The sequence below is a fragment of the Acidovorax sp. 1608163 genome (genome assembly GCF_003669015.1).
In the GTDB taxonomy this organism is placed as follows: domain Bacteria; phylum Pseudomonadota; class Gammaproteobacteria; order Burkholderiales; family Burkholderiaceae_C; genus Acidovorax.
Genome location: NZ_CP033069.1, coordinates 2793414 through 3251458, shown reverse-complemented (window position 1 = coordinate 3251458; position 458045 = coordinate 2793414). Strand labels below are relative to the sequence as shown.

Annotated in this window: 369 protein-coding genes, 1 tRNA gene, 19 pseudogenes and 1 riboswitch (1 of these 390 only partly in view); of the genes and pseudogenes, 182 read left to right on the top strand and 207 right to left on the bottom strand. The window is 64.6% G+C overall.

Features of this window, described 5'->3' with window-relative positions; translation table 11 throughout:
- Positions 1-144 precede the first annotated feature (144 nt).
- From EAG14_RS14390 to EAG14_RS14355, 8 genes are read left to right on the top strand one after another with little or no spacing between them, the layout of a single operon-like run.
- A complete protein-coding gene (locus EAG14_RS14390; protein WP_121729295.1) occupies positions 145-519 on the top strand; it encodes a hypothetical protein in 375 nt (124 codons plus the stop codon).
- A gap of 2 nt (positions 520-521) precedes the next feature.
- Entirely contained in the window at positions 522-2489 is a 1968-nt protein-coding gene (locus EAG14_RS14385) for a replication endonuclease (RefSeq protein ID WP_121729294.1), read from the top strand.
- On the top strand, positions 2489-2776 hold the full coding sequence (locus EAG14_RS14380; protein WP_121729293.1) for a hypothetical protein: 288 nt from the start codon (positions 2489-2491) through the stop codon (positions 2774-2776). Before EAG14_RS14385 ends, EAG14_RS14380 begins: the two co-directional genes overlap by 1 nt.
- A complete protein-coding gene (locus EAG14_RS14375) occupies positions 2773-2991 on the top strand; it encodes a hypothetical protein (RefSeq protein WP_121729292.1) in 219 nt (72 codons plus the stop codon). Before EAG14_RS14380 ends, EAG14_RS14375 begins: the two co-directional genes overlap by 4 nt.
- A gap of 28 nt (positions 2992-3019) precedes the next feature.
- Positions 3020-3295 carry a hypothetical protein gene (locus tag EAG14_RS14370; protein WP_371414357.1) on the top strand — a complete coding sequence of 92 codons (276 nt, stop codon included), beginning with the start codon at positions 3020-3022 and terminating at the stop codon, positions 3293-3295.
- Positions 3296-3298: 3 nt separating this feature from the next.
- The gene (locus EAG14_RS14365; protein WP_121729291.1) at positions 3299-3514 is read left to right on the top strand and encodes a hypothetical protein; all 216 of its coding nucleotides are present in this window, start codon (positions 3299-3301) and stop codon (positions 3512-3514) included.
- Positions 3515-3525: 11 nt separating this feature from the next.
- Positions 3526-3819, top strand: coding sequence for a DUF4406 domain-containing protein (locus tag EAG14_RS14360; protein ID WP_121729290.1), 294 nt, complete (start codon positions 3526-3528; stop codon positions 3817-3819).
- 3 nt (positions 3820-3822) lie between these two features.
- A complete protein-coding gene (locus EAG14_RS14355) occupies positions 3823-4029 on the top strand; it encodes an AlpA family transcriptional regulator (RefSeq protein ID WP_121729289.1) in 207 nt (68 codons plus the stop codon).
- A 421-nt stretch (positions 4030-4450) separates the two neighbouring features.
- Here the strand turns inward: EAG14_RS14355 and EAG14_RS14350 are convergent, their stop codons facing one another.
- Complete coding sequence (locus EAG14_RS14350) at positions 4451-5458, bottom strand: integron integrase (RefSeq protein ID WP_099658214.1); 1008 nt, start codon at positions 5456-5458, stop codon at positions 4451-4453.
- 167 nt (positions 5459-5625) lie between these two features.
- Between EAG14_RS14350 and EAG14_RS14345 the strand changes: the two genes are divergently transcribed.
- Complete coding sequence (locus tag EAG14_RS14345; RefSeq protein WP_121729288.1) at positions 5626-5958, top strand: hypothetical protein; 333 nt, start codon at positions 5626-5628, stop codon at positions 5956-5958.
- 113 nt (positions 5959-6071) lie between these two features.
- Here EAG14_RS14345 and EAG14_RS14340 read toward each other — a convergent pair whose 3' ends face one another.
- From EAG14_RS14340 to EAG14_RS14295, 10 genes and pseudogenes are all read right to left on the bottom strand, one after another.
- Positions 6072-7283, bottom strand: coding sequence for a site-specific integrase (locus EAG14_RS14340; RefSeq protein ID WP_121729287.1), 1212 nt, complete (start codon positions 7281-7283; stop codon positions 6072-6074).
- A gap of 186 nt (positions 7284-7469) precedes the next feature.
- Positions 7470-7557, bottom strand: a tRNA-Ser gene (locus EAG14_RS14335).
- A 20-nt stretch (positions 7558-7577) separates the two neighbouring features.
- Positions 7578-8254: pseudogene (ureG, locus tag EAG14_RS14330) on the bottom strand (urease accessory protein UreG).
- A gap of 62 nt (positions 8255-8316) precedes the next feature.
- A complete protein-coding gene (locus EAG14_RS14325; protein ID WP_121729286.1) occupies positions 8317-9027 on the bottom strand; it encodes an urease accessory protein UreF in 711 nt (236 codons plus the stop codon).
- Between the two features lie 166 nt (positions 9028-9193).
- Complete coding sequence (ureE, locus tag EAG14_RS14320; protein ID WP_121729285.1) at positions 9194-9880, bottom strand: urease accessory protein UreE; 687 nt, start codon at positions 9878-9880, stop codon at positions 9194-9196.
- Between the two features lie 56 nt (positions 9881-9936).
- A complete protein-coding gene (locus tag EAG14_RS14315) occupies positions 9937-10434 on the bottom strand; it encodes a GNAT family N-acetyltransferase (RefSeq protein ID WP_121729284.1) in 498 nt (165 codons plus the stop codon).
- Between the two features lie 9 nt (positions 10435-10443).
- Positions 10444-12189, bottom strand: coding sequence for an urease subunit alpha (gene ureC, locus EAG14_RS14310; RefSeq protein ID WP_121729283.1), 1746 nt, complete (start codon positions 12187-12189; stop codon positions 10444-10446).
- Between the two features lie 91 nt (positions 12190-12280).
- Entirely contained in the window at positions 12281-12586 is a 306-nt protein-coding gene (locus EAG14_RS14305) for an urease subunit beta (RefSeq protein ID WP_099654828.1), read from the bottom strand.
- Between the two features lie 24 nt (positions 12587-12610).
- Positions 12611-13216 (bottom strand): HupE/UreJ family protein, encoded by a 606-nt coding sequence (locus EAG14_RS14300; RefSeq protein WP_121729282.1) that lies wholly within the window; start codon positions 13214-13216, stop codon positions 12611-12613.
- A gap of 123 nt (positions 13217-13339) precedes the next feature.
- A complete protein-coding gene (locus EAG14_RS14295) occupies positions 13340-13642 on the bottom strand; it encodes an urease subunit gamma (protein WP_099654830.1) in 303 nt (100 codons plus the stop codon).
- A 291-nt stretch (positions 13643-13933) separates the two neighbouring features.
- Between EAG14_RS14295 and EAG14_RS14290 the strand changes: the two genes are divergently transcribed.
- Genes EAG14_RS14290 through EAG14_RS14285 form a run of 3 tightly spaced genes read left to right on the top strand, consistent with a single transcriptional unit; the run spans position 13934 to position 18683 of the window.
- A complete protein-coding gene (locus EAG14_RS14290) occupies positions 13934-17494 on the top strand; it encodes an ATP-binding protein (RefSeq protein ID WP_371414356.1) in 3561 nt (1186 codons plus the stop codon).
- Positions 17470-17619: a hypothetical protein gene (locus tag EAG14_RS23775; protein WP_371414355.1), complete on the top strand. Its 150-nt coding sequence runs from the start codon at positions 17470-17472 to the stop codon at positions 17617-17619. The genes EAG14_RS14290 and EAG14_RS23775 overlap by 25 nt, the downstream gene beginning before the upstream one ends.
- Positions 17616-18683, top strand: coding sequence for a response regulator (locus tag EAG14_RS14285; protein WP_099654832.1), 1068 nt, complete (start codon positions 17616-17618; stop codon positions 18681-18683). The genes EAG14_RS23775 and EAG14_RS14285 overlap by 4 nt, the downstream gene beginning before the upstream one ends.
- A gap of 55 nt (positions 18684-18738) precedes the next feature.
- On the opposite strand, the gene EAG14_RS14280 is transcribed toward EAG14_RS14285, so the two are convergent.
- Positions 18739-19695: a hypothetical protein gene (locus tag EAG14_RS14280; RefSeq protein ID WP_143226651.1), complete on the bottom strand. Its 957-nt coding sequence runs from the start codon at positions 19693-19695 to the stop codon at positions 18739-18741.
- Between the two features lie 312 nt (positions 19696-20007).
- On the opposite strand from EAG14_RS14280, the gene EAG14_RS14275 reads away from it, so the two are divergent.
- The 3 genes from EAG14_RS14275 to EAG14_RS14265 all read left to right on the top strand — a co-directional run bounded on the left by EAG14_RS14275 (position 20008) and on the right by EAG14_RS14265 (position 23519).
- Positions 20008-20800, top strand: a protein-coding gene (locus EAG14_RS14275; RefSeq protein ID WP_371414354.1) for an IS5 family transposase whose coding sequence is annotated in 2 segments (ribosomal slippage) — positions 20008-20265 and positions 20267-20800 — 792 coding nt in all. Because the reading frame shifts where the segments join, the coding sequence is not laid out codon by codon here.
- Positions 20801-21016: 216 nt separating this feature from the next.
- Complete coding sequence (locus EAG14_RS14270; protein WP_121729280.1) at positions 21017-22189, top strand: pyridoxal phosphate-dependent aminotransferase; 1173 nt, start codon at positions 21017-21019, stop codon at positions 22187-22189.
- A 163-nt stretch (positions 22190-22352) separates the two neighbouring features.
- Positions 22353-23519, top strand: a complete 1167-nt coding sequence (locus EAG14_RS14265) for a GGDEF domain-containing protein (protein WP_121729279.1) — start codon at positions 22353-22355, stop codon at positions 23517-23519.
- A 68-nt stretch (positions 23520-23587) separates the two neighbouring features.
- Here the strand turns inward: EAG14_RS14265 and EAG14_RS14260 are convergent, their stop codons facing one another.
- The 3 genes from EAG14_RS14260 to EAG14_RS14250 are packed head-to-tail and all read right to left on the bottom strand — an operon-like array spanning position 23588 to position 25555.
- Entirely contained in the window at positions 23588-24136 is a 549-nt protein-coding gene (locus EAG14_RS14260; RefSeq protein WP_121729278.1) for a DUF4184 family protein, read from the bottom strand.
- 26 nt (positions 24137-24162) lie between these two features.
- Positions 24163-24897, bottom strand: coding sequence for a phytanoyl-CoA dioxygenase family protein (locus tag EAG14_RS14255; protein WP_121729277.1), 735 nt, complete (start codon positions 24895-24897; stop codon positions 24163-24165).
- Positions 24878-25555 carry a GntR family transcriptional regulator gene (locus EAG14_RS14250; RefSeq protein ID WP_099654837.1) on the bottom strand — a complete coding sequence of 226 codons (678 nt, stop codon included), beginning with the start codon at positions 25553-25555 and terminating at the stop codon, positions 24878-24880. Before EAG14_RS14250 ends, EAG14_RS14255 begins: the two co-directional genes overlap by 20 nt.
- Positions 25556-26007: 452 nt before the next feature.
- Here EAG14_RS14250 and EAG14_RS14245 point away from each other — a divergent pair, with 452 nt between their 5' ends.
- From EAG14_RS14245 to EAG14_RS14215, 7 genes are all read left to right on the top strand, one after another.
- Positions 26008-26748, top strand: coding sequence for a DUF969 domain-containing protein (locus EAG14_RS14245; RefSeq protein WP_099654838.1), 741 nt, complete (start codon positions 26008-26010; stop codon positions 26746-26748).
- Positions 26749-26759: 11 nt separating this feature from the next.
- Entirely contained in the window at positions 26760-27716 is a 957-nt protein-coding gene (locus tag EAG14_RS14240) for a DUF979 domain-containing protein (protein WP_099740619.1), read from the top strand.
- Between the two features lie 35 nt (positions 27717-27751).
- Positions 27752-28423, top strand: coding sequence for a pyroglutamyl-peptidase I (gene pcp, locus EAG14_RS14235; RefSeq protein WP_121729276.1), 672 nt, complete (start codon positions 27752-27754; stop codon positions 28421-28423).
- 70 nt (positions 28424-28493) lie between these two features.
- Complete coding sequence (locus tag EAG14_RS14230) at positions 28494-29279, top strand: LamB/YcsF family protein (RefSeq protein WP_121729275.1); 786 nt, start codon at positions 28494-28496, stop codon at positions 29277-29279.
- Positions 29280-29285: 6 nt separating this feature from the next.
- Positions 29286-30899, top strand: coding sequence for a 5-oxoprolinase subunit PxpB (gene pxpB, locus EAG14_RS14225; protein WP_121729274.1), 1614 nt, complete (start codon positions 29286-29288; stop codon positions 30897-30899).
- Between the two features lie 47 nt (positions 30900-30946).
- Positions 30947-32677 carry a biotin carboxylase N-terminal domain-containing protein gene (locus EAG14_RS14220; protein WP_121729273.1) on the top strand — a complete coding sequence of 577 codons (1731 nt, stop codon included), beginning with the start codon at positions 30947-30949 and terminating at the stop codon, positions 32675-32677.
- Positions 32678-33212: 535 nt separating this feature from the next.
- A complete protein-coding gene (locus tag EAG14_RS14215) occupies positions 33213-34319 on the top strand; it encodes a sensor domain-containing diguanylate cyclase (protein WP_240456792.1) in 1107 nt (368 codons plus the stop codon).
- 93 nt (positions 34320-34412) lie between these two features.
- Here EAG14_RS14215 and EAG14_RS14210 read toward each other — a convergent pair whose 3' ends face one another.
- Positions 34413-36146: a hypothetical protein gene (locus EAG14_RS14210; protein WP_162996007.1), complete on the bottom strand. Its 1734-nt coding sequence runs from the start codon at positions 36144-36146 to the stop codon at positions 34413-34415.
- Positions 36147-36266: 120 nt separating this feature from the next.
- Here EAG14_RS14210 and urtA point away from each other — a divergent pair, with 120 nt between their 5' ends.
- From urtA to urtE, 5 genes are all read left to right on the top strand, one after another.
- Complete coding sequence (gene urtA / locus EAG14_RS14205) at positions 36267-37529, top strand: urea ABC transporter substrate-binding protein (RefSeq protein ID WP_121729271.1); 1263 nt, start codon at positions 36267-36269, stop codon at positions 37527-37529.
- A gap of 158 nt (positions 37530-37687) precedes the next feature.
- Entirely contained in the window at positions 37688-39268 is a 1581-nt protein-coding gene (gene urtB / locus EAG14_RS14195) for an urea ABC transporter permease subunit UrtB (protein ID WP_121729270.1), read from the top strand.
- Between the two features lie 20 nt (positions 39269-39288).
- Entirely contained in the window at positions 39289-40425 is a 1137-nt protein-coding gene (urtC, locus tag EAG14_RS14190) for an urea ABC transporter permease subunit UrtC (RefSeq protein ID WP_121729269.1), read from the top strand.
- Complete coding sequence (gene urtD / locus EAG14_RS14185) at positions 40422-41297, top strand: urea ABC transporter ATP-binding protein UrtD (RefSeq protein WP_121729268.1); 876 nt, start codon at positions 40422-40424, stop codon at positions 41295-41297. The genes urtC and urtD overlap by 4 nt, the downstream gene beginning before the upstream one ends.
- A 1028-nt stretch (positions 41298-42325) precedes the next feature.
- On the top strand, positions 42326-43018 hold the full coding sequence (gene urtE, locus EAG14_RS14175; protein WP_099654850.1) for an urea ABC transporter ATP-binding subunit UrtE: 693 nt from the start codon (positions 42326-42328) through the stop codon (positions 43016-43018).
- Between the two features lie 91 nt (positions 43019-43109).
- Here the strand turns inward: urtE and EAG14_RS14170 are convergent, their stop codons facing one another.
- Positions 43110-43940 (bottom strand): phosphatase PAP2 family protein, encoded by an 831-nt coding sequence (locus EAG14_RS14170; protein WP_121729266.1) that lies wholly within the window; start codon positions 43938-43940, stop codon positions 43110-43112.
- A gap of 541 nt (positions 43941-44481) precedes the next feature.
- Between EAG14_RS14170 and EAG14_RS14165 the strand changes: the two genes are divergently transcribed.
- From EAG14_RS14165 to EAG14_RS14155, 3 genes are all read left to right on the top strand, one after another.
- Positions 44482-45276 carry a diacylglycerol kinase family protein gene (locus EAG14_RS14165; RefSeq protein ID WP_371414353.1) on the top strand — a complete coding sequence of 265 codons (795 nt, stop codon included), beginning with the start codon at positions 44482-44484 and terminating at the stop codon, positions 45274-45276.
- A gap of 92 nt (positions 45277-45368) precedes the next feature.
- On the top strand, positions 45369-46199 hold the full coding sequence (locus EAG14_RS14160; RefSeq protein ID WP_240456791.1) for a metallophosphoesterase: 831 nt from the start codon (positions 45369-45371) through the stop codon (positions 46197-46199).
- A 159-nt stretch (positions 46200-46358) separates the two neighbouring features.
- Positions 46359-47474, top strand: a complete 1116-nt coding sequence (locus EAG14_RS14155) for an adenylate/guanylate cyclase domain-containing protein (protein ID WP_121729265.1) — start codon at positions 46359-46361, stop codon at positions 47472-47474.
- A gap of 63 nt (positions 47475-47537) precedes the next feature.
- Here EAG14_RS14155 and EAG14_RS14150 read toward each other — a convergent pair whose 3' ends face one another.
- A complete protein-coding gene (locus EAG14_RS14150; RefSeq protein ID WP_121729264.1) occupies positions 47538-48266 on the bottom strand; it encodes a haloacid dehalogenase type II in 729 nt (242 codons plus the stop codon).
- A gap of 260 nt (positions 48267-48526) precedes the next feature.
- Here EAG14_RS14150 and EAG14_RS14145 point away from each other — a divergent pair, with 260 nt between their 5' ends.
- From EAG14_RS14145 to EAG14_RS14135, 3 genes are all read left to right on the top strand, one after another.
- Positions 48527-49741: an MFS transporter gene (locus EAG14_RS14145; protein WP_121729263.1), complete on the top strand. Its 1215-nt coding sequence runs from the start codon at positions 48527-48529 to the stop codon at positions 49739-49741.
- A 144-nt stretch (positions 49742-49885) separates the two neighbouring features.
- Complete coding sequence (alaC, locus tag EAG14_RS14140; RefSeq protein ID WP_099740641.1) at positions 49886-51112, top strand: alanine transaminase; 1227 nt, start codon at positions 49886-49888, stop codon at positions 51110-51112.
- A gap of 126 nt (positions 51113-51238) precedes the next feature.
- Positions 51239-51757, top strand: a complete 519-nt coding sequence (locus EAG14_RS14135) for a GAF domain-containing protein (RefSeq protein ID WP_099740642.1) — start codon at positions 51239-51241, stop codon at positions 51755-51757.
- Positions 51758-51851: 94 nt separating this feature from the next.
- Here the strand turns inward: EAG14_RS14135 and EAG14_RS14130 are convergent, their stop codons facing one another.
- From EAG14_RS14130 to EAG14_RS14085, 11 genes are all read right to left on the bottom strand, one after another.
- On the bottom strand, positions 51852-53054 hold the full coding sequence (locus tag EAG14_RS14130; protein WP_240456790.1) for a porin: 1203 nt from the start codon (positions 53052-53054) through the stop codon (positions 51852-51854).
- 441 nt (positions 53055-53495) lie between these two features.
- A complete protein-coding gene (locus EAG14_RS14125) occupies positions 53496-54326 on the bottom strand; it encodes an urease accessory protein UreD (RefSeq protein WP_121729261.1) in 831 nt (276 codons plus the stop codon).
- A gap of 118 nt (positions 54327-54444) precedes the next feature.
- Complete coding sequence (gene otnI / locus EAG14_RS14120; RefSeq protein ID WP_121729260.1) at positions 54445-55242, bottom strand: 2-oxo-tetronate isomerase; 798 nt, start codon at positions 55240-55242, stop codon at positions 54445-54447.
- Between the two features lie 24 nt (positions 55243-55266).
- Positions 55267-56334, bottom strand: a complete 1068-nt coding sequence (locus EAG14_RS14115; RefSeq protein WP_205603400.1) for an alpha/beta fold hydrolase — start codon at positions 56332-56334, stop codon at positions 55267-55269.
- Between the two features lie 56 nt (positions 56335-56390).
- Positions 56391-57080 (bottom strand): aldolase, encoded by a 690-nt coding sequence (locus EAG14_RS14110; RefSeq protein ID WP_121730482.1) that lies wholly within the window; start codon positions 57078-57080, stop codon positions 56391-56393.
- Positions 57081-57097: 17 nt separating this feature from the next.
- Positions 57098-58375, bottom strand: coding sequence for a 3-oxo-tetronate kinase (otnK, locus tag EAG14_RS14105; RefSeq protein WP_121729258.1), 1278 nt, complete (start codon positions 58373-58375; stop codon positions 57098-57100).
- The gene (ltnD, locus tag EAG14_RS14100) at positions 58372-59295 is read right to left on the bottom strand and encodes an L-threonate dehydrogenase (RefSeq protein WP_121729257.1); all 924 of its coding nucleotides are present in this window, start codon (positions 59293-59295) and stop codon (positions 58372-58374) included. The genes otnK and ltnD overlap by 4 nt, the downstream gene beginning before the upstream one ends.
- A gap of 37 nt (positions 59296-59332) precedes the next feature.
- Positions 59333-60700 (bottom strand): GntP family transporter, encoded by a 1368-nt coding sequence (locus EAG14_RS14095; protein ID WP_121729256.1) that lies wholly within the window; start codon positions 60698-60700, stop codon positions 59333-59335.
- A 194-nt stretch (positions 60701-60894) separates the two neighbouring features.
- A complete protein-coding gene (locus EAG14_RS14090; protein ID WP_121729255.1) occupies positions 60895-61677 on the bottom strand; it encodes a FadR/GntR family transcriptional regulator in 783 nt (260 codons plus the stop codon).
- A 141-nt stretch (positions 61678-61818) separates the two neighbouring features.
- The gene (locus tag EAG14_RS23770) at positions 61819-62121 is read right to left on the bottom strand and encodes a FadR/GntR family transcriptional regulator (RefSeq protein WP_371414352.1); all 303 of its coding nucleotides are present in this window, start codon (positions 62119-62121) and stop codon (positions 61819-61821) included.
- A complete protein-coding gene (locus EAG14_RS14085) occupies positions 62046-62513 on the bottom strand; it encodes a FadR/GntR family transcriptional regulator (protein ID WP_371414351.1) in 468 nt (155 codons plus the stop codon). The genes EAG14_RS23770 and EAG14_RS14085 overlap by 76 nt, the downstream gene beginning before the upstream one ends.
- A gap of 253 nt (positions 62514-62766) precedes the next feature.
- Between EAG14_RS14085 and EAG14_RS14080 the strand changes: the two genes are divergently transcribed.
- From EAG14_RS14080 to EAG14_RS14045, 8 genes are all read left to right on the top strand, one after another.
- Positions 62767-63450: an amino acid ABC transporter permease gene (locus tag EAG14_RS14080; RefSeq protein WP_121729254.1), complete on the top strand. Its 684-nt coding sequence runs from the start codon at positions 62767-62769 to the stop codon at positions 63448-63450.
- 15 nt (positions 63451-63465) lie between these two features.
- Complete coding sequence (locus EAG14_RS14075; RefSeq protein ID WP_121729253.1) at positions 63466-64116, top strand: amino acid ABC transporter permease; 651 nt, start codon at positions 63466-63468, stop codon at positions 64114-64116.
- Complete coding sequence (locus EAG14_RS14070; RefSeq protein ID WP_121729252.1) at positions 64100-64828, top strand: amino acid ABC transporter ATP-binding protein; 729 nt, start codon at positions 64100-64102, stop codon at positions 64826-64828. The genes EAG14_RS14075 and EAG14_RS14070 overlap by 17 nt, the downstream gene beginning before the upstream one ends.
- A gap of 69 nt (positions 64829-64897) precedes the next feature.
- Positions 64898-65668: a transporter substrate-binding domain-containing protein gene (locus tag EAG14_RS14065; RefSeq protein WP_121729251.1), complete on the top strand. Its 771-nt coding sequence runs from the start codon at positions 64898-64900 to the stop codon at positions 65666-65668.
- A 54-nt stretch (positions 65669-65722) separates the two neighbouring features.
- Positions 65723-66733: a zinc-binding alcohol dehydrogenase family protein gene (locus EAG14_RS14060; protein WP_121729250.1), complete on the top strand. Its 1011-nt coding sequence runs from the start codon at positions 65723-65725 to the stop codon at positions 66731-66733.
- 17 nt (positions 66734-66750) lie between these two features.
- The gene (locus EAG14_RS14055; RefSeq protein ID WP_121729249.1) at positions 66751-67899 is read left to right on the top strand and encodes a mannitol dehydrogenase family protein; all 1149 of its coding nucleotides are present in this window, start codon (positions 66751-66753) and stop codon (positions 67897-67899) included.
- A 54-nt stretch (positions 67900-67953) separates the two neighbouring features.
- Positions 67954-69495, top strand: a complete 1542-nt coding sequence (locus EAG14_RS14050; RefSeq protein ID WP_121729248.1) for a UxaA family hydrolase — start codon at positions 67954-67956, stop codon at positions 69493-69495.
- A complete protein-coding gene (locus EAG14_RS14045) occupies positions 69495-70472 on the top strand; it encodes a sugar kinase (RefSeq protein ID WP_121729247.1) in 978 nt (325 codons plus the stop codon). Before EAG14_RS14050 ends, EAG14_RS14045 begins: the two co-directional genes overlap by 1 nt.
- A gap of 30 nt (positions 70473-70502) precedes the next feature.
- Here EAG14_RS14045 and EAG14_RS14040 read toward each other — a convergent pair whose 3' ends face one another.
- The gene (locus EAG14_RS14040) at positions 70503-71546 is read right to left on the bottom strand and encodes a patatin-like phospholipase family protein (protein ID WP_121729246.1); all 1044 of its coding nucleotides are present in this window, start codon (positions 71544-71546) and stop codon (positions 70503-70505) included.
- A gap of 290 nt (positions 71547-71836) precedes the next feature.
- Between EAG14_RS14040 and EAG14_RS14035 the strand changes: the two genes are divergently transcribed.
- Positions 71837-72472: a hypothetical protein gene (locus EAG14_RS14035; RefSeq protein ID WP_121729245.1), complete on the top strand. Its 636-nt coding sequence runs from the start codon at positions 71837-71839 to the stop codon at positions 72470-72472.
- Between the two features lie 49 nt (positions 72473-72521).
- Here EAG14_RS14035 and EAG14_RS14030 read toward each other — a convergent pair whose 3' ends face one another.
- The 3 genes from EAG14_RS14030 to EAG14_RS14020 all read right to left on the bottom strand — a co-directional run bounded on the left by EAG14_RS14030 (position 72522) and on the right by EAG14_RS14020 (position 75233).
- Positions 72522-73289, bottom strand: coding sequence for an ABC transporter permease (locus EAG14_RS14030; protein WP_099654872.1), 768 nt, complete (start codon positions 73287-73289; stop codon positions 72522-72524).
- 11 nt (positions 73290-73300) lie between these two features.
- Positions 73301-74125 carry an ABC transporter ATP-binding protein gene (locus EAG14_RS14025; protein ID WP_099740654.1) on the bottom strand — a complete coding sequence of 275 codons (825 nt, stop codon included), beginning with the start codon at positions 74123-74125 and terminating at the stop codon, positions 73301-73303.
- 79 nt (positions 74126-74204) lie between these two features.
- Positions 74205-75233 (bottom strand): ABC transporter substrate-binding protein, encoded by a 1029-nt coding sequence (locus EAG14_RS14020; protein ID WP_121729244.1) that lies wholly within the window; start codon positions 75231-75233, stop codon positions 74205-74207.
- Between the two features lie 395 nt (positions 75234-75628).
- On the opposite strand from EAG14_RS14020, the gene EAG14_RS14015 reads away from it, so the two are divergent.
- On the top strand, positions 75629-76447 hold the full coding sequence (locus EAG14_RS14015; protein ID WP_099654875.1) for an HDOD domain-containing protein: 819 nt from the start codon (positions 75629-75631) through the stop codon (positions 76445-76447).
- Positions 76448-76532: 85 nt separating this feature from the next.
- On the opposite strand, the gene EAG14_RS14010 is transcribed toward EAG14_RS14015, so the two are convergent.
- From EAG14_RS14010 to EAG14_RS13975, 8 genes and pseudogenes are all read right to left on the bottom strand, one after another.
- Positions 76533-78845 carry an NADP-dependent malic enzyme gene (locus EAG14_RS14010; RefSeq protein ID WP_121729243.1) on the bottom strand — a complete coding sequence of 771 codons (2313 nt, stop codon included), beginning with the start codon at positions 78843-78845 and terminating at the stop codon, positions 76533-76535.
- Between the two features lie 547 nt (positions 78846-79392).
- The gene (locus EAG14_RS14005; protein WP_121729242.1) at positions 79393-81243 is read right to left on the bottom strand and encodes a methyl-accepting chemotaxis protein; all 1851 of its coding nucleotides are present in this window, start codon (positions 81241-81243) and stop codon (positions 79393-79395) included.
- A gap of 102 nt (positions 81244-81345) precedes the next feature.
- Entirely contained in the window at positions 81346-82623 is a 1278-nt protein-coding gene (locus tag EAG14_RS14000) for a C4-dicarboxylate transporter DctA (protein ID WP_121729241.1), read from the bottom strand.
- Positions 82624-82798: 175 nt separating this feature from the next.
- Positions 82799-84042, bottom strand: a pseudogene (locus tag EAG14_RS13995) (ArgE/DapE family deacylase).
- On the bottom strand, positions 84039-85817 hold the full coding sequence (gene uraD, locus EAG14_RS13990) for a 2-oxo-4-hydroxy-4-carboxy-5-ureidoimidazoline decarboxylase (protein ID WP_121729240.1): 1779 nt from the start codon (positions 85815-85817) through the stop codon (positions 84039-84041). The pseudogene EAG14_RS13995 and the gene uraD overlap by 4 nt, the downstream one beginning before the upstream one ends.
- A 77-nt stretch (positions 85818-85894) precedes the next feature.
- Positions 85895-86845, bottom strand: a complete 951-nt coding sequence (puuE, locus tag EAG14_RS13985) for an allantoinase PuuE (RefSeq protein ID WP_121729239.1) — start codon at positions 86843-86845, stop codon at positions 85895-85897.
- A 50-nt stretch (positions 86846-86895) separates the two neighbouring features.
- Positions 86896-87560: pseudogene (locus EAG14_RS13980) on the bottom strand (GntR family transcriptional regulator).
- 68 nt (positions 87561-87628) lie between these two features.
- On the bottom strand, positions 87629-88552 hold the full coding sequence (locus tag EAG14_RS13975) for a LysR family transcriptional regulator (RefSeq protein ID WP_121729238.1): 924 nt from the start codon (positions 88550-88552) through the stop codon (positions 87629-87631).
- A 169-nt stretch (positions 88553-88721) separates the two neighbouring features.
- Between EAG14_RS13975 and EAG14_RS13970 the strand changes: the two genes are divergently transcribed.
- The 3 genes and pseudogenes from EAG14_RS13970 to EAG14_RS13960 all read left to right on the top strand — a co-directional run bounded on the left by EAG14_RS13970 (position 88722) and on the right by EAG14_RS13960 (position 92391).
- On the top strand, positions 88722-89804 hold the full coding sequence (locus EAG14_RS13970) for a tartrate dehydrogenase (protein WP_121729237.1): 1083 nt from the start codon (positions 88722-88724) through the stop codon (positions 89802-89804).
- A gap of 105 nt (positions 89805-89909) precedes the next feature.
- Entirely contained in the window at positions 89910-90905 is a 996-nt protein-coding gene (locus EAG14_RS13965; RefSeq protein WP_121729236.1) for a tripartite tricarboxylate transporter substrate binding protein, read from the top strand.
- A gap of 170 nt (positions 90906-91075) precedes the next feature.
- Positions 91076-92391: pseudogene (locus tag EAG14_RS13960) on the top strand (glycerate kinase).
- A 63-nt stretch (positions 92392-92454) separates the two neighbouring features.
- On the opposite strand, the gene EAG14_RS13955 reads toward EAG14_RS13960, so the two are convergent.
- Positions 92455-92688: a hypothetical protein gene (locus EAG14_RS13955; protein WP_099654884.1), complete on the bottom strand. Its 234-nt coding sequence runs from the start codon at positions 92686-92688 to the stop codon at positions 92455-92457.
- Between the two features lie 290 nt (positions 92689-92978).
- Between EAG14_RS13955 and EAG14_RS13950 the strand changes: the two genes are divergently transcribed.
- From EAG14_RS13950 to EAG14_RS13935, 4 genes are all read left to right on the top strand, one after another.
- The gene (locus EAG14_RS13950; protein ID WP_121729235.1) at positions 92979-94424 is read left to right on the top strand and encodes an IS1182 family transposase; all 1446 of its coding nucleotides are present in this window, start codon (positions 92979-92981) and stop codon (positions 94422-94424) included.
- A 432-nt stretch (positions 94425-94856) separates the two neighbouring features.
- Positions 94857-95933, top strand: coding sequence for an ABC-three component system protein (locus EAG14_RS13945; protein WP_121729234.1), 1077 nt, complete (start codon positions 94857-94859; stop codon positions 95931-95933).
- Entirely contained in the window at positions 95930-96418 is a 489-nt protein-coding gene (locus EAG14_RS13940; RefSeq protein ID WP_121729233.1) for an ABC-three component system middle component 2, read from the top strand. Before EAG14_RS13945 ends, EAG14_RS13940 begins: the two co-directional genes overlap by 4 nt.
- Positions 96415-98283 (top strand): hypothetical protein, encoded by a 1869-nt coding sequence (locus EAG14_RS13935; protein ID WP_121729232.1) that lies wholly within the window; start codon positions 96415-96417, stop codon positions 98281-98283. Before EAG14_RS13940 ends, EAG14_RS13935 begins: the two co-directional genes overlap by 4 nt.
- 362 nt (positions 98284-98645) lie before the next feature.
- Here the strand turns inward: EAG14_RS13935 and ggt are convergent, their stop codons facing one another.
- Together ggt and EAG14_RS13925 are read right to left on the bottom strand one after the other, a co-directional pair.
- Positions 98646-100439: a gamma-glutamyltransferase gene (ggt, locus tag EAG14_RS13930; RefSeq protein WP_121729231.1), complete on the bottom strand. Its 1794-nt coding sequence runs from the start codon at positions 100437-100439 to the stop codon at positions 98646-98648.
- 89 nt (positions 100440-100528) lie between these two features.
- Positions 100529-101248, bottom strand: a pseudogene (locus tag EAG14_RS13925) (GNAT family N-acetyltransferase); the annotation flags it as partial.
- A 167-nt stretch (positions 101249-101415) separates the two neighbouring features.
- Between EAG14_RS13925 and EAG14_RS13920 the strand changes: the two are divergent.
- Both EAG14_RS13920 and uraH read left to right on the top strand, forming a co-directional pair.
- On the top strand, positions 101416-102972 hold the full coding sequence (locus EAG14_RS13920; RefSeq protein WP_121729229.1) for a PLP-dependent aminotransferase family protein: 1557 nt from the start codon (positions 101416-101418) through the stop codon (positions 102970-102972).
- A 229-nt stretch (positions 102973-103201) separates the two neighbouring features.
- Positions 103202-103552 (top strand): hydroxyisourate hydrolase, encoded by a 351-nt coding sequence (gene uraH, locus EAG14_RS13915; protein ID WP_099740669.1) that lies wholly within the window; start codon positions 103202-103204, stop codon positions 103550-103552.
- A 150-nt stretch (positions 103553-103702) separates the two neighbouring features.
- On the opposite strand, the gene EAG14_RS13910 is transcribed toward uraH, so the two are convergent.
- Positions 103703-104254 carry a hypothetical protein gene (locus EAG14_RS13910; RefSeq protein WP_099658531.1) on the bottom strand — a complete coding sequence of 184 codons (552 nt, stop codon included), beginning with the start codon at positions 104252-104254 and terminating at the stop codon, positions 103703-103705.
- A gap of 85 nt (positions 104255-104339) precedes the next feature.
- Here EAG14_RS13910 and xdhC point away from each other — a divergent pair, with 85 nt between their 5' ends.
- Positions 104340-105146: a xanthine dehydrogenase accessory protein XdhC gene (xdhC, locus tag EAG14_RS13905; RefSeq protein ID WP_240457059.1), complete on the top strand. Its 807-nt coding sequence runs from the start codon at positions 104340-104342 to the stop codon at positions 105144-105146.
- Positions 105147-105367: 221 nt separating this feature from the next.
- The gene (locus EAG14_RS13900; RefSeq protein ID WP_121729228.1) at positions 105368-106633 is read left to right on the top strand and encodes a urate hydroxylase PuuD; all 1266 of its coding nucleotides are present in this window, start codon (positions 105368-105370) and stop codon (positions 106631-106633) included.
- Between the two features lie 20 nt (positions 106634-106653).
- Here the strand turns inward: EAG14_RS13900 and EAG14_RS13895 are convergent, their stop codons facing one another.
- Entirely contained in the window at positions 106654-108501 is a 1848-nt protein-coding gene (locus EAG14_RS13895) for a phosphodiesterase (protein ID WP_233205329.1), read from the bottom strand.
- A gap of 258 nt (positions 108502-108759) precedes the next feature.
- Here EAG14_RS13895 and EAG14_RS13890 point away from each other — a divergent pair, with 258 nt between their 5' ends.
- A complete protein-coding gene (locus EAG14_RS13890; protein WP_205603398.1) occupies positions 108760-109254 on the top strand; it encodes a hypothetical protein in 495 nt (164 codons plus the stop codon).
- A 198-nt stretch (positions 109255-109452) separates the two neighbouring features.
- Here the strand turns inward: EAG14_RS13890 and EAG14_RS13885 are convergent, their stop codons facing one another.
- On the bottom strand, positions 109453-110490 hold the full coding sequence (locus EAG14_RS13885) for a porin (protein WP_121729227.1): 1038 nt from the start codon (positions 110488-110490) through the stop codon (positions 109453-109455).
- A gap of 355 nt (positions 110491-110845) precedes the next feature.
- Between EAG14_RS13885 and EAG14_RS13880 the strand changes: the two genes are divergently transcribed.
- Together EAG14_RS13880 and EAG14_RS13875 are read left to right on the top strand one after the other, a co-directional pair.
- Positions 110846-111469, top strand: coding sequence for a Crp/Fnr family transcriptional regulator (locus EAG14_RS13880; RefSeq protein WP_099654896.1), 624 nt, complete (start codon positions 110846-110848; stop codon positions 111467-111469).
- Positions 111470-111788: 319 nt separating this feature from the next.
- A complete protein-coding gene (locus EAG14_RS13875) occupies positions 111789-113885 on the top strand; it encodes a diguanylate cyclase domain-containing protein (RefSeq protein WP_121729226.1) in 2097 nt (698 codons plus the stop codon).
- A 28-nt stretch (positions 113886-113913) separates the two neighbouring features.
- Here EAG14_RS13875 and xdhB read toward each other — a convergent pair whose 3' ends face one another.
- Complete coding sequence (xdhB, locus tag EAG14_RS13870) at positions 113914-116202, bottom strand: xanthine dehydrogenase molybdopterin binding subunit (protein WP_121730480.1); 2289 nt, start codon at positions 116200-116202, stop codon at positions 113914-113916.
- Positions 116203-116246: 44 nt separating this feature from the next.
- Positions 116247-117893 (bottom strand): xanthine dehydrogenase small subunit, encoded by a 1647-nt coding sequence (gene xdhA, locus EAG14_RS13865; RefSeq protein ID WP_121729225.1) that lies wholly within the window; start codon positions 117891-117893, stop codon positions 116247-116249.
- Between the two features lie 99 nt (positions 117894-117992).
- On the opposite strand from xdhA, the gene EAG14_RS13860 reads away from it, so the two are divergent.
- The 10 genes and pseudogenes from EAG14_RS13860 (at position 117993) to dcd (ending at position 130265) form a co-directional block, all read left to right on the top strand.
- Positions 117993-118925, top strand: coding sequence for a LysR family transcriptional regulator (locus EAG14_RS13860; RefSeq protein ID WP_099654899.1), 933 nt, complete (start codon positions 117993-117995; stop codon positions 118923-118925).
- A gap of 90 nt (positions 118926-119015) precedes the next feature.
- The gene (locus EAG14_RS13855; RefSeq protein WP_121729224.1) at positions 119016-120611 is read left to right on the top strand and encodes an ABC transporter ATP-binding protein; all 1596 of its coding nucleotides are present in this window, start codon (positions 119016-119018) and stop codon (positions 120609-120611) included.
- Positions 120604-121674 (top strand): ABC transporter permease, encoded by a 1071-nt coding sequence (locus tag EAG14_RS13850; protein ID WP_121729223.1) that lies wholly within the window; start codon positions 120604-120606, stop codon positions 121672-121674. Before EAG14_RS13855 ends, EAG14_RS13850 begins: the two co-directional genes overlap by 8 nt.
- Positions 121674-122594: an ABC transporter permease gene (locus EAG14_RS13845; RefSeq protein WP_121729222.1), complete on the top strand. Its 921-nt coding sequence runs from the start codon at positions 121674-121676 to the stop codon at positions 122592-122594. The genes EAG14_RS13850 and EAG14_RS13845 overlap by 1 nt, the downstream gene beginning before the upstream one ends.
- A gap of 55 nt (positions 122595-122649) precedes the next feature.
- Complete coding sequence (locus EAG14_RS13840) at positions 122650-123816, top strand: BMP family ABC transporter substrate-binding protein (protein ID WP_121729221.1); 1167 nt, start codon at positions 122650-122652, stop codon at positions 123814-123816.
- A gap of 126 nt (positions 123817-123942) precedes the next feature.
- Positions 123943-124993, top strand: a pseudogene (locus EAG14_RS13835) (adenosine deaminase).
- A 444-nt stretch (positions 124994-125437) separates the two neighbouring features.
- Positions 125438-127018, top strand: a complete 1581-nt coding sequence (locus EAG14_RS13830; RefSeq protein WP_121729220.1) for a methyl-accepting chemotaxis protein — start codon at positions 125438-125440, stop codon at positions 127016-127018.
- A gap of 84 nt (positions 127019-127102) precedes the next feature.
- On the top strand, positions 127103-128230 hold the full coding sequence (locus EAG14_RS13825; RefSeq protein ID WP_121729219.1) for a BMP family ABC transporter substrate-binding protein: 1128 nt from the start codon (positions 127103-127105) through the stop codon (positions 128228-128230).
- 69 nt (positions 128231-128299) lie between these two features.
- Complete coding sequence (gene guaD / locus EAG14_RS13820; protein WP_121729218.1) at positions 128300-129601, top strand: guanine deaminase; 1302 nt, start codon at positions 128300-128302, stop codon at positions 129599-129601.
- A gap of 91 nt (positions 129602-129692) precedes the next feature.
- Positions 129693-130265 (top strand): dCTP deaminase, encoded by a 573-nt coding sequence (dcd, locus tag EAG14_RS13815; protein WP_099654908.1) that lies wholly within the window; start codon positions 129693-129695, stop codon positions 130263-130265.
- A gap of 54 nt (positions 130266-130319) precedes the next feature.
- On the opposite strand, the gene EAG14_RS13810 is transcribed toward dcd, so the two are convergent.
- Entirely contained in the window at positions 130320-132020 is a 1701-nt protein-coding gene (locus EAG14_RS13810) for a diguanylate cyclase (protein ID WP_121729217.1), read from the bottom strand.
- A 378-nt stretch (positions 132021-132398) separates the two neighbouring features.
- Here EAG14_RS13810 and EAG14_RS13805 point away from each other — a divergent pair, with 378 nt between their 5' ends.
- Together EAG14_RS13805 and EAG14_RS13800 are read left to right on the top strand one after the other, a co-directional pair.
- A complete protein-coding gene (locus EAG14_RS13805; RefSeq protein ID WP_121729216.1) occupies positions 132399-133274 on the top strand; it encodes a neutral zinc metallopeptidase in 876 nt (291 codons plus the stop codon).
- A 218-nt stretch (positions 133275-133492) separates the two neighbouring features.
- Positions 133493-134989 (top strand): DEAD/DEAH box helicase, encoded by a 1497-nt coding sequence (locus tag EAG14_RS13800; protein WP_099654911.1) that lies wholly within the window; start codon positions 133493-133495, stop codon positions 134987-134989.
- Positions 134990-135118: 129 nt separating this feature from the next.
- Here EAG14_RS13800 and EAG14_RS13795 read toward each other — a convergent pair whose 3' ends face one another.
- From EAG14_RS13795 to EAG14_RS13760, 8 genes are all read right to left on the bottom strand, one after another.
- Complete coding sequence (locus tag EAG14_RS13795; RefSeq protein ID WP_121729215.1) at positions 135119-135805, bottom strand: nitrous oxide reductase accessory protein NosL; 687 nt, start codon at positions 135803-135805, stop codon at positions 135119-135121.
- Positions 135806-135812: 7 nt separating this feature from the next.
- Positions 135813-136394: a nitrous oxide reductase accessory protein NosL gene (locus tag EAG14_RS13790; RefSeq protein WP_121729214.1), complete on the bottom strand. Its 582-nt coding sequence runs from the start codon at positions 136392-136394 to the stop codon at positions 135813-135815.
- A complete protein-coding gene (locus EAG14_RS13785) occupies positions 136391-137206 on the bottom strand; it encodes an ABC transporter permease (protein WP_121729213.1) in 816 nt (271 codons plus the stop codon). Before EAG14_RS13785 ends, EAG14_RS13790 begins: the two co-directional genes overlap by 4 nt.
- A 184-nt stretch (positions 137207-137390) precedes the next feature.
- Positions 137391-138335 carry an ABC transporter ATP-binding protein gene (locus EAG14_RS13780; RefSeq protein WP_121729212.1) on the bottom strand — a complete coding sequence of 315 codons (945 nt, stop codon included), beginning with the start codon at positions 138333-138335 and terminating at the stop codon, positions 137391-137393.
- Entirely contained in the window at positions 138310-139596 is a 1287-nt protein-coding gene (locus EAG14_RS13775; RefSeq protein WP_205603396.1) for a nitrous oxide reductase family maturation protein NosD, read from the bottom strand. The genes EAG14_RS13780 and EAG14_RS13775 overlap by 26 nt, the downstream gene beginning before the upstream one ends.
- Positions 139596-142217, bottom strand: a complete 2622-nt coding sequence (locus EAG14_RS13770) for a NosR/NirI family protein (protein WP_121729211.1) — start codon at positions 142215-142217, stop codon at positions 139596-139598. Before EAG14_RS13770 ends, EAG14_RS13775 begins: the two co-directional genes overlap by 1 nt.
- A gap of 207 nt (positions 142218-142424) precedes the next feature.
- Positions 142425-144350 carry a TAT-dependent nitrous-oxide reductase gene (gene nosZ, locus EAG14_RS13765; protein WP_121729210.1) on the bottom strand — a complete coding sequence of 642 codons (1926 nt, stop codon included), beginning with the start codon at positions 144348-144350 and terminating at the stop codon, positions 142425-142427.
- Between the two features lie 21 nt (positions 144351-144371).
- Positions 144372-144728 carry a hypothetical protein gene (locus tag EAG14_RS13760; RefSeq protein ID WP_143225918.1) on the bottom strand — a complete coding sequence of 119 codons (357 nt, stop codon included), beginning with the start codon at positions 144726-144728 and terminating at the stop codon, positions 144372-144374.
- A gap of 206 nt (positions 144729-144934) precedes the next feature.
- Between EAG14_RS13760 and EAG14_RS13755 the strand changes: the two genes are divergently transcribed.
- Together EAG14_RS13755 and EAG14_RS13750 are read left to right on the top strand one after the other, a co-directional pair.
- Complete coding sequence (locus EAG14_RS13755) at positions 144935-145336, top strand: cytochrome c5 family protein (protein ID WP_099658535.1); 402 nt, start codon at positions 144935-144937, stop codon at positions 145334-145336.
- A 10-nt stretch (positions 145337-145346) separates the two neighbouring features.
- Positions 145347-146417 (top strand): FAD:protein FMN transferase, encoded by a 1071-nt coding sequence (locus EAG14_RS13750; RefSeq protein ID WP_121729209.1) that lies wholly within the window; start codon positions 145347-145349, stop codon positions 146415-146417.
- Between the two features lie 109 nt (positions 146418-146526).
- Here EAG14_RS13750 and EAG14_RS13745 read toward each other — a convergent pair whose 3' ends face one another.
- Positions 146527-147372 carry a symmetrical bis(5'-nucleosyl)-tetraphosphatase gene (locus EAG14_RS13745; RefSeq protein ID WP_121729208.1) on the bottom strand — a complete coding sequence of 282 codons (846 nt, stop codon included), beginning with the start codon at positions 147370-147372 and terminating at the stop codon, positions 146527-146529.
- Positions 147373-147769: 397 nt separating this feature from the next.
- Between EAG14_RS13745 and EAG14_RS13740 the strand changes: the two genes are divergently transcribed.
- From EAG14_RS13740 to EAG14_RS13720, 5 genes are all read left to right on the top strand, one after another.
- Complete coding sequence (locus EAG14_RS13740) at positions 147770-148057, top strand: H-NS family nucleoid-associated regulatory protein (RefSeq protein ID WP_099654920.1); 288 nt, start codon at positions 147770-147772, stop codon at positions 148055-148057.
- Positions 148058-148903: 846 nt separating this feature from the next.
- Complete coding sequence (locus tag EAG14_RS13735; protein ID WP_121729207.1) at positions 148904-151855, top strand: aconitate hydratase; 2952 nt, start codon at positions 148904-148906, stop codon at positions 151853-151855.
- Between the two features lie 327 nt (positions 151856-152182).
- Entirely contained in the window at positions 152183-155509 is a 3327-nt protein-coding gene (locus EAG14_RS13730) for an EAL domain-containing protein (RefSeq protein ID WP_121729206.1), read from the top strand.
- Positions 155506-158040: a bifunctional diguanylate cyclase/phosphodiesterase gene (locus EAG14_RS13725; protein ID WP_121729205.1), complete on the top strand. Its 2535-nt coding sequence runs from the start codon at positions 155506-155508 to the stop codon at positions 158038-158040. Before EAG14_RS13730 ends, EAG14_RS13725 begins: the two co-directional genes overlap by 4 nt.
- A 63-nt stretch (positions 158041-158103) precedes the next feature.
- On the top strand, positions 158104-159339 hold the full coding sequence (locus tag EAG14_RS13720) for an FAD-dependent monooxygenase (RefSeq protein ID WP_121729204.1): 1236 nt from the start codon (positions 158104-158106) through the stop codon (positions 159337-159339).
- A gap of 63 nt (positions 159340-159402) precedes the next feature.
- Here EAG14_RS13720 and EAG14_RS13715 read toward each other — a convergent pair whose 3' ends face one another.
- The 3 genes from EAG14_RS13715 to EAG14_RS13705 form a co-directional block, all read right to left on the bottom strand.
- On the bottom strand, positions 159403-160299 hold the full coding sequence (locus EAG14_RS13715; RefSeq protein WP_121729203.1) for an ornithine carbamoyltransferase: 897 nt from the start codon (positions 160297-160299) through the stop codon (positions 159403-159405).
- Between the two features lie 77 nt (positions 160300-160376).
- Positions 160377-162092 carry an AraC family transcriptional regulator ligand-binding domain-containing protein gene (locus EAG14_RS13710; protein WP_162996006.1) on the bottom strand — a complete coding sequence of 572 codons (1716 nt, stop codon included), beginning with the start codon at positions 162090-162092 and terminating at the stop codon, positions 160377-160379.
- A gap of 416 nt (positions 162093-162508) precedes the next feature.
- On the bottom strand, positions 162509-162721 hold the full coding sequence (locus tag EAG14_RS13705; RefSeq protein WP_121729201.1) for a membrane or secreted protein: 213 nt from the start codon (positions 162719-162721) through the stop codon (positions 162509-162511).
- 41 nt (positions 162722-162762) lie between these two features.
- On the opposite strand from EAG14_RS13705, the gene EAG14_RS13700 reads away from it, so the two are divergent.
- The 3 genes from EAG14_RS13700 to EAG14_RS13690 are packed head-to-tail and all read left to right on the top strand — an operon-like array spanning position 162763 to position 166172.
- Positions 162763-165045 carry an ImpA family metalloprotease gene (locus tag EAG14_RS13700; RefSeq protein ID WP_371414422.1) on the top strand — a complete coding sequence of 761 codons (2283 nt, stop codon included), beginning with the start codon at positions 162763-162765 and terminating at the stop codon, positions 165043-165045.
- Complete coding sequence (locus EAG14_RS13695) at positions 165012-165365, top strand: hypothetical protein (protein ID WP_121729199.1); 354 nt, start codon at positions 165012-165014, stop codon at positions 165363-165365. Before EAG14_RS13700 ends, EAG14_RS13695 begins: the two co-directional genes overlap by 34 nt.
- A gap of 18 nt (positions 165366-165383) precedes the next feature.
- Positions 165384-166172, top strand: coding sequence for a hypothetical protein (locus EAG14_RS13690; protein WP_162996005.1), 789 nt, complete (start codon positions 165384-165386; stop codon positions 166170-166172).
- 53 nt (positions 166173-166225) lie between these two features.
- On the opposite strand, the gene EAG14_RS13685 is transcribed toward EAG14_RS13690, so the two are convergent.
- Positions 166226-167449: an AraC family transcriptional regulator gene (locus tag EAG14_RS13685; RefSeq protein ID WP_121729197.1), complete on the bottom strand. Its 1224-nt coding sequence runs from the start codon at positions 167447-167449 to the stop codon at positions 166226-166228.
- Between the two features lie 200 nt (positions 167450-167649).
- Positions 167650-168879 carry an MFS transporter gene (locus tag EAG14_RS13680; RefSeq protein WP_121729196.1) on the bottom strand — a complete coding sequence of 410 codons (1230 nt, stop codon included), beginning with the start codon at positions 168877-168879 and terminating at the stop codon, positions 167650-167652.
- A 298-nt stretch (positions 168880-169177) separates the two neighbouring features.
- Between EAG14_RS13680 and EAG14_RS13675 the strand changes: the two genes are divergently transcribed.
- Positions 169178-170197 (top strand): hypothetical protein, encoded by a 1020-nt coding sequence (locus EAG14_RS13675; protein ID WP_099740695.1) that lies wholly within the window; start codon positions 169178-169180, stop codon positions 170195-170197.
- A gap of 193 nt (positions 170198-170390) precedes the next feature.
- Here the strand turns inward: EAG14_RS13675 and kynA are convergent, their stop codons facing one another.
- The 4 genes and pseudogenes from kynA to EAG14_RS13655 all read right to left on the bottom strand — a co-directional run.
- The gene (kynA, locus tag EAG14_RS13670; RefSeq protein WP_099654926.1) at positions 170391-171278 is read right to left on the bottom strand and encodes a tryptophan 2,3-dioxygenase; all 888 of its coding nucleotides are present in this window, start codon (positions 171276-171278) and stop codon (positions 170391-170393) included.
- A gap of 26 nt (positions 171279-171304) precedes the next feature.
- Positions 171305-172614, bottom strand: a pseudogene (gene kynU / locus EAG14_RS13665) (kynureninase).
- A gap of 176 nt (positions 172615-172790) precedes the next feature.
- Positions 172791-173428 (bottom strand): annotated as a pseudogene (gene kynB / locus EAG14_RS13660) (arylformamidase).
- Between the two features lie 65 nt (positions 173429-173493).
- Positions 173494-173727 (bottom strand): annotated as a pseudogene (locus EAG14_RS13655) (IS5/IS1182 family transposase); the annotation flags it as partial.
- Between the two features lie 929 nt (positions 173728-174656).
- On the opposite strand from EAG14_RS13655, the gene EAG14_RS13650 reads away from it, so the two are divergent.
- Both EAG14_RS13650 and EAG14_RS13645 read left to right on the top strand, forming a co-directional pair.
- Complete coding sequence (locus EAG14_RS13650) at positions 174657-176255, top strand: methyl-accepting chemotaxis protein (RefSeq protein ID WP_121729194.1); 1599 nt, start codon at positions 174657-174659, stop codon at positions 176253-176255.
- Positions 176256-176394: 139 nt separating this feature from the next.
- Positions 176395-176916, top strand: a complete 522-nt coding sequence (locus EAG14_RS13645) for a chemotaxis protein CheW (RefSeq protein WP_121729193.1) — start codon at positions 176395-176397, stop codon at positions 176914-176916.
- Between the two features lie 187 nt (positions 176917-177103).
- Here the strand turns inward: EAG14_RS13645 and EAG14_RS13640 are convergent, their stop codons facing one another.
- The 8 genes from EAG14_RS13640 to EAG14_RS13605 form a co-directional block, all read right to left on the bottom strand.
- Positions 177104-178549, bottom strand: a complete 1446-nt coding sequence (locus tag EAG14_RS13640; protein ID WP_121729192.1) for an ATP-binding protein — start codon at positions 178547-178549, stop codon at positions 177104-177106.
- Positions 178518-179204 carry a response regulator transcription factor gene (locus EAG14_RS13635; RefSeq protein WP_121730478.1) on the bottom strand — a complete coding sequence of 229 codons (687 nt, stop codon included), beginning with the start codon at positions 179202-179204 and terminating at the stop codon, positions 178518-178520. The genes EAG14_RS13640 and EAG14_RS13635 overlap by 32 nt, the downstream gene beginning before the upstream one ends.
- Positions 179182-179736, bottom strand: a complete 555-nt coding sequence (locus tag EAG14_RS13630) for a hypothetical protein (RefSeq protein WP_121729191.1) — start codon at positions 179734-179736, stop codon at positions 179182-179184. The genes EAG14_RS13635 and EAG14_RS13630 overlap by 23 nt, the downstream gene beginning before the upstream one ends.
- A gap of 1 nt (position 179737) precedes the next feature.
- On the bottom strand, positions 179738-180568 hold the full coding sequence (locus EAG14_RS13625) for a MipA/OmpV family protein (RefSeq protein ID WP_162996003.1): 831 nt from the start codon (positions 180566-180568) through the stop codon (positions 179738-179740).
- Between the two features lie 139 nt (positions 180569-180707).
- On the bottom strand, positions 180708-181166 hold the full coding sequence (locus tag EAG14_RS13620; protein WP_121729189.1) for a chromate resistance protein ChrB domain-containing protein: 459 nt from the start codon (positions 181164-181166) through the stop codon (positions 180708-180710).
- Complete coding sequence (locus tag EAG14_RS13615) at positions 181163-182083, bottom strand: Fe-Mn family superoxide dismutase (protein ID WP_121729188.1); 921 nt, start codon at positions 182081-182083, stop codon at positions 181163-181165. Before EAG14_RS13615 ends, EAG14_RS13620 begins: the two co-directional genes overlap by 4 nt.
- A 24-nt stretch (positions 182084-182107) precedes the next feature.
- The gene (locus EAG14_RS13610; RefSeq protein ID WP_121730477.1) at positions 182108-183310 is read right to left on the bottom strand and encodes a chromate transporter; all 1203 of its coding nucleotides are present in this window, start codon (positions 183308-183310) and stop codon (positions 182108-182110) included.
- A gap of 24 nt (positions 183311-183334) precedes the next feature.
- The gene (locus tag EAG14_RS13605; RefSeq protein ID WP_121729187.1) at positions 183335-184297 is read right to left on the bottom strand and encodes a chromate resistance protein ChrB domain-containing protein; all 963 of its coding nucleotides are present in this window, start codon (positions 184295-184297) and stop codon (positions 183335-183337) included.
- 173 nt (positions 184298-184470) lie between these two features.
- Between EAG14_RS13605 and EAG14_RS13600 the strand changes: the two genes are divergently transcribed.
- The 3 genes from EAG14_RS13600 to EAG14_RS13590 are packed head-to-tail and all read left to right on the top strand — an operon-like array spanning position 184471 to position 186976.
- Positions 184471-184809, top strand: coding sequence for a FeoA family protein (locus EAG14_RS13600; protein ID WP_121729186.1), 339 nt, complete (start codon positions 184471-184473; stop codon positions 184807-184809).
- Positions 184806-186743: a ferrous iron transporter B gene (locus EAG14_RS13595; RefSeq protein WP_371414350.1), complete on the top strand. Its 1938-nt coding sequence runs from the start codon at positions 184806-184808 to the stop codon at positions 186741-186743. The genes EAG14_RS13600 and EAG14_RS13595 overlap by 4 nt, the downstream gene beginning before the upstream one ends.
- On the top strand, positions 186743-186976 hold the full coding sequence (locus EAG14_RS13590; protein ID WP_099654940.1) for a hypothetical protein: 234 nt from the start codon (positions 186743-186745) through the stop codon (positions 186974-186976). The genes EAG14_RS13595 and EAG14_RS13590 overlap by 1 nt, the downstream gene beginning before the upstream one ends.
- A 96-nt stretch (positions 186977-187072) precedes the next feature.
- On the opposite strand, the gene EAG14_RS13585 is transcribed toward EAG14_RS13590, so the two are convergent.
- Genes EAG14_RS13585 through EAG14_RS13575 form a run of 4 tightly spaced genes read right to left on the bottom strand, consistent with a single transcriptional unit; the run spans position 187073 to position 190079 of the window.
- Positions 187073-187750 (bottom strand): hypothetical protein, encoded by a 678-nt coding sequence (locus tag EAG14_RS13585; RefSeq protein ID WP_121729185.1) that lies wholly within the window; start codon positions 187748-187750, stop codon positions 187073-187075.
- 12 nt (positions 187751-187762) lie between these two features.
- Positions 187763-187927: a hypothetical protein gene (locus EAG14_RS22865; protein WP_162996002.1), complete on the bottom strand. Its 165-nt coding sequence runs from the start codon at positions 187925-187927 to the stop codon at positions 187763-187765.
- The gene (gene argF / locus EAG14_RS13580; protein WP_121729184.1) at positions 187924-188844 is read right to left on the bottom strand and encodes an ornithine carbamoyltransferase; all 921 of its coding nucleotides are present in this window, start codon (positions 188842-188844) and stop codon (positions 187924-187926) included. The genes EAG14_RS22865 and argF overlap by 4 nt, the downstream gene beginning before the upstream one ends.
- 38 nt (positions 188845-188882) lie before the next feature.
- Positions 188883-190079, bottom strand: coding sequence for an aspartate aminotransferase family protein (locus EAG14_RS13575; RefSeq protein ID WP_099740710.1), 1197 nt, complete (start codon positions 190077-190079; stop codon positions 188883-188885).
- Positions 190080-190340: 261 nt separating this feature from the next.
- On the opposite strand from EAG14_RS13575, the gene EAG14_RS13570 reads away from it, so the two are divergent.
- Positions 190341-190664: a DUF3579 domain-containing protein gene (locus EAG14_RS13570; RefSeq protein WP_099654944.1), complete on the top strand. Its 324-nt coding sequence runs from the start codon at positions 190341-190343 to the stop codon at positions 190662-190664.
- Between the two features lie 263 nt (positions 190665-190927).
- Here EAG14_RS13570 and rpsT read toward each other — a convergent pair whose 3' ends face one another.
- Positions 190928-191227, bottom strand: coding sequence for a 30S ribosomal protein S20 (rpsT, locus tag EAG14_RS13565; RefSeq protein WP_044398144.1), 300 nt, complete (start codon positions 191225-191227; stop codon positions 190928-190930).
- A gap of 246 nt (positions 191228-191473) precedes the next feature.
- Between rpsT and murJ the strand changes: the two genes are divergently transcribed.
- Both murJ and EAG14_RS13555 read left to right on the top strand, forming a co-directional pair.
- Positions 191474-193039: a murein biosynthesis integral membrane protein MurJ gene (gene murJ / locus EAG14_RS13560; protein ID WP_121729183.1), complete on the top strand. Its 1566-nt coding sequence runs from the start codon at positions 191474-191476 to the stop codon at positions 193037-193039.
- A 118-nt stretch (positions 193040-193157) separates the two neighbouring features.
- On the top strand, positions 193158-194009 hold the full coding sequence (locus tag EAG14_RS13555) for a SirB1 family protein (RefSeq protein ID WP_121729182.1): 852 nt from the start codon (positions 193158-193160) through the stop codon (positions 194007-194009).
- Positions 194010-194046: 37 nt separating this feature from the next.
- On the opposite strand, the gene EAG14_RS13550 is transcribed toward EAG14_RS13555, so the two are convergent.
- Together EAG14_RS13550 and EAG14_RS13545 are read right to left on the bottom strand one after the other, a co-directional pair.
- Positions 194047-194925, bottom strand: coding sequence for a plasmid replication/partition related protein (locus EAG14_RS13550; RefSeq protein WP_121729181.1), 879 nt, complete (start codon positions 194923-194925; stop codon positions 194047-194049).
- Positions 194926-195003: 78 nt separating this feature from the next.
- Entirely contained in the window at positions 195004-196083 is a 1080-nt protein-coding gene (locus tag EAG14_RS13545; protein ID WP_240456787.1) for a transporter, read from the bottom strand.
- 159 nt (positions 196084-196242) lie between these two features.
- On the opposite strand from EAG14_RS13545, the gene ppk2 (EAG14_RS13540) reads away from it, so the two are divergent.
- On the top strand, positions 196243-197157 hold the full coding sequence (ppk2, locus tag EAG14_RS13540; protein WP_099658539.1) for a polyphosphate kinase 2: 915 nt from the start codon (positions 196243-196245) through the stop codon (positions 197155-197157).
- Between the two features lie 135 nt (positions 197158-197292).
- Here the strand turns inward: ppk2 (EAG14_RS13540) and EAG14_RS13535 are convergent, their stop codons facing one another.
- The 3 genes from EAG14_RS13535 to EAG14_RS13525 are packed head-to-tail and all read right to left on the bottom strand — an operon-like array spanning position 197293 to position 199539.
- Positions 197293-198288, bottom strand: coding sequence for a GlxA family transcriptional regulator (locus EAG14_RS13535; protein WP_121729180.1), 996 nt, complete (start codon positions 198286-198288; stop codon positions 197293-197295).
- A gap of 58 nt (positions 198289-198346) precedes the next feature.
- Complete coding sequence (locus EAG14_RS13530) at positions 198347-198958, bottom strand: DJ-1/PfpI family protein (RefSeq protein ID WP_121729179.1); 612 nt, start codon at positions 198956-198958, stop codon at positions 198347-198349.
- Positions 198955-199539 carry a cysteine hydrolase family protein gene (locus tag EAG14_RS13525; RefSeq protein WP_099740714.1) on the bottom strand — a complete coding sequence of 195 codons (585 nt, stop codon included), beginning with the start codon at positions 199537-199539 and terminating at the stop codon, positions 198955-198957. Before EAG14_RS13525 ends, EAG14_RS13530 begins: the two co-directional genes overlap by 4 nt.
- A gap of 272 nt (positions 199540-199811) precedes the next feature.
- Here EAG14_RS13525 and EAG14_RS13520 point away from each other — a divergent pair, with 272 nt between their 5' ends.
- On the top strand, positions 199812-200912 hold the full coding sequence (locus EAG14_RS13520; RefSeq protein WP_121729178.1) for a PHB depolymerase family esterase: 1101 nt from the start codon (positions 199812-199814) through the stop codon (positions 200910-200912).
- Between the two features lie 94 nt (positions 200913-201006).
- Here the strand turns inward: EAG14_RS13520 and EAG14_RS13515 are convergent, their stop codons facing one another.
- Positions 201007-202125, bottom strand: coding sequence for an AI-2E family transporter (locus EAG14_RS13515; RefSeq protein WP_121729177.1), 1119 nt, complete (start codon positions 202123-202125; stop codon positions 201007-201009).
- Between the two features lie 14 nt (positions 202126-202139).
- Positions 202140-203192 (bottom strand): phosphoribosylformylglycinamidine cyclo-ligase, encoded by a 1053-nt coding sequence (gene purM, locus EAG14_RS13510; protein WP_121729176.1) that lies wholly within the window; start codon positions 203190-203192, stop codon positions 202140-202142.
- Positions 203193-203376: 184 nt separating this feature from the next.
- Here purM and hda point away from each other — a divergent pair, with 184 nt between their 5' ends.
- From hda to folK, 4 genes are all read left to right on the top strand, one after another.
- The gene (hda, locus tag EAG14_RS13505) at positions 203377-204075 is read left to right on the top strand and encodes a DnaA regulatory inactivator Hda (protein ID WP_099740716.1); all 699 of its coding nucleotides are present in this window, start codon (positions 203377-203379) and stop codon (positions 204073-204075) included.
- A 147-nt stretch (positions 204076-204222) separates the two neighbouring features.
- The gene (locus EAG14_RS13500) at positions 204223-204945 is read left to right on the top strand and encodes an HAD family hydrolase (protein ID WP_371414349.1); all 723 of its coding nucleotides are present in this window, start codon (positions 204223-204225) and stop codon (positions 204943-204945) included.
- Positions 204946-204987: 42 nt separating this feature from the next.
- On the top strand, positions 204988-206571 hold the full coding sequence (pcnB, locus tag EAG14_RS13495; protein WP_099740718.1) for a polynucleotide adenylyltransferase PcnB: 1584 nt from the start codon (positions 204988-204990) through the stop codon (positions 206569-206571).
- Positions 206568-207074 carry a 2-amino-4-hydroxy-6-hydroxymethyldihydropteridine diphosphokinase gene (gene folK, locus EAG14_RS13490; protein ID WP_121729174.1) on the top strand — a complete coding sequence of 169 codons (507 nt, stop codon included), beginning with the start codon at positions 206568-206570 and terminating at the stop codon, positions 207072-207074. Before pcnB ends, folK begins: the two co-directional genes overlap by 4 nt.
- A gap of 42 nt (positions 207075-207116) precedes the next feature.
- Here folK and EAG14_RS13485 read toward each other — a convergent pair whose 3' ends face one another.
- Both EAG14_RS13485 and EAG14_RS13480 read right to left on the bottom strand, forming a co-directional pair.
- The gene (locus EAG14_RS13485; RefSeq protein WP_121729173.1) at positions 207117-208094 is read right to left on the bottom strand and encodes a tripartite tricarboxylate transporter substrate binding protein; all 978 of its coding nucleotides are present in this window, start codon (positions 208092-208094) and stop codon (positions 207117-207119) included.
- 107 nt (positions 208095-208201) lie between these two features.
- Positions 208202-209272, bottom strand: a complete 1071-nt coding sequence (locus EAG14_RS13480) for a CDP-6-deoxy-delta-3,4-glucoseen reductase (RefSeq protein WP_121729172.1) — start codon at positions 209270-209272, stop codon at positions 208202-208204.
- A 198-nt stretch (positions 209273-209470) separates the two neighbouring features.
- Here EAG14_RS13480 and EAG14_RS13475 point away from each other — a divergent pair, with 198 nt between their 5' ends.
- Positions 209471-210433, top strand: coding sequence for an SDR family oxidoreductase (locus EAG14_RS13475; protein ID WP_121729171.1), 963 nt, complete (start codon positions 209471-209473; stop codon positions 210431-210433).
- A 36-nt stretch (positions 210434-210469) separates the two neighbouring features.
- On the opposite strand, the gene EAG14_RS13470 is transcribed toward EAG14_RS13475, so the two are convergent.
- The 11 genes from EAG14_RS13470 to EAG14_RS13420 form a co-directional block, all read right to left on the bottom strand.
- A complete protein-coding gene (locus tag EAG14_RS13470; protein ID WP_121729170.1) occupies positions 210470-211195 on the bottom strand; it encodes a DUF4124 domain-containing protein in 726 nt (241 codons plus the stop codon).
- A gap of 36 nt (positions 211196-211231) precedes the next feature.
- Positions 211232-211753 (bottom strand): hypothetical protein, encoded by a 522-nt coding sequence (locus tag EAG14_RS22860; RefSeq protein ID WP_162996001.1) that lies wholly within the window; start codon positions 211751-211753, stop codon positions 211232-211234.
- Between the two features lie 431 nt (positions 211754-212184).
- A complete protein-coding gene (locus tag EAG14_RS13460) occupies positions 212185-213144 on the bottom strand; it encodes a chemotaxis protein (RefSeq protein WP_099654962.1) in 960 nt (319 codons plus the stop codon).
- A gap of 315 nt (positions 213145-213459) precedes the next feature.
- On the bottom strand, positions 213460-214323 hold the full coding sequence (locus EAG14_RS13455) for a fumarylacetoacetate hydrolase family protein (RefSeq protein ID WP_121729168.1): 864 nt from the start codon (positions 214321-214323) through the stop codon (positions 213460-213462).
- A gap of 29 nt (positions 214324-214352) precedes the next feature.
- Positions 214353-215111 (bottom strand): SDR family oxidoreductase, encoded by a 759-nt coding sequence (locus EAG14_RS13450; RefSeq protein ID WP_121729167.1) that lies wholly within the window; start codon positions 215109-215111, stop codon positions 214353-214355.
- A 29-nt stretch (positions 215112-215140) separates the two neighbouring features.
- A complete protein-coding gene (locus EAG14_RS13445) occupies positions 215141-216382 on the bottom strand; it encodes an FAD-binding oxidoreductase (protein WP_240456786.1) in 1242 nt (413 codons plus the stop codon).
- Positions 216383-216621: 239 nt separating this feature from the next.
- A complete protein-coding gene (locus tag EAG14_RS13440; protein WP_121729165.1) occupies positions 216622-217902 on the bottom strand; it encodes a TRAP transporter large permease subunit in 1281 nt (426 codons plus the stop codon).
- Positions 217903-217922: 20 nt separating this feature from the next.
- Complete coding sequence (locus tag EAG14_RS13435) at positions 217923-218483, bottom strand: TRAP transporter small permease (protein WP_121729164.1); 561 nt, start codon at positions 218481-218483, stop codon at positions 217923-217925.
- Between the two features lie 60 nt (positions 218484-218543).
- Positions 218544-219791 carry a fumarylacetoacetate hydrolase family protein gene (locus EAG14_RS13430; RefSeq protein ID WP_240456785.1) on the bottom strand — a complete coding sequence of 416 codons (1248 nt, stop codon included), beginning with the start codon at positions 219789-219791 and terminating at the stop codon, positions 218544-218546.
- A gap of 80 nt (positions 219792-219871) precedes the next feature.
- Positions 219872-221653, bottom strand: coding sequence for an IlvD/Edd family dehydratase (locus tag EAG14_RS13425; RefSeq protein WP_121729163.1), 1782 nt, complete (start codon positions 221651-221653; stop codon positions 219872-219874).
- 87 nt (positions 221654-221740) lie between these two features.
- Positions 221741-222754, bottom strand: coding sequence for a TRAP transporter substrate-binding protein (locus tag EAG14_RS13420; protein WP_121729162.1), 1014 nt, complete (start codon positions 222752-222754; stop codon positions 221741-221743).
- A gap of 152 nt (positions 222755-222906) precedes the next feature.
- On the opposite strand from EAG14_RS13420, the gene EAG14_RS13415 reads away from it, so the two are divergent.
- From EAG14_RS13415 to ppk2 (EAG14_RS13400), 4 genes are all read left to right on the top strand, one after another.
- Positions 222907-223875, top strand: a complete 969-nt coding sequence (locus EAG14_RS13415; RefSeq protein WP_099654970.1) for a LysR family transcriptional regulator — start codon at positions 222907-222909, stop codon at positions 223873-223875.
- 180 nt (positions 223876-224055) lie between these two features.
- On the top strand, positions 224056-224538 hold the full coding sequence (locus EAG14_RS13410) for a hypothetical protein (RefSeq protein ID WP_121730473.1): 483 nt from the start codon (positions 224056-224058) through the stop codon (positions 224536-224538).
- 144 nt (positions 224539-224682) lie between these two features.
- A riboswitch (FMN riboswitch) is annotated at positions 224683-224861 on the top strand.
- Positions 224862-225063: 202 nt separating this feature from the next.
- Positions 225064-225591 carry a 6,7-dimethyl-8-ribityllumazine synthase gene (locus tag EAG14_RS13405; RefSeq protein ID WP_121729161.1) on the top strand — a complete coding sequence of 176 codons (528 nt, stop codon included), beginning with the start codon at positions 225064-225066 and terminating at the stop codon, positions 225589-225591.
- A gap of 286 nt (positions 225592-225877) precedes the next feature.
- Entirely contained in the window at positions 225878-227140 is a 1263-nt protein-coding gene (gene ppk2 / locus EAG14_RS13400) for a polyphosphate kinase 2 (RefSeq protein ID WP_121729160.1), read from the top strand.
- Positions 227141-227191: 51 nt separating this feature from the next.
- Here ppk2 (EAG14_RS13400) and EAG14_RS13395 read toward each other — a convergent pair whose 3' ends face one another.
- The 4 genes and pseudogenes from EAG14_RS13395 to EAG14_RS13380 form a co-directional block, all read right to left on the bottom strand.
- Positions 227192-228781 (bottom strand): methyl-accepting chemotaxis protein, encoded by a 1590-nt coding sequence (locus EAG14_RS13395; RefSeq protein WP_121729159.1) that lies wholly within the window; start codon positions 228779-228781, stop codon positions 227192-227194.
- Between the two features lie 276 nt (positions 228782-229057).
- Positions 229058-230042, bottom strand: a pseudogene (locus tag EAG14_RS13390) (tripartite tricarboxylate transporter substrate binding protein BugE).
- Between the two features lie 196 nt (positions 230043-230238).
- Positions 230239-231515, bottom strand: a pseudogene (locus EAG14_RS13385) (CaiB/BaiF CoA transferase family protein).
- Between the two features lie 267 nt (positions 231516-231782).
- Positions 231783-232979, bottom strand: a complete 1197-nt coding sequence (locus EAG14_RS13380; protein ID WP_121729158.1) for an acyl-CoA dehydrogenase — start codon at positions 232977-232979, stop codon at positions 231783-231785.
- 177 nt (positions 232980-233156) lie between these two features.
- Between EAG14_RS13380 and EAG14_RS13375 the strand changes: the two genes are divergently transcribed.
- Positions 233157-234086: a LysR family transcriptional regulator gene (locus EAG14_RS13375; protein ID WP_121729157.1), complete on the top strand. Its 930-nt coding sequence runs from the start codon at positions 233157-233159 to the stop codon at positions 234084-234086.
- 218 nt (positions 234087-234304) lie between these two features.
- Here EAG14_RS13375 and EAG14_RS13370 read toward each other — a convergent pair whose 3' ends face one another.
- The 10 genes from EAG14_RS13370 to hemC form a co-directional block, all read right to left on the bottom strand.
- Complete coding sequence (locus EAG14_RS13370; protein ID WP_121729156.1) at positions 234305-235735, bottom strand: delta-60 repeat domain-containing protein; 1431 nt, start codon at positions 235733-235735, stop codon at positions 234305-234307.
- A 381-nt stretch (positions 235736-236116) separates the two neighbouring features.
- The gene (locus EAG14_RS22855; protein WP_162996000.1) at positions 236117-237490 is read right to left on the bottom strand and encodes a hypothetical protein; all 1374 of its coding nucleotides are present in this window, start codon (positions 237488-237490) and stop codon (positions 236117-236119) included.
- Positions 237491-237655: 165 nt separating this feature from the next.
- Positions 237656-238279, bottom strand: a complete 624-nt coding sequence (locus tag EAG14_RS13360; RefSeq protein WP_121729155.1) for a VOC family protein — start codon at positions 238277-238279, stop codon at positions 237656-237658.
- 139 nt (positions 238280-238418) lie between these two features.
- Positions 238419-238994 (bottom strand): YceI family protein, encoded by a 576-nt coding sequence (locus tag EAG14_RS13355; protein WP_099654981.1) that lies wholly within the window; start codon positions 238992-238994, stop codon positions 238419-238421.
- A 79-nt stretch (positions 238995-239073) separates the two neighbouring features.
- The gene (locus tag EAG14_RS13350) at positions 239074-239643 is read right to left on the bottom strand and encodes a YceI family protein (RefSeq protein WP_099654982.1); all 570 of its coding nucleotides are present in this window, start codon (positions 239641-239643) and stop codon (positions 239074-239076) included.
- Positions 239644-239702: 59 nt separating this feature from the next.
- Positions 239703-240278: a cytochrome b gene (locus EAG14_RS13345; protein WP_199175084.1), complete on the bottom strand. Its 576-nt coding sequence runs from the start codon at positions 240276-240278 to the stop codon at positions 239703-239705.
- A gap of 379 nt (positions 240279-240657) precedes the next feature.
- On the bottom strand, positions 240658-241935 hold the full coding sequence (locus EAG14_RS13340; protein ID WP_121729154.1) for a heme biosynthesis protein HemY: 1278 nt from the start codon (positions 241933-241935) through the stop codon (positions 240658-240660).
- A 62-nt stretch (positions 241936-241997) separates the two neighbouring features.
- Positions 241998-243122 (bottom strand): uroporphyrinogen-III C-methyltransferase, encoded by a 1125-nt coding sequence (locus tag EAG14_RS13335; RefSeq protein ID WP_121729153.1) that lies wholly within the window; start codon positions 243120-243122, stop codon positions 241998-242000.
- Entirely contained in the window at positions 243119-243934 is an 816-nt protein-coding gene (locus EAG14_RS13330) for a uroporphyrinogen-III synthase (RefSeq protein ID WP_121729152.1), read from the bottom strand. The genes EAG14_RS13335 and EAG14_RS13330 overlap by 4 nt, the downstream gene beginning before the upstream one ends.
- Before the next feature lie 18 nt (positions 243935-243952).
- A complete protein-coding gene (gene hemC / locus EAG14_RS13325; RefSeq protein ID WP_121729151.1) occupies positions 243953-244870 on the bottom strand; it encodes a hydroxymethylbilane synthase in 918 nt (305 codons plus the stop codon).
- 248 nt (positions 244871-245118) lie between these two features.
- Here hemC and ppc point away from each other — a divergent pair, with 248 nt between their 5' ends.
- Together ppc and EAG14_RS13315 are read left to right on the top strand one after the other, a co-directional pair.
- Positions 245119-247908, top strand: coding sequence for a phosphoenolpyruvate carboxylase (ppc, locus tag EAG14_RS13320; RefSeq protein ID WP_121729150.1), 2790 nt, complete (start codon positions 245119-245121; stop codon positions 247906-247908).
- Between the two features lie 506 nt (positions 247909-248414).
- Positions 248415-251789 (top strand): IPTL-CTERM sorting domain-containing protein, encoded by a 3375-nt coding sequence (locus EAG14_RS13315; protein ID WP_162995999.1) that lies wholly within the window; start codon positions 248415-248417, stop codon positions 251787-251789.
- 195 nt (positions 251790-251984) lie between these two features.
- Here EAG14_RS13315 and EAG14_RS13310 read toward each other — a convergent pair whose 3' ends face one another.
- Positions 251985-254339 carry a bifunctional diguanylate cyclase/phosphodiesterase gene (locus tag EAG14_RS13310; RefSeq protein ID WP_162995998.1) on the bottom strand — a complete coding sequence of 785 codons (2355 nt, stop codon included), beginning with the start codon at positions 254337-254339 and terminating at the stop codon, positions 251985-251987.
- Positions 254340-254508: 169 nt separating this feature from the next.
- Between EAG14_RS13310 and EAG14_RS13305 the strand changes: the two genes are divergently transcribed.
- Together EAG14_RS13305 and EAG14_RS13300 are read left to right on the top strand one after the other, a co-directional pair.
- Positions 254509-255270: a hypothetical protein gene (locus EAG14_RS13305; protein ID WP_121729147.1), complete on the top strand. Its 762-nt coding sequence runs from the start codon at positions 254509-254511 to the stop codon at positions 255268-255270.
- Between the two features lie 102 nt (positions 255271-255372).
- A complete protein-coding gene (locus tag EAG14_RS13300; protein WP_121729146.1) occupies positions 255373-255879 on the top strand; it encodes a FlgO family outer membrane protein in 507 nt (168 codons plus the stop codon).
- 152 nt (positions 255880-256031) lie between these two features.
- Here EAG14_RS13300 and flhC read toward each other — a convergent pair whose 3' ends face one another.
- The 5 genes from flhC to EAG14_RS13275 form a co-directional block, all read right to left on the bottom strand.
- The gene (flhC, locus tag EAG14_RS13295) at positions 256032-256580 is read right to left on the bottom strand and encodes a flagellar transcriptional regulator FlhC (RefSeq protein ID WP_099654990.1); all 549 of its coding nucleotides are present in this window, start codon (positions 256578-256580) and stop codon (positions 256032-256034) included.
- A gap of 48 nt (positions 256581-256628) precedes the next feature.
- Complete coding sequence (flhD, locus tag EAG14_RS13290) at positions 256629-256955, bottom strand: flagellar transcriptional regulator FlhD (RefSeq protein ID WP_099654991.1); 327 nt, start codon at positions 256953-256955, stop codon at positions 256629-256631.
- Positions 256956-257199: 244 nt separating this feature from the next.
- Positions 257200-258099: a sulfurtransferase gene (locus EAG14_RS13285; RefSeq protein ID WP_121729145.1), complete on the bottom strand. Its 900-nt coding sequence runs from the start codon at positions 258097-258099 to the stop codon at positions 257200-257202.
- A gap of 25 nt (positions 258100-258124) precedes the next feature.
- Positions 258125-259036: a DMT family transporter gene (locus tag EAG14_RS13280; RefSeq protein WP_121729144.1), complete on the bottom strand. Its 912-nt coding sequence runs from the start codon at positions 259034-259036 to the stop codon at positions 258125-258127.
- A gap of 263 nt (positions 259037-259299) precedes the next feature.
- Complete coding sequence (locus tag EAG14_RS13275) at positions 259300-260436, bottom strand: aromatic ring-hydroxylating dioxygenase subunit alpha (RefSeq protein WP_121729143.1); 1137 nt, start codon at positions 260434-260436, stop codon at positions 259300-259302.
- A gap of 303 nt (positions 260437-260739) precedes the next feature.
- On the opposite strand from EAG14_RS13275, the gene xseB reads away from it, so the two are divergent.
- From xseB to EAG14_RS13255, 4 genes are all read left to right on the top strand, one after another.
- Positions 260740-260982, top strand: coding sequence for an exodeoxyribonuclease VII small subunit (xseB, locus tag EAG14_RS13270; RefSeq protein ID WP_099740750.1), 243 nt, complete (start codon positions 260740-260742; stop codon positions 260980-260982).
- On the top strand, positions 260979-261911 hold the full coding sequence (locus EAG14_RS13265; protein ID WP_121729142.1) for a polyprenyl synthetase family protein: 933 nt from the start codon (positions 260979-260981) through the stop codon (positions 261909-261911). The genes xseB and EAG14_RS13265 overlap by 4 nt, the downstream gene beginning before the upstream one ends.
- Before the next feature lie 103 nt (positions 261912-262014).
- Positions 262015-263895 carry a 1-deoxy-D-xylulose-5-phosphate synthase gene (dxs, locus tag EAG14_RS13260; RefSeq protein ID WP_121729141.1) on the top strand — a complete coding sequence of 627 codons (1881 nt, stop codon included), beginning with the start codon at positions 262015-262017 and terminating at the stop codon, positions 263893-263895.
- A gap of 314 nt (positions 263896-264209) precedes the next feature.
- Positions 264210-265292, top strand: a complete 1083-nt coding sequence (locus EAG14_RS13255) for a TRAP transporter substrate-binding protein (protein ID WP_099740753.1) — start codon at positions 264210-264212, stop codon at positions 265290-265292.
- 463 nt (positions 265293-265755) lie between these two features.
- Here EAG14_RS13255 and EAG14_RS13250 read toward each other — a convergent pair whose 3' ends face one another.
- The 3 genes from EAG14_RS13250 to EAG14_RS13240 all read right to left on the bottom strand — a co-directional run bounded on the left by EAG14_RS13250 (position 265756) and on the right by EAG14_RS13240 (position 269492).
- Positions 265756-267534 (bottom strand): TRAP transporter large permease subunit, encoded by a 1779-nt coding sequence (locus EAG14_RS13250; protein ID WP_121455100.1) that lies wholly within the window; start codon positions 267532-267534, stop codon positions 265756-265758.
- A 27-nt stretch (positions 267535-267561) separates the two neighbouring features.
- Positions 267562-268182 carry a TRAP transporter small permease subunit gene (locus EAG14_RS13245; protein ID WP_121729140.1) on the bottom strand — a complete coding sequence of 207 codons (621 nt, stop codon included), beginning with the start codon at positions 268180-268182 and terminating at the stop codon, positions 267562-267564.
- A gap of 182 nt (positions 268183-268364) precedes the next feature.
- Entirely contained in the window at positions 268365-269492 is a 1128-nt protein-coding gene (locus tag EAG14_RS13240; protein ID WP_121729139.1) for a substrate-binding domain-containing protein, read from the bottom strand.
- A gap of 50 nt (positions 269493-269542) precedes the next feature.
- Here EAG14_RS13240 and EAG14_RS13235 point away from each other — a divergent pair, with 50 nt between their 5' ends.
- From EAG14_RS13235 to EAG14_RS13220, 4 genes are all read left to right on the top strand, one after another.
- Complete coding sequence (locus EAG14_RS13235; RefSeq protein WP_121729138.1) at positions 269543-270280, top strand: ABC transporter permease; 738 nt, start codon at positions 269543-269545, stop codon at positions 270278-270280.
- Positions 270277-271056, top strand: coding sequence for an ATP-binding cassette domain-containing protein (locus EAG14_RS13230; protein WP_162995997.1), 780 nt, complete (start codon positions 270277-270279; stop codon positions 271054-271056). The genes EAG14_RS13235 and EAG14_RS13230 overlap by 4 nt, the downstream gene beginning before the upstream one ends.
- Complete coding sequence (locus EAG14_RS13225; protein WP_121729137.1) at positions 271053-271880, top strand: extracellular solute-binding protein; 828 nt, start codon at positions 271053-271055, stop codon at positions 271878-271880. Before EAG14_RS13230 ends, EAG14_RS13225 begins: the two co-directional genes overlap by 4 nt.
- Before the next feature lie 126 nt (positions 271881-272006).
- Complete coding sequence (locus tag EAG14_RS13220; protein ID WP_240456784.1) at positions 272007-272747, top strand: molybdate ABC transporter substrate-binding protein; 741 nt, start codon at positions 272007-272009, stop codon at positions 272745-272747.
- Between the two features lie 179 nt (positions 272748-272926).
- Here the strand turns inward: EAG14_RS13220 and EAG14_RS13215 are convergent.
- The 10 genes and pseudogenes from EAG14_RS13215 to EAG14_RS13170 all read right to left on the bottom strand — a co-directional run bounded on the left by EAG14_RS13215 (position 272927) and on the right by EAG14_RS13170 (position 282709).
- A pseudogene (locus EAG14_RS13215) lies at positions 272927-274626 on the bottom strand (ABC1 kinase family protein).
- 104 nt (positions 274627-274730) lie between these two features.
- On the bottom strand, positions 274731-275261 hold the full coding sequence (locus tag EAG14_RS13210; RefSeq protein WP_121730470.1) for an SRPBCC family protein: 531 nt from the start codon (positions 275259-275261) through the stop codon (positions 274731-274733).
- Between the two features lie 7 nt (positions 275262-275268).
- Positions 275269-276384 carry a saccharopine dehydrogenase family protein gene (locus EAG14_RS13205; RefSeq protein ID WP_121729136.1) on the bottom strand — a complete coding sequence of 372 codons (1116 nt, stop codon included), beginning with the start codon at positions 276382-276384 and terminating at the stop codon, positions 275269-275271.
- 299 nt (positions 276385-276683) lie between these two features.
- Complete coding sequence (locus EAG14_RS13200) at positions 276684-278393, bottom strand: EAL domain-containing protein (RefSeq protein WP_240456783.1); 1710 nt, start codon at positions 278391-278393, stop codon at positions 276684-276686.
- Positions 278394-278634: 241 nt separating this feature from the next.
- Positions 278635-279762, bottom strand: coding sequence for a molybdenum ABC transporter ATP-binding protein (gene modC, locus EAG14_RS13195; protein ID WP_121729135.1), 1128 nt, complete (start codon positions 279760-279762; stop codon positions 278635-278637).
- 2 nt (positions 279763-279764) lie between these two features.
- A pseudogene (gene modB / locus EAG14_RS13190) lies at positions 279765-280444 on the bottom strand (molybdate ABC transporter permease subunit).
- 29 nt (positions 280445-280473) lie between these two features.
- A complete protein-coding gene (modA, locus tag EAG14_RS13185; protein WP_240456782.1) occupies positions 280474-281241 on the bottom strand; it encodes a molybdate ABC transporter substrate-binding protein in 768 nt (255 codons plus the stop codon).
- Between the two features lie 82 nt (positions 281242-281323).
- Complete coding sequence (locus EAG14_RS13180; protein WP_121729133.1) at positions 281324-281569, bottom strand: DUF2798 domain-containing protein; 246 nt, start codon at positions 281567-281569, stop codon at positions 281324-281326.
- A complete protein-coding gene (locus EAG14_RS13175) occupies positions 281566-282165 on the bottom strand; it encodes a flavodoxin family protein (protein WP_121729132.1) in 600 nt (199 codons plus the stop codon). Before EAG14_RS13175 ends, EAG14_RS13180 begins: the two co-directional genes overlap by 4 nt.
- A 46-nt stretch (positions 282166-282211) precedes the next feature.
- A complete protein-coding gene (locus tag EAG14_RS13170) occupies positions 282212-282709 on the bottom strand; it encodes a DUF2938 domain-containing protein (protein ID WP_121729131.1) in 498 nt (165 codons plus the stop codon).
- 93 nt (positions 282710-282802) lie between these two features.
- Here EAG14_RS13170 and EAG14_RS13165 point away from each other — a divergent pair, with 93 nt between their 5' ends.
- Positions 282803-283246, top strand: a complete 444-nt coding sequence (locus EAG14_RS13165; RefSeq protein WP_121729130.1) for a helix-turn-helix domain-containing protein — start codon at positions 282803-282805, stop codon at positions 283244-283246.
- 48 nt (positions 283247-283294) lie between these two features.
- Positions 283295-284140 carry a TOBE domain-containing protein gene (locus tag EAG14_RS13160; RefSeq protein ID WP_121729129.1) on the top strand — a complete coding sequence of 282 codons (846 nt, stop codon included), beginning with the start codon at positions 283295-283297 and terminating at the stop codon, positions 284138-284140.
- Positions 284141-284370: 230 nt separating this feature from the next.
- On the opposite strand, the gene EAG14_RS13155 is transcribed toward EAG14_RS13160, so the two are convergent.
- The 3 genes from EAG14_RS13155 to EAG14_RS13150 form a co-directional block, all read right to left on the bottom strand.
- The gene (locus EAG14_RS13155) at positions 284371-285237 is read right to left on the bottom strand and encodes an SPFH domain-containing protein (RefSeq protein ID WP_162995996.1); all 867 of its coding nucleotides are present in this window, start codon (positions 285235-285237) and stop codon (positions 284371-284373) included.
- Positions 285238-285245: 8 nt separating this feature from the next.
- Complete coding sequence (locus EAG14_RS22850) at positions 285246-285437, bottom strand: hypothetical protein (RefSeq protein WP_158236308.1); 192 nt, start codon at positions 285435-285437, stop codon at positions 285246-285248.
- A gap of 486 nt (positions 285438-285923) precedes the next feature.
- Positions 285924-286997, bottom strand: coding sequence for a sigma-54-dependent Fis family transcriptional regulator (locus tag EAG14_RS13150; protein WP_121729127.1), 1074 nt, complete (start codon positions 286995-286997; stop codon positions 285924-285926).
- A gap of 226 nt (positions 286998-287223) precedes the next feature.
- Between EAG14_RS13150 and EAG14_RS13145 the strand changes: the two genes are divergently transcribed.
- From EAG14_RS13145 to EAG14_RS13115, 7 genes are all read left to right on the top strand, one after another.
- Positions 287224-287694, top strand: a complete 471-nt coding sequence (locus EAG14_RS13145) for a (2Fe-2S)-binding protein (protein ID WP_121729126.1) — start codon at positions 287224-287226, stop codon at positions 287692-287694.
- Positions 287695-287712: 18 nt separating this feature from the next.
- Complete coding sequence (locus EAG14_RS13140) at positions 287713-290100, top strand: xanthine dehydrogenase family protein molybdopterin-binding subunit (protein ID WP_121729125.1); 2388 nt, start codon at positions 287713-287715, stop codon at positions 290098-290100.
- 11 nt (positions 290101-290111) lie between these two features.
- On the top strand, positions 290112-290903 hold the full coding sequence (locus EAG14_RS13135; protein ID WP_121729124.1) for a xanthine dehydrogenase family protein subunit M: 792 nt from the start codon (positions 290112-290114) through the stop codon (positions 290901-290903).
- Positions 290904-291121: 218 nt separating this feature from the next.
- The gene (locus EAG14_RS13130; protein ID WP_121729123.1) at positions 291122-292024 is read left to right on the top strand and encodes a MoxR family ATPase; all 903 of its coding nucleotides are present in this window, start codon (positions 291122-291124) and stop codon (positions 292022-292024) included.
- A 20-nt stretch (positions 292025-292044) separates the two neighbouring features.
- On the top strand, positions 292045-293259 hold the full coding sequence (locus EAG14_RS13125) for a VWA domain-containing protein (protein ID WP_121729122.1): 1215 nt from the start codon (positions 292045-292047) through the stop codon (positions 293257-293259).
- A gap of 53 nt (positions 293260-293312) precedes the next feature.
- Positions 293313-293972, top strand: coding sequence for a CoxG family protein (locus EAG14_RS13120; RefSeq protein ID WP_121729121.1), 660 nt, complete (start codon positions 293313-293315; stop codon positions 293970-293972).
- A gap of 39 nt (positions 293973-294011) precedes the next feature.
- A complete protein-coding gene (locus tag EAG14_RS13115; protein ID WP_121729120.1) occupies positions 294012-295085 on the top strand; it encodes an XdhC family protein in 1074 nt (357 codons plus the stop codon).
- Positions 295086-295104: 19 nt separating this feature from the next.
- Here EAG14_RS13115 and EAG14_RS13110 read toward each other — a convergent pair whose 3' ends face one another.
- The 3 genes from EAG14_RS13110 to EAG14_RS13100 all read right to left on the bottom strand — a co-directional run bounded on the left by EAG14_RS13110 (position 295105) and on the right by EAG14_RS13100 (position 297342).
- Positions 295105-295794: a glutathione S-transferase gene (locus EAG14_RS13110; RefSeq protein ID WP_121729119.1), complete on the bottom strand. Its 690-nt coding sequence runs from the start codon at positions 295792-295794 to the stop codon at positions 295105-295107.
- Between the two features lie 88 nt (positions 295795-295882).
- The gene (locus tag EAG14_RS13105) at positions 295883-296674 is read right to left on the bottom strand and encodes a two-component system response regulator (RefSeq protein WP_121729118.1); all 792 of its coding nucleotides are present in this window, start codon (positions 296672-296674) and stop codon (positions 295883-295885) included.
- Positions 296671-297342: a response regulator gene (locus tag EAG14_RS13100; protein WP_121729117.1), complete on the bottom strand. Its 672-nt coding sequence runs from the start codon at positions 297340-297342 to the stop codon at positions 296671-296673. Before EAG14_RS13100 ends, EAG14_RS13105 begins: the two co-directional genes overlap by 4 nt.
- 151 nt (positions 297343-297493) lie before the next feature.
- Here EAG14_RS13100 and EAG14_RS13095 point away from each other — a divergent pair, with 151 nt between their 5' ends.
- The 3 genes from EAG14_RS13095 (at position 297494) to EAG14_RS13085 (ending at position 301331) form a co-directional block, all read left to right on the top strand.
- Entirely contained in the window at positions 297494-297865 is a 372-nt protein-coding gene (locus EAG14_RS13095; RefSeq protein ID WP_121729116.1) for a response regulator transcription factor, read from the top strand.
- 134 nt (positions 297866-297999) lie between these two features.
- Complete coding sequence (locus tag EAG14_RS13090; RefSeq protein ID WP_121729115.1) at positions 298000-298794, top strand: ABC transporter substrate-binding protein; 795 nt, start codon at positions 298000-298002, stop codon at positions 298792-298794.
- Between the two features lie 2 nt (positions 298795-298796).
- Positions 298797-301331 carry an ATP-binding protein gene (locus tag EAG14_RS13085; RefSeq protein WP_121729114.1) on the top strand — a complete coding sequence of 845 codons (2535 nt, stop codon included), beginning with the start codon at positions 298797-298799 and terminating at the stop codon, positions 301329-301331.
- Positions 301332-301416: 85 nt separating this feature from the next.
- On the opposite strand, the gene EAG14_RS22845 is transcribed toward EAG14_RS13085, so the two are convergent.
- From EAG14_RS22845 to EAG14_RS13070, 4 genes are all read right to left on the bottom strand, one after another.
- Positions 301417-301587: a hypothetical protein gene (locus EAG14_RS22845; RefSeq protein WP_162995995.1), complete on the bottom strand. Its 171-nt coding sequence runs from the start codon at positions 301585-301587 to the stop codon at positions 301417-301419.
- A 148-nt stretch (positions 301588-301735) separates the two neighbouring features.
- Positions 301736-302326 carry a histidine phosphatase family protein gene (locus tag EAG14_RS13080; RefSeq protein ID WP_121729113.1) on the bottom strand — a complete coding sequence of 197 codons (591 nt, stop codon included), beginning with the start codon at positions 302324-302326 and terminating at the stop codon, positions 301736-301738.
- A complete protein-coding gene (locus EAG14_RS13075; RefSeq protein ID WP_099655030.1) occupies positions 302326-303294 on the bottom strand; it encodes an MBL fold metallo-hydrolase in 969 nt (322 codons plus the stop codon). Before EAG14_RS13075 ends, EAG14_RS13080 begins: the two co-directional genes overlap by 1 nt.
- A gap of 112 nt (positions 303295-303406) precedes the next feature.
- Complete coding sequence (locus EAG14_RS13070) at positions 303407-303775, bottom strand: hypothetical protein (RefSeq protein ID WP_121729112.1); 369 nt, start codon at positions 303773-303775, stop codon at positions 303407-303409.
- Between the two features lie 128 nt (positions 303776-303903).
- On the opposite strand from EAG14_RS13070, the gene EAG14_RS13065 reads away from it, so the two are divergent.
- The 6 genes from EAG14_RS13065 to EAG14_RS13035 all read left to right on the top strand — a co-directional run bounded on the left by EAG14_RS13065 (position 303904) and on the right by EAG14_RS13035 (position 315696).
- The gene (locus tag EAG14_RS13065; RefSeq protein WP_121729111.1) at positions 303904-304539 is read left to right on the top strand and encodes an ATP-binding cassette domain-containing protein; all 636 of its coding nucleotides are present in this window, start codon (positions 303904-303906) and stop codon (positions 304537-304539) included.
- A gap of 146 nt (positions 304540-304685) precedes the next feature.
- Positions 304686-305318 (top strand): LysE family translocator, encoded by a 633-nt coding sequence (locus EAG14_RS13060; protein ID WP_121730468.1) that lies wholly within the window; start codon positions 304686-304688, stop codon positions 305316-305318.
- A gap of 199 nt (positions 305319-305517) precedes the next feature.
- Entirely contained in the window at positions 305518-306924 is a 1407-nt protein-coding gene (locus EAG14_RS13055) for an MdtA/MuxA family multidrug efflux RND transporter periplasmic adaptor subunit (RefSeq protein ID WP_371414421.1), read from the top strand.
- Between the two features lie 72 nt (positions 306925-306996).
- Positions 306997-310104: an MdtB/MuxB family multidrug efflux RND transporter permease subunit gene (locus EAG14_RS13050; RefSeq protein ID WP_121729109.1), complete on the top strand. Its 3108-nt coding sequence runs from the start codon at positions 306997-306999 to the stop codon at positions 310102-310104.
- 892 nt (positions 310105-310996) lie between these two features.
- A complete protein-coding gene (locus EAG14_RS13040) occupies positions 310997-314170 on the top strand; it encodes an efflux RND transporter permease subunit (protein WP_240456780.1) in 3174 nt (1057 codons plus the stop codon).
- Positions 314171-314238: 68 nt separating this feature from the next.
- A complete protein-coding gene (locus EAG14_RS13035; protein WP_121729107.1) occupies positions 314239-315696 on the top strand; it encodes an efflux transporter outer membrane subunit in 1458 nt (485 codons plus the stop codon).
- A gap of 64 nt (positions 315697-315760) precedes the next feature.
- On the opposite strand, the gene EAG14_RS13030 is transcribed toward EAG14_RS13035, so the two are convergent.
- From EAG14_RS13030 to EAG14_RS13005, 6 genes are all read right to left on the bottom strand, one after another.
- Positions 315761-317767: a diguanylate cyclase domain-containing protein gene (locus tag EAG14_RS13030; RefSeq protein ID WP_121729106.1), complete on the bottom strand. Its 2007-nt coding sequence runs from the start codon at positions 317765-317767 to the stop codon at positions 315761-315763.
- 194 nt (positions 317768-317961) lie between these two features.
- Positions 317962-319230 carry a putative Na+/H+ antiporter gene (locus EAG14_RS13025; RefSeq protein ID WP_121729105.1) on the bottom strand — a complete coding sequence of 423 codons (1269 nt, stop codon included), beginning with the start codon at positions 319228-319230 and terminating at the stop codon, positions 317962-317964.
- A 156-nt stretch (positions 319231-319386) separates the two neighbouring features.
- Positions 319387-320325, bottom strand: coding sequence for a LytTR family DNA-binding domain-containing protein (locus tag EAG14_RS13020; RefSeq protein WP_121729104.1), 939 nt, complete (start codon positions 320323-320325; stop codon positions 319387-319389).
- A complete protein-coding gene (locus tag EAG14_RS13015) occupies positions 320322-321497 on the bottom strand; it encodes a sensor histidine kinase (protein ID WP_121730467.1) in 1176 nt (391 codons plus the stop codon). Before EAG14_RS13015 ends, EAG14_RS13020 begins: the two co-directional genes overlap by 4 nt.
- Before the next feature lie 76 nt (positions 321498-321573).
- The gene (locus tag EAG14_RS13010) at positions 321574-321900 is read right to left on the bottom strand and encodes a 2TM domain-containing protein (RefSeq protein ID WP_121729103.1); all 327 of its coding nucleotides are present in this window, start codon (positions 321898-321900) and stop codon (positions 321574-321576) included.
- A gap of 79 nt (positions 321901-321979) precedes the next feature.
- Positions 321980-322402: a DUF2306 domain-containing protein gene (locus EAG14_RS13005; protein WP_121729102.1), complete on the bottom strand. Its 423-nt coding sequence runs from the start codon at positions 322400-322402 to the stop codon at positions 321980-321982.
- Positions 322403-322661: 259 nt separating this feature from the next.
- On the opposite strand from EAG14_RS13005, the gene EAG14_RS13000 reads away from it, so the two are divergent.
- Complete coding sequence (locus tag EAG14_RS13000) at positions 322662-323486, top strand: undecaprenyl-diphosphate phosphatase (protein WP_121730466.1); 825 nt, start codon at positions 322662-322664, stop codon at positions 323484-323486.
- Positions 323474-324409 (top strand): MipA/OmpV family protein, encoded by a 936-nt coding sequence (locus tag EAG14_RS12995; RefSeq protein WP_121729101.1) that lies wholly within the window; start codon positions 323474-323476, stop codon positions 324407-324409. Before EAG14_RS13000 ends, EAG14_RS12995 begins: the two co-directional genes overlap by 13 nt.
- Before the next feature lie 118 nt (positions 324410-324527).
- Here EAG14_RS12995 and EAG14_RS12990 read toward each other — a convergent pair whose 3' ends face one another.
- The 7 genes from EAG14_RS12990 to mutS form a co-directional block, all read right to left on the bottom strand.
- Positions 324528-326294 carry a diguanylate cyclase gene (locus EAG14_RS12990; RefSeq protein ID WP_240456778.1) on the bottom strand — a complete coding sequence of 589 codons (1767 nt, stop codon included), beginning with the start codon at positions 326292-326294 and terminating at the stop codon, positions 324528-324530.
- Between the two features lie 92 nt (positions 326295-326386).
- On the bottom strand, positions 326387-326773 hold the full coding sequence (locus tag EAG14_RS23390; RefSeq protein WP_240456777.1) for a hypothetical protein: 387 nt from the start codon (positions 326771-326773) through the stop codon (positions 326387-326389).
- A complete protein-coding gene (locus tag EAG14_RS12985) occupies positions 326773-327822 on the bottom strand; it encodes an oxygenase MpaB family protein (RefSeq protein WP_240456776.1) in 1050 nt (349 codons plus the stop codon). Before EAG14_RS12985 ends, EAG14_RS23390 begins: the two co-directional genes overlap by 1 nt.
- Positions 327819-328634, bottom strand: coding sequence for a carotenoid biosynthesis protein (locus EAG14_RS12980; protein WP_121729099.1), 816 nt, complete (start codon positions 328632-328634; stop codon positions 327819-327821). Before EAG14_RS12980 ends, EAG14_RS12985 begins: the two co-directional genes overlap by 4 nt.
- A gap of 144 nt (positions 328635-328778) precedes the next feature.
- On the bottom strand, positions 328779-329633 hold the full coding sequence (locus EAG14_RS12975; RefSeq protein ID WP_121729098.1) for an alpha/beta fold hydrolase: 855 nt from the start codon (positions 329631-329633) through the stop codon (positions 328779-328781).
- Between the two features lie 27 nt (positions 329634-329660).
- On the bottom strand, positions 329661-330488 hold the full coding sequence (locus EAG14_RS12970) for a proteasome-type protease (protein WP_121729097.1): 828 nt from the start codon (positions 330486-330488) through the stop codon (positions 329661-329663).
- A 218-nt stretch (positions 330489-330706) separates the two neighbouring features.
- Positions 330707-333334 carry a DNA mismatch repair protein MutS gene (gene mutS, locus EAG14_RS12965; protein WP_121729096.1) on the bottom strand — a complete coding sequence of 876 codons (2628 nt, stop codon included), beginning with the start codon at positions 333332-333334 and terminating at the stop codon, positions 330707-330709.
- Positions 333335-333601: 267 nt separating this feature from the next.
- On the opposite strand from mutS, the gene EAG14_RS12960 reads away from it, so the two are divergent.
- From EAG14_RS12960 to EAG14_RS12950, 3 genes and pseudogenes are all read left to right on the top strand, one after another.
- The gene (locus EAG14_RS12960; RefSeq protein ID WP_121730465.1) at positions 333602-336097 is read left to right on the top strand and encodes a bifunctional diguanylate cyclase/phosphodiesterase; all 2496 of its coding nucleotides are present in this window, start codon (positions 333602-333604) and stop codon (positions 336095-336097) included.
- Between the two features lie 204 nt (positions 336098-336301).
- The gene (locus EAG14_RS12955; RefSeq protein WP_121729095.1) at positions 336302-341194 is read left to right on the top strand and encodes a PAS domain S-box protein; all 4893 of its coding nucleotides are present in this window, start codon (positions 336302-336304) and stop codon (positions 341192-341194) included.
- Between the two features lie 24 nt (positions 341195-341218).
- A pseudogene (locus tag EAG14_RS12950) lies at positions 341219-342348 on the top strand (two-component system response regulator).
- Positions 342349-342441: 93 nt separating this feature from the next.
- On the opposite strand, the gene EAG14_RS12945 reads toward EAG14_RS12950, so the two are convergent.
- Complete coding sequence (locus EAG14_RS12945) at positions 342442-343371, bottom strand: inositol monophosphatase family protein (RefSeq protein ID WP_121729094.1); 930 nt, start codon at positions 343369-343371, stop codon at positions 342442-342444.
- 151 nt (positions 343372-343522) lie between these two features.
- Between EAG14_RS12945 and EAG14_RS12940 the strand changes: the two genes are divergently transcribed.
- Together EAG14_RS12940 and cysE are read left to right on the top strand one after the other, a co-directional pair.
- A complete protein-coding gene (locus tag EAG14_RS12940) occupies positions 343523-344344 on the top strand; it encodes an RNA methyltransferase (protein ID WP_121729093.1) in 822 nt (273 codons plus the stop codon).
- 33 nt (positions 344345-344377) lie between these two features.
- Positions 344378-345157 carry a serine O-acetyltransferase gene (gene cysE, locus EAG14_RS12935; protein WP_099655055.1) on the top strand — a complete coding sequence of 260 codons (780 nt, stop codon included), beginning with the start codon at positions 344378-344380 and terminating at the stop codon, positions 345155-345157.
- A gap of 65 nt (positions 345158-345222) precedes the next feature.
- Here the strand turns inward: cysE and EAG14_RS12930 are convergent, their stop codons facing one another.
- The 3 genes from EAG14_RS12930 to yjgA are packed head-to-tail and all read right to left on the bottom strand — an operon-like array spanning position 345223 to position 346905.
- Positions 345223-345579, bottom strand: coding sequence for a PilZ domain-containing protein (locus EAG14_RS12930; protein ID WP_121729092.1), 357 nt, complete (start codon positions 345577-345579; stop codon positions 345223-345225).
- Between the two features lie 59 nt (positions 345580-345638).
- Positions 345639-346247, bottom strand: coding sequence for a molybdopterin adenylyltransferase (gene mog / locus EAG14_RS12925; protein ID WP_121729091.1), 609 nt, complete (start codon positions 346245-346247; stop codon positions 345639-345641).
- Positions 346240-346905, bottom strand: coding sequence for a ribosome biogenesis factor YjgA (yjgA, locus tag EAG14_RS12920; RefSeq protein ID WP_099655058.1), 666 nt, complete (start codon positions 346903-346905; stop codon positions 346240-346242). Before yjgA ends, mog begins: the two co-directional genes overlap by 8 nt.
- Before the next feature lie 64 nt (positions 346906-346969).
- Between yjgA and pmbA the strand changes: the two genes are divergently transcribed.
- Positions 346970-348403 carry a metalloprotease PmbA gene (gene pmbA / locus EAG14_RS12915; protein ID WP_121729090.1) on the top strand — a complete coding sequence of 478 codons (1434 nt, stop codon included), beginning with the start codon at positions 346970-346972 and terminating at the stop codon, positions 348401-348403.
- 192 nt (positions 348404-348595) lie between these two features.
- Here the strand turns inward: pmbA and EAG14_RS12910 are convergent, their stop codons facing one another.
- The 7 genes and pseudogenes from EAG14_RS12910 to EAG14_RS12880 form a co-directional block, all read right to left on the bottom strand.
- Positions 348596-349402 (bottom strand): aldolase/citrate lyase family protein, encoded by an 807-nt coding sequence (locus tag EAG14_RS12910; protein WP_121729089.1) that lies wholly within the window; start codon positions 349400-349402, stop codon positions 348596-348598.
- 83 nt (positions 349403-349485) lie between these two features.
- The gene (locus EAG14_RS12905; protein ID WP_121729088.1) at positions 349486-350445 is read right to left on the bottom strand and encodes a D-isomer specific 2-hydroxyacid dehydrogenase family protein; all 960 of its coding nucleotides are present in this window, start codon (positions 350443-350445) and stop codon (positions 349486-349488) included.
- 143 nt (positions 350446-350588) lie between these two features.
- Positions 350589-351755, bottom strand: coding sequence for an exo-alpha-sialidase (locus EAG14_RS12900; protein ID WP_121729087.1), 1167 nt, complete (start codon positions 351753-351755; stop codon positions 350589-350591).
- A gap of 92 nt (positions 351756-351847) precedes the next feature.
- Positions 351848-352852: a tripartite tricarboxylate transporter substrate binding protein gene (locus EAG14_RS12895; RefSeq protein ID WP_121729086.1), complete on the bottom strand. Its 1005-nt coding sequence runs from the start codon at positions 352850-352852 to the stop codon at positions 351848-351850.
- A gap of 94 nt (positions 352853-352946) precedes the next feature.
- Positions 352947-354433: pseudogene (locus EAG14_RS12890) on the bottom strand (NAD-dependent succinate-semialdehyde dehydrogenase).
- A gap of 79 nt (positions 354434-354512) precedes the next feature.
- Positions 354513-356042 carry a UxaA family hydrolase gene (locus tag EAG14_RS12885; RefSeq protein WP_121730464.1) on the bottom strand — a complete coding sequence of 510 codons (1530 nt, stop codon included), beginning with the start codon at positions 356040-356042 and terminating at the stop codon, positions 354513-354515.
- Between the two features lie 77 nt (positions 356043-356119).
- Entirely contained in the window at positions 356120-357109 is a 990-nt protein-coding gene (locus EAG14_RS12880; RefSeq protein ID WP_099655065.1) for a tripartite tricarboxylate transporter substrate binding protein, read from the bottom strand.
- Between the two features lie 142 nt (positions 357110-357251).
- Between EAG14_RS12880 and EAG14_RS12875 the strand changes: the two genes are divergently transcribed.
- Entirely contained in the window at positions 357252-358184 is a 933-nt protein-coding gene (locus EAG14_RS12875) for a LysR substrate-binding domain-containing protein (RefSeq protein WP_099655066.1), read from the top strand.
- Here EAG14_RS12875 and EAG14_RS12870 read toward each other — a convergent pair.
- From EAG14_RS12870 to EAG14_RS12860, 3 genes are all read right to left on the bottom strand, one after another.
- Entirely contained in the window at positions 358181-359062 is an 882-nt protein-coding gene (locus tag EAG14_RS12870; protein ID WP_099655067.1) for a LysR family transcriptional regulator, read from the bottom strand. The genes EAG14_RS12875 and EAG14_RS12870 overlap by 4 nt on opposite strands.
- A gap of 519 nt (positions 359063-359581) precedes the next feature.
- Entirely contained in the window at positions 359582-360370 is a 789-nt protein-coding gene (locus EAG14_RS12865) for a MetQ/NlpA family ABC transporter substrate-binding protein (RefSeq protein ID WP_121729085.1), read from the bottom strand.
- A gap of 248 nt (positions 360371-360618) precedes the next feature.
- Positions 360619-361122: an HPP family protein gene (locus tag EAG14_RS12860; RefSeq protein WP_121729084.1), complete on the bottom strand. Its 504-nt coding sequence runs from the start codon at positions 361120-361122 to the stop codon at positions 360619-360621.
- Between the two features lie 100 nt (positions 361123-361222).
- On the opposite strand from EAG14_RS12860, the gene EAG14_RS12855 reads away from it, so the two are divergent.
- On the top strand, positions 361223-361840 hold the full coding sequence (locus EAG14_RS12855; RefSeq protein WP_240456774.1) for a TetR/AcrR family transcriptional regulator: 618 nt from the start codon (positions 361223-361225) through the stop codon (positions 361838-361840).
- Positions 361841-361934: 94 nt separating this feature from the next.
- Here the strand turns inward: EAG14_RS12855 and EAG14_RS12850 are convergent.
- Positions 361935-363118 (bottom strand): annotated as a pseudogene (locus EAG14_RS12850) (tartrate dehydrogenase).
- A 1-nt stretch (position 363119) separates the two neighbouring features.
- Here EAG14_RS12850 and EAG14_RS12845 point away from each other — a divergent pair.
- Genes EAG14_RS12845 through EAG14_RS12840 form a run of 3 tightly spaced genes read left to right on the top strand, consistent with a single transcriptional unit; the run spans position 363120 to position 365022 of the window.
- Complete coding sequence (locus EAG14_RS12845) at positions 363120-364055, top strand: LysR substrate-binding domain-containing protein (protein ID WP_205603394.1); 936 nt, start codon at positions 363120-363122, stop codon at positions 364053-364055.
- Positions 364052-364348 (top strand): hypothetical protein, encoded by a 297-nt coding sequence (locus EAG14_RS23385; protein WP_240456773.1) that lies wholly within the window; start codon positions 364052-364054, stop codon positions 364346-364348. The genes EAG14_RS12845 and EAG14_RS23385 overlap by 4 nt, the downstream gene beginning before the upstream one ends.
- Complete coding sequence (locus EAG14_RS12840; RefSeq protein WP_240456772.1) at positions 364306-365022, top strand: DMT family transporter; 717 nt, start codon at positions 364306-364308, stop codon at positions 365020-365022. Before EAG14_RS23385 ends, EAG14_RS12840 begins: the two co-directional genes overlap by 43 nt.
- A 132-nt stretch (positions 365023-365154) precedes the next feature.
- On the opposite strand, the gene EAG14_RS12835 is transcribed toward EAG14_RS12840, so the two are convergent.
- Positions 365155-365601 carry a GatB/YqeY domain-containing protein gene (locus tag EAG14_RS12835; protein ID WP_121729083.1) on the bottom strand — a complete coding sequence of 149 codons (447 nt, stop codon included), beginning with the start codon at positions 365599-365601 and terminating at the stop codon, positions 365155-365157.
- Between the two features lie 192 nt (positions 365602-365793).
- Positions 365794-366006: a 30S ribosomal protein S21 gene (gene rpsU / locus EAG14_RS12830; protein WP_007833691.1), complete on the bottom strand. Its 213-nt coding sequence runs from the start codon at positions 366004-366006 to the stop codon at positions 365794-365796.
- 281 nt (positions 366007-366287) lie between these two features.
- Between rpsU and EAG14_RS12825 the strand changes: the two are divergent.
- A pseudogene (locus EAG14_RS12825) lies at positions 366288-369580 on the top strand (EAL domain-containing protein).
- 62 nt (positions 369581-369642) lie between these two features.
- Here the strand turns inward: EAG14_RS12825 and EAG14_RS12820 are convergent.
- From EAG14_RS12820 to EAG14_RS12810, 5 genes and pseudogenes are all read right to left on the bottom strand, one after another.
- Positions 369643-370904, bottom strand: a pseudogene (locus tag EAG14_RS12820) (NAD(P)/FAD-dependent oxidoreductase).
- Between the two features lie 41 nt (positions 370905-370945).
- A complete protein-coding gene (locus EAG14_RS22840) occupies positions 370946-372019 on the bottom strand; it encodes a hypothetical protein (protein ID WP_162995994.1) in 1074 nt (357 codons plus the stop codon).
- A gap of 159 nt (positions 372020-372178) precedes the next feature.
- Positions 372179-373231 (bottom strand): hypothetical protein, encoded by a 1053-nt coding sequence (locus tag EAG14_RS22835; RefSeq protein ID WP_162995993.1) that lies wholly within the window; start codon positions 373229-373231, stop codon positions 372179-372181.
- A gap of 407 nt (positions 373232-373638) precedes the next feature.
- Entirely contained in the window at positions 373639-375846 is a 2208-nt protein-coding gene (locus EAG14_RS12815; RefSeq protein ID WP_121729082.1) for a TonB-dependent siderophore receptor, read from the bottom strand.
- Positions 375847-376007: 161 nt separating this feature from the next.
- The gene (locus EAG14_RS12810; protein WP_121729081.1) at positions 376008-377141 is read right to left on the bottom strand and encodes a sterol desaturase family protein; all 1134 of its coding nucleotides are present in this window, start codon (positions 377139-377141) and stop codon (positions 376008-376010) included.
- 129 nt (positions 377142-377270) lie between these two features.
- On the opposite strand from EAG14_RS12810, the gene EAG14_RS12805 reads away from it, so the two are divergent.
- A complete protein-coding gene (locus tag EAG14_RS12805; protein WP_099655078.1) occupies positions 377271-377759 on the top strand; it encodes an acyl-CoA thioesterase in 489 nt (162 codons plus the stop codon).
- A 99-nt stretch (positions 377760-377858) separates the two neighbouring features.
- On the opposite strand, the gene EAG14_RS12800 is transcribed toward EAG14_RS12805, so the two are convergent.
- The 7 genes from EAG14_RS12800 to nirB form a co-directional block, all read right to left on the bottom strand.
- Positions 377859-379316, bottom strand: a complete 1458-nt coding sequence (locus EAG14_RS12800; protein ID WP_121729080.1) for a cellulase family glycosylhydrolase — start codon at positions 379314-379316, stop codon at positions 377859-377861.
- 265 nt (positions 379317-379581) lie between these two features.
- On the bottom strand, positions 379582-380418 hold the full coding sequence (gene cobA / locus EAG14_RS12795; protein WP_121729079.1) for a uroporphyrinogen-III C-methyltransferase: 837 nt from the start codon (positions 380416-380418) through the stop codon (positions 379582-379584).
- Positions 380415-381338, bottom strand: coding sequence for a DNA-binding protein YbiB (gene ybiB / locus EAG14_RS12790; RefSeq protein WP_099740819.1), 924 nt, complete (start codon positions 381336-381338; stop codon positions 380415-380417). The genes cobA and ybiB overlap by 4 nt, the downstream gene beginning before the upstream one ends.
- A 180-nt stretch (positions 381339-381518) precedes the next feature.
- Positions 381519-384356: a nitrate reductase gene (locus EAG14_RS12785; protein ID WP_121729078.1), complete on the bottom strand. Its 2838-nt coding sequence runs from the start codon at positions 384354-384356 to the stop codon at positions 381519-381521.
- Positions 384357-384512: 156 nt separating this feature from the next.
- Positions 384513-384896: a nitrite reductase small subunit NirD gene (nirD, locus tag EAG14_RS12780; protein ID WP_099655083.1), complete on the bottom strand. Its 384-nt coding sequence runs from the start codon at positions 384894-384896 to the stop codon at positions 384513-384515.
- Positions 384897-384939: 43 nt separating this feature from the next.
- The gene (locus EAG14_RS12775; protein WP_371414420.1) at positions 384940-385743 is read right to left on the bottom strand and encodes a type IV pili methyl-accepting chemotaxis transducer N-terminal domain-containing protein; all 804 of its coding nucleotides are present in this window, start codon (positions 385741-385743) and stop codon (positions 384940-384942) included.
- Between the two features lie 49 nt (positions 385744-385792).
- Positions 385793-388237, bottom strand: a complete 2445-nt coding sequence (gene nirB, locus EAG14_RS12770; protein ID WP_121729076.1) for a nitrite reductase large subunit NirB — start codon at positions 388235-388237, stop codon at positions 385793-385795.
- 360 nt (positions 388238-388597) lie between these two features.
- Between nirB and EAG14_RS12765 the strand changes: the two genes are divergently transcribed.
- Entirely contained in the window at positions 388598-390382 is a 1785-nt protein-coding gene (locus EAG14_RS12765) for a bifunctional protein-serine/threonine kinase/phosphatase (RefSeq protein WP_121729075.1), read from the top strand.
- 401 nt (positions 390383-390783) lie between these two features.
- Here EAG14_RS12765 and EAG14_RS12760 read toward each other — a convergent pair whose 3' ends face one another.
- The gene (locus EAG14_RS12760) at positions 390784-391998 is read right to left on the bottom strand and encodes a nitrate/nitrite transporter (RefSeq protein ID WP_121730462.1); all 1215 of its coding nucleotides are present in this window, start codon (positions 391996-391998) and stop codon (positions 390784-390786) included.
- A 514-nt stretch (positions 391999-392512) separates the two neighbouring features.
- On the opposite strand from EAG14_RS12760, the gene EAG14_RS12755 reads away from it, so the two are divergent.
- Positions 392513-394162 carry a PAS domain-containing methyl-accepting chemotaxis protein gene (locus EAG14_RS12755; protein ID WP_121729074.1) on the top strand — a complete coding sequence of 550 codons (1650 nt, stop codon included), beginning with the start codon at positions 392513-392515 and terminating at the stop codon, positions 394160-394162.
- Positions 394163-394235: 73 nt separating this feature from the next.
- On the top strand, positions 394236-394628 hold the full coding sequence (locus EAG14_RS12750; RefSeq protein WP_162995992.1) for a hypothetical protein: 393 nt from the start codon (positions 394236-394238) through the stop codon (positions 394626-394628).
- Between the two features lie 318 nt (positions 394629-394946).
- Here the strand turns inward: EAG14_RS12750 and EAG14_RS12745 are convergent, their stop codons facing one another.
- The 3 genes from EAG14_RS12745 to EAG14_RS12735 all read right to left on the bottom strand — a co-directional run bounded on the left by EAG14_RS12745 (position 394947) and on the right by EAG14_RS12735 (position 400245).
- Positions 394947-395294, bottom strand: a complete 348-nt coding sequence (locus EAG14_RS12745) for a choice-of-anchor U domain-containing protein (protein ID WP_162995991.1) — start codon at positions 395292-395294, stop codon at positions 394947-394949.
- A 107-nt stretch (positions 395295-395401) separates the two neighbouring features.
- Positions 395402-398473 carry an S-layer family protein gene (locus EAG14_RS12740; protein WP_205603388.1) on the bottom strand — a complete coding sequence of 1024 codons (3072 nt, stop codon included), beginning with the start codon at positions 398471-398473 and terminating at the stop codon, positions 395402-395404.
- Between the two features lie 746 nt (positions 398474-399219).
- Complete coding sequence (locus EAG14_RS12735; RefSeq protein WP_121729071.1) at positions 399220-400245, bottom strand: LacI family DNA-binding transcriptional regulator; 1026 nt, start codon at positions 400243-400245, stop codon at positions 399220-399222.
- 168 nt (positions 400246-400413) lie between these two features.
- Here EAG14_RS12735 and EAG14_RS12730 point away from each other — a divergent pair, with 168 nt between their 5' ends.
- The 5 genes from EAG14_RS12730 to EAG14_RS12710 all read left to right on the top strand — a co-directional run bounded on the left by EAG14_RS12730 (position 400414) and on the right by EAG14_RS12710 (position 404760).
- Positions 400414-400935, top strand: a complete 522-nt coding sequence (locus tag EAG14_RS12730) for a gluconokinase (protein WP_240456771.1) — start codon at positions 400414-400416, stop codon at positions 400933-400935.
- Between the two features lie 86 nt (positions 400936-401021).
- Complete coding sequence (locus EAG14_RS12725; protein ID WP_240457058.1) at positions 401022-401471, top strand: TRAP transporter small permease subunit; 450 nt, start codon at positions 401022-401024, stop codon at positions 401469-401471.
- A gap of 8 nt (positions 401472-401479) precedes the next feature.
- Entirely contained in the window at positions 401480-402772 is a 1293-nt protein-coding gene (locus tag EAG14_RS12720; RefSeq protein ID WP_099655093.1) for a TRAP transporter large permease, read from the top strand.
- 205 nt (positions 402773-402977) lie between these two features.
- On the top strand, positions 402978-403997 hold the full coding sequence (locus EAG14_RS12715) for a TRAP transporter substrate-binding protein (protein ID WP_121730459.1): 1020 nt from the start codon (positions 402978-402980) through the stop codon (positions 403995-403997).
- Between the two features lie 322 nt (positions 403998-404319).
- Positions 404320-404760, top strand: coding sequence for a CBS domain-containing protein (locus tag EAG14_RS12710; protein ID WP_099655094.1), 441 nt, complete (start codon positions 404320-404322; stop codon positions 404758-404760).
- 44 nt (positions 404761-404804) lie between these two features.
- On the opposite strand, the gene EAG14_RS12705 is transcribed toward EAG14_RS12710, so the two are convergent.
- From EAG14_RS12705 to EAG14_RS12685, 5 genes are all read right to left on the bottom strand, one after another.
- The gene (locus tag EAG14_RS12705; RefSeq protein ID WP_121729069.1) at positions 404805-406745 is read right to left on the bottom strand and encodes a methyl-accepting chemotaxis protein; all 1941 of its coding nucleotides are present in this window, start codon (positions 406743-406745) and stop codon (positions 404805-404807) included.
- A gap of 94 nt (positions 406746-406839) precedes the next feature.
- The gene (locus EAG14_RS12700) at positions 406840-407655 is read right to left on the bottom strand and encodes an ABC transporter ATP-binding protein (protein ID WP_121729068.1); all 816 of its coding nucleotides are present in this window, start codon (positions 407653-407655) and stop codon (positions 406840-406842) included.
- 94 nt (positions 407656-407749) lie between these two features.
- Positions 407750-408700 carry a nitrate ABC transporter permease gene (gene ntrB / locus EAG14_RS12695; protein WP_121729067.1) on the bottom strand — a complete coding sequence of 317 codons (951 nt, stop codon included), beginning with the start codon at positions 408698-408700 and terminating at the stop codon, positions 407750-407752.
- A gap of 65 nt (positions 408701-408765) precedes the next feature.
- Complete coding sequence (locus tag EAG14_RS12690; protein WP_099655098.1) at positions 408766-410010, bottom strand: CmpA/NrtA family ABC transporter substrate-binding protein; 1245 nt, start codon at positions 410008-410010, stop codon at positions 408766-408768.
- Between the two features lie 475 nt (positions 410011-410485).
- Positions 410486-411112 carry an ANTAR domain-containing response regulator gene (locus EAG14_RS12685; protein ID WP_099655099.1) on the bottom strand — a complete coding sequence of 209 codons (627 nt, stop codon included), beginning with the start codon at positions 411110-411112 and terminating at the stop codon, positions 410486-410488.
- Positions 411113-411317: 205 nt separating this feature from the next.
- On the opposite strand from EAG14_RS12685, the gene EAG14_RS12680 reads away from it, so the two are divergent.
- Positions 411318-412481 (top strand): branched-chain amino acid ABC transporter substrate-binding protein, encoded by a 1164-nt coding sequence (locus EAG14_RS12680; protein ID WP_099655100.1) that lies wholly within the window; start codon positions 411318-411320, stop codon positions 412479-412481.
- A gap of 68 nt (positions 412482-412549) precedes the next feature.
- Complete coding sequence (tsaD, locus tag EAG14_RS12675) at positions 412550-413599, top strand: tRNA (adenosine(37)-N6)-threonylcarbamoyltransferase complex transferase subunit TsaD (RefSeq protein WP_121729066.1); 1050 nt, start codon at positions 412550-412552, stop codon at positions 413597-413599.
- An 86-nt stretch (positions 413600-413685) separates the two neighbouring features.
- Here the strand turns inward: tsaD and EAG14_RS12670 are convergent, their stop codons facing one another.
- Complete coding sequence (locus EAG14_RS12670) at positions 413686-415137, bottom strand: aldehyde dehydrogenase (RefSeq protein WP_121729065.1); 1452 nt, start codon at positions 415135-415137, stop codon at positions 413686-413688.
- A 231-nt stretch (positions 415138-415368) separates the two neighbouring features.
- On the opposite strand from EAG14_RS12670, the gene EAG14_RS12665 reads away from it, so the two are divergent.
- The 5 genes from EAG14_RS12665 (at position 415369) to EAG14_RS12645 (ending at position 421457) form a co-directional block, all read left to right on the top strand.
- Complete coding sequence (locus tag EAG14_RS12665; protein WP_121729064.1) at positions 415369-416370, top strand: helix-turn-helix domain-containing protein; 1002 nt, start codon at positions 415369-415371, stop codon at positions 416368-416370.
- Positions 416371-416531: 161 nt separating this feature from the next.
- The gene (locus tag EAG14_RS12660; RefSeq protein ID WP_121729063.1) at positions 416532-417953 is read left to right on the top strand and encodes an efflux transporter outer membrane subunit; all 1422 of its coding nucleotides are present in this window, start codon (positions 416532-416534) and stop codon (positions 417951-417953) included.
- A 128-nt stretch (positions 417954-418081) separates the two neighbouring features.
- Positions 418082-419467 carry an efflux RND transporter periplasmic adaptor subunit gene (locus tag EAG14_RS12655; protein ID WP_121729062.1) on the top strand — a complete coding sequence of 462 codons (1386 nt, stop codon included), beginning with the start codon at positions 418082-418084 and terminating at the stop codon, positions 419465-419467.
- Positions 419464-420249, top strand: coding sequence for an ABC transporter ATP-binding protein (locus EAG14_RS12650; protein ID WP_121729061.1), 786 nt, complete (start codon positions 419464-419466; stop codon positions 420247-420249). The genes EAG14_RS12655 and EAG14_RS12650 overlap by 4 nt, the downstream gene beginning before the upstream one ends.
- On the top strand, positions 420249-421457 hold the full coding sequence (locus tag EAG14_RS12645; protein ID WP_121729060.1) for an ABC transporter permease: 1209 nt from the start codon (positions 420249-420251) through the stop codon (positions 421455-421457). Before EAG14_RS12650 ends, EAG14_RS12645 begins: the two co-directional genes overlap by 1 nt.
- Before the next feature lie 145 nt (positions 421458-421602).
- Here the strand turns inward: EAG14_RS12645 and EAG14_RS12640 are convergent, their stop codons facing one another.
- Positions 421603-421998: an Hsp20/alpha crystallin family protein gene (locus EAG14_RS12640; RefSeq protein ID WP_121729059.1), complete on the bottom strand. Its 396-nt coding sequence runs from the start codon at positions 421996-421998 to the stop codon at positions 421603-421605.
- A gap of 93 nt (positions 421999-422091) precedes the next feature.
- Between EAG14_RS12640 and EAG14_RS12635 the strand changes: the two genes are divergently transcribed.
- The 9 genes from EAG14_RS12635 (at position 422092) to EAG14_RS12595 (ending at position 432913) form a co-directional block, all read left to right on the top strand.
- Positions 422092-423438 (top strand): branched-chain amino acid ABC transporter substrate-binding protein, encoded by a 1347-nt coding sequence (locus EAG14_RS12635; protein WP_121730458.1) that lies wholly within the window; start codon positions 422092-422094, stop codon positions 423436-423438.
- 142 nt (positions 423439-423580) lie between these two features.
- Positions 423581-424582: an LLM class flavin-dependent oxidoreductase gene (locus tag EAG14_RS12630; protein WP_121729058.1), complete on the top strand. Its 1002-nt coding sequence runs from the start codon at positions 423581-423583 to the stop codon at positions 424580-424582.
- A gap of 48 nt (positions 424583-424630) precedes the next feature.
- Positions 424631-425980: an LLM class flavin-dependent oxidoreductase gene (locus EAG14_RS12625; RefSeq protein WP_121729057.1), complete on the top strand. Its 1350-nt coding sequence runs from the start codon at positions 424631-424633 to the stop codon at positions 425978-425980.
- A complete protein-coding gene (locus EAG14_RS12620; protein ID WP_121729056.1) occupies positions 425980-427215 on the top strand; it encodes a M20 aminoacylase family protein in 1236 nt (411 codons plus the stop codon). The genes EAG14_RS12625 and EAG14_RS12620 overlap by 1 nt, the downstream gene beginning before the upstream one ends.
- Positions 427212-427835, top strand: coding sequence for a GNAT family N-acetyltransferase (locus tag EAG14_RS12615; protein ID WP_121729055.1), 624 nt, complete (start codon positions 427212-427214; stop codon positions 427833-427835). The genes EAG14_RS12620 and EAG14_RS12615 overlap by 4 nt, the downstream gene beginning before the upstream one ends.
- A gap of 48 nt (positions 427836-427883) precedes the next feature.
- Positions 427884-429779: an amino acid ABC transporter permease/ATP-binding protein gene (locus EAG14_RS23645; RefSeq protein ID WP_162995990.1), complete on the top strand. Its 1896-nt coding sequence runs from the start codon at positions 427884-427886 to the stop codon at positions 429777-429779.
- Between the two features lie 107 nt (positions 429780-429886).
- Positions 429887-430822, top strand: a complete 936-nt coding sequence (locus EAG14_RS12605; protein ID WP_121729054.1) for an ABC transporter substrate-binding protein — start codon at positions 429887-429889, stop codon at positions 430820-430822.
- Between the two features lie 67 nt (positions 430823-430889).
- Positions 430890-431831, top strand: a complete 942-nt coding sequence (locus EAG14_RS12600; protein WP_121729053.1) for an ABC transporter substrate-binding protein — start codon at positions 430890-430892, stop codon at positions 431829-431831.
- A gap of 2 nt (positions 431832-431833) precedes the next feature.
- Positions 431834-432913: an LLM class flavin-dependent oxidoreductase gene (locus EAG14_RS12595; protein ID WP_121729052.1), complete on the top strand. Its 1080-nt coding sequence runs from the start codon at positions 431834-431836 to the stop codon at positions 432911-432913.
- Here the strand turns inward: EAG14_RS12595 and mltB are convergent.
- The 4 genes from mltB to EAG14_RS12575 all read right to left on the bottom strand — a co-directional run bounded on the left by mltB (position 432853) and on the right by EAG14_RS12575 (position 438261).
- The gene (gene mltB / locus EAG14_RS12590) at positions 432853-433932 is read right to left on the bottom strand and encodes a lytic murein transglycosylase B (RefSeq protein WP_121729051.1); all 1080 of its coding nucleotides are present in this window, start codon (positions 433930-433932) and stop codon (positions 432853-432855) included. The two genes, EAG14_RS12595 and mltB, sit on opposite strands and share 61 nt — an antisense overlap.
- Before the next feature lie 97 nt (positions 433933-434029).
- Positions 434030-436147, bottom strand: a complete 2118-nt coding sequence (locus tag EAG14_RS12585; RefSeq protein WP_121730456.1) for a DUF3488 and transglutaminase-like domain-containing protein — start codon at positions 436145-436147, stop codon at positions 434030-434032.
- Positions 436148-436297: 150 nt separating this feature from the next.
- Positions 436298-437341 carry a DUF58 domain-containing protein gene (locus tag EAG14_RS12580; protein ID WP_121729050.1) on the bottom strand — a complete coding sequence of 348 codons (1044 nt, stop codon included), beginning with the start codon at positions 437339-437341 and terminating at the stop codon, positions 436298-436300.
- Entirely contained in the window at positions 437341-438261 is a 921-nt protein-coding gene (locus tag EAG14_RS12575; protein ID WP_099655117.1) for a MoxR family ATPase, read from the bottom strand. The genes EAG14_RS12580 and EAG14_RS12575 overlap by 1 nt, the downstream gene beginning before the upstream one ends.
- Positions 438262-438362: 101 nt before the next feature.
- Between EAG14_RS12575 and EAG14_RS12570 the strand changes: the two genes are divergently transcribed.
- From EAG14_RS12570 to EAG14_RS12540, 7 genes and pseudogenes are all read left to right on the top strand, one after another.
- Complete coding sequence (locus EAG14_RS12570) at positions 438363-439268, top strand: histone deacetylase family protein (protein ID WP_099655118.1); 906 nt, start codon at positions 438363-438365, stop codon at positions 439266-439268.
- A gap of 38 nt (positions 439269-439306) precedes the next feature.
- Positions 439307-440122, top strand: coding sequence for an enoyl-CoA hydratase (locus tag EAG14_RS12565; RefSeq protein WP_240456769.1), 816 nt, complete (start codon positions 439307-439309; stop codon positions 440120-440122).
- Positions 440122-441479, top strand: a pseudogene (locus tag EAG14_RS12560) (mechanosensitive ion channel family protein). Before EAG14_RS12565 ends, EAG14_RS12560 begins: the two are co-directional and overlap by 1 nt.
- A gap of 198 nt (positions 441480-441677) precedes the next feature.
- Positions 441678-442427 (top strand): electron transfer flavoprotein subunit beta/FixA family protein, encoded by a 750-nt coding sequence (locus EAG14_RS12555; protein ID WP_121729049.1) that lies wholly within the window; start codon positions 441678-441680, stop codon positions 442425-442427.
- Positions 442428-443360 (top strand): electron transfer flavoprotein subunit alpha/FixB family protein, encoded by a 933-nt coding sequence (locus tag EAG14_RS12550; RefSeq protein WP_121729048.1) that lies wholly within the window; start codon positions 442428-442430, stop codon positions 443358-443360.
- Between the two features lie 75 nt (positions 443361-443435).
- Positions 443436-445226, top strand: coding sequence for an acyl-CoA dehydrogenase (locus EAG14_RS12545; RefSeq protein WP_121729047.1), 1791 nt, complete (start codon positions 443436-443438; stop codon positions 445224-445226).
- A 161-nt stretch (positions 445227-445387) separates the two neighbouring features.
- On the top strand, positions 445388-446341 hold the full coding sequence (locus EAG14_RS12540) for a nitronate monooxygenase family protein (RefSeq protein WP_121729046.1): 954 nt from the start codon (positions 445388-445390) through the stop codon (positions 446339-446341).
- Between the two features lie 149 nt (positions 446342-446490).
- Here EAG14_RS12540 and EAG14_RS12535 read toward each other — a convergent pair whose 3' ends face one another.
- From EAG14_RS12535 to EAG14_RS12525, 3 genes are read right to left on the bottom strand one after another with little or no spacing between them, the layout of a single operon-like run.
- The gene (locus EAG14_RS12535) at positions 446491-447501 is read right to left on the bottom strand and encodes a cytochrome d ubiquinol oxidase subunit II (RefSeq protein ID WP_121730454.1); all 1011 of its coding nucleotides are present in this window, start codon (positions 447499-447501) and stop codon (positions 446491-446493) included.
- A 19-nt stretch (positions 447502-447520) separates the two neighbouring features.
- Entirely contained in the window at positions 447521-448891 is a 1371-nt protein-coding gene (locus EAG14_RS12530; RefSeq protein WP_099740857.1) for a cytochrome ubiquinol oxidase subunit I, read from the bottom strand.
- Positions 448892-448895: 4 nt separating this feature from the next.
- Complete coding sequence (locus tag EAG14_RS12525; RefSeq protein WP_099658568.1) at positions 448896-449480, bottom strand: GbsR/MarR family transcriptional regulator; 585 nt, start codon at positions 449478-449480, stop codon at positions 448896-448898.
- Positions 449481-449733: 253 nt separating this feature from the next.
- Here EAG14_RS12525 and EAG14_RS12520 point away from each other — a divergent pair, with 253 nt between their 5' ends.
- Complete coding sequence (locus EAG14_RS12520) at positions 449734-450852, top strand: acyltransferase (protein ID WP_121729045.1); 1119 nt, start codon at positions 449734-449736, stop codon at positions 450850-450852.
- Between the two features lie 91 nt (positions 450853-450943).
- Here the strand turns inward: EAG14_RS12520 and rnk are convergent, their stop codons facing one another.
- The gene (gene rnk, locus EAG14_RS12515; protein ID WP_121729044.1) at positions 450944-451357 is read right to left on the bottom strand and encodes a nucleoside diphosphate kinase regulator; all 414 of its coding nucleotides are present in this window, start codon (positions 451355-451357) and stop codon (positions 450944-450946) included.
- 167 nt (positions 451358-451524) lie between these two features.
- Positions 451525-452508 carry an MBL fold metallo-hydrolase gene (locus tag EAG14_RS12510; protein WP_121730453.1) on the bottom strand — a complete coding sequence of 328 codons (984 nt, stop codon included), beginning with the start codon at positions 452506-452508 and terminating at the stop codon, positions 451525-451527.
- A 295-nt stretch (positions 452509-452803) separates the two neighbouring features.
- Here EAG14_RS12510 and EAG14_RS12505 point away from each other — a divergent pair, with 295 nt between their 5' ends.
- From EAG14_RS12505 to EAG14_RS12485, 5 genes are all read left to right on the top strand, one after another.
- Complete coding sequence (locus EAG14_RS12505) at positions 452804-453757, top strand: LysR family transcriptional regulator (RefSeq protein WP_121730452.1); 954 nt, start codon at positions 452804-452806, stop codon at positions 453755-453757.
- Positions 453758-453814: 57 nt separating this feature from the next.
- Positions 453815-455047: a PA0069 family radical SAM protein gene (locus EAG14_RS12500; protein WP_121729043.1), complete on the top strand. Its 1233-nt coding sequence runs from the start codon at positions 453815-453817 to the stop codon at positions 455045-455047.
- 256 nt (positions 455048-455303) lie between these two features.
- Positions 455304-456002, top strand: a complete 699-nt coding sequence (locus EAG14_RS12495; RefSeq protein WP_121729042.1) for an HAD-IA family hydrolase — start codon at positions 455304-455306, stop codon at positions 456000-456002.
- A gap of 8 nt (positions 456003-456010) precedes the next feature.
- Positions 456011-457231 carry an amidohydrolase gene (locus tag EAG14_RS12490; protein ID WP_240456767.1) on the top strand — a complete coding sequence of 407 codons (1221 nt, stop codon included), beginning with the start codon at positions 456011-456013 and terminating at the stop codon, positions 457229-457231.
- A gap of 68 nt (positions 457232-457299) precedes the next feature.
- Positions 457300-457653, top strand: a complete 354-nt coding sequence (locus EAG14_RS12485; RefSeq protein ID WP_121729040.1) for a cupin domain-containing protein — start codon at positions 457300-457302, stop codon at positions 457651-457653.
- Positions 457654-457886: 233 nt separating this feature from the next.
- On the opposite strand, the gene EAG14_RS23640 is transcribed toward EAG14_RS12485, so the two are convergent.
- A protein-coding gene (locus EAG14_RS23640; protein ID WP_305781926.1) for a methyl-accepting chemotaxis protein crosses the window boundary here: on the bottom strand, positions 457887-458045 show its final stretch. The gene runs 1446 nt beyond the window's last position; 159 of the gene's 1605 nt are visible here — the last part of the coding sequence; its start codon lies beyond the right edge, outside the window — the gene reads right to left on this strand; its stop codon occupies positions 457887-457889.

Below are 458045 nucleotides of genomic sequence, written 5' to 3'. Positions count from 1 at the left end.
TCCCGCGTGCAATGGCCAGCGCGTCACCCAGCACCTGCTGGCCGCTGACCGCGATGCAGCAACGCGCCAGGCGTTTGACCTGGCAGAGCGCCTGGCCGGTAGCTGCTGCGGCTTTGGTATTGCCCCCGTGCACAAGGGGAACCAATGCAGCTGAGCCTGGTTGCCCCTGATCTCGATTTGCTGCCGCCAGTGCAGACGCCAGCGGAGCCGCAAGAGCCAAAGCCAGCGGCTGGTGATGTGCTCGATCAGCTCATGAAGCTGCGGGACGAAGCGCTGCAAAGGGCTAGCAAGGGGCGTTACTACGATGCCGCTTCGCGGGAGTGGCAGAAGCTGCCGGTGATGTGGCGCGTTGCGCTGCTGATGCTTGCGGGCATCGGTGCGGATGTTGAGCACCTGTACACGCTGGCTGAGCGCAATTGGCAGGAACTGCCCCCGCCAGAGCGCGAGGAACTGCGCGCCGTGGTGCGCGATGCCAAAAGGCACCTAGGCGGCCTGACTGCCCTGGCTGCGCGGGTGTAAGCATGCCCACGATTCCACGCAAGCTGCCCAACTCCAGCCTGGAAGACTGGAACAAGAACAAGCCCACGCCGCACATGGCGCGGCAGCATCTTGAGCGGGTCATCCGGTGCGCCCCCGCAAGCTGGCAGGCTGCGGTGCGCGAGCGCCTTGCGCCTGTGGCGCCGCCCATGCTGGCAGTGAACAAGACGGATCGGGAATGGCTGCAAGAGCCGCCCGAGTGGGCGCAGGCGTGGGACATGCTGCAGGCCATTGCCCAGTACGAAGACCGCTTTGGCGCTGCTTCGCTGTGGAATCTGGATGACTTCGCCATCTGCGAGATGGCCAAGAAGCTGGCAGGCGAGGCCGACGAACTGGACGCGCTGGCCATTGGCCAGGGTGCCAGCCTGGCTGAGCGGGTGGACTCCATCCGGCTGCTTGTGCGTTGCGTGGGGCTTGTCGAGGACAAACCGATCAAGGGCGAGCCCGCCATAAAGCGGGCACAGGACGCCGCATGGTGGCGCAAGCGCCTGCGCGTGCACGTGGCGCGCGTGTCGGAGGGCGGCAATATTGGCATGTGCCGAGTGCACAAGGGGCTGGGCGGCTATGTCAGCCATGATGGGCTGGCCCGCCGCCAAGCGCAGGTGAAGCGCAACGCCGAGGCGCTGGGCCGCACGCTGTTTCGCAATGAGGCCGGCCAGGTCTACACGCTGCGCGAGCTGGCCGAACTGGGCACAGCTAACCCCATCGTGCGCGGTGGCGAGCTGATGACGCGGATCAGAGGCGCGGAGGAATACGCGGATGCCCGAGGGCATGTGGGCCTGTTCCTCACCTTGACGCTGCCAAGCAAGTTCCACCCGGTGAAGCTGGGAAGCGGTGGCCGCCCGGTGCCCAACAAGAAGTATTCAGGCGCAACGCCGCGCGATGGCCAGCTGTGGCTGCGCGAAATGTGGGCCAAGACGCGCGCAGCGCTGGCGCGCAAGGGCGTGAAGATGTACGGCCTGCGTGTGGCCGAGCCGCACCACGACGCCACACCGCACTGGCACGCGCTGATCTGGGCCGAGGACGAAGCCGGGGCGCTGGCCATTGAAGAAAAGGTGCGCCATTACTGGCTGAGCGAAGACGGCGACGAACGCGGCGCGCAGGAAAACCGCGTGAACATCAAACGCATGGTGAAGGGCGGCGCCGCTGGCTATGTGGCGAAGTACATCGCCAAGAGCGTGGGTCACCTCGCCCTGGCTGAGCACCAAGACGTGGTGGAAGGTCAGCAGATCGCTATGGACTTTGGCGCTACCGACGCACGCGACGTGAAGGAATCGGGCGCAGGCCACCGCCGCGTGGACGCCTGGGCCGCGCACTGGGGAATCCGCCAGTTTCAAACCATCGGCATGCCCAGCGTTACGGTGTGGCGAGAGCTGCGCCGTGTGTCTGGTGACCAGCTGGAGCTGTTCGCGCAGGAAGGTGACCGGGCAACCGTGCGCGCTTTTCATGCCTGCCACCGGAATGGCGAGATTCGTGCGGACTGGCGCATCTTTATGGAAGCCATGGGCGGCCACGCCCTGCCACGCAAGCAGTGGCATTTGCGCACAGCGCACCGCACGCCAGAGGCTGGCCAGGTCAACAAATACGGCGAGGACGTGACTGTGGGCCGCATCGTGGGCCTGCAGCCACAGCAGGGGCGCATGTGCGGGCGCTGGCTGGTGAGCCGCCGCATTGCCTGGGCGCCCGTGGTGGATGAGGTTGCCATTGCCGCACATGCGGCGGATTCCGAAGCTGCAGCAGGCCAAGGGCAGAGCGATGGCAAGGCCACGGCCCGCGCGGCTTTGCCGCGCCCTTGGACTGGTTTCAATAACTGTACGGCCCGCATCACGCGGGAGCTGATTCGGGAGCTTGTACCCCCAAGCCCCCACTTCAAAGAGGACTGGTGCAAGCCTGAAATGGTGGCCCAGTTCCGCGCATTGCGCGCCATGCAGTCCACGGAGGCGTGGCACTGATGAAAAAACAAGCACCCAAGCACACCACCGCCACCGAGGCGCGCAGCGGCATGGCCGAAACGGGCCACAAGCCCACCCCGCTGCAGGCCCAGGTGCTGCTGGCCGCGCGCCGCCGCTGCGACGACATGGGCGACAGCAAGGCCGCACGCGACCAGATGAAACGCGAAGTGCTGGAGACACCAGCCGAGCTGCTGCCCGACCTGCTGGCCGCGCTGGCCACTGTGCGCATCACGCGCGCCGATCTTTTCCAACTGACCACTACCAACCGAAAGGAGTGCAACCCATGAACGCCAAGCGAACCGAGCCGCGCGTGCATTGCTACCAGCGCCCGCTGCATGGCGGCTATGTGCCGCACGCGGCTACCACGCCAGAGCACCTGCGCGCCGTTTTTGAAGCCGAGCGCCAGCGCCTGGCCGATGCCGCCAAGCCCCGCCGCAAGCGCCGCCAGCCCGCCGCGCCGGCTGTCCACCCCGCCCAGGCCCAGCTGCAGCTGGTGGCCTGAAGTCGTCGCAACCCGAGAAAGCAAGAGCATGCAGAACCAACAAACCTACATCGAAAAGTATCTGGCCAAGGGCGCACAGCCTGGCGTGCCAGTCCACCACATCCAACGCTTGCACAGCTATCGCGCCACGCTGGTGCCGCATGGTGTTGATCTGTCGGACGTGGAAGACCTGGCAGACGCCAAGCTGCTGCCCACCATTCGCCTGAAGGCCGCGAACGCAGAGCAGGCAGAGGTCAGCGCGCACATCACCACCGGCAAAAACGTGTTGCGCGTGGAGCGCATCGAAGCACGGGCGGAGGCTTGAGCCATGACGAAGCCAAAGAACGCAGCCGGCCTGGCACATCCCGTGGCCCCATCCCGCTGGGCTCAGATCAGGCAAGCGGAGCGCGTGGACTACAGCACCGCGCAGCCCATCAGCATGAATTGGAAGACGGGCAACCCGTACACCTGCCCCGAGCTGCAGCACCGCAGCGCGGCCAATCAACCGCCCAGCCTGGTGATGGGCCAGCGCGTGGGCCGATAGGGAGGGGCGACATGCGGATTTACGTTGCAGGCCCGATGAGTGGCCACCCTGACCTGAACTTTCCGGCGTTCCACGCTGCAGCAGCAGAACTGCGCGCGCAAGGTCATCACGTAGAGAACCCGGCCGAAATCAACGCCGACCCCAAGACGCAGTGGCTGGACTGCATGCGCATGGACATTGCGCGGCTGGTGACCTGCGATGCCGTGTACCTGCTGCCGGGCTGGGAGAAGTCGCGCGGTGCGAAGGTGGAGCACGGCCTGGCGGTGGGCCTGGGATTTCAAGTCATACACGCACAGGAGGGCTGACCCATGGGCCAGATCATTTTGAACAAGGCCCAGCTGTTGGAGGAGCTGGACATTGTGGAAAACACGCTGCGGGCCCTAATCGAGTCGAAAGGGTTTCCACCGCCTCGGAAGATGGGCGCGAAGCTATTTTGGCTGGTGGCTGAGGTGGTGGCCTGGCTGCAGGGGTGCCCAAATGCATGGGTCGTGAATGTTGGACCGGAGCCAGATTAACATCGCAACACACTGGCCGCTGTCGGCCAGAAGCGGCCATCAGTAAATGGAGGTGGCAACAATGGCGAGCCAAGATCCAGGGCCTTCTTGGGCAATCACGTCTCGGCACCTGATTGCAAGTAAGGGTCACCTTCCGTCTTCACTCCCCAATGAGGCGTTAGACGCTCTTCAGCAGATGGATGAGTTCCTAAGTCACAACGAACTCGAGTTGGCGCTGGAAGAAGCTGAGTTCCTCGGCAACCTTTGCCATTCCCCTCCAGCCTTTTGGGCAGAACTCCAGCTGGCGGCAGAAAACATGGGATTGAGCGAAGCATCATCACGTTTCGCGGCTCGCCTGTAATCAGGCCTCGCATCCCCAAACTAGGCAAGGACTGCTCAGGGCCCTGAGCCGCCAACCAGCTAGAAGCTCCAAAGCCGTCACTCAGGCAGGCCGCAGCTGCAAGGCCAAGGAGTCCAACGGGCTGGCGGTTCCTGCGGCAGCGACTTTCAGGACATGGGTATAGATCATCGTCGTACTCACATCCGAGTGCCCCAGCAACTCCTGCACCGTGCGAATGTCGGTGCCCGACTGCAACAAGTGCGTGGCGAAGCTGTGGCGCAAGGTGTGCACAGAAACGGGTTTGCAAATGCCCGCCTGTGCCACAGCCTTCTTCAGTGCGCGCTGCAATCGCTCCTCATAGACGTGATGCCGCCGCCAAACACCCGTGCGAGGGTCCACCGACAGGGACGAAGCGGGGAACACCCAGAACCATCCCCAGCGCTGCCCCACGCCGGGGTATTTGGTCTCCAATGCATGCGGAACGTCCACGCCACCGCACTGCGCTTGCCGGTCTTGCTCCCACAGCGCGCGTGCAGCCAGCACCTGTTGGCGCAGCTCGGCTGCCAGGCTGCGCGGCAGCATCACAACCCGATCCTTGTCGCCCTTGGCTTGCCGTACCACGACCACCCCACGGTCAAAATCTACGTCCTTGACCCGCAAGCGCAGGCCTTCCATCAGCCGCATGCCGGTACCGTACAGCAGTCGGGCCAGCAAGGCTATATCGGTCGGCAGCGCCAATAGCAGAGCAGCCACCTCATCTACCGTCAAAACCGAAGGAATGCGCTTGGGCGTGCGCGGGCGCTGCACGCCATCGAGCCATGGCAGGTCCATGCCCAACACCTCGCGGTAGAGGAATAGCAGTGCACTCAACGCTTGGTTGTGTGTGGCAGCCGCCACCCGCCGCTCGTTAGCCAACATGGCTAGAAAACCTTCGATTTCTAGCTGCCCCATGTCTCGTGGATGCCGCAAGCCGTGCCATTTCACGAACATGCGCACCCACTGCACGTATGCCTGTTCGGTGCGCAGGCTATAGTGCTTGTAACGAATTCGCTCACGGACCTGGTCCAGCAACCGTGTGGCGCGCAACACAGGAGGGGAGGCGGGTTTCATGGCTGAATTTAGTACTGTTTTTTTGTACAGCATACGCGCCGTCAAGCTAGGCTACAAGCCCTTTTCCGCGTTTTTTTCGCGCCAATTTAGACCGCAAGCGCCAGATATGGTCTGCGGCTTGGTGCGGTCTACATTACGTTGGGCCTAAAGAGAAATGCAGCTCTGTCATGAATATGTCTATTCTTTTTGACCCTGAGCCAATTCAATGGGGCTTAAGGGGTGACCCTTATCTCTGGCGGGAAATGGCAGAGCAATTTCAAGGCATTCCCCTTCCTGAGTCATCCCACGAATTGTCGTCTTTGCTTGAGGAAACCTTTCTAAAGCTCACTGGCTACCCCGTGTCGCATCAGAAACACTTCAGAGTAGAACGGCACGCTCATGGCGGAATGTCCTCAGGCGGCATAGCAACAGAGTTCTGGCGTGAGCGTGGCATTCCGTTGCTACTATCTAGGTTCGCGGCCCAACAAGGCGTTCAACGCGACGGCTTCGCCGCGCGTTAACTTAGGCGTTGAGCGTCCGCTTCCATTCGCTTCCACCGGCTGCTCCTGGCCGGTTGCAGCCGGACGAAATAGCCGCTGCGTTCTTCACTTTGCTGGGTTGATTCGCAGCCCTACTAACTTTTGCAGCTCCGGATTGGGCATGCATAGTCAGCCCATTCTTGCATGATGGCAGCGCGTTTTTCAAGCATGTCACCACGCCGGTAAGCCGCCTCTGTCTTCGTGTCGATGGTATGGGCCAGGCATAGCTCCACGGCATCGCGCGGGTGATGCGTCATTTCGCCCGCCCAGTCTCTAAATGTGGATCGGAAACCGTGCGGGACCGCGCCGAGCTGGTGCCTGCGCATGAGCGCCAGCAGCGCCATATCTGAAAGCTGGCCTTTGCGGTTGCTGGGGAAAACATGCTCCACCAGTTCCTCCCGCGTGGCGTGCTGCGTGCGCAGAAGCGCTACCGCCTGGCGAGACAAGGGCACGCGATGTTCCTTGTTGGCTTTCATCCGTTCGGCGGGAATGACCCACAGTGCTGACTCCAAGTCGATTTCACTCCACACCATGCCGCGCACCTCACCCGAGCGGGCGGCGGTCAGAATCAGGAAACACAGAGCGCGGGCGCTCTGCCCATCAATTGAGGCAATCTTCTGATAAGCGGCGGGCAGTTCAGCCACTGGCACCGCTGCGCGGTGCTTCACCGGCGCCACCTTGTCGGGGTTGGCCAGGATGTGCTCAAGCTGGCCACGCCAGCGCGCAGGGTTGGGGCCGGTGCGGTGCCCGTGGGCGGTGGCCCAATCCAGAATCTGTTCAATGCGCCCACGCACTCGCGTTGCCGTTTCGGTTTTGGTCTTCCAGATGGGCGACAAGGCCCGCAGGACGTGGGATTGGTCAACATCCGACACGGCCACTTGGCCAAAGTGCGGGGAAACATAAGCGGCAAGGGTGTTGCGCCACTGCTGGGCGTGCTTGGCGTTGCGCCAGGTGCTTTCATGCTCTGTGATGAAGGCATCGGCGGCTTTGTCAAACTCCAGCCGCAGTGCGTTTGCCAGCCTCGCGGCTTCGCGTTCGTCTGCTCGCGCCTTCAATGGGTCAATGCCGGAATCACGCAGGGCGATGGCTTGGCGGGCTGCGTCCCGCGCAGCGGCCAGACTGACGGCTGGATAACTCCCAAGACCCATGCGGCGCCTCTGGTGCATGAATCGGTAGCGGAACACCCACACGCGGGAACCACCAATGATCTGCAGCTGAAGCCCAGGGGCACCGCCAACGGCGTACACGCCGTCTTCGCGCAACCGCGACACCTCAAGGGCCGTTTTCTCCAAAATTCGCTTGGGCATCAGAATCTATAGGCCCATCTATGGGCCATAAAAATTTGAATTGAGCATGAAAAACGATTGGGTGGCGTTTGCTTGAATACTGTATATAACACCATAATTTGCAGCGTAACACGTTGTTTTATATGGGTCAATTGCGTAGTGCAGGCGAAAAAAAAGCACCCTGTGTGGGGTGCTGTTTTTGCGTTCTGGCGGAGACTGTGAGATTCGAACTCACGGACGGTTGCCCGTCGGCAGTTTTCAAGACTGCTGGTTTAAACCACTCACCCAAGTCTCCGGGTTTGGAAGCTGCGTATTCTAGCTGCTGGCGCGGGCGGTTTTGGTGAGCATGCCGCGCGTCTCGATGAACTGGATGACTTCGGCCAGGCCGTCCTGGGTTTTGAGGTTGGTCATGGCGAAGGGTTTGAGGCCTTGGGCGTTGGTGCGCATGCGGGTGGTGTCGGCGCGCATCACATCCAGGTTGGCGCCCACGTGGGGGGCCAGGTCGGTCTTGTTGATGACGAACAGGTCGCTTTTGGTGATGCCGGGGCCGCCCTTGCGGGGGATTTTTTCGCCGGCGGCCACGTCGATGACGTAGATGGTGAGGTCGCTCAGTTCGGGGCTGAAGGTGGCGGCCAGGTTGTCGCCGCCGCTTTCGACGAACACGATGTCGGCGTTGGGGAACTCGCCCAGCATGCGGTCGATGGCTTCGAGGTTGATGGAGCAGTCTTCGCGGATGGCGGTGTGGGGGCAGCCGCCGGTTTCCACGCCCAGGATGCGCTCTGCGGGCAGGGCACCGCTCACCGTGAGCAGGCGCTGGTCTTCCTTGGTGTAGATGTCGTTGGTGATGGCGATGAGGTCGTAGTCATCGCGCATGGCCTTGCACAGCATTTCCAGCAGCGTGGTCTTGCCGGAGCCTACGGGGCCGCCGATGCCCACGCGAAGGGGGGCAGGTTTTTGGTACGGTTTGGGATGTGGTGCAGTGCGGTGGTCATGGTGTCGGTGATGACGTAATTTGCTATTAAATGGATAGCTGCTTGCGCTTGCATTGCTTGCGCTAGGAGCGAAAAAGTCTTGAATATTGCACTTCATGCTGGGCGCTCAGGATGGCCAGCATGGGCGAAAAAGCCTGGCGCTCGCTGTCCATCAGGTGCGCTGCGTGGTCTGCGGCGGGCGGAATGGCGTCTGCCAGCCGGGCCAGGATGCGCTGGCCTGCGCTTTGGCCCAACTGCATGGACTTGAGTGCGGCCTGCACCATGTTCTCTGCCCAGCCAAAGGCGTAGGCCAGCAGCACTTCGCGCACCGGGGCTTGGGTGACGGATGCGGCCAGCGCAAACGCCACGGGGTAGGTGGGGGGCAAGGCGGCCAAGTGGCGCACGGCGGGCATCAGGGCCTCATCGCCCTGGTGCTGGTTGCGCAGCCAGTCGGCCATGGAGCGGCCCATTTGCTCGGTTTGCAGGCGCAGCTCGCTGGTTTCGCGGGTGTGCAGCACCCAGTCGTTGAGTTCGCGCACATGCGCCCAGTCTGCGCGCCGCCAGGCGCCTACGGCCTTGGCGATGAGGGCCATGTCGCCGCGCGCCTGGGTGATGTAGAGCTGGTCGAGCAGCCAGTCGCCCACGGCGGCTTCGCTGGCCAGGCCCGCGTTTTCAATGGCGCTTTCCAGCCCTTCGGAATACGAGAACCCGCCCACAGGCAGCGCGGGGGAGGCGAGCCACATCAGCTGCAAAAAGCTGGCGGCGGGCAGGGGGGCGGGGCGGTCGATGCGCATGGTGGCGGTTGGTCAGCCCGGTTGCAGGGTGTGTGGGCGCAGGTGCGGCATGCAGCACGCCCGGGCTTCGACAGGCTCTGCCCGAGCGGATGGGGCGGGCGCCCGGGCTTCGACGGGCTCAGCCCGAGCGGTGAGGGATTTGCGTTGCAGGCGGCCCATCGCCATCTCAGTGGTCGTGGTTGCAGTGGGGGCCGTGCACATGCCCTTGGGCGACCACCGGGATGGACACGGTGCGCCCACGGGTGGGGGCTGCGGTGGTTGCAGCGGGAGGGCTTGCATGGCTGTGGTCGTGGCTATGCCCATGGTCGTGCGAATGGGCATCGGGGTGGTCGTGGTCATGACCGTGCTCATGTCCGTGCCCATGCCCATGCCCCCCATGGTGGTGCCCGCCGCCATGGCCTGCAGCGTAAGCACCGCCTTCGGGCTCAAACGGCAGGCTTTGCTCGGTCACGATGAGGTGCATGGCGCGCAGCATGTCGGCCAGCACATGGTCGGGCTCGATCTTGAGGTGGTCGGGCTGCAGCTCAATGGGCACATGGCGGTTGCCCAGGTGGTAGGCGGCGCGGGTCAGGTCAAACGGGGTGCCGTGGTGTTGGCAGTGGGTGATGACCAGCACCGGCTGCGGCGCTGCGATCACGCGGACCATGGAGCCGTCTTCGGCCACCAGCACATCGCCGCCGCGCACCAGGGTGCCACGGGGCAGGAAGATGCCCAGCTCGCGCCCGGCCGAGTCGGTGGCGGCGAAGCGGCTTTTTTGGCGCACGTCCCAGTCGAGCTCGACGGTGGAGGCGCGCTTGAGCAGCACGGGGGCCAGGCCGTGGCCTTGGGAGAGGATTTTGGAAACCTGGATCATGGTGACGAAGTAAGTAGAAGCCAGCCCGCACGGTGGGGCAAAGCTGCATTGTGGCGCTACAGCGCTCTTGTCATGAAGCGGCTGTGCGGGTCTGGGCGATAGCTGCCAAACGGTGCGCAGTCGGCAAAGCCATAGCGCAGGTACAGCTGCCAGGCCGGTTCAAAAAACGGCTGGCTGCCCGTCTCCAGGCTGATGCGCTGGTAGCCCAGGTCCACGGCCTGGCCCAGGATGTGTTCCAGCACGGCCCGGCCCACGCCCTGGCCGCGCACCGATGCCGCCGTGCGCATAGACTTCAACTCGGCATGTCCGTCTTCTAGGTGCTTGAGTGCCCCTGTGCCCACCAGCCGGCCCGGGGCGTCGGCAGCGTCGTCTGGCCGCCAGGCGGTCCAGAAGCGGATTTCGGGCTGGCGCAGCCGGGCCATGTCCAGTGCGTGCACGCTTTCGGGGGGCGAGGTGGCGCGCATGTCTTGCAGGTGCTCCTCCATGAATTGCTCGATGCGAGGGTCGCGCAGGTCGTCCAGGCGGATCTGTAGCGTGGGGGCGCTGGTCGTCATCCTGCGGCCTCAGAACAAAAAGTACCGCTGCGCCATGGGCAGCACGGTGGCAGGCTCGCAGGTGAGCAACTGGCCATCGGCGCGCACCGAATAAGTCTGCGCGTCCACTTCCATCTTGGGCGTGTAGCTGTTGTGCACCATGTCGCGCTTGCGGATGCCACGGATGTTGCGCACTGCGCTCAAGGTTTTGCGCAGGCCAAAGCGCTCGCCAATGCCAGCGTTCAAACCAGCCTGCGACACGAAGGTGAGCGAGGTCTTGGCAATGGCCCCGCCGAACGCGCCGAACATGGGGCGGTAGTGCACGGGCTGGGGCGTGGGGATGGAGGCGTTTGGGTCGCCCATGGCGGCCATGGCGATGAGCCCGCCTTTCAAGATGAGCGCAGGCTTCACGCCAAAGAACGCAGGCTTCCAGATCACGAGGTCGGCCCATTTGCCGACTTCGAGCGACCCCACCTCATGGGCAATGCCGTGCGCAATGGCGGGGTTGATCGTGTACTTGGCCACGTAGCGCTTGATGCGGAAGTTGTCGTTGCGCTGCAGGATTTCGGCCAGCTCATCGCGGCCCGCAGTGGGGGGCAGCCAGCCGCGCTGCACCTTCATCTTGTGCGCGGTCTGCCAGGTGCGCAGGATGACTTCGCCCACGCGGCCCATGGCCTGGCTGTCGCTGGACATCATGCTGATGGCGCCCAGGTCGTGCAGGATGTCTTCGGCAGCGATGGTCTCCTTGCGGATGCGGCTTTCGGCAAAGGCCAGGTCTTCGGCAATGCTCGCATCGAGGTGGTGGCACACCATGAGCATGTCCACATGCTCGTCCAGCGTGTTGTGCGTGTACGGCATGGTGGGGTTGGTGGACGATGGCAAGAAGTTGTCCTCGCCCACCACGCGCAGGATGTCGGGGGCGTGCCCGCCGCCCGCGCCTTCGGTGTGGAAGGCGCAGATGCCGCGCCCACCCACGGCGGCGATGGTGTTCTCCACAAAGCCCGATTCGTTGAGCGTGTCGCTGTGGATGGCGACCTGCGTGTCGGTGGCTTCGGCCACGTCCAGGCAGTTGCTGATGGCTGCCGGCGTGGTGCCCCAGTCTTCGTGGAGCTTGAGGCCAATGGCGCCCGCGTTGATCTGCTCGTGCAGCGCATCGGGCAGGCTGGCGTTGCCTTTGCCCAAAAAGCCCAGGTTCATGGGGAAGGCATCGGCCGCTTGCAGCATGCGCTCCAGATTGAAGGGGCCGGACGTGCAGGTGGTGGCCAGCGTGCCCGTGGCGGGGCCGGTGCCGCCGCCCAGCATGGTGGTCACGCCGCTGGCCAGGGCCTCTTCGATCTGCTGCGGGCAGATGAAGTGGATGTGGCTGTCGATGCCGCCTGCGGTGACGATGCTGCCCTCGCAGCTGATGACCTCGGTGCCAGGGCCGATGATGATGTCTACGCCGGGTTGTGTGTCGGGGTTGCCTGCCTTGCCGATGGCGGCGATGCGGCCTGCCTTGAGGCCAATGTCGGCCTTGAAGATGCCGGTGTGGTCAATGACGAGGGCGTTGGTCAGCACCGTATCCACCGCACCTTGTGCATTGGTGCGCTGGCTTTGCGCCATGCCGTCGCGGATGGTTTTGCCGCCGCCAAACTTCACTTCTTCGCCATAGCTGCCTGCGCGCAGGGTGTAGTCGGCCTCGACTTCGAGAAGGAGTTCGGTGTCGGCCAGGCGCACGCGGTCGCCCACGGTGGGGCCGAACATTTCGGCGTAGGCGCGTCGTCCAATGGTTGCCATGGGGGGTGCTCCGCAAGAACTGAGTACTATACTTTTGATAGCTTCTAGCGCTTATCTATCAAGCGCTAGAGGCTGTTTTTGCTTGAAATTTCTAGAGCGCGCCGTGTGTCAGGCCCTGAAAGCCAAACACCTTGCGCTCACCCGCGTAGTCCACCAGCTCCACGGTGCGCTCCTGGCCGGGCTCAAAGCGCACGGCGGTGCCGGACGCAATGTTCAGCCGCATGCCGCGCGCGGCGGCGCGGTCAAAGCCCAGGGCGTTGTTGGTTTCTGCAAAGTGGTAGTGCGAGCCGACCTGGATGGGGCGGTCGGCCATGTTGCGCACCACCAGAGTGAGGGTGCGGCGGCCGGTGTTGAGCAGGTGCTCGCCGGGTTCGGTGATGAGTTCGCCAGGGATCATGGGGGCTCCAGATCAAATGAAGGCTTAGGCCATTTGCGCCAGCAGCGCGCCACCCATCAGGGCCACGGCCACGCCAGCGGCGCGACTGATCCACACGGTGCGCTGGCGCAGTGCCCAGCCTGCCGCCAGCCCTGCGCCATGCAGCAGCACGGTGGCGGCCAGCATGCCTGCCAGGGTTTGCCAGGCGCTGCTGCTGCCTGCCAGCTCTACGCCATGGGCCACGCCATGGAACACAGCAAAAACGCCCGCGCCCAGCGCGGCCACGATGCCCGGCACGCGCAGGCGGGATACGACGAGCAGGCCCGTGGCCAGCAGCGACGCCGCAATCATCGGCTCTACCGCAGGCACGGCCACGCCTTGCAAGCCCAGCACCGCCCCCGCCAGCAGCATGGCCGCAAAGCCCACGGGGCCCCACAGCAGTTCGCGACCGGCGCCGCGTGCGGCCAGCGCGCTCCACAGGCCCACGGCCACCATGGCGGCCAAGTGGTCCAGGCCGAACAAGGGGTGCACAAAGCCGCTGATGAAACCGCTGTGGCTGTGGGCTTCTACCCCTGTATGGGCGCTAGCGCTTATGGATAAAGCGCTGGCAGCTATCAAAAAGAGAGCGGATTTGGTGCGGGAGAGGTTCATGTGAAAGGACTCCTGAAAGTGAAAACTGGCGTGGTCTAGGCCAGCGGCCGCCGCGCAAGGGCCGCCCCGCCGCGCTGGCGGCGTCCCCCTCGGGGAAGGCGCCGAAGGCGACACAGGGGGGCTTCATAAAATCGGCTGGTGCACGGTGACCAGCTTGGTGCCGTCGGGAAAGGTGGCTTCGACCTGGATGTCCGGGATCATCTCGGCGATGCCATCCATCACGTCGGCGCGGGTCAGCACGGTACGGCCCTCGCTCATGAGTTGCGCCACGGTCTTGCCGTCGCGCGCGCCCTCCATCACGGCGGCACTGATCAGGGCCATGGCCTCGGGGTAGTTGAGCTTCAGGCCCCGGGCTTTGCGGCGCTCGGCCAGCAGGGCGGCGGTGAAGATCAATAGCTTGTCTTTTTCGCGAGGTGTCAGTTCCATGTCGTTTCACTCAATACTGGGGTCAATGGCTCGCCCGACCGCTTGAGCGGTCGAACGCGAGGTGTCAGTTCCATTTCGTTCCGCGTAGCCTGTCTACAGTGGGTCTCATGCGAGTGGGCATGTCGCGCACGATGCAAGGCCATTTCATGGTGCACTAGCGCCGATGAATGTGGCAAGTATGTGGATAGTGGCCAGCAAGCCCCGTGCCCGCAATACGCCGTTTGGCCCACGCGGACGCGGTATGTCGCGGGGCGTGCTGCCGTGGCATGGAACCTGCACCCTGGCTCACCCATGTCCACGCCCCCCGCAACCCCTGCCGATCCTGGCCAGCCACCGCAGCAGGTCGTCAAAGTCCGGCGCGACTACAACAGCTGGGTGGCCACCGAGACCATGGAGGACTATGCGCTGCGCTACGCCCCGCAGCGCTTTCGCAAGTGGTCGGAATGGCGTGTGGCCAACACCGCGTTTGGGGCGGCTTCGTTCCTGATCCTGGAGGCTGTGGGCGCCACGCTGCTGGTGCAGTACGGTTTCATCAATGCCTTCTGGGCCATCGTGGCCACGGGGCTCATCATCTTTTTGGCGGGGTTGCCCATCAGCGTGTATGCGGCGCGCTATGGGGTGGACATGGACCTGCTCACGCGTGGGGCGGGCTTTGGCTACATCGGCTCCACACTCACCTCGCTCATCTACGCCAGCTTCACCTTCATCTTCTTTGCGCTTGAAGCCGCCGTGATGGCCTACGCGCTGGAGCTGGCGCTCGACATTCCGCCGCGCTGGGGCTACCTGATTTGTGCGTTGGTGGTGATCCCGCTGGTCACGCATGGCGTGTCGGCCATCAGCCGCCTGCAGGTATGGACGCAGCCACTGTGGCTGGTGATGCTGGTGGTGCCGTTTGGGGTGGTGTTGATGCGCGATCCTGGTGCGTTTTCCGGAGTGGTGCACTACGGTGGTGAATCTGCACTGGGAAATCGCTTCCAATTGCCCATGTTTGGTGCAGCCCTCACGGTCGGCATTGCGCTCATCACCCAGATGGGGGAGCAGGCCGACTACCTGCGCTTCATGCCTGCGCCCGTGCCGGGCCAGCGCGGGCGCTGGTGGCTGGGCGTGCTGGTGGGTGGGCCGGGCTGGGTGGTGCTGGGCGTGCTCAAGATGCTGGGCGGGGCGCTGCTGGCGTACTTGGCGCTCACCCATATGGTGCCGGTAGAGCGCGCGGTAGACCCGAACCAGATGTACCTGGCGGCGTACGAGTACGTCTTTCCGAACTACGGCTGGGCGGTGGCGGCCACGGCGCTGTTTGTGGTGGTGTCGCAGCTCAAGATCAATGTGACCAATGCCTACGCCGGGTCGCTCGCGTGGTCCAACTTCTTCTCGCGCCTCACGCACAGCCATCCGGGGCGGGTGGTGTGGGTGGTGTTCAACACGCTCATCGCCTTCATGCTGATGGAGATGAACGTGTTCCGAGCCATGGGCGAGGTGCTGGGGCTGTACTCCAACATCGCCATCGCCTGGATCATGTCGGTGGTGGCCGACCTCGTCATCAACAAGCCGCTGGGCCTGTCGCCCAAGGGCATCGAGTTCAAGCGTGCGCACCTGTACGACATCAACCCGGTGGGCGTGGGGGCGATGGCGCTGGCATCTGTCGTCTCCATCAGCGCGCACCTGGGGCTGTTTGGCCCGCTGCCGCAGGCGTTCTCAGCGGTGATTGCGATGGCCGTGGCTTTTGTCACCGCGCCGCTCATTGCCTGGGCCACGGGCGGCAAGTACTACATTGCCCGCCAAAGCGAGCCGGTGGCCGTGCCCATGCACGGCCCGGTGCCCGGGACAAGGGCCAGCGATACGGTGGCCGATCTGGGCAGCTACCAGCGCTTGGCGGTGCAGCGCTGCGTGGTGTGCGAGCGCGAATACGAAGCCCCCGACATGGCCCAGTGCCCCGCCTACCGGGGCGCGATCTGCTCGCTGTGCTGCACGCTGGATGCGCGCTGTGGCGACCTGTGCAAGCCCCACGCCAGCATGGCGGTGCAATGGTCTGCCGCGTTGCGCTGGGTGCTGCCGCGGGCGGTGTGGCGCTACCTGGACACGGGCCTGGGGCACTTTTTGCTGCTGATGCTGGTGATTGCCCCGCTGCTGGCCGCCGTGATGGGGCTGCTGTACCACCAGGAGCTCAACACCATTGCCCAGGCCATGACGGACACCGATGTGCTGGCCGCGCCCGAGGTGGCCTTGCGCTCAGGCTTGCTCAAGGCGTACCTCGCGCTGCTGGTCATCTCGGGCATCGTGGCCTGGTGGCTGGTGCTGGCGCACAAAAGCCGCCAGGTGGCGCAAGAGGAATCGAACCGCCAAACGGGTCTGCTGGTGCGCGAAATTGAACTGCACCGCCAGACCGACGAGGCCCTGCAAACCGCCCGCAGTGTGGCCGAGCAAGCGCGCCAGCAGGCCGAAGATGCACGCGCCCTGGCCGACCAGGCCAACCAGGCCAAGAGCCGCTACATCAGCGCCATCAGCCACGAGATCCGCACACCGCTCAACTCCATCCTGGGCTATGCGCAGCTCATGGGCGAGGACCCCGCCGTGCCCGCGCACCGCAAGCAGGCGGTGCACGTCATCCGGCGCGGCGGCGAGCATCTGCTCTCGCTCATCGAGGGCACGCTGGACATCGCCCGCATCGAGTCGGGCAAGCTCACGCTCGATGTCGCCCCCATGCGCTTTGCCGATGGCCTGCACGAAATGGCGGGCCTGTTCGAGCTGCAGGCCGCAGCCAAGGGGCTGGCGTTTCAGTTCGATGTGCAGGGCGTGATCCCCGAGGTGGTGCGGGCCGACGACAAGCGCCTGCGGCAAATCCTCATCAACCTGCTGGGCAACGCCATCAAGTTCACCGCGCGCGGCACCGTCACGCTGCGGGTGCGCTACGCCCGCGAGATGGCCCGCATCGACGTGCAAGACACCGGGCCGGGGCTGACGCCGCAAGAGATCGAGCGCATTTTTGAGCCCTTCACCCGAGGGGGCTCGGCGGCCGGGGCCAGCGCCACGGGGGCCCCCGGCGCCGGGCTGGGCCTGACCATTGCCAAGATGCTCACCGCGCTGATGGGCGGCGAGCTGACGGTGACCAGCCAGCCCGGCGTGGGCTCGGTCTTTCACGTCAAACTCTTTTTGCCCGAGGTGCATGCCGACGCCCTGGGCAAGGCCGGGGCGGCTGCCTTGCCGCGCCCCGCCAGGGCCCGCACCGGCTACGTGGGCGAGCGCCGCCGCATTCTGGTGGTAGACAACGAAGAGCCCGACCGCGAGCTGCTGCGCCAGTTGCTGGAGCCCTTGGGCTTTGAGCTGCGCCAGGCCGCCAGCGGCCACGATGCGCTGGACCTGCTGGCCACCGGCTACCGGCCCCACGCCATCTTCATGGACCTGGCCATGCCCGGCATTGACGGGTGGGAGACCATTCGCCGCATCCGCGCGCAGGGCTGGGCTGAAGGGGCTGCAGAGGCTGCGGTGGGTGGCGAGGGCGGCACGGACAGGGAAGGCGCCTGCATCGCCGTGGTGTCGGCCAACGCGTTTGACAAGACGCTGGAGAACGACGCAGGCATCCGCCCTGAAGACTTCATCGTCAAGCCCGTGCGCCACACAGAGCTGCTGGACTGGCTGGAGCGCCGGCTGGAGCTGGTGTGGCTGGAGGCGCCCGCGGCTGCACCACAGCCCGCAACGTTGCCTGCCCCTGTCTCCGCCACCGCCCCGCAGTCCGTTGACGCGGCCCCGGTGGTGGCGCCTGCTGCGGCCCCGGGGCGGCCATCGCCTGTCCCCCCGCAGCCTTGTTGGGCGACCTGGCCCAGTCGGTATCCTTGGGCTACTACCGGGGCATCTTGAATGCCCTGGCCGATATCGAGCGCCAGCACCCCGAGCACGCGCCCTTTGTGCTGCACATGCGGCAATTGGCGCAGCAATTCCAATTCGATGCCATGGGCCAGATCCTGGAGCACACCCCACCATGAATGCGCCTTCCCCCGCATCCACCGCCCCCGTGACCCCAACAGGCATGCTTGACCGCACCGACAGCGATGTCGTGCTCATCGTGGACGACGTGCCCGACAACCTGGCCGTTCTGCACGACGCACTCGACGAATCGGGCTACACCGTGCTGGTGGCCATGCATGGTGAAGCTGCGCTGCAGCGTGCCGCACAGGCCCTGCCCGACATCGTGCTGCTCGACGCCATGATGCCCGGCATGGACGGCTTTGAAGTCGCCCGGCGCCTCAAAGCATCGCCCGCCACAGCACACATCCCCATCATCTTCATGACCGGCCTGACCGAGACCGAGCACCTGGTGGCCGCGCTGGAGGCAGGGGGCATCGACTACGTCACCAAACCCATCAAGCCCCGCGAGGTGATGGCCCGCATGCAGGTGCACCTGGGCGCCGCCCGCAAGGCCCGGCAAGACGCCCGCCAGGCCCGCGAGGCCCGCAACGCGCTCGACGCCTTTGGCTATGCCAGCATCACCGTGCGCGCTGCCGATGGGCGCATCGTGTGGCAAACCCCGCTGGCGCGGGAGCTGCTGCAAAGCTACTTTGGAGAAGTGGGGCCCGATGGCGCACCGACCGCTTACGGTCAGTGGGCGCCCGAGCCCGTGCAGGCCTGGCTGCGCCGCCATGTGCTGGCCGACAACGCCGCCGAGCTGCTGGCCGCATCGCTGGCCGAGCCACCGCGCCTGGCGGTAGAGCAGGGCGCCCGCCGCCTCACCTTCCGCCTGCACCAGCAGGCGGGCGACAGCGCGGGCGGCGGCGACTGGCTGATCGTGATGCGCGAGGTGTCCGATGCAAAAATCATCGAATCCATGAGCCTGTCCTTCAAGCTCACCGCCCGCGAGGCTGAGGTGCTGTACTGGGTGGTCAAGGGCAAGATCAACCGCGACATTGGCGACATCCTGGGGGCCAGCCCCGCCACCGTCAAAAAGCACCTGGAGCGCGTGTTCGCCAAGCTGGGCGTGGAGACGCGCACGGCGGCAGCGGCGATGGCGATGAACCGCATCCGGCAGCTGCATCCGCAGTTTGAGGGGTGAGTGGGAACGAGGCGGCCGAGGCCGCCTTGTGTGCCATTGGGATACCCCCTGGGCGCTATGGCTTGGTGCAGCGAGAAGGGGTCACGAAGACAAAGGGTGCTTGGCACAGTCCGTAGTGGTATTCGGCCGAAGGATTGATGGAGCTCCCCTGAGTCTGTTTCCAGATCACGGCCTTGTACGAGAGCTGTTCATCCACCTCCATCTCTTCAGTCCAGAACGTGCCCGATGAAGACGAACTGGCCTGTTTGCAAGCAAAAGTGCCCTCGGCCTTGATGCCTCGGCCAGCGGGTTGATAGCGCCCTGAGTATTCACAGGTTTCCAGATCACCGTTGTACCGACTCATGTAGAAGTTGCCGTTCTCCAGTTTGAAGTTCACGGTGGCGGGCATCAGACTGCCGAAGGTGGCCAAGGCATAGGAGATGGCATAGCGCCCCTCGCGGTTGAAGCGGGCCGTGTGGTCTTCGTATTGAAACCGCGTCATTCTTGCCGGTGCTTCGCCGGGAAATGTCACGCTGGCCGTCGTGGCGCTGTCAAAGGCAATGGCGATATTGCCGACCACTTTGCGCACCTGGCCATCCCTGGCAGGGGCACCCAGCGCTTTTCCTCCCTGGAACTCGACCAGTTCAGCGGTGAATGTGCCGTCGTCCTGCCGGGGGCCGCTGGCCTGCAGGAACATGGACGAGCCATCTTCTCGATAGCCAAAGTACGTCACGATCAGATTGCGCCCGCCCTGAGCATCAATTTGCAGGCCACGCCCTGGCTTGCCGGTGACCTCTCCATTGACGGCCCACATGCCCGAATCTGGCTGGAGAGCCTGTGCCGTGATCGGTGCGAGCAAGGCGGCGCTTGCGGCAAGGAGAACTGCAATCGAGTGACGGGCTTTGAACATAAAGTTGTGGTGTTTGAACGCGCCAAAAAAGGGCTGTGAGGGTTGGGAAAGCGGCGCTGTGCCTGTGTCTCTCTGCCATATCAAGCTGAAGGCTGATGCGCATGAGGCGTCTTGCAAAGCCACGGTTGAATTGTCAAATGATTGTTTCACAAGGAGGCTTGATTGGCTACCTGGACCGTACTCGCTCCAGTTACGCATCGTTCATCTTCGATCGCCTTGCGGTGCCTTTTCACCTCGCGTCTTCATGCTGCGGTGTCTTAGCGCGACCTGGTGGCCCTTAGTGGGAGCGTTTGCTGCCGCGCACAGGGGCGGGAGTGTCTCGCCGCGAGAAGATTGTCTGTCTTTCCTATCTGTGTCTAAGAACCTGTTCAAAATCTTTTCCCGATGAGGTACTGATAGCAGGCTGACTGTGACTGAAGCTAAGCTGCGTGCTCCATGAGAGCCAAGTACCCCAGCGACATTAGCCCCGAGCAATTTGAACCCATCCGTGCCTTGCTGGAGAGTGCCCGCAAGAGTACGCGCCCACGCAGTGTTGATCTGTATGAGGTGTTCTGCGCAGTGCTCTATTTGCTGCGCACCGGTTGCCAGTGGCGGGCGTTGCCCAGTGACTTTCCCAAGTGGCGCACGGTGCATGCGTACTTTGCCATCTGGAGCGAGCCGCGTGAGGGAGGCAGCCTGCTGGAGCAGGCTTTAAAAAAATCAGGTTGGCGCGGCCCGAGAGAAACTGGGGCGCAACGCCTCAAGCACGTTCTTGATCGTGGACGCGCAGAGCGTGAAGAACACGGAAACGGCGGGCAGCAAGGGCTATGACGCGGGCAAGAAAGTCTCGGGAATCAAGCGCCATATTGCAGTGGACACGCTAGGGCTGCCGCACGCCGTTGCGGTGACGACGGCAGAGGTGACGGACCGCAAAGGGGCTTTGCAGGCACTGCAGCGCTGCAAACCTGCTTTGAGCCGGGTGCAAGCCCTGTTGTGTGACAGCGGCTATGTGGGCCGGCCGTTTGCCCAGGGCGTCCAAGACATTCTGGGCGGACACGTCGTGGCACAGATCGCCAAGCGCAGTGAACTGCATACGTTCAAGGTGATGCCCCAGCGTTGGGTGGTGGAGCGCAGCTTTGCCTGGTTGGAGAAGAACAGGCGGTTGTGGAAGAACTGCGAGAGGTTGCTGAACACCAGCTTGCAGTTCGTCCATCTGGCATTCTTGGCTCTGCTGCTCAAAAGATCTTGAACAGGTTCTAAGGCCCGTCTATGAAACGCAATCAGCTATCTTTTTTATAGTGAACGACGATATTTCGCAAGGACGGAACGCTCCCAGGGCATGTGCCTTTGCTCCGCACAGAAGGGAAAAGGAGGCAACATGGGTTTCTGCCTCCTCAGCCGAATTACATTGGGGCCCTTGCCTCGCTTGATCCACCCACCGCCGACCGCTGAAGGACCCCGCTGCATGCGCCAAGTCATTGCCAACCTGGAAGCTTCCAAAATCCGTGAAATCGCCAACGCTGGCATGGGGCGTAAAGACGTGCTGGCCTTCTGGTTTGGCGAGAGCGATGAAGTCACCCCCGGCGTGATCCGCCGCGCCGCCATCGAGTCGCTGGAAAGCGGCGAAACCTTCTATTCGCAGAACTGCGGCCTGCCCGAGCTGCGCGAATCGCTGGCGCAATACATGGGGGAGTCGCACCCCACCGCAGGCGTGGATGCAGGCCGCATCGTGGTCACCTCGGGCGGGGTCAGCGCGTTGATGCTGGCGGTGCAGGCGCTGGTGGATGCGGGCGATGAGGTCGTCATCGTCACGCCCGTGTGGCCCAACCTGGTGGCGCAGCCCACCATCATGGGCGCGCAGGTGCGCTGCGTGCCACTGCGGCCACAGGGCGGCGCGTGGGGGCTGGACCTGCCCACGCTGCTGGGCGCCATCACGGCGCGCACCAAGCTGCTCATCGTCAACGCACCCAACAACCCCACGGGCTGGACGCTGACGCGCGACGAGCAGCAGCAAATCCTGGCGCATTGCCGCAGCACCGGCACCTGGATCTTGGCCGATGAGGTCTACGAAAAGCTCTACTACGAGCCCACCGCCCACGGCTGCGCGCCCAGCTTCCTGGACGTGGCCGCGCCCGACGATCGCCTGCTGGTGGCGCACAGCTTTTCCAAAAGCTTTTTGATGACCGGCTGGCGCCTGGGCTGGCTGGTGCTGCCCGAGGCGCTGGTCGATGCCATGGGCAAGCTGATCGAATTCAACACCTCGTGCGCCAGTGTGTTCACCCAGCGCGCGGCGCTGGCCGCGCTGGCCTACCGCAAAGAGATCACGCCCCGCGTGGTGGAGCATTTCAAAACCTGCCGCGACACCCTGGTGCCCCTGCTGGCCGCCGTGCCCGGCGTGCAGGTGGCTGCGGCACATGGCGGCATGTACGCGTTTTTCCGACTCGAAGGGTTTGACGACTCCATGACCGTGGCCAAGCGCCTGGTGGCCGAGGCTGGCCTGGGCCTGGCTCCGGGCGATGCCTTTGCCCCTGAGGCCCAGGGCTGGTTGCGCTGGTGCTTTGCCTCCAAAGACCCCTCGCGCCTGGTCGAGGGTGTGCGCCGCTTGCGAGCGTGGCTGGAGCTGCAGCGGGCGCTTTGAAGTCGCTGCCGTCGGGCCGCCTTTCCTGTTTGCCACATAAGCGGTGCGCACGCACTTGAGCACCGCCACCTCCAAGTCCCCGCATGGGACCGCTCTGCCATGGGGTGTTGTCTGTAACAGAAAGTGAATAAACTCACAGCCTCTTCGTGCTCCGTGTGACTTGATGCCTTCCCTCGATCTGCGTTCGCTGGCTGCCATGTCCGGCATCATGGCTGTGGTGCTGGGCTTGGTGCTGCTCGGGGTGCGCGCGAATTTTCCTGCGTCCATCCGGGGCCTGCGCTATTGGGGGCTAGCGCCGCTGCTGTGTGCGTCGTCCACCGTGCTGTTCGTGCTCAGCGGCGTGCTGCCCAACTGGTTGTTGGTGCTGGCAGGCAATGGGCTGCTGATGGTGGGGTTTGCCTTCTTTTTGTTTGGCAGCCAGCGCTTTTTTGGCCAGCCCGTGGCGTGGCGGCGGTGGGGCATGGTGGCCGCAGGCGCGCTGTCCCTCATGGCGGTATTTTTGTGGGTGCAGCCCGACTACCGTTTGCGTGTGCTGGTGTTCACCAGCACCTTGGCGCTGGTGTGCGTGGTGCATGTGCGCCTGCTGTTGCGCCACGGCCAGGGGTTTTCCAGCCGTCTGGCGGCCGGGGTGCTGGCGGCCCAGGTGCTGGTGCTGGTGGGGCGCGGCGTGTCTTCGCTGTGGCTGGACAGCGCGGATTCAGACCGCTTTGCGCCCTCGTTGGCGCAGACGGCCTACCTGGGGGCTTTCAGCTTTTCGGTGTTGCTCGTCAGCGTGGGGGTGCTGCTGATGGCCAGCGAGCGGGTGCGCTCAGAGTTTGAGCACCTGGCCACGCACGACAGCCTGACCGGTGCGCTGGCGCGCCGTGCTTTGCTGGAGCTGGCCGCCATGGAGATGCAGCGCTGGCAGCGTTACCAGCAGCCGTTTGCGGTGTTCATGCTGGATGTGGACCACTTCAAGCAAATCAACGACACGCACGGCCACCTGGTGGGGGATGCTGTGCTGCGCGATTTGGTCACCCAGGTGCGTGCCGCTCTGCGCGGCGCAGACAGGCTGGGGCGCTATGGGGGCGAAGAGTTTCTGGTGCTGATGCCGGGCACCGATCTGGCCGCTGCCCAGGTGGTGGCCGAGCGGGTGGCCGCCACCGTGCGCAGCGCTGCGCCCCAGGCCCCAGCCCCCCACTGCACCGTCAGCATCGGGGTGGCTGCCGTGCAGGCGGGCGATGCCACGTTTGAGCTGCTGCTGGCCCGTGCCGATGCGGCCTTGTACCAGGCCAAATCCAGCGGGCGCGACCGGGTGGTGGTGGCCCCGGCAGATGTGGTGCTTTTTTAAGCCAAATGGGCCTGTAGCGCTTTGAAATAAAGCGCTGGCAGCTATAAAAAATATAGCTGCCAGTGTTTCTAGGGTGGTGTGTGCGATGCGCCGATGCCAGGGCGTTTGCGCCCCAGCCAGCGCCTTGCCACCCACGCTGCTGCGCCCGCCACCATGCCTGCCACGCACAGCCCGTGCAGGGTAGACAGCGACACCCAGGCGTACAGGCCATTGGCGTCAGACCATGGCGCCCAGGGCGTGATGTCGGCGTGCATCACGCTGTCCAGCACCACATGCGACCAGGTGCCTGCCAGGGCGCTGAGCAACACCGTACCTGGCCGCCACTGCTCGGCTTCGCTCAGCCATGCCACGCGGTGGTGCTGCACCTCCAGGTTCCAGCGCCGCAGCAAAGGGCGGCACAGCCAGGGCGCCAGCACGGCCGTAGCCATCGCGATGGGCACCGCGCCCAGGTAGGTGTGCGTGGGGCCATGCAGCACGGCCGCGCCGCGCAGCATGCCCACCAGCGGCTCAATGTCCATCGCCACCTGGGCAATGCCGAAGGTGAGCACGCTGAAGTGGCGCCCGGCCACGGCCTTGAGGGCCAGGCCTGCGCCCATGTGAAAAGGGGTGAAGGGCATGGGGTTGCAGGGGTGAAGGGATGCCGTCAGACGGCGGTGGGCCACTGCAGCCCATGGGGCAGGGCGGTGGGGCCAAACACAAAATGCAGCACGCGCCTGCGGTCTGTGCCCGTGGATTTGGACGATGCGTGCACCAGCAGCGGGCGCATCAGCAGCGCAGCCCCTGCGGGTGCGGTGCACACTGCCTCGGTGCCTTGCTGGCGCAAGGTGGCCATGGCGGCGGGCGAGAGGTGGCCGTGGGTGTGCGTGCCGGGCAGCACGCGCAGCGGCCCGTCGCTGGGCCCGCAGTCATCCAGGTGCAGCCGCACGGCCACCATGTGCGCCAGCCACGCGGCGGGTGGCTGCACAAACCAGTGCCCCTCTTTGGCCGACCAGCCCTGCCAGCCGGGTGCGGCCACCTGCTGGGCCACGGGCACGCTCAGGTCCTGGTGCGGGGCCACCAGCCAGTTGCGGTGGGCGGTCTTTTCAAAATAGGTGCACTGCACGGCCCGCGCATCGGCGGGCAGGCAGGCGGCAATGTTGGGGTGGGCGCGCAGCTGTTGGGCCAGGGCGGCGCACCAGGGCTGCGCCAGCATGTTGCGCGTGCCGCCCGAAAGGGTGCGGGCGGTTGCCTCGTCTCGGCTTGCCATCGCGGCCAGTGCCTGGCATTGCGGGGCTGGCACGGCGTCTTCCACCAAGGCATACCCGTGGGCTGCAAACGCCTGGGCGGCAGTGCCGCAGCCCGACGTGCCCAGGCCCCGCTTACTTGGGCTGCCCGCCATCCGAAATCCGCCGTGCATACACCGCCAGCACGATGCGCTCGGAATGCACCAGGTACTCGTTGAGTGCGGCAGAGGCCTCTTGCAGCTTGCCTGCCTCGAACAGCTCCAGGATGTTCACGTTCATCTCCACATACGGCATGTGCAGAAACTCCGGGTCGTTGAGCAGGCCAAAGGCCAGCCGCAGCTCGGCCAGCAGGTGCGAGAAGACCACGTTCAGGCGCTCGCTGTCGGCCAGCTCCACGATGGCCATGTGGAACTCCATGTTGGCCGTGCCCACGCCCTGCCAGTCGCCTGCATCGCGGCAGCGCAGGGCCATTTCCACAGCGTCGCGCAGGTGCTTTTTGGCGGGGTGGCGGGGGTAGGCCTGGGCCAGGGCCTGGCACTCAATGAGCCGGCGCACGCGGTAGATGTCGATGATGGACGCGATGCTGGGGATGGCCACAAACACGCCTCGGTTGGGCTCGTGCTTGAGCAGCCCTTCTTTGGTCAGCAGGCGGAACACTTCGCGCAGGGTGTTGCGCGATATCTCCAGGCTCTCGCTCAGGGCCGCTTCGGACAGGCGCTGGCCCGGCGTGAACTCCCCGTGCACGATCTTCTGGCGGATCAGTTCCGCCATGCGGTCATTCAGTGTTTGGGGGTTGCTCAGTTCTGACTTCATGCCCGGATGGTAAGGGGAAAGAAGCCCCGCCCCCGCGCAACTTTGGGGGCCCCTTTGGCGCATTTGCAGGGCCCCTGCGGCATCCGCCAGGCGGGCCCATCAGAGAGGCGCGCTGCGGTTGCTGGCGTCCCAAACCCCACAGTTTGTACGTAAACCGAGGGTTTTTACTGAGGGTGTGGGTGCTGCTTTGTTGGGCAGAATCGACAAATCGTAAAACAACTGAATATTTTTTGTTCAACAAAAATTATTCGATTGCCACTCAATGGTGCATGTTTTGTTCGTTGATATGGCATGCAAGTTGCATGGCGAGAGGCAGCTGGCTGCGTGCTGGGGACTTTGGGGTCTGTACGCAGCGGCAGAGGAAAAGCGCGCGCAGCGGTGCCTGTGCCCTGGTTCAGGGGGCAGGGCTGTGCGGGGTGTTTGTGTGTCTGTGTGCTCAATGAAGGATCAACATGCTTAGTGACGTCAATCTGTGGCCGCTCATCGGGGTGGCCATCATCATCGTGGGCTTTGTCCTGCGGTTTAACCCCATGCTGGTCGTGATCGTCACGGCCGTGGGCACCGCCCTGGCAGCCGGGTTTCCCATCGACAAAATCCTCGCCACCATCGGCACGGGCTTTATCAAGACGCGCAACCTGCCGCTCATCATCTTGCTGCCCCTGGCGGTGATTGGCCTGCTCGAGCGCCACGGCCTGCGCCAGCATGCGCAAAACTGGATCAGCTCCATCAAGTCGGCCACGGCAGGCCGCCTGCTCATCGTGTACCTGGCTGCGCGCCAGCTCACCGCTGCCATTGGCCTGACCAGCCTGGGCGGCCACCCGCAAATGGTGCGCCCGCTGCTGGCGCCCATGGCCGAAGGCGCCACCGAGGCGCGCTACGGCACGCTGCCTGAGCGCATTCGCCACAAGCTGCGCGCCTTCTCGGCTGCCACAGACAACGTGGGCCTGTTCTTTGGCGAAGACATCTTCGTCGCCTTCGGTGCCATCGTGCTGATGACCACCTTCCTGCACGAAGCGGGCATTGATGTAGAGCCGCTGCACGTCGCGTTCTGGGGCATCCCTACCGCCATCTGCGCGTTTGCCATCCACGCATGGCGCCTGTACCGCCTGGACGGCGTGCTGGCCCGTGAGCTGAAGGCCGAAGGCATCGAGCCGTTGTCCGCTGCTGCGGCTTCTTCCAACAAAGCCGCCTGAGGAGCGCCGCCATGATTCTCTCCATCCAATACCTGTACTACCTGGTGGGCGCCGTGCTGGCCCTCACGTCCATTGCCACCTTCACCGATGGCAGCAACCCCAAGCGCGTGAGCAGCGGCTTGTTCTGGGGCCTGTATGCCCTCGTCTTCTTGGTGGGCGACCAGTTGCCCCCGCTGTGGGTGGGCGTGGGCGCCGTGGCCATGGCGCTGATTGCGGGCTTTGGCGGCGTGGCCGGTGGCCAGCACAAAAGCCCCAGCGTGGCCGAATACGCGGCCAGCGCCAAGCGCCTGGGCAACAAGCTGTTTGCCCCAGCCCTGGCGATTCCGCTGGTCACCATGATCGGCACCTTGTCGGCCAAGCACCTGTCGGTGGGCGGCGTGCCGCTGCTGGACCCCAAGAACACCACGCTGGTGAGCCTGGGCGTGGGCTGCGTGCTGTCGCTGGCGCTGGTGTGCTGGCTGACGCGTGAAACCCCTGCACAAGGCATGCGCGAATCGCGCCGCCTGACCGACGCCCTGGGCTGGGCCCTGGTGCTGCCGCAAATGCTGGGCATGCTGGGCCTGGTGTTCTCGGACGCCGGTGTGGGCAAGGCCGTGGCCTACGTCACCACCACCTACATCAACATGGACCTGCGCTTTGTGGCCGTGGCCGTGTATGTGATTGGCATGGCGCTGTTCACCATCATCATGGGCAACGGCTTTGCCGCTTTCCCGGTGATGACGGGCGGCGTGGGCGTGCCTGTGCTGGTGGGCGTGTACCACGGTGACCCCGCCGTGATGGCGGCCATTGGCATGCTGTCGGGCTATTGCGGCACACTGCTGACGCCCATGGCGGCCAACTTCAACATCGTGCCTGCTGCGCTGCTGGAGTTGCCAGACAAGAACGCCGTCATCCGCGCCCAGGTGCCCACGGCCCTGGCACTGCTCACGGCCAACGTGTTTTTGCTGTACTTCCTGATGTTCCGCTAACCCTAGTTAATCCCCATTAACTCCAAGGAAACACCATGACGCAGAACGTGCTGCTCACCGGCTTTGAGCCGTTTGACAAAGACCCGCTCAACCCCTCGTGGGAAGTGGCCCGCGCGCTGGACGGCTGGCAACCAGCCACACCGGCATCCGCCGGTGGTGCCTGCACCGTGCGCGCTGTGCAGCTGCCCTGCGTCTTTGGCGATGCCATAGCCCGCCTGCAGCAGGCGGTTGCGCAGTGGCAGCCCACGCTGGTGATCTGCCTGGGCCTGGCCGGTGGGCGCACCGAGATCACGCCCGAGCGCGTGGCCATCAACGTGGACGACGCCCGCATCCCCGACAACGCCGGGCGCCAGCCGGTGGACACGGCGGTGCACACCGATGGCCCGACCGCGTACTTCGCCACCTTGCCCATCAAGGCCATGGTGCGCGACATGCGCGCCCAGGGCGTGCCCGCTGCGGTGTCCAACACCGCAGGCACCTTTGTGTGCAACCACATCTTCTATGCGCTGATGCACCACCTGGCCAGGGGGACAGGGGGCGTGCGCGGTGGCTTTATCCATGTGCCCACCTTGCCTGAGCTGGCGGCATTGCACCCCGGCATGCCCAGCATGGCCTTGGCCACGCAGGTACGCGGCTTGCAAGTGGCCATCGAAACCGCGCTGGCCGTGCAGGCCGACGTGCGCGAAGTGGGCGGCGCGCTGCACTGAGCCTGGCTCCCCCGCTGATTGACGACGCTGGCCGCGCGCACCTTGCACGCGGCAGCACCTGGAGAACACGATGACAACGATAGACCTCAACAGCGACCTGGGCGAAAGCCTGGGCGCCTGGACGATGGGCGATGACGCCGCCATGCTGGAGATTGTCAGCAGCGCCAATGTGGCCTGCGGCTTTCATGCGGGCGACCCTGTCGGCATATTGCAAACCCTGCGCGCCGCCGCAGCGCGCGGCGTGGTGGTGGGCGCCCACGTGGCCTACCCAGACCTCAAGGGCTTTGGCCGTCGCAGCATGGACATCTCCAGCGCCGAGCTGGTGGCCGATGTGATCTACCAGATTGGTGCCCTGCAAGGGCTGGCGGCGGCTGCGGGCACTGCCGTGCGCTACGTCAAGCCGCACGGCGCGCTCTACAACACCATTGCCCAAGATGCCCGCCAGGCCAAGGACGTGATCACCGCCCTTCGCGCCATCAACCCGCAGTTAACCCTGGTGGCCCTGGCCGGATCGCCCCTGGTGCAGTGGGCCCGCGATGCGGGCCTGCGCGTGGTGTCCGAAGCCTTTGCCGACCGTGCCTACACTTCGCAGGGCGCGCTGGTGTCGCGCCGCGAAAAAGGCGCCGTGCTGCACGACCCCGAAGTGATTGCCCAGCGCATGGTGCGCCTGGTGCGCGAGGGCGTGGTCGAAGCCATTGACGGCAGCACTGTGCGCATCGAGGCCGACTCGATCTGCGTGCACGGCGACAGCCCCGATGCCGTGGGCATTGCGCAAGAGCTGCGCAAGCGCTTTGAGGCCGATGGCATCAAGATCGCTTCGTTCATGGCCCCTTCCATGGCCGCGGCCCAGGGGTAAGGCGGCATGCGTTTCTTGCCCGTCACCCTCAATTCGCTGCTCGTCGAGCTGGCCGACCTGGACGAAACCCTGGCGCTGCTGGCCTCGCTGCAGCACACCCCGCTGGCCGGTGTGGAAGAACTGGTCCCCGCTGCGCGGACCATCCTGGTGCGCTACCGCCCCTCGGCCACCAGCGCCGCCGTGCTGGTGCAGCACATTGCGCAGCGCGACCTGTCGCAGCGCGCCGAGCGCAGCGATACCTTGGTCGAAATCCCGGTGCACTACCACGGCGAAGACCTGGCCGAGGTGGCGCAGATCCTGGGCATCACTGCGGATGAAGTGGTGCAGCGCCACACGGGCAGCGAGTACACCGTGGCTTTCACCGGCTTTGCGCCCGGCTTTGCGTACCTGAGCGGCGGCCACCCCAGCCTGAACGTACCCCGCCGCAGCACGCCGCGCACCCGCCTGCCTGCGGGCTCTGTGGGACTGGCAGGCACCTTCAGCGGCGTGTACCCGCAGGCCAGCCCGGGTGGGTGGCAAATCATTGGCACCACCCCCGTGGCCATGTGGGACATTGCCCGCGCACAGCCCGCCTTGCTGCAGCCTGGCTATCGCGTGCGGTTTGTCGATGTTGCTACTAAATCAATAGCTGCTAGCGCTTATTCAGAGGGCGCTACAGGCCAAAAAGACCTTAAACCCTCTGGCCGCACGCAGCCCAGCCTTGCCGCAGGGCAGGCCGCGTTGCAGGTGCGTGCCACCGGGTTGCTCACCGTCTTCCAGGACCTGGGCCGCCACGGCCAGGCTGGGCAGGGCGTGTCGGCATCGGGTGCGATGGACCAGGCCGCCCTCAAGGCTGCCAACCGCCTGGTGGGCAACCCCAGCCACCTGGCTGCGCTGGAGACCGTGGGCGGTGGCCTGCAGCTGCGCAGTGTGGGCGAGAACGTGGTGGCCGTCACCGGTGCCGATGCCGTGCTGACGCTGATCACCGCCTCTGGGCAGCGCTGGCCCATGTCGCGCTACGCGCCCGTGGCCCTGGCCGATGGCGACACCCTGGCCGTGGGCCAACCCACCGCAGGCGCGCGCAGCTATGTGGCCGTGCGCGGCGGCTTTGCCGAAGCGCCCGTGATGGGCAGCTGCGCCACCGACACCCTGGCCCATGTGGGCCCCGCCCCCGTGGCCGTGGGCGACTGGCTGGCCGTGCTGCCCGCCCCGGCTACCTGCGTGGTGGCCGCGCCCGAGCTGCCGCCCGCCGACCTGCCCACGCTGGAGCGTGACGTGGTGCTGGACGTGGTGATGGGCCCGCGCACCGACTGGTTCACGCCCGAGGCCATCGCCCGCTTTGCAGCCCAGCGCTGGCAGGTCACGCCCCAATCCAACCGCGTGGGCCTGCGCCTGGCGGGCGAGGTGCCTCTGGACCGCGCCATCACCGGCGAGCTGCCCAGCGAAGGCACGGCATTGGGGGCCCTGCAGGTACCGCCCAGCGGCCAGCCCGTGCTGTTTTTGGCCGACCACCCGCTCACCGGCGGCTACCCGGTCATCGGCTGCGTGGCGCCGTACCACCTCGACCGCGCAGGGCAGATCCCTGTGGGCGCGTGGCTGCGGTTCAACCCGATCCAGCCGTTTGCAGAGCTTGCGCCTTGATTGTTCGTGCCGTTGGTTGCACTTTCAAAGAACACCGGAACATTGATATGAAAAAAGTTTTGATCGCCAACCGAGGCGAGATCGCCGTCCGCATCGCCCGCGCCTGTGCCGACTACGGCGTGCAGTCCGTCGCCGTGTACGCCAATGCCGACATCGATGCCCTGCACACCCGCATGGCCGATGAGGCCTATGGTCTGGGCGGTGACCGCCCCGCAGACACCTACCTGAACGTCGAAAAGCTGTTGGCCATTGCCAAAAAGAGCGGCGCCGACGCCGTGCACCCCGGCTACGGATTCCTCTCGGAAAACGCCGCCTTTGCCCAGGCCGTGATCGATGCAGGCCTGGCCTGGATTGGCCCTCGCCCTGCCACCATTGCCCAACTGGGCGACAAGGTGTCTGCACGCAAGATTGCACTGCAAGTGGGCGCGCCGCTGGTGGTGGGCACGCCCGACCCAGTGAAGGACGCGAGCGAAGTGCTCGCCTTTGCCGAGCAAAACGGCCTGCCCATCATCATCAAGGCCGCCTTTGGTGGCGGCGGGCGCGGCATGAAGATCGCCTGGCGCATGGACGAAGTGGCCGAGCTGTTCGAATCCGCCGTGCGCGAAGCCGTCACCGCCTTTGGCCGGGGCGAATGCTTTGTGGAGCAGTTCCTCGACAAGCCCCGCCACATCGAGGCCCAGGTGCTGGCCGACACCCACGGCAATGTGGTGGTGCTGGGCACGCGCGACTGCTCGCTGCAGCGGCGCAACCAGAAGCTGGTGGAAGAGGCTCCTGCGCCATTTTTGAGCGACGCGCAGCGTGAACGCATCCACACCGCCGCACGTGACATCTGCGCCGCTGCAGGCTATGTGAGCGCGGGCACGGTGGAATTTTTGCTGAGCCAGAGCGGCGCCATCTCGTTCCTGGAGGTCAACACCCGCCTGCAGGTGGAGCACCCCGTGACCGAGCAAACCACGGGCGTGGACCTGGTGGTGGAGCAACTGCGCGTGGCCGACGGCCTGCCGCTGTCCCTCACACAAACGCCTGTGCCGCTGGGCCACTCCATCGAGTTCCGCATCAATGCCGAAGACGTGGGCCGAGGCTTCTTGCCCACCCCCGGCCCGGTGCAGCGTTTTGACGCTCCCTCCGGCCCCGGCGTGCGGCTGGACACAGGTGTGCAGACGGGCTCCGTGGTGCCCGGCACGTTCGACTCGCTCATGGCCAAGCTCATCGTCACCGGCGCCACGCGCGAGCAGGCCCTGGCCCGCGCCCGCCGTGCGCTGCGCGAGTTCCAGATCGAAGGCGTGGCTTCGGTGCTGCCCTTTCACCGTGCCGTCATCGACCACCCCGACTTTGTGGGCGCAGACGGCTTCAAGGTGCACACCCGCTGGATCGAGTCCGACTTTGCCACCCCACTGGCCGCGGCGGTGCGGGCCGTGCCTGCGGCAGACACCAGCTTGCTGCGCACCGCCATCGAGATCGACGGCCGCCGCGTGCAACTGGGCCTGCCAGCGGTGCTGCTGCAAGGCTTGGCGGCAGCAGGCGGGCAGGGCGCTGGTGCCGCCGCACCGGCAGAGGCTGCGGTGGATGCCGCCGCCGTCACCTCGCCCATCGCCGGCAACCTGCACGCCTGGAAGGTGGTCGATGGCGACACGGTGCAAGAGGGCGACGTGATCGCTGTGATGGAAGCCATGAAGATGGAGATGCAGGTGACAGCGCACCGCGCAGGGCGCGTGACCTTGGCTGCAGCGGCAGGCACCGCACAGGCGCTGGGCGCGGTGATTGCGCGCATCGCCTGACAGGGTGCCCGTGAGGGATGCCGTGATCGCAGCCCGGGCGAAGCTTCTGTTTCGATGGGCCTGTTGGGGTGGGCTTTTTGAACTTGAAAGATCCGCTCGGGTGGAGCTGGTCGAAACCTTGCACGGTGCATCGACTCGGCTTGGTGAACGGTTCAAGTCGATTCGTTTCGGATCCATCACACCCATCAAAGCAGGTTCAGAGGGGGCCTTCACACGCTATCGGGCCTTGATAGCCCATAAAGAATAAGCATCACCCCGCAACTTTCGGTTTAACTTTACCTGGCTGTCGCGTATCGTCACCTGTTTCTAAAAGTATCAGGAGCGCATGATGCGGGCTGGGACCTCCGGGCTAACGGATTGGAGAGACATTGCCAGTGGCGATCTGGCGCTTTGCCGCGGCGTGTCCAAAGGCCGTGGCGTGGGTGCGCCTGCCAGCGCTGGGCCGCAGCCAGGTGCCCGTGCCCGCATGTGGGCTGGGTTTGTGGCGCTGCAGCGCGGTCTGCCGTGTGCCGGGGCCATGCCCCAGGCCTGACGCATGGAGCAAGCAAAACCGCCCGGCGGCACCTCCCATCGGAACACCCGCCCCGCTGCGGGTGACGACGCCAGTGCTGCGCCACTGGCATGGCCCCTGCACGATGAGTCGGAGCTGAATAAAGACCGGCTGGAGCTGGCCCTGGAGGCCGCAGGGCTGGACCTGTGGGAGAACGACCTCGTCACCGGGGCCGTCACCCGCCAGGCCACCAAGACGTTCACCGAGCTGGGCTACACCCCAGAAGAGATGGCATCCCGGATGCCTGATCTGTTTGATCTCTTCCATCCCGACGATGTAGAGGTAGTTCGCCAGGCGGTGCACGAGCACCTCAGCGGCGTCACGCCGCAGTACCGCTGCGAGTTTCGGTTGCGTTCCAAGCAGGGGGCGTGGGTGTGGTTTGCGAATTACGGCCGCATCATGGATGCCCACGCCGCCACACCGGGGCGCCGCTTGATTGGTGTCACGTTCAACATCGACGATCGCAAGCGCCGCGAGCAAGAGATTGCAGATATCAACCAGCAGCTGCGCGAGCAAAACGCCCTGCTTCAGCAGCTCAATGAAACGCTGGAGGGCCTTGCTTCCAAGGACCCTCTTACCGGCCTTTGCAATCGGCGCACGCTCATGCAACTGGGGGACGCCGAGTGCCGGCGCGCCGAGCGCTTTGGCCACCCCTTGTCTGTGCTGGTGGTCGATATCGACTTCTTCAAATCGGTCAACGACGCCTGGGGGCACTTGGTCGGTGACCGCATGCTCTGCGCCGTGGCCCAGGTCTTTCAGGCGCGCCAGCGTGCCGGGGGAGACATCGTTGCCAGGTTTGGGGGCGAGGAGTTCGTGATCGTGCTGCCCGAGACGGACGGGCCGAGCGCCTTGAAGGCTGCTGAGTCCTTTCGCAGTGAAGTGGCTGCCATGGGCATGCCCGTCAACGATCAGGGCCCGCGCCTGTCTGTCACGGTGAGCATAGGGGTGGTCACCGGCTTGCCGGGTGAACCCCTGAATTTCGAGGCATTGGTCAACCGGGCGGACCATGCGCTCTACCAAGCCAAGGGCACTGGGCGCAATGCTGTGTACAGCGCCGATGGCAACAACTTGTCCTTGTTTGCTTCGGAGTAAATCGCTGTAAATGGGCGGGGACCGTCTTTGTCCAGCCCTGCCGCGGCACTGCCGACCACCCGTGTCATAGGGGGCCGCCGCTTTTGCCTCGTCCTAGTTCGCGGCTTCTGTGGCCACCAATTCGGCCAGGCGGGCTTGCACGGTGGAGTGGTAGTGCGGCTGGATGGCGCCCGGCTTCAGCAGCTCTCGCAGCAGGGCCGCGCTGTTGCATCGCTGGATGGGCTCAAACCCGCCGAACCCCAGGTCAACGATGATTTGTCTGCTGACGGTCTCGCCCAGATGCCTGTTGGCAGCTGCGCATGCGAGCAGTTCCCAGCGTGCCGTGTGCGTCTCGGGGATGGCTTGCAGGTCTTTGACCAGCATCCGCTGGATCATGGGGTTGTTGGAGTACTCGGCCACCAGCATGGCCCGCGCAAAATTCTGCTTTTCTTGTGGGCTGCATTTTTCATCGCCATAAGGCGTGTGGTTGTTTTGCGCGACATGCCGAGCGATCTCCCGGTGCGCCGCATCCACCGCCTCGGCGCTTAACAAGTCTTCCGCAATGGCATTTGGGGTGTTCTTGAAAATCACCCTCAGCGCGTTGTTTGACGTCTCGGTGTCCGGGTCTTGTGCCAGCACTTGGAGCACCTCCAGATCGCACCATCCCCTTTTTGCCACGGCCCTGCGCACGGCTTTGCTGCTGTCAGTGGCCAACAGGCGCAGCAACGCTGCATCGGTGGTGGCGTCGGCCACCCGTTTGCGCTGGCCACCGTCCATTGCCAGAATCTTGTCGTGACTGGCCTGGGCGGCCTTCCAGGGGTTGAATTCAGGCTTGGGGTTGGCTGGTTTTACGTAAGGTTTGGCGATGTGGGTGGCGATGGCCGCATCAATCGCAGCGTCGGTGGTCTGTAGCCCTGCAAAGCGCTGGGTCAGGTTCTTCTTCGCTGCGCGGCTGACCTCGTCATGCTTGTCGCGCAGCAGGCTCAACAACACGTCGCTGCTGGCATGGCTCGACATGGCGAGGTTCAGGCGTTCGGGCTTGCGCGGGCTGTTGAGAAAGAAACGCGTGAGTTCCGCCGATGTGTTGGGGTGCATGGCAATGATCTTGCGCAGCCTTGCGTCGTCCATGGGCAAAACGGCTTCAAGTACGTCCGGCGGGCACCTGGGGTGTTTGGCCAGCAGGCGCACAGAGTCGGGAACCAGTTCCTTGGCGTAATGCGCCTTCCTGTTCAGCCAGACAAAGCGCAGCTGATCAGCGCTCAGTTGCTTGTTCAGCACCAGCGCCTTTTCCCAGGGAAAGAACCACGCACGGTTCAGGCCTGTGACCACTTTTTTCGATTGCAGCAGCGTAAAGATGAAGTCCAGCAGCACCAGGTCCTTGCTTTTTCGGACCGTGGTCTCCAGCTCCAGCAACGCGTTGGCAATGCGCAGCGGGCTGTGCGCCTGGGCTGCTCCCTCTCGGGCCGCTTCGCGGGTGAGCTTGCCTGCCAGCACGGCCTGCAAGAGTTGCAGGTCGCTGTCGATCAGCGCGTTGGCCGTGTGCATGAAGCGGCGGCGTTCACCGCTTTCACTGAAGTAACTGTCCATTCCTTGGAAAAGTGTCTCCAGGGCTGCAAGTTCTTCCAGGGTGGGCAGGGCATCGTTGGTTGGCACAAAAGATTCCTTTGAACGAGAACTGGGGCCACCCTTGCGACGGGCCGATGGCGGTGTGCAGGATCGCGGCCCTGCGCGGTGGCGCATGGAATATACGTCCCGGCCACGGGAGCTGTGGTGGACAAGTTGTCCGGTTGTCGGTTTGTGCGGTTGGGCCCGCATGCAGCCGCCGCCCGCCAGCCCGGTGTACGCCACCCGGCGTATTTCCCGAAAGCCAGGGGCTCTCCAGAATCCACTCCATCGCACCACACGGCCCACCGGCAACCCCGGCGGGCAGGGCGAAGCGGTTTGACCCCCTTACCTACCGGAGATCACATGCAACGTCGTTATTCCCTCAAAGCCCTCGCGGCCGTCGCTACGCTCGCTGGCCTGTCTGCACTCCCAGTCCATGCGGCAGATACCATCAAGGTGGGTGTGCTGCACAGCCTGTCGGGCACCATGGCTATTTCTGAAACGGTGTTGAAAGACACGGTGCTGATGGCCATTGACGAGATCAACGCCAAGGGCGGTGTGCTGGGCAAGAAGCTCGAGCCCGTGATCGTGGACCCGGCCTCCAACTGGCCGCTGTTCGCTGAAAAGACCAAGCAGCTGCTGGGCCAGGACAAGGTGTCGGTCATCTTCGGCTGCTGGACTTCGGTGAGCCGCAAGTCGGTGCTGCCCGTGGTCGAAGAAATGAACGGCCTGCTGTTCTACCCCGTGCAGTACGAGGGTGAAGAACTGTCCAAGAACGTGTTCTACACCGGCGCTGCGCCCAACCAGCAAGCCATCCCTGCGGTGGACTACCTGATGAGCAAGGACGGCGGTAGCGCCAAGCGTTGGGTGCTGCTGGGTACCGACTATGTGTACCCCCGCACCACCAACAAGATCCTGCGCGCCTACCTCAAGTCCAAGGGCGTGAAGGACAGTGACATCGACGAGAAGTACACCCCGTTTGGCCACTCTGACTACCAGACCATCGTGGCCGACATCAAGAAGTTCAGCCAGGGCGGCAAGACGGCGGTGGTGTCCACCATCAACGGCGACTCCAACGTGCCGTTCTACAAAGAGCTGGGCAATGCAGGCCTGAAAGCCAAGGACGTTCCTGTCGTCGCCTTCAGCGTGGGCGAGGAAGAGCTGCGCGGCGTGGACACCAAGCCACTCGTGGGCCACCTGGCGGCCTGGAACTACTTCCAGTCCATCAAGAACCCTGAGAACACCGCCTTCATCAAGAAGTGGAGCGACTACGCCAAGGCCAAGGGCATTGCTGGCCACAAGGACAAGCCGCTCACCAACGACCCGATGGAAGCCACCTACATCGGCGTGAACATGTGGGCCCAGGCCGTGACCAAGGCCAAGAGCACGGACACCGACAAGGTGATCGCAGCGATGGCCGGCCAGACCTTCAAGGCGCCCAGCGGCATCGTCAGCAAGATGGACGAGAAGAACCACCACCTGCACAAGAGCGTGTTCATCGGCGAGATCAAGGCCGACGGCCAGTTCAACGTGGTGTGGAAGACCCCTGGCCCTGTGAAGGCCAAGCCATGGAGCCCGTACATCGAAGGCAATGACAAGAAGGCTGACGAGCCTGAGAAGAAGTAACACCCCCCTGAGGCGCTAGAGCGCCTTCACCCCCTCTCTCACGCTGGCGCGTGGGAGGGGGGACGCCGCCAGCGCGGCGGGGCGGCCCTTGCGCGGCGGCTCTCGCCTTCGCATCGCGCCTGCGCGGCGGCCCACTGCGACTTCAAAGAGCCTCCGTCATGCATTCCTCCATTTTTTCTCGTCTGATCGCCTGCGTTCTGCTGTGTGCAACTGCGCAGGCGTACGCACTTACCGCCGAGCAGGCCCTGGCGATGGCTGCTGGTGAGACTGATGACCGCGTGGCTGCCGTGCAGCAAGCCGTCGTGGAGCCTAGCGAACGCACCGCCGTCTTTTTGCAGGCGCTGGCCGATGACGCGGTGAAGGTCGCCGCAGGCAAGGCCCTGATCGTGCGTGACGACAAAGGCATTGACCCGGTGAGCGGCGCTGAGGTGCCTGTGCCCGCCGATGCCGAAGACATCATCAACAACAACCGCATGCGTGGTGAGATCGACACGGCCCTGGCGGGCCTGGCGCTGTTTGGCAAGGATGAGGCCAAGCGCATGGCCGCTGCCAAGGCGCTGGCCAAGGAGCCGGATGCAGGTCGCCTGCCATTGCTCGACAAGGCGCTGGCGCAGGAAACCAACGACAAGATCAAGACCCAGCTGGAGCTGGCGCGCGCCGCCACGCTGCTGGGCAGCGACGACGCTGCGCAGCGCATCGCTGCAGCCCAGGCACTGTCGCTCAGCGCCACGCCCGATACGCGGCTGCTGCTCAACGAGCGCGTCACGGTCGAAGAAGACGCCAAGGTCAAGGCCGCACTGCAGGCCGCACTGCGCGCCATGGAAGGCCAGCTCGCGTGGGGCGAACGCCTGGGCGCTGCGTTCTCGGGCATCAGCCTGGGCTCCATCCTGCTGCTCGTCGCCTTGGGCCTGGCCATCACCTACGGCCTGATGGGCGTGATCAACATGGCCCACGGCGAGCTGATGATGATCGGCGCCTACGCCACCTATGTGGTGCAGGGCATCTTCCAAAAGTATTTTCCGGGCGCGTTCGACTGGTACCTGGTCGCTGCGCTGCCGCTGGCGTTTGGCGCCTCGGCTGCCGTGGGCGCGGTGCTGGAGCGCGGCGTGCTGCGCTTTCTGTACGGCCGCCCCCTGGAGACGCTGCTGGCCACCTGGGGCATCAGCCTGGTGCTGATGCAACTGGTGCGCACGATTTTTGGCGCGCAGAACGTGGGCGTGGAAAACCCCGCGTGGATGAGCGGCGGCGTGCAGGTGCTCTCCAACCTCACGCTGCCCTACAACCGCCTCGTCATCATCGGCTTTGCGATTGCCGTGCTGCTGGGCATGGGCTACCTGATCGGGCGCACGCGCCTGGGCTTGTTCGTGCGTGGTGTCACGCAAAACCGCCCCATTGCCTCGTGCATGGGTGTGAACACGGCGCGCATCGACACCATGGCCTTTGCACTGGGCTCGGGCATTGCGGGCTTGGCGGGCTGCGCGCTGAGCCAGGTGGGCAATGTGGGGCCGGATCTGGGCCAGAGCTACATCGTCGATGCCTTCATGGTCGTGGTGCTGGGCGGCGTGGGCCAGCTGGCGGGCACCGTGTATGCCGCGCTGGGTCTGGGCATCCTGAACAAGTTCCTCGAAGGCTGGGCGGGCGCGGTGCTGGCCAAGATTGCGGTGCTGGTGTTCATCATCATCTTCATCCAGAAGCGGCCCCAGGGCATCTTCGCGGTCAAAGGGCGTACGGCCGACTGAAGCACCAGAGACGACTGATCATGACTACGCCAACCTCTCCCAACATCCAACTGCCCGCACCGGCGCCGCTGCTCACGCGCGGTGGCTGGTCGGCCTTTATCGTGGCGCTCATCGTGGTGTGCGCCGTGGCACCCGTGCTCAACCTCTGGGTGCCCGCAGGCAGCATGTTCCACCTGTCGGACTACGCCGTGGCGCTGCTCGGCAAGATCATGTGCTACGCCATCTGTGCACTGGCCATGGACCTGATCTGGGGCTACACCGGCATCCTGAGCCTGGGCCACGGCCTGTTCTTTGCGCTGGGCGGTTACGTGATGGGCATGTACCTCATGCGCCAGATCGGCCGCGACGGCAACTACAAGAGCGACCTGCCGGACTTCATGGTGTTCCTCGACTGGAAGGAGCTGCCCTGGCACTGGGCGCTGTCCGACAGCTTCATCGCCACGCTGATCCTCATCGTGGCCGTGCCGGGCGTGATCGCGTTTGTGTTCGGCTACTTCGCCTTCCGCTCGCGCATCAAGGGTGTGTACTTCTCCATCATCACGCAGGCCATGACGTATGCGGCCATGCTGCTGTTCTTCCGCAACGAAACCGGCTTTGGCGGCAACAACGGCTTTACCGACTTCAAGCGCATCCTGGGCACGCCCATTGCCACGCAGAACATGCGCATGACGCTGTTCGTGCTGACGGGGTTGTCGCTGCTGGGCTTCTTCCTGCTGGCGCGCTGGCTGGTACGCAGCAAGTTTGGCCGCGTGCTGCAGGCTGTGCGCGATGCCGAGAGCCGTGTCATGTTCTCGGGCTATTCGCCGCTGCCCTACAAGCTCACCATCTGGACCATCAGCGCCATGATGTGCGGCGTGGCGGGCGCCCTGTATGTGCCCCAGGTCGGCATCATCAACCCCGGCGAAATGAGCGCCGCCAACTCCATCGAGATCGCCGTGTGGGCCGCCGTGGGTGGCCGCGCCACGCTGATCGGTCCCATCGTGGGGGCGTTCATTGTCAACGGGGCCAAGAGCTGGCTCACCGTGACGGCGCCAGAGTTCTGGCTGTATTTTCTGGGCGCGCTGTTCATTGCCGTCACGCTGTTTCTGCCCAATGGCGTGGTCGGTCTGGTCAAGAAAATCAAAGACAAGACAAGCAAGAAAGGAGCTGCGCAATGACGCCCGATTTGATGGAAGAGGGCGCACGGCGCATCGAGGCCAGGCTTGCGCCTGCGCCCGTGGGCCAAACCGAGTCCGGAGGCCGTGCGGCAGGCTTCTCGCGCATCGCCGTGCCCGGCGAGGTCGATGTGACCCACGGCCGCATCTTGTACCTCGAAGACGTGCATGTGAGCTTTGACGGCTTCAAGGCCATCAACGGCCTGAGCCTGGACATCGCCCCCGGTGAGCTGCGCTGCATCATCGGCCCCAACGGTGCGGGCAAGACCACGATGATGGACATCATCACCGGCAAGACGCAGCCACAAAAGGGCACGGTGTTCTTCGGCTCCACCATCGACCTGTTGCGCCACAACGAGCCCGAGATTGCCAGCTTGGGGATCGGCCGCAAGTTTCAAAAACCCACGGTGTTCGAGCAGCTCACGGTGTTTGAAAACCTGGAGCTGGCTTTGAAGACCCACAAGGGCGTGAAGTCGAGCATGTTCTTCAAGCTCGACTCCGCGCAGTCGGACCGGCTGGCCGACGTGCTGCACACGATTCACCTGGCCGACAGCGTGACGCGGCAGTCGGGCAATCTGAGCCACGGGCAAAAGCAGTGGCTGGAGATTGGCATGCTGCTGATGCAGGACCCGAAGCTGTTGCTGCTGGACGAGCCGGTGGCGGGGATGACGGATGAGGAGACGGCGCGGACTGCGGAGTTGTTCCTCACGCTCAAGGGCAAGCATTCGCTGATGGTGGTGGAGCATGACATGGGGTTCATCCGCACCATCTCTGAGAAGGTGACGGTGCTGTGTGATGGCGCTGTGCTGGCCGAAGGTACGTTGGACCAGGTGCAGGCGGATGAGCGGGTGATTGAGGTTTATTTGGGGCGGTGATGGTGTCGTTTTGCCCTGGTTCATTGGAATACGAGAGCGTCCGCTATCCGTTCGGGCTGAGTTTGCCTGCCCTGAGCTTGGTCGAAGGGGCGAAGCCTGAGCGCTTTTCCCCAACCGTTCGGGCTGTGCCTGTCGAAGCCGGGGCTTGTGGGTTGATCAGGCGGTGTGCCTGGGTTGAGGGCGGGAGCCGGGTTGTCGCCCCGGCAGGCGACTCACTTTTCTTTGCTTCGCAACCGGGTGGCCGGCCCAAAAAAAGTAAGCAAAAGAAAGGCGACCCCAAGTCTGCGACCCCTGCGCTGCGCTTCGGGGCAAACCTGCGCCGGAGCGGTTGCGGGGTGCGCTGCAGAACTCATTGCGCGCCTGCGGCGCACCGTTCAAACAGCTGCGGCAAGTCAGTTCACGAAGCACGCGCGCTTCGACGCGCGTGCCACCCCGCAACCGCTCCGGCACCGGCGCAGCCACAGGGGGTGGACAGCCGAACGCCAAAACAGCCACACGGGTCGTTGCTGCGCTCGACCCCACCTCTCGGGCGCAAGCGCCACGCGCTGCGCATGCAGGGCCGAGCGAAGCAATGGCCCGAATGGATGTTGGCTGTCCCCCCCTCTGTATGCGCCGAGGAGCGCAGCGGCCAGCGGATCAGGGCTCGCGACTGTTTGAGCGCAGCGAGTTTGAGCGAGACCCCGCTGGACGCGAGCACCGCAGGTTGCCCCAGCGCGCAGCGCTGGGGACGCAGACAGTGGGGTCGCCTTCTTTTGCCTTCTTTTCTTGGCGACGCAAGAAAAGAAGGTGCGCCGCCGGGCGCACATCCCGGCACCCGCCCTCACATCAGGCACTCCGCAAAGACCAGCGAGCAAGCCCCGGCTTCGACCCTTCGACCAAGCTCAGGACAGGCAAGCTCAGCCCGAACGGTTGGTTTGTGCTCAACACATCCGGACTGCCTCTGAGCAAGCACACGAAGCGCTTCAAAAACAATAGCGGCCAGCGCTTGATATACATGCGCTAGAGCCCAAAACACCCATAAAACCACCATGCTCACCGTCCAAAACATCAACCAGTACTACGGCGGCTCCCACATCCTGCGCGACGTGAGCCTCACCGCCACCCCCGGCAAAGTCACCGTCCTGCTCGGCCGCAACGGCGTGGGTAAAACCACGCTGCTCAAAAGCCTCATGGGCCTGGTGCCCATCAAAAGCGGCTCCATTGCCTTCGACGGCCAACCCATCGACAAGGCCACCCCCTACGACCGTGCCCGCGCAGGCATCGGTTTCGTCCCCCAGGGTCGCGAAATTTTCGGGCGTCTGACGGTGGAAGAAAACCTGCGCATGGGCTTGGCGTACAAAAGTGGCTCCACCCCCGTGCCCCCGCACCTGTATGAACTCTTCCCCGTGCTCAAGCAGATGCTCAAGCGCCGGGGCGGCGACCTGTCGGGTGGCCAACAACAGCAACTGGCCATCGCCCGCGCGCTGGCGCCCGGCCCGCGTTTGCTCATCTTGGATGAGCCCACCGAAGGCATCCAGCCCAGCATCATCAAAGACATCGGCCGGGTGATTCGCATGCTGGCGGACCAGGGGGAGATGGCGATCTTGCTGTGCGAGCAGTACTACGACTTTGCGCAGGAGCTGGCCGACGACTACCTGGTGATGGAGCGCGGCGAAGTCATTGCACGCGGTCCTGGCAGCGAGATGGAGGCCAAGGGCATCCGCAACCTCGTGGCCATTTGAAGCCGGCCTTCGCTTTTACAGTGGCCAACAAAACTTCCCTGGCGACGCAGCGCCTGGCCAGAACCGCTTCGCTGAGTGTTGTTGGCCGCTCTTATTGGTGGGCCAGCGTGGGCGGTGCGCCGCGCCAGCGGGCCATGCTGTCCATGATGAGCACGGTGCATACCATCCAGGTGCCGCCCAGCAGCCAGCCGGCCAGCACATCGCTGGCGTAGTGCACGTGCAGCACCACGCGGCTGAAACCGGTGGTGAAGACCAGCGCGCCTGCTGTACAGGCCGCAGGCAGGTGCCAGCGCCGGGGCAGCAGCCGCACTGCCAGATACGCCAGCATGGCGTAGGCCACGATGGATGCGCTGCTGTGCCCACTCGGAAAGCTGAAGCCATCGGCCTGGGCTGCGCCGTGCACATGCTCGGGCCGCACGCGGGCAAACACGTCTTTGAGGATCTTGGTCAACAGCCCGTTGCCGGCCATGGCCACGAACCAGCCCACGGCCAGCAGGCGGTGCTTGCGCCACCACAGCGCTGCTGTCACCGCCACGGTCAATGCCGCCAGCACCCAGCTGTCGCCCAGATGGGTAACGGTGGCGAACCACCGCAGGTCCCCCATGCTGGCCTGGGTGCGCAGTTGGTGGGCAATGGCCTCGTCCACCCGCCCCCAGGTGCCTGTGGCCTGCCCGCTCTCGGCCAGGGCGGCCAGCACCGCACCGCCTGCCAGCAGCGCGCAGGCGGTGGCAGCCATGGCCATCACCAGCAACGCGGTGGCGCTGGCGGGGTGCAGCCAGCGGCGCAGGGGCGATTGCTGGTGGCGCAGTGCCCGCAGGCCTTGCAGTGCCAGGCCGCCCAGCAGTGCGCACAGGGCCATGCCGCACAGCCACAGCGGTAGGGGGTGTTGGGCGATCCAGGGGGCCAGGGTGTCCAGGGTCATCAGGGGCTTCTTCTTTGGGTTGCGGCAAAGGTGGGTGGGGGCAGCGCCGCAGCGCTGGCAAGGGCCGTGTTTTTACACGAAGTGCCCGGCTGCGGCAGGCTATTCCCCGCCGCTGGCACGGTATCGGCGGGTGGGCGGTGCGCCTTTGTAGGTGCCTGCTGACATGCAGCAGCGCAGCGCGCTGGCTGCCAAGGGGCGAGGGGCTGGGCACCATCCATGGGTATGCGCCCGGCGGCGCTTGTCTCTCTCCGAACCCTCCGCAGGCCCTACGCCTGCCCGCTGCCATGACCGATTTTCAAAGCCCCTTGCTGCTCCATGCCCAAAGCCCCGTTCACCTGGTGGTGCCCCTGCGCCCGGGGGCGGATCTGGACCTGGCGCGCTCGCAACTGAGCGGGGCCTTTGCCCAGTGCGACCACCCCGTGGTGTGGCATGTGCCGCGCGAGCGGGGCGATATCGTGCAACTGGCCGACCATGCCGCAGCCGCTGCGCGCGACAGCGCGGGGCTGCTGGTGGCCGCCGGGGGGATGGCACCATCAACGCTGTGGCCGCTGCGGCCCTGCGCGCCGGGGTGCCCATGGGGGTGGTGCCGATGGGCACCTTCAATTACTTCAGCCGCGAGCAGGGCCTTGCGATGGATGCCGAGGCGGCCGTGCTGCAGCTGCTGCAGGCCCTGCGTGCAGGCGAGCTGCGGCCGGTGCAGGTGGGCTTTGTGAACGACCGCGTGTTTCTGGTGAACGCCAGTGTGGGCTTGTACCCGCGCCTGCTGGCCGAGCGTGAGCAGGCCACGCGCCGGTTTGGCCGCTCGCGCTGGGTGGCCATGGGCGCGGCGGTGTGGAGCATGCTGCGGCCATCGTCAGGGCGGCGCTGGCGGGTGCTGGTGCGCACCCACCAGGGCGCGCAGGTGTACGAACAAGAGCACCAGGTAACCACTTTGTTTGTGGGCAACAACCCGCTGCAGCTGGAGCAGGTGGGGCTGCCCCAGGCGCAGTCGGTGGCGCAGGGGGGGCAGCTGGCGGTGGTGCTGCTCAAGCCCCAGGGCCGCTGGGCCATGGCGCGCACTGTGTGGCGGGCGGCACTGGGGCAGTTGGAGCAAGACCCCGCCGTGCTGAGCCTGGCCTGCGCTGAGCTGACCGTGAGCCCCAGCGGCTGGCGCAAGGGCCGGGTCAAAGTGGCGTTTGATGGCGAGCGTGAGCGCATGGATGCACCGCTGTGCTTCAAATTGCACCCACGGCCTTTGTGGCTGGTGGCGCCCACCAGGCTGGAGCGCACGCCCGCATCGCCGGTGGAGCCTTTGCCTGCCGCCACGGGCGTTGCGCCATCGCTGGTCACCGCTTAATGTGAAGCAACCTTCATGGTCCAGGGTGGCTCTGCCGCCGAAGCCATGAAGCTCGGTGCACGCAATCGCTTTTGTCAGAGGAATCTTTGGCGATGGATTTACCCGCTATGCAGCCGCAGCGGCTGATGCATTTGTCCGACCTGCACTTTGGTGCGCACGACCCGCAGGTGTGCGCTGCCGTGCAGCGCCTGGCCCATGCGTTGCAGATCCGTGTGGTGGTGGTGTCGGGCGACCTGACCCAACGCGCCACCCGCACGCAATTTGCGCAGGCGCATGATTTCATCCAGGGGCTGGGCGTGCCCGAGCGTGTGGTGCTGGCAGGCAACCACGACTTGCCTCTGTTTGCCTGGTGGCTGCGCTGGGGACGTGCCTACGACCGCTTTGCCGCACAGTTTGGTGCGCAGTTGGAGCCGCAGCGCCAGGTCGGTCCGTTTTGTGTGGTGGGGGTGAACACCACCCGGCCTTGGCGGCATGAGCGGGGCAGCCTGTCGGCGCGCCAGGTCGACCGGGTGGCTGCAGATTTGCTGGCTGCGCCCAATGACGCCTGGTGCATTGTGGCCAGCCACCACCCTCTGGTGGGCCGCTGCGCGCAGGACCGATCTCACCGCCCCCTGGGGGCCGATGCCGCGGTGGCGCGCTGGCGCGAGGCGGGGGCGGACATGCTGCTCTCGGGCCACGTGCACCAGCCAGGCCTGTCACAGCCCTTGCCCGGGCTGTGGTCCATGCAGGCGGGCACGGCGGTGTCGCACCGTTTGCGCTGGGGGCAGCCGAATAGTTTGGTGGTGCTGCAGGTGCAGTCCGTCGTGCCCGCCGTGGGCCTGGAGCACGTTGGGCCAGCACCGCTTCAGCGCCATGCCCAGCGCTGGGACTTTGATGCGAAAACAGGCGACTTTGTCTGCGTGGAGGCGAGACCGCTGGGGTGAGGGACCTGTTGCCAGGAGCGAACAGGCACGTAGAAACACGATATTGACCATCCTGCAAGGCGGGCCTATTCTGCGGCGGTGGGCTGCGCCACCGTTTTGTGGCCGGCCATCGCTTGATTGCAAGTTTGCAGTGCCAACAGATGGGCTTTCAGTACAACCATGGACAAAGACACCACAGCCTCGACCACCGGTCCATCTGCCTTTGACCCCGATGAGGTTCTCCAGCACCTCGATGGCCTGGTCTCCCGGGACAAGGGGAGCCCGCTCAGCGCTACGGCCCGGGCGGAGATGTCGGCCACGCTGCGCTTGGCTGCGCAGACCAGCATGGCACCCTATGCGTTTTCATTGGTCTCGCGCGACGTCACCGTCCTTTGGGCCAAGTTGCGTGGTGGGCCTGTGACGGACAGCCAAAACCCTGATGCAGCCGATCTGGAGCCTTTGAACCGCTGCCTGGCCAAGCTCATTGAAGTCATCACCCGGTACCAAGGCACCATCGACCAGCTCTCGGGCGATGCGATCAAGGTGTTTTTTGGCGCAGAAAACCCCCGAAGCGACGATGTGCAGCGGGCCGTGATGTGCGCGGTAGAGATGCAAATGGCCATGCGTGACCTGAACATGGAGCATATGCGCGACCGGGTGCCGCAGGTGTTCATGGGCATTGGCTTGAGCACGGGCAAGGCGCTGGCCGGGCGCATCGGGTCGGATGCGTTCTCGCATTTCACCGTGATGGGAGATTTGGTCAATCTGGCTTTCAGGTTGCAGGCCTTCAGTTTGCGCGGGCAGGTGCTGATCAGCGAAGAAACCTATGAGCGCTGCTGGGGACTGGTGTCTGCCACGGCGCCCATGCAGGTGTTCGTCAAGGGCTATAGCCAGCCCATCAGCATGCGTGAGCTGGTGGCCATTCCCACCCGCAGGCTCAAGGTGCCTCGCCAGGAGTTCCGACGCAGCCACCGGGTGGAGGTACGGATTCCCTGCACTTACCAGATCGTGCAGGACGGCGTTGTCCTGCCCCATGTGGCCCAAGCCGTGATCCGCGACATGGGCTACCACGGGGCCATGCTGGAGTTGGTCGAGCCGCTGGATTTGCAAGGCGAGGTGCGCCTGTCTTTCGACCTGACCTTGGTGCAATACCAGGCCCGAGACCTCTATGCCCGTGTCGTAACCCTCAAAACCGACACTCCCCATCCTATGGCGGGTGTGGAGTTCACCTCGACCAGCGCGGAGTTTGAGGCCCGTGCGCAGATGTTTGTGCAGATGATGGTGGCTGCCGGGTAAGCCCGGGGCTGCAGTGCCTGAGGTCGCAGATGCACGCGGCGCCGTGATGCGAGCAGAGGGGCCCTAGCAGCCCAGCGCCTGTGCCAAGGCAACCAGATTGGCGCAATGCAGGTCGTTGCCGGGCTGCGGTGTCACGTCTTTGATGTGCTGGGCACCAAACTCCAGGGGCCGCTCGATGTAGACCGTACGCAAGCCGCAAGCACGCGCTGCGGCCAAATCGTCATGGTGGGCCGCCACCAGCGCCACCTGTTGCGGGGCAAGGTCAAACACCTTGGCCACCCCCAGGTAGGTGGCAGGCGCGGGCTTGTAGGCTTTGAAGACCTCCGCACTCAACACGCAATCCCACGGCAGGCCTGCGCGTTTGGCCATGTTGGTCAGCAGGCCGATATTGCCGTTGGAGAGTGTGGTGATGGTGAACCGGGTCTTGAGCCGCTGCAGGCCTTCCACACTGTCGGCCCAGGCATCCAGGCGGTGCCACACCCGGTTGAGGTGGTGCCGCTCGGCTTCGGACAGGTGCGCCAGACCAAAGCGCGGAAGAATCTCTTCCAGGATGCCCCGGTGCAGGTCGTCGATCAGCGTCCAGCCTTGCTCACCCGCCATCACCCGGGCCATGGCCGGCTGGTAGCCAGCGCGCAAGGCCCGAGCAAAGGCATCGCCGTCCACGCTTGGGTGCTGTGTCTGCATCTCGCGCACGATGCTGCCGTGCCAATCCACCACCGTGCCAAAGATGTCGAAAGCCAGCACCTGTACGGTGTCGGCAAGGGTGTCGGCTGTGCTGGGGGCTTTCGTCATTCGCAGTCCTTCCAAAAGGGGCTGGGCTTTGGGGCTGCCATGGTGACATGGACGGACCGTGTTGCCCGGCCTGCCCGTCACCCATGCGACGCATTCCCCTGTCCCAGCAAGTCTGTGGATGGCGTGCTATGGTTACAAAAAACGGGTTTACCCCCGTAACTCTGTTTCTTTTTCGCGCTCTTTCCCGCTCCCAACCCCGTCTGTTGCCCGTGTTGCCCCGCTGTCTTTCGGGGCCACCTTCCTTTGCTGTTGCCCTTGCCATGACCGCGCCTTTGCCCTCAACGTCTCTCGCATCCACCCCGACCGATGACCGCACCCTGGTGCGTGCCGTGCTGGCCCTGGGGGTAGGGGGCTTCTCCATTGGCACGGGTGAGTTCGTCATCATGGGTCTGCTGCCTGAGGTGGCGCGCGACATCGGTGTCAGCATCCCGCAGGCGGGCCACGTGATCAGCGCTTACGCGCTGGGTGTGGTGGTGGGTGCACCAGTGCTGGCGGTGCTGTGTGCCCACTGGGGGCGGCGGGCGTTGCTGATGGCATTGATGGCGGTGTACGCCTTGGGCAACTTCGCATCGGCCCTGGCGCCCGGTTACGCATCGCTCAGCGCCATGCGCTTGTTCACCGGCCTGCCCCATGGCACCTACTTTGGCGTGGCCGCGTTGGTGGCCGCGGCCCTGGCGCCCCCAGGGCGCCGTGCGCGGGCCGTGGGCTGGGTCATGCTAGGGCTCACCACCGCAACGCTGGTGGGCGTGCCCATCGCTGCGGCGCTGGGTGAGGTGTTTGGTTGGCGCGCCGCGTTTGTCTTCGTTGGTTTGATTGCGTTGGCCGCCGTCGCCATGGTGCGCCTGTGGGTGCCCAACATGCCCGCATCGCACGGCGCCAGCCCGCTGCGCGAGTTGGGCGCGCTGGCGCGCAAGCAGGTGTGGTTCACGCTGGGCATTGGCGCCATTGGCTTTGGTGGCATGTTTGCGGTGTTCAGCTACATCAAGCCCACGCTGCTGGAGGTGGCGGGCATGCCACCGGCGTTGATGCCCTTCGTGCTCTCGCTGTTCGGCCTGGGCATGGTGGCGGGCAACATTGTCGGCTCGCGCATGGCCGACAAGGCGTTGATGCCCGCCATCGGCAAGGTGCTGCTGTGGTCCATCGTGGTCATGGCGCTCTTCGTGCCTGCCGCGCACCACCCCATCAGCGCGGCGCTGGCCACCTTCTTCTTGGGCACGGTGGTCGCTATTGGCCCTGCATTGCAGATCCGCCTGATGGATGTGGCTGGCGACGCGCAGACCTTGGCCGCTGCACTCAACCACTCGGCCTTCAATGCAGCCAATGCGCTGGGTGCCTGGCTTGGCGGCGTGTCCATCGCGGCAGACATGGGCTGGACGTCCACCGGCTGGGTGGGCGTGGTGCTGGGCCTGGGCGGCGTTGGGATCTTTGCGTGGGCTATGGCGAGTGAGCGGCGTGCCCCACGCGCCATAGCCTGAGGGCATTGGGCGTAGCAGCGTTGCGACATCCCTGCGGTGGACGAGCGCGACCACCAGGTTGCGCGTTACAGTGAACACGGGCCAACCCCATTGTTGGCCACGTCGCTCGGACGGTTCCGGGCGCTTACGTGAAAGTTCACCAGCATGTCTGCTTCTCAAGGCAAGCGCCGCTTTGCGCGCATTGATCGCCTCCCTCCTTACGTCTTCAACATCACGGCCGAGCTCAAACTCGCCGCCCGCCGCCGGGGCGAAGACATCATCGACATGAGCATGGGCAACCCCGATGGGGCCACGCCACCGCACATCGTCGCCAAGCTCACCGAAGTGGCCCAGCGGCCCGACACCCACGGCTACAGCGCCAGCAAGGGCATCCCGCGCCTGCGCCGCGCCATCAGCCACTGGTACAAAGACCGCTACGCGGTGGACATCAACCCCGACACCGAGGCCATCGTCACCATCGGCTCCAAGGAGGGCCTGGCCCACCTCATGCTGGCGACGCTGGACCGGGGCGACACCGTGCTGGTGCCCGACCCGAGCTATCCCATCCACATCTACGGCGCGGTGATTGCCGGGGCCGACATCCGCAGCGTGCCCGTGGCACCGGATGTGGACTTTTTTGCCGAGCTGGAAAAGGCCATTCGCGGCAGCTACCCCAAGCCCAAGATGATGATCTTTGGCTTTCCCAGCAACCCCACCGCGCAGTGCGTGGAGCTAAGTTTCTTCGAGCGCGTGATCGCCCTGGCCAAGAAGCACGACATCCTGGTGGTGCACGACCTGGCGTACGCCGACATCGTCTACGACGGCTACCGCGCCCCCAGCATCATGGAAGTGCCCGGAGCCAAGGACGTGGCGGTGGAGTTCTTCACCCTCTCCAAAAGCTACAACATGGCCGGCTGGCGCGTGGGTTTCATGGTCGGCAATCCTGATCTGGTGGCCGCGCTCGCGCGCATCAAGAGCTACCACGACTACGGCACCTTCACGCCTTTGCAGGTGGCAGCCATCGCCGCGCTGGAGGGAGACCAGCAGTGCGTGAAAGAGATTGCCGCCCAGTACCAGCGCCGCCGTGACGTGCTCTACAAGGGGCTCACCGAATCCGGCTGGGCTGTGGATTGCCCCAAGGCCAGTATGTACATCTGGGCCCGCATCCCTGAGCCTTACCGTGCGCTGGGCTCGCTGGAGTTTGCGCGGCAACTGCTGGACAAGGCCAAGGTGTGCGTGTCGCCGGGCATCGGGTTCGGCGACCAGGGTGACGAGTACGTGCGCTTCGCCCTCATCGAGAACGAGGCCCGCATCCGCCAGGCGGTGCGTGGCATACGGGCCATGTTCAAAGCCGATGGGCTGTTGAAGGTTCCCGCAGCGACTGCAGCCTGAAGCTGCCCTGTTCGGTGGGGGGATGGTCCGGGCTATGCACTTGGTGTCCGCCTTCTCCCCCGCCCGTGTACGGTTTCGACGATGGCTTACGGCCCTCAGCCGGGGCCCTCGCTTAGACTGTTTTGCATGTTTCTGGACTACAACCCCGACGATCTTGACGTCACTATTTCTGAACTGCTGGTGGCCACTAGCGACTCTGCGGATCCGGACCTCCCGGCCGCAGTGCCGCAGGTGTTGCAGTTGCTGCGCACCCGCTTGGGCATGGATGTGGCGTTCGTCTCGCAGATCACCGATGGCCGCCGCATCATTAAGGCCGTGGACAGCGCCCCCGACTGCTCACTGCTGGAGCCGGGCATGTCTGACCCTGTAGAGGAAAGCTGGTGCCAGCGGGTGGTGGAAGGGCGATTGCCGGAGGTGATGCAGGATGCGAAGCCCTATGTGGCATCTGGCAAAGCCCCGGATCCCGGATTTCCCATCGGCACCCACTTGAGCACGCCAGTGCGCCTTGCCGGTGGCGCGGTGTATGGCACGTTGTGCTGCTTCAGCCGGGGTGTGCACGCCGGGGCAGACATTGACCGGCTGCGCTACACGGCCAGCTTGCTGGCCACCAAGTTGGCGCCTGCCTCGGCTGTGGCCAACCGTTGACGGCCGCAGGATAAAAAAGGGGCGCCCGCAGACGCCCCAACCTTGGATCACTTACAAGTCAGGCAGGCACCGCCCACCAGCGGTGCCGCCGCACTCAGAACGCGTGCCGCATGCCTACCGCAAAGCTGGTGCCACTGGCGTTGAGCAAGCCGCTGCCCACGGTGTTGGTGCGGGTGCTGTCGCGCATGACCATGGCGTACAGGTCAGTGCGCTTGGACAACCAGTAGTCATAGCCCACGGTAAACACCTTGCGCTGCACATTGCCGCCAGCTGCAGTAGCGGGCACGGGGCCCACGGCGTCGCTGGTGCGGCGTGATGCGTAGCCAGCCAGGATGTTGCCTGCGCCCACAGGCACCGTGGCGCTCAGGTCCCACACTTTGTAGGACACATCCAGAGGGGTGGCTTCGGTGCCCTTGTTTTCAATGCGGCCCAGGTGCGCCCACAGCTTGACGGCCTTGAAGTCGTAGGAGCCCGCCCATTGCCACGAGCGGGTGTTGTTGGGCGACGTGCCGTCGGCAAACGTCAGCGGGTTTTTCTTCACGCTTTGCCAGGCTAGCGAGGTGGCCAGGGGGCCGTTGGCATAGGCCATCCGCAGGGCCCGGTTGCCGCCGCCCTGGGCTTCTGATGCAGCGTAGGCCGCAGCGCCGGTGAAGCCTGCGATGTTGGGGCTGTCGTACACCACCGAGTTGGTCCAGGCCGTGCCGCCGGTGAGGGGGCTGCCCACAAAAGTCACCAGGTTCAGCGGGCCGAAGATGGTGCCGTCGCCAAAGGCGTTCGAGCCGATGCTGTTGGCGAACATCAGCGTGGTGACGTTGCCCAGGCGCAGGCGCCCCAGGTCCTTGTGGGCCAACGCCACCCAGGCCATGCGCGAGAAGAAGGGGTCTGCCGCCACATTGACGGGGGCGCCAATGGCATCGTTGCGGCCCACGGCGCCAGTGTCGTTGCGCACAAAAGACGACATCTCGAAGCTCGCTGACAAGCCGCCACCCAGGTCCTCATTGCCCCGCAGGCCCCAGCGGCTGGTGGACATGCTGCCGCTCTCCACTTTGCTTACGGCAGTGTTTTGCGCATTGATGCCAGCCGCTGAGCCGTTGAATCGACCCACCGAGGCGTCCACGATCCCGTAGAGGGTGACGCTGGAGGTGCCGGTGCTTTGGGCTTGCGCGGCCAACGAAGCCGTGGCCAAAGTGGCCATGCCAACAGCACGCGCCCACGATGCGCGGGAGCGCAGCGCCTGGCGTCGGGCTTGACGGGCGTCGGTGGTGTGACGGGGAAGGAATGAGGTTTGTCTCTGCATGGTGATGTTCTTTCTGAATGGACGCTGGGGATGGAGCCCATGCTGCGCGCCGTCTTGTGGGCGTTGCGCTGCAGGGGCGTGCGCACCAGCCGCCGCAGGGGGCGGGCAGTGGCGTGGGTGGGGCATATCGCCCTGATGGTGGTGCTTGTTGCGCATCAAGAAATAGTTATATTTACTAACTAAATTCTTGAATACACGTAGAAACCCGAGTCACCCAGTGAGAGGAGGGGGCAGGCGTTGTCGATCGCGGGCAGGGTTGCCGTCGGGCGAGGCAGGGTGCGGTGCGCTCATGGCGCGTTGCCTTGGCCCCTTGTTGGTGCCCCATCTGGGGTCATCCAGGGGCTGCATTCGGTGCGCGTTTTGCTATTTATTTGATAGCTGATTGCGCTTTGTATGAAAGCGCTAGAGGCCTATTTTTGGCTGATGAATGTAGCCAATCGGCTACATCGCCCAGATGCGGGGTGGCACGGCATCGAGCTGCCACAGGGCTTTGCGCCAGGCGCTGCGCACTTGCTTGAGCAACTGCATGGCAGGCTCCACCTGGGGCGCCAGCACGCGCAACACCACCACCTGCGGGTTGGGGCTGGTGGCGCCCGCCGTGGCCTTGAGCGAGTGCGCATCCACCACAGCCCGGGCGGCATCCAGCGCGGTATCGCGCCGGGCTCTGTCCAGGGGCGTGCCTGTGACAAAGAACAAACTGCCCAGACAGCGCTGCCCGGCCAGGCCCAGGGGGCTGTACAGCAGCTGGTGGTCTGCTGCGTTGATGGTGCCGCGCTCCAGCCACACGCCGGGCACTTCGATGTGCTGTTCGAAATCGCCCATTTCAAAGGGCTGGTTGGCGTGGGGCAGGCCCAGTGCGGTGACGTCCCAGCCCATGCATTCGGCGCCTGCCGCCAGAGACAGTGTCAGGTGGTTGCGGGCGTGGCAGGCGTTGTAGCAAAGCGCCTCCAGCGGCAGCCATTCCAGGCGCGCGTTCTCAGCCAGGGTGAGGTGGGTGCGCTGCAGCGCCAGCTCGCCAGCCGATCGGTAAAACCGCGTGGCCCCCGGTGTGGTGACCAGCCCGTGCGCCCCCGTGCCCACGGTGGCGGCAATCTCCAGCGTGTCGCCGCCCACCAAACCGCCCGGCGGGTGCACCAGCACGTTGTGGCAAACGCTGTCGCCTTCGGGGTACAGGCTTTGCAGAATGCGCAGCGGCCCGTGGTGCTCAAACCGCGCCACGGTCCGGGCGTTTTCGAGGGTGTAGTTCAGTTGCAGGCGCGCGTGCCAGGGCATGTTGGATGTCTGTTTACTATCAAAAATATAGCTGCTTGCGCTTGATTGACAAGCGCAGCAGCCCGTTTTATCTAGTAAGCATATTCCATACCCTGCAAGCCAACGGGTATCTCAGGCCTTACAGCCAGGGCTTGAGCCAGCCCAGCCCGTCGCTGGTGGCGTGGGCTGCTGCGCCGCGCGCGGGGCGGTATTCGCAGCCAATCCAGCCGTCGTAGCCCAGGCTGTCCAGCAGCTTGAACAGGTAGGTGTAATTGATCTCGCCCACATCGGGTTCGTGGCGCTCGGGCACACCGGCAATCTGGAAGTGGCCGACGTTGCCGGTGGGCAGGTACTGGCGCACCTTCATGGCCAGGTCGCCTTCCACGATCTGGCAGTGGTACAGGTCCATCTGCACCTTCACGTTGGCGGCGCCGATCTCGGCGATCAGCGTGTGGGCCTGGTCCTGGCGGCTCAGGAAGAAGCCGGGCATGTCGCGGCCATTGATGGGCTCCAGCAGGATCTGGATGCCGTGGGGCGCAGCCTGCGCGGCGGCGTAGCGCACGTTGGCGATGTAGGTGGCGCGCACGGTGGCTGCGTCTGCACCCTGGGGCACCAGCCCGGCCATCACGTGGATGCGGGGGCACTGCAGCGCCTGGGCGTATTCAACCGCCTTGGCAATGCCTTCGCGGAACTCGGCCTCGCGCCCCGGCAGGCAGGCCAGCCCACGCTCGCCCGCGTCCCAGTTGCCGGGCGGGGCGTTGAACAGCACTTGCTGCAGGCCGTTGGCTTGCAGGCGCGCGGCCAGTTCTTGCGCAGAGTAGGCGTAGGGAAACAGGTACTCCACCGCCTGGAAGCCATCGCGGGCAGCGGCGGCAAAACGGTCGAGAAAGTCCACGTCGTTGTAGAGCATGGACAGATTGGCAGCGAAGCGGGGCATGAAAGATTCCTGAGAAAAAAGCGGTCAGCGGCGCGGTGCACTGGTGAGCACCTGCGCCAGCCGGTCTTGGTAAAAGCGCGCCAGGCCCACCGTGCTGTGGCCGAGGGTGTCGGCGCTGGCAGGGATCACGTAGGCCTGGGCGTGCGGGATGCGGGCGATGGCTTTGTCCAGCACACCCAGCTCGGGTGGGTTGCGCTCATCGTCTGCCGAGTTGATGGCCAGCACGCGCGCGGTGATGCGTTCCAGCCCGGGCTCGGGGCCGTAGTCGCGCGAGGCTTCCCACTGGTAGATGTGGTCGTTGGCATCGCCACGGAAAGGGGCCTTGAGGCGTTGCTCCACCAGCGCATCGGCCGCAGCGCGGTTGGGGGCCAGCTTTTGCAAGCCTTGATTGCCCCCGTTCGTGCCCGTGCCAAAAAACACCGACGCAAACTGCAGGCTGCGGGGCTGGCGGGTGTAGTTGCCGCCCTGCCATTCGGGGTCGTTGCGGATGGCATCGACCAGCAGGCGGCGCATCATCCAGTTGCGGCCCGACATGGCGGCGGGCAGCGAGGCCATGGGCACGGCAACGTCCATGAAATCGGGGTGGCGCTGGGCCCACACCCAGGTGTGCATGCCGCCCATGGAGTTGCCGATGATGGCTCGCACATGGCGCACGCCCAGGTGCTCTGTCAGCAGGCGGTACTGAGCCTGCACCATGTCGTCGTAGTTGTAGGCTGGAAAGGCGGCGCGCAGGCCGTCCGATGGCTTGCTGGAGCGGCCGGTGCCGATGGCGTCCGGCAGGATGATGAAGTACTTGCGCGCATCCAGCGGCTGGCCGGGGCCAAACAGCGTGCCTGCAAAGCCGGACGTGAGCATGCTCTCTGCCGAGCCATTGGTGCCATGCAGCACCAGCACCGGCTCGCCTGTGGGCTCGCCCACGGTGGAGTAGGCCAGCTTGAGTTCGGGCAAGGTCTGGCCGGTGTGGAAGCGGAAATCCTTGACGACCCACTCGCCGTGCTTGGGGTCGGGGTAGTCCGCAGCCGATGCACCGCCTGTGGCCAGCACACCCAGCAGCATGGGGGCGAAGGCTTTGCGCCAGAAAGAAAGGGTCATGGTTTGTCTCCTTGTGTGTGTTCTTTCATCACCGCGCCATGGGCACAGCCCGCCCGTTACCAGTGGGCGCCAAAGCTCTGGCGTAGCTCCTCGATCTGGGGCTCGGTCAGCGGCGTGGGGCGGGGCTGGCACAGCATCCACAGGCGTGCGGTTTCCTCTAGCTCTTCCAGCACGGCCATGGCGGCGGCGGGCGTGTCGTGCCACACGTTGGGCCCCAGGCGCGCCAGCATCACGGCGCGCACAGGGCTGCCCTGGGCTGCATAGCGGGTGATGGTCTGCTCCACCAGCGCTGCTGCGGCGGCATCACCAGGGCGGTGGTAAGGGATGTGCGGCACGCGGCCCACCTTCATGACAAAGTAGGGCGTGATGGGGGGCAGCAATTGCGCATCGGGCGCCAGTTGCCCACCTGCAGCGGTGTCGGCTTGCAGCGAGCAGCCCACCAGGTGCGTGCTGTGCGTGTGGATCACGCAGCGCGCGGGGGCTGCTGTCGATGCCGACGCCTCGTAAATCTGCCGGTGCAGCGCAATGGTCTTGCTGGCCCGGTCGCCCGCCACCTGCTGGCCCTGTGCGTCCAGGCGCGCCAGCCGCTCGGGCTGCAGCGTGCCCAGGCAGGCATCGGTGGGGGTGATGAGGTAGCCGTCGGCCAGGCGCACGCTGATGTTGCCGGCGGTGGCGTGCACATAGCCCCGCTCAAACAGGCTGCGGCCCACGCGGCATATTTCGTCGCGGGCTTGGGGCTCATCCATGAAGGCGGGGGTAGCGGTCATGCCAGCAATTGTGCAAAAGCCTTGGTGAAGAAGTCGGTGCTACCGAAATTGCCCGACTTCAGCGTGATGTGCAGCCCGTCCTTGGCGTCGGGCGCCACGGCATGGCACCACGGCACGCCGGGGTCAATCTGCGCGCCAATGCGCATTTGCGTGATGCCCAGGGCCTGCACGCAGGCACCGGAGGTTTCGCCGCCCGCCACGATGAGCTGGCGCACACCGCGCTGCACCAGGCCGCGTGCAATGGCAGCAATGGTTTCTTCCACCATGGCTCCGGCCTTTTCAGAACCCAGCTTGCCCTGAATGGCACGCACGGCCGAGGGCTCGGCGGTGGAATACACCAGCACCGGGCCTTGGCCGATGTGGCCTTCGGCCCAGGCCAGAGCTTCGGCGGCCACGTCCACCCCTGCAGCAATGCGCAGCGGGTCGATGGCGAGGGCGGGTTGGCCTGCCTTGATGAAATCCATCACCTGCTGGTTGGTCGCCACCGAGCAGCTGCCCGAAACGATGGCCTGAAGCCCTTGTGCAGCGGGCAGGCGGGCGGCCTCGTTGCTGGGGGCCACGCCAAAGTTGCCCGGCAGGCCAATGGCCACGCCAGAGCCGGCTGTCACCAGCGGCATGCCCTTGAGCGCAGGGCCCAGGCGCAGCAGGTCGGCGTTCGACACCGCATCGACCACGGCCATGCGCACGCCCTCGGCCTTCAGTTGATCGATGCGTGCGCGGATAGCTGCCTCGCCCTGTGCGACCACGCTGTGGTCGATCAGGCCCACGCGGCTGGGTGTTTGCGCCTGCAGCACGCGCACCAGGTTGGGGTCGGTCATGGGCGTGAGCGGGTGGTTCTGCATGCCGCTCTCGTTCAGCAACACGTCGCCCACAAACAGGTAGCCCTTGAACACGGTGCGCTTGTTGTCGGGGAAGGCGGCCGTGGCGATGGTGAAGTCGGTGCCCAGGGCCTGCATCAGTGCATCGGTCACGGGTCCGATGTTGCCTTCGGCCGTGCTGTCAAAGGTGGAGCAGTATTTGAAGTAGATCTGCTCGGCACCTTGCGCTTTCAGCCATTGCAGCGCAGCCAGTGACTGGGCGATGGCATCGCCCTTGGGAATGGTGCGCGACTTGAGCGCAACCACGATGGCATCGGCCTCGGTATCCAAAGGTGCCGTGGGCACGCCCATGGCCTGCACCACGCGCATGCCGGCGCGCACCAAGTTGTTGGCCAGGTCGGTCGCGCCGGTGAAGTCGTCGGCAATGCAGCCCAGCAGTGCACGTGCGTGTGTCATGCCTTGTCCTTCCCTGGACCTTCGCTATTTGGCAACGTGATGCCAGGGAAGATCTTGATCACGGCACTGTCATCTTCCTTGGCAAAGCCTGCGGTCGATGCCTGCATGAACATCTGGTGCGCGGTGGCGGCCAGTGGCAGGGGAAATTTGCTGGCGCGTGCGGTGTCCAGCACCAGGCCGAGGTCCTTCACGAAAATATCGACGGCCGACAGCGGCGTGTAGTCGCCCGCCAGCACATGGGCCATGCGGTTTTCAAACATCCAGCTGTTGCCTGCGCTGTTCGTGATCACTTCATACAAGGCGCTGGCTTCCACGCCTTCGCGCAGGCCCAGGGCCATGGCTTCGGCGGCCACGGCAATGTGCACACCAGCCAGCAGTTGGTTGATGATCTTGACCTTGCTGCCCGCGCCCGCCTTGTCCCCCAGGCGGTACACCTTGCCGGCCATGCCATCGAGCACGGCGTTGGCTGCGGCATAGGCCTCGGGCTTGGCCGAGGTCATCATGGTCATCTGGCCCGATGCGGCCTTGGCTGCGCCGCCGGAGATGGGGGCGTCCACATAGTGCAGGCCCAGGGCGTTGAGACGGGCTTCCAGTGCCACAGACCAGTTGGGGTCCACGGTGGAGCACATCACAAAGGTGCTGCCGGGGCGCATGGCCGCTGCTGCGCCGCCTTGGCCCTCGTCGCCGAACAGCACGCTCTCGGTCTGCGCCGCGTTGACCACCACCGACACCACCACATCACTCGCCGCTGCCAGCGACGCGGTGGTGGCGTGGGCTGTGCCACCGTCTGCCACAAAGGCATCGGCTACGCCGGGGCGCACGTCGCACACGTGGATGGTGAAACCGTTGTTGCGCAGGGTCTTGGCAATGCCAGCGCCCATGGCGCCCAGGCCGATGATGCCGACGGTGGGTTTTGTCATGTTGTCAGTCCTTCAAAGAAATTCAAAAAGGGGGCGTTCAGGCCACCAGCACCCAAAGCAAAGCCGTGAGCGCAAAACCCGCCAAGCCCAGCACGGTGGTCAGCACGGTCCAGGTGCGCAGGCCATCGCCCACGCTCAGGCCCAGGTATCGGGTCACGATCCAGAAGCCCGAATCGTTGACGTGCGACAGCCCGAGGCTGCCAAAGCCGATGGCAACCGTGAGCAGCGCCACTTGCAAGGGGGAATACCCGCCACCTGCCATCGCATCGGCCAGCAGGCCGCAGGTGGTGATGATGGCCACGGTGGCAGAACCCTGGGCGGCACGCAGCGCCAGCGAGATGATGAACGCCAGCAGGATGAGCGGCAGGTGGGTGGCCGTGAGGCTTTGCGACAGCGCCGTGCCAATGCCGCTGGCGGTGAGCACCTTGGCAAACACGCCGCCTGCGCCCGTCACCAGGATCACCGTGGCAGCAGGGGGCAGGGCGGATTCCATGATGGCGTTGGTGCGCTCGCGGTTCCAGCCCTGGTTGCGGCCCAGCAGGAACATGGCCAGGCCCACGGCCACCATCAGTGCAAAGATGGGCGAGCCGATGAAGCCCAGCACGTTGCGCAGGTTGTCGCCCTTGGGCAGCAGCGTGGCGCCGGTGGTGCCCGCCATGATGAGTGCCAGGGGGATCACGATCAGCGCCATGATGGTGCCCACGCCAGGGGCTTTGCCCGCCTGGGTGGTTTGGCTGTCTTCGCTGTTGCCAAAGGCTGCAAACTGCTCGGCCGTGGTGGGCAACAAGGGGTAGCCCTTGCGATTGAGCCAGCCCGACACATACTGCGACAGCGCCGCCAGCGGGATGCAGATGGCCAGGCCAATGATGGTGATCCAGCCAATGTCGCCCTTGACGATGGCCGCGCCGCCCACGATGCCAGGGTGCGGTGGCACCACCACATGTGCGGCCAGCATGATGCCCGCTACGGGCAGGCCGAACTTGATGGGGTTGACGCCCGCTGCCTTGCAAAAGCCGTAGACGATGGGCACCAGGATGATGAAGCCCACGTCAAAAAACACCGGGATGGCCAGGACCAGCGCTGCGGCCGTGAGGGCCATGGGCACCCGTGTGGGGCCCAGAAGCTGCGTGAAGCGGTTGGCCAGGCTGGCCGCACCGCCAGAGACCTCGATCATGCGCCCCAGCATGGAGCCCAGCGCCACCAGGATGGCGACCGAACCCAGCGTGCCGCCCATGCCCGCAATCAGCGTGCTGATGATGTCGCCAATGGGCATCTGCGTGGCAAACGCCACCAGAAAGCTCACAAGCATCATCGCCACGAAGGCGTGGACTTGCCAGCGGATGATGAGCAACAGGAGCAGTGCAATGCTGCCGGCGCCGATGCCGAGAAGTGCGAGGGTGGACATGAACGAGATATCTCCGGGATGGCTGAGCGAGCACACGCGGCGCTGCTCAAGTTGGTGTGTTTATATGGTCATCATACAAATTTAACGTGGCAGTTTGTTACGGGTTAACCCTGAAGGTGCTCTGATTTCGGTGGGTGTGGTGCGCCTACGTTGACGCAACGGCTTGTGGTTGCACGCGCTCGGCGTGGGGCCCTTCAGTCGCGCTGCGAGGGGGCTGTGTCCACCACCAGGGGTTGTGCCAGGCGTGCACCGTCCTGCGCCCAGAAGGCGGGGTCGGCTTGCTCAATGCGGCGCAGCGCGTTGCGCATGTGGTCGGTGGCGGCATGCCGGGCTGCGGCGGCGTCACCAGCTTCAATCGCGCGCACGATCTGCTCGTGCTCCTGCGTCACGGCCTGGGCAAAGTCGCTGCGCCGGGCCTCATTGGCGCGGGTGACGCGTGTGGCGCCTTGAAGAAAGCGGGCCAGGTAGTCCAGCGTGCTGATGAGAAACGGGTTGCCCGCCGCCCGCGCAATCGCCCGGTGAAACTCCACATCCTCCTCGGCCCCGTCACGCCCGGCCTGCACGGCATCGCTGATGCGTTGCATGGCGGTGCGAATGGCCTGCACATCGGCATCGCTGCGGCGCTGGGCGGCCAGCTCGGCCACCTCGGATTCCAGGGCGCGGCGTACCTCCACGATTTGCATGACCGCCTCGCGCGATGCGGCATGGGGCAACTCAAAGTGCAGGGGCTCAATGCCCGGGGCCTGCACATACACGCCACTGCCCTGGCGTGAGTCCACCAGCCCCAGCGATTTGAGCCGAGAGATGGCCTCGCGCACCACGGTGCGGCTGACCTGGAACTGCTGCGCTAGCGCTGCCTCGGTGGGCAGCTTCTCAGACGCCTGGATGCGGCCCGCGCGGATTTCGGTCTCCAGCGTGCTGGCGACTTGGTCGGCCAGTTTGAGGCTGGGTTTGACGGCGGAGAAGGGGGACGACATGGGGGTGGACACAGGGGACGGTGACGGTCTGGAGCGACGGCTGACTGTACTCCAAGCATGTGCTTCAGACGCCGGCTCGGGGTGCCTCTTGTATGCCCCCTTCGATTATTGAGAAGACCGTGAGCCGCCTCCGGCCGGTGGCTACGGCGTCACCCAGCGGTCGGCGGCTGCGCGGATATGGGAGCGGATGGCCGATTCGGCGGCCAGTGGGTCGCGTGACTGTAGGCAGCGCAGGATGAGTTCGTGTTCGGCCAGCGCGGCGTGCCAGGTGGGCTGGCCCTCGAGCCGGTTGCGCATGTGGCTCGCCAAGGGGCCCCGGCGTTCGTCAAAAAGCGTACCCACCAGGCTCAAAAGCACCGAGTTGCCACTCATCTCGGCAATGCGCACATGGAATTCACGGTCGTGTTCCAGCACGTCGCGCCCGGCGGCGATGTCTGCGCGCATGGCCTCGACGCTCTCTGCGATCCGCGCCAGTCCTTGGGGGTGGCATTGACGCAGGCCAGCACGATCACGGCACCCTCCAGTGCCCCCCGCGCCTGCATCAGTTCTGCCGGGCTCTCTCCCATTGAGGGGGGCATGGGGTTGCGGCGCAGCGCGCGGCTGCACACATACACGCCCGAGCCCATGCGGATCTCCACGCTGCCCTCAATCTCCAGTGCAATCAGCGCCTCGCGCAGCGAGGGGCGTGATACCCCCAATTGCTGCGCCAGGTCGCGTTCAGGCGGCAGGCGGCTGCCCTCCTTGTAGTCGCCTTGCTGGATGAGGGCGCGCACCTTGTCGGCGATCAGCTGGTACAGGCGCCGCGTGGGGTCTGTGGCTTTGGAGAGGTCGGTCATGCAAACGTGCGATGGAAAGTCAATGGGGTAATTGGTCAGATATCTTGGTCAGGCCAAAATAAGGTGGTGGAAAGTATTGTGGAGTGTGAATCGCTTTAAAAAAGGAGTTTCTCCCTGTAAGTTGCATTGTCTTTTGCGAGCTTTTGTCGTGGATTGGGGTTAACCCGGTAAGGCCAATTTGAGTGTTGAGTTTAAATTGGCCTTACCAAAATGCGCAACAACAACAGGTGCCCCGCCTGGCGCAGTTACCACCTTGAAATACTCCTTCGACTTTTCCGGTCCGCTGGCTTATTGGCCAGACCTGCTGGCAGGCGCATGGACCACGTTGTCGCTATCGCTGGCAGCGACCTTCTTTGGCTTCCTCGTCGGGGTGTTTTGCGCTCTGGCCACCACGGGTCGTGTCAAATGGCTGGCCCGCATCGCGGGTGTCTACATCGAGGTCATCCGCAACACCCCGCTGCTGGTGCAGATTTTTATCGTCTATTTCGGGCTCTCGTCCATGGGCTTTGCGGTGGGGGCCTTCACGGCGGCCACGGTGGCGCTGGTGGTCAATGTGGGGGCCTACACCAGCGAGATCGTGCGGGCGGGTATCGAGTCCATTCCCAAAAGCCAGTTGGAGGCTGCCGAATGCCTGGGGCTGACCCGCTGGCAGATGCTGCGCAATGTGGTGCTGCCCCCTGCGGTGGAGCGTGTGTACCCCGCACTGACAAGTCAGTACGTGCTGCTGATGCTGGCCTCTTCGATCAGCTCGCAGATCTCGGCTGAAGAGTTGACCGCCGTGGCCAACCGCATCCAGTCAGACACGTTCCGTTCGGTCGAGACGTACCTCATCGTGGCGGTGGCTTACCTGGCGATGTCGCTGGTCATGCGGGGCATCTTCTGGCTGCTGGCCCGGTGGGCCTTTCCCCGCCGTCGCCGCCTTGGCACGCCTTTGTAACCCGGAGGCCATGCCATGGGATTTCTCACACTTGCGCACCTGCAATTTCTCTTTGATGGCCTGTTGTGGACCATCGGTTTGTCTCTGCTGGCCTTTGTGGGCGGCGGTTTGCTCGGCTTTGCCGTGGCGCTGGGCACGTCTTACGGGCCGCGCTGGTCGCGCCTGGGCGTGTCGCTTTACGTCAAGCTGATTCAGGGTACACCGCTGCTGGTGCTGCTGCCTCTGGCTTACTTTGGGTTGCCTGTGCTGGGCCTCAATGTTCCGCCGCTGGGCGCTGCGGCGCTGGGGCTGTCGATTTATGTCTCGGCCTACCTGGGCGAAATCTGGCGCGGGTGTATCGAGTCTGTGCCCCGCACCCAGGCCGAGGCGGCTGAGTGCTTGGCGCTGCGCTGGCACCAGCGGGTCATCCATGTCATCTTGCCCCAGGCCGTGAAGATCGCCACGCCCCCCACCGTGGGTTTCATGGTGCAGATCGTCAAGAACACCTCGCTGGCATCGGCCATCGGGTTTGTCGAATTGGCCCGGGCCGGGCAAATCATCAACAACTCGACCTTCGAGCCGTTTGTCATTTTCGTGATCGTGGCGATGCTGTATTTCGCCCTGTGTTACCCGCTGTCGGTGCTGAGCCGTCGCCTTGAGAGGAGCTTCCATGTCGCCCATCGTTGAGATCGAGAACATCTCCAAGTGCTTCGGCAGCACCCGCGTGCTGGAGGGGGTGTCCTTCACCGTCAACAAAGGCGCGGTGGTGGCCATCATCGGCCAGAGCGGTTCGGGAAAAAGCACGGCACTGCGCTGCATCGACCGCCTGGAAACCGTGGACCAGGGCCGCATCCGCGTGTGTGGCCATGAGGTTACGTCGCCCGGGCTGGACCTGCACCAGCTGCGCCGCGACGTGGGCATTGTGTTCCAGAGCTACAACCTTTTTCCCCATCTCACGGTGCTGCAGAACATCATGCTGGCGCCCCGCCTGGTGCAAAAAGCAGCCAAGTCCGAAGCCAAGGAGCGCGCCCTGGCTGTGCTCGCCCAGGTCGGTCTGGCTGAAAAGGCCGAGTGCTACCCCTCACAACTGTCCGGCGGGCAGCAGCAGCGCGTGGCCATAGCGCGCTCGCTGGCCATGCAGCCCCAGCTCATGCTGTTTGACGAAGTGACCTCGGCGCTGGACCCCCAACTGACCGGCGAAGTGCTGCGCGTGATGGAGAAACTCGCGGAAGGCGGCATGACCATGATCCTCGTTACGCACGAAATGGCCTTTGCCCGCAAGGTGGCCGATGAGGTCATCTTCATGCACAAGGGCCGCGTATGGGAGCACGGTCCGGCCTCCATCCTAGACGCCCCTGCCACCACCGAGCTGCGTGACTTTGTGGGCAACGGCCTGTGAGGCGGCTTGTTCACCGCATCACCTGACGTTCCTTTTTTGAATTCCCCATAACCACAACGGAGACACACCATGACACAGCGTTCCACTCTCGTTCGCGGCCTGATTGCCGCTGCTGCCTTGTTGGCCTTTGGCGCGGGCGCGGCCCATGCCGACCTGCTCAAGGACATCCGCGATGCCAAGAAGATCCGCATCGCACTCGATACCGGATCGCCGCCCTACGGCTTTGTGGACAGCGCCATGAAGCCCGTGGGCTCCGATGTGGAAACCGCGCACCTGCTGGCACAGGACCTGGGTGTGGCCATCGAGATCGTGCAGACCACCAGCCCCAACCGTATCCCTTTCCTGCAGACCGGCAAGGCCGACATCGTGGTGGCCTCGTTGTCGGTGACACCCGAGCGCGAGAAGGTCATCGACTTCTCGGTGCCCTATGCACAGATCCTGGCCGTGGTGGCGGGCCCCAAAGGCGTGCAGATCAACGGGTTTGACGACCTCAAGGGCAAACGCGTGGCCACCACACGTGGCTCCAACAACGACAAGGTCGTGACCACCGGAGCCAAGGATGCCCAGGTGGTGCGGTATGACGACGACGCCACGCTGGTCACTGCGGCCGTGAGCGGCCAGGCCGACATCATCGCCACCTCGCCCGCCATCGTCAGCACCGTGCTGGCCAAGTCGCCACAAAAAGACCTGGTGACCAAGTTCACGATGTCCACCGTGCCCCTGGGCATCGGCATGCGCAAGGACGAGCCTGCACTCAAGGCCTGGGTCAACGACTGGATCACCAAGAACCTGGCCAACGGCAAGCTGCAAGCCATCTACAAGAAGTACCACGGCGGCTGAAGCCCCGTTGATTTCACCCCCCCCCCCTCTCCTTCACCAACTCCTGGACCCACCATGCTGACCGTCATCTGTGAAACCCCCGGCACCCTCAAGGCCGAGCAACGCGAGCGCCCCGTGCGGGCGGAGGGCCAGGTGCTGGTCCGTGTCAAGCGTGTGGGTGTGTGTGGCACCGACCTGCACATCTTCACGGGCAACCAGCCGTTTCTGGACTACCCCCGGGTGATGGGCCACGAGCTCTCGGGTGTGGTCGAAGAAGCTGCGCCCGGCGGGCGACTGGCGGTAGGAGATGTGGTGTACGTCATGCCCTACCTGTCCTGCGGCCAGTGCGTGGCGTGCAGGCAGGGAAAGACCAACTGCTGCGTCAACATCCAGGTGCTGGGCGTGCACCGCGACGGCGCTTTCACCGAATACCTGGCGCTGCCTGAAGCCTTCGTGCACAAGGCCGAGGGCGTGACGCTGGACCAGGCCGCCATGGTGGAGTTTCTGGCCATCGGCGCGCACGCGGTGCGCAGGGGCAACGTCCAGCCTGGCCAGCGTGTGCTGGTGGTGGGAGCGGGGCCCATCGGCATGGCCGCGATGATTTTTGCGCGGCTGCGCGGGGCCACTGTCACGGCGCTGGATGGCCGCCAGGACCGCCTGGATTTTTGCCAGCGCGAGCTGGGCGTGGCGGGCACCGTGGCGCTGGGCGAAGGCGATGTGGACCAGCTGTCTGCCGCCACCCAGGGCGAGTTTTTTGACATGGTGTTCGACGCCACGGGCAACGGCAAGGCCATTGAGCGGGGCTTTGGCTTTGTGGCCCATGGCGGCACCTACGTGCTGATCTCGGTCGTGCGCGACACCATCACCTTCTCCGACCCCGAGTTCCACAAGCGCGAGACCACGCTGCTGGGCAGCCGAAACGCAACCACCGAAGACTTCGAGACCGTGATTGCTGCTATGCGCGAAGGCAAGGTGCCCACCGCCGCGCTCAACACGCACCGCATGCCCCTGGCCCAGGTGCCTGCCGACTTTGCGCAGTTGCTCGACCCGGCGCAACGCGTGGTCAAAGCCATCGTGGAAGTCTGAACCCGGGGCGCACAGACATGGCTCTTCCGATTCTTCAGTTTGGCACCAGCCGTTTTCTGCTGGCGCATGTGGACCTGTTCGTGTCGCAGGCGCTGGCGCACAGCCACGGTGCCAGCGATGCGCTGGGAGGCATCACCGTGGTTCAGACCACGGACCGGCCCGACGGTGCCGCACGCATTGCCGCCCTGGCCCAGGGCCGTGGCTACCCGGTGCGCATCCAGGGGCTGTCGGGCGGCCAACGCATTGATGACACCGTGCAGTGCACGGCAGTGCGCGAGGCCTGGCAGGCATCCCGCCACTGGCCCGCGCTGCGCGCCGCCATGGCGACCGAGGTGCGCGTGGTGGTATCCAACACCGCCGACAAAGGCTATCTGCTGGACGAGCGCGACACGGCTGGGGCGCTGGCCGAGGGCCGGCCTGCGCCCCACAGCTTTCCGGCCAAGCTGCTGGTGCTGCTGCAGGGGCGCTGGCGTGCCGCGCCGCAGTTGCCCCTGACGCTGCTGCCCTGTGAGCTGATTGAACGCAATGGCGAGGTGCTGCGCGACGTGGTCGTGGACCTGGCGCGGCAATGGGGGCAACCTGAGGCCTTCCTTGCCTGGCTGGGCGCGCACTGCGTGTGGGCCAACTCGCTGGTGGACCGCATCGTCTCGGAGGCCATCGAGCCCGTGGGCGCTGTGGCCGAGCCCTATGCCGTGTGGGTGGTTGAGCGCCAGGACCGGCTGCAGCTGCCGTGCAAGCACCCCTGCATCGTGTTGACCGACGACCTGGCGTTCTACGAGCGCCTCAAGCTCTTTTTGCTCAATGCGGGCCACACGTTTCTGGCTGAGCGCTGGTTGCAAGAGGGCCGCCGTGCCGACGAAACCGTGCGAGAGGCTATGGCCGATGCACCGCTGCGCGCTGCCCTGGAAGCGCTGTGGACGCAGGAGATCCTGCCCGTGTTCAGCGCCCTGGGCTTGGCCGCACGGGCGCAGGCCGATGCCTATCTGGTGGACGTGCGCGAGCGGTTTGAGAACCCCTTCCTGAACCACCGCATTGCCGACATTGCGCAAAACCATGCGCAAAAGAAGCAGCGCCGCTTTGGCCCCATCCTGGCGCTGGCGGCAGAGCATGCGCCCGATCTGGCCCAGCCGCGCCTGCAGGCGGCCATGGCCTCCACCCTCCCTTGAGCTGGCGATGCCACCGCTGTGCGGTGCATTGCCACCCAACCCGTCCTTCTCACCATGAACACCCCCACGCAGTCTCTTCCCCCAGCGGCCCTCCAGTTGAGTGCGGCCGACAACGTGGCCGTTGCACGCCAGGCCCTGGAGGCCGGCGCCACCCTGCAGGTGGGCGTGCACACCCTGGTGCTGCGCGATGCCATTGCCTCAGGCCATAAGGTGGCGTTGCGGCCCATCGCGCAAGGCGCGCCTGTGCTCAAGTACGGGCAGAACATCGGTGTGGCCACGGTGGACATTCCGATGGGTGCCCATGTGCACGTGCACAACGTGGGCATGGCCGAATCCCAGCACGCCCACACCGCCGGGGCTGGTTACCAGCCCACGGCCGTGGCGCCGCAGCCGCTCACGTTTGATGGCTATGTGCGCCCCGATGGCCGCGTGGCCACGCGCAACTACCTGGGCGTGATCGCCAGCGTGAACTGCTCGGCCACCGTGTGCCGCCATATCGCTGATGCGTTCAAGGATGAAGCACTGGCCGCCTTCCCCAACGTGGACGGCGTGGTTGCCATCACCCACGGCAGCGGCTGCGGCATGGGCGGCAACGGCGAAGGGCTGGCGCTGCTGCAGCGCACGCTGCGCGGCTATGCCAACCACCCCAACTTTGCGGGCGTGCTGGTCATTGGCCTGGGTTGCGAGGTCAACCAGATCGCCCCGCTGGTGGAAACACTCAGCGCCCGCACACCGGGCATGTTTGCTACGCTGACCATCCAGGACGAAGGCGGTACGCGCGAGACCATTGCCCAGGGCAAGGCCGTGCTGCAGGGCATGCTGGCACAGGCCAACCAGGCGCGGCGCGAGCCGGTGCCACTGAAGCACCTCACCGTGGGGCTGCAGTGTGGTGGCTCGGATGGCTACTCCGGCATCAGCGCCAACCCGGTGCTGGGTGCGGCGGTGGACCTGCTGGTGCAGCAGGGCGGCACAGCCATCCTGTCGGAGACTCCCGAAATCTATGGCGCCGAGCACCTGCTCACGCACCGCGCCGCGTCGCCGGCCGTGGCCGACAAGTTGCTCCAGCGCCTGGCCTGGTGGGAGGGTTATGCCGCCCTGCATGGTGGCGACCTCAACAACAACCCTTCGCCCGGCAACAAGGCCGGGGGCATCACCACCATCCTCGAAAAATCGCTGGGTGCCGTGGCCAAGGCGGGCAGCACGGGGCTGATGGACGTGGTGGAGTACGCCGAGCCCGTGCGTGCCCACGGCCTGGTGTTTATGGACACGCCGGGCTACGACCCGGTCTCGGCCACCGGCCAGGTGGCTGGCGGCGCCAACCTGATCTGCTTTACCACCGGGCGCGGCTCCACCTACGGCTGCAAGCCCACGCCCTCGCTCAAGCTGGCCTCCAACACGCCCATGTTCACGCGCATGTCGCTGGACATGGACTTTGACTGCGGTGGCATTGTGGATGGCCGCCAGACCATCCAGGAGGCCGGCGCCGCGCTGCTGCAGCTCATGGTGGCCACGGCCTCGGGCCAGCGCAGCAAGAGCGAAGACAATGGCCTGGGTGACAACGAATTCCTGCCCTGGCAACTGGGCGCGGTGATGTGATGAACACGGCACAGACCTCTACCTCCACCGTCCAGGCCCTGGACGTGCTCACCGTCGGCGAGCCCATGGCTTTGTTCATGGCCTTGCAGCCGGGCGAGCTGCATGTGGTGCCTGACTTTCGCCGCGTGCCTGCGGGGGCCGAGCTGAATGTGGCCACTGGCCTCGCCCGCCTGGGCCTTGCTACCGGTTACATCACGCGCCTGGGGCAGGACTCGTTCGGCAACTTTCTGCGCGGCGTGCTCGCCCATGAAGGCATTGACACGCGCTACGTGGTGGCCGACGCCTCCCACCCCACGGGCTTCATGCTCAAGACCCGCAGCGACGATGGCAGCGACCCGCAGATCGAATACTTCCGCAAGGGCTCGGCCGCCAGCCACCTGAGTGTGGCCGATGCGCCCGTGGATGAGGGCAACACCTTTCCCGCGCGCCACCTGCACCTTACCGGCATTACCCCCGCACTGTCGCCCACCACGCGCGAACTGGCCTTTTACCTCGCCAGACAGGCCCGTGCGGCCGGTGCGTCCATCTCGTTTGACCCCAACCTGCGCCCGCGCCTGTGGCCCTCAACCGAGGCCATGGCCGAATGCATCAACGCTCTGGCCGCGCTCAGCGACACCGTGCTGCCTGGCCTGGCCGAAGGCCGCCAGCTCACTGGTCGACACACGGCTGAAGACATCGCTGTCTTCTATCTGGAGCGTGGCGCAAGGCAAGTGGTCGTCAAACTCGGCCCCGAGGGGGCGTACTACGCGCAGCAAGGCGGCGCATGTGGCATGGCCCCCGGCCTGCGCGTGGAACGCGTGGTGGACACCGTGGGCGCGGGCGACGGCTTTGCCGTGGGCGTGGTCAGTGGCCTGCTGGAAGGCCTGGCGCTGGCGCAAGCCGCTGCGCGTGGCAATGCCATTGGCGCCCGCGTGGTGCAGTTCCCTGGCGATGCCGATGGCTTGCCCACGCGGCAGGAGCTGGACGAAGGCCGATAGCCATCGGCGGCCTGCGTCTCGCTGACGGATTTACTTCGGCGCCGAGCAGGAGTCGTCCAGCCGGGCCATGCCTGCCAGCTTTTGCAGGCTGCTGCGTTTTTCAAGGCAGGCTTGGTACTGGGCTTCGGCTGCTTTTTGCTGGGCGGTGCGCGCAGCGTTGGCACGGTCGGTTTGCAGTTGGGCGATGCGTTCGCGGATTTGGGGCATCACGGCCAGGGCGGCCTTTTCACCTTCCAGGATGGCATTGGCGCGTTGGCTGAAATCGGCTGAGCCAATGTCCAGCACCTGGGGGCGGATGATGACGTCGGCGCGGGCCAGTTCGGCCTGGCCGAGCTTTTGGCCCATGATGGCGATGGACTGGCCCAGCGTGCCCAGCATGTCGCCGGGCGATTGGCCTCGGGCCTTGTTGGAGATGTCCACGGCGATCACGATATCGGCTCCCAACTGGCGCGCAGCATCCACCGGCACGGGGCTTACGATGCCGCCGTCCACAAAGTGGTACTTGCCGATGGTGACGGGCTGGAACACGCCCGGCACGCTGCTCGATGCGCGCACGGCCTGGCCCGTGTTGCCGCGTGCAAACACGGTACGTTCGCCGTCTTCGAGCCGCGTGGCCACGGCCACGAAGGGCTTGGTCATTTGCTCCAGAGGTTTGCGGCGCACTTGTTCGTTCACATAGTCTTCCAGCTTCTGGCCTTGCAGCAGGCCGCCGGACGACCACTGCAGGTCGCGGATTTTGGCCTCGTCCAGTGCCACGGCTTTTTCCTGCATCTCAAAAGCGTTCATGCCGCTGGCATACAGCGCACCGACCACGCTGCCTGCGCTGGTGCCAGAGACCACAGCGGGCGCGAAGCCGTTGGCCTCCAGCATCTTGATCACGCCGATGTGTGCAAAGCCTTTGGCTGCGCCGCCACCCAAAGCGATGCCGACCTTGATGGGGGGCACTGTGGGCGCTGCCGTGGTGGCTGTGGCCGGTGCGGCCGCCACAGGCTGGGTGGGCTGTGTGCCGCCGCATGCAGCAAGGCCCGCGCAAATCAGCAGCGCCAGTGGGCGCAAGAAAACGTCCAACCGCATGTGCAGGATCCTGTTGTCATTCGAGGCGGGGAGTGTAGCGGCTGGGGTTTGGCCCAGGTGTTGGCTATGTCAAGCGCATGGGGGAGTGTGGCGGGCCATGGCGTGCGCGATGGGTGGGTTCGCGTTCGCGGGCAGACGCCAAAGTCTTTCTTGTTTGGCAGCCCTGGCGCCTGTGTCCCAGCTTCTGGTGCGGTGCGGCTGCCTACAATGCCGCTTCATTTTGATTTGCACCTGCCTGCGTTCGCGGCCATCCAGGGTGTTGTTTCTTCCGGTATCGAGGTGCCCTGATCATGACGTTGAAGTCCCCTTGGCTGGCGCTTGTGCTGGTCGCCGCCCATTCTTTGGCGTCTGCCGGGGATCGGCTGGCTGTGGGCTGCCAGACGGTGGCGCTGATGCTTGATGACAGGCTGACACCCTATGCGCTGGACCGCCTGTGGGCCAGTGGCGACCCAGCCCCTGGCGCCCCCGCCGTTTTGCAGCTTCGGGGTTGCGACGGAGCCTTGGTGGACAGCGTCACGCTGGAGGCCCCTCTGGCCCGGCTAGACCACGCTTTGCTGCGCGGTGCACATGTCCCCACGGTGCTGGTCACTGTGGACTTGACGGCGCCTGCAGGCAGCTATAGCGGCTTGCTGACCCGGCCAATCCAGGTCATGGGCAACCGACTGGCGCCTGCACAGGCCCGCGCTGCAAGGGGGCAGTGGCAGCCCATCGTGCTGGCCCACACCGGCAAGGCCGCATGGAAGAGGGTGCGGGTGGGCGCTGCGGAGCAATTGCTGTCGGTCCGCAGCGAGCCGCAGGAGGGGCACTTCACGACCCGCTACCGCCGCTACATGCAAACAAAGCAGGGCTGGGCCGTGCGTGCGCGCACGCAGCCTGGGCTGTGGGAGTCGGACGGAGACTTTCCTTCGCGCCGGTCTTTTCCCTGAGCGGGGGCATGCGGGGAAGTGCCGACCGGACGGCCCCCCCGCGCCTGGCTCATTCGCCCTGGGAACCTCGGTGCGCCCACCCTGTGGTGCGCTTCTCGACCCAGCTGAACAGCTCGTACATGGCCATCGCCATCGCGCCCACCACCATCAGCCCGGCAAAGGCCAGGCCCATTTGCATGGACGAGCCCGCGCTGATGAGCAGGTAGCCGATGCCTTCGTTGGCGGCCGTCATCTCGCTCACCGTGGTGCCCACAAAGGCCAGGGTGATGGCGACCTTGAGTGAGCCATAGAAGTAAGGCAGTGAGCGGGGCAGGCCCACCTTGGTCAGTACATCCCAGCGCTTGGCGCCCAGCACGCGCAGCACGTCTTCGAGCTCGGGCTCCAGCGTGGCCAGGCCCGTGGCGATGTTGACCATGATGGGGAAGAAGCTGATGAGAAAGGCCGTGAGGATGGCGGGACCCACCCCAATGCCGAACCACACCACGAGGATGGGAACGAAGGCCGCTTTGGGCAGGGCGTTGAAGGCCGTCATCAGCGGGTACACGGCGGCATAGGCCAGGCGCGAGCTGCCAATCACAAAGCCCAGCAGCACCCCCACGACGATGGCGATACCAAACCCCGCCATGGTGACCCAAAAGGTGCGCCAGGCATGGCCTGCGATGACGCCACCAAACTCCACCAGCTGCGTGCCAATGGCCCAGGGGCTGGGGAAGATGAACTCGGACACATTGAAGGCCGAGCAGATGATTTGCCACAGCAAGATGGTGGCCGCGAGCAGCAGCCAGGGGGACCAGCGTTCTACGGTTTTTTTGTGCATGGGGTCTGGCCTTATTGCTGGATGGGCGCGCCAGCTTTTCGCATGGCGCCAATGTGGCCGCGCAGCTCGTGCACGATGTCGGTGAACTCTTTGGTGTAGGTCACTTCCAGGTCCCGGGGGCGGGGCAGGTCAATCTCACGCTTGACCACAAAGCGGCCGGGGCTCTTGCTCATCACGTACACCGTGTCGGCCAGAAAGGCACTTTCGCGCAGGTCGTGCGTGACCAGGATGACGTTGAACTTCTGCTCGGCCTGCAGGTCGCGCAGGATGCACCACAGCTCCTCGCGCGTGAAGGCGTCCAGCGCGCCGAAGGGCTCGTCCAGCAGCAGCATCTTGGGCTCGTGGATGAGGGCGCGGCAGATGCTGGCGCGCTGCTGCATGCCACCCGACAGCTGCCAGGGGAACTTGTCCTCGTACCCCGCCAGCCCCACCTTTTGCAGCAGCTTGCGGGCACGCTCTTCGTATTCCTTGCGCTTTTGCTTGAAGTGGCTGCGGTAGGGCTCCACGATTTCCAGTGGTAGCAGCACGTTGTTGACTGTGGTGCGCCAGGGCAGCAGCGAGGGCGCCTGGAACGCCATGCCCGAAACTTTGAGTGGCCCGGTTACGGGCTGGCCGTCGATGAGGATTTTGCCCATCGATGGCATCTTCAGCCCCGTGGCCAGCTTCATGAAGGTGGACTTGCCACAGCCCGACGGACCGACGATGGCAATGAACTCGCCCTGGCGGATTTGCAGGTCGATGGCTTCGACCGCAAAGTGGTTCTGCGCGCGCAGCTCGTCGTTGTAGGCGAGCCAGACATCGCGAAAATCCACGAAATAGGATTCGGCAGCCTGCATGGTTTTAAGTAAAAAATGCCTCTAGCGCTTATTGGATAAGCGCTAGCAGCTATTGAATTGATAGTGGCGCAGGCGGGGCTTATTTCTTCGGCAGGATGTTCAGCTCGGTGGCGCTGGGCAAGAAGCTGCCGTTCCACACATCGTCTGCGTTCACGCGGGTCTTGGTGTTGAAAGCGTCGGACACCTGCGACGCCATCAGCGACAGGCGGCCCGGTTTGGCTTGGCCGAAGCCTTCGGCGCGTGCATCGGCGCTGTTGACCACGGTGTCGATGGCCAGTTGCAGGCGGCGCGTCTCCAGTGCCACGTTCACGATGCCATCGCGTGCGCGCACATGCTCGATGGCGGCAGCGGGGTTGGCGATGACTTCCTTGGCCCCTTTGGTGAAGGCCGACAGGAAGGCCTTGACGGCGGCCGGGTTCTCCTTGATGAGCTTGGGCGACGCAATGATCACGTTGCCGTACAGCTTCACGCCAAAGTCGGCATAAGGCAGCACGACAACGTCGGCAGTCTTCACGCCCCGGGCTTCCAGGTTCAGCAGCGAGGTGAAGGTGAAGCCAGTGATGGCATCCACGTCGCCGCGCACCAGCATGGTCTCGCGCAGTGGGGGGTCCATGGCCGTCCATTGCACGTTGCCGACCTTGTTGGCTTTTTGGAAGATGGGGAAGGCGCGGCGGCCTGCATCGAACACCGGGGCGCCCAGCTTTTTGCCAGCCAGGTCGGCGGGCGTGGCGATGCCGCTTTTCTTGAGCGCCATCACCGATGCGGGCGTGTTGTTGTAGACCATCATCACCGCCACCGGTTTGTTCTGCGCGTCGGGGTTGTTGGCGTGGAACTCCATCACGGCGGCCAGGTCAGCAAAGCCCATGTCGTAGGTGCCCGAGGCCACGCGCTGCACTGCGCCGCCCGATCCGTTGCCAGCGTCCACCGTCACGTCCAGCCCTGCGGCCTTGAAGTAGCCCTTGGCGGCAGGCTGCAAAAACAGCGCAGCCGGGCCTTCAAAGCGCCAGTCCAGCTGGAACTTGATGGGCGTGCTTTGCGCATGCGCCACAGGCAATGCGCTGGCCAGCGCCAGTGCTGCTGCAGTGTGCATGAACGTTCTTTTTTTCATGGGATAGCTCCTGGCGGTTGCCAAATAAGAAGAGAAGGAAGAGGGTGCCTGTACAGGCTAGTCAGCAAAAACGATGCCCGCTTTCAAACACATTACCGGGTTTTGACAGGGGTGGCTCAGCGCGTCAAACCATTCTTCACCGAAGTGGTGCGGCTGGGCATGGAGGGTTTCCCGAAATGGTGCGTGCGCCGTTGCAACGGATTGGGACAAACACGCAGACGGGGGCGCGGCCGCGGTGGTACAACGAAGTCGCAGCATCCAAAAATCAGGGCATTGCCTCGCAGACCACAGGCGCTGCTGGACAGGGTTCCTGGGGATGGGTGCGCAGCCCGTTGCACTGCAGCGCGAAGGCTTGCGTCTTCGGGTTCTTTAAAGACCCACGAGAGGGCTCACCCATGCCACATCTGACCGAGTTTTTTGACAACGTGCAGTTGCCCACCATGCCCGACGTGGCGCGGGACCTGGTGGCGACGATGCAGGACGACGACATCCCGTTTGAGAAGGTGCGCAATGCCATCGCGCGTGACCCGGCCCTGACGGCCAAGCTCATCCGCCTGGCCAACAGCGCCCGCTTTGGGCTGGCGCGACAGGTGGCCACGCTGGATGATGCGCTGACCCTGGTGGGGCTGAACCAGGTGCGCACCCTGGCATTGGCGGCTTGCATGAGTGGCATGTTCAAAGACACGCCGGGTGTGGAGGCCGATGCCTTCTGGAAGGAGAGCATGGCCACTGCAGGGTATGCGCAGTGGCTGGCGCGCACGCTGGGCTCGGATGTGCAGCAGTCCTGGCTGGCCGGGTTCTTGGTGCGCATTGGCGAGTTGATCATTGCGCAAAAGGCGCCAGAGCAAATGGCTGCCATTGAGCAACTGCCCCACCAGGCGGGCGGCCGCTGGGAGCGTGAAAAGCGCCTGCTGGGCTTTACCGAGGCGCAGGTGACGGCCGAGCTGGCCAAACGCTGGCGCTTCCCCGATTCGATCGTGCGGGCCCTGGAAACCGCCGAAGACCCCGTGGCCGCGACCCCGTTCTGCCGTCTGGGCGGCATCGTGCATGTGGCCATGCTGCTGGCAGAGATCGGGCTGGAAGAGCCCAAGTCCCCCGCCGACACGATTGCCAGCCTGCCTGAGGAGATCAAGCAGGCGCTGCAGCTGGACTCGGAATGGCTGGCGGAGCACCTGCCGCCGGTGGCGGACTTTGTGGATGTGGCCGTGCACTGACGCGACCGTGTTCAAGTCTGCGGTTCAATCCCTCCCCAAAAAGAAAGGCCCCGAAGGGCCTTTCTTTTTGGGGAGGGCGAATCGATCAGGCCACGCGCGCTGCAGCGCTGGCCACGGCCAGGGCTGTCATATTGAACACGCGGCGCACGGTGGCCGCAGGCGTCAGGATGTAGGCCGTGGCGGCCGAGCCCATCAGGATCGGGCCCACCGTCACGCCACCGCTGGTGGTGGTCTTGAGCACGTTGTAGAGGATGTTGGCAGCGTCGATGTTCGGGCAGACCAGCAGGTTGGCCGAGCCGCTCAGGGTCGAATCGCCTTCGGCCATGTAGCTCTTGCGGATGCCGGGTTCCAGCGCGGCATCGCCGTGCAGTTCGCCATCGCACTCGATCTCGGGGTGGCGCGCCACGAAGATGTCGCGTGCTTCGCGCATCTTGCGGGCCGAGGGGCGCTTGGACGAGCCGTAGCTCGAGTGCGACAAAAACGCCACCTTGGCCGGAATGCCAAAGCGCTGCACTTCCTGCACCGACATCCAGGCGATGTCGGCCAGTTGCTCGGCCGTGGGGTTCTCGTTCACATAGGTGTCGGCGATGAACAGTGAGCCCTGGTTGGTCATCAGCGCATTCAGTGCGGCGTAGTCGTTGGCGCCCGCCTGGCGGCCGATGATGCTGTGGATGCGCTCCAGGTGCGTTTCGTACAGGCCCACCAGGCCGCAGATCATGGCGTCGGCGTCGCCGAGCTTGACCATCAGCGAAGCGATGATGGTGTTGGAGCGGCGCACGGCGGCCTTGGCCACTTCGGGGGTGGCACCGTTGCGCTTCATCAGCGCGTGGTAGTGCTCCCAGTATTGGCGGAAACGTGGGTCGTCTTCAGGGTTGCACACCTCCACGTCCTTGCCAATCTGCATGCGCAGGCCGGCCTTTTCAATGCGGGCGGCAATCACGGCGGGGCGGCCGATCAGGATGGGGTGGGCAATCTTGTCGTCGATGGCCATCTGCGCGGCACGCAGGGCGCGCTCGTCTTCGCCATCGGCGTAGGCCACGCGCTTTTGGGCGTCAGGCAGGGCCTTGGCGGCTGTGACCACGGGGCGCATGAGCATGCCGGTTTGGTAGACAAAGCGCGACAGGCTCTCCTTGTAAGCCTCCATGTCTTCGATGGGGCGCGTGGCCACACCGGATTCGGCGGCGGCCTTGGCCACGGCGGGCGCGATCTTGAGGATCAGGCGCGAGTCGAACGGCGTGGGGATCAGGTAGTCGGGGCCAAAGGTCAGCTCTTTGCCTGCGTAGGCGTTGGCCACTTCCTCGCTGATGTCGGCCTTGGCCAGGTCGGCAATCTGGCGCACGCAGGCCAGCTTCATGGCCTCGGTGATCTTGGTGGCACCGCAGTCCAGCGCGCCCCGGAAGATGTACGGGAAGCACAGGACGTTGTTGACCTGGTTGGGGTAGTCCGAGCGGCCGGTGGCAATGATGCAATCGGGGCGCACGGCTTTGGCCAGCTCGGGGCGGATTTCGGGCTCGGGGTTGGCCAGCGCCAGGATGATGGGCTTGGCCGCCATCGTCTTGACCATTTCGGCTGTGAGCACGCCGGGGGCCGAACAGCCCAGGAACACGTCAGCGCCGTTCACGGCATCGGCCAGGGTGCGGGCGTCGGTCTTTTGCGCGTACTGCGCTTTGGATTCATCGTAGCCACCAGGGCGGCCTTCGTAGATCACGCCCTTGGAGTCGCACACGAAGATGTTCTCCCGCTTGACGCCCAGGCCCACCATCACGTTCAGGCAGGCAATGGCAGCGGCACCGGCGCCCGACACAGCCAGCTTCACGCTGCCAATGTCTTTGCCCACCAGCTCCAGCCCGTTGAGCAGGGCGGCGCTGCTGATGATGGCAGTGCCGTGCTGGTCGTCATGGAACACCGGGATGTTCATGCGCTTGGACAGCTCTTGCTCGATGTAGAAGCACTCGGGGGCCTTGATGTCTTCGAGGTTGATACCGCCCAGCGTGGGCTCCAGGCTGGCGATGATCTCGATGAGCTTGTCTGGGTCGCGCTCGGCCAGTTCGATGTCGAACACATCGACGCCCGCAAACTTCTTGAACAGGCAACCCTTGCCTTCCATCACCGGTTTGCTGGCCAGTGGGCCAATGTCGCCCAGGCCCAGCACGGCCGTGCCGTTGGTGATGACGGCCACCAGGTTGCCGCGGGAGGTGTAGTCAAACGCCTTCGATGGGTCCGCCGCAATGTCGAGGCACGGATAGGCCACGCCGGGCGAGTAGGCCAACGACAGATCGCGCTGGTTGGACAAAGGCTTGGTGGGGGTGACCGCAATCTTGCCCCGGCTGGGGTTGCGGTGGTATTCGCGCGCTGCGTCGCGCAAGGCCTGTTCGGCGGCAGACAGGGACTGGGTCATAAAAAACAATGATGGTGCGAAACGGTGAAATGAGCTTACTGCATGCCCAGCTCCAATGCGCCATAGACCTCATGCCTTGTGTGCATGAGTTAAGCCATTGGGCCATCATGGGGCCCGGTCTTTGGTCTTTGCGCTGGAACCACTGGCTGCGAGGTGGGCGATAAAGTCTTCAGTGGTCAGGTGTTAGAGATTCTCTGCGTAAGCCAGGGGGCCCATGCGCCTTGCTGATCGAAGCAGGCCGCCGGGCGCAAAGTCTGGCAATAGCTGGTGTAGCTACTGCGAGATTTTGCTACGAAGTAGACCGCTCTGGAACGCAGATGCGCACGACGGGGGGGTTGGGTGGGCCTCAAAGCGGCTCACCAAACTCTCTGGTGTCGGCCCCGTCTTGTCGCGTTGCTTGCAATGTCTGCGGCCAAATGCCTGGGCAGGGCCGCTGTACTGGGTTGTGTGAATCGCTCCAAGCATCAATGCACAGCGCTGGGCCGTTGGCGGCGAAGACTAACGGATTTCGCCACCGCCCCTAAGGGGGATGGTGGTCAGATGCCTTTCAACGTGGCGATGGCAATCGCTGGGTGCTCTGGTGAAAAGTCGCGGAGGAGCCCGAGGCCTCCAGCGTGAAACCTGCCACGGTGCGCGAGAGGTTGTGGGCCTGTTCATTGAGCACTGCCGATGCGGCGGTGGATTCCTCGACCAAGGCCGCGTTTTGCTGGGTGGCGCGGTCCATTTCTGTGATGGCCTGGTTGATCTGGCTGATGCCTGTGCTTTGCTCGGCCATGGAGCCGTTGATTTCACCAATGGTGAGCGTGACGCGCTGGATGCTCTGGACAATGGCAGACATGGTTTCTCCCGCCGCCCGCACGCGCTCTGAGCCCGTCATCACACTGGCACTGGATGCGTCAATGAGGGTCTTGATTTCTCGGGCGGCTTCGGCGCTGCGCTGTGCCAGGCTACGCACCTCGCTGGCCACCACCGCAAAGCCCCGGCCCTGCTCACCTGCCCGTGCAGCTTCCACGGCTGCATTGAGCGCCAGAATGTTCGTCTGAAAGGCAATGGAGTCGATCACCCCGATGATCTCGCCGATCTTGGTGGACGCTTTGGAGATGTCGTCCATCGTAGCAACGGCACTGGCGACGACTTCGCCCCCCTTGAGTGCCGAGGCACTGGCATCGCCTGCCAGCTTGGTCGCCAAGCCCGCAGAGTCTGCGGATTGCTTCACCGCCACAGTCAGCTGCGAGAGCGACGCCGAGGTCTCTTGCAGGCTGCTGGCAGACCCTTCTGTGCGGTTGGACAAATCCTGGTTGCCTGCACGGATTTCATCGGTCGCCGTTTTCATGGATTCGACACCGTTGCGCACGTCCTTGAGCACGGTACTGATCTGCTCCACAAAGGTGTTGAACGCTGATGCGATCTGAGCGACTTCATCCTGCCCCGAAACGGGCAGCCGCTGTGTGAGATCTCCGCCTCCTGAGCCGATCTTGTGCATGGCGTCACGCACTTGGGACAGGCGGCGAAACGATGTGGCGGTGAGCAGTCCGGCAATGCCTGCGGCGAGCAAAGCCAGCAGCACGATGGCAATGGCCAGTGTCTGCAGCACGCTGCGCAGGCCCGCAGTGGCCTCGGCCTTGTCCAGTGCCACCACCAGGGTCCAGTCGGTGCCTTGCACCGCGCGGCCCTTGAGCAGCTTGGCAACGCCAGCCAGTTCCACTTCCAGGGGCTGGCTGGATTTCGTCAGGTTGGCCAGCGCAGCAGGTGCCAGCAAAGGGGAGACCTCGGTAGCGGGTTTGAGTGCCAGCTTGGAGTCTGCGTGTGCCAGGATCAGCCCGTCGCTGTTGACCACGAAAGCCATGCTGTTGGGGGTGGGGCGGATGGTCGATACCACCTCTCGAACCCCATCCAGGGGCACGGCACCGCTGACCACGCCTTCGAGCTTGCCGCTGCGCAGCATGGGGGCAACAAATGCCACGTAGGGCACACCGGTGGTGGAGTCTCCATACGGCTTGGTCACCGCAAGCTTGCCTGCCTGTGCAGCGGTTTTGTACCAAGGGCGTGCCGTGGGGTCGTACCCCGGTGCCGTCGATGTGGTGGAGAAAAAGGTTTTGTCCTCCCAGCCCACCGTCGTGATGGGAAAACCACTGGCTTTGCTGAGCTGGCGCACAAATCCCTGCGGGTCTCCATGTTCGACCACCGCCGCCGTGGCTTGTACGGCCATGGCCTTGGCGGCAACCCACTGGTCAATCGCTGTGGTGTTGCCTGCCGTGATGGCGTCCAGATCCTGCTCGATGGTGGCGAAGGTGTTGGAGCGCGTGATCGAGTAGGTGGCTGCCCCCGTGACTGCCAAGGCGCCTATGACTGTGGCTGTGCTGATGGTGAGTATCTTGGCGCGCAGGGTTTGAATCATGGGTTGCTTTCAAAAAGAGGTCTCTGAGAAATTACACCCTGGATTCGCCGCAGTTTTGCACTTTTTTACAAAGTTGTGTTGTGAGGGCACACCAATGCTTGTTCACTCTCTATCTGGCAGTTTTTCGCCGTTGAGCACCGCTTGGGCTCTCTGCCGGTCAATGTCACCTTCCCAGGCCGCAATGGCCACGGTGGCCACGCAGTTGCCGATCAGGTTGCCCAGCGCCCGCGCAATGCCCATGAACCAGTCCACCGAAAGCACCATCACCAGACCAATGGCCGGGATGGCGGGAATGGCCTGCAGCGTGGCAGCCAGCACCACAATGGCTGAGCCCGGCACGCCGTGTGCGCCCTTGGATGTGACCAGCGAAATGGTCAGAATGGTCAGCAAATCGGTCATGCCGATGGGCGTGTTGGTGGCTTGGGCGATGAACACAGCCGCCAGCGTGATGTAAATCGAGAACGCATCGAGGTTGAACGAATAGCCGGTGGGAATCACCAAACCGACGGTCGAGTCCCGCACGCCCAGATGCTTGAGCTTGGCCATCACCTGGGGCAACACACTGTCGGAGGAGGTCGTTGCGAAAACGACCGCCAGCTCCTCGCGCAGGTAGCGCAGCAGTTTGAAAAGGCTCAGGCCCGACAGGCGCATGACCGTGCCCAGCACCACCACGACAAACAACGCGACGGCGAAGTAAAAAAGACCGACCAGCATGCCCAGCTGCTTGAGCGAGCCGATGCCGTACTTGCCCACCGTGAACGCCACAGCACCCAGCACCCCCAGAGGCGCAAGCTGGATGATCAAGCCCATGGCGCGAAACAGTACTGCCGAGAAATCGTCGATCAGCGCCACCACGTTTTTGCCGCGCTCGCCGACCAGTGCCAGTGCACAGCCAAACACCATGGAGAACAGCAGGACCTGCAGCACGTCTCCCGTGGCAAACGCGCTGACTGCCGTGGTGGGGATGAGCTTGAGCAAGAAGTCACTGAAGCCTCCGCCAGAGAGCTTGTGCGCGTTGTCTGCGTAGCTGCTCATGGCGGCGGCGTCCAGCGCCTTGGGGTCAACGTTCATGCCCACCCCTGGCTCAAAGACAAAGGCCAGCAACAGCCCAAGCACCAAGGCGATGCTGGTGATCACCTCAAAGTAAATCAACGATTTCACACCCAGCCGGCCGACGCGGCGCAAGTCGCCTGTGCCTGCGATGCCGTGCACGACCACGCAGAACACGATCAGCGGGACCAGCATCTTGATCAGTTTGATGAAACCATCGCCCAGCGGCTTGAGCTGCACCGCCCAGTCAGGCCAGAGCAGTCCCACCACGACCCCGGCGATCAGTGCCAGCACGACGCGGCCAAACAGTGAGCGAAAAAAGCGTTGCATGAAGAGTTCCCGTTGATTGGCGATTTATGTACGCGAAAATTGCATACAAAAAGTGTAGACATGAATGTCTGCCGGGAACTGCGGGTTATCCCTGCTGAACGTCCGCTGCGGGCATAAAAAAGCCGGGCGCGCAGGCCCGGCATGGTGTGAGGTGCCAACGAAGTGGCCAGGTCGGTTACCCCAGCAGATCGCTCAGCGCCCGTGCGATCACCTTGGTGGCACGGCGCAGGTCTTCGAGTTGAAGGCGCTCGTCAGCGCGTTTGGCGTGCGATTCGAGCACAGTGCGCGGCCCCGCGCCATAGATCACGCCGGGAATGCCGCGCTCTACATACAGGCGCACGTCGGTGTACAGCGGGGTGCCCACGGCGGGCACGGGCTCGCCCAGCACCGCCTGTGCGTGTTTCTGGATCGCATCAACCAGCGGCTGGTTGCCCGCCAGTGGCGTCATGGCGTTGGCCAGCAGCAGGCGTTTGATCTCGACGCTGAGCCCGGCGCGCTCGGCCGTGGCCTGTGTGATGGTGTGGCGGATGGCGGCCTCCACTTCCACCGGGTTTTCCTCGGGATCATGCGGCGGTCGAGTTTGAAGGTGACCTTGCCCGGTACCACGTTGGTGTTGGTGCCGCCTTCGATGCGGCCCACGTTCAGGTAGGGGTGCTTGATGCCCGCGACGTTGGACGTGACCTTCTTGTACTCGTCGTTTTGCGCGTACAGCGCGTTCAGGATGTGCACCGCGCCCTGCAGCGCATCCACGCCGGTGTGGGGCACGGCGGCGTGGGCCATCTTGCCGTGCACGGTCACTTCCATTTGCAGGCAGCCGTTGTGGGCGGTCACCACCTCGTAGCTGAAGCCGGCGGCAATCATCAGGTCGGGCTTTGTGAGGCCGTTCTTCAGCAACCAGCCAGGGCCCAGTTCACCGCCAAATTCTTCGTCGTAGGTGAAGTGCAACTCCACCGCGCCCTTCGTGGGCTTGGCGACGGCTTCCAGCGCCCGCACGGCAAAGGTGAAGCTGGCAAAGTCGCTCTTGCTCACGGCGGTGGCGCGGCCGTACATGGCGCCATCCACGATCTCGGCGCCATAGGGGTCGTGCGTCCAGCCTTCGCCGGGGGGCACCACGTCTCCGTGGGCGTTCAGGGCAATGGTCTTGCCGCCGTCACCCTGCGCACCGTACTTGCGGCGCACGATCAGGTTGGTGATGGACTCCATGCCGTAGGCCTTCACGTCGGCAGCGGGCACAGCGTGCTTCTCGGCCTCGTAGCCAAAGTCTTTGAGCAGCTCTGCCGTGCGTTCGGCATGGGGCGCGTTGTTGCCGGGCGGCGTGTCGGTGGGCACGCGCACCAGGGCCTGCAAAAAGTGCACTTCCTCATCAAAGTTCTGGTCGATCCAGGCGTCCAGGGCGGCGTAGTTGTTGTTCGTAGTCATGGTTGTGGTTCCTCGGCAAGCTGGTGCAGCACCTGGGTGAAGGCGTCCACGGCCAGCTGCATGTCGTTGTTGGTGGTGGATTCGAGCGGGTTGTGGCTGATGCCCGAGTTTTGGCCGCGCACGAACAGCATCGCCTGCGGCATGATTTCGTGCAGTTTCATGGCGTCGTGCCCCGCGCCGCTGGGCATGCGGAACACCGGCACACCCAGTGCATCCACAGCACGCTCCCAGTGGTGCTGCAGCGCGGGCGCGCTGGGTGCCGCGGCGGCGCGCATGGATTCTTCCAGGGTGTAGCGCAGGCCGCGCCCCTGGGCAATGCGGGCGAGTTCGTCCAGCACATCGCGCACCAGGGCGTCTCGCTGCGCGTCGGTGGGGGCGCGCAGGTCCAGGCTGAATTGGCAGCGCCCCGGCACCACATTGATGGAGCCGCCGGGCACGTTGAGCAGACCGATGGTACCCACCGAGTCTCCGTCCTGCGCAGCGCGTTGTTCGATGAAAAGCGCCAGCTCGGCCACGGCGACGGCGGCATCGCGGCGGCGGTCCATGGGGGTGGTGCCCGCGTGGCTGGCGGTGCCAATCATCTCGGCCACAAAACGCACGCCGCCGTTGATGGAGGTAACCACGCCCAGGGGCAGGTCCAGTTCGTTGAGCACCGGGCCCTGTTCAATATGCACCTCGACAAAGCCCAGGTACTGCGCCGGGTCGCGCTGCAGCTTGGCAATGTCGTCAATGCACAGGCCCGCGTGCTGCATGGCTTCGCGCATGGTCACGCCGTCGGCGTCCTTCTGGTCCAGCCAGGCGGGGTTGAAGTGTCCGATGAGCGCGCCCGAGCCCAGGAAGGTGGCCTTGTAGCGCTGGCCTTCTTCTTCGGCAAACCCGATGACCTCAATGCCGAAGGGCAGGCGTTTGCCCGCGCGGTGCAACTCGCGCACACAGGCCATGGGCACGAAGATACCCAGGCGCCCGTCGTACTTGCCGCCGTTGCGCACGGTGTCGTAGTGGCTGCCGGTCATGAGGTAGCGTGCGCCTTCTGTGGCCGGGTGGTAGCGGCCCACCACGTTGCCCACGGCGTCGATCTCCACCTCGTCAAAGCCGCAGTCGCGCATCCAGTGGCTGATGCGCTGCGCGCAGGCGCGGTGCGCGTCGGTGAGGTATGTGACGGTGAGCTGGCCCTTTTTGGCAAAGCCGGGGTCGGAGTGTTCGGCCAGTTTTTCCTGCCAGTCCCACACGTCGTTGCCCAGAACGGGCTCGGCGGCGAACTTGTCGGCCAGCCGAATCTCGGCAATGCGGTGGATGTTGCGCAGCGCCTCGGCCACTTCAAACTCGGGGTGGTTATCGAGCCGCCGGGCAAAGGTATCGATGATTTCGCGCTTGGAAAGGCCCATGCCGCGTGGCCCGCGCACCGCCAGGATGAACGGAAAGCCAAAGCGCTCGTTGTACGCCACGTTGAGCTGCTGGATGCGCTCAAACTCCTCGGGCGTGCATTGTGTGAGGCCTGCTTTGCTTTGCTCGTGGGTGGATTCGGCGGTGAGGCTCTTGGCCACCATGGCTTTGCCCGCCAGCTCGGGGTGGGCGCGGATCAGGCCGAGTTGCGCCTCGGTGTCCGCTGTGCGCACCACCTGCGCCATGGCGTGCTGCAGGTGCGCCATGCTGCGAAAGGGCCGCTGCGCCAGGGCCTGCTCGGCAATCCAGGGCGAGTGTTCGTACAGCCCGTCCAGCAGCGCCAGCGCTTCGGTGGGGCTGGCGGCGTTGAGTTGTTCCAGGGTCAGTGGCATGGTGGGTGCTTCAAAAAAGTGAGCTGCTCGCGCTTGATTGATAAGCGCTGGAGGCCAATTTGATTCATCAATGGGGCTCACACGGCGGGTGCCGGGTGGTGCTGCGCCCAGTGGCGGGCAATGTCGATGCGCCTTGCCACCCATACCTTGTCGTGCTGCGCAATGTGGTCCAGAAAGCGCTGCAGCGCCGTGATGCGGCCGGGGCGGCCCAGCAAGCGGCAGTGCATGCCGATGCTCATCATCTTGGGGGCGTTGTCACCGGCGGGGTCCCCCTCGGCGTACAGCGCATCGAACGTGTCCTTCAGGTACTGAAAGAACGGGTCGGCGTGCGAGTAACCCTGGGGCAGGGCAAAGCGCATGTCGTTGCAGTCCAGCGTGTAGGGCACGATGAGCTGGTGCACCGCCGTGCCGTCGGTGCGCTGCACCTTCATCCAAAAGGGCAGGTCGTCGCCGTAGTAGTCGCTGTCGTAGGCAAAGCCGCCGTGGTCGGCCACCAGGCGGTGGGTGTTGGGGCTGTCGCGGCCGGTGTACCAGCCCAGTGCCCGTTCACCCGTCATGCGCTCAATGATGTCCATCGCCTCCTGCATGTGGGCGCGCTCCACCGCTTCGGGGATGTGCTGGTAATGGATCCACTTGAGGCCGTGGCAGGCGATCTCGTGGCCCAGTTCCACAAAGGCAGCCGTCAGCTCGGGGTGGCGCTGCAGCGCGGTGGACACGCCAAACACCGTGAGCGGCAGGCCGCGCTTTTCAAACTCGCGCAGGATGCGCCACACACCCGCCCGGGAGCCGTATTCGTAGATGCCTTCCATGCTCATGTGCCGCTCGGGGTAGCTGGCGGGGTTGAACATTTCCGACAGGAACTGCTCGCTGCCCGCATCGCCATGCAGCGTGGCGTTCTCGCCGCCTTCTTCGTAGTTCAGCACAAACTGCACCGCAATGCGGGCGCCGCCGGGCCACTGGGCGTGGGGCGGGTTTTTGCCGTAGCCGATCAGGTCACGGGGGTAGGGGGCGGTGGCGTCGTAGATCATTGTGGGTGGGCTTGAAAGGGGCGGGTCAGGCTGCACGGCCAAGACAGGGCTCAAGACAGCGCCAGAGACAGGTCGTTGATGGGCGCTGGGCGGTCAAAGATCAGGCTTTCTTCCACATGCAGCAAATGTGCCTGCATGAGCTGCACGGCGTGCTCTTCGTCCTTGGCCCCCAGGGCCTTGACGATGTCGGCGTGCTCTTCGTGCGAGTGTTCGGCAGCGCTGGCGCTTTGGTACATCAGCGTGATGAGCGAGCAGCGCGAGATCAAATCGCCCAGCATCTGCGCCAGCACCTGGTTGCCCATCAGCTCGGCCATGCGCACATGGAAGTCGCCCAGCAGCTCGGTGCGCTCGGGCGCATCGCCTTGGGCCACGGCCTGCTTCTCGCGGGCCACATGCTCGCGCAGGGCGCGCAGCTTGGTGGGGGTGACCTGGCGCATGAAGGCGCGCACCATCTCGGCTTCGAGCATGCGGCGCACGGCAAACACCTGGCGCGCCTCGTCGGCGGAGGGGCGGCCACAAAGGCGCCCCGCGCGGGCTCCAGCCGCACCAGGCGGTTTTGCGCCAGCTGAAACAGCGCCTGGCGCACCAGCGTGCGCGACACGCCAAAGTGGTCGGCCAGCTTTTGTTCGGCCAGCTTGGTGCCCGGCTGCAGGCGGTGCTCGACGATGGCGCGGGTTAGGCGCGTCACGATGAGGCTGGTGGTCGAGTTGTCCATGCGCTGCATGATAGCCGCAAGCGGTGTTTTGTATACACTTTTGGTGGACTGTTTAAGGTGAAAAGGGCTCAATCCCCCGGCGTGCTGCTGGCAAACCGCCCCACCAAAAAGTCCACAAACGCCCGCACCCGCGCCGCTGCCTGGTGGCGCTGGGGGTAGATGGCGTAGATATCGGCTGGGGGCGTGTGGTGGTCTGCCAGCACCTGCACCAGGCGGCCGCTGCGCAGGTAGCGGGCCACGTCCCACTCGGCGCGCATCACGATGCCGTGGCCCTCCAGCGCCCAGTTCACGGCGATTTCACCGTCGTTGGTGCTCAGGCCTCCACGCACCTTCACCACCTCCACCGCGCCGCTCTTGCGGGCGGGGCTCAGCCGCCACTGGCCGTAGGCGTCGTCGCCCTGGCGTATGCCTATGCAGTCGTGGCGGGCCAGGTCGCTCGGTATTTTGGGGGTGCCGCGCTGCGCCAGGTAGGTGGGCGACGCGCACAGCAGGCGCCGGTTGGGGGCAATGCGCCGTGCAATCACGCGCGCGTCGGGCGGCTCGCCAAAGCGGATGCACACGTCAAACGCGTCCGACGCCAGCGGCGGTGGGTCTACCGACAACTGCAGTTGCACCTGCACTTGCGGGTGGCTGCGCACAAAGTCCGAGATCAGCGGCGCAATGTGGCTGCGCCCAAAGCCCAGCGTGGCATTCACCCGCAGCAGCCCCTGCGGGGTGGATTGCGTGCGCGAGACCAGCTGCTCCATGTCGGCAATGTCGGCCAGGATGCGCCGCGCGTGCGCCAGATAGGTCTCGCCCTCGGGCGTGAGGCTGACGCGCCGCGTGGTGCGGTTGAGCAGCTGCACGCCCAGCCGCGCCTCCATCTGCGCCAGGCGCTTGCTGACGGCGGGCGTGCTTACGTTCAACTCGCGCGCCGTGGCCGAAAAACTGCCGCAGCGCGCCAGCAGGCTGAAGAACGCCATCTCGGAAGGGGCAGAAAGCGGTGTGCTCATTGTTTCTTTCAAGTTAACAACAGGATAACTTGAAGGGTGTCTTTTTGAATCCGATGCTCGTTAGATTTGGCCCATGGCGGCTTTGTGAACCGGTTCTCAGGCCAAGACCCCATGGATGCCGAGAACACCCCGCCACCGCAGACCCCCCTTCAGATCAGGAGACCATGACATGACCCAAGCCACCCCCAAAACCCACCGCATCGCCTGCATCCCTGGCGACGGCATTGGCAAGGAAGTGATTCCCGCCGGGCAAGAAGTGCTGCAGGCCCTGGCCGCATCCCAGCCCGGCCTGGCGTTTGAGTTCACCAGCTATGGCTGGGGCGGCGACTGGTACCGCGCCCACGGCGAGATGATGCCCACCGATGGCCTGGCGCAACTGCGCGGCCAGGACGCCATCCTGTTCGGCTCGGCGGGCGACCCACACATCCCCGACCACATCACGCTGTGGGGCCTGCGGCTGAAGATTTGCCAGGGGTTCGATCAGTACGCCAACGTGCGGCCCACGCGCATCCTGCCGGGCATTGATGCCCCCCTCAAGCGCTGCGCGCCGCAAGACCTGGACTGGGTCATCGTGCGCGAAAACTCCGAGGGCGAATATGCCGGTGTGGGCGGTCGCGCCCACCAGGGCCACCCCATCGAGGTGGCTACCGACCTGAGCGTGATGACCCGCGCCGGGGTGGAACGCATCATGCGCTACGCCTTCCGCCTGGCCCAGTCGCGCCCCCGCAAGCTGCTCACCGTCATCACCAAGAGCAACGCCCAGCGCCACGCCATGGTGATGTGGGACGAGATTGCACAGCAGATCAGCCAGGAGTTTCCAGATGTGAAGTGGGACAAGGAGTTGGTGGACGCCGCCACCGCCCGCATGGTCAACCGCCCGGCCACGCTCGACACCATCGTCGCCACCAACCTGCACGCCGACATCCTCTCGGACCTGGCCGCCGCGCTGGCAGGCAGCCTGGGCATTGCGCCCACCGGCAACATCGACCCCGAGCGCCGCTACCCCAGCATGTTCGAGCCCATCCACGGCTCGGCCTTCGACATCATGGGCAAAGGCCTGGCCAACCCCGTGGGCACGTTCTGGAGCTGCGTGATGCTGCTCGAACACCTGGGCGAGCACGCCGCCGCCCAGCGCCTGATGGCCGCTATCGAGCAAGTGACTGCCGATACCACCCTGCACACCGGTGACCTGGGTGGCAAAGCCACCACCGCGCAGGTCACCCGCGCTGTGTGCGAGCGGCTGGCCGCCTGAGTCCGCAAAGCGCAAGCCCCGCGCAATTCCCCAGGCCACGCACGCAGCCCAGCAAGAGGCGCGGCGGCCGGGGCTCAACCCACCGAACGACATTGGAGACAAGCCATGACGACGTTTCACTTCACCAAGCGCCATACCTTGCGCCACCTGGCCGGTACGGCCCTGCTGTGTGCCCTGGCCAGCACGGCAGCCGCCCAGGCTTGGCCCGCCAAAACCATCAGCCTGATCGTGCCCTTTCCTGCAGGGGGCACCACCGACGTGCTGGCCCGCGCGCTGGGGCAAGAGCTGTCCAAAAGCCTGGGCCAGCCCGTCATCGTGGAGAACAAGCCCGGCGCTGGCTCCACGCTGGGCGCTGACTTTGTGGCCAAGGCCAAGCCCGATGGCTACACCCTGCTGATGGGCGCTGTGCACCACACCATTGCCACCAGCGTGTACCGCAAGCTGGCTTATGACTTTCAAAAAGACCTCGCCCCCATCACCACCGTGGCCATGGTGCCCAACGTGCTGGTGGTACAGGCCGATGCGGCCACACCCATCCGCACCGTGCCCGAGCTGATCGCCCAGGCCAAGCGCGCCCCGGGCAAGCTCACCTTTGGCTCCAACGGCAACGGCACGGGCCAGCACCTGATTGGCGCGCAGTTTGAATCCATGGCCGGGGTGCAACTGCTGCATGTGCCCTACAAGGGCAGCGGCCCCATGACGACCGACCTGCTGGGCGGGCAGATCACCATGTCGTTCGACACCATCACGCCCGTGCTGCAACACATCAAGGGGGGCAAACTGCGTGCGTTGGCGGTGACCACGGCCAAGCGCTCTGCTGCGCTGCCCGATGTGCCCACGCTGGACGAAGCCGGGCTCAAAGGCTTTGACCTGGGCACCTGGTTTGGCGTGCTGGCCCCCGCAGGCACCCCCAAAGACGTGGTCACGCGGCTGAACACCGAGATGGTCAAGATCATCCAGTCGGCCGACTTCCGCAAGAAGATGGACGACATCGGCGCCGACCCCATCGGCAACACGCCCGAGCAAATGGCCCGCCAGATCAAGGACGACACCGAGCGCTTTGCGCGCCTGGTGAAAGAGGCGAAGGTGGTGCTGGAGTAGGGCGGGGAATCGGTCTGTGGACGGCTTTCGATGGGGCATCCTGATGCTTCCAACACCCGATCGGGCTGCGCTGGTCGAAGCCTCACACGCCGATTCGATAAGCTCCGCGTGAACGGCTCAAGCAGGTTCGTGCCGGATCAATCACCCAGCCTGCACCACAATCCCAAGCCATGACCTTGCCTGACCCCCACCAGCACCCCACCGCCTTCTTGCGCCACCTGTACGACGTGGCCGTGCAGCGCGCCCAGCCTCTGCAGGGCCTTAAAGAACATCTGCCCGCCCCGCCCAAAGGCCGCACCCTGGTGCTGGGCGCAGGCAAGGCCGGGGGCTCCATGGCGCAGGCGCTGGAGGCGCTGTGGCCCGCCGACGCACCGCTCAGCGGCTTGGTCGTCACCCGCTACGACCACATCCCGCCCCGGCCGACCGGGTTGGCGCAGCGCATTGAAGTGGTGGAAGCCGCGCACCCCGTGCCCGACGCCGCAGGCCTGCAGGCGGCCGAGCGCATGCTGGCGCTGACCCAGGGCCTCACGGCCGATGACCTCGTCATCTGCCTTATCTCTGGCGGCGGCTCGGCCCTGCTCACACTGCCTGCCGACGGCCTCACGCTGGCTGAAAAGCAGCGCATCAACAAAGAACTGCTGGCCAGCGGTGCCGCCATTGGCGAGATGAACTGCGTGCGCAAGCACCTCTCGCGCATCAAAGGCGGGCGGCTCGCCGCGGCCTGCGCCCCGGCATGTGTGGTCACCCTCACCATCAGCGATGTGCCGGGCGACGACCCCTCCATCATCGCCAGCGGCCCCACGGTGCCTGACGCCAGCACCTGCGCCGATGCGCTGGCCATCCTTGCCCGCTACCGCATCACCGTGCCCCCCGCCGTGCGCGCAGCGCTGGAGGCGGGCCTGTTCGAAACCCCCAAGCCCGGCGACGCCGTGTTTGCAGGCCACGCGGTGCACCTCATCGCCACCCCCAGCAGTCGCTCGAAGCGGCAGCCCAAGCCGCCCGTGCCGCAGGCTGGGCCGCGCACATCCTGTCGGATGAAATCGAAGGCGAATCGCGCGAAGTGGGCAAGGTGCACGCCGCCCTGGCCCGCGCCGTGGCCCAGCGCGGCGCCCCCTTTGCGCGCCCCTGCGTGCTGCTGTCGGGTGGCGAAACCACCGTCACGGTGCGCCCCCGCCCCGAAGGCGCCCCCAAAGGCAGGGGCGGCCGTGCGGGTGAGTTCTGCATGGGCCTGGCCCAGGCCCTACAGGGCCAAAGCGGCGTGTGGGCCCTGGCGGCCGACACCGACGGCATCGACGGCGTGGAAGACAACGCAGGCGCCATCGTCACCCCCGACACCCTGGCCCGTGGCCGCGCCCAAGGCCTGCGCCTGGACGACCACCTGGACCGCAACGATGCCTATGGCTACTTCAGCGCACTGGGCGATTTGGTGGTGACCGGCCCCACGCACACCAATGTGAATGACTTCAGGGTGCTATTGGTTTTGTAGCTGCTCGCGCTTATCCATCAAACGCTAGAGGCCTGAAAGGCTTGGGGTTTGAAGGAGGAGGCCTCACACGGAAAGCGCCTGCTCCACGGCCGCCTTGGCTTCGTCCAGGCTGCCGAAAAACCGCATGGGCTGCGGCGTGGCCTTGGGTAAATGCGCTGGTGGCGGCCACAGCCGCTCTCCGGCCCAGGTGGCATTCCAGCCGCCAATGTCTTTGCCTTTGAGGGTACAGATGGCTTGCCCATCGACCATTGCGACCCAGCTGGTGGGTGGCTGTTGAGTCCAGCTGACGTGTGCCATAGCGCCTTTGCGTGGTGGATTGGGCTCAGTGTAGGGACGGTGGCGGGATGGCGGGCACTCTGGACAACCCTGAGGGGTGGGGTGCGTGCAACAGGTGAGGGACCGCGTGTTGCTGCGTTTGGAGCCGGCCAGGCTTTTTCTTTCTGGAGTAAGCGCTGCATTTGGTCAGGTGCAATCGGTCGCAACACGCGCTTGGCCGACTGCTCCAGGCCGAGGCTGTGTGAAAACCCCACCCACGATTGCAGCTCAAAACTAAAATTATGGGCACCCGATTCAAGCGAGGTGCCCCCATGAAGCGATTCATCGAAGGCGAAGACCGACAGCAGGTCACCCTGCTGCCTGAGTGCCTGGACGACTACATCGGCGAGGACAACCCAGTGCGGGTTGTCGATGTCTTTGTCGAAGAGTTGAATCTTCGGGCACTCGGCTTTGAAGGCGTTGATCCTGCGCTCACGGGTCGGCCCGCATATCACCCTGGCGTACTGCTCAAACTGTACATCTACGGGTACTTGAACCGCATCCAGTCGAGCCGCCGGCTGGAGCGCGAAGCCCAGCGCAATGTCGAGCTGATGTGGCTGACCGGGCGCCTTGCGCCAGACTTCAAGACCATCGCCGACTTCCGTCGAAGCAACGGCGCTGGCATCCGCAACGTCTGCAAGCGCTTCATCGCCATGTGCCGGCAGCTGAACCTCTTCTCGCAGGCCGTCGTGGCGATTGACGGCAGCAAGTTCAAGGCCGTCAACAGCCGCGACCGCAACTTCACACCCGGCAAGATCGAAGCCCGCCAGCAGCAGATCGAGCAGAGCATCCAGCGTTATCTGGACGCGCTGGAGACGGCCGACCGCACGCAGCCTACAGAGGTTGAAGCCAAGGCAGAACGACTGCAGGAGAAGCTAAAAAAGTTGCGTGAGCAGATGCGGCAACTCGATGGGCTCAAGGAGCAATTGAAGAACCTGCCCGATAGCCAGATATCACTCACCGACCCCGATGCACGTTCGATGGCCACCCAGGCCAAGGGATCGGGCCTGGTGGGCTACAACGTGCAGACCGCTGTCGATGCCAGGCACCATCTGATCGTCGCGCACGAGGTCACTCACGTCGGCAATGACCGCGCGCAGTTGCACAACATGGCCTGCGCTGCAGAACAGGCCATGGGAGGCGAGAACCTGCAAGCCTTTGCCGACCGAGGCTACTTCAGTGGTCCGCAGCTCAAGGCCTGCGAAGACGCTGGTATCACGACCTTCGTGCCCAAACCGATGACGTCCAACGCAAAGGCCGAAGGGCGCTTCGACAAAGCCGACTTCATCTACATCGCCAAGGATGACGAGTACCAATGCCCTGCAGGCGAGCGTGCGATCCATCGGTTCAAAACAATCGAGAAAGGCCTGAATCTGAGCGTCTATTGGTCAAGTGCCTGCCTAAAGTGTCCGCTCAAATCCAAGTGCACGACCAGTAGCAACCGGCGCATTCGCCGATGGGAGCACGAAGAGGTTCTGGAGCGCGTTCAGCAACGATTGGACAGTAACCCCGATGCCATGACGTTGCGAAGGTCAACCGTGGAGCACGTCTTCGGCACGCTCAAGCACTGGATGGGCGCAACGCACTTCCTGATGAAGACCCTCAAGCACGTGGGCACAGAGATGAGCCTTCATGTGCTGGCCTACAACCTCAAGCGGGTGATGGGCGTGATGGGCATCACGCAGATGATACAGGCGATGCGGGTGGTCAAGGCGTGATGCCTTTGTTGGCATTTAGCAGCTGACAAAGGCTTCGGAAGGGCGTCAAAAGGCTTCAGGTGCGCCAGAAACGGCACTACAGCCATGCTGGTGAAGAATGCGGTGCAAGGCTGCGGTACAGGGCTGGCCCACATGCTCGTTAAGCGTTTCCACACAGCCTCGGCTGATTGCGGACGTTCGCCTGCGTCTGCTTTGCTGCACCTAGGTGCTGGATAACTAGTCCACGCCTGCACGCCACCGCCCATCCGTAACACGTGACTGTTGATGATGGTTGTCGCGACCTCGGCATGGGCCCGTAGTTCCTGCGCGATGCGACTATCTCTGTACCCCTTCAACTAGTGCCGGCGGATGGTGCCCACACTACCGCCACCCTGGCAAAATCCGAGCTTGCGTGATCGCTAAAAATATCGCACCAGGGACAAGTCCAAATCTATGCCACCAAAACCAGGCACGACTCGCAAGTCGCGGAAGACCCAGCATGTAACCGCAGGCGGTGTCATCCAGCCATCCTCGCAAGTTCTTCTGCTGAACCCTGATCAGTGGGAGGAGTTCATTTTGGCAGCCGCGCGCCAGCGAGTGCATTCAGGCGGCGCCCAATATGCGGCGATCAAGCGGCTAGGTGGGGCGGGCGACGGCGGCCGCGACATCGAGGCGCGGTATGGTCCGGCGTTGGTGCGTGATGGGTGGGACTTGTACCAGGCCAAGCACTACAAGCAGGGGCTGACGCAGAGCGACGCATTTCCGGAGATGGCGAAGTTCTTCAAGCAGTTGGCCTTGAAGACCTACCCGCGTCCAAATTTCTACTACTTCTGCTGCCCGCATGCGGTGGGCAACGAGCTCCACAACACGATGGCCTCTGGGGCCGCTGCCTTCAAGGCAAAGTTCATCGATGCATGGAAGAACGAGAACACAGGCATGAAGGGCAGAGCCGCCGAGTTGACCAAGGAAGTCCAGGCGGCAATCGACGATTTCGACTTTGACCGCTTCATCGAGTGCCCGGTGCATGACCTGTTGGCCTGGCACGCGCTCGACAAGGCCGCCCACTATCAACAGTTCGGAATCGTGCCGGAACGCGGCGACGATGATCCGATGCCAGCCCAGCCCGCTGGGCACGAGAGCGTATACGTCGACGAACTCTTGCGCGTCTACAGCGAGCACAAAGCATCGCCCGTCGCCCTTGCTGACCTCCAGGGCAGCGAGTACGAAGACCACTTCGATTCGCATCGACAAGTCTTCTATTGCGCTGAGGGACTGCAACGATTCAGTCGCGACATATACCCCAACGAGCCCGAGTTCGAGCGGTTGTTAGACATGGTCCATGCGGGCGTCCGCCCCACGGTCGCCCAACTCCGCCTAAAGACGGGTATGGAACGGGTCGACGCTGCCGTAGAAAAGGCGTCGACGCTGCAGGTCCAGGAGAGCCGTCTGTCTCTCCAGCTTCGTGGGGGGGACCTGCCCGGCACCTGCCATCACCTCGCCAACGCCGGTAGGCTGAAGTGGGTCAAGTGAAAAAGTCCAAGCCTCTCGCCGCTTTCAACTCGCCGTTCGAACTGGGTGTTCGGATGGTGTATCTGCTCAATTCCTTGCAGCCGGCCGGCGCCGACCTCCAAAAACTGGTCCTGCTCGACTACGCCATCGTGTATTCAGACGATCTCGGTGGGCCACCTAGCCTTCACACGCCTGTGCCCTACCGTGGCAGCGAATACATGAGTCGCCGTGACCTCATTGCACAAGGCCTATACCTGATGAGCACCCGCGGTCTCGTCGCCGTGGTCATGGATGAGGCCGGCATCACCTACTTCGCCGGTGACACCGCTAGAAGCATGGTCGGCGCGTTGACGTCACCCTACCTGCGTGAGTTGGAAGGCCGGTGCCGCTGGGCGGCCACCACCTTCGCCACCCTAAGCTCGAGAGACATGACCGAGAGATTCGCCCAACAAGGCTATCTGTGGGGGGCCGAATTTGAAGGTGCCGCCGCGAGGGAGCACCAATGACAATAACGCTGAAGCACCTGTCGGTTCATGGTCCGGGCCTCTTGCCCGCCGTTGTCGTCTTTGATGGTCGACGCACCCTCATCCGCGGCCCGAGTGATACAGGTAAGTCGCACATCTGGAAATGCATTTGGTTCCTACTGGGCGGCACCGCGACACTCGAACAGTTTCCGGAGTCGCAGGGATACGACTCGCTGGAGCTCGCCTTCCTGCATGGTGAGCATGAATACCTTGTTCGCAAGGCGATGTCTGGCGGTGCCGCGCGCGTTCTGGTGCGATTGGACGATCTTTGGGTTCCGGACGGTACCCCGAACCCGCTCGAAGACGTCAATCAGGATCTTGGCGAGCTGCTCGTCCAGCTGTCTGGCGCTGCAGGCAAACAGGTGCTTCGCAAGCGAAGTGAAAAAGGTCCCATTACTGGTGACGACCTGCGGCATTGGGCGCTCCTCTCCCAGCCCGGAATGATTTCCGAGGACGCGACGAAGGGTAAGGGTCATGGCAAGGACAAGCACGTCTCGTCCTTCTCGCTGTTCCTGAGCGGCCTTGATGACTCCGCGGTCGAGCTCTATAAGACCGCTTCCGAAAAAGACCAGGCCAAGGGAAGATTGGCGGCGGCCGAGGCGGAACTGGCGCGCCTTCAGGGAGTGATTCCAGCGGACACAGATCGAGCATCCGCCGTTGCAGCCTTGGCGCAAGTCGATGAGCGGCTGGACATGTTTGCCACGCAACTCCAGGCGCGTTCTTCTGTTCTGAAGGAGCTGCGGCAGCAGATATTTGCGGAGGGAGAAGCCCTGAGTACCGCGATGACACAACAGGCCAGTGCAACGTCGATGCGCGAACGCTTCACGCTGCTGGACCTGAAGTATTCGAGCGACCTTGCCCGGCTCGGAGCCACGGACGAAGGCATCCAGTTCTTCGAGGCCTTGACGGAGACTCCCTGTCCACTCTGCGGCACGTCGGTAGAACAGCACGTCGATCCCGGAAACCTGAAGCCTCGGGCGCCAATAAAGTACCGCGACGCGATCGCGGCCGAGGCGGAAAAGATCCGCGCACTCCGTCGCGGACTGCAGCCATCCCTGGCCCAAGAACAGACGCGTCTCGCCGCCGCAACTGCTGATGTGCAACGGCTTACGACATCGCTGAAGGCATTGGAGGAACAGGAGAAGGCCGTGCTTCGTAGTGCATCGCTGGAGTTCGACTCAGACCCACGCGAACTCGCCGAGTCCCATACGCGGTTGTCATCACTCATCGACGCATTTGATGAGACCGTTCGGCTGACGGCGGCAATCGACCACCTCAAGGAAGCCACGAAACAGAAGCAGACGGCCCTCGTTCGAAACATTGGACAGCACGGCGACGACGTCGGGGCGATCGCACGCCAGATGCTCAACGACTGGGGGTTCACGTCCATCCAGTCTGTATACGTCGACCCGAAGGCCTGCGACCTGGTCATCGATGGCCGCAGACGCCTCAGCTATGGCGCGGGCAAGCGTGGCCTGTTCCTGTCCGCTATGACGATAGCCTTGATGCAGCATGCTCTAAGAAGTGGGCACCCTCACCTCGGCGTCGTCGTGCTGGATTCGCCGCTGAAAGCCTACGCCCAGAAAGAGTCGCCGGACAAGGACCGGGAGATCCCCACAGCCACGGTGAACACGAGCTTTTACGCTTGGCTTTCCCGCTTCCAAGGCCCCGGCCAAATCGTCGTTCTGGAAAACGAACCGGTGGATCCGGTCACGGCCCGCGCTTTGGACGCTATCGAGTTCACCGACGACTACGCCCGCGGACGGCAAGGGTTCTATCCGCCCAGACCGATGATTGCTCCGCCGCCAGGGCCGAGCGACGGGGCCGAGTTCGACGAACTTGCGTAAGTCGCCACTCGTGCTCCCGATCCACGACGCCAGCTGACCAGCGCGCGCCACCATTAGACGTAGGCCTGCCGAGGTCGGTGGAGTCTCAGTCGGTGAAGTCGCTGCGCTTCTGCCCCCGAGAGAGTTCGATACGGGGGACTGAACGGCTGCTTCTGGGGGCTCAGTTCGACGAAGCGACAGACCGCAACCTCTGCAATGCGGTCATTCACGGTAACTGACGCAAGGCCAGCTTTGGGCTCAGATCTGCCCCCCGCGTGTGGACGGAAACGCGAGTGTCCATCACGAAAAAGGGCCGCACATCGTGCGGCCCTTTTGCTTATCCCAGCGCACCCACCTCCCAGCAGGCGCGCAGTCATCAGCCCTCAATACCCCAACGTCTGCCCATCCGGGTTGCGCGGATCAGAGTACCCATACAGCAGCCCGTTGCGGATCTGGATGGTTTGCGTGCGGCCCATTGATGCCTTCACGGCGATGTTGTGGCCGCGTTGCTTGAGCAGGGCCAGGGTGTCGGGCGAGAGGCCCTTTTCCACGCGCAGTTCGTCGGGCGTCCACTGGTGGTGGATGCGCGGCGCGGCGGCGGCTTCAGCGGGGTTGTTGGCAAAGTCGATGGTGTTCACCACGGTTTGCAGCACGGTGGTGATGATGCGGGCGCCGCCAGGGCTGCCGGTGACCAGCGTGGGTTTGCCGTCTTTCAGCACCAGGGTGGGCGTCATGGAGGACAAGGGGCGCTTCTTGGCGGCCACGGCGTTGGCGTCGCCGCCGACCAGGCCGTAGGCGTTGGCCACGCCGGGCTTGGCCGAGAAGTCGTCCATCTCGTTGTTCAGCAAGATGCCGGTGCCCTTGGCGACGATGCCGCTGCCAAAGTTGGTGTTCAGCGTATAGGTCACGGCCACGGCGTTGCCCGCCTTGTCCACCACCGAGTAGTGGGTGGTCTGGTCGCTTTCATACGGCTGGGGCTGGCCGGGCTTGATTTCCTTGGCGGGGCGGGCGCGGTTGCCGTCGATGGTCTTGGCCAGCGATTCGGCGTAGCGCTTGGAGGTCAGGCCCTTCAGGGGAATCTTCACAAAGTCGGGGTCGCCCAGGTACTCGGAGCGGTCGGCATAGGCCAGCTTGCTGCTCTCGGCCATGTAGTGCAGCGTCTGGGCGCTGTTCTGGCCCCACTGGGCCAGGGGCCACTGCTCCAGCATGTTCAAAATTTGCACCAGGTGCGTGCCGCCGGAGGAGGGTGGAGGCATGGTCACCACTTCATAGCCACGGTAGGTGCCGCGCACGGGTTCGCGCTCGGCCACCTTGTATTCGCGCAGGTCTTGCAGCGTCACAGCGCCAGCGTGCGGCGCGGTTTCTGCGGCAATCTTCTGGGCGATGGCGCCTTCGTAGAAGGCTTTGGCGCCTTGCTGCGCGATCAGGCGCATGGATTGGCCCAGGTCTTTTTGCACCAGCAGGTCGCCGCGCTTGAGGGGCTCACCGTTCTTCCAGAAGATCTCGGTGGTGGCGGGCCACTGGCCCATGTTCTTCTTTTCTTGCTGCAGGATCTTGGCCAGCGTTTCGCTGACGGGGAAGCCCTTTTCTGCCAGTGCAATCGATGGCGCAATCACCTTGTCGAGCGGCAGGGTGCCCCATTTTTTCAGCGCATGCTCCATGCCGGCCACCGTGCCGGGCACGCCCACGGCGTAGTGGGTGTAGAGCGACTTGCCGTTGATGACGTTGCCCTTGTCGTCCAGGTACATGTTGCGGCTGGCCTTGAGGGGGGCCACTTCGCGGAAGTCCAGCGCCACGGATCTGCCCGTCTTGGCGTCGTGCACCATCATGAAGCCGCCACCGCCGATGTTGCCCGCGTTGGGCAGCGCCACGGCCAGCGCAAAGCCAATGCCCACGGCAGCATCGACGGCGTTGCCACCGGCTTTCAGAATGTCCAGCCCGATGCGCGAGGCCAGCTCTTGCTCGGTGGCCACCATGCCGTTGTTGGCCACCACGGGGTGGAACACGTCCATGTCGAAGTCATAAGCGGCGCTGGCGGCTGCAGCGGCGGCCGTTTGCTGCACGGCGGGCGCAGCAGCAGGGGTTGCAGTGGCTTGCGGTGGGGTCGAGCCGCAGGCTGCAAGGCTGGCCAAGGCCAGCGCAAGGCTGGCGGACAGCAGGGTTTGCCGGATGTTCATTCAGTCATCTCCTGGTTGCTGAGGGTTGGGTGTGCCAGTGTAGGGCGGTTGGGGCCCTGTGCAATGTTGCTGGTGTACCCGCCTCAATCAGCCCCCGGCAGCGCCGCGCGGATGGCCGCAAGCGACTGGTGCTGCTGGCCTTGCGCGCCCAGGTTGCTCTCGCTCAGCCAGGTCTGCAGCGCTGCGCGCACGGCAGGCCATTCGGCATCGGTGATGGAAAACCAGGCCGTGTCGCGGGTGCGGCCTTTGTAGACCAGGGCTTGGCGAAAGATGCCTTCAAACTGAAAACCCAGCCGCAGCGCGGCGCGGCGCGAGGGCTCGTTCAGGCTGTCGCACTTCCACTCGTAGCGGCGGTAGCCCAAGGTGTCGAAGGCGTAGGCCATGAGCAAGAACTGCGCTTCGGTGGAGGCGGGGGTTTGCTGCAGCAGCGGCGAGAAAGTGACATGGCCCACCTCAATGCAGCCATGGGTGGGGTCGATGCGCATCAGCGACAGGGTGCCCACGGGCTTGCCGGTGGCGGTGTCGATCACTGCAAAGTGGCGCGGGTCGGTGCTTTGCGCGGCCGCTTCGGCATGGCGGCGGTACTCGTCTTCGCTGGCGAAGGGGCCGATGAACAGGTAGGTCCAGTTGCGGCCGTCGGGTGCGGTTTGGTAGGCGGCAAACAGGTCTGCGGCGTGGCGGGCCGCGTTCAGTGGCTCCAGATGGCAAAACCGGCCCTTCAGCGTGACGCCGGTGGGCGCAGGCCGAGGGCTCCAGTGGGGCATGGGCTCGCCGATGGGTTGGCCGTATTCGTTGGTGCGTTGGGTCATGGTGGCTGATGGCAAGTGATGTGAGGGAGATGGCCAAAGGATGCACGCAAGGTGGTGCACCGGAGTGCCACTTTAGAATGCCAGTGGCTCTGCAAAAAGAGCCATATAGGATTCATTTGATGGTGCCACGATGGCGTCATCGTTCGCTCCATCCGGGCCCCACATCCATGTCAGAACTTCATGTGTCACCTGTGGCCGATGTGCTGCTGCAAACCCCCCTGCTGCGCGGGCCGGGCGCCGAGCCCTTGCAGCGCCAGTTGCTGCAGCGGCTGCGCTCAGCGATATGGGCGGGACGCCTGCCTGCGGGGTGCCGTCTGCCGGGCTCGCGTGCGCTGGCGGTGGATTTGGCGGTGTCGCGCAACAGCGTGACGGCCGTGTACGAGCAATTGGGGGCTGAGGGCTACATCGAGCCGAGCCGCCAGGGCACGCGGGTGGCGGCGCTGGGGCGGGGCAACGCAACGGCCCAGGCTGGGCAGGCGGTGGGGGCTGGCCCTGCGGTGCCGTCACCGAGCGTGGCCGGGCAGGCCGTGGGGCAGATGGCCGAACGGGTGGCCCGCGTGCGCCCTGGCCCTGCGGCCACTGCGACCACGGTGGGTGTGGGCGTGGGGGCTGCCCCGGGCGGTGCGCAGGCGTTTCGCCCTGGCGTGCCAGCGCTGGCACGCTTCCCGATGAGCGCCTGGAAGCGATCGGTAGACCGGGCCTACCAGCGCGGCGGGGTCAGCGCCCTGGGCTATGGCGACCCGGCGGGTGAGCCCGCTTTGCGCCAGGCTTTGTCGCACCACCTGGCGGTGGCGCGGGGTGTGCTGTGCACGCCCGAGCAAGTCGTCATCACCGAAGGTGCGCAAGAGGCCCTGGCCCTGTGCGTGCGGCTGGTGGCCAACCCTGGCGACACCGCCTGGCTGGAAGACCCCGGCTACCGGGGCGCGCAAACCGCCTTTGCCTGCGGCGACATGAACCTGGTGCCCATGCCCGTGGATGGCGCCGGGCTGGCGGTGCCCGAGGGCGCCTGGGCCGCGCAGCCGCCCCGGCTGGTGTACACATCGCCTTCGCACCAATACCCCACCGGGGCCGTGCTGTCGGCGGCGCGGCGCCTGGCGCTGATCCAGCAGGCGCAGCGCCATGGCGCGTGGTTGATTGAGGACGACTACGACAGCGAGTTTCGCCACGCGGGCGAGCTGATTGGGGCCATGCAGGGCTTGCAGCCCGGTGCGCCCGTGCTGTATGTGGGCACGTTCAGCAAGACGCTGTTCCCAGCACTGCGGCTGGGGTTTGTGGTGCTGCCCGCTGCGCTGGCGGCACAGGCCCACACGCTGCTGCACGAGACGCTGCGCGGCGGCCACCGTTTTGAGCAACTGGCACTGGCCGACTTCATCGACACGGGCCAGTTCACCCGCCACCTGGGGCGCATGCGACGCCTGTACCGCCGCCGCCAACAAGCCCTGCGCGAGGCCCTGGCCCAGCACATGGCCGTGCCACACCAGGTGCTGGGGGGCGACAGTGGCATGCACCTGACGGTGCAACTGCCACCCGATTGCCCCGACACGGCCCTGGCCGAAGCCGCCCGCGCCTACGACATGGCGCCCGCGCCGCTGTCACGCTTTGCGCTGGTGCCACGGCCGGGCTGCAATGGGCTGGTGCTGGGCTATGGCAACACGTCTGAATCGCAGTACCCGGCGCTGGTGCAGCGCCTGTCGGCCCTGGCATTGCAGGCGCTGCAGGGTTGACCGCAGCCCGTTGGGGCGGGCATGAAACCTGCTGAACGTTGAGCGCAGCGGGCGGGGCGATTTCGTGCGGGCGCGTGTTTTGATGAACACAAACTGCATACACTTTGGGAATCCATCACTGCACGCACAGGGGGGCGGCGCGGACCCCGTGGTCCGCCGTCTGCCTGGGGCATTGCTGCCCAGAGCCGCTTTTGCTTTCTTTGTTTGACCCACTTGCCGGAGACACACCATGGGCCTCAGCACCCACGTTTTAGACACCATGCACGGCTGCCCCGCTGCGGGTATGGGGGTGCGCCTATATGCCACCCAGGGCGAGCAGGCCACGCTGATCAAGGCACTGGTGCTCAACCACGATGGGCGCACCGACGCGCCTTTGTTTGACAACGCCAGCCTGCGCACGGGCACTTACCGGCTGACGTTTGATGTGGCGGGGTACTTCAAGGCCCGGGGCGTTGCGTTGCCCGAGCCGAATTTTCTGAACCAGGTGAGCCTGGACTTTGGCATTGCCCATGCCGACCAGCACTACCACGTGCCCCTGCTGGTAAGCCCCTGGAGCTATTCGACCTACCGGGGGTCTTGAGTCTTGGGGTGCTACCAGGTCTTTGTGCTACTTAATTGATAGCTGCTTGCGCTTATTGAATGCGCCTTAGAGGGGTTTTTGCCATCAATCAACCCATGAAGGCGGCCGCAGCGCCCGCCTCCATGGCCACCCACACGTTCAGCCAGACGCTCAGTGCTGGCCTTCGGTGAGGGTGTCGAGCTGGAAATTGCCGCTCTTGTCCCACAGCCAGGTGTCGATGTAGGTCACTTTGCCCATGCGGCTGGGCGTGGGGTAGGGGGCGGCGGCGCGCACGGTGCGCTCAATCTCTGCCACCACCTCGGGCGCGTGGCGGGGGGCGCGGGCCCAGTGCAGGCGGGCCACGCGGCCCTGGCGGTCAATGTCTACCTCCAGCACGCCAATGGCGTACAGCATGGCGGGCAGTTTGCCTTGGTAGATGCGCTGCTGGTTTTGGCTGTAGAGGTGGGCCGCGGCATCCTTGCGGTAGTCGCGTGCGGAGATGGCGGCAGACGCTTTGGGCGCCACCACCGTGGCAGTCAGGGGCGCCGCCGCAGAGTCGCGGGCGGGCATCTTGCTGTCTTGCACCGCGGGCGCCTCAGGCGGGGGTGACTTGCAGGCGGCCAGTGCGGCCATGGCGCTGGCCAGCAGCCAACGCAGCCAGCTGGGGCGGGCGCCCTGGGCACGTTGCGCACGCTGGGCGCTTGAGGGTGGGGTGGATGGCATGCTGGGCGTGGAGTTTGAAAACTCGAAACACAGGGGTTGCATGCGGTACTGCCGCGTGCAACCTTTGAAAGGTGAAAGGGCCGATGTGACGGATGTACGTTTGCTGGCGGAGGCGCTACAGGGTGGCGCAAGCGCTTGGCTGGTGAGGGTGGAGTCTACCGAAGGCTCGGCCCCAAGGGAACCCGGGGCCTGGATGGCGGTGCTGGCCGACCGCGTGATCGGCACCATTGGCGGTGGCCACCTGGAGCACCAGGCCATGGCCGATGCGCGCCGCCGCCTGGCGGGAGAGCCCGGCGAGCCGCAGATGCGCTACGCCCTGGGCCCGGCCCTGGGCCAGTGCTGCGGCGGGGTGGTGCACCTGCAGTTTGAGGCGCTGGGCCCGGCGGACGCCGCCGGCCTGCCTGAGCGGCTGCAATGCCCGCGCACGCCCGTGGCCCTGTTTGGCGGTGGCCATGTGGGCCACGCCCTGGCGCGGGTGCTAGCGCCGCTGCCCTTTGCACTGACGTGGATCGACAGCCGCGACGGCATCTTCCCGCCCGCACCGCCCGAGGGCGTGGTCTGCGAGCATTCCGAGCCCGTGCACATGGCCGTGCCCACGCTGCCAGCGGGCTCGCGGGTGCTCATCATGAGCTTCAGCCACGCCGAAGACCTGGACGTGGTGGCCGCTTGCCTGCGCCGCCAGCGGCAGCAGCAGGATCTGCCCTTCATCGGCCTGATTGGCAGCAAGACCAAGTGGGCCACCTTCTCGCACCGGCTGGCCGAGCGTGGCTTCAGCGCCGCCGAGCTCGCGCAGGTGACCAGCCCGATAGGCGTGCCCGGCATCTACGGCAAGCAGCCTGAAGTGATTGCCGTGGCGGTGGCCGCGCAATTGCTGCAGACCCTGACGCCGTAGCGGGCCACGCGGCTTACTTGACGGGGCCGAATCTGGAACAATTCGTGCATACACTTTTGGGTGTTATCGGTCGGTGATTTTCGGTCGCAGCGGTGCCCCGGCCCGCCGGTCTTTCTTTTGTGGAAAGGCCAGCCAGCCAAGGTGCGCGACCTTCGTTTTCTGCTCAGAGCGCCCGCAGTGGTGAGCAGGTTTGCGGCGCCCTGCGCTGCCAAGGTTGAGATATGGAAAGCTACGTTCTCGACTGGGCCAACCTGCTGTTGCGCTGGGTCCATGTCATTACCGCCATCGCCTGGATTGGCTCGTCGTTCTACTTCGTCTTTTTGGACAGCAGCCTCACGCCGCCCGAAGACGAAGACCTCAAAAAGCAGGGCGTGAGCGGCGAGCTGTGGGCCGTGCATGGCGGCGGGTTCTACCACCCGGTCAAGTTCGCCGTGTCGCCGCCCAAGCTGCCGGGCCACCTGCACTGGTTCTTTTGGGAGAGCTACAGCACCTGGCTCAGCGGCTTTGCGCTGTTCACGGTGTCGTACCTCTACAGCGCCAGCACCTACCTCATCGACAAGTCGCGCATGGACTGGGCGCCCGCCACGGCGATTGCGGTGGCTCTCGGGTTCTTCGTGGTGTTCTGGCTGCTGTACGACGCGATTTGCCGCATCTTTGGCCAACGCAAGAACGGCGACGCCATCGTGGGCGCGCTGGTGTTTGGGCTGGTATGCATTGCCGCCTGGCTGGCCTGCCACTGGTTTGCAGGCCGCGCGGCCTTTTTGCTGGTGGGCGCGATGATCGCCACAGCCATGAGCGCTAACGTGTTCTTCTGGATCATCCCCGGCCAGCGCACGGTGGTGGCGCAGATCAAGGCCGGGCAGCCGGTCGACCCGATCCACGGCAAGCGCGGCAAGCAGCGCAGCGTGCACAACACCTATTTCACGCTGCCGGTGCTGTTTGCCATGCTCAGCAACCACTACAGCTTCACCTGGAACCACCCGCAAAACTGGCTGGTGCTCATCTTGATGATGTTTGCGGGCGCGGCCATTCGCCAGTTCTTCGTGATGCGCCATGGCTACAAGCTGGGCCGCAATGGCAACCCGCTGCCCTACGCGCTGGTGGGCGTGGCCGTCATTCTGGGCGCCATTGTGTGGATGCGCCCGGTGCCTGTGGCGCTGGTGCCCGTATCTGCACCTATGTCTGCTCCTGTTTCAGGAGCTGCTAGCGCAGGTGCAGCAAGCGCTACAGGCCAAAATGATGCCAAGGCTGACTTTGCAGCGGTGCAAGCGGTGCTGGAGCAGCGCTGCTACCTGTGCCATGGCGCGCAGGTGCAGATGAAGAACCTGCGGCTGGACTCGCCCGCTTTGGTCAAGCAAAACGCCCAGGCGGTGTACCAGCAGGCGGTGGTGCAAAAGCTCATGCCCATGAACAACGCCACGCAGATCACCGACGCCGAGCGCGCGCTGATTGGGCGTTGGTTTGAGGCGGGCGCGCAGGTGCCCTGAAGGGGGCGCTGACGCAGACCTCAGGCCGCCAGCGCGCTCAGGTCTGAGGGCGCCAGCCCGCTGTGCAGCACCACCCCGGCAGAGGTTTGCTTGGCTTCGTGCTTGGCCACGGCGGCCAGGTTGGCCACCTCTTCGGCATGCCGAAAGCGCCCCGGTGTGATGTGCACCGCACCCATGGCCAGCGTGGTGCACGGAAAGAACCGGGGCACGCCGTGCCGGTCTTCGGCCTGGATGCCGCCCGCCCGCTGCGCTGCCTCGTCAAACAGGGCCAGGGCTTCGCGGGCAAAGTCCTGCACGATGTTCTTGCAGCGCTGGCGCCAGTTGCTGCTCTGAAAGATCAGCATGAAATCGTCTCCACCCACATGGCCCACAAAGTCGCGCCGCGCATCGCAGTGCGTGGTGGCCAGGCGCGCCACCAGCCGGATCATCTGGTCGCCGCGCCAGTAGCCGTAGTGGTCGTTGAAGGGCTTGAAGTGGTTCAGGTCGGCGTAGCAGGCGACGAACTCGGTGCCGTTGTCCAGCAGCCGCTGCATGTGCAGGCTGATGGGGATGTTGCCCGGCAAGAACGTGAGCGGGTTGGCGTGGCGGGCGGCCTCGATGCGCGTTTCGGTCACCGCGCGCACCAGCTGGTCGCCCGTGCCCAGGCCCAGGTAGCGGCCGTTGTCGGTGACGATGTAGCCGTCGCTCAGGTAGCGCTGGTCTTGCGATGTGAGGATGCCCACCAGCTGCTCCACATCGCAGTCCAGCTCCACCACGCGGGGGGCGGTGTTGGCAAACGCCAGGCAGGGCTTGCGGCCATGCACCTCGCGAAAGTACAGCGTGGCGTAGTGGTTCATGAACTGCTGGCGGTTGATGAGGGCCACGGGCCGCGTGCCGTCCACCACCGCCAGCGCGTGCAGCTCGGTGCGCTCATGGAACATGGCGGCCACCGCATCGTTGCTGGTGGTGGGGGCCACGGGCGGGGCCTGCACCACCAGCAGGCTGCGCAAAATGCTGGGCCGCGCCATCTGCCCCAGGTGCGGCAGCACGGCCACGCGGCGGTCGTGCAGCACTTCCAGCGCCGGGCCGTCCACGGCATCGCGCGGGGCCAGCGCGGGGCGGCCCAGCAGCCAGCCTTGGCCAAAAGGAATGTCCAGGTCGCGCAGCGCCCGCAGGTCGTCGCGGGTTTCAATGCCTTCGGCAATCAGCGTGGTGCCAAACACATCGGCAATGCCTTTGATGGCCTGCAGCATTTGCAGGTTGTCGGGCCGATCGCTGATCTCGCGGATGAAGTATTTGTCGATCTTCACGAAGTCGGGCTTGACCTCGGACCACAGCCGCAGGCTGGAGCGGCCATCGCCAAAGTCGTCGAGCGCCATGCGTGCGCCGCAGGCGTGCACCGCGTCAATCGCCTGGCGCAGCAAGGGCATGTCGGTCACGCGCTCGTGCTCGGTGATTTCCAGCACCAGCATGCGGGCGCTCAGGCCCAAGCTGCGCACGGCCTCGCCCAGCCGCTGGGCCCCGATCAGGCCCACGCCGTGCACCAGGGCGTCGGCGCTGATGTTCACAAACAGCCGCCCGGGCGCGGCCTGCTCGCTCCACTGCGCCAGGGCCGTGAAGGCGCAAAACAGCTCAAAGTCTTGGAGAATGCCCTCGCTGCTGGCCTGGGCCAGCAGGGCATCGGGTGTATGCAGGGGCGTGCCCTGCGGGCCACGGATCAGCGCTTCGTGTGCGTAGATGCTGCCCTCGCGCAGGTCTGCCAGGGGCTGATAGACGCAGTGCAGCCCGCCCTCGCGCATCAACCGGGCCAGCGCGCCCGTGCCATGGCGTGCAGCGGGCGACAGCTGCGCCACCATCGCCTCTCGTCGGCTGCACTGAATGTTTTGCATCGCGTGTGTTGGATCCCTGAGCAGGGGCTGACGATAGCGGCGACTTGTGACAATGTGGTTACAAATGGAGAAAAGAAGGGGAGATGGCCGCAGCCCCTCTGCCCTCATATGCCCGCTGCTGCAGCGGATACTTCCAGTCCGTCCCCAGGGGCGGTGTCTTCTGACAAACCCCACCAGACCTCACACCACCACGCTGCCATGCGCCTTTCAAAACACCGACCCCTCCCCGCCGCACAGAGGCCAGGCACTGCAGCCCGCTTGCGCGGCCAGCTTCTGGCGCTGGTGGCCCCGCTGGTTTTGGCAGGCTGTGCCTCGGTGGCGGCCCCCACCTCGATTGCGCCCTTCAGCACCGATGGGTGCAGCCTGTTTCCAAACCGATCACCCGCCATGCCGGCGGATTGGTGCGACTGCTGCCTGGCCCATGACCTGGCCTATTGGCGCGGCGGGCCTGAGGAGGCGCGCCTGCAGGCAGACCTGGCCTTGAAGACCTGTGTGGAGCAAAGGACCGGCAACCCGGGCCTGGCCCAGACCATGTTTCTGGGCGTGCGGGCGGGCGGCGGGCCGCAGGTGCGCACCCCGTTCCGCTGGGGCTATGGCTGGCCGTATGGGCGGGGCTACCGGGGCTTGACGCAGGCCGAGGCTGCCGATGTGAGCGCCCAGGAGGAGGCATACCGCGCCACCAACCCCAGCTTGCAGTGCCAGGGTGGCGGGCAGGGCGCTGGGGGCGTTGCACCGGTGCGCTGCAGTCCCTGATTTGCTATTTATTTTATAGCTGCTAGCGCTTATGGATTGAGCGCTGGGTGCCAATTTGCCTTGTATTGTGCAGATTTGCCCCAGCGCAAAGCCGCCCAAGAAAAAGGGGCCTGAAACAGGCCCCTTGGCAAACCGTGATGTGCCGGGCAAACACCCGCCGCGTGGCGCTGCGGGCCTGCCCATCCACCTCATGCCGCGTTAGAAGCGGTGGCGAATGCCCACGCCAAAGCTGGTGCCAGAGGTTTGGTTGGTGATCTTGTCGCCCATGAACATGGCGTAAACGTCGGTGCGCTTGGACAGGAAGTGGTCGTAGCCCACGGTGTAGGTCTTGCGGTCCACCTTGGTTTGCGACAGGTCGGTCTTCACCCATTCGACCAGCACCTTGCCCGAGGGACCCACGGGCACCGAGGCGCCCAGTTGCACGGTCTTGGCCTTGTTCAGGCTGTTGTCGGCCTTGGCCTGGCCATAGCTCACAAAGGGCTTCACCACGCCGAAGTCGTAGGCGCCCAGCAGCATCCAGTCCTTCTTGGTGGTGCCCAGGTAGGTGCCTGCGCCGGGGTTGCTGATCTGGTCGCGCTCATAGAAGCCGGTCAGCGTCAGCGGGCCGCCAAAGTAGAAGAAATTGGCGCCCACGTTCTTCTTGCCGTTGTTGCCAGCCTGCTCGCCAAACTGGTACTGCAAGTTGGCCTTGAAGCCGCCGATGTCGGGCGTGCTGTACACCAGCTGGTTGCTCCAGCCCGTGTCAGACGGGGTGGTGGAACCCCAGCCTGTGCCGTTGAACAGAGGCACGTTCATGTGCAGGATCAGGGGCGAGAAGGTGAACGAGTCGCCCAGCGGGTTGCCCACCACGGAGGGCAGGAAGTTGGGGGCCATCCAGCGGCCCAGCATCACCGAGCCAAAGCCGCCCGACAGGCTGACGTTGGCATCGCGCGAGAAGAAGGTGTCGTTGGTGAAGCGGCCTTGGCTGCCTGCGTCCACCTTGATGAACGAGGTCAGCTGGAAGTTGGCCTTGAGCCCGCCGCCCAGGTCTTCTGTGCCCTTGAAACCAAACCACGAGGTGGTCAGGCCACCGCTATCGACCACCGACTTGCGGCCCGCGTCGCCTGAGTTTTTGATGGAGCCGGCAAACGCATCGGCCAGACCGGACACTTCGACCGAGCTTTGCGCATGGGCGCCGCCAGCGCACAGCAGCACGCCGCCCACCGAAAGGGACAGTGCCAACAGGTTTTTTTTCATGGGTTCTCCTGGGGTTGGAAGGGTTGTAAACAAGGCAAAAACAAAGAATGCCGCGGCAGTGGCACCGCTGCGCATTCGGCTGCGGTGGCGCTGCCGATTGCCGCCAAGTGGTGCACTTCGCTTGCATGCCAGAAGGCTGAGCAAGTTCTGTGCCCCGGCGGTTGCATGTTGTCACTTTTGGCCCCAAGTGCCTGTGATGCACGCGGATGCAGGGCGCTGAATGCGCCGGATTGGCAACAGGCCGACGGCTGCCAAAGGGGCATGGCTGCGGGCTTTGAGCTAATCGGGGTAGGTTCAGCGCGGCTTTTGATCTTGCTCAAAGCCTGAAGCGCGTGGGGGCGGCACATTCAATCGCATGCTGCCATCCAACTTATTTTCCTTGCCCGTCCAGACGGAAGTATTTGCCGCCGGCGAAGTGCTGCGCAGGCGCCACGAGGTGTTGACCTCGGTGTTGCACCTGGAGAGCGGCAGGGTGCTGCGGGGCTTTTATGAAGAAGGCTATCTGCGGCACCAGTTGGGTGCGGTAGAAGGCCCCTTCTGGCTGGACGCCGCCTCGGCCCTGCTGGGCCTGCCGCTGCCGGTGGACATGGTGGCCGAGACCCGCGTGCAGGTGCGCCGCGTCCCGATTGCCGACTTTCGCAGCAGCCTGGCCGCCATGCCCGAGGGCGCGCGCGGCCTGCTGCTGGACATGGCCATGGGCTACCGCCAGCAGTCTGAGCTGGCCGTGAGCCGCCTGGCGCACGATGCTGAAACACGCTGCGCACAGTGGCTGCTCAACCACGCGCAGCAAGACCCCTCGGGCACCATGCGCGTCACGCTGCACCAGCGCAAGCGCCTGATTGCGGCGCAATTGGGCATCGCCCCCGAAACCTTCTCGCGCGTGCTGCGCCACCTGCGTGAGATGGGGCTCATCCACGGCACCGGCAATGTGCTGAACCTGCCGCAGCCACTGGCCTTGCAGACCATGGCGGGCAGCTGATCTTCAGCGGTTAGCCGTCCGTTCATTCGACGAATCGCCCGCAGGGGCTGAGCGCCGTTCGTGCAGTGGGTTGCACGGGCGGCGTTTTTGTTGGGGGCTACGTGTGAAGGCGATCTGGCGAGATCGTCGACGGGGCTTTGAACAGGTTCTTAGGGTTTCTCCGTGTGATTTGATGAGGGTTCCACCCAACCCGGGGGCAGGGGGGCTGCGTATATTTGCTGGAACCCACCACGGTTCATCCAGCCCCCATGCCTGCAATCTCCACTGCCCACGCCGCTGTAGCCCCCGGGGCGGGGTTGCGCCACTGCTTGGGTGCGCCATGACCGCGCCGCCGTCTGCCGTGCAGCCGCCCGAAGCGCCCAGCTGGCATCTGCCGGGGCCGCTGGTGCTGCGGATGATGGCGGTGGCGGTGTGTGCCGTGCTGTTGGCCGGTGTGGGCGCGGCATGGCATGTGTCGCAGGTGTCCAGCCAAGAGGCCGTGCGCCGGGTGGTGGCGCAGCAGACCGACGAGGTGGAGGTGATTGCCCGCCTGCTGGCCAGCAAGATCGAGCAAAGCCAGAAGGTGCTGCGCACCGTGGCGGCAGGCATTGCCCCGCGCATGCTGGAGCCCGCCAATGCCCCTGAAGCCCTGCCGTACCAGAGCCTGCCTGCGCTGGGTTTTTTTGACGCCGTGCAGATTGCAGGCAGCGATGGCGAGCTGCGGCTGAACCTGCGCGGTGGGCACGCAGTGCCACCGGCCTCGCTGGAGCCTGCCGAGCGCGATGTGCTGCGCCGCACGCTGGCGGATGGCAAACCCCAGGTGTCGGAGCTGATTGCCGGGGGCACGGGCGATGCGCGCATTGCCTTCACCATGCCGCTGCACCGTGAGGATGGCGCGGTGCTGGGGGCTTTGGCCGGGGCGCTCAAGCTGCAGTCACAAGGCTTGCTGCCCCCGTCGATGGCGCTGCCCGAGCGCGATGAATCGCGCCTGGTGGTCTTCTCGCGCGACGGCACCATCCTTGCGCATTCAGACCCCACCCGGGTGCTGGGCAATGTGCGCGATGAAGCGGGCCTGTCGGATGTCTATGCCCGGTGGCTGCAACAGGCGCAGCCGCTGGTGGGCCGTGGTGCGACACAGGTGTTGCCTGAGCACATTGTGAGCATGGCGGGCATGCCGCTGCCGCAGTGGATGGTGGCGCGGGTGAGCCACTCACGGGCGCTGCTGGCGCCCCTGGCCGGTGCCCAGCGCGATGCGTGGTGGGTGCTGGCGGGCGCCATTGGTGCAGGCGTGTTGGCCCTGCTGGGCTTGCTGGGCTGGATGGCCCAGCCACTGGCCCACCTGCGGCTGGCTGCCCAGCAGCTGCTGCGCCACGACACCAAGGCGCCCAGGCTGTGGCCCCAGGCGGGTGGCGAGGTGGGCGATGTGGTGCAGGTGCTGGAGCGCCTGGCCCGCCAGGGCAGCCACCATGCAGCGTTGCAAACCACGCTGGGTGGGCAGTTTCAGGCGATTCTGGACCACGCCTCGGTGGGCATTGTCATCACCCGCCACGGCATGCTGGAGGTGGTGGGGCGCCAGACCTGCCTGATGCTGGGCTACACCCCCAAAGAGCTGCAGGGCAAGCCCGCGCGCACCATTTACGCATCGGCCGAAGACTACGCGCGCACCGGCGCCCGTGTGCAGGCCGAGTTTGCGGTGCACGGCGCGTTTGATGGCGACGTGTGTTTCATGCGCAAGGACGGCAGCCCGGTGTGGGCGCGTGTGCAGGGCCGTGGCGTGCGGGCCGATGCGATGGATGGCGGCACGGTGTGGATTCTGGAAGACATCACCGCCGTCCGCCAGGCGCAGCAGCAGCAGACCTGGGAGGCATCGCACGACGCACTGACCCAGCTCTACAACCGCGCCGCCTTTGACCAGCGCCTGGGCGCCTTGCTGGCCGAGCGCAGCACCCGCGTGCGCGATGACGGTGCACCCGCCCAGGCTGGTGCACTGGCTGAGGGCGTGGTGCTGTTCATGGACCTGGACCATTTCACCGTGGTGAACGACCTGGCGGGGCACGATGCAGGCGACGATGCGCTGCGCCATGTGGCGCGGCTGCTGGAGTCGCAAGTGCGCCAGATGGGCTGGGCCGCACGCGTGGGGGGCGACCAGTTTGCCGTGGTGCTGCCGGGCTGTGCGCTGGCACGGGGCCAGGCTGTGGCCGAGCAATTGCGCCAGGCGGTGCAGGCCTGGGCGCCGTCCTACCAGGGCAGCAGTTTTACCTTGAGCATGAGCATTGGGTTGGTGGCGCTGGACGCTTCCATGCCCGATGTGGCCGCCGTGCTGTACGCCGCCGACATGGCCTGCTATGACGCCAAGCGCGCAGGCCGCAACCGGGTGGAAACCGGCCGCGCGCGCGAGATGCCCGCGTCTGGGCGCATGGCGCTGGGCTCTGCTTGAGGGTTGCTCGGACTTTCTAAACCGGGCTTCAGTCCAGCCGCCCCAAGGCTCGGAGCACGTTCTCTGCCGTGGCTGGCGCAGTCAGCACCACGGGTGTGCTGGCTGCTTTCTCGCCACGCCCCGCAGCCACCGCGTTGCGCAGCGCCTCGTACACGCTGATGGCCAGCATGAAGGGCGGCTCGCCCACGGCCTTGCTGCCGCCCACGTTGTCTTCGCGGTTCGCCTCGGGCCACAAATCCACTTTGAAGTGGGCCGGGATGTCGCCCGTGGCCGGAATTTTGTAGGTGCTGGGCGCGTGGGTGGTGAGCAGGCCCTTGTCGTTCCACACCAGTTGCTCGGTGGTGAGCCAGCCCATGCCTTGCACAAAGCCGCCCTCGATTTGCCCCACGTCGATGGCCGGGTTGATGCTGTGGCCCACGTCGTGCAGGATGTCCACCTTCAGCACGCGGCTCTCGCCCGTCAGGGTGTCAATCACCACCTCAGAGCAGGCCGCGCCGTAGCTGAAGTAGTAGAACGGCCGGCCGGTGAGGGTGGCCTTGTCGTAGTGGATTTTGGGCGTGCGATAGAAGCCGTCGCTCCACAGCTGGATGCGGTTGGCGTAGGCTTCTTTGACCACGGCTTCAAAGCTGCGCGTGGCCTGGGGCGAGATGACCAGCCCCCCCGCAAAGCGGATGGCCCCGGCGCCACAGCCGTCGAGCCCGCACACGAACGATGCCAGGTTGTCGCGCACATGGCGCGCGGCGTATTGGGCGGCGCGGCCGTTCAGGTCGGTGCCGCTGCTGGCCGCCGTGGCGCTGGCGTTGGGCACCTTGCTGGTGTCGCTGGCCGTGACCAGCACGCGGTGCATCGGCACACCCAACTCATCGGCCACGATCTGCGCCACTTTGGTGTGCAGGCCTTGGCCCATTTCGGTGCCGCCGTGGTTCACCTGCACACTGCCATCGGTGTACACATGCACCAGCGCCCCCGCCTGGTTGAACAGCGTGGCCGTGAAGCTGATGCCGAACTTGACCGGCGTGATGGCGATGCCGCGCTTGAGCACCGGGCTTTGCGTGTTCCATGCGGCAATCTCGGCCTGGCGCTGGCGGTAGCTGGCGGTCTGCTCCAGCTGCGGCAGCAGCGCATGCAGGATGTTGTCTTCCACCGCCATTTGGTAGTGGGTGACGTTGCGGCCCTCGCTGGCATCGCGCCCATACAGGTTGGCCAGGCGCACGTCTTGTGCGTCGCGCCCCAGGGCCCGGGCAATGTCGCCCAGGATGGCTTCGATGACGATGACGCCCTGCGGGCCGCCAAAGCCTCGAAACGCCGTGTGGCTCTGGGTGTTTGTCTTGCAACGGTAGGAAGCAATCTCCACATCGCTCAGGTAATACGCGTTGTCGGCGTGGAACACGGCGCGGTCGGCCACGGGGCCGGACAGGTCGGCGCTGAAGCCGCAGTTGGCCGCCATCTGCAGCTTGAGGCCTGTGATGCGGCCGGTGTCGTCAAACCCCACGTCGTACTCGTAGGCAAACGGATGGCGCTTGCCCGTCACCATGAAGTCTTCGTCCCGGTCCAGTCGCAGCTTGACGGGGCGGCCCAGCTTGTTGGCGGCCACGGCGGCCCACACGGCCAGGTGGCCGGCTTGCGTCTCCTTGCCGCCAAAGCCACCGCCCATGCGGCGGCACTCCACGCGCACGGCGTGGTTGTCAATGCCCAAGGCGTGTGACACCCAGTGCTGCACTTCGCCAGGGTGTTGGGTGCTGGAGTAGATCCACCATTGTTTTTGCTCCAGCGGCAGGGCGTAGGCAATCTGGCCTTCCAGATAGAAGTGCTCTTGCCCGCCCACTTCAAAAGCCCCGCTCAACCGGTGTGCGGCTTGTGCCAAGCCTGCGGTGGCATCGCCCCGGCGCACAAACACCGGCGGCAGCACATAGCTTTCGGCCTGCAGCGCGTCCTGCACCGTCAGCACGGCAGGCAGGGGCGTGATGTCCAGCTGCACGGCGCGCACGGCGCGGCGCGCCTGCATCACCGAGTCCGCCACCACCAGCCCAATGACCTGGCCCATGTGCTGCACGGTGGTGTGGGCAAACACGGGCTCGTCGTGGGCAAAGGCGGCCAGCAGCTTGTCGCCGGGCACGTCCTGCGCCAGCACCACGCCACGCACACCGGGCAGGGCCAGGGCGGCGCTTGCATCCACGCCATTGAGCGTGCCGTGCGCCACGGTGGAGAGGATGGGCGCTGCATACAGCGTGCCCTTCACCTCGGGCAGGTCGTCGATGTAATGGGCGGCGCCAGCGACCTGGGCGCGTGCGCTTTCGTGGAAGTGCGATTGCCCCATGGCGGTGCGTGCGGTGTCGGGCACGGCGTGGTCGATGGAAGGTTTCACAGCACGCCCTCCAGGTGGGTCGCGTGCAGTTGCGCGATGCTGGCCGGGGCGCCGCCCTGGCTTTCCAGCCAAAAGCGCTGCAGCAGGTTGCCCAGCACCGTGCGGCGGTAGTCGCCACTGGCGCGCATGTCGGAGATGGGGCTGAACTCGGCCTGCAGCACGCGCATGGCTTGCTGCACAGTGGCTTCGGTCCAGGGCTGGCCTTGCAGTGCGGCCTCGGTTTGCTGTGCGCGCACCGGGGTGGCGGCCACGCCGCCGGCGCCGATGCTGGCGCGCTGCACCGTGCCGCCTGCAATGTCGAGGTTCAACACCAGGCAGACGGCGGAGATGTCGTCGTCAAAGCGCTTGGAAATCTTGTAGGCCTTGAGCTGCTCTGTGGCCGATGGCTTCGGCACCACGATGCGCACCAGCAGCTCGTCGGGCGCCATCACGTTCTGGCGGTAGCCGGTGTACAGCGATTCCAGCAGCAGCGCGCGCTTGCCCCGCGCCTGGCTGGCCAGCACCACCTGGGCACGCAGTGCGATCAGCAGGGGCATGGAGTCGCCAATGGGCGAGCCGTTGGCCACATTGCCGCCCAGCGTGCCCGAGTTGCGCACGGGCAGGCCCGCAAAGCGGTGGGCAAACTCGGCCAGGCTGGGCCACTGGGCGGTGAGCCGGGCAAACGCTTCGGTCAACGTCACGGCGGCGCCGATGGCGATGTGCTCTGGCGTCTCGTCGATGCGGCGCAGCTCGGCGGCGCGCGTCACATCCAGCACTTGGGGAAACTGGCGGTGTTGCTTGGTCACCCACAGGCCCACGTCGGTGGCGCCTGCCACCACCTGCGCCTGGGGGTGGGCAGCGCGGGCGGCCAGCAGTTCGGCTTGGGTGGTGGGGGTGATGTAAGCCAAATTGGCCTCTGGCGCTTGTGGGGTAAGCGCAAGCAGCTCTAATTTTTGTAGCAAATCGGCTTCGTTCACGGCCATGGGGGGCAGCTTGGCCATCTGCTGCGCGGCGTCCAGAATGGGGCGGTAGCCCGTGCAGCGGCACAGGTTGCCCGACAAATCCTGCGCGGCCTGGGCGCGCGAGATGCTGCGGCCCTGGGACACCTGGTTTTGGTACATGCCGAACAGGCTCATCACAAAGCCGGGGGTGCAGAAGCCGCACTGAGAGCCGTGGCACTGCACCATGGCCTCTTGCACTGGATGCAAACCTACTGCGCGAACGGGGTGCGTCTTTGCGCCGGAAGGGGATGCGGGCCCCTTTCCTTCCCGCTCGTCGGAATCCTCATGGACCTGCATGTCCATTCCGGTTCCTGCGCTCCGTGCGCCTAGCCCGCCGTCCGCTCGCGGCGGTTTGTGAAGCGTGGCCACCGGCTGGATCAGCGGGTCTTCGGCCAGGTCCTCCGCCGTCCACAGCGCCATGCCGTCAATCGAATGGGCCAGGCGGATGCAGCTGTTGACGGCGCTGTAGCGCACCTTGCCGTGGCCATCGGCCTCGCCCAGCACCACGGTGCAGGCGCCGCAGTCGCCTTCGCCACAGCCTTCCTTGGTGCCGGTGCAGCCCAGGTCCTCGCGCAGCACCTCCAGCAAGGTGCGGTCGGGTGGTACATTGCCCAGCGCCACGGGCTGGCCTCGGCGCAAGAATTGCAAGGGTCGGGTCGTCATGAAAGATACCGCTTCAATTTCTATTTGTTCATCAGAGGGTAGGGCGCCGCGCCGCTGCCAGCATAAGCACAAGCTTATGACACCCATGCAAGCCCCGCTATGAGAGACCAAGCCCTTTTCGACAAGATAGACCTCCATCTCATAAGGGTCTTGCACACCGTGCTCACTGAACGCAGCGTATCGAGGGCCGCCGTCCGCCTGGGCATGCACCAGCCAGCGGTATCGGCCGCGCTCAAGCGCCTGCGTGACCTGGCGGGCGATCCGCTGCTGGTGCGGTCCGGCGCCAGCATGATGCCCACCGATGCTGCGCTGCGCATGGTGGAGCCCGCCGCGCTGATCCTGCGCTCGGCCGAGGCGCTTTTCTCCGACGCACGGGGGTTTGACCCCCGCACGGCCACCCGCACCTTTCGCGTGGCGGCCAGCGACTACCTGGACCCGCTTTTTTTGCCCCAGCTGGTGGCCCGCATCAAGGCACAGGCGCCGCTGTGCCCCATTGAAATTTTGCCCCTGTCGGCCGACGCGCACTACCACGCCCACCTGGCCCAGGGCGATGTGGACGTGGTGATCGGCAACTGGCCCCAGCCCCCTGAAGACCTGCACATGGGTCGCCTGTTTGGCGACGAGGTGGTGTGCTTGGTGAGCCAAGACCACCCGGCCGTGCGCCGGGGCTGGACCGAGGCCGACTGGCTGGCGGCCGAGCACATTGCCCCCACGCCCACCCACCCCGGTGCCCGCGGCGTGATCGATGCGCATCTGGACAGCCTGGGCCTTTCGCGCAACATCACCGCGCGGTGTGCGCATTTCAGCGCCATTCCGCACATCGTGGCCTCCAGCCTGCTGGTGTTGACCACGGGGCGCCAGTTTTGCGAGCGGTTCACGGCGCAGCTGCCGGTGGCCATTCTGCCCAGCCCGGTATCGTTTCCGCGCCTGTTGTACTACCAGCTGTGGCATGCGCGCACCCACCATTCGGCAGCGGCCATGTGGCTGCGCGACAGCGTCAAGTCCGTCGCTGCATCGCTACGAAAAGAATAGCTGCTTGCGCATGCTGAATAAGCCGCAAGGCATGATTTGCCCCTATACGACCAAAGATAACAAGTTGTAATTCTGAGAGACAATCCCCGCATGAGTTCTCCCCCCATTCCTTCAGCGCCTGGTGCGGCGCCGCCACGGCTGCAGCTGGCGGGCATCACCAAGCGCTACCCGGCCGTGGTGGCCAACAGCGGCGTGTCGCTGACGGTGCAGCCCGGCGAGATCCACGCTGTGCTGGGTGAAAACGGCGCAGGCAAGTCCACGCTGATGAAAATCATCTACGGCTCGGTCAAGCCCGACGAAGGCAGCGTGCACTTCAACGGCCAGGCCGTGCAGGTGCGCAACCCGCAAGAGGCACGGGCCTTGGGCATTGCCATGGTGTTCCAGCACTTCAGCCTGTTTGACACCCTTACAGTGGCCGAAAACGTGTGGCTGGGCCTGGACAAGAGCCTGACGCTGGCCGAGGTCACCAGCCGCATCACGGCCAAGGCCGCTGAATACGGCCTCGATATTGACCCCCTGCGCCCCGTGCACACGCTGAGCGTGGGCGAGATGCAGCGCGTAGAAATCATCCGCGCACTGCTCACCAACCCCAAGGTGCTGATCCTGGACGAGCCCACCTCGGTGCTCACGCCCCAGGCGGTCGAAAAGCTCTTTGTGGTGCTGCGCAAGCTGGCCAGCGAGGGCTGCAGCATCCTCTACATCAGCCACAAGCTGCACGAAATTCGCGCGCTGTGCACCGCCTGCACCGTGCTGCGCGGCGGTAAGGTCACCGGGGTGTGCAACCCGGCCGAAGAGACCAACGCCTCCCTGTCGCGTCTGATGATTGGCGCCGAGCCGCCTGCGCTGGAGCACCGCGCAGTGCAGACCGGCGCCACGGTGCTGCGCGTGCAGGGCCTGTCGCTGCCGCGTGCCGACCAGTTTGGCGTGGATTTGATCGACCTGCAGTTCGAGGTGAAGGCGGGCGAGGTGGTGGGTATTGCCGGTGTCTCGGGCAATGGCCAAAAGGAATTGCTCTATGCCTTGTCGGGCGAAGACCAGCGCGCCGAGCCCGCCAGCATCCAGGTGGCAGGCCAGAACGCAGGCCGCATGGCGCCCAACCAACGCCGGGCGCTGGGCTTGCATTTTGTGCCCGAAGAGCGCCTGGGGCGCGGTGCCGTGCCCACCATGGGCCTGGCGCACAACCTGCTGCTCACGCGCACCAACTCGGTTGGCGGCAGCGGCTGGATCAAGGTGGGGGCGCTGCAAAAGCATGCCGAAGACATCATCCGGCGCTTCAATGTGAAAGCGGGCGGCCCCCACGCGGCGGCCAAGTCGCTGTCGGGCGGCAATCTGCAAAAGTTCATCGTGGGGCGTGAGATCGATGCCGCGCCGAAGCTGCTCATCGTCTCGCAACCCACCTGGGGCGTGGACGTGGGCGCGGCCGCGCAGATTCGCGGCTCGATTCTGGCGCTGCGTGACGCGGGCTGCGCAGTGCTGGTGGTGAGTGAGGAGCTGGACGAATTGTTTGAAATTTGCGATCGGCTGCATGTAGTGGCCAAGGGGCATTTGTCGCCCTCTGTGCCGCGTGCCGAAGCCACGGTGGAGCGCATTGGCGAGTGGATGAGCGGCCTGTGGCACGCCGATGTGCAGGCCCATCTGGCCCATGCTGCGCAGCAGGCCACCGCCGGGGAGGCTCAGCATGTTTAAGCTGGAACCGCGCCCCCAGGCTTCGCGCCTGTGGACCTACGGCTCGCCGCTGCTGGCGCTGGCCGTGACGGTGCTCATTGGTGTGGCCCTGTTCATGGCGCTGGGCAAAGACCCGGTGCGGGGCTTGCAAGTGTTCTTCTGGGAACCGATCAAGTCGCAGTACGCCCTGGGCGAACTCATGGTCAAGGCCACGCCGCTGCTGCTCATTGCGCTGGGGCTGGCGGTGTGCTTTCGCTCCAACGTCTGGAACATTGGCGCCGAAGGGCAGTTTGTGATCGGTGCCGTGGTGGCGGGGGGCGTGGCGCTGCTGTCCGACAAGACCACCGGGCCGTGGATCGTGCCCGCCATCTTGCTGGCCGGGGTGCTGGGCGGCATGGCGTGGGCGGGGCTCACGGCGCTGCTGCGCGACAAGTTCAACGCGAACGAAATCCTGGTGAGCCTGATGCTCGTGTATGTGGCCACGCTGGTGCTGGGTTACCTGGTCTATGGCCCGTGGAAGGACCCCATGGGCTACAACTTTCCGCAGACGAAGACGTTTGAGAAGGTCACGCAGATCCCGCGACTGATGCAGGGCTCGCGCGTGTCCATTGGCCTGCTACTGGCGCTGGCCGGGGCGGGGGCACTGTGGGTGTTTCTGTTCCGCACCCGGGCGGGCTTTGCCCAGCAGGTGGGTGGGCTGGCGCCTGCGGCAGCGCGCTACGCGGGCTTTTCATCGCGCCGCGCGCTGTGGACGGCACTGCTAATTTCGGGCGGCGCAGCGGGCCTGGCGGGCGCGTTGGAAGTGGCCGGGCCGATTGGTCAGCTCACACCTTATGTGCCCGCAGGCTACGGTTTTGCCGCCATCATCGTGGCCTTTGTGGGGCGCTTGCACCCTGTGGGCATGATCCTCTCGGCCATTTTGATGAGCATGTTCTACATCGGCGGCGAGCTGGCGCAATCGCGCATGGGCCTGCCCAAATCGCTCACGGGCGTGTTCCAGGGGCTGCTGCTGTTCACGCTGCTGGCCTGTGACACCTTGATTGCCTACCGCATCCGCTGGGTGGCCTCGAAGGGAGGCAAGTGATGGAATCGTACGCACTGCTTATCGGCGCCACGCTCAGCGCGGGCACCGTGCTGGCCATTGCGGCCCTGGGCCTGCTCATCAACGAAAAGGCAGGCATCGTCAACCTGGGGGCCGAGGGCATGATGCTCTGCGCCGCCATTGCGGGCTTTGCCACCGTGGTGCACACCGGCAACACCTGGCTGGGCTTTGCCGCAGGCATGGCCGCAGGCGCGTTGCTGGCGGCCATTTTTGGTGTGCTGGTGATCTGGCTCAACACCAACCAATACGCCACGGGGTTGGCGCTGAGCCTGTTTGGCGTGGGTTTTTCGGCATTTGCGGGCATCAGCTACGTACAGGCCAAGCTGCCTGAGTCGCCCAAGTACGCTGTTCCCGTGCTCGGCGATATTCCGCTGGTGGGGCCTGCGCTGTTCCAGCAGCATCCACTGGTGTACATCACCATGGCGCTGGTGGTGGCGCTGGTGTGGTTCCTGTATCGGTCGCGCGCCGGTTTGGTGCTGCGCTCGGTGGGCGAGTCGCCCGAATCTGCCCATGCCCTGGGCTACCCCGTGCGCCGCATCCGGTTGCTGGCCGTGGTGGCGGGCGGGGCGCTGTGCGGGTTGGCGGGGGCTTACATCTCCACCGTCTACACCCCGCTGTGGGTGGAGGGCATGGTGGCCGGGCGCGGCTGGATTGCGCTGGCGCTCACCACCTTTGCCACCTGGCGCCCGGCACGGGTGTTGCTTGGTGCTTACCTGTTTGGCGGGGTGACGATGCTGCAGTTTCATTTGCAGGCCACGGGCGTGCAGGTGGCCAGCCAGTTGCTGAGCATGTTGCCCTACCTCGCCACCATCGTGGTGCTGGCCCTGATCTCGCGCAACCCCGCCTGGATTCGCGTCAACATGCCTGCGTCCCTCGGCAAGCCGTTTTACCCCGGCTCATAATGGTTGTTTTCCGTTTTCCCCCTCCGTTTTCACTGTTTTCTCTCAAGGAATCGACATGACCGATTTGCAAAAGCGTTCGTTGTTCAAAGTGGCGGCGCTGTCTGCCCTGGCTGCCGCTGCCGTCGTGGGCTGCGGCAAGACCGAGGCCCCAGCGCCCGCACCGGCCCCAGCACCTGCGTCGGCTGCCTCTGCTCCAGCCCCCAAGCCTGAGCCACTGAAGATCGCTTTTGCCTACGTCGGCCCTGTGGGTGACGGCGGCTGGTCTTTTGCGCACGACAACGGCCGCAAAGCCATCGAAAAAGAGTTTGGCGACAAGGTTGTGACCAGCTTTGTTGAAAGCGTTCCTGAATCTGCGGACGCCGAGCGCGTGCTGCGTGATCTGGCTGGCCAAGGCAACAAGCTGATCTTTGGCACCACCTTCGGCTACATGGAGTCCATCCAGAAAATCGCTGGCGACCTCAAGGACGTGAAGTTTGAGCACGCCACCGGCTACAAGACGGCCGAGAACGTGCGCACCTACGACAGCCGCACTTACGAAGGTGCCTACATGGCTGGCGTGATCGCTGGCGCCATGACCAAGTCCAACACGCTGGGTGTGGTGGGCTCGGTGCCAATCCCTGAGGTGATCCGCAACATCAACAGCTTCACGCTGGGTGCGCAATCGGTCAACCCCAAAGTCAAGACCAAGGTGGTGTGGGTAAACGAATGGTTCAGCCCGCCCAAGGAAACCGAAGCCGCCACCAGCCTGATCAACGGCGGCGCTGACGTGCTGTTCCAGAACACCGACTCCCCCGCCGTGCTCAAGACCGCACAAGAAAAGGGCAAGCGCGCCTTTGGCTGGGACAGCGACATGACCGCCTACGGCCCCAAGGCTCACTTGGCATCGGCCGTCATCAACTGGGGCCCTTACTACGTGAAGGCCACGCGTGATGCGCTGGAAGGCAAGTGGAGCACCGGCCAAAGCTGGTGGGGTGTGAAGGAAGGCGCGATTGACATCGTCTCCATCGCTGAAGACGTGCCTGCCGAAACCAAGGCCAAGGTCGAAGAAGTGAAGAAGGGCCTGGCCGACGGCAGCTTCGTTATCTGGAAGGGCCCCATCGCTGGCCAGGACGGCAAGCCCGTGCTGGAAAAAGACGCCGTGGCCGACGACAAGTTCCTGGGCGGCATCAACTTCTACGTCAAGGGCGTGGAAGGCAAGATCCCAGGTGCTGACAAGAAATAAGCCACCGCTTTTTACTTCACCGGGCCGCCTTCGGGCGGCCTTTTTCATTCTGTCCTTGGTTTGAACGGTTTGCATCCGGGCACCAAAAGGGCATGATGTTTTCAACCCTACCCACGGAGCTTGCCGATGTTCAAAGTCCCTCCCATTTCCGCCGAGCGCTTGCCCGATCTGCTGCGCCAGATGCCCAAGGCCGAGCTGCACATTCACATCGAAGGCTCGCTGGAGCCTGAATTGATCTTTGCACTGGCCCAGCGCAATGGCGTCACGCTGCCGTATGCCGATGTGGAAAGCCTGCGCAAGGCCTACGCCTTTACCAACCTGCAAAGCTTTCTCGATATCTACTACGCAGGTGCCAGCGTGCTGCTGCACGAGCAGGACTTTTACGACATGGCCTGGGCCTACTTTGAGCGGGCTGCGGCCGACAACGTGGTGCACGCCGAGTTGTTCTTTGACCCGCAAACGCACACCGAGCGCGGCGTGCCGATGGCCACGGTGGTGCAGGGCCTGCACCGGGCTTGCGTGGACGCAGGCCAGAAGTTGGGCGTGAACGCCTCGCTGATCCTGTGCTTCTTGCGCCACCTGAGCGAAGAGTCTGCCCTTGAAACGCTGGAGCTAGCCCTGCCGTTTCGCGACCAATTCATCGGCGTGGGGCTGGACAGCAGCGAAGTGGGCCACCCCCCGAGAAGTTTGCGCGGGTGTTTGCCCGCTGCAAGGAGTTGGGCCTGCACCTGGTGGCCCATGCGGGCGAAGAGGGGCCGCCTGCCTACATCTGGAGCGCGCTCGATGTGCTCAAGGTCGAGCGCATTGACCATGGCGTGCAGGCGGTGCACGACGCCGCGCTGATGCAGCGCCTGGCGCAAGACCGCATCCCGCTCACGGTGTGCCCGTTGTCGAACCAGAAGCTGTGCGTCTTCCCCAACCTGGCCGACCACAACCTGGGCAAGCTGCTGGATGCGGGCCTGGCTGCGACGGTCAACTCCGACGACCCGGCGTACTTTGGCGGCTACATCAACGAGAACTTCACCCAGCTCTTCGCGGCCACGGGCCTCACGGCCAAGCATGCTTACCAGTTGGCTTTCAACAGCTTCGAGGCCAGCTTTGTGTCCAACCCCAAAAGCGGGCCTGGGAGCACAAGCTCAAAGAGACCTTTGAGACGTTTGTCGAGCACGACTATTGAGGTGCTGGGGTCTGGTGCCCCGGGTTGGCGATGCGTTGCATGAAGACGCCAAGGGTCGCCGCCACGCTGCGTTGCAAGTCCTCGCGATAGCTACGGATCTGCGGCTGTCGCTGCGGTTGGCGCCTTGCCTGGCGGCGATTTCGACCTCTTTGTCATCAACGAACTTCCAACGCGGGACACCAGGGCCGTAACCCGCGGCCCTGGCTGCGCCCCTTTGGTTGGGGTGTGGCGGATGGGTTTGACAATCCGTTCACTATTTGTGTTTTGTCAGGTGTGCGGGGTATCATGTTGCACTTTGTTGCGTTTGGCCCTGTGCGCCCGACGCTCGGACTGTGGCGCGACGACTCCCATGAGCGGTTTCGGACGGAGGTCGCGCTGCTTGCTGCCAGGCCCCCACACGCGGGTGCTGTTCGGCCAGTTCCGTAACCCACACCCTCATCACCTATGTTTCTCAATCAGCTATCCATTGCCAAGCGCCTGGCCTGCGTGCTCGGCCTCATTCTTTCGCTGTCGCTGCTGACCAGCCTGTTTGCCGTGTTCAAGCTGCGGCAAATGGGCGAGGTCACCGATGCCATGCTGGCGGTGAACCTGAAGACCGAGCGCGCTGCTGCAGACTGGCTGCGCAACACCACCGCAGGCGTGCAACGCGCAGCCGCCATTGCCAAGAGCAGCGACGCCAGCCTGATCGAATACTTTGCCCCCGCTACGGCGGCGGCCATTTCTGAGACCAACGAGCTGCAGAAGTACGTCGAATCGCAGATGGTGACGCCCGAACAAAAGGCGCTGAACGACAAAATCTCGGACATGCGCAAGGCGTACCTGGCGGCGCGTGAAGAGGTTAGCAAACTGAAAAAAGCAGGTGACACCGAGGGCGCTGCCAAGGCCTTTGCCGAGCGCTTTGAGCCCATGGCCCGTACCTATGTGGCTGGCGTGCAGGAAGTGGCCACAGGCCAGCGCGCCCAGCTGGATGCCGCCGCCAAGCGCAACGACGAGCTGCGTTCGCAAACCAGCGTGCTGCTGGTGGTGTGCGGCCTGGTTTCGTTGCTGCTGGGGCTGGTGCTGTCGTGGTACTTGTCGCTGAGCATCACGCGCCCGCTCAAGCGGGCCGAGGCCAGCGCCCAGGACATTGCCAACCTGGACCTGACCGGACAACCCCAGGCGTCGTACTCCAACGATGAAACCGGGCACTTGCTGCGCGCCATTGACCAGATGCGCACGGTGTTGCAAACATCGTTGCAACAAGTGCGGGGTGTGGTGGACAACATCTCCACCGCCAGCCACCAGATCGCCTCGGGCAACCAGGACTTGAGCGCCCGCACCGAAAACGCCGCCAGCAGCCTGCAAGAAACGGCCAGCTCCATGGAAGAGCTGACCAGCACCGTGCAGCACAGCGCCGATGCGGCCACCCAGGCTAGCGTGCTGGCCAACTCGGCCGCGCAAGTGGCGCAGCGTGGGGGCGATGTGGTGGCCCAGGTGGTCAGCACCATGGACCAGATCAACAACAGCTCCAAGAAGATCTCCGACATCATCGGCGTGATCGACAGCATTGCCTTCCAGACCAACATCCTGGCGCTGAATGCCGCTGTGGAAGCGGCCCGCGCAGGCGAGCAAGGCCGTGGCTTTGCCGTGGTGGCCAGCGAAGTGCGCAGCCTGGCCCAGCGCTCTGCCAATGCCGCGCGCGAGATCAAGGGCCTGATTGGCGCCAGCGTGGAGAGCGTGGATGCCGGTGCCCGCCTGGTGAGCGATGCGGGCTCGACCATGGACGAGATCGTGGCCAGCGTCAAACGCGTGACCGACATGATGGGCGAGATCAGCGCCGCCACCAAAGAGCAAAGCCATGGCATCGGCCAGGTCAACATTGCAGTGACGCAGCTGGACCAGATGACGCAGCAAAACGCGGCGCTGGTGGAAGAATCCACCGCCGCGGCGCAGAGCCTGAACGACCAGGCTTTGCGCCTGAGCGAAGTGGTTGGGCAGTTCCGCCTGGGCTACCAGGGGGATTCCACACTCAAGCGCCTGGCCTGAGCAAGCGGTAGAATCCGCACCTCTTGAAAACCGCTGCCCGGCGGTTTTCTTGTTTCTGAACTTCGGGCCATGTAGAGGAACACCATGTACAAAAACCTCGCCACCGCACTGCGTGCGGCTTGCGTGAGTGCGCTTTTCGGCGCCGCAACCCTTTCCCCCACTTTTGCACAGACGGCCACGGCGGCAGCGCCCGCCAAGTCCGAGCCCATCAAGGCTGGATTTGTCTACGTCTCGCCCATCACCGAAGCCGGCTGGACGCGCCAGCACGAAGAGGGGCGCAAGGCCGTCGAGACGGCTCTGGGCAGCCAGGTCAAAACCACGTTTGTCGAGAACGTGGCCGAGGGGGCCGATGCCGAGCGCGTGATTCGCGACCTGGCCGCCACAGGGCACCAGATCATCTTCACCCCCAGCTTTGGCTACATGGAGCCCACGCTCAAGGTGGCGCAGGACTTTCCCCATGTGAAGTTCGAGTCCATCACCGGCTACAAGCAGGCACCGAATGTGGCCACGGCCAATGCGCGCTACTACGAAGGCCGCTACCTGGCCGGCATGGCGGCGGGCCGCATGAGCAAGACCGGTGTGGCGGGCTATGTGGCGGGCTTCCCCATCCCCGAAGTGCTGCAGGGCATCAACGCCTTCACGCTGGGCATGCGTTCGGTCAACCCCCAGGCCAGCGTGAAGGTGGTGTGGCTCAACGTGTGGTTTGACCCGCCCAAGGAGCGCGATGCCGCCATGGCGCTGTTCAACCAGGACGTGGACGTGATCGCCTTCCACACGGGCTCTACCGCCGTGATGGCAGCCGCGCAGGAGCGCGGCAAGATGGCCGTGGCCTACCACTCCGACATGCGCAAGACCGGGCCCGATGCACAGATCATTGCCGTGACGCACCAGTGGGGCGCGTACTACACCGAGCGGGTGCGCGCCTTGCAAAACGGCCAGTGGAAGCCGGGCAACCTGTGGGGTGGCGTGCGTGAGGGCATGATCCGCGTGGGCGACTTTGGCTCCAAGGTGCCGCAGGCCGTGCAGCAAGAAGTGCTGGCCGCGCAGAAGGCCGTGGGCGCTGGCAAGCTGCACCCCTTCCGCGCAGGCAAGGTGGCGGTGCGCGACACCGAAGGCCGTGAGGTGATTGCGCCCGGGCAGACGTTGAGCGATGTCCAGATTCTGCAAATGAACTTTCTGGTCGAGGGCGTCAAAGGCTCGCTGCCGCGCTGACCCATCTGCTTCTATTGACTATCCGCGCACGGGTATAGGCCCAGTGCGCAGGCCCATTAAGCTCCAGCCATGCAAGTATTTCGATCTGCCCTGTTGCGCTTTGCCGAAGATGGCCAGGCCCTGTACGACGAAGACGGCCTGCTGGCCGTGGCACCCGATGCCCAGGGCCGCCAGCGTGTGGTGGCCGCAGGCCCCTGGCAGGCGCTGGCCGCGCAGTGGGCGGGGCAGGGCGCCGTCACGCACTGGCCGGGCCGCATTTTGGCGCCGGGTTTTGTGGATTTGCATGTGCACTTTCCGCAGACCGACGTGATTGGCTCGCCTGCCGATGGCCTGCTGCCCTGGCTGGAAAACTACACCTTTCCCCACGAATCGCGTTTTTGCGCGCCTGAGTATGCCGACGATGTGGCGGCGTTCTTTGTCGACGAGCTGCTGCGCAACGGCGTGACCACGGCCCTGGCGTTTGCCACATCGCACCCAGCCTCGGTTAACGCCCTGTTTGGTGAGGCCCAGCGCCGCTGCCTGCGGCTCGTCACGGGCAAGGTGCTGCAAGACCGCCATTCGCCCGACGGCGTGCGTGACCAGACTGAGCAAAGCCTGCTCGACACCGAAGCCCTGATCCAGCACTGGCATGGCGTGGACCGGCTGGGCTATGCCATTACCCCGCGCTTTGCCCCCACCAGCACGCCCGAGCAATTGCGTGGCGCGGGCGAGCTGGCGGCACGCTACGGTGACGTGTGGATCCAGTCGCATGTGGCCGAGAACCTGGATGAAATCCGCTGGGCGCGTGAGCTGTTCCCGCGTTCGCGCAGCTACCTAGCGGTGTACGACGACTTTGGCCTGATGCGCGAACGGGCCGTGTACGCCCACTGCATCCACTTCGACGATGCCGACCGCGCCCTGATGCGCGAGCGCAAGACGGCCGCAGCCGTCAGCCCCACCAGCAATCTGTTTCTGGGCAGCGGTTTCTTTGACTACGCGGGCGCTGACCGCGCCGGGTTTCGCTACGGGCTGGCCAGCGATGTGGGCGGGGGCACCAGCTTCAGCCCGTTTCACACCATGCTGGCGGCCTATTACGTGGCGCGCGAAGGGCAGACCAAAACCGGCTTGAGCCTGAGCCCAGCGCAGCTGTGGTGGCAGCACACCGCTGGCGCGGCGCAGGCCATGGGGCTGGCCGGGGTGGTGGGCAACCTGCAGCCTGGCTGCGAGGCAGACTTTGTGGTGCTCAACCCCCAGGCCACGCCCCTGTTGGCCCGCAAGACGCAGCAGGCACAGAGCCTGGATGAGCTATTGTTTGCGCTGATCGTACTGGGCGACGACCGGGTCATCGAGCAAACCGTGATTTCTCAAGCAAAATACGCCCCTAGCGCTTGATGTAAAAGCGCTACCAGCTACATATTTAATAGCATTTCGCCCGTTGCGCCGATCCGCAGCCGGGCGGGTGCTGCAGCGCAGGAGTCAACCGATGAGTATCAAGAGCGACAAGTGGATCCGCCGCATGGCCGAACAGCACGGCATGATCGAGCCCTTCGAGCCCGGCCAGATCCGTGAACGCGACGGCAACAAGATCATCAGCTACGGCACCAGCAGCTATGGGTACGACATCCGCTGCGCGCCAGAATTCAAGGTCTTCACCAACATCCACAGCACGGTGGTGGACCCCAAGAACTTCGACGAAAAGAGCTTTGTCGACTTCCACGGCGACAGCTGCATCATTCCGCCCAACAGCTTCGCGCTGGCCCGCACGGTCGAGTACTTCCGCATTCCGCGCAACGTGCTCACCATCTGCCTGGGCAAGAGCACCTATGCGCGCTGCGGCATCATCGTCAACGTCACACCGTTTGAGCCCGAGTGGGAAGGCTACGTGACGCTGGAGTTCTCCAATACCACACCCCTGCCAGCGCGCATTTATGCGGGCGAGGGGTGCGCCCAGGTGCTGTTCTTTGAAAGCGACAAGGACGACGTCTGCGAGGTCAGCTACAAGGACCGTGGCGGCAAGTACCAAGGCCAGGTGGGCGTGACACTGCCCAAGGCCTGAGGCCGGTTCTGAGTCCCTGCCAAGCCCGGCCTCCAGCGGGGAAGGCGGCTCGGGCTACCCCTGCACCACCACGCGGTTGCGGCCCTGGCCTTTGGCTTCGTACAGGGCTTCGTCGCCCCGGCGCAGCAGGCGCTGCGCCGTGTCATCGGCCCCGCGCAGGGTCGATACGCCTGCACTCACGGTGATGCGGCCTACCACCGGGTCGGTGAGGGCTGCCTGCGCATCCACCAGCGTCTGGGCAATGGCCCGGGCGCCGTCCAGATCGGTGTCGGGCAGCAGCGCTGCAAATTCCTCCCCTCCCAGCCGTGCGACCACGTCCGAATCCCGCAGGCGCTGGGCCAGCGTGTGGGCCAGGCGCTGCAGTACCTCATCGCCCACGTCGTGGCCGTGCGTGTCGTTGATGCGCTTGAAATGGTCCACATCCACCGTGATGAGCGACAAGGGGCGGCCACTGCGGCGCGCCAGCGCCAAGGCGTAGTTCATCTGCGCATCAAAGCCCCGGCGGTTGAGCAGGCCGGTCAGTGGGTCGCTGCGGGCTTGCAGGCCCAGCTCGCGGTTGGCGTCTTCCAGTTGCTGGGTGCGCAGTTGCACCTGGGCTTCCATGGCCTCGTTGGCGGCCAGCAGCCGGTGGGTCATGCGGCGCAGGGCCCACGACAGGCGCCGCACCTCGCGGCTGCTTTGTGTGGCCGGGATTTCTGCCCCCGGCTTGCCTGCTTCCAGGTCCCGCGCGGCGCGGGCCAGTGCGTCCAGGTCTTCGCTCAGGCGGCGTGCGGCCAGCCAGGCTAAAAAGGCGGCAATCAGGGCGGCCACCAAGCCCCCCAGCAGCGCGCGCTGCACCGCTTGCTCGGCTTCGGCAAAAGCGATGTCGACCGGCATGCGCGCCACGATGTGCCAGCCCAGGTCGCTTTCGGCGTTGCGGGCATGCATGCGGGTGTGGGCGGTGAGGTATTTTTTGTCGTCCACCCACCGCAGCACCGGGGGCGTGCCGGGGTTCTGGGCATCTGCAGGCACTCTGGCAAAGGAGGGGTCGGGCAAGGTCTGGCCCAGCTTTTGCAGCAAGGCTTGCTGCTCTGCCGGGGCGTGAATGAGCTGGCCAGCTTTGTCAAAAATGAACACCTCCAGCTGCTGGGCATGGGCGGCCGCAGGCATCAGCGTCTGGATCATTTCGTTGATCCACTCCCAATACCCGTGCACGCCCAGCACACCCACCGTAGTGGGGCCGATGCGGATGGGGGCCGAGAAGTCCACGAAGCGGTAGGGATCGCCATTGCGGCTGGGGGGCAGCAGGCTTTCCAGCAGCTTGGCGGGGTGCACATCGCCCACATGGGCGTTTTGAATGCCCGCCTGGAACCAGGGCCGCTCACTCACGTTCTGGCCCACCAGCATGTTGCCCGATGCGGCCCGCACAATGCCCTGGGCGTCTGCCACGCCCAGCCACAGGCTTTGGGGGTGGATGGCCTGCTGGCGTGCCAGCATGTGGATGACCTCGGGGGCCTCCAGCCCGTTGCGCCAGAGCACTTCAGACGACGCAAGCACCTGCACCTCGCGCACACGGTCAAACAACCCATTGGCCAGCAATGCGGCAGTGTTGTCGGCCACGCCTTGCAGCGATGCTCCCGCATCGCGCTGGATGCGTTGTTTCAGCACTTCGCCAAACCCCACCGACAGCAGCACCGACAAGGCCACGACCAGGGTGCCAAACACCAAAGCGATCTGGGTGCGCAGGCTGTGCCCTGGGGTGGAAGACTCGGTCATGGTCGGTTGGTGGATTCGTAGAGGGTGGGTGCGCCTGCAAAAGCGGCGCAGTGCTCAAATCAGAACCCGGCTTCAGGGCCGGGTCGGCTGCATGGTGGCACTTTACACAGGGTTGGGGTCTGGGCCCAAAATAGACCCATCCCTTCGCAGGCCGAAGTGCATGCTTTGGCCCGCTTGATGCATCGCGCTGAGGCGGTGCCCCGCAAACAGGTGCTGAGAGCGGCTAACACAACCCCCCTGGCGCCGTTATTCCGTCTTGTCGTACCTCTCGTACTGCCTGCGACGGAACGCCTGGCCAGGGCCGCTTCGCTGGGTTGTGTTAACCGTTCTAAGATAGGCCACAAACCCCGCTGTGTGGCGGGATGCAGGAGCGATATCGTGAAATGGGAAGGCAACCGGGAATCCGACAATGTGGAAGACCGCCGGGAGGATGGCGGGGGCGGTAACAGCCCGATCTTTGGGGGGCGCAGCATTGGCATTGGCACCATCGTGATCGCGCTGCTGGGCGGCTGGATTCTGGGCGTCAATCCTCTCACCATCCTGGGACTGCTCAGCGGCGGTGCGCCCCCGGCCCATGTGCAGCAGGCCCCTGCCCACCGGCCTCCGGCCGACGACAAGATGGCGCGGTTTGTATCCACCGTGCTGGCCGATACCGAGGACGTGTGGAAGACGGTTTTCAGCCAGGGCGGGGGGCGCTACCAAGAGCCGCGCCTGGTCTTGTTCCGTGGGAGCACGCCCACGGCCTGCGGCACCGGTCAGGCGGCCATGGGTCCGTTTTACTGCCCCGCCGACCGCAAGGTCTACATCGACCTGGGCTTTTACGAAACCCTGAAGAACCGCCTGGGTGCGCCGGGCGATTTTGCGCAGGCCTATGTGGTGGCCCACGAGGTGGGCCACCATGTCCAGAACTTGCTGGGCATCAGTGCCAAGGTCGATCAGATGCGCGGCCGTGTGAGCCAGAAGGAATACAACGCCCTGTCGGTGCGGCTGGAGCTGCAGGCCGATTGCTTTGCCGGGGTGTGGGCGCACCATGCGCAGAATGCGCGGCAGATTCTGGAGCAGGGCGATGTCGAAGAGGCCATGAACGCAGCCGCCCGCATTGGCGACGACGCCCTGCAGCGTGCCAATGGCGGCACCGTGGTGCCTGACAGCTTCACTCACGGCACCAGCGCCCAGCGTCAGCGCTGGTTTCATATGGGGCTCAAGCAAGGCAGTGTGCAGTCGTGCGACACCTTTTCTGCCCGCAGCCTGTGAGCAAGCCCACGGGCAGGGTGGGGTTGGGGCTGCGGCGTGTGGAAAGCAGTGGTTTCGTGTTTTTGATGAAAATGCTGGGCAGGCCCATTGAAATAAGCGCTGAAAGCTATTGATTTGATAGCGAATTCGGGTTTTCTCGGGGGGCAGGGGGTGGCGTGGCGGTTCGAATTGCGAAAAAAATGCCTTTGTCAGCCCACGGTGCGACAATAGCGGGCTAAATGACAAGTTCTTTTTCCAATTTATCGCTGGCCGAGCCGCTGGCGCGCGCCGTGGCCGAAATGGGCTACGAGTCCATGACGCCCATCCAGGCGCAGGCCATTCCGGTCGTGCTGACCGGGCAAGATGTGATGGGGGCCGCCCAGACTGGCACTGGCAAGACCGCAGCCTTCTCGCTGCCGTTGCTGCAGCGCCTGCTCCAGCACGAAAACAGCTCTACATCGCCTGCCCGCCACCCCGTGCGTGCCCTGGTGCTGTTGCCCACGCGTGAGCTGGCCGACCAGGTGGCCCAGCAGATTGCGCTGTACGCCAAGCACACCAAGCTGCGCAGCACGGTGGTGTTTGGCGGCATGGACATGAAGCCCCAGACCATCGAGCTGAAAAAAGGCGTGGAAGTGCTGGTGGCCACGCCGGGCCGTCTGCTGGACCACATCGAAGCCAAAAACGCGGTGCTCAACCAAGTCGAGTACGTGGTGCTCGACGAGGCGGACCGCATGCTGGACATCGGCTTTCTGCCCGACCTGCAGCGCATCCTGTCGTACCTGCCCAAGCAGCGCACCACGCTCTTGTTCAGCGCTACGTTCTCGCCCGAGATCAAGCGCCTGGCCAGCAGCTACCTGCAAAACCCCATCACCATCGAGGTGGCCCGCCCGAACGAAACGGCCTCCACCGTAGAGCAGCGCTTTTACAGTGCGGGCGACGATGACAAGCGCCGTGCCATCCACCAGGTGCTCAAGACCCGGGGCATCAAGCAGGCCTTCATTTTTGTGAACAGCAAGCTCGGTTGCGGCCGCTTGGCCCGCAGCCTGGAGCGCGAAGGCTTGAAGACCGCTGCACTGCACGGTGACAAGAGCCAGGACGAGCGCCTGAAGGCGCTGGAGGCCTTCAAGAAGGGCGAAGTGGATTTGTTGGTGTGTACCGACGTGGCCGCACGCGGGCTGGACATCAAGGATGTGCCCGCCGTGTTCAACTTTGACGTGCCCTTCAATGCAGAAGACTACGTGCACCGCATTGGCCGCACGGGCCGTGCGGGGGCCTCGGGTCTGGCGGTCACGCTGGTGTCAGGCAGCGATGCGCGCCTGGTGGGTGACATCGAGAAACTGATCAAGAAGAAGATCGACCTGGAAGCGCTGGAGTACGACGAAGACCGGCCCAAGGAACGCATCAATGATGGCCGCCGTGCCTGGCGCGATGGTGCTGACTCCAGCGATCCGCGCGATGCCGGTGCCGCCCACCGCCGCGAACCCCGAGAATCTCGCGAGCCCCGCGAAGGGCGTGAACACCGCGAACACCGTGGCTTTCGCCCAGCGGCTGTGTCGCGCGATCCGTTCTTTGCCAAGCCGTACGAGCCCAGCACCACCGATGCCGCCCCCGCCTGGGAGGCTGCAGCCAAGGCGCCCGTGCGCAGCGGCGTCTCTGCCAACATCAAGCCCAAGCGCAAGGTGGCGGCATTGTTCAAGGCTTCGGCCCCTGTCCCTGAGCCTTCCAGCCAATCCTGAGTGGACAGGATCTACCCAGGTCTGTAGGTTTTTAGATCTTTTTGGCTTCTAGCGCTTGATTGATAAGCGCTGATAGCTATAAAAATGATAGCTTTTTCAGCTGCCATCTCTAAGGCGCCATAGGCCGTTTCAGTGCGCGTGGGTTTCGGCACTGCCGCGCTGGGGTGCCAGCGACTGGAGCAGTGCAGCGTCCACCGCCGCAAAGCCGAGCACCCGTCCCCCGCGCTGCTGCGCAAACCGCTGTGCCGCCACAGTATCGGCAAATGCTGGCAGGTTGCCCGCCCGCATGGGCCCCAGGGCCGACGAGCCCGCCACATACACCGCCTGTGGTGCGTCCACCCAGGCCCCTGTGCCCGTATCGGTCACGTAGCGGGCCACGATGGCCTCAAGGGTGCGGCCCCGCGTGTAGTGCGCCACATTGCCCAGGTACAGCATCAGGCTCAGCGGCGAGTCGAAAAAGTAGGCATCCCCGTCCGCAAAAATGACCTGCGCCGCCCAGGCGCGCGCGCGTGCCGGGTACATACCGCACACGGGGCAACGGGCTTCGGCGGGCACCTCGCGTGCAGCGGCCAGAGCCTGGCCAGATGCCGGGTTGTACGGCGTGGGAGGGGCCACGATGCACACGTCGTCCCCCACACCGGGCAGGTTGGCTGAAGGGATGGCGCCCTGCGCTGCCCGCGCCTGCCATTGCCATACCGCCACACCGGCCGTGCCCAGCAGCAAGGCGGCCAGCGCGGCGCGCCGGGTGGGCTTGCGTGCGCCGCCATGGACGGGGTGGGCGGGGTGGGCAAGCGGAGGATGGGGCAGCAGGCGCATGGCGGCCTCACATCCGGGTGTCTTGTTGCGCCCCGCCGCTCAGGTCCACCATGGCGGGCTTGATCTCGGCAAAACGCAGCACCTTGCCACCGTATTCGGCGGCGAATTTCTGCGCGTCGGCCTCTTGCGCAAAGCTGCCGATGGTGGGGCCCATGGAGCCGTGGCGCTTGCCGCCCACCACGTAGAGGGCCGTCTTGCCATCGATCCAGTGGCCCTGTGGTGCGTTCCAGTCGGCTTTGCCCATGTCCTGCACGTACACGGCCTGCACGGCGCGGACCTGTTCGCCGGCCAGCAGGGTGCTGAACAGCTCCACCGTGTCGCAAAAGAACGAGGGCTTGTCCTGCCCCGCAAAGCGCACCTGCGCCTTGGGGCCGGGGTAGTCGGCCAGCAGCATGCCGTCGAGTTCACAACTGGTGGTGCGGTCGATCTCCACGGGTTTCAGGGACTGGGCGCTGTTGTCTGCCTGGCTGCAGCCGGTCAGGCCCGTGAGGCCGGTGAGCGTGCCCAGCGATGTGAGGGCCGCCCAGCCCAGCAGTTGGCGCCGTGTGGCGCAGGCGCATTGGTAGTGATGATCGGATGGGTTCGTCATGGTTTGAATCTCCAGCCCGCCAGGCCCAGGGGCACCACAATCCAGCCCGCCATCACCGCGCCCATCAGCCATGGCTTGGCCAAGGCAGGGGGCACGATGCTGGTCAGGCCGTACAGGGTGCGCACGTCGTCGAGCGAGAACACGTTGAGGATGCGGAAAACGTCGGCCGGGTTGAGCAGCAGCAGGTAGGCCATGGCCTCGCCGCCCACGCTGCCGCCCGTGGCCACCAGGGCGCCCAGCAGCAGCAGGTCAAACACCAGCACAAAAAAGAACCAGGCGGCAATCGCCAGGCCCGAGGCGCGTGTGCGCTCGTGCGTGAGCACCGACAGCAGCACGGCCAGGCTCAAAAAGGCCAGCCCCAGCAGCACCGAGCTGGCCATGAAGCCGCCATAGTGGAATAGCCCCGCCCAGCTGAACTGCCGATACAACAGCACCGCGACCAGGCCAAATCCTGCGAGGGTCGAAAGCGTGAGTGCTGCCGCCAGCCCCAGGTACTTGCCCAGCAGCAGCTCCAGCCGCGTGATGGGCAGCGACAGCAGCAGGTCGAGCGAGCCGCGCTCGCGCTCGCCCACGATGGCGTCAAAGCCCAGCAGCAGCGCGATCAGCGGGATCAGGTAGATGACGAGGCTGACCAGGCTGGCGATGGTGAACTCGATGGAGCGAAAGCCCACCGTGCCCTGCTGCGCGCCGCCAAAGTAGGCGATGGCCAGCGAGAACACGGTGAACACCAGCGCCACGGCCAACACCCAGCGGTTGCGCATGCGGTCGCGGAACTCCTTGCCCGCGATGGTGAAGATTTGGGTCAGTTCCATATCAATGATCCGTTGAGTTGCAAGCCGCCAGCGGCTGTTGAAACTGGCGCATGCTGGGCCAGGGGCGCCGTGCAAGGGCCGCCCCGCCGCACGGGCGGCGTCCCTCTTGTCCCTCTCCCCACGCGCAGCGTGAGAGAAGGGGAGAAGAAGAGGATGAGGCGAAGCCGCTCAGGGGGTTGTCGCTTCATGATCCGCGCAGCCCGAAGTACACGTCTTCGAGCGAAGGTTCGTGGATGTTCACATCCAGCAGCCGTGCGCCCAGCGGCGCCACTGCGGCGAGCACGGCCATCTTGGCGCTGCGGGGGCATTCCACGTGCAGTCCGTCGGGGGTGGCCGTGGTCGTGATGCCGGGCAGCGAGGCCAGTGCCAGCACACCCGCCGCTTGGTCCGTGGCGGCCAGCGTGAGGGCGATGGCCAGCGGCATGTGTGTCTGCTCGCGCAGCGCTTGCACGCTGCCCAGGGCCTGCAGCTTGCCAGCGGCCAGGATGGCCAGGCGGTCCACACGCTCTTGCAGCTCGGCCAGGATGTGGGAGGTGATGACGATGGTCACGCCCCGGGCCTGCAGCCCGCGCAGCGTGGCGTAGAAGTCGCGGATGGCCTGGGGGTCCAGGCCGTTGGTGGGCTCGTCGAGCAGCAGAACCTGGGGCTCGCCCAGCAGGGCCTGTGCAAACCCTAGGCGCTGGCGCATGCCCTTGGAGTATTCGCGCACGGCGCGGTTGCCCGCGTGGGCCAGGCCCACGCGTTCCAGCAGCGCGGGGCATTGCGTGAGGGGCGCACCCTTGAGGCGGGCGAAGAAACGCAGTGTCTCCAGCCCGTTCAGGTTGTCGTAGAGCACCACGTTCTCGGGCAGGTAGCCCAGGTGGCGGCGGGCGGCACGAAAGTCGCGGCCCTGCACAGTGGCGCCGCCCACCCGGATCTCGCCCGAGGTGGCGGGTGTGAGGCCCAGGATCATCTTGAACAGCGTGCTCTTGCCCGCGCCGTTGTGGCCGATGAGGCCAAAGATCTCGCCGCGCGCGATGCGCAGGTCGATGCCGTCCACGGCGTGCAGTGCGCCGTAGTGCTTGTGCGCGCCCCGCACCTCGATGGCGGGGGGCTCGCTCAGGTCAATGGGGGGAGGGTTGCGTGTCACGCTGAAAATTCCGTTGAGGTTGGTTCGGTTGCATGCGGGGCTTGGGGTCCACCACCGTGGGCACGCGCAGCACCGGAAATTGCTGGCCCACCAGGCGCAGTGCCTGTACGGCGGGGCTGGCCAGCAGCAGCTTGATGGTGGGGTGGCGCCAGGTCAGGCGGTCCACCATGTCGTTGGCTTCGTAAGGCACATCGCCCACGCCGTTGCCGTCGCGGTCCCAGCCCAGGTAGTTGCTCCAGTGGTTGCCGCCGCCGGTGCCCCAGCGCTCGTCGCGGGCGCCCACGTAACGCACCTGTTCGCGGTTGCCGACGAAGTCGTTGTTGTCCACCTTGTTGCGGGTGGAGCCGGCCGACAGGTGCACGCCCACCGTGTTGCGCGCCACCAGGTTGCCGCGCAAGGTGACGTACTCCACGTCGTAGATGAAAAAGCCCCGGTTGTTCTCGGCCACCACGTTGTTCTCGATCACCGAGTCCTGCATGGTGCGCAGCATGATGCCGTGGTCGGTGTTGCCCCAGGCGCGGTTGTTGCGCACCACCTGGTCGCGCACTTCCATCAGCGCCAGGCCGCCCCGGTTGTAGTAGGTGTCGTTGTCCTCCCACAGGTTGTAGTAGGAGTTCATGTAGTGCGTGCCGTAGCGGCTGTGGTGCAGCTTGTTGCCGCGAAAGACGGCGTGGTGCGATACGTCCACATACAGCGCGTCGCGCACAAAGCTGATCTGGTTGCCCTCGATGCGTGCGCCCGTGGTGTTGTACAGCTGCACCCCGTTGCCACGCTGGGACGAGCCCACATCGCGCAGGCCGGTGATGGTGTTGTGCAGCACCTGCACGTCGTTGGCTTTCTCGATCCACAGGCCGAACAGGTTGTAGGTGAGGTCGTTGTGGCGCACCACGGCACGGTGGGCACCGGGGTAGATGTAGATGCCCGCGTTCTGGTCCTTGAGGCTGGTGCCCGAGTCGCGCACGATCAGGCCCTCGATCACCACGTCGGGCGCGGTGACGCGGATGGTGTCGCCCTGCTGGCCGCCGCTGAGCGTGGGGCGGTCGATGCCGCGCAGCGTCAGGGCTTTGTCGATGCGCAGGTTCACACGGTAGGCGCCGCGCAGCACCTCCACCGTGTCACCCGGTTTGGCGGCCTGGATGGCAGCTTGCAGGTCTTGCCCGGGGCGCACCTGCACGGTGGCAGCGTGGGCGGGCAGGGCCAGCAGGCACGCAGCCAGCGCCACGAGTGCGGTGAATGCGGTGGCAGCAAGGGGGGGCTTCATCACGCCAATCCCACCACGGCCTTGATGGCCAGGAACAGCGCCGCGCCGATCAGCAGGTTCTTGAAGCCCACGTAGCTCAGCATGTCCATCACGCCCGCCCGGCGGTACTGGCCCTGCCACCAGGGGCCGTCCTTCACATAGCGCTTGCCCGACAGTCGGATCAGTACCTCGTACACGCTCCAGCCAAACCACCAGCCGATGATGGCGCCCGACGACAACGTGCCCATGGCGGTCATCACCCAGGCCACGCTGGCGGCGATGGCCAGCGAGAAGCCCGCGATTTGCAGGCCACGGCCTGAGGCCCAGCCTTCGCGGCTCCAGGGCCACAGGTGGTCCACCAGCTCCAGCCCGATCCAGCGCAGGCCTTGGCTTCCAGCCTTGTGGGCGGGGTGTGCAGGCGTTGTGGGCATGCGTGGGTCGGGCCCCTGGGCGGCCTTGGCCGAGATCTGGTCCTGCACCGTGGCAGGGTGGATCGGGATGAAGTAGCCGTTGGCGCCGATGGGCGTGATCTCCAGGCCATCCTTTTCGCGGCGCTTGCGTTCCTTGGCCAGGGGTGGGCAGCCCTTGGTGTCGGTGTAGAGCACCATGCAGTCGAGGCAGTGCAGGCACTCGCGGTGGTCGATGCGGCCATCGGCGTCAATCGCCTGGGCGCCGCAGCCCACGGCGCAGGCCTTGCAGCTGTTGCAGTCCTGCTTGCGCTTGAGGCCAAACCAGCGGAACGTGCTGGGCATGCCCAGCGAGGCGCCCAGCGGGCAGATGTATTTGCAATAGGGCCGCTCGATGAAGATCGAAACGCCCAGGATGGCCGCCACAAACAGGCTGTAGGGCCAGGCGCGGTTCAGCACACCGACGAGGAAGGTGGTCTTGAACGGCTCCACCTCGGCCAGCTTCTCAGCCAGTCCCATCGAGAACATCGAAACCACCAGCAACCCGAAGAACACCGCGTACTTGATCCACTTGAGCCGGTCGTGCCACTTTTGCGGCAGCTGGGTCTGAAAACGCTTCAGGCCCACCGCGCGCGCGATCTTGTAGATGCCCTCCTGCAGTGAGCCAAACGGGCACATCCAGCCGCAGAACAACCCGCGCCCGAACAGGAACACCGTGACGATGATGAAGATCCAGAACAGGAAGATGAACGGGTCGGACAGGAACAGCGACCAGGTCCACTGGAACAGCAGCGAATGGAACCAGGTCAGCACCTGCGTGATGGAGGGCTGCGCCATGGCGCCAAAGCCGATCCAGCCAATGCTGAGGGCCCAGAAGCTGTACTTGAAGGCGTTGACGGGCCACTTGTTCTTGTGGGTGGACAGGCGGGTGAGCTTTTCGCGCAGGGCGTAGACCACGCTCACGGCGACCAGCAGCACGGCAAACAGCGCAATCTCCAGCGCACGCGACTTCCACACGCGCACCCAGGGGGCATCGGGCTCCTCAATGGTGGGGCGCCCGCCTTGCAGCGTGGCGGCGGGCAGCCAGTAGGGCGTGTCGAAGCTGGTGAAGCTGCGCGTGCCGGTGGCCCGGTCCACGCGGTTGCCCAGAAAGCTCAGCTTCCACGGATAAGCCGCCGAGAACGCACTCGAGCGGATGATGAAGATGACCGACTCGTTGTAGCTGGGTGCGCCTGCGGCCTCGATGCCGTACAGGTTGAGCGCGTCCAGGTCGCGGAAGGTGAATGAATCTGCGCCCTGGCGCACCTGCACGCGGTCGTAGATGCCGCCGCGCACGAAGCCCGAGCCCTTGAACGATTCCTTGCCACCGGTGCGGACGATGAAGAAGGCGTGTTCGCCCTCCTTGAGCTGCAGGCGCAGGCTGTTCCAGCCGTTGTCGCCCAGCAGGCTCTTGCCAATGTCGGGGTGGTTCAGGTCGCCAAACCACAGCTCGATGAACGGGTCGGGGCCTTTGTCCAGGCCCACCTGTTCGGGCAGCACCCGCAGGCGCTGCACGGTGCCTTGTTGCACCAGTTCGGCCCAGCTCAGGCGCTTGCCGGTCTCGGCATAGCGAGCGGGCTCGCGCACCGTGGGCGCAAGGATGCCCACCTGTCGCGCCACAGCCGAGCCCGAGGCCATCATGACCTGGTTCTGCGCGATGACGGTGACCGTGGCACCCGAGATGGCGTCCAGGCCCAGCACGTTCTCATCGGGGCGCGACTGGCCCACCTCGATCTTGTCGGCCACCGACTTGCCCAGGTACTGGGCGTTGAATTTCAGCAGCGCGGATTCGGGAATGCCCAGCAGCAGGATGGGCTCGGAATGCTTGAGCACCTTCACGCCCACAAAGCGGCCCTGTGTGTCCATGCCGATCAGCGTGACCACGGGTTTGCCGGAGTAGGCGGGGGTGTCTGTGATGTCGGTGGAGAGCATCACGTAGCCCAGCAGCTTCTTTTGCGCGCTGTCGTTGTCGTAAGCCTCTACGTAGGGAGGCTGACCCTTGCGTTCAGAGAAATGGCTGGCGCCTGGAAACACGTCCTTGCACGGCACCAGCGCGCACATGTCGCGCGCGGTAGAGAGTTCCGCAGGCAGCTCGGCCTCGTAGGCGCCTGCCGCAGCATGCGCGCGCGGCGCCAGCCAAAGGGCTGCCAGCAAGACCAGAAGAAGCGTGGCGAACTGCCGACGGAGGGAAATCATGGGACTATCTTTTTGATAGCTGCTAGCGCTTATTCATCAAGCGCTAGCGGCCAATATGATGCGAAGTGGAGCGCAGTCGTCGCAACTGGCGCGCCCCAGGCCAGGGATGCAGAGCAAGGGCCGCCCCGCAGCGAGTGCATCGTCCCCCTTCCCGGCGAAGCCGAGAGAAGGGGGAAGGCGCGCAGCGCCTCAGGGGGATCGCCCTGGTTAACCCTCCACAATCATCCGAGTGCGCATTTCCAAATGCAGCGCATGGCAGAAGTGCGTGCAATAGCACCAGAACACACCGGGCTTGTCGGCCACGAAGCTCACCGACTTGGTCTCCAGCGGGTTCACGATGAAGTTCACGTTGTAGTTCGGGATCGCAAAGCCGTGGGTCAAGTCTTCGATCTTGTCCAGGTTGGTCAGGATCAGCGTGACCTCGTCACCCTTCTTGAGCTTGAACTCGCGCAGGCTGAACGCCGGGGCTTGCGAGGTCATCTTCACGGTGACCTTCTTGCCATTGCGGAACACGCCGGACTCCTTGGGGTCCTTGACGGCCAGCGGGAACTCGTCGAGCGTGTAGACCTGCTTGGGACGCACCAGGTCGCGCTTGAAGATGATGAAGTCATGGGGCTCGCCGCGCACCGGGTGGTCGGCCAGCAGCACCATCTTTTCGCCAGAGATGTCGATGAGCTGTTCGTTCTCGGGGTGCAGCGGGCCCACGGGCAGGAAGCGGTCCTTGGAGAACTTGCAACCCACGGCCAGGATCTTGCCGTCGGCGGCCTTGGTTTCGGACTGCGAGGCGTTCAAGTGGCCGGGCTGGTATTGCACATCGAGGCGGTCCACCACGTACTTGGCGGTCTTGTCGCCTGCGTGGAACTTGATGGCAGCCTCCACGTTCCACTTCACGACCTGGCTGTCCAGGAACAAGGTGGTGTAGGCATTGCCACGGCCGTCGAACGCGGTGTGCAGCGGGCCCAGGCCCAGTTCCACTTCGGCCACGATGGCGGAGTCCAGCTTTTCAAGCTTGCCGTCAAAGTAGTCCAGCACCTTAGCCAGCTCGATCACGGTGCCGGTGGGCGAGAGCTTGCCGGCGCAGATGAAGTACTTGCCATCGGGGCTGGCGTTCACGCCGTGCGGGTTCTTGGGCACCGACACATAGGCCGTGAGGGCGGTCTTGGGGTCCTTGTTGGCTTCGTGCGTGCCGTCCACCACAGGCACCTTGCTGGTGCCGATGGTCTTGAACTTGCCGGCCTTCACGGCGGCTTCGATGCGGCCCACGTTGAAGAACAGGCAGGCGTCGCGCTCGGCGGACATCATGTCCTCGTACTTCGCGCCCATCTCGGTGTTGTACTGGTTGGTGGCGGCCAGCTTGCCGTCGTACGACGTGGCCACCAGGTCGCAGTTGCCGTCGATCAGCACTTGCCAGCGCACTTCCATCGTTTCTGCATCCACGCAGCTGAACATGGAGCGGTATTTACTGGAGTCTTCGGTGCCCGTGTTGGGCATGGGAATCGCGAACTCACCGCCGCAGAACACGCGCGTGGTGTAGTTGATGGCCGGGTCCACCGGGTCGGCCTTGTCCGGGAAGATGCCGTGAAAGCCCTGCACGTTGGGCAGCTTGGTGATCTTGTCGCACACGAAGTAATCGAGGCGGATGCGCGCGATGCGGCTGTTGATCTTGTCGTTGATCCAGGCGTAGCGGCCGTCGTAGTTGCCGTCCTTGTACGAGGCATGGGTGTGGTGGGTGTCGGCCACCGTGTATTCGAGGTGACCATCGGCCTTGGTGCCCATCACCGCCTTGGACTCGTTGGTGATGCCCCAGCCCACCAGGGCGTCAGGCACGAAGCAGGGGATGCGTGTGATTTCGCGGCCCGAGGGCAGACCCAGTACGCGCATGTCGCCCGTGTGGCCGCCGCTCCACAGACCGTAGTAGGTGTCCAGTTCGCCGGGCTTGAGGTGGGGGTTGGCTCCGCCGGCCGCGTGGCTGGCGGCGGGGGCTGCCGATGCCGGTGCTGCAGGGGTGGCAGCACTGGGCTTTTCGGTGCAGGCGGCCACACCTGCGGTCAGGCCCACGAGGGCGGCGGTGTTGATGAAGCTGCGTCGGCCCAGGCCGGCGTTGGCGGGTTGCAGGTCTTTTTTATCGCTCATGGTTTACCTCTTTAGGATGGCTCAGGAAAAAACAGGGGGAGCCCGCGCTGGCGGGCGATGGTGCGAAAGGGGAGGCTCCAGCGGCTGGCGGTGCCAGGTGGCATAGATCAGCGGTGCGGGCGGTGGCGGCACTGTTGCGGCCACCTGGGGCGGCGGTGCATCGGCAGGCAGGCACAGGGGGCAGTCCAGGCTGGCGGCGTCTGCCGGGGCCATGCCGTCGGGGGTCTGCACCACCCACTTGGCTGCGCCGGTGCCAGAGCACACCAGCTCCATCGCCCGGGGGTGCAGGGCCGGGGATGCAGCCGCCACCAGCAGTGCGAAGACGAAACAGGCCAATACCCACAGTCGCAGTGATCGGTGTTGGCAGGTGAGTAACATGGCGGTGATAATAGATTCACCTAATATGAATCATATTGATCTGGGTCATCCTTTGGCGGGGCGCCCCCCTGTCCATCAGGGCCCTGCCAAATTACATTGCTTTCACTGTTGGAGCCGATGGCTGGCAAGGCGCTGTGTATGGCCTGTGTTGCCTTTGGCCTTGAATGTTTGACGGTTTGGACTTAACGAAAGACAGGATGTTTGAGATGAAAAAAATTTCCATGGTGTGTGCGGCGGCGGCTTTGGCGTTGACCCTGGTCGGATGTGGTGACAAGAAGCCTGCGGAAGCCCCAGCGGCAGCGGCACCGGCCCCTGCGGTGGCAGCTGCGCCTGCAGCCCCCGCTGCGCCAGAAAACACAGTAGGCAAATCGGTGTACGGCAAAACCTGCGCGATGTGCCACGCCGCCGGTGTGGCCGGCGCCCCCAAGCCCGGGGACAAGGCCGACTGGGGCCCCCGCATTGCGCAGGGCAAAGACGTGTTGTACAAGCACGCCCGCGAAGGCTTTACCGGTGCCAAGGGCATGATGCCGGCCCGTGGCGGCGGCGCCAGCCTGACGGACGATGAAGTCAAGGCCGCTGTGGACTTCATGGCCGATCAATCCATCTGACGGAGGCGGCATGCGGCACAAAGCCTTCTCCTCTGCGGTGCCTGCCCTAGGGCGTCGGCGCTTGGTCATGGCGGTGCCGCTGCTGGGCGGCTTGGCCTGGGCTTGGTCAGGCCGTGCCGCTGCGCTGGAGGCCGCGCCAGGTGCCGTGCAAGGCGTTGTCCTGCGCGACCGCCAGACACTGCTGGGCACGGCGGTGGATATCGTGGTGCAAGGCACGGATACGGCTGAGCTGCGGCAAGCGGTGGACCAGGCCTTTGCCCGCATGCAGACGCTGCAGGCCTTGTTCAGCCGCTTTGAACCCCACAGTGCAGTGCGCCGCATCGGCGATGCTGCGGGCGTGCGCGCAGTGCCGGTGCCGCCGGTGGTGATGGGCGTGCTGCAAGAGGCCCAGCGCGTGTCTGCCGCGACCGGAGGCGCTTTTGATGCCACCGTGGGTGGTCTCAAGGCCTGGCATTTTGGGGCGGGTGAGCAGCGCATGCCCGATGCCCGCGAAGTGGCTCGCCAGTTGCAGTACGTCAATGCCGGGGCGCTGGTGCTGGATGCGCGTGCTGGCACAGCGTTTTTGCAGCGGCCCGGCATGGCGCTGGACTTGGGGGGCATTGCCAAGCTGCCGATTCTGGAAGCGGGCATGCAGGTTTTGCAGGCGCATGGCATAGCCAACGCCATGGTCAACGGTGGTGGTGATGTGCTGGTGCAAGGCCAGTTGCAGGGCCGACCGTGGCGCGTGGGGCTGCGCGACCCGCGTGCACCGTCGCAGTTGCTAGGGGCTGTGGCGTTGCAAGGCCCCGCCGTGGTGGCGTCGTCAGGCGACTACGAGCGCTGCTTCATGCATGCGGGGCAGCGCCAACACCATGTGCTGGACCCCCACACGGGCTGGCCTACGCAAGGCGTGCACGGCGTGAGCCTGGTGGCCCGCTCGGTGGCCGAAGTCAACGGCCTGGGCACTGCCATGATGGTGCGGGGCCCCGAGGCCGGCCGGGCTCTGGCTGAGCAAACCCCGGGCCTGGCAGTGCTGATGGCGCGAAGCGATGGCAGCATTTGGCAGTCTGCGGCAATGCAGCGCAGGCTGGTGTCGGTGTAGTCACGGCCACTTTGCGCGGTTCAGCCATTCGCAGCGGACATGCGACAGGTCGTGGGCAGCGTTTCAGCGCTGTGGTCTGAGTGATCTGGCTACAGCGCTGGCGGTTTGCTCAATTGCCCGGTGCCTGGGCTTGTTCGCAATGCACCTGGATCAACTCGCGCTGTGCCAGCGTGCTGCCGAACCGCACAGCGCTGAGGCAGCCGCCCCAGACGCAGCCTGTGTCCAGCCCCAGCAGGTGAGGGCGGTTCAACCAGCCCAGCGTGGACCAATGGCCAAAGGCCATCACCGTGTTTGCTGTGCGGCGGCCTGGTGCTTCGAACCATGGCACCAAGCCTGCCGGGGCGCTGGCTGCGCTTTCGGTACTTTCAAAATCCATCACCCCCTCTGGCGAGCAAAAGCGCAGGCGCGTGAAGGCGTTGACGATCACCCGCAGCCGATCGGTGCCTTGCAGGGCGCTGCTCCAGCGGTCAGGCAGGTTGCCGTACATCTGGTGCAAAAAATCAGGCAGGTCGGGGCCCTTCAATACAGCATGCACTTCATCGGCCAAAGCCAGTGCGTCTTGCGCCGTCCACTGCGGCAATACGCCTGCGTGCACCATCAGCAGCGTTTCGCCCGCATGTTCGTGCTGGCGTGTCAGGGGTTGGTGGCGCAGCCACTGCAGTAGTACATCCCGGTCTGGGGCGTCCAGCACGTGGTGGAGCGTGTCGCGCTTGGAGGGCTTGCGCGCGCCATGGGCGGCCGCCAGCAGGTGCAGGTCGTGGTTTCCGAGCAGCGCGCGCAGCGCGTCGCCATGGGCGGCGCAGCGGCGCAGCACGGCCGCCGATTCGGGGCCGCGGTTGACCAGGTCGCCCAACAGGTAAACGGTGTCGCGGCTGGGTGAAAAACCAATGCTATCCAAAAGCCTGCCCAATGCGCTGTCGCAGCCTTGAATGTCGCCGATGCAGTAAATAGCCATGTCGTTCCAAAAAGGGGTATCGCGCTGATTTTCCGCCAAGTCAGCTTCGTAGGGCGCTCTCCTGCCAATACCGCGCAGCCTGCACCGCAATGGTCAAATGGCGGTGTGGTGAGATACACAGATTTTCTGATGTGGGTGATGTCGGTATTGGCAGACCAGACCGTGGCCAGATTCTGAATGGGCCCATTCCATGCAAGAGGTGGCGTGGCTATGCCCCGGGAGGGTTGGACGGGGCTGCGGGCGCTGGGGGCTGAATCGCTGACCCTAAATACAGTCTTTTTGAAGGCGTTATTTGAATTCCTTGCGGAACTCCATCAATTTTCCGGACTCAAGGGCACTGGGCGCTATTTTTTTCTTATAATCGCGAAACTGCCCTACTTACTTTTGATTACGCACCATGACCACTTACAAAGAACTGCTGAAGCAACGTGAAGCCCTGGAGCAACAAATCAGCGAAGCCCGCCGACGCGAACTGAGCGACGCTGTGAACCAGGTCCGTGCTTTGGTGGCTGAATTTGGTTTGACTTCGCAAGACGTATTCCCCACGGGCCGCGCACGCAGCGCCAGCGCAGGTACCAAGGTCGCTCCCAAGTACCGCAATCCCGCCACCGGTGAAACCTGGACAGGCCGTGGCAAGGCGCCCAAGTGGATTCAAAACGAAAACCGTGAGCAATTCATCATTTAATGACCGGCATTCACGGTCAATATAAAAAAAGCCCGCGTTAGCGGGCTTTTTTTATGGCTGCTCCATTGGCATGCAGGTTTCCAGGATTTTGTCACCAGCCATTGCAGCAGGGTTTTGGGCCCATCGGTGGAAAAAGTGGACTGCGTTTTACACCCGCATCGTTCCCAGCGGTTTTCCACGCAAACACTTCGGTGTCATTTTGACGTTTTGGAAACAATGTGACTCCTGCGGTGTGCTTCATCACTACCACCCCCTTTCCTAATCAAAGTTAAAGATGCGGTTGGGGCTTTGGGTGGCATTGCGATGGGCCAGTTTGGGGCGTTGGCATATTGCTGCCTGAGAACTGCGCAATACAGGTGCGGCGCGCTTTTCCTGTCGGGCGATGGGCGTTCAGCGTAAGAAGGGTTGGTGCTTTGCGGGCTTCTCTTGTGCCGCAAGGTGGTGCGTGCGCGGTTTAAGTCGTTAACCCGCTTGGGGTTATCCGTAGACGTGTCTTGGTTATGCCCGCCAATGGAGTTTCCGTTTCACGCACGATGGCTCCTGCGTTCTGTGTGTGAATCATCGTGCCCTGGGCCTTGTGGCCTTGGCCTTTTCCCTCGTGGTGCCCCCTCGCCATAGCGGCTGCAGCCGGATGTCCCCACGATTGCATCCTGGCCCGAGGGTGCCAGAATGGAAGCAACGCCCCCAGAACCTGTGGATGACCTTTCGTGCCCTCGAAAAGACCGTTAACGGGTTCTGACGCCCGGTCGTGCCACAGTGCTCTGGTGCTTGTGGCAAATGACCGGGCGGGAGGGGCCCACGCTCTTTGAACCGGTTTCTCCCCCGTTGTCTTCACAGGAGTTCGCCATGGCCTCATCGCCCAAGCCAGCCACAGCCTTGCCGTCTGCCCCCGCGCACCACGCGTTTTCCTACACCCTCCAGCGCTTTCAGACAGCGTCTGGCAAAGAGGGGCAGTTCTATTCCCTGCCCGCGCTGGCCAAGCAGTTCCCCCAGATCCGCCGCTTGCCCGTATCGATCCGCATCGTGCTCGAATCGGTGCTGCGCAACTGCGATGGCCGCAAGGTGACGGCCGAGCATGTCAAGGAGTTGGCCCACTGGGCGCCCAATGCAGACCGCAAGGACGAGATCCCGTTCGTGGTCTCGCGCGTGGTGCTGCAAGACTTTACCGGCGTGCCGCTGCTGGCCGACCTGGCTGCCATGCGCAGCGTGGCCGCGCGCCTGGGCAAGAACCCCAAGAAGATCGAGCCGCTGGTGCCCGTGGACCTGGTGGTGGACCACTCGATCATGGTCGACCACTACGGCAAGAAGAATTCGCTCGACCTGAACATGAAGCTCGAATTCCAGCGCAACCGCGAGCGCTACGAGTTCATGAAGTGGGGCATGCAGGCCTTTGACACCTTTGGCGTGGTGCCCCCGGGCTTTGGCATCGTGCACCAGGTGAACCTCGAATACCTGGCGCGCGGTGTGCACAAGCGCAAAGATGGCGTCTACTACCCCGACACCCTGGTGGGCACCGACAGCCACACCACCATGATCAACGGCATTGGCGTGGTGGGCTGGGGCGTGGGCGGCATTGAGGCCGAGGCCGCCATGCTGGGCCAGCCGGTGTACTTCCTCACGCCCGATGTGGTGGGCTTTGAGATGACCGGCCAGCTGCGCGAAGGCGTGACGGCCACCGACCTGGTGCTCACCGTGACCGAGCTGCTGCGCCAGCACAAGGTGGTGGGCAAGTTCGTGGAGTTCTTTGGCGAAGGCACGCGCACCCTGGCGCTGCCCGACCGCGCCACCATCGGCAACATGGCGCCCGAATACGGCGCCACCATGGGCTTCTTCCCGGTCGATGAAAAAACGATTGACTACTTCCAGGGCACGGGCCGCACCAAGGGCGAGATCGAAGCGTTTGAGGCCTACTTCAAGGCCCAAGGCCTGTTCGGTGTGCCGCTGGCGGGCGAGGTGGACTATTCGCAGGTTGTCAAACTCGACCTCGGCAGCGTCACCCCCAGTCTGGCGGGCCCCAAGCGCCCGCAGGACCGCATCGAACTGGGCCAGGTCAGCAGCCAGTTTGCCGACTTGTTCAGCAAGCCCAATGCACAAAACGGCTTTAACCGCCCGGCCGAACTGCTGCACACCCGCCACCAGATCCACCGGGGCCAGGACGTGGTGCAGGAGGCCGCTCCCAAAGAGCAACCCGCGCCCGCAGGCGCACCGCGCTCCCTGGCCGAGATGGAGAGCAACAAGCCCGCTTTGGCCACAGCCCACGCCGACGCCACGGCCGTCATGCCAACCAAAGGTGCCGACCCCACGGTGGGCAATGGTGACGTGCTGATTGCCGCCATCACCAGCTGCACCAACACCAGCAACCCCAGCGTGCTGCTGGCTGCCGGTCTGCTGGCCAAGAAGGCCGTGGAAGCAGGGCTCAAGGTGCAGCCGCACATCAAGACTTCACTGGCCCCTGGCTCACGCATCGTGACGGAATACCTCACGCAGACCGGGCTGCTGCCGTACCTGGAAAAGCTGGGCTTTGCGCTGGCGGGCTACGGCTGCACCACCTGCATCGGCAATGCGGGTGACCTCACGCCCGAGCTGAACGAGGCCATCACCAGTAACGACCTGGTCTGCGCGGCGGTGCTCTCGGGCAACCGCAATTTCGAGGCGCGCATCCACCCCAACCTCAAGGCCAATTTTTTGGCCAGCCCGCCGCTGGTGGTGGCCTATGCCATCGCGGGCACAGTGCTCAAGGACCTGATGACCGAGCCGGTGGGCCAGGGCAAGGGAGGCAAAGACATTTACCTGGGCGACATTTGGCCGACCAGCGATGAAATCCACGCCCTGCTGAAGTTTGCGATGAACGGCAAGGCCTTCCGCGAGAACTACGCCAAGGTGGCGTCCGACCCCGGCAAGCTGTGGGAAAAGATCAAGGGCGTGGGTGGCAACGCCTACACCTGGCCCGCCAGCACCTACATTGCCGAGCCACCGTTCTTTGCTCAATTTGCTATTGAAAAAGGAGCTGCTAGCGCTTATGAATCAAGCGCTGGAGGCAAAAATGATGCCAAGCTTCCCTCGGTGCTGGGTGCCCGCGTCATGGCGCTGTTTGGCGACTCCATCACCACCGACCACATCTCGCCCGCAGGCTCCATCAAGGAAAGCTCGCCCGCAGGCCAGTGGCTGCTGCAGCACGGTGTGCAAAAGGCGGACTTCAACAGCTATGGCGCGCGCCGGGGCAACCACGATGTGATGGTGCGTGGCACCTTTGCCAACGTGCGCATCAAGAACCTGATGATTCCGCCCACGGCCGATGGCTCGCGCGAAGAGGGCGGCGTGACCGTGTTCCAGAACGAGGGCCCGCTGCAAGGCGAGAAGATGTTCATCTTCGACGCCGCCATGCAGTACATGGCGCAAAAGACCCCCACCGTGATCTTTGCGGGTGAGGAATATGGCACCGGCTCCAGCCGCGACTGGGCGGCCAAGGGCACGCAGCTGCTGGGCATCAAGGCCGTGGTGGCACGCAGCTTTGAGCGCATCCATCGCTCCAACCTGGTGGGCATGGGCGTGCTGCCGCTGCAGTTCAAGGCCGGGCAGTCGTGGGAGACGCTGGGCCTCCTGGGCAGCGAAGTCATCGATGTGGTGCCAGACCCCGCGCTCACGCCGCAAAGCGATGCCAAGCTGGTGATCCACCGTGGCGATGGCACCCACCAGGAGGTGATGGTGACCTTGCGCATCGACACCCCTATTGAGGTGGATTACTACCAGGCGGGAGGCATCCTGCCTTTTGTGTTGCGGCAACTGCTGCAGCCTTGAGGTGGGCCCGCCGGGGGGCAGGGGGTGTGCCAACGGTTTGGCGTTGGCGGCGTACCCGCGCCGCAACGGCGGGGAAGAGTGGATGGACAGGCGTTAACGCCTAGATACACTCAAAGCTGTGCAGAGCCTCTTTTGCGCAGGCTGCTGCGGTAGCGCCCCGACCCGTGTGGTGGAGGAGGTTCACCGATGGGGTCGGGAATGTGCGCAGCTGCTGCGTGTGCGGTTGGGGCTTTCAAGGTGGTGTGGTGTGCGGGCCTGCACGGGCGCCTTGCGGTGCGGGCTCCAAATGCTTGTTGTGGCTCACGTTTTCGAATCGGCCCCTGCCCTATGCGTTCTCTTTCTCGCCGCTCTCTTGCAGGCGCCTTTGCCTCAGATTCACCCGCTGTAACGGTGGTGCTGGTGGTGGCCGCCCTGGTGCTGTTGCTGCCGCCCCTGTCCGTGTTGCTGGGGGGCGAGGGGCATGCCCTGCACGGGGTTGAGCCTTTGATGGAACTGGCCTCGGTGCTGCTGGGGCTGCTGGTGGTTTCGGTCTCCTTGAACGTGCTGGATCCGCGCGAACAGGGCCGCTCCAACGTGCTGGTGGTGGGGTTTGGTCTGGCCGCGGTGTGCAATTTTCTGCACGGTGCCGTGGCCCACTCGCCCGAAGGGCATCTGGCAGCGGGCTCGGCCGATGTGTCGCTGTGGATGAGCACCTGGGCGCGCCTGGCAGAGTGGGTCGCGCTCACCTTGGTGGCGGCACGTTACTCCTTGCCGGGGCAGCCCCGTGCCTGGGCGGCGGCCGCGGGCCTGTGGGCGTTTGGCATGCTGTGGCTGGCTTCGGTGGGCGTGCCCACCTGGTTTGCGCACACGGGGCTGCGCAAGCCCCTGGGGCTGGTCCTGGTGATTGCGCTGGGGGCCACGGCCGTGTGGCTATACCGGGGCACTGCGGTGCAGGGACGCGAGCGATTCATGGCCTGGGCTGCGGGCGCTTTCATGTGCGGTGAGCTGGTGGTGGGCTTGGGGGGCGGCATGCAGGGCCAGCACTCCACTTGGGGCAACCCGCTGGCCCACGGCTTTCGGGTGCTGGCCTATGCGCTGCTGTTCCAGGGCGTTTTCATTGCAGGCATCCGTCGCCCTTATGTGCAGGTGCGTGAGGCGCAAGAGCGGCTGCGCGACAGTGAGTTAAGGCTGCAGCTGCTAGGGCGCAACCTGCCCCACAGCGTGCTCTACCAGATCGTGCGCGAGGCGGATGGCACCACCCGTTTTGTGCACATGGGGGATGCGATTGAGCGGCTCAATGGCGTGACGGCGGCGCAGGTGCTCAGCGACATGGAGGTGCTGCACCAACAGATCGTGCCCGAAGACCTGCAGGCGCTGGTGGCCGCGCGCCGCGAATCGTTTCACGCCATGGCATCGATGGAAGTGGTGGTGCGCATGCGCCGCCCGGACGGTGAGTTGCGCTGGATGCGGCTGAGCGCCTCGCCGCGTGCGCTGGAGGGTGGCCGGGTGATCTGGGACGGGGTGCAAAGCGACATCACCGCCGAACGCCAGGCCGAGGTGGCTGCCCATGCGCACGAGGCGCAGATGGCCGACGTGCTGCGGCGCGTGCCCGGCGGCGTGGCGCGCATCGACCGCGATCTGCGTGTGCTCTACATGAACGCGCAGCAGGCCGACTGGCTGCAGCAGCCGGTGCAGGCCCTGGAGGGGCAGCGCCTGCCCGAGGTGATTTCGCCCTGGCTCATGGCGCGATTGCGTGGGCCGATTGAGCAGGCGTTCACCGGGCAGACCGTGGTGTTTGAGCACCGGTCGGACTCCGAGAGGGGCACCCAATACTGGCGCACCACCATCGTGGCCGAATCGGCCGAGGGTCAGTCGCCCCCTGCGGTGGTGCTGTTTGCCTATGAATTGACGGATGTCAAGCGCATCGAGCTGGAGTTGGCTGAGCAAAAGACCCACCTGGCCAGCGTGGTCAACGCCATGCCCGACATGGTGTTCCTGAAAGACGTGGAGGGTGTGTACCTGGCCTGCAACCCCGTGTTTGAGCGGTTTGCGGGCCGCCCGGAGCGGGACCTCCTGGGCCTGACCGACCTGGATTTTGTGCCCGAGGCTGACGCCCAGAGGTTCCGGGCCATGGACCGCCGGGCCATTGCGGCCTGGCAGCCAGTGGTGTACGAGGAGACTTTGACCTTTGCCGAAGACGGCTACCAGGGCCAGTTTGAAACCATCAAAACCCCCATCCGCGATTCGCAAGGCCGCGTGACCGGTGTGCTGGGGGTGTGCCGAGACATCACAGACCGCAAGCGAGCAGAGCAAGAGATAGAGCGCCTGGCGTTCTACGACGCCCTGACAGGCCTGCCCAACCGGCGCCTGCTGCTGGACCGGCTGCAACGCTCCATCGCCGCAGGCCAGCGCACCAAAGCCCAAGGCGCGCTGCTGTTCATCGACCTGGATAACTTCAAAGACTTGAACGACACCCTGGGCCACGACATGGGCGACCAGCTTTTGTCGCAAGTGGCCGCGCGATTGGTGGGCAGCGTGCGCGAAGCCGACACCGTCTCACGCTTTGGGGGCGACGAATTCGTGGTCATGCTGGAAAACCTCAGCGCCGACCTGCACGAAGCCGCCACCCAGGCAGAAATCGTGGCTGACAAACTCCTGGCCAGCCTGAACGAACCCTTTGCGCTGGACGGAGGCCAACACTACAGCACCCCCAGCATCGGCATCACCCTGTACGGAGAACAACGCCTGACGGTCGACGAACTGCTCAAACGCGCAGACCTGGCCATGTACCAGGCCAAAGCCGCAGGACGCAACACCCAACGCTTCTTTGACCCCGACATGCAAGCGGCGGTGAACGCCCGCTCCAACCTGGAAGCCGACCTGCGCCAAGGCCTGGCACGGGGCGAACTCATGGTGCACTACCAACCCGTGGTGGACCACGACGGCAAACTCGTGGGAGCAGAAGCCCTGGCACGCTGGCGCCACCCCCAGCGCGGCATGATCAGCCCGGCAGACTTCATCCCCCTGGCAGAACAAACCGGCCTCATCCTGCCGCTGGGGCAAACCGTACTGCACACCGCCTGCAGCCAACTGGCCACCTGGGCGCAAAACCCGGCCACAGCGCACCTGACCCTGTCCGTGAACGTCAGCGCCCGGCAATTCAGACAAGCAGGCTTCGTGGCCCAAGTGCTGGGCACCTTGAAAGACTGCCAGGCCGACCCGCACCGACTCAAACTCGAACTCACGGAAAGCCTGCTGCTGGGAGACATAGAAGACACGATAGAGCGCATGGAGCAACTCAAGAAAGAAGGAGTGGGCTTTGCGCTGGACGACTTTGGCACGGGGTACTCGAGCTTGAGCTACCTCAAGCGGCTGCCGCTGGACCAGGTGAAGATAGACCAGAGCTTTGTGAGGGACGTGCTGAGCGACCCGAACGACGCGGCGATTGTGAGGACGATCCTGGCGCTGGCCAAGAGCCTGGACCTGGAGGTGGTGGCCGAGGGGGTGGAGACGGCGGGGCAGCTGGGGTTTTTGAGGCTGCACGGGTGCGAGGGGTTCCAGGGGTATCTGTTTGGCAGGCCTGTGCCTGTGGACGTGTTCGAGCGCGACCATGACCTGAGCCACCCTGAGGGCGCACAGCCCACGCAATCCCCACCACCCGGGGCGCGTGCATGACCGCAGCGGTGCTCTGGATTGACGAGGATGTGGCACACGCGCAGGCAGCCCAGGCGCTGCTGGCCACCACGCTGCCCGATTGCCGGGTCGTGCACGGCACTTGCGCGGCTGATGCGGCGGGGGCGTTGGCCTCGCAGGCGTGGCGTGCTGTGGTGCTGTGCCTGCCACCCACGGCCACCGATGTGGCCGGGCCGCTGGCGCTGTGCGCCGGGCACCCCGTGCTGCTGTGTGTGGCCCCGGCGCAAGAGGCGCTGGCCGCGCGGGGCTTTCGCTGTGGGCTGGGTGATTACGTGCTGCGCGCGCAGGTGCCTCTGGACGCGGATGGCGCGGCGGCCCATGCGCACCTGCCCGAGTTGCTGCAGCGGCTGGCCGCGCTGTTGCAGCAGCCCGCCTTGCCCCTGGGGCCAGAGCAGCCCCAGGCGCTGGGGCAATTGCAGCGGCAGCGTCTGGCGCTGCAGGCCACGCTGGGGCGCATGAGCCAAGGCATCTTCAAGACCGGGCCCGACGGCCGTGTGCACATCTACAACCAGCGCGTGCTGGAGTTGCTGGACCTGCCCGAATCGCTCATGACCACCCAGCCCACGCTGGCGCAGGTGACGCAGGTGCAGGCGCAGCGCGGTGATTTTGGCGATGGCTATTCGCTGGTGGATGCGCGCGGGCAGGCGTACGTGGCCCAGGGGGCTGTCGCGGCATCGCCCGCCCTGTACTGGCGCGCCACCCGCGATGGCCGCACGCTGGAAGTGCGCACCACGGCGGTGGACGATGGCGGCCTGGTCCGCACCTTTGCCGATGTGAGCGACTATGTGCGCGTGGAGGCCGAGCTGCGCGAGAGCGAGGCGCGCTTTCGCTCGCTCAGCGATCTGTCGTCAGACTGGTATTGGGAGACCGATGCCCGAGGGTGCTTTGTGCAACTGGCGGGCGACTTGAGCATCAACGGCATCACCCAGGCAGACGTGCTGGGCCGCACCCGCTGGGAGCTGGGCGCGCTGAACATGAACGAGGCCGACTGGGCTACCCACCGTGCCGTGCTGGTATCCAAACAGCCCTTTCGCGACCTGGAACTGCAGCGCAGGCGGCCTGACGGCACCTTGCACTGGATCAGCGTGAGCGGCGTGCCCTTGCTGGACGGGCAGGGCGCTCTGCGGGGCTATCGCGGCGTGGGCCGCGACATCACCGAGCGCAAGGGCGTGGAAAGCCAGATTGAGCGCCTGGCGTTTTACGACGCCCTGACCGGCCTGCCCAACCGCAGGTTGCTGGTAGACCGGATGCAGCGTGCGCTCAAGACCGTGGCGCGGCGGCCTGTGCACGGTGCCTTGCTGTTCATTGACCTGGACAACTTCAAGGACCTGAACGACACCCAGGGCCATGACCAGGGCGACGAGCTGCTGGTGCAGGTGGCGCAGCGCCTGCAAGGCTGCGTGCGCGCCACCGACACCGTGGCGCGTTTTGGGGGCGACGAGTTTGTGGTGCTGGTGGAAGACTTGAACACGGAGGCCGCTCAGGCCAGTGCCGAAGCCGCCCTGGTGGCCAGCTACATCATCACCACGCTGGGCAAGCCCTATGCCATGGGGCCTTTGGGCGACACCAGCTACCACAGCACGCCCAGCATTGGCATTGCGCTGTTTGGTCCGCACCAGCCCTGCTCGGTGGACGAGTTGCTCAAACATGCCGACCTGGCCATGTACCAGGCCAAGGCCGCTGGCCGCAACACCCAGCGCTTTTTCGACCCCGAGATGCAGGCCGCCGCCCGCGCCCGCTCGGCGCTAGAGGCCGATCTGCGCCGGGGCCTGCAGCAGCAGGAGATGCGGCTGTACTTTCAGCCCGTGGTGGACTGCAGCGGCCAACTGCAGGGAGCCGAGGCTCTGGTGCGCTGGTACCACCCACAGCGCGGCGTGGTGGCCCCGGCCGAGTTCATCGGCATGGCCGAGCAGACCGGGCTGATCCTGCCGCTGGGCCAGTGGGTGCTGGAGGCCGCCTGCCAGCAACTGGTGGCCTGGTCGCGCACACGGCTCACGCGGGCGCTGTTCCTGTCGGTCAACGTGAGCGTGCGGCAGTTTCGGCAGGCCGATTTTGTGGAGCAACTGCTGCAGGTGCTGGAGCAGACCGGCGCCAACCCCGAGCGCTTGAAGCTGGAGCTGACCGAGAGCCTGCTGCTGGCCGATGTGGAGGACGTGATCGCCCGCATGCAGCAGCTGCGCGAGCGGGGCGTGGGCTTCTCGCTGGACGACTTTGGCACGGGCTACTCGTCGCTGAGCTACCTCAAGCGCCTTCCGCTCGATCAGCTCAAGATCGACCAGGGCTTTGTGCGCGACGTGCTCACCGACCCCAACGACGCGGCCATCGTGCGCACGATTTTGGCGCTGGCCAACAGCCTGGATTTGGGCGTGGTGGCCGAAGGGGTGGAGACGCAGGGCCAGCTTGAATTCCTCAAACAGCACGGCTGCCCGGCGTTTCAAGGCTATTTGTTTGGCCGCCCCATGCCTGTTGCGGTGTTGGAGGCCGCGCTGGTGCCCGCGGGCGTTGAAGCGTAAAACTTGATCTGGGGCAGGGCCTGTGCAGGCCCTGGGCGCCCCCGCAGGCCCGACAATGCGCGGATGAAAAAGCAGGTATTGATTGCAGGAGGCGGCATTGGCGGCATGGCTGCGGCACTGGCCGCGTCGCGCGCAGGGTGGGACGTGCGCATGTACGAGCGCGTGGCGGCGTTCTCTGAGGTGGGCGCAGGCGTGCAACTGGGGCCCAACGTGGTGCGCTGCCTGCAGGCCTGGGGCCTGCAAAAGGCCTTGCAGCAAGTCGCGGCCTTCCCCGACAAACTGCAGGTGCGCAGCGCCCTCAGCGGGCAAGAGCTGGGCACGCTGGCGCTGGGCCGCACGGCGGTGCAGCGCTACGGAGCAGCCTACGCCACCATCCACCGCGCCGACCTGCATGCCCTGCTGCACGAGGGCGTGCAGCGCTACACCGACGCCCAACTGCACCAGGGCCTGGCCATCGAATCCTTTGTGGATGCCAGCACCACCGCCCAAAGCGTGCCAGGGGCCGAGACCGTGGTGACGGTGCGCACCAGCCAGGGCAAAGAGATCGAGGGTGACGCCCTGATTGGCGCCGACGGCCTGTGGAGCCGCACCCGCACCCAGCTGCTGGGCTACCAAACCCCCCGGGTGACGGGGCACTTGGCCTACCGCGCCCTGGTGCCTCAAAGCGCGCTGCCACCCTCTTTGCGCACGCGCCAGGTCACCGCCTGGCTGGGCCCGCGCCTGCACATGGTGCAGTACCCCGTGCGCCGGGGCGAGCTGCAAAACCTGGTGGTCATCGTGCAAGGCCCCGCCCCCGCCAACCTGGAAACCTGGGACCACGACGCCAACGCCCGCGACCTGGAAGATGCCCTGCTCGGTACCAGCACCGCACTGCAGCACGCCGTGCACAGCGTAGAGGCCGCAGGCAGCGGCTGGCGCCTGTGGCCCCTGTGTGACCGGCCCCCCGTGCGCAACCCCGACGAGATGGCCCAGGGCCTGGTGGCACTGCTGGGCGACGCAGCCCACCCCATGCGCCCCTACTTGGCGCAGGGTGCAGGCATGGCGATTGAAGACGCCGCCCAGCTCGAAAGCGCCTTGTCCATGCACGACCTGGACGTGCCGCTGCGCCTGCGCCGCTACGCCGTCAACCGCTGGCAGCGCAATGCAAGGGTGCAAGCCCGCTCCACGCGCAACGGACGCATCTTTCACGCCACCGGCCCGGTGCGCTGGGGGCGCGACTGGTCGCTCAAGCTGCTGGGCGAACGGGTGCTGGATGTGCCCTGGCTGTACCGGGGCGATGTGGGTGATGCCAGTCGTTAAGAAGATTTTTGCTATTAAATATATAGCTGCTAACGCTTTTCAGTAGAGCGCTAGGGCTGCTTTTTATGAAATTTTTGGGCCCATGGAACACCTCGTGTCGCCAGCCGGCCGCTTTGGGGCGTTGACAGTCTCCCGTGCGCAGGCATTGTCCAATGCCCATCGGAGGATGGCGATGTGCACTGGCAGCAGCAGTTCCTTTTGGCGGTAGCCCACAAAGCCGGGGTAGTCCAACGGGTCCACTGTCAGCTCCCGGCCCAGGGTGAAAGGCGGCGTTGGCAGCAATGCTGGATGGCCCAGCGTGGCCAGATGTTCTGCGGTCAGTGGCGCAAGGTCGATCGGGGCTTCGTGGCCGGTTCCAGCGCCTGCGGGCCAGCTGTCCGTGATCACCACGTCCACCGGCCCCTGCACTGCGAAAGGCTCAGCGAAAGACACGTGAGGCAGCGCCTCGTGAAAGCTCCGGTGGCAGATCTGCACCAGCTCTAATCCCAGCACTCGGGCCAGTTCGTGCCAAGAGCGGAACACATTGGTGCTGGGCCCCCACAGGCATACGCGCGCCTGCGACAGGGGCTTGATGTGCGTATCGACAAAGTACGCATCTGTCAGCACCTCGCAGGGGTGCCCCTGGGCAGACATGGCATTGATCACAGGCCGTTTTGATGCCGCAGCGAATTCGGCCAGCCTGGCATGGTTGGCTTCGCGCACCACATACATGCGGAAAAACGGGTCCAGGTAGCCTGCCAGATCACAGGTGCGCTCGCTGGTCTTGAGCAAATTGGGAAGCTCTGTGAACGCCAACCCGAGTCTTCGAAAGGCCTCGATGAACGTCGTTCGGGTGCGGATACCGTTGCCTTCGAATGACCAGGCTACCGTGCCGTCCAATGCAGGTGCGGGCGAGGTCACGAGGGACCAGATATGCCGGATGTCCTCGCTTCTGAGGTCATTCAGTTGAATGAGGTTCACAGGGCCGTCTTTCCATCAAAGGTGCGTGGCCGGTGATTGTGCCCGCCCTGTTGTTGCCGCATTGGCCGATGGGCAAGCTATTGGCCGTGCGTGCCAAGGGCCTCTGCGCGTTGAGGGGCGAACAAAGCGCACACCCTCAGCGCCTCGGGCGTGGTTGGCTGGCCGGCTGCGCGTTGCGCGCGGATGGCGTCGCTCGGCAGACCCCAGGCAGCGAGTAACAGTGCGCCTGCAGTGTGGCGGTCCAACCCAAAGCGCTGGCGCTCTTGCTCCAATACCAGCGCTCGGGGCAGAAAAGGTGCTTCGCGCAGCAGGCGGCCATAGGGTTTGCCCAGCATCCTGTACATCAACAGAGCGCCCACCTCGTACCATGCGACAACTTGCATGGTCCGTTGTTGTGCTTCGGCCCTCAGTTCCATAAACCAATGCAGCGATGGCAAGCGAGCCAACGCCTCGGTGCTGGCTTGCCAGATGGGCTCCAGATCGGCCACAGGGCGCCCCGGCCCGGTCTGCAACAACAGTCCTTTGATCAACTGATTGACATGCTCTACCCCGAGCTGCCGTTTCAGATCCTGCCAGTGCTTCAGTGGCTTGCCCCCGTAATTGGCACGGCTCGCAAAACCCAGCAGGTAGGCTTGCAGCAGCGATGCCAGGGGTTGTTGAAGATCCTCCAGGCCATGGGCGTCCAGTGCATTGTGTGCGGCTGGGGGGAGCATGCGCATCAGGGCTGCTGGATCACTCCAGTCTTCTGCGATGACGGCAGGCCCCAGTTGCAAGCGATCTTTGCGCGCCAAGGTGGGCGTGGTGTCAAACCACTTTGCAAAGGCCCGCTCGAACGCGAAGCGGCTGGCATAGCCCAGGCTGCGCACCACGGACTCTACCGGCGCACCCTCCAGAACCAACAGTTGGAAGGCCAGGCGGCGGCGGTGTGCGTTGTGGATGTCTGAGAAGCGCATGCCCTGCGCACTCAACTGGCTGCGCAATTGGCTGCGGCCCAAACCCAGACGTGACGCCATGCTTTCGAGGCTGACATCGCGGGTGCCATCGGGCGACAAAAAACAGCCGAGCAGCTGCACGCTCAGGGGGGTTGGTGCGTCACTGTTGCACACCAAGGCCGAATAGCATCCGCGTATCGCATGCTTGATTCGGGGATTGCCGCCGGGAAGCATCTGGTCCAGAAGGTGGGCTGGATAGCGCATGGCGCTATAGGGCGCATCAAACTGCACTGGTGCGCCCAGCAGTGCGTGCAGCGGCTCTTTGCCGGTGGATGGCGATGCGACGGAGCACACCGCCAGTGGCGCGTGGCGCTGCGTCAGGCTGAGATCGAATATGCGCTGGATCCAGGCCAGTGCACCTTCCTCCAGCAACCGAGATGCCAGGCGCGTGGGGGCTTGGTAGGGCTTAAGGTGCACCTCGAAACTGTCCTCATCCCAATCGACAAAAAAGCGAAAGCATCCAAACGGAAAGATGACGGGCGGGTAGATCATGAGCTCAGCCAGCATCTCGCGCAGCTTGGAGTAGCTACGCAAGTAATACAACTGCCCAAAGCCCACGCCGGGATCAAACTGCAGCGCCAGCCAAGCGCAGATATGAGGCTCTCCTTGTGCGTGCAGCCGCTCGATCAGGTCGCAAAACGATGCGTGCTCCATCACGCGGTGGTCGCTGAGATCGGTGCGCCTCAGGCCCGTATCGCGTTCCAACGCGCGCAGCAGATCCGGCCGATCGGACAGACGGCGATACAGCGGCTGCAGCCAGCGCATTTCCAGCGCTACCCCTGCGATGTGCGTTGAAGTCAAACCAAACCCATGGTGGTAATCAGGGGCGCAAATATATCTGGCGGGTGCGTGCGGGGTGGCGCGGGGCGAAGCAGCGCACAGCGGATGTGGATAGCTTGAGCGCTATTGCCATGTGTACTGAGCTTGTGCGACGGTAACCTCCGCCTCCTTTGGCCAGGGGGCTGTGCAAGACGGCTTCACGGGCTGGCATGGGCGCAACCCCTACCAGACCAAAGCGGCTGCAACGACGTCGTGCACGCCCATATTTCACCCAACAGGATTTGAAAACATGCAGGCATCCAAGCTTGTCCCCCTGCTATTTGTCGTGGCGCTGACCGCCTGTGGCGGCGGGAAAAACGACGACGTTCAAGGCACCCCCCCGGTGGCTCCACCGTCACCCGGCCCTGTGGTGGATGTAGAGCCAGAGCATCCTCCGGTCACGGCACCCAATCCTGCACCTGGCCCCGCCCCCTTACCTGACCCCGCGCCGACACCGACACCGACACCGACACCGACACCGACACCGACTCCCGCTCCAGCACCAGCACCAGCACCAGCACCAGCACCAGCACCAGCACCAGCACCAGCACCAGCACCAGCACCAGCACCAGCTCCCGCTCCAGCACCAGCACCAGCACCAGCACCAGCACCAGCTCCCGCTCCAGCTCCAGCTCCAGCTCCCACTGACAGAATTGCCCAAGCGCTGAAAACTGGCGATCCGCGTCCCTTGCAGCCTGGCGATGCGCTCACGCTGCTGGAGCGGGCTACCCGCTTATCAGTGCAGCTGCAAAGCCGTCAGATCGGTGTCATGGACAACATCTATCGCGGTGGCGAGACACTGAACCTGTCTTTGAACCACACCACAGCCAGCCACAGCGTGGCACCCATTGGCAAGGTGCCATCGGCGTCGCTGATGGTGGCGCCGTTCATCGTCAGCGACAGTGGTCGCGGGATGGCAGCCCTGGCAGAGGTGGGCCCTGGCCGTGCACTGGCCTACGGCGCCAATGTGCTCGACTGGATGGCCACGGGCACCAGAGAAGCCCAGCACGCCCCGCTGTTCAAGCGCGCCTTCACCTGGCTCATGAAGGGCGATGCCAACGCGGCCTTGCCTGCCAGCTTGTCCTTCAGCACGTCGGGCTATGAGTCCGCATCGGTTGCCAAGTACTTCACCACCCTGGGCAGGCAAGGCGTGGAAAACGCGTGCGATATTGCCAATGCCGCCAACACCTGCTGGCAAAAGGCTGACCTCCTGGTCTTCGGCCCCAGCGTGAAGGCCGACGCCAACCTGACCGCGCTGGTGGGCACCTATCTTGCCGCAGGCAAGTCGGTGATCTACATGCACAAGAACTGGACAGACTCTGACGGAGGCCGCCAGGTGTTGCGTGCGATGGGCATGGACTTGGGCGGCTATCCAGGCAACTACTTCGCGGCCACGGCGGACATCACCGTCAGCGGTGCCCGCACGGCAGAGCAAAGCCTGGCCAAGAGCGACCAGATCGGCAACCTGCCGAACACCTTGCGCATGCTGGCCAAAGACAGTCTGGTGCACGACTTTGCCAACGACCAGACGCCCACTGTGCCGATCAACAACATCCACAACGACTTGTCGGGGTTTGATGGGCGCGGTGCGCCGGTGTTCGGCAACGCGGACACCGAGTTGTACCGCTTGCTGGTGCTGTGGGCTGATGTGTGGCGCCCCAATATCGAGTACGGCAAGACCCTGAGCAAGACGGGCGACGCTGCCGCGTTCTTGCGAGCGTACGCTTCAGACTCCTGGACCACCTATGCCCGCAGCGCCACGACGGTGTCGCCCAAGGGGCAGGGCGATTACATGCCCGCAGCGGCGCAAAGCCTGCCGGTGATTGCCGACGAGGTGGTCACCGTCACCATTGCGCAGGCCAGCGGCAAGACCGCCATTGGTCGTGCTGCCGTGCCTGGCAAGCCCCTCTCGGTCGACATCGTGGAGGCCCCTGCGGGCAGCAGCTATGGTGTGCAAACCAGCCACGTGCGCACCGCAGGCAGTCCGTTTGACGCCACCTATGCCCGCCCGCGTCGGCCGCAGTCTTTTGCCGTGCCTCTGGTGCGCGGCAAGGCCACGGAATTTGTGACACCGTTTGGTGGCCCGCTGTTCTTGAATTACAGCGGAGCTGCAGCAGGCGCTACCGTCAAGCTGCGCATCAAAGGCGGGGCCAAATACGGGCACTACGATTTCAGCGGTGCACCACCGAGCGAGACCGAGCTGGCCGAGGCCTCGGCAGCCCTGCTGCGCCAGGACTTTGGCTGGATGACGGCCAAGTTCGTTGGCGGCGAGTTTCAGCAACTCGTCAAATACGCGCAGGGCATTGGCGACCCGCGTGCTTATGTGGTGGATGGGGTCAAACGCGTCATTTTTGACACCAACCACATGGCTAACGGGTACAGCAACATCCCGCTGACCCCTAATGTGAAGCGGGTCTGCGACGGCTTGGGCTGGACCTGCGACGGACCTTTGCACCGTGCGCCGGGCGTGCAGCATTTTGTGGGCTGGATCGCTACCTGCGGCTTTCTGTGCTCAGGCAACCCATCTGATGGCTCCACCGGTATCGGAACCGGCTGGGGCTGGGCCCATGAGCTGGGGCATAACACCGTGCAGCGTGTGATGCACATGGACTTTGGCAATGGCCGTGGCTGTGTGGTGGAGTGCGACAACAACAACCTGGCCGTGGCGCAGATGTTCCGCAAGTACGCGCTGACGGGGGAGGACAGCAATGGGGACCGCACCAACCACCCACTGCTGTACCGGTACATCGTGGCCAATCGCGCCACCAACCTCAGTGGCGATGCGCTGCGCAGCGACATGGAGGCGCGCCTGTGGGGGGCGAGGCATCTGCCAAGATGGCGTTCTGGATGCAGTTGGCCTTTCTATACACCAAAGAGCGCCAGGGCCTGGTCCAGCCAGATATGGCTACGACGCTGGAGTATCACAACCTGCTGACCAAGGGCGATCGCCTGGTGGCCAACGCGTGGGACGCAGCCAACCCCGGTAAATACGGCATGAGCCGCTTCACCGATAACAAGATCAGCAACCAGGACCTGCTGTTTGTTCTGAGCTCGCAAATCATCGGCAAAGACTTGCGCAAGATCTTTGCGATGTACGGTATGCCGGTTAGCCAGAAGGCGCTTGATTCGGTCGCCGACCTGAAGCTGCCAGTGGCCAACCGCAGCTTCTACGCCATGGCAGCGGGCAGGAGCAACCAAGTGGTGACCGGGCGTTGGGTTGACGTGGAAAACGCTGTACCTGTCTACCCGTTCTGATGGGGTTTGAAATGGCGCATGCCGATCTCTACGGCAGCGCCATTCTTTGAGAATTGCATGATTCGGAATTTTGTGGGGCTCGAGACAGCTCTGATGGCGCTGTTGGCGGCGTTGACTGGCGCGCTCATTTGCCGCGGATGGATGGGGTGGATGGCTGCACGCAGCCTGCGCCCGCCAAGGCGCTGGCCCCTTCAGGCGCGCGCCGTGGTTTCTGCAGAAGAACTCAAGGTCTGGCTTTGGCTGCAGCATGTGTTTGGTGGCTACCAGATCTTGGTGAAAACACCGGTGACCTGCTTTACCCGCTCGCCCTCGCGAGAGGGCGGCTTGCGCTGGCACCCTTTGCTGCGCGGCATGTACTGCACGTTTGCTGTGTGTACCCCACAAGGGCATGTGCTCGGCTGTATCGACGTGCTCAAGGAGGGGGAGCATTTACCCCGCAGCCACCGCCAGTTCCGGCGGGCGCTGTTGTCACGCTGCTCTATTGCCTATAGCGTGGTACAGGCGGATCGCTTGCCGTCGATGGAAGAGATTCGTCTGGAGCTGTTGGGGGATGCTGAACTCTCCCGCAGTCGTTCCTATAGCGGTGAGAGTGAATTCATCGCAGCTCGTTGGGAGCTGCACGCCGCCATTGAAAACAGGCGCCAGGTTTTGCGCGGTGACGCTGGCTCTGCGGCTGTCGAGCGCGAGAGCGTGGTGCTTTCCAGTGCCGAAGAGGGGCCGCAGGAGAGTGCTTTTTATTCGGGCTCCTGGCAACAGTACGACTCGTTCATTGCCCCATTGGACGGGCCGCGTTCCTCGCCGGATTGAGCATCAGACTTGCGCTGGCGCCTATCGCCTGCGGGCGCACTTTGAACAAGTCCTCAGTGTCTGCCTTGGTCCCGCATGCGCTGTATCGCGGCTGGGGGCATACCAGTCGCACACATCAGCAGAGCGGCCAGGCGGTGGCCGTGCACTTCGGCCTGGGGCCTGGGGTGTATGGCCGCAGCGGCGGCAAGCCACGCCTGCGGGTCGTCGCCGCACAGGGTAGTGTCCACCGCACGCAGTGCCGCGTGGCGGTCTTTCAGGGCAGGCCATGCGGCCGCAAGTTCACTGCGCAGTTGGGCCGGGCGGTAGCCAAACCAGCCGCCAAAAGCCCGCTCCAAGCTGGTGCGGTCTGCATAGCCCAGGTGCGTGGCAATGGCCTCTATGCAGCTCTCGCCAAACACCAGCTCCTGCAGTGCTCGCGCACGGCGGTCCATTTGCACCAGCGCCGAAAAACTGGTGCCCTCGCTGGCCAGGCGCCTGCGCAATGAACTGGTGCCGCAGTTGAAGGCGCGGGCAGCGTTGGTTTGGGTTGCCAGCCCGTGGTAAGGCAGGGCTGCCAGCCACTCACGCAATTGTTCCGTGGTGCTGACGGTGTGTTGGATGGGAGGCAGCATGTAGTCCAGCGAGGGCCGCAGGGCCGCAAGCAGTGCGGGGTTGCTTCCGGGCAATGGCTGCGCCAGCAGCGCTGTGGGGTAGCTGACTGCGAATTCACTGCGATCAAAGCGGGGCATGACGCCCAACATGGCGGCCAGTTGCTCTGCCTGGTCACTCTGGGGTGTCATCAGGTCGATTGCCAGCGGGTGCAGTGGCCCAGCGGCGCAATGCGCAAGCAAACGCATCAGCCAACCCAAAATGCCTTCATAACGCAACAGCCTGCCCAGGCGCCGTGTTTGGTAGCTGGGCTGCAACACCACACGCACTTGTGGCCCCGTGGTCTGAACACTGAGTTCTCCGTCCGGCAGGATACGGCTGCGCAAGCGCAGAATTTCGTTCAGCGCTGCTTCCAGCGTGGCGCAACTGCGCAGGTAGTAGGCAATGCCGCCACCAATGCTCAGGTCGGTTTGCATGGCCAGCCAGGCGCCGATGTGGGGTTCGCCCTCAGCGTGCAGCAGCTCCAGCAAGTTCAGCAGCCCCGAGGTGGCCATCAGGTCCTGGCCCTGGCCGTTCACCGGGCGCAAGCCGAGTTGGGCTTGCAGGGTGGTCAGTAATGCAGGGCGGTCAGAAAGCCGGGCGTACAGCGGTTGAAGCAGGGCCATTTCCAGCCCGTTGGGGGTTTGCATCGTAGGGTGGGAACGGGGGCGGTGCGCTTGGCGCAGGGCCAAAGCATTGGGTGGTGTTTGCTACCTTTTTTGTAGCTGCTTGCGCTTGAATCAAAAGCGTTGCGGGGCTATTTTATGTGTAATCCCCGGGCTTGGTTCTGTCTCTCCGAACTGTGGAGGCACGGCTGCTGCGTCGGTCAGTGGGCCCGGCGCACCCGGTTTTAGCCGCCGCTGGCGCGCGCCGCGGTGGGGCCTGGCAGGCACGCAAACGCGGTCACCCCCAACGCCAGCATGGCTGCAATAGTCAGCATCACCGCCACATAAGGGTCAGCGCCCTGCATGGCAGCAACGGATGCGGCTGCGCCAGTCACCCATTGCATCAGTGCGACCCCCAGAAACAGTGCCATGGTGAACACCGCCATGGCGCGGCCGGTCACGTCGGGGGCATAGGACGAGCGCACGTCCGAATACTGCAGCACCATATAGCCCGACAGCAGGCCCACAGCGATGGCCCCGCCCACGTCCAGCCACTCCTGGCGCAGAAAACCGATGGCCGCAAACAGCACGACCATCATGGTGGTGAAGCCCTTGATCCATTGGCGGCGGCGCCCAGGCCCCGGGTCAAGTCGCCCAAACATCGCAGGGCTGAGCAACGACACCAGCGATACGGCCACCGCCACATTGCCACTGGCCACCAGAGAGTAGCCATGCCGCTCAATCAGCAATGGCCCCAGCCACAGCCCGCGCAGCGACAGCATGGCGGCATACGTCACCAGCGCCAGCAGCATGATGCCCGCCGTGTGGGGCAGCAAAAACAGTGCGCCAAAGCCGCGCACTGCCTGGGGCAATGATTCGCGGGTCTGGCTCTCGTGCGTTGGCGTTGCGGGCTCGCGCACCCTCCAGTAAATCAAGCCCCAGGCCAGTGCCGCCAACGCGGCCAGCACGCCAAACCCCATGCGCCATGACGATTGCTGCACCAGCCAGGCCAGCGGTGTGCCGGTGAACAGCATGCCCAGCCCGCCCACCCCCATGGCTACGCCAGACACGGCTGCAAACTGTGACGGTGCAAAGTGGCGGGCGATGAACACCGTGCACACCAAAAACGCCGGTGCGCAGCCCACCCCAATCAACGCCTGCCCCACCAGCACGGCGCCGTAGCTGGGTGCCAGTGCGGACAGGGCTGCCCCCAAGACGGCCAGCGGAAACACCACCAGCAGCGTGCGCCGCACTCCATACACGTCAATGCCTATGCCCATGAACAGCTGCATCACCCCGAACGCAAAGGCAAACGTACCTGCAAACACCCCCAGTGCCTGGGCCGATAGCGAAAATTCGGCACGCAAGCCCGTGGCCATGATGGACGTGATGGTGCGAAACGCCTGGCTCAACGCAAAGCCGCTGACCAGCGCCAGCAGCATGGCCCAAGCCTGCCGGGGCGCCAACGTGAGCATGCTGTGTTTGGGGAGCGCGCTGGGATCATGGGGTGAACGGTGGGGTGAATGGGCCATGGCAACAAGCGTAACGCTTGGTGTGGCCAATGCCTGTCTCGCGGGTGCCGCCGCGCTGCGTGCACCAAAAAGCGTTGGAGCGGCATTTTTCCGCACCGATAATCGCCCCCGGGTTTGCGCGGTCAACGGGCAGCCCCGGCGCCCGTTAGAGGGAGGCGCCCTGGAGCTGTTTGCTTTGGCTCCCCATCCTCACAAAATCAATATCGCTGCCGCGATGATTCCAACACCTCAGGAGGTTTTCATGTTGCTTCGCAACCCCTTGTACGGCTTTTGGGCCGCTTTATTGTTGTTCTTTGGGTTGCTGGCCCCTGCGGCTGCCCAGCGTGGGGGCGACAGTGGCGCCTATCAGGTGCTGAGCGCCCGCTACGGCACGGCCGAGCGCAACGTGGACGTGACCGAGCGGCTGCGGCAGCTGGCTGGGATGGACCAGCCCATTCGCGTCCACAACGACACGTTTGGTACCGACCCGGACCGGGGCCGCGTCAAGGTGCTGCGCATTTACGCCCGTGGCCCCAACGGCGCCACCCGCACCTTTGAATACCGCGAAGACAGCATTGTGGACGGCACCCAGTTCACGGGCTGGACGGGTGGCAACTGGGGCCAGGGCGGGCACAACGGCGGCTGGCATGGCAACCAGGGCGGTGGCCAGGGCAACGATGGCCGCGATGACGGGGAGTTCCGCATCCTGCAGGCTCTGTATGGCACCTCAGAGCACCACGTGGACGTGACCCGCCGCCTGCGCGACCTGGCACGCGACGACCGCGCCATTGCGCTGACCAACGACACCTTTGGCGTGGACCCCCACCGGGGCCGCAGCAAGACCCTGCGCATTTATGTGCGCACCCGTGGTGGCCAAGAGCGCATGTTCGAATACCCCGAAGGCAGCACCATCGATGGCGCCCGCTTTACGGGCTGGGGCGGTGGCAACTGGGGCAATGAAGGCTGGAACGGCGGCTGGCAGGGCGGTGGCAACCAGGGCGGGTACCAGGGGGGCAACCAAGGCGGATATGGCAACAACCAGCCGCGCAACCAACTGGTCATCCTCAATGCCGTGTATGGCGCTGGCGGCCAGATGGTGAACCTGACCGAGCGCCTGCGCTCCATGGCCCAGGGCGACCGCCTGAGCACCCGTGTCGGCAACGAACTGGCGGGCTATGACCCGGCCCCCAATGTGCCCAAGGTGCTGTGGGTGACCTACACCATGGGCGGCCGCGAGCAGCGCGTGAGCGTGCGCGAGGGCGAGTACCTGAGCCTGCCCTGACAGGCCCGCCCCTGCGGGAGGGTATGACCGCAGGGGCATTGCGATGCTATGAAAAAAAGAGCTGCCAGCGCTTGATTCACAAGCGCTGGCAGCTCTTTTTGCTTGAATCGGTATCTGTCTCGAATGTCTCTCACTCTCTCCGCCCTTGCGGGAGAGGGCGGGGCAGAGGTGGGCCAATCCTGAGAGCTGCCGCTTACAGGTTGGTGCGCAGGTGCCAGATCTCAGGGAACAGCACCACGTCCAGCATCTTGCGCAGGTAGCTCACGCCACCCGTGCCGCCGGTGCCGCGCTTGAAGCCGATCACCCGCTCCACCGTCGTCACATGGCGAAAGCGCCACAGGCGGAAGGCGTCTTCAAGATCGGTCAGTTCCTCGCCCAACTGGTACAAGTCCCAGTGCTGCTCGGGGTTGCGGTATACGGTCAGCCAGGCTTGCTCCACCGCATCGCTTTCGGCGTAGGGCTGTGTCCAGTCGCGCTCGGTGTGGCTGGTGGGCACGGCAATGCCGCGCCGCGCCATCAACCGCAGGGCCTCGTCGTACAGCGAGGGCGCTTCGTAGGCGGCCTGCACCTGGGCCAGCAGGTCAGCGCGGTGCTCGTGGGGCTTGAGCATGGCGCGGTTCTTGTTGCCCATCGAAAATTCAATGCTGCGGTACTGGTAGCTCTGGAACCCGCTGGACTGGCCCAGGTACGGGCGCATGGCGCTGTACTCGGGCGGCGTCATCGTGGCCAGCACGTCCCAGGCGTGCACCAGCTGCTCCATGATCTTGCTTACGCGCGCCAGCATCTTGAAGGCGGGCGGCAACTCATCGCGTGCAATGTGGCCGATGGCCGCACGCAGCTCGTGCAGCATGAGCTTCATCCACAGCTCGCTGGTCTGGTGCTGCACGATGAACAGCATCTCGTCGTGCGCGGGCGACAGCGGCTTTTGCGCGGTGAGGATCGCGTCCAGCTGCAGGTAGTCGCCATAGCTCATGCTTTGGCTGAAGTCGAGCTGGGCGCGCTCTTCGTGCACGATGGATTCGGGCAGGGCAGCGCCCGGTGCTTCGCTGGCGGGTGCAGGGGTTTGAGAGAAAGGGCACATGGTGTGGTCTCCTGGTTCGCGCTGGCTCAGGTCACCGCGTGGGTCTGGTTGAACTCGGGCTTTTGCCACTCGCCGCTTTCCAGCGTCAGGCGCAGGTGCTCCACCGCGTTCCATACGTCTTCAAAGCCGATGTACAGCGGCGTCAAACCAAAGCGCAAGATGTCTTTGTGCGGGCCTTTACCGCCGTCGCCTTTGCGGAAGTCGCCAATCACGCCGCGTGCAATCAGTGCCTGCACGATGGCGTAGGCACCGCTGCCCTGGCCGTTCACGCCCGCACCTTCGTCACGCGTCAGGCACACCTGCGAGCCGCGCTGGGCATGCTCGCGTGGGGTGGCCAGGCCCAGGCCGTGGCCTGCGCAGCGCTCTTCCACCAGTTGGATGAACAGGTCTGTCAGCGCCAGCGACTTGGTGCGCAGCGCGGCCATGCCGCCCAGGCTTTGCGCGGCGGTGAACACATCCAGCCCGCACTGCAGGGCCGACAGGCTGATCATGGGCTGCGTACCGCACAGGTAGCGGGTGATGCCGGGGGCGGGCTGGTAGTCGGGCGTGAACTGGAAGGGCGATGCATGGCCCCACCAGCCCGACAAGGGTTGCCAGAACCGGTTGGCATGGCGCGGGTGCACCCACACAAAGGCGGGCGCGCCGGGGCCGCCGTTCAAATATTTGTAGCCACAGCCAATCGAGAAATCAGCGCCCGCACCGTTCAAATCGACCGGCACGGCGCCCGCGCTGTGCGCCAGATCCCACACGCACAAGATGCCCTGGGCGTGCGCGGCGGCAGTGATGGCGGCCATGTCGTGCATGGCGCCGGTGCGGTAGTTCACGTGCGTCAGCATCAGCACGGCCACGTCGGCAGTGAGCGAGGTGGCAATCTCTTCAGGCTCCACCAGCACCAGCTCCAGCCCGCGCTCCTTGCACAGGCCTTCGGCAATGTAGAGGTCGGTCGGGAAGTTGCTGCGCTCGCTCACGATGCGCTTGCGCGCAGGGCTGTCTTCGCGGGCGATGTTCAGCGCCGCGCTCAGCACCTTGAACAGGTTGATCGAGGTGCTGTCGGTGCACACCACTTCATCTTTGCCTGCGCCAATCAGCGGGGCCAGCTGGTTGCCCAGGCGCTGGGGCAGGTCAAACCAGCTGGCGGTGTTCCAGGATTTGATGAGGTCGGTGCCCCATTCGCGCTGCACCACATCGGCAATGCGGGCGGGCGCGGCCTTGGGCAGCACGCCCAGCGAATTACCGTCCAGGTAGATCACGCCCGGGGCAGGGCAAAGTGGTCGTGCAAAGAGCGCAGGGGGTCTTGGGCGTCGCGGGTGCGGCAGTCTTGCAGGGTGAGGGTCATGGTTGTTAACTCGGGGTTTGCTTCTTTTTTTATAGCTGCTTGCGCTTGATTGATGAGCGCTAGAGGCCAAAATCGTTTGAAATCTCTATAGGGTGAAAGGCGATGCCTTCCCATACAGCGCGTGGCCTAGGCCAGGGGGGCGTCCCCTGGAGGGATGACGCGACGCGGCAGGGGGGTCATGGCAATGACCGAAGCACAGCCCGCACGGGCGAGGCATCGGCGGTGGTCAGCTTGAGCGGCAGGGCGATCAGCTCGTAGTCGCCCTCGGGCACGTCGTCCAGCACCAGGTTCTCCAGCACGCGCAAGCCGCGTCGGCGGATGACCTGGTGGCTGTCGAGCGTCTTGCTGTCGGCGGGGTCGATGCTGGCGGTGTCGATGCCCACCAACTGCACACCCAGGTCGGCCAGCCGCTCGATGGTGGCGGGCGCATAGGCGGTTAGCTCGCCGTCCCACTGCGCAGGGGCCTGGGCATAGGTGCGCACCAGCACGCGGGCGGGCAGCGCGGGGAGGGCTGGATTGATGGCGTGGGCAATGTGCGCCCACTCAATCAGCGGACCGCAGCCCATGGCATGGATCACACGGCACGGGCCCAGAAACGCATCCAGCGCCACGGTCCCGATGCTGGCGCCGCCCTCGTCGTAGTGCAGCGGCGCATCGGCATGCGCGCCCACATGGGGCGACAGTGTGATGGCGCTGACATTGACCGGGCAGCCCGGGCCCATGGTGGCGCACCACTGCTGGCTGAAAGGCGTATCGCCCGGAAACACCGGGCTGCCTGTGTGAACGGGGGGGAAATGTCCCAAAGCTTTTGCATGGGACGTGACGGTAATGGCCTGGATTTTTTGTGGTGTCGGTTATTTCCAACAACTACTGATTTTTGGCGAGGGGTTTGCCCGCCTCGGTTGACCGGGGGCGGTGGGCGTGGTTGTCCGTGCTCTTCACGCTCTGTGCGTCCACGATCAAGAACCTGCTTGAGGTGTTGCTTCCGTAGTTTCTTGCGGGCCGCGCCAACCTGATTTTTTTAGCCTGCTCCCGCAGGCTGCCCCCTTCACGCGGCGCGCTCCAGATCGCAAAGTACGCATGCACCGTGCGCCACTTTGGAAACTCCTCGGGCGTGGTGCTGCCGGTTTTGTCTACCAGCAGGGTGCCTTGCTCTACCCGCTCTACGCTGGCCATGATCAGGCTCTTGATTTCTTTGGCCGCTTCTGCGCTACGTTCAGCGCCAGCATGTGAGTCTGAAATTCTGCAAGTTGCCTGTCATGCGCTTTTGTCGTTACAGAGGCCCACATGTTGAGGCGAGGGGCTGAAGATCACAGATCAAAGTGTGCGGAAAGCATATGGACACACAAATCATGTTTTGCAATTTGTTAACATTAGTAACTAATTGCATCGCAATGTATTCGGCCATCTACATGTTCAGAAGTAGTAGGGAGTGTTCTTTTATGAGGTTTGATGATCTTCGTGTCCCCCAAAAGTTGGGGGACGCTTTTGGGTAGTTGCGATTTCTGCATTGATCATTGCCGGAGCGCATAGTGCCCGGGTGACACAAGTGGCGGCTTTGTATAAGGCGGCCTCGGCTGACCGTGCCAGCGTGTCGCTCAAAGTACCAATTTGGGCATCAATCGATGCTGTTTCACCACGCTTTGCTGACCCGAGTAAGGCGCAAATGCCGGTGAGGTGTCTGCATTGCATAAAGGCCTCACCGCATGCTGCAAAAGCTCAAAAAGAGCAGGCTAATTTCTAGCTCAAGGTTGCCTTTTCGTCGCTTACAGCGGCCACAAGCAATGACCACACCCGGCAGAGCACTTGGAACACCCAACACGGCTTACGCATCGGGGACCTTTTCCCGATCCCTATAAGGCCTGGCTCATGGCGGGTTCCTGTTCAAACTCAATCTACCCGAGATAGATGGGGCAGTTTGAGGCCAAAGATCAATAAGAGATGGCCGGTATCGATGCGACTTGTTTGCTCAAGTTTGCTGGAGTGTCGGCGCGATTTGCTGTCGGGTAAGCCACAGCGGGTAATCAAAACAAACGAGATTTATGAAAAATTTGAAGATATCGACACGCCTTACAGGTGCCTTTGCAGCCATCGTGCTGCTGATGCTAGTTCTGGGAGGCATTAGCCTCGTGCGTTCTGGTCACCAGCGGGCAGCCTTGAATGACGTGGTCAATGTGCAGATCCCCATGAACAGAGCACTGGCGATGCTGGACAACGGTGTGAATGAGCAGGCAATTCAGTTTCGGAATCTGGCTATTCGGGATGCAGAAGAGGCTCGACAACGCGCATGGGATCGAATTGCGTCGGCACGCGAATCTGTTGATGCGCAATACAAGCAGCTGGAAAGTTTGATGGCTTTTTCAGAGGGCAAAGACCGATTGGCCAAGATGCGGGAGGGGCGGGCCAATTTTCGGAAAACGGGTGATCAATATCTCGCCCTGATCAAAGAGGGGCGAAAAGACGAAGCATTGAAGTGGCTGGATACCGAGCTACGCTCAGTCCAGAGGGCTTATCAGGCACTGATTGAGAGCCAATTCAGTTACCAGGACAAGACCACTCAGGCCGCCAGTGCGAAGGCTGAGAGCGAGGCCTCGGCCCTGCAGCGGGATGTTCTGATCGCTTGCGCCGTGATTTTTGGGCTGGCCATCTTCCTGGCGATTGCCATCATCCGCTCCATCACCGCCCCCCTGTCCCGCGCCGTAGAAGTGGCCGACCAAGTGGCCGCAGGCGACCTCAGCGCCCACATCGAAGTCACCTCCACCGACGAAACCGGCCAGTTGCTCGGAGCCCTGCAACGCATGCAGCAAAGCCTGGTGCGCACCGTCTCCGTCGTACGCCAGAACTCAGAAAGCGTGGCCTCTGCCAGCGCCGAGATTGCCTCCGGCAACAACGACCTGAGCGCCCGCACCGAACAGCAAGCCAGCGCCCTGGAAGAAACCGCAGCCTCCATGGAAGAACTCGGCTCCACCGTGCGCCAAAACGCAGACAACGCCCGCACCGCCAACCAACTGGCCATGAGCGCATCGACCGTCGCCACCCAAGGCGGAGAAGTGGTTGCCGAAGTGGTGGAGACCATGAAAGGCATCAACGCCAGCAGCAACAAGATTGCAGACATCATCAGCGTGATCGACGGCATCGCCTTCCAGACCAACATCCTGGCGCTGAACGCCGCCGTGGAAGCCGCCCGGGCAGGCGAGCAAGGCCGAGGCTTTGCCGTGGTGGCCACCGAAGTACGCAACCTGGCAGGACGCAGCGCAGAAGCGGCCAAAGAAATCAAGAGCCTGATCATGGCCAGCGTAGAGCGGGTAGAGCAAGGCACCCTGCTGGTAGACAAAGCAGGCAGCACCATGACCGAAGTCGTCACGGCCATCCGGCGCGTGACCGACATCATGGGAGAGATCAGCGCAGCCAGCAGCGAACAAAGCGCAGGGGTAGGCCAAGTGGGCGAAGCGGTGACGCAAATGGACCAGGCGACCCAGCAAAACGCGGCCTTGGTGGAAGAAATGGCGGCAGCGGCCAGCAGCCTCAACAGCCAGGCGGGCGAGCTGGTCAACGCCGTGGCGGTGTTCAAACTGGCGCAGGATGTTTCCCATGGGACAACCCCCATGACTGGACATACGCGCCGACTCATGGCCCATTGAGGTGGGCGCGCTCAAGACGGTGCTGCGGGTTGGAAAGCCGCATCCGCAGGCATCTTTCCGATGCAATCAAGTTTGTCGCTTCAATCCGTTTTTGGAAAAAAGTTGAAGCAAGCTTTTATTAAATTTCTTTAAAAATACGATGATCAACGCAGCCATATCTACCCCGTCCTCCTTGACTCCATCCTCTGCCAGCACAGGCGCACTGACCGAAATTCGAGAGTTTCTGGCGTTCAAGATTGCCAACGAGGAATACGGCGTGGACATCCTGCGGGTGCAGGAAATCCGCTCGTACGAAAAACCCACCACCATTGCCAACGCCCCCGAGCATCTCAAGGGCGTGGTGAACCTGCGCGGCGTGATCGTTCCGATCATCGACCTGCGCATCAAGCTGGGTGTGGCCGAGGTTCAGTACAACCACCTGACCGTGGTGATCGTGCTGAGCATCGGCCTGCGCGTGGTCGGCGCCGTGGTGGACAGCGTGTCGGACGTGCTGACACTGGAGCCATCGCAACTGCGCCCCGTGCCGTCACTCGACTCGAACTTTGACCGCGAGCACCTGCTGGCGATTGGGTCGGTGGACGAGCGCATGCTCATCTTGCTGGACATCGAGAAGTTCCTGGCCGATACCGTGTTCGGCGAGATGGATGTTGCAGCCCATTGATTCACCAACGGTTCTTTCAGCCGCCTGTGCCGGGGGCGGCAGACCAGGGGGCATCCCTCTGGGGGGCGTGAAGCGGCGCGGGGGCTTATCAACGCCCGCAGCACAGCCCGCACCATCGCCGGCATGGGCGACGCATCGGCGCTGATCCGCTTGAGCGGCAACCCATGTGCCCACCGCACGAGGCAAATCAAGCGTCGTTGCGGATTTCCTGGGGCGGGTCACTGGGCTGGAATTGAACGTGCACCTCCAGGCCCGGCTGGGAGGGGCGCGCCATGATCTGCCACTGGTGGGCACGGGCTATTTCCTGGCAGATGGACAGGCCCAGGCCCGCGCCTTCGTCGCGCCGCGTGGGACCACGCCAGAAGCGCTCAAACAGTTTGCCCAAGTCTGCGGGGGCCGCCCCTGGGCCTTGGTCCGTGACGCGAAAGCCCGCAGGGTCCGCCAGTACCGTGACGGTGCCCCCTGGTGGGCTGTGTTGGATGGCGTTTTCTAGCAGGTTCTTGAGCAAGGTGAACAGTGCTCCGCGGTCTGCCTGCCAGCACAGTGGGGCTTGGTGCCCGTGCGTGCCGGTGTTCGTGCCTGTGCTCGTTCCGGTGTCTGCGCTGTGGGTGATGTGCACCCCACTGCGTTCGGCAACGCGGGCCATGTAGTCGCAGACCTCGGCGAGGGCGGCTTGGGCCGACACCTCTTCCATGCGGTAGTTGCGGGGCTCACTGGCCTCGGCCAGCAGCAGCAGTTGCTGCACCTGGCGGGCCATCCGGTCCACGTCCTGCAGCAAGAAAGGGTTGCGCTGGGTGGGGGGCACCATTTCGATCTGCGCGCGGATGAGGGCCAGTGGGGTCTTCAGTTCATGGGCCGCATTGGCCAGGAATTCCTGCTGCGTGCGAAAGCCCGCTTGCAATCGGTCCAGTGCGCGGTTGAAGGCTTCGACCAGTGGCGTCAGTTCGTCTGGCAGGTCGCGTGCTTGCAGGCGTGCGTCCAGCGTTTGAGGTGAGATGTTCTGGGCTTCGATGGACGCAGCGCGCAGCGGGTGCAGCATGCGTTGCAGTGTCAGGTGCGTGGCGACCAGAAAGACCGCCAGGAAGGTCAGGCAGGTGGCCAGAATGCCCTGCTGCAATGCCGGGGTGCCAAACGAGTGGCGCATTTTGAGAACCAATCGGTCGCTGGCGGCAAACTGGACATACCAGGTGGCGCCGCGATGTTCGATGGGTGTGGTGGCCGCATGCATTGGCACGCCCTCCCGCTGCAACTCAAACCGCTTGAGCTGGGGGTCAAACGCTGCGCCGGCCGGGGCCAGGGCCGTGGCTTCTTCGCTGGTGGGCGAGAAGACCACCCGGCCATCGGCGGTGGTGATGCGAACGAACACATCCTCTTTGAAGCTGGTGAATAGCCACTTGTCGATTTTTTCCTCATCGAACCCCATGGGGGTGCCGTCGGCGGCAAACTGGGTCCGTTTGGCCAAGCCTTGTGCAAAGTGCTCCGCGCCATATTGCAGCATGTAGCGGTTAAAGGGCTCTGCCAGGAAAAAGACCATCAACCCGACCAGCAGGGCGCTGGTCAGCATGCCAATGCTGTAGACCGCCAGCAGGCGGGTGCGCAGGCTACGAGGCCACTGAAGCTTCACGCAGGGCATAGCCTTGGGTGCGGAGGTTGACGATCTGCATGCACGAGCCCGCTGTGGCCAGTTTGCGGCGCAGCCTGTGCAGCGCCACGTCCAGCGCGTTGGGCGTGACGGCCTCTGTCAGGCCCCAGGCGGCTGCCTCCAGTGTGGACCGTTTGACGGTTTGCCCCGCTTTGCGGGCCAGGCACAGCATGATTTGCAGCTCGGTGGCGGGCAGAGGCACGGCGGTGCCCGCGCAAACCATGTGGCCGTGCTCTGGGCTGATCTGGACGTCGCCGTGGGCGGGCGCAAACTCTTGCACCTGGGCTGGGCGTCGCAGCAGTGCACGCACCCGGGCCACCAGCTCCTCCATTGGAAAGGGCTTGGTGAGGTAGTCGTCTGCGCCCGAGTCCAGGCCTTCGATGCGGTCATGCAGTGCGTCTCGGGCTGTCAGCATCAAGCAGGGAGTGGGGCGACCGGCGGCGCGCAGGCGCTTGACCAGGTGCAGGCCATCGCCGTCTGGCAAGCCTCTGTCGATGACCACCACGCCGTAGGTAATGTCTCGCAAAGCCAGCCAGGCTGGCTCCATGGCATGAAACACGTCGGTTTCAATGCCAGCATTGCCCAAGGCTTGGCGTACCAAATCGGCCAGCCTGCTGTGGTCTTCAATGAGTGCAATGCGGTTCATGGGGCCAATGTGCAAGCGAATGCTGGGGACGCTCGGTCAGCGCCAGCAGGTGGTCTTTCATCTGGGCAATGCGTTGGGGGTTGGCGTGGCGCTGCAGGGCCTGCTGCATCCACAGGGTTTGTGCCGCCGCTCTGCAATGGAGCGAAAGCAGCGCATCGCAAGCATCATAGGCGCAGGCCTCGCCGATAAAATCGGCCCAGATGGCCTGGTAGCGCCCATGTGCCATCAATGCTGCGGCCGCAAGCTGCCCCTTCGGTCGGTGCAGTGCGTTGTCGCAGAGGCAGCGCAGGTAGGCCCTCAGGTGCCGAGCGGCGCCCGGTGGCTCGGTGTCCAGCGCCACCACCATGGCTTGGCGAAAGGCCAGCACGGTGCGCTCGAAGAGCGCGTCCAGCCGCGCACGGTGATGGGCCTGGGGGCTGTGCAGCCGCCTTGCTATGCCCGGATGGCTTTGCAGGGCATGCGCATGCACTCTTTGGAGAGCCTGGGGCGCGGGCGCTTCCAGCGTGCACACAAACGGGCCCAGGTGCCGCATCTCAGAAACGGTACAGGTAGCCGATGGTGGCCCGCGACAGGCTCGATCGGCCCACGATGGGGCTGCGTTTGATTTCGTCAGGCAACTGGGTGCTGCTGATGTCCAGGAAGATGGTTTGCTTGGGCTGCAGTGGGTAGTCCAGCCGCAAACCCAGCTCCAGCGCCGTGGCGGCCTTGCCGGTGTATTGGGGGCGGTTGGGCTGGGCTTCGCTCGCCTTCACGCCAAAGTAGTAGTCCACGTATTTTTTGTCCAGCCACTGGGCTTGCACCCGTGGGGTGATGCCCAGTGGGCCGACGCTGAAGCGCCTGTCCAGTTGCAGCATCGCCTTTTGCCCCTTGCTGTGGCCCGATGCGTCTGCCGTCCATTCTGCGGTGGCGCGCACGAGGGGGTGCGTCCAGGTGGCTGTTCCCCCAGCCCAGAAACCACCTTTGCGTTCGTCCATGCCCGCCAGGATGGGCGCGTCGTCCGCCTTGTAGCCGATGCCCTCGTATTTGAGGCGGCCAGTCAGTGCGATGGAACTGCTGGCGCCCAAGGGCCATTGACCCAGCTTGAGATCGGCACCGGTGCCCGCCACGCGCAGCCAGGTGTTTTCGTAGTTCAGCAAAGGCAGCGCCCGCGTTTTGTTGTCGTCACCCAGGTAGGGGCTTTGAAACACCCCGACGCCAATGCCCAGACCCCATTGCGGCGCCATTGATGTGGATTGCGTGGACGGTGCGACGTCGGATTGCGCAGCGGCATTGCCCGAAAGCGCAAGAGCGGCGAGGGCCGCCATGGCGAGATGGGAGCGCGCGGCGGCAGGGGATGTGGATGCGATGGGCTGGGGTTTGTGCACGGAGGGCGTCCTGGTTACGAAAGCATCCATCGTCCGCTGCCTGGACTTACTGGCGACTTACCGTGTGGCCCCTTCCTTGGCGGCTGGCTTGGTGGCAGAGTTTGGCCCTCTCTGCCGTGTCAGGGCGGGCCACAGCGGGTCATGTCGCCATGCTTGGGGGCCAGTGGTGGGTCTCGGCCTGGCACGACTGGCACCACGCATACAGCGCGTCGTACATCACCATGCCGTGCCCCAGCATTTCGTGGTCATCGCGGAAGGTCTGGGACAGACCGAGCGACAGCGCGTACAGGCCCGCAGACTGTGGCGCCAAGTCCAGTCGGGAGGTGTCCGCCCCCCGCACGATCACGGCCAGTTGCTGCAGTGCGGGCTCGGTGAGGCCGTATTTTTTGAGAAAGGCGTCGAAGCTGCAAAGGTCACCGTCGTGGGTCATTTCCACGCCGGGCACGTCGTAGGGGATCGCACCTGTGTCTTGGGCCACCCGAAGCACGGAGGCCGCAGGCACGTAGAGAAACTCAGGTGCCTTGTCGATGAACCGGGCGATCAGCCAGGGGCAGGCGATGCGGTCGATCTTCGGGCGTTCGCGGGTGACCCATTTCATGTGGCACTTCCTGGTGTTTCCAGAGGCAGGCCAGCGGCTTGCCAGGCCTCGATGCCACCCACGAGGTAGCGTGCATCCAGGCCGCGTGCACGCAAAGTAAGGACCGTTGAGCGCCCGATGTCCTTGCCGCGTAGGCAGTACAGCAGAACCGGCTTCGATGCATCGAGTTCCTGGCTCCACTCGTGCACGCGCGACGGGTCGCGCCACGATGCCCCGGCAATGACCTGCGGGCTCTGTACATAGTCCTCCTCGCGCCTCACATCGAGCTTGCCCTGCACACCATCCAATGCACCGCCCGTGTCGATGCCAAACGCCAACGCATCCGCCTCGACAGCAGCGCCGTAGCGCTTGTAGACCTTGTCCCACTGAATGTTGGCCATGAACGCATCCACATAGGCGCCTGCCTTGGCGCCAAAGTCCAGGTGGTAGGCGTGCTCGTACATGTCCAGTGCCAGCACCGGCGTGGCGCCCGCCAGAAGGTGCGTGTGGTCTGCCGCCCAGTGGTTGATGAGGCGGCTTTCGCGGGAAGACCAGGACAGCAAGGCCCATCCCGATCCACCGCCCATGGCCTTGGCCAGCCCCGTGAACTGGCTGCGCCACGCCTCCACGGAGCCAAAGTCACGCGTGAGCGCAATGGAGAGGCCGCAAGATGGCAGCACACCATTGCCCCCCAGGTTGTCGAAGTACAGCTCGTGCAGGAACGCCGAGTTGGCCGCGATCAATTCCTCGCGCTTGAGGCCGTTGACGGTGAAGGTGGCAGCTGTGCTCCAGTCCAGCACTGCGAGTTCGCTGCGGATGGCGTTCAGGCGCTTGACGGCGCCAGCGTAGTTGTTCTCGTAGTGGCTGGTGATCAGTCGATTCGACAGCCCGGTGAGTTGGTCGGGGTCCAGTGTGAGTGGACGAGTGGTGTAGTTCACGGGGCGCTCCTTCAGGGGGCAGGGTCAGACTCGGGAAATCAGTGGGTAGACGATCAGGCCCACCAGCGCGGCGGCCAGCACCACGACAGGCTCGGGCAGCTTCTTGAACCGCCACAGCACCGCCGTGGTGGCAAGAAACAGCGCAGCGGTGGGCAGGTCCACGATGGACCGCTGGCCCAGTACCACCACCGCCCCCGCAATAGCACCCACGGCAGCGGCAGTCACGCCATCCACAAACGCCACCACACCAGGGTGCTTGCCATGCTTTTTGAAGTACGGCGCCGGGATCACTGTGAGCAGATAACAGGGCAGAAAAGTCGCTGCTGCCGCGACGACGGCGCCCCCAAAGCCGCTGGTCAAAAAGCCAATGAACCCCGTGGTGATGACGACCGGGCCTGGGGTGATCATGGCCACGGCCACGGCGTCCACGAACTGGCGATCGGTCAGCCATGCGTACTCTTTGACCACCCCGCCGTAGAGGAACGGCACGATGGCCAAACCGCTGCCAAAGACGAATGCCCCCGCGTAGGTGAAGTACGCGGCAATCTGCCCGAGCTTTTGCCAGTCGAGGTGGTCCAGGCTGAGTGCCCCGGCCATGGGGGCTGCCCATGCCATGCTGTGCAGCCGCCCGCCAGCTCGCTTCAATGGGCCGCGCACGGCCCACACCAACAGCCCCGCGCCGAGAAAGACCCAGATCACTTCGGATTGGGTGGCAATGGTTACGCCCGCGCTGACCAGGTAGATGGCCCCGAGCAGCCTGTCCTTGCCCACGCTCTTGGTCGTGAGCTTGTAGGCACTCAAGGCAATGATGCCGATGACGGAGGCGCCCACGCCATAGAAAACTGCCTGCATCCAGGAGATGCCGCCGTAGGCTTTGTAGGCAGCCCCCAGTGCCAACACCATCGCAAAAGACGGCAGCACAAACGCCACGCCGACCAGCGTGGCGCCCCACAGGCGGAAATGCACGTAGCCGAGGTAGATGGCCAGCTGCGCAGCCAAAGGGCCTGGCATGAGCTGGGCCAGGGCCATGCCCTCCTTGTAGTCGGCATCCGAAATCCAGCCGCGTTGCTCCACCAGATCGCGGTACATGTAGCCGACCAGTGCCACGGGGCCACCAAAGCCCAGCGTGCCCAGGCGCAGCATGTACAGCACCAGTTGCCACAGCGTGTAGACAGGAGCACTTGCAGCGCTGGCGTCCGGCGCTGCCGTTACCTTGAGATCGTTCATGTTCATTCCTGAGGTGGTGAGGTGCTACGGTTTGCGGTGAGTAGAGAAATGCGCATGGAGCGAGTCCAGCACCCCGCCCACATCGGCCAACAGGGCGTCGTCGTCCGGCCAGCGCTTGCGTGCACCGGCCAGCACGGCTTCGAAGCCACCCGCTTCGGGCGTGGTTGCGCCCCCCACATCCAGGGCATGCACCATGGCCCCCAGGCGCAGCAGGCCGCGATCACCGTCCAGGCCAAAGCTCGCCAGCAGCACCTCAAACGTCACCCGCTCACCCACATGCGAAAACGTAGCACCGTCGAAGTCAAAGCCCAGTGCATCCGCAGGGCAGTCTGTGATGGCGTTCAGCCACACAAAGCGCGCGCTGGGGTCGATGAAGCGCTGAATGAGCCAGGCGCTGGCCACGCGATCGACCCAGAGATGGCGGCGCGTCGCCCAGAGCCGCCCTTGGTATTGCATGCGGTCACGCCGTGCAATACGGCCCGCTGTGGTCTGAGGCTCGCCGGGGGACTGCAAGGCCTCCACGGCGTTGGCGAAGTCGCGCCACTGGGCTTCGGCCCGGATGGAGGCTTCGCCCGGAAAGAAGTCGATCTTGCGGATCGCCTCGTAGGTGCGCGCATATCGGCGCTGCAAGCGCTGAAGCTCGGCACCCACCAGCGTGGGCAAAAGCTGGCGGGCTTGCGCCAACTCGTCCAGCCAGGGGGTGTAGTCGGCCGTCCGATCAAACAACGTTTGGTAGGCGGCTTGCTCGGCCATGTGGGTTGCTTGCACCTGCAGCAGCCAGGCCTGTCCCCCTTCTTGCAAAGCCTCGTCGGCCAGCGGTTGAAGCTGTGCAGCTTGCTCTGCTTGTGCGGGCAGCAAGTAGGCGCCGTCGCGCAATGCGGCGCAGCCCAGTGCCTTGACGGCACGCCAAATCCGCATGCGCACCGTAGCGCTTGCCGAGGGGAGGCTGACGACCAAGGCCAACCATGAGTGAGAAGGGCGATGCATGGCGCAAGCTTAAATTGGTGTCACAAGCCTTGCAATGAAGTAGCGATATCTACATTTTTGAGAGCCTTGTCCGGGTGCTCAGGCCAGCGAGGCCGCTCTGATTTGAATCAAGTGCCAGCGGAACTCATTTTGTAAAATGAGAACCAAACTCATTTGCGTAAAGATTGACCCCCATGAAAACAATGCACGAGGGTGCCGCCGCCGCCCTGCACCCCAGCACGCAGGCCGCCACACCGACGGCGGCTTCGGCGTTCCCCTCTGCTGCTTTGGGCCTGGACGGGCTCAAAGTCCGCACCCCTGCGTTGGTGACCGGGCTGGTGCCTGCGCGCGATGGGCGTGAGCACAGCACCTTGCTGCGCTTGCTGGAGATCGGCTTTGTGCCCGGTGAGGCCGTGCAAGTGCTGGCCCGGGGGGCGTGGGGGGGCAATCCCCTTGCCGTGCGGGTGGGGCAGGCCACGTTTGCCCTGCGCCAGCAAGAGGCGGCCATGGTGCAAGTGCAGGTGTTGGCATGAGCGCGGCGGTGAACATGGGCGCAGGCGCAGCCACCCCGGCGGGTGAGTTGATGCGCGTGGCCCTGCTGGGCAACCCCAATTGCGGCAAGACGGCGCTGTTCAACCTGCTGACCGGTGCCCGCCAAAAGGTGGCCAACTACGCGGGCGTGACGGTGGAGCGCAAAGAAGGCGTGCTGCACACGACCAGTGGCCGCAAGGTGCGGGTGCTGGATTTGCCCGGTGCCTACAGCCTGCACGCGCACAGCCTGGACGAAGCCATCACCCGCGACATCGTGCGGGGCCGCCGCCCTGGCGAGGCCTTGCCCGACCTGCTGGTGTGCGTGACCGATGCCACCCATCTGCGGCTGAACCTGCGCCTGGTGCTGGAGGCGCGGGCCCTGGGCCTGCCCATGGTGCTGGTGCTGAACATGAGCGACATGGCCGAGCGCCAGGGCATTCAGATCGACCGCGAGGTGCTGTCGCGCGAGCTGGGCATGCCGGTTCTGGCCACTGTGGGCGTGCGCGGCGATGGTGCCAGCGAGCTGCTGAGCTGGCTCGATTCGCCCGCTGCACAGGCGCTGAAGGCGCCGCAGGTACCCGCCCAGGAGGCGGTGGCGCTGGATGCTTCTGCGCTGGATGCGCAGACCCAGGTCATCCGCACCCACCAGCAGGTGCACCGACTGATGGAGCTGGCGGTGCGCTCCCCGGCCACCAGCCTGCGGGCGGATGACCGGATTGATGCTGTGGTGCTGCATCCCGTGTGGGGCATGCTGCTGCTGCTGACCACGCTGTTCTTGATGTTCCAGGCCGTGTTCACCTGGGCCACGGTGCCTACCGATTGGATCAAGGCGGGGGTCGAGTGGACTTCGGCTCTCATCCAGGAGCACATGGCCGATGGGCCGCTGCGCAGCCTGTTGGTGGACGGCGTGGTGGCCGGGGCCGGGGGCGTGCTGGTGTTCTTGCCGCAAATCCTGACGCTGTTTCTGTTCATCCTGGCGCTCGAAGACTCGGGCTACCTGCCGCGTGCCGCCTTCTTGCTGGACCGTGTAATGGGCACCGTGGGGCTGTCGGGCCGTTCGTTCATCCCGCTGTTGTCGAGCTTTGCCTGCGCTGTGCCGGGCGTGATGGCCACGCGCTCCATCACCCACTGGCGCGATCGGCTGGTCACCATCATGATTGCGCCGCTCATGACCTGCTCGGCCCGGTTGCCGGTGTATGCACTGCTGATCGGCGCCTTCATCCCTGAGCGCACGGTGGCTGGCCTGTTCAACCTGCAGGGCGTGGTGTTGTTTGCGCTCTACGTGGGCGGTATCGCCAGCGCGATGGCTGTGGCCGGTGTGGCCAAGTTGGCACGCTCTGACCAGCGGCCCCCTCAGCTGCTGATGGAGCTGCCCGCCTACCGCTGGCCCAGCGTGCGCAGCCTGCTGCATGGGTTGTACGAGCGGGCGATGATTTTCATCAAGCGCGTGGGCGGCATCATCCTGGCCGTCACGGTATTGCTGTGGTTCCTGTCCACTTACCCGGCGCCACCCGAAGGCGCTACCGAAGCGGCCATCACCTACAGCTTTGCAGGCCAGCTGGGGCGCTTGCTGGAGGTGCTGGTGGCTCCCATCGGTTTCAACTGGCAGATCGCCATCGCCCTGGTGCCCGGCATGGCCGCACGCGAGGTGGCGGTAGGCGCCCTGGGCACGGTGTATGCGTTGTCGGTCACCGGTGAAGAGGTGGCCAGCCAGCTGGGCCCACTGATCGCGCAGAGCTGGTCTTTGGCTACGGCGCTGTCGTTGCTGGTGTGGTTTGTGTTTGCGCCGCAGTGCATCTCCACCATCGCCGCAGTGCGGCGCGAGACCAACAGCTGGCGCTACCCGCTGCTGATGGTGGTGTACCTCTTCAGCCTGGCCTATGCGGCCAGTTTCGTGACCTACCGAATCGCTTTGGCCCTGGGAGGTGGCGCGTGATGTGGCAACAATGGATCACCGGCTTGATCGTGGCGCTGGCCGCCGCCTACATGGTGTGGCGCTGGCTGCCCGCCGGGCTGCGCAAAAAGCTGGGCCGAGTGCACCCGGCCATGGCGCAAAGCGCTGGGTGTGGCAGTGGCGGCGGAGGCGGCTGCAGCAGCTGCGGAGGATGTTCGTCGTCTGCGGCACCCAGTGTGACGGTACACCCTGCCGAGGGCCGCGAGCGGTTTTGACGGGCGCTGTGTATGGGGCGCAGCCATCTGCAGCCCTTGTGGCGGTGGTTTGGAGTCCGCGTTAAAGCGTGGCCTTTCCCAGCGTCAGCGTTGCAGCTACGCGTAAATTTGCCCTGCTTTCAGCGCATCCAAAGCATTGCGCATGTTGGCGCGTGCCTGTGCTTCGTGGCGGTAGAAAAACCACTCGTTGTGGTAAATGCGCGGCCGGTCCAGAAAGCCCTGTAGCACCGCACTGCGTCCGGCCACGTAGCGTGGCCAGCGCACAAAGAAATATTCCTTGCGCACGTTGCGCTCAAACTGGCGGTACACCGCATCGCTTTGGCCCAGCACGGCCAGGTCAATGTCCACCACCCAAGTGGCGTCGCCCTGCAGCACGCCCGGGTTGTGGCATGTGGCCATGATGTGTTCGTGCACGGTGCGCACCAAGCTGGGCGGCAAGGGCTGGCCGCTGAGGAAGCGCGAGGCCCACTGTGCGCTGCGTGCCTCGTTGTGGGCGCTCCAGGGCCAATACACCGCGTCGTGAAACCACAGGGCCAGCGCCACGGCGTGGGGTTGTTCCAGCGCGCCGGGCAGTTCGTTTTGCACCGTCTGCCAGTGGTCCAGGCAGGCCTGCAGGTGCGATGCGTTGTGGTACGCCCGGGGCCAGCGCTGCCAGCTGCGCAGCAGGTGCTGGCCTTCTTTCATCCACGCGTTGGCAGGGCAGCCCAGAGCAGTGCCCAGGGCCTCCCATTGCGCCAGCAGCGCGTCGGTATCAGTGGTGCTGCGGTGGAACATCCCGCTTTGGCGTTACGCCATGCGGCCGAGCAAAAGGTACTCCATGAGTGCTTTTTGCACGTGCATCCTGTTTTGGCTTCGGCCCGCAGCCTGCGGCGGCTTCACGTCCGCGTTGCGGAAATGAGCCTGCACCGAAACAGTCTGCTGGCGCTGTCGCGCCACCGCGTTGCATTTCATGCCACGCGGCCGAGCAAAAGGTACTCCATGAGTGCCTTTTGCACGTGCATCCTGTTTTCTGCCTCATCCCACACCACCGATTGCGGGCCGTCGATCACATCGGCTTCCACTTCTTCGCCCCGGTGCGCGGGCAGGCAGTGCATGAACAGGGCGTCGGGCTGGGCGGCGGCCATCATTTCGGCGTCCACGCACCAGTCGGCAAAGGCCTTTTTGCGGGCCTCGTTTTCAGCCTCGTAGCCCATGCTGGTCCACACATCGGTGGTGACCAGGTCAGCGCCTTTGCAGGCTTCGAGTGGGTTGCTATAGAACTGATAGCTGCTAGCGCTTACTCCGTGTGCGCCAGAGGCCAATTTTTCATCAATCTCGTAGCCGCGAGGGGTGCTCACGTTGACCTTGAAGCCCAGCAGCGCAGCGGCCTGCAGCCAGGTGTTGGCCATGTTGTTGCCGTCGCCCACCCAGGCCACCGTCTTGCCTGCGATGGAGCCACGGTGTTCGATGTAGGTGAAGATGTCGGCAAGGATCTGGCAAGGGTGGTATTCGTTGGTCAGCCCATTGATGACCGGCACGCGCGAGTGCGCGGCAAAGCGCTCTAGTTTGGTCTGCTCGTAGGTGCGGATCATCACCAGGTCGGTCATGCGACTGATGACCTTGGCGCTGTCTTCAATCGGCTCGGCGCGGCCCAGTTGGCTGTCGCCGGTGGTCAGGTGCACCACGCTGCCGCCCAGCTGGTACATGCCCGCCTCAAAGCTCACGCGGGTGCGGGTGCTGGCCTTTTCAAAAATCATGGCCAGCGTGCGGTCAACCAGCGGGTGATGCTTCTCGTACGACTTGAACTTTTTCTTGATGATCGCTGCGCGCTCGAACAGGTAAGCGTATTCGTCAGCGGTGAGGTCGGTGAACTGCAGATAGTGTTTCATGGGCAAAAAAGGGCACGCCGTGGCGTGCCCTGCAAGGTTTATTCGGCCAGGATGGCTTTGACCAGAGGGGTGAGCTTGGCCACGATTTCGTCGGCCTCGGCCACGGTGAGGATCAGCGAGGGCACCAGGCGGATGACGCTGTCGGCCGTCACGCTGATCAGCAGGCCCGCTTCGGCTGCGCGGCCGGTGAGGGCGCCGCAGGGCTTGTTCAGCTCAATGCCCAGCATCAGGCCCTGGCCGCGGATTTCCTTCACGCCGCTCAGGCTGCCCAGTTCGCGCTCCAGCGCTGCCTTCAGGTGGGCACCCACGGTCGCTGCGTTTTGCAGCAGGCCGTCTTCTTCCATGATGCGGATGGTTTCGTTGCCCGCACGCATGGCCAGCTGGTTGCCGCCAAAGGTGGTGCCATGGTTGCCGGGCTGCAGCACGTTGGCGGCCTTGGGGCCCGCCACCACGGCGCCAATCGGCACGCCCGAGCCCAGGCCCTTGGCCAGGGGCATCACGTCAGGCACGATGCCCGCCCACTGGTGGGCAAACCACTTGCCGGTGCGGCCCATGCCGCACTGCACTTCGTCAATCATCATGAGCCAGCCGCGCTCGTCGCACAGGGCGCGCAGCTGCTGCAGGTATTCCACGCGGGTGGGGTTCACGCCGCCTTCGCCCTGAATGGTTTCAAAGAACACCGCGACCACATTGGGGTTGCCTTCGGTGGCCTTCTTGATGGCTTCGATGTCGTTGAGCGGTACGCGCACAAAACCTTCGACCAGCGGGCCAAAGCCGCTGTAGATCTTGGGGTTGCCCGTGGCCGACATAGTGGCGATCGAGCGGCCATGGAAGGCCTTTTCGTAGACCACGATCTCGGGCTTGGCAATGCCCTTGTCCACGCCGTACTTGCGCGCGATCTTGATGGCGGCCTCGTTGGCCTCCAGGCCCGAGTTGCAGAAGAACACGTTGGTCATGCCCGAGCGCTCCACCAGCTTGGCTGCCAGCGCCTCTTGTAGGGGCGAGTGGTAGTAGTTGGAGGTGTGGATGAGCTTGGTGATCTGGTCTTGCAGCGCGGGCACCAGCTTGGGGTGGTTGTGGCCCAGCGTGTTCACGGCAATGCCGCCCAGCGCGTCCAAGTACTCCTTGCCGTTCACGTCCCAGACTCGGCTGCCCTGACCGCGAGCCAGCGCAATCGGTACGCGGCCATAGGTGTTCATTACGTGGGGCGAGGCTGCCTCAATGAAAGCGGTCATGCAGAGATCTCCAGACGGTGCAAAAAAGGGTTGGGCTTGTGGCCCGCGATAGGTCGGTAAGAGACCAGATACAGGGTCTTCAACCCGAAAAACGAAGCACGATTCTAGGGGGAGAGCCATGGCTGGCTGTTGACAATTGCGCATCACTGCAATGCGTTACCCGACGACCCACTGGGAATACCGGGTTAGCTCTTATATAAGAGTTAGAATGCGGGGCCGTAGCAACACTGCGGTGAGCTGCCACTTACCCAAGCGACCCCGATGGTTTCCCCCTCCACAAAAGAAGTCTTCATCCAGGGCATTACCCATGACGGGAAAACCTTCAGGCCCAGCGACTGGGCCGAGCGGTTGGCTGGCGTCATGAGCCAGTTTCGCCCCGGAGGCTCGCGGCCGGGCAGCCACCTGAGCTATTCGCCCTGGTGCATCCCCACCACGCTCAACGGCGTCAAGTGCGTGGTGGTGCACCGCGACCTGCGCGACCATGAGCCCATGGCCTGGGACTTTGTGCTCAACTTTGCCAGGGACAACAACCTGCAGGTGGCTGAAGCGTGCTTGCTTCCCGATGCCCCCACCCCGAAGGCCTGACAGGCCTTTTTTTACGCCCCCGTTTTCTTGTGCCTTGGCTTGAATTGCTTTGCCCGTTGCTTGGGTGCGGCGGGTTTGCGCCCAGGCCGGTCGCGCTGCGCAAGCCGGGCGCTGTGAGGTCGTGCGCTTGCGGCGTGCTGGCTGGGGGGCATACATTGCGGGCACAAAAAAACCGCCCGAAGGCGGTTTTGATGTTTGCTGACAGCGCACCCGTTACAAACGGCGGGCAGCGGAGGCTACCCGTGCTGTTTGCCTGAAGTGGGTCAGGCGGCCAGTGCCAGGGCTTTCACCTTGGCTGCCAGGCGGCTCTTATCGCGAGCTGCCTTGTTCTTGTGGAAGATGCCCTTGTCGGCAACGGTATCGACCACGCTTTGTGCCTTGGCGAAAGCTTCAGCAGCCTTCACCTTGTCGCCAGCCAGAACAGCCTTTTCGACGTTCTTGACAGCGGTGCGGTATTTGGAACGCAGCGATGTGTTGGCTGCGTTGATCTTGACGTCCTGACGGACGCGCTTGCGGCCCGACGCCAGGCGTGGGTTCTTTTTCTTTGGTTTAGCGGATGCCATGATTTAAGTTCCTTGAGTCTGAGGATGATGCCAGCAAAGCCGACGATTATAGCCCACCCGAGCCACAGTGGGTCAGCCCCGGTTGTGCCGCTTGGCTGTAGGGGTGGCACAGACCCCGCCTTGGGCTTTCACCATTGCCCCATCCGGTAGGGCGCCAGATAGGCGTTGGCCTGGTGGACGTAAGCGAGCGCAACAAGGGCGCCAGCTGCGTGGCCAGGGCTGCGCGCAGCGAATACACTCCCGGCGGTGTCACTGTTCAAAGCCGCCTCCACCGTATCCCTGCTGACCCTGGCCTCCCGCGTGACGGGCCTGGCGCGCGACCTGCTCATGGCGTCCCTGTTTGGTGCCAGCGCCCTCACGGACGCCTTCAACGTCGCCTTCCGCATTCCCAACCTGTTTCGCCGCTTGTTTGCCGAGGGTGCGTTTGCGCAGGCCTTTGTGCCCGTGCTGGCCACCACCAAGGCCAAAGAGGGCGAAGAAGCCACCCGCCGGCTGATGGCCGCCGTGGCCACCGTGCTAGCCTGGGTGCTGCTGCTGACCTGTGTGGTGGGCGTGCTGGGCGCGCCGCTGCTGGTGTGGGCGCTGGCCAGTGGCATGCGCCAAAGCCCCGAGGCCTTTGACGCCGCCGTGTTGATGACGCGCTGGATGTTCCCCTACATCGGCTTCATGTCCATGGTGGCGCTGGCTGCCGGCATCCTCAATACCTGGAAGCACTTTGCGGTGCCCGCCGCTTCGCCGGTGCTGCTCAACGTTTGCATGATTGCCGCCGCCTGGTTGGGGGCGCCGCAGTTGGAGGCGCGTGGCATCGAGCCCATCTTTGCCATGGCCGGTGGGGTGATGCTGGGTGGCATTCTGCAACTGGGGGTGCAGATCCCGGTGCTGCTGCGCATGGGGCTCATGCCGCGCATTGGCGTGACGTGGGGCGCCATTCGGGCGGCCTGGGCCGAGCCGGGCGTGCGTCGCGTGCTGGCGCTGATGGCGCCCATCTTGCTGGGCGTGGGCGTGGCGCAGGTGTCATTGATGATCAACACCCAAATCGCCTCGTACCTGGCTCCGGGCAGCGTCACCTGGCTTTTTTATGCCGACCGGTTGATGGAGTTCCCGACGGCGCTGTTGGGCGTGGCGCTGGGGGTGGTGCTGACACCGCAGCTCACGGCGGCCAAAGCAGCGGGCGATGCAGCCAAATACTCGGCCATGATGGACTGGGGGCTACGCATTGTGGTGCTGCTGGCTGTGCCCTGCGCGGTGGCGTTGCTCACATTCTCCAAGCCGCTGGTGGCCACCTTGTTCCATTACGGCAAGTTGGCCGATGGCGATGTGGGGCAGATTGCCGTGGCACTGGCGGGGTATGGCGCGGGCCTGTTGGGGCTGGTGGCCATCAAGGTGCTGGCGCCGGGCTACTACGCCAGCCAGGATGTGCGCACGCCGGTCAAGATCGCCATCGCGGTGCTGGTCATTACCCAAATCCTGAATGCCGTGCTGGTGCCGCTCATCGACCATGCCGGGCTGGCGCTGTCCATTGGCCTGGGCGCCTTGGTCAACGCCTTGTGGCTGTTGATCGGCTTGATCCGCAAGGGCAGCTACCAGCCGCAACCGGGCTGGGCACGCTTTGCCTTGCAGGTGGTGGCCGCCAGCGCCTTGCTGGCCATTTTGCTGGCCTGGGGCTCGCACTATTTCGACTGGGTGGCCTTGCGTGCCCACAGTGCCCAGCGGGTGCTGTTGCTGGCGGGGTTGATGGCGGCCGCGGCGGCTTTGTACTTTGGCGCGCTGTGGGCTGCAGGCCTCAAGCTGCGGCAAATGCTGCGGCGCTGATGGCTCCTGGCCCCTGGCCGGTGGTGCTGCCAGGGCCAGGCCAGGACCGCCGAAATGCCGGGTGAATCCATGGGTTTTGCGCCTTGACGCTGCGGCCCGCTCGTTCTCAAAATCTGCCATGTCCCTGAGCTACACCGTCCCCTCGTCATTGGAATATTTCGCGTGCCTGGTGCAAAGCGATGAGCACTTCCCCCTGCTCGAAGCAGCCGCCAGCATTGCCCAGGATGAATACCCCGAGCTGGACGTGCAGCAACTGCTGGGCGATGTGGACCAGATGCAGGCCCGCATCGGCAGGCGACTGGCGGTCGATGCACCCGCGCTGCAGCGGCTGCACATGCTCAACCAGTTCTTTTTTTCGGACCTGGGCTTTGCGGGCAACGTCAACAACTACTACGACCCCGAAAACAGCTACCTGAATGCGGTGCTGCGCACGCGCCGGGGCATCCCGATCAGCCTGGCGGTGCTGTGGATGGAGCTGGCCCAGGGGCTGGGCCTGCATGTGCGTGGGGTGGGGTTTCCGGGGCACTTCATGGTGAAGGTGCTGCTGCCCAAGGGGCAGGTGGTGATGGACCCCACCAACGGCCAATCGCTCAGCCGCGAAGACCTGTCAGAGCGGCTGGAGCCCTACAAGCGCCAAAGTGGGCTGGTGGACGACTACGACGTGCCGCTGGGCCTGTATTTGCAGGCCGCCACACCGCGCGACATCATTGCCCGCATGCTGCGCAACCTCAAGGAAGGGCACCGGGCCCAGCAAGACTGGCAGCGCCTGACGGCAGTGCTGGACCGCTTGATCGTGCTGTCCCCCCAGACCTGGGGTGAGCGGCGCGACCGGGGCTTGGCCCACGCCGAGCTGGGCCACGCCAAAGAAGCCGTGGTGGACCTGGAGGCCTACCTCGCCCATGCTGAAGACGGGCTGGATGTGGACATGGTGGCAGACCGGCTCAGCGCGCTGCGGCGCTCGCTGAGCTAAGCCCTCTGACCCCGGCGTCAAAAAACCGGGTGCTGCCTTAAAACGGTTGCCCGTCGTCCCCTGTGGATGGCGCATCAGACCCGCGCAGTTGGGCCAGCTGCTGGCGCAGTGCTTCGTTCTCTGCGGTCAGCTCGGCCACGCGGGCCCGCAGGGTTTGCAGTTCATCTGCGGCGGGGGTGTCACTGGGGGCTGCGGCCTCATCGGCGGCCTTCACAGGCGTCTCTTCGCGGGTCTTGCGCTTGGCTTCGCGCACGCGTTTGGCGGCTTGCTTCAGTTCGTCCTTGCCTGCCACGGCGGCGGCCACTTGTTCTTCGGCGGGCAGCGTGGCCACAGCGGCAGCGGCATTGAGCGAGATGGTGCCGGACTTGACGGCGGCCACCAGCTCGGGCGCTGCCTGCTTCTGGATTTTCTCGATCATCACCACCTGGCTGCTGCTCAGGCGTGCAGCACGGGCGATGGCTTCGCGGCTGCTCAGGTCTTCGGCAGGGGCTACGCTGGTGGCGGCGGTGGCCGCATCGGTAGACGGATCCGCCTCGGCTTGGGATTCTTCAGCCGGGGCGCTGGCCACAAAGGCGGCCGCAGCGCGCGCACGGCGGTCGGCCACAATTTCGCGCTTGCGCAGTGCCAGCACGCCGCGCTGAAAGTCCGACACGCTGCGGCGGCCCAGGTGCTGGTCAATCATCCACAGGTGCACGTCTTCCATCGACTGGAAGTGGGTGTTTTGCACCGTCTGAAAAGGCAGGCTGTGTTTTTGGCAAATGCCGTAGCGGTTGTGTCCGTCCACCAGCACATCGCCCCACAGCACCAGGGCGTCCCGGCAGCCCTCGGCCAAGATGCTGCGCTCCAGCGCATCGTGCTCGTCAGGGGTCAGGGGGTCGATATAGGCTTTGAGTTCTTCGTTGACAACGATGTTCATGGTGTGCGGGCGCGGGGCCGGGTCTACAGGGCAGGGGCGGCATTGTAGTTGCACGCTGCTGCAGCGCTTGGCAGCGTCTCAGTTGTCCCGCGTGCCCCTGAGTGCCAGCCAGCCCGCCACGGCGGTAAAGACCACCAGAATGCACACGATCACCCAAAAACCGTGCTCGCTGCCCGCCAGGGGAATGCCCCCCACGTTCATGCCCAGCAGCCCGGTGAGGATGTTGATGGGCAGCGCCAGCACCGTGACCACCGTCAGCACAAACAGGCTGCGGCTGTTGGCCTCTTGCACGCTGGCGGCCAGCTCTTCCTGCAGCAGCTTGATGCGCTCTTGCAGCCCCTGCATGTCGCGCAGCACGACCGAGAACTCTTCGGTCGAATCGCGCAGCTCTTGCACGTCTTCGGCGCCCATCCAGTGCGGCGGGTGTGCCAGCAGCCGGAACAGGGCGGCGGGCTCGGGCGCCAGCAGGCGCTGCAGCCGCACCAGCAGTCTGCGCAGCACGCCCAGGCGGGCGCGTTTGTGGTTGAGCCGGCCTGCCAGCAACTCGTCTTCAATGCCGTCGATGCGCTGCGTCACGCCGCGCACGATGTCCACCAGCCCTGCCGCCTGGGTGCGCATCAGCTGCTCCAGCAGCGCCACGCTCGAGCGCGGTGTGTGCCCCTGGCGCACCGCCGTGCGCAGGGCATCCACCGATCGCAGCGGGTGCGCCCGCGCGGTGATGACCAGGTGGGGCAGCACGCAGATCCACAGCGTGGCAATGTCGGACGGCTCGAATGCAAAGTCAAAGTGCGCATCGTTGAGCACGCCCATCAAGGCATCGTCATCGCGCTCGATGCGGGTGGAGTACGAGCCGTCTTTGAGGGCTTCAAAAAAAGCGTAAGGCAGGTCGGCGTGGCGCTGCATCCAGCGCACGGCTTGCGCGTGGGCCAGGTTGAAATGCAGCCACACAAAGGCGGCAGGCTGGGCGGGGTCCTGCGGCGCCGCTGTGTCTGGTGCTGCGCCTTGCAGCCGATGGGCGTCCAGCCACTGCACGGCCTCGGTGCTGTCCAGGGGGCGGGCGTGGTGGCCGCCGTCTTGCATCAGATAGCCACAGATCAGGCCTGCGGTATCGCCTCCGTAGCCGCCATGGGGTGCCGTGCTGGCAAGGGGTGCAGTCATGAAGAGGGGGGAGGGCGAAAACGAAGAACGGAGGTGCTGAGGCCAGCCTGCGATGTTGCTGCGGTCGTGTGACTTTTTCATGACTTTTCCGTGGCTGTCATCACTTTGTCACCGGGGCTGGGCAGCATCGGCGCCATCTTTTTTGCACTTCTGACCACCATGCTCCAGAACGCCCCGTTCGACGCCCAGGACCTGATGCAGCGCATCGCCAATGATCTGATCGACAGCTACGACGAAGAGTTGGAGCTGGAGATCGAGGACCGCAACGTGGACGAAGAGGGCGACCTGGTGGCCACGGACAAGCTGGAGCGCCAGCGCTACTTCAAAGAGCTGTTTCGCCTGCAGGGTGAGCTGGTCAAGCTGCAAGACTGGGTGCAGCACAGCCGCCAGAAGGTGGTGATCTTGTTTGAAGGCCGCGACGCGGCGGGCAAGGGCGGCGTCATCAAGCGCATCACCCAGCGGCTGAACCCGCGCGTGGCCCGCGTGGCCGCACTGCCTGCGCCCAATGACCGTGAGCGCACGCAGTGGTACTTTCAGCGCTATGTGGCGCACCTGCCTGCGGCCGGTGAGATGGTGCTGTTCGACCGCAGCTGGTACAACCGCGCGGGCGTTGAGCGGGTGATGGGCTTTTGCTCTGACGACGAGTACGAAGAGTTTTTCCGCACCGTGCCTGACTTTGAAAGAATGCTCGTGCGCTCGGGCATCACGCTGGTCAAATACTGGTTCTCCATCACCGATGAGGAGCAGCACCTGCGCTTTCTGGGGCGCATCCATGACCCGCTCAAGCAGTGGAAGCTCAGCCCCATGGACCTGGAAAGCCGTGTGCGCTGGGAGGCCTACACCAAGGCCAAAGAAACGATGCTGGAGCGCACCCACATCCCCGAAGCGCCCTGGTGGGTGGTGCAGGCGGTCGACAAGAAAAAGGCCCGCCTCAACTGCATTGCCCACCTGCTGGGCCAGTTGCCTTACCAGGAGGTGCCCCACGCCCCCGTGGTGCTGCCAGACCGGGTGCGCAACCCCGAATACCTGCGCCAGCCGGTGCCTGCCTCCATGTACGTGCCCGAGGCGTACTGACGAGAGGGTGTGGGCGAAGGTGTGAGCCAGTCTGTAGGGTGTTTTTGCTCCTGTTTTGGTAGCTGCTAGCGCTTATTTATCGGGCGCTAGGGGCTGAAATGGCACCTATCCCACCTGGCTGGGCAAAGGTTCGCATCAGTGCCCGTGCATATTGCCGCCGGACTGCGATGGCGTGCCGCTGCGGCCAAACTGGTGCCACGCCCGCCGCAATTGCGTGTCTGAGCTGAACCCTGCCAACTCTGCGGCCTGGGTGACGTTGCGACCCGACTGCAGGGCAGCCTCGGCGGTGGCCAGGCGGATGCGGCGCAGGTACTGCAGCGGCGCAATGCCTGCGTGCTCCAGAAACAACCGGGTCAGGTGCCTGGGCGAGGTGTGGGCCACCTCGGCCATGGCGGGCACATTCCACGGCGACTGGGGCTGCTGGCCGATGGCGTCCTGCACGCGGTGCAGGGCGGGGTGCAAGTGGTTGCGGTGGTGCAGAAAGGGCGAGAACTCCGGGTCGTTGGGCCCACGGCGCAGGGCCACCACCATGGCCTGTGCCACCTGGGCGGCCAGCGCAGGGCTGCAGGTTTCGCTGATGCGGTGCAGCAGCAGGTCGATGCCTGTGGTCACCCCGGCGCTGCTGTGCACCGGGCCATCGGCCACAAACACGCGGTTGGCGGCCACGTCGCAGCGCGGGTCCACTTGCGCCAGCTCGCCCAGGTGCAGGTGGTGTGTGGTGGCACGGCGGCCGCTGAGCAAGCCCGCGTGCGCCGCCAGCACGGCACCAGCGCACACGGTCACCAGCTCCAGCTGCCCCGCCGCCAGCCGCAGGCCGCGCAGCCAGTGCAGCAAGGCGCGTGCCTCGGGGTTGTCCACGTCAATGCGCTGCCCCGCCAAGCCCACCAGCACCACCCAGGCGGGTTGCGCCAGGGTGGCGGGTAGCGGCGCCAAGCCGGTCAGCATGGCCCCCACCGAGGTCACAGACTGCGGCGTGGGGCTGACGAAGTGCTGCACAAACCGCGCAGGCTGCCCTTGTGCCACCAGCGCCTGGTTGGCAATGCGCAGTGCCTCGGCAGGGCCCGCCCAGTCGAGCACCAGGCTGCCTGGCAACAGGGCAAAGTAGACGTGGATGGGGTGTGTTTCTGGCATCGCTTATTTTGGCCCACCCGCCATGCAGCTGGCGCCGCCTGGCGGTGGGCGGCATGGTTTAAGGCGTAGGGTTCCAGGGCGTGTCCATTTGGCGGGCTGTGCGCTCGGCCAGGGCGGGGCTCAGCAAGCGGCTGACCAGGTGCAGGCTCATGTCGATGCCTGCGCTGATGCCCGCCGACGTGACCAGCCGCCCCTGATCGACCCAGCGCACCTGCTCTTGAACGGCGAGTTGTGGAAACTGCGCGCGCAGATCGCCAATGTCTTCCCAGTGGGTGGTGACGGGCCCCTCACGCAGCACACCGGCTGCCGCCAGAATGAACGCCCCGGTGCACACCGACGCGGTGATGCTGGCGCTCTGGGCGGCCTGTGCCACCCACTGGCGCGTGGCGGGGCATGCGGCGGCGGTGTCGACCACGCCGCCGGGCACGACCAGCACATCGGGCGCTGCCGCGCTGACAAAGTCGGCATCTGGCAACACCCGCAGCCCGGCGCGGGCGCGTACGGCATCCAGGGTGCGGGCCACGCATTGCACGCTGAAGGCCGGGGCTGCACCGGGCTGCGCGCGTTGGTGCATGCGGGTGGCAGTGGTGAAGACTTCATACGGGCCGCCCAGGTCCAGGGCTTCCACATCGTCAAACACCAAGATGGAGATGTTCAGGGTGCGGCTCATGCGTGCACCCCGGTCAAGGCGGCAGACTGGGCCCGTGCAAGTGCTTCATCCACCGTGCACAGCGTGGCAAAGCGGCCTTGCAGCACGGTCGCGGTGCGAGTTTTGATGTCGGCGGCCGCCAGCGTCTGGCCGTCGGGCTGCACCATGTCCCAGGTGTGGGTGGCGTCCAGCACATAGTCCACGTTCCAGCCCAGGTCAGAGGCGTGGCGGGTGGTGGTTTCGCAGCATTGCTCGGTGCGGATGCCGCTGATGATGAGGTTCTGGACACCATGGCGTGTCAGCCATACATCCAGGCCCGTACCCACCAGCGCGCTGTGGCGCGACTTGGTGAAGGTGGCTGCAGCATCAAAGTCCGCAAGGCCCTTCAGGGGGCTCACGTGGCCGGAAGTCTGCGAGAAGGGATTGGCGGCCGTCTCTGGCCCTTCGGAGTGAAACACCCGCACCACGGGAATGCCCTGGGCGATGCAGCCCTCGATCAAGGCATTTTGTGCAGCCAGGTAGGCGGGCAGGCCTGTTTCTGTGAAAAACGGGCGGTGCCGAAACGATTCCTGGACATCAATCACTATCAGACAAGTTTTCATGAAGCAGCCTTTTGCAAGTGGGTGGATATGCGCTTATTTTGAAGGCGCTACAGCCTGCCGTCAGTTCAGGGTTGGACGAGTTTCGATCAAATCAGGACATGCATGGAAAAATCTGTGTGTAGTCTTTTTGGGGCTTTTGTGGGCCATGCAGGGGCCGCGCACCGGGCCCGTGCCTTGCTGGCGAGGTTTGCAACCTGCCGTAAATCAAGGCTTGGGCCAATACCTGCTATGGTGATCAGGGTTTTCCCTTATTTTCTGGAGCCATTGCCCCCATGCCTCACAAAAGCAGTCTGTTTTCGTTGGCGGCGCTCACCCGCGCTTACCGACGCAACCTGGCGGCGTTGGTGCGCGTGGCCAAGCCTGTGAAGGGCAAGAAACGCGCGCCTGTGCAGGGTGGCGCTGTGCCCCGCAAAGCGGCGCGGGCGGCGCCCAGGCGCAGCACTCCACTGGCAGGTGCGTCTTCCGAGTGGTTGGCGGGGATTGCCCCCGGCCCGGCAGGGGCGCGGCGCTTCCATTTTTTTGTGCCTGCGGGGTTGGCGCCAGCCCCGGGGGAGTCGTTTCCGTTGCTGGTCATGTTGCATGGCTGCGGGCAAACGGGGCGCGACCTGGCTGCCAGCTCGCGCATGAACCGCCTGGCGGCGCGCAAGCGTTTTTTGGTGCTGTACCCCGAGCAAGAGCGTGTGGCCAATGCCCATGGTTGCTGGAACTGGTACGACCGCCGCAGTGGCAAGGCCGATGCCGAGGCCGCCACCTTGCTGGCCGCTGTGGACCAGGTTGCGCGTCGCCATCCGGTGGATCTGGAGCGTGTGGCTGTGGCGGGCTTGTCTGCTGGCGGCAGCATGGCTGCGCTGCTGGGGGCGCGCTACCCATCGCGCTTTTGCGCGGTGGTCATGCACTCCGGGGTGGCCCCGGGCACGGCTGAATCCGCCGCCACCGCCGTGGCCGCCATGCGTGGCAGCCGCGATGCGCATTTGCCGATCGCACAGGCTCCGTTGCCTGCGGGCGGCTTGGGGGGCGTTGGCGATGGGGTTGCGGCAGATCGCCAGTCCCTGCCGCCGCTGCTCATCCTGCATGGCGATGCCGATGGCGTTGTCTCGGTGCGCAATGCCGCCGCCACGGCGGTGCTGTGGGCCAGTGCGGCGGGCGCACGGGCGACGGCATCGCGCACCCTGCGCCGAGGCCAGCGCTACCCCATGCAGGCCATGGAGTTCAAGGCCCACGGTCAGGTGGTGGTGTCGGTGCGGGAGATCACCGGGCTGGGCCACGCCTGGAGCGGCGGGGCCCCAGGCTTGCCCCACAGCGACCCGGCGGGGCCTGATGCTTCGGCACTGGCCTGGGCTTTTGTCGCAAGGCAGTTTGGCCGCCTGGCTTAGAACAGGGTCTTGGGGATTTGGAGCTAAATATGCCTCTGGCGCCCGTTGAATAAGCGCAAGGCGCTATCAATTTTGAATGGAATCGGCGGGCGAATCAAACCAGCCGTGCAGCGACCAGTTCTTTCTTGAGGTAGGCGTAAAACAAGGGCGCCGCCACCAGCCCGGCCGGGCCAAAAATGGCCTCGGCCACAAACATCACACTCAGCAACTCCCACACGCCCATCTGGGTGCGCTGGCCCACCACCTTGGCGTTGATGACGTATTCGGCCTTGTGGATCAGGATCAGAAAGCCCAGGCAGGCGGCGGCGGCCATGGGGGACACCGACAGGCCTACGATGGTCATCACCACGTTGCACAGCAAATTGCCCACGATGGGCACCAGCCCCGCGATAAAAGTGAGGGTGATGAGCACCGGGGTGTAGGGCAGGTCCATGCCCCAGAACGGCAGCACAAACAGCAGGAAGAGCGCGGTCAGCAGCGTGTTGAACGCCGCAATCCAGAATTGGGCGGCCACGATTTGCCGGAATGCCTCGCCAAACAGCGTGATGCGCTGGGCGAGCTGCTGGGCGAGGGGCCCCAGGGAGGCTTTGGAGGTGCGCACCGCCGCCAGGGAGCCGATGAGCAGGCCCACATAGGCAAACAGCACGCTGCCCAGCCACGCACGCCCGGCCATGGCCAGTGCGCCCGCCTTGGCGCCCAGGTAGCTGGCGATGATGCGCTGGATTTCTGCCGCGCCCTCGGGCAGGTGGGCGGCCATGTCGGCCGGCAGCTTCAGGCGCAGTTCCAGCACCGTGCGGGCCATGTAGGTGAGCAGCTCGCGGTATTGCTGCGGTGCATCGACCAGGTACCCGCGCGAGTGGGTGAGCCCGGCCGCCAGCAATGCCAGGGGCATGAGCATGACCACGGCGGCGGCCACCACCTGGGCGGCGCGGGGCGTGCCGCGCTGCGCCGCATTAGCGCCTTGCAGTCGGTGCAACCCGGCCGTGAGCCAGCCCGTGAGGGCGCGGGTGAGCAAGAAGCCCAGGCACACGCACAGCAGCCCGGGCAGCAGCCCGCGCCACATCACCAGCAGCAAGGCAGAGGCCATCAGCAGGTAGCTGGCCAACACAATGCCCGAGCGCGCAGCCCACAGGGGCTGCGACGGTGCGGTGTAGCTGGTGAGCGCTGCCGAGGGCGACTCAGGCGGGAGGGCTGGGGGCTGGTGCTGCGCCATGCGCGTGCTGCAGATCAGCCAACGACCACGGCGGCATCTTCGCCGCGCGGCGCAATGGCGCCGATGGTGTAGACCTGCTCGCCTGCAGCGCGCAGCGTGGCGGCTGTGGCCTCAGCGTTGGCGGCATCAACCACCACCACCATGCCAATGCCGTTGTTGAAGGTGCGGTTCATCTCGATGTCATCGATGCCTGCGGTCTTTTGCAGCCAGGCAAACAGCTCGGTCTGGGGCCAGCTGCCCTTGGTCAGGTGGGCTGCAGTGCCTTCGGGCAGCACGCGGGGAATGTTCTCCAGCAGGCCGCCGCCGGTGATGTGAGCCAGGGCCTTGATGGGGTGCTGGGCCAGCGCGGCCAGCACGTTCTTCACGTACAGGCGGGTGGGCTCCATGATGGCTTGCTTGAAGGGCTTGCCGTCCAGCGTGGCGGGCACGGTGCCAGCGGCTTCGGCGCGGTCAATGCACTTGCGCACCAGGCTGAAGCCGTTGGAATGCACGCCGTGGCTGGCCAGCCCCAGCACCACGTCGCCGGGCTGCACGGTTTGGCCGGTCAGGATTTTGGATTTTTCGACCGCGCCCACGGCAAAACCGGCCAGGTCGTATTCGCCAGCGGGGTACATGCCAGGCATTTCGGCGGTTTCGCCGCCAATCAGCGCGCAGCCAGACAGCTCGCAGCCCTTGGCAATGCCGCCCACCACGGCAGCGGCCGTGTCCACATCGAGCTTGCCGCAGGCAAAGTAGTCGAGGAAGAACAGGGGCTCGGCGCCCTGCACCAGCACGTCGTTCACGCTCATTGCCACCAGGTCGATGCCCACGGTGTCGTGCATGTTCCATTCAAACGCCAGCTTGAGCTTGGTGCCCACGCCGTCGGTGCCGCTGACCAGCACGGGTTCCTTGTAGCGCTTGGGCACTTCAAACAGGGCGCCAAAGCCGCCAATGCCTGCCAGCACGCCTTCGCGCATGGTTTTTTTGGCCAGGGGCTTGATGCGCTCGACAAGGGCGTCACCGGCGTCGATGTCAACGCCAGCGTCTTTGTAGGACAGGGGGGTAGGGGTAGCGGCAGAGTTGCTCATGGCAGGGTAAGCACGGACCAGCGTGCGCAGCAGACTAAAATTTGCCCAGATTTTACGGGCTGCGCGCTGACCACCCCGCCGCAACCCTTCCATACTGTCCTGTTTTCTCTCTGTTCTCTCTGGAGCCCATGCAGTTCTACGCTTTTTCTTCTCGCTCCAGCATGTCGCCCAGCAGGCTGCTGCCATGAAGCAGCTGGCGCTGGATATCGGCCTGGTCACCGGGCCGACGCTTTCGAGCTTCTATGCAGGCCCCAATGATGCTGCTTTGCAACACCTGCGCCTGTGGGCGGGTGAGGGCAGCAGCCAGAGCACGCGCTCACCGGTGCCCACCTATTTGTGGGGCGAGGCGGGCAGCGGCAAAACCCATTTGCTCAAGGCCGTGTGCGAAGCCTTGCACGAGCAGGGCGCCAGCGTGGGCTGGATGGACGCCACCGTGGCCAATCCTCCAGACTTTGACGAGCGCTGGGCGGCCGTGGTGATGGACGAAGTGCATCTTTACAACACTGCGCAGCAGGCCAGTGCCTTCAACTGGTTTGTGAATGCCATCAACCCGGCCACGGGCGGCCAGCGTTGGGTGCTTGCGGCTGGCGATTTGCCCCCGGCTGACCTGCCACTGCGCGACGATCTGCGCAGCCGCATGGGCTGGGGCCATGTGTTTCAGCTGCAGTTGCTCGACGAAACCGCCCGCCGCGCGGTGCTGCGCCAGGAGGCCGACGCACGGGGCGTATTCCTGGGCGACGAGGTCATGGACTTCATGCTCAAGCGTTTCTCGCGGGATCTGGGCAGCCTGATGCAATTGCTGGACCAACTGGATGCCTTTGCGCTGCGCACCCAGCGTGCCATCACCATTCCGCTGCTCAAGGCCATGCTCGAGTCGGAATGAACAATGAGGGACAACCCCCTGAGCGGCCAGCGCACGCCAGCAAAGCGCCGCCTCTGCGGCGGGGCGGCCCTTGCGCGGCGACCGCTGGGTTTGGGCAGCGACAGTTTTTGCAATCGCTCACGCAGCGCAACTTATTGAATGATTGAAATGCAAAGAAGCCGCCTTCGCTTGGCACTTTTTGACCTGGACCACACGTTGCTGCCGCTCGACTCGGACTACGAGTGGGGCGAGTTCACTATCCGCATCGGCTGGAACGACCCGGTGGAGTTTGCGCGTCGCAACGATGAGTTTTACGCCCACTACCAGGCTGGAACGCTCAACGTGCACGACTACGTGCGCTTTGCCACCGAAGCCGTGCGCCTTCGGGGTGCCGATGCAGCGGCCACGGCGCACCAGCAATTCATGCGCGAGGTGATTGGCCCGGCCATTCGCCCCCAGGCGCTCGATTTGATCCGCCAGCACGAGGCCGCAGGCGACCAAGTGGTCATCGTCACGGCCACCAACGAGTTCGTGACCCGCCCCATCGCCCAGGCGCTGGGCGTGCAGGAGTTGCTGGCCGTGCAACTGGCCCGCGACACCAACGGCTGGTACACGGGCGAAATTGACGGCATACCGACCATGCGCGAGGGCAAGGTGCTGCGCATGGAACAATGGTTGGCTGCGCGCCAGCTCACTTGGGCTGATGTGGACAGCACCTTCTACAGCGATTCTATGAACGACGTGCCGCTGCTGGAAAAAGTCAACCACCCCGTGGCTACCAACCCCGACCCGCGCCTGCGCGCTCTGGCGCAAGAGCGCGGCTGGCGCATACTGGACCTGTTTTCGGCAGACGCATCCGCTGCCGCTACAGGCGCCCCTGCTGCTGCCTAAAGGCTGCCCCACAGCGCCCATTCACCTGTTTACTGCATACCCATGATCAAGAAGTTCATCGACAAACTACTGGGCAAATCGACGCCCGGCACCTCTGGCGGCAAGCCCCATTTTGGCAAGCGCGAAGAGGTGCCCGCGTCCGTGCACGGCATCAACCCCGAGCTGGTGGACCGGCGGGCGGCCGATGTGGTGCACACCCTCAAGGACGCGGGCTTTGAGGCCTACATCGTGGGCGGCGCGGTGCGGGACTTGTTGCTGGGCCTGCGCCCCAAGGACTTTGACGTGGCCACCAATGCCACGCCTGAGCAGGTCAAGGCGCTGTTTCGCCGCGCCTTCATCATTGGCAAGCGCTTTCGCATCGTGCACGTGGTGCATGGCCGGGGGCGTGAGCATGAGGTGATCGAGGTTTCTACCTTCCGCGCCTACCTCGATAACTCGGCTGCAGGCCAGGTCAGTGGCAATGAAAAGACCAGCAAGGCCCAGCTGTCGGGCATGCAGCATGCGGTGGACGCCAGCGGCCGTGTGCTGCGCGACAACGTGTGGGGCCCGCAAGACGAAGACGCCACCCGCCGCGACTTCACCGTCAACGCCATGTACTACGACCCGGAAACCCAGGTGGTGGTGGACTACCACAAGGGCATTCAGGACGCCAAGAAGAAGACCCTGCGCATGATTGGCGACCCCGCCACGCGCTACCGCGAAGACCCGGTGCGCATCATCCGCGCGGTGCGCTTTGCCGCCAAGCTCAGCCAGTTGGGCTTCTCTATCGAAGCTAAGACTGCCGCGCCCCTGGTGCAGTCGCAAACCTTGCTGGCCGATGTGCCCCAAAGCCGCATGTTTGACGAAATGCTCAAGCTGCTGCAAACCGGCCACGCCATTGCCACCATCGAGCAGTTGCGCAAGCTGGGCATGGCCAAGGGCATCTACCCGCTGCTGGACGTGGCGGTGGAGCGTGCCGACAGCCCGTTTGTCAAAGCCGCGCTGGTGGACACCGACCGCCGCGTGAACGAAGGCAAGCCCGTGGCCCCCAGCTTTTTGCTGGCCTGTGTGCTGTGGGAAGATGTGCGCAAGGGCTGGGAAGACCGCATGGGGCGGCGTGAACATGCTTTGCCTGCGCTGCAAGACTCCATTGACGAGGTGTTTGAGCGGCGCATTGGCGACGTGTCTGGCCGTGGCAAGCTGGCCGCCGACATGCGCGAAATCTGGGTCATGCAACCCCGCTTTGAAAAGCGCGTGGGTAACACGCCGTTTGGCATGGTGATGCAGCCCCGCTTCCGCGCAGGCTTTGACTTCATGCGTTTGCGCGCCGACATTGGCGAGGTGGAAGAGGCCCTGGCCGAGTGGTGGCAAGACTTCCAGACGGCAGACGATGAGCGCCGTGAAGACCTGCTGGACCAGGCCCGCGAAGAGCAAAAGGCCCGCCTCAAAGCCCAGCAGCAAGCACAACAACCCGTGGTGCGCCGCGTGCCCAAAAAGCCCGCTGCTGGAGCCGCCGCCACGGCCGATGCCGCAGCAGCCGATCTGCCGGAGCCTGCTGAAGACGGGTCAGCCCCCAAAAAACGCCGCCGCCGTCGCCGCAAGCCGGGCGGTGCTGGCGGGGATGCCGCCCCAGCCACCAGCGAATGAGCGCGGCGGTGCCTGTGGATGTCTGGGTGGGCCTGGGCGCCAACCTGGGCGAGCGCGAGCAGGCGCTGCACGAGGCCTTGCAGGCCATGGCCCGTTGGCCAGACACGCGGCTGGTCAATGTTTCGGCCTTGTACGCCAGTGCACCGATCGATGCGGGCGGCCCAGACTACTTGAACGCTGTGGCCTTGCTGCGCACCATGCTGCCTGCGCTGGAGGTGCTGCAGCGCCTGCAATCGATAGAGCAGGGCGCTGGCCGCGAGCGGCCCTACCGCAACGCTCCGCGCACGCTGGACTTGGACATCCTGCGCTATGGCAACGCCGAGCTGGACACCCCCACCCTCACCGTGCCTCACCCCCGCATGGCCGAGCGCGCCTTCGTGCTGCGGCCGCTGGCCGAAGTGTCGCCCACGCTGGTGAGCGAGGCTGCCTTGCAGGCCGTGGCAGACCAGCGCATTGAGCGACTGCCAAAAGCCTGGACGGCTGACTTGCTATCAAAAAAGTAGCTGCTAGCGCTTGATGGGCAAGCGCTACAGCCTATTTTCATCTTAATCGACCTTGGCGCCCGAGAGCTTGACTACTTCCTGGTACCTGGCGCGCTCGCTGGCCATGAAGCTCTCAAACTGTTGCGGTGTGGTGGCCACAGGCTCAGCCAGCAGGGCGCCAAAACGAGTTTTGGTCTCAGGGGCCTGCAGCGCGGCCACGAAGGCCTTGTTGAGCTTGTCGATCACGGGCTTGGGTGTGCCCTTGGGGGCCACCAGGCCCCACCAGGTGTCGATGGAGAACCCCTTGAAGGTGTTGGCCATGGGGGGCACGCCGGGCAGTGCCGAAGAGGCCTCCAGGGACGTTACGGCCAGCGCCTTGAGCTTGCCTGAGCGGATGTTGGGTGCCGCGGCAGCCAGGTTGTCGATGTTGAAGTCCACCTCGCCTGCCAAAAGCGCCAGCTGTGCGGGGTTGGCCCCGCGGTAGGGAATATGCAGCGCAAAGATGTTGGCGCGCTGCTTGAACATTTCTCCGGCCAGATGGCCCGCGCTGCCGTTGCCGCCGCTGCCGTAGTTGAGCTTGGCGGGATTGGCCTTGGCGTAGGCGATGAGGTCTGCCAGGGTGTGGATCTTGAGTTGTTCCGCTTTGGCGGCGTTCATCACCAGCACATTGGGCACGCGCACCATCTGCGTGATGGCCGTGAAGTCTTTGCCCGCGTCAAAGGGCATCCGGGTGTAGAGCCAGGGGTTGACGGCGTGGGTGGCCGTGGCGGCAATGCCGATGGTCAGCCCGTCGGGTGACGCTTTGGCAATGGCGTCTGCGCCGATGTTGCCGCCTGCACCCCCCTTGTTATCAATGATCACGGTGCCCAGCGAGTCGCGCACACGCTCTGCCAGTGCCCGTGCGGTCACGTCGATCGGGCCACCCGGTGCATAAGGCACGATCAGCCGAATGGGTTGCCCGGCGTCTTGCGACAAGGCCAGCGGGGTGGAAAAGGCGGCGGTGACTGCCGCACTGGCAATGAGGAGGTTTCTGCGGTTCATGGCGTGATTGTTGCAAAAAAGAAAACTGCCTGGGTGCCGAGAACCTTTTCATCGAGGGCCAAAGGCAGCCCTTCGGGTTGCGTGGGGCTGCCAGCGCAGTGCCGTCGTCACGCAGAAGGGCCGTGCTTGTCCGCTTCAGAGGTGAAAGAGTCTGCGTAAAACTCGTCAGCAGGCAGCCCCCGCTGGGCGCTGTACGCTGTGCGCGCCGATTCGACCACGATGGGCGCGCCGCAGGCATACACCTGGTGGCCCGAGAGGTCGGCAAAATCATCCAGCACGGCCTGGTGCACAAAGCCTGTGCGGCCGGTCCATCCGTCTTGCGGCTGGGCGTCGGACACCACGGGCACATAGCGCAGGTGTGGCATGTGCGCGGCTTGTTCCAACACCCACTGGTGCATGTACAGGTCTTCGGGGCGGCGGCCGCCCCAGTACAGCGTGGTGGGGCGGGTGATGGCCTTGGCTTGCATGTGCTCGATCAAGGCTTTGATGGGGGCAAAGCCTGTTCCAGAAGCCAGCAGCACGATGGGTTTGTCAGAGTCTTCGCGCAGGAAGAAGCTGCCAAAGGGGCCCTCGATCCGCAGGATTTCTTTCTCTTTCATCGCGCCGAACACATGGTCGGTGAACTTGCCGCCCGGCAGGTGGCGGATGTGCAGCTCAATGCCTGCGGCAGCCTCTTGCGTGTGCGGTGCATTGGCCATGGAATAGGCCCGGCGGGCCCCGTCGCGCAGGATGAACTCCACGTATTGCCCTGCGTGGTAGCGGAAAGTGTCTGCCGCAGGCAGTTGCAGTCGAATCCGCATCACATCGTGGGACTGCTTTTCCAGCGAGGAGACACGCACCGGCATTTTCTTGATGGGGTAGGCACTTTCATCGGTCACCTGGCGTGACTCCAGCACCACATCGGACAGCGGCCGCGCACAGCAGGTCAGCACAAAACCGGCAGCCTCTTCTTCCGCGCTCAGCGCCTTGGCCTGGTGATCGGTGTGGGTGACGGAGCCGCTGGTCTTTTTGCACTTGCAGGAGCCACAGGCGCCGTCTTTGCAGCCGTAGGGCAGGCCTACGCCGCTGCGGATGGCTGCGGCCAGGATGGTTTCATCGCCTTGGCTTTGGAAGGTGCGCCCGCTGGGCGTTACAGAGATCTGGAATGCGGCGCCAGCAGCGTCGTCGGGTCGCGTCATGTTGTGGGTATCCTCGGGGGCTTATGCGAATGGCGCCAATTTTGCCCGCAGAAACTGAAGGTGTGCTGAGCTGCACGGCTTTGCATTGCGTTTGCTCAGTGCGCCGCAAGGGTTTGGCCCTGGCGCTGTGGGCTTCAGAGCCTGTGGGTCGTCTGTTTGACCATTGAACTTTTTCTGCTTGTTCACCCGAAAGAAATCATGAGTACCGTGGCTTTGTCCAGTGCCCTGGGCGCCTTGCCTGCCCGTTTTCGCCGTGAGCGATTGTTGATCGTGGGCTGTGGCGATGTTGGCAGCCGTGTGGCCCGCAACTTGGCACAGGGGGCAGGGGCCGGGCGCATGCGGGTTATGGCCCTGACCTCCAGCCCAGACCGCCGCGCCGCACTGCGCCAGTTGGGGGCAACCCCGGTGCTGGGCAATCTGGACGATGCAGCGAGCTTGCGGCGCTTGGCGGGCGTTGCCACGCGGGTGTTGCATCTGGCACCACCGCCTACAGAAGGCGGAGGGCGCGATGCTTGGTGGCGCGACCCCCGCACCCAGGCCCTGGGCCGCGTGCTGCGAATGCGCCGCTTGCCCGCATCGCTGGTGTACGCATCGACCAGCGGCGTGTACGGCGACTGCGCCGGAGCGCTGGTGCGCGAGGAGCGTTTGCTGGCGCCCGCCACACCCCGTGCCCAGCGGCGGGTGGATGCCGAGGCGGCTGTGCGCCACCTGGGGCGTGCGGGCGTGCGTGCCAGCATTTTGCGCATTCCCGGCATTTATGCGCCAGACCGTGAGGGGGGCACGCCCCGGGCCCGGTTGCTCAAAGGCACACCCGTGCTGGAGGCCGCTGATGATGTCTTCACCAACCACATCCATGCCGATGACTTGGCCCGGGCCTGCATGGCGGCGCTGTGGCGAGGGCGTGCCCAGCGGGTGTACAACGTGAGCGACGGGCACCACCTGCGAATGGGTGACTATTTTGATTTGGCTGCGGACCTGTGCGGGCTACCCCGCCCACCCCGCATTGCGCGCAGCGCGGCCAAGGAGCAACTGCCGCTGGTGCTGCTGAGCTTTATGAGCGAATCGCGCCGCCTGGACAACCAGCGCATGGTGCAGGAGCTGGGCTTGCGGCTGCAGTTTCCGGATGTTGCAACGGGGTTGTCAGCACGCCCCGCCGCGTGAGGTCACATATCGAGGGGCCTGGATGCTATGGGGCTGTCAGCAGGGGGCCTGCCCGCCTTTGGATTTGCACACGCCACCGTTGCCGGGGAACTGACCTGGGCCTGACCGTGGGTAACGCGCCCCGGTGCTGTCGATGCAGTAGAAGTTGCTGCAGGTCGTCAGGTAAGGCTGCTGGGGTGCCGGAGCCGGCGTGGGGTAGGCCGGGCGTCGCTGCGGAGTGACCACGACGCGGGGTTGGGCGGCCCTGGCGCGCTCTAGCTCTGCATAGCCTTGCGGCCCCAGGCAGTCCAGGTCCATTTGCCGTTGTGCCGCTTCAATGCGCATCTCCTGGTCGTAGTTGGAGCGAGACAGGCCGGTCGACACCAGCTCCAGGTTCCTGCGCGATTTGGCGCATTCGGGTGAGCTGGCGTAGTCTTTGGGCAAGGGGGCTGCTGCGGCGGCCCGTGCGGCGCGCAGGCGCTCTTGTTCCACCTCGCGCTGGCTTTGCGCACTGGCTGCTGCGCTTTCGGCTTGCTGCCGCTGTTGTTTGAGCTCTAACGCCCGTTCGGCAGAGCGTCGCTCCTGCTCAATTTCCTCCGCTGTGCGTTTGGCTTCCACCTCGTGGGCAGCGGCACCCGTCGCGCACTTTCCGTCGGTGTAGGTGACTTGTCCGGTCTTGGCGTCGGTGCAGCGAATGACTTGGCTGAACGCGGGCAGGGCACTGCAGGCACAAAGTACCACTGCGGCGGGCCATTTCCACAGGGGCTTCAGGCGGTAAGGCATGGCATTGTTCCGGGTTGGAGTGGGCGGCGCAGGCGGTCAGCGGTTTGTCGGGTCTGAAGGCCTGGAGCCTCGGCCGCGATTGTCGTCGGCAGACTGGCCTTGGCTTGGTGGCCGGGCATCGCGCCAGACCCTGTCCGGGCTTTGTGCTGGCGGTGGGGGTGGCGGCTGAACGCGTTCAGGGGGGCGTCCCCGCTGGGCTTCTCTGTCGTGGCGCTCTCTGTCTTCCCGGTCTCTGCGGTCGCGATCGGCTCGGTCTCTGTCGCGGGCGTTGTCTCGATCACGGCCATTGTCTCTGTCGCGCCAACGGTCATTGGCCGCAGGCGGGTGGTTCCAGCCCCGGCGGTCATCGTCGTAGGGGCGTCCATAGTAAACGGGAGGGGGTGGTGCCACCGGGTAGGGACGAATCAGCGGGGGCTGGTTGTAGATGTACACCGGTTGGGGTTGGTACACCGGGTAGTAGGGGGCCTCGTAATAGGGGTCTCCCGGCACGGTGGTGCAGGCGGCCAGCCCTGCACACAGCGCAAAAGCACCTGCGAATCGGCTGATGGATGGTTTCATGGGTGGATCCCTTTGGGGCAGGCTGCGTGCCCCGTGTGCCTGAGTCTAGGCCGCGACTGGTGCGATGGCTTGCAGTGGCGGTGTATCACACCATGACGCCTGGGGCCCCGTTTTGGTTGACGGGGCTGCGGTTTTGAGCGCACCGAGCCTTCCAGCTGTGCGGTAGAGGCAGTCAGCGCCATGCCGTAGGGACGCTGTCGTGAGCGACAGCCCTGTCCGTGTCGGGGGGGAAAGCACGCACCCAAGCGGGTTTGATGCGGCTCACCGAACTTCCCTGGCGTTGTCGTCCCGTCTTGTCGTACTGCTTGTACTACCTTCGACGGGGCACCTGACCAGGGCCCACTCTTCACCCGGGTCCACAAGCTGCGAATGCTTGTGGTTGGACGGCAGTGTCGATCCGTCCCCAGCATTGCCGGGGACGGGAAACGTCATCAGCGGGGGAGAACGCGCCGAATGGTTTCGGCCAAGTCTTCGGCCACAAACTTGGCGACGTAGCCGTCCGCGCCCACGCTGCGGACGTGGTCTTCGTTGGCTGATCCAGACAGCGAGGAGTGAATCACCACGGGCAGGCCGCTAAAGCGAGCGTCTTGCTTGATGTTGCGGGTGAGGGTGAACCCGTCCATCTCGGGCATTTCCAGGTCGGTTAGCACCATGGCCACACGGTCTGTAACAGACTTGCCCTCGGCTTCTGCGGCCTTGGCAATGGCATTGAGCCGGTCCCAGGCTTCTTTGCCGGACTTGACCATCTCGTACGGTGCTTGGAGGACCTTCAGTTCCTGCTCGATGAGTGAGCGGGCCACGAAGGAGTCATCTGCTGCGAGGATGATGGTGCCAGGCTTGAGTTTGAGCTTGGCGCCCACTTTCTCTTCCGTGACTTCGTGGCCGTCGGAGGGCGAGACCATTTGCAAAATGGCTTCCACATCCAGCACCTGGGCCAGGCGGGACTCATCGGTGTTGCCATCCAGGCGTGCAATGCTGGTGACCAGCTTGCCTGCGGCGCCACTGGTCTCGGCCGACAGCACTTGCTTCCAGTCGAGGCGAACGATGTCCTCCACCGATTCGACCGCAAAGGCTTGCGTGGTGCGCGCGTATTCAGTCACCAACATGATGTTGAGCCCCGTTTGGGGCTTGCAGCCCACGATGGAGGGCAAGTCCAGCACCGGGATCACTTGGCCGCGCAGGTTGACCACTCCCAACGAATGGGCGGTGGTTCCGGCGATGGGCGTGATGCTGGGCATGGCCACGATCTCGCGGATCTTGAACACATTGATCCCGAACAGCTCTGATTTGCCCAGCGCACTGTCAATACCCAGTCGGAACAACAGCAGCTCGAACTTGTTCGTGCTGGTGAGGTTGGTCCGTTCGTCGATTTCTTGCTGAACTGCTTTCATGGTCGGTGTCCTTCGCGCTGATACGCACGTTTACAAATTCTAGAAGCAGTTCGGGGTGCGTTGGGGGGGAAATTTTCAGGCTTAACCCCAATAACCTGCGTTTGGCTGGTGCCGCCCCTGTATCTCGGGGGCTGCAAGGCCGTGGCAGCAGTCCTGAAAATGCTCGTCAATGCGTAAGGGCGTAGCGTTTACGCATCATTTTGCGCAGTTTCCGCTCTCGACCCCCTGCGCGGCAGGGGCAAAAGCCCTTGCGCGCAGACCGGTTCGATGCGCCCAACGCCGGTATCAGCGCTGGGCTATCACGCGGCGGGGGGCTCAGCCATCAATGAGCTGAGGGTCCCAGGCGAAAACCGTCTGGCGTTGGTCGCCCAGCTTTTCGATGCCGAGGGTCATGACATCGCCAGGCTTCAAAAACTGGGGTGCGGGCTTTTTGCCCATGCCCACACCCGGCGGGGTGCCTGTGGTGATGAGGTCTCCGGGCTCCAGGGTCATGAAGCGGCTGAGGTAGCTGACGAGCTGAGCCACCGTAAAAATCATGGTGCGGGTGCTGCCGGTTTGCTGGCGCTCGCCATTCACGTCCAGCCACATCGCCAGGTTTTGCGGATCGCCAACTTCCTCTGCGCTGACCAACCAAGGGCCAATGGGGCCAAAGGTGTCGCAGCCCTTGCCCTTGTCCCAGGTGCCACCGCGTTCGAGCTGGTACTCGCGCTCGGAAATATCGTTGATGGTGCAGTAGCCCGCCACATGCTTCAACGCATCGGCTTCGCTCACGTAGCGCGCACGGGTGCCGATGACGACGCCCAGCTCCACTTCCCAGTCGGTCTTGACGGAGCCCTGCGGCAGTACCACCGCGTGGTTGCAGCCCACGGCGCAATCCACGGTTTTGGTGAAAACGATGGGTTCTTGCGGGATGGGCATGTTGGCCTCGGCGGCGTGGTCTGCATAGTTCAGGCCAATGGCAATGAATTTGCGCATGCCTGTCCAGGGCACGGCCAGGCGACCGGGCTCCACCACCGGCAGGGTGGATGCGTCCAGACTGGCCAGCGCCGCCATGCCGGTGGGTGACAAATTACTGGGGCCGATGTCCGGCAGTACGGCGCTAAGGTCGCGCACCGTGCCATCGGTGTGCAGCAGGGCGGGCTTCTCTTGCCCCTTGGGGCCGTGGCGCAATAGTTTCATTCCATGTCTCCTTGTTAATTCAATTCCATTTAATTGGACCAACCGCCGTCGATGATTTGGGTGGTGCCTGTGGTGAAGGACGATTCATCGCTGGCGAGGTACACGGCCAGCGCGGCAATTTCTTCGGCGCGCCCCAGGCGGCCCATGGGCTGGCGTTCGACAAATCCGGACTCTACCTGCGCCAAGCTTTGGCCTGTGGCGAGGGCCTGGGCATTGATGCGCTCTTGCAGCGAGGGTGACAGCACGGTGCCTGGGCAAATGGCGTTGCAGCGAATGCCTTGGGCCACAAAGTCGGCGGCCACGGACTTGGTCAGGCCGACGATGGCCGCCTTGGTGGTGCCGTAGACAAACCGGTTGGGTGCCCCTTTGATGCTGCCTGCGACCGACGCCACGTTGATGATGGAGCCGCCACCTTGGGCCAGCATCCCGGGCAAAAAGGCCTTGATGGTGCGAAATTGCGAGCGCACGTTCAGCTCGAACGCAAAAGCCCATTCGTCTTCGGTGCAGTCCAGCACGCTGCCTGCGTGCACAAACCCGGCGCCGTTGAACAGCACCTGGATGGGACCCGCAGACTGCGCCACCGCTGCGATGGCCAGTGGGTCGGTGACATCCAAGGTGTGCACTGTGCAGCCAATGCCGTCCTGGAGCGTGGCGAGCGCCTGGGCATTGATATCGGTGGCGATCACGCGTGCGCCCTGGGCTGCAAAAGCGACGGCGGTGGCGCGGCCTATGCCTTGGCCTGCAGCGGTGACAAAAGCGGTTTTGTTGGCAAGTCGAAGTGTGGTCATGGCGTGGTGGTGCGAGCGGTGGATAAGAGTCAAAGAACCTTGCCGGGGTTGAGCAGCGCCTTGGGGTCGATGGCGTTCTTGATGAGCCGCATCAGCGCGATCTCTTCGGGGGCTCGTGCGTGCCCCAGCCACTCGCGTTTGAGGGTGCCGATGCCATGCTCTGCAGAGACCGTGCCGCCGTACTCTCGCACCAGGCCATACACCAGGGCATTGACCTGGTCTTTGGGCTGTGGGTCGGCTGCGGGCTGGTACACGATGATGTGCAGGTTGCCGTCACCAATGTGGCCATAGAACAGCGATTGCACCCCCGGGAACTGCGCTTGCAGGGCTTGCCTGCAGCGGCTGGCGTATTCGTCCATGCGTGCCACGGGCAGCCCCACATCAAAGGCCAGGTGGTGAGGCCACACAGGGTGCAGTTCGCCACTGGCGTCGCGGATGCGCCAGAACGCCTTGCCATCGGCCAGCGACTGTGCCAACGCAGCATTGGGCACGGCGCCTGTCTCCATCAGTCCCTCCAGCCAGCGCTCAAAGCGTGGCGCGTCTTGCACCGGGTCGGTGCCCAGGGCTTCCACCAGCACATAGGCCCCGTAGTTGGTCTCGTCTCCTGGGAACGGGTTGCGCACCCCAGGCGCGTGGCGCATGGCAAATTGCCAGTAGTCAGGCCACATGACCTCAAAGGCCGATAGCAGTGGCCCCAGGTTCTGGCGGGCGGAGTTCAGCAGCGCCAGCACATCGGCATAGCTGCGCAGCGCGCAGACGGCCACCATGGTCGAGGCAGGCTGTGGAAACAGCTTGAGCACCACGCGGGTAATGATGCCCAGCGTGCCCTCGCTGCCGATGAACAGGTGTTTGAGGTCAAACCCCGCATTGTTCTTGATCATCTTGTTGAGGCAGGTCACCACGGTGCCGTCGGGCAGCACCACTTCAATGCCCAGCACCATCTCGCGGGCCATGCCGTAGCGGATCACCCGGTTGCCCCCCGCATTGGTGGCCAGGTTGCCGCCAATGGCACACGAGCCGCGTGCCCCCAGGTCCAGCGGGCAGAAAAATCCGGCAGCGGTGGCGGCCTGCTGAATGGCTTCCAGCGGCGTCCCTGCCAGCACCGTCATGGTGGCTGCAGCGGCATCCAGCTCCTCTATGCCGACGAGGCGCTCCAAGGACAAAGCCACCTGGCCAGGCGCTGCACGGGCACCACCGCACAGCCCGGTCATTCCGCCCTGGGGCACCACAGGCACGCCGTGGGCGTGGCAGATGCGCAAAGCGGTTGCCACGCCCGCCGTGTCGGCAGGGCGCACCACCGCCAGCGGCGGGCTGGCCTGCAGGCCGCTGTAATCGTTGTGGTTGCGCTCGGGGATGTCTGCCCCCAGAGCACGGCGGATGGACCCAAGGCCGTCAGCAATGTCTCTAGCGGCAGACGGGTCTCGGTCGCGTGGTGCAAGGTGTTCGATTCCATGTGGGGCTCCGAAGAGAGGCCGTGTGAGGTAGACGGTAGGTCGTGGTGTGCAAACGCCTAGCCCGTGAACCAGCGCATAGGCACCAGCACGATGGCGGGGAACAGCACCATCAGAAACATCACTGCGAACTGGGCCGCCATGAAGGGGATGACGCCCCGGGTGACCTCGTCCATCCGCATCTTTCCCACCCCAGCCACCACGTTCAGCACGGTGCCCACGGGGGGGGTGATCAGCCCGATGGCGTTGTTGATGATGAACAGCACACCGAAATACACGGGGTCGATGCCTGCGGCCTTCACCACCGGCATCAGCACTGGCGTCATGATCAGGATCGTGGGCGTCATGTCCATGGCGGTGCCCACGGCCATCACCAGCAGCATGATGGCGATCATGAGCAGGGTGGGGCTGTCCATGAAAGGGCGCAGCAGGTCAATCAGCTGCCGGGGGATGTCGGCCACGGTGATGAGCCAGGCGCTCACCATGGCTGCAGCCACCAGGAACATGATCACCGCCGTAGTCTTGGCAGCGCTCACAAAAACGGCCGTGAGCTCGCGCCAGTGCAGTTCTCGGTAGACCAGGGTGGCCACCAGCAGGGCGTACACCGCCGCCACGGCCGCTGCCTCGGTAGGGGTGAACACGCCCATCTTCAGGCCCACGATCACGATCACGGGCAGAAATAGCGCCCAGGTGGATTCCTTGAGCGCTTGGAGTTTCTCTGCGGTGGATGCTTTGGGCGGCGGCGTAATGTTCTCGCGCTGCGATACCCAATACCAGGCCACGGCAATGGCCAGCCCCATCATCAAGCCGGGCACGATGCCCGCCAGAAACAGCTTGCTGATCGACACGTTGGCGGCCACGCCAAACACCACGAACCCGATGGACGGTGGAATGACGGGCGCAATGATGCCCGCCGAGGCAATCAGCCCCCCGGCGCGCGCCTTGTCGTGTCCGGCCTTTACCATCATGGGCAGCAGCAGGGCCGCCAGCGCTGCCGTGTCGGCCACGGCAGAGCCCGACAGTGCGGCCAGCATGCAGGCCGCCAAAATGGCCACAAACCCCAGCCCGCCACGCTTGTGCCCCACCAGCGTCAGCGCAAGCTTGACGATGCGCTGGGACAAGCCGCCCACGTTCATGATCTCGCCCGCCAGCATGAAGAACGGCACCGCCAGCAGCGGAAACGAGTCTGCGCCGTTGATGACGTTCTGCGCCAGGATCTGCGCGTCAAACAGGTCCAGGTGCCACATCAGTGCCGCACCAGACACCAGCAGAGCGTAGGCGATGGGCACGCCAATGGCCATGGCCGCCAGCAGGGAGCCAAGGAAGATGAAAACAGTCATGGGTAGGTCTCCTGGGCGGATTACTTGTGGGGTGCGCCGGTGCGATCAAGGTGCAGGTCTTCGACCGAGGCCAGGTCTTCCGATTCGGTGACTTGCACCAGCTCGTCGTCTCTGATCTGGCCCGACAGAAGGCGCCAGAGGTCCATCAGCAGCAAGAGGCCGGACGCCACGGCAAACACCACGCCTGACGCGTAGAAGATGGCCATGGAGGCACCCGTCACCGGCGCTTCCACATCCAGGTTGATGCGCGCCTGGGCCAGGGCCCCACTGAACAGCAGCCAGGTGCAAAACAGCATCAGTCCGTAGCTGGCCACCAGGCAGATGCGCTGGCCAATGGGCGGTAGCTTGGTGAGCAGCATGTCGGTGCCCAGGTGGCCATGCTCGCGCACCGCCACGATGGCCCCGAGGAACGTGATCCAAACAAACAGCCAGCGCGACAGCTCCTCGCTGACCGAAATGCCGGAGTTGAAGGCGTAGCGCAATACCACGTTGCCAAACACCAGCAGCACCATCACCGCAAGGGCCAGGGCGATCAGCAGGTTGATGCAGCGGCAGCACCGGTCAATGAAAGAGGTCAGCATGGGGATGTCTCCGTGATGGCGGGGCCATTCATTTTTAGGAAGTCGGTACTTTGGGCCGTGTCACAAATCGGCGTTGCGTAGCAGGCCGCGCTGTGCCAGGTTGTTGATAAAGGCGCGCAGACCGAACTGCCAGGGCGCAGCCGTCTCGCTGTGCGTCACGCGGTTGTGCAGGCCGCCCAGCCATGCACTCTGGATGGTGACCACATCGCCCAGCTTGTGCGTGAAGCCGCTGCCGGGTTGGTCGCGGTCTTCAATGGGCGCAAACAGCGTGCCGAGGAACAGCATGAAACCGTCGGGGTACTGGTGTGCCGCCAGCGTCTGCGCCACCAGATCGGCCGGGTCGCGGCTGATGCTGGCCATGGTGTTGATGCCACGCAGCTCAAAGCCGTCCGCCCCGGCCACGCGCAAGTGCACGGTTTCGTTGCGCACTTGGTCCAGGCCAAAGCCCTCATCGAACAGGCGGATGAATGGCCCCAATGCGCACGATGCGTTGTTGTCCTTGGCCTTGCCCAGCAGCAGTGCGCTGCGGCCTTCGATGTCGCGCAGGTTCACATCGTTGCCCAGCGTGGCGCCAACGATGTCGCCGCGTCCATTCACCGCCAGCACCACCTCGGGCTCGGGGTTGTTCCAGGCCGAATCGGCGCGGATGCCGATGTCCTGGCCGCAGCCCACCGAGGCCAGCACGGGCGCCTTGGTGAACACCTCGGCATCGGGGCCAATGCCCACCTCCAGGTACTGTGACCACAGGCCTTTTTCCTGCAGCAGCGCTTTCAGCGCCATGGCTTGGGGCGAGCCGGGGCAGATGTCGGCCAGGCTTTCGCCAATCAGTCCGATCACCTGGCTTCTGAGCCCTTGTGCGCGGTTGGCGTCGCCCCGGGCCTGTTCCTCAATCACCCGCTCAATCAGGCTCGCGGCAAAGGTGACGCCAGCGGCTTTGACCACCTGCAGATCGCAGGGGGCCAGCAGCCAGGGCGCGCTAGCGTTGCGCTGGCCAGGCAGGCTGTTCTGAATGAGGTCCTCCACACTGCACAGCCACTGGCCCGGCGTGTCTTGCACCGCCTGTGCGGGCTGGGCTTGGTCCAGCAGGGTGCTCATGGTGGGGAAGTGTTCGGTCAGGTCGAACACACCTTCGGGCCGCAGGGCGACCACGGCGGGCCCGGGGATGGCTCCGGGGGCCCACACACGGCCCACCAAGGTGCCTTGCAGGCCGTCTGTGGGCAGCACTTGCGCAATGGAGGGACTCGGGTGGGCTGGTGTAGGGGCGTGTTTGTCCGCACCGGCCGTTGTGGCCGCTGTTGTGGTGGTCATGGAATGTCCTTTACGGTGTCAAGTTGCAGCTTGTGCAGTGCACGCCATGGTTGGCGTGGTTGCGCTGTGCAGTGCCGGGCTCAGTGGTTATGGCGTGGGGTGTTTTCAGAGATGCGCTGGAACTGCAGCGCGAAGTCCAGCGTCGCGCCGTCCACCAGTTGGCCCGTCTTTTCGCGGTAGAGCGCCTCCCACGGAGACTGGCTCTTGGGGATAGGGGGCGCGGGCAGCTCGCGGCGGCGGCGTGCGATCTCTTCGGGCGCCACCAGCGCATCGCAGCGGCCCGTGTTCAGGTCGATGCGGATGGTGTCGCCGCTTTGCAGCCAGCTCAGGCCTCCGCCCACAGCACTCTCTGGCGACACGTTCAGGATGGATGGGCTGTCTGCCGTGCCCGATTGCCTACCATCGCCCAGGGTGGGCAGGGTGTTGATGCCGCGCTGGATCAGTGCATCGGGCGGTTGCATGTTGACCACCTCGGCCGATCCTGGCCAGCCAATGGGCCCCGCGCCGCGCATCACCAGGATGCAGCCTTCGTCGATGTTCAGTGCCGGGTCGTTGATGCGGGCGTGGTAGTCGTCTGCGCCCTCAAACACCACGGCGCGTGCTTCAAAAGTGCCCTCCTGCCCTGGGCGGCTCAGGTAGCGGGCGCGGAAGGCCTCGGAGATCACCGAGGTCTTCAAAATGCCAAAGTCAAACAGGTTGCCGCTGAGCACCAGGAAGCCGGCCTTTTGCAGCAACGGCCGATCAAATGGGCGAATCACCTCGCGGTCGCGGGTTTCGCGGCCTTGCAGGTTGTCGCCCACTGTGCGGCCCGTCACGCTGGCGCAGTCGTTGTGCAGGCGCCCGGCTTGCTGCAACTCCCACATCAGCGCGGGCACCCCACCAGCGCGGAAAAAGCGCTCGCCCAGAAACTGGCCTGCGGGCTGCATGTTCAGCAGCAAGGGCAGGTCGTAGGCATGCTCGGTCCAGTCCTTGGCCTCCAGCACCACGCCCGCGTGGCGCGCCATGGCCATGATGTGTACCTGCGCGTTGCTCGAACCCCCGGCCACGCTCACCACCGACAGCGCATTGAGAAAGCTCTCGCGCGTCAGGATGCGCGAAGGGCGCAGGTCTTCATAGGCCATCTCGACAATGCGGCGCCCGGTCTCATAGGCCATCTGGCCCCGCTCTCGGTAAGGCGCCGGAATGGCCGCGCAGCCGGGCAGCGACAGGCCCAGGGCTTCGGCCACGGCGTTCATGGTCGATGCCGTGCCCATGGTGTTGCAGTGCCCGGCAGAGGGGGCGCTGCTGCAGGCGCGCTGCAAAAATTCCTCTTCGTCAATCTCCCCAGCGGCCAACTGACGGCGGCTGCGCCAGATGACGGTGCCTGAGCCCACCAACTCGCCGTTGTGCCAGCCGTCCAGCATGGGGCCGCCGGAGAGCACGATGGCCGGAATGTCCACCGTGCTGGCCGCCATCACGCCCGCAGGGGTGGTCTTGTCGCAGCCTGTGGTCAGTACCACGGCATCAATGGGGTAGCCGTACAGCGTCTCCACCAGGCCCAGGTAGGCCAGGTTGCGGTCCAGCGCCGCCGTGGGGCGACGGCAGTTCTCAAAGATGGGATGCACAGGGAATTCCATGGGAATGCCCCCTGCGTCGCGGATGCCCTCGCGCACGCGGCGCGCCAGGTCGACGTGGATGCGGTTGCAAGGCGACAGGTCACTGCCCGTTTGTGCAATGCCAATGATGGGCCGGCCTGAGCGCAGTTCTTCGGGCGTGAGCCCGTAGTTCATGAACCGCTCCAGGTACAGCGCGGTCATGTCCGAGCGCTCGGGGTCGGCAAACCAGTCGCGAGAGCGAAAGGGGCGGCGAGGTGTTTTTTGCATGGGGCTACCAGTGGCGCAGGTATGAGGAGTTGGTGGCGTTGGCCCACGCGCGGTATCACGCCGCGCGGTGCCAGTGGTGATACTGGTTTACTTGGTGGGAGTGGCGCGTGCTTTGGCCAGTTCGCCCATCAGTTCGCTGGTCGTTGCCTCTCCAAACTCACGCCCGTATTTGGTCAACACTGGCTGCAGTTTGGTGCGCAGCTTGGCCTGCTCGGCGGTGGGCAGCTCGGTGATCTGCATGCCTGCCTTCTTCAGTTCGCCCAGCGCAGTTTCGCTGAAGGCGCGGATGGTCTTGCGCTCAAACAACGTGGCTTCGCGTGCCGCTTCCTGCACGATCTTCTGTTCTTCGGCTGATAAACCGTCCCAGGTCTTTTTGGACATCAATAGCACCCAGGCGCTGTACATGTGGCGCGAGAGCACCAAGTGCTTTTGCACTTCGTAGAACTTGCTGGCCAAGATGGTGGCAGGTGGGTTTTCCTGTCCGTCCACAGCAGACTGCTCCATGGCGGTGTACAGCTCGGTGAACGGCATGGGCGTGGCATTGGTGCCCAGGGCGTTGAAGGTGTCCAGAAACAAGGGGCTCTGGATTACGCGCAGTTTTAGGCCTGCCAGATCATCCGCTTTGTTGATAGGGCGGCGAGAGTTGGTCACGTGGCGAAAGCCGTTCTCCCAGTAGCCCAGGCCGACCAGGCCCTTTTCGTGCAGCATGGCCAGCAGCTTCTGGCCAAAGGGGCCGTCCAGCACGGCGTCTGCTTCTTGCTCGTTGTTGAAGGTCAGGGGCAGGTTCAGCACGCCAAAGGGCTTGATCAGCGACATCAGCGTGGAGGAGTCCGGCACCGTCATCTCCAGCGTGCCGCCGCGCAAGGCCGATGTCATGCTCACGTCGTTGCCCAGCGAGCCGCTGGCAAACAGTTTGGCGTTCATCTTGCCGCCGCTCTTGGCGGCCAGTTTTTCGGCAAAGTGCTTGACGGCCAGTGCCTGGGGGTGGTCTTCGCTCAGGCCGATGCCCACCTTGAACACATGCTCTTTGATTTGCGCGGACACCGGGGCGGCCAAAGCGGCCAGCACGGTGGCGGCCAGGGCGAGGGATTTGAACTTCATGTTTGTCTCCGTTGGTATGGCTGTGTCGCGGCAGGTGTGCCGCCCACGCCCTGCGGTTCCTTTGTAGGCCCGTCAGTGACGCAGGCCGAAGGGTAGGTCTGGCCCCAGCGTGGGTCTACTGAATTTTTTGCTACGATCCATTCCAAATGGTTATGGGTACAGACGTTTTTCCGGGTAAACCCTTGTCTTTGGCGCAGGCCTGTGCGCGGCTGCGGTTTCGGCATTTGCAGTTTCTGGACATCCTCGGGCGTACCCGCAACCTGCGTTTGACGGCCGAGCAGATGCACGTCACCCAGCCTGCGGCCACCAAGATCCTGATGGACATCGAGGAGATCCTGGAGGCGCGTTTGTTTGACCGCTTGTCGCGCGGCATGCGGCCTAACGAGCTGGGGCTTTTTACCCTGCGCTATGCCAGCGCTGTGCTCGACGGCCAGCGCCAGTTTGTGGACGAATTCAATGCCCTCAAGCAAGGCGGGCATGGCCACTTGTCGATTGGCGCCATCACCGGCTCCGCAGCCCATTTGCTGGTGGCGTCGGTGGCTGAAATCCAGCGCCTGCGGCCTTTGCTGGTGCTCAAAATTCTGGAGCAGAGCAGCGACCAGCTGGTGGTGTGGCTGGCCGAACGAAAGATCGACCTGATGATCGGCCGCTTCACGGACGAGGCGCAGCGCAGCCAGTTCCATTACGAGCGCCTGTCTGCCGAGCCACTGCAGGTGGTGGCCGGGCTGCACCACCCTTTGCGCGGCACGGTGGACCTGGCCTTGACCGAGCTGGCCCACTGGCCCTGGATTCTGTACCCCGCCTCTACCGCCGTGCGCAAGGTGTCGGACGATATCTTTGGCAGCGCTGGCCTGGCACCCACCTCGGGTGTGGTCGAGACGCCTTCTTTTTTGTTTGCGCTAGAGCTGATGCACACCACCGACATGCTGTCGTTGCAGCCCGCCGCGCTGGTCGAAAAATACGTGAACAAAGGCCTGTTGGCCCGCATCCCGGTAGAGCTGCCAGACCGCATGCCCGACTATGGCCTGATCACCCGGCTGGGCGAGCCGCCGACACCGGCCGCGCAGGCCTTCATGGACGTTCTGCGCGAGGCGGCCAGCCGTCCAATGGACGGTTTTTGATCGCCCCGATCAATAACGAACAGTTATTGAAAAACAGGTCGATGGCTGCAGGCAAGGGCTGTGCTTCACGGTGCAATGGCCCTGTTCGGTGGCTCTGAATCGCAGCTTTCAGTGCAAGGTGCCCTGAGCCGTTATGCTCTGCGCCCCTCCTTCGCCTCCTTGGCCTTTTTCGCCCCGCCCATGCAAGACACCCACGACACGACCGACGCTGTTCAGGAACCACGCCTTTGGAGCGACGGCCGCTGGACGGCGCGTGTCATCAAAAACGAAGACGACGACGGCTGGGCCGTGGCGATGACGCTGCGAGGCGAGGCCGAGCCCGCCCTGGTGGGGCCCTGGACCATGGGGCGCGACAAGAAGAACCCCAAGCCCCTGGATGTGTCGGCCTTCAACACCCTGGTTAAAACCGCCAGCGAGGTGATTCGCCGCCACGAGCAGCAGTTGCATGCCCAGCTCAACAAGAGCGTGCACGTCACCGTGCAAGGCCAGCGCCTGCGCGTGGCCCTGGCCATCGTGCCGGACGAAGAGGGCGCCACGGCCACTCTGAGCGCGCAGGACGAACTGGGCGAAGAACTGGGGCGCGTGCGTGTGCCGCCCACCTTCAAGCTCACGGTTGCCAGTGCCGCCGCTTGGGCCGAGGGCGGCTTTGAGCGGCCCCGGTGAGTCATGTGCAGCAGCGCTTGACCACGCAGCCCTGAAAAATCGCACTGCCAGAGTGGGCAACGTGGGCAAAGCGATCGATGGCAACGGCATGGCTGGGTGGGCCTAGAATCGCCTGCGCCGGGCTTGGAGCCTTTTCACGCCCGGTAGCGTTCTCAGGGCGGGGTGAAATTCCCCACCGGCGGTATCTGTGGCCTGACAAGGTTGCAGGAGCCCGCGAGCGCCTGCAGGGCCGTTCCTCCTTCTGGAAGAACCACCCCGCAGGGTCAGCAGATCTGGTGCGATGCCAGAGCCGACGGTCACAGTCCGGATGAAAGAGATCGCGAAGCCATGGGCCTCCCGTTCAGTGGGGTGCCCGTGTGTGGCGCTGCGCGTGTGGCTGCGGTTGGCTTGCTGTGCTTGTTGGGGCAGGGCGGGTGGGCCGCGCAATGCGCGTGGGGTTGCACGCGGGTGCCTTGTGTTGCACGGGTGCCCCTGTTCGCGCGCGCCCTGATTCTGGTAGCCCTTTCTTCGCAACGAGATAAGTCCATGAATCAGTCCTTCCATTCCCATGCCGCAGCCGCCAACGCCGAGTTGGGCCGCACCAGCGCAGTGCCCCGCAACGAGCGCGTGGCCATTCTCTGCGCCAACTGGCATCGGGACATCGTTCACCAGGCCCGCGATGCTGCGGTGGCCGAGTTCGCTCGCAGTGGCTTGTCGCCCAGCCAGGTGGTGCACTACGAGGTGCCTGGAGCCTTCGAGATACCGCTGCTGGCCAAAAAGCTGGCGCGCAGCGGGCGCTACGACGCCATCGTGGCTTGCGCGCTGGTGGTGAACGGTGGCATCTACCGCCACGAGTTTGTGACCTCTGCCGTGATCGACGGGATGATGCGTGTGCAACTGGACACCGACGTGCCCGTGCTGTCTGCCGTACTCACCCCCCGCGACTTTCACGAGCACGAGGACCACCTGCGCTTTTACCGCGAGCACTTCGTGAAGAAGGGCGTTGAAGTGGCCCAGGCCTGCCTGGCCACGCTGGACAACCTGGGCGCCGTGGTGGAGCCAGGCCGCGAGTAATTGGTTTGCTATTAAAAATATAGCTGTTAGCGCTTGTATATAAAGCGCTAGGCTGTGTTTTTATATAGATAGGGCGGGCCCCGCCTCAAGCTCGCGACAGGGCATGGCTGGCTATTGCAAACCGCCTTGATGTCTGTCAAATCGCTGCGAGCCCTGCGCGCAAGAATGGGGTTTTTGACGATTTTGTGACGTGCACCCAGGTGCGCTGCGACGCTTGCTGTGTGGCCCTTGAAGTTCATGCAGTCTGCAGCGTAGCCCCCTGGGGCACCCAACCGGAGACCTTGCCATGACCCCACGCCGTGCTCCCACCACCCCATCCGCTTCGGCCAGTCCTTCGATCTCTTCCAGCCCTTTGGGCAATGTGGAGGCCGCAGCGCCCGCCACACGCCGGCGCGCAAGCGCTGCGGCGGGGGCTGTGGTGAAGGCCTCACCCCGCGCCGTGCGCACGGTGGCCCGGGGCGACGTGCCACCCAGCCTGCAGCCCGCCACGCTGGCCCGGCATGTGGCGCAGCAAGCGGTGCAGGCTGCGCAGGGGCAGCAGACGGCCGCGGTGTTGTCCTTGCTCAGCAGCGATGACGCCACCCAATCCACCCAGCAGCGCATTGCCAGCCTGCGGGCGCTGCTGGAGGGCGCATCGCAAGACGACCTGGAGGCGTTGCACGAAGCCCTGCGCCAGCATGTGGGCCGTGAGGCCAGTGGCGACGGAGATGCCGATGGCGTCAACCCCGACGAGGAGCTTGCCCGCGACTGGCGCCGGGGGGCTTACCCTTACCGCAACCTGTTGCGCCGCTCGACCTACGAGCGCGAGAAGTTTCGGCTGCAGGTGGAGCTGCTCAAGCTGCAGGCCTGGGTGAAGGAGACCGGCCAGCGCGTGGTGATCTTGTTTGAGGGGCGCGATGCGGCAGGCAAGGGCGGCACCATCAAGCGCTTCATGGAGCACCTCAATCCCCGTGGTGCGCGCGTTGTGGCGCTGCAAAAGCCCACCGAGACCGAGCGCGGCCAGTGGTACTTTCAGCGCTATGTGCAGCACCTGCCGACGCAGGGCGAGATCGTGATGTTTGACCGCAGCTGGTACAACCGCGCCGGGGTGGAGCGTGTGATGGGCTTTTGCTCGGATGCCGAGTACAGCGAGTTCATGCGCCAGGCGCCTGAGTTTGAGCGCCACCTGGTGCGCAGCGGCGTGCATGTGATCAAATTCTGGTTCTCCGTCAGCCAAAAGGAGCAACGCCGCCGCTTCAAGGAGCGCGAGGCGCACCCGCTCAAGCAGTGGAAGCTCAGCCCCATCGACACCGCATCGCTGGACAAATGGGACGACTACACCCGCGCCAAAGAGGCCATGTTTTGCGACACCGACACGGCCGATGCGCCTTGGACGGTGATCAAGAGCGACTGCAAGAAGCGTGCACGCCTGAACGCGATGCGCTACGTGCTGCACAAGCTGCCCTATGCCGCCAAAGACCTGGCACGCCTGGGCACGCTCGACCCCCTGATCGTGGGCCGCGCCCATGTGGTGTACGAGCGGGGAGAGCAGCCGGGTGCGATTTTGTGAGTGGTCTCTGGGGCCTTCGGGGCCTCTGTGACCTGTGCTAGCAGCGCGTGGTCAGCCTGCCGCCAATTGCAGGCTGCCTGCGGGGTCTGCCAGAGCGCGCGTGTCGGCATCGTGCGCTGACAGGCGGAACACCGCCACGGCCTCCACCAGTTGCTGCGCTTGCACCCTGAGGCTGTCGGCTGCGGCAGCGCTTTCCTCGACCAAGGCGGCGTTCTGCTGGGTGACCTGGTCCATCTGGGTGATGGCCTCGCCCACCTGGCTCACACCCTGGCTTTGCTCGCTGCTGGCGGCGCTGATCTCGGCCACGATGTCCGTCACGCGGCGGATGGAGGCCACCACCTCGGTCATGGTGGTGCCCGCCTGATCGACCAGTGCCGATCCTTGCTCTACCCGCTCCACGCTGGTGTGGATCAACCCCTTGATCTCTTTGGCGGCCTGGGCGCTGCGCTGGGCCAGGCTGCGCACCTCGCTGGCCACCACGGCAAAGCCCCGGCCTTGCTCCCCGGCACGGGCCGCTTCCACCGCCGCATTCAGCGCCAGGATGTTGGTCTGGAAGGCGATGCCATCGATCACGCCAATGATGTCGGCGATTCTTTTGCTACTGTCGTTGATGCCGCGCATGGTGGTTACCACTTCGGCCACCACGTTGCCGCCTTGCACCGCTACCGACGATGCATTCACCGCCAGTTGGCTGGCCTGGCGCGCGCTGTCGGCGTTGGCCTGTACGGTGGAGTTCAGTTCCTCCATCGAGGCCGAGGTTTGCTCCAGCGCGCTGGCTTGTTGCTCTGTGCGCATGGACAGGTCGTTGTTGCCCGTGGCGATCTCGGCGCTGGCCCCGGCGACGCTCTGGGCGTTGGCGCGCACGCGCTGCACCACCTGGGCCAGGCTGCCTTGCATGTCGTGCAACGCGTTGAGCAGTTGCGCGATCTCATCCTTGCCACGCGATGGGTTGGCTGCCGTCAGGTCACCCTTGGCCACGGCCTGTGACACCTGCACCGCCTGCCCAATGGGCCGCACCACCGAGCGGCTGAACGCCAGCGCCCCCACTACGCTGGCAGCGCACACCACCAGCATCACCAGCAGGCTGACGGTGTTGGCCTGGCTGGCCCGCTGACCGGCCGCTTTGGCCACCTCGGTGCTGGCCTGGGCAATCAGGTCGCCCGCCTGGTCCAGCAGTTGCGATGGCTCCCGGTCCATGCCCTGCACGGCTTTATCCCCTGCCTGGGCATCGTTGTCTGCGGCCTGAAAGGCCTCGTAGCCCTTGCGGTAGACCGCGCCCATGCGTTCATGCGCCTGGCTGAAGGCGCGCACTTTGTCCAGTGCCGGGCCGCTGGGCAGGTCGCTTTGCAATTGGCTGACGGCCTGGGCCACGGCTTTTTCCTGCTTTTGAAAGGCCGCCCAGTAACGGTCGCGTTGGGCGGCGTCCTTGCCGCGCAGCAGCACGTTCTTCCACTCTTGCACCTGCACCTTGAAGTCTTGCAGCATGGTAGCGGCCCGTCGCTCGTGCTCGTAGTTGTGGGCCACCGTGGTTTCGTACACGTTCAGCGCCTGATTGAGCTGCTGGATGCCGAACAGCGCTGCCATCATGAGCAGCAGCAGCGCGGCCATGAATGCGAGTGGGAGCTTGACACTGAGCTTCATGGGGAACCTCCTGCAGTGGACTCGGGGTCCGTTGGGGCAAAGGGAAGGCCGCAGCACGCCACAGCGCCACGCGCAAACAGGGGCGACATGGGCTGGGGCTGCTCCATTATCAGAATGCGCAGGCTTTTGTGAAGCGCTAAATGGGTCGCAGGGGCTGTGGCTTGCGGGCAGGGAGGTCTGAAAGTGGCCGCACCCAAGAAAAAAGCCCCGCACAGGGCGGGGCTCAGAGGGGTGGATGCCCAGGGCCTGAATGTGCCCAGGTGGGCACACAGGCGCTCAGTCCATGGTCAGCTTTTGCTTGGCCACCACGTCTTTGTACACGGCCAGTTCTTCGCGCATCTGCTTGGCAAAGGCTTCCGGGGTGTCGGCCATGATGATCGAGCCCGTCTCCTCAATGCGTTTGCGGATGGCGGGGTCTTGCACCACCTTGCGCACGGCCGCGTTCACCTTGTCCACGATGTCCTTGGGCAGGCCTTTGGGGCCCACGATGCCGTAATAGGCCATGCGGTTGACCTGCTCCAAGCCCACCTCTTTGAAGGTGGGCACATCGGGCAAGGCTGCCACGCGCTGCGGCGCCGCCACCACCAGGGCGACCAGGCGCTTTTCCTTGATGAAGGGCAGGGCGGAGGGCAGGTTGTCAAAAATCAGTGGCACCTGGCCGGCCACCGCGTCGGTCAGCGCAGGGCCGGACCCTCGGTAGGGCACGTGCACCATGAAAGTCTGGGTGTCCAGCTTGAACATCTCCATCATCAGGTGGGTGATGCTGCCGTTGCCAGGCGAGGCATAGGCGTATCTACCAGGCTCTTTCTTGATGGTGGCCAGCATGCCCTTGTAGTCGTGAAACGGCAGCTTGGGGTTGGCGGCAATCACATTGGGAGTGGCCGCAATGTTCACGATGGGCGTGAAGTCGGTGGCCACGTTGTACGGGATCTTGGGGTTGATGGCCGGGTTGGTGGCGGTGGTGGACACCGTGGCCACGCCCAGGTTGTAGCCGTCGGGGTGGCGCGGGCTGTTTCTGCTGCGCCGATGCTGCCGCCACCGCCGCCCTTGTTTTCCACCACCACAGGCTGGCCCAGTTCGCGGCCCAGGGGCTCGGCAATGGTGCGGGCCACCAGGTCGGTCGTACCCCGGCGGCAAAGGGCACCAGCAGGCGAATTGGCTTGGTGGGCCAAGCGGTTTGGGCGTGTGCGGCTGTGCTGATAACAGCGGCGGTGCTGGCGAGTGCGAGGACGCCCAGGGACAGGGCGGTGCGACGGATCATGGTGTTGTCTCCTTGTTATATGTGGCGGGCAGCACAGGCTGGCGCAGGGAATCGCAGCAAAGGGCGCCTGTGCGCCCTGGGGGTTGTCAGAGTGGCCACACCACTTGGCGGGTGCTGTGGCAGCGCCGCTGGGTGGCGCAAGCCGCCCTGAGCGTTTGGCGTTGCTTCAAGCCATCAAGTGGTGAAGCGGAACCGGTCAAATGGCTTTGGCGACCCGCAACGCTGCAATGCGTGCGTCATCCAACCCCAGTTCACGCAGCACTTCGTCGGTGTGCTGGCCCAGGGCCGGAGGCGCGTTGCGCAACACCGGCGGTGTGGCCGACAGGCGCAGCGGGCTGGCCACGCCGGTGATCTGTTGCACGCCATCGCCTGCCTCGCCGTCCTTCCACCGTGGCAACGATAGGGCCAGGCCGCGCGCCTGCACTTGCGCGTCGTCAAACGCTTGGGCAATGGTGTTGATGGGGCCGCAGGGCACGGCCTTGTCTTCCAGCAGGGCGATCCAGTCGGCGGTGGTACGGGTGCGCGTCACGGCCTCCATGGCGGGGATCAGCGCGGTGCGGTTTTGCACGCGCAGCGTGTTGGTGGCATAGCGCGGGTCGCTGGCCCACTGGGGCTGGCCTGCGGCGGCGCAAAAGCGCTGGAACTGGCCGTCGTTGCCAATGGCCAGCAGCATGTTGCCGTCGGCGGTCGCAAAGTCCTGGTAGGGCGCGAGGCTGGGGTGGCTGTTGCCCATGCGCCCAGGCGCCTTGCCCGTAGCCAGGAAGCCCGAGGCTTGGTTGGCCAGCACGGCCATGCCCACGTCGAGCAGGGCCATGTCGATGTGCTGGCCCTGGCCCGTGCCGTTCACCGCGTTGTCGCGCACGTGCAGCGCGGCCAGGATGGCGTTGCTGGCGTACAGGCCGGTGAACAGGTCGATCACGGCCACGCCCACGCGCATCGGGCCGCCGCCGGGCTCGGTGTCGGCCTGGCCTGTGATGCTCATCAGGCCCGTCATGGCCTGCACCATCAGGTCGTAGCCTGCGCGCTCGGCGTAGGGGCCGTCTTGGCCGAAGCCGGTGACGGAGCAGTAGATGAGGCGCGGGTTGAGTGCGCGCAGGCTCGCGTGGTCCAGTCCGTATTGCTTCAGGCCGCCGACCTTGAAGTTCTCCACCACGATGTCCGCCTCCAGTGCCATCTGTTTGATGAGCGCCTGGCCTTCGGGCGAGGCCATGTCGATGGTGACCGAGCGCTTGTTGCGGTTGCAGGCGGTGTAGTAGCTGGCCTGGTGGGTGTCGTTGCCGTCCGCGTCTTTCAAAAAGGGGGGCCCCACTGGCGCGTGTCGTCGCCCACGCCGGGGCGCTCTACCTTGACCACGTCCGCACCCAGGTCGGCCAGGATCTGCGTGCACCATGGCCCGGCCAGCACGCGGGAGAGGTCGAGCACCTTGATGCCTGCGAGGGCGCCTGCGTTGGGGGGGGTGTGGTCATGGGGGATGGTTTACTATTAAATTGATAGCTTCTAGCGCTTGTCTATAAAGCGCTAGGGGCCTAAAACACTTCAAATGCGCGTGTGCGTACCCCGCATTCACTCCCTCTCCCCTCGCGGGAGAGGGTGGGGGAGAGGGGGGTGATCAGGCACGCCGGTTGCGCCGCAACCCCCTCTCCCCCGGCCCCTCTCCCGCGAGGGGAGAGGGGAGTTCTCACCGCCGCAGCGTGTAGCGTGTCGCGTCTAGCGTGCAGCGGCCAGGAGGTCTTCTTTGCTTCAGTTCGCGAACGCGGCAATTCCCGTCTGCGCCCGGCCCAGAATCAGTGCGTGCACATCGTGCGTGCCTTCGTAGGTGTTCACCACTTCCAGGTTCACCAGGTGGCGGGCCACGCCGAATTCGTCGCTGATGCCGTTGCCACCCATCATGTCGCGCGCCAGGCGGGCAATGTCCAGCGCCTTGCCGCAGCTGTTGCGCTTGATGATGGAGGTGCCTTCCACGCTGGCCGTACCCGCGTCCTTCATGCGGCCGAACTGCAGGCAGGCCTGCAGGCCGATGGCGATTTCGGTCTGCATGTCGGCCAGCTTCTTCTGGATGAGCTGGTTGGCGGCCAGGGGGCGGCCAAACTGCTTGCGGTCCAGCGTGTACTGGCGGGCGGTGTGCCAGCAGAACTCGGCCGCACCCAGGGCGCCCCAGGCGATGCCGTAGCGCGCGCTGTTCAGGCAGGTAAAGGGGCCTTTCAGGCCCTGCACTTCAGGGAAGGCGTTTTCTTCGGGCACGAACACGTCGTCCATCACGATCTCGCCGGTGATGGAGGCGCGCAGGCCCACCTTGCCGTGGATGGCGGGGGCCGTCAGGCCCTTCCAGCCCTTTTCCAGCACAAAGCCGCGGATGGGGCCCACGGCGCCGCCTTCAGAGACTTCCTTGGCCCAGACCACGAACACATCGGCCACGGGGCTGTTGGTGATCCACATCTTGCTGCCCTTGAGCTTGTAGCCGCCATCGACCTTGTAGGCGCGTGTGGCCATGCTGCCGGGGTCGGAGCCGTGGTCGGGCTCGGTCAGGCCGAAGCAGCCGATCCACTCGCCGGTGGCGAGCTTGGGCAGGTACTTCTGCTTTTGTGCTTCGGTGCCGAACTCATGGATGGGCACCATCACCAGCGAGCTTTGCACGCTGGCCATGGAGCGGTAGCCCGAATCCACGCGTTCCACCTCGCGGGCGATCAGGCCGTAGGCCACGTAAGACAGGCCGGGGCCGCCGTACTGCTCGGGGATGGTGGGCCCCAAGAGGCCCACTTCGCCCATCTCGCGGAAGATGCTCACGTCCATCTTTTCGTGGCGGAAGGCGTCGAGCACGCGGGGCGCCAGCTTGTCCTGGCAGTAGGCGGCGGCAGCGGCCTGGATGGCGCGCTCGTCGTCGGTCAGTTGCTGGCTCAGGAGGAAAGGGTCATCCCATTGAAAAGCGGCGTGGGCCATGTGTGTCTCCAAGTCGAAAGAAGCGTGAAAAGAAACGGGTCTGGGGTGCATCGTAGGTTGTGGCGTGGCGCCCCGCAAGCGAGTTCTTTTCATCCAGACATGCGTTTATGGAATGTATGGAATACTTGCCGGCCACCGCTCCATGGTGGAAAGGTCAACTACAAGTTCCTATTCATCATGCGCCGCAACATTCCATCGACCCAGGCACTGGCCTGTTTTGAAGTCGCCGCTCGCCACGAGAGCTACACCCGCGCCGCGCAGGAGCTGTCGCTGACCCAGAGCGCCGTGTCCCGCCAGATCCAGGCGTTGGAGGAGTTTTTGGGCGTGCAGCTCTTTCGCCGCACACGCCACGGCGTGGTGCTCACGCCTGCCGGTGCGCACTATGGCCGCCAGGTGGCGCGCTCGCTGCAGGGGCTGGAGCGCGACACGCTTGACGTGATGGCCCACCAGGGCGAGGGCGGCACGCTGTCGCTGGCGGCCGTGCCCACGTTCGCCACCCGCTGGCTGATACCGCGCCTGCCGCAGTTGGCGCAGGTGCACCCCGACATCGTGGTGCACATCGATACGCAGACGCGGCCTTTTCTGTTTGCCGACACTACCTTCGATGCCGCCTTGTATGCAGGAACGCCCGAGCAGGTTGCCAATTGGCCCGGCGTGCAGGCCCAGTTGCTGATGCACGAAGAGGTCGTGCCCGTGTGCAGCCCGCGCCTGCTGGAGTCCACAGCGCCCCGAGGCCGGGGCAGAGCCCACCAGCCCGTAGCCGCCGAAGCCCTCGCTGACTTGCCCTTGCTGCAGCAAAGCACACGCCCATACGCCTGGCGGCAGTGGTTTGATGCGATGGGAGTGGACGCCCCCCGCGCATTGGACGGCCCGCGCTACGAATTGTTCTCCATGCTGGCGGTGGCCGCCACCCATGGCATGGGCGTGGCGCTCATGCCGCCCATGTTGATCGAGGCCGAATTGGCCAGTGGCGATCTGGTGGTGGCTTGCCAAAAACCGTTGCGCGGCGAGCGCGGCTATTACCTGGTCAGTCCGAATGCGCCGGAGCAGTCGCCGGTGCTTCAGGCGTTTTCGCGGTGGCTATTCCATGTGGCGAAAGCCGCGTAGAGCGACGTTCGTATTCCGTAGATTCGCAGCTGGTTATGTGTTTCAGCTGACCGCCAGGTGGCTTGAGAGCAAGGAATGAATCAGAGCACCACGCAGGCAGCATCAGCAGCCGTGCGACGCCCTTTTCAACTCTGCAATGGAGATGTTTGCAAGTGCTGCCCGTGACGGCGTAGCAGGGTCGATGAACTGATTGCAGTCTCCATTGCGCCACGGGTGACTTATGGCTGACTCCATCCGCTCAAACGCTGTATTTGGAAACTGGTCGGTCCGGCAGTCAGGGCGTCATAACTGATCATTAACCAACGCCCTTGCGCGTCGGGAAGTAAGCGAATGGGTGATTGGTTGGAGAGGGGGCCTGTAAAGACCCCTCCAGTACCGAAATCAGTATCAGCAGACCCATTGGCTTTCATGCGCACCCACACGGCACCTGCCTGGGGGTTGCTGAAATTTTCCCCATACACGACGCGACTGCCTAAGACCATCAGACTGTCGTCCGGCAGCGGTACAGCAGACTGGAGGTTTGTTCTCGCCGGCAGCCCGATTTTGCCAACGCCGTTATTCCCAAAGGACAATTGCAATGTGCCTGCAGTGCCGTAACGGGCGACACCCAGTTGGCAATTGTCATTGTTGGCATCGCAAACGGTACCAATGGACATGAAGCCGCCTTCAGATGTCGGGTGGAGCGACCGAAACCCCAAGTTGCCACCCAATTTAGTCCAAGTGTTTGAAGTCTGCTCACCGGTGTCTTGGGAATGCGTCGCAATGCAGACCCCTGGGTGTTCTGCAGGATTCGTGTAAGTGGTCCCGCCTCTCGTTCCCGCCGACACAATCCTGCCTGAGTTTTGAATGAGCAACGAAGTGCCGGAGGCCGAACATTCAGACGCTAAATTGGCTGTGGTAGTTTTTTGAGCTAACACGCCGTCTGCAGAGAACATATCTAAAACGCGGCCATACTCACTCAGTCCTGTCAGTTCATACCCGGTTGAACGCAGTAGCAAAATGCGTTGATCACTATGGACGGCAAGTGAAAGGGACTCGGGGTTGCGGCTTGCAGCAGTGGATGCCACGCCGCTCTCGCCAAACGTTTTATCGATCGCACCCTCCTGCGTAAGTGCTATCAATTGGCTGGAATACTTGGCGTTCGAACCAGCAGATGTGAGGCAGGGTGCGGTGAGTGAATGCTCTTGAACGGAACACGGCTGGGCCGCATTGACTGCGACTAGGATGCGCCCGTTTTTTTGCAATTTAATATCGCTTGGCGTATCGCTGCCAAGTACGGAAATCTTTACTTCCCCGTTGGTCCCGAACGTGGTGTCTAGTGCACCGTTCGCAGTCAACCGGATGGCGAATACTTCACGGGCGGTGCGCCCTGTCCAGCTACCGGCTGGTAGCGGTGCTGTTTGTCGCGATCCCGCCAAAATTAACTTGCCATCGGATTGCAGTACCAAAGCGGACGGAACTGGCCAATTGACTTGAGCAGTCCCTCCAGCGCCGTAAGTTGTATCCAATTTGAGCGGGTTACTTGTCGGCACCGTTGGTGTCGAGTTACCTGATCCACTGCCTCCGCATGCGGTCAGAAAAACGAGCAGGCCAGCGGTGGAAAAAATGGTTCGTATGGCTATAGACGGCAGGGTGTACGCAATACGCATGGGAGGTTTTCAATGCTGTTAGAAACGAAAACATTGTGAACTAATATTGAACTTTCGTTCTGTTTCGAACAGTTATCGCTGCTGCCCGCACCGTTTGTTAATCGCGCACAAACTCCCGCCGGTCATTCTGCTGCGGCTTCAACGGCGCAGCCACCTTGCCTTCAGAACCCTTCTTGCGCCATTGCCCCTTTCGGGTGTTCCACTCATTGAGCGGAGTTGACGCGAAATGCGAAGTGGCTCACCAATAAAGGGGTGTTAGGTGGGCTTGGTAACGTCGCACAAGTCTTATTGGACCGCGGCAATCTGGGGGTGGACTGCCCCCTGTGAGGTGTGTAGGGGGCTCACTGGCCAGAGAATTTTTGATAGCTAGGAGCCATGCCTTCAAGGCTTGCTGTGTCCTGCCACCCGTTGGACGAAAACGGTGGCATTGTTGTCATCGGCTTGCCCTGCTACGCTGACGACCAGCCACCGACCTTGTGAATCTGGCACAAGGTGCGTAGGTCGTATGGTGGAAAACGGTGTAGTGAGCAGCCCCTGCGTGCCAAAGTCTTTCACAGGTTCGCCCTGCGGACTCATGCGTGCCCATACGGCGCCAAACTTTGGATTGGAGCCATTGGCGTCGTATTCAGCTCTGTTTGCAAGAACTATCACGCTGTCATCTGATAAAACCAGCGTGGATGCAATGGTCGAGTATTGCGGGACCGCCAAGTATGCGAAACCTTCTTTTCCATACGAAGTCTGTCGTTCGGCATTGGCTTGATAGCGAGCCATGCCAAGTTGGCAGCTCCCATTACCGCAATTGGTGCCCACGGCAACAAATCCGTCATCTGAAGTGGATGCCAATGAAGAGAGTGCGTAATTGCCGTTGAACTTGGTCCAGGTTCCTTTGGTCTGCAAGCCTGACTTCGGGTCGTGTGTGGCAATACACAGACCAGGGTGAACGCTGGGATCTGCATACGTCGAGCTTTGTCCACCCCCTGAAATGATGCTCCCACTACTTTGAATCAGCAGCGAAACTCCGTCTGCTTCACATGGCGGTTGTGGGGTGGGCTGTGTGGCCGAGTTGTCTACTATACCGTTGGCTGAGATTCGGTCCAGACTGCGGCCATAGAACCTGGCGAGTACTCCGTACTGCCAAGATTCCAGAAGACGCATGCTGTCATCGTCGCTCACCGCCAGCGAGAGTTGACGGGTGTTTTGGCTAGACGCTGTCTCCGCTACCCCATCCTTGCCAAACGTACGGTCTAACTGGCCTGCCGCTGTCAGTGCCACAAGGTTGCTGCTCCGCAATGCACTGTTCCCAGCTGCGGTTATGCACGGTGCATAGGAACTGAGAAAATTAATGGCACATGGCTCTCCTGCAAGTACGGCAATGACGATGCGGCCGTTTTTCTGCAATTTGATATCAGTAGGAGCGTCGCTGCCTTTGACCGTAAAGCTAACTTCGCCATTGTTGCCAAAACTTGTGTCGGGTGCTCCATTGGCTGCCAGTCTGCGCACGATGACCTCGCGCGCGGGCGCACCACCGTAGTTGACCGCTGGGAGTGAGCCTGTTCGCCGTGAACCTGCCAGCAGGAGTTTCCCATCAGGCTGCAGCACCACCGCGGAGGGTGCGAGCCCACTGAGTTTTGCAGAGCCTTCTGTCCCGTAGCTCGCGTCGACCTTCAGCGGATCTACGGGTATCAAAGACGGAGCGGACTCGCCTTCGCCAGACCCTCCTCCGCAGCCGACCAGCGCTGCGAGCAACATGGCCATACCCGCAATGGTCGAAAGTTTTTGGGTAGCAAGACTAAGGCGTGTCGGTGGGTTTCGCATGGGAGATTTATGCAATGGTCTAGATTTCTTGATTGTGAACCACTGTTAAATTTTCTTGTAGCCACATGAGAAATCTGTGGCTGTAGCCTAACCAAAGCAGCGATGTCAGCTGCGCACAAACTCCGGCCGATCATTCTGCTGCGGCTTCAACGGCGCAGCCGCATTGCCTTCCGCCCGTTCCTTGCGCCACTGCTTCTTGCGCTCCGTCCACTCATTCAATCGGGCATGAGCCACGGTGCTGTCTTTGGCCATCTGTTCTTCGTTGGCTACCTGCGCCGCCAGTTCCAGGCGGATGCCGTTGGGGTCGAAGAAGTAAATGCTTTTGAAGATGTGGTGGTCGGTCACGCCCAGCACTTCCACGCCGTGGGCTTGCAGGCGGGCCTTTGTGTTCTCCAGCTCTTGCACGGTGTTGACGCGAAAGGCGATGTGGTTCACCCACAGCGGCGTGTTCGGCGAGGGCTCGGGTTTCACATCGTCACCCAGGTCAAAAAACGCGATGAACGAGCCGTCCTGCAGGCGAAAAAAGAAGTGCGTGTAGGGGCAGTACTCGCCCGTGCTGGGCACATAGTCGCTTTGGATGATGTGGTACAGCGGCAGGCCCAGGATGTCTTCGTAGAAGTGGCGGGTTTCCTCGGCATCACGGGCCTTGTAGGCGTAGTGGTGCAGCTGCTGGACGGCGGCCGGTGGGGGCAAGGCGGTGGTTGGCGCTGGGGTGCTGGGGGCGGTCATCTGGCGTCTCCTGAATGTGGATTAAATTCTACTATTCATAATTGATTTACTTAAAAATAATTTTAGAGAGGTGTAGGCGTAAAAAAGCCACCGCTGCGGCATGCGCTGCGGTGGCTTCGGATGAATGCCGGGGCGTGAATTACTGCTTCACGGCTTCCACTTGCACGACCAGGCGCACGTTCTTGGCAAAGCCCCAATCCACGCCGTAGTTCATGCCCCACTGGGTGCGGTCGATGGTGGCCTCAAAGTCGCCGCCGCACACTTCGCGCTTGAGCATGGGGCTTTGGTAGCAGGCGAACTGGTTGGCCTTCAGCGTGATGGGAGCTGTCTTGCCCAGCAGGGTCAGCTGGCCAGTCACTTCGCTCACGTTGTCGCCTTTGAAGCTGAACTTGTCAGAGACGAACTTGATGGTGGGGTGGGCCGCGGCGTTGAACAGGTCAGCGCTTTGCAGGTGCTTGTCAAATGCGGGGGTGCCGGAGTTGACCGAGGTAGCGTCGAAGCTGATCTCGACCTTGCCGCTCTTGCCGGCGCGGTCAAATTGCACGGAGCCTTCCTTCTTGTCGAAGCGGGCACGGTTCACAGCAGCACCAAAGTGGCTGATTTCAAACGTCACAAAGGTGTGGGTGGGATCGATCGCGTAGTTGGCGGATTCGGCCTGTGCAGCACCGGCAAACAAAGCGGCGACGGCGGCCAAGGCGAAGAGGGATTTGCGCATGAAAGGCTCCTGAAAAACCAGAGGTTGAAAGAAAAGATCGCGGGGAGAGAAAACGGAAGGGTCTGAAGGCGATTGCGCCTCAGAGCTTGGCTACGCCGGTCAGCGCCAGCTTGAACTTGACTTGAACGTCGTCGGCCACCATGGAGGTGTCTGCCCACTCGTTTTCGCCAATCTTGAATGCCAGGCGTTTGATGGGCAGGGTGCCGGTGGCCGTGGTCACTGCACCGCTTTGGGTGAGCGTGACGGGGGCCACGACGTTGACCGCATTGCCCTTGATGGTGAGCTTGCCGGCCACTTCAAACTTGCCGCCGCCCAGGGCCTTGATGCTGCTCGATTCAAAGGTGGCTTGTGGGAACTTGGGTACGTTGAACCACACGGCCTTGGGCAGTTCAGCGTCTGTCTCTTTCGAGCCCAGGGTGGCGCTGCCGGTGTCCACGCTGAAGGTGATCTTGCTGGCAGCCAGCTTGGCGGGGTCGAAGGCGACCTGGGCGTCAAATTTCTTGAACTGGCCGTCCAGGGGCACACCCATTTGGCGGGCGGTGAATTGGACTTCGCTGTGGGCGGTGTCCAGTTTTTGCTGGGCCCAGGCGGCGGGTGTCAACAAGGCGGTGCCCAGGGTGATGGCGGACACGATGCTTGCAATCTTCATGAAAACTCCTTGGTGCGGAAAAGGTGCGCAGCGCAGTGGGGCTGCAGGGGTGTGGGGGCTCAGCGTGGGCCGGGCAGCATGCGCTGCAGCAGGCCGTCGCGGTCAATGATCTGGTGCTTGAGGGCGGCTGCGACATGCAGCAGGACGAGGCCCGCCATGGCAAACGCTGAGATCTCGTGCCAGGGCTTGATGGCCTCGGCCAGTTCCTTGCTCACGGGCACAAAGTCAGGCAGTTGCCAAAGGCCCAGAAACACGATGGGAAACCCTGCGGCCGAGCTGTAGGCCCAGCCGATCAGCGGCACGGCAAAGAACAGCACATACAGCAGATGGTGGGTGGCATGGTGGGCCACTTTTTGCCAACCGGGCATGGCCTGCTCCATGGCGCGGGGCAGTGCGGGGGGGCGATGGGTGGCGCGCCACACGAGGCGCAGCAGCGACAGGGCCAGAATGGCCACCCCGGCCCATTTGTGCCAGTTGTAGAGCTTCAGGCGCTGGGGCGAGAAGGGCAAGCCGGTCATGTACAGGCCCAGGCCGAAGATGGCAATCAGAGCAATGCCAAGCACCCAGTGCAGCAGGATGGCGACGCCGGAATACCGGGCGGGGCGAGGGCTCACAGGGTGAGGGGTGGAAGACATGGGCAGTTGGGTCGAAGGGGTTGTTGAACGGGGCCGCCCGTTGGGTGCTGCGGCCGGTGCACTGGGTGCAATGCCTGCAGTTTAGGAAGAGCGCCCCTGTGGCAGTTTCAGGTGGATTGATGCCTTGATTCAAAAAAACTGAATTGATAAGGCTTTTGCGCTCAAAGTTCCCCAATGTTTGAGGGGCACATGCGACTTGCTGTCGCCGTCTCGTCTTGACGCGGGTCACGGCGCCATGGGGGCAGAGACGTGCACAAAGAGCGGTTCCTGCTCTAGTGCTTTGCGTGTTGAGCATCACCGCTGCGCGTGCGGTGGGCTCTGGATGGGTTGGCTGGGAGGCCTGCGGTGGCTGCTGTTAGCCTCCAGCGCAGGGCTGTGCTCAGTGCTGCAGCGCAGCTGCTTTCCAGGCTTGGGCGGCGGCGTCTGCATCGCCACGCTGCTCTGCCAACTCGGCCAAGTGTCGCCATGCGCTGGCGCGCAGGGGGGCGTCATGCAGGTGGGAGCTGGCCTGGGTCAGCAATTGTTGGGCTTTGCCCCACAGCTGCCGCTTCAGGCAGGCCATGCCTGCAAGGTATTGCAGGCGGGCATCGCGCGGGTTGGATTGCTGGGCGGATTCGATGCGGGCCAGCCAGCCTGCATCGATGGTGTCCAGCCCGTCTTCCAGCGATCGGATCAGCTTGAGTGCCAACCCCTCGGGCAAGCCCTCTGGCAGGTCCACCATCCGCTCCCACACGGGCAGCAGCCAGGCGCGCACCTGGTTGGCATCGCCACCCAGATGTGCCAGGCGCTGGGCGGCTTGCACGGCCAGCTCGGGCATGTTGCGCTCGGTGTTTTCCAGCGAGGCCCAGATTTGCACCAGTTGCACCGGGTCGTGCGCCGACTGGATCAGCTCTGTGGCCAGGCCGCGCACAATGCTTTGCGCCGCTCCTGCCGAGAAGGCGCGGTGCTTGCCTAGCAAGCGGGCTGTGTCGAGGGCCTCGCGGGTTTGGCGGGCCTGGCGCGTGGCCTTGAGCTTGATACGCAGGGCCAGCGTGCGGCGGGCGGCGCCTTGGGGCAGGGCGGCCAGGCGCTCCAGGGTGACCTGGGGGTCGCGGTCATCCAGGCTCCAGCGCGCCGCGCGGATCTGGGCGCCTTCACGCAGTTCTTGCTCTTGACCGTTGCCGCGCACGGGGGCTTCTTCCAGCGCGTTTTGCAGATGGCTTTCGCGGGTAGCGCGGTCTTGCAGTGCGTGGGACGATTCGGCGGCAATCAGGTGTGCCAAGGCACGCAGCTGCTTGCCGTGTGGGACGGGCTCACCCGCCGCCTGCAACGCGCTTTCTTGGGAGAGGGATGCCAGCGCCGATTTGCGAGAGCGCAGAAAACGCCCCGCCAGCATGTGCGTGAGGGCATCGAGCAACGCGTGGTGCATGGCGCGCTCTTTTTGCTGTACGCGCCAGCGGCGTGCCTGGTGCGGCAGCTCCAGCAACGCGGCCAGCGCACGCAACGCTGCATACACGGTGGTGAACCCGCCCACCAGCAGCAACACGACCAAGTTGAGCGACAGGTCGACGCGGTGAGGGGGCCAATACAGGGTGATGGTGCCCTGGTTGTTTCCTGCAAACAGCGCGGCCGCTACGGCAACGCCAAACAGAGCCAAAAGCCAAAGAGCTGCACGCATATCAGTTTTCCAATGCTCCGCGAGCGTCCTGGACCTTCAAAAGCGACTCAGGGTGCGTCATCTCATCGCCCCGCTGCGGCCGTGGCCAGTGCAGAGAGGGTTTCGTCCAGCCGGGGCAGCTCGGCGGCCTTCATGTGCTGCTGGGCTTGCTGCAGCATGGTGGCTGCGTTTTGGGTGCGGCGCGATGCGGGGTCGAAGTATTTGTTCAGTGCGGCCGTGGCGGCCGTCAGGTCTGCGCGGGCAGAGTCAAACTGCCGTGCCAGCACGCCCAGCCGGGCGTTAAGCAGCTTGAGTTTGAGGTTTTCGCGCAGGAAAAAAGTTTGCTCGGGTGCCAGCAAAATGGCCTCGGGCTGGTCGATGCGGCTGACGCGCACCAGCCCACGGGCTTCGTCGCGCACTACTTCCCAGCTGCGCTGCAGTGCGGCTTGCCACCACGGCATGGCAGGGTCTTCGGCGGTGCCTGTGCTGCTGGCTGGGGTGGCTGCTTTGCGGGTGGCGGGCGCCTGTGCCACGGCGTTGAGCACGGGCAGTTCATCCACCTGGCGCACCAAGTCGTCCAGGCGGCCCAGCAGGCCTGCGGTGTCGGTCACGGTGGCGCGGGTCAGCCGGTCCAGGTCGCGCGCAATGGCCCTTTGCAGGGGGGCCAGTCGGGGCTGGGCTGCGCGGTCAATGCGTTGGTTGGCGGTTTTCAGTGTGGCGACCAGGGGCTCCAGGCCGCCGGTGAGCTGGGCCTGTTGCTGAGCCAGCCGAATGGCCGATTCAATGTCCACCACCAGGTTTTCGTCGCGTGAGCGCGACAGGCTTTGCATCAACTCTTCCAGTTGGCTGCGTTGCAGGGCGACTTCGCTCACCCGGGCTTCGGCCACCGAGAGTCGGGCAGCGGTCTCGCGCACCTGGTCTTCTGCCTGGCGGGCGATGGTGCGGGCCTCGATGGCCAACGTGCCCGAGTCGGCCGATTGCCGGGCCAGTTGCTCTTGAATGCTGCTGAGCTTTTGCCACAGCAGGACGCTGCTGGTCAGTGCCGCAGCGGCCACGGCCCCCAGCAGCAGGTTGGCCAAGCCGATGCCCGCCGTGCCGCTGGGGCGTGTGGGGGCGGCAACAGGGGGCGCTGCCGGGCCTGGATGGGATGCGGCTGGAGCTGCGGGCGCAGGGGGCTGCGGCAGATCAGTGGGGGGCACAGAACTCATGCGCCCGATTCTATCGAGGCCACCACGTCCGCCAAGGCAGGGCGGCATTCCCGCACCTCGCCAAACCCGGCGTCGCGCGCAGCCTGGGCGATGCGCGGGTGCGTGGCCAGTGCGCGCGCTGTGCGCCAGTTTTGCTGGGGCAGGGCGGCCGTGAGATGGGCCACCGCCTCAGAGCTGCTGAGCAGCCAGAGGGATCCGTTGTGGGCGGCTTGCCGGGCCAGGTCCAGGTCTTGGGCTGACAGGTGGGGGGCTCCGCGCTCGTACGCCACCACGAAGTCCACCTGGGCGCCTGCGGCTTCGATCTGGCGGGCCAGCCAGTCGCGGCCCGAGCCCTGGTTTTCATGCACCCCGGCAGAGCGCCCGCGCACGATCAGGATGCGGTCGCCTGGCTGCACCTGGGGGTGGACTTGTTGCCACAGGGCTTCGGAGTCAAATTGCGGAGCATCGGGCGCAGGGCCGTCGACGCGCTCGGTGGGGAATCCTGCTTCCAGCAGCACCCTTGCAGTTCCCGGGCCGGGTGACCATGCTCTTGTTTTGATAGCTGCTAGCGCTTGATTGGAAAGCGCTAGAGCCATATTCTGTTCAAAAAAATACAGCGCCGCGTTGCCGCTGACGAACATGGCGGCGCGGTAGTCGCCCAAGCGCGCACGGGCCTGATGCAGCGCTTGCACAAGGACCGGATCTGCGGCTGGGCCGACATGGATCAGGGGCAGGGCTGCAGCGGCAATGCCCCGTTGGGTGAACTGCTGTACCCAGTGCGCAGCCTCGCGCGCGGGGCGGGTGACGATGACCTGGGGGGCCGCGGCGGTCAAGGCTGTGGCCTGCGGGTTTCAGGCCGTTGCATGGGGCGTGGCGCCTTGGGCTCCACCGTCGCGCAGTCGCTGGGCAATGGCCAGGCCCAGAGCATCGGCTTCGGCCAGCGTGGTTACCCGGGCGGTGGCGCTGGCGCGCACCAGTGGGGCTTGGCCTTCGGTGTCGCCCCAGGCGGCATCCAGTTGCAGGGTGTCGCCTGTCAGGGTGCCATGTGCTGCCAGGGGCATGGAGCAACTGCCGCCCATGGCGCGGCTCACTGCGCGCTCGGCGGTCACGGTCAGCCAGGTGGGCTGGTGGGCCAGGGGGGCCAGGGCGTCGATCAGGTCTTGCCGGTCACTGCGCACTTCAATGCCCAGTGCGCCCTGGCCGGCTGCGGGCAGCATGGCTTTGGGTTCGAACGTGGCGCGGATGCGTGCACCCAGCTCCAGCCGTTTGAGGCCTGCTGCTGCCAGCACAATGGCGTCGTACTGACCTTCGTCCAGCTTGCGCAGGCGGGTGTCCAGGTTGCCACGCAGCGGTTCAATCTTCAGGTCGGGCCGCAGGGCCTGCAGCAGCACCTGGCGGCGCAGGCTGGAGGTGCCCACCACAGCGCCCTGGGGCAATTCGTCCAAGCTGGCGTAGCGGGGGGAGACAAAGGCATCGCGGGGGTCTTCGCGCTCCATCACGCAGGCCAGGGCAAAGCCTTCGGGCAGCTCCATGGGCACGTCCTTGAGCGAGTGCACGGCAATGTGCGCGCGGCCTTCTTCCAGCGCCACTTCCAGTTCTTTCACAAACAGGCCCTTGCCGCCCACCTTGCTGAGCGAGCGGTCGAGGATCTGGTCGCCCTTGGTGGTCATGCCCAGCAGTTCCACCGAGTGGCCCTTTGCGCGCAAAAGCGCTTGCACATGCTCTGCCTGCCACAGCGCCAGGCGGCTTTCGCGGGTTGCGATGACGATGGTGGAGGGGGCTTTCGCCGCCGGGCCGCCCCAAGGCGAAAGGCTCCCCCCTTGGGGGGCAGCGACCCGCGAAGCGGCGGAGCGTGGGGGGCGTCTTTTTGGGGGCTCAAGTTCGTAACCTGTTTGTAATCATTCAGCGGCGGGCGATGCTAGCATGCGCCCGCATCGGTGACCTTGATCTGGCGCGTGTCCCTTGTGGGGGTGGCGCGGGCGAGGCGCCTCTTTTCAATCTCCGGAGACCCTCGCGCATGAAACGATCCGACAAGGACCAGCCCCTGATTGACGATATTCGCCTGCTGGGGCGTATTTTGGGCGACGTGATCCGCGAGCAAGAGGGGGTCGATGCCTATGAGTTGGTCGAGCAGGTGCGCAAGCTCTCGGTGGCCTTTCGCCGCGATGCCGACCAGGAGGCCGACCGCGCGCTCAAGAAGCTGCTCAAGTCTTTGTCGGGCGACCAGACGGTGAGCGTGATCCGCGCCTTCACCTACTTCAGCCACCTGGCCAACCTGGCCGAAGACCGCCACCACATCCGCCGCCGTGCCGTGCACGAGCGCGCGGGCGACACGCAAGAGGGCAGCATCGAAGTGGCCCTGTCGCGCCTGCGCTGGGCGGGCATTGCCCCCAAGGCGATTGCGCAGACCCTGGCCAGCAGCTACGTGGCGCCGGTGCTCACCGCCCACCCCACCGAGGTGCAGCGCAAGAGCATCCTCGACGCCGAGCGCGACATTGCGCAATTGCTCGCGACGCGGGACGACATCCAGGTGCGCGCCCAGCTCTACAACAGTGCCAAGGACGCGCTCACGCCGCGCGAACTGGCCGCCAACGAGGCCCTGCTGCGCGCCCGCGTGGCCCAGCTGTGGCAAACCCGCCTGCTGCGTTACAGCAAGTTGACCGTGGCCGACGAGATCGAGAACGCGCTCTCTTATTACGAAGCCACCTTCTTGCGCGAGATCCCCAAGATCTACGCCGACCTGGAGGCTGAACTGGGCCAGTACCCCGTGCACAGCTTCTTGCGCATGGGCCAGTGGATTGGGGGCGACCGCGACGGCAATCCCAATGTCACCGCGCAGACCCTGCAATACGCCTTGGGCCGCCAGGCCGAAGTGGCCCTGCGCCACTACCTGACCGAAGTGCACTACCTGGGGGGCGAGTTGTCGCTGTCGGCCCGCCTGGTGCAGGTGTCTGCCGAGATGGAGGCCCTGGCACTGCGCTCGCCCGATACCAACGAGCACCGTGTGGACGAGCCTTACCGCCGGGCGCTCACGGGCATCTATGCGCGGCTGGCGGCGTCGCTCAAGGACCTGACAGGTGGCGAGGCCGCACGCCATGCCGTGGTGCCGCAAAACGCCTACGCCAGCGCGGAGGAGTTTCTGGCCGACCTGCGGGTGATTGAAGCGTCATTGAAGGCACACCATGGCGAAGCCCTGGCGCAAGAACGCCTGCACCCGCTGATCCGCGCCGTGCAGGTGTTTGGCTTCCACCTGGCCACGGTGGACCTGCGCCAAAGCTCTGACAAACACGAAGAAGTGGTGGCCGAGCTGCTGGCCAAGGCGCGCATCGAACCGAACTATGCGGGCCTGCAGGAAGCCGCCAAGCGCGCCCTGCTGATCAAGCTGCTGAACGACGCCCGCCCGCTGCGCGTAGTGGGTGCCGAATATTCGGCCCACGCCCAGGGCGAGCTGGCCATCTTTGAAACCGCCCGCGTGATGCGCGAGCGCTTCGGCCACGAGGCCATCCGCCACTACATCATCAGCCACACCGAAACGGTGAGCGACCTGCTCGAAGTGCTGCTGCTGCAAAAGGAAGTGGGCCTGATGAATGGAACTTTGGACGCTGAGTCGAAGAACCACCTCATCGTGGTGCCCCTGTTCGAGACCATCGAAGACCTGCGCAATGCTGCGCCCATCATGCGCGAGTTCTATGCGCTGCCCGGCGTGGCAGCGCTGGTACAGCGCAGCGGCGGCGAGCAGGACATCATGCTCGGCTACAGCGACAGCAACAAGGACGGCGGCATCTTCACCAGCAACTGGGAGCTGTACCGCGCTGAGATTGCCCTCGTCGAACTCTTCGACGAGCTCGCCACCAGCCATGGCATCCAGCTGCGCATGTTCCATGGCCGGGGCGGCACCGTGGGCCGGGGCGGTGGCCCCAGCTACCAGGCCATCCTGGCTCAGCCCCCCGGCACCGTGCGCGGGCAGATCCGTCTGACGGAGCAGGGCGAGGTCATTGCCTCCAAATACGCCAACCCGGAGATCGGTCGGCGCAATCTGGAAACCCTGGTCGCCGCCACGCTCGAAGCCACGTTGCTGCAGCCCACCAAGCCTGCGACCAAGGCCTTTCTGGACGCCGCCGCGCAGCTCTCGCTGGCCAGCATGGGTAGCTACCGTGCGTTGGTGTACGAGACGCCTGGCTTTACCGATTACTTCTTCAACTCCACGCCCATCCGCGAGATTGCCGAACTCAACATCGGCTCGCGCCCCGCATCGCGCAAGGCCAGCCAGAAGATCGAGGACCTGCGCGCCATCCCCTGGGGCTTCAGCTGGGGGCAGTGCCGCCTCACGCTACCGGGCTGGTTTGGTTTTGGCTCGGCGGTCGAAGCCTTCATCAACACCGAAGGCAAGGACCCCAAGGCCCAGTTGGCGCTGCTGCAGAAGATGTACCGCCAGTGGCCGTTTTTCCGCACCCTGTTGTCCAACATGGACATGGTGCTGGCCAAAAGCGACCTGGCCCTGGCTTCGCGCTACAGCGAGCTGGTGACGGATGCGCGCCTGCGCAAGAAGGTGTTCACCGCCATCGAGGCCGAATGGCAGCGCACGGCCGAGGCGCTGACCCGCATCACGGGCGACAAGCAGCGCCTGACGCACAACACGGCGCTGGCGCGCTCCATCAAGCACCGCTTCCCGTACATCGATCCGCTGCACCATCTGCAGGTCGAGCTGGTACGCCGCTGGCGTGCCGGGCAGGGCGATGAGCGGGTGCAGACCGGTATTCACATCTCCATCAACGGCATTGCCGCAGGGTTGCGGAATACGGGCTGAAGCTGTGTGCTCAGTTGCTGTGTGCAAGGCACAGCTTGCAGAACTAAGCGGGCTCTGGGCCCGCTTTTTTTTTGGCCAATGGACGCTGTGGTCCTTCACACGATGCGGTGGCACCTTCTGCCTTCATTCATGCGAATTCAGCAAGAGTAAGCGTGCATTCGCTGACTTTGGCTGGCATGTATCTGGAGTGTTGCAATTCCTCCACCCTTTGAGAAAAATTGTGTCTGACCGTACAGCATTGTTTGCAATTGTTGACTGCTATTGCTTCGAAAAAGATAGCGACCTTTTATTGATTTAAAGGGTTGTGATGCATATTATTTTGTTTTATTGAATTGTAATTATTTGTACTTTGTTTCAGTTGACAGTAGGTTGACTTTTGCGTTTTCCCTGTTGACTTTAGTTTGCAATTGATATTTTTGAGGCTCCCTAGAATCCGCGGCTCACAAGAGAGTTGTTTGGACTTCAGAGGGGAACTCATGACATATTTGCAAGGGAGATGGGCGCGAATGCGCTCCGGGGCCAAGGCCTTGGCGCTGTGCGCGGTGTGGATGCCAGCGCTGGCGTTGGCGCAATCTGCGGACATTGTTGTCAACCATTCGGATTCGCCGGACCCGGGCCCAGCGGGTGGTTTTTTCACTTACACATTGCGTCTGGACAACAACGGCCCCAACCTTGCGCAGGGTGTGACGCTGGCCGACACACTTCCTTCGGGCTCCACCTTTGTAGACGTGAACACCACGAAGGGCAGCTGTGCCGCTCCTGCCGGTGGGGTTGTCAACTGCTCGATTGGTGACATCGCTTTTACAAGCTCTGAAACCGTCACGGTTCGGGTGCGCTTGCCGGTGGCTGGCGTGTACACCAACCGGGTAACGTCAGGTGCCACGACGGCGGATTCGAACAGCAGCAACAACACCAACAGCGTCCAGAATACGACGGCGCTGGCGGCTTCCAACCTTGCCGTGACTGCCGCTTCCTCCTCCGCCAATGTGGCCGCAGGTCAGGGTTACAGCTACACCGTCGGGGTGGCCAACCAAGGGCCGGACGACGTGCCTGCGGGTGGTGCTGTCACGGTGACGTTTGCAGTGCCCACGGGCTCTTCCATTACCAGCACGCCAACCGGCTCCGGCTGGGGCTGTACGCCCTCTGGCGGCTATCCGCTCAGCTCGGGCTCTATCACTTGCACGCGCTCTGGCAGCCTGGCCAACGGCGCAGCGTCGGGCAACCTGACCGTCTCTGCCGTGGCCAACGTGGCGGGCGCGGTGACCGCATCGTTCAGTGCGGCAGCCTCCAAGGCGGATGCGTCTGCGATGCCCGACAGCGACATGGCAAACAACACTGCGACCGTCACTGTGACCTCTGCGTCGGGATCGGACGTGTCGGTCGCTATCAGTGCATCGCCCACCAATGTGGCGCAGGGCAGCGACGTGACGTACACCATCACACCCCGCCATGAAGGGGGCGAGGCTCCTGGGGCATCGGGCTCCGGCGTCATTACGGTGACAGACACCCTGCCTGCTAGCTTGACCTTTGTCTCTGCCACGGGCAGTGGCTGGACTTGCGGCGCAGCAGGTCAGGTCGTGACTTGCACGCGCCCAGGTCCATACACCGGCGGCAATTTCACCAATATGCCGGTGATTACCCTGGTGGCCACGGCAACCGCAGCGGGTGCGATCAACAACACCGCAACCATTTCCATTCCTGAGACCGACAGCAACACGACCAACAATTCCGACAGCGCCAGCGTCACATCGACCAACGATGCCGACCTGCGCTTGGTCAAAACAGCCAGCCTGAACCCGGTGGTGCCGAATCAGGCATATACCTACTCTTTGGCTGTCAGCAATTTGGGGCCATTGGCTATTTCCGCAGGGCGGACCATTACCGTGACGGACGCCTTGCCCTCGGGTGTGTCATTGACAGCGGCCCCGTCGGGTTCCGGTTGGACTTGCTCGCCCAGCGCAGGTTTTCCAATGGACGCCGCATCGGTTTCTTGTACGCGCCCAGGGCCGCTGCTTGCAAACAGGGACGCGCCGGTCATTACCCTGGCTGTTTTGCAGCCCACGGCAGGAGCCCGCTCCAACACGGCTTGCGTTGCACTGAGCGGTACGAGCCCCGTGGACAACAACGCCGCGAATGACTGCAGCAGCGTTGCAGTCTCCGCCACGGCAACCCAGGCCGATCTTCAAGTCGTGTCTAAAACCGCCAGCCCCGCTACGGTGGCTGCGGGCGAAAACCTCACTTATGTGATCACTGCCATTAACAACGGCCCGGCCGTTTCAAACGATGTGCGTTTGACCGATACGCTGAGCAGTCTGGTGAGTGCTGGCGGCGTGCAGTCGATGACCCCGTCGCAAGGCACTTGCACGGTAACGCCTATCGGTGGCACCTCGCAAAATATGGTGTGCGACCTGGGAACCATGGTCGCTGGAGCGACCGCTACGGTGACTGTGGTGGTTCGCCCCAGTATTGCCACCACGGGCAGTCGCAGCAACACGGCATCCATCACGTCGCTGAGCGTGGGTGACCCGGATCGCACCAACAACAGCGCCTCGGTGACCAGCACCGTCACTGCCAAGGTAGACATTCGGGTGGCCAAGTCTGCCAGCCCGACAACTATCCCGGCCGGCGCGCCGCTGACTTATGTGGCCACCGTGACAAACGACGGTCCCTCTACTGCCCAAACGGTCAACCTTGAGGACACCCTGCCTACCAACGCGACCTTCATCAGTGCAGTGGCTTCTGGCTCTGGGGTTTGCACGACACCGGCCGTTGGGGCGGTGGGTGGAACGCTCAGTTGCACCTGGGGCAGCGTTAACACGGGTTCTCAGCAAACTGTCACCTACAAAGTGCGTCCGCTGCTGTCTGCCGTCGGGGGCAATTTGGTGAACGCGGTTGCGGTAACCACCACAACCGCTGAAGACAACACCGCCAACAACTCGGCCACCACCACCACCCCGGTGACTCCAGCACAGTTGGACGTGTTGATCAACAAGACCGACAGTTCAGACCCGGTGAACCTGGGTGACGAAACGACCTACACGGTCACTATCACCAACAGTGGCCCGTCCTATGCGACGAATCCCGTCGTGGTGGATACCTTCCCAGCACCTGGCTCCACGCCCACGGCCACCTTCAGCTACGAAGGCGCGCTCACGGTGAGCAACGGGGGCTCCTGCACCCAGCCCACAGTTGGTGTGACCAGTGGAGTGCTGCGCTGCACGTTTGCGGGGCTGGATGCCGGGCAATCGGCAACGGTGACCTACAAGATGCGGGCCCAGACCTTGACCCAGCTGGGTGCCACCAGCGGCACGGCCTTCAATCGCGCCACGGTGTCTGTGGACGAAACCGAAACCCAGATGCTCAACAATTCGGTGGATGAGTCGACCACGGCACGGCGCAATGCGGCGGCCCTGCCCACAGACCTTGGCATCACCAAGACAGGGCCGACCAGCCCCGTGAAGGCGGGTGATCTGGTGAACTACATCATCACCGTGCGCAACAACGGCCCCCAGGTCAGCACCAGTGCCCAGATGCAGGACGTGCTGCCCGCAGGCTTGTCCTTTGTCTCGGCGCCAGGTTGCCTGGAGGCTTCGGGCACGGTCACCTGTCCTGTCGGTACGCTGGCCGTGGGTGCTTCGGTGGTGTTCAACATCAACGCGCGTTTGAACACGCCCTACACGGGGGCCAGTCCGTTGGTCAACACGGCGTTGGTCGATGCCGTGGGTGACACCGACCCCACCAACAACTCGGCCTCTGCCAGCACACCCATTGCGGTGCTCACACCAGCGAGCATTCCAACCTTGTCTGAGTGGGCGCTGATCTTGATGGCCGCCTTGTTGGGGTTGCTGGCCATGCGCCAGATGCCGCAGCGACGCCAGTGAGTGAGTGGGGCGGTGCCGGTTGAGCCGGTGCCCCGCCCACCTGATTCCATGCGTTAGCACCTTGCAGCCCACGTAGGTCTTTGGCCCACGTGGGCTGATTGTTTTGTGCTCGGCCTGGCCTGCGGCACTTGGCGGAGTTTGAGTGGCGCGTGAAGCCTTGGATTCAATGAGCATTGAATGGGGGCTATGCGGGCTTCAAGTGGGGGCTGATGGTGCCGCTTGGTGTTCGTTCGCTCGCCATTGACCTCTGAACTGCTGCAACCCTTGCAGCGTGCAGGGCCGTGAGAGCAGGTAGCCCTGGGCCTGTGTCGCGCCCATGCTGCTGAGCATGGTCCACTGGGCCTGTGTCTCCACGCCCTCGGCCACTGTGCGCATGCCCAGTGCCGATGCCATTTGCACGATGCTCCTCACAATGGTCTGGCCGCTGGTTTGGTCAACGGCTTTTTGGACAAAGCTGCGATCGATCTTGAGGGTGTGAAAAGGGAACTGGCTCAGATAGCTCAGGGACGAGTAGCCCGTGCCAAAGTCGTCCAGTGCAATGCGCACACCCAGCGCTTGCAGTGCGTGCAACTGCTGCAGTGCCCGGGGCGCATCCTCGATAAAGATGGATTCTGTGATTTCCAGCGCCAATCGCTGTGGGGGAAGGCCCGAGTGTTCAAGGGCGGCCTGCACCTGGGAAACGAAGTCGGCCTCGCGCAGTTGCAGGGTGGACACATTGATGGAAATGTCCAGCCCCGCCAGGGCAGGCTCTCTTATGGCAGCCTCGCAGGCGTTGCGCAGCACCCAGTCGCCCAGTGCGTCAATGGCGCCTGACTGCTCTGCGATCGCGATGAATTCTGCAGGGCTGATGGGCCCCAGCGTGGGGTGTTGCCAGCGCAGCAAAGCCTCTACGCCAGCGATCTGGCCTGACTTGATCTCGATCAGCGGCTGCCAATGCAGGCTCAGCTCCTGCCGTTGAATGGCCTCGCGCAGGTCGTTTTCCAGCCGGGCTTTGCGTTGGGTTCTCTCGCCCATCTGCAGTGTGTAGACCGTATACCTGCCGCGCCCCTGGTCTTTGGCTTCGTACAACGCCGTGTCGGCTTGCACCAGCAGTGCATCGACATCGGTAGAGCCTGGCTCAAAAAGTGCGACGCCCATGCTGGCGCCAATGCGCAGGCGCCTTCCCTCCACAGACAATGGCTGGTTCAGTGCAGTCACCAAAGCGTCCGCTTGTTCCTGGACATAGGGTAGAAAGCCCGCAGCCATCGGGGTTTGCCGCAGCAGCACGGCGAATTCATCACCCCCGAGCCGAGCGACCAGATGCTCGTCCCCGGTGATGGATTGCAGGCGCTGGGCCACCTTCTGCAGCACCGCGTCGCCTACGGAATGTCCCAGGCTGTCATTGATGGATTTGAAGTAGTCCAGATCAATCAGCAACAAGGCCCCATGCCGGTGGGCGCGCATCTCCTGGGCGATGGCGTGGTGCATGAAGAAGCGATTGGCCAACTGGGTCAGCGAGTCGCTGTGGGCCAAGCGTTCCAGTTGCTCTTGCGCGTGCACGATGGATGTTTTGTCTGCCGCCACACCCCGCCAGCCGCAGATATGGCCCCATTCGTCCTTGATGGGTTTACCGGTGAAGGCCAGGTGAAATGGCTCTCCGTTCACGCTCAGGGCGATGGGCAAGCTGTGGAAGGGGGCTTGCTTGTGCAAGGCCTGGGCAAATGCCGTTGGGTCCGAGGTGCAGTGCTGCGCAATCCACTGGGGCAAGGCGATGTTTGCCGCATGCGCGTTTGGCAGTTGCAGCAAGCTGCTCAGCCGTGCCGATGCCTGGGTCAGCCTGCCATCGGCGCCGATTTCCCACAGCGCCTCATTGGCGCTTTGCTCAAAGTCTTGGAACACCACGGCCAGCAATTGTTCTTGCCGAATGGCCTCACTGCGCGAAATGAGCAAGGCTGTGGCTTTGCGCCAGGTAGAGAGCGCACCCACCACGTTCATGGGCGCGTAAAACCCGAGCAGCACAGCGACACCCGCCATCATGGGGTCTGCAGAGCTCCACAAGGCCCACCACGCTGCCGTCGAAAAGATGCACGCGTAGGCCACGCTGGCCTTGGGCAAGGGGTTCAGAACAAAGGTGCCAGCGCTCAGCATGCCCGTGAACAGTGTGGCAATGACCAGCTGTTGTCCTGGGGATGCAGTAGAGAACCAGCAAATGGGCAGCAAAGACCACAGGCAGGCCAGCGCACTGGCCTGCAGCGTTGCACGCCTGACGGCGCGCAGTGAAGCCGTGTGCAAAGGCTTGCCACGGCGCTGCGCCCAGCGGTGGACTGCGGCCACAGCGACGGCCACCAGGGCCAGGAACCACAGGTACAAGCCGGGCCCATGTTGGCGGTGCAGTGCCCACAACACCAGCGACGCACTGCCCACATTGGCGGCCATGGCATAGGGGGTGAGCCGCATCACGGCGCTGAGGTGCTCGGCCCGGATTTTCCCGGCTTGCGCATCCTCGTCCTGGTACATGCTGCTGATGCCCGCCCAAAGCTGTTTGTAATCTGCGAGCAATTTGGAAAGCATTGCCATTTGTATCATATTTGCCGAAATTTGTCTTCAGTCCGGCTGTGCGGTCGCCGTATCGGTGGGGATGTCATGCCCGGCTGTCGGTTTTCCCCGTCTTATTCGGCCAATGGCCCGCAGTGCCCGGCGCTACGATTTGCCCAAGCCGATTTCAACCACCCGCTGACCTATGACATTCCTGCAAACCCACCTTTGGAGCTGGCGCCCGGTGCTGGCGCTGGCCACCACCTTGGCACTGGTGGGTTGCACTTCGCTGGACGTGCCGCGGGCTGACAACTACCCCGCCAGCGACCAGAAAAAAGCGCGGGCTGTGCACCATTGGGATGTGTTGGCCGACGATGTGGCAAACCGCATTGCCGACAAAATTCGCCAGTGGCCGCCGGGGGAGTACCCCATCCATGTCTCTACCGTGAGCGATGCCTCCTTTAACCAGGGCTTTCGCAAGCTGCTGAGCACCCGCTTGCTGGACCGTGGCGTGGCGCTGTCGACCCAGCCTTCTGGGGTGCAGCTGGTGGTGGAGACGCAGGTGGTGCAGCACCCTGCACCCACCATGAACCTGAACCGTGCCCCGATGCCGGTGACCCGGCTGGCCCTGGGCATTGCCGTGGCGCGTGACCTGGTGCATGCGCCGCCCGCCGCGGCCTCGGTGGCGGGCAGTCTGGGCGCGATGGCGCTGCTGGCCGATGCCACCAGTTACCTCACGGAAGGTGGCGCCAGCGGAGGCCCGACACGCACCGAGGTGTTGATCACCACGTCGCTGGAGAATGCTGACCGCTACCTGGCCCGCACCGCCGATGTGTACTACATCGAAGACGCCGATGCTGTGCTGTACCAAGCCAAAGAGCCGACGCCGCCTGCGCAGCCCGTGCCCCTCAAGAGCTGGCGCGTGGTGGCGCCTACCAATACAGTTGTGCCTTTGACTCCGTATTGATCCCCCCGCAACCTTCCGAGCAAACCTTGAGCGCCTAGCCATGAACCGCCGACATTTCCTCAGCACGGCCCGGTTGGCCGCCACCGCACTCACCGTGGGGGCTTGTCTGCATGCAGCAGCTTTTACTACGGCGACAGGCCTGGGGCAGCGTGGTTTCCCACCAACCTGATCGAGGCCAATCATCGGGCGGTGGATGCCTTGCTGGCGCAGGCACCGCTGGACGCGCAGCACCCCATCATGGTGGGTACCTTGGTCAATGTGGACCGGGTCACAGAGTCGTCGCGCCTGGGGCGCATTTTTTCAGAACAGATCGCGGGGCGCATGGTGCAGCGGGGACTGCGCGTGGTGGAGCTGAAGCTGCGCGACAGCGTGGCGCTGCAGCGTGAGCAGGGTGAGTTGCTGCTGTCGCGCGAGGTGCGAGAGGTCAGCCAAAGCCACGATGCGCAGGCCGTGGTGGTGGGCACCTATGCTGCGTCCGCCTCCGCGCTGTACATCAGCCTGAAGCTGGTCACCCCGGCGGGCAATGCCGTGGTGGCGGCGCACGATTATTCGCTGCCGATGGAAGACAACGTGCGCGTGCTGCTGGCCAACGGAGCGTTGCGCTACTGAAGCGGTGGATGGGTGGCCCGGTGCTGCTGGCGCTGATGCCATGCGAGCACCTGGAGCATCTCTTTGTGCAATGAGTGCTATAAAAATAATAGCTGCTAGCGTTTGTAAATCAAGCGCTAGCAGCTATTTTTATTGGAAAAAATGCGAGCGTTTCAGTGTAGCATCAAGGCGCCAGCCGTCTTGCTCTTGCCTGCACGGGCAGGGGGGTTGCACAGGCCGCAGGTGAAATGGCGGTTTTCATACAACTCGGTCACAAACTGGCCGCTGCACTGGCTGCACTTGGTGCGCGTGAGCATGCCTGCGTCCACAAACTTCACCAGGCGCCAGGCGCGGGTGAAAGACAGCAGGGGCTCGATCTCGGCGGTGGCCACTTGCTCGTTGTACAGGCGATAGGCCTTGGTCAGCAGTTCCACAGCGTCGAGATCCACGCCCTTGGACAGGTATTCGTAGATGTTCAGGAACAGCGAGCTGTGGATGTTTTCTTGCCAGGTCAGAAACCAGTCGGTGGAGAAGGGCAACTGGCCCTTGGATGGCGACTTGCCAGCGATTTCTTTGTACAGGCGAATCAGGCGCTCGTAAGACAGCGTGGTTTCCGACTCCAGCACCTGCATGCGGGCACCCATCTGGATGAGCATGGCAGCGCGTTCGATCTGCTTGGATTCATTCAGTACGCTTTTGACGGTGGCGGCGGGTGCGGACATGGCGGGCTTTCGTGAGGGGCTGGGGGCAGAAGCGGCGGTGGTCAGTGCTCAGAGCACTTCCGACACGCGGCTGGCCATGAGGATGTTGGCGTGCAAGGTGTTGGTGGCTTCGTTGCCCACCTTCTTGGCGGTGTGGTTGGTCAGCAAGCTCCACACCAGGTTGTCGTCCACACGGAAGCTGCACAGCAGCGTGTTGCGTGAAGCCAGCTTGAGCACCTGGGCGGCAGACAGCGAGGCCAGAATGTCAGCGGCTTCTTCGTTCATGCCCAAGCGGAACACGGCTTCGGCCTTGTCCTGGCGAATCAGGTTCTGGGCCAGCATCAGGTAAGTGAGGTTGGCTTCGCGGATTTCGGCGAGGATTTGTTCGTTGGTCATGGCGGCTTCCTTTTTTCCAGTCCCGGGTCTTGCGTTGCATGCGGCTTGCATGTTTTGCGTGATCCGTTGAAATGGATTGTGAAACCGCCCCAATCAAAAATTAAGTCCGTTTTTGACTGTGCCGCGTGTCTGGTTTAAGGGTGGGCTTTGTAGGAATTTGCCTTACACGAACCTAAGGCCAGAAGGCCTTCTCCCCAGGTAAATGCATGCTGCTAACAACTTGTTGCAACCATGTCCGGCGTGTTTATCCGCGTTCAACAGGGCGGGTGGAATCACTGCACCACTCGCTCCAACTGCCCGCAAAAAGTGATGTTTTTCCGAGTCCGGCGACTTCCATGGCCAGCACATTGGGCACCGCGCTCACGCCGCTGCCGCACTGGTGCACCACAGAGCCTGGCGCGCGGCCTGCCAGCAGCGTTTCAAACTCCGCACGCAGCATAGCGGCAGGCTTGAAGCGGCCGTCAGGCCCCAGGTTGTCGCCAAAGGGCCGGTTCAGCGCACCCGGAATGTGGCCCGCCACCGGGTCCAGCGGTTCCACCTCGCCCCGGTAGCGCGGCGCACCCCGTGCGTCCACCACGGTTTGCCCTGGTTGCTGCAGGTTTTGCAGCACCTCTGTGGCTGTGACCAAGCGGCGCAGAGGCTCCTTTAATACAAAGTGGCTTTGAAAATGGCTGGGCTCGTCGCCGCTGGCCACTGTGCCGCCTTCGGCTTGCCAGGCTTGCAGGCCGCCGTCGAGCACGGCCACGGCATCGTGGCCCGCCCACTTGAGCATCCACCACAGGCGTCCGCAGTAGTTGGCGCCGTTGCGGTCGTACACCACGGCCTGCATGCCATTGGCGAAGCCCACGCTCGACAGCCACGTCGCAAAGCGTTCGCGGCTGGGCAGGGGGTGGCGCCCGCCAGAGGCGGGCTGGTCTGCCTCTTGGGCCACCATGGTGCCGTGGGCGCCCGGGGTGCCGTGCTTGGCGCTCAGGTGCTTGTCCAGGTCGGCGTACACCGCACCGGGGATGTGCGCCTGCGCAAACGCCTGCGCCCCGGCCGATGGCTGCATCAGCTCAAAGCTGCAGTCAAACACCATCAACGGCTGGCCGCTGGCCTGCAGGGCTTGCAATTCGGTGGGGGTGATGAGGGTGGTGTAGGTCATTGGCAAAGGCTCCTTGAATGGCACTTCAATGTTCTTCCGCTGGGCTGTCGGGGGCGGCACGCGCACGCAGCACGGTCGCCACGATACCGCTGCCCACAATCAACACCATTCCCACCCATCCAATGGTTGGGATCTGGTCATTGAACAGCACCACGCTGTAGATGGCAGCAAACACAATGCCGGAATACTGTAGATTGGCCACTACCAGCGTGCCGCGTGGGGTTTTGGCGGTGGCGTAGGCGCGCGTCATGCACAGCTGGCCACCTGCAGCCAGCACGCCAATGGGCAGCAGCCACAGGGCGGGCCAACCCGGCCAGGCGGAGGTGCCGGTGAACAGCAAAGCCAGCCCTCCGGCTGTGGCAGACCCTACGGCAAAGTAAAAGACCGTGCGCGACTCAGGTTCGCCCAAGCGCGACAATGCCATCACCTGCATGTAGGCGAAGGCGGCCGTCATGCCTGAGATGAGGCCAATGAGCCCTGCAAAAGCCTGGTTTTGGTCGAGGCTAGGGCGCAGCATGAGCACCACGCCGACAAACCCCGTGAGCACCGTGACCACCAGTGAGCCTTGAAAAGCGGGCCGTGGGGAGGTGGCCGAGGGGCGCCATGCGATCAATGCGCCGCCCACCAAAAATGCGGCAATCCACACGCTGCTCATGTAGTTGAGCGTCATGGCTGTGGCCAGCGGCAATTGGCCAATGGAATAGAACCATGCCCCCAAAGACACCACGCCCACCAGGCTGCGCCAGGCGTGCATGCCGGGGAATTGGGTGGCCAGGGACACCCGTTGCGAGCGGGCCAGCAGCCACAGGATGGCGATGCCGATGAAGCCCCGATAGCACACCAGCTCTGCCGCGTTGAAGTGGGCCGATGCCATCTTCACGCACACCCCCATGCTGGCAAAAAGGAAAGCGGCCAACACCATCCAGAGGGCTTGCATCGAGGGTGAACCTGTTCAGAGGGTTGAAGTAAAAATAGCCGCCAAGGCTGGTTGATCCAGCGCTGGCAGCTATTCTAATGAGAGCAGGCGCAACAGGTACGGTGATTCGGCAGGCATTCGCAGGGCAGTTTGTCGCTTCGACGGCCAAGGGGTGTGCGAGATGGCTATAGCCTCAACACAGGCGCGAACCAACCCAGTGCCCCCGCGCAAGGGCCGCCCCGCCGCGCCGGGGGCGTCCCCCTTGGGGGAAGGCGCGAAGCGGCTCAGGGGGGTGTCAAGCTTCCCATGGTCTGGCGGTACCACTCGTGAAAGTGCTGCATGCCGTCTTCCATGGGGCTCTGGTAGGGGCCGACCTCGTTGTCGCCGCGCTCCAGCAAGGCCTTGCGGCCCGCATCCATGCGCTCGCCGATCTCGTCGTCCTCGATGCAAGTCTCCATGTAGGCGGCCTTCTGCGCCTCGACGAATTCGCGCTCGAACGCTGCGATTTCTTCGGGGTAATAGAACTCCACCATGTTCAGTGTCTTGGTCGGGCTGATGGGGTGCAGCGTGGACACGGTGAGCACATGCGGGTACCACTCCACCATGATGTGCGGGTACAGCGTGAGCCAGATGGCGCCGTGCTTGGGCGGCTCGCCATTGCGGTAGGCCAGCAGGGCTTCGTGCCAGCGCTCGTACACGGGGCTGCCGGCCTTGCCCAGGCGGTTGGCCACGCCCACGGTCTGCACCGAGTAGTTCTTGCCAAACTCCCAGCGCAGGTCGTCGCAAGTGACGAAGCTGCCCAGGCCGGGGTGGAAGGGGCCGACGTGGTAGTCCTCCAGATAGACCTCGATGAAGGTCTTCCAGTTGTAGTTGCACTCGTGCAGCTCCACATGGTCCAGCACATAGCCCTCAAAGCTCAAATCGGCCTGCGGGCCCATTTGTGCCAGGTCTGCGGCCACGTCGTAGCCGTTGTCTTCAAACAGAAGACCGTTCCATTCGCGCAGCTTGTAGTTGTTGAGGTTCAGGCAGGGGTCGTGCGCAAAATGCGGCGCGCCCAGCAGCTCGCCCTTGGGGCTGTAGGTCCAGCGGTGCAGCGGGCACACGATGTTGCCGCCCGCGCTGCCTTTTTGCTGGGTGTGCAAGGAGCCCTTGCCCTTGAGCATGACCGCCTGCCGGTGGCGGCACACGTTGGAGATGAGTTCAATCCCGCCCTGCGCGTTGCGCACCAGCGCGCGGCCCTCGCCCTCCTGGGGCAGTGCGTAATAGTCGCCCGCATTGGGCACAGACAATTGGTGCCCCAGATAACGGGGCCCGCGCTGGAAGATGGTGTCCAGCTCGCGCTGGAGCAGCGCATCGTCAAAGTAGCTTGAAACTGGTAGTTGGCTCGCGGCCTGCTGCAGTTGAAGACTTAAATCAGACATGGGTGACCTGACCTAAAGACTCCCCACAGGGAGAAAGTGCGGGAGGTGCGCAGAATGCGCATCTGGGAAAAAAGAAGCCGGCTAGGGTGGGTAGCCGGCTTGACGGGAATGGGATTATAGGCGGTGGGGTTATTCCCGCAGCCCCCTTACGTGTATTGAGAATTGATCGAGGACAGAGTCTTGGCAGTTTTTGCGATGGCGTGGCGGGCTGTGATTTGCAATAAACGGCCCTGTAGTCTGTCTCGGTGTAGAGGCTGCGCCTAAAATCGCCCGTTTTCATCTGCGCGCACTGCCCACAAGCCCATGCCCAAGGCCACCCCCAAGACCGAACTGCCCCAAGAGCCCGCCAGCTACGAAGCTGCGCTGGAAGAGCTGGAGCAATTGGTCACCCGCATCGAATCGGGCCAGATGCCCCTGGACCAGATGCTGGCGGGCTACCAGCGCGGCGCCGTGTTGCTGGCGTTTTGCCGCAAGCGGCTTGATGCGGTGCAAGACCAGATCAAGGTGCTGGACGAAGGCAGCCTGCAGGCTTGGGGGCAAGAATGAGCGCCGCGTGGGACCTGGGAAGCTGGAGCCGCGAACACCTGGAGTGCGTGGAGCAAGCCCTGTCGCGCTGGGTGGGGCAGGGTGCCCCGGCCGGACTGGGCGATGCCATGCGCTACGCTGTGCTGGACGGCGGCAAACGCCTGCGTCCGCTGCTGGTGATGGCTGCGTACGAGGCCGCACTCAGTACGCGCCAGAGCACTTGGGGTGCTGCCGATCGCAGCGGTGCCGACGAAGCCGCCTTGCGCGCAGCCTGCGCGGTGGAACTGATTCACGCTTACTCGCTGGTGCACGACGACATGCCCTGCATGGACAACGACGTGCTGCGCCGTGGCAAGCCCACGGTGCATGTGCAGTTTGGCGAGGCCCAGGCCCTGCTCGCAGGCGATGCGCTGCAGGCTTTTGCCTTTGAGCTGCTCACCCCTGACGATGAGCGCATTCCGAGTGCTGTGCAGGCCAGCCTGTGCCGCCAACTGGCGCATGCGGCTGGCTCTGCCGGCATGGCCGGTGGGCAGGCGATTGACCTGGCCAGCGTGGGGCTTGCGTTGACCGAAGACCAACTGCGCGAGATGCACCGCCTCAAGACAGGGGCTTTGCTGGAGGGCAGCGTCATGATGGGCGCCGCCTGCGCCTGCGTGCCGCCCCAGGCCAAAGCGGCCTTGCAAGCCTACGGTGCAGCCGTGGGGCTGGCGTTTCAGGTGGTCGACGATATCCTGGACGTGATTGCCGACTCGGCCACACTGGGCAAAACGGCAGGCAAGGACGCTGCCAGCGACAAGCCCACCTATGTGTCGCTGCTGGGGCTGGCTGCAGCGCAGGCCTACGCCAGCGAGTTGCTGGCCGCCGCCCATGCAGCGCTGGCAGACAGTGGTTTGCCCGACGTGCGTGCCCTGGCGGCCCTGGCCGACATGGTGGTGCGCCGATCGCACTGACCGGGCGACGCTGCGGCCCACCCTGCATGTCGCCTGGAATATGTATTCAATCAGCCCCTGGCGCTTATAGATAAAGCGCTGGCAGCTATCAAAATAATAGTAAATGGCCACGACCTCCTTCCCCCTGCTGCAAACCATCAACGACCCGGCGGATGTGCGCAAGCTGTCACGGGCAGACCTCAAGGTGCTGGCCACGGAACTGCGCGGTTTTGTGCTGGAGAGCGTGTCGCAAACCGGCGGGCACCTCAGCTCCAACCTGGGCACCGTAGAGCTCACCGTGGCCCTGCACCACGTCTTCAACACCCCCGAAGACCGGCTGGTGTGGGATGTGGGCCACCAGACCTACCCCCACAAAATCCTGACCGGGCGGCGCGACCGCATGGCCACCTTGCGCCAACTGGGGGGCATCTCGGGCTTTCCGCAGCGGGCCGAAAGCCCCTACGACACCTTTGGCACTGCGCACTCCAGCACCAGCATTTCTGCCGCACTGGGCATGGCCATGGCGGCCAAGCGCAAGGGCGAAAACCGCCGTGCGGTGGCCATCATTGGCGACGGTGCCATGACGGCGGGCATGGCCTTTGAAGCACTGAACAACGGCGGCGTGACCGATGCCAACCTGCTTGTCATCCTCAACGACAACGACATGAGCATCAGCCCCCCCGTGGGCGCACTCAACCGGTACCTGGCGCAGCTGATGAGCGGCCAGTTCTATGCCGCCGCCAAGAACGTGGGCAAGACCGTGCTGCGCCCCGTGCCGCCGCTGCTGGAGCTGGCCAAGCGCTTTGAGCAGCAGGCCAAGGGCATGGTGGTGCCCGCCACACTGTTCGAGAAGTTCGGCTTCAACTACATCGGCCCCATCGACGGGCACGATCTTGACTCGCTCATCCCCACGCTCGAGAACATCAAGGGCCTCAAAGGCCCGCAGTTCCTGCACGTGGTCACCAAAAAGGGCCAGGGCTACAAGCTGGCCGAGGCCGACCCTGTGGCCTACCACGGCCCTGGCAAGTTCGACCCCGCCGTGGGCTTGGTCAAAAGCACGTCCGCACCCAAGCAGACCTTCACCCAGGTGTTTGGCCAGTGGCTGTGCGACATGGCCGCGCAAGATGAGCGCCTGGTAGGCATCACCCCCGCCATGCGCGAAGGCTCGGGCATGGTCGAGTTTGAAAAGCGCTTTCCCGATCGCTACTACGACGTGGGCATTGCCGAGCAGCACGCGGTGACCTTTGCTGCAGGCATGGCCTGCGAAGGCGTCAAGCCCGTGGTGGCCATCTACTCCACCTTCTTGCAGCGCGGCTACGACCAGCTCATCCACGACGTGGCCTTGCAAAACCTGCCCGTGGTGTTTGCGCTGGACCGCGCTGGGCTGGTGGGCGCCGACGGCGCGACGCATGCGGGCGCCTACGACATTCCGTTTGTGCGCTGCATTCCCAACATGAGCATGGCCTGCCCGGCCGACGAGCGCGAATGCCGCCAGCTGCTCAGCAGCGCTTTTGAGCAAGACCACCCGGTGGCCGTGCGCTACCCCCGTGGCAGCGGCGCGGGCGTCGTCCCCTTGGCCACGCTGGAGGGGCTGCCCTTTGGCAAGGGCGAGGTGCGCCGCGAGCGCTCGGGTCTGGCTGCAGGCAACCCACCGCGCATTGCCATTCTGGCGTTTGGTACCCTGCTGTACCCCGCTCTGGAAGCCGCCGAAGTGCTGGACGCCACCGTGGTCAACATGCGCTGGGCCAAGCCGGTGGATGTGGACTTGCTGCTGGACGTGGCCTCGCGCCACGATGCGCTCGTCACCCTGGAAGAGGGCTCCATCATGGGCGGTGCCGGCAGCGCCGTGACCGAGGCGCTCAACGCCGCAGGCATCACGTTGCCCGTGCTGCAACTGGGCCTGCCCGATGTGTTCATCGAACACGGCGACCCGGTCAAGCTGTTGTCGTTGCAAGGGCTGGATGCCGCCGGGATTCGCGCTGCGATCGAAAAGCGGTTCCTCTGATGGGGGTCTTGCGACCCTGGGGCTGAGCGCCTTGCTTTGCACCCTTGGGCATGGACAGGGGCCATTCATCAAGCCCCTTTTTCTTGCTTGAAATGCGCATGCTGCACCCCCTTCTCATGGTGCCCTGACAGCGCGGCGCCAGCTTGCTTGCAGAACCCTGAAAGCCCCTCGCAGCAGGGGCTTTTTCGCGGGAAAACCCCCAAAGCCCGGGGTGGCCATATTCCTACAATGAATGTGGCTGAAACAAGTCCTCGGCACGGCTGCGTACCGCGCGTGCATGCTGGGTTTTGCAATCAAATATCGGAGAGAACCTCATGGATCGTCGTTCCATCATCAAGCGCGCAGGCATTGCCGGCGTGCTGGCCGCAGGTGCTGCGCCCGCTGTCCACGCGCAAGCGGCCGTTCGCTGGCGCCTGGCTTCCAGCTTCCCTAAGTCGCTGGACACCATCTTCGGTGGCGCTGACGTGTTTGCCAAGGCCGTCAAGGCCATGTCTGGCGGCAAGTTTGAAATCTCCGTGCACGCCGGTGGCGAGCTGATGCCTCCCTTTGGCGTGGTGGACGGTGTGCAGCAAGGCACGGTGGAAATGTGCCACTCGGTGCCTTACTACTTCTACGGCAAGAACCCCGCCTTCGCGCTGGGCTCGGCGATTCCCTTTGGCTTCAATGCACGCCAGATGGATGCGTGGATGTTGCACGGTGGTGGCCGCAAGCTCATGAACGAGTTCTATGGCGGCTACAACATGGTCAGCTTTGCGGGCGGTAACACCGGCACGCAGATGGGTGGCTGGTTCCGTAAGGAAATCAAGACCCCTGCCGACTTCAAGGGCCTGAAGATGCGCCTGGGTGGCGGCTTGGTGGGCGAAGTAATGCAGAAGCTGGGTGCTGTGCCCCAGAGCATTCCTGGCGGCGAAATTTACCAATCGCTCGAAAAGGGCACGATCGATGCCGCCGAGTGGATCGGCCCCTACGATGACCAGAAGCTGGGCTTCAACAAGGTGGCCCCCTTCTACTACTACCCTGGCTGGTGGGAAGGTGGCCCTGAGGTGGACTTCTTCATCAACAAGAAGGCCTTTGAAGGCGTGTCGTCTGAGTTCCAGGCCATCATCGAAGCCGCATCGGCTGTGGCCCACAACGACATGCTGGCCAAGTACGACGCCTTGAACCCCACCGCGCTCAAGCAACTGGTGGCTGCCAAGACCAAGGTGCTGCCTTTCTCGCAAGCCGTGATGGACGCTTCGTTCAAGGCTTCGATGGAAGTGTTCGCCGAGAACGACGCCAAGAGCCCAGAGTGGAAGAAAATCTACGCTGCCATGCGCTCGTTCCAGCGTGACCAGATCCTTTGGTTCCGCTTCGCCGAAGCCCGTTACGACACCTTCATGTCGTCGCAAAAGATCTGACGGTTGCTGGCGCTGCAGGGCTTTGTGCCCTGCATGCCGAGGCCCCCGAACCCACTGGCACTCCGTGCCAGTGGGTTTTTTTATGTGCTGTTGTCCTGATCCAGGTGGGCGCAATGGCCTCAATGGCCTGTCAGTGCGCTGACTTGGGAAGGCCGTGAGCGGCGCTTGAGGAGTCGTCGGTGGATGGGGCAATGCAACAGTGCCGCCAGTGGGGTCAGTAGGGTGGCTCCTGCCCTGGCGTGGAGAGCATGGGCTGGTGGTATTGAGCACTTTTTGTCTGCAGGTGGTGCCCCACAGGATGGCGGTGTTGCTGCCTGTGGGCTCTGTTGGGGCTGAGTAGCTCACCGTTGGGAGCCATACACAAAAAAGCCCCGGCAGACGCAGCGTCTGCCGGGGCTCGGGGCTCGGGGCTCGGGGCTTGAATAGGCGCTGGTGTTTTGGCAGCGCCCCCTTTCGTTGTGCCTTACTTCTTCTCTTGTTCCAGAGAGTCTTGCAGGGCCTTCAGCGGGTCATCTGCCGCTGCGGGTGCTGCGGGTTCAGTGCTGGTCGAGCCTTCCATACCCGCAGTGGGGTCTGCGGCTTCGGGCATGGCGTCAGGCATGGTGGCTTCCATTTCCATGCGCACCTTGTCCAGGTCATAGACCTCTTCTTTGTCCAAACCGCTGGAGACGATGCCTGGGAAGGCGATGACCAATCCCACCATGGTCAGCTGAATGATCAGGAAGGGGATGGCACCCCAGTAGATCTGCGGCGTGGTCACCGGGGCGATCATCTTCTTGGTGACCTTGTCCATGTACTCTTTGGCAGGGGCCACGCTGCGCAGGTAGAACAGCGCAAACCCGAACGGTGGGTGCATGAACGAGGTTTGCATGTTGATGGCCAGCAGCACGCCAAACCAGATCAGGTCAATCCCCAGCTTGTGGGCCACGGGGGCCAGCAAGGGCACCACGATGAAGGACAACTCAAAGAAGTCCAGGAAGAACGCCAGGAAGAACACCATGATGTTCACGACGATCAGGAAGCCCAATTGGCCACCTGGCAGGCCTGACAGCAAATGCTCCACCCACAGCGGGCCGTCCACACCCTGGAAGGTCAGACCAAAGATGGTGGCGCCCACCAGAATGAACACCACAAAGCACGACAGCTTGGTCGTGGTGTGCACTGCCTGGGTCAGCAGGCTCATGCTCAAGCGGCCCCGCAGGATGGCCATGATGGTGGCGCCCAGTGCGCCCATGGCGCCGCCTTCGGTCGGCGTGGCTACGCCCAGGAAGATGGTGCCCAGTACCAGGAAGATCAGCAGCAGCGGTGGAATCAGGACAAAGGTCACACGTTCTGCAACGCGCGACAGCAGGCCCAGTCGGGTGATCTTGTTGATGCTGGCGGCCACGAAGGCCAAAGCCACGCCAAAGCACATGGACACCACGATGGTCTCATCCAGCGCAACCTTTTCCACCACTTCGCCAGACCACCATGTGTGCAGGGCTGGCATGTTTTTGGCCACGTAGACAGAGGCTGCCGTGCAGACCACGGTCAGAGCCAGCAACGAGGGCAGGCCGTTCTTTCCATTGTCTTCACGCAGGGTGCGCGCTTCGGGGGGAAGGGCAGGCACCCACTGTGGCTTGAATACCGCCAGCAAGATCACATAGAGGGCGTAAAAACCCGTGAGCATCAGGCCGGGCACAAACGCGCCCTTGTACATGTCGCCCACGCTGCGGCCCAGTTGGTCGGCAATGATGATGAGCACCAACGATGGTGGAATGATCTGAGCCAGCGTACCGGAGGCGGCAATCACCCCCGCTGCCAGGCGGCGGTCGTAGCCGTATCTGAGCATGATGGGCAAAGAGATCAGGCCCATCGAGATCACCGACGCCGCCACCACCCCGGTTGTGGCGGCCAGCAGTGCGCCCACAAAGATCACGGCCAGCGCCAGACCACCGCGGATGGGGCCAAACAGTTGGCCGATGGTGTCCAGCAAGTCTTCGGCCATGCCGCTTCGCTCTAGGATCAATCCCATGAGCGTGAAGAACGGAATGGCCAGCAGCGTGTCGTTTTGCATGATGCCGAAGATGCGCAGCGGCACCGCTTGTAGCAGGGCTTCGGGCAAGACATTCAGCTCAATGCCGATGAAGGCGAAGAACAAGCCGCAGGCGCCCAGGCTGAAAGCCACAGGAAAGCCCACCAGCAAGAAACAGATGAGCCCCGCAAACATGATGGGGGCAAGGTTGTGTGCAATGAATTCCATGGTGTGTGTCTCCGCTTATGGGGCCGCTCAGTGGGCCTCGGCCTTGTTCTTGCCGTTGCCCTTGGCAGCTTCGGCCAGGTTGCGGATGGATTCGGCCAGCTCTTCTTCGGCTGTCTTTTCTGCCTTCTTGAAGGTGGGGTCTTCGATCAGGCCCTTGAGGAACGCTAGGCGCTTGATCAACTCAGACATGCCCTGCAGCCACAGCAAGCTGAAGCCCATGGGGATCATCAGGTACACGGGCCAGCGGATCAGTCCGCCTGCGTTGCTGGACATCTCGCCCGAGGCCAGCGCGCGTGTAAAGAAGGGAATGCCATACCAGAGCACGGCAAAACACATGGGCGTGAGGAAGGCGATGTAGCCAAACACATCAATCCAGATCTGGGTGCGCTTGGAGAAGCGGCTCGAGACCACGTCCACCTTGACGTGCTCGCCCTGCAATAGGGTGTAGCCCGCAGCGAGCAGGAACGAGGCAGCAAATAAATACCACTGCACTTCCAGGAACGCGTTGGAGCTGATGTTGAACGCCTTGCGCACCACGGCGTTCACACCGCTGATGACCGTGGAGGCCAAGATCAGCCAGACCACGTATTTACCGACCTGGGTGTTAAGCCAGTCGATCCCCCTGGATAACTTCAATAGAGCCTGCATGGTGTCTCCAATAAAAATGCTTTGCCGACATCGCGCTGGCCTTTCGTCCCGGTAGGGCGAAAGGGGGCACGAACTTTTACAACGGCGCGATTCTACGGAGCACTGTAAGCCGAGTCTGACAGCTGCGTGACGGTGTTATCCCTATGGCTGTATTGGTTCTTTAGCTACTAAAAGTGTAGCAATTAGGGTTTCTTCCTAGGCGTTGAAGTGCGTTTGGGACCCGCAAATTGCCACCACGGCAGCACGCTGCTCATGGCCAGCACCTCGCCACTGCGCATGGGCGTGTAGCCGGGCAGCTGGGCCATGTGCAGTTGCCAGGCGGGCGACAGCAGCAATGCCCGCAGCGCCCGTGTCGCAGGTTGCTCCAGGCTCGATTTGAGGCAGGCCAGGTTGTAGCGCTCGTCCACCAGCGGCACAAAATCCAGCCCGCGTGCGCGGGCCGCCATCTCGATGCCCAGGCCTGCGTCCGCAGCCCCGGCCACCACCGCCTGTGCCACGGCGGTGTGCGAGGGCTCATCGTGGTCAAAGCCCGTGATGTGCTGCCCGGTCAGGCCCGCCAGGGCCAGTTGGTCTTCCAGCAGCACGCGGGTGCCACTGCCCAGGGGCCGATTCACAAAGCGCGCGCCGGTGCGGGCCACATCGGCCAGCGACTGCAGGCCCAGCGGATTGCCCTTGGCAACGATCAGCCCCTGCGTGCGCTTGGCAAAGCCAATGATCTTGTGCAGGCCAGGCTGCAGCAGCGGCTTGTAGGTGCGGGCGGCCAGTGAGCTGGCTGCGGGTTGCTCCAATGTATGAAAACCCGCCAGCGTGCAGCGGCCCTCGTTCAGCGCCCGTATGGCGTCCACGCTGCCAGTGAAGCGGATGTCCAGATGCAGCGCCCCTGACTCGCCGGGCGTGGCCGCGTGGGCACGCAGGGTGGCCAGTGCGTCGTCGTGGCTGGCGTACATGGTCAGCACATGGGCGCTGTCGTCAAAGGCCACGGCAAAGGCGCGCTCCAGGTCGGCGTGCAGGGCGGCAATTTGCGGCGCCAGGCGGGCCTGGGCCTGGCGCTCGGCCCACAGCAGCTTGGTGCCGAATTCGCTGAGCTGGGCGGACTGGCCCTTGCCCCAGATGATCAGCTCGCCGCCCAGTTGCTCTTCCCACCGCTTGAGGGCGCCCCATACATGGCGGTACGACATGCCCAGCGTGCGCGCTGCGGCAGAGATGGACCCCTGCTGCGCCACAGCTTCCAGCATTTCGGGCAAGGGGTTGCGGATCTGGGCGTCGCCCGCATCGCGGCTCAAGGTGTAGTGGAGTTGGATCCTATGCACAGGATTTCATATCGCTGGAGATTGGCTGGGTGCATACGATAGTCGAATCCATGTCCACCGTTACCGAAAGCGCGAACACAGCGCTGCAACTCACTTTCTCGGCCGACCCCGCTTTGTGGACCATCGTCGGCCGATCCCTGTCTGTCAGTGCCACCGCCTGCCTTTTGGCTTGTGGTGCGGGCTTGGTGCTGGGCGCCTGGCTGGGGGTGGCGCGCTTTGCCGGGCGCGGCGCGGTGCTGGCGGTGCTCAATACCTTGCTGGCCGTGCCCTCAGTGGTGGTGGGGCTGGTGGTGTATTTGCTGCTGTCGCGCAGCGGGCCACTGGGCAGCTGGGGCTGGTTGTTCAGCTTCAAGGCCATGGTGCTGGCCCAGGCGCTGCTAGTGCTGCCGGTGGCCACGGCGCTGACGCGGCAGGTGGTGGAGGATGCCGACCGTGCGCATGGCGAGCAACTGCGATCGCTGGGGGCAGGGCCGTTGCTGCGCAGCCTGCTGCTGGCCTGGGATGAACGCTACGCTTTGCTCACGGTGCTGTTGGCCTCGTTTGGCCGTGCCATTTCTGAAGTGGGCGCCGTGATGATCGTGGGCGGCAACATCGATGGCTTTACCCGCGTGATGACCACGGCCATTGCGCTAGAAACCAGCAAGGGCGACCTGCCCTTGGCGTTGGCGCTGGGCCTGATTTTGCTGGCAGTGGTGCTGGCGCTGAACATGGTGATTGCGCTGCTGCGGCGCTGGCGCGAGCGGGTGGACGGTGCCAGCACCGACCTGCCTGTAGGAGTGGCCACATGATGGCCGACTTGCCCCTGGACGCCATGGCATCCCCTGTGGCCGCGCCCCTCATGGATTTGCAGGCGGTGGACGTGCGCTTTGGCCGTGTGCATGCGCTGACGGGCGTGACGCTGCGCATTGCCCCGGGCGAGCGTGTGGCCCTGGTGGGCGCCAATGGCAGCGGCAAGAGCACGCTGCTGCGCGTGCTGCACGGCCTGGTGCCCGCCAGCGCCGGGCACTGCCACACGGCGCTCGCGCGCCAGCAGGCCATGCTGTTCCAGCGCCCCCACATGCTGCGCACCAGCGCGCAAAACAACGTGGCGCTGGCGCTGTGGCTGCGAGGCAGCCGCTGGGCCGATGCGCGCGCACAAGCGCTGGCAGCGTTGCACCGCGTAGGGCTGCAGTCCATCGCCTTGCAAAACGCCCGCACCTTGTCGGGCGGCCAGCAGCAGCGTGTGGCCCTGGCCCGCGCCTGGGCCCTGCGCGCCGAGGTGTTGCTGCTGGATGAGCCCACCTCCAGCCTGGACCCGCATGCCAAGCGCGAGGTGGAAGCCTTGATGGCCGAGTTTGCCCTGAGCCCTGACCTTGGCCATGAACCAGGCCACGCCAAGCGCGCCAGCGCGCAGCCCGTGACCATGGTGTTCAGCAGCCACAACCTGGGGCAGGTCAAGCGCCTGGCCAGCCGGGTGGTGTACCTGGAGCATGGGCGCCTGGTGGCCGACCTGCCCGTGCATGACTTTTTCAATGGCCCCTTGCCAGAGGCCGCCCGTTTGTTTGTCAAAGGAGAGTTGGTATGAAGAATTTCAAGGTTTTTGGTGCTCTGGCGCCCGTCCATAAAGCGCTGGCAGCTATAATTTTTGTAGCATGTGGTGCAGCGTCGGCGCAGTCCATCACCATGGCCTCCACCACCTCGACCGAGCAGTCGGGCCTGTTCTCCCACCTGTTGCCTGAGTTCAAAAAAGCCAGCGGCCTGGATGTGAAGGTGGTGGCCCTGGGCACCGGCCAGGCGCTGGACACCGCCCGCCGTGGCGATGCGGACGTGCTCTTTGTGCACGACCAGGCGGCTGAAGAAAAGTTCGTGGCCGATGGCTGGGCCGTCAAGCGCTACCCTGTCATGTACAACGACTTCATCCTGGTGGGCCCCAAGGCCGACCCAGTGGGCACCAAGGGCAAGGACATTGTTGAAGCGCTCAAGAAGCTGGCCACCTCCAACGGCGAATTCGTCTCGCGCGGTGACAAGAGCGGCACGCATGCGGCCGAGCTGCGCTACTGGAAGCTGGCGGGCGCTGAGGCCAGCAAGGGCAGCGGCTACAAGGAATGCGGCTGCGGCATGGGCCCGGCGCTGAACATTGCCGCCTCCAGCGGCGCCTACGTGTTGGCCGACCGGGGCACCTGGCTCAACTTCAAGAACCGTGCAGATCTGGCCGTGCTGGTGGAGGGCGATACCCGCCTGTTCAACCAATACGGCGTGATGGTGGTGAACCCCGCCAAGCATGCCCACGTCAAGGCGCAAGACGCGCAGAAGTTTGTGGACTGGGTGGTGTCACCCGCCGGGCAGAACGTGATTGCCGCCTACAAGATCGGTGGCGAGCAATTGTTCTTCCCCAACGCTGCCAAGTGATCTGCCATGCCCATATGCAAGCCCCTGTCCAGCCGCCGCACAGCCTCGGTTGAGTCTGCGCACATTGCGCTGGCTGCCTTGATGTTGGGAGTGGCAGGATGTTCCGCACCAGCTTCCAAGGCACCGATGGCTGAAGCGCTGCCCATTGCGGTCTACGCCGCAGGCAGCTTGCGCGAAGCGCTCACTGACATTGCGCGGAACCACGAAGCACGCACGGGCCAGCCCGTGCGGCTCACGTTCGGTGCATCTGGCTTGCTGCGCGAGCGCATCGAGCAGGGAGAGCCCGCCCAAGTGTTCGCTTCAGCGGACACCGAGCACCCGCAGCGCCTGGCCGCCCAAGGGGGCTGGCAGCCTGTCGTCGTCTTCACGCGCAACGCCCTGTGCGCGCTGACAGGGCCCCACATCCATGCCACGCCAGACACCTTGCTGCCCACCCTGCTGCGCAGTGAGGTGCGGCTGGGCACCTCCACCCCCAAGGCAGATCCCTCGGGCGACTATGCCTGGGCCTTGTTCCGCAAGGCCGATGCTGTGCAGCCAGGGGCCTACGCGGTGCTCGATGCCAAGGCGCTCAAGCTCACGGGGGCGGCCGATTCGCCCAAGCCACCGGCCGGGCGCGGCACCTACGCATGGTTGATGGAGCAGCGCCAGGCCGATGTGTTTTTGACCTACTGCACCAACGCCGTGTCGGCCCAGGCCGAGGTGCCTTCGCTGCGCGTGGTGCCCTTGCCTGCAACGCTGCAGGTGGGGGCCGCCTATGGCCTGGCAGTGCGCACAGATGCCCCGGCGCAGGCCCAAGCGTTTGCACAGTCGCTCACCGAGCCAGCGGCACAGGCCGTTCTGCAGCGGCTGGGTTTTGGGCGGCCTTGAAGGGGCCTGAATCGCCCTGAGTGGGGATGATTCAATCGCCTTGCCGCAGCTTGGCGTAGGCGGTTTGTACGGCACACGCTGCACCAGCCTGGTGGGGTGCAGCGTGTGTCTTTTTCCTGCAAGGGACTGCAGCCGGGTTTGCGCTGCCCTGGGTGGCCACCGCAGCTTGGCGCAGGCGCTTATGCCTCATCGTCACGGTGGTGGCTGCTGCGCCAGATGGCCCGCACCAGCCACAGCCCGCACACCACTGCCCCAAAAAAGCCGAGAAATCCAAAGGCCGGCAAGCCGAACAGGGTGGGGCCGCCTTTGACCGTCATCACGATGGACGAGCCAATGATGAGCGCAGCGATCACCAGCGCCATCGCCAGGCGGTTGGCCGATCGGTCGATCTGATCGCCCACGCGTTTGAGGTGGGCCAGTTCAATGCCCACCTGCAAGTGCCCGCGCCGGGCGTTGCGCAGCAGGCGCGAGATGTCATCGGGCAGCTGCTCCACTGTGGCCAGCGTGCGCCGCAGCGTTTGCCAGGTGCGCGTGGCAACGGCCTTGGGCTGGTAGCGGGCCTTGACCACTTGCTGCAGCAGGGGCAAGGCCTCGGACGCCATGTGAAAGCCCGGGTCGAGGTTGCGGCCCATGCCCTCCAGCGAGATAAAGGCCTTGATGAGCAGGGCCAGGTCCGAGGGCAGGCCCAGGTGGTGCTCGCGCAGGATGGCGGTCACGTCGGCCAGCATCTGGCCCAGGCTGAGCTGCGCCAGCGGCACGCCGTGGTACTGGTCCACAAAGGCTTCAATCTCGGTTTCCAACTGGCCCAGTTGCGTGCCCGGCCCATCGCCCGTCCAGTCCAGCAGCACATCGGCAACGGCCTGGGGCTGCTGCTCCACCAAGCCCAGCAGCAGCTGCAGCAGCTCATCGCGCCGCCGCTGCGACAAGCGCCCCACCATGCCAAAGTCGATGAAGGCGATCTGGTTGTCCGGCAGGTAAAACACATTGCCGGGGTGCGGGTCGGCGTGGAACACACCGTCTTGCACAATCATTTTGAGCACGGCCTGCGCGCCCCGCTGGGCCAGCACGGTGCGATTGAACCCGGCCTCTGGCGTCAGCGCATCCAGCGCTCCCCGGGCGTGCCTGCGATGAAGTCCTGCACGTTGACCCGTTCGCTGGTGTGGTGCCAGTACACGCGAGGCACGGTGATCCAGGGCAGGGTCTGCAGGTTGGCGGCAATGCGTTCGGCCTGGCGGCATTCGCCCGCCAGGTCCAGCTCGCGCCGCAGCGACCGGGCAAACTCGCGCACCAGTTGCTGCGGGTGGTAGGGCTTGAGGGCAGGCAGCTCGGCCTCGGCCAAGGCGGCCAGGCGCTGCAGCAGGCGCAGGTCTGCGGCAATGGTGTCGGCAATGCCGGGCCTGCGGATCTTGACGATGACCTCGGTGCCATCGTGCAGCCGTGCGCGGTGCACCTGGGCGATGGAGGCGGCGGCCAGGGGCACCGTGTCGAACCAGGCAAACACGGCTTCGGGCTCGCCGCCCAGGTCTTCGCGCAGTTGGGGGCGCAGCACCTCAAAGGGCACGGCGGGCACCTGGCTGTGCAGCTTCTCCAGTTCGGTGATGAATTCGGGGCCAAACAGGTCGGCACGGCCTGCCAGAATTTGTCCAAACTTGACGAAGGTGGGGCCCAGTTCTTCCAGGGCCAGGCGCACCTGCACCGGGGGCTCGATGCGGGCCAGGTCTGCGGCGTGGGGGCGGTGCAGGGCTTGCCCCGCACGTTCGAGCTTGTCGGCCAGGCCCAGGCGGCGCACGGTGTCGCCAAAGCCGTGGCGCACCATCACCCCCAGAATTTCCTTGAGGCGCCCCAGGTCGCGCGCGGTGTCCAGAGTCTCGATGAGCATGCCGGGATGATAGTGCGCAGGTGGTGGCGTGCCTTGTCCCGGCACAACCCGAGTGCGATGCCGCTGGATGGGGGGCAGCCCAGGCCCTCCCCCCAACTCGGATACTAGGGTGTTGGCGAGGGCTGGTCCGTCGCGGTCGTGCACGTCTGCTGGGTCTGCTGCCAGGCTGCAATGTCTTGTGCATGGATGGCCAGAAACTGCGCCAGCCGTGCAAAGCGCTGCTTCGTCTTGCGTGCAAACACCCAGTGCACCACGGGCTCCAGCACCCAGCGCAGCGGGGCTGGGCCTACCTCAAAGGTGTAGGTGTAGATGAGCTGTGAGCGGTCTGCACCATCGGCCTGGTGGCGCATGGAGGCCGCCCACTGTGTGAACGGAAACGAGCGCCCCACCATCTTGGCGGCGGCCAGCATGGGCCTGTCGTAACTGACGAACTGCGTGCGCATGGACAAGGCCCGCAGCGCGCCTGCCCCCGTGTTTTCAGAAATGGCACCCACGCTGGGGCAGGGGGCGCCATCTTGCACGTGGGTGCGGCTGACCAGCGGGTCCCACTGCGCACGCCAGTGGTGGTAGTGAAAGGCATCAAAAGCCAGATCGGCCCGCGCGGGCATGGGGAAGGTCAGTTTTTGGTGTGCCATGCGCTGTTCAATGTGGGCCAACTTCGTCCACGGTATCGGTCTGCATGCCCCATTTGGCAAATTCAGGGGCGAAGGCGTCCAGTGGCAGCAGGCCGGTGCTGGTCCAGGCCCCGATCGGCAGCGGTTGTCCCTCGGCCAGCTGGCGTGCCAGCAAGATGGCGGCCATGCACGGAATCTCTGGCCCATGGTCGTGGTCTGCCGCAATGTGCCAGGCGCGTTGGCTGGGCTGGCCTTGCGCATTGCTCCCCGATACGCGCACCACCATGCCGCCCAGCGGGGTGCCCAGTGCGTCAAACAGCCCGCCGCCACGGTGCATGAGCGCCGCCAGTTTTTCTGGCTGCTTTAGCCAACCCCATTGGCGTAGCCTGGCCAGCACACTGAAGGCGCTTTGCGCCAGGCCCACTTCCAGCGCCGCCCGGAAGCTCACCCGCCGTGCCACCCGGTAGTGTGCAGGGAACAGCTCCAGGTCAGGGATGTCGCACACCGCGCCACGGCGGGGCCGCAGGCGCAGAAAGTGCACGGGGGTAGGCTGTGCCCAGCCTAGGCGGTGCTGCCAGCGCCCGTCTTCCCACACCGCGATGGGCAGGCCGCAATAGCTGAGCACGGCGGCCAGTGTGGCCTCGCCCCGGGGTGCCCGCTGTGCGGGGGCGATGCAGATGTCGATGGTGTCGATGCTTTGCCAGCCTGCGCTCAGCGCATCCACCACGGCCGAAGACAGCGCGGGCACGGTGCTGGCGCCAGCCACTGCTGTGCGGCCAGTGCTGGCAAATGCGCTGTGCAGCGCCGCTGGAAAATCACACACAAACCGGCGCCCGTCGGCCAGGTCGATGTAATGGGCCCCAGCCTGCGCTGCGGCCAGTGCCACGCCATAGGCCTGTGCTTGAAAGGGCCCTGCCGTGTGGATGACCAGGCCTGCGTCCAGCGCCTTGAGCTTTGCTGCCAGGCCTGGGGCTTCGTGGTCCAGTGCCACGCCTTCAGCGCCGCCGCCCAGTGTGTCTGCCAGTGCCTGGGCTTTGCCGGCATGGCGCCCGGCGATTTGCAGGTGGATTTGCGGATGGCCCGCCAGTGCCTTGCAGATGCGGGTACCAAAGTTGCCGTAGCCGCCCAGCACCAATACGTTCATCGCGGTCAATCGGGGGCTCCTGCTCAAGTCGGGACGGTTGGGTGATAGCCCGGCATTGTGACCGGATGGGCCTGCGGTTCAGGGCAACACAAGGGTCGTTCTGTTTGCCTTCTTTTCTAACTGCTAGGGATCCTCTGCACGAATCGAGCTGGCCAAGTGTGCGCTGCGGATCGGGATGGGATGCAAGGCGCAAAACGCAGCAATAGCCATCGCTATTGCGAGTATTTGCAACGACGCAGACCGCCCGAGACCGCAGATGCACACGGCGCGGTGATTCGTGCAGAGGGTCCCTAGGCAGCTCAGGAGGGCATGGGCGCCGGGGCCGCCAGGAACGGCGATGCCGCGACCGAGGGGCGCGGGGGCAGCACCGTGATCTCTGCGGGGCGATAGGCTTGGTGCCACTGGGGCACGGCCTCTGGTGGCATGGCTTTGCTGAAGAAGTAGCCCTGAACATTGCCAATGCCGCTCTCCAGCACCGACTGCAGCTCCTGCTCGGTCTCCACCCCTTCCACGACCACCTCCAGTTGCAGGTCCCGTGCCAGCCGCACCACATGGCGCAGCAGCGACTGGCGGCGAGGGTCTTGTGGTAGCTGGCGCACAAAAAGCCGGTCGCACTTGATGCCACTGATGGGCAGGTCGGCGAGCACACCGAGCGATGAATAGCCGGCCCCAAAGTCGTCCATGAACACGCCAACGCCCAACGTCCGCAGGTCGTTGATGGCCTGCACCATGTGCGCACCGCAGGCAATGATGGCGTGCTCTGTCAACTCCAGCTGCAGCATGCCCCAAGGCAGCCCGCGCCGTTGGAGCTTGGCGCCCAGCCATTGGGCAAAGCCGGGCTCCAGCAGCGTGACGGGTGCCACATTCACGCACACCGTGCTGCTGGGCATGCCCTGGGCCAGCCAGCCCTGGGCCGCGTCCAGCGCATTGGCCAGAACCAGCCGGTCCACCTGGCTGGTTTTGCCCTGCAGCTCGCACACCAGAAAGAAAGCGTCGGGGCTCAGGGGCCCCAGCAGTGGGTCATTCAGGCGCAGCAGCGCTTCGTAGTGAACCTGGGGGCCATACAGGTTGACGATGGGCTGAAAGTGCAGCGTGAGGCTGTTGCGGTTGAGCAGCCGGGGCAGGTGGTCGGCAATCAGCGACAGCTGGATGTCGTGCTCGGGCGGCTTCTGGTGGGCCAGGGTGACGCGCATGAGCGACAAACCCAGCCGCTGCAGATGCTGGCGAACCTGGTCGGAGCGGATGTTTCTGAACTGCTCTACAGCCAACGCGAGGGTAAAGACGAGCAGCACCGCCAACAGCGCTAAACCGTTGGCCTGGTTGCTGGTAGCGGGCATCTTCAAGGGAAAGCAGTTGACCAGCAGCCAGTGCAGCACAAGGATGGCACCACCGCTGATCAAATTGTCTCCCCAGCTTTGCGGGTTGTAGCGGGGCGTTAGTGCGCTCATCTTGCCCGCACGGTGCCGGATGGCGGTGTAGCAGGCCACCCCGATGGCCGTGGCTGTGGCCAGTGCAATGGCCAGTCCATTGACCTCGGAGAAATGGGCCACGTAGCTGCGGGCCAGCAAAAAGTGCCCGGACAGCATGCCCAGTGCCAGCACCAGGCCTGCAGGGATGAGGCGGCGAATGCTGGTGCTGGTGCTCAGCGTAGGGATGGTGAGCCGTGCAGTGAAGGCCATTGCCAGCAAGCAGCCCAGCGCAGGCCCCAGCTCCAGGGTATGGTGAGACAGCTCGGAGTACATGAACAGGCCCACCACATCCAGTGCCCAGACGATGCAGCCAGTGCACAACGCCGCATGCGATGCGCTGATGCGGCGGCTTGAAGGGTCCACGGAAAACGCGGTGTGCTCTACCAATCGCTGGCACACGTGAACGACCAGCGACGCAAAGCCCCAGTACAGCAGGCTGTGCATGAGTGGCGGAAAGTCCACCCCAAACGCCTGTGTGGCGCCATGCCAGATCGAAACTATTTCCACCCTTTGTTCACCCTCGTTTGATGCGGCCATCATACGGTTGAGGTACAACGGGAATGCAATTGACTTTCAATTGAGGTGCCTGGGCAACACTCAAGATACATTTTGTTGACATTTTAAGGGATCCACAAAATGCCACCCAACCGCTGGCCGTGCGGGCGGGCCGTGGCGCCGAGAGCGCCGGTCTTTTTGAGGGGCCCAGGGGGCTGTTGGGTTTGGGCGCGGAGGCAGCTCCGAGCCGCTGTGCGGTGGCGGTGAGGCCGCCTGCCGCCCAGCATCAGTTCACGATGGCGATGCCCTTGATTTGGGCGAACACGGGCAGCCCGGGCCGCAACTGCAGTGCCTGGGCCGAGCGCTGGGTGACGCGGGCCAACAAGCGGGTGTCGCCAGCGAGCAGGGCCACCATCCACTGGCCTGGGCTGTCTTCGCGCATCTCCGCCACGGTGGCGGGCACGATGTTGAGAATGCTGCTGTCCTGCGGCGGGGTCAGGGCCAGGCTCACATCACGGGCCTGCACGCGCAGCTTGACGGTTTGGCCCGGCGCACGGGGCTGGGGGCTGACCAGCAGCAGCTCACCCCCGGCAAACGCAACGCTGGTGATGTGGTCCTGCGGCGCGTGGTGCGCGACGGTGCCGGTGACCACGGTGGCTGCTGCGTCGCCTTGGGCCAGCGGCAGGTCCAGCCGGGCAATCAGATCGGCCGTGGGGCCACTGGCGCGCACGCGGCCCGCCTCCAGCAGCACCATGTGCTCGGCGAGCCGGGCAACCTCGTCCAGCGCGTGGCTGACGTACACCACCGGAATGTCCAGCGCGCTGTGCAGCCGCTCCAGGTAGGGAAGCACCTCGGCCTTGCGCTGGGCGTCCAGCGCGGCCAGCGGCTCGTCCATCAGCAGCAGGCGCGGGCTGGTGGCCAGGGCCCGTGCGATGGCCACGCGCTGGCGCTCGCCGCCCGACAGCGTGGCGGGCTTGCGCTCCATCAGGGCGCCAATGCCGAGCAGCTCCACCAGTTGCTCCACCGCCACCCTGCGCTGCGCGGCCGGGGTGCGCTGAAGGCCGTAGCCAATGTTGCCGCGCACGTCCAGGTGCTCAAACAGCTGCGAGTCTTGAAACACATAGCCCAGCGCGCGCTGGTGCGCGGGGCGCCAAATGCGGGGCGCGCCTTGCACGCCATCGTTTTGCCACACCTCGCCATGCACCCGCACCCAGCCCAGGGGCGCATGCTCCAGCCCCGCCATGGCGCGCAGGCAGGTGGTTTTGCCGCAGCCCGAGGGGCCGAACAGTGCGGTGATGCCGCGCCCGGGCAGCTGCATGTCTACATCCAGCGCAAAGGCGCTGCGCTGCAGTTGCAGGCGCACTTCGATGGGCGGGGCGGGCGAAGCCGTGGCAGGGCTGTGGGGGTTTTGCATGGTCAAAACGCTGCAGCGGCTTTGCGGCGGGTGAGGTTCAGGCCCAGCAGCACCACGAACGAAAACAGCACCATGCCCCCTGCCAGCCAATGGGCCTGCGCATACTCGAGCGCTTCCACATGGTCATAGATTTGCACCGACACCACGCGCGTCACGCCGGGGATATTGCCCCCAGCATCAGCACCACGCCAAACTCGCCCACGGTGTGCGCAAAGCTCAGGATGGCGGCAGTGATGAACCCGGGCCGTGCCAGCGGCAGCGCCACGGTAAAAAAGCGGTCCAGCTGCCCTGCACCCAGCGTGGCGGCGGCCTCCAGGGGTTTCTTGCCGACAGACTCGAATGCGTGCTGCAGCGGCTGCACCGCAAAGGGCAGGGAATAGATGAGCGAGCCCACCACCAAGCCCCAAAACGTGAAGGGCAGGGTGCCCAGCCCCAGCCATTGCGTGAACTGCCCCAAGGCCCCGTTGGGTCCCAGCGACACCAGCAGGTAAAAGCCGATGACCGTGGGCGGCAGCACCAGCGGCAAGGCCACCACCGCCGACACGGCGCCGCGCCAGCGCGAGGGCGTGTGCGCCAGCCACCAGGCCAGTGGTGTGCCCAGCACCAGCAGCAGCGCCATGGTGGTGCCCGCCAGCCGCAGCGTGAGGCCAATGGCGGCAAGGTCGGCGCTGGAAAAAGGCATGGAGCAGGGCGGTGGCTGGGGAGGGCGGGTTAGAAACTATAGCCGTAGGCCTGGATGATGGCGCGGGCCTTGTCACCGCGCAGGTACTTCAGCAGCGCCGCTGCCGCCGCGCTGTCTTTGCCCGGCAGCAGCAGCGCGGCATCCTGGCGGATGGGGTCGTGCAGTTGTGCGGGCACCTGCCAGGCCGATCCCTGGGCGATCTTGCCGTCCACCATCACCTGAGACAAGGCCACAAAGCCCAGCTGCGCATTGCCGCTGGCGACAAACTGGTAGGTCTGGGCAATGTTCTCGCCCTGCACCCAGCGCGGTTGCAGTTTGGCAGTCAGCCCCAGCTTGTCCATGGCTTGCGTGGCGGCCAGGCCGTAGGGGGCCAGCTTGGGGTTGGCCAGCGCCAGGTGCTTGAAGTCTCCGGTCTGCAGGACCTGGCCCTGGGCGTCCACATAGCCGGGCTGGGCACTCCACAGCACCAGCGTGCCGATGGCGTAGGTGAAGCGCGTCTGGGCAACGGCTTTGCCATCCTTCTCCAGCTTGGCAGGGGTGGTGTCGTCGGCCGACAGCAGGATCTGGAACGGCGCACCGTTGGTGATCTGCGCATAAAACTTGCCCGTGGCACCGAACGACAGCTCGGCTTTGTGGCCGGTGTCGGCTTCAAAGGCGGCCGCAATCTTCTGCATGGGGGCGGTGAAGTTGGCCGCCACGGCAACCGAGACGGTGTCGGCGTGCGCGGCCTGCAGCACAGAGAAGGCGAACCCCGCCAGCAAAAGGTGGCGGGTCAGGGGCGCGACGCGATGGAACATGGGGTGGCGGCGTAAAACGCTATTCATTAATGGAATAGCGAGAGTATAGGCACTGGCCTGCAATCACCTTCTGGGCGCATTGCTATGGGCTGGGTTTTGCAGGGTTTGGACGGGTGAGCCAGGCCACTACCCGGCGGGCCAGCGGCGCGGCCAGCATCACCGCCGGGAAGGCGAACAACCACCCGCTCAGCCAGGCGTTCATCCACAGGCCTGCAAAGCCCGAGTGCAGCGGCAGCGTGCGGTAGGTGGCAATGCCCGACACCAGCAGCGACATGGTGCCCGACAGGATCAGGCTGAACAGCACGGGGCCATAGCGGGCGGGGATCATGCGGCGACCTTATCTTGTGGCTGCAGGGTGGCCGCAGCCCCCAGGCGCTGCAGGGTTTGCGCGAAATGGTGGCCAAACATCCGGGCCGTTTTCACATCGCCCGGGGCAAACGCATCAGCGGGCGAGCCATGGCCTGCCTGCGCCATCAGGCCCGACCAGGAGCCCAGCCGGTTGGCGGCTTCGTCGTACGGCACACCCGCATGCTGCTCAGGCAGGATGGGGTTGCCCACCCACACCATGCCGTGCTGCATGGCAAACACAAACATCGACAGCAGGGTGGACTGCTTGTCGCCCGCAGGCAGCGATGACACGGTGAAGCCCGCCGCGAGTCGGCTTTTGAGCTGCTGCGTTTTCCACAGGCCGCCAGTGGCGTCCATGAAGGTTTTGAACGGCCCGGACACCCCGCCCAGGTAGGTGGGCGAGCCGAGGATGAGGCCGTCGTAGCGCAGCAGTGCATTTGGATTGAGGGCCAGGTCTTCGGCCCGAAGCAGCTCGGCCTGGATGCCTGGAACGCCTTGGGCGCCCTCGCAGACCTGCTGCGCAATGTGGGCGGTGTGGCCGTGGGCGCTGTGATAGGCGATGGCTATGTTTTGCATGGTGTGATTTCCTTGAAGGTTTTCTGGGGGTTGAGCGTGAGGGCGGTCATCGTGAAACCAGTCCGATGGCCAGTGCAGACAGGTACAGGCCGAAGCCAAACACGGTGTGGTTGGCCAGGCTGCGCAGGCAGTTTTTGAGTGGGGTGGGCGTGCGCGATGCGGCAAAGCCCGAGCCCATGGCCGGTTGCATCACCAGCAGTGGCGCAGCCACGGTGACAACGCCCATGGCCAGTGCGGGCAGCAGGGTGGGGTGGTGCACCCAGTCCGCGCCCACCATGCCCAGCAGCACGGTGGCAAAGCCCACACCCACGGCGTAGTGCGTGAGCCAGCCCCAGGCCAGTTCGCCCCAGATGGGTGGCGCCTTGGCGATGGCGGTATGGGCGATGCGGCCTTGCAGCAAATGCCCGACCCAACGGCCGATGAACGCGAAGTTGAGCGTGGGCACGCCCAGGTGCCGCAGCAGCACCAGCCAGGTGTCCATGACGGCGGTGGCGCCCATGCCCATGAGCAGGGCGAGCGGAAAGTCTTGCCATTGAAAAGCCATAAAACCCCTTGAACCATTGACGCAGGAACGGTATGAATTCACTATAGAAGTTCAAGTCAACTTGAAGTCAACAGATTTTTAAGAGGTTTTTTCATGGACATTTCGGAAGTTGCCAAACGCTCGGGCCTGCGGGCCTCGACGCTGCGCTACTACGAGGAAAAGGGGTTGGTGAGTTCGGTGGGCCAGCCGGGTGAGCGCCGCCGGTTTGCCCCGGGGGTGCTGGAGCAGTTGGCATTGATTGCGCTGGGGCAGTCGGCGGGGTTCTCGCTGGACGAGATCCGCTCCATGTTCCTGCCCAGCGGCCAGCCCAGCATCGACCGGCACCTGCTCTCGGCCAAGGCCGATGAGATCGATGTGATGGTCAAACGCCTCAAGGCCATGAGCCATGGCCTGCGGCACGCAGCGGCCTGCCCGGCCGAGAGCCACGCGCAATGCCCGTCGTTCCAGCGGCTGCTCAAGGCCGCTGCGGCGGGCGCGCTGGAGCGCAAACAGAAGTCTTTGAAGCCCGTGGCCGGGGCGCGGCGCAAGCCTTTATGAGTTGCGGGAGAGGCCTGCGCGCCATCAGCGCTCAGGCATCATCGACCCATGCCTGCTTCTCTTTCTCTCTCTGACGCGCTGGGCCATGCGCTGTCTGACAAACGCATCGACATCCTGCGCCAGATTGGCCAGGGCGGCTCCATCTCGCAAGCTGCCCGAGCCGTGGGCGTGAGCTACAAGGCCGCGTGGCAGGCGGTGGACACCCTCACCAATCTGGCGGGCACCCCCCTGGTCAAGCGCGCGGTGGGTGGGGCAGGCGGCGGCGGTGCGGTGCTGACCGAGGCGGGCCAGCAGCTGCTGACCGCAGCCGATGCGATGGCCCAGGCGCGTGGCGCCGTGCTGGCGCGCTGGCAGGCCGACCCCCATGCAGGCCGTGCGGTGGCCCGCTTGGCGGTGCGCACCAGCATGCGCAACCAGTGGCCTTGCGTGGTTCAGGGCTTGCAAGTGCATGGGCAAATTGTGCTGGTGCACCTGGGCTTGGCCCTGGCTGCGGCGGGCGAGTGGGCCTGCGAGCCGCCCGAGAGTGACAGGAGCGACGGCGCTGATTTTCTGGCCGCGCGCATCACGCGCGAAAGCGCCGAGTTGCTGGGCCTGCAACCCGGCCTTGCGGTGCAGGCGCTGTGCAAGGCCACCGCCGTGCGGGTCGAGCGGGCGGCGCCGGGCGCCCCCGTGCCGCAGGCCCCCGCCAGCACCTACCGCCTGCCCGCCAAGGCGGTGCGGGTGGTGCGCGGTGCCTTGGGCGACGAGGTGGCCGCTGAGCTGATGCTGGGCACCCGTGCCACGGGCGTGCAGATGGTGGGCTTTGCGGCGCCGGGCAGTGGCTTGCGCGTGGGCAGCCGGGTGGTGCTGGTGGTGGAAGACACGTCCGTGGTGCTGGCCCTGTCGGGCCTGTGAAACGCAGGCCATGTCATGGATTTGCTATCTATTTGCTATACATTTAATAGCTTTTAGCGCTTGATTCATAAGCGCTAGAGGCCAATTTCCTCTGATTTTTGGCCTGCCTCAGGCTGCTCAGGCCCCATTTTTATGAGCTGAGCCCGTCGAAGTTCTTGCGCCGGGGTCTCTTCACTGCGGGCCCGGGGCGAGTGCTGGGCCTTCCGCCACCCGCCGCAAGCCGCGCCTCGTTACTTGCTGCCGCCCACACTGACCAACGGCGTGCCGCCATTGAGCAGCACCGTGTTGCCCGCCTTGCCTGCGATGGCGATGGCCGCATCGCGCTGCAACTCGGCCAGCTTGATCTCCTTGAGGGCCGGTGTGAGCGAGCGGCTGATGATCTCGTTGGCTTCGGCCTGGCCCTTGGCCTCCACCACCAGGCGCTCGGCTTCGGCCTTGGCCAGCTCCACCTCTTTGCGCTTGCGCTCGATGGCCTGGTCGGTCTCGGCACGTTGGCGTATGGCCGCTTCAATGGCGGGGTCCGTCAGCAGGTTGCGCACGTTCACGGCCGTCACGGTGAAGGCGCCTTTGTCGTTGGCGTCCAGCTCTTTTTGCAGCCCGTCGCGCACCATTTCGGCCAGCTCGGTGCGCTTGGTGTGCATGGTGGTGGCGTCCAGCTGGGCGATGGCCTTGTAGATGGCCTCGCGGGCTTCGCGCGATACGCGGCTGTAGGCAATCACGTAGTCCGCGGTGCCCTCGCGCACCACTTGCCGGTGCTGCACCATGTCGCCCTGGTACTTGGTGAACAGGCCGGGCACGGCACTGGGGGTGGTCTTGTAATAGATGTCGATGTCCACGTCCTTCATGGTGAGGTTGTCGCGACTTTTCGGGGTCAGGTTTTCCAGCGAGAAGCTGACCTCTTTGGCCGTGAACTCGTCCACCGTTTTGAACAGGGTGAAGTAAATGCCCGGGGGCAGCGCCTCAGGGCTGACCTTGCCCAGCGTGCGCTCTACGCCGACGTTGCCGGTGTCGATCTGGCTGCAGGCGCTCAGCCAGGCGGCTGCAACCAGCAGCAAGGGAGTGCGCAGGTGGCTGGTGATGGTTTTCATGAATGGCATGGTGGTCTTCACAGAATGGGGAGGGCGGGCAGGTAGTAAGCCAGTGCCAGCAGGGCCAGCAGCAGTGCAACGATGGCCGCAACGCGGCGTGCATGGGTGTGCAGCAGCCGCTGCGTGCGTTGGCGGGCAGAGGCGCCAGCCAGTTGCCATGCGCCATACAGCCCCAGGGCGATGGCCAGCAAAAGCAGCAGGTGCTTCATGGTCGGCCTGGGTGGGCGGTGTTGGCCTGCTGGCACCACGGCCAGTGGGTGCGGTCCAGAGGGTGTGGCATGGTTCTCCCTTTCCTGTTGTTGGTGTGTCTTTGGGCGCCAAAGATACCGCAGCCAAGGCGGTGCGGTGCCAGTGCCCCTTGGGCGCAAAAGGCATCCACTATGGCGTCACGCGCTGCGGGCACACTGCGGGTTTGGGGGCAACCAGGGGCGGTCCCGCAGGGCTGCAAAGAGGTGATCCGTGGCGGGGTGATCGGCCTTGGGTGTGCTATTTATTTGATAGCTGCTTGCGCTTTTTGAATAAGCGCTGGAGGTCGTTTTTGTTTTGACCTTTGGTGCCCCAGGGGGCTTTGCGCACCACGGCGGCAAGTGAGCGTTGCAGATCGGCAGGGGCGGCGAGGCTTGGCAACAACGCAGGTTGCCCGAGGCTGCAGGCGCACGCTGCGCGGTGATGCGTGGTGATGTATGCAGAGGGCCCTAATGCCTGCCCAGCTTGCGGTACACCGTGGCGCGGCTGATGCCCAGGGCGCGTGCGGCCTGCGCCACGTTGCCACGGGCGTCTTGCACCGCTTGGTGGATCAGGGCGGCTTCCGTCGCGCGCAGCGGGGTGGGTGCGGTGGCGCTGGGGCGCTGCGCCAGGGCATGCAAGCGCAGCCCTGACCACAGCGGCAAATCCAGCGGCGCAGGGTGGTGGCGCGCTGCTGCGTCAAACAGCTGGGCCCAGGGCAGGGCCAGCACATCGGAGCAGTGCATGCGCGTGCCTGGCGGCTGCAAAGGCGTGGGAATCAGCTGGCGGGCGGTGCTGTTGCTGCCGAGCAGGTAGCCGTCCGCGTCCAGCAGCACCAGGCCGTCGTTGTCTCCCCCCAGCGGGCTGCCGGGCCAATTCAAGCGCAGGCGCAGGCTGTGGGGGCGCTGCAGCAGCAGGGCGTCTTCCATCGCTCGGGCAGACCGCGCCACCAGGTGCCGCAGTTCAGGCCGCTCGGGCACGTCCACCCCCGTCAAGTCCAGCATGCCCACGCAGTGCCCTTCAGGGTCAAAAAGCGGGGCACCTGCGCAGCTATAGGCTCCGTTGTCGTCGCAAAAGTGTTCACCCCGGTGCAGCCAGACGGGCGCCAGCTCGTTCAATGCCGTGCCGATGGCGGTGGTGCCCACGGCGGCTTCGGACAGGTCCACCCCCACGCGGCCGATCAGCCGGGTGCGTGGGTCTTGCCGGTCTACGGCACCTTGCACATCGATCACCACGCCGCGTGCGTTGGTGAGCATGGCGAAGTAGCGCATGCCTGCGATGGCGCGGGTGAGCTGCTCCAGCACCGGGCGCGCTGCATGCACCAGCGCATGGCTCTCCTCGGCCAAGTGGCGCAGCGTGGGGCCGGTGATGGGCTCGAACACCACGCGTTGTCCGGGGCTGAGACCGGCCGCCAGGCAGCGTTGCCACGAGCGGGTGATCCACGGCTCCAGCGGCGCCTCGCCGCCCGCGCCCAGCAGCATGCTTTGCCGGGCCCTCTGGATCAGGGCCTGGCGGTGGGATGGCGGATCGGAAGCAGCAAGCATCGAAGTCCCCGGAGCAGGGCCTGCGGCGCGCCGGGAGGCGGGGGCGTGCGAGGCTGGGTGGCAAGGGCGTTCCATGCTGGGCGCGTGTGCAGTGCAGCATGTTTCATTTTGAGAATATCCCGTGCAGCGCCCGGCGTTTCTAGGGTTGTCCCTAGGGAGGCGGGGGCAGGGGCGTTTCAAGATGCTGTGTGCGAATCCAGCCAACCCCCCTCCAGGAGACAGCCAGATGCAAGTGCAGTTCACCGTCAATGGCCGTGCGGCCAGCGTAGATGTGCCTCCCAACACCCTGCTGGTCCATGCGCTGCGAGAGCACCTGCTGCTGACCGGCACCCATGTGGGCTGCGACACCAGCCAGTGCGGCGCGTGCACCGTGCACGTCAACGGCCAGGCCGTCAAATCCTGCGCCATGCTGGCTGTGCAGGCCCAGGGGGCCGAGGTGACCACCATCGAAGGCATGGCCGCTGCCGACGGCACCATGCACCCCATGCAGGCCGCGTTCAAGGAATGCCACGGCCTGCAGTGCGGCTTCTGCACGCCCGGCATGGTGATGAGCGCGGTGGACCTGTGCAAGAACCACCCCGGCGCGAGCGAAGGCGAGATCCGCGAGCTGCTCGAAGGCAACATCTGCCGCTGCACGGGCTACCAGAACATCGTGCGCGCGGTGCAGGTCGGCCAAAAGGCCATGGCTTCCGCTTAAACAAAAAGGAGAAGAACCATGGGTGCATCCGACTTTTCCAAGCTGCCGCACATTGGCGAATCGCTCAAGCGCAAGGAGGACTACCGCTTCCTCACCGGCGCGGGCCAGTACACCGACGACGTGGTGCTGGCCGCTCAAAGCCATGCGGTGTTTGTGCGCTCGCCGCACGCGCATGCCGCCATCAACAGCATCAACACCAGCGCGGCCAAAGCCGCACCGGGCGTGCTGGGTGTGTTTGTGGGCACCGACGTGGCGGCCGACAACATCAACGGCCTGCCCTGCGGTTGGCTCATCACCAGCACCAATGGCGAGCCCATGAAGGAGCCGCCGCACCCCATCCTGGCGCAGGGCAAGGTGCGCTACGTGGGTGACCATGTGGCCATGGTCGTGGCCCAGACGCTGCAGCAGGCGCGCGATGCGGCCGAGCTGGTGGAGGTGGACTACGACGTGCTGCCCGCCGTGGTCAATGTGGCCGATGCCGCTGCGGGCGCGGTGGCGGGTGCGGCGCTGCACGATATTGCGCCCGACAACCACTGCTTCAAATGGGCCATTGGCGACAAGGGCGCGGTGGACGCCGCGTTTGCGGGCGCCGCGCATGTCACCCAGCTGGACCTGATCAACAACCGGCTCATCCCCAACGCCATGGAGCCGCGTGCCGCCATCGGCAGCTACAGCCGTGCCAATGACGAGTACACGCTGTACGTGAGCAACCAGAACCCGCATGTCGAGCGCCTGCTGATGACGGCCTTCGTGATGGGCCTGCCCGAGCACAAGGTGCGCGTGATTGCGCCCGACGTGGGCGGCGGCTTCGGCTCCAAGATCTATCTGTATGCCGAGGACGTGTGTTTGACCTGGGCCGCCAAGAAGCTCAACCGCAACATCAAGTGGGTGGCCGACCGCAGCGAGTCCTTCCTGTCGGACGCGCATGGCCGCGACCACATCAGCCACGCCGAGATGGCCATGGACAAGGACGGCAAGTTCCTCGCCATGCGCGTGCACACCGACGCCAACCTGGGTGCGTACCTGAGCACCTTTGCCAGCGCCGTGCCCACCATCCTGTACGCCACGCTGCTGGCGGGGCAGTACACCACGCCGCAGGTCTATGTGGAGGTGGATTCGTGGTTCACCAACACCGCGCCGGTGGATGCCTACCGGGGCGCGGGCCGGCCCGAGGCCACCTACCTGCTGGAGCGTTTGGTCACCCGCTGCGCGTGGGAGCTGGGCCTGGGCCAGGACGAGATCCGCAAGCGCAACTTCATCACCACGTTCCCCTACCAGACGCCGGTGGCGCTGCAGTACGACATTGGCGACTACCACGCGTGCATGACGCAGGCGCAGCAGCTGGCCGACGTGGCCGGGTTTGCGGCGCGCAAGGCGGCCAGCGAGGCCAAGGGCTTCAAGCGCGGCCTGGGCTATTCGTCTTACATCGAGGCCTGCGGCATTGCGCCGTCCAACATCGCAGGCGCCCTGGGCGCACGTGCCGGGTTGTTTGAATGCGGCGAGGTGCGCGTGCACCCCACGGGCAGCGTGACGGTGTTCACCGGCTCGCACAGCCACGGTCAGGGGCATGAGACCACCTTTGCGCAGGTGGTGGCCGCGCGCCTGGGCATCCCGGTGGAGAACGTGGACATCGTGCACGGCGATACGGGCCGCGTGCCGTTCGGCATGGGCACGTATGGCTCACGCTCCATCAGCGTGGGCGGCGCGGCCATCATGAAGGCCCTGGACAAGATCGAGGCCAAGGCCAAGAAGATCGCGGCGCATTTGATGGAGGCCAGTGACGCCGACATCGACTTCAGTGGCGGCGAATTTACCGTGCGCGGCACGGACAAGAAGATCCCGTTCGGCCAGGTGGCGCTCACGGCCTATGTGCCGCACAACTACCCGCTGGACGTGCTGGAGCCGGGCCTGAACGAAACCGCGTTCTACGACCCGACCAATTTCACCTTCCCGGCAGGCACCTACATCTGCGAAGTGGAAATCGACCCCGCAACCGGCAGCACACGCGTGGACAAGTTCACGGCCGTGGACGACTTCGGCACCATCATCAACCCCATGATCGTGGAAGGGCAGGTGCATGGCGGACTGGTGCAGGGCATTGGCCAGGCGCTGCTGGAGAACTGCGTGTATGACCGCGAGACGGGCCAGCTGCTCACCGGCAGCTTCATGGACTACGCCATGCCGCGCGCCGATGACTTCCCCGAGTTCAAACTGGGCCATGTGTGCACCCCCTGCACCCACAACCCGCTGGGCACCAAGGGCTGCGGCGAGGCCGGGGCCATTGGCTCGCCACCGGCGGTGATCAACGCCGTGCTGGATGCGCTGCGACACCTGGGTGTGAAGGACTTCGACATGCCCGCGTCGCCGCACCGCGTCTGGGAAGCGATTCAACACGCCAAGGCATAAGGAGATCCACCATGTACGCATTCACTTTTGAAGCGCCTTCCTCCACCGCCGCTGCCGCGCAGCTCATCGCCCAGGGCGGCAAACTGCTCGCGGGCGGGCAAAGCCTGCTGCCGTCCATGCGGCTGCGCCTGGCCAACCCTGAAAAGATCGTGGACCTGAACAGCATTGCCGAACTGGCGGGCATCCGCCGCGAGGGCAACGCGCTGGTCATTGGTGCCATGACACGCCATGCCGACGTGGCATCCAGTGCGGATGTGAAATCCGCCATCCCTGCGCTGGCCGACCTGGCTGCCCACATTGGCGACCGCCAGGTGCGTGCACGCGGCACGCTGGGCGGCTCGGTGGCCAACAACGACCCTGCCGCCTGCTACCCCAGTGCGGTGCTCGGGCTCTCCGCCACGGTCATCACCAACCAGCGCGAAATCAAGGCCGACGACTTCTTTGTGGGCATGTACACCACGGCGCTGGAAGAGGGCGAGATCATCACCGCCATCCGTTTTCCGATTCCGAAACGCGCGGCGTACCTCAAGTTCAAGCAGGCGGCGTCGCGCTTCTCGCTGGTGGGCGTGTTTGTGGCGCAGACCGATGGCGGCGTGCGCGTGGCCATCACTGGCGCGGCCACCAGCGTGTTCCGCCACGCCGGGCTGGAGGCAGCGCTCAACCAGAGCTTCACCCCACAAGCCGCTGCTGCCGTGCAGATCGACGCCAGCGACCTGAACAGCGACATCCACGCGAGTGCCGCCTACCGCGCCAACCTCATCAGCGTGCAAACCCAGCGGGCGGTGCAGAAGATGCTTGGTTGAGCAGGGCGCCTAACACCGTAGGTCGGGTTAGCCCGCAAGGGCGTAACCCGACAACGCAGCCGGGGGCGCGGCGACCCTACGGCCTGCGGCGCGGGCCGCGCCAACCGTTCGGGCGGAGCTTGCAGGATCAAGGGCGCCGCATTGAGAAGAGTGATTTATAGCCAAATTGGCCTCTAGCGCTTATCTATCAAGCGCAAGCAGCTATCAAAAGAGAAGCAATGAGTTCCCCAGCCTCTGTTGATGCCCTGGTGCAAGCCCTGCAAAGCGTGGGCTACTTTGCCGACCGGCGCCTGGCCACGGCGGTGTTCCTGGCGCTCAAACTCCAGCGCCCGCTGCTGCTAGAGGGCGAGCCCGGTGTGGGCAAGACCGCGCTGGCCAAAGCCCTGTCTGAAGTGCTTGCGCGCAGCCTGATCCGCCTGCAGTGTTATGACGGCCTGGAGCAGCGCGAGGCGCTGTATGAATGGAACTACGCGGCCCAGCTGCTGCACATGCGCGCCGCCGAAGGCAAGGGCAGTGCCGACATGGCGCAGGTGGAGCGCGAGGTTTATCAAGACCGCTACCTGATCCGCCGCCCCTTGCTGCAAGCGCTGCAGGCGCCCGCGCCCGGCGCCGTGCTGTTGATTGACGAGGTGGACCGGGCGGATGAGCCCTTCGAAGCCTTCCTGCTTGAATACCTGGGCGAGTACCAGGTCAGCATCCCCGAGATCGGCACGGTGCGAGCCACGGCCACACCGGTCACCATCCTCACCAGCAACCGCACGCGCGATCTGCACGACGCCGTCAAGCGCCGCTGCCTGTACCACTGGCTGGACTACCCCGAGCGAGAACGCGAGTTGGCCATCGTGCGTGCCCAGGTGCCGGGCGCCAGCGCAGCGCTGGCCCAGCAGGTGGCCGAGTTCGTGGGCCGCCTGCGCAGCCAGCCGTTTGTCAACGCCTTCCAGCGTGCGCCGGGCATTGCCGAAAGCGTGGAATGGGCCAAGGCGCTGGTCGCGCTCGACACCATCGTGGTGGACCCGGAGGTGGTGTCCGACACGGCAGGCATTTTGTTCAAGCAGCGCGAGGATGTGGCGGCGCTCACGCGCGACATGGCGGCGCAGCTGCTGCAGCCCGCAGAAGCCTGAGGCGGTGTGAAGGCGCAGCCATGGCCCAAGGCGCAACCATCTCCCAGCTCGGCGATGCCCGCACGGGCAAACTGGCCGACAACCTGAGCGGCTTTGGCCGCACCTTGCGCCGCGCCGGTGTGCGCGTGGACGCCGCCCGCATGGCGCTGGCCCAGCAGGCCGTGATGCTGGTGGGCTTGCAGCGCGAGGACTTTTGCGCCGCGCTGGAGGCCGTGCTGGTCAGCCGCGAGCAAGACCGGCTGGTGTTCCGCGAGCTGTTCGATGCCTACTTCAAGAACCCCAACGTGGCCCAGAAACTGCTGGCACAGATGCTGCCCAGCGCCGAGTCCAAGGCCGATCCCGCCAAGCGCCGCCCGCGCGTGAGCGAGGCACTGGCCCCGGTGCGCGCCGCGCGCAACGTACCGCCGCCGCGCGAAGAAGGCAAGGTGGACTTCGATGCCGCCATGACGGCGAGTGACCTGCAACGGCTGCGGCAGGCCGATTTCAACCAGCTCTCCGCCAGCGAATACCTGCTGGTGGAGCGACTGGCCCGCGAGGTGCCGTTGCCCCTGCCGCACTACGCGGCCCGCCGCACCCGGCCTGGTGCACGGGGCCACCGCCCGCACTGGCCGGGCGCCATGCACCTGGCGGCGCGCAGCGGTGGCGAGGTGCTGCGCGTGCCGTTGCTGCAGCGGCGCCAGCAACCCTTGCCGCTGCTGGTGCTGGTGGATGTGTCGGGTTCCATGGAACGCTATGCGCGGCTGCTGCTGGCCTTCTTGCATGCCGCCACCGCGCCGCGCAACACGGGCGCAAGTGTTCGGCGCGATGTGTTCGCGTTTGGCACGGGGCTGACGGACCTCACGCCTGCGTTCCGCCTGGCCGACACGGACGCCATGCTGCAGGTGGCCAGCCGTGCCATCAACGACTTTGCAGGCGGCACGCGCATGGGCGACAGCCTGGCGCAGTTGCGGCAGCACCATGCCCGGCGCCTGGTGGGGCGGCGCACGCTGGTGCTGCTGATCAGCGACGGGCTGGACACGGGCGAGCCCGAGGTGCTGGCGCAGGAGCTGGGCTGGCTGCGCCGCCACGGTGGCCGCCTGCTGTGGCTCAACCCCCTGCTGCGCTTTGAGGGTTATGCCCCCACGGCGCGGGGTGCCAGCGAGCTGCATCGCCAGGCCCATGGCATGGTGGCGGTGCACAACCTGGGCCGTCTGCAGGACCTGGCGGCCAGCCTGGCTGCTGCGCTGCGGCAATGACCGATCAATGACCGATTTCAGAACAACCCGCCCAAAACCAAGAGGAAACCACCATGGAAATGCAAGCCAGCCGCACCCTTGCCGTCAGCCAGCAGCAGGCTTGGGATGCCCTCAATGACCCTGAGGTTCTCAAACTATGCATCCCCGGTTGCGACAAGGTAGAGGCCAGCGGCGAGAATCAGTACGCAGTGGCCATGGCGCTCAAGATTGGGCCCGTGTCTGCCAAGTTCGCCGGCAAGATCACCCTGGCAGACATCGTGCCGCCCGAGAGCTACACCATTGCCTTCGATGGCTCGGGTGGGGTGGCCGGATTTGGCAAAGGCCAAGCGCAAGTCAAGCTGGTGCCTTTGCCCGCAGATGCCGCTGGGCAGTCCAGCTGTGAGCTGCACTACACCGTGCATGCCACGGTGGGCGGCAAGATTGCCCAGCTGGGCCAGCGGCTGATCGATGGTGCCGCCAAGACCATGGCGGAAGATTTTTTCAAACGGTTCGACAACGAAATGCAACGCCGCTACCCCCGAGACGCCGCCGACACCCAGATCCAGGACACCCTGTTGCAAGACACGGTGATGCTGGAAACCCCCACCCAGCCCGATGCGCTGCAGGCACTGCCTACAGCGGCAGCCGCCAAAACCCCCAGTGTTTTCCCCCCTTGGGTGTGGGTGGCCATTGGCGCAGGGGGAATGGCGGCACTTTTCTGGCTGGCCAAGTGAGCGATCGGCGTTGCCAAGTGCGTGGATGACGGAGGCCGTATGGAAAACCTGGATGTGATGGTGCTGCGCACTTTGCTGGGCTGGCGCGTGGCCGGGCAGCGCGCCATGCTGGCCACGGTGGTGCGCACTTGGGGTTCGTCCCCCAGGCCGGTGGGCTCCATCATGGCGCTGTGCGAGAGCGGGGCGGTGGTGGGTTCCGTGTCTGGCGGGTGCATTGAGGACGACCTGATCGACCGCCACACCCGCGCCTATGCCCAGCCCGCCGGGGCCGACCGGGGCTTGCCCCACACCATCCCCAGCGGCCCGCCCACGTTCGTCAAATACGGCATCACCGCCGACGAAGCGCACCGCTTTGGCCTGCCCTGTGGGGGCACGCTGGAGCTGCTGCTGGAATACGACCCCCAGCCCCAAAGCCTGGGCCAGCTGGTGGCGCAGCTGGAGCAGGGCCAGCTGGTGCAACGCACCGTGCAGTTGGCCGATGGGGCGGTGAGCCTGCAGCCTGCTGCTGCGCCCGCCGAGCTGACGGTGGACGCGCAGCAGCTCACCAACACCTTTGGCCCCGAGTACCGCATGCTGCTCATCGGCGCGGGGCAATTGGCGGAGTACCTGGCCACCATGGCGCTGTTCAATGGTTTTGCCGTGACGGTGTGCGACCCGCGTGAGGAATACCGGGGCAGCTGGAATGTGCCGGGCGCCAAGGTGGTGAACGACATGCCCGACGACGTGGTGACGGCTTTCAAGCCCGATCGGCGCAGTTGCGTGGTGGCCCTCACGCACGACCCCAAGTTGGACGACCTGGCCTTGCTGGAGGCTTTGGCCTCTGAGGCGTTTTACATCGGTGGCATTGGTTCCCGGCGCAACAACGAGGCGCGTCGCGCCCGCATGGTGGAGCACTTTGGGCAGACAGAGGCGTCACTGCAGCGCTTGCGTGGCCCGATTGGGGTGTACATCGGCAGCAAGACGCCACCCGAGATCGCGGTGAGCGTGATGGCGGAGATCTTGGCCGTCAAGAACGGTGTGACCTTGCCCCGCGATATGGCCGTGGCCCAGGCCAAGAACGAACGCGAGGTGCTGCACAACGATGCAGGCGCGCTGGTGTGCGGGGTGCGCTAAGAGCAGAACCTGTTCAAAGTCAGCTGGACATCACTACGGGCCCGCCCTTGGCGATGCCACGCTGGTAGGCGGGGCGGGCCTGCATGCGTTGTTGGTAGGCCAGCAGGTGCGGGCGGGGCTTGCCCGGCTTGGCGCGAGAAAGCGCAGCCTCGACCGCAAAGCTCATCTGAAAGTCAGCCATGGTGAGGTGCGGGCCTGCAAACCAGGGGTGCTGTGCCAGATGGTCCTCCATGAAGTCGAGGGCCGTGTCCACATTCGGGTCCACCAGCTTTTGCTGCACGGTGCCGCACAGTGCCTTGGCGATGGGGCGCACAAAAAAGGGCATGGGCTGCTTGGGGATGCTCATGAACACCAGCTTCATCACCAGCCAGTTCATCAGCGAGCCTTCCGCATAGTGCATCCAGAAGCGGCATTGGCGGTACTCTGGCGTGCCCAGGGCCGGTTGCAGCGTTGGCATGGCTTGTGGGGCCTGCGCTGCGTAGGTCTCTACCAAGTATTCAATGATGGCCCCGGACTCTGCCACCACGGTGTCTCCATCGGTGATCACCGGGGACTTGCCCAGGGGGTGGACTTTTTTGAGTTCAGGGGGCGCCAGCTTGGTGCGTGGATCGCGCTGGTACACCTTGAGTTCGTACGGAAGCTCCAGCTCTTCCAGAAGCCACAGGATGCGCTGCGAGCGCGAAGTTTCGAGGTGGTGAACGGTGATCATGGTGGCGTATTGGAGCAGCTTTACTCGCTTTGTCTACACGCCCTTGATCCCGTGGGTGACAGCGAATGGGCGCTGCCTGGGCTGCGTTTCAGATGCTGGTGCCCAGGCGGGTGCGCAATTGGCCCCAGCCTGTGAGGCAGGCGGGTGCTGCATTGGCCGCTGCAGCGTCTTCCAGGGCGCGGGCGGTCAGGCTGTCTTCGGGGCGGCCCAAGGTCAGCAGCACGGTGGCCAGGCTGTGGGCCAGCCTGCGCAAGGCAGGCCAGTCTTGCGCTTGTGCAGCCGTGTCCCCTGTGTGTACATCGGCGGCAAATTGTTTGAGGCAGGCGGCTCGGTAGGTGGTGAACAGCTGGGCATCGCCCCCAAAGTGGGTGGTGATGGCCAGTTTTTCTGCTGGCGTGCAAGGCGCGCTGACCCCCTCTGCGTCAATGGGCGTTGGCGCCGGCGATGGGGGAAAGGGCGCTGGAGCGTATGCCTGTGCCAAGGCGTCTGCAGCGGCTTGGGTTGCCAGCGCATCGCGCACGCAGTTTTCCAGCTCTTGCACCGCAATGGGTTTCGACAAAACGCGCCAGAGGTTCAAGTCCTCCAGCTGGTCTTTAACAGCAGGCGTCAGGCCTGCGCTGAACACCGCCACCCGCGTATCGCGCCCCAGCAGGGGGTCTGCTGCCATGCGCTTTACCAGCGAGATGCCTGATTCGCCTGGCAGCATCAAATCGGTGATGACCAGCTTCACATCGCGTTGTTGCAGTAGCGCGACAGCGGCAGGCACGGTGGTGCAGGTCAGCAACTCAATGGGCAGCTGGTCCAGTGCCATCTCAACAAAGCGGGTGATGGAGGAGTCGTCCTCCACCAGCAAAACGCAGGGGGCAGCGGCGTGGCTCATGCGGCTTTGGCTGGCAGGGTTTGCGCCAAGGCGGCCGGCAGCTCTGCGACCAGCTGGGGCTTGTGGATGACGGTCACGCCTTGCAAGGCAAAGGCGTAAGGCTCTCGCTGCTGCTCGTCCAGCGATGTCACCACGATCAGGCGGCTGCGTGCAAATTGAGGGTGCGAGCGCAGGGTGGTGATCAGGGTGGCGCCGTCAATGCCGGGCAACAGGATGTCCACGATCAGCACGTCAGGCTGAATCTGGCCGTACATGGCCAGCCCCGTGATGCCATCGTTGGCCGTGTGCAGCACGGCGCCAGGAAAGTGCTGGTTGACGAGCAGCGTCACCAGGTTCTGGAAGTGGATGGAGTCCTCGATCAGCAGAATCTGGGCACTGCCGCGGGCGCGGGTGGATGGCGCGCTTGGAGCGCTGCCATCCGCAGCGTGCGCCGCTGCTTGCGGCACCGCAGCAGTTTTGCCACTGGCGCCCGTGCGGGCATTGATCCACTGTTCAACCGAGGCCCGCGAAATGCGCCGGTGACCGCCTGGGGTCTTCCAGGCTTCCAGTTCATTGCGGTCCACCATCAGCTGCACCGAGCGCACCGCCAGTCCCAGCATGCTGGCAACTTCCAGGGTGGTGTAGTGATCCTGTACCAAAGAAGGTGGTGGAGTTTTTTCAGATTTCATGAGTTGCGCATTTTCCTCTTTTTTTTATCGCTTTAAAAGGATTTGCATTTGATACAAATGATTGATATGATTGCTTCACGTCGGACTTAAACCCTGGCGCCAACCGGCTTCGCTGTGGAGCAGATTGTTAAAACATTCGCAAGAGCATGCCATGAAAAAAATTCTGATCGTTGAAGACCATGCCGACATTCGCAAACTGTTGAAGATGACGCTGGAATTCGATGATTTCGAAATCCATGAAGCATCGACCGGTGATGCGGGTTTGGCCTTGAGCCGGGAGATCTGCCCCGACATCGTGCTGCTGGACATCATGATGCCCGGCACCTTGAATGGGCTGGAAGTGTGCCGCCAAATCAAAGCCGACCACGCCACCCGCTTCACCAAAGTGATTTTGTTGACAGCACGCGTGCAGGCCGGTGATCGCGAGGCTGGCATGGCCGCCGGTGCCGATGACTACCTGATGAAGCCCTTCAGCACCTTGCAGGTGCTGGAAACCATCTACCGCATAGAGGCCGCAGCATGATCTGGACCACTGCCTGCGTGTTGAGTGCCACCACCGTGGTCTGGTTGCGCGCCCGGCTTTGCCGGGTCCCTGTCAATCGGGGCTGAGTGCCGGTTGTTCCTCACCATTTCTTCCCTCTTTTGAGAGCGATTGCCATGCGGTTTTTATCGTTGCTTCGTTGCACAGTGGTTGCCGGGAGCTTGCTGGCAGCTGTGGCTGCCCACGCGCAGACGGTGCTTGAGAGGGTGAGTGCCAGTGGCGTGGTGCGGGTGTGCATCTGGCCCGAGTACTACGGCGTGACCTACCGCCATGCGCGCACGCAGGAGCTGGGGGGCGTAGACATTGAGTTGTCTGCCCAGCTTGCGTCCGATCTGAAAGTGCGCGTGGAGTATGTGGATTCATCTTTTCCCGCACTGGTGGGGGACCTCACTGCAGACCGCTGCGACGTAGCCATGTTTGCGATTGGGGTGACTGAGCAGCGCGCCGAGAAGCTGCGCTTCACCCAACCGTACTTGCGCAGTGACATCTACGGCATCACCACCAAGAGCAACCAGGTCATAAGGCAGTGGGCTGATATCGACAAGCCCGGCGTGCTGGTGGCGGTGCAGGCGGGCACTTTCATGGAGCCCGTCATGGAGCAGCGCCTTAAGCACGCGCAACTGGTGCGGGTGAAGCTGCCCGCGACCCGCGAGCGCGAGCTGGTGGCTGGCCGGGTGGATGTGTTCATGACGGACTATCCGTACAGCCGGCGTTTGCTGGACAACGCAGACTGGGCCCGCCTGATCACCTCGCCCGCCCCCTTTTCGGTGATTCCTTACGCCTACGCGGTCAAGCCTGGTGACGCCAAGTGGCTTGCCACGGTCGACGATTTTGTGGCCCGCATCAAACGCGACGGGCGGCTGGAGCGTGCGGCGGGTAACCATGGCCTGGGGCCGATCGTGGTGCGGTAAGTATGGCCCGCACACGCGCACCTGCCAGCACTTCTGCCATTGCACTGGGGCGGTGGTCGAAGGCCAGCACCTTGGTGCTGGTGGGCGGGGCCCTGGCAGCGCTCGGCGCGTTGCTGGCAGTGGTCTTGCTGGCGGTGAGTGACTTTCGCAGCACGATTGCCGCAGACCAAGCCCACGCAGCATTGCTGGCCCGGGTGCTGGAAGACCAAGCCACGCGCACGCTGGAGTCGGGTGAGATGGCGCTGGATGCGCTGTCGGCATCTCCTGTTTTGCGAGCCTCTGCACCAGACGCTGAGCGCATGCAGGCTGCGCTGAACCAAGCGCTGTTGGGTTTGCCCTTTTTGCGAGCGATTGCCGTGGTGGACGTGCATGGCAATGTGGTGGCCAGCACCAATGGCAGCGAAGCGGGCATGCGCATTAATATGGACCAGCTCGGACCGCGAGGCCCCGTGGGGCGCAGTAGCATTGGGCCGTTGATCATGGGCCGTGGGTTGGGTGCCATACGTGCCGCAGGGGCCGCGCAAGAGGTGCCCCAAGGCTTGGCCTTCCTTCCACTGCTGCAGTCTTTTGTGACCGAGGCTGGCCGGCCTCTGGTGCTGGTGGGCTTGGCCAATCCGGATGCGTTCTCCAACTTCCAGTACCTGACGCTGGAGACCGAAAGCTATGACTCCGTCATCACCACCTACCGGGGCGGCGTGCTGGCAGGGTCTCGGGAAGGCGCACGCCTGGTGGGCTCCAGCGTGGGCAGCATCCCGGTGTTTACTAATTTTCTGCCTGCGCGCGAGCATGCTTCTTACATCGGCAAGGGCGCCCTGGGCGAGCGGCAAATCCTGGCGTTTCGCACCTCTGGCACCAAGCCGCTGGTGGTGATTGTGGAAGAGTCGTACAGCCATGCCGCCTGGAATTGGTTTTACAGTGCCAGCGCATTGCTGGGGGTGGGCGGCGTGCTGGTGCTGCTGGTGGTGGGGCTTACTTTTGCCATTTGGCGAACGGTGCGGCTGCGTGAGTCGGCCCGCCTGGCCGCAGACCGTGCGCAGCAGCGCATTGCCCAGAGCGAGCGTGAACTGAGCGTGCTGATGCGCAGCGTGCAAGAGCTGATCTTCCGCACCGACGTGCATGGGGTCATCACCTACGTCAATGCCCATTGGCTTGCTTTCAGCGGTAGCCCGGCCGAGCAGGCCATTGGCAAGCGCCTGCAAGACATCGTCGATCCCGCCAGCCGCAGCGCCGTCACGGCCGCCTTGGACCCGCTGGCCGCCGCAGGGGTGCGAAACTGCCAAGCCATGGTCCGCCTGGGTGACGGGCGTGAGTTGCAGTTCGACGTGGCCCTGGTGGCCTTGCAGGCGGAAGGGCGCTTTGTCGGGTTTGCCGGCAGCGCTGTGAATGTGACCGAGCGCTGGGCCGCGCAGCGCCGTTTGCAGGAGCAGATTGCCTTTCAGAATCTGCTGCTGGACACCAACCCACTGCCCATTGCGGTTACCCAGGCCGATGGGGTGGTGGTGCAGGTCAACCGTGCGTGGGAAGAGTACAAAGGCCTGGAGCGGGCCATGGTGGTGGGGCGCCGGTTGAGCGGCTTTTTACCCGCCAACGAAGCGCAGGAAGAGCAAGAGCACAACCGGCAATTGGTGGCTTGCGGCGGGCAGACCTTTTATGAGACCAAGGTGCTCCATGGCAATGGGACGCGGCGTGAAACGCGTGTCATCAAGGCTGTCATCCCCGATGTGCAGAGCAAGGCCTCGGGTGTGCTCACCATCTTTGTGGACGTGAGTGAATTCCGCCAAGCCGAGCGTGCCACCCAGGAGGCCCGGCAAGCAGCCGAGGAGGCATCGCGGGCCAAGTCCGAGTTTGTGGCCAACATGAGCCACGAACTGCGCACCCCCTTGCAGTCGATCCTGGGGTTTGCTGAGCTGGGTGCTTTGCGTGGACGCGCGGAGCCGCGCCTGGCGGGTATGTTTGAAGACATTCACTCGGCCGGGCAGCGCATGCTGGCCCTGGTCAATGATTTGCTGGAGGTCTCCAAGCTCGAAAGCACGGTGGGCACATTCCATCTGGAACGCATCGACTTGCGGGGGCTGGTGCACCCGGTGGTGCAGGAGCTGGAGCCTTTGCTCACCCGCAACCAACAATCGATGCACGTGCAAATGTCCGACCTGCCCCTGGTTGCCAAGGTCGATCCTTTGCGGTTGCAGCAGGTCATTCGCAACGTGGTGGCCAATGCCATCAAGTTCTCGCCCCAAGGCTCGGCCATCAGGCTGCTGGGGCGCGTGGATTCGCAAGGGCAGGTGCACCTGGAAGTGCGTGATGAAGGCCCCGGGGTGCCCGAGGCGGAGCTGGAGACGATTTTTGAGGCCTTCGTTCAGTCCAGCAAAACCAAGGACGGCTCGGGCGGTACGGGCTTGGGGCTGGCCATTTGCCGCAAAATCATCGAAGCCATGGGGGGGCAGATATTTGCCCGCAATTTGTCACCCAAAGGCGCGTCATTCCACATCGTCCTGCCTGCTCGCGGGTTCTCCGAGACACAACCAGCTCCACTGTGACGGCGGTTGCGCATCGGCCATGAAAAAAGCCAACCGAACGGTTGGCTTTTTTTGTTCTGAGGCCCTCGACGGACCCCAGCAGGCTTTAGCCGCCCTTCTTGGAGCGCTTGCCAGGGTTCTTCTTGCTGCGGGTTGCAACACCGCGCTCCAGGCTCACGCGCTGGCCACGGCCTGGGGTGGCCAATGTGTAGCCGGGCACGGGCGTGGGGCGGGGTGTGCGCTTGCGGTCTGCTTCGGTAACGATCTTGTTGCCCATGGAAGGTCTCTGGAAAAATGGTGGAAAACAGATATTAGGCCATAGGTCGCGGGCCACCACCAAAAAAAGGTTGTCGCACGCGTGCTTCAGTGCCTTTGAGTAGCGCTATTTGAAGTCTTCGGTGAGTGGTTCGGATATACGCGCTGTGCTATGCAATCTGCAGCCGAGCAAGGACGCGCACCGCACCAGATGCCTGCGCTTGCAGCACCAGCCCTTCGCCCGACTGGGTATTAGCCTGAACCAAATCCTGCAGGACGAACATGTGTGTCACCCACACATCGAACCGTCCAGTGCGCTGCGACGCCAATTGCAGTGCATCGCGCAGTTCGCGCAAGTGGCTGGCACCGGTGGTTTCCGGCGCCCCATGGGGCGAGCCCAAGGCGCTCCAGATCTCGGGTGGCCTGAAGGCCAGTGCAGCAGTGTCGATGCACCGGCACCAAGGGCTGGATTTGACTTGCGCTGGCTGCAACTGGCGCTGCGTAAACCAGTCACCCATGCGCCGGGCCTGCGATCGCCCCGCCTCGCTCAGGTTGCGCTGGGTGCCGCAGTCGTCCAGGCGAAACTGCGGTGGATCGAAGGTGCCAGGCGCAGTGGCGTGCCGAAATGCCATCACCACGCCGCCTGCCCGCAACAGGGCCTGCACATCGCCGTCGGCCCAAGCGGGGAGGACTTCCATGCCCAGGCCTGCCGCCAGCAGAGTGCGCCGGGTGGGCCGATGGAGCATGGGACTCAGGGTCATCACACGCCAGGCTCAAAGGCAAACCCATTGCCCGAAGCGGCCACCTTGCCAAAAGCCGGGAACGGGAAGTGGAATCCGCCCACCAGTGCCTTGCTCGCGGTCACCCGCGCAAAGACTTCGCGGCGTACCTTGCGGGCCGCTTCGGCATCCATGTCAAAGGTCACTGCCCAATCGGGGTTGCGGGCGAAGAGGGCAGGCACGTTGGTCAGGTCGGCCAGGTAAAAGAAGTTCTGGCCGGCAGATGCCACTTCAAACAACGTGTGCCCAGGGGTGTGACCGTAGGCCGCCACAGAACGGACACCCGGCAGCACCTCGCTGCCCGCAGCGAACTGCACCAGCATGTCCGGCGCCATGCCGTTGAATGTGCGGCGTGCATTTTCGAAAGCCCCTTTTTGCCCAGCGGGGGCCGCGGCCATGCGGGCGTCATCCATCCAGAACGCGTATTCAGCCGCAGGCACCATCACCTTGGCCTTTGGAAACGCCAGCTCACCTGCCTTGTTGCGCAGACCGTTGATGTGATCCCCATGGAAGTGGCTGATCAGCACGGTGTCGATGTCAGATGCGGGCACACCCGCTGCGCGCAGGTTCTCCAGCAACTTGCCTGCGGTAGGGCCACCAAAATCGCCCAGCCCGGTATCGATGAGCACCTTGTGCCCGCCTGTGATCACCACAAAGGGGGTGAAGGGCACATCGATGTAGTCGGTGGGCAGGCCCTGTGTCGCCAGCAGAGCGCGCACTTCGGCCAATGGGGCATTTTTGACAAACTCTTCACCCAGCGGGCGCCGGGCAATGCCGTCGATCACGGCAATGACTTCGGCATCGCCCACCTTGGTGCGGCGAAAGCCCGGCGAGGGCAGTGCGGGGGTACCCAAGTTCGGCGCGTTTTGGGCCCACACAGGCACAAACGAGCCAGCGGCGTAGGCGCATGCGCCCAGGCCGGCACCCAGAAATTGGCGGCGTTTCAGCATCGATACTCTCCAGTCATTTAAAAACCGTTAAGTTTCGGACTGTAGCTTTGGGCCGCAGGGCCTGCTGCGCCGATGTTTTGCCCCTTGCCATCAAGGGGGTTTGCGAGCGCTTTTACGTGAGGTCAAACGCGCTGCGCAGGGCCTGGCAAAACGACGGGCTGCCGCTGATGGACAACGTGAGGGTGATGCGGGGCGCACCCGGTGCTCCGACCCTGCGCTCAACCGCGCCTGTGGCGGGGTTGAATTGCAGAGCCAACGGGGCGACGGTTTCCTCGCTGCCTTGCAGGTCGTAATCCCAGTCACCGCCATCCTCCAAGGGGGCTGGGCCTGCTGTGAATTGCTGCGCGCACCAAACCAGCACCTGGGCCACCTCGGCTTGTAAGGCTGGCCATTGCTGGGGGGTCACGCTGGCCATGGCATCGAAGGTGCCCGTGCCCTCGTAGTCTTCGCTGTAGTCAAAATCAAGGTAGCTGAGTGTCATGGTCGGTGGGGTGCAATGGTGGCTGGAACGGGCGCTTAGGGCAGGCATTGTGCAGATTGTCGCGGTGGTGGCGGAGCACAATGCGCCACCCAACCCCCGGCTCTCGCCACCTTCATCTGCTTGTCACCATGCCATCCGCCAGCCCTTTGTTGTCCATCGACGATCTGCATTTCGGTTATCCCAACGCCCCTGTGTTTTCAGGCTTCCAAGCCCGCATTGGGGTCGGCCTGGTGCTGGTGTGTGGGGACGAAAGCACGGGCAAGACCACCCTGCTGCGCTTGCTGGCGGGAGAGCTGACGCCCCAGCAAGGGCGCCTCACGCTGCATGGCATCAGTGCAGGGCAGTCTCCTGAGGCGTATCGCGCCCAGGTATTCCATGCCGACCCTCGCTCTGACACTCTCGACCCATGGACCGCACAGGCTTGGCTGGACGCTCAGGCCCGGCGCTACCCTGGCTGGGATGCTGAAGCCCTGGCGCTGCACATCCAGGGCTTTGCGCTGGCAGAGCACCTGGACAAAACCTTTTACGCCCTGTCCACCGGCACACGCCGCAAGGTCTGCATGGCCGCAGCCCTGGCCAGCCAAGCGCGGCTGACCTTGATCGACGAGCCTATTGCCGGGTTGGACAAGCCCTCGGTGGTCTATTTGGCCCAAGCCCTGGGCCGCAGTTGCCAGGGGGCCGAGCGTGCCGTGGTGGTGGCCCACTACGCGCCTTTGCCTGGGGTGCGGTGGACACAGGTGCTGGAGTTGCCCCCGCGCGAATGATCTGTGGGTCACGTCGCCGCCCACAATGTCCCCGCACTGCAGGGCTGGGTGCGCGGGCCTACACTCTGAGCCTGTTTACGATCCCGCAAAGACCGGTGCGCGGCCCCGGGGTGATCGTGGGCAGACTCTTCCTGGAGATTTACCGCATGGATGCCCTGCTTTTTGTTCCGGTGGCGATTGCCATCTCCCTCACGCCCGGCCCCAACAATTTTTGCGGCCTGAACAACGGCATTCGCGCCGGGGTGGGCGCTGCGTTGATTGCGACGCTGGGGCGTGTGGCCGCGTTTGCGATTTTTTTGACCGTGTCTGCGGTGGGCCTGGGCGCCATGCTGCTGGCGTCTGAAACCGCCTTCACGGTCGTGAAATGGGTGGGCGCTTGTTACCTGTTCTGGCTGGGTTGGCGCGCCTGGCGCAGCCGCGAATTTGGCGGCTTGCAAATGCTGGACAACGGTGAGGTGGCGCCAACCCAGGCCCCCGTCCAGCTCAGAGCCCTGATCTCCCAGGAGTTTTTGCTGGGCATCACCAACCCCAAGGCCATCGTGCTGTTTGCGGCCATCTTCCCGCAATTCATCGACCCATCGCGGCCCGCAGCGTCCCAGTTTCTGGTGCTGGGATCTATCTATTTGATGTCTGAATTTGTCTCGACGGCGGTCTATGCCACCGGCGGGCGCCAGATTCGCCGCTTCATCCGCACATCGCGTGGGGTGGTGCGTTTGAACAAGGCCACGGGCGGCTTCTTCATGGGGGCGGGCGGCCTGCTGCTGGCCTCTCAGCGCTGAAGCCCTGCAGGCCCCGCGCGTGCATGCGGGGCCTTCGTAAAGCCTTGGTAAATCCAGCCCCCTGCCTGGGGGCAAATTGGAGTGCGTGGCTACCATACGGCTTCGGTTTTCACTTTGCTGCGCCTTCATGCCTGCCCAATCATTCCTTCGCCGTTTCCCTTCTGCTGCGCGCCAAACTGGTCGCGCCCTGTGGTGGTTTGTGTTGCTGGTCTTGGTCGCACTGGCCGGTGCAGGTGGCTGGTGGTGGAAGCAGCAGCAAGCCCCTGCTGCCGCTGGCGCCCCCGCAGCCGGCGCTGCCCGGGCACCGGGGCGGTTCAGCGGGGCAGGCGGCGCGCAGCCCGTATCGGTGGGCGTGGTGCAGCGCCAGGATGTGCGCGTCATGGTCAGCGCCATTGGCACCCTGAGCGCCCGCGCCACCGCTGTGGTGCGCGCCAAGGCCAGTGGCGAGCTGCTGTCCATCAAGTTCAAGGAAGGCGACGAGGTCAAAGCCGGGCAACTGCTGGCCGAGATTGACCCCCGCAGCTACCAGGCCACGCTGACGCAGGTGCAAGGCAACTTGCAGCGCGACCAGGCCCAGCTCAAGAACGCGCAGCTCGATTTGCAGCGTTATCAGGACCTGCTGGCCAAAGACTCGATTGCCAGTCAGCAGGTAGACACCCAAAAAGCCCTGGTGCGCCAGCTCGAAGGCACCGTGGCGGCCGACCAGGCCCAGGTGGATGCGGCCAAGCTGCAGCTGAGCTACACCCGCATCACCGCCCCCATTGGCGGGCGGCTGGGCCTGCGCCAGGCCGACCGGGGCAATGTGGTCGGCCCGTCAGACGCTACAGGCATCGTCACCATCACCCAGGTGCGGCCCATTGATGCGGTGTTTTCGGTACCCGAGGCCCAGTTGGTTGCCATCAATCAGCGTCTGACCAGCGGCGCGAGCCTGCCGGTGGAGCTGTGGGACCGCGACCAGAAGCAGCGCCTGGCGCGGGGCCGCCTGGGCGCGGTAGACAACGCCATCGACGCCACCACCGGCACCATCAAGGCCAAGGCGGCGTTTGACAACGAAGAGGGCCTGCTCTTCCCCAACCAGTTCGTCAACGTGAAGCTGCAGGTCAACCTGCTCAAAGACGTGCTCACGGTGCCCAGCACGGCGGTGCAAAACAACTACGTGTACCTGGTGCGCCCCGATGGCACCGTGACGCAGCGGCGCATCCGCGTGGGCGTGGCCGATGGTGATCGCGTGAGCGTGGAGGGCGAGCTGCAAGACGGTGAGCAGGTGGTGACCGATGGCATTGACCGCCTGCGCGAAGGCGCCAAGGTGGCCGTGATTGACGCCGCCGTGGCCACCCGTGCCGACGCCGCAGCGCAGGACGCGGGCGCCCGACGCGCCGCCCTGATGGCCAGCCTGACCCCGCAGGAGCGCGAGCAGGTTGCCAAGATGTCGCAGGAAGAGCGCCGGGCCTTCTTCCGCAACCGGCGTGCACAGGCACCCGCAGGCCCGCAAGGGGCGGCCAGCGGTGCTGCGGCCCCTGCACCGGCTGCGCCGGCTACCGGGGCATCCCGCGCCAGTGCTCCGGCCTCGGCGGCTACGGCCCCGGCCTCGGCTACCTCGCGTTGACCGGTCGCGCGCCTTCCCTCACCGCGCTGCGCAGGCCCAGTTGTTGCCGCTGCCACCATTGCCCTTGTCGTCATGAACCTGTCCCGCCTCTTCATCCTGCGCCCCATCGCCACCTCGCTGTTGATGGTGGCGCTGCTCATCGCGGGCTTGCTGGCTTACCGGCTGCTGCCCATCTCGGCCCTGCCCGAGGTGGACTACCCCACCATCCAGGTCACCACGCTCTACCCCGGCGCCAGCCCCGATGTGATGACGTCCAACGTCACCGCACCGCTGGAGCGCCAGTTTGGCCAGATGCCGGGCCTGTCGCAAATGTCCTCCACCAGCTCGGGCGGGGCTTCGGTCATCACGCTGCGCTTTGCGCTCGATATGTCGATGGACGTGGCCGAGCAGCAGGTGCAGGCGGCCATCAACGCAGGCAGCAACCTGCTGCCAAACGACCTGCCCATGCCGCCGCTGTACAGCAAGGTCAACCCGGCAGATGCGCCCGTGCTCACGCTGGCCATCACCTCGCCCTCGCTGCCGGTCATTCGCTTGAACGACTTGGTGGAAAACCGCCTGGCGCCCAAGCTCTCGCAGGTCAACGGTGTGGGGCTGGTGGCCATTGCGGGCGGGCGCCGCCCGGCGGTGCGCATCCAGGCCAACCCCACCGCGCTGGCCAACCTGGGTCTCACGCTCGAAGACGTGCGCAGCGCCATCGCAGCGGCCAACGTCAAGCAGGCCAAGGGTGGCTTTGACGGGCCCGCGCGCGCCTCCACCATCGACGCCAACGACCAGCTGCAGTCGGCGCAGGAATATCGCGACCTGATCCTCGCTTTCAAAAACGGCAACCCCATCCGCCTGCGCGATGTGGCGCAAACCGTGGACGATGCCGAAAACACCCGCCTGGCCGCCTGGGCGGGCACGCCAGAGACGGGTTCCAAGTCCGGCGTCATCCTCAACATCCGCCGCCAGCCCGGCGCCAACGTGATCGACACGGTTGATCGCATCAAAGCCCTGCTGCCCCAGTTGCAAAGCACGCTGCCCGCGTCGATGGACGTGCAGGTGCTCACCGACCGTACCACCACCATCCGCGCCTCGGTCAAAGACATGCAGGTCGAGCTGGCCCTGGCCATTGGCCTGGTGGTGGCGGTGATCTTTGTGTTTTTGCGCAGTGCGTCGGCCACGCTCATTCCCAGCTTTGCGGTGCCGCTGTCGCTGGTGGGCACGTTTGGCGTGATGTACCTGGCGGGCTTTTCCATCAACAACCTCACGCTGATGGCGCTGACGATTTCCACCGGCTTTGTGGTGGACGACGCCATCGTGATGATCGAGAACATTGCCCGTTATGTGGAAGAGGGCGAGCCACCGCTGCAGGCCGCACTCAAGGGCGCCAAGCAAATTGGCTTCACCATCATCTCGCTCACTATCTCGCTCATCGCGGTGCTGATTCCGCTGCTGTTCATGGGCGATGTGGTGGGGCGCTTGTTCCATGAATTCGCCATCACCATGGCAGTGGCGATCTTGCTGTCGGCCGTGGTGTCGCTCACGCTCACGCCCATGCTGTGCGCCCGCCTGCTGCGCCACACGCCCGAAGAAAGCCACGGCCGCCTGTACCAGGCCACCGGCCGTTTTTTTGACCGCACCATCGCCCTGTATGGCCGTGCGCTGCAATGGGTGTTGAACCGCCGGGGACTGACCTGGCTGGCCTTTGGCGCCACGCTGGTGCTGACGGTGGTGCTGTACCTGGTGGTGCCTAAAGGCTTCTTTCCGGTGCAAGACACCGGCACGCTGCAGGCCACTACCGAGGCTGACCAGTCCATCTCGTTCGCCGCCATGGCCGAGCGCCAGCAGCAACTGGCCGAGCGCATTCTGCAAGACCCGGCCGTGAAAAGCGTGTCGTCCTTCATTGGTGTGGATGGCGCCAACACCACGCTCAACACCGGCCGCCTGCTCATTGACCTCAAGCCCCACGCCCAGCGCGACCGCGCCCCCGTGGTGCTGCGGCGCCTGGCCGATGACACCCGCGATCTGGCAGGCATTCGCCTGTATGCCCAGCCGGTGCAAGACCTCACCATCGAAGACCGCGTGGCGCGCACGCAGTACCAGTTGCTGATCTCCTCGCCCGACATGGCCCAGCTGCAGACCAGCACCGCCGATCTGGTGCAGCGCATGCGCGCCCTGTCGCAACTGGCCGATGTGGCCAGTGACCTGCAAAACCAGGGCCTGCAGGCCTTTGTGCAGATTGACCGCGCCCAGGCCAGCCGCCTGGGCGTGACGGTGGCGGGCATCGACACCGCGCTGTACAACGCTTTTGGCCAGCGGCTCATCTCCACCATCTTCACTCAGTCCAACCAGTACCGCGTGGTGCTGGAGGTGGCGCCCCAGTTCAAGCTGGGGCCCGAGGCTTTGAACAGCATCTACGTCACATCGAGCGCGGGCAAGCCTGTGGCCTTGTCGTCCGTCGCCCGCTTGGAAGAGCGCCCCATGCCCCTGGCGGTGAACCACGTGGGCCAGCTGCCTGCGGCCACCATCTCGTTCAACACCGCGCCGGGCGTGGCGCTGGGCGATGCGGTCAAAGCCATCCAGGCAGAGCAAGCCGCTGCCCGTGCGGCTGGGTTGCTGCCGCTGTCGGTGGACACCAACTTCCAGGGCGCGGCGCTGGCGTTTCAGGCGTCGTTGTCGAACACTTTGCTGCTCATCCTGGCCGCAGTGGTCACCATGTACATCGTGTTGGGGGTGCTGTATGAGAGCACGATCCATCCGGTCACGATCCTTTCCACCTTGCCCTCTGCGGGCGTTGGCGCGCTGTTGGCGTTGTGGATGGCGGGGCTGGATGTAGACATCGTGGCGGTGATTGGCATCGTGCTCTTGATCGGCATCGTCAAGAAGAACGCGATCATGATGATCGACTTTGCGCTGGAGGCGCAGCGGGATCAGGGGCTGCCTGCGCGTGAGGCGATTTACCAAGCCTGTTTGCTGCGGTTTCGGCCGATTTTGATGACGACGTTGGCGGCTTTGCTGGGTGCGTTGCCGTTGATGTTGGGTGGGGGTGTGGGCAGTGAGTTGCGGCATCCGCTGGGGGTGACGATGGTGGGGGGGCTGATCGTGAGTCAGTTGCTCACGCTGTTTACTACGCCGGTGATTTATTTGACGTTTGAGGGGTGGGCTGAGCGGTGGCGGGCGCGCAGGGGGACTGTGTGATGGGCGCTCCTGTTTTTGTAGCTGTTTGCGCTTTTCCTATAAGCGCTGGAGGCACTTTTGGCTTCATGCATTTGCATGGGGCGGGGGCCGGGTTATCGCCCCGGCGGGCGACTCACTTTCTTTTGCTTCGCCAAAAGAAAGTAAGCAAAGAAAAGGCGACCCCAAGTCTGCGGCCCCTGCGCTGCGCTGCGGGGCAAACCTGCGGCGGGGCGGTTGCGGGGGGCGCTGCGGAACTCACTGCGCTGCGTAGCAGCTCCGTTCAGACAGCCGCAGCGAGTCAGTTCACGAAGCACGCGCGCTCCGACGCGCGTGCCACCCCGCAACCGCCCCGCCGCAGGCGCAGCCACAGGGGATGGGCAGCCGAACATCCAAACAGCCCAGCAGCCACACGGGTCTTCGCTACGCTCGACTTGATCGGCGCTGCGCCCAGCGCGGGGCGCATGCGCCCGCGAAATGGGGCCGAGCGCAGCGATGGCCCGAAGGGATGTTGGCTGTTCGGCCGTTCCATCCCCTCTGTATGTGCCGAGGAGCGCAGCGGCCAGCGGATCAGGGATCGCGACTGTTTGAGCGCAGCGAGTTTGAGCGAGACCCCGCTGGACGCGAGCACCGCAGGTTGCCCCAGTGCGCAGCGCTGGGGACGCAGACAGTGGGGTCGCCTTCTTTTGCCTTCTTTTCTTGGCGACGCAAGAAAAGAAGGTGCCCCGCCGGGGGCACATCCCGGCACCCGCCCTGGGCAGAGGCATGTTGCTAAATCAACGAGCAAGCCCAGGCTTCGACAAGCTCAGCCCGAACGGCTGGGTGCCACTCCATATGCTACTAATTCAATAGCTGATAGCGCTTATTACGTAAGCGCTAGATCCCCAAAACACATCAAAACCCAGAGGCCCGTCCCATGAGCCTCTCCACCCCCTTCATCCACCGCCCCATCGCCACCATGCTCCTCACCCTGGGCCTGGCCCTGGTGGGCGCGGTGTCGTACTTCCTCCTGCCCGTCGCCCCGCTGCCCCAGGTCGACTACCCCACCATCTCCGTCAGCGCCAGCCTGCCCGGCGCCAGCCCCGACACCGTGGCCGCCACCGTCGCCACCCCGCTGGAGCGGGCGCTGGGCTCCATCGCCGGGGTCAACGAAATCACCTCGCGCTCCATCCTGGGCAGCACCAGCATCACCCTGCAGTTTGATTTGAGCCGCGACGTGGACAGCGCCGCGCGCGACGTGCAGGCCGCCATCAACGCGGCCCGCACGCTGCTGCCCACGGGCATGCCCAGCAACCCGACCTACCGCAAGGTCAACCCGGCCGATTCGCCCATCATGATCCTGGCGCTCACATCCGGCTCGCTCACCCGCGGGCAGATGTACGACGCGGCTTCCACGGTGCTGGCGCAAAAGCTCTCGCAGGTCGAAGGGGTAGGGCAGGCCTCCGTCAGCGGTGGGGCATTGCCTGCGGTGCGCGTGTCGCTCGACCCGGTGCGGCTGGCGGCCAACGGCGTGTCGCTGGAGCAGGTGCGCAGCGCCATCAGCACCACCAATGCCAACCGCCCCCTGGGCGCGGTGGAGCGTGAAGACCACTACTGGCAGATCGCCGCCAACGACCAGGCCCGCGTGGCGGCCGACTACGCGCCGCTGGTGCTGCGCTGGAAGGATGGCAACGCCATTCGCCTGTCCGACGTGGCCGATGTAACCGACTCGGTGCAGGACGTGCGCAACTTCGGCGTAGCCAACGGCAAGCCTGCCATCTTGCTGCAGGTGTTCAAGCAGCCCGGCGCCAACATCCTCGAAGCCGTAGACCGCGTGCGCGCCATGCTGCCGCAGTTGAAGGCGTCCATCCCGGCGGCCATCGACATTGAGATCGTCTCCGACCGCACGCCCACGCTGCGTGCCTCGGTCAAAGAGGTGGAGCACGCGCTGCTCATCGCCGTGGCGCTGGTGATCCTGGTGGTGTTTCTGTTCTTGCGCAACGGGCGCGCCACGCTCATCCCTGCGGTGGCCGTGCCGGTGTCGCTGGCGGGCACGCTTGGGGTGATGTACCTGGCGGGCTACACGCTCGACAACCTCTCGCTCATGGCGCTGACCATTGCCACCGGCTTTGTGGTGGACGACGCCATCGTGGTGCTCGAAAACATCATGCGCCACATGGAGCGGGGCAAGTCGGCGCTGAAGGCCTCGCTCGATGGCGCGCGCGAGATCGGCTTCACCGTCGTGTCCATGAGCATCTCGCTCATCGCCGTGTTCGTGCCCATCCTGTTCATGGGCGGCATCGTGGGCCGCTTCTTTCGCGAATTCGCCATCGTCATGTCGGCGGCCATTCTGGTGTCGCTGCTGGTGTCGCTCACCACCACGCCCATGATGTGCGCGGCCTTGCTCAAGCACCCCAAGTCCACACCGGCCTCGCCACGCCAAGGTGTGTGGGCGCGTTTCTCGCGGTGGGTGGATGGCTTGCAGGCCCGTGGCCTGCGCGGCTACCGCAAAAGCCTGGCCTGGTGCCTGCGCCACCAGCCGGTGCTGCTGCTGGTGCTGGCGGGGGTGGTGGGGCTCAACGTCTACCTCTACACCGCCATCGACAAAGGCTTCATGCCCGAGCAGGACACGGGCCGCATCTCCGGCTTCATCCGGGCCGACCAGGCCACCTCGTACCAGGCCATGGAGCAGCGGCTGCAGCGCTTTTTGTCGATTGTGCAGGCCGACCCGGCGGTGGAATACGTCACTGGCTCCACCGGCGGCTGGCAGCGCAATGCGGCGCAGATGTTCATGACGCTCAAGCGCGGGCCGGGGCAAGAATCCTCTGACACGGTGATTGCGCGGCTGCGCGAGCAGCTCAAGAATGAGCCCGGCGCACGCCTGTTCATGTCGCCGCAGCGCGACATCCGCATTGGCGGGCGGCAAAGCAGCGCGTCGTTTGACTACACGCTGCAAGCCGACGACATTGCCGAGCTGCGCACCTGGGAGCCACGCATCCGCCAGGCCCTGTCGCAACTGCCCGAGCTGGAGGACGTGAACAGCGATGTGTCGGACTATGGCCTGCAAACCACGCTGGTCATCGACCGCGACGCCGCCACCCGTGCGGGGCTGACCATGGCGCAGATTGACGCCACCCTGAACGACGCCTTTGGCCAGCGGCAGGTGGGCGTCATCTACAACCCCCTCAACCAATACCGCGTGGTGATGGAGGCCGCGCCGCAATACCTGCAAAGCCCCGAGACGCTGCGCGGCTTCTTCTTCGTGAACAGCGCAGGCCAGCAGGTGCCGCTCACCGCGTTTGCGCGCATCACCACCACCAACACGCCGCTGTCTGTGAACCACGAACGCGGCACGCCTGCCAGCACCATCAGCTTCAGCCTGGCGCCGGGCGTGTCGCTGTCGCAGGCGGCCGACGTGGTGAACAACGCCGTGGCCGAGCTGGGCGTGCCCGTGGGCATTCGCGGCAGCTTCAGCGGCACGGCGGGGGCGTTCCAGTCGGCGCTGGCCGGGCAGCCGCTGCTCATTCTGGCGGCCATCATCACCATCTACTTGGTGCTCGGCATCTTGTATGAAAACCTGGTGCACCCCATCACCATCCTCTCCACGCTGCCATCGGCCGGGGTGGGGGCGCTGCTGGCGTTGATGTGGTTCAAGACCGAGTTCTCGCTCATCGCGCTCATTGGCGTCATCTTGCTGATCGGCATCGTCAAGAAGAACGCGATCATGATGATTGACTTTGCGCTGGTGCGGCAGCGCGCAGGCAATGTCACGGCTGCGCAGTCCATCTACCGCGCCTGCAGCCTGCGGCTGCGCCCCATCCTCATGACCACCATGGCCGCCATCTTTGGCGCGCTGCCCCTGGCCATCAACCGCGCCGACGGGGCCGAGCTGCGCCAGCCGCTGGGCATTGCCGTGGTGGGCGGGCTGCTGGTGAGCCAGCTGCTCACGCTCTACACCACGCCGGTGGTCTACGTGGCGCTGGACCGCTTGCGCCAGCGCGTGCTGCGCACCGTGCGCCGCCTGCGGGGCGGCTTGCCCCAGGCCCCTACGGCGTTCAACGCGCCCACCACACCGACCTCGGCGACCCCGGCGCTTGAAGGAAACGATTGATGCCTGCCACCCCCATTCCATTCGGCACACCGTCCATGACACCACCCACCCGGTCGCCTTCTTCTGCAATGCCTGCCGCTCTGCGCTGCGTGCCCACGCTGCTGGCGGTATCTGCGCTGACCGTGCTGGCCGCCTGCAGCACCCAGCCGGGGTACGAGCGCCCCACGCAAACCGTGCCCGCCCACTACAAAGAAGCCCTGGCCGCCACCGCAGGCGGCATCTGGCAGCCCGCGCAAGCTGGGCAAGCTGGGCCGCAGGGTGCAGAAGTGCCCGCCGCGTGGTGGACGCTGTACGGCGATGCCACGCTCAACACCCTGCAAGAGCAGGCCGCTAGCGGCAACCAGAACATTGCCTTGTCGCTGGCCCGCCTGCGCGCCGCCCAGGCCGCCGTGGCCAGCAGCCGCGCCAGCCAGGGCCCCACGCTTGGCACCAGCGCCAGCACATCGCGTGCGCGCAGCGGCAGCCAGGCGGCCGATGGCAGCAGCACCGCCCGCATTAGCACCAGCCATTCCATCGGCCTCAATGCCAGCTGGGAGCTGGACCTGTGGGGCCGCATCGCAGGCACCGTGGACGCCGCCCGCGCCAGCGCCCAGGCCAGTGCCGACGACCTGGCAGCCGCCCGCCTGTCGGTGCAGGCCAGCGTGGCGCAAACCTATTTTTCGTTGCGCGCCGCAGAGGCCAACGCACAGATCCTGCGCGAAACACTGCAGGCCTATGACCGCAGCTGGGAGCTGACACGCAACCGCCAGCAAGCGGGCGTGGCCTCGGTGGCCGATGTGGCGCAGGCCGAGTCGCAATACAAATCCACCCAGGTGCAACTGCTCGAATCTGAAAGCAGCCGCACCCAGCTAGAGCACGCCCTGGCCGCCCTGCTGGGCCAGGCCCCTGCCAGCTTCAGCCTGCCCGCCACTGGCGGGCTGCCCTTGCCACCCGTGGTGCCCGCCCAGCTGCCCTCGCAGTTGCTGGAGCGCCGCCCCGACATCGCCGCTGCCGAGCGCCGCGTGGCCGCCGCCAACGCGCAAATCGGTGTGGCCCGGGCTGCGTTCTTCCCAGCGCTCACGCTGTCGGGCACGGCGGGGTACCGGGGCTCGGAGCTGTCCAATCTGTTCAACGCCCCCAACCTGTTCTGGTCCCTGGGGCCGCAGCTGGCACTGTCGCTGTTCGATGGCGGTGCCCGCACGGCTGCAGTGGAATCTGCCCGCGCCGCCAACGAACAAGCCGCCGCCACCTACCGCCAAACCGTGCTCACGGCCCTGCAAGAGGTGGAAGACAACCTGACCGCCGCCACCGCCCTGGCGCAAGAGCAGCAACTGCAAACCGAAGCCCTGGCCGCCGCCCAGCGTGCGCTGGATGTGGTGAGCAACCAGTACCGCGCAGGCACCGTGGGGTACCTCAATGTCATCACCGCCCAGGCCTCGGTGCTATCGGCGCAGCGCAGTTTGATTGACGTGCGCAGCCGCAGGCTGGCAGCGGTGAACACGCTGCTGAAGAACGTGGCGGGGCGGTGGGAGGTGGAGGGGCGGTGACCTTCGCGTATTGGCCAAAGGTGAATCCGAACTTCACAGGGCCTGGCGGTGCAGATACCGAGCTTCAGGTATTTGCAGAATAGACCACCACAGCGTTGCGACCTTGTGCCTTGGCTGCATAGCATGCTGAATCGGCAGCGACCATGACAGCCGCTGCGTCTATGAAAGATGCATCGACAACCACCAATCCGATGCTCGCTCCTACGCTGAAAGAGTGCCCTTCCCAGGGGAGGCGGTAGGAGGCCACGGCGCTTCGCAGCTTTTCTGCGACCTCTGTGGCCCGTGGGAGAGGACACCCATGCAACAAAACGGCAAACTCATCGCCGCCCAGGCGTGCCACGGTGTCCGTTTGGCGTACTTGCCCTGACAGGGCGTGCGCGATGTCGCGCAGGAGCGTGTCCCCCGCTGAGTGCCCCCCTGTATCGTTGACCTGCTTGAAGCGATCCAGGTCTATGAACATGACGCAGAGCGGCTTGTCGGCCGCCTGCGAAGTCGACTCTTTCAGCATTTCTTCGAACGCGGCGCGATTGACCAGCCCCGTCAAAGAGTCGTGGCTGGACGTCCACACAAGGCGCTCGCGGTGTGCTCGCGATGCGGTGATGTCCTCGACGGTCCATATGGTGCCCTTGGAGCTATCTCCCGGTGTGACAGCCCTTCCACGCAGTCGTGCCCAAAAGACTTCGCCACCACTGCGCTTCAGCTCCACCTCTCCGTTGAACACACCGTTGCGCATGAAGGCAGGCAGGGCCCTTGCAGACAGTGCGTCATATGCTTGCTGGTCGGGATAGATGATGGAGGCCAATTGGCCCAGGATGTCGGTTCGTTGGAATCCAAGCACATTGCAAAACTCTCGACTCACCATCTCGAATCGACCGTCGCGTGTCAGCGCAATGCCGATATCTGCATGGTCAAGCACCGCTTCAATTTTGGACAGAAGTGCGTCAGTTTCCCCTTGCTTCTGGCGTCGCAGCTCCATCACTTGAGCGAATGCTTGCCCCAATTGCCCCACCTCACCATGACCGCGGGGCCATTCATCTGCAGACAAATCGTCTTGTGCTAACAGCAAATTGGCGCGTGCGTGAAGCCGGGAAATGGGGCGCGTAATGAGCCACGCCAGTGCCCCCGAAAGCGCCGCTACGACCAGCGCTACCCATGCGGCTGAGGTTCCGGCTGTCTTGCGAGCGGTCGCCACGGGCGCAAGTGCCTCGGACAAAGGGACAATGCGAGTCAACGTCCAATCTGTGTCCGGAATACCGGCCATTGCAACCAGATGTCCTTGGCTTTGGGTGGTTTTGCCGACGGTGTCTATCGGGCTGCCCAAGTCATGCCATTGTTCAAAGGCGTCGGCAAGTTCGGGCTCGTTGGCTGCGTTGCCCAGAATGCGTGCTTGGTTTGTGTGCGCCATGAGTACGCCTTGGCGGTTCATGACGAGCACGCGTGACCCCTCATCCCGATTTGCACGTATCCCATCGGTAAACAGGTTGTTCGAGTTCAGTGTCAGCACGCCTGCAAGAACGCCCAGCACTTCACCACCAGGCCCTCGGGCAGAAATTGCCATGACTACCACTGGCGTATGGACGAGCTTGGCCGTCAGCGGGTCGGAGATGACCGGCTGATCGGTGAGCAGTGCTTGTTGAAAGTAAGCTCGGTCCCCGATATTGGGCAGATCGGTTGCAAGTTTCCCCTGGGAGATTCGTCCCAGCAATTCGCCATCGGGCCTGGCCGCGATCACGCCTTCAAACAGTGAGCCCAGAGCCGGGTTTGCCTGCAGATGTGCCCGCATTGCGCCGGGGGTGCTCCAGAGCTCCGCCGGAGTTTGCCGTGTGGTCGCCTTCAGCGCGTCACGCAGCATGTCAACCTTGGTACCAAGCAGCATTGCTGTGCGTTCAGCATCGTCGCTTTCGGCTTGCACCAGCAACTGCTGCATGTTGGCTTCCGTAGCGATGAATGCGAAATGGGCGGTGATGATGGCAGCTGCCGCTGCGGCCGTCACGGCGATAGCGACGATCTGGAACTTGAGCGTGTGAACCCACGCCAAACGCTGGCGGATTGGATGGACAGCAATTTGCATGGCGCAAATACTAACCCCACGCCCCTGTCAATGAATGGGGGTGCAACCCTGTACATGAAGCCGCTCGCTTCATCACCGCTCTCGCTCCATCTCCCTGCGATGGAATGCATCTTTTGCAGGTCTGTTGTTGCTGAAACGGTGCCCGTCGCCCGGATGTCTGCTTCAGCGGCTCTGCTGGGTCTCCATCCCTCTTGTTACAACACCAAAAACGCCCCAGCCGCCACCGCCGTAGGCCCCAGCGCCCCCAGCAGCAGCCCGCCCGCCCCAATCGTCTGGTCGGCAAAGCCATTTTTCAGCAACGCTACGCCTGCTGGGTTGGGTGCGTTGGCGATGACGGTGAGGCCACCGCCTGCCACGGCGCCAGCCACCAGCGCGTATTGGGCGGCAGGTGAGATGCCTTCAATGAGCGAGCCCAGGTAGGTGAGGGCGGCGTTGTCGGTGATGGCCGTGAGGCCCACAGCGCCCGCGAACAGGGCCAGGGGCTCCAGGCCTGAGACGATGGGCTGCAGCCACCATTGCTGCATGCCGCCCAGCACCACCAGCCCGGCCAGGAAGAAGCCCACCAACAATGCTTCTTTGAGGATGAGCGGGCTTTGGTGGCGTGCGTAGGCCTGGGTGTAGCCCAGGAACATCAGAAAGAATCCCAAAAACACGACCGGGTGGTGCGCAAACAGCACCACACCTGCCAGCAGGGCGATGTGTACGGCAGCGACGGAGGCGGGCACGGGGCGTTGGTCTGCGGCCTCTTGCCCGGCCTGCAGGGCGGCGGCGGTGGGCAGATGGCGGCGCAGCACCAGGGCGCACGCGGTGGCGTTGACCAGCACGGCCACGGCGGCCTTCCAGCCAAAGGTGGTGAGCATGAAGGCGCTGTCCCAGCCCCAGGTGGCGGCCACCATCAGCACGGGTGGCGCGGCGTACGAGGTGAGCGTGCCGCCGATGGACACGTTGACGAACAGCACGCCCAGCGCCAGGTACTTGAGCCGCTCGGGCACGGCGGGGCGGAAGATTTGCGGGGCCAGCATGAGGGCGGCAATCGTCATGGCGGCGGGCTCGGTGATGAGCGAGCCGAGCAGCGGCACGGCGGCCAGGCCCAGCCAGGCGGTGACGAGCGGGGTGGGCAGTGGCGTGACGCGCGCCAGGGTGTCCACGGCCGCCATCACGGTGCGCAGCACGGGGCGCGATGCGGCGATGACCATGACGACGAAGACGAACAGGGGCTCGGTGTAGTTGCGCGACTCGGCGTACTGCAGGGCCTGCGGGCGGCCTGCGGCCAGAGCCATGGCCACGATGAGCACCATGGCCCAGAAGCCGAAGACCACCTCGACCTCACCGAGCAGGTGAAACAGCCCGGCGTGGCGCGGGTAGCGGTGCGATAGCCGCTCGAAGCATTTGACGGAGAAGGTGTGCAGCAGCGCCAGGCCAAACAGGGCGGCGGCGATCCATTGGATGAGAGGGGTGTTCATGCAGGCAAGCAGTCGTAGAAAAGCCGCGAGGCGGCCCGACCATCGCTGTACCTGTTGCGCCGATTTGCGCAGACACCCAACGCGTATTTTAACGGCTGGTCCCTGCGCAGCCGCGTAGGAGAAGGGCGCCACTGGTGCCCCGCAACGATGGCATGGCTACATCGCCTTGAACAGGTGGGCGTAGAGGCGGCTCACGGCCAGGCGCTCGGGGCGCCCGCGCAGGTTCAGGTGCAGCTTGCCGGATTCGTCGCGCACCACCGTGGCGATGGCGCTGGCACGCACCAGGGTGCTGCGGTGCACTTGCCAGAATTCCTGCGGGTCGAGCTGGTCCGACAGCTCTTTGAGGGGGGTGCGGATGAGGTATTCGGCACCGGCTGTAAGCACGCGCACGTACTTGTCTGCCGCCTCAAAGTACAGCACGTCGCCCACGGGCACCATGTGGATCTGGCTGCCGTGGCTGGCCTGGATGACGGTGAGGCGCGGGGCCTGCTGCTGCGCTGCCAGTAGCGCGGGGGCGAGGGGGGCGCTGGTTGCGCTGGATGTTGCCCCGGGCCACAGGCCAGGCTGGGCCAGCAGGTGGCGCAACTGGTCTACGGTGCGTTGCAGGCTGGGCTCCAGAGCCTGTGTGTGCGCCTCAGTGTGTGCTGGGGCCAGGGTTGCAGTGCTTTGATTTGCTATTGAATTCGTAGCTGCTTGCGATTTATGAATAAGCGCTAGACGCAGTTTTTGCACTGTTTTTTGCAGCCGGGCGCTTTGCACGGGCTTGAGCAGGTAGTCCACGGCCTGGGCCTCAAAGGCCTGCACGGCGTACTGGTCGTAGGCGGTGACAAACACCAGCGCCGGAAAAGGCCGGTGTGCGGGCCAGGCGTCGGCTAGCGCGACGGCAGCGTCCAGCCCCGTCTGGCCGGGCATGCGAATGTCGAAGAACAGCACATCGGGCTGCAGCGCCAGCGCTTGCTGCACGGCCGAGAGGCCGTCGCCCACCGTGGCGGCAATCTGCAGTTCGGGCCAGGCGGTGCGCAGCTCTTGCTGTAGCGCAGCGGCCAGCAGGGGCTCGTCTTCGGCGATGAGGGCGCGCGGGGCTGCGGGTGTCATGGGTGCTGGATTTTTAAAGGAAAACGCACGCTAGCGCTGGTACCACCCGCGCTGGCAGCTATCAAATCAAGAGTGCCTGCGCTGCCATGCAGGGTGGCCAGCCGCTCGCGCACCTGGGCCAGACCAAAGTGGGTGCTGGCGGCGGGGGCGGTGGTGCCGGGCGTGGGGTGGGCGCTATGGCCCAGGCCCACGCCGGTGTCGCTCACCTCCAGCACCAGATATTGCGTGGCTGGTGCTGACGGTGTGGAAGGGGCACTGGGCTGCACGCTGGCCCGCACGCTGATGTGCCCACCCGCGACCTGCGGCTCCAGCCCATGGCGGATGGCGTTTTCTACCAGCGGCTGCAGCAGCAGCGGGGGCACGGGCACCTGGCGCAGGGCCTCGGGCAAATCCAGCGTGTAGTGCAGGCGCGGGCCCATGCGCACGGCCATCAGCTCCAGGTAGTCGCGCAAGCGGTCAAACTCGTCGGCCAGGGGGTGATGGGTGGCGCGCGATGCGGTCAAGGTGGCGCGCAGGTAGGCAATCAGGTGGTCCAGCATGGCCTGGGCGCGCGCGGGGTCTAGTGCAATCAGCACGCGCAGGTTGGCCAGGGTGTTGAAGAGCATGTGCGGCTCTAGCTGGGTTTCGAGCAGTTTCAGACGCGCCTCGGCGGCGTCGCGCTCGGTCAGCGCGATGCGTGCCTGCAGGGCGCGGGCCGTGCCCCGGCTGTAGAAGAAGAACGATGCTGCCACCGTGGCCAGCGTGGTGATGACCAACACTGTGGCCAGCGCACCGGGGGTGGCCTGCCAGCGTGCCCAGGTGGAGCACTGGCACCACAGATCGCCCAGCGCGGTGCCCGCGCCAAAGCCGGTGACCGTGCCTGCGGCCACCAGGGCAATGCCCCGCCAGCCCCGGGGCCACATGCCTGCCTCATGGCGTGCCAGCGTGATGCGACCGGCCTCGATGACAGCCCAGGACACCATGCCGATGGCCAGGGAGTACACAAGGTTCTGGTCCCATGGCCCCCTGCCGCCCAGCGTCAGCGCCAGTGCAATGCTGCAGCAAAAGGTGGCCACGATGAGGGCGTGGCGCACCACGCCCACAGCCAGCGCGGCCCCGCCTGTGGCAGCCTCTGGCGCCAGTGTGTGGGCGGGTTGCCGATGCGGTGTGGGGGGTGGGTTGGGCTGCGGCATGGGCATGGTGGGGTGATTCTAGGAGTCACATTGGCCACTGTAGCCGGGCGCCGAAATGGGCCCAGCGTTGTTGCTCTCAGCGGGGGCGGTGCGTTGCCTGCAGGCGTTCTCGCTCGGTGTGCACCATGCGCTCGCGCAGGCTGCTGCCGCTGCCCAGCACAAACACCGCCAGGCCATGCGCCGCCAACCCGATGGCCCAGCCCATGGCCGGGAAGATGGCCCAGTGCTTGCCGTGGGCCGATGACAGCAGGGCCAGCACCACATTGACGAGCACGTAGAGGGTGGCGTGCAGGTACCAGCCGAGCTTGGCGCCCGCGCGCTTGCGGGCGAGGCGGCCCAGCGCGTCGGTTGGCTTAGCATGGTTGGCGGGGTGCGATGCGTGCAGTGGTTCTGAGGGATGCATGGTGGCTCCTTGATGGACGATGAAAGGTGAAAGAAAACGGAAGCGGAAACAGCGTGAGAGGGAATCGGGCGGTTTGGGGTTAGATCAGCCCCAGGCTGCCCCACAGCCATTTGCCCAGCAGGCGCTGCGGCAGCAGGGTGAACGACCCCGCCACCACGCAGCCGCCGATGTACACGCCCTGCATGGTGCGCCGGTGGCCGCTGAGGTTGCCCTGCAGCAGGTAGCGGAACGACAGCACGATCATCCCCAGTGCAAACGGCACCAGCAGGTGGATGGGGCCAAAGCCCGCCAGGCGCGGCCCCCGGCTGCCGCTGATGAACAGGGCCGACAGCGCGGTAAGCACCATGAGCGTGACCCAGGCATAGCCTGCAGCGCGGTGCAGGCGTGGGCGCTGTGCCCGGCTGCGGCGGGCCCACAGGGCCACGGGGCCCAGGGCGGTGGCCAGCACGGCAGCGGTGAGGTGGATGGCAACGGCGGGAGGCAGGGTGGAGAGCGTGGTCATGGCTGGTGTCTCGCGGGTGTCGCTGCAGTGCGGTGGGCGTTGGTTGTTTGCTGTGGGCAGAGCGTCTTGGGATGGCGTGACTGTGCCGGGCGCATCGGGTAGGGGCCAGGGCTTTGCGACGAAGTGCGCGGGGGCGGCGCAAAGTGCGGTTGGGTGGCGCGAAATGCTTGCGGTGCCGTGCGATGTGCGGCAACAGGCCCCGTTGGGTCAGACGATAATTTGCGCTTTAGCTGGCCCGTGGGGCCTGAAGGAATTGCGCGTGGATATCGTTTTGCTGGCCAAGGCCGCCGTCATGGGGGTGGTAGAGGGGTTGACCGAGTTTCTCCCCATCTCGTCCACCGGCCACCTGATTCTTGCGGGCTCGCTGCTCGGTTTTGACGACGCCAAGGCCAAGGTGTTTGACATCGCTATCCAGACCGGCGCCATCTTTGCCGTGATCCTGGTGTATTCGCAAAAAATCCGTGCCACGCTGGTGGCGCTGCCCACGGAGCGGCAGGCGCAGCGGTTTGCGCTCAATGTGTTCATCGGCTTTTTGCCTGCCGTGGTGCTGGGGCTGCTGTTTGGCAAGGCCATCAAGGCGCACCTGTTCACGCCTGTGGTGGTGGCCACCACGTTCATCGTGGGCGGCTTCATCATCCTGTGGGCAGAGCGCCGTGCGCCCGTGGCCACGCGCATTGAGGCGGTGGACGACATGACCCCGCTGGACGCCCTGAAGGTGGGCCTGGTGCAGTGCCTGGCCATGGTGCCGGGCACCAGCCGCAGCGGCTCCACCATCATTGGCGGCATGCTGCTGGGGCTGTCGCGCAAGGCGGCGACGGACTTCTCGTTTTTTCTCGCAATCCCCACGCTGATTGGCGCGGGCGTGTACAGCCTGTACAAGGAGCGTGCACTGCTGTCGCTGGCCGATGCGCCGATGTTCCTGACCGGGCTGGTGTTTTCGTTCATCAGCGCCTGGCTGTGTGTGCGCTGGTTGCTGCGCTACATCAGCACGCACAGCTTTGTGGCGTTTGCCTACTACCGCATTGTGTTTGGTGTGGTGGTGCTGGCCACCGCGTGGCTGGGGTGGGTGCAATGGGCCGAGTGAGCCATCACCTGCGCCCCCGCCTGAGGTCGGTGCTGGCCTGGGTGTGCTGCGGTGTGAGTGCGGCGGCGCTGGCTCAGGCGGCGGGCGCTGCCGCTGAGGTGCCCGGCGCGGCAAGTTCGGCAACTGTGACAACCACGGCCCCCCAAGAGGCCGCGCCCGCTCCGGCGTCTGCTGCTTCCAAGCCCGCGTTGAACTATGTCCTGGGGGGCATCGTAGGCTCCAGCCCCGACTATGCGGGGGGCGCGGGCCGCTCTTACAGCCTGCGTCCGGCCTGGGCGCTGGAATACGGACGGTTTCGCCTGAGCACCTCGCGTGGCAGCACCCTCATGGGGCATGGGCTGGCGGGGCGGTCTGATTCAGGCGCCAGTGCCACGCTGGCCCAAAGCGACCGCTTTGCCCTGAACGCATCGCTGCGCATTGACCAGGGGGACGATGGATCGGATTCGCCCATGCGCCGTGGCTTGCCCGAGGTGCGCTCCACCCTGCGTGCGCGCCTGAGCGCGGGCTATGCGCTCACCCCGCGCTGGTCGGTGGGAGCCGGGGTGTCGCAAGATATTTTGGGGCGCGATGGCGGCATGCTGCTGTCGACCAACCTGGGGTACAGCTTTCCCTATTCCGAGCAAACCCGCGTGTCGTTCGGCGTGGGGGCCAGCTTTGCCGACCGGCAATACCTGCGCAGCCACTTTGGGGTGCCAACCTCTGCGGCGGGCTCTACCAGCCCGCTGCCTGCGTTTGACCCCCACGCGGGTTTGTACAGCGTGGATGCGGGTGTGGACGTGATGGTGGCCCTGAGCCGCCACTGGGTCGCGCTGGGCGGCGTGCGGGTGTCGCAGTTGCAGGGGGATGCGCGGCGCAGCCCGCTCACGGTGCAGCCGGTGGGGTATTCGGCATCGGTGGGGCTGGCCTATCGCTGCTGCCGGTAAGAGCGGTTCACAAAACCCTCTGGCGTTGTCACTGCGTCTTGTCGCACTGCTCGTACTGCCTGCGACGCAGCGCCTAGGCACAACCGCTGCGCTGAGTTTGGTGAGCGGAGGCCAGCCCTCAAACCGATGACAGCGCCAAATCTCCGGTGTTGCGCCGCACGCAGAACTTGCCACCTTGCTTGCCGCTGTACATGGCGGCGTCTGCCAGCTTGAGCAGCCCCGCGGCGTCCTGGCTGTCGTTGGGGGCAATGGCGTAGCCAATGGTCAGGCCGACCTGAACCTGGATGCTCCCCAGCGAAAACGGCGCGTGGAAGGCGTCCAGCAGCTTCAGGCCCAGGTCGTGCGCCTGCACCGGGTTTTGCAGCTGGCCGGTCATCACCACAAATTCATCGCCGCCCAGGCGGGCGATCACGTCGGTCTGGCGCAGGTGGCCTTGCAGCCGCTTGGTCACGGCCACCAGCAGTTCGTCGCCCACATCGTGGCCGTGTTGGTCGTTCACGGGTTTGAAGCCGTCCAGGTCCATCATGTAGACGGCCAGCAGGCTCTCCGGCCCCACGCGCGACAAGGCCGATGACAGGGCAATCTGCAGCCCGCGCCGGTTGGGCAAGCCCGTGAGGGGGTCGGTGTGGGCCAGCGAGTGCATGGCGTCCAGCTCTTGGCTGAAGTGCAGGGCCTTGGTATGCAATGCCTTGGTGCGCAGGCCCAGTACCCGCATGAACAGCAGCATGTCGATGGTGGCCGAGATCTGGAAGGAGTGCAGGCTCCAGAAGTTGACGGGGATGCCGCCATTGATCACACCGATGATGGCGGCCGAGCCCAGCCCGTAGATGAACCACGCCACCAGCAGCGTGGTGCCCACGCTGTCGCCACTGCGGGCGCGGCGCCAGGCGCCGGGGATGCTCATCATCGCGGGCAGTGGCCCCATCACGCTCACGATGATGGACAAGCCCTTGAGCGTGATGAAGTCCAGCGCATACACCACCGCCAATGCCACCGTGAAGACGGCGCCGCAGCGCATGGTGCGCAAAAAGCGGCTCTGTGGGTTATGCCCCTCCAATGCCTGGCTCATGAACAAGAAGCTGCCGGTGATGGCCATGAGCGATGCCAGCCCCACGGCGTGGCCTGTCAGCCACGGGCTGTGGCCCCACAGGTACTGTTGCCCCACCCCAAAAAAATGCAGCGAGTACAGCAGGCTGCCGGTGGTGAGCAAGGCGTATTGGATGAACAAGGGCTCGCGCAGGCTCAGCCATTGGGCCAGGCTGTAAAAAATCAGGCACACCGCCAGGCCCGTCAGCACGCCTTGCAGCATTTGCTCATTCACGGTGCGGCTGAGCATGGCCGATGGTGTGTTGAGGGTGATGGGCAGGATCATGGCGCCACGCGTTTGCACCCGCAGCAGCAACTCGTAGCGCTGGCCTGGTTGCAGGTGCAGGCTTTGCGCGGGGGTGCGGCCTTGCAGGGGGCGCTCGGCGCGCGGGATGTCGGTGCCCAGCACGCTGCGCTGGAGCACCTGGCCGTCCTGCAGCAGCAACACGTCAATGCGGTTGAGGTCTGGGTGGTTGATGTCCAGAATCCAGCGCCCCTCCGACGCCGGATCAACCTGCATGGGAATCAGCAGCCACACCGCATCGCTGCGCACGCCCAGTGTGGCGCTCTTGTTGGGGCTGTTGAATTGGTCGCGCTGTTGCAGCACGGTCTCGGCGCTTTGGCCACCTGTCGGGTCTATCAGCAGCCTCACTGCGGGCCAGGCTTCAACGCTGCCTTGGGCATCGTGCAGCGCCAGGGGCTGGGCTGCATGGGCGGTGCCCATGCCCAGCCACCCCAGCCATACGACCAGCAGCCACGCGCTGGCAACGCACCACGGCCCCCAGGGGGCGGGAGGCATGCTGCGGCGCCATGCCATCGGCCGAGTGAGGAGCACAGAGGGGGCTTTCACGCGCACAGTATAGAAAGCGAGCGGCTTTGCGGGCTCTTGTGTCAGGCATTGGCCGGGGATACGGTCCTGCGGCCCAGCTTCCAGCGCCCAGGGGTGGTCAGGCGGTCTTCGAGCCGATTGAGCCAGCCCGGGGCGCGGGGGTCATCGCTCCAGCGGGCCATGGCGTCGTCCATCTGGCCGAGCAACTGGTCGGGCAACTGCAGGGGGCGCGTCTGGCCCATGAGCACGCGGCTCATGAAGTGGTAGCCCAGCACCCGTGTCAGCGCCCGCACGATGGAGAACTCCGGCAACACCACGCGCACGGTGGCATCGATCACACGGGCGGTCATCAGCACGCCCCAGAACACGGCGCGCGAGAGCCAGGGCACGGGCTGCTGCTGCAGTGCGAGGTCTTGCGCCGTCTGGGGGCCGCACAGGTAGCGGGTCATCAGCGGGGGAAGGGCTTGGCCAGCTTCCAGGGGATGGCGTGGGCCATGGTTTGCATCAGCGCCGTGCCCAGGGCAGGGCGGGGGTCTGGCGCCACCGGGCGTGCGCGGCCGCGCGTCTGCATTTGCTCCATCAGCGATTCGCCCTGGTGCATGTTGTGCACCATCAGGGCCGAGTCGATGCCCAGCACATGGCCCACCACGTTCCAGGCATGCAGGTAGGCCTCTTCATCGGCCGGGGGCAGGCCAATGCCCAGGCGGCGCATGCTGCGCAAGAACACGTAGCCAAAGGTGAGCAGGGTGTAGGCCAGCTCTTCCTGGTTGCAGGGGGCGCCTTGCTCCAGCAGGTTCCAGCCCCGGGCGTACAGCGCCTGGTGCATGGTGGGCGGGGCGGCTGCCGCCAGCGGCAGCGCGGGCAGCAGGCCATCGCCGCGAATGCGGTGGCGGGCGTCCTGCGGGTTGCCCCGCAAAATCAGGTTGCGGATGGTGGCGTGGATCAGTCGCACCTTGAGCACCTGGGCAATGCCCGTGCCCCCAGGCTGCGTGAGCCCGCCGTGCAGCATGACCGGGAAAATCATCGCTGCGGTGGAGCGGATGCGGTGCTCGGTGTGCTGCTCCAGCTGGCCTGCGGTGTGCAGCACGCTGGAGAGGTCGGGGATCACATAGCACTCGGGCAGGCTGGCGCAGAACAGCAAGATGCACGACAGCGCGCCATGCTCCATGAACAGTTGCTCGGCCCGCTCGATCTTGCGGTGGTCTGCCCAGCTCGGCAGCACCTGGCCTGCGGCCACATAGTCTTGCAGTGCCTGGGCCAGGGCGGGGGCAATGCCTTCGCCTTCAGGGCGCCACTGGTGCAGCGCGGCGTTGCTGTTCCACTGTGCAAACAAGCGGTTGACGGTGCCAATGGCTTGCCACTGGCTGGCATCGGGGGCGGGCATGCCTGCGGGCCAGGGGCCCAGAATGCGGGCGATGGTGTCGTCGGCCAGTGGGTCGGTGTCCAACTGCATGGCGTTCAGCTCGGCCTCGTTGGCGGCGCGCAGGCGCGGGTTCATGCGGGGGCTCCTTGGTGGGCGGGTGTCCAGCGTTGCAGGCCTGCCAGTGCGCACAGCAGCGGGATGCCCATGGCAAAGGGGGCGATGGCACGGGTCTCTGGCGGGTCGCCCAGCGCCATCTGGAACACCATGCCGGTGCCGTAGATGGCCAGGGGCACCAGCGCATCGCGGCGCTTGAACCCACTGGTGGGCACCAGTGGAACGTGCCGGGTGGCCAGGCGGAATGCGCTGACGATGCAAAAACTCACGAACACCCAGCCCACAAAGCCCTGCAGCGTCTCGCCAAACCAGTGGCCGTTGGTTTTTTCCATCGTCCAGGCGCCAACCACGCGGATCAGGTAGGGGTCTGCGCCCAGGTCAAACGCAGTGACCACCAGGGCGGTGATGAGGGACATCAGCGCTGCCTGGCCTAGGCTGGGGGCGCGGTAGACCGGGGTTTGCCAGACGATCAGGTTGGCGATGACGTAGCCCGCGTAGGTGAGCGAAAACCACATCAGCGGAATGACCACCGGCACATCGCCCAGTTGCAGCCCCAGCACCTGGGTGTAGTGGTAGCTGCCAAAAAACCAACCGCGCGAGGCGCCCATCTGCTCGGCAAACCAGCCCAGGCACACCGCGATCAGTACAAAGCGCAGCGCTGCCTTGCCGCCCAGCAGGTGGATGGCGCTGGCCCAGCAACTGGCAAACATCAGCACCGAAGCCACCATGATGGCCACCGTGGTGCTGTTGTGGCTGCCCACGGCCGTGGCTACCAAAAAGCCGGCAAAGAGCAGGTAAACCAACGCAGAAAGACGCGCAGCGGAGATTGGCATGGCTGTGTATCACACTGTAACAATTGAGCAGTGTAGGGGAAAGCCAGCCAAAACCCCTCACGTTTTTTGTGCAACCGGGTTTGGGTATTTCACAAATCGGTAACGATGCGGCGGTGTTGCCCCGCCCGCCGACCGGTACTGTGATCAGCGCTGCGGGTGCGCGGCGGCGCCCACGGCTTGCAGGTTCAGCACCGATGCCTCGATGGCAGCGGCCGTGGCCAGGGGCTGTTCCATGGGAAAGAGGTGGCTGCCGTCCAGCATCATGGTGCGGCCCTGGGTCACGCGCTGGGTCATGGCCATGCCCACCTGGCGCATTTCTTCCGAGTCGCGCCCGCCGATGAATGCGGCGGGGCACTGCAGCGGGTGGCTGCTCAGCAGGCGGCCCAGGTTGTGGGGCAGGGTGTTGTAGATGGCGGTCTCCACCGCCCGGTCAAACCCCAGCACGCGTTTGCCCGCGTGGTCTTGCAGGCCGTGCGCAATGTAGTCCTGCAGCACCTCGGGGTGCCATTGGGCAAAGGCCTTCTTTTTGCGAAAGTGCTCCAGCGCCTCTTCGTTGCTGGCCCAGCTTTCACGGCGGCGGCTGCTCACCTTGCCGGGCGAGATGGAGCCCACCACCTGCGTGCTTTTGGCCACACCCAGCGCATTGGCGCGCCAGCCACCAATCAGGGGCGAGTCGATCAGCACCACGCCGCGCACCAGAGTGGGGTGGCGGGCGGCGGCCATCACGCTCAAAAAGCCGCCCAGTGAATGTCCCACCAGGTACACCGGCCCCCCAATGCGCTGCACCTGCGTCTGGGCAAAGTCGGCCAACTGCTGGACCAGGTGGGGCCAGTTGTTGCTGACCGGGTACTGCGGCTCGTGGCCAAAACGCTCCACGGCGCTCACGTCCATGTTCCGCTCGCGCAGGTGCTTGAACAGCAGCCGGTAGGTGCCGGCTGGAAAGCTGTTGGCGTGCGAGAAAACGATGGGCAGCGGAGGCTGGGTGGGTGTGCGTGGCATGGTGGGGCTGGGCTCAGCGCAGGGGGCTCAGATCAGCTTGTCCTGCGGTGTGGTGATTTTGCGCAGCGGCTTGGCGCGTGTGGTGTTGGTCAGGATGGGCGCGTGGGTGCTGCCGCCGTTCCAGGCCGGGTCTTCAATGCTGTCGAACACCTCGCGCAGCTTTTGGCCCCAGCTGTTGTGCAGCATGCGGAAGTAGGGGTTGTTCTCGTCAATGCACACCACCTTGTCGGTGGCGAAGCGATCGGCCTCGTACACCACGAGGTCCAGCGGCAGGCCCACCGAGAGGTTGGACTTGAGCGTGCTGTCCATGGACACCAGCGCGCACTTGGCGGCCTCTTCCAGGGGCGTTTCGGGGGTCAGCACGCGGTCGAGCACGGGCTTGCCGTACTTGGACTCGCCCACCTGGAAGTAAGGCGTCTCAGAGGTCGCTTCGATGAAGTTGCCCGCTGAGTAGACCTGGAACAGGCGCATGCCTTCGCCCTTGATCTGGCCGCCAAACACCATCGACACATTGAAATCCACGCCCGATCGCTTGAGGGCCGCGCCGTCACGGTCGTGCACATGGCGCACGGCCGCGCCCAGCACGCGGGCGGCGTCGAACATGCTCTTGGCGTTCCAGATGGTGACGGCCTCGCCGTCTTCGCGGTCTTTGACCTGGGTGGTTTGCAAGATCTCACGCACCGACTGGGAGATGCTCAGGTTGCCTGCCGACAGCAGCACCATGAAGCGGTCGCCCGTCTTCTCGTAGATCATCATCTTGCGAAACGAGCTGATCTGGTCCAGGCCTGCGTTGGTTCGGGAATCGGACAGGAACACCAGTCCGGCATTGAGTTTGATGGCGACGCAGTACGTCATGGATCGAATCAGGAAAAAGACAAAGCGTGGAGTGTAGTGCGCCGCCCAGCAAGTCAGCGGTCACCTGTTTGTCCATGCAGGGGCTGTGTGCGGGGCTTTGCGTGCAGGCAGGCGGGCGCATAGAGGCGTGCTCTGCCTTTTGCATGGTCCCTTTTGCTATTGAAAATATAGCTTCTCACGCTTGCTGTTCAAGCGCTAGGGCCTGATTTGACTGTGATTCAGGAGGACGAACCCGCCAACCGCTTGAGCTGGTACAGCGCATCCAGCGCTTCGCGCGGGCTGAGCGCATCGGGGTTGATGCCCGACAGGGCTGCCTCCACGGGGCTGGCGCCTGCGTTTTCCGGCTCGGGCGGGGCGGCAAACAGGTCGACCTGCACATCGTCCTCGCCCGCGCGCTCTTCCAGCGCGCTCAGGGTGTGGCGGGCGTGGTGCAGCACGGGCGATGGCATGCCCGCCAGCTTGGCCACCTGGATACCGTAGCTGCGGCTGGCTGGCCCGGGCTGGATTTCGTGCAGGAAGACGATGTCGCTGCCCGCCTCGGCTGCGCTCACGTGCATGTTGACGGCGTGCCGCGCCTTGGTGGGCAGCTCGGTCAATTCAAAGTAGTGCGTGGCAAACAGGGTGAAGGCACGGGTCTTGTCGTGCAGGTGTGTGGCAATGCCGCTGGCCAGGGCCAGGCCGTCAAAGGTGCTGGTGCCCCGGCCAATTTCGTCCATCAGCACCAGGCTGTGGGGCGTGGCGGCGTGCAATATCTGCGCGGCCTCGGTCATCTCCAGCATGAAGGTAGACTGGGCGTTGGCCAGGTCGTCCGCCGCGCCAATGCGGGTGTGGATGGCGTCGATGGGGCCAATGCGGCAGTGGGTGGCGGGCACGTGGCTGCCCATGCAGGCCAGCAGCGTGATCAGTGCCACCTGCCGCATGTAGGTCGACTTACCGCCCATGTTGGGGCCGGTGATGATCTGCATGCGGGTGTTGGCGGTCAGCCGCGTGTGGTTGGCGATGAAGCTGGCGTTCGATGTCTCGGCCAGCCGTGCCTCCACCACCGGGTGGCGGCCGCCTTCGATGTCGATGCAGGGCTCGGGCGCAAACTGGGGCGCGCACCAGTTCAGCGTGAGCGAGCGCTCGGCCAGCGTGCACAGCACATCGAGCGCGGCCAGGGCCTGCGCCAATTGCGTGAGGGCGGGCACATGGGGCTGCAACTGGTCCAGGATCTGCTCGTACAGCCATTTCTCGCGGGCCAGTGCCCGCTCGTTGGCCGACAGCGCCTTGTCTTCAAACGCCTTGAGTTCGGGCGTGATGAAGCGCTCGGCATTCTTCAGCGTCTGGCGGCGGCGGTAGTCGTCGGGCACGCGGTCCAGGTAGCTGCCCGTCACTTCAATATAGAAACCATGCACCTTGTTGAACTGCACGCGCAGGTTGGGGATGCCGGTGCGTGCCTTCTCGCGCGTTTCCAGCTCCAGCAAAAAGCTGTCGCAGTTGGTCTGGATGGCGCGCAGCTCGTCCAGCTCGGTGTCGAAGCCGCCAGCGATCACGCCGCCATCGCGCACCAGGGCGGCGGGCTCCTCGGCAATGGCGCGGCGCAGCAGGTCGGTGCAGCCCTCTGGCGGCTGCAGGTGGCTGAAAATTTGAGCCAAATAAGCCTCTGGCGCTTGTGCATTAAGCGCTAGCAGCTCTGATTTTTGTAGCGTTTTGCCCAGGCCCACCAGTTCGCGGGGGCGCACCTGGCGCAGCGCAACGCGGGCGGTGATGCGTTCCACATCGCTCACGCCCTTGAGCTCGCTGCGCAGTTGCACCCAGGGGCCTGACCCTCCACCCGCGCCCCCGGCGCCGCGCAGTGCGGTGGTGGCCGAGAGGCGGCGGCGGGCCTCGGTGCGCTCGCGCTGGGGCTCCAGCAGCCAGGTTTTGAGCAGGCGGCTGCCCATGCCTGTCATGCAGGTATCGAGCAGCGAGAACAGGGTGGGGGCGTCATCGCCGCGCAGGGTTTTGACCAGCTCCAGGTTGCGCCGCGTGGTGGCAGGCAGGTCGATGAGGTCGTCGCCCCGCTGCACCTGCACGGCGTGCACGTGCGTGAGCTGGCGGCCCTGGGTGTGTTCGGCGTACTGCAGCAGCCCGGCGGCGGCAGCATGGGCCTCGCCCAGTTCGTGCGCGCCCCAGGCCTGCAGGCTGGCCGCGCCCAGGTGCTCCAGCAGCTTGCGCTCGCCCAGGGCGCTGTCAAATTGCCAGTCGGGCCGCAGGCTCATGGGGCAGGTGAAGACGCCGCCCTGGCGCATCACCTGCAGTTGCTGTTCAAAGCGCTCGGTCACGCCCGCGCTGTAGATCACCTCGCTCGGGGCCACACGGCCCAGCCACTGGGCCAGCTCGTCCTGGGTGCATTCGGCCAAGTGCACGCGGCCTTGCGTCACGCTCAGCCACGCCAGGCCGCAGCGCGCACGCGGGCCCTGGTGCACGGCCAGCAGCATGGATTCGGTTTTGTCGGACAGCAGCTCGGTGTCCGTCAGCGTGCCGGGGGTGACCACGCGCACCACCTTGCGCTCTACCGGGCCCTTGGCGGCGCCCACTTCACCCACCTGCTCGGCAATGGCGACGGATTCGCCCATCTTGATAAGGCGCGCCAGGTAGTTTTCAAGCGCGTGAAAGGGCACCCCCGCCATCACCACCGGCTGCCCGCCCGACTGGCCGCGCTGGGTCAGGGTGATGTCGAGCAGACGGGCCGCCTTCTCGGCGTCTTGCCAAAACACCTCGTAAAAGTCGCCCATGCGGTAGAACAGCAGGGTGTCCGGGTACGCGGCTTTGAGGCCGAGGTACTGCTGCATCATGGGGGTGTGGTGTTCTAGCGTCTCGGACATGCGTGCTAAAAGTGGCTGAAAGGGGCGGTTTGGCAGGGGGCTGCGGCAATGAGGCGTGGACTGTAGCAGGGTACAGAAGGGGGCGAGCTTGAGAAATCTCTGCCGCTTTGTTTCGATTTGCTGTTACCTTTTGACATACTGTCATCATTGCGGCGGCAATCGTCACCCATCGCCAGGTTCGGCCCTTCATTTTTCAGAGACTCCAGAGCGATCGTGATTTCTTCCGAACTGCTGACAGATCTTCTCTACCCCGAGGGCGACAGCCTGATGGGGCCCCAGGCGCATGGGCGGCTGCAAGCGCTGCTGGATGTGGTGCCTGTGGCGCTGCTGGAGTTTCGCCTGGAGGAAGACCACCTCTACCTGTGGGCGGCCAACGCCGCTGCCCGCCGCATGCCGGGCCTGGGCGCGGTGCGCGAGGAAGGCGTGGTGGCCGAGGTCGTTTTTGATTTGCTCGCCGGCACCTCGCTGGTGGACCAGCTGTGCGCCGTGGCGCGCCTGGGCGTGCCGCTGGACTGCCGCCAGGTGGTGCGCGAGGGCACGCGGGTGCAGCTGGCGTGGGACTTGTCGGCCCGGCGCGTGGCCGACCACTGCATTGTGGTGAGCGTGCGCGACGCCTCCGAGGCCGAAAACCTGCGCGTGGCCCTGGCGAGCGCCGAGGCGGCCCTGGACGATGCCCGCCGTGATCTGCACGAGCAGACCGAAGTCTTCAACACCATGGAAAGCCTGGCGCACGCAGGGCACTGGCGCCGCATCGAGGACCCGGGCGAGACGGTGCTGCTGTGGTCCCCCGGCCTGTGTGACATTGCCGGGTTTGAGCGCCAGGAGTGGCTCAGCACCGAGCGGGCGGTCAGCGGCATTCCTGCAGAAGACCGCCTGATTTACGACAAGGCCTGCCGACTGGGTGATGGCTCGGACATGGAATACCGCTGGCAGCGCCCCGATGGCGAGGTGCGCTGGATGCGTTCGCGTGTGCGGCATTCGCTGTCGCGCGATGGCATGTCGGTGCAGATGGGGGTGGTGCAGGACGTGACGGACGAACACCGTGCCGCCGAGCAACTGCGTGAGCAACTGCTCTTCATCCAGCGCATTGCCAGCCGCATCCCGGGGTTCATCTACCAGTACCGGCTGCATGCTGATGGCTCCACGGCCAGCGTGCAGTACATCAGCGATGCCGTGCGCCAGTTTCTGGGTGTCACCCCCAGCGATGTGGCGCGGGACCATGGCCTGTTGCTCAAGCATGTGGTGCCTGAGGATGCGCCACAGCTGCGCCGCTCGGCCCTGGTGTCGGTGCGCCGCATGGTGCCCTGGCAGTGCGAATACCGCGTCAACACGCCCGAGGGCGACGTGCGCTGGCACATGACCAGCGCCGTGCCCCACAAGGAGCCTGATGGCACGGTGCTGTCGCATGGCTTCACCATGGACATCACAGACCGCAAGCGAGCAGAGCAAGAGATAGAGCGCCTGGCGTTCTACGACGCCCTGACAGGCCTGCCCAACCGGCGCCTGCTGCTGGACCGGCTGCAACGCTCCATCGCCGCAGGCCAGCGCACCAAAGCCCAAGGCGCGCTGCTGTTCATCGACCTGGATAACTTCAAAGACTTGAACGACACCCTGGGCCACGACATGGGCGACCAGCTTTTGTCGCAAGTGGCCGCGCGATTGGTGGGCAGCGTGCGCGAAGCCGACACCGTCTCACGCTTTGGGGGCGACGAATTCGTGGTCATGCTGGAAAACCTCAGCGCCGACCTGCACGAAGCCGCCACCCAGGCAGAAATCGTGGCTGACAAACTCCTGGCCAGCCTGAACGAACCCTTTGCGCTGGACGGAGGCCAACACTACAGCACCCCCAGCATCGGCATCACCCTGTACGGAGAACAACGCCTGACGGTCGACGAACTGCTCAAACGCGCAGACCTGGCCATGTACCAGGCCAAAGCCGCAGGACGCAACACCCAACGCTTCTTTGACCCCGACATGCAAGCGGCGGTGAACGCCCGCTCCAACCTGGAAGCCGACCTGCGCCAAGGCCTGGCACGGGGCGAACTCATGGTGCACTACCAACCCGTGGTGGACCACGACGGCAAACTCGTGGGAGCAGAAGCCCTGGCACGCTGGCGCCACCCCCAGCGCGGCATGATCAGCCCGGCAGACTTCATCCCCCTGGCAGAACAAACCGGCCTCATCCTGCCGCTGGGGCAAACCGTACTGCACACCGCCTGCAGCCAACTGGCCACCTGGGCGCAAAACCCGGCCACAGCGCACCTGACCCTGTCCGTGAACGTCAGCGCCCGGCAATTCAGACAAGCAGGCTTCGTGGCCCAAGTGCTGGGCACCTTGAAAGACTGCCAGGCCGACCCGCACCGACTCAAACTCGAACTCACGGAAAGCCTGCTGCTGGGAGACATAGAAGACACGATAGAGCGCATGGAGCAACTCAAGAAAGAAGGAGTGGGCTTTGCGCTGGACGACTTTGGCACGGGGTACTCGAGCTTGAGCTACCTCAAGCGGCTGCCGCTGGACCAGGTGAAGATAGACCAGAGCTTTGTGAGGGACGTGCTGAGCGACCCGAACGACGCGGCGATTGTGAGGACGATCCTGGCGCTGGCCAAGAGCCTGGACCTGGAGGTGGTGGCCGAGGGGGTGGAGACGGCGGGGCAGCTGGGGTTTTTGAGGCTGCACGGGTGCGAGGGGTTCCAGGGGTATCTGTTTGGCAGGCCTGTGCCTGTGGAAGAGATGGATGCGTTTTTGTACCCGCACCAGTAGCGCCGTGGTGGCGAGCGCGTGAGGCGGCAGCGCCACTTGGCGCAGGCGGGGTGCTGCGGGCGTGCAGGCAGGGCCCATTCAGCGGCGAAATATCTCAATCGATAGCGCGTGGGTGCGTTCAGTCTTTAGGGAGTGAGTGATGCGCGATAAGTCATTTGGGTCAGACCGTGGGGTGCGCAGCCGGGGTGCTGCGTTGCGCTGGGCATGAAGCGGGCAGGTGGTGGCGTGGGCGTGTTTGTGGACAAGGTTTTGGACCGCAACGCCCAGGGCTTCAGGGCGGTAGCCGTCGTGGCCGTGGCCGCATTGCTGGCGGCCTGGCTCACGGTGGAGCTGTTTGCCTACTGGCGAGGGGTGGACCGCAACGAAGACCGCCAGACCAAACTGCAGCAAGCGACCGATTTGCTTAACAACCAGGCCATGGGCTCCGGCATGTCGGGGGCTGTGTCGTTGCTGGGGCTGAGTGAGCCTTTGCTCAAGGACATGGCCCGGGGCGTGCTTGCGCCGGACTATCCGCAGGCGCTGGCCCGCCTGAGCGTGGCCCGCGAGCGGTTTCTGGTGCAAGGCGTGTACGTGATGTCGGCCGACGGCACCGTGGTGGCCCACGAGACCGCCGGGCCGCGCTCCACGGGCATCAATCTGGCCTATCGCCCTTACTTTCAGCAAGCCATCCAGGGTGGGGTGAGTGTGTACCCCGCCATTGGCACCAACTCGCAGGAGCGTGGCCTGTACTACGCCGCCCCGCTGTACGAGATGGATTCGCCGTCGGGCGCCATCATCGGCGTGGTGATGTTCAAGGTGGGTTTTGAGTCGTTTGACAGCCTGCTGGCGCGCATTGGCATGCCCGCTTTGCTGCTGTCGCCGCAGGGGGTGGCGTTTTCGTCCACGCGACCCGAGTGGCTGTTTGCCGTGGCGCCACCCCTCACGCAGGCCCGCATCGACAGCATCCGCGCGTCGCGGCAGTTTGGGCGGCATTTTGACAAGGGCGTGGCCTCTGCACTCCCCTTCAGCCCCGAGGCCACGCAGGTCGTGCTCAACGGGGTGCCCCATGCCATCGCGCACCGCAGCATCGATCTGCACGACCCGGGTGGGCAGTGGCAACTGGTGCTGCTGGACGATGTGAGTGCTTTGATGCCCTGGTCGCAGCGCTTGCAGGTGGGGGCCGTGGCGTTTGTGCTGTTTGCGCTGCTGGGCTGGTTGCTGCTGGATTTGCTGCGCAGCCGCGCGCAAGTGGCGGCTGCGCTGGAGCGCTTCAGGGTGCTGGGGGCTGCGCTGGAGAGCAGCCCGGTGGCGGTGGTGATCACCGATGGCGATGGGCGTATTGAATGGGTCAACCCCCAGTACGAGCGCAACACCGGCTACACGCTGGAGGAGGTGCGAGGGGGCAAGCCGTCGATCGTGGCCAGCGGCCAGACGCCCGCCGCAACCTACCAGTCCATGTGGGCCACGTTGCTCTCGGGGCAGTCCTGGCAAGGCAATTTTGTCAACCAGCGCCGGGACGGCAGCATCTACCACGACGAGGCGACCCTGTCGCCCGTGTTCGATGCGCGGGGCAAGCGCATTGCGATCGTGGGCCTGCACGAAGAAGTGTCGGAGCGCATGCGCTCGCAGGCCGAGTTGCAGCGCCGCGAGCGCCTGCTCAATGAGCTGCTGGAGCAGCAAACCGCCATTTTTGACAATGCCCCGCCCATCGTGCTGATTTGCGATGGGCAGCTGCGCCAGTTCAACCCCGCGTTTGTGGCCCTCATGGGCGAAACCTCGTCGCAGCTGCTGGGGCGCTATGCGGCGTTTTTGTTTGGTGGCGATGTGCCCTATGAGGCCTTCCGTGCCAAGGGCATGCCGGGGCTGGAGCCCGATGAGGCGGTGCGTGAGACGGCCTTGTTGTATCGGCCCGATGGCAGCAGCTTCCATGCGCGGCTGTCAGGGCGTAGGCTGCAGATGGAGGGGTTTGCCAATGCCTCGCTGTGGGTGATCGAGGACGTGACCGAGGCACGCCAGGCCGAGGTGGCGCTGCGCGAAATCCATGAGCGGCTGGAGCTGGCGCAGGAGGCTGGCAAGATCGGTGTCTTTGACGTGGACTTGGTCAGTGGCCGCATCCTGTGGTCTTCCAAGCTGGCGGCGATGATGGGCTTTGCCCCCGACTCGCAGCCCCAGTCGCGCGAGGATTGGCTGGCCTGCCTGCACCCGCAGGACCGTGACCGCGCCCGCGAATACTTCGATGCCAGCATCCATGGCACGCAAGACCATTTGCGTGACTCCTGGCGCATCGTGCGGCCCGACGGGGAGGTGCGCTGGTTCCTGGAGGCCGCCCGCATCTTCCGCGATGAGCAGGGGCGCGCCGTGCGCGTGGTGGGCGTGAATGTCGATATCCACGACCAAAAGCAGTTGGAGGCCCAGGTGGCTGCGCAGCTGGACTTCCAGCAGGCGTTGATCGACGCCATCCCCGTGCCCTTGTTCTACAAAGGGGCCGATGGCCGCTACATCGGCTTCAACCGCGCCTATGAGCAGGCGTTTGGTGTGCAGCGCGCCGAATTCATCGGCAAAACCGTTTACGACCTGGGCTTTTTGCCCGATGAGTTGCGCTCGCAGTTTGACCAGGATGCTGCACAGGCCTTGGACGGCGTGCGGGCGGTGCACAAAGAGGTGGACCTGCCTTATGCCGATGGCCAGATGCACCACACCCTGTTCTGGCTGCACGGCTTTTTGAGGCCGGACGGGTCTGCGGGCGGTGCGATAGGTACGTTTGTCGACATCACCGAGCGCAAGTTGGCAGAGCAAAGCCTGCTGCGCGCCAAAGACCTGGCCGAGGAGTCGACGGCGCTCAAGTCCAATTTTCTGGCCAACATGAGCCATGAAATCCGCACCCCGATGAACGCCATCATCGGCATGTCGCACCTGGCACTCAAATCGGGCCTGAACCCGCGCCAGCACGACTATGTGAGCAAGATCCAGCAGGCCGGCCAGCATCTGCTGGGGGTCATCAACGACATCCTGGATTTTTCAAAGATCGAGGCGGGCAAGCTGTCGGTGGAAAAGCAGCCCTTTGTGCTGGACCGATTGCTCGAGAGCGTGGCCGATGTGGTGGGCTACAAGGCGGGCGTCAAGGGCCTGGAGCTGGTGTGCGATGTGGCCAGCGATGTGCCGCCCAATCTGGTGGGGGATGCGTTGCGATTGGGGCAGATCCTCATCAATTACGCCAACAACGCCATCAAGTTCACCGACAAGGGCGAGATCAGCATTGTGGTGCGTCTGCTGGAGCAAAGTGCCCAGCGCGTCATGCTCAGATTTGAGGTGCGCGACACCGGCATCGGGCTGACGCCGGAGCAGATTGCGCGCCTGTTCCAGAGCTTTCAGCAGGCCGACACCTCCACCACGCGCCGCTACGGCGGCACGGGGCTGGGGCTGGCCATCTGCAAGAGCCTGGCGGAGCTGATGGGGGGCGAGGTGGGGGTGCGCAGCGAGTTTGGGCGGGGTTCCACCTTCTGGATCACGCTGCCGCTGGAGCGGGGTGCGCCGGCTCGGGTGCTGCAGCCCCCGGCCGACCTGCGCGGGCGGCGCGTGCTGGTGGTGGACGACAACCACACTGCGGCCACCGTGCTGTCTGACATGTTGATGGCCATGGGCTTTGAAGTGGACCAGGTCTACTCGGGCCTGGAGGCCTTGCAGACGCTGCGCGAATCCATGGACAAGCAGCGCCCTTATGGCCTGCTGTTGCTGGACTGGCACATGCCGGGCATGGACGGCGTGGAGCTGGCCAGGCACATCCGCAGCCTGGGCATGCCCCAGGTGCCGCAGATGCTCATGGTCACGGCCTATGGCCGCGAGGATGTGATGCGCGCAGCACGCGCCGAGGGCATCGAGACGGTGTTAATCAAGCCCGTCAATGCTTCGCTGTTGTTTGACACCTTGATGCAGCCCCTGGACGGTGCAAGCCACCTGCGCGTACCTGCCGTGGCACCGGCGGTGGAGGTGTTGCCCCTCGCTGTGCGCGGCGCCCGCGTGCTGCTGGTGGAGGACAACGAACTCAACCAGATTGTTGCGGTGGAGTTGCTGCGCGACGCGGGCTTTGTGGTGGATGTGGCGGACAACGGCAAGATGGCCTTGGACCAACTGGAACAAGCCAGCTACGACGCCGTGCTGATGGACATGCAGATGCCCGTGATGGACGGGGAAACCGCCACCCGGCAACTGCGCCAGGACCCGCGTTACCGTGATCTGCCCATCATCGCCATGACGGCCAACGCCATGGAGTCCGATCGGCAACGCTGCTTTGCTGCGGGCATGAACGACCATGTGGCCAAACCCATTGAGCCAGCCGCGCTGTGGGCCGCGCTGTCGCGCTGGATCCGCCCGCGCCCCGGTCTGGGGGCGCAGGCTGTGCAGGCGCCCGCGCTGTCGCAGCCCCTGGTGGTGCCTGCCGCGCCGGTGCCCCGCCTGGTGGGGTGGCCGCCGGTGGTGCTGGGGCTCAATACCACCCTGGGGTTGCAGCGCGCCCTGGGCAAGCCTGCGCTGTATGCCGACATGCTGACCCGCTTTGTGCAGGCGCAGTCGTCGGTGGTGTCTCAGATCGATGCGGCCATTGCGGGCGGCGACCGTGCGCTGGCCGAACGGCTGGCGCACACGCTGCGCTCGGTGGCGGCCAACATCGGGGCGCAGGAAGCCTCAGAGCATGCGCGTGCGCTGGAGCAGGCTCTGCGCAACCCGCTGGTGGACCGTTCGACCCCCCAGTTGATTCCGCTGCTGGGTGCGCTGGCGGCGTCCATGGAACCGTTGGTGGCAGGCTTGCAAGCATGGGTGCGGCAGTCTGAACTGGCGCAGGTCTCGCCTGTGCCTGTGGCGCCAGCGCCCACCCCAGAGGTGGCCGTGGCATCGCCTGACGACGCCTTGGCGCAGTTGCGTCAACTGCTGGAGCGTGATGACCCGGCGGCCACCGAGTTTTTGCAACACAATGCAACTATGCTTCAGGCCGTGCTGGGCGAAAGCTTTGCGGTGGTGCAGGCGCAGGTTCGCAACTTTGATTTCGAACTGGCCCTGGAGCAGATGCCCGAGCGGCGGGAGGGCGATCCCCAGGATCGCCCCATTGGTGGCCAGGATCTCTGAACGGTGTACTTCGCAGGAATGCCCATGGAACAAGCGCCCTTTGTCGTGAATTCTTCCACCCTGGTGGACAAGCACATCGCCACCGTGCTGGTGGTGGACGACACGCCCGAGAACCTCACGCTCATGGGGACCTTGCTGCGCGATCACTTCATGGTGAAGGTGGCCAACAACGGCGAGAAGGCCCTCAAGATTGCGCTGTCGGGCACGCCTCCGGACTTGGTGCTGCTGGACATCATGATGCCCGAGGTCGATGGCTACGAGGTGTGCCGCCGCCTCAAGGCCAATGCGGCCACCCGAGACATCCCCGTGATTTTTCTGACCGCCCGCTCAGACCCCGACGATGAGCGCATGGGCCTGGCCCTGGGGCTGTGGACTACATCACCAAGCCCATCAGCCCGCCCATTTTGCTGGCCCGTGTCAACACCCACCTGGCGCTGAAGGCCACGGCCGATTTTTTGCGCGACAAAAGCGCCTACCTGGAGCGCGAAGTGGCTTTGCGCACCCTGGAGGTGCAGGCCATCCAGGACGTGACCATCATGGCCATGACGTCGCTGGCGGAGACGCGCGACAACGAAACCGGCAACCACATCCGCCGCACCCAGCTGTATGTGAAAACGCTGGCCGAGCGCTTGCGCAACCATCCGCGCTTTGAGTCGGTGCTGACCGAGCGCATGATCGAGCTGCTCTACAAATCGGCGCCGCTGCACGACATTGGCAAGATCGGCATCCCGGACAGTATCTTGCTCAAGCCTGGCAAGCTCACGGTGGACGAGTTTGAGGTCATGAAGACCCACACCACCCTGGGGCGCAACGCGATCGAAGACGCCGAGCGGCGGCTGGGCATGCGGGTGGCGTTTTTGAGCGTGTCCAAGGAAATTGCCTACAGCCACCAGGAAAAGTGGGACGGCAGTGGCTACCCGCTGGGGCTGGCGGGCGAGGATATTCCGGTGTCGGCCCGGCTCATGGCGGTGGCCGATGTGTATGACGCGCTCATCAACAAGCGCGTGTACAAGGTGGCCTTCTCGCACGAGCAGGCCTGCAGCACCATCCTCAAGGGCAAGGGCACCCACTTTGACCCGGACATGGTGGATGCCTTTGTGGACATTGCGGAAGACTTCCGCAGCATCGCACTCAAGTACCCCGATCCTGAATGAACAACGGGGCCCTGAAGGGCCCGTGTGGTGCTGTCTTGCGATGGCTTGGGGCTTGCTGCACGGAGTTAACCGCGCAGCAGCCTGGGCTGGCGATCAGAAGGGTGCGTCGCCTGTGGCCGATGCATTGCTTGGTGCGGCTGTTTCGTTCGCTGGGGTTGCCGCGTCTGCCGTTTCTTCCTCTGCAGCCTGGCGTACCGCGGCCTTGTCGCCTGCGCCTGCAAACTTGCTGTATTTGCCCAGGATGGGAACGAGCTGGCCGTAGATGCGTGGGTTGCCCGCCATGCATTCGCGCTGTTCCATGAAGTCGGCTTCGCCCGTGAAGTTGCCGATCAGGCCACCGGCTTCGGTCACCAGCAGCGAGCCCGCAGCCACGTCCCAGATCGACAGGCCAGTTTCAAAGAATCCATCGGTAAAGCCCGCAGCCACGTAAGCCAGGTCGAGCGCGGCAGCGCCGGGGCGGCGCAGGCCAGCTGTGCGTTGCATCACGTCGGCCATCATGTTCATGTAGCTCTTGAAGTTGTCGCCCGGGCGGAAGGGGAAGCCGGTGGAGATCAGGCAGTCCTTGAGCTGGGTGCGCTTGCTCACGCGGATGCGGCGCTCGTTCAGGTAGGCGCCACGGCCCTTGGTGGCGGTGAACAGGTCGTTGCGGGTGGGGTCGTACACCACGGCTTGCTCGACCTTGCCCTTGACGGTGAGCGCAATGCTCACGCAGTACACAGGAAAGCCATGGATGAAGTTGGTGGTGCCGTCCAGCGGGTCAATCACCCAGACGAAGTCCGAATCTTTGGCGCCGTACTCTTTGCCCGACTCTTCAGCCAGGATGCCGTGGCCAGGGTAGGCCGTGAGCAGGGTTTCGATGATGATTTTCTCGGACGCATGATCCACTTCGGTCACAAAGTCGTTGATCTGCTTTTGCGAGATACGCACGGATTCCACGTCCAGGGCCGCGCGGTTGATGATGGCGCCGGCGGCGCGTGCAGCCTTGATGGCCACGTTGAGCATGGGGTGCAGATTTGACGACATAGATTGTGGTGGTGAGCAAGGCTTCGGACCGCGTTGCGCGATGCAAATGTCTTGCGGATCATGAGCGGTGATCGCAGCCGGGCGATGCGGGCAGCGACAATAAGCCTTCTATTTTAACTGCACCGCCGGATTTTTACCTAGCAGCCCGTTCATGAAGACCCGTTTTGTCCTGATCAACACCAGCCATGCTGGCAATGTGGGCGCCGCCGCCCGCGCCATGAAAGTCATGGGTTTTGACGACCTGTTGCTGGTGGCGCCGCGCTGGCCCAATGTGCTGCGCAAGGAAGAAACCATCCAGCGCGCCAGCGGTGCACTGGATGTGCTGGAGAAGGCGCGCATCGTGGCGACGCTGGACGAAGCCCTGGAGGGCATCAGCCACCTGTGCGCCACCGCCATGACCCCGCGCGACTTTGGCCCTCCCACGGTGGAGCCCCGTGCGCACTTTGAGATGCTATTGAAACAAGAGCGCCTTGCGCTGGATACACAAGCCTTGCAGCCTGAAAATGCTTCAATCGCAGTGGCCGGTGAGGCCGACGGCGGCAGCCCAGCCCCAGCGGGCGCGCACACCGGTGTGGCGTTCCTGTTTGGCTCCGAGCGTTTTGGCATGACCAACGAAGACGTGTACCGCTGCCACGCGGCGCTCTCCATTCCCACCAATCCGGGCTTTGGCTCGCTCAATCTGGGCGCAGCCATCCAGGTCATTGCCTACGATTGGCGCCAGGCGCTGGGCGGCTTTGCGGTGCAAGACGCGACGCCTGCCCGCGTGCAAGCCGACGCGGCCCAGGTGGCGGGCATGCTGGCCCACTGGGAGCAGGCACTGACGGGCATCGGCTTTCTGGACCCCGCTGCGCCCAAGAAGCTCATGCCCCGCCTGAACCAGCTTTTCAACCGCGCGCAACTCAGCCCCGAAGAAATCCACATCCTGCGTGGTGTCGCCAAAGCCATGCTCGAAGCCGCCCAGGCAAAGCGCTAGACTGCATTTCCATATTCCAAAAACAAGCCCAACATGTTTGCCCGCCTGCGCTCCGACATCCAGTGCATCCTTGACCGTGACCCTGCAGCGCGCAGTACCTGGGAGGTCATCACCTGTTACCCCGGCCTGCACGCCGTGTGGCTGCACCGGCCTGCGCATTGGTGCTGGGGGCATGGGCTCAAGTGGCTGGGGCGTTTCATCTCGCACTTTGCGCGCTGGTTCACGGGCATTGAGATCCACCCCGGCGCCAAGCTTGGCGAGCGCGTGTTCTTCGACCACGCCATGGGCGTGGTGGTGGGCGAGACGGCCGAGATTGGCGACGGCTGCACCATCTACCAGGGTGTGACGCTGGGGGGTACCTCGCTGTACAAAGGCGCCAAGCGCCACCCCACGCTGGGCAAAGACGTGGTGGTGAGCGCGGGGGCCAAGGTGCTGGGTGGCTTTGAGGTGGGCGATGGCGCCAAGATCGGCAGCAACGCCGTGGTCATCAAGCCCGTGCCTGCTGGCGCCACGGCGGTGGGTATTCCGGCGCGCATCATCCCCTCCAAAGAGGGCCAAAGCGCCGATGTGACCGAACCCCAGCAGCAGCGCAAGTTCACGGCCTACGGCATCACGCAGGAGGACGACCCGCTGTCGCAGGCCATGCGTGGGCTGATCGACAACGCGTCGTCACAAGAGCACCAGATCGCCTTGCTCTGGCAGGCGATTGAGAAGCTGTCGGCCATGCAGAAGACGCAAGACTGCGTGCCTTGCGATGCGGCCCTCAAAGAGCAGTTTGAGGCGGGCAAGCTTACCGAGCTGGTGGGCAAGTAACGCTGCCGGGGTGCTACCCCGTGCCCGCGCAGCGGATGGCCCAGCAGTGCCAGACCTGGGCTGCGTCAGTTCTTGATGTACAGCGTGATGGCCGCGCGAGTGGATTCATCGGTCATGGGCACGCTCAGCCCCAGCTGAAACCCTCCACCGCTGCTGCTCAATATGCTGTAGCGCACCACGGCGCGCAACTCTACGGGTTTGCGGCCTGTGGGGGGGATGGGCAGCGACACCCGCACCGTGCACTCGGTGCGCGCAGGTAGGTTGACGGGGCAGAGCACGCTGATCCCACCTTCGCTGATGTCCATGGTTCGCACGGCCATGGGTGCGCGGCCTGCGATGAGCAACTCGGCCTGCACCCGCAGGATGCGCCGTTCGTGATTGCGGCGTTCGTCGTTCGAGGGAAGGGGGAGGGCGGCGGTCATTCGGTCAACAGGTACTCAAGGCGCATGCCCGGGCTTGCAGTGCGCCGGGCTGCGGCCCTTCAGGCAGTCTGGGGGCGTTGGGCGTTTTTAGGGCGAAAGGCTTTGCAGACTTCGTCCCGCGTTTCCATGTAGGGGCCGCCAATCAGGTCAACGCAGTACGGCACGGCGGCAAAGATGCCCGGCACGATCTGTGTACCTTCGGTGTCCTTGAGGCCTTCCAGTGTCTCGGCAATCGCCTTGGGCTGGCCGGGCAGGTTGATGATGAGGCTTTGGCCCCGCACCACCGCCACCTGGCGCGAGAGGATGGCCGTGGGCACAAATTTCAGGCTGATCTGGCGCATCTGTTCGCCAAAGCCCGGCATCTCCTTGTGGGCCACGGCCAGGGTGGCCTCAGGGGTCACATCGCGCAGCGCAGGGCCCGTGCCGCCGGTGGTCAGCACCAGGCTGCAGCCTGCATCCACCAGCTCGATCAGCGTGGTGCTGATGGTGTCCTGCTCGTCGGGGATAAGGCGGGCCTCGAAGTGGATGGGGTTGCGCAGCGCGCGCCCCAGCCAGTCTTGCAAGGCGGGCAGGCCCTTGTCTTCATAAACCCCCGTGCTGGCACGGTCGCTGATGGAGACGATGCCGATTTTCACGGCGTCATGGCCAGGGTTCGCTGCTTCACTCATCGCCGTCAGCCCCGGTGTCGGCCGCATCTTCGCGCTCCAGCCCGGTGCCGCCCAGGTGCTCGCGCACCAGCTGGAACAGCTCGCGGTAGGCGCGGCCCTTGCGCGGCGCCAGGCCTTGTGACACCGCGGCCTTGTCGGCGGGCGGTGCATCCTTGCGGGCCTGGCGGATCAGGGCGCGCAGCTGCTGCGTGTCGGTGGTGGGGTGTTCGTCCATCCACAGGGGCAGGGTGGCGTCGTCAACAATCAGGCGGTCGCGCCACTGCTCGGCCAAGTGCAGCTGCAGTTTTTCAGAGGCCGAGCCCTTGTGCTGTTCTTCCAGCGCGGTGCGCGCTGCCTGCACCACCTCGGGCTCCAGCTTGCGCATGAGCTTGCCCACGTACTGCATCTGGCGGCGCTTGCCTTCAAAGTTGGTGATGCGCTTGGCCTCGGCCAGGGCATCCACCAGCTTGTCGGGCAGGCCCACGGCATCAAACAGGTCCGAGCGCAGGCTCAGCAGTTCTTTGCCCAGGTCTTGCAGTTCGTCGCTTTCGCGTTTGAGATCGGTGCGGCTGGCATCGGGCGTGCCTTTGAGTTCGGCCTTGAGCTGGATGTCCATTTCGCTGCCTTCGGCAACGAATTGGCCTCGCACAAAGTAGCCTTTTTTGGGTTTGCGTGACATGGGTGGGGGCAAAGAGAGAGGTGGCAGCGAGTGCGCCACAGTGGCAAGTATCATAGCCGCCGCTATGAATAAACCTTCTACCCGCGCGAAAAGCGCCCCGGCCGTTGCCAAGGCTTCCGCCTCCTCCCACGCACCCGCCAGCGGTTTCAGCTACAGCCGCCCGTTTTTTGAAGAGCTGGTAGACCGGGCCCTGGCCCACGCCAAGAAGCTGGGCGCCACCGATGCGGGGGCCGAGGCATCTGAAGGCTGCGGCCTCTCGGTCAGCGTGCGCAAGGGCGAGCTGGAGAACGTGGAGCGCAACCGCGACAAGTCACTGGGCGTGACGGTCTACCTCGGCCACCGCCGTGGCAACGCCAGCACCTCCGATTTTTCGACCAAGGCGATCGAGCAGACCGTACAGGCCGCTTATGACATCGCCCGCTTCACGGCCGAGGACCCCGTGGCCGGTTTGCCCGATGCGGCAGACATCGCCCCGCCCGATACCCACCGCGACCTGGATTTGTTCCACCCCTGGGCCATCACCAGCGAAGCCGCCGCCGAGATGGCCAAGGCTTGCGAGGCTGCCGCGCTCAAGACGCACCGCCGCATCACCAACAGCGAAGGCGCGGGCGTGTCGGCCCAGCAAAGCCATTTCTTCAGCGCCCACACACGCGGCTTTCGCGGTGGCTATGCCAGCTCGCGCCACAGTTTCTCGGTCGCTCCAATAGCCTCGCTGCCCGGCAAGAATGCCGAGATGCAGCGCGATGCCTGGTACAGCTCCATGCGCAACGCGGCCGACCTGGCCTCGCCCGAGGCCGTGGGCCGCTACGCCGCGCAGCGCGCCTTAAGCCGCCTAGGTAGCCGCAAGATCCCCACCACCCAATGCCCCGTGCTGTTTGAATCGACCCTGGCCGCAGGCCTGCTGGGCGGTTTTGTGCAGGCCGTGAGTGGTGGCTCGCTGTACCGCAAGAGCAGTTTCTTGCTCGACTCGCTGGGCAAGATGGTCTTCCCCAAGCACATCGACATCCTGGAAGACCCGTTTGTGATGGGCGGCAAGGGCAGCTCGCCGTTTGACGAAGAGGGCGTGCGCGTGGCGCCGCGCAAGGTGGTCAAGGGCGGGCGGGTGGAGGGCTATTTCCTCTCCAGCTACTCGGCCCGCAAGCTGGGCATGAAGACCACGGGCAACGCCGGTGGCTCGCACAACCTGCTGATGACCTCGCGCCTCACGCAAGCCAGCGACAACCTCGACGCCATGCTGCAAAAGCTGGGCACGGGCCTGTTTGTGGTCGAGCTGATGGGCCAGGGCGTCAACTACGTGACGGGCGACTATTCACGCGGCGCGAGCGGCTTTTGGGTGGAAAACGGCAAGATCGCCTTCCCCGTGCACGAGATCACCATTGCGGGCAACCTCAAGGACATGCTCAAGGGCATTGAAGCCGTGGGCGCCGATGCCTACAACTACGGAGCCAAGACGGTGGGCTCCATCCTGGTCAACCGCATGAAGGTGGCTGGCAGCTGATACGGGCGCTCACGCTCCACGCAAAAAGGCTCCTGGGTTCCAGGAGCCTTTTTTCTTGTGTGAGCCGTTTGTGGAGGCCCGATGTGCCTTGTGTGCAGCTAATTGCTCATATTTTGATAGCTGCTTGCGCTTGCTGAATAAGCGCTAGAGGCCATTTTCTTCTAATGACTCGCCTGAGGGCTTGCCAATCCTTCAATACCCTGCGCTGGGCTTGGCCGGTGCTGCCGCAGCCTGGGCCCCAGCAAACTGTCCGCGCAGCTTGCGCGCTGCATTGGCAAACATCAGCACATCCACCCCCACGGCCACAAAGGTGCAGCCCAGGTCCAGGTAGCGCTGGGCCAGCACGGGGTCAGAGGTCAGGGTGCCGGCGGCCTTACCGCTGGCGATGATGGTCTTCATGGCGCCCTCGATGGCGGCCTGCACCTCGGGGTGGCCTGGGTTACCTCGGTGGCCCATCGATGCAGCCAGGTCGGCCGGGCCGATGAATACGCCGTGCACCCCATCCACCGCGCAAATGGCTTCCAGATGGGTCAGTGCGGTCACGGTTTCGGCCTGCACCAGCAGGCAGACTTCGTCGTCGGCAATCGAGAGGTAGTCGCTGCGGCTGCTCCACATTGACGAGCGCCCCACCGCACTGCCCACGCCGCGAATGCCCAGCGGCGGGTACTGCGTGGCGGCCACAATGCCGCGCGCTTGCTCTGCCGTGTCCACCATGGGCACCAGCAGGGTTTTGACGCCGATGTCCAGCATTTGCTTGATGAGCGCGGTGTTGCCTTCCACCAGCCGCACGATGGGGTGCGAGGGGTGCGAGGCCACCGCCTGCAGCGCGCCCATGGTGCTGCGCAGGTCGTTGGGGGCGTGCTCGCCGTCAATCAGCAGCCAGTCGTAGCCCGTGGTGGCAGCGGCTTCGGCCAGGTACGGGTCGGCCATCGACAGCCACAGGCCAATTTGCGGGCGGCGCTCGGCCAGGGCGGTTTTGAAGGGGTTGTGGGCTGGCATGGTGTGTGGGATGAAAGGGGCTTGGAGCCTGTGCTGTCAGTGCGGGTGGCTCGGAAGGGGTTGGGTCTTTGCTCTTGGGATTGTCACGCCACCCGGTGCTGCGCGGGCGCGCCTGGGCCGGTGAGGTGGTCCACGATGTTTTGGGCGGTGATGGTGGACACCCTCAGCGATGCCCCTTGGGTCACGCCGGCCACATGCGGCGTTAGCAAGGCGTTGGGCAATTGGGCCAGCGGGTGGCCAGCGGGCAGGGGCTCGGTGTCGAACGTGTCCAGGCCTGCGCCGTCGAGGTGGCCGGTTTGCAGGGCATTGATCAACGCGGCTTCGTTCACTACCGGGCCGCGCGCAGTGTTGATGAGGATGCTGCCCTTGGGCAGCAATGCAAGCTCTGCAGCCCCGATGAGGTTGCGTGTGCTGTCGGTCAGCGGGCAGTGCAGGCTCAGGATGTTCACCTGGGGCAGAAACTGGTGCAGGTCGGGCTCGGTCGCAAAGCCGTCGGCCTGGCCGTGGGGGCGCAGCACCAGCACGCGGGCTCCCAGCGCGGCGGCCAGTTGCGCCGTGCCTTTGCCAATGGCGCCGTAGCCAATGATGCCCACCGTGGCATCGCGAAAATCGCGCCCCTGCCAGGTGCTGGGGGCCCACTGGCCCGCGCGCACCATGCGGTCCAGCAGTGGCAGCTGGCGCGTCAGGGCCAGCATCAGCGCCACCGCATGCTCGGCTACCGCGCGGGCGTTGGCACCGGGGGCCACGGCCACGGCCACGCCGCGTGCGCGGGCGGCGTCCAGGTCAATGCCGTCCACCCCGGCGCCGTTTTTGGCCACCAGGCGCAGGGCAGGGGCTGCCTGCAGCACCCGCTCGCTCACGGGCTTGATGCCGCGCACCAGCAGCACCTGGGCGCCGGTCTCGGCCAGCCGTGCGATCAGGTGGTCTTCGGTGATGGGTTCGGCCATGAAGTGGATCTGGCCGCCTGCGGCATGCACCAGCGCCTGGGCTTCAGGCGCCCAGTGCGCGGCGGTAACGAGGACGTGAAAGGGGTTTGGGCTCATGTGGTGGGTGTTGGGTTCATGCTGTCGATTCGGCCTCTTTGCGCTTGAAATATCCGTTCAGGCTGAGCTTGTCGAGGCCTTGCGCAGTGCTTCGACAAGCTCGGCGTGAACGGTTCAAGTGAGTTCAAGCCCAAGCAACAGTTTCAGGGTTGTTGTGTAGCCCAGTCGGGCTGCAGGCGCACGTGGCGGATGTGCTGGCGGAACACGGTGTAGGCCAGGTGCAGCGTGCCATCGGCATCCTGGCGCAGCGAGGGGTAGGAGTACTCGCGGTTGCGGCCTTGCTCGGAGTCGTTGCTCATGCACCAGCCGTCGCCCACTTCCAGGTTGCGCTGCCAGGGCCAGGTCAGGCCGTCGTCGGCCGACAGCGCCAGCGTCATGGGTGCGCGCGGTGCGCCCCAGAAGGCTTTGCGGGCAGCGGGGGCGGCCACGGTGGCACCCTGGGCGCCTTCGCCGGTGTCTTCCAGCTCGTCGTACAGCGACTCGCGCCGCTCGGAGGCATTGGCGGCGCTGCTGGCGTTGAAGATCATGGCCAGGCGCCCGTCGGCCAGGCGCAGGGCCTGCACCGACGAGTTGTTGTTGGGCAGCACGGTGGGCTGGGGTGTTTGCCAGGTCAGGCCGCCGTCGTCGCTTTGGGTGCGGTAGATGTGGTCGGCCCAGCGGCTGCGAAAGAACGCCAGCAGGCTTTGGCCATTGGCCGCAGGCACGATGTTCATGTGCACGCAGCCCAGGCTGCCGGGCACGCTGATGCGCTGCCAGGTGCGGCCTTGGTCGGTGGAGCGCAGCACGCCGCTGTCGTCATGGCTGCCATCCCAGGGCTGGCCTGCTTCAGCGCGGCAATAAAACACGGGCAGCAGCCAGCTGCCATCGTGGTGCACATGGATGGGCTGGCGCACAAAAGTGCCTGCGGGGGCATCGGCCAGGGTCTCGGTGGCCGACCAGGTCTGGCCGTGGTCGGCAGAGCGGCGCACGCGCACCACGGCAGTGTTCTGGTGGCCCGAGAGCTGGGCGGTGTGCAGCAGCCACAGCGTGCCATCGGGCGCCGGGAAGAGGATGGGGTTTTGCTCAGACCGCTCTGTGTCGTGCGACAGCTGCACGGGCTCGGACCACTGCTGGGCCCCGGGCGCCAAGCGCGACATGAAGACCGAAATGTCCGAGCGCCCCTCCATCGAGCCGCCAAACCACACGCAGGCCAGGGCGCCATCGCCCAGCACCATCAAATTGGCAGCGTGGGCTTGAACGCGGGGAGAGGGCAGGTCGGCCACCTGGCGGGTGGCGTCATCGGGGTGCTGTTGCAGCAGGCCGTCGGGCATGGGGGTCTCCAAAGGGGCAAGGGGGTGTCTTGGTGGCCTGCGTTGCCGCAGGCGGTCCCTCCCGGCGTTGAAGGGCCGGGAGGGCGTGGTCGTCAGTCGGCCTTGATCTTGGCGGTCTTGATCAGGTTGCCCACGCGCTGGTATTCCGCGGGCAAGAAGGAGCGCAGCTCGTTGGCGTTGCCATTGCCCACCGACACACCCAGCTCGCCCAGCTTGCTGGCCACTTCAGGCAGCTTGAGGGTTTTGGCCAGCGCGGCAGAGAGCTTGGCGCTCACGTCGGCCGGGGTCTTGGCGGGCGCAAACAGGGCGTACCAGGCCGAGAACTCGAACTGGGGGTAGCCCAGCTCGGCCAGGGTGGGCACGTCCGGCAGATCGGGCAGGCGCTTGGCACTGCCCACGGCCAGCGCACGCACCTTGCCACCGCGCAGCAGGGGCATGGAGTTGGTGGCGGTGTCAAAAATCACCGGCACGCGGCCACCGATCAAATCGATGATGTGTGCGTTGCCACCCTTGTAGGGGATGTGGGTCATGTTGACCTTGGCAATCGACAGGAACAGCTCGCCTGCCAAATGCAGGGGCGAGCCATTGCCCGACGAGCCATACATGATGGCTTGCGGGTCTTTGCGGGCGGCATCCACCACGTCTTTGAGCGTCTTGTAGGGCGAGTCGGTGGCGGTGATCACGATGATGGGCGCGCTGCCGATCATGCCGATGGGCTCGAAGTCCTTGAGCGGGTCGTAGTCGGCCTTGAGCAAGTTGGGGCTGGCCGCGTGGGTGGCCAGGCCGCCCACCAGCAGGGTGTAGCCGTCGGCCGGGGCGCGCGCCACAATGCCGGCGCCCAGCAGGGCCCCCGCGCCGGGCTTGTTGTCCACCACGGTTGCCGTGCCCAGGGCATCGCCCATCTTCTGCCCGATCAGGCGGCCCAGCATGTCGTTGGCACCCCCGGCAGGGTAGGGCACCACCATGGTGATGGGCTTGCTCGGGAAGGCCGCTGGTTGCGCGTGTGCCAGGGGCATGGCGCCCGCCAGTGCCATGCCTGCCAGTGTGGCCAGCAGGGGTCTGCGGGTGATGTGTTTGGCGTGTTGTTGAATGCTCATGGTCTTGTCTCCTTTGGTTGTGAATGGTTCTAGTGACCTTTTTGCCGTCTGCCCTGTGGGTTATCAGACGGATTGTTTTGGGGGCTGCGATGCCTCAGTCCAGCAGCCCCTGACAAACATACTTGGTGTGCAGGTAATCGTCGAGCCCATGGGTCGAGCCCTCGCGGCCGTAGCCGGACTCCTTCACCCCCCAAACGGCGCAGCCTCCGCCGCAATCGCCCCTTCGTTGATGCCGACAATGCCCGTCTCCAGGGCTTCGGCCACCCGCCAGATGCGCTTGACGTTCTGGCTGTAGAAGTACCCCGCCAGCCCAAACGGTGTGTCATTGGCCTGGGCCACCACTTCGGCCTCATCGTCAAACACCGTGAGCGGCGCCACCGGCCCAAAGGTCTCCTCGCACGCACAGGCCATGCGGGCATCGGCCCCGCTGAGCACCGTGGGGGCGTAGTAGTTGGGGCCCAGGTGGGCCAGGCGTTGGCCCCCGGTGAGCACCTTGGCCCCCTTGGCCACAGCGTCGTTGACATGCCGCTCGATCTTCTCCACCGCCCGGTCATTGATCATGGGGCCGATCTGCGAGGCCGGATCGCTGGCCGGGCCAACCTTGAGGGCGGCCACCTTGGCTGCCAGCTTGGCGGCAAAGGTGTCAAACACGCTGCGGTGCACAAACACCCGGTTGGGGCACACACAGGTCTGGCCACCGTTTCTGAACTTGGCGGCCATCAGGCCGTCCACCGCGGCATCCAGGTCGGCATCGTCAAACACGATGAAAGGTGCATTGCCCCCCAACTCCAGAGACAGCTTCTTGAGCGTGTCGGCACTGCGCCGGGCCAGGTGCTTGCCCACAGGGGTGGAGCCGGTGAAGGTGATCTTGCGCACCCGGCTGTCATCCAGCCACACATCCACCACCGCAGGGGTGTTCTGGCGTGAGGCAGTGACGATATTGAGCACCCCCGCAGGCACGCCTGCCTCATGGGCCAGCAGCACCAAAGCCAAAGACGTCAGCGGTGTGTCCTCGGCAGGCTTGCACACCACCGTGCACCCTGCTGCCAGGGCCGGGGCGATCTTGCGGGCGATCATGGCAGCGGGGAAGTTCCAGGGGGTGATGGCAGCCACCACGCCCACAGGCTCCTTCAAGGCAAACATGCGGCGACCGGGCACCGGGGCGGGAATGACCTCGCCATTCATGCGCGTGGCCTCTTCACCAAACCACTCGATGTAGCTGGCGGCGTAAGCCACCTCGCCCTTGCCTTCGGCCAAAGGCTTACCTTGCTCCAGCGAAATCAACGCCCCCAGATCATCCTGGTGGGCCAGCACCAGATCGTTCCAGCGCTTGATGATGGCTGCGCGCTGCTTGGCGGGGACTTTGCGCCAAGTGGCGAAAGCAGCATGGGCGGCATCCAGGGCGGCCAGGGCTTCAGGCGCACCGGAGTCGGGCACGGAGGTGATGACGGCGCCGGTGGCGGGGTTGGTGACATCCAGGCGAGCAGCAGGCGTGGCAGTCCACTGGCCGGCGATGAAGTTGGCGCTGCGGATCAGGTCGGGGCGCGTGAGGGGGAGAGGCAGGGAAGGAGTGGCGGACATGGGTTTGAATGAAATGGGGCTCTGGCGCTTATCTAATAAGCGCTAGAAGCTATTGTTTTGATAGTGAATGGGCGTGGCGTTAGCTGACAATCCCCATGTGCCACGGCACAAATTCGTGATCACCCAACCCCAGCAATTCGCTCTTCGTTTCCTCGCCACTGGCATGGCGCAGGATCTGGTCAAAGATGCGCTGGCCCAGCTCGGCCACGGTGCACTCGCCGTCAATCACCACGCCGCAGTTGATGTCCATGTCCTCCTCCAGCCGCGTGAACATGGGCGTGTTGCTGGCCAGCTTGATGGTGGGCGCGGGCTTGCTGCCAAACATGGAGCCACGGCCGGTGGTAAAGCAGATGAGCTGCGCGCCGCTGGCAATCTGGCCGGTGGAGGCGACAGGGTCGTAGCCCGGCGAGTCCATGAACACAAAACCGTTTTCGGTGATGGGCTCGGCGTATTCGTACACGGCGCGCAGCGGGGTGGTGCCGCCCTTCATCGCGCTGCCCAGCGATTTTTCAAAGATGTTGGCCAGACCACCGGCCTGGTTGCCGTGGCCCACCACGCCGTTGAACTGGGCGTTCTGGCCTGCGGTGTACTTTTCCCACCAGGCCAGGCGGTCCAGCAGCTTCTGGCCGACTTCGGGGCTGATGGCGCGGCGGGTGAGCATGAACTCCACGCCGTGGATTTCGGGTGTCTCGCTCAGGATGGCGGTGCCGCCGTGGCGCACCAGGATGTCCATGGCCGCGCCCAGGCCGGGGTTGGCGGTGATGCCCGAGAAGCCGTCCGAGCCGCCGCACTCCAGCCCAATCTTGAGGTGGCTGGCGCTCACGGTGTTGCGCCGTGCTTCGTTGGCGATGGGCAGCATTTCTTCAATGGCGCGGATGCCTGCCTCGATGGTCACGCGGGTGCCGCCCACGTCCTGCATCACCATGGTGCGCATGAGCTTGCCTTCTTTCAGCCCCTGCGAATCGACCAGCGAATCCACCTGGTTGCGCTCACACCCCAGGCCCACGATGAGCACGCCCGCCAGGTTGGGGTGGCGCGCGTAGCCCGCCAGGGTGCGGCGCAGCACATCAAAGTGCTCGCTGGGCGAGGACATGCCGCAGCCGCTGGTCTGGGCAAAGGCGGCCACGCCATCCACGTTGGGGTAGGCGGCCAGCCGCTCGGGGGTGAAGTGCGCGGCAATGCGCTTGATGACGGTGGCCGAGCAGTTCACCGACGACAGGATGCCGATGAAGTTGCGCGTGCCCACGCCGCCGCCTGGCCGCACAAAGCCCTGAAAGGTGGCGCGTTCGGCCTCGGGCACATACTGAACGGGTTGCACATCGGCGCCGAAGGCGGGGTCCCGGTAGTAGTCCACGAGCTGCAGGTTGTGGCTGTGCACGTAGTCGCCGGGCTCCAGGTCGCGGGTGGCCACGCCGATCACGGTGTCGTACTTTTTGACCTGCTCGCCTGCCGCAATGCGGCGCGCGGCAATCTTGTGCCCGGCGGGCACCTGGGCGCGGGTGCGCAGGCCCAGCTCCGGAATGTCCTGGCCCAGGGCCAGGGCGGTTTTGGCAACCAGCACGTTGTCGTTGGGGTGCAGGTGCAGCAGGGTGCTATCGGTGCGGGACATGGAGGCTTTCATCAATGGGGGCCTGAACGTGGCAGCGCCCCGCGTTGGGCGCTGGGGCTTCGTGCGTCACCTTGCGCTCAGCTCTTCATCAGCTCGCGCAGCTTCAGCTTGTCGATCAACACGGTCTCTTTTTGGTAGACGGTGTTAACGTATTTTTCGTAGTCGGGCCCGTCCAGATAGAGCAGCGGCGCATCGAGTTTGTCGATCACCGACTTGAACTCTGGGCTGGCCACCGCTTGCTTGAAGGCATCGCGCAGCTTGGCCACGATGGCGGGGTCCAGGCCCTTGGGGGCGCCAATGCCGTTGGGGGCGTCCACCACCACGTCGTAGCCCAGCTCGCGCAGGGTGGGAACGTCCTTGAAGCGGGCCGTGCGCAGCTCGCCCCAGGTGGCCAGCAGGCGCAGCTTGCCCGCTTCGACATGCGGCGCCCACGAGCTGGAGTCGGCCAGCGCATCCACATGGCCGCCCAGCACACCCTGCAGCGCCTCTGCGCCACCCTTGTAGGGCACGTGGTTGAGCTGGATGCCCGCCACGCTGGCGAACTCTTCCATGCCCACATGTGTGGCGCCGCCCACGCCCGCGTGGGCGTAGCTCACCTTGCCGGGGTTGGCCTTGGCGTAGGCCACGAAGTCCTTGAGTGTCTTGAAGGGCGAGTTGGCAGGCACCGCAATGCCGAAGGTCTGGCCCGAGGTGCGCGCGATGTAGGTGAAGTCTTTGCGGGGGTCGGCCTGCAATGTGCCCAGCTGCGAGAAGCGCGTGACCGAGATCGGGATTTGCCCGATGGTGTAGCCATCGCCCTTGGCCGAGGCCAGCGCCTTGGAGCCGATCATGCCGGAGGCACCCACCTTGTTCTCGACCGCAATGCTTTGGCCCAGGATGCGCCCGGCCACGGTGCACAGTGCGCGCATGGACTGGTCGGCCGTGCCGCCTGCGGGCCAGGGGCAGATGAAGGTGATGGGGCGCTCAGGCCAGGCTTGCGAGAAGAGGTTGCCCGATGTGGTGGCCAGTGCGCTGGCGCTCAAGGCGCCGAGCACGAAGCGACGCCGTGCAATGCGTGGGGTCTGCATGCTTGTCTCCGTGGGTTTTTATGTTGTTGGTACCCATTGTTGAGAAATGCTGCATAACAATCCAATGAAAATATAGACTGTCTTCATTGCATTTAGGTTATGAAGAAAACTGGGCAAAAAACTGTAAAAAGGGAGTCACGCCATGGCACAGATCGACCGCGTACTGCGCAGCAACCTCAAGCTGCGCCACCTGCAAATGCTGGTGGCACTGGACCAGTTCCGGCACCTGGGCCGGGCGGCCGAATTCCTGTCGATCACGCAGCCTGCGGTCTCCAAAACCCTGGCCGAGATCGAGTCCATGTTTGGCTTGCCGCTGTTTGAGCGATCGACCCGGGGCACCGAGCCCACGGCGGCGGGTGCCAGTGTGGTGCGCTTTGCCCGATCGGTGCTGGCGGGGTTTGACCGCACGCGCGACGAGATTGCCGCCGAAGCCAGCGGCGCCATCGGCCGCACCAGCGTGGGCGCCATGGTGGCCGCCACGCCGGTGCTGCTGGCGCCGGCGGTAGAGCGGCTCAAGGCCCGATCCAGCCGCACCACGGTGTTGATTGACGAGGGCGACCTGACCCGCCTGCTGCCCAAGCTGCGCCTGGGTGAGCTGGACCTGTTTGTGGGCCGCCTGGAGCCCGGCTACGCCTCGCCCGACCTGGAGACCGAGGCGCTGTACGACGACCCCATGGCCGCCGTGGCGCACCCCAGCCACCCCCTGGCGGGCAAACGCAAGGTGCAGTGGGCCGACATTGCCGCACAGCCTTGTGTGATGCCGCCGCCCTGGGCGTCCCTGCGGGTCAAGCTGGAGCAGCAGTTTTTTGCCCACGGCCTGCTGCCCCCGGCAGATGTGGTTGAGTCGGCGTCGTTTCTGTCGCAGATCACCTTCTTGCAGCAGCGTGGCGCCGTGGCCTTCATGGCGCGCAGCGTGGCGGCGCACTTTGCGCAGCAGGGCATGGTGGCGGTGCTCAAGCTGCCCGTGCCGGTGGATTTGCCGCCCGTGGGCCTGATCACGCTGCGCGGGCAGCGCGTGACGCCGGTGACCACGCAGTTGGTGGAGTGCTTGCGCGAGGTGGCGCGAGGCACTTAACCCGAAAACTCCGCCAGCAAGCCCAACACGCTCTGCACGGCGGCTGATGCCTGGTGGCGGTGCGCGATGGCCATAGGGCGCATGAGCTGGGGCCGCAGGTGGCGCACGTGCACGTCTGGCGCGTCTTGCTGGTCCTGCACTTCTTCCATGGGCAACAGCGCTGCGCACTGGCTCGCGGCGGCCAGGCTTTTGAGCGCGCCGGGGTAGCTCAGTGCGAGGAAGGGGCGAGGGTGGTGCCCCGCCTGGCCAAACCAGCTGGCAATGAGCCCGTGCATCTGCGTGGCTGGGGCAAACGATGCCCATCGGCGCGTGGCAAGCCAGTCGGGCGTGACGAACTCGGGGGCGTCCCATGCGGCGGGCAGCAGGGCCACCATGGGGTCGGTGCGCCAAGGCATCTGGCGCACCTCGGGCACGGGGGGCTGGGGGCTGGCAACGATGCCTATATCGAGCGAGCCTGCCTTGAGCCGCTGCATCGACTCGGCCGAACCCACGGCTTCGAGCCGGATTTCCACGCCCGGGCTGCGCTGGGCCAGGGCTTCGAGCATGCGCGGCAGCAGCCGGGTGCTGACCCCGGCCGACACGCCCACCCGCACCACGCCCTCGCGCCCGCAGGCGCGGCGGCGCACCCGCTCCACCAGGTCGTCTGCGGCCTGCAGCAACTGGCGGCCTTCTTGCACCAGCACCTCCCCGGCGGGCGTTAACTCCGCCTGGCGGCGGCCACGCACCACCAGTTCTGCCTCCAGCCGCGACTCCAGCTCCTTGATGTGCAGGCTCACGGTGGGTGGCGCCAGGTGCAGCGCCTGGGCGGCCGCCGCAAAGGTACCCAGGTCGGCAATGGCAATCAGGGTTTGCAGTTGGTCGAGGTTCAGGTTGCGCATGGGCGTGACATCAGTATTTGTGAATTGAATTGTCAGTTAATTCAACTTTACAGATGTTTGGCTGAGCGTGAGCATTCTGCTCCATGAAGCCACTTCCTTTGACGTCTTCCGCCGATCCCTCCCTTCCCGTTCATCCCGCCGAACAGGCCCCGCCGTCGGCACCCTTCTCAGGCCAAGCCCTGGCGCCGTGCAGGCATTGGCTTGCAGGCGCCACATGGCGGGGTTGGCTGGCACGCGCTGCGGCCGCCTTGGCCCGGGCAGAGCAACGCGTCACCGCGCAATTTCGGGTGCCACCGGGTGGAGGGTGAGGGGCCATGGTGGCCGCGACACCCGTGCGGCGGGCGTCGGCGGTGGGTTGGTCGCCCGTGGGCCTCGTCATATTGCAGGGGCAGTGGGCGATGCCGGTGGCGACGCGGCTGGTCGATTGTTTGTGGGCGATGTGCTGCCAAGAAAAAAGCGCTGCCGAGGCAGCGCTTTTTGCCGGGGGAGGAGGGGCCGCAAGGCCACCTGCCCTGATCCTCAGAAGGCGGGGATGATCGCGCCCTTGTACTTGTCCTGGATGAACTTCTTCACTTCAGGCGTGTGCAGTGCTTTCACCAGCTTCTGGATGCTGGCATCGTTCGCACGGTCCTTGCGGGCGGCGATGAAGTTGGCGTAGTGCGAATCGCCGGACTCCAGGAACAGCGCGTCCTTGGAGGGGTTCAGCTTGGCTTCGATGGCGTAGTTGGTGTTGATGAGGGACAGGTCCACATCGTCCAGCGCACGGGGCAGCAAGGCGGCTTCGAGCTGGCGGAACTTCAGGTTTCTGGGGTTCTTGACGATGTCGATCGGCGTGGCTGTGATGTTCTTGGGATCCTTCAGCTCGATCAGGCCCTGGGACTGCAGCAGCAGCAATGCGCGGCCGGTGTTGGAGGGGTCGTTCGGGATGGCGATGAGGGCGCCCTCCTTGAGCTCGCTCACGGCCTTGATCCTCTTGGAGTAGGCACCAAAGGGCTCAATGTGCACTTTGCCATTCGGCACGGCGACGATGCTGCTCTTGCGGTCTTTGTTGTAGCTGTCCAGGTAGGGCTGGTGCTGGAAGTAGTTGGCGTCGAGCTGCTTGTCTTCCACGGCCGCGTTCGGCTGGATGTAGTCGCTGAATTCACGCACCTGCAGGTCGATGCCTTCGGCCTTGAGCTGGGGCTTCACGAAGTTCAGGATCTCGGCGTGCGGCACGGAGGACGCGGCCACCTTCAGGACCACGTCAGCGGCCTGAGCGCTCAGCGCCAGGGTGGCGATGGCCAGTGCGGAAAGGGCATTCTTCAGCATTGCAATGTGTCTTTCAAAGAGAGGAGATGACTTCCGGCGGTGGGGCCGGGCTGTTGCAAAGTTTAATTCCCTGGTTTGGTGCATCACAGGTTTTTATTTTCATATCGATATAACGAGTCGGCCTCTTATTTCGATAAGTGCTTTTGTTGATTTGAGGCAAAAATTGGCCTCAGCGCTTATCCTAAAAGCGCTGGCAGCTATGAAATCAGGAGCGTTCGGTCGCGCGGCGGCACGCTACGGGCAGTGGCTTACCAGTACTGGGGGTAGCGCCCCGGGCGGGTCAGGTTGTTGTACAGCAGCGCAACCATCACCAACACCACAGCGCCCGTGAGCGTGGGGAACCACAGAAAGTCCCATGTGGGTTGCGCCAAAAAGATGATGACGGGGTTGGACCCGGCCGGTGGGTGCACGGTGCGCGTCCACATCATGACCGCAATGGCGGTGCCCACGGCCAGTGCCATGGCCCACCAATGCGGCCCCGCCCATTGCAGAAACACCAGGCCAATGAGGGAGCTTAAAAAGTGCCCCACCACCACGTTGCGGGGCTGAGAGAAGGGCACGTCGGGAAAGCCAAACACCAGCACGCACGACGCGCCGAACGAGCCCAGGATGAGCGACAGCGCCCATTGTTGGCCTGCCAGTGCCACCGTGGCGATGGCCAGGGCGCCCCCCAACCATGCCAGGGCGATGGCCCGCAGCGGTGGGCGGGCAGGCAAGGCGGCGCCCTGGCCGCGCAGTTTTTGGATCAGCATGTGGGGTTCCTTGTCATCACGGTATGTCCATCATGTAGACAGATCTGTCTACATGGTTGAATGCTAGCCGTTGTAGACAGATTTGTCTACTATGTGGTCCATGACACATCTGTTGATTGCTTTGCAAGGCAAAGACGCCAACCTGGCCGCGATGGGCGTGCGTGAGCGCATCCTGCACACTGCGCATGCGCTTTTCTATCGGGAGGGGATCCGCGCCACTGGCATTGACCGGATCATTGGCGAGGCCCATGTCACCAAGGTCACCTTCTACCGCCAGTTCCCTAGCAAGCACGATCTGGTGGCGGCCTACCTGGAGCATCGGCATGCCTTGTGGATGCAGTGGTTCAAGGGGGCTCTGGCGGATGCGCCAACGGACAGCGACTTTCCGTTGCAGTGCGTGCTGCAGGCGCTGCAAGCCTGGTTTGAGATGCCTGATTACCGGGGCTGCGCTTTTATCAATGGTGTGGCGGAGGCCGAGGGGCTGGGGCCCTGGGTCGTTGAGGCCTCGTTGCGCCACAAGCGGGATATGGCCGATGCGATTGCGGCCCGGCTGCCCTCTGGGCCCGCATACACCGCTTTGGCCGATGCGGTGGCCATGGCGGTGGACGGTGCCATCGTCCGCGTGCAGATGACCAAGGAGCCCGCGCCAGCGCTGGCGGTGCTGCAGGGCATTTTGCGAGCGCTGTGGGGGGCTGCTTCTGCGCAGCAGGCGCATTAGTTGGCGCCTGCTGGGCTGTTGTTTGCACAAGGCCAGCGGCAATCGCTGGCCTTAGCCGGAGCTGCCGGGTGGGCTGGCTGCGGCGGGTTTGGCTTTAACCCTTGGCAATCAAAGCGGCAATGGCCTCACCCACCTGCGTGGTGTTGGCCGTGCCCCCAGGTCCGGCGTGCGCGGCCCACCCTTGAGCGTCTCTTCAATCGCACCCACGATCGCATCGTGCGCCTGGCGCCCCGCACCCTGGCCTTGCGTGAGGAAGTCCAGCATCAGCGCCCCCGACCAGATCATCGCAATCGGGTTGGCAATGTTCTTGCCGTAGATGTCAGGCGCGGAGCCGTGCACGGGCTCGAACAGGCTGGGGAAGTTGCGCTCGGGGTTGAGGTTGGCCGAAGGGGCCAGGCCGATGGTGCCGGTGGTGGCCGGGCCTAGGTCACTGAGGATGTCACCGAACAGGTTGGTGGCGGCCACCACGTCAAAGCGCCCGGGCTGCAGCACAAAGCGGGCGGTGAGGATGTCGATGTGCTGCTTGTCCAGCGTGATCTCGGGGTAGTCTTTGGCGACGTCGTCCGCCCTCTTATCCCACCAGGGCATGCTGATGGCGATGCCGTTGCTCTTGGTGGCCAGGGTGACGTGCTTTTTGGGGCGGCTTTGGGCCAGGTCGAAGGCGAACTTCAAGAGGCGGTTGGCGCCGTGGCGGGAGTAGACCGATTCCTGGATGACGATTTCGCGGTCGGTGCCTTCGTACATGATGCCGCCCAGGGACGTGTATTCGCCCTCGGTGTTCTCGCGCACCACGTAGTAGTCGATGTCTCCGGGCTTGCGGCCTGCCAGGGGGCAAGGTACGCCTTCAAACAAACGCACGGGGCGCAGGTTGATGTACTGGTCGAACTCGCGGCGGAACTTGAGGAGGGACCCCCACAGCGAGACATGGTCGGGCACGGTGGCGGGCCAGCCGACGGCGCCAAAGAAGATGGCGTCCATGCCTGACAGTTGCGCCTTCCAGTCGTCGGGCATCATTTTTCCGTGGGCGGCGTAGTAGTCGCAGCTGGCCCACTCGAAGGTGTGCAGTTGCAGCTCAAAGCCGAAGCGGGCGGCGGCGGCCTGGATGGCGCGCAGGCCTTCGGGCATCACTTCTTTGCCGATGCCGTCTCCGGGCAATACGGCGATTTGGTAGGTCTTGGACATAGGTCTCCTTGGGCAATCAAGTTGGGCAGTGGCTGCATTTTTGGCGAGAATCCCAGCAAATACAATCAGCGCTCTGTGGTCTGATTGTTTACACATCGTGCATAAAAACCCTTCGCCCGACGACCTGCGGGTGTTCACCGTGGTGGTGCGCAAAGCCAGCTTTGCCGAGGCGGCGCAAGAGCTGGGCGCTTCGCCCGCTTTTGTCAGCAAGCGCATCCGCCTGCTGGAGGAAGACCTGGCCGTGAAACTGCTGCACCGCACCACCCGCCGCGTGAGCGTGACGGAGGAGGGCGAGCGCGTTTTCCATTGGGCGCAGCGCATTCTGGACGATATGGACCAGCTGCTGCAGGAGGTGGCCGTGACCCGCGCCGAGCCGCGTGGCCTGCTGCGGGTGAGCTGCAGCTTTGGCTTTGGCCGCAGCGTGGTGGCGCCGGTGCTGTCGCAACTGGTCGAGCGCCACCCCAGCCTGCAGGTACGCCTGGAGGTGTTTGACCGGCTGGTGGACGTGGCGGGTGAGGGGTTTGACCTGGACGTGCGCGTGGGTGACGAGATCGCCCCGCACCTGATTGCCCGCCGCCTGGCCGACAACCACCGCGTGCTGTGCGCTGCCCCGGCTTACCTGGAGCGGCGGGGCACACCCCGCACGCTGGCCGAGCTGCCCAGCCACGACTGCCTGGTGATCAAGGAGCGCGACCATCCGTTTGGCGTGTGGCGCTTGCGCCATGCGGGGCAAGAGCAGGCGGTGAAGGTGCGCGGCCCTTTGTCGGCCAACAACGGCGAGATGGTGGTGCAGTGGGCGGTGGACGGGCGCGGGATTGCGCTGCGCTCGCTGTGGGATGTGGGCCCGCTGCTGCAGCGCGGCCAGCTGGTGCAGGTGCTGCCGGATTGGCAACAGGAGGCCAACATCTGGGCCGTGTACCCCACGCGGCTGGAACGCTCGGCCAAGGTGCGGGTGTGTGTGGAGTTTTTGCAGGAGCAGTTTCGCCGCAGGCCTTGGGATGCCGGGCCGCAGGCTGGGGAGGGCGGCGCATGAGCCCCGTATGGTCTGGCTGGCTGCCGCCCGAGAGCCTCGCCGTGTTGGCTGCAGCCACTTGGGCCACGGCCAGTTTGTTTTCTGCAGCCGCGTCGGCACGCATGGGGGCGTTTGCCTTTACCCGCTGGCGCATGGTGTTTGCGGCCGTGCTGCTGTGGGGCATGGCGCTGGCCACGGGCAGCTGGCGCAGTCTGGTGGGGGGGATTTGGGTGCGGGGCCGGGTGTGGCCGGCGAATGGGCTGGGGGTGTCGTGGCCTGGGATGCTGTGGGCCTGCTGGTGCTGTCGGGCGTGATCGGTATCTTTGTGGGCGACACGGCGCTGTTCGCCTGCATGAACCGGCTGGGGCCGCGCCGCTCGGGCTTGCTGTTTGCCACGCATTCGCTGTTCACGGTGGTGTTGGCGGCGCTGTTCCTGGACGAATCGCTCAAAGGCTGGGCCTTGCCGGGCGGCGTGCTGCTGGTGGGCGGTGTGATGGGCGCCATTGCGTTTGGCAAGCGCGGTGGCGTGGCACACCAGCTCGAATCCACCCAGGGCCAACTGGCGGTGGGTGTGGCGCTGGGGGTGTTGTCGGCCCTGGGGCAATCGGTGGGCACCTTGGTGCTTAAGCCCGCCATGGCGGCGGGGCTGGACCCGGTGGCCGCATCGGCCGTGCGCATGACGGCTGGCTTTGCGTGCCATGCCCTGTTGTGGTGCGCAGGCTTGCCCATGGCGCGGGTGCAGTCGCCCCTGCAGTGGCGCGACCTGGCCTACACCTTTGCCAGTGCCACCCTGGCCATGGCCGTGGGCATGACGCTGATCCTCAAGGCCCTGCAGCACGGCAGCGCCGGGCTGGTGGGCATGCTGTCGTCGGTGTCACCCGTGCTGCTGTTGCCCCTGCTGTGGTGGCGCACCGGGCAGCGCCCGGCCTGGGGCGCCTGGCTGGGTGCGGCCATGGCGGTGCTGGGGTGTGCGCTGCTTTTGGGGTGAGGTAGGTGGCATCGCCAGTGCTTGTGCGGGCCGAAAGCGATGTGTTTAGACATAAAAATAGCTGCTAGCGCTTGATTAACAAGCGCGAGCAGCTATTAATTTAGTAGCGAATGTGCTGGTGCTCGAGGGCGATCAGCCTGCCAGCGCAGCCTTCACAGCGGCAGACACCTGGCCCATGTCGGCCTTGCCTGCCAGGCGGGTTTTGACCACGCCCATCACCTTGCCCATGTCGCCCGGGCCTGCGGCGCCCAGCTCGGCCACGATGGCCTTGACGGCGGTCAGGGTCTCTTCGGCCGACATGCGCTCGGGCAAATAGGCCTGCAACACCACCATTTCAGACTTTTCCTTGTCGGCCAGGTCCTGGCGGTTGGCGCCTTCAAAGGCGGCAATGCTGTCCTTGCGCTGCTTGATGAGCTTGTCCACGATGGCGACGATGGCTGCATCGTCCAGCTCCACGCGTTCGTCCACTTCCTTTTGCTTCATGGCCGCTTGCAGCAGGCGAATGGTGCCCAGGCGCTCACTGTCCTTGGCGCGCATGGCGGTTTTCATGTCTTCGGTGATTTGGGCTTTCAGGCTCATCGTTATCTCCTAAAGGTTAGCGACAGGATTTGCACAAAGCCGCTTCAGCTAGGCGCGTCGCCGCAGACAGTAGTTCAGCTACGGCAAGGCGGCGCAACGACGCTGAAGTGGCTTTGTGCAAATCCTGAAAACAAAAAACCCGCGCTTGGCGTCCCTAGCGCGGGTTGTGTGTCGGCCCAGGGCCGGCAACGATCAGTACAGCTTTTTAGGCAGCTGCATGCTGCGAACGCGCTTGTAGTGGCGCTTCACGGCGGCTGCCTTCTTGCGCTTGCGTTCTGCTGTGGGCTTTTCGTAGAACTCGCGGGCGCGCAGGTCGGTCAGCAGGCCCAGCTTTTCAATGGTGCGCTTGAAGCGACGCAGTGCAACGTCAAAGGGTTCGTTTTCTTTTACGCGGATCGTAGTCATTAGCTAATGTTTTCCAAAAGTGTGCCGGCAGAGGGTTTCCAGGAGATCGGGCCTGAAGACCGTGCGTGGCGGGTTCCCCGTCTGTAACTAGTATTTGGCCGACGGGGTGATGCCAGCAAAGCCGAGGATTATAGCCTTTTATTTTTTGCGTGGTGGCTGTGTTGCATGTCTCTGGGCCCGCGGGATCTGCCAAGGCGTTGCAAAGGGGCTGTGGCTTGGTTTTTGCTTTGAATTTGCAAAGTATTTACAAATGGCTACATCTTCTGTGAAGGCCCGCAAACATGCCCATCACGCACCGCTTGTCGGCTTGGCTAGGGCGCCTGAGTGTGGGGCGCAAGCTGATGCTGATCTACCTGCTCGATCTCACGGCCGTCATCTATGTCTCCAGCATCCTGATCCACGAGAAGAACGAGGCGATTGATTTCACCCGCAAGGAGACCGTGGGCACGGCCTATGCCTCGGTGGTGCGCGATGGGTTGATGGGGCAGTTTTTGCAGGCCCCTGGGGTGGCGCCGTCGGTGCTGGCCGTGCAGGAGCGTTTGTCTGCCATGCGCGACGCCCACGACGACAAGCTGCACACGGCCCCCGCCAGCCAACGCTTCAGCGATGCGTTGGGCCGTTTTGCGGCCTTGCAGGAGAGAGCCCAGGCAGGATTGAAGGCAGCGCCCCAGGCCAGCCTGGCTGCGCTGGCGGCAGCCCGGGGGCAGCTGCTGCGCGATGGGCGCGAGCTGCTGACCACCGTGGCCAACCAGTCCAACCTGATCCTGGACCCGGCGCTGGACAGCTACTACGTGATGTCGCTGGTGGTGTTGCGCTTCCCAGAGTTGCTGCAGGCGGTGCACGACACCATGGTGTTCTTGCAGGCCAGCCCGCCAGCGCGCGGCCCCCAGTGGTCGTCGGAGCTGCTGACGCTGGCCGGGCGGCTGGATGCCGTCATGCTGGGCATCGAGTCGGACTACAACCAGGCTTTCATCGCGGGCACGCCCGAGATGCACAAGGCGCTGGGTGGCCAGCGCGAGGCGCTGAAAGCGTCGCTGATGGAGCTGCAGAGCCTGCTGCAGGCCATGGCGGCGGGGGAGTCGCGCCGCAGTGTGGCCGATGTGGCGCAGCAGCAGGCCAAGGTGCTGCAGGCACTGACCTGGGCGTGGGACTCCGGCATCACCGACCTGGACCGTCTGCTGGCCCAGCGGGTCGACGGGTTGTTTGCCCGCATGTGGCTGCACCTGGGCACCGCGCTGGTGCTGCTGGGTTGCATCTTGAGCCTGGTGACCCTGGTAGCCCGCCAGATCGCCAAGCCCCTGCAGCACCTGGCCAAGGTGGCCGATGAGGTGCGCCACAGCGGCGACCACAGCCTGCGCGCGCGCTGGAGCAGCCGCGATGAAATCGGCCGCCTGGTCACAGCCTTCAACGACATGCTGGCCCAGCTGGACCGCGAGCGCCTGCTGCAGCAAGAGCTGGCCGCCAGCGCCCGTGCCGCGCAGGCGCAGCGCGAGCTGGTAGAGGCCTTCCCGATTGCGCTGATGGTCACCTCCATCCCTGAGCACGAAGTGCTGCATGCCAACGCACCCGCCAGCCCGTGGCTCAACGGCCGGGGCGGGACCCCTGGGTGGCGGGCCTGGAGCCTGGGGTGCGCGCGCGGTTCTTCCAGCGCCTGGCCGATCTGGGCTCGGTGGATGAGTTTGAGGTGCGCTGGAAGGGCGGCGCAGAGCCCTCATGGGCCGTGCTGTCGGCCCGCCGCCTGCACTACCAGGGGCGCGATGCGGTGCTGACCTCGTTCACGCCCATCAACGTGCTCAAGGTAATGGAGCAGCGCCTGGAGCTGTGGGCCAAGGTGTTTGAGGCCTCGTCCGAGGGCATCATCATCATGGACGCCCAGCACCAGGTGCTCAGCGTGAACAAGGCGTTTTGCCGCAGCACCCACTACGACTTCTACGAGCTGATTGGCGAGAGCCTGGGCATGCTGCTGGAGGAAGGCACGGGCGAGCCCTTGGAAGTGCAGATGGCGAACACCATGCGCGACAAGGAGTCATGGCAGGGCGAGGTGCGTTTTCGCCGCCGCTCGGGAGAGACCTACCCGGCCTGGCTCATGGTGTCGGCCGTGCGCGAGGGCAAGGACGGGCTGGTGTCCAACCACATCGGCATCGCCATCGACATCACCGACCGCAAGCTCAACGAAGAGCGCATCCAGTTTCTGGCGCACCACGACGTGCTGACCGAGCTGCCCAATCGCTCGCTGTGCGTGCAGCACCTGCAGCGGGCGCTGGTGCAGGCCAAAGAGTCGGGCACCCAGGTGGCCGTGCTGTTCATCGATCTGGACCGCTTCAAGACCATCAACGACACGCTGGGCCACCACATTGGCGACGGGTTGCTGCGTTCGGTGGCGGCGCGGCTGGTGCAGGCGGTGCGCGCGCTGGACACCGTGAGCCGTCTGGGAGGTGATGAGTTTGTGGTGGTGATGCGCGACGTGGCGGGCCGCGACGACGTGCAGCAACTGGTCGAGCGCCGCCTGATCCCGCTCATCCGCCAAAGCCACCCGGTGGAAGGGCATGAGCTGAACGTATCGTGCAGCGTGGGCATTGCGGTGTACCCCGAGGACGGTGCCGACCTGGACGAGCTCATGCGCCGCGCCGATGCCGCCATGTACGAGGCCAAGACCACCGGCCGGGATATGGCCATGTTCTATTCGGTCGAGACCGACCAGCGCGCCCAGGCCCGCCAGTCGATGGAGCAACACTTGCGCCGCGCGCTGGAGCGGGACGAGTTGCACGTGCACTACCAGCCCCGCGTCAGCGCCCGTGGCGGGCGCTTGCAGGGTGTGGAGGCTTTGCTGCGCTGGCGCCACCCGGTGCTGGGCTCCGTGCCGCCCATGGACTTCATTCCGATTGCCGAAGAGACCGGCATGATCCGCGCCATTGGCGCCTGGGTACTGGAGCAGGCGTGCCTGCAGTGGGTGCAATGGCAGGCCTTGCCTGTTACCGATGGGCTCCCGCACCCGTTGTGTGGCGTGGCCGTGTCAGTCAACCTCTCGGCCACCCAGCTGGCCGATCCCCATCTCGTGCCCGACATAGCGGCGCTGTTGCAGCGCACGGGCGTGCCCGCCCACCGGCTGGAGCTGGAGATCACCGAATCCCAGCTCATGGACAACGCCGACGCCGCCGCGCAGCAGCTCGCCGCCCTCAAGGCGCTGGGGGTGCAATTGGCGATTGACGACTTCGGCACCGGCTACTCCAGCCTGGGCTATCTCAAGCGTTTCGAGATCGACCGGCTCAAGGTCGATAAATCGTTTGTGCACGACATGCTCACCAACCCGGCCGACATGGCCATCACCCGGGCGGTGATTGCGCTGGGGCATACCCTGGGGCTCAAGATAGTGGCCGAAGGCGTCAAAGACCTGGTCACGGCGCAGGTGCTCAGTGCGCTGGACTGCGAGGAGCTGCAGGGCTACTACTTCAGCCGCCCCCTGCCACCGCAGCAACTGGAGGTGTGGGCGTTGCAGAACCCGACGTTCCTGTCCTCGGCACCCCCACCACCGCAACTGGCAGCCAGTGCCTCCCAGGTCACTACGCCGGGGTGATCGCAACACCGTGGCGGCGCAGCGGACCGTGGCGCGACGGGGCCATCCGTGCTGGTGGCTGTTTACGCGGCCTCGGTGGGCTGCGCACCTGGCAGCGCCTGCGCGCAGGCCATGCCGCTGGCCCAGGCCCACTGAAAGTTGTAGCCGCCCAGCCAGCCGGTGATGTCCACCACCTCGCCAATGAAGTACAGCCCCGGCTGGGCCTTGCACTCCATGGTCTGCTGCGACAGCGCTTTGGTGTCCACGCCGCCCAGCGTCACCTCGGCCTTTTTGTAGCCCTCGGTGCCCGTGGGCGTCAGCTCCCAGCGGGCCAGTTGCTCGGCCAGCTTGGCCAGGGCTTTGTCTGATGCTTCGGCCACGGGGCGTTGCCAGTCGGCCTCGCGCTGCGCCCACGCATCGGCCAGGCGGCTGGGTACCAGTGTGGCCAGCTCATTGGCAATCAGCTTGCGCGAGCGGGCCTTGGCCTGCTGCAGCGCCTCGGGCAAATCCACCGTGGGGGCCAGGTTCACAGCCAGCGGCGTGCCCTCGCGCCAGTAGCTGGAAATTTGCAGCACCGCCGGGCCCGACAGGCCACGGTGGGTGAACAGCAAATCCTCGTCAAACGCCATGCGCTCTTTCTTGCTGCCCGTGCTGATTTGCACCGGCAGCGCCAGCCCTGACAGTTGGGCGTAGGGAGCCCAATCCGCACCATCGAAAGTCAGCGGCACCAGCCCGGGACGCCGCTCCACCAGCGGAATGTTGAACTGTTGCGCCAGCCGGTAGCCCAGGTCCGTCGCACCGATTTTGGGAATCGACAGGCCCCCCGTTGCCACCACCACGCTGCGCGTGTGCACCGGGCCTTGGTTGGTATCAATTTGATAGCTGCCAGCGCCTGATCCATATGCGCTAGACGGCAAAAAGGCTATGTTTTTGACACTGCAAGGCTGCCACCGCGTGACCTGGCCCGCATCGCACTCGGCCAGCAGCATCTGGATGATGTCTTCGGCCGAGCGGTCGGCAAACAACTGGCCCTTGTGCTTTTCATGGAAGGGGATGCCGTGCTTTTGCACCAGCGCGATGAAATCGGTCGGGGTGTAGCGCGACAGCGCCGAGCGGCAAAACTGCGGGTTCTGCCCCACAAAATGCTTGTGCGGCGCCCGCACATCCAGATCGCGGTTGGTGAAGTTGCACCGCCCCCGCCTGAGATGCGGATCTTCTCGGCCACCTTGTCACTGTGGTCGATGAGCAGCACCTTCAGGCCCCGCTGGCCCGCCTGGCCCGCGCAAAACAAGCCAGCGGCGCCAGCGCCGATGATGACGGCGTCAAAAAATGGATGTGAGTACACAAAATCCCAAAGATTATGAAAATTCCGTTGAAATTTCGGAACTAATTATGTTTGGCTGTCCAGTTAATGGAGTAGTTGGCGGGTAACGTTCCAGACGAAGTGTTGCTGACTTCTAAGCTGTTTGAGAGCTTGCCAGAAAATTCGTAGTTGCCACTGCGAATACGCATAGTGCCATCACCCGCAATTTTACCTGTTGCTGTGGAGTATGAGTCTTGGGATCTGCATGTGCCAGACATGTCGCCATTGGCACTTATTTTAGCATTGCACCATCCTGCTAGAGTTCCTGAAAAGGAAACCTGCCACTCGCCCGCATATACCGTCGGTGTCAATGCTTTGGTCGTATGATTTTTTACGTTGATTCCTATCAGCGTAGTTTTGAGGTTGTGCTCCAGCGTCTTGCCATCAAGCCCTGTAGTTCGATATGTCTCATCGCAGGCGACCACCATGGCAGTTTTCTCATCATGCCAGCAGATGGATTTCAAAATGCTTGTGAATGATTGATTTTTCTGCTCACGCGACTTTTCTGCTTTGTATGCAGAGAAATCACCAGCTTCCGTTTTGATGGTTTCTTTGGCTGTAATGCCGCCAGTGGAATGATAGTCTGATGGATAAGTGACATCCTTGGTGCATTTGGATGAGTAGCGTGAATCCCATTGGTGGCCCACTTTCAGCGTGAATCCAGGACCATCTTGTCCTTCGGTCATGGCGCAGCCATACTGGGCGTATGCAATGTTGGTCTGGAAGTTATTGTTGTTGTAGGTTTCTAGCTGTTGATCGCGGGACGGGGCCGTATAAATGCGCTCATGTTCAAAATTGGATTTTGAATTACGGATCGTATACGTGTAATGTGAGACTTCGGGGCTGGCTGCAATCCCATTTAAAAAGTCAGTGCGCTCGACTTTGTAGGTATAGGTATCACCATCGGTGAATTTGACGGGTTGTGTACTGCTGGTGTCTCCAGTGCTGCCCCCACCTGGCGTTGGGGTAGGTGCCACAGGCGTAACAGGCGTAACAGGCGTTACCGGTGTGTTGGTGGTATCCCCTCCGCCCCCGCCTCCACAAGCGGAAATGGCAGTTGCAACGGTTGCTGCCAGTAGGCAAGAAATGAGTTTCATAGTCATGTTGGGTTTGTTTGCTGACTTCTTGTAGGCGCGTGGAAAGTGGGCGGAAGACAGCTGAGGGAGATACCCATCCACCTATCGCGCAAAACGTGGATGAATGGGCGATGGGTGGTGTGCAGCACCTTTACGTTGATGCAGAGCTACTACAAATTTTTAAAGGCGGGTGGCAGTCCAAGTGCCAGAAGTATTGTTGTATATCGTGCTGAACCAAGTGCCGCTGGAGCTTACCGAGCCACTTAATTTGCCTTGGAACTTGCTTCCGTCTGTGCCTGCTGCTTCGAATCCTCCATCGTCATTTATTAATCCAGATACTGAAAATGAAGTGGACTTGCTCTCGCAATGGCCGCTGATTTTTTTATCTGGTGTTATTTGGATGGAGCATTTTCCAGGGTCTGTGTCAGTGAATGCCAACTCCCAGGATCCAAAGTATGTGGCCGCTGTCAGTTTTTTGACTGGGTGATTTTTTGCGTTGATTCCGATAAGAGTAATCTTCGACCTACTTTCAACGTTTGTGGTTGTTAATGTGCTCGTGGCGGTTGTGTAGGACGTCTGATCGCACATGACAACAATAGATGTTTTTTCATCGTACCAGCAACTTCCTTTGAGTGTGCTTGTGTCTGAGCCTGTATCCTCTCTGACTCTGTCTGCTTTATATGCAATAAAATCGCCGGCCTCTGTTTTTATCGGGTCTTTGGAGGAGATGGTTCCCTTTGAGTGGTGTTGGTATTGATATTGAACTGATGAGCCTTGGCTACCCTGGTCACATTTTCTGCTGTATGTGGAATCCCATTGCTGACCTATCTGCATATCAAATGTAGGATTGTCCAAACCTTCTGTATATGTGCAATTTGCGTATGGAGCGGTTGTCGATGTGATAGAGTTATTGCTGTTGTATGTGATAAGTTGTTTTACGTATGGCCATGATGTGTAGATCCTCTGGTGCGCTCTATTGGGTTGGGTATTTTGGATGGTATAGGTGTAGTACGTTGAAGGTTCGGAAGTCGCTATACCGTTTCTTGTGACTACTCTTTCTATTTTGAATGTGTAGTAATCACCGTCGGTGAATGTAATGATTCCACTGGAGTTACTCCCACCTTCGCCCCCACCGGCGGGTGTCGTAGGCGCTACGCCTGTATCTCCTGTACTCCCACCCCCTCCGCATGCAGTCAGAATTGCGGATGCCAATGCTGCATAAATGAGCTTCATGTTTCTGCTTGTAAATTAAAGTAAAGCGCTGGATTCTAATGGGCTCAAAGCGATGAATCGCCTTGGTTTGGCATGTGTGGGACTCCGCCGCTTACCTCATTGATGTTGCGCAGGCATCTCCCTTGCTATCAACCGCCTTTTGGCAGAGGTCTTCAGGCTGTGCAGGGCTTCATTCCGGCTTGGCATGCTGCCGCTAGTGTTTGGATGCGCTGACTTTTCGCTCTCTTGGAGCTGGAAGGAAAGGGCGTTTGCTTATGCCGAGTGCCCGGTGCCTTGGCGACTCGGCGGGCGAAAGTTCTTGAGGCTGTACCGCCTAGCGCATGGCGGTACAGCTGGGGGATCAGGGCCAGCCACCATGGCCCTTATTCCCGGGCGTGCGCGGTGTGCTATGCCTTATAGGCAAGCCCTCAAAACGCCGCTCGCAGCGTCACGCTCACGTTGCGTGGGTCGCCGTAGTTGGGATAGTCGAGGTTGGCCCAGTATTTCTTGCTTGTCAGATTGTTGATGGCGAGTGTGGCGCTGAGCTTGGGGTTGAACTTCCAGGTGGCGCGCAGGTTGACCAGCGCCATGGGCGATTCGGTGACGGTGACCGTGCCCAGCGTGGGGTGGGGGATGTTGTAGCCCACGATCTTGCTTTGCCACTGCACATCACCGCCTATCGACAAGGGCGCGAGTGCGCCGGTGAACTGGTAGTCAGAGCCCAGTTGCAGCTGGTATTCGGGCAGGTTGGCGTAGATGAGGTCGGTGGCGGCGCGGGTGACCATGGTGCGGGTGAAGCCCGCCTTCGCGCGCCATTGGCGGTTGATCAAGCCAGACACTTCGATCTCAAAACCGTGTGAACGCGTGCCGTTGACGGTTTTGTAGGCGCTGGTGCCATCGGGCAGGCTGGCCTCGGGCACGCTGCTGTCGCGCACGCCGTAGTTGTTTTGCTTGGTCTGGAACAGTGCGAGGTTGGCCTGCACACGCCGCTCCAGCAGTTCGGCCTTCAGGCCTGCTTCGGTGTTGGAACCCACCACCGCGCTCAGCGGTTGGTTGTTCACGTCCTTGTAGTTTTGCGGGTTGAAGATGCGGCTGTGGCTGGCGTAGGCCGACAGCGTGGGCGTCAGCTCGTACACCACGCCCAAAAACGGCGTGATCTTGCGGTTTTCGTCCTGGATGGCCGAGGTGGCGGTGTAGGCGCCGCTGGTGTTGTAGGCGTCTGTCTGCCGGTGCCAGTCGGTGATGCGGGCGCCTGTCAGCAGCGAGAGCGGGTCACTCAGGCGCCAGCGGGCCGATGCGTACAGGCCCGTCTGGCGCGTGATCTGTTCTGAGAAGGCGCCGGTGGCGCGGTAGGTGGGCGCGGGCGCGCTGCCGTCCCAGGTGTAGAGGTTGGGAATGTTGTAGGTCCAGCCCGTCAGGCTGCTGTAGCTGTCGGTGTGGGCCTCTACGCGCGATGCGCTCATGCCCACCACCAGGTCGTGCTTGCGACCGCCCAGCTGCACCTTGCCGGACAGGTAGGCGTCCAGGGTGTCCTGGGTTTCGGTGCCGCCACTCACGGCCGCGCGCAGCGTCATGCCCGCGCCTGTGCTGCGGTCGACGTAGCCCGATCCGTAAGTGGCCAGCCGAAAGGAGTCGCCCTCGGTGTGGTTCAGGCTGACTTTGGCACTCCAGTCCTCGTTGATCTGGTGGTCCACGTTGGCGTAGAGCGTGGACGAGGTGCGCTCCCAGCGCGTCCATGATGGTGAGAAGCTGGTGGACACCGGCAGGTTGGCCAAACCGCCGTCTGCAGCAAAGCGTGAGATGGTGCCCCAGATGGGCGCCTCGGGCACATTGCGCTGGCGCTGAAAGCCCACCGTCGCCACGGTGGCGTTGCCCAGGTCCGCCTCGATGGCGGCGAGCAGGGCGGTTTTGTCTTCCTGGTAGCGGTCGTGAAAGCTCTCCTTGGTTTGCGGCGCCACCACCAGGCGGCTGCGCACGCTGCCGTCGCTGTTCAGTGGGGTGTTCAAGTCCAGCTCGCCGCGCCACAGGTTCCATGACCCCGCCGTCAGCGCGACCGAGGCAGCAAACTCCCGCTGCGGGCGTTTGCGGATCATGTCCACCGTGGCCGAGGGCACGCCAATGGCTGTGAGGATGCCGTTGGCACCGCGCACCACGTCGATGCGCTCGTACAGCGCAGTGTCGTACTCCTGGTTGGTGCCGCCGCTGTACGTGGGCAGGCCATCGACCTTGAAGTCGGTGATCTGAAAGCCCCGCGCGTAGTAGAGCGGGCGCTGTGTGTCGTAAAAGCTCACCGCAATGCCCGTCACGTTGCGCAGCACCGCGTCGATGCTGGTGAGCGATTGGCGCTCCATCTGTGCACGGTCCACCGTGTTGGTGGATTGCGGGTTCTCGCGCGGTGTCAGCGGCAGGCGGGTGGAGGCGCTTTCGCGTGCGCCAGAGATGGTGATGTGATCCAGCGACTTGGGCTCTACCACGGCGTCGGCGGTGGAGGCCGCCTCGGTTTGCGTGGTGGCTTGCTCTGCGGGCGGGCTTTGTGCCCACGCTGGGCTCAGGGTGAGCAGCGCCGCGGCCAGCGCAATGGGGTGAAGGTGAGAGAGGGCAGCACGGGGGCTGCCAGCAAGGCACAAAGAGCGCATGCGGGATCCTGAACAAGGTCAGACAACTGGCTGGCTGCGCTGCTCCTTCAGGGGGCACGGCTTGCTAACGAAGGCGTGTATTGTAAATTTATTGAGAATGGTTCGCGTTTGATTGTTTCAAGGCGTTGTGGTTTGGCGACGTGCCAACCCAAACCCAGCGCTCACCCCTTCCAGGTGAACGGAAACTTCAGCTGCTTGAAGAACCCGTTGGGCACGTAGTCGCCCAGCACGCCATAGTGCTCTGGCCAGAGCTTTGTGCTTTTCACGGCGGTGCCGAACAGGTAGTCCAAAAAGGCGAAGTGCGCGGCGTAGTTTTTATCGAGCGCTTCCTGGTCCTGGCTGTGGTGCCAGTGGTGGAAGTTGGGCGTGACCAGCACGTAGCGCAGTGGGCCCAGGCGCACGCTCACGTTGGCGTGGTTGAAAACGGCCTGGAAGCCCACGATGACGATGTACGCGTCGATCACTTCCTTGCTGAAGCCCAGCACATAGATGGGCGCCAGCACCATCGAGCGGGTGATGATCAGCTCCAGGATGTGCTGGCGCGACCCGGCCATCCAGTCCATGCTTTTGACGCTGTGGTGCACCGCGTGCAGGCGCCACAGCAGCGGCACCTCGTGGTAGGCGCGGTGCGTCCAGTACTGCACCAGGTCGGCCACCAGGATGATGCCAAACAGCGCCACCCAAAAGTTCAGGCCCTGCACCCAGCCGCGCACACCGTCACTGGCGGCCCAGCCAAAGAACTTGTGCACGATGAGGTTGGTGGCCAGCAGCACAAAGCCCACCACCATGTGGTTCACGATGAAGTGGTGAAAGTCGGTTTGCCACTCGGCGCGAAAGATGGGTTGGTCCTTGCGGTGGGCGAACAGCTTTTCGATGAAGATGAAGATGAGCGAGCTGCCCAGCAGGTCGAGGATGAACCAGTCCAGCCCGATGTAGGGCGTGTGGTCGGGGAAGTTCGGGTTCACCTCCACCTTGTGGCCGCCCAGCAAGGCGGCCAGGGCCACCATGGCGAAAGAGAAAGTGGCCAGCCAGCGGGCGCGGTTGAACAGGATGTTGACCAGCGAGATGCCCCCGGCAATGGCCATGGCGGCCAGCATGATGGTGCGAATCACGTTCACGTCGTAGCTCTTGCGCAGCTCGGGTGTGGTGAGGTACTGCGGAAAGTGAAACGCCAGCACACCCAGCAGGCAAAGGATGGCGAGTGTCAGCGCGATAACGCCTGACACCAGGCCCTTGCCCGTGCGCAGTGCGCCGTGGCTTTCGGTGAATTCGTTGAGTTTTTCTAGTTGAATCATGGGTTTTCCTCCGTGCGCCGGTGGGACCGCGCTGCGCGAGTGTAGCGAAGCTGCCACGGCGGATGCTGGTTGTGTGATGTAGCGCAATGCAAGGCCCTCAGACGCCTGCGCGGTTTCTAAAATCGCAGCATGAACATCCCTTCACACCAACTCAGCATGACCGTGCTCATGTCGCCTGACATGGCCAATTTTTCAGGCAACGTGCACGGCGGCGCCATTCTCAAGTTGCTCGATCAGGTGGCGTATTCCTGCGCCAGCCGGTATTCGGGCTGCTACACCGTGACGCTGAGCGTGGACCAGGTGATGTTTTTGCAGCCCATCCATGTGGGCGAGTTGGTGACCTTTTTGGCCAGCGTGAACTACACCGGCAGCTCTTCGATGGAAGTGGGCGTGAAGGTGGTGGCCGAGGAGATCCGATCGCAGGTGGTGCGGCACGTGAACAGCTGCTTCTTCACCATGGTGGCGGTGGACGAAAACCGCAAGTCTGTGCCCGTGCCGCCGCTGTCTCCCTCCACCCCCGATGAGCGCCGCCGCTGGGATGCGGCGGTGATGCGCAAGACGCTGCGCAAGGAGTTGGCCGAGCGCTTTGCCCAGGTGCGCCAGACTGCGGGGCAGTGAGGCACGCCCTGGGCATCGCACGCTCTGCTCCCATGGTCAGGCCCGGATGTTGTCCGGGCCTTTTTGATGGGGCCTGCGCGGAAGGCTCGGCCGTTGCGATCAGCGTGCCGCGCAGAAGCCAAACTCGGCTGCCGCGCCCGGTGCCAGGGTCTTGTTCCAGTCCACCCCGGATGCGTTCAAGCTGCTGCCAGACTGGGTCCACACCGCGTTCCAGAGGTTGTTGACCTTGCCGCTGATGGGCAGCGTGATGGCCCAGGTGCCGCTGGCGCTGCCCAGGTTGCTGATCTTGACACGCTGGCAGTAGCCAGCGCCCCAGTCGCTGTCCACCGTCTGCAGCACAGCAAAGTTAGGGCTGGGCGTAGGGGTTGGCGTTGGGTCGGGGGTTGGGGTGGGAGTCGGCGTTGGCGTTGGATCAGGTGTCGGGTTAGGGGCGGGCGTAGGCGTTGTGCCATCGCCCCACAGCTTTTGCAGCAACTGCACTTTGTCGGTGCGCACTGTGCTCCAGTCGTCGTTCAAGATGCCGCCGGTGTCGCCGCTGTTGGGGTTCCACGACCAGTAAAAGCCGCTGCGAATGCCTTTGCCCACCAGGTAGTCCACCAGGGCGTTTTGCCACTGCACATCGCGGGCATCGCCACGGCCGTATTTGCCGCCAAACTCACCCAGCATGACGGCGTAGCCCGACTGAACGAAGCGGCCAAAGTGCTGGTCCCAGATGGCGGGCATGTTGGCCGGGAAATTGGCGGCATTGAAGTACGACTGCACGTACACATCGGGCCCGTACACGTGCGGTGCCAGCAGCAGGCGGTTGGCCGGAATGTTCAGCGGCGTGCACTCCAGGGGCTCCAGGCTGCCGCCCCAGAAGTGCCCGCCGCTGCTGGAGCAGCTGGGGTTCTCGCCAATGCCTTCCACGGCAATCAGCCACTTGGGTGCCACCTGCAGCACGGCGGCTGCGGCGCGCTCTGCCGCGCGGTTCCAGTCGGTGGCGGCATTGCCGGTGCCCCAGGTGGCGCTGCCGTGGGGCTCGTTCTTGATGTCCAGGCCAATCACGCCGGGCACGTTCACGTAGCGCTGGGCCACAAAGGTCAGGTCGGTAATCCAATGCTGCTCGCTGTAGCTAGAGGTGTACCAAAGCTCGCTGATGCTTTGGCAGTCGGGCGTGTGGTGGTCCAGCAGCACGTACATGCCGCGGTTGCTCAGCTCGTTGATGACCTTGTCCATCACTTGCAGCGCGCTCAGGCCTTGCAGGTCGGCGTTGCGGCTGTAGTCGATGCTGTTGGGCGCGTTGCCGCGCAGGGTGGTGGGACAAAACGGCAGGCGCACGGCGTTAAAGCCCTGGCCCTGCATCTGGGTGATCATGTCCTTCCAGTTGCGGGCCCACAGACCGTGCACCACGTTGTTGTTGGTCTCAAAGCCAAACCAGTTCACACCGCGCAGTTGCACGGGCTGGCCTGCGTCGTTGAGCACTTTGCCAGCGCTGATTTCGTAGCTCCAGGCGAGGCTGCTGGTCAGCAGGCAACCGGCCAGGGCGAGTTGTTTCCAAAGCGTGTGGGCTTTCATGCAGGGGCTTCTTTCCAAAGGATGGGATGGACATGCTTTGGGTGCCACGCGCAGGGCAGCGGCCAGCGGGTGGCACGGGCTGTGGTGGTGCGCCAAAGCGGGGAGTGGATTGCAAACCAATTGCAAACGCGTCTCAAATGCTATGCGCAGCCCAGCCGCCACGCGCTGCAAGGCGCGTTGGGCTTGTAAGGCTCTGTTAAATGTGTGGTTTATGCCCCCACGCGGGGCGGTGCAGCGGCGGCTGCCATCGCAGCCGCTGCAGCTGTCAGCCCGCGCTGCGGGCCAGAGGGGCGGCGTCGGCAGCCTCTTGCGTGGCCAGGGCCACGCCCCGCACCACATCGCCCACCACGATCACCGAAGGGCTGCCCAGTTCCTCTTGGACGAGGGTGGTGTGCAGCGTGCCCAGTGTGGCTATCGCATGCCGCTGCTGTGGCAGGCTGGCGTGCTGGATGATGGCCACGGGCGTGCTGGCGGGCAGGCCGCCGCTGAGCAGCTCTTGCTCGATGGCGGCGGCGCCGCTCACGCCCATGTAGATCACCAGGGTGAGCTTGGCGTCGCGGGCAGTGCGGGCCAGTGCGACCCAGTCGGTGCCGGTGTCGCCTGGCTTGGCATGGCCGGTGACAAACACTACGCCGTGCGCATGCTCGCGGTGCGTGAGTGGGGCGCCCAGCGAGGTGAGCCCGGCCAACCCCGCGGTGATACCGTTGATGACGGCGACGGGCACACCGGCTGCGCGCAGGTGCTCCACCTCTTCGCCGCCGCGCCCAAAGATGAACGGATCGCCCCCTTTGAGGCGCACCACGTTCTCGCCCTCGTTCACGGCCATCAGCATCAGCTTTTCGATGAACGCCTGGGGCGTGCTCTTGCAGCCGCCGCGCTTGCCCACGTACACGATGCGGGCGCTGGGCGAGGCGTGGGCCACGATGGCGTCGCTCACCAAGTCGTCCACCAGCAGCACCGTGGCGGCCTGGATGGCCTTGAGGGCTTTGATCGTCAGCAGCTCAGGGTCGCCGGGCCCTGCGCCCACCAGGGTGCATTGCCCACCGGTGCCCAGATGGGGGCGTGCCGTGCCTGAAGGATGGGGGTGTGTGGGGCGGCTCATGGCAGTGTCTCTTTCGTGGTTTGCTCAGCCAGACGCAAGATGTGTTCCACCTGCCGCGCCAGCGCGGGCGGCACAGGCAGGGCGCCCGCGAGCACCTGGCGGGTGTACTCGGCGGTGGTGGCTACGTCGATCTCGGTGGGCAGCCCGGGCACCTCGGTGGCGGTGCCGGGTTGCTGCTCTTCCAGCAGCTGGTGCTTGCCCGCCACAAAGGCGTCATAACGGGGCGTGCGGCGCGGATCGGTGGCCACTTCGCCCTCCAGTCCGCGCGAGAGCAGTGCGCTCATCCCCATGCCGGTGAATGTGGCGTGCAGCATGTCCAGGTACTCGGGGTGGGTGTAGGCCGTGACCACCACCGCAGGGCCCGCGCAGGGGTTCATCAGCTTGACGGCGCTGTGCCCGGGGTTGCGCAGGCCCACCACCTGGCGCACAGCCAGCAGGCGCGCCAGGCCGGGGTGCAGCCGCTCGGTGTGGATGTGTGCCACTTCTCCATTTGCTATCGTTTTAGGAGCTGTTAGCGCTTTGATATCCAGCGCTTCAAGCACATCGGATGCCAAAATGCGGCGTGCCTCGGTGCGCATGCCGTGCAGCAGCACGGGCAGTCCCTCGCGCGCCAGCAGCAGGGCCAGCAGCGGGGTCAGCACCGGCAGCTTGCGGGCACCGTTGTAGCTGGGCAGCACGATGGTGGGGCGGCTGGTGGCGGGCAACTTGGCCAGCCGCTGGTGCGTGGCATCCAGAAAGCCGCACATCTCTTCGGGCGTTTCGCCCTTGATGCGCATGGCCAGGCAGAAGGCGCCAATCTCCAGGTCGGTCACGCTGCCGTCCAGCACTTGGCCAAACAGGTCGGCCGCTTGCTCACGCGTGAGCGGCTTGGAGCCGCGCGGGCCGCGACCGATTTCCTTGATGTACTGACTGATAGCCATGGTTTTGTGTGGCGGGACTTGTGAAATAGGGCTCCAGCGTCGTTATTTCGGTTTGCCGTACAGGCGTACTGTCCGCGCCGAAAATGCCTAGCTGGAGCCCTATTGCACAAGTCCTGGTGCGGTGGTTGTGGCAGTGAGGTGGGTGGGGCGCTATTTTGGCGCAACCCAGACAACTTTTGGTTATATGACGGCCTGTGTCGCGGGTTTGGGCGCCAGCGGCCCGGTGGTGCGCACCATGCGCTTGAGTTCGGGCAGGCACGAGCCGCAGTTGGTGCCGCAGCGCAGCTTGCCTTGCAGCTGGGCCAGGCGGTCGTCGTCGGTGCCGTGGCAGTGTGCCAGCTCGCCGGTGATGGCGGTGTCCGTCACGTTAAAGCAGGTGCACACCGATTTGCCGCGCGACTGCACGGCCACGGGTGCCTTGGCGCCGGGCACCAGCAGCAGGCGGCCATAGGTCTGCGCGGGCAGCTCTTCTTGCAGCAGGGTCTTGAGCCAGCCCTCGGCGCTGGTGTCGCCCGCCAGCACGATGCCTTCGAGCGTGGTGGTGTCACCGTGGCGTGCCAGCCGTGCGGCGCGGCGCTGGCCGCGTTTTTTGTCGGCATAGCGCAGCGTGTCGGTGGTGGCCAGGCCCATCAGGGCTTCGATGCGTTCCACCGTGGCGTCCGGCGGGGCTTCGTGCGCGGCGGCGCGCAGCAGCACGCCCACGCGCTCGCGCCCGGGTTCGCCCAGCGGCGTGTTGTTGCTGAAGGGCACACAACTGGCAAACGGAAACTGCGCCATCAGTGCGGACAGCGCTTCCCGTGCGGCCTGGGCGCTGTCGGCGGGCAACCAGGCCATGGCCAACAGCGTCCAGGGTAGCTCGGCCTTGAGCACCTTCACCGCCGCGTGCTTGAGCTCGGGCTGTTTGGACGTGGGGCAATAAGCCGAGGTGGTGAGCGCATTCACACCCGCCAAGCGCTCGCCGGTGGAGGAGCAGCCGCTCAAAAATTCGCTGCCCCAGTGCATGGCCATGAAGGCCTGCGACAGGCCCACGGTGGTGTCGGCCTGCGCGGGTACCACGATGGTGCCGCGCTTGCTCGTTACGTAGACCAGGTCGCCGTTCTTCAGGCCACGCCGCTCCATGTCCTGCGGGTGCAGCTGCACGCTGGGCTCGGCCACATGGCCAAACAGGCGGCCCAGCGTGCCGGTGCGGGTCATGCCGTGCCACTGGTCGCGCAGGCGGCCCGTGGTCAGGCTGAAGGGGTAGCGCGATTCGCGCTGCTCCGCCGTGGGCTGCCAGGCATGCGCGGCAAAACGGGCGCGGCCGTCGGCGGTGGGGAAGATGCCGTCCTCGTACAGGCGGGCCTTGCCCGTGGTGGAGCCCTCGGGCAATGGCCACTGTTGGGGGCCAGCAGATTCGAGCAGCTCCCACGACAGGCCGGTGATGTCCAGGTCGCGCCCGCGCGTGCTTTCGCGGTGCTCGTTCCAAACGGTTTCAGAGCCTTGGTCCGCATGCTCGGTGGTGTAGGGGAACAGTGTGGGTTGGCCGGGGCGCAGGCGTGCCTCCAGCTGGTGCGCAAACTGCACCGCAATGGCCCAGTCGTGGCGCGCCAGGCAGGGTGCAGGCACGGCAGAGCGCACGCGCGAGATGCGGCGTTCGCTGTTGGTCACGGTGCCGGTTTTTTCGCCCCAGGTGGTGGCAGGCAGCAGCAGGTCGGCGTACCGCGCGGTCTCGGCCGTTGCGAAGGCCTCTTGCACCACCACAAATTCGGCGCGCTGCAGGGCGCGGCGCACGGTGGCCTGGTCGGGCATGCTCTGCGCGGGGTTGGTGCAGGCAATCCACAGGGCCTTGATCTCGCCGTCGGCGGCGGCCTGGAACATCTCCACCGCCGTCTTACCGGGCTGGCTGGGCACATCGGCCACGCCCCACAGCGCGGCCACCTCGGCGCGGTGCTGGGGGTTGGCCAGGTCGCGGTGGGCACTGAGCAGATTGGCCAGGCCCCCCACCTCGCGCCCGCCCATGGCATTGGGCTGGCCGGTCAGGCTGAAGGGGCCTGCGCCGGGCTTGCCGATCTGTGCGGTGGCCAGGTGCAGGTTGATGAGGGCGGCGTTCTTGGCCGTGCCGCTGGTGCTCTGGTTCAGGCCCTGGCAGTACAGGCTCAGGGTCGCTTTCGAGGTGGCAAACCACTTGGCGGCCGTGGTCAGGTCGGCCACCGAAATGCCACACACCTGGGCCACGCGCTCGGGCGTGGCGTCGCGCACCAGGGCCTTGAGTTCGTCAAAGCCCGTGGTGTGTGCGCCGATGTAGGCGGCGTCGATCCAACCCTCCCACAGCATGATGTGCAGCATGCCGTTGAACAGCATCACGTCGCTGCCCGGCTGGATGGGCAAAAACAGGTCGGCCATGCCCGCCGTGTCGGTGCGGCGCGGGTCGGCCACGATGACCTTCATGCCGGGGTTGGCGGCGCGTGCGTCTTCAATGCGGCGGAACAGGATGGGGTGCGCCCAGGCTGCGTTGCTGCCCACGATGAACAGGCACTGCGCGTGTTTCACGTCGTCGTAGCAGGCGGGCGGCGCGTCGGCGCCCAGCGTCTGCTTGTAGCCCGCCACGGCGCTGCTCATGCACAGGCGCGAGTTGGTGTCGATGTTGTTGGTGCCGATCAGGCCCTTGGCGAGCTTGTTGAAGACGTAGTAGTCCTCGGTCAGCAACTGGCCGCTGACGTAAAAGCCCACGGCGTCGGGGCCGTGCTGGGCGATGGTGTGGGCAAACTTGTCCGTGGCCAAGCCCAGGGCCGCATCCCACGACAACGGCTGAGGGGCATCGCTGCGTTGCGCGCGGTGCAAGGGCTGCAGCAGCCGGGTCTGCAGCGTGATGGGGCTGCTGGCCGTGAGGTGCAGGGTCGAGCCCTTGGTGCACAGGCGGCCAAAGTTGGCGGGGTGGTTCGGGTCGCCCCGCACGCCGGTGATCTGTGCACCGTCGCTTTCGATGATCACGCCGCAGCCTACGCCGCAGTAGGGGCAGGTAGATTTGGTTTCTTGCATGGCGTGTGGCTTTGAATGTTTTACGGCGCTAGCGCTTTATTTATAAGCGCTAGCAGCTATTGTTTTTATAGCTATGGAGCCCGTTGAGCTGGTGCAGAGGTTTGGGGGCTGAGTGGGGCGGTACGGGCAGGCGCGCAAGGCGCCCTCAGCCACGGCCTACGCACCCACCGTGCGGCGTGCAGGCCCGGCGATGGGCCGCGTCAAATCCGTGGCCACGGTGGCCAGCTCTGCAGCGTCCAGGTACACGGCACCGTCCTCCACCTTCACGGTGAACTTGGGGGTGCAGCCCTCATCAGGGGCCGATGCCTGGCCGTCGCACAGGCCGATGGTCCAGTTGTGCATGGGGCAGGCCACATGGGTGCCAAACACAATGCCTTGCGACAAGGGGCCGCCCTTGTGCGGGCAGCGGTCGAGCAGGGCGAAGACGCCGCCCGCGTCGTTGCGGAACACCGCCACATCCAGGCCCTGGGGGCGGGCAACGCGGCGCGAGCCCAGCACGGGGATGTCTTCGATGCGGCAGATCAGTGTCCATTCAGTCATGGTGGCGATTCCTTGTGGTTGTTGGGGGGCTCTGGGCTCTGTGTCAGGCGGCCAGGGCGGCATACATGCCGGTGACGCGGTCCATGCTGGCCAGCAGGTTCTCGCTGGTCACAAACACCTCGGACACCTGGCGAAACGTATTGGCGCCTGTTTGCATGCGCTGCAGCGCGGCGTCAAAAAACACCCATTGCCCGTCGGCCAGTTGCAGTTCCTGGCGAATGCGGTCGGTGGCTTGCGGCGCGGTGCGCAGCAATTCGTTGGCGCTCAAAAACTCTTTGCGCGCCTTGTCGATTTCGGTGGTGCTGGTGGCAGCGTCCACCTGCAGCATCGCGGCCAGGCAGAACTTGGCCATGCGCTGGCTCAGCATGCGCTGGCGCCCGGCCACGTTGACCAGATGGCCCACGGGCTTGCCCGAGGCCGCTTCGTATTGCACGGTGCCCTGGTGGGCCAGGGCCAGCACCTTGGCGTCGGCCTGCAGCAGGCTGCTGGCCGCGTCTTTGGAGGGCTGGGCCGTGGTCAGCACGGTTTTGTAGGCGCCCCAGGCGGCTTCCAGCTCGGTGTAGGTGGTGCGGATGTCTGCCTGCGGCGCGTAGGCCTTGAGCTCGGCCAACTGCCGCTCAAACAGCTTGATGGACTGGGCCAGCGCCTGGCGCGCCGGGTTGGCATCGGCCTGGTGGGCCAGCATGAGCCAGGCTTTGGCCATGCGCTGGCTCAGCATGCGCTGGCGGCCCGCCTTGTTGATGGCATCGTTCACATCCTGCACCTGGGCCCACGCCGCCACCGGGGCGCCCACAGCGCCTGCCAGCAGGGCGCCAGCGCTGGCGTTCAGAATCCATCGGCGTTGCAGCATGGGTGGGCTCCTTGGTGGTGAGGGGGCAGGGCAGTAGGTAGCGAGGTCAGGTGCCCAAGGGCACAAACTGGCGCGTGTCCACGGCAGCTTTGTCAAACTCGAACCAGGGGTCGGGCTCGCCGTCCAGCGCAAACTGCAGTTGCTCCCACAGCGCCTTGCGGCCTTCGTGGTCTTCCAAAATGCGCTTTTTCACATAGTCCAGGCCCACGCGGTTCACGTAGTGCACGGTGCGCTCCAGGTACCAGCCTTCCTGGCGGTACAGCTCGCAGAACGCGCCGGTGTATTCCAGCACTTCCTCAGCGGTTTTCAGCTTGGTGAAGAAGTGCGCCACCTCGGTCTTGATGCCGCCGTTGCCCGCCACGTACATCTCCCAGCCGCTGTCCACGCCGATGATGCCGACGTCTTTGATGCCTGCCTCGGCGCAGTTGCGTGGGCAGCCGCTCACGGCAAACTTCACCTTGTGCGGGGCGTACATGCGCCACATGGCGCGCTCCAGGTCCTTGCCCATCTGGGTGCTGTCCTGGGTGCCCATGCGGCACCACTCGCTGCCCACGCAGGTCTTCACGGTGCGCAGCGCCTTGGCATACGCATGGCCACTGGGCATGCCGATGTCCTTCCACACGTTGACCAGGTCTTCTTTCTTCACGCCCAGCAAATCGATGCGCTGGCCGCCCGTGACCTTGATGGTGGGGATGTTGTACTTGTCGGCCGCATCGGCAATGCGGCGCAGCTCGTCGGCCGTGGTCTCTCCCCCCCACATACGGGGGATGACGCTGTAGGTGCCGTCTTTCTGGATGTTGGCGTGGCTGCGCTCGTTGATGGCGCGGCTTTGCGGGTCGTCCTTTGCGTCCTTGGGCCAGGTGCTGATCAGGTAGTAGTTGACGGCGGGGCGGCAGGTGGCGCAGCCGTTGGGCGTCTTCCATTCCATGAACTTGAAGACGTCGCCAATGCTGAGCAGCTTGTTGGCACGGATCGCTTCGCGCACGGCCTGGTGCCCATGGTCGGTGCAGCCGCACATGGCCTTGGTCTTGGGCGTGGCGCTGTAGTCACCGCCCGCGGTGAACATGATGATCTGCTCGACCAGGCCGGTGCACGAGCCGCACGATGCGCTGGCCTTGGTGTGCTTGCGCACTTCATCGAGCGTGAACAGGCCCTTGTCCTTGATGGCCTTGCAGATGGCGCCCTTGGTCACGCCGTTGCAGCCGCAGACCTCGTCGCTGTCGGCCATGGCTGCGGCCTTGTTGTGGCCCTGGTGGCCCACGTCGCCGATGTTGCTTTCGCCAAACATCAGCTTGTCGCGGATGTCGCTCACGCTGCGGCCGTCGCGCAGCAGCTTGAAGTACCAGCTGCCGTCCACCGTGTCGCCATACAGGCAGGCGCCCACCAGCTTGTCGTCCTTGATGACCAGCTTTTTGTACACGCCGCCAAAGGGGTCGCTCATCACGATCTCTTCGGTGTTCTCGCCGCCCTGGAAGTCGCCTGCGCTGAACAGATCGATGCCCGTGACTTTGAGCTTGGTGGAGGTGAGCGATCCCTGGTAGCGGCCGATGCCGAACTCGGCCAAATGGTTGGCCAGCACCTTGCCCTGCTCAAACAGCGGGGCGACCAGACCGTAGGCAATGCCCCGGTGCGCGGCACATTCGCCCACGGCGTAGATGCGGGCGTCGGTGGTGGTTTGCAGCGTGTCGCTCACCACAATGCCGCGGTTCACGTACAGGCGCATTTTTTCGGCCAGGGCCGTGTTGGGGCGGATGCCAACGGCCATCACTACAAGGTCGGCGGGCACCTCGGTGCCGTCTTTGAACTTGACGCTGGCCACGCGGCCTTCGGCGTTGCCCACCAGCTCTTGTGTCTGTGCTTTCATCAAGAACTGCATGCCGCGCTCTTGCAGCGACTTTTGCAGCATCTTGCCGGCCACGTCGTCCAGTTGGCGCTCCATCAGCCAGTCGCCCACATGCACCACGCTCACTTGCATGCCGCGCTTCATGAGGCCATTGGCGGCCTCCAGGCCCAGCAGGCCACCGCCGATCACCACCGCGTGCTTGTAGGTGGCAGCGGCGTCGATCATGGCCTGGGTGTCGGCAATGTCGCGGTAGGCCAGCACGCCTTGCAGGTCTTTGCCGGGGATGGGCAAGATGAAGGGGTTGGAGCCTGTGGCGATGATGAGGCGGTCGTATTCGGCGGTGATCACATCGCCGTCCTTGCTGGTGGCGCTCACCACGCGGCGCACGCGGTCCACATCATTGACCGTGAAGCCGGTGTGCAGCGTGATGTGGTTGTCGGCGTACCACTGCCAGTCGTTCAGAATGATCTCGTCCAGCGTCTGCTCGCCTGCCAGCACGGGCGACAGCAGGATGCGGTTGTAGTTCGGGTGTGGCTCGGCGCCAAACACCGTGATGTCATACAGATCGGGGGCAATCTTGAGCAGCTCTTCCAGCGTGCGCACACCGGCCATGCCATTTCCCACCATCACCAGTTTGGGCTTTTTCATCGTGACTCCGTCGGTTCCATCGCCAGGGGCGAATCGAAAAGCAAAAAAGGCGTCCACACGATGCTGCTTCGGACCTCGAAACCGCATGTGGGGACGCCTTCGTCCGTGCAACCCTTCTGTGCGCCGTTGCACCGGTGAATTGCGCGACCCGCTTGGGCCGTTGCTGGTGTTAAGCAATGCGTGTGCCAGCTTGTGTGCACCGCTGTGGGGCATGCCTGGTGCAGGCGCTGCGGGCTGGCGGGGGCGATCCGGTTGGCGGGCCGCACCCAGCCGGGGCGCGCTCCAGGCGGCACCCGGCTTGCAGCCTTGTTCGCCGCCGCGTGCACCACGTTGGGCACGAAACCTGCGTGCCCGTGGTGCATGAGCTTTGAACTGGACTTTGGCCAGGTGTCCCTGCAGGGGCGCAAGGACATCAATGAAGACTTTGCCGCCCTGGTCGAGGGCCGTGGGCATGAGCGCGCGCGCGGCGCCATTGCCGCCATTGCCGATGGTGTGAGCACCGGTGGCCATGGGCGTGAAGCCGCGCAGACCAGTGTCAATGCGCTGGTGACGGACTACTTCGCCACGCCCCCCACCTGGGACACCACCGTGGCGCTGGACCGCATCTTGGCCGCCCACAACAGCTGGCTGGCCGCGATGAACCGGCGCCGCCAGCCCGCAGTGGGCCTCACCACGATCACCGCGCTGGTGCTGCGGGGCCAGTCCTACACCCTGGCGCATGTGGGTGACACGCGGGCGTATTTGCTGCGCGATGGGCGCTTGCAGCGGCTGACGGCCGACCACGTCATCGCCCAGCGCGACATGGCGCACCAGCTCACGCGCGCCATGGGGCTGGACGACCATGTGGTGGTGGACTACAGCCAGGGCGAGGTGCAAAGCGGCGACCTGTTTGCGCTGCTGTCAGACGGGGTGCATGGCTTTGTGCCCGAGCGCCAGTTGCAGGCCCTGCTGCAGGCCGCCCAGCCTGCCCAGGTGCTGAGCGAGCAGCTGGTGGACGCCGCGCTGCGCAGCGGCAGCACCGACAACCTCACTGCCATGGTGATTCAGGTCAAGGGCGTGCTGGAGAGCACGCTGCAAGACGAATCGCGCCGCGCCCTGGCCCTGCCGGTGCTGCCGCTTTTGAAGGTGGGCGACACGGTGGATGGCCTGACCGTGCGCGCCGTGGTGGCCGACAACGGTGTGCACCGCGTGTACCAGGTCGAGGCTTCTGCGCAAGGACATGGGGCAGGGCGCCTGTACGCCCTCAAGACCCTGCTGCCCCAGCGCGCCCACGATGTGCAAGAGCGCGCCACGCTGGCCCACGAGGCCTGGGTGGCCCGGCGCATGCAAACGGGCGCGGCCGGTGCGCACCTGGCCCGGCTGGTGGACTGGCCCTTGCGCCCGGCACCCGGCGCTGCGGCGCGCGATGCCAGCGGCTTTTACCTGCTGTATGAATGGCACGCGGGCCGCACGCTGGGCGACTGGTTGCGCCACCGGGCCCACGGCCAACCGCTGAGCGTGGCGCAGGCGGTGGGCGCTGTCACGCAGGCGGCCCAGTTGCTGGGCTGGCTGCACCGCCAGGGCGTGGTGCACCGCGACATCAAGCCCGACAACTTGCACCTGGGCGACGACGGTGTGCTGCGCGTGCTGGACCTGGGCGTGGCCTTGAGCGGCCGCGAGCCCGAGGCCACACGCCGCCTGCACGCGGGCACGCCCAGCTACATGAACCCCGAGCAGTGGGCGGGCTACGAGCGCAGCAGCGACACACAGGGCCAACTGCCCGATGCAGGCAGTGATTTGTTTGCGCTGGGGGTGACGCTGTACCAATTGCTCAGCCATGGCCGCCTGCCCTACGGCGAGGTGGTGGCCCACCAACTGGGCCGTTACCACCGCGACCCGCAGGCCCCCAGCCGCCACAACCCGCAGGTGCCCATCTGGCTCGACCACATCGCCCTCAAGGCCGTGGCCCGTCAGCGCACCCAACGCTTTGAAACCGCCGAGGAGATGCTGCTGGCGCTGGAGCGCGGCGCCTCACGGCCCATGCCCCTGGGCGGTGCGCAGTCCTTGCTGCAACGCGACGCGACTGCGGTGTGGAAGATTGCGTTGGCGGTGAGCGTGCTGGTGAATTTGTTGTTGGTTTACTGGCTTCTGTTTTTGCCGCGTTGAGGGGTGCTATTGAAAATATAGCTGCTAGCGCTTATAGATAAAGCGCTAGCAGCATGTTTCATGCAATTTGTGTAGTCGGCTTTTGGTGAAACCCGCCATGCGCTGCGCGCACGGCCGCCCTTTTATTCAGCAGGCCTCTTTGAGCTTGAGATATCCGTTCGGGTTGAGCTTGTCGAAACCTTGCGCGGCGCTTCGACAAGCTCAGCGTGAACGGTTCAAGTAGGTTCAGGCCGGATCAATAACGGCTGCACCGCTCACGCGTTGCGCGCGCGTCCCCCTTTCTAGCGAAAGTGCGGGCAACGCTATGCGTTGGCTGGCTCTGCCAGCTCAGGCACTGCGTGCCCGCCCGCCCTTTTGCTGGAAATGTGGCGAGCGCTTGCGCGCTCATCGGCTTGCGCCGGTCATGCGCTGCGCGCACGGCCACCTTTCTCTGCCCATGTTCTGGTCCAGCGGATCTGCATCACCCGCAGCAGCACCAGCATGGCCGCTGCGCACACCGCGATGGACACAAAGCCCCACAGGTAGCTGCCGCTGTATTGCTTGGAAAAGCCCATGGCGTTCGGGATCAGGCCGCCGCCCAGTGCGCCAATTTCGCCAATCATGGAGCCCGCCACCGCCGTGGACAAAGGCCAGCGCAAGGGCACCAGTTGGAAGAGGGCCCCATTGCCTGCGCCCAGTGCGGCAAAGCACACCAGAAACAGCAGCACCGTGACGGGCAAAGACTCCTGCGCAAACCCGCACAGCACCAGACTGACGGCGGTGATGTACAGCACGCCCGTGAGGGTGTTCACGCCGCCCCAGTGGTCTGACAGCCAGCCGCCAAACACCCGCAGCGCTGCGCCCAAAAAGGCGGCCAACATGGTCAGCTGCCCGGCCTGCACTTTGCTGACGCCAAACTGCCCATTGAAGTAGCTGGGCAAGAAGGTGGTGAGCCCAATGAAGCCCCCAAACGTCACTGCATAAATCAGGCTGAAAGCCCAGCCGTCTTTTTCAAACAGGCAGGCCACGTGCTCGCGCAGGGTGGCGTGGGCGTCCAGGTCTGGGGGCTCTTGGGCGTACACCGCCATCACGATGGCCGGAATCGCCACGCTGATCGCCGCAAACCCGTACACCGTTTGCCAGCCAAACTTTTGGGCGAGGGCGGGCGCCAGCAGCGCCGCCACGGCCGTGCCCACATTGCCTGCACCCACAATGCCCATGGCCAGGCCCTTGTAGCGCGGCGGAAACGAGCCCGAGCCCAGCGACAGCGCCACCCCAAAACTGGCGCCTGCCACCCCCAGCAGCACACCCATGGCCAGCAGGTCGTTATAGGTGTGCACGAAGAAGTAGCCAAAAGCCATGGCCAGGGCAATGCCCGCCATCTCGACCAGCGTGGCGCGCTTGCGGCCGATGTATTGCGCCAGGATGCCCAGCGGGAACCGCATCAGCGCGCCTGCAAAGATAGGCAGCGACAGCATCAGCCCCATTTGGGTGGGGGTGAGTTGGAAGTCGTCCCGGATGAACGGGGCCATGGCCCCGTTGATGACCCACACGGCGCACGAGAAGCCGAAGTAAAGAAACGAGGACCACAGCGTGGGGGCGTGACCCGACTTGAGGAATTCGCGGAACTGGAGCATGGAGCGCGCCTGTGCAAAGGTGCCACGGGCCAGTGGCCTGCCTGCGCAGCCCATGTGTTGCCCGTGTCAAAAACAAAAAAGGCGCCTGCGCGGTCTCTGGGCTATCCACTTCCAGCCCTTGCACCGCGAAGACGCCTGCGTCTTGTTCACCCAATCCGCCTTTGCACCGGGTCAACCTGCAGCCTTCGTTGGCTGCAAAACACCACAAGCAAGCCGCATGCCATGAATTGAAGTGTGTTGGCTACTTTTTGTTGGTGGTTTGCACCAGTTTGGTGTAGCTTTGGGTTGTACGATGAATTTTGATTGATTTAAATGATTTGTTTGTTACAGGTGATTTTGGAACGGGTGCAAAGTGTATTTTTTGTGCTTTGACCCGCTCAAATAGTTATGTAACAAATATTTCTTTTCATTTATTCTGGTCGTGCGGCGGTGCTCTTGGTTCGGGGCGGTAGCAGCCTCTTGAGCAGAGAGTTCACTGGCATGTTGGCGTGAAGTGGCTTTTCAGGAGTTATCTATGCGAATGAACCTGCCCGTTGTCTCTCAGGAGTACCCCTTTCCCAAAGGCGAGACATTGGTCTCGACGACCGATCTGAAGGGGCGCATCCTCTACTGCAACCCCATGTTTGTGGAGGTCAGTGGCTACGAAAAGCAAGAGTTGCTGGGCCAGCCCCACAACATGATCCGCCACCCTGAAATGCCGGAAGAGGCCTTTCGCGACATGTGGGACACCATCGCCAAGGGCATCCCCTGGTCCGCCGCCGTGAAGAACCGCCGCAAAAACGGCACCTACTACTGGGTGATGGCCAATGTCACGCCCCTCATGCAGGGGGACCAGCCCGTGGGCTACATGTCGGTGCGCACCGAAGCCACCCGCGAGCAGATCCAGCAGGCCGAGCAGCTGTACAAGACCATGCGAGCCGAGAAAGAGGCCGGGGCCTTGGTGCACAAGCTGCGTGCCGGGCGCCTGATCAAAGACAACCTTTGGGGGCGCACCACCGAGCTGCTGCGCATGGGCGCGCTGGGCAAGATGCTGGTGTGCATGGGCGCTGTGGTGCTTGCCGCCTGGCTGGCTGCATCGGCAGGGGGGCACAGCCTGTCGTTGGTGTCTGGCTTGGCCTGGCTGGGTGTTCTGGTCCTGGCCGTGGGAGCGGCCGCCTACATGCACAACGTGACGATTGCCCCCCTGAACCAGATGCTGCTGTGGGCCAACCGCATGGCGGCGGGGGACCTGACCCAGAAGATTCAAGCGTCGCGCGATGACACGGCCGGTCACCTGCAAAAAGCCTTGTCCCAACTGAATGTGAACCTGCTCTCCATCGTGCGCGATGCACGCCAGGAGGCCGAGCGCATGCAGTTGTCCACCCAGGAAATCGCGCAAGGCAACCAGGACCTGTCAGCGCGCACCGAATCCCAGGCGAGCAACCTGGAGCAGACGGCGGCTTCGATGGAGGAAATCACCGGCACGGTGCGGCAAACGGCCGAGTCTGCCCGCCGTGGTACCGAGTTGGCCACCCAAGCCACTTCGGTGGCTGAGCACAGCAGCGAAGTCGTCAACAGCGTGGCAGCTACGATGAAGCAGATCCAATCCGCTTCCGGGCGTATCAGCGAGATCACGCAGTTGATCGACAGCATTGCCTTCCAGACCAATATCCTTGCGCTGAACGCTGCGGTGGAGGCCGCCCGTGCGGGCGAGCAGGGCAGAGGCTTTGCTGTGGTGGCTTCGGAGGTGCGCAGCCTGTCGCACCGCACCCTGTCAGCGGCCAAAGAGATTCGGCAATTGATTGACGACTCGGCTAACAAGGTGCAAGAAGGCAACGTGAAGACGGACATGGCGCAAAAAACCATGTCTGAGTCACTGGACCTTGTGCGCCGGGTGAATGCACTGATGGGCGAAATCCACGGCGCTTCCAGCGAGCAGCTCAGTGGCATCTCGCAAGTGAACTCTGCCGTGGCGCAGTTGGACACCATCACCCAGCAAAACGCAGCACTGGTTGAAGAAAATGCCGCATCTGCCATGCAATTGAGCATCCAAGCCAAGTCTGTCTCAGAGACGGTGCAGGTGTTCCGCATCGATGCATCGTCCAGCGCACACAGCGTGGATGCTGTGGCGCTGCGCAAGTCCATGAAGGCAGATTCAGGCCAGAGGGCGTTGGCTGCGGCTTAAGGGCTGGGGGCTGTAAGCGCCTGGGCTGGCGACCTTTGCGCAGGGTTCAGCACACAATGCCAGCATGCGAGCCATGAAGCAACTCAATCACCTAGGTTCTGCCGTCTTGTTGGCGGTGGTCGTCATGCTGGCCGCCATTCTCTTGCTGCACAGTGGGGGGCTCGTGGTTGACTGGAAGCCCAAAACCATGCCTTATCGTTTGACCAGCAACCCCTTCATCGGGTGGGGCCTGGTCGCCGTCCTGGGGGCTGGTTTGCTCCTGATCCGAAAGAGGTCACCACTGGCGCAATGCGTGGCGGCTCTGTTGCTCGTCGGCTTTGTTTGGGGCCTGGCCGCTGTCACTTCGCTGTTTTGGGATGCGTTTTTGTCTCCCGTTCTGGCGCTTGCTGTATTGCCCGTGCAGCACGCAGCGATCAGCACACTCCGGTCGTTGTTGGAGGGGCGTGGCTCTGGTGCGCCTCTATAGGATTTCACTTCCCCGCTCAATTGGCGAGTGTCTGTGAAGCCGCTTTCGCGCTCAGACAATTCAAACTCCAGATTCAGTGAGTTGTTACCAGGCCGTCGCCCCTTGCATCAAGGTCTGCGGAATTTGTGTGCCCACTTTGCCTCCTGTGGCGCATCGCAGAGGCCTCAGCGTCTTGTAGCGATAAAAGCCAATGCTCGGTTATTTCTTTCCCTGAACGCAGCAGCATCATCCGTCTTAGAGCAGGGGAGGGTTGTGGCTGGTTCCGGTGTGGTCGCGCCGACAGTCGACTTTGGGTATCGATCCGTCGGCGCTGTGTATTTATCCCCGTGCTTGGCGTTGTTGCCAGCGGACACCCAGCAACCCCAGCACGATCGACAGCGACACCAGAGCCCATGGGGCATCCACCGGGATAGAGGAGGGATCGCTCATGACGGGAATTACCACTGGCGCAAATGGGTCGCGAATGCTGCCTACCGCTGCGTCGGAGTCACCCACTCCGTTATCCGTAATGCTGTAGGTCACCGTCTTGCGGTCACCGCTGAGGTTGACACCGCTGAGCTGGAACCATGTGGACGCAGCCACTACACCGCCCACTGTGGCTGTAGCAGGACCGTACTTCCAAAATTGCACCCCGGCTGGCAGGGCTTGTGGATAGGTGATTGTCATCGTCACAGTCCCTGCGCAGCTGGTTGACTCGAACGCGTACTCCCCGTAGGGCATGGGCTTGTCTGCGGTAGCTGGATGGCTCACAGAGCCAAATCCGCTGGTGGGATTCAGCGTGCAGGACGAGCCACCCCCGAAAGTGTCGCTGTGGCTGCGCCTGTCATTCCCGACACAGGGTTTGACACAGTGAGCAGGCGTGGGGTTACGGCGGCAGATGCCGTGGATGCTGCACTGGTACCCGCCAGATTGGTCGCAGTGACTGTGAACGTGTATGCCGTGCCATTTGTCAGGCCAGTGACGACCAATGGGCTGGCCGCACCGCTGACCGTCGCACCACCGGGGCTTGCAGTGACCGTGTAGCCCGTGATCGTGCTGCCGCCATTGAATGCTGGCGCGGTAAAGCCGACAGACACTTGTCCGCTTCCGGCTGTACCCACGGTACCGGTTGGCGCACCCGGCACAGCGGGATTCACGGCGAATGTTCTGCTGATCGTCGTTGCTACCCCATAAGTGCCGTCTCCGGCCTGATCCGCATTAATCGTGCAAGTGCCAGTTGTGACGAACGTCAACGCACCGCCGGAAATAATAGTACAGACACCGGTTGTTGTGGAGGTGAATGTTGGTATCAGACCGGAAGAAGCTGTAGCGGACAAGGTTGGTGTTGTACCAAAAGCCTGACCACCGGGAGAGTTAAAGGTAATGGTTTGCGTTGCCTTAGGCGTGACTGCCGTGGATGCGGTAGATGCCGCGCCGGTACCTGCCAGATTGGTTGCCGTGACCGTGAAAGTGTATGGCGTTCCGTTTGTCAGGCCGGTGACGACCAATGGGCTGGTCGCACCGCTGACAGACGCACCGCCGGGGCTCGCAGTCACCGTGTAGCCTGTGATGGCGCTGCCGCCGTTGTAAGCTGGCGCGGTAAAGGCCACGGATACTTGTCCACCTCCTGCTGTACCGACGGCGCCGGTTGGGGCGCCTGGAACAGTCGCATTAACCGCAAATGTTCTCCCGACGGTAGTCGCGGCTAGGTATGTGCCATTACCAGCCTGATCGGCATTAATCGTACAAGTGCCAGTTGTGACGAACGTCAACGCACCGCCGGAAGTAATAGTACAGACACCGGTTGTTGTGGAGGTGAATGTTGGTATCAGACCGGAAGAAGCTGTAGCGGACAAGGTTGGTGTTGTACCAAAAGCCTGACCACCGGGAGAGTTAAAGGTAATGGTTTGCGTTGCCTTAGGCGTCACTGCCGTGGATGCGGTAGATGCCGAACCGGAGCCAGCCGAGTTTCTGGCGGTGACGGTAAAAGTATAAGCAGTTCCGTTTAACAGACCAGTGACGTTCAGCGGACTGGCTGCGCCGGTAGCCGTGGCTCCGCCGGGGCTGGCAGTGACCGTATAGTCAAGAATAGCACTGCCGCCATTGAAAGCTGGTGCGGTGAAGGCCACGGAGGCTTGTCCGGCTCCAGCGGTAGCGACAGCCGCCGTTGGTGCCCCCGGCACGATAGCGTTGACAGTAAAAGTTTGCGGAACCGTTGCTGCTGCCGAAAAGGCAGCATTACCGGCCTGATCAGCGTTAATCGTGCAAGAGCCTGCCACGACAAACGTCAACGCACCACCGGAAGTGACTGTACAGACCCCGGTTGTGGTGGAGGTGAAAGTTACAGGTAAGGTGGAACTGGCGGTTGCAGTCAAGGTTGGTGTCGTACCAAAAGTCTGTGCGCCGGGAGAGTTAAAGGTAATGGTTTGTGCAGCCCTGGGCGTGACTGCAGTAGACGCCGTAGATGCCGAACCGGAGCCAGCCGAGTTTCTGGCGGTGACGGTAAAAGTATAAGCAGTGCCGTTTAACAGACCAGTGACGTTCAGTGGACTGGCTGCACCGGTAGCCGTGGCTCCGCCGGGGCTGGCAGTGACCGTATAGTCAAGAATAGCACTGCCGCCATTGGAAGCTGGTGCGGTGAAGGCGACGGAGACCTGAGTGTCTCCTGGTGTGCCGATCGCAGCCGTTGGTGCCCCCGGAGCGATGGCGTTGACAGTAAAAGTTTGCGGAACCGTTGCTGCTGCCGAGTATGTCGCATTGCCTGCCTGATCGGCATTAATCGTACAAGAGCCTGCCGTGACAAACGTCAACGCACCACCGGAAGTGATCGTACAGACGCCGGTTGTCGACGATGTGAATGTCGGCGTCAGACCAGAAGAAGCCGTAGCAGTCAAGGTCGGTGTCGTGCCAAAAGTCTGTGCACCGGGCGGGTTAAAGGTAATGGTCTGCGTTGCCTTAGGCGTGACCGCAGAGGACGCGGTGGACGCAGCGCCAGAGCCATTGGCATTTCTTGCCGTGACCGTAAAACTATATGGCGTTCCGTTTGTCAGTCCCGTCACTGTCAGCGGGCTGCCCGCGCCGGTCGTGGTGAAGCTGCCGGGATTTGATGTGACTGTGTAGTCAAGAATGGCACTACCACCATCGGAGGCGGGAGCCGTAAAGGCAACCGACGCTTGCCCACTTCCTGGCGTAGCGGTAACACCTGTTGGTGCGCCCGGTACGGGCGCAACCACTGTGACGTTGACCGTATAGGGAGAACCGTTGAAATCGTAGAAAGTAAATGAATCCGGTCCAGAGTAGCCGTTTGGCGGCGTGTAATAGAACGCATCAATATTTGTCGGTCCTGTGGAGCCGCCGATCGACATGATGAACACGTTGTTGGTTCCGTGCGCACTTGACGACGGGAAAGTCTTGTTGCCGGCACTGTTCTGGTTGCCTATTGCATCGACGTAAATACCCAGGCTGGCGCCAGTTCCATCCGTTTTTCCACCAGGATCACAGTTTGCATAATCTGTCGTTGAAAATGTATATTTATATTCACTACCGCTTTGCGTAACCTGCCCACCTGCAGTCGTTGAGAAACTGAGATTGCAGGCGGCAGATGCTTGTCCGTAAGCTAATAAAGAAATAATAATTAATATTAATTTCCAAAGTGTTGTTGATATTTTTTTTAAAGCATCTAAAATGGATGTTTTTTGTATTTCTTGGAAATTTCTGTTGACTTGTTTTTGGTGGATTTTTGGTGTCTTCATGTTATTTGTGTGGGAGATGGTTTTTGATTGTTTAATTGGATATTTTGTTTTTAAATTTTGTATTGATGATTGTTTTTTAGGCGCAATATTTGACGGAGTTGTTGTCCATCTCAATGGCCGCGAGTGGATTTAATTTTTTATCAAGTGCAGCTTTGTTCACTTTTGTTTGTTTGTCTAGTTATTTTTGCGCTGTCCAATGTCTGTTTGGATGGGCGCTCTGTCTCACCAGAGCGTAATGACATAGCGCGATAGACCAGTGTGCGAAGCCTGGCCCGCAGGGCTGAAGAGTCAGGCACTGCAAAGCAGTGGTGTGCTGGCTGGTGTGATATGTGTGGTTTGGCTGATTGGAATAGCGGCATCCGCATTCGAGTGAGCTGCAGTTCAAGTCTTTCAAACTGCTGGTACGAAGAGGTGCAGGTTCTGCGCCGTGCATCCCCTTGATCCGGGGACTGGTCGTGCTTAATTGCGGCTCGCATCACTGAGAGTGAGCTGGCCCTGCCGATGTGCTCTGCTGCAGGCAGTGCGGGAGGCTCTGCAAGACGGCGCAATGAGGCGGGGGATTGCTTTGCAGCGCAGTAGGGAGGACTGAATGCAATGGATGCGCTGCACGGGCTTGCACCCTTGCAAGCGGCGCAGACGTCAGAGCGCGAGGCTCGCCGGCCCGATTTCGCCCCAACCCTTCTGTTCGTTTTTTGCCGGGCGGGATGCATGGCGCCAACAACCAAGTAAGTGCGCGAGGGATGCGCTTGGTCGATTTACCGACTTCGGTCGGTCCGGAGCAATGAGGCGTCGTGAGGCGGTGATGACTTGGTCAGAGTGCCCCTCACCGCTTGGTCTGCGCAGCCAGCCGCGCTAGATGATTAGGTGCTCTCCCGCACCGTCAATTCAAACCCCAGGTTCACCGAATTGCTCTCAGGCAATTGTCCTTGCATCAGGGCTAGCAGCATGCGTGCCCCGGCCTCGCCCATGGCGGCGCGGGGGGTGCGCACCGTGGTCAGTGGCGGCAGCATCTGGTCACTGCCTGCCAGGTCGTTGAAGCCTGCAATGGCCACGGTGCCCGGCACGGCGATGCCCAGGCGCTGTGCTGCCAGCAGGCCGCCTTGGGCCAGGTCGTCGTTGCAAAAGAAGATGGCGTCTACCTGCGGGCGCGTGCGCACGATGTCTTCAAGCAAGGTGGCCCCCAGGCGGATGGAGGAGGGCTCGGGGCTGAGCACTTCCAGCTTTGCGTCGTACAGGCCCGCATGGCGCAGGCACCGCCGATAGCCCTCGGCGCGTTGCAGTGTGCGGGGGTCCAACTGGGCGGCCGCAAAGGCGATGTGGCGGTAGCCGCGCTGCAGCAGGTGCTCTGCCATGGCATAGCCTGCGTCTTGCTGCGAGAAGCCCGCGCAGTACACGCCTGGGGCCGCTGTCACCTCCATCAGGTGCACGCAGGGTACGCCGCTGGTGGCAATCATCTGTCGTGCGTTTTCGGTGCGGTCAAAGCCTGTCACCAGCAGGCCTGCCGGGCGGTGGGCCAGGTAGGTGCGCAGCAGTTGCTCTTCTTCCAACGGGTCGTAGTGGGTCACGCCAATCAGGGCCTGGTAGCCCAAGGGAAAGAGCACGCGGTGCACGGCATCCAGCACATCCACAAACAAAGCGTTGGACAGCAGCGGCACCAGCACGGGCACCTGCACGCTGCGCTGCGATGCCAGCGCGCGCGCTGCGGGGTCAGGCACATAGCCCAGTTGCTGCACGGCGACCTTCACGCGGTCGACCAAGTCTTGCGCGACGCCGCGTTCGCCCCGCAAAGCGCGCGATGCGGTGATGGGGCTCACTCCAGCGGCTTTGGCCACGTCGCTCAGGGTGATGCGGCCACTGGAGCGGCGTTTGCTGTCGGGTTTGGTCAAGGGTTTTCCCTCGTTGGGGTTTGAGGATGTGGATTTAGGATAGCGCTGTCCTTGCTCTGGAACAAGGCGGAATTCCCTATTTTGTGGCAATTTCGGCAGGGTTCTAGTTTCACAGCACACCAATAGGCGGTGTGCTTTTTTAGAATTTGATTGGATAGCGCTACCAATATGTCTGTGAACAGTTCTTCGGTGTTTTTGGTGGTCATGGGGGTGGCGGGTTGCGGCAAGTCCAGCCTGGGTCAGTCCCTGGCGGCTGCGCTGCAACTGCCGCTGATTGAGGGGGATGACCACCACAGCGCCGCCAGCCGCACCAAGATGAGCCAAGGCGTGCCTTTGACGGATGCCGACCGTGAAGGCTGGCTGACCCAGCTGGGCCAGTTGCTGCAAGCGCGGCCCGAAGGGGCGGTGTTGACCTGCTCTGCGCTCAAAAAAGCCTACCGCGACCGGCTGCGTGCCGCTTGCCCCTCGCTGCGCTTTGCGTTCTTGCAGATCGACCGGGCTGAGTCGGAAGCCCGCGTCAAGGCGCGCGCACAAACCCATTTTTTCTCGGCAGCGCTGGTGGACAGCCAGTTCGCCACGCTTGAATCCCCCACGGGCGAGCCTGGCGTGCTGACGCTGGACGCCGCCTTGCCTTTGTCCACTTTGGAGCAGCAGGCCTGCGCCTGGCTCACCACCCTGGAGGCCGCATGAGCGCCGCATCTCCTTCCACCCCCACCACTCCACAGGGTGAGGGCCGCGCGGCCAACGGCCGCTTCACCCGCGTCGCCAGCGTGCTGATGGCCTTGTGCCTGGGCACCATGGCCGTGGCTGTTTTCTCTAACGTGGTGCTGCGCTACGGCTTTGGCAGTGGCATTCCCGCCAGCGAAGAGCTGTCGCGCCTGCTGTTTGTCTGGATGGTGTTCATCGGTGCTGCGGCGGCTTACCCCGCCGGTGAGCACATGGCCTTTACCAGCCTGGCCGGTCTGCTGGCCCGCAAGCCGCTGGCGTTTGGGCTGCTCACGGCCGTGATTCGGCTGCTGGTGATTGCAGCTTGTGTGATGTTGGGCTGGGGTGCCTGGCAGCAGGTGGTGGTGGGCATGGGCAGCCATTCGGTGGTGCTGGGGTACTCGTCGGCCCTGCTGCCGTTGCCTGCCTTGTTGTGTGCGCTGGCGATTGGCGTGATGGCTTTGGTGGAACTGGTGCTGCGCAAGCCGCTGGACCTGGGCCACGGTGCGGAGGTGGAGTGATGTTTGGAATGACGCCTGAAGCAATGGCCTTCGTGGTCTTTTCGGTGGGCATGCTGGTGCTGATGGGCACAGGCATGAACATGGGGCTGGCGCTGGTGCTCACGGGCGCTGGCATGGCATGGGTGCTGGATTTTTGGGACACCCAGTTGCTGGCGCAAAACCTGGTGGCGGGGGTGGACAGCTTTCCGCTGCTGGCGGTGCCGTTCTTCATTCTGGCGGGCGAGCTGATGAACACAGGTGGCATCAGCCGCCGCATCATCGACATGGCCCAGGCCTGGGTGGGGCACATCCGCGGCGGCCTGGGCTACGTGGCCATCGGCGCTGCAGTGCTCATGGCCAGCATGAGCGGTTCGGCCCTGGCCGATACGGCCGCATTGGCCACCATCTTGCTGCCCATGATGCGCCAGCAGGGCTACCCCATGAACACCTCGGCCGGGTTGATTGCCTCCGGCGGCATCATCGCGCCCATCATCCCGCCGTCCATGCCGTTTGTGATTTATGGCGTGACGACCAACACCTCGATCTCGGCGCTGTTCGTGTCGGGCATCGTGCCGGGGTTGATGATGGGCGTGGGCCTCATCTTTGCTTGGCGCTGGGTGCTGCGCGACCTGGACCTGCCCAAGGGCGAGCCACTGCCGGTGAAAGACCGCCTGCGCGCCACGGCCCGCGCGTTCTGGGCCATGCTCATGCCGCTCATCATCATCGGGGGCATGAAGTCGGGCGTTTTCACGCCCACTGAGGCCGCCGTGGTGGCCGCGTTCTATGCGCTGGTGGTGGCACTGTTCATCCACCGCGAAATGCGTGTGCCCGAGATCTATGGCGTGCTGGTGCGCGCGGCCAAAACCACCTCCGTCGTCATGTTCCTGTGCGCTGGCGCCCAAGTGGCCAGCTACATGATCACGCTGGCCGACCTGCCCAATGTGCTCACCAGCTGGCTTGGACCGTTGGTGGAAAGCCCGCGCCTGTTGATGGCCGTGATGATGATCGTGCTGGTGCTGATTGGCACCGCACTGGACCTCACGCCCACCATCCTGATCTTTGCCCCGGTGATGCTGCCGATTGCCGTGAAGGCGGGGATAGACCCGGTGTATTTCGGCCTGATGTTTGTGCTTAACGGCGCCATTGGCCTGATCACGCCGCCCGTGGGCACCGTGCTCAACGTGGTGGCGGGGGTGGGGCGCATTTCCATGCACAGCGTCATTAAAGGGGTGAACCCTTTCTTGCTGACCTACGTGCTCATCCTTGCCCTGCTGGTCGTGTTTCCGCAAATCGTGACCGCCCCCGTCGTCTGGCTGAGATGAAGCACCCCCTGAGTCGCTTCGCGCCTTCACCCCTCTCTCGCATTGCTGCGCAATGCGGGAGGAGGACGCCCCCAGCGCGGCGGGGCGGTGCGGCCGGCGTAGGCCCTTGCGCGGGGGCACTGGCCTAGACCGCGTCGGTATCGGTCGTCTATGTCCTTTGATTCCTTTCCTCTGTTCCTCACCCCTCACCACAATGGAGACAACCATGAAAACCTTCCGTCGCACCCTTTTGGCCGCCTTGTCGGTGGCTGCGCTGGCCTGCTCGTTCCAGGCCGCTGCGCAAGACTTCAAGCCGCGCATCATCCGCTTTGGTTACGGGCTCAACGAAGTCTCCAACCAGGGCCGCGCCACCAAGCTGTTTGCCGAGGAGGTCGAAAAGGCATCGGGCGGCAAGATGCGCGTGCGTGCCATTGGCGCGGCCGCGCTGGGCTCTGATTTGCAAATGCAGCAGGCGCTGATTGGCGGCGCGCAAGAGATGATGGTGGGATCGACCGCCACGCTGGTGGGCATCACCAAAGAAATGGCCATCTGGGACACCCCCTTTCTGTTCAACAACACCAAGGAAGCCGATGTGGTGCTGGACGGCCCGGTGGGCCAGAAGGTGATGGACAAGCTGCAGGAAAAAGGCCTGGTGGGCCTGGTGTATTGGGAGAACGGCTTTCGCAACCTCACCAACAGCAAACGTCCCGTGGCCAAGCTGGAGGACATGAACGGCATCAAGCTGCGCGTGATGCAGAACAACGTCTTCCTCGACAGCTTCAAGACCCTGGGCGCCAACGCCGTGCCGCTGCCGTTCTCTGAACTGTTCACCGCGCTGGAAACCAACACCGTGGATGGCCAGGAGAACCCCTTCAACACCATCTTGTCGAGCAAGTTCTATGAGGTGCAGAAGTACCTCACCGTCACCAACCACGTCTACAGCCCCTGGATCGTGCTGGTGAGCAAGAAGTATTGGGATGGTCTGTCGAAGGCCGAGCAAAAGGTGCTGCTGGACGCTGCCAAGAAGAGCCGCGACTTTGAACGCCAGGACACCCGTGCCGAAGCCGACAAGGCGCTGGCGGACTTGAAGGGTAAGGGCATGCAGGTCAATGAACTGCCCGCAGCAGAAGCCAACCGTATGCGCGAAAAACTGGGTGCTGTGAACGCCAGCATTGCCGCCAACGTGGGCGAAGGCTTGTGGAAGGAAGTGCAGGGCGCTGTGGCGCAAGCACGCGCCGCCAAGTGAGCGCAGGGCAGGGATTAGGGTCAGGGTGGGCTTCCACCCTGACGGCGTAGCCCAAACCCTCCACGCAAAAGCCAGCAGCCCTTGGGCCGCTGGCTTTTGTGCATTTCACGGTCTGTCATGGTGGATGCCGGGCGCAGGCCTGCCGCGCAACCAGCGCCTGGCTTGGTAACCAGACGTCTCATCAAGGCATCTACGGTTGCATTCAACGCACAGATGGGCTGAAATGTTCTGAAGCCTGCTCAATTCTTTTTGGGTAGAGCCCTGAAGGGGCTTGAACAGGTCGGTTCATCCATCGTGCTTTGCGCTTTACCGGGAGGTTGCCATGACCGTTGTTGCCGAAATCCTGAAATCCAAACCCGACACCACCGTGTACACCGTACGCCCCGCTGATTCGGTGCTGGACGCCTTGCGCCTGATGGCCGAAAAGGGCATTGGAGCCCTGCTGGTGACACAGGACGATGACCGCATCGTGGGCATCTTCACCGAGCGTGACTACGCCCGCAAGATCGCGCTGCTGGGCCGCACATCGGCCGCCACCCAGGTGCGCGATGTGATGACGCCTGACGTGCTGTTTGTGCGACCGCACCAGACCAGCGAGCAGTGCATGCAGATCATGAGCAACAACCGCCTGCGCCACCTGCCGGTGGTGGAGGCAGACCAGCTCGTGGGCATGATCTCCATCGGTGATCTGGTCAAGGACATCATCTCTGAGCAGAAATTCATCATCGAGCAGCTGGAGCAGTACATCACCGGCCACCGTTAATGCCCGCCCCCGGCGCGCAGCGCACGGGGCCGCCCGCTGCGGCGTCAAGGCTGCAGGCGGAAATGCGCCATCGCGCTGCTGACCTGATCGGCCTGCGAGCGCAGCCCCTGTGATGCAGCGGCGGTTTCCTCCACCAGGGCCGCGTTTTGCTGGGTCATGCGGTCCATGTGCTCCACCGCCTCCAGCACCTGCGAGATGCCCGACGCCTGCTCGGTGCTGGCGCTGCTGATCTCGGCCATGATGCCGCTGACCCGGGCAATCGCCTGCACGATGCCTTGCATGGCCTGGCCCGCGCTGTCGGCCTGGCGAGAGCCTTCGTCCATGCGCTGCACCGAATCGGTGATGAGTGCCTTGATCTCATGGGCGGCCTGGGCTGAGCGCTGGGCCAGGCTGCGCACCTCGCTGGCCACCACTGCAAACCCGCGCCCTTGCTCGCCTGCGCGGGCGGCTTCCACCGCCGCATTCAGCGCCAGGATGTTGGTCTGGAACGCAATGGAGTCGATCACCCCGGTGATGTCTGCGATCTTGCGCGAGCTTTCGTGGATGCCCTGCATGAACGCCACCACCTTTTGCACCTGCGCGCCCCCGTGCTCGGCCTCTTCGCTGGCCTGGCGGGCCAGGGCATGGGCCTGGCTGGCGCTTTGGCTGTTGGCGCTCACCGTCTGGTTCAGGGTTTCCATCGAGGCGGCGGTTTGCTCCAGCGCGCTGGCCTGTTGCTCGGTGCGCGCGCTCAGGTCCTGCGTGCCTGCGGCAATCTCGACCGATGCCGTGTGCACCGTGGCGATGGACTGCTGAATGCCTTGCACTGTGTCCGCCAGGGCGCGGGTGGATTGGTTCAGGGCGCGGGCGATGTCACCAAACTCGTCGTGGGTGTTCAGGTGCAGCGGCTGGCCCAGGTCCCCCACGGCCAGGGCCCGGGCTGCGCCCAGGGTTTGCTGCACGGCGGCTTGCGCCTGGCGCACCGTGGCCAGGCTCACCCACAGGGTCGCCACCAGGGCGGCCAGCAGCGCGGCGCTGAACCACCACATAAAGCGCTGTGCCTGCGCCACGCGCTCTTCCAGCATGGTGTCCAGGGTTTCATAGCCTTTGGCGATGAGGGCGAACTGGGTGTCGATGGCCTCGGTCAGGCTGGCGAAGTAGGCCTGGGGCGGGTGGCTCAGCTCGGTGGGTTGCAGCAGTTGCTCCTGAATGGACTGCAGTGCGCGGCTGGCGTCGTCCGCCGCTTTTTTCTGCGCGCTGGCCAGCGTGCGTTGTACGGCTGCATCGGCTTCGCCAGCGCGGCTGAGCAGTGCTTGCGCCTTGTCGTTCTGTAGGCGCGCCGCAGTGACGGCTGCCAACAAGGCGGCCCGCTCGGCGTTGCCCAGATCGCGGCGGGTGAGTGCGCCGGCGCCCACCGCCCGCGCCTGGCCGAGTGACTCCGTCAGCGCGGGCAATTGGTCGAGCGTGCCCGACATCAGGTAGTAACTGGATGCCTCGGGGTCCAGGGTCAGTGTGGATGTGTCCAGCACCTGGTTGAGAAGCACCAGTTGCCGCGCGACAAGGGCGGTGTGGTTGCGAAAGCTGTCTGCCGCCTTGGCGCCGGGGGCCGCGACCTGGGCGGCGAGCGCCTGCCAATCATTTTCAATCTGCGCTGTCAGGGGCGACAGCTTGGTGTCGTTGGCGCTGGCGGCCAGTGCCTGGGTGGCTTGCAGTGCCTGTTTCAGGCGGTCTTGCACCTCGGCCTGCTTTTTCTCGCGCTGCGCGATGAATTGGGTGTTGCCCGAGAGCGCTCCGTTGGACAGCCCTCGGTGCTGTTGGGTCAGCTGGATGAGTCGCAGCACCTGCTCTGCGGGCTTCAGCCCCGCTTGTTCCGCCCGTGCAGTGCGCAGGGCTTCATAGCGAGCTTGCAGCACCAAAGCCGATGCGGTAACGGCCAGCAGCATGCAGGCTGCGCAGACCAGTGCAAATTTTTGCCAGAGTTTCAAGCGTGCAATCAGTGCATTCATCCTCGTGGTTCCCGTGTTGATTTGGCGACCCTCACGTTGCAGAGTCCGCAATTCAGTTTAGGCGCGCCCCAGGGGGATGGGGCGAGGTGCACGCTCAGGCAGCGGTTTTTTCCACGTGGGTTTGACGTGTGTACAAAAAGTCGATCACCGCCTTGCGGTACTGCACGTAGTGCGGGTCTTCGGCCAGCTCCACGCGCTTGCGCGGGCGGGGCAAGTCCACGTGCAGCACCTCGCCAATGGTGGCGGCGGGGCCATTGGTCATCATCACGATCTTGTCGGACAGCAGCACGGCCTCGTCCACGTCGTGCGTCACCATGACCACGGTGCTTTGGGTGCGGGCCACAATCTCCAGCAGCTCGTCTTGCAGCTTGGCGCGGGTCAGGGCGTCCAGCGCGCCAAAGGGCTCGTCCATCAGCAGCACCTGGGGTTCCATGGAGAGCGCCCGGGCAATGCCCACGCGCTGCTTCATGCCGCCCGATATTTCGCCGGGGCGCTTTTGGCCTGCGTGCGTCAGGCCCACCAGGGCCAGCGCGGCGTCGGTGCGGGCCTGGAGCTGGGCCATGTTTTCCTTGCCACCAAACACGCGCTCCACCGCCAGGTAGATGTTGTCAAAGCACGTGAGCCAGGGCAGCAGTGAATGGTTCTGGAACACCACCGCGCGCTCAGGGCCGGGGCCCTTGATCTCTTTGTTGGCGCAGATCAGCACCCCGTTGGTGGGGGTGGTGAGGCCTGCAATCAGGTTCAGCAGTGTGGATTTGCCGCAGCCCGAGTGCCCGATGAGCGCCACGAACTCGCCTTTCGCAATAGTCAGGTCGATGCCCTTCAGCGCCGGGAAAAGCCCCTTGGCGGTTTTGAACGTTTGCTCCACGCCTTGGATTTCGATGAACTTGGTGGTGAGAGAGGTATGCATGAGGAGCTCCTGGTTTTTCCGAGGACCACCGTGGAGCCGGCTTTGCCGGGCCACGGGGGGGTGATGCGCCGATGGCGCGGCGCTCAGGGGTGGGTCAAGTTTTGACCTCTTCAAACGTGAAGGCGGTGGCCAGCTTGATGAGTGCGTACTCCAGCACCAGCCCGACGATGCCGATCACGAAGATGGCGATGATGATGTTCTTGACGTTCAGGTTGTTCCACTCGTCCCACACCCAAAAGCCGATGCCTACGCCGCCCGTGAGCATCTCGGCCGCCACGATCACCAGCCACGCGGTGCCAACGGCCAGACGGATGCCGGTGAGCATGTAGGGCAGCACGGCGGGGAACAGGATCTTGGTGGCGATCTTCCACTCCGACAGTTGCAGCACACGGGCCACGTTCATGTAGTCCTGCGGCACGCGCTGCACGCCCACCGCAGTGTTGATGACCATGGGCCAGATGGAGCAGATGAAGATGGTCCAGATGGCAGCCGGGTTGGCGCCCTTGAACACCAGCAGGCCAATGGGCAACCAGGCCAGGGGCGACACGGGGCGCAGCAGGCTGATGAGCGGGTTGAACATGCGCGACAGGAAGTTGAAGCGCCCGATGACAAACCCGGCCGGAATGCCCACCAGCGCCGCCAGCCCAAAGCCCACGGCCACGCGCTGCAGGCTCATCAGCACGTTCCAGCCCACGCCCTGGTCGTTGGGGCCATTGCGGTAGAAGGGGTTGCTGAACACCTCCACCGCCTGGCCCCAGGTCTCCAGCGGGCTGGGGATGCTCTTGCCTGTGGAGACGGACACCATCGACCAGACCGCCAGCAGCAGCGCAACGCCGCAGGCGGGTGGAAGCACCGCCATCCAGAAGTTGCGCGACCACGCCGCCATGTCGCGGCCAGTGGCCTTGGTGGGGGCCGAGGCCATGGGCTTAGAGGTGTTTTGGGCTGTAGCGCTCATGGATAAAGCGCTAGGCGCTATGGAGTTTGTAGCGGGCTTGTCCGCGTGGGGCGCGGCGTCCAGCGGGGTGTGAAAAACAGCACTGACCATGGCGATCTCCTGGTTTCAACGTGGGGGAGGGCGGGGCGTGGGTGTTGCGATGAAGGGGGTGGGCTTCAGGCCTTGATCTTGAAGCCGTCGGCGTACTTCTTGGGGTCCTTGCCGTCCCACACCACGCCGTCGATCAGCTTGTGGCTGCGCGTGTCGCTCTTGGGCAGGGGGGTTTTGGACGCAGTGGCGGCCTGCTTGTACAGATCGATCCGGTTGATGGCCTTGGCCACGCCCGCGTAGTCGGGGTGGTCCTTGAGCAGGCCCCAGCGCTTGTGCTGCGTCAGGAACCACATGCCGTCGGACAGGTAGGGGAAGTTCACTGCGCCGTCGTTGTAGAACTTCATGTGGTTCGGGTCGTCCCAGCTCTTGCCCATGCCGTCCTGGTAGCGGCCCAGGATGCGCTGGTTGATCGCGTCCACACTGGTGTTCACATAGGCCTTGCCCGCAATGGTTTCGGCCATCTTGTTCTTGTTGGCCAGGCCCTCGTCGATCCAGCGGCTGGCTTCCAGGATGGCGGCTGTCACGGCGCGGGCGGTGTTGGGGTACTTTTGCGCAAACTCTGCCGTGGTGCCCAGCACCTTCTCGGGGTGGTCTTGCCAGATGGCTTGTGTGGTGCTGGCCGTGACCCCGATGCCGTCCATGATGGCGCGCTGGTTCCAGGGCTCACCCACGCAAAAGCCGTCCATGTTGCCCACGCGCATGTTGGCCACCATTTGCGGTGGGGGCACGGTGATGACCTTGGCGTCCTTCATCGGGTCAATGCCATGCGCGGCCAGCCAGTAATACAGCCACATGGCGTGCGTGCCGGTGGGGAAGGTCTGGGCAAAGGTGTATTCGCGCTTTTCGCTGGCCATCAGCTTGGCCAGCCCGGCGCCGTTCACGGCACCCTTGTCCGCCAGCTTTTTAGACAGCGTGATGGCCTGGCCGTTGTGGTTCAGGTTCATCAGCACGGCCATGTCTTTCTTGGGGCCGCTCACACCCAGGTGCACGCCATACACCAGGCCATACAGCACGTGGGCAAAGTCCAGCTCGCCGTTGACCAGCTTGTCGCGCACACCGGCCCAGCTGGCTTCCTTGGTGGGGATGATGGTGACGCCGTACTTCTTGTCGATGCCCAGCACCGAGGCCATCACCACGCTGGCGCAGTCGGTCAGCGGGATAAAACCGATCTTGACCTCTTTCTTCTCAGGCGCATCCGACCCCTGGGCGTGGACAAGCGCACGCAGTGCGGGGCTGACACCCACGGCGCCCACGGTGGCCGCTTGCAGCACGGTGCGGCGGTGGAGGCTGGTTTTCAACAAATCGGTCATGGCACATCCCTCAAGGGCAAGTCGGTGAAGAAAACAAAAAAGGCGTCCTCACGCCTTGCACGGCCGCCGGGGCAGCACGTTGCAAGGGTGGGGACGCCTTTGTCCTGGGTGGAGCCTGAGGCTCCTTGGCTGCATTCACCCGCCGTTGGGTGCCTGCCGCCAGTACAAGACCTTCATTGGTCTATGCAGGAGCTAATGCAAGCGGTGTGCCAGCTTTGAAAAGAATGCGTTTGCTATTTATTTGATAGCTTCTAGCGCTTGCAGATAAAGCGCTGCAGCATGTTTTGGCTTGAAGGGATATGCCTGTTGTGCCCCTGTGGCGTGGCGCAGGCCTGCACGCGATTTGTGCGTTGCACCATCGCTGTTCCTTCGCAGAGCCGTGGCCGCTCCATGGGCGTGCTGCTGCGGTGTGGTGCTGCCCCATTGCGGGGTGGTGTGGCGTGGTGCGGTGCGAAGGGTGGTGCGGGGCTCGCCGTCAGCCGAGCAGGTCCATTACGTCCAGCATGCGCTGGGCCACGTCCACCAGCTTCAGGCCCTTGTCCATGGCCGTCTTGCGCAGCTTGTCGTAGGCGGCCTGTTCACTCAGGCCCTGGCGCTGCATGAGCAGGCCCTTGGCGCGGTCGATGGTCTTGCGGTCCTTGAGCTCGGTCTTGGCGTCGGCCAGCTCTGCCCGCAAGGCTTGCTCGTGCTGAAAGCGCGCCATCGCCACATCCAGGATGGGGCGTATGCGCTGCGGCGCCAGCCCCGCCACGATGTAGGCCGACACGCCTGCGGCCACCGCGTCCTTGACGTGCGAGGTGTCCTCGTCGTTGGTGAACATGACGATGGGCCGGCGGGCATCGCGCGTGGCCATCACCACATGCTCCAGCGCATCGCGGGCTTCGCTCTCGGCGTCCACGATGATCAGGTCGGGCTGCAACTGGGCCAGCCGGTCGCTCAGGAAGACGTCGGCGGGCAGCGTGGCAATGAGGTTGAAGTTGTTCTCCAGCAGGCCAATGCGCAGCGCGCGGGAGCGCTCTGCCTGCAGCAGGGCGTGCTCGTCATCCGGGTCGGTCACGGCCAGGTCGGGGGCGACCACCACGATACGTAATGCCTCATTCATACCGCTACTTTAAGCAAGATTTACGCCATTTTTTGGTGCACTGCAGCGGTGCAGTGGCCAAAGGGGTGCGCTGCCGTGGCTTACAGGGCCTGAAACTTGCTAATAAATGTAACCCTGGCAGGGCATACCCGATGGTGCGGGGCCCGGCTGCTCTTCTATACCTCCGGTCACTTGATCATTCATTTCATATTCAGGAGCCCACTGCATGAAGAATCACATTGCGCGTCGCCGTTTCCCGGTGGCCTTGGCCCTGCTGCCCACCCTGGTCGCAGCCGCTGTGCTGGCCGGGTGCAGCAAGGTGCCAGACACCCTCAAGATCGGCGTAGCCCAGCCCTTGACCGGCCCGCTGGGGGCGTTGGGGCAAGACTTGCTCAACGGCGTGAACCTGGCCGTGCAAGAGCTGAACAAGGACGGCTTCATGGTGGACGGCAAGCGCGTCAAGCTGGAAGTGGTGGCGGTGGACGACAAGGCCGACGCGGCCACGGGCAAGCAGGTGGCCCAGCAACTGGTGGATGCCGGGGTGGTGGCGGTCATCGGCCACCTCAACTCGGGCGTGAGCATCGAGACGGCACCCATCTACGCGGGCAAAAGCATCCCGCAGATCGCCATCTCCACCAACCCCAAGTTCACACAGCTGGGTTTTGACACCTCCTTTCGCATGGTGGCCAACGACACCTTGCAGGCGCGCGCCATTGGCTCGTTTGCGGCCACCCAGCTGGGCGCCTCGCGCTATGCCGCGCTGGACGACGGAACGCCCTACGGCAAGGGCCTGGCCGACGGTGCTGCCGCCCAGCTCAAGGCCGAGAACAAGGAAGTCGTGGTGCGCAAGTCGTTTGACGACAAGACCGTGGCGTTTGAGGCGCTGGCGGGCGAGCTGAAGGCCGCCCGGGTGGAGGTGATCGTCTCCACCCTCAACGATTTCCAGGCCCTGGCATTGCTCAAAGAGCTGCAAAAGGTGGGCCACACCAAGGTGCAGCTGCTGGGCGGCGACACCATCAAGACCACCGACATGCTCAAGGGCGCAGGCCTGGTCGAAGGGCTCTACGCCACCTCCCCCGTGCTGGAGGCCAAGGAGTTCACCACGGGCAAGCCGTTCCTCGAAAAGTACCTGGCTGCCTACAAAAAGCCACCGGCTTACGGCGGCCACTACAGCTACGACAGCACCTATGTGCTGACCGCCGCCATCCAGAAGGCCAAGTCGGCCGACCCCAAAGAGATCACCAAAGCCATGCACGCCATCAACGGCTACGCCCCCGTCATCGGCACCATGAGCTGGGATGACAAGGGCGAGCAGCGCTACGGCGCCGTGGGCGTGTACGAGCTGCGCGGCGGCAACTGGGAATTGCGCATGCGTTCTGACCGCTGGTAAGCGCAAGGTGGCAGCGGCCCGCAAACCTGCTGGCGCCATGTCCGTGGGCAGGCTCTTACACTCGGGGCATGAGTTTGCTGATCCTGGGTATTGAATCTTCTTGCGACGAAACCGGCGTGGCGCTGGTGCGTTCATCGGGCACGGGCGTGCCTGCGTTGTTGTCCCACGCGCTGCACAGCCAGATCGAAATGCACCAAGCCTACGGCGGCGTGGTGCCCGAGCTGGCCAGCCGTGACCACATCCGCCGCGTGCTGCCGTTGGCCACTCAGGTGCTGCACGATGCCGGTCAGACCCTGACCGACGTGGACGTGGTGGCCTACACCCAGGGCCCTGGCCTGGCGGGCGCCTTGCTGGTGGGCGCGGGCGTGGCCTGTGCACTGGGGGCTGCGCTGGGCAAGCCGGTGCTGGGCGTGCACCACCTGGAGGGGCATTTGCTCTCGCCCTTTTTGAGTGCCGACCCGCCTGAGTTTCCGTTTGTGGCGCTGCTGGTGTCGGGCGGCCACACCCAGCTCATGCGGGTGGACGGGGTGGGGCGCTACGAAATCCTGGGCGAAACCATTGACGATGCTGCGGGCGAGGCGTTTGACAAGTCTGCCAAGCTCATGGGCCTGGGCTACCCCGGCGGGCCTGCCTTGTCGCGCCTGGCGCAGCAGGGCGATGCAGCGGCCTTCAAGCTGCCACGGCCACTGCTGCACAGCGGCGATCTGGACTTCTCGTTTGCCGGGCTCAAAACCGCGGTGCTGACCCAGGCCAAAAAGCTGGGCGCAGACCTGGAAGCCCGCAAGGCCGACCTGGCTGCCAGCACCGAGGCGGCCATCGTCGATGTGCTGGTGCGAAAGACCCTGACGGCCCTCAAGCAAACGGGCCTCAAGCGCGTGGTGGTGGCGGGCGGTGTGGGCGCCAACCGCCTGCTGCGCGAGCAGCTCAACGCGGCCTGCGAGAAAAACCGCGTGCGCGTGCACTACCCCGAGCTGCACCTGTGCACCGACAACGGCGCCATGATCGCCATGGCCGCCGCCATGCGCCTGCAGGCCGGGCAGCAGCAGGCCAACACCGCCTACGCCTTTGACGTGAAGCCGCGCTGGCCGCTGGACGCGATCACCGCCCCTGCGGCTTGATCAGCTCCGCTACCGGATGGTTTGCTATTAAAAATATAGCTGTTAGCGCTTATTCATCAAGCGCTAGAGCCCAAAAAAACCCAATATCAGAACGGATAGTGCCGTGGGGCTGTCTGCACCGTGATCCAGCGCAGCTCGGTGAAGGCATCAATCCCCGCCTTGCCACCAAAGCGGCCGTAGCCTGAGGCCTTCACGCCGCCAAAGGGCATCTGCGCCTCGTCGTGCACCGTGGGGCCGTTGACGTGGCAAATGCCGGACTCGATGCGCCCGGCCACCTGCCAGGCGCGGGCTACATCGCGGCCAAACACGGCGGCCGAGAGGCCGAACTCGTTGTCGTTGGCGCAGGCCACGGCTTCCTCCACGCCGTTCACTCGCACGATGGCCTTCACGGGCGCAAAGGACTCCTCGCGGTAGATGTCCATGGCGGGGGTCACATGGTCCAGCAGCGTGGCGGGCATCAGCGTGCTGTCGGCCTTGCCGCCGCACACCAGCGTGGCGCCTTTGGCCAGTGCGTCGTCGATGAGGGCATTGCAGCGGGTGACGGTGGCCTGGTCTACCACCGAGCCCAGCACCACCGGGCCTTTGCGTGGATCGCCCAGCGGCAGGCTGGTGGCGCGTGCGGCCAGCTTGGCTACAAACTCGTCGGCCACTTTCTCGTCCACCACGATGCGCTCGGTGGACATGCAGATCTGCCCTGAGTTGGCGAAGGCACCGAAGGTGGCCGCAGCCACAGCGGCGTCCACATCGGCATCGTCCAGCACCACAAACGGGGCCTTGCCGCCCAGCTCCAGCACCGCCTGCTTGAGGTACTTGGCGCAGGTCTGCGCAATGATGCGGCCCACCTTGGTCGAGCCGGTGAAGTTCACGCGCCGCAGGGCCGGGTGGGCCACCATGGCCTCCACCACAGCGCCCGCATCGGCGGGGGCGTTGGTCACAAAGTTCACCACGCCCGGCGGCAGCCCGGCTTCTTGTAGCGCCTCGATGATCAGGCCGTGCGTGGCGGGGCACAGCTCTGAGCCCTTGAGCACCACCGTGTTGCCGCAGGCCAGTGGCGTGGCGATGGCGCGCACGCCCAGAATCACCGGCGCATTCCACGGCGCAATGCCCAGCACCACGCCCGCTGGCTGGCGCACCGCCATGGCCACCGAGCCCGGCACGTTCGATGGAATCACCTCACCATTGATCTGCGTAGTGATGGCGGCGGCTTCGAGCAGCATGTCGGCCGCCAGGTGCACGTTAAAGCCTGCCCAAATGCCGGATGCGCCGGTCTCTGCCGCCATGGCTTGGGCAAAGGCATCGGCCTTGCCCTCCAGTGCGTGGGCGGCTTTCATCAGCAGGGTGCGGCGCGCGCCTGGCCCCAGGGCCGCCCAGGCTGGGAAGGCCTGCGCCGCAGCCTCTACCGCCGCCACGGCATCGGCCACGGTGGCGGCAGGCGCCGTGGTGGCCACGGTGTGGTCCAGCGGGTTGCGGCGCTCAAACGTGGCGCCGTTGGACGCAGCGCGGGGCTGCCCGCCAATCAGCATGGAAATGGGGCTCATGGGGTGTCTCCTGTAGGGGGTAAAACCGTGACGATGGACCGACCAACGGCCCATGCCACGCACCCTGTGGATGCTAGCCAGCACACGTTGCATTCGCTTGACCCACCGTGCACAGCGGTGTTGACCGAGAGCGCACACCGCCTAGGGATAACCCCCGGCAACCCACCTGCGCTGCGCAGGGGCTTAGCCCGCCACCCATAATGGCACGCACCCCTGGACACCTATCCCCCTATGGCCGAAGCGACCCGCCTCACCACCGACAACCTGCCGCCGCAGCAGGCCGCGCTGGCCTGGCGCGACTGGATGGCCACGCTGTTTGATGGGTTGGAGTCTGATCTGTACGGCGACACCGGCTTTGACGGCCACCTGCACACCGCCTGGGCGGGGGATGTGGTGCTGACGCAGCTGGAGGCCAACCGCCACCGCGTCATTCGCCGCCCACGCACAGCCCGTGCAGGCGCGCAGCACTACCTCAAAATCGTCGCCCCCTGGCAGGGGCAGGCCCTGGTGCAACAGCACGGGCGGCAGGCGGTGGTGCAGCCCGGTGGCTGGGCCATCTACGACACCACGGGCAGCTACGAAGTGGCCAACCCCCAGCGCAGCCGCCACCTCATCGTGAGGGTGCCCACCAGCCAGCTGGCCGAGCGTGGCCTGCACCTGCCCACGCTGATGGGCCGTGTGGTGGGCGGCCACGCGGGCATCTCGCGCGTGGCGCTGGACGCCATGCGCAGCACCTACAACGAGCTGCCCAGCATGACCCCCGAGGCCGCACGCGGCGCCGGGCGGCTGATTGGCGAGCTGGTCTGCCTGTCGCTGCAAGAGCTGGCCGGGCAGGGCCCCGCTGCCGCGCTGCACGAGGCCTTCAAAGACCGCATCCGCGCCTACATCGCACAGCACCTGCGAGACCCGGCGCTGACCATTGAGCGCATGGCCCAAGGGCTGAACTGCAGCAAGCGCCACCTGCACAACGCCTTTGCCGACGCCGATGAAACCCTGGCCGAACACATCCTGCGCCGCCGCTTGCAGGCGTGTATGGATGAGATGCGCAATCCCGACTGCCGCCACCGCACCATCAGCGAGATAGCTTTCTCGTGGGGCTTTAGCAGCGGGGCGTATTTCAGCCGGGTGTTCCGGGCGCAGGTGGGGGTGTCGCCTACGGAGTACCGGGTGGGGGTCGTCGGCCAGTCGCGGCTTGGGTTGGCGCTGGCATGGGTTGATTGCCAAACCAAATGATTCTTCGGTATTTGGCTTGTGCGCAGCATGCCCCGCGCGGTGCTGCAGGGCAGAGGGTTGAGTGTCCCCATTTCTTTACCAAAGGTTGACACAAGCGCCTTCAGGGCGACAACGGAAACCGGGACAATGGATGTTGTTGAGAATGATTGTCAAATACATCCATGAAGCTTTTCCGTTCCCTCCCACCCGCCTCACCAGGCCGCAACCTGCGTAGTGCGTCCTTTGCTTTGCCAGGATTGGCATTGGCTCTGGTGCTGGCGGGTTGCAGCAGCCTGCAGCCGCACAGCGCTGATGTGCCAGTGGTGCCCGTGCCTGCCGGGTGGTCTGCCGCCAGCGCAGGGGCTGCTGCCACGCCGCTGGCGCAGTGGTGGGGGCGGCTGGGTGACCCGGAGCTGACGGCGCTCATCACCGAAGCGCTGGCCGCCAACACTTCGGTGCGCAGTGCACAGGCGGCATTGCAGCAGTCGCGGGCGTTGGTGGATGTGCAGACGGCGGGCACCTTGCCGCAGATTGGTGCCTCGGCCTCGGCGCAGCGCAGCCGCGCTTCCGGCAGCACGGGCAACAGCTACAGCGCCGGGTTTGACGCGAGCTGGGAGCCCGATGTGTTTGGCCGCCTGCGCGCCGGGGTGACGGCCACCGAGGCCGATGCCCGCGCCGCAGAGGCCAGCCTGGCCGATGTACAGGTGTCGCTGGCCGCCGAGGTGGCGGTGAATTACATCGAGCTGCGCGGCCTGCAGCAGCGCCTGCAGATTGCGCGCAGCAACCTGGCCAGCCAACAAGAAACGCTGCAGATTGCTCAGTGGCGCCTGCAGGCGGGGCTGACCACCTCGCTGGTGACCGAGCAGGCCCGTGCTGCGGCTGAGCAGACCGCCGCCCAGGTTCCCGCGCTGCAAAGCAGCCTGGCGCAGTCGCGCCACAGCCTGGCGGTGTTGACCGGGCAAGCGCCTGCTGCACTGGATGCACGCTTGGCGGCCACTGCGCCGGTGCCCACGGCGCCGAACGACTTGGCGCTGGACATCCCTGCGCAAACGCTGCGCCAGCGCCCCGATGTGCGGGCCGCAGAGCACCGCGTGGCGGCGGCGGTGGCGCGGGTGGCCCAGGCCGATGCGGCGCGGTACCCTGACTTTTCGCTCAGCGGTTCCTTGGGCCTGCGGGCACTGACCTTGGGTACGCTGACGGGGGGCAATTCGGTCGCCAGTGCGCTGGCGGCCAGCCTGTCTGCCTCGCTGTTCGATGGCGGCGCGGCCAAGGCCCAGGTGCGGTCGCAGCAAGCGGCGTTGGAGCAGGTGCGTGTGGGCTACGAAGCTGCCGTGCTCACGGCGCTCAAAGATGTAGAGGACGCCCTGGTGGCCTTGCAGGGCGATAACGAACGCCTGGCGCGCCTGCAGGCTGCCGCAGATGCCGCTGCCAACGCCGCGCTGATGGCGCAACAACGCTACAGCAGCGGCCTGATCGACTTTGCCACCGTGCTGGAGACCCAGCGCACGCAGCTGTCTGCGCAAGACAGCGTGGCAACCACCGTGGCCAGCGTGGCGGCCGACCATGTGCGCCTGTACAAGGCCCTGGGCGGCGGCTGGCAGTAGCCGTGGCGGGGCTCGCACTGGCCCTGCCTTGCCTGGCGTGCCGGTGTTACAGCACCCCAAGCACTTGCCAGTGCATGGCCCCCTGGCCCACGTCCTTCCCCTTTTGATGACCCGAATTTTTCCATTCAATGAACCATCCTGACGCTTCTGTGAATTCCTCTTCCCCTCAGCCTGCCGCACCCCAGACCACGGCGGCAAATGGCCTGAACGACTTGCTGGGCAGTGCGCCACGGCGCCGCTGGTGGCAGCGCACCACGGTGTGGCTGGGCGTGGTGGGCCTGCTGGTGGCGGCAGGTGGTGTGTATGCCTGGCAAGCCAGCAAGGCCGCCAGCGCGGCTCCCAGCTTCGTGACCGAAGAGGTGCGGCGCGGCAATCTCACGCTCAACGTGGCTGCCAATGGCACGCTGAACCCCACCCGAACGGTCACCATCGGCAGTGAGCTGTCGGGCACGGTGCGCAGCGTGCTGGTGGACGTGAACGACAAGGTCAAAAAAGGCCAGGTGCTGGTGGAGCTGGACACTGCCAAGCTCGAAGCGCAGGTGCTGCGCTCGCGGGCGTCTCTTGCCTCTGCGCAGGCCAAGCTGGCCCAAGCCCAGGCCACGACCAAGGAATCCGAGGCCGGCTTTGCACGCCTGCAAGAGGTGGCGCGCCTGTCCGGTGGCAAGGTGCCATCGGCCACCGAGTTGGACGCCGGGCGTGCCACGCTGGACCGTGCCAAAGCCGACGAGCTCAGCGCCCGCGCTTCGGTCGATGACGCCAAAGCGGCGCTGTCCACCGACGAAACCAGCCTGTCCAAGGCCTCCATCCGCTCGCCTATCAACGGGGTGGTGCTCACCCGCAGCGTAGAGCCTGGCAACGCCGTGGCCGCATCGCTGCAAGCCGTGACGCTGTTCACCGTGGTGGAGGACCTGACGCGTCTGCGGCTGGATGTGAGCGTGGACGAGGCCGATGTGGGTTCGCTCACCGTGGGGCAAAAGGCCAGCTTCACCGTCAGCGCCTACCCCTCGCGCCGCTACCCGGCCGAGGTGACCCGCGTGTCCTTTGGCTCCACCAAGACGGACAACGTGGTGACCTACATCACCTGGCTGGACGTGGACAACAGCGATCTGAGCCTGCGCCCAGGCATGACGGCGGCAGCCACCATCACCTCGACCGAACGCAACGACGTGCTGCTGGTGCCCAACACCGCCCTGCGCTTTACCCCGGCCCAGGCGGGGGCTGAGTCTGTAGCCAAGCCTGCCAGCAGCAACCGGGGCATCGTCTCGCAGCTCATGCCCGGGCCGCCCCGCAACGCGCCCTCGGGCCGCAAGCCTGCCGGCGGCAATAGTGGAAATGGGCAGCGCGAAGGCGCGGGCCAGACGCGCCAGATCTGGCTGCTCAAGGATGGCACGCCGCAGCCCATGACCGTGAAGGTGGGCATCAGCGATGGGCGCATGACCGAAGTGAGCACCGAAGGCCTGGAGCCCGGCGCCAAGGTCATCACCGACCAACGCACTGGCAAGGCCGCGCCATGAGTGCAACCCGGGCTGACCAAGGGGGCGCGGACGCAGGGTCTCCCATCATCGAGCTGCGCGGCGTGACCAAGGTGTATGGCGAAGGGGCGCTGGCGTTTCAGGCCCTCAAGGGCGTGGACTTGTCGATTGCGCAGGGCGACTTCGTGGCCATCATGGGCCCCAGCGGGTCGGGCAAATCCACGGCCATGAACACGCTGGGTTGCCTGGACCGTCCCACCACGGGTGAGTACCTGTTCAAGGGCGTGCATGTGGAGGCCCTGTCGCGCGATGAGCGAGCGATGCTGCGCCGCCGCTACTTTGGTTTTGTGTTCCAGGGCTTCAACTTGCTGGCGCGCACCTCGGCGCAAGAGAACGTGGAGCTGCCCTTGCTGTACCGGGGCGAGCCAGCGGGCGTGCGCAAGGCAGCCGCTGCGCGGGCGCTGGATGCCGTGGGCCTCAAGGGCTGGGAGCACCACACACCGGCCGAACTCTCCGGCGGGCAGCAGCAGCGTGTGGCCATTGCCCGCGCCATCGTCACCGAGCCCGTGGTGCTGCTGGCCGACGAGCCCACCGGCAACCTCGACACCCAGCGCAGCCACGAAATCATGGAACTGCTGTGGCGCCTGAATGCCGACCTGGGCATTACGGTGCTGATGGTGACGCACGAGCCCGACATGGCCGAATACGCCCGCCGCATCGTGCGGTTTGTGGATGGCGTGGTGGACACCGACACCATCAACCCGGCGCCGGCAGGGCTGCGCGCCCACGCCGTGGCAGCGCCCGCAGCGCAAGGAGCGGTGTGATGCTGTTCAGTACGATTCTTTTGGCGCTGCGCTCCATTCGGCGCAATCTCATGCGCTCGTTCCTGACCATATTGGGCATCGTCATTGGCGTGAGCGCGGTCATCACCATGGTGACCTTGGGCAACGGCGCCACCATGGCGGTGCAGACGCAGATTTCAAGCCTGGGCACCAACTTGCTGCAAGTGCGCCCCGGCCAGCGCATGGGGCCGGGCGGAGGCACTGGCGCGCCTTCGTTCAAAGACACCGATGCCGATGTGATTGCGCAGCAAATTGGCGGCATTTTGGCCGTGGCGCCTGAGGCACGCGCCAGCGCCACTGTGGTGGCCAGTGGGCGCAACTGGACCAGCAGCGTGATTGGCAGCACCAACGCCTGGCTGGAGACCGGTAACTGGACCTTGCAAGCCGGAGGCCGCGCGTTCTCTGAGCCCGAGCTGCGTGCGGGCGCGGCGGTGTGCGTGGTGGGTGAGACCATCCGCCGCGAGCTGTTTGGTGGCCGCGACCCGGTGGGTGAGCAGCTGCGCGTCAAGGCCTTCTCTTGCGAGGTGGTGGGCGTGCTGACGTCCAAAGGGCAGGGGGCGTTTGGCAACGACCAGGACGACATGGTGCTCATCCCCATCAAGACCCTGCAGCGGCGCGTGACGGGCAACACCCGCGTGAACACGCTGCTGGTGTCGATGCAGGATGGCAGCGACCCTACCCGCGTCAAAAGCGCGCTGACGCAGCTGCTGCGCGAGCTGCGCAAGCTGTCGGACACCGATGAGGACAACTTCAACGTGCTTGACACCAAGCAACTGGCCGACACTTTGTCGGGCACCACCAAGGTGATGACCATGCTGCTGGGCGCCGTGGCCGCCGTGAGCTTGCTGGTGGGCGGCATCGGCATCATGAACATCATGCTGGTGAGCGTGACCGAGCGCACCCGCGAGATCGGCTTGCGCCTGGCCATTGGCGCGCTGGAGCGCGAGGTGCTGTTGCAGTTCTTGATCGAGGCCGTGGTGCTGGCCGCACTGGGCGGACTGGTGGGGATTGTGCTGGCCACAGCTGCATCGCTGGGGCTGGCGCAGGTGATGGGCGTGCCCTACCTGTTCAATCCTGGGGTCAACCTGCTCTCGTTTGTGTTCTCGGCGGGCATTGGCGTGGTGTTTGGCTACTTTCCGGCCCGCCGCGCGGCGCACATGGACCCGATTGACGCGTTGCGCCACGAGTGAGTGGCACACCCACCGCCCATCGCGGTGGTGATGTGCCCAGCGCAAAGGCACAAAAGGCCCCTTTCGGAATCTCCGAAAGGGGCCTTTTTATTGGGGGCGGGTTTTGATGGCCTGGGCGTGCAGCGTGCTGCACCCCAGAGATGCTTCAGTGAATGGTCAGCGAAGTGGCTTTGCTCACGGGCTCCACGCGCACCAGTGTCAGGGTGAGCACGCCGTTTTCAAGCTTGGCCGTGCTGGCGGCGGCGTCAATATCCTGGGCCAGTTCCCAGGCGCGTTGCACCTGGCGGGGGGCGCCTTCGGCGCTTTGCAGCTTCACCACATTGCCTTCGATGGTGATGTTCAGCTGCTCGCGTGAGAGGCCCGGCACATCCAACTGCAGCGTGGTGCTTTTCTCGTCTTGCGTCACGATGCAGCCTGCTGTGGTGGGCTGGGCCGCAGCGGTGGCACCCAGGCTGCCCATGAGAAAACGTTGCAAGGCCAGGTCGGCAGCGCGTGGGTTGGGGTTGAAGGCGGCGCGGCGGATCACGGGGGCGAAGATCATGGGGTACTCCTATACACTGCGCGGCTCTCGGGGTGGTCGCCGCATGCACAGGAGGTGTGTACGCATCCACGGGATTTCAAGGGAAAAATGAGCATGAATAAATTGCAAACTGCGGGCTTGAAATGGGGCCGCGCAGCACTATTTCAGGCCGCTTGCACGGTGGCGGGTGCAGCGGTTCTGGGCCTTGCGCCCGCGGCATCGGGCTGGGCACAAAGTGCAGCGTCCACGGCCGCAGTGCCCGCAGGCAAGCCCATCAAGGTGGCTTTGATTGAAAGCCTGTCGGGCGCTTTTGCGAACACCGGCGAGGCCGTGTTTCGCAACGTCTACTGGGCTATGGAGCGCGTGAATGCGCGCGGTGGCGTTACGCTGCCTGCCGCCGCTGGCGGCAAGCGCCCGCTGGTGCTGGAGCGCTACGACAGCAAGGGCCAAAACGAAGAGGCATTGTCGGCCCTGCGCGCTGCCATTGACGATGGCGCGCAGGTCATCTTGCAAGGCAATTCGTCGGCCACTGCGGCGGTGCTGATCGAGGCCATCAACAAGCACAACGAGCGCGAGCCCAGCAAGCGTGTGCTGTTCTTGAACTACTCGGCGGTGGATCCCATCCTCACCAACGAAAAATGCAGCTTCTGGCACTTCCGCTTTGACGCGCATGCCGACATGCGCATGGCTGCTTTGATGGAGGTGATGCGCGAGGACAAAGCACTCAAGAGCGTGTACCTCATTGGCCAGGACTACAGCTTTGGCCAGGCCGTGCTGCGCGAGGCCAAAAAGCAATTGGCCGCCCAGCGCCCCGATGTGACGGTGGTGGGCGACGAGCTGCACCCCGTGGGCCGCGTCAAAGACTTTGCGCCCTACGCCGTCAAGATCAAAACCAGCGGCGCACAGGCCGTGGTGACAGGCAACTGGGGCAACGACCTCACGCTGCTGGTTAAGGCCGCACGCGAGGTGGGCTTTGAAGGCAGCTTCTACACCTTCTATGGCAACGCCTTGGGTGCGCCTGCAGCCATGGGCGATGCGGGCATTGGCAAAGTGGTGGCCGTGGCCGACTGGCTGCCCAATGTGCCCGGCGCGCAGAGCGAGGCCTTCTACCAGTCGTTCCGTGATCGCTTTCCCAAGCCGCAGGATGACTACGTGCACATGCGCATGCAGTTGATGGTCGAAGCCCTGGCCCAATCCATCGAGCGCGCAGGCACCACCGATGTGGTGGCCGTGGCCCGCCAAATGGAAAAGGCCAACGTGCAGCTTGCTGGGCAGGGCGGCGCCATGCGCGCGGCCGACCACCAATTCCAGCAGGCCCTGGCCGTGGGCGTGATGGACAAGAAGGGCGCGCCCGGCGTGAAGTTCGACGTGGAAGGTTCGGGCTATGGTTTCCGCGTGGTGCGGCAGATCCCTGCAGCCAAAGCCGAGCAGCCGCACAGCTGCCAGATGCAGCGGTTTTGAGGCAGCGGTTCTGAGGCTGTCTGTACAGGGGGCACCGCGCAACGCCCCCTGCATATCGATATGAAAAGTTAGCGCAACCGGTGGGGGCCTGCGGGCCACAGAATTTGCTGCATTGATCACTCATGCGCGAATCGCCTCCACCGTGCCCTACGCCCTTTCTCTGCTCGACAAAAGCCCTGTGCCCGAGGGCACTACCGCCGCCGAGGCCCTGCAGCGCACCGTAGCGCTGGCGCAGCGCGCCGAGCAACTGGGCTACAAACGCTTTTGGGTGGCTGAGCACCACGGCAACCCGGGCCTTGCAGGCTCCGCCCCCGAGGTGCTGGCGGCCCACATCCTGGCGCGCACTTCGAGCATCCGCGTGGGTTCGGGCGGCGTCATGCTGCAGCACTACAGCCCCTTCAAGGTGGCCGAACAGTTCAAGTTGCTGGCGGCCCTGGCCCCAGGCCGTGTGGACCTGGGTGTGGGCAAGGCGCCCGGCGGGTTGCCGTTGTCTACCCGTGCGCTGCAGGCCGTGCACGACAAGACTGCCAAGCCCGACTTTGCCGCCCGCTTTGCCGAGCTGGACGCCTTTTTGCACAACGCGCTGCCTGCGGCCCATCCATTGGCTGGGGCCGTCGCCCAGCCCCAGCCCCCCAGCTTGCCAGAGCGCTATCTGCTGGGCGGTAGCCCAGACAGCGCGGCACTCGCGGCCCGCCACGGCTGGAACTTCACGTACGCCGGGCACTTCAATGGCGACCCGGCCAACATCGAGCGATCGCTGAAGGTGTACCGCGAGGCCGCAGGCCGTGCCCCGTCGCTGGCGCTGTATGCGCTGGTGGCGCCAACGCAGGCACAGGCCGAGCGCCTGGTGGGCGCGCTGCGTGTGTTCAAGCTGCACCTGCCCACGGGCCAGACCTTCAACCTGCCCAGCGAGCAGGCTGCTGCCGAATTTGCGCGCCAGGCGGGTGTGAGCGAGTACCGCCTTGAAGAAACCCGCCCGCATGTGATTGCAGGCTCGCAAAACCATGTGCGTGAGCAACTCGATGCCTTGGCAGAGCGCTACGGCATCGAAGAGTTTGTGGTCGATACCCCTGTGACGGGCTTTGCCGACCGGCTCGCATCGGTCGAACTGCTGGCCGGAGCCTTTGACGCCGTGGCGGCCTGAGCGCCTGCTGCTTTCCATCCTTCCCATTTGTTGTCGGAGTTTGTTCCCATGAGCCCAAAATCCCCCATCCGCTTTGGTGTGATGCTGCACGGCGCCGGTGGCCACATGAATGCGTGGAAGCACCCCGCAGGTCCGGCAGACGCCAGCGTGAACCTGGACTTCTACATCCGCACGGCGAAAAAGGCCGACGCCAACGGCATTGCCTTTGCGTTTGTGGCCGATGGTCTGTTCATCAACGCAAAGTCGATTCCGCATTTCCTCAACCGCTTCGAGCCCATTTCCATCCTGTCGGCGCTGGCCACGGTCACCTCCAAGATCGGTTTGGCAGGCACCATCTCCACGTCGTACAGCGACCCGTTCACGGTGGCGCGGCAGTTTGCCTCGCTGGACCTCATCAGCAGTGGCCGGGCGGGCTGGAACGTGGTGACCACACCGCTGGAAGGCACCGCGCAGAACTACAGCCGCACCCACCCGGACCACGCGCTGCGCTACGAGATCGCCGACGAGTACCTGCAGGTGACGCAGGGACTGTGGGACAGCTGGGACGAAGACGCCATCGTGCGCAACCGTGAAACGGGCCAGTTCTTCGACCCTGCCAAGCTGCACACGCTCAACCACAAGGGGCGCTTTTTTGAGGTGGCCGGGCCGCTGAACATCGGTCGTTCGGCGCAGGGGCAACCTGTGATCTTCCAGGCGGGCTCGTCCGACGCCGGTATCGGCCTGGCGGGCAAGTTTGCCGACGCGGTGTTCACCCATTCGCCGTCGATCGAGGAGACCCGGGCGTTTTTGCGCAAGGTCAAGGCCAGTGCGGTGGCGCACGGGCGTCAGGCCGACGAGGTGAAGATTTTCCCGGGCATCGGCCCCATCGTGGCGGCCACGCAAGAAGAGGCCGAAGCCAAGTACCAGACCATTCGCGAGTTGCTCACCATCGACGAAGCCCTGGCCTACCTGGGGCGGTTTTTCGATCACCACGATTTCACGCAGTACGCGCTGGACGCGCCGTTTCCGGAGCTGGGCGACATTGGCAAGAACAGCTTTCGCTCTACCACTGACCGCATCAAGGCCGATGCCCAAGCGCGCGGGCTCACGCTGCGCCAGGTGGCGCTGGAAGTGGCTACCCCACGCTCGCAGTTTGTGGGCACGGGCGAGCGCGTGGCCGACGAGATCATCCGCTGGGTGGACGAGGGGGCGGCCGATGGCTTCATCCTGGGCTTTCCGGTGCTGTCGCAAGGGCTCGATGATTTTGTGCAGTTCGTCATTCCGGCGCTGGAGGCACGCGGCCGCTATGAGCGCACGCTGCCGGGCCAGACGCTGCGCGACCACCTGGGTTTGCCCCGCAAGGCCAGCCGCCATGCGCCCGACAGCCAGGCCGAGTTGCCTGTGCCCAAGGCCGCGTGATGGGCGCCGCATTGCCTGTGCAGGTGGCTTCGGGCAGCGATCGCGCCGAGCAGGTGCGCCGCAGTGTGGCGTCGTCCATTGGCGAGTTCAAGGCGCTGCGGCGTGACCTGCACCAGCACCCCGAGCTGTCGTTCCAGGAGTTCCGCACCGCAGCCATCGTGGCCGAGCGACTGGCGCAGTGGGGCTATGAGGTCACCACCGGCATCGCAGGCACGGGCGTGGTGGGCACGCTGCGCAGGGGCTGGGGCGAGCGCCGCTTGGGCATTCGGGCCGACATGGATGCGCTGCCTATTCAGGAGACGACAGGCCTGCCCTATGCCAGCGTGAACCCCGGTGTGATGCACGCTTGTGGGCACGATGGGCACACCACGGTGCTGCTGGCTGCCGCCCGCTATCTGGCGCAAGAGGGGCAGTGGGATGGCACGTTGCACCTGATCTTTCAGCCCGCCGAAGAGGGCGGTGGCGGCGCGCGGCAGATGATTGCCGAAGGACTGTTTGAGCGCTTCCCGTGCGATGCAGTGTTTGGCCTGCACAACTGGCCGTGCGTGGAGGCTGGGCACTTTGGCTGCGTGAGCGGCCCGGCCATGGCCTCGGTGGACCAGGCCCTCATCACCGTCCGCGGCAAGGGCGGGCATGGGGCTGCACCGCAAGACACGGTGGACCCCGTGGTGGCCAGCGCGCACATCATCACTGCGCTGCAGTCGGTGGTGTCGCGCAATGTGGACCCGCTGGACATGGGGGTGGTCACCGTGGGTTCCATCCATGGCGGCCATGCGGCCAACGTGATTCCCGAGAGCGTCGAACTCAAGATCACGGCCCGCGCCTTCAAGCCCGAGGTGCGGGCGCTGCTGCAGCGCCGCGTGCCCGAGGTGGCGCGTGCGCAGGCCGAGAGCTTTGGTGCCACGGCCGAGGTGGACTATCGCCTGGGTTACCCCGCCGTGATCAACCACGACAAGGAAACCGCCTTTGCCCGGCAGGTGGCGCTGGACACCTTTGGCGTGACGGCCGTGGATGCGGGCTTTCGGCCGCGCACGGCCAGCGAGGACTTCGCCTTCATGCTGCTCAAGCGCCCCGGCAGCTATGTGTTTGTGGGCAATGGCGATGGGGCCTCGCTGCACAGCCCGTACTACGACTTCAACAACGCCATCCTGGCGCCCTCGGCCAGCTATTGGGTGCGGCTGGCTGAGCAGTTTCTGGTCACTGGCCCCACCGAATCTCAGGAGTCCATCGCATGAGCGACCTGTTTGTCTACACCACCCCGCTGGACCCCCTGGCCCAGCCCCTGGTGCAGGAGCTGACCTACGAATACGACAGCCGCTACGGCGAGTTCTACCAGCAGGACGGCAGCCCTCGGGAGATGGAGAAGTACCCGCCGCAGCTGTTTGCGCCCGCGCAGGGTGGCAATTTTGTACTGCTGCTGCGGCAAGGGCAGGCGGTGGCGGGTGGCGCCTTCAAGCGCTATGACGACGACACGGCAGAACTCAAGCGCATGTGGACCCACTCGCAGTGGCGCCGCCAGGGGCTGGCCTGCAAGGTGATGGCGGAACTGGAGGCGCAGGTGCTGCGCCAGGGCTACCGCCGCATCTACCTGACCACGGGGTTTCGCCAGCCCGAGGCGGTGGGCCTGTACCAGGGCCTGGGCTACTCGGCCTTGTTTGATGTGGCGGCCCCGGCGGGTACCTACCGGTCGCTGCCGTTTGAAAAGCGCCTGTCGCCTGAGGTGCCTTCCCTGGCCGATGCACCGCATTTTCTGGCGTCCCGCGCCCAGCACTTGTTTGTGCAGCCGACGGGGCTGCTGGGCAGCGTGCATGGGCCCGCGCCTGCAGCGCCAGCAGCCCACGCCCGGGCAGCCTGATCCTGGGTTGCAGAGAACCCCTATTTTTGTTTTACGAAGGACTGGCCCATGTCAACGACGACCACCCTGGATGACGCTGGTCACCTGCGCCCGCTGGGCTCCACGCCGTCTGCCCCGTTGTCCAGCGGCGCGGCCCGCGCCCCTGCGCCCGCTGCGCCGGAGGCCCCCATGCACCACCCAGCCCCCTGCAAGGGCGACTACTCGCACTACAAAGTGGTACCGGCGCGGCACCGCGCACGCGCTGTGGGCACGCTGTTTGCCGCCGCCGTCATAGCGCTGGTGTTGTATTCGGTGTTCACCAACCCGCGCTGGGGCTGGGGCGTGTTTGGCGAGTGGTTCTTTGCAGAACCCGTGCTGGTGGGCTTGGGGCGCACGCTGCTGCTCACGGCACTCGGTGCGGTGTTGGGCTTCACGCTGGGCACCGCGCTGGCATTGGCACGGGTGTCGCGCTCGCCGTTGCTGGCGGGGCTGTCGTGGGTGTTCATCTGGATTTTTCGCTCCATCCCCATCATCGTGTTGCTGCTCATCATCAACAACCTGGGCTATCTGTACGAGACGCTCAGTGTGGGGGTGCCTTTCACCGATTGGACGTTTTTCTCCTACCCCACCACGCAGCTCATCAGCCCGTTTGCTGCGGCGCTGATCGGCCTTACGCTGAACCAGGCTGCATTTGCGTCAGAGATCGTGCGCGGGGGCATCCTGGCGGTGGACCAGGGGCAGCTGGAGGCCGCTGCCGCCTTGGGCCTGCCACGGCGGCGCCAGGCGTTTCGCATCGTGTTGCCGCAGGCCATGCGCTCAATCCTGCCGGCGGGGTTCAACGACATCATCGGCCTGGCCAAGGGCACGTCCAACGTGTACATCCTGGCGCTGCCTGAGCTGTTCTACACCATCCAGATCATCTACCGCCGCAACCTGGAGGTGATCCCGCTGCTCATGGTGGCCACGGTGTGGTACCTGGTGATCCTCACGGTGCTGTCGCTGGTGCAGCACTACATCGAGCGGCATTTCTCCAAGGGGGCGTTGCGCAACCCGCCGCCTTCGCTGTTCAGTGCCATCGCCCAGCGCCTGTGGCCTGCGCGGCCTGCTCGGGGTGTGCCAGCCCCTGCGCAGGCCGTCGTGCAGCAGCCACCCGCACAGCCCACGGCCGTGCCGGTGGTGCCCCGCTGGACGGGGAACCACAGCCAGGGTGGGGAGGTCACGATCCACGGGGTGACCAAGCGCTATGGCGACCTGCAGGTGCTGCATGGCGTGACGCTCACGGTGCAGCCGGGCAGCGTCACGGTGATCCTGGGGCAGTCTGGCTCGGGCAAGTCCACCTTGCTGCGCACCATCAACCACCTCGAACGCGTGGACGGCGGCTTCATCGCCATCGACGGTGAACTGATCGGCTACCGCCAGGATGCCGACACGCTGTACGAATTGGGCGAGAAGGACATCTTGCGCCGCCGCGTGGACGTGGGCATGGTGTTTCAGAACTTCAACCTGTTCCCGCACTTGACGGTGCTGGAGAACATCATCGAAGCCCCCATCCATGTGCGTGGTGTGCCGCGCACCGAGGCCGAGGCCCTGGCGCTGGAGCTGCTCGACCGCGTGGGCCTGGCCGACAAGGCGCACAGCTATCCACGCCAGCTCTCGGGTGGGCAACAGCAGCGCGTGGCGATTGCGCGGGCCCTGGCGCTCAAGCCCAAGGTGCTGTTGTTTGATGAGCCCACATCGGCACTCGATCCTGAGCTGGTGGGCGAGGTGCTGGATGTGATCAAAGAGCTGGCGCGCAGCGGCACCACCCTGGTCATCGTGACGCACGAAATTGGCTTTGCCCGCGAGGTGGCCGACACCGTGGTGTTCATGGAGCGGGGGCGCATTTTGGAAACAGGCTCGCCTGCCAAGGTGTTCAACCAGCCTGACCACCCGCGCACCGCTGAATTTTTGGCCAAGGTGCTCTGACGCGGGTCTGCCCCTATTCACTGCAAGTCCACCAACACACCCTCGCGGGGCTCGGCCGCCCTGTGGCTTTCATTGATCGCTTTGATTTCAAACCAAGGAACTTCTTCATGCCCACGTTTCGCCAAACCCTCTCGTCTGTGCTGCTGGCCTTGGCCGCCACTGCGGCCCTGATGCCGCTGCACGCCACCGCCCAGGCCGTGGACCTGAGCCCGGAGCAGCCCGGCCGCCCCCGCTCGCAAAAGGTGGACGATGCGCTCAAGCTGCTGCCCCCTGGCTTCAAGTTTGCCAAGGACGGTGTGCTGACGGTGGGCACCACCACGGGCCGCCTGCCGTTTGGCGCTTATGCCACCGACAATAAAACCCCAGTGGGCAATGCCCCCGACATTGCCCAACTGGTAGCTGACAGCCTGGGCCGCAAGCTGGAGCTGGTGTCGGTGGCCTGGGCCGACTGGCCGCTGGGCTTGCAGTCTGGCAAGTTCGATGTGGTGATCTCCAACGTCACCGTGACGGAAGAGCGCAAGGAGAAGTTCGACTTCTCTACCTACCGCAATGATCAGCTGGGCATCTACGTGGCTGCCAACTCCAAGATCCAGTCCATCAAGGAGCCCAAGGACGTGGCGGGCCTCAAGGTGGTGGTGGGGGCGAGTACGAACCAGGAGCAGATCCTGTTGCGCTGGAACCAGCAGAACGTGGCGGCGGGCCTCAAGCCGGTGGACATTCTGTATTTTGACGATGACGTGGTGCTGTACCTGGCCCTGGCCTCAGGGCGCGCCGATGCGTACCTGGCGCCCAACGGCATTGCGGCCCACAACGCACGCGACGGCAAGACGCGCCTGGTGGGCGCATTCTCGGGCGGCTGGCCCCAGGTGGCAGAGATTGCGGTGGCCTCGCGCAAGGGCTCGGGCATAGCCGATGCGGTCACCGCAGCACTCAATGCGCAAATCAAAAACGGCAACTACGCCAAGGCGCTGGAGCGCTGGAATTTGCAGTCTGAAGCGATCACCGCATCGCGCACCAACCCACCCGGCTTGCCCAAGAAGTAAGGCAACGGCCCGCGATCCATTCAGGTCGCGAGCCCGATCCGACATATCTTTCGTTGATAGGAACACCATGGCATTGAACCTTGTGCGTCGCACGGTGCTGGCGGCGGGCGCCGCGCTGGCATTTTTCTCTGTGGCCAGTGCGGCGATGGCTGCGGCGGCGTTTGACTTCAGCCCCGAACAAAAGGGCCGCCTGCGTGCGGACAAGAACGCGGCGGCCATCCAGGCCATCCCCAAGGGCTTCAAGTTTGTAAAGGAAGGCGTGTTCACGGTGGCGATTGCGCCGTTTGCACCGCCCATTTCCACCTACGCCAGCGACGCCAAGACCGTGGTGGGGTTTGATCCCGACTACGCACAACTGGTGGCCGATGCGCTGGGCCTGAAGCTGGAGCTGCTGCCCATTGCCTGGGCCGACTGGCCGCTGGGGCTGAGCTCTGGCAAATACGATGCCGTGATCTCGAACGTGGGGGTGACGGAGCAGCGCAAGGAGAAGTTCGACTTCTCCACCTACCGCCTGGGTTTGCACGGGTTTTATGTGCGCACCGACAGCAAGATCACGGCGATCCAGGAGCCCAAGGATGTGGCTGGGCTGAAGGTGGTGACCGGCTCGGGCACGAACCAGGAGCGCATCCTGCTCGAATGGAATAAGAAGAACCTGGCCGCAGGGCTCAAGCCCGTGGAGCTGCTGTACTTTGACGACGATGCCGCACGCCTGCTGGCGGTGGTGTCGGGCCGTGCAGACGCCAATTTCAACCCCAATGCGCCGCAGGCCTACCACGCGGCCAAAGAAGGCAAGACCAAGCTGGTTGGCACCGTGAATGCGGGCTGGCCGCTCAAATCGGATGTGGCCATCACCACCCGCAAGGGCTCGGGCCTGGCCGATGCGTTGACCCTGGCGACCAATGGACTGATCCAGAGCGGCCAGTACACGCAGGCGCTGCAGCGCTGGGCTTTGCTGGAGGAGGCCTTGCCAAAGTCCGAGACCAATCCCCCCGGCTTGCCGAAGTTCTGACCATGGCCATTGCCCACCTTGCATTCCTCACCCCCGGCAGCTATGCCGAAGCCAGCCCGCTGCAGGGCCTGAACGAAGCCCTGGACCTGTTCGCGCTGGGCGAGGCGCTGGGTTACCAAAGCGCCTGGGTGCGCCAACGGCACCTGGAGCGTGGGGTGTCGTCCGCCACCACTTTTTTGGCGGCGGCCAGCCAGCGCACCCAGCGCATTGCATTGGGCACTGCGGTGATCCAGATGGGCTACGAGAATCCGTTCCGTCTGGCCGAAGACCTGGCCACGGTGGATGTGCTGGCACAGGGGCGGCTACAGGTCGGGCTGAGCGCTGGTGCCCCGCCGTATGGCGACTTGCTGGGCGAGCGGTTGTTGGATGGGGATGCGTCGGCCCTGGACTTCTCGCACGCCCGCGTGCAGCGGCTGCGCGAGAACCTGCGCGGTGACCTGATTGGCGACGAGGACACGTTTGTGGAGTCGCCCGCGGGCCGCCAGCGCCCACGGGTGCAGCCACACGCGCCAGGGCTGGCGCAGCGGTTGTGGTACGGCGGTGGCTCGTTGCGTTCGGCCCGCTGGGCGGGCGAAAACGGTTATCACCTGCTGGTTGGTAACCTGAACCGGGGTGAGCAGACGGATGATTTTTTTGAAGCGCAGCGCAGCCAACTGGCGCTGTACCACGCGCACTGGGCCGGGGCTTGCGCCCCGCGCGTGGCGCTGGGCCGCGTGATCGTGCCGCTGGACGGTGCGGACGCCAGCACCCGTGCCCGCTACCGCGCCTGGGCTGCATCGCGGCATGGGCGCACGCTGGCCCCGCAGGGCGAGCGCCGCACGCTGTTCGCCCGCGACCTGGTGGGCACGGCCGATGAAATCCTGGAGCACTTGCGCCGCGACCCCATCGTGCCCTTGGTGCAAGAGCTGCGGCTGGAATTGCCGTATGACTTCAGTGCAGCCGAGTACACCCAGATATTGAGAGACACCGCCCGCCTGATTGCGCCGGAGCTGGGCTGGGTGCCTGCCAGCGCGGTGGGCGACTACCGCGCTGCGCGGGCGGCGGCGACTTCGCGCCCCAGCTCAATCACCGCCATCGCGTAGTAGCTCGACCAGTTGTAGCGCGTGACGGCGTAGAAGTTCTCGGTGCCCACCACGTAGGTGGGCGTATCGCCGCCGTTTTGCAGCTCGATCAGGGCCATGGGGCCTGTATGCTGTGCGCCCGCTGCGTCAAGCACCGCGCCCTTGGCCTGCAGGCTGGCCGCGCTGAAGGTGGGCAGGATGTCGGGCGCCAGCAGCTCGTCGAGCTTGAGCGTGGCGGGGTCGAACTGCACAGCAAAGTGCGTCGGCATGCCCGTGGTCCAGCCATGGCCCTTGAAGTAGTTGGCCACCGAGCCAATCGCATCGGTGGGGCTCTTGAACAGGTCGATGCGGCTGTCGCCGTCAAAGTCCACCGCAAACCGGGCCCAGCTTGACGGCATGAACTGCCCCAGCCCCATGGCGCCTGCGTAGCTGCCCTTGACCTCAAACGGGTCGATGTTGGTGCGGTTGGCCAGGCTCAGCCATTGCTCCAACTCGCGGCGAAAGAACTCGGTGCGCTCTTTGGCGCGCGGATGCGCGGCGGGGAAGTCGAAGGCCAGTGTGGCCAGCGCGTCCATCACGCGGAAGTTGCCCATCTGCTGGCCGTAGATGGTCTCGACCCCGATGATGCCGACGATGATCTCGGCGGGCACGCCATATTCCTGCTCGGCGCGGGCCAGGGCTTCGCGGTGCTCTTGCCAAAAGCGCACCCCTGCGCGGATGCGGATGGGGTCGATGAAGCGGCTGCGGTACAGGCGCCAGTTTTTGGCGGTGCCAGAGGCGGGCGGCAGCATGAGCTTGGGCACGCCGCCCAGATAGCGCGCCTGGCCTACGGCCTGGCGCACCCATTCAGGGTCCAGCCCCCGGCGCGCGGCCAGGTCGTCGGCAAACTGCATGGCGTCTTCGCGCTGGGCGTACGGGGTGCTGCCCTGTACCGTGTTGTTGCGTGTGGCCGCTGGTTGTGAAGGTTTTTGGGGCTTGGCGCTTGCAGGTATTGCGCTGGTAGCTATTAAAGATGTAGCAAGCAGAACGGTCTTGAACATGAAGCGGGTCTGAAAGAGCGGGGCCGATTCGGTGTCGGCCCGCTAGGGGGTAAGGGTGCGTTGGCGGGGTGGGGCCGGGTTTGGGGCCTGGACCTTGTCAAGGACCTTTGCGGGCTGCAGGCCAGGGCAGGGCGTTGAATTCGCGCCGCAGGGCACTGAGCTGCGCAGCCGGGTGGGCTGCATAGCGTACCTGCTCCAGGCGCAGCAACCAGTCTGCAATGGGTTGAATGGGCTGCGCAGGCGTTGATTGAGGAGCGTGGCCCGGGTTGGTGGCGCTTTGGCTCCAGTGCGCCAGCACCTTCTGCGCCATGGTGCGTGGTGGCAGGTGATCGGGCAGCGGCAGCCCGGCGTTGGCAAGGCGCTTGCGGGTGCGGGCCAGCAGGCGCAGCCACGGGTCGTGCTGGCTGCGCTCCCACCAGCTCCACCCTGCGGCGCCCAGCGCGGCCACGCCCAGCAGGCCGCCCAAAATCGTCGTCAGGTCTTGCCAGCTGGGCGATTCAAAGCCCAGCTTTTTGAGCAGGTCCATCTGGCGGTTTTGGGTGTAGTTCAGCACCCATTGGTTCCAGCGGTTGTTGACGGCCTCCCACGCTGCGCGCAGCTGCTGCAGGGTGCTCACGCCGATCATGGTGCCCATGGCCGATGCAAAGGCACCCCGGGGCGCAGCCAGGCGCTCAAAGGCCCCCACGCGGCCGGGGGCCACGGCGCCGGTCGGGTCCACTCGCACCCAGCCGCGCTCGGGCATCCACACCTCGGCCCAGGCGTGGGCATCGCTTTGGCGCACGGTCCAGTAGCCGTCCAGCGGGTTGATGGCGCCGCCTTGGTAGCCTGTGACGATGCGCGCGGGCACGTCCATGGCCCGCATCAGCACCACAAAGGCCGATGCAATGTGCTCGCAAAAGCCTTCCTTGCGGTCAAACCAGAACTCGTCGGCGGTGTGCTCGCCGTACACGCCGGGCTCCAGCGTGTAGCTGTAGCCACCGGTGCGCAGCCGGTTCAGCGCAGCGCTGACCAGGGCGGCCGTGTCGCCGTTGGCCAGGGCCGGGTCGGCGCGCATCTGGGCGGCCAGTGCCAGCGTGCGGGGGTTAAAGCCTGGGGGCAAGGCTACGAACTCGCGTAGCTGCCGCACTGTGGTGCTGGGGCCGTGGCGGAATTCGGGGTAACTTTCCGCCCGGTAGCGCACCACGTCCATGATGGGGCGCGCTGCCATCCACTGCAAATCCTGCGTCATGTAGGTGGGGTTGCCGGGTAGCTCGGGGGCCTGGGGGGTGGCTTCCAGCACCATCAGCCAGGGGCGTCTCTGGGGCTCCAGCGTCACTTCGTAGCGCAGCGCGGGGCCCTGCACCTGCAAGTTGGCAGGCAACCCCACCCGTGCCGCCCAGCTGTTGTCCTCGCGAAAAGGCTCGGCCCGCCACTCGCGCCCGTCAAATCCCGCGAGCACGGGGCCACGGAAGTACATGGTCGAGGGCGGGGGCAGCTCTTGTGTCGGGTTGTCGAAGCGCAGGCGAAACGCCACGGCTTCATTCAGTGCCAGCTCAGCGATGCTACCCACCTTCATCGATCCCGACAGGCCACTGCCGCCCACGGTTTGCTCGCTGGGCACCCCCCACAGCGGCGCCATGCGGGGGAACAGCATGAACAGCGCTGCCATGATGGGCGCGCCCAGCAGCGCCATGGTGAACGCGGTGCGAAACGATTGCAGCAGTGGGGGGCGCCCGACGGGCATGTGGGCATTGACCAGCGCGGTGAGCATACCCAGCAGTCCCACCAGCATGGCGGCTGCGGTCAGCAGCGATTGCGAGCTGAAGAAGCTGCTGACCATGGTGAAGAAGCCCAGGAAGAAGATGACCAGGGCATCGCGGCGGGCGCGCAGCTCCAGAGTCTTGAGAGCCAGCAGGGTCACCACCAGCGTGACCCCGGCCTCGCGCCCGACGAAGGTGCCGTACGAGAAGATGGTGGCGCCAAATGCCACAGGCGCTATCAGGCCCGAGGTGATCCAGCGGCTGGGCAGCGGCCTGCTGTACCAGGCCAGCCAGCTGCGCCACAGCAGGATGCCGGCCACCAGCAGGCTGGTCCACACAGGCAGCCACTGCGCTTGGGGTGCAATGACCCAGGCGATCACGGCCAGCAGGAACAGGGTGTCCCGCGCTTCGCGGGGCAGGTGGGCCAGGGTTTGGCGCAGTGTGGCGCGGGGCGCCGTGGCGGGCAGCGCGCTCATGGGCAGGCCTTCCCGCGCGGGGGGGCTATCAGCGCCGTCCCCCATGGGTGACGATGTTTGCTATTGAAAAGATAGCTTCTTGCGCTGGATTGGATTGCGCTGGATGGCATTTTTATGGGTGTATTCAAGCGGTGGGGCTGGCGGCGCGTGTCAGCACAGCGCCAAGGCTTCCAGGCACTGCATGCGGTGCGCTGCGCCGCTGCCTGGGGCAATCTCACGCCCTGGCACGCGCAGGCCGTAGTCCAGGCCCAGGCGGTCGGCTTGCAGCACCCAGGCGGTGACGCGGGAGATGCGCGCCTCAGGGTCGGGCAGGTTGGCTTTGTTCACGTCCAGCCACAGCTCTTGGCGCTGGCTTTGCTGGGCGTCGCGGCTGACCAGATCATCGGTGCCGCTGCCCAGCGACTTGGCCGCTTTCTTCCACACCACGAGTTTGAGCGGGTCGCCGCGCCGGTAGGCACGCACGCCGTCAAATTCGCCAATGCCCTGGCTGTTGGCGCTGCCCTTGCCTGCGGCGCGGGGCTCGCCGGGGGGCAGGGGCGCGGCGGGTACCTCGGGGGCGGGGTACACCAGGATTTGAGAGGCCGGGCGCCAATAGGTCCAGACGCGGAAAGTGCCCATGGGAAAGCGCGTTTCGGCCGTCAACGTAGGCACCGGGTGCAGGCCGCGCCGCTGGGGCTGGAACGCCACCTGCACCGTGGCCTGGCCCTGGGCAGGTACATCGGTCCAGGCCCAGTGGTGCTCGGCGTGGGCTTCGGGCTCGTGCACGGCCACGCCAATGCCATAGCGCGGCGTGGTGCGGAGGCTGGACAGTTGCACCTCCAGCGCTGCGCTGGTGCCCATGAACTGGGGCTGGGGCGGCTTGAGGTGCAAAGTGATGCCGCGCAGCGTGGCGTGGCAGATGTGCATGCCGATGGCGGCACTGCCCGCCAGCATGAAGGTGAACAGGTAGCCCAGGTTGAGCTGGAAGTTGATGGACGCCACCAGTAGCACCAGCAGGGTGACGGCCAGCATCCACCCCGGCCCGGTGGGCACGATATAGACGTTGCGCTGGGTCAGGGTGAGGGTGTCATCGCGCTTGAGGCGCCCCTCCCACCAGGCACGAAAGCGCCGACGCAGCGGCGCCAGGGGCGAGAAGCCCCCGACAACGCCTGCCAACGGCTTTGGGGCAGCGGGGCGGGTTGCTGTGCCAGCCATCACGCCAGGGGGGTGGCATCGACCATGGCACGCACTTGCTCTACTGCGCCGCGCCCGGCATCGCCCACAGGCACTAGGCGGTGGGCAATGGTTTGGGGCAGCACGGCCTGCACGTCGTCAGGGGCGACATAGTCGCGCCCGCTGATCAATGCCTGCGCCTTGGCCGCGCGCACGAGGGCAATCCCCGCACGGGGCGACAGGCCTTGCAAAAACCATTGGCCCGAGCGCGTGGCGGCCACCAGGTCTTGCACGTAGTTCAGCAGGGCATCGGACGCATGCACGGCCAGCACCTGGCGTTGCAGCTCGGCCAGCTCGGGGGCGTCCAGCAGGGCGGGCAGGGTGTCCACCATGTCGCGGCGGTCTGATCCGGCCAGCAGCAGGCGCTCTGAGGCGCGGTCGGGGTAGCCAATGGAGATGCGCATCAAAAAACGGTCCAGCTGCGATTCAGGCAGCGCGAAGGTGCCAAGCTGGTCGAGTGGGTTCTGTGTGGCGATCACGAAAAAGGGGTGGGGCAGGGGCCGGGTGGCGCCTTCGACCGAGACCTGCTTTTCTTCCATGGCTTCGAGCAAGGCACTTTGCGTTTTGGGGCTGGCGCGGTTGATTTCATCGGCCAGCAGCACCTGGGCAAACACCGGGCCGGGGTGAAAGACAAAGCCTTCCTTGCCGCGCTCGTACACCGACACGCCGGTCAGGTCGCTGGGCATCAGGTCGGCAGTGAACTGCACCCGCGAAAACTGCAGACCGAAGGTGCGCGACAGCGCGTGGGCCAAGGTGGTCTTGCCAACGCCGGGCACGTCCTCAATCAGCAGGTGGCCCCCGGCCAGCAGGCAGGCCACGCAGTCTTGAACCTGGGCCTTTTTGCCTACGATCACCGTGTTAAGCTGGTCTAAAAGCGATTTGATTTTGTGCTGTGCATCCATGGCGCAACGTTATCCGAAAAACTCTGAAAAATCTGAGACACGGGGACAAGACTGTGAGCAAGACGGGCTATTTCACGCACAGGGACTGTTGGAAACACGAAATGGGCCCGGGCCACCCCGAATGCCCCGAGCGCCTAGATGCCATTGAAGACCGCTTGCTGGTCACCGGCGTGGGCGATGCGCTGGAGCGGTTTGAAGCCCCCGAGGCCGCATTGGCCGACATTGAACTGGCGCACGACCGCATGCATGTGGCGGCGCTGCGGGGCCTGTCGGATCGCCTGAATGAAGAGCTGATGGCGGGCGGGCCCAACTACTCGCAGCTGGACACGGACACCTCCATCAATGCCCACACCTGGAAAGCCGCTTTGCGCGCCGCAGGCGCTGCGCTGGCCGCCACCGATGCGGTGATGGCGGGTGAGCTGGAAAATGCCTTTTGCGCCGTGCGCCCCCCGGGCCACCATGCCACCCGCAGCAAGGCCATGGGGTTTTGCTTCTTCAACAACGTGGCGGTGGCCGCCAAATATGCGTTGCAGCGCTATAACCTGCAGCGCGTGGCGGTGGTGGACTTTGACGTGCACCACGGCAACGGCACGGAGGACATCCTGGCGGGAGATTCGCGGGCGCTCATGGTCAGCATCTTCCAGCACCCGTTCTATCCGTACAGCGGCGATGTGGACCCGGCCCCCAACATGGTGAACGTGCCGGTGGCGGCCTACACGCGGGGCATGGATGTCCGGGAGATCATCGAGATGATGTGGATTCCGAGGCTGGAGGCCTTCAAGCCCGAGATGATTTTTGTGAGCGCGGGCTTTGATGCCCACCGCGAGGACGATATGGGCCAATTGGGCCTGACCGAGCAGGATTACACCTGGATCACCCAGCGTGTGAAAGACATTGCCCGGCGCTACTCCAAGGGCCGCATCGTGTCGTGCCTGGAGGGCGGCTACGTGATGGGGCCGCTGGCCCGCAGTGTGGAGGCGCACTTGCGCGTGCTGGCGGATCTTTGACGTGTATTTTTTGTTGGATGTGAAAGGTAGTTGAACGGATGACGGTTTTGGACACGGCGCAAATGTCGCTGCAAGCGCCGCAATCGCCTCTGGCGGTGGCGCGCGATGAGCGGGGGGTGATCACCCTGACCTTGAACGATCCGGGGCGCTTCAATGCCCTGGGCTCGGAGATGCTGGTGGCGTTGCAGCAGGCGCTGGACGCTGTGGCCCAGGACCCGTCCGCGCGGGCCGTGGTGCTGGCGGCGCAAGGCAAGGCGTTTTGTGCGGGGCACAACCTCAAGGACATGGCCGCCCACCCCGATCAGGCGTGGTACCAAAAGCTGTTTGCGCAGTGCAGCCGCATGATGCTCACCATCCACAAGCTGCCTGTGCCCGTCATTGCGCGGGTGCAAGGCATGGCCACCGCTGCGGGCTGCCAACTGGTGGCGCAGTGTGATTTGGCGGTGGCGGCGGAAGACGCCAGCTTTGCCACCAGCGGCATCCACTACGGCCTGTTTTGCGCCACACCCAGCGTGCCGCTGGTGCGCAATGTGCCTGCCAAGCGCGCCATGGAGATGCTGCTCACCGGAGACTTCATCGACGCCCGCACCGCCCAGGCGCAGGGCCTGCTCAATCGCGTGGTACCAGCCAATGCGCTGGATGCCGAGGTAGAAACACTGCTCCAGTCCATTCTGGAGAAGCCCCGCGCTGCCATTGCCATGGGCAAGGCGCTGGTGTACCAGCAGCGCGAGCTGGGCATCGAGGCGGCCTACCAGTTGGCCGGGCAGACCATGGCGCTCAACATGATGGACCCAGCCGCCCAGGAAGGCGCGCGGGCCTTTGCCGAGAAACGCACACCGGAGTGGAAGCGCTGATGGCAGGCTCTGTAGATACCCCCATGCTGGACGATGTGGGGCAGTGGCTGCGTGCCTTTGCAGCGCCCACCGTGTTGATTGAGCTGGCCAGCCTGCTGGTGTGTGTGGGGCTGGCCTGGGGCATGGTGGCCTTGCTGCGCCGTGGGCTCAAGCAAGAAGGGCATCGCTCCATTCTGTTTGGCCGCAAGGTGGTGGATGGGGCGCTGTTCCCCATCGTGCTGCTGGCATTGGGCTACGTGGCGCGCACCGTGCTGCTCAACTGGGTGCCGCTGGCCGTGTTCAAGGTGGCGATTCCGGTGCTGGTGTCACTGGTCGTGATCCGCATCGGGGCCAAAGTGCTGCAGGTAGCGTTTCCGCAGTCCCAGTGGGTCAAACCGATCGAGCGCACCATCTCCTGGCTGGCGTGGCTGGCCATGGTGCTGTGGGTCACGGGCCTATTGCCTCTGGTGCTGGGCGAGATGGAGCAGATCCACTGGAAGGTGGGCAGCGTGAACCTGAGCCTGCGCACCATGGTGGAAGGGGCCTTGACGGCGGCGGCGGTGCTGCTGCTCACGCTGTGGGTGTCGGCAGCCATTGAGTCGCGCTTGTTGCGCTCAGCCACGGGGGCTGAGTTGTCGCTGCGCAAGGCCGTCAGCAACGCGCTGCGGGCTGTGATGATTTTCTTTGGCCTCATTGTGGCCATGTCGGCGGTGGGGATTGATCTCACGGCCTTGTCGGTGCTGGGGGGGCTGTGGGCGTGGGCATTGGCCTGGGGCTGCAAAAGCTGGCCTCCAACTACGTCAGCGGCTTTGTCATCCTGACCGAGCGCAGCATGCGCATTGGCGACAACGTGCGCGTAGACAACTTTGAAGGCCGCATCACCAACATCAATGCGCGCTACACCGTGGTGCGGTCTGCTGCGGGGCGCGAGTCCATCGTGCCCAACGAGATGCTGATCACCCAGCGGGTGGAAAACCTGTCTCTGGCCGATCCCCGCGTGTGGCTGTCCACCGTGGTGAGTGTGGCCTACGACAGCGATGTGGATCTGGTGATCCAGCTGTTGACCGAATCGGCCCTGGCCAGCAACCGCGTGCTGCGTGATCCCGCACCGTCTGCGTCTTTGTCTGCTTTTGGTGCCGATGGCCTGGAGTTCACGGTGGGGTTCTGGATTGCCGATTCGGAAAACGGAACCCTGGGCCTGCGCTCGGACATCAACCGGGCCATTTTGGCGGCGCTGCGCGCGCACCATATCGACATTCCGTTCCCCCAGCGCGTCATGCACGTGCAGGTGGAAGGCAGCTTGCCAGGGGCCGGGCCCACCGTGGCTGCCCTGGTGGGGGCCGATGCGGCATCCGCACCGCAAAGCCAGGGGCAGTGACCCTGCGTGCCGCAGGTGACAGCAAACTCTTTGTGCGCCAGTGAATTGCTGGCCTATAATTCACAAAAAGCACGGTCGTTCGTTTTTGAAAATTTGCCGCCAGCAAGCGCATCCTTTTGTTGGGTTCGCTGCAGTGCGGCATAGAATCATCTGGTTTACGTAAACGTCAATTCAACCAACTCTCTAGGAGCCGCAGCAATGAAGGTCTTGGTCCCTGTCAAGCGCGTGGTGGACTACAACGTGAAGGTCCGAGTGAAGTCGGACAACACGGGTGTGGACATCGCCAACGTGAAGATGAGCATGAACCCCTTTGACGAAATCGCCGTTGAAGAGGCAGTGCGCCTGAAAGAAAAAGGCCTGGTGACCGAAGTCATCGCAGTCTCCTGCGGCGTAGCCCAGTGCCAGGAAACCCTGCGCACGGCCATGGCGATTGGTGCAGACCGCGCCATCCTGGTCGAGACCGATGTCGAACTGCAACCCCTGGCCGTGGCCAAGCTGCTCAAGGCCCTGGTGGACAAAGAGCAACCTGCGCTCATCATCCTGGGCAAACAAGCCATCGACGACGACGCCAACCAGACCGGCCAGATGCTGGCGGCCCTGGCCGACTTGCCCCAGGCCACCAACGCCAGCAAGGTGGAATTGGCCGCTGACAAGGTCAATGTGACCCGCGAAATCGACGGCGGCCTGGAAACCCTGGCCCTGACGCTGCCCGCCGTCATCACCACCGACCTGCGCCTGAACGAACCCCGCTACGTCACCTTGCCCAACATCATGAAGGCCAAGAAAAAGCAGTTGGACACCGTCAAGCCCGAAGACCTCGGCGTGGACGTGGCCCCTCGCCTCAAGACCCTGAAGGTGACCGAGCCCGCCAAGCGCGGCGCGGGTGTGAAGGTGGCCGACGTGGCGGCCCTCGTTGAAAAACTCAAGAACGAAGCGAAGGTGATCTAAATGTCGGTACTCGTTATTGCTGAACACGACAACGCCAGCATCAAAGGCGCCACCCTGAACACCGTCACGGCCGCTGTGGCCTGCGGTGGCGACGTGCACGTGCTGGTGGCTGGCCACAACGCCGGCGCTGCCGCCCAAGCAGCAGCCCAGATCGCTGGTGTGAGCAAGGTGATCCACGCCGACGCAGCAAGCCTGGCCCACGGCCTGGCCGAGAACGTGGCAGCCCAGGTACTGGCCATCGCCAGCAACTACAGCCACATCCTGTTCCCTGCCACCGCAGGTGGCAAAAACGTGGCCCCCCGCGTGGCCGCCAAGCTCGACGTGGCGCAGATCAGCGACATCACCAAGGTGGTGAGCCAAGACACCTTCGAGCGCCCCATCTACGCAGGCAACGCCATTGCCACCGTGCAAAGCGCCGACAGCGTCAAAGTCATCACCGTGCGCACCACCGGCTTTGATGCCGCAGCTGCCACGGGTGGCAGCGCCGCGGTCGAAACCGCCGCTGCGACCGCCGATGCAGGCAAGAGCAGCTACGTGGGCAGCGAAATCGCCAAGAACGACCGCCCTGAACTCACCGCCGCCAAGATCATCGTCTCCGGTGGCCGTGCGCTGGGCAGTGCAGAGAAGTTCAACGAAGTCATCACCCCGCTGGCCGACAAGCTGGGCGCCGCCATCGGCGCCAGCCGCGCTGCGGTGGATGCAGGCTACGCCCCGAACGACCTGCAAGTGGGCCAGACCGGCAAGATCGTGGCACCGCAGCTGTACATCGCGGCCGGCATCTCGGGTGCCATCCAGCACTTGGCGGGCATGAAGGACTCCAAGGTGATCGTGGCGATCAACAAGGACCCTGAGGCGCCGATCTTCAGCGTGGCCGACTATGGGCTGGAAGCCGACCTGTTCACGGCTGTGCCTGAATTGGTCAAGGCGCTGTAAAGCCCTGCTGCTTGCACAAAGGCATCGTTCGCGATGCCTTTTTTTTGACGAAATTTCGCTTTCCTGGAGACATTGATGAGCTACACCGCCCCCGTCAAGGACATGCTGTTCGACATTGAGCACCTGGCCAATATCGAACAGATCGCACAAATCCCCGGCTTTGAAGACGCGGGCCTCGACACGGCCACCGCCGTGCTGGAAGAGTGCGCCAAGTTCAACGAGGGCGTGCTGGCTCCGCTCAACTTCGAGGGCGACAAGAACCCGTCGAGCTGGGAAGACGGCGTGGTCACGACCACTCCCGGCTTCAAGGAGGCCTTTCGCCAGTACGGCGAAGGCGGCTGGCAAGGCCTGCAGCACCCGGCCGATTTCGGCGGCCAGGGCCTGCCCAAGACCATTGGTGCGGCCTGCATCGAGATGACCAACAGCGCCAACATGAGCTTTGCGCTGTGCCCGTTGCTGACCGATGGCGCCATCGAGGCCCTGCTCACGGCCGGCAGCGATGAACTCAAAGCCACGTACCTGGAGAAGCTGGTGACCGGCGAGTGGACAGGCACCATGAACCTGACGGAACCCCAGGCGGGCTCGGACTTGGCCCTGGTGCGCACGCGCGCCGAACCGCAGCCCGACGGCACCTACAAAATCTTCGGCACCAAGATCTTCATCACCTACGGTGAGCACGACATGGCCGAGAACATCGTGCACCTGGTGCTGGCCCGCGTGCAGGGCGCGCCCGAAGGCGTGAAGGGCATCAGCCTGTTCGTGGTGCCCAAGTTCATGGTCAACCAGGATGGCACGCTGGGCGCCCGCAACGACGCGCACTGCGTGAGCATTGAGCACAAGCTGGGCATCAAGGCATCGCCCACGGCCGTGCTGCAGTTTGGCGACCATGGCGGTGCGGTGGGTTACCTGGTGGGCCAGGAAAACCGTGGTCTCGAATACATGTTCATCATGATGAACGCGGCCCGCTACGCCGTGGGCATGCAGGGCATCGCGATCTCCGAGCGCGCCTACCAGAAGGCCGTGCAGTACGCGAAGGACCGCGTGCAAAGCCGCCCTGTGGACGGCTCCATTGCCGCCAGCGCGGCCATCATCCACCACCCCGATGTGAAGCGCATGCTGATGACGATGCGCGCCACCGTGGAAGGCTGCCGCGCCATGGCCACTGTGGCAGCTGCCGCGTTTGACGCCGCACACCACCACCCCGATGCCGACACGCGCAAGCAGAACCAGGCGTTCTATGAATTCATGGTGCCGCTAGTCAAGGGCTACAGCACCGAGACCAGCCTGGAAGTGACCAGTCTGGGCGTGCAGGTGCATGGCGGCATGGGCTTCATTGAAGAAACTGGCGCGGCCCAGTACTACCGCGACGCCAAGATCCTGACCATTTACGAAGGCACCACCGCCATCCAGGCCAACGACCTGGTGGGCCGCAAGACGGCACGCGATGGCGGGCAGGTGGCCAAGGGCATCGCCGCGCAGATCGAGAAGACTGAAAGTGAACTGCTGGCCAGCGGCACTCCAGCCGCACTGGCTGTGGCCAAGCGCCTGACGGCTGCGCGCAAGGCGCTGCTCGACGTGATCGACTTCGTGGCGGGCGGCACCAAGGCCCAGCCCAACGCCGTCTTCGCGGGCAGCGTGCCCTACCTGATGCTGGCGGGCAATGTGGTGGCGGGCTGGCAACTGGCGCGCAGCCTGCTGGTGGCCCAAGACCTGTTGCAAAAGGGACAGGACGAAGCCTTCATGCGCGCAAAAATCACCACGGCCCAGTTCTACGCTGACCACATTCTGGTGAAGGCCCCCGGCCTGCGCGACAGCATTGTGGAAGGTGCCGCCAGCGTGACCGAGCTGGCATTGGAGGCGTTCTAACGCGTCCTGAAAGGGCAGCCCGCCCGTTGAGGAATGAAAAAGAGTGAGACGAGGCCTGTGCAGGGTGCAGGCCTTTACTATAAAAATAATAGCTGCTAGCGCTTGTTGAATAAGCGCTAGAGGGCTATTTCAATCAAAACCTGTTTCTGGAAGTTGTTGCCATGTCCAAACTGCCCGCCGCGTTGCAAAACCTGTCGTTGCCCGTCATCGGATCGCCGCTGTTCATCATCAGCAACCCCAAGCTCGTCATTGAGCAGTGCAAGGCCGGTGTGGTGGGCTCCATGCCGTCACTCAATGCGCGCCCCGCCGAACTGCTCGATGAGTGGCTGGCCGAAATCACCGAGACGCTGGCCGCCTACAACAAGGCCAATCCCGACAAGCCCGCCGCGCCCTTTGCCATCAACCAGATCGTGCACAAGAGCAACGACCGCCTGGAGCACGACATGCAGGTGTGCGCCAAGTACAAGGTGCCGATCATCATCACCAGCCTGGGTGCGCGTGAGGATGTGAACCAGGCGGTGCACGCCTGGGGCGGCATCGTGCTGCACGACATCATCAACAACAAGTTCGCGCACAAGGCGATCGAGAAGGGCGCTGACGGCCTGATCGCCGTGGCGGCCGGTGCCGGTGGACACGCAGGCACCAAGAGCCCGTTCGCGCTGGTCCAGGAAATTCGCCAGTGGTTTGACGGCCCCTTGGCGCTCAGCGGCTCCATCGCCAGCGGTGGCGCGGTGTTGGCCGCCCAGGCCATGGGGGCCGACTTTGGCTACATCGGCTCGGCCTTCATTGCCACGCACGAGGCCCGCGCGGTGGATGCCTACAAGCAAGCCATTGTGGAGAGCAACTCCGACGACATCGTCTACAGCAACCTGTTCACGGGCGTGCACGGCAACTACCTAGCGCCCTCGATCCGCGCCGCAGGGCTGGACCCCGAGAACCTGCCCGAGTCCGACCCCAGCAAGATGAACTTTGGCGGTGGCGCCCAAAAGGCCTGGAAGGACATCTGGGGCTGCGGCCAGGGCATTGGCGCCATCAACGCCGTGACCAGCACGGCCGAGCTGGTGGCCAAGCTGCGCCGTGAGTACGAAGAAGCGCGGGCGCGCTTGAAGCTCTGATCGGCGCATGCAGTGCATACCGCTGGGCTTGGTCGCTCAGTGGTGTGTTTGCTATCGAATGTATAGCTGCTAGCGCTTATTCAATAAGCGCCAGGGCTTGATTTGATTTAATGTTTGGGGTCCCGGGCTGTGGCGTTGGGCGGCACGCATCACAGCCCGTACGTCAGTTCCCGCGCCTTGCCCCAGAACACGCGGTACATGAAGATGGTGTAGATCACGATCACCGGCAGCGTGATCGCGACGCCAATGCCGATCACCGCCAAGGATTCCGTCGCGCTGGCGGCTTCCCACACCGTGAGGCGGTCGATGACGATGTAGGGGTAGATGCTGTACGACAGCCCGAAGAAGGCCAGCACAAAAATCACCACCGTGGCCACAAACACCACCCAGCCATAGCCCGCTGCCACCACCCGCGGTGCGGCCAGCACATGCCGAATGGCGAAGAAGGCGGCCACGCACGCCAGTGGAATCGGCAGCAGTGCAAAAAAGCCGGGCAGGGCAAACCACTTGTTGAACACCGTGTGGCTCACCACCGGGGTGGCCAGCGAAATGCCCACCAGCGCAAAGCCCATGGGCCACAGCACGCCCTGGCCCCAGCGCAATGCCTTGCGCTGCAGTTCGCCCTCGGTCTTCATCACCAGCCAGCCCACGCCCAGCATGGCGTAGGCGGCGGGCAGCGTCAGCGCAATGCCCACGGCAAACAGGCGGCTCCACAGGTCGGTGTGAAAGCCGGTGACGTACGCCCCCAGCATCCAGCCTTGGGCCAGGGTGGTGACCAGGGAGCCCAGCGCAAACAGGTGGTTCCAGGCGGCCTTGTGTGCATCGCGTGCCTTCACGCGAAAGTCAAACGCCACCCCGCGCACGATCAGGCCGATCAGCATCACCGCCACGGGCAGGTACAGCGCCGACAACACCAGGCCGTGCGCCATCGGAAAGCACACCAGCAGCACGCCCACACCCAGCACCAGCCAGGTCTCGTTGGCGTCCCAGAAGGGGCCGATGCTGGAGACCATCACATCCTTCTCGGCGTGCGTGGCCAGCGGCAGCAGCATGCCCACACCCAGGTCGTAGCCATCCAAAATCACGTAGGCCAACAAGGCCAGGCCCATCACAGCCATGAAGATCAGGGGCAGGGCGGTGGCCCAGTTCAGTAGTTCCATCATGGGGGGCTCCTGCCGTTCAAACGGCTTGGGGTGTGGCGGGCGCCACGGCGGGGGCGGGCAGGGTGGCGTGTTCGGCCATGTGCTTGATGACGCCCACGTAGGCGGCCAGCAACAGCGCATACACCGTGAGGTAGGCCGCCAGCGTGCCAGCCACCATGCCACTGGGGTGGGGGGCCACGGCCTCGGCGGTTTTGAGCAGGCCGTAGACCAGGTAGGGCTGGCGCCCGATTTCCGTCACGTACCAGCCCGCCAGCGTGGCCACCCAGCCCGAGAACGTCATGCCCACCAGCGCCCACAGCACCTTGCGGGGCAGCATGCCAGCACTGTGCGCGCGGCGGCGCCACAAGGCCCACGCGGCAGCCCAGGCCACGGCCAGCATCAGCAGGCCCACGCCCACCATCACCCGAAAGCCCCAGAACACAGGCGCCACGGGCGGGTGCGCGCCTGCAAACTCGTTCAGTCCCTTCAGCTCGGCATCGGGGTCATGCGCCAGGACCAAGCTCGCGCCCTTGGGGATCTGCAGGGCGTAGTCGGTGCGGCCTTCTTTCTCGTTGGGCAGGCCAAACAGGGTCAGCGGCGCGCCTTTTTCGGTGTGCCAGATGCCTTCGATGGCGGCGATCTTGGCGGGTTGGTGCTCCAGCGTGTTCAGGCCGTGCAGGTCGCCCATGAAGATTTGCAGTGGCATCGCCACGGACACCGCCACCACGGCCGTGCGCAAGGCTTGGCGGGTGCCAGGTGCGGCCGTGCCTTTGAGCAACTGCCAGGCGCTGACCCCCGCAATCAAGAAGCCTGCCGTGAGGCACGAGGCCAGCAGCTTGTGCCCCAGCCGGTAGGGGAAGGACGGGTTGAACACAATCTCCAGCCAGTCCACCGCATGGAATTTGCCGTCGATGATCTCGTAACCCACAGGGGTCTGCATCCACGAGTTCAGGCTCAAAATCCAGAACGCCGACAGCGTGGTGCCGAAGGCCACCAGCAGTGTGGCTGCCAGGTGCACGCGGTCAGACACACGGCCCCGGCCAAACAGCATGATGCCCAGGAACGAGGCTTCCAGAAAAAATGCCGTCAACACCTCGTAGCCCAGCAGCGGCCCGGCGATGTTGCCCGCACGCTCCATGAAGCCAGGCCAGTTGGTGCCGAACTGAAAACTCATGGTGATGCCCGAGACCACGCCCATGGCGAAGGTCAGCGCAAACACCTTGGTCCAGAAGTAATAGGCTTGCCCCCAACCAACGGCTGCTGGCGTGCCCCGCGTGGCCGCGTGGCGCAGCCGGAAGAACACCAGAAACCAGCACAGGGCAATGGTGATGGTGGGAAAGAGGATGTGAAAGCTGATGTTGGCCGCGAACTGGATGCGCGACAGCGTGAAGGTATCGAGCGCGTCCATGGCCTCAGCCCCCCTTGGCGTTGTCGCCCGCGCGGCCCTTGCCAGTCAGGCGGTCTTTGAACTCCAGCACCCGGGTCACCGCCGTGCCCATGCCCATCAGCTGCAGGGCGGTTTCGGGGGCCAGGCGCTGCACATCGTCAAACCAGGTCATCAGGCGGTCGATCAGCTCGTGCATCTCGCGCATGCGCTCCTGGGCATAGCGTTCTTCGTCCGAGGTGGGCTCTTCCAGCAGCGCCATGCGCAGCATGGACAGCGTGGGCTCGATCTCGCGGCGGCGGCGTTCCTCGGCCAGCACGCGGAAGATTTCCCACACATCCTTGGGTGCCTCAAAGTATTCGCGCCGGTCCCCGGGCTGGTGGCTGAGCTTGACGAGCCGCCACGACTGCAGCTCCTTGAGGCCCATGCTTACGTTGGAGCGCGAGAACTCCAGGGTCTCGGCAATCTCGTCGGCATTGACGGGGCGCGGCGACAGGAAGATCAGCGCATACATCTGGCCCACGGTGCGGTTGATGCCCCAGCGGCTGCCCATCTCGCCGAAATGGGACACGAATTGGCGATTCAGAGGAGGGAGGTTTTTGACGTAGGTCATAGGAAGCGCATTGTGCTCCAAATTTATTGAATTTTCAGTAAATACTGAAAATTCAATAAATTGCCTGTTTCGTGATTTCGGGCGGTGATTGCTCAGAGGTGATTTGCCTCTCCGCGCTGGGGTGAGGACGGCCTTGCCTTCACCGGTTTGGGCCGGGGCTGGCACGCTTTACATGGAAAGAGGACAATAGAGGGTTTTACATTTGCGCCTGCGAACCATTTCGCCAGCGCGCGTTGGTGAATCCCGTTTCTGCATGTCTCAACACACCTCACGCCTGCCGCTGCTGGACACCGTCAAGGGTCTGGCCTGCGCAGCCATCGTTGCGCACCATCTGGCCTTTTATGGCCCCATGTCTGACATAGCCCAGCCCCTGGCACCTGACCTGATGGCCTGGCTGTACGACTACGCGCGCATGGCGGTGCAAGTGTTCTTGGTGCTGGGCGGCTACCTGGCTGCCTCCAGCCTGGCGCCCGAGGGTGTGGCCCGCTTCGGCCAGGTGGGCCAGCAACTGAGCAAGCGCTTTGTGCGCCTGGTGGTGCCGTATGTGGTGGCGTTGTTGGTGACTGTGCTGATCAGTGCGCTGGTGCGCCCCTGGATGGAGCACCCCTCCGTGCCCGGCGACCCGAGCCTGGCCCAGTTGGTCACCCATGCGCTGCTGCTGCACAGTCTGGTAGACCATGAATCCCTGTCGGCCGGGGTCTGGTACGTGGCGATCGACTTTCAGCTCTTTGCTCTCAGCCTGCTGATCTTTGCTGCGGTGCGGGCGTTGCCATCAGCCTTGGCCAAGCAGGGCGCCGCCTTGCTGGGTCAGACTGTGGTGGTGGCCGGTGTGGCAGCCTCGCTCTGGGGCTTTAACCGCGACGCGCAGTGGGATGTGTGGGCGGTTTACTTCTTTGGTGCCTATGGCCTGGGTATGATGGCCTTTTGGGCGAGCCGCGCTCCGCAGGCCACGGGCTGGGTGCTGGCGATGGCCGTGCTGGGCGGCGTGGGTTTGGCGTTGGAATTCAGGGCGCGCATCGCGCTGGCGCTGGCAACGGCCTTGCTCATGGTGTGGGCCATGCGCACCCCTGCGGTGCGGCAGTGGCGTGGGGTCTCGCCGCTGGTGCGCCTGGGGCAAATGTCCTACTCCGTGTTCCTCATCCACTTTGCCGTGTGCCTGCTCGTCAATGCCGTGGTCAGCAGCCTGTGGCCAGCATCGCCGTGGGTCAATGCCTTGGGCATGCTGCTGGCGTTTTCGCTGGCCATGGTGGCAGGGCAATGGCTGTACCGCACCGTGGAGCAGCGTACCCCCACATTGCCCACCATGCTGCGCTGGCAGGCGAGCCTGGTGGCCGCAGGGGTGCTGGTGCAGTTGGGCAGCAACTGGGGTTGATACCTGGCGGCGCGCCCGCGTGTTGACGCAGGGGCGCAGCCCACAGGCTTGCCAGCTTTGCCGCGAAGCCCTGCGGGTCCGTCTCCGGTGTTCAGCGATGCAGCTCGCCCGCGCTTTCGGGCTGGTACACGATGCGTTTGACCTGCACCGTCATGGCCTTGCCGCCAGGGCCGGGCCAGGCCAGTTCATCCCCCACTGACAAGCCCAGCAAGGCGCTGCCCACGGGGGCGAGGATAGAGAGCTTGTCTGCGCTGCCATCGAGGTCACGCGGGTACACCAGGGTCAGGCAAAACGACTTGCCTGTCTCCACAATGCTGAACTCCACGGTGGAATTCATGGTGACCACGTTGGGTGGAATCTCTTCGGGCGCCACCACGTCCGCCCGATCCAGCTCTGCCTGCAGGTCTGCCTTGCCCGGGAACACACTGGCAGGCATGGCGGCCAGCAGGGCTTCAATGCGGTCGAGGTCGAGAGAGGACAGAACGATCTGGGGCTTGCGCGCCATGGCAGTACCTTGAGTGTTTGGTTGAAAGCGCGGGACTGTAGCCCACAGGGCAATCTCGCACTGGCCCGCAGGGCCATACCGCCATGCCGCTGCCTTACCGTTGTTGCACGCGAAGCGGAGAAGGGTGCGCAGCGCCATTGCAGCGCCGCGTCCATGCTTCTCGGGGCCTATCGCACCTGGCTGCTGTAGTTCACCGGCACCCACACCCAGCCGCTGCCGGCCTGGCGCAGCCGGCCCATGCCCGGAAAGCTGAAGTGGCTCACCGCCACCAGGCTGCCATCTTGGGCCAGCGCCTCAAACAGCCGTGCACGGCTGGCGGCGGCCTGGGGCTCGTCGGTGTCAAAGGCAATGGTCACTTCCGGGGACTGCAACTGCACCGACGCCACGTGGATCAGATCGCCCACCAGCACCAGGCGCTGCCCCTGGCTTTCCACGGCGTAGGCCGTGTGTCCTTCGGTGTGACCGTGGGCGGAAAGGGCTCGAATGCCTGGCACCACCTCGCTGTCAGGGGCAAACGCGGCGAACCGGCCAGCCTTGACGTAGGGCTGCAGCGATGCCACCGCCCCTGCAAAAAAGCCCTTGGCCTCGGCAGGGGCCGCGTTGGCCTTGGCGGGGTCCAGCCAGAAGTCGGCATCGGCTTTTTCGGCATGCACGGTGGCGTTGGGGAACACGCGTCGGCCTTTGGCTGCCAAGCCACCCACGTGGTCGGGGTGCATGTGGGTGATAAGGATGTCATCCACCTGCTCGGGCCGGTACCCTGCCGCGCGAATCTGCGCCGCCAGCTTGCCCAGCGTGGGGCCAAACAAGGTGCCCGCGCCAGCATCTACCAGCACCAGGCGCTTGCCGCTGTTCAGCAGCCAGGCGTTGACCGAGGTCTCCAGTGGCGCGTGCTGAAAGTGCTGTGCCAGGCCCTCTGCGACGCGCCCTGCGGGGGCGTGCAGCAGTTGGTCTACGGGCAATTCCACGGTGCCATCGCTCAGCGCGGTCACCTCTATTTGGCCCACCATCATGCGGTACCAGCCGGGGGCCTGCACCTTGTGCTGTGGGGCTGCGGCCAGGGCCACCTGGGGCAGTGTGGCGGTGGCGATGAAGGCGCCGCCCAGGGCCAGTGCGGTGGCCAAGGTGGTGGCGCGGGCCAAGCGCAGGGGCATGCGCTTGGGGGTCGCCCAGGTGGGCAGAGAGCGCAAAACGGACAAAGCGGTGGTGGTGGATTTCGACGTCATCGGGTGCTTTCTGGCGGCATGGGCCGCAGTGAAATGGATGGGTGGGCGGATGGGTTGAGAGACGAGGCGCTATTGTTCTTCTTTGCGTTTTTTGGAACAATAGGTTTGTTTGCAAACCTATGTTGCGAATTTTGCAAAGAACGGCTGCGTGCACACCCCATCAAATGCCCCGGGGTTTGCTGAAAACCTCTGGGCCCTGACTTCGCCACCGGCGCAACCACCCATGCTCGATTTTTTGGAAACCTTTCTCGCTGTGGCCGCCGCCGGTTCCTTTTCGTTGGTGGCCCGCAGGCAAAACGTGGCGGTGTCCTCCATCACCCGCAAGATGGATGCGCTGGAGTCAGAGATGGGCTCGCGGCTGTTTCACCGCAGCTCGCGGCGGCTGGTGCTGACCGATGCGGGCGAGCAATTTGTTCCCCGTGCCCGCAATGTGATTGCCGAGCTGGCCGAGGCCAAAGAGGCCATCCTGGCGCAGGACGCCGGGCCGCGCGGCTTGCTGTCGGTGACGGCGCCCACGGTGTTTGGCAGGCAGCATGTGCTCAGTGCTGTGGCCAGCTTTTTGCACCGCTACCCCGACATTGAGGTGGACCTGCACCTGACCGACCAGATCGTGGACCTGACGGAACAGCGCATGGACGTGGCGGTGCGCATTGGCCTGCTGCCCGACAGTGACCTGTACGCCACGCAACTGGCGCAGGTGCGGCTGGTCACCTGCGCCAGCCCTGCCTACCTGGCCCACGCGGGCCGACCTGCCAGCGTGGCCGATTTGCTCAGCCACCAGTGCATCACTGGGGCAACCCCTGCGGCGCAAGGCATTGCCTGGCGTTACCCCGGCGTCAACCGCAACCAGCCGCTGCCTGTGCAGGGGCGGTTTCGGTCCGACGACAAAGACGCCATGCTGCAAGCAGCCCTCAGAGGCCTGGGGGTGCTGCACATCGCCACCTGGGTGGTGTGCAACCACCTGCGATCGGGGGAGCTGGTGGCACTGTTCCCGCAACAGGAGCGCACCGCACCGGCGCTGCCAGACATGCCGTGCATCCACGCAGTGCGCTTGCCCGGCCGCAGCCATGCCACCAAGGCGCGGCTGTTCATGGATCACCTGCGCGCCGAGATCGGTGCCGAGCCGTGGTGGGACCGTTTGCTGCACGAGCCTGCTGTCAGTGGGGCTGCGGCCTGACACTGCTGGGCCATGGGTCTACCCATGGTTTTCAAATAACTGTATATTTGTACAGTTATGAAAAGCCCTCCCGCACCTTCTGAATCTGCCGACTTCGCAGCGCCAGAGGAGATCCGCATTCCTGTGCAAGCCATTCGGGGGCGGGGCGCTGCATCGGCCCCGCCACACCGGTTTGCACGCGATGTGCGCGAGGCCGTGGACGATGGCTGGGGCAACGTGGCAAGCCCGCAGGTGCAGGGGTTGCAGGCCCATACGGGGGGCGAGGAGGGCGGGATGGCATCGACCTCTGCATGGGGCGACGAAGGCGAAGTCGGCGCACCAGCCCTGGCCACCCGCGTGCACCTGGAGACGGCCCGCAGCGCTTTGTGCGCCAACGATTCGCCCGACATCTTTTTTGAACTCTCGGTGAACCCCTACCGGGGCTGCGAGCATGGGTGTGTCTACTGTTACGCCCGGCCCACGCACAGCTACCTCAACTTCTCTCCGGGGCTCGACTTTGAAACGCAGATCGTGGCCAAGCACAACATTGCGCAGGTACTGCGCCACGAGCTGGCCCAGCCCCGCTATGTGCCGCGTTTGCTCAACATTGGCTCGGCCACCGATTGCTACCAGCCCGTGGAGCGCGAGCTGCGCCTGACCCGCAGCGTGATCGAAGTGATGCGCGATGCGTGCCACCCGTTCTCACTCATCACCAAATCGAGCGGGGTGGAGCGCGACCTGGACCTGCTCGCCCCCCTGGCCGCGCAGCGCCTGGCAGCGGTGTACGTCACCATCACCACGCTCGATGGCGACCTGGCCCGCCGCATGGAACCCCGCGCTGCGGCGCCCCACCGGCGGCTGCGCACCATCCGCACCCTGGCCGAGGCGGGGGTGCCTGTGGGCGTGAGCGTGGCGCCGCAAATTCCGTTCATCACCGAAGACATGGAGCAGGTGCTCGAAGCCGCCCGCGATGCCGGTGCCACCAGCGCCTTCTACACCGTGCTGCGCTTGCCGTGGGAGCTGGATGCGCTGTTTCGCGAATGGCTGCAGGTGCATTACCCGCAGCGTGCAGCCCGCGTCATGGCCCGTGTGCAAGACCTGCACAACCTGTCGGATGCGCAGCGCAGCGCGGGCAAAACCTATGAAGCCGACTTTGCCACCCGCATGAAGGGCAGTGGCCTTTGGGCCGACCTGGTGCGCCAGCGCTTTGCCACGACCTGCCGCCGCCTGGGCTTGAACCGTGAGCGCGAGGGGTTGGACTTGGGCCAGTTCAGGCCTGGGTTGCTGCGAGGACAAAGCAGCTTGTTTTGACGCACAGGGTGCTGACGTGGTGGCGCTGCGCAATGCACCATGCCAGTGATTGCATGCGCGCTTGGGTGAGCTTTGGCCTCACCTTGGTGCCTTTCTCACAATCTGCGCAGCAGGCCCCTGAAAACGCAATTCGCTGCTGCGCCAGCCCCTTGGTTCAGTGCCATGGCAAGGGCGCGCTCTCCTAAGCTTGGCATCTGATTTCGCCCCCGCTGCAGCCAGCCTGCAGCGCCCCCAATGCTGACTTGAGGAAACCCCCATGGCCCTGCGTGATTTCAAAGTGCTGACGTTTGATGTGGTTGGAACCCTGATCGACTTTGAGGGTGGCATGCTTGCCTACCTGCGCCAGGCCGTGCCTGGCAGCGACGTGACCGATGAGCAGTTTCTGGCAGCTTACCGTGCTGCCCGCAAAAGCCCCGACACCGACTGGTACCCCAACGACCTGGTGCGCTGCTGGCATGTGGTCGCCCCCCAGCTGGGCCTGCCCGACAGCGATGCGCTGGCCCAAGGCTTTCGCGACTCGGTCGCGCAGTGGCCTGCGTTCCCGGATTCGATCGAGGCGCTGGCCCGGCTGCGCAAGCACTTCAAGCTGGTCACCATGACCAATGCCCAGACCTGGGCGCTGCAGCACTTCCAGAAGACGCTGGGTTCGCCCTTTGACCTGCTGCTGGCCAGCGACGACGCCCTGTGCGAAAAGCCCGATGCCCGTTACTTTGCCTATGCCCGTGGCCGCTTTGAAGGCGCCTGGGGCTACAAGCAGGCCGACAACCTGCACGTGGCGCAAAGCCAGTACCACGACATTGGCATCTCCAAGAAGCTGGGTATCACCACCTGCTGGATCGAGCGCCGCCACGGCCTGGCCAGCTCCGGCGGCACCATCGAATCCGAGCACACCGTGCCTGACTACCACTTCCACACCCTGGCCCAGCTGGCCGACGCGGTGGACGCAGGCCAATGAGCCAGGTGTTGAGCGCTGCCATCCTGGCCGCCGTGACCGCGCCTGTGCAAGACCTGCTGCCCGATCTGGTCGCGCTGCGGCAAGACCTGCATGCCCACCCCGAGCTGGCTTACGAGGAGCGCCGCACCGCAGGCATCGTGGCGCAATCCCTGCGCCTGCTGGGCTTGCAGGTAACCGAGGGCGTGGGCGGCACCGGCGTGGTGGGTACCCTGCAATGCGGCGGCGGTGCAGGGCAAGGCCCCTGCGTAGGCTTGCGGGCCGATATGGATGCGCTGCCCATGGTGGAGCTGGGCCAGCGCAGCTATGCCAGCCGCCACGCGGGCAAGCACCACGGCTGCGGGCACGACGGGCACACCAGCATGCTCATCGGCACCGCCCGCCAGCTGGTGTGCACCCACCAGGCGCTGGGTTTACGCGGCACGGTGCACTTCATCTTTCAGCCAGCGGAGGAAGGGCAGGCCGGTGCGGCCCGCATGATCGAAGACGGGCTGTTTGAGCGCTTTGCATGCGACAGCGTCTACGCCCTGCACAACTGGCCAGACCTGCCCCTGGGGCATGCGCAAACGCGCCCCGGCCCCATCATGGCGGCGGCCGACCGGTTTGACATCACCGTGCGCGGCAAGGGCGGCCACGCGGCCCAGCCCCAGCACACCCCCGATGCCATCCTGGCTGCCAGCCAACTGGTGGCGCAGCTCAATACCATCGTCTCCCGGCGCATCGACCCGAGTGAATCGGCCGTGCTGTCGGTCACCCGCATCGAAGGCGGCCACAGCCACAACGTGCTGCCGGCCGAGGTGCAAATCACCGGCACTGTGCGCAGCTTTGATGCCACGGCGCAAGACCGCATCGAAGCCGCCCTGCGTGCCACCTGCCAAGGCATGGCCCTGGCCAGCGGTACCGAGGTGCTTGTGAACTACCAGCGCTACTACCCAGCCACCTTGAACACCGCAGCGCAGGCGGCCCTGGCTTTGGACGCAGCCCAGGCCGTGGGCCTGCAAGCCCAGGTGGCGCCCCGCGCCGCGTTCACGTCCGAAGACTTTGCCTTCATGCTGCAGCGCAAGCCCGGTGCTTACTTGTGGCTGGGCCAGGGCCGTGCAGACCCAGGCCCCGAAGGCGAACGGGCCTTGCACCACCCGTGCTACGACTTCAATGACGACGCGCTGCCTTTGGGCGTGCGCTGGTTTTGCGAAATCGCCGCCCGCGCGCTGGCTGCGCCTGGGCCCCGCTAAGGACGCATCACATCCTTGCTACGGGGGCGCCACGCCCCCGCTTCCTCTCTCCATTTCAGAACCGTCCCATGCGTATCACTGTCCTCAAAAACACCGCCACCCTGACGGACCTGCTGCCCCAGGGGGGCCCGGCACGCCCTATCACCCAGCCGCCTTGCGCCTTCAGTGGCATCGATGTGGATTTGGCTGGCACAGCCCCGCACCAGACCGGCATCTGGGAATGCACCCCCGGCAAGTTCGAGCGCGTGCTGCCCAACGCCGAGGTCATGCACATCCTCACGGGCGCCTGCATCTTCACTCCCACCGGGGGCGAGCCGCTGCACATCCAGGCGGGCGATACGCTGTTCTTCCCGGCCGACACCACGGGGGTGTGGCACATCACCGAAACCCTGCGCAAGGTCTTTTTTATCGTGGCGCAGTGAGGGCGGTCGCAACCTGCGCCTTCGGTGGGCGCTGCTGTAGAAATCTATCGGGCTTGAAATGAAATAAGCCACCAGGGCTTATTAAATAAGCGCTGGCAGCTATATTTTTGGTAGCGTTGTGCGGGAGTCCGATGGGGCGGGCGCACTGCTTTGCTGGGGGCTCAGCCTTGCGCTCGGTCGCGCATGCCGTCCATCGCCAAGCCCGGCGCGTGAGGGCGCAGGGCCTGCTGCGGTCAATGCCCCCCAGCGATGGCAAGCCGTGGTTCGTGGAGTCCCATCAAGCCGCCCGCATGGCTTTCCAGCTTGAAGGCGCGAACGGCCTCAATCAGTTGCTTGGACTGCGTCTCCAGGCTTTGTGCAGCGGCGGCGCTCTCTTCCACCAAGGCCGCGTT

What these genes read in the sequence shown, in the direction of transcription:
- EAG14_RS12615 (WP_121729055.1), top strand. Translation starts at nt 427,212, where the DNA reads ATGAGCGACCTGTTTGTCTACACCACCCCGCTGGACCCCCTGGCCCAG.
- ggt (WP_121729231.1), bottom strand. Translation starts at nt 100,439, where the DNA reads ATGAACATCCGGCAAACCCTGCTGTCCGCCAGCCTTGCGCTGGCCTTG.
- EAG14_RS12645 (WP_121729060.1), top strand. Translation starts at nt 420,249, where the DNA reads ATGCTGTTCAGTACGATTCTTTTGGCGCTGCGCTCCATTCGGCGCAAT.
- EAG14_RS13480 (WP_121729172.1), bottom strand. Translation starts at nt 209,272, where the DNA reads ATGACGCGACCCGACGACGCTGCTGGCGCCGCATTCCAGATCTCTGTA.
- EAG14_RS13120 (WP_121729121.1), top strand. Translation starts at nt 293,313, where the DNA reads ATGGAAATGCAAGCCAGCCGCACCCTTGCCGTCAGCCAGCAGCAGGCT.
- argF (WP_121729184.1), bottom strand. Translation starts at nt 188,844, where the DNA reads ATGAAACACTATCTGCAGTTCACCGACCTCACCGCTGACGAATACGCT.
- EAG14_RS13030 (WP_121729106.1), bottom strand. Translation starts at nt 317,767, where the DNA reads ATGCAAATTGCTGTCCATCCAATCCGCCAGCGTTTGGCGTGGGTTCAC.
- EAG14_RS12535 (WP_121730454.1), bottom strand. Translation starts at nt 447,501, where the DNA reads ATGGAACTACTGAACTGGGCCACCGCCCTGCCCCTGATCTTCATGGCT.
- EAG14_RS13745 (WP_121729208.1), bottom strand. Translation starts at nt 147,372, where the DNA reads ATGGCTATTTACTGCATCGGCGACATTCAAGGCTGCGACAGCGCATTG.
- EAG14_RS12815 (WP_121729082.1), bottom strand. Translation starts at nt 375,846, where the DNA reads ATGCGCTCTTTGTGCCTTGCTGGCAGCCCCCGTGCTGCCCTCTCTCAC.
- EAG14_RS14030 (WP_099654872.1), bottom strand. Translation starts at nt 73,289, where the DNA reads ATGCACAAAAAAACCGTAGAACGCTGGTCCCCCTGGCTGCTGCTCGCG.
- EAG14_RS13545 (WP_240456787.1), bottom strand. Translation starts at nt 196,083, where the DNA reads ATGACTGCACCCCTTGCCAGCACGGCACCCCATGGCGGCTACGGAGGC.
- EAG14_RS14055 (WP_121729249.1), top strand. Translation starts at nt 66,751, where the DNA reads ATGGCTCTTCCGATTCTTCAGTTTGGCACCAGCCGTTTTCTGCTGGCG.
- EAG14_RS14230 (WP_121729275.1), top strand. Translation starts at nt 28,494, where the DNA reads ATGACAACGATAGACCTCAACAGCGACCTGGGCGAAAGCCTGGGCGCC.
- EAG14_RS12705 (WP_121729069.1), bottom strand. Translation starts at nt 406,745, where the DNA reads ATGAATGCACTGATTGCACGCTTGAAACTCTGGCAAAAATTTGCACTG.
- EAG14_RS13380 (WP_121729158.1), bottom strand. Translation starts at nt 232,979, where the DNA reads ATGGCCCACGCCGCTTTTCAATGGGATGACCCTTTCCTCCTGAGCCAG.
- EAG14_RS12755 (WP_121729074.1), top strand. Translation starts at nt 392,513, where the DNA reads ATGCGAATGAACCTGCCCGTTGTCTCTCAGGAGTACCCCTTTCCCAAA.
- EAG14_RS13025 (WP_121729105.1), bottom strand. Translation starts at nt 319,230, where the DNA reads ATGAACACCCCTCTCATCCAATGGATCGCCGCCGCCCTGTTTGGCCTG.
- EAG14_RS13640 (WP_121729192.1), bottom strand. Translation starts at nt 178,549, where the DNA reads ATGCCCTGCGTGAAGCTTCAGTGGCCTCGTAGCCTGCGCACCCGCCTG.
- EAG14_RS22835 (WP_162995993.1), bottom strand. Translation starts at nt 373,231, where the DNA reads ATGAAGCTCATTTATGCAGCATTGGCATCCGCAATTCTGACTGCATGC.
- EAG14_RS14380 (WP_121729293.1), top strand. Translation starts at nt 2,489, where the DNA reads ATGAAAAAACAAGCACCCAAGCACACCACCGCCACCGAGGCGCGCAGC.
- EAG14_RS12520 (WP_121729045.1), top strand. Translation starts at nt 449,734, where the DNA reads ATGTCTCAACACACCTCACGCCTGCCGCTGCTGGACACCGTCAAGGGT.
- EAG14_RS14135 (WP_099740642.1), top strand. Translation starts at nt 51,239, where the DNA reads ATGTTTCTGGACTACAACCCCGACGATCTTGACGTCACTATTTCTGAA.
- EAG14_RS13360 (WP_121729155.1), bottom strand. Translation starts at nt 238,279, where the DNA reads ATGACCGCCCCCAGCACCCCAGCGCCAACCACCGCCTTGCCCCCACCG.
- EAG14_RS13345 (WP_199175084.1), bottom strand. Translation starts at nt 240,278, where the DNA reads ATGTCTTCCACCCCTCACCCTGTGAGCCCTCGCCCCGCCCGGTATTCC.
- EAG14_RS13350 (WP_099654982.1), bottom strand. Translation starts at nt 239,643, where the DNA reads ATGAAGATTGCAAGCATCGTGTCCGCCATCACCCTGGGCACCGCCTTG.
- EAG14_RS13370 (WP_121729156.1), bottom strand. Translation starts at nt 235,735, where the DNA reads ATGCGTATTGCGTACACCCTGCCGTCTATAGCCATACGAACCATTTTT.
- EAG14_RS12940 (WP_121729093.1), top strand. Translation starts at nt 343,523, where the DNA reads ATGAAGACCCGTTTTGTCCTGATCAACACCAGCCATGCTGGCAATGTG.
- EAG14_RS13470 (WP_121729170.1), bottom strand. Translation starts at nt 211,195, where the DNA reads ATGCCTTACCGCCTGAAGCCCCTGTGGAAATGGCCCGCCGCAGTGGTA.
- pxpB (WP_121729274.1), top strand. Translation starts at nt 29,286, where the DNA reads ATGCGTTTCTTGCCCGTCACCCTCAATTCGCTGCTCGTCGAGCTGGCC.
- EAG14_RS14005 (WP_121729242.1), bottom strand. Translation starts at nt 81,243, where the DNA reads ATGATTCAAACCCTGCGCGCCAAGATACTCACCATCAGCACAGCCACA.
- ppk2 (WP_121729160.1), top strand. Translation starts at nt 225,878, where the DNA reads ATGACCCCACGCCGTGCTCCCACCACCCCATCCGCTTCGGCCAGTCCT.
- EAG14_RS13920 (WP_121729229.1), top strand. Translation starts at nt 101,416, where the DNA reads ATGTCAGAACTTCATGTGTCACCTGTGGCCGATGTGCTGCTGCAAACC.
- urtE (WP_099654850.1), top strand. Translation starts at nt 42,326, where the DNA reads ATGCTCACCGTCCAAAACATCAACCAGTACTACGGCGGCTCCCACATC.
- EAG14_RS13795 (WP_121729215.1), bottom strand. Translation starts at nt 135,805, where the DNA reads ATGCGCCTGCTGCCCCATCCTCCGCTTGCCCACCCCGCCCACCCCGTC.
- EAG14_RS14340 (WP_121729287.1), bottom strand. Translation starts at nt 7,283, where the DNA reads ATGCCCAAGCGAATTTTGGAGAAAACGGCCCTTGAGGTGTCGCGGTTG.
- EAG14_RS13975 (WP_121729238.1), bottom strand. Translation starts at nt 88,552, where the DNA reads ATGAGCACACCGCTTTCTGCCCCTTCCGAGATGGCGTTCTTCAGCCTG.
- EAG14_RS13140 (WP_121729125.1), top strand. Translation starts at nt 287,713, where the DNA reads ATGGGTGCATCCGACTTTTCCAAGCTGCCGCACATTGGCGAATCGCTC.
- ppc (WP_121729150.1), top strand. Translation starts at nt 245,119, where the DNA reads ATGAAACGATCCGACAAGGACCAGCCCCTGATTGACGATATTCGCCTG.
- EAG14_RS12715 (WP_121730459.1), top strand. Translation starts at nt 402,978, where the DNA reads ATGAAAACCTTCCGTCGCACCCTTTTGGCCGCCTTGTCGGTGGCTGCG.
- EAG14_RS12650 (WP_121729061.1), top strand. Translation starts at nt 419,464, where the DNA reads ATGAGTGCAACCCGGGCTGACCAAGGGGGCGCGGACGCAGGGTCTCCC.
- EAG14_RS13955 (WP_099654884.1), bottom strand. Translation starts at nt 92,688, where the DNA reads ATGGCACACGTCAGCTGGACTCAACAGCCACCCACCAGCTGGGTCGCA.
- EAG14_RS14375 (WP_121729292.1), top strand. Translation starts at nt 2,773, where the DNA reads ATGAACGCCAAGCGAACCGAGCCGCGCGTGCATTGCTACCAGCGCCCG.
- EAG14_RS12990 (WP_240456778.1), bottom strand. Translation starts at nt 326,294, where the DNA reads ATGCCTCCCGCCCCCTGGGGGCCGTGGTGCGTTGCCAGCGCGTGGCTG.
- EAG14_RS13105 (WP_121729118.1), bottom strand. Translation starts at nt 296,674, where the DNA reads ATGAGCCACGCCGCTGCCCCCTGCGTTTTGCTGGTGGAGGACGACTCC.
- EAG14_RS14170 (WP_121729266.1), bottom strand. Translation starts at nt 43,940, where the DNA reads ATGACCCTGGACACCCTGGCCCCCTGGATCGCCCAACACCCCCTACCG.
- EAG14_RS13165 (WP_121729130.1), top strand. Translation starts at nt 282,803, where the DNA reads ATGGACATTTCGGAAGTTGCCAAACGCTCGGGCCTGCGGGCCTCGACG.
- EAG14_RS13090 (WP_121729115.1), top strand. Translation starts at nt 298,000, where the DNA reads ATGCGGTTTTTATCGTTGCTTCGTTGCACAGTGGTTGCCGGGAGCTTG.
- EAG14_RS14125 (WP_121729261.1), bottom strand. Translation starts at nt 54,326, where the DNA reads ATGCCCTGGCACGCGCGCCTGCAACTGAACTACACCCTCGAAAACGCC.
- EAG14_RS14095 (WP_121729256.1), bottom strand. Translation starts at nt 60,700, where the DNA reads ATGTCCACCCTCGCACTTCTCGGCATCGGCGCCGGCAGCATTGCACTG.
- xseB (WP_099740750.1), top strand. Translation starts at nt 260,740, where the DNA reads ATGCCCAAGGCCACCCCCAAGACCGAACTGCCCCAAGAGCCCGCCAGC.
- EAG14_RS12500 (WP_121729043.1), top strand. Translation starts at nt 453,815, where the DNA reads ATGAAAAGCCCTCCCGCACCTTCTGAATCTGCCGACTTCGCAGCGCCA.
- EAG14_RS12670 (WP_121729065.1), bottom strand. Translation starts at nt 415,137, where the DNA reads ATGAGCCCCATTTCCATGCTGATTGGCGGGCAGCCCCGCGCTGCGTCC.
- EAG14_RS13650 (WP_121729194.1), top strand. Translation starts at nt 174,657, where the DNA reads ATGAAAAATTTGAAGATATCGACACGCCTTACAGGTGCCTTTGCAGCC.
- dxs (WP_121729141.1), top strand. Translation starts at nt 262,015, where the DNA reads ATGGCCACGACCTCCTTCCCCCTGCTGCAAACCATCAACGACCCGGCG.
- EAG14_RS13720 (WP_121729204.1), top strand. Translation starts at nt 158,104, where the DNA reads ATGAAAAAGCAGGTATTGATTGCAGGAGGCGGCATTGGCGGCATGGCT.
- EAG14_RS13880 (WP_099654896.1), top strand. Translation starts at nt 110,846, where the DNA reads ATGCTGCCATCCAACTTATTTTCCTTGCCCGTCCAGACGGAAGTATTT.
- EAG14_RS12960 (WP_121730465.1), top strand. Translation starts at nt 333,602, where the DNA reads ATGGGGCCCCAGGCGCATGGGCGGCTGCAAGCGCTGCTGGATGTGGTG.
- EAG14_RS22855 (WP_162996000.1), bottom strand. Translation starts at nt 237,490, where the DNA reads ATGGCCATGTTGCTCGCAGCGCTGGTCGGCTGCGGAGGAGGGTCTGGC.
- EAG14_RS12765 (WP_121729075.1), top strand. Translation starts at nt 388,598, where the DNA reads ATGAGCTTTGAACTGGACTTTGGCCAGGTGTCCCTGCAGGGGCGCAAG.
- EAG14_RS12665 (WP_121729064.1), top strand. Translation starts at nt 415,369, where the DNA reads ATGGCCGAAGCGACCCGCCTCACCACCGACAACCTGCCGCCGCAGCAG.
- EAG14_RS12760 (WP_121730462.1), bottom strand. Translation starts at nt 391,998, where the DNA reads ATGCTCCAGTTCCGCGAATTCCTCAAGTCGGGTCACGCCCCCACGCTG.
- EAG14_RS13310 (WP_162995998.1), bottom strand. Translation starts at nt 254,339, where the DNA reads ATGCTTTCCAAATTGCTCGCAGATTACAAACAGCTTTGGGCGGGCATC.
- EAG14_RS13255 (WP_099740753.1), top strand. Translation starts at nt 264,210, where the DNA reads ATGGATCGTCGTTCCATCATCAAGCGCGCAGGCATTGCCGGCGTGCTG.
- EAG14_RS12530 (WP_099740857.1), bottom strand. Translation starts at nt 448,891, where the DNA reads ATGGACGCGCTCGATACCTTCACGCTGTCGCGCATCCAGTTCGCGGCC.
- EAG14_RS13530 (WP_121729179.1), bottom strand. Translation starts at nt 198,958, where the DNA reads ATGAGCCGCACCCTGAACATCTCCATCTTGGTGTTTGACGATGTGGAA.
- EAG14_RS12975 (WP_121729098.1), bottom strand. Translation starts at nt 329,633, where the DNA reads ATGCCACGCACACCCACCCAGCCTCCGCTGCCCATCGTTTTCTCGCAC.
- EAG14_RS13020 (WP_121729104.1), bottom strand. Translation starts at nt 320,325, where the DNA reads ATGACACCCGCAGCCCCGCGCGCCCTCATCGCCGAAGACGAGCCCCTG.
- EAG14_RS12730 (WP_240456771.1), top strand. Translation starts at nt 400,414, where the DNA reads ATGTCTGTGAACAGTTCTTCGGTGTTTTTGGTGGTCATGGGGGTGGCG.
- EAG14_RS12700 (WP_121729068.1), bottom strand. Translation starts at nt 407,655, where the DNA reads ATGCATACCTCTCTCACCACCAAGTTCATCGAAATCCAAGGCGTGGAG.
- EAG14_RS12525 (WP_099658568.1), bottom strand. Translation starts at nt 449,480, where the DNA reads ATGACCTACGTCAAAAACCTCCCTCCTCTGAATCGCCAATTCGTGTCC.
- EAG14_RS12955 (WP_121729095.1), top strand. Translation starts at nt 336,302, where the DNA reads ATGAAGCGGGCAGGTGGTGGCGTGGGCGTGTTTGTGGACAAGGTTTTG.
- EAG14_RS23390 (WP_240456777.1), bottom strand. Translation starts at nt 326,773, where the DNA reads ATGACCCGCTACCTGTGCGGCCCCCAGACGGCGCAAGACCTCGCACTG.
- uraH (WP_099740669.1), top strand. Translation starts at nt 103,202, where the DNA reads ATGGGCCTCAGCACCCACGTTTTAGACACCATGCACGGCTGCCCCGCT.
- EAG14_RS14370 (WP_371414357.1), top strand. Translation starts at nt 3,020, where the DNA reads ATGCAGAACCAACAAACCTACATCGAAAAGTATCTGGCCAAGGGCGCA.
- EAG14_RS13245 (WP_121729140.1), bottom strand. Translation starts at nt 268,182, where the DNA reads ATGCAGGCTCTATTGAAGTTATCCAGGGGGATCGACTGGCTTAACACC.
- EAG14_RS13725 (WP_121729205.1), top strand. Translation starts at nt 155,506, where the DNA reads ATGACCGCAGCGGTGCTCTGGATTGACGAGGATGTGGCACACGCGCAG.
- EAG14_RS13760 (WP_143225918.1), bottom strand. Translation starts at nt 144,728, where the DNA reads ATGTTACTCACCTGCCAACACCGATCACTGCGACTGTGGGTATTGGCC.
- EAG14_RS12625 (WP_121729057.1), top strand. Translation starts at nt 424,631, where the DNA reads ATGAGCCCAAAATCCCCCATCCGCTTTGGTGTGATGCTGCACGGCGCC.
- EAG14_RS12635 (WP_121730458.1), top strand. Translation starts at nt 422,092, where the DNA reads ATGAATAAATTGCAAACTGCGGGCTTGAAATGGGGCCGCGCAGCACTA.
- EAG14_RS13005 (WP_121729102.1), bottom strand. Translation starts at nt 322,402, where the DNA reads ATGACCACGCTCTCCACCCTGCCTCCCGCCGTTGCCATCCACCTCACC.
- EAG14_RS12660 (WP_121729063.1), top strand. Translation starts at nt 416,532, where the DNA reads ATGAAGCTTTTCCGTTCCCTCCCACCCGCCTCACCAGGCCGCAACCTG.
- pcnB (WP_099740718.1), top strand. Translation starts at nt 204,988, where the DNA reads ATGATCAAGAAGTTCATCGACAAACTACTGGGCAAATCGACGCCCGGC.
- EAG14_RS13315 (WP_162995999.1), top strand. Translation starts at nt 248,415, where the DNA reads ATGCGCTCCGGGGCCAAGGCCTTGGCGCTGTGCGCGGTGTGGATGCCA.
- EAG14_RS12690 (WP_099655098.1), bottom strand. Translation starts at nt 410,010, where the DNA reads ATGACCGATTTGTTGAAAACCAGCCTCCACCGCCGCACCGTGCTGCAA.
- flhC (WP_099654990.1), bottom strand. Translation starts at nt 256,580, where the DNA reads ATGTCCGCACCCGCCGCCACCGTCAAAAGCGTACTGAATGAATCCAAG.
- EAG14_RS12810 (WP_121729081.1), bottom strand. Translation starts at nt 377,141, where the DNA reads ATGATTCAACTAGAAAAACTCAACGAATTCACCGAAAGCCACGGCGCA.
- pmbA (WP_121729090.1), top strand. Translation starts at nt 346,970, where the DNA reads ATGAATAAACCTTCTACCCGCGCGAAAAGCGCCCCGGCCGTTGCCAAG.
- EAG14_RS12860 (WP_121729084.1), bottom strand. Translation starts at nt 361,122, where the DNA reads ATGCTGATCCAAAAACTGCGCGGCCAGGGCGCCGCCTTGCCTGCCCGC.
- folK (WP_121729174.1), top strand. Translation starts at nt 206,568, where the DNA reads ATGAGCGCGGCGGTGCCTGTGGATGTCTGGGTGGGCCTGGGCGCCAAC.
- EAG14_RS13895 (WP_233205329.1), bottom strand. Translation starts at nt 108,501, where the DNA reads ATGCAAAACATTCAGTGCAGCCGACGAGAGGCGATGGTGGCGCAGCTG.
- EAG14_RS13600 (WP_121729186.1), top strand. Translation starts at nt 184,471, where the DNA reads ATGAAAACAATGCACGAGGGTGCCGCCGCCGCCCTGCACCCCAGCACG.
- EAG14_RS13035 (WP_121729107.1), top strand. Translation starts at nt 314,239, where the DNA reads ATGCCTGCCGCTCTGCGCTGCGTGCCCACGCTGCTGGCGGTATCTGCG.
- modC (WP_121729135.1), bottom strand. Translation starts at nt 279,762, where the DNA reads ATGCAAAACCCCCACAGCCCTGCCACGGCTTCGCCCGCCCCGCCCATC.
- EAG14_RS13355 (WP_099654981.1), bottom strand. Translation starts at nt 238,994, where the DNA reads ATGCGCAAATCCCTCTTCGCCTTGGCCGCCGTCGCCGCTTTGTTTGCC.
- EAG14_RS14110 (WP_121730482.1), bottom strand. Translation starts at nt 57,080, where the DNA reads ATGGATGAGCCCCAAGCCCGCGACGAAATATGCCGCGTGGGCCGCAGC.
- guaD (WP_121729218.1), top strand. Translation starts at nt 128,300, where the DNA reads ATGCAAGTATTTCGATCTGCCCTGTTGCGCTTTGCCGAAGATGGCCAG.
- EAG14_RS22860 (WP_162996001.1), bottom strand. Translation starts at nt 211,753, where the DNA reads ATGAAACCATCCATCAGCCGATTCGCAGGTGCTTTTGCGCTGTGTGCA.
- EAG14_RS13160 (WP_121729129.1), top strand. Translation starts at nt 283,295, where the DNA reads ATGCCTGCTTCTCTTTCTCTCTCTGACGCGCTGGGCCATGCGCTGTCT.
- EAG14_RS12510 (WP_121730453.1), bottom strand. Translation starts at nt 452,508, where the DNA reads ATGCCCCTGCGCTTGGCCCGCGCCACCACCTTGGCCACCGCACTGGCC.
- EAG14_RS13935 (WP_121729232.1), top strand. Translation starts at nt 96,415, where the DNA reads ATGACAATAACGCTGAAGCACCTGTCGGTTCATGGTCCGGGCCTCTTG.
- EAG14_RS14090 (WP_121729255.1), bottom strand. Translation starts at nt 61,677, where the DNA reads ATGTCGTCCCCCTTCTCCGCCGTCAAACCCAGCCTCAAACTGGCCGAC.
- EAG14_RS13285 (WP_121729145.1), bottom strand. Translation starts at nt 258,099, where the DNA reads ATGACCTACACCACCCTCATCACCCCCACCGAATTGCAAGCCCTGCAG.
- rnk (WP_121729044.1), bottom strand. Translation starts at nt 451,357, where the DNA reads ATGGCGCGCAAGCCCCAGATCGTTCTGTCCTCTCTCGACCTCGACCGC.
- dcd (WP_099654908.1), top strand. Translation starts at nt 129,693, where the DNA reads ATGAGTATCAAGAGCGACAAGTGGATCCGCCGCATGGCCGAACAGCAC.
- EAG14_RS12870 (WP_099655067.1), bottom strand. Translation starts at nt 359,062, where the DNA reads ATGCGCAACCTGAACCTCGACCAACTGCAAACCCTGATTGCCATTGCC.
- EAG14_RS12550 (WP_121729048.1), top strand. Translation starts at nt 442,428, where the DNA reads ATGTCGGTACTCGTTATTGCTGAACACGACAACGCCAGCATCAAAGGC.
- EAG14_RS13200 (WP_240456783.1), bottom strand. Translation starts at nt 278,393, where the DNA reads ATGATGGCCGCATCAAACGAGGGTGAACAAAGGGTGGAAATAGTTTCG.
- EAG14_RS12995 (WP_121729101.1), top strand. Translation starts at nt 323,474, where the DNA reads ATGGGCCGAGTGAGCCATCACCTGCGCCCCCGCCTGAGGTCGGTGCTG.
- EAG14_RS12570 (WP_099655118.1), top strand. Translation starts at nt 438,363, where the DNA reads ATGGGCCCGGGCCACCCCGAATGCCCCGAGCGCCTAGATGCCATTGAA.
- EAG14_RS13770 (WP_121729211.1), bottom strand. Translation starts at nt 142,217, where the DNA reads ATGATTTCCCTCCGTCGGCAGTTCGCCACGCTTCTTCTGGTCTTGCTG.
- EAG14_RS14020 (WP_121729244.1), bottom strand. Translation starts at nt 75,233, where the DNA reads ATGAAAAAAAGAACGTTCATGCACACTGCAGCAGCACTGGCGCTGGCC.
- EAG14_RS13225 (WP_121729137.1), top strand. Translation starts at nt 271,053, where the DNA reads ATGAAGAATTTCAAGGTTTTTGGTGCTCTGGCGCCCGTCCATAAAGCG.
- EAG14_RS12985 (WP_240456776.1), bottom strand. Translation starts at nt 327,822, where the DNA reads ATGAACCCGCGCCTGCGCGCCGCCAACGAGGCCGAGCTGAACGCCATG.
- EAG14_RS13235 (WP_121729138.1), top strand. Translation starts at nt 269,543, where the DNA reads ATGTCCACCGTTACCGAAAGCGCGAACACAGCGCTGCAACTCACTTTC.
- EAG14_RS13430 (WP_240456785.1), bottom strand. Translation starts at nt 219,791, where the DNA reads ATGACCACCACAACAGCGGCCACAACGGCCGGTGCGGACAAACACGCC.
- EAG14_RS12970 (WP_121729097.1), bottom strand. Translation starts at nt 330,488, where the DNA reads ATGACGTACTGCGTCGCCATCAAACTCAATGCCGGACTGGTGTTCCTG.
- EAG14_RS13220 (WP_240456784.1), top strand. Translation starts at nt 272,007, where the DNA reads ATGGCTGAAGCGCTGCCCATTGCGGTCTACGCCGCAGGCAGCTTGCGC.
- cobA (WP_121729079.1), bottom strand. Translation starts at nt 380,418, where the DNA reads ATGAGCCGCCCCACACACCCCCATCCTTCAGGCACGGCACGCCCCCAT.
- EAG14_RS13525 (WP_099740714.1), bottom strand. Translation starts at nt 199,539, where the DNA reads ATGAAAACTTGTCTGATAGTGATTGATGTCCAGGAATCGTTTCGGCAC.
- EAG14_RS12875 (WP_099655066.1), top strand. Translation starts at nt 357,252, where the DNA reads ATGGCACAGATCGACCGCGTACTGCGCAGCAACCTCAAGCTGCGCCAC.
- EAG14_RS13570 (WP_099654944.1), top strand. Translation starts at nt 190,341, where the DNA reads ATGGTTTCCCCCTCCACAAAAGAAGTCTTCATCCAGGGCATTACCCAT.
- EAG14_RS13010 (WP_121729103.1), bottom strand. Translation starts at nt 321,900, where the DNA reads ATGCATCCCTCAGAACCACTGCACGCATCGCACCCCGCCAACCATGCT.
- EAG14_RS14300 (WP_121729282.1), bottom strand. Translation starts at nt 13,216, where the DNA reads ATGAACCTCTCCCGCACCAAATCCGCTCTCTTTTTGATAGCTGCCAGC.
- EAG14_RS13250 (WP_121455100.1), bottom strand. Translation starts at nt 267,534, where the DNA reads ATGGAATTCATTGCACACAACCTTGCCCCCATCATGTTTGCGGGGCTC.
- EAG14_RS13135 (WP_121729124.1), top strand. Translation starts at nt 290,112, where the DNA reads ATGTACGCATTCACTTTTGAAGCGCCTTCCTCCACCGCCGCTGCCGCG.
- EAG14_RS12945 (WP_121729094.1), bottom strand. Translation starts at nt 343,371, where the DNA reads ATGTCGTCAAATCTGCACCCCATGCTCAACGTGGCCATCAAGGCTGCA.
- nirB (WP_121729076.1), bottom strand. Translation starts at nt 388,237, where the DNA reads ATGAAAAAGCCCAAACTGGTGATGGTGGGAAATGGCATGGCCGGTGTG.
- EAG14_RS13205 (WP_121729136.1), bottom strand. Translation starts at nt 276,384, where the DNA reads ATGAACGTATTGGTGCTGGGCGGCTACGGCAACTTTGGTACCCGCATC.
- EAG14_RS13050 (WP_121729109.1), top strand. Translation starts at nt 306,997, where the DNA reads ATGAACCTGTCCCGCCTCTTCATCCTGCGCCCCATCGCCACCTCGCTG.
- EAG14_RS13405 (WP_121729161.1), top strand. Translation starts at nt 225,064, where the DNA reads ATGAATCAGTCCTTCCATTCCCATGCCGCAGCCGCCAACGCCGAGTTG.
- EAG14_RS23645 (WP_162995990.1), top strand. Translation starts at nt 427,884, where the DNA reads ATGTCAACGACGACCACCCTGGATGACGCTGGTCACCTGCGCCCGCTG.
- EAG14_RS14160 (WP_240456791.1), top strand. Translation starts at nt 45,369, where the DNA reads ATGGATTTACCCGCTATGCAGCCGCAGCGGCTGATGCATTTGTCCGAC.
- EAG14_RS13735 (WP_121729207.1), top strand. Translation starts at nt 148,904, where the DNA reads ATGGCCTCATCGCCCAAGCCAGCCACAGCCTTGCCGTCTGCCCCCGCG.
- cysE (WP_099655055.1), top strand. Translation starts at nt 344,378, where the DNA reads ATGTTTGCCCGCCTGCGCTCCGACATCCAGTGCATCCTTGACCGTGAC.
- EAG14_RS12750 (WP_162995992.1), top strand. Translation starts at nt 394,236, where the DNA reads ATGAAGCAACTCAATCACCTAGGTTCTGCCGTCTTGTTGGCGGTGGTC.
- EAG14_RS13680 (WP_121729196.1), bottom strand. Translation starts at nt 168,879, where the DNA reads ATGCTCACGTTGGCGCCCCGGCAGGCTTGGGCCATGCTGCTGGCGCTG.
- EAG14_RS14035 (WP_121729245.1), top strand. Translation starts at nt 71,837, where the DNA reads ATGACGTTGAAGTCCCCTTGGCTGGCGCTTGTGCTGGTCGCCGCCCAT.
- EAG14_RS13275 (WP_121729143.1), bottom strand. Translation starts at nt 260,436, where the DNA reads ATGTCTGATTTAAGTCTTCAACTGCAGCAGGCCGCGAGCCAACTACCA.
- EAG14_RS12600 (WP_121729053.1), top strand. Translation starts at nt 430,890, where the DNA reads ATGGCATTGAACCTTGTGCGTCGCACGGTGCTGGCGGCGGGCGCCGCG.
- EAG14_RS13685 (WP_121729197.1), bottom strand. Translation starts at nt 167,449, where the DNA reads ATGCAAACCCCCAACGGGCTGGAAATGGCCCTGCTTCAACCGCTGTAC.
- EAG14_RS13675 (WP_099740695.1), top strand. Translation starts at nt 169,178, where the DNA reads ATGTTGCTTCGCAACCCCTTGTACGGCTTTTGGGCCGCTTTATTGTTG.
- EAG14_RS12565 (WP_240456769.1), top strand. Translation starts at nt 439,307, where the DNA reads ATGACGGTTTTGGACACGGCGCAAATGTCGCTGCAAGCGCCGCAATCG.
- EAG14_RS14085 (WP_371414351.1), bottom strand. Translation starts at nt 62,513, where the DNA reads ATGACCGACCTCTCCAAAGCCACAGACCCCACGCGGCGCCTGTACCAG.
- EAG14_RS14315 (WP_121729284.1), bottom strand. Translation starts at nt 10,434, where the DNA reads ATGACGACCAGCGCCCCCACGCTACAGATCCGCCTGGACGACCTGCGC.
- nirD (WP_099655083.1), bottom strand. Translation starts at nt 384,896, where the DNA reads ATGACTGAATGGACACTGATCTGCCGCATCGAAGACATCCCCGTGCTG.
- EAG14_RS13695 (WP_121729199.1), top strand. Translation starts at nt 165,012, where the DNA reads ATGGCTACGACGCTGGAGTATCACAACCTGCTGACCAAGGGCGATCGC.
- EAG14_RS13750 (WP_121729209.1), top strand. Translation starts at nt 145,347, where the DNA reads ATGCGGCACAAAGCCTTCTCCTCTGCGGTGCCTGCCCTAGGGCGTCGG.
- EAG14_RS13830 (WP_121729220.1), top strand. Translation starts at nt 125,438, where the DNA reads ATGTTTCTCAATCAGCTATCCATTGCCAAGCGCCTGGCCTGCGTGCTC.
- EAG14_RS13910 (WP_099658531.1), bottom strand. Translation starts at nt 104,254, where the DNA reads ATGCCATCCACCCCACCCTCAAGCGCCCAGCGTGCGCAACGTGCCCAG.
- EAG14_RS12910 (WP_121729089.1), bottom strand. Translation starts at nt 349,402, where the DNA reads ATGCCAGCCCACAACCCCTTCAAAACCGCCCTGGCCGAGCGCCGCCCG.
- EAG14_RS12885 (WP_121730464.1), bottom strand. Translation starts at nt 356,042, where the DNA reads ATGTCCCGCACCGATAGCACCCTGCTGCACCTGCACCCCAACGACAAC.
- EAG14_RS14045 (WP_121729247.1), top strand. Translation starts at nt 69,495, where the DNA reads ATGAACACGGCACAGACCTCTACCTCCACCGTCCAGGCCCTGGACGTG.
- EAG14_RS13845 (WP_121729222.1), top strand. Translation starts at nt 121,674, where the DNA reads ATGGAATCGTACGCACTGCTTATCGGCGCCACGCTCAGCGCGGGCACC.
- EAG14_RS12710 (WP_099655094.1), top strand. Translation starts at nt 404,320, where the DNA reads ATGACCGTTGTTGCCGAAATCCTGAAATCCAAACCCGACACCACCGTG.
- xdhA (WP_121729225.1), bottom strand. Translation starts at nt 117,893, where the DNA reads ATGACGACCCGACCCTTGCAATTCTTGCGCCGAGGCCAGCCCGTGGCG.
- EAG14_RS14255 (WP_121729277.1), bottom strand. Translation starts at nt 24,897, where the DNA reads ATGGCGGGCAGCCCAAGTAAGCGGGGCCTGGGCACGTCGGGCTGCGGC.
- modA (WP_240456782.1), bottom strand. Translation starts at nt 281,241, where the DNA reads ATGTTCCATCGCGTCGCGCCCCTGACCCGCCACCTTTTGCTGGCGGGG.
- EAG14_RS13645 (WP_121729193.1), top strand. Translation starts at nt 176,395, where the DNA reads ATGATCAACGCAGCCATATCTACCCCGTCCTCCTTGACTCCATCCTCT.
- puuE (WP_121729239.1), bottom strand. Translation starts at nt 86,845, where the DNA reads ATGATCTACGACGCCACCGCCCCCTACCCCCGTGACCTGATCGGCTAC.
- EAG14_RS14385 (WP_121729294.1), top strand. Translation starts at nt 522, where the DNA reads ATGCCCACGATTCCACGCAAGCTGCCCAACTCCAGCCTGGAAGACTGG.
- EAG14_RS13590 (WP_099654940.1), top strand. Translation starts at nt 186,743, where the DNA reads ATGTGGCAACAATGGATCACCGGCTTGATCGTGGCGCTGGCCGCCGCC.
- purM (WP_121729176.1), bottom strand. Translation starts at nt 203,192, where the DNA reads ATGAGCAACTCTGCCGCTACCCCTACCCCCCTGTCCTACAAAGACGCT.
- EAG14_RS13945 (WP_121729234.1), top strand. Translation starts at nt 94,857, where the DNA reads ATGCCACCAAAACCAGGCACGACTCGCAAGTCGCGGAAGACCCAGCAT.
- EAG14_RS14075 (WP_121729253.1), top strand. Translation starts at nt 63,466, where the DNA reads ATGGGATTTCTCACACTTGCGCACCTGCAATTTCTCTTTGATGGCCTG.
- EAG14_RS13150 (WP_121729127.1), bottom strand. Translation starts at nt 286,997, where the DNA reads ATGCTTGCTGCTTCCGATCCGCCATCCCACCGCCAGGCCCTGATCCAG.
- EAG14_RS12640 (WP_121729059.1), bottom strand. Translation starts at nt 421,998, where the DNA reads ATGATCTTCGCCCCCGTGATCCGCCGCGCCGCCTTCAACCCCAACCCA.
- EAG14_RS13500 (WP_371414349.1), top strand. Translation starts at nt 204,223, where the DNA reads ATGCAAAGAAGCCGCCTTCGCTTGGCACTTTTTGACCTGGACCACACG.
- EAG14_RS23385 (WP_240456773.1), top strand. Translation starts at nt 364,052, where the DNA reads ATGAGCCCCGTATGGTCTGGCTGGCTGCCGCCCGAGAGCCTCGCCGTG.
- EAG14_RS13825 (WP_121729219.1), top strand. Translation starts at nt 127,103, where the DNA reads ATGTACAAAAACCTCGCCACCGCACTGCGTGCGGCTTGCGTGAGTGCG.
- EAG14_RS13015 (WP_121730467.1), bottom strand. Translation starts at nt 321,497, where the DNA reads ATGCCGCAGCCCAACCCACCCCCCACACCGCATCGGCAACCCGCCCAC.
- urtD (WP_121729268.1), top strand. Translation starts at nt 40,422, where the DNA reads ATGACGCCCGATTTGATGGAAGAGGGCGCACGGCGCATCGAGGCCAGG.
- EAG14_RS12595 (WP_121729052.1), top strand. Translation starts at nt 431,834, where the DNA reads ATGGCCATTGCCCACCTTGCATTCCTCACCCCCGGCAGCTATGCCGAA.
- EAG14_RS14040 (WP_121729246.1), bottom strand. Translation starts at nt 71,546, where the DNA reads ATGCGGTTGGACGTTTTCTTGCGCCCACTGGCGCTGCTGATTTGCGCG.
- EAG14_RS12865 (WP_121729085.1), bottom strand. Translation starts at nt 360,370, where the DNA reads ATGCTGAAGAATGCCCTTTCCGCACTGGCCATCGCCACCCTGGCGCTG.
- hda (WP_099740716.1), top strand. Translation starts at nt 203,377, where the DNA reads ATGAAGCAGCTGGCGCTGGATATCGGCCTGGTCACCGGGCCGACGCTT.
- EAG14_RS13755 (WP_099658535.1), top strand. Translation starts at nt 144,935, where the DNA reads ATGAAAAAAATTTCCATGGTGTGTGCGGCGGCGGCTTTGGCGTTGACC.
- EAG14_RS13970 (WP_121729237.1), top strand. Translation starts at nt 88,722, where the DNA reads ATGACCCAAGCCACCCCCAAAACCCACCGCATCGCCTGCATCCCTGGC.
- flhD (WP_099654991.1), bottom strand. Translation starts at nt 256,955, where the DNA reads ATGACCAACGAACAAATCCTCGCCGAAATCCGCGAAGCCAACCTCACT.
- EAG14_RS22840 (WP_162995994.1), bottom strand. Translation starts at nt 372,019, where the DNA reads ATGAAACTCATTTCTTGCCTACTGGCAGCAACCGTTGCAACTGCCATT.
- EAG14_RS13155 (WP_162995996.1), bottom strand. Translation starts at nt 285,237, where the DNA reads ATGCCATTCATGAAAACCATCACCAGCCACCTGCGCACTCCCTTGCTG.
- EAG14_RS13740 (WP_099654920.1), top strand. Translation starts at nt 147,770, where the DNA reads ATGACCACTTACAAAGAACTGCTGAAGCAACGTGAAGCCCTGGAGCAA.
- EAG14_RS14305 (WP_099654828.1), bottom strand. Translation starts at nt 12,586, where the DNA reads ATGATCCCTGGCGAACTCATCACCGAACCCGGCGAGCACCTGCTCAAC.
- EAG14_RS13305 (WP_121729147.1), top strand. Translation starts at nt 254,509, where the DNA reads ATGACATTCCTGCAAACCCACCTTTGGAGCTGGCGCCCGGTGCTGGCG.
- EAG14_RS13690 (WP_162996005.1), top strand. Translation starts at nt 165,384, where the DNA reads ATGCCGATCTCTACGGCAGCGCCATTCTTTGAGAATTGCATGATTCGG.
- EAG14_RS14145 (WP_121729263.1), top strand. Translation starts at nt 48,527, where the DNA reads ATGACCGCGCCTTTGCCCTCAACGTCTCTCGCATCCACCCCGACCGAT.
- urtC (WP_121729269.1), top strand. Translation starts at nt 39,289, where the DNA reads ATGACTACGCCAACCTCTCCCAACATCCAACTGCCCGCACCGGCGCCG.
- ybiB (WP_099740819.1), bottom strand. Translation starts at nt 381,338, where the DNA reads ATGGCTATCAGTCAGTACATCAAGGAAATCGGTCGCGGCCCGCGCGGC.
- EAG14_RS12930 (WP_121729092.1), bottom strand. Translation starts at nt 345,579, where the DNA reads ATGACCGCCGCCCTCCCCCTTCCCTCGAACGACGAACGCCGCAATCAC.
- ureE (WP_121729285.1), bottom strand. Translation starts at nt 9,880, where the DNA reads ATGATCCAGGTTTCCAAAATCCTCTCCCAAGGCCACGGCCTGGCCCCC.
- EAG14_RS12555 (WP_121729049.1), top strand. Translation starts at nt 441,678, where the DNA reads ATGAAGGTCTTGGTCCCTGTCAAGCGCGTGGTGGACTACAACGTGAAG.
- EAG14_RS14250 (WP_099654837.1), bottom strand. Translation starts at nt 25,555, where the DNA reads ATGAAGTCAGAACTGAGCAACCCCCAAACACTGAATGACCGCATGGCG.
- EAG14_RS14350 (WP_099658214.1), bottom strand. Translation starts at nt 5,458, where the DNA reads ATGAAACCCGCCTCCCCTCCTGTGTTGCGCGCCACACGGTTGCTGGAC.
- EAG14_RS13520 (WP_121729178.1), top strand. Translation starts at nt 199,812, where the DNA reads ATGCCTCACAAAAGCAGTCTGTTTTCGTTGGCGGCGCTCACCCGCGCT.
- EAG14_RS13550 (WP_121729181.1), bottom strand. Translation starts at nt 194,925, where the DNA reads ATGAACATCGTTGTCAACGAAGAACTCAAAGCCTATATCGACCCCCTG.
- tsaD (WP_121729066.1), top strand. Translation starts at nt 412,550, where the DNA reads ATGAGTTTGCTGATCCTGGGTATTGAATCTTCTTGCGACGAAACCGGC.
- EAG14_RS14155 (WP_121729265.1), top strand. Translation starts at nt 46,359, where the DNA reads ATGGACAAAGACACCACAGCCTCGACCACCGGTCCATCTGCCTTTGAC.
- mog (WP_121729091.1), bottom strand. Translation starts at nt 346,247, where the DNA reads ATGAGTGAAGCAGCGAACCCTGGCCATGACGCCGTGAAAATCGGCATC.
- EAG14_RS13860 (WP_099654899.1), top strand. Translation starts at nt 117,993, where the DNA reads ATGAGAGACCAAGCCCTTTTCGACAAGATAGACCTCCATCTCATAAGG.
- EAG14_RS13115 (WP_121729120.1), top strand. Translation starts at nt 294,012, where the DNA reads ATGGAAAACCTGGATGTGATGGTGCTGCGCACTTTGCTGGGCTGGCGC.
- EAG14_RS13210 (WP_121730470.1), bottom strand. Translation starts at nt 275,261, where the DNA reads ATGGCACACCAAAAACTGACCTTCCCCATGCCCGCGCGGGCCGATCTG.
- EAG14_RS13110 (WP_121729119.1), bottom strand. Translation starts at nt 295,794, where the DNA reads ATGATCACCGTTCACCACCTCGAAACTTCGCGCTCGCAGCGCATCCTG.
- EAG14_RS14000 (WP_121729241.1), bottom strand. Translation starts at nt 82,623, where the DNA reads ATGCAACGCTTTTTTCGCTCACTGTTTGGCCGCGTCGTGCTGGCACTG.
- EAG14_RS14390 (WP_121729295.1), top strand. Translation starts at nt 145, where the DNA reads ATGCAGCTGAGCCTGGTTGCCCCTGATCTCGATTTGCTGCCGCCAGTG.
- EAG14_RS14295 (WP_099654830.1), bottom strand. Translation starts at nt 13,642, where the DNA reads ATGGAACTGACACCTCGCGAAAAAGACAAGCTATTGATCTTCACCGCC.
- EAG14_RS13075 (WP_099655030.1), bottom strand. Translation starts at nt 303,294, where the DNA reads ATGCTGAAACGCCGCCAATTTCTGGGTGCCGGCCTGGGCGCATGCGCC.
- EAG14_RS13125 (WP_121729122.1), top strand. Translation starts at nt 292,045, where the DNA reads ATGGCCCAAGGCGCAACCATCTCCCAGCTCGGCGATGCCCGCACGGGC.
- EAG14_RS13170 (WP_121729131.1), bottom strand. Translation starts at nt 282,709, where the DNA reads ATGGCTTTTCAATGGCAAGACTTTCCGCTCGCCCTGCTCATGGGCATG.
- EAG14_RS13435 (WP_121729164.1), bottom strand. Translation starts at nt 218,483, where the DNA reads ATGCTGACCTCTTTCATTGACCGGTGCTGCCGCTGCATCAACCTGCTG.
- EAG14_RS14360 (WP_121729290.1), top strand. Translation starts at nt 3,526, where the DNA reads ATGCGGATTTACGTTGCAGGCCCGATGAGTGGCCACCCTGACCTGAAC.
- EAG14_RS13395 (WP_121729159.1), bottom strand. Translation starts at nt 228,781, where the DNA reads ATGAAGCTCAGTGTCAAGCTCCCACTCGCATTCATGGCCGCGCTGCTG.
- EAG14_RS12835 (WP_121729083.1), bottom strand. Translation starts at nt 365,601, where the DNA reads ATGAGCCTGAAAGCCCAAATCACCGAAGACATGAAAACCGCCATGCGC.
- EAG14_RS13265 (WP_121729142.1), top strand. Translation starts at nt 260,979, where the DNA reads ATGAGCGCCGCGTGGGACCTGGGAAGCTGGAGCCGCGAACACCTGGAG.
- EAG14_RS13280 (WP_121729144.1), bottom strand. Translation starts at nt 259,036, where the DNA reads ATGCAAGCCCTCTGGATGGTGTTGGCCGCTTTCCTTTTTGCCAGCATG.
- EAG14_RS12585 (WP_121730456.1), bottom strand. Translation starts at nt 436,147, where the DNA reads ATGAGCGCGCTGCCCGCCACGGCGCCCCGCGCCACACTGCGCCAAACC.
- EAG14_RS13060 (WP_121730468.1), top strand. Translation starts at nt 304,686, where the DNA reads ATGGATGCCCTGCTTTTTGTTCCGGTGGCGATTGCCATCTCCCTCACG.
- EAG14_RS12900 (WP_121729087.1), bottom strand. Translation starts at nt 351,755, where the DNA reads ATGCCCGACGGCCTGCTGCAACAGCACCCCGATGACGCCACCCGCCAG.
- EAG14_RS14365 (WP_121729291.1), top strand. Translation starts at nt 3,299, where the DNA reads ATGACGAAGCCAAAGAACGCAGCCGGCCTGGCACATCCCGTGGCCCCA.
- EAG14_RS12805 (WP_099655078.1), top strand. Translation starts at nt 377,271, where the DNA reads ATGAACATCCCTTCACACCAACTCAGCATGACCGTGCTCATGTCGCCT.
- mltB (WP_121729051.1), bottom strand. Translation starts at nt 433,932, where the DNA reads ATGTTCAAGACCGTTCTGCTTGCTACATCTTTAATAGCTACCAGCGCA.
- xdhB (WP_121730480.1), bottom strand. Translation starts at nt 116,202, where the DNA reads ATGGGGCAATCGCACTTCCACGAAAGCGCACGCGCCCAGGTCGCTGGC.
- EAG14_RS13080 (WP_121729113.1), bottom strand. Translation starts at nt 302,326, where the DNA reads ATGACCCTGAGTCCCATGCTCCATCGGCCCACCCGGCGCACTCTGCTG.
- EAG14_RS12720 (WP_099655093.1), top strand. Translation starts at nt 401,480, where the DNA reads ATGACGCCTGAAGCAATGGCCTTCGTGGTCTTTTCGGTGGGCATGCTG.
- EAG14_RS14015 (WP_099654875.1), top strand. Translation starts at nt 75,629, where the DNA reads ATGCCACATCTGACCGAGTTTTTTGACAACGTGCAGTTGCCCACCATG.
- EAG14_RS14050 (WP_121729248.1), top strand. Translation starts at nt 67,954, where the DNA reads ATGAACACCCCCACGCAGTCTCTTCCCCCAGCGGCCCTCCAGTTGAGT.
- rpsT (WP_044398144.1), bottom strand. Translation starts at nt 191,227, where the DNA reads ATGGCATCCGCTAAACCAAAGAAAAAGAACCCACGCCTGGCGTCGGGC.
- ltnD (WP_121729257.1), bottom strand. Translation starts at nt 59,295, where the DNA reads ATGACAAAACCCACCGTCGGCATCATCGGCCTGGGCGCCATGGGCGCT.
- EAG14_RS14345 (WP_121729288.1), top strand. Translation starts at nt 5,626, where the DNA reads ATGAATATGTCTATTCTTTTTGACCCTGAGCCAATTCAATGGGGCTTA.
- EAG14_RS12745 (WP_162995991.1), bottom strand. Translation starts at nt 395,294, where the DNA reads ATGACAATCACCTATCCACAAGCCCTGCCAGCCGGGGTGCAATTTTGG.
- EAG14_RS14245 (WP_099654838.1), top strand. Translation starts at nt 26,008, where the DNA reads ATGCTTAGTGACGTCAATCTGTGGCCGCTCATCGGGGTGGCCATCATC.
- EAG14_RS12540 (WP_121729046.1), top strand. Translation starts at nt 445,388, where the DNA reads ATGTCCAAACTGCCCGCCGCGTTGCAAAACCTGTCGTTGCCCGTCATC.
- EAG14_RS13420 (WP_121729162.1), bottom strand. Translation starts at nt 222,754, where the DNA reads ATGAAGTTCAAATCCCTCGCCCTGGCCGCCACCGTGCTGGCCGCTTTG.
- EAG14_RS12575 (WP_099655117.1), bottom strand. Translation starts at nt 438,261, where the DNA reads ATGGATGCACAGCACAAAATCAAATCGCTTTTAGACCAGCTTAACACG.
- EAG14_RS13130 (WP_121729123.1), top strand. Translation starts at nt 291,122, where the DNA reads ATGAGTTCCCCAGCCTCTGTTGATGCCCTGGTGCAAGCCCTGCAAAGC.
- EAG14_RS13585 (WP_121729185.1), bottom strand. Translation starts at nt 187,750, where the DNA reads ATGTTCCACCGCAGCACCACTGATACCGACGCGCTGCTGGCGCAATGG.
- EAG14_RS13175 (WP_121729132.1), bottom strand. Translation starts at nt 282,165, where the DNA reads ATGCAAAACATAGCCATCGCCTATCACAGCGCCCACGGCCACACCGCC.
- otnK (WP_121729258.1), bottom strand. Translation starts at nt 58,375, where the DNA reads ATGACACACGCACGTGCACTGCTGGGCTGCATTGCCGACGACTTCACC.
- EAG14_RS12880 (WP_099655065.1), bottom strand. Translation starts at nt 357,109, where the DNA reads ATGCAGACCCCACGCATTGCACGGCGTCGCTTCGTGCTCGGCGCCTTG.
- EAG14_RS13475 (WP_121729171.1), top strand. Translation starts at nt 209,471, where the DNA reads ATGAGTACCGTGGCTTTGTCCAGTGCCCTGGGCGCCTTGCCTGCCCGT.
- rpsU (WP_007833691.1), bottom strand. Translation starts at nt 366,006, where the DNA reads ATGACTACGATCCGCGTAAAAGAAAACGAACCCTTTGACGTTGCACTG.
- EAG14_RS13065 (WP_121729111.1), top strand. Translation starts at nt 303,904, where the DNA reads ATGCCATCCGCCAGCCCTTTGTTGTCCATCGACGATCTGCATTTCGGT.
- EAG14_RS13620 (WP_121729189.1), bottom strand. Translation starts at nt 181,166, where the DNA reads ATGAAATGGGTCACCCGCGAACGCCCGAAGATCGACCGCATCGCCTGC.
- EAG14_RS14285 (WP_099654832.1), top strand. Translation starts at nt 17,616, where the DNA reads ATGAATGCGCCTTCCCCCGCATCCACCGCCCCCGTGACCCCAACAGGC.
- EAG14_RS13875 (WP_121729226.1), top strand. Translation starts at nt 111,789, where the DNA reads ATGACCGCGCCGCCGTCTGCCGTGCAGCCGCCCGAAGCGCCCAGCTGG.
- urtB (WP_121729270.1), top strand. Translation starts at nt 37,688, where the DNA reads ATGCATTCCTCCATTTTTTCTCGTCTGATCGCCTGCGTTCTGCTGTGT.
- EAG14_RS13535 (WP_121729180.1), bottom strand. Translation starts at nt 198,288, where the DNA reads ATGCCAGAAACACACCCCATCCACGTCTACTTTGCCCTGTTGCCAGGC.
- EAG14_RS14240 (WP_099740619.1), top strand. Translation starts at nt 26,760, where the DNA reads ATGATTCTCTCCATCCAATACCTGTACTACCTGGTGGGCGCCGTGCTG.
- EAG14_RS14265 (WP_121729279.1), top strand. Translation starts at nt 22,353, where the DNA reads ATGCCTTCCCTCGATCTGCGTTCGCTGGCTGCCATGTCCGGCATCATG.
- EAG14_RS13605 (WP_121729187.1), bottom strand. Translation starts at nt 184,297, where the DNA reads ATGCATCGCCCTTCTCACTCATGGTTGGCCTTGGTCGTCAGCCTCCCC.
- EAG14_RS13850 (WP_121729223.1), top strand. Translation starts at nt 120,604, where the DNA reads ATGTTTAAGCTGGAACCGCGCCCCCAGGCTTCGCGCCTGTGGACCTAC.
- EAG14_RS13070 (WP_121729112.1), bottom strand. Translation starts at nt 303,775, where the DNA reads ATGACACTCAGCTACCTTGATTTTGACTACAGCGAAGACTACGAGGGC.
- EAG14_RS12855 (WP_240456774.1), top strand. Translation starts at nt 361,223, where the DNA reads ATGACACATCTGTTGATTGCTTTGCAAGGCAAAGACGCCAACCTGGCC.
- EAG14_RS13775 (WP_205603396.1), bottom strand. Translation starts at nt 139,596, where the DNA reads ATGAAGCCCCCCCTTGCTGCCACCGCATTCACCGCACTCGTGGCGCTG.
- EAG14_RS13515 (WP_121729177.1), bottom strand. Translation starts at nt 202,125, where the DNA reads ATGGCGCAGCACCAGCCCCCAGCCCTCCCGCCTGAGTCGCCCTCGGCA.
- EAG14_RS14355 (WP_121729289.1), top strand. Translation starts at nt 3,823, where the DNA reads ATGGGCCAGATCATTTTGAACAAGGCCCAGCTGTTGGAGGAGCTGGAC.
- EAG14_RS13375 (WP_121729157.1), top strand. Translation starts at nt 233,157, where the DNA reads ATGCGCCGCAACATTCCATCGACCCAGGCACTGGCCTGTTTTGAAGTC.
- EAG14_RS13595 (WP_371414350.1), top strand. Translation starts at nt 184,806, where the DNA reads ATGAGCGCGGCGGTGAACATGGGCGCAGGCGCAGCCACCCCGGCGGGT.
- alaC (WP_099740641.1), top strand. Translation starts at nt 49,886, where the DNA reads ATGTCTGCTTCTCAAGGCAAGCGCCGCTTTGCGCGCATTGATCGCCTC.
- mutS (WP_121729096.1), bottom strand. Translation starts at nt 333,334, where the DNA reads ATGTCCGAGACGCTAGAACACCACACCCCCATGATGCAGCAGTACCTC.
- EAG14_RS12605 (WP_121729054.1), top strand. Translation starts at nt 429,887, where the DNA reads ATGCCCACGTTTCGCCAAACCCTCTCGTCTGTGCTGCTGGCCTTGGCC.
- EAG14_RS14290 (WP_371414356.1), top strand. Translation starts at nt 13,934, where the DNA reads ATGTCCACGCCCCCCGCAACCCCTGCCGATCCTGGCCAGCCACCGCAG.
- EAG14_RS14150 (WP_121729264.1), bottom strand. Translation starts at nt 48,266, where the DNA reads ATGACGAAAGCCCCCAGCACAGCCGACACCCTTGCCGACACCGTACAG.
- EAG14_RS12785 (WP_121729078.1), bottom strand. Translation starts at nt 384,356, where the DNA reads ATGCAAGAAACCAAATCTACCTGCCCCTACTGCGGCGTAGGCTGCGGC.
- EAG14_RS22845 (WP_162995995.1), bottom strand. Translation starts at nt 301,587, where the DNA reads ATGGGCAACAAGATCGTTACCGAAGCAGACCGCAAGCGCACACCCCGC.
- kynA (WP_099654926.1), bottom strand. Translation starts at nt 171,278, where the DNA reads ATGTGCCCTTTCTCTCAAACCCCTGCACCCGCCAGCGAAGCACCGGGC.
- EAG14_RS13425 (WP_121729163.1), bottom strand. Translation starts at nt 221,653, where the DNA reads ATGCAAAAAACACCTCGCCGCCCCTTTCGCTCTCGCGACTGGTTTGCC.
- EAG14_RS13450 (WP_121729167.1), bottom strand. Translation starts at nt 215,111, where the DNA reads ATGACCACACTTCGACTTGCCAACAAAACCGCTTTTGTCACCGCTGCA.
- EAG14_RS13100 (WP_121729117.1), bottom strand. Translation starts at nt 297,342, where the DNA reads ATGAAATCTGAAAAAACTCCACCACCTTCTTTGGTACAGGATCACTAC.
- urtA (WP_121729271.1), top strand. Translation starts at nt 36,267, where the DNA reads ATGCAACGTCGTTATTCCCTCAAAGCCCTCGCGGCCGTCGCTACGCTC.
- EAG14_RS14260 (WP_121729278.1), bottom strand. Translation starts at nt 24,136, where the DNA reads ATGCCCTTCACCCCTTTTCACATGGGCGCAGGCCTGGCCCTCAAGGCC.
- otnI (WP_121729260.1), bottom strand. Translation starts at nt 55,242, where the DNA reads ATGCCCCGCTTCGCTGCCAATCTGTCCATGCTCTACAACGACGTGGAC.
- EAG14_RS13855 (WP_121729224.1), top strand. Translation starts at nt 119,016, where the DNA reads ATGAGTTCTCCCCCCATTCCTTCAGCGCCTGGTGCGGCGCCGCCACGG.
- pcp (WP_121729276.1), top strand. Translation starts at nt 27,752, where the DNA reads ATGACGCAGAACGTGCTGCTCACCGGCTTTGAGCCGTTTGACAAAGAC.
- EAG14_RS12680 (WP_099655100.1), top strand. Translation starts at nt 411,318, where the DNA reads ATGAAGAATCACATTGCGCGTCGCCGTTTCCCGGTGGCCTTGGCCCTG.
- EAG14_RS13575 (WP_099740710.1), bottom strand. Translation starts at nt 190,079, where the DNA reads ATGACCGCTTTCATTGAGGCAGCCTCGCCCCACGTAATGAACACCTAT.
- EAG14_RS14060 (WP_121729250.1), top strand. Translation starts at nt 65,723, where the DNA reads ATGCTGACCGTCATCTGTGAAACCCCCGGCACCCTCAAGGCCGAGCAA.
- EAG14_RS13040 (WP_240456780.1), top strand. Translation starts at nt 310,997, where the DNA reads ATGAGCCTCTCCACCCCCTTCATCCACCGCCCCATCGCCACCATGCTC.
- EAG14_RS22865 (WP_162996002.1), bottom strand. Translation starts at nt 187,927, where the DNA reads ATGAAATGCAACGCGGTGGCGCGACAGCGCCAGCAGACTGTTTCGGTG.
- EAG14_RS13900 (WP_121729228.1), top strand. Translation starts at nt 105,368, where the DNA reads ATGGAAAGCTACGTTCTCGACTGGGCCAACCTGCTGTTGCGCTGGGTC.
- nosZ (WP_121729210.1), bottom strand. Translation starts at nt 144,350, where the DNA reads ATGAGCGATAAAAAAGACCTGCAACCCGCCAACGCCGGCCTGGGCCGA.
- EAG14_RS12725 (WP_240457058.1), top strand. Translation starts at nt 401,022, where the DNA reads ATGGCCTTGTGCCTGGGCACCATGGCCGTGGCTGTTTTCTCTAACGTG.
- uraD (WP_121729240.1), bottom strand. Translation starts at nt 85,817, where the DNA reads ATGCCACTGACCCTGGAACAACTCAACGCCGCCAGCCCCACCGAAGCG.
- EAG14_RS13145 (WP_121729126.1), top strand. Translation starts at nt 287,224, where the DNA reads ATGCAAGTGCAGTTCACCGTCAATGGCCGTGCGGCCAGCGTAGATGTG.
- EAG14_RS12655 (WP_121729062.1), top strand. Translation starts at nt 418,082, where the DNA reads ATGAACCATCCTGACGCTTCTGTGAATTCCTCTTCCCCTCAGCCTGCC.
- EAG14_RS12620 (WP_121729056.1), top strand. Translation starts at nt 425,980, where the DNA reads ATGGGCGCCGCATTGCCTGTGCAGGTGGCTTCGGGCAGCGATCGCGCC.
- EAG14_RS12800 (WP_121729080.1), bottom strand. Translation starts at nt 379,316, where the DNA reads ATGAAAGCCCACACGCTTTGGAAACAACTCGCCCTGGCCGGTTGCCTG.
- EAG14_RS14025 (WP_099740654.1), bottom strand. Translation starts at nt 74,125, where the DNA reads ATGCAGGCTGCCGAATCCTATTTCGTGGATTTTCGCGATGTCTGGCTC.
- EAG14_RS13950 (WP_121729235.1), top strand. Translation starts at nt 92,979, where the DNA reads ATGAAGCGATTCATCGAAGGCGAAGACCGACAGCAGGTCACCCTGCTG.
- EAG14_RS13415 (WP_099654970.1), top strand. Translation starts at nt 222,907, where the DNA reads ATGGGTACAGACGTTTTTCCGGGTAAACCCTTGTCTTTGGCGCAGGCC.
- EAG14_RS13485 (WP_121729173.1), bottom strand. Translation starts at nt 208,094, where the DNA reads ATGAACCGCAGAAACCTCCTCATTGCCAGTGCGGCAGTCACCGCCGCC.
- EAG14_RS12505 (WP_121730452.1), top strand. Translation starts at nt 452,804, where the DNA reads ATGCTCGATTTTTTGGAAACCTTTCTCGCTGTGGCCGCCGCCGGTTCC.
- EAG14_RS23770 (WP_371414352.1), bottom strand. Translation starts at nt 62,121, where the DNA reads ATGCGCGCAGACATCGCCGCCGGGCGCGACGTGCTGGAACACGACCGT.
- EAG14_RS13800 (WP_099654911.1), top strand. Translation starts at nt 133,493, where the DNA reads ATGACAAGTTCTTTTTCCAATTTATCGCTGGCCGAGCCGCTGGCGCGC.
- EAG14_RS22850 (WP_158236308.1), bottom strand. Translation starts at nt 285,437, where the DNA reads ATGAAGCACCTGCTGCTTTTGCTGGCCATCGCCCTGGGGCTGTATGGC.
- EAG14_RS13630 (WP_121729191.1), bottom strand. Translation starts at nt 179,736, where the DNA reads ATGCGGCACCTGGGCCCGTTTGTGTGCACGCTGGAAGCGCCCGCGCCC.
- EAG14_RS12495 (WP_121729042.1), top strand. Translation starts at nt 455,304, where the DNA reads ATGGCCCTGCGTGATTTCAAAGTGCTGACGTTTGATGTGGTTGGAACC.
- EAG14_RS14220 (WP_121729273.1), top strand. Translation starts at nt 30,947, where the DNA reads ATGAAAAAAGTTTTGATCGCCAACCGAGGCGAGATCGCCGTCCGCATC.
- EAG14_RS13610 (WP_121730477.1), bottom strand. Translation starts at nt 183,310, where the DNA reads ATGAACGATCTCAAGGTAACGGCAGCGCCGGACGCCAGCGCTGCAAGT.
- EAG14_RS12580 (WP_121729050.1), bottom strand. Translation starts at nt 437,341, where the DNA reads ATGGCTGGCACAGCAACCCGCCCCGCTGCCCCAAAGCCGTTGGCAGGC.
- EAG14_RS13885 (WP_121729227.1), bottom strand. Translation starts at nt 110,490, where the DNA reads ATGAAAAAAAACCTGTTGGCACTGTCCCTTTCGGTGGGCGGCGTGCTG.
- EAG14_RS13635 (WP_121730478.1), bottom strand. Translation starts at nt 179,204, where the DNA reads ATGAACCGCATTGCACTCATTGAAGACCACAGCAGGCTGGCCGATTTG.
- EAG14_RS13790 (WP_121729214.1), bottom strand. Translation starts at nt 136,394, where the DNA reads ATGACGAACCCATCCGATCATCACTACCAATGCGCCTGCGCCACACGG.
- EAG14_RS13180 (WP_121729133.1), bottom strand. Translation starts at nt 281,569, where the DNA reads ATGATCCCCGCCCGCTATGGCCCCGTGCTGTTCAGCCTGATCCTGTCG.
- EAG14_RS13810 (WP_121729217.1), bottom strand. Translation starts at nt 132,020, where the DNA reads ATGACCGAGTCTTCCACCCCAGGGCACAGCCTGCGCACCCAGATCGCT.
- EAG14_RS14270 (WP_121729280.1), top strand. Translation starts at nt 21,017, where the DNA reads ATGCGCCAAGTCATTGCCAACCTGGAAGCTTCCAAAATCCGTGAAATC.
- ureC (WP_121729283.1), bottom strand. Translation starts at nt 12,189, where the DNA reads ATGGCAACCATTGGACGACGCGCCTACGCCGAAATGTTCGGCCCCACC.
- EAG14_RS14010 (WP_121729243.1), bottom strand. Translation starts at nt 78,845, where the DNA reads ATGACCCAGTCCCTGTCTGCCGCCGAACAGGCCTTGCGCGACGCAGCG.
- EAG14_RS13555 (WP_121729182.1), top strand. Translation starts at nt 193,158, where the DNA reads ATGTCCCTGAGCTACACCGTCCCCTCGTCATTGGAATATTTCGCGTGC.
- EAG14_RS13455 (WP_121729168.1), bottom strand. Translation starts at nt 214,323, where the DNA reads ATGAAACTATTGCGCCACGGCCCCAAGGGGCAAGAGAAGCCCGCCCTG.
- ppk2 (WP_099658539.1), top strand. Translation starts at nt 196,243, where the DNA reads ATGCTCCAGAACGCCCCGTTCGACGCCCAGGACCTGATGCAGCGCATC.
- EAG14_RS14130 (WP_240456790.1), bottom strand. Translation starts at nt 53,054, where the DNA reads ATGCAGAGACAAACCTCATTCCTTCCCCGTCACACCACCGACGCCCGT.
- EAG14_RS14325 (WP_121729286.1), bottom strand. Translation starts at nt 9,027, where the DNA reads ATGCGCATCGACCGCCCCGCCCCCCTGCCCGCCGCCAGCTTTTTGCAG.
- ntrB (WP_121729067.1), bottom strand. Translation starts at nt 408,700, where the DNA reads ATGGTCAGTGCTGTTTTTCACACCCCGCTGGACGCCGCGCCCCACGCG.
- yjgA (WP_099655058.1), bottom strand. Translation starts at nt 346,905, where the DNA reads ATGTCACGCAAACCCAAAAAAGGCTACTTTGTGCGAGGCCAATTCGTT.
- EAG14_RS13460 (WP_099654962.1), bottom strand. Translation starts at nt 213,144, where the DNA reads ATGAAAGCAGTTCAGCAAGAAATCGACGAACGGACCAACCTCACCAGC.
- EAG14_RS12485 (WP_121729040.1), top strand. Translation starts at nt 457,300, where the DNA reads ATGCGTATCACTGTCCTCAAAAACACCGCCACCCTGACGGACCTGCTG.
- EAG14_RS13335 (WP_121729153.1), bottom strand. Translation starts at nt 243,122, where the DNA reads ATGAGTTCTGTGCCCCCCACTGATCTGCCGCAGCCCCCTGCGCCCGCA.
- EAG14_RS13340 (WP_121729154.1), bottom strand. Translation starts at nt 241,935, where the DNA reads ATGCGTGCAGCTCTTTGGCTTTTGGCTCTGTTTGGCGTTGCCGTAGCG.
- EAG14_RS13085 (WP_121729114.1), top strand. Translation starts at nt 298,797, where the DNA reads ATGGCCCGCACACGCGCACCTGCCAGCACTTCTGCCATTGCACTGGGG.
- EAG14_RS13965 (WP_121729236.1), top strand. Translation starts at nt 89,910, where the DNA reads ATGACGACGTTTCACTTCACCAAGCGCCATACCTTGCGCCACCTGGCC.
- EAG14_RS13410 (WP_121730473.1), top strand. Translation starts at nt 224,056, where the DNA reads ATGCAAGACACCCACGACACGACCGACGCTGTTCAGGAACCACGCCTT.
- EAG14_RS12685 (WP_099655099.1), bottom strand. Translation starts at nt 411,112, where the DNA reads ATGAATGAGGCATTACGTATCGTGGTGGTCGCCCCCGACCTGGCCGTG.
- EAG14_RS13785 (WP_121729213.1), bottom strand. Translation starts at nt 137,206, where the DNA reads ATGGAACTGACCCAAATCTTCACCATCGCGGGCAAGGAGTTCCGCGAC.
- EAG14_RS13440 (WP_121729165.1), bottom strand. Translation starts at nt 217,902, where the DNA reads ATGACTGTTTTCATCTTCCTTGGCTCCCTGCTGGCGGCCATGGCCATT.
- EAG14_RS12895 (WP_121729086.1), bottom strand. Translation starts at nt 352,852, where the DNA reads ATGAGCATTCAACAACACGCCAAACACATCACCCGCAGACCCCTGCTG.
- EAG14_RS14065 (WP_121729251.1), top strand. Translation starts at nt 64,898, where the DNA reads ATGACACAGCGTTCCACTCTCGTTCGCGGCCTGATTGCCGCTGCTGCC.
- EAG14_RS12980 (WP_121729099.1), bottom strand. Translation starts at nt 328,634, where the DNA reads ATGCCAATCTCCGCTGCGCGTCTTTCTGCGTTGGTTTACCTGCTCTTT.
- EAG14_RS13230 (WP_162995997.1), top strand. Translation starts at nt 270,277, where the DNA reads ATGATGGCCGACTTGCCCCTGGACGCCATGGCATCCCCTGTGGCCGCG.
- EAG14_RS12545 (WP_121729047.1), top strand. Translation starts at nt 443,436, where the DNA reads ATGAGCTACACCGCCCCCGTCAAGGACATGCTGTTCGACATTGAGCAC.
- EAG14_RS13095 (WP_121729116.1), top strand. Translation starts at nt 297,494, where the DNA reads ATGAAAAAAATTCTGATCGTTGAAGACCATGCCGACATTCGCAAACTG.
- EAG14_RS14215 (WP_240456792.1), top strand. Translation starts at nt 33,213, where the DNA reads ATGGAGCAAGCAAAACCGCCCGGCGGCACCTCCCATCGGAACACCCGC.
- EAG14_RS12905 (WP_121729088.1), bottom strand. Translation starts at nt 350,445, where the DNA reads ATGAGCCCAAACCCCTTTCACGTCCTCGTTACCGCCGCGCACTGGGCG.
- EAG14_RS14115 (WP_205603400.1), bottom strand. Translation starts at nt 56,334, where the DNA reads ATGACCCTTTCTTTCTGGCGCAAAGCCTTCGCCCCCATGCTGCTGGGT.
- EAG14_RS13730 (WP_121729206.1), top strand. Translation starts at nt 152,183, where the DNA reads ATGCGTTCTCTTTCTCGCCGCTCTCTTGCAGGCGCCTTTGCCTCAGAT.
- EAG14_RS14070 (WP_121729252.1), top strand. Translation starts at nt 64,100, where the DNA reads ATGTCGCCCATCGTTGAGATCGAGAACATCTCCAAGTGCTTCGGCAGC.
- EAG14_RS13840 (WP_121729221.1), top strand. Translation starts at nt 122,650, where the DNA reads ATGACCGATTTGCAAAAGCGTTCGTTGTTCAAAGTGGCGGCGCTGTCT.